417 protein-coding genes and 4 tRNA genes (1 of these 421 running past the window's edge) are annotated in these 453,937 nt (G+C 67.8%); 203 read left to right on the top strand and 218 right to left on the bottom strand.

Annotated features, from left to right (window positions below; translation table 11 throughout):
* Window positions 1-130: 130 nt before the first annotated feature.
* The 3 genes from G578_RS28465 to ssb form a co-directional block, all read right to left on the bottom strand.
* On the bottom strand, window positions 131-1,729 hold the full coding sequence (locus tag G578_RS28465; protein WP_051244781.1) for a sensor histidine kinase: 1,599 nt from the start codon (window positions 1,727-1,729) through the stop codon (window positions 131-133).
* A gap of 209 nt (window positions 1,730-1,938) precedes the next feature.
* Window positions 1,939-2,766 (bottom strand): class I SAM-dependent methyltransferase, encoded by an 828-nt coding sequence (locus G578_RS0113680; RefSeq protein ID WP_028794717.1) that lies wholly within the window; start codon window positions 2,764-2,766, stop codon window positions 1,939-1,941.
* Between the two features lie 26 nt (window positions 2,767-2,792).
* Window positions 2,793-3,323, bottom strand: coding sequence for a single-stranded DNA-binding protein (ssb, locus tag G578_RS0113675; RefSeq protein WP_028794716.1), 531 nt, complete (start codon window positions 3,321-3,323; stop codon window positions 2,793-2,795).
* Between the two features lie 360 nt (window positions 3,324-3,683).
* Here ssb and uvrA point away from each other — a divergent pair, with 360 nt between their 5' ends.
* A complete protein-coding gene (gene uvrA, locus G578_RS0113670) occupies window positions 3,684-6,572 on the top strand; it encodes an excinuclease ABC subunit UvrA (protein WP_051244780.1) in 2,889 nt (962 codons plus the stop codon).
* 310 nt (window positions 6,573-6,882) lie between these two features.
* On the opposite strand, the gene G578_RS0113665 is transcribed toward uvrA, so the two are convergent.
* A complete protein-coding gene (locus tag G578_RS0113665; RefSeq protein ID WP_028794714.1) occupies window positions 6,883-8,148 on the bottom strand; it encodes a hypothetical protein in 1,266 nt (421 codons plus the stop codon).
* A 173-nt stretch (window positions 8,149-8,321) separates the two neighbouring features.
* Between G578_RS0113665 and trmFO the strand changes: the two genes are divergently transcribed.
* On the top strand, window positions 8,322-9,737 hold the full coding sequence (gene trmFO, locus G578_RS0113660; RefSeq protein ID WP_051244892.1) for a methylenetetrahydrofolate--tRNA-(uracil(54)-C(5))-methyltransferase (FADH(2)-oxidizing) TrmFO: 1,416 nt from the start codon (window positions 8,322-8,324) through the stop codon (window positions 9,735-9,737).
* A gap of 258 nt (window positions 9,738-9,995) precedes the next feature.
* Here the strand turns inward: trmFO and G578_RS26305 are convergent, their stop codons facing one another.
* The 6 genes from G578_RS26305 to yajC form a co-directional block, all read right to left on the bottom strand.
* Entirely contained in the window at window positions 9,996-10,844 is an 849-nt protein-coding gene (locus G578_RS26305) for a phytoene/squalene synthase family protein (RefSeq protein WP_051244779.1), read from the bottom strand.
* 18 nt (window positions 10,845-10,862) lie between these two features.
* Window positions 10,863-12,044 (bottom strand): 2'-deoxycytidine 5'-triphosphate deaminase, encoded by a 1,182-nt coding sequence (locus tag G578_RS0113650; protein ID WP_084618876.1) that lies wholly within the window; start codon window positions 12,042-12,044, stop codon window positions 10,863-10,865.
* A 214-nt stretch (window positions 12,045-12,258) separates the two neighbouring features.
* The gene (locus G578_RS0113645; protein ID WP_028794711.1) at window positions 12,259-12,648 is read right to left on the bottom strand and encodes an Mth938-like domain-containing protein; all 390 of its coding nucleotides are present in this window, start codon (window positions 12,646-12,648) and stop codon (window positions 12,259-12,261) included.
* A 2-nt stretch (window positions 12,649-12,650) separates the two neighbouring features.
* A complete protein-coding gene (gene secF, locus G578_RS0113640; protein ID WP_028794710.1) occupies window positions 12,651-13,607 on the bottom strand; it encodes a protein translocase subunit SecF in 957 nt (318 codons plus the stop codon).
* Between the two features lie 13 nt (window positions 13,608-13,620).
* Window positions 13,621-15,162 carry a protein translocase subunit SecD gene (gene secD, locus G578_RS0113635; RefSeq protein ID WP_028794709.1) on the bottom strand — a complete coding sequence of 514 codons (1,542 nt, stop codon included), beginning with the start codon at window positions 15,160-15,162 and terminating at the stop codon, window positions 13,621-13,623.
* A 46-nt stretch (window positions 15,163-15,208) separates the two neighbouring features.
* A complete protein-coding gene (yajC, locus tag G578_RS0113630) occupies window positions 15,209-15,646 on the bottom strand; it encodes a preprotein translocase subunit YajC (RefSeq protein WP_028794708.1) in 438 nt (145 codons plus the stop codon).
* 293 nt (window positions 15,647-15,939) lie between these two features.
* Between yajC and G578_RS0113625 the strand changes: the two genes are divergently transcribed.
* From G578_RS0113625 to G578_RS0113605, 5 genes are all read left to right on the top strand, one after another.
* On the top strand, window positions 15,940-16,800 hold the full coding sequence (locus tag G578_RS0113625; protein ID WP_028794707.1) for an ATP-binding protein: 861 nt from the start codon (window positions 15,940-15,942) through the stop codon (window positions 16,798-16,800).
* A 22-nt stretch (window positions 16,801-16,822) separates the two neighbouring features.
* On the top strand, window positions 16,823-17,185 hold the full coding sequence (locus tag G578_RS0113620; protein WP_028794706.1) for a CidA/LrgA family protein: 363 nt from the start codon (window positions 16,823-16,825) through the stop codon (window positions 17,183-17,185).
* Window positions 17,182-17,898 carry an LrgB family protein gene (locus G578_RS0113615; protein WP_028794705.1) on the top strand — a complete coding sequence of 239 codons (717 nt, stop codon included), beginning with the start codon at window positions 17,182-17,184 and terminating at the stop codon, window positions 17,896-17,898. Before G578_RS0113620 ends, G578_RS0113615 begins: the two co-directional genes overlap by 4 nt.
* Window positions 17,899-17,976: 78 nt before the next feature.
* Window positions 17,977-18,768 carry a hypothetical protein gene (locus G578_RS0113610; protein WP_028794704.1) on the top strand — a complete coding sequence of 264 codons (792 nt, stop codon included), beginning with the start codon at window positions 17,977-17,979 and terminating at the stop codon, window positions 18,766-18,768.
* A gap of 207 nt (window positions 18,769-18,975) precedes the next feature.
* Window positions 18,976-19,626 (top strand): hypothetical protein, encoded by a 651-nt coding sequence (locus tag G578_RS0113605; protein ID WP_156907317.1) that lies wholly within the window; start codon window positions 18,976-18,978, stop codon window positions 19,624-19,626.
* Between the two features lie 10 nt (window positions 19,627-19,636).
* Here the strand turns inward: G578_RS0113605 and G578_RS0113600 are convergent, their stop codons facing one another.
* The 15 genes from G578_RS0113600 to argS form a co-directional block, all read right to left on the bottom strand.
* Window positions 19,637-21,049, bottom strand: coding sequence for a pyridoxal phosphate-dependent decarboxylase family protein (locus G578_RS0113600; RefSeq protein WP_028794702.1), 1,413 nt, complete (start codon window positions 21,047-21,049; stop codon window positions 19,637-19,639).
* A gap of 1 nt (window position 21,050) precedes the next feature.
* Window positions 21,051-22,199, bottom strand: coding sequence for a LysM peptidoglycan-binding domain-containing M23 family metallopeptidase (locus G578_RS0113595; protein ID WP_028794701.1), 1,149 nt, complete (start codon window positions 22,197-22,199; stop codon window positions 21,051-21,053).
* Between the two features lie 152 nt (window positions 22,200-22,351).
* Window positions 22,352-23,002: a protein-L-isoaspartate(D-aspartate) O-methyltransferase gene (locus G578_RS0113590; protein WP_028794700.1), complete on the bottom strand. Its 651-nt coding sequence runs from the start codon at window positions 23,000-23,002 to the stop codon at window positions 22,352-22,354.
* A complete protein-coding gene (gene surE, locus G578_RS0113585) occupies window positions 22,999-23,781 on the bottom strand; it encodes a 5'/3'-nucleotidase SurE (RefSeq protein WP_028794699.1) in 783 nt (260 codons plus the stop codon). The genes G578_RS0113590 and surE overlap by 4 nt, the downstream gene beginning before the upstream one ends.
* A complete protein-coding gene (gene serS, locus G578_RS0113580) occupies window positions 23,778-25,064 on the bottom strand; it encodes a serine--tRNA ligase (RefSeq protein WP_028794698.1) in 1,287 nt (428 codons plus the stop codon). The genes surE and serS overlap by 4 nt, the downstream gene beginning before the upstream one ends.
* An 87-nt stretch (window positions 25,065-25,151) precedes the next feature.
* Window positions 25,152-25,970, bottom strand: a complete 819-nt coding sequence (gene tatC, locus G578_RS0113575) for a twin-arginine translocase subunit TatC (RefSeq protein ID WP_028794697.1) — start codon at window positions 25,968-25,970, stop codon at window positions 25,152-25,154.
* A gap of 6 nt (window positions 25,971-25,976) precedes the next feature.
* Window positions 25,977-26,546: a Sec-independent protein translocase protein TatB gene (tatB, locus tag G578_RS28460; protein ID WP_051244778.1), complete on the bottom strand. Its 570-nt coding sequence runs from the start codon at window positions 26,544-26,546 to the stop codon at window positions 25,977-25,979.
* A gap of 66 nt (window positions 26,547-26,612) precedes the next feature.
* On the bottom strand, window positions 26,613-26,849 hold the full coding sequence (locus G578_RS0113565) for a twin-arginine translocase TatA/TatE family subunit (protein ID WP_028794696.1): 237 nt from the start codon (window positions 26,847-26,849) through the stop codon (window positions 26,613-26,615).
* Between the two features lie 133 nt (window positions 26,850-26,982).
* A complete protein-coding gene (locus G578_RS0113560; RefSeq protein WP_245565610.1) occupies window positions 26,983-28,044 on the bottom strand; it encodes an ABC transporter ATP-binding protein in 1,062 nt (353 codons plus the stop codon).
* 127 nt (window positions 28,045-28,171) lie between these two features.
* On the bottom strand, window positions 28,172-28,879 hold the full coding sequence (scpB, locus tag G578_RS0113555) for an SMC-Scp complex subunit ScpB (protein WP_084618875.1): 708 nt from the start codon (window positions 28,877-28,879) through the stop codon (window positions 28,172-28,174).
* On the bottom strand, window positions 28,876-29,682 hold the full coding sequence (locus G578_RS0113550) for a segregation and condensation protein A (protein WP_211228902.1): 807 nt from the start codon (window positions 29,680-29,682) through the stop codon (window positions 28,876-28,878). The genes scpB and G578_RS0113550 overlap by 4 nt, the downstream gene beginning before the upstream one ends.
* Before the next feature lie 33 nt (window positions 29,683-29,715).
* Window positions 29,716-30,462, bottom strand: coding sequence for a site-2 protease family protein (locus tag G578_RS0113545; RefSeq protein WP_038014159.1), 747 nt, complete (start codon window positions 30,460-30,462; stop codon window positions 29,716-29,718).
* Window positions 30,459-31,508, bottom strand: a complete 1,050-nt coding sequence (gene nagZ / locus G578_RS26295; protein WP_051244777.1) for a beta-N-acetylhexosaminidase — start codon at window positions 31,506-31,508, stop codon at window positions 30,459-30,461. The genes G578_RS0113545 and nagZ overlap by 4 nt, the downstream gene beginning before the upstream one ends.
* A 1-nt stretch (window position 31,509) precedes the next feature.
* Entirely contained in the window at window positions 31,510-32,574 is a 1,065-nt protein-coding gene (locus tag G578_RS30305; protein WP_051244776.1) for an SPOR domain-containing protein, read from the bottom strand.
* Window positions 32,571-34,325 (bottom strand): arginine--tRNA ligase, encoded by a 1,755-nt coding sequence (gene argS / locus G578_RS0113530; RefSeq protein WP_028794691.1) that lies wholly within the window; start codon window positions 34,323-34,325, stop codon window positions 32,571-32,573. The genes G578_RS30305 and argS overlap by 4 nt, the downstream gene beginning before the upstream one ends.
* Window positions 34,326-34,608: 283 nt before the next feature.
* Here argS and G578_RS0113525 point away from each other — a divergent pair, with 283 nt between their 5' ends.
* Window positions 34,609-35,469 carry a phytanoyl-CoA dioxygenase family protein gene (locus G578_RS0113525; protein WP_038014156.1) on the top strand — a complete coding sequence of 287 codons (861 nt, stop codon included), beginning with the start codon at window positions 34,609-34,611 and terminating at the stop codon, window positions 35,467-35,469.
* 79 nt (window positions 35,470-35,548) lie between these two features.
* On the opposite strand, the gene G578_RS26285 is transcribed toward G578_RS0113525, so the two are convergent.
* Together G578_RS26285 and G578_RS0113515 are read right to left on the bottom strand one after the other, a co-directional pair.
* Window positions 35,549-36,469 carry a ketopantoate reductase family protein gene (locus G578_RS26285; RefSeq protein WP_038014153.1) on the bottom strand — a complete coding sequence of 307 codons (921 nt, stop codon included), beginning with the start codon at window positions 36,467-36,469 and terminating at the stop codon, window positions 35,549-35,551.
* Window positions 36,470-36,589: 120 nt separating this feature from the next.
* Window positions 36,590-37,132: a MarR family winged helix-turn-helix transcriptional regulator gene (locus G578_RS0113515; protein WP_084618874.1), complete on the bottom strand. Its 543-nt coding sequence runs from the start codon at window positions 37,130-37,132 to the stop codon at window positions 36,590-36,592.
* Between the two features lie 153 nt (window positions 37,133-37,285).
* Here G578_RS0113515 and G578_RS0113510 point away from each other — a divergent pair, with 153 nt between their 5' ends.
* Window positions 37,286-37,900, top strand: a complete 615-nt coding sequence (locus tag G578_RS0113510; protein WP_084618873.1) for a tetratricopeptide repeat protein — start codon at window positions 37,286-37,288, stop codon at window positions 37,898-37,900.
* A gap of 366 nt (window positions 37,901-38,266) precedes the next feature.
* Here G578_RS0113510 and G578_RS26275 read toward each other — a convergent pair whose 3' ends face one another.
* Window positions 38,267-39,559, bottom strand: coding sequence for a pentapeptide repeat-containing protein (locus G578_RS26275; protein ID WP_038014147.1), 1,293 nt, complete (start codon window positions 39,557-39,559; stop codon window positions 38,267-38,269).
* A 157-nt stretch (window positions 39,560-39,716) separates the two neighbouring features.
* Here G578_RS26275 and G578_RS0113495 point away from each other — a divergent pair, with 157 nt between their 5' ends.
* From G578_RS0113495 to G578_RS0113470, 6 genes are all read left to right on the top strand, one after another.
* Window positions 39,717-41,786 (top strand): EAL domain-containing protein, encoded by a 2,070-nt coding sequence (locus G578_RS0113495; protein ID WP_028794687.1) that lies wholly within the window; start codon window positions 39,717-39,719, stop codon window positions 41,784-41,786.
* A 70-nt stretch (window positions 41,787-41,856) separates the two neighbouring features.
* Window positions 41,857-43,155, top strand: a complete 1,299-nt coding sequence (locus G578_RS0113490; protein ID WP_038014137.1) for an NAD(P)/FAD-dependent oxidoreductase — start codon at window positions 41,857-41,859, stop codon at window positions 43,153-43,155.
* An 8-nt stretch (window positions 43,156-43,163) separates the two neighbouring features.
* Window positions 43,164-44,555 carry an NADP-dependent phosphogluconate dehydrogenase gene (gene gndA / locus G578_RS0113485; RefSeq protein WP_028794685.1) on the top strand — a complete coding sequence of 464 codons (1,392 nt, stop codon included), beginning with the start codon at window positions 43,164-43,166 and terminating at the stop codon, window positions 44,553-44,555.
* Window positions 44,552-45,088: a gluconokinase gene (locus tag G578_RS0113480; RefSeq protein WP_245565609.1), complete on the top strand. Its 537-nt coding sequence runs from the start codon at window positions 44,552-44,554 to the stop codon at window positions 45,086-45,088. Before gndA ends, G578_RS0113480 begins: the two co-directional genes overlap by 4 nt.
* 78 nt (window positions 45,089-45,166) lie before the next feature.
* Complete coding sequence (locus G578_RS0113475; RefSeq protein ID WP_028794683.1) at window positions 45,167-45,559, top strand: cyclic nucleotide-binding domain-containing protein; 393 nt, start codon at window positions 45,167-45,169, stop codon at window positions 45,557-45,559.
* A 123-nt stretch (window positions 45,560-45,682) separates the two neighbouring features.
* A complete protein-coding gene (locus tag G578_RS0113470) occupies window positions 45,683-46,120 on the top strand; it encodes a Crp/Fnr family transcriptional regulator (protein ID WP_028794682.1) in 438 nt (145 codons plus the stop codon).
* Here G578_RS0113470 and G578_RS0113465 read toward each other — a convergent pair.
* From G578_RS0113465 to G578_RS0113450, 4 genes are all read right to left on the bottom strand, one after another.
* A complete protein-coding gene (locus tag G578_RS0113465) occupies window positions 46,091-47,554 on the bottom strand; it encodes a bifunctional ADP-dependent NAD(P)H-hydrate dehydratase/NAD(P)H-hydrate epimerase (protein WP_051244775.1) in 1,464 nt (487 codons plus the stop codon). The genes G578_RS0113470 and G578_RS0113465 overlap by 30 nt on opposite strands.
* An 18-nt stretch (window positions 47,555-47,572) precedes the next feature.
* Window positions 47,573-47,649 (bottom strand) — tRNA-His (locus tag G578_RS0113460).
* Between the two features lie 67 nt (window positions 47,650-47,716).
* On the bottom strand, window positions 47,717-48,901 hold the full coding sequence (locus G578_RS26270; RefSeq protein ID WP_038014136.1) for an aminotransferase: 1,185 nt from the start codon (window positions 48,899-48,901) through the stop codon (window positions 47,717-47,719).
* A gap of 72 nt (window positions 48,902-48,973) precedes the next feature.
* Window positions 48,974-49,867: a LysR family transcriptional regulator gene (locus G578_RS0113450; protein ID WP_028794680.1), complete on the bottom strand. Its 894-nt coding sequence runs from the start codon at window positions 49,865-49,867 to the stop codon at window positions 48,974-48,976.
* Between the two features lie 171 nt (window positions 49,868-50,038).
* Between G578_RS0113450 and G578_RS0113445 the strand changes: the two genes are divergently transcribed.
* Complete coding sequence (locus G578_RS0113445; protein WP_028794679.1) at window positions 50,039-50,239, top strand: hypothetical protein; 201 nt, start codon at window positions 50,039-50,041, stop codon at window positions 50,237-50,239.
* A 104-nt stretch (window positions 50,240-50,343) separates the two neighbouring features.
* Here G578_RS0113445 and G578_RS0113440 read toward each other — a convergent pair whose 3' ends face one another.
* Window positions 50,344-51,096 carry a dienelactone hydrolase family protein gene (locus G578_RS0113440; protein WP_028794678.1) on the bottom strand — a complete coding sequence of 251 codons (753 nt, stop codon included), beginning with the start codon at window positions 51,094-51,096 and terminating at the stop codon, window positions 50,344-50,346.
* Between the two features lie 143 nt (window positions 51,097-51,239).
* Here G578_RS0113440 and G578_RS0113435 point away from each other — a divergent pair, with 143 nt between their 5' ends.
* From G578_RS0113435 to glnA, 3 genes are all read left to right on the top strand, one after another.
* Complete coding sequence (locus tag G578_RS0113435; RefSeq protein ID WP_028794677.1) at window positions 51,240-52,412, top strand: pyridoxal phosphate-dependent aminotransferase; 1,173 nt, start codon at window positions 51,240-51,242, stop codon at window positions 52,410-52,412.
* A 232-nt stretch (window positions 52,413-52,644) separates the two neighbouring features.
* A complete protein-coding gene (locus G578_RS0113430) occupies window positions 52,645-52,983 on the top strand; it encodes a P-II family nitrogen regulator (protein WP_028794676.1) in 339 nt (112 codons plus the stop codon).
* Window positions 52,984-53,090: 107 nt separating this feature from the next.
* Window positions 53,091-54,503, top strand: coding sequence for a type I glutamate--ammonia ligase (gene glnA, locus G578_RS0113425; RefSeq protein ID WP_028794675.1), 1,413 nt, complete (start codon window positions 53,091-53,093; stop codon window positions 54,501-54,503).
* A gap of 68 nt (window positions 54,504-54,571) precedes the next feature.
* On the opposite strand, the gene G578_RS0113420 is transcribed toward glnA, so the two are convergent.
* The 3 genes from G578_RS0113420 to G578_RS0113410 all read right to left on the bottom strand — a co-directional run bounded on the left by G578_RS0113420 (window position 54,572) and on the right by G578_RS0113410 (window position 56,824).
* Window positions 54,572-54,955 (bottom strand): hypothetical protein, encoded by a 384-nt coding sequence (locus G578_RS0113420; protein WP_028794674.1) that lies wholly within the window; start codon window positions 54,953-54,955, stop codon window positions 54,572-54,574.
* Window positions 54,956-55,047: 92 nt separating this feature from the next.
* Complete coding sequence (locus tag G578_RS26265; protein ID WP_051244774.1) at window positions 55,048-56,316, bottom strand: mechanosensitive ion channel family protein; 1,269 nt, start codon at window positions 56,314-56,316, stop codon at window positions 55,048-55,050.
* 103 nt (window positions 56,317-56,419) lie between these two features.
* On the bottom strand, window positions 56,420-56,824 hold the full coding sequence (locus tag G578_RS0113410; protein WP_028794673.1) for an acyl-CoA thioesterase: 405 nt from the start codon (window positions 56,822-56,824) through the stop codon (window positions 56,420-56,422).
* A gap of 105 nt (window positions 56,825-56,929) precedes the next feature.
* On the opposite strand from G578_RS0113410, the gene parE reads away from it, so the two are divergent.
* A complete protein-coding gene (parE, locus tag G578_RS0113405; RefSeq protein ID WP_028794672.1) occupies window positions 56,930-58,942 on the top strand; it encodes a DNA topoisomerase IV subunit B in 2,013 nt (670 codons plus the stop codon).
* Window positions 58,943-59,029: 87 nt separating this feature from the next.
* Here the strand turns inward: parE and G578_RS26260 are convergent, their stop codons facing one another.
* On the bottom strand, window positions 59,030-60,019 hold the full coding sequence (locus tag G578_RS26260) for a DMT family transporter (protein WP_084618939.1): 990 nt from the start codon (window positions 60,017-60,019) through the stop codon (window positions 59,030-59,032).
* A gap of 69 nt (window positions 60,020-60,088) precedes the next feature.
* On the opposite strand from G578_RS26260, the gene G578_RS0113395 reads away from it, so the two are divergent.
* Complete coding sequence (locus G578_RS0113395) at window positions 60,089-60,994, top strand: LysR substrate-binding domain-containing protein (protein ID WP_028794671.1); 906 nt, start codon at window positions 60,089-60,091, stop codon at window positions 60,992-60,994.
* Window positions 60,995-61,021: 27 nt separating this feature from the next.
* On the opposite strand, the gene G578_RS0113390 is transcribed toward G578_RS0113395, so the two are convergent.
* Both G578_RS0113390 and G578_RS0113385 read right to left on the bottom strand, forming a co-directional pair.
* Complete coding sequence (locus G578_RS0113390; RefSeq protein WP_028794670.1) at window positions 61,022-62,455, bottom strand: amidohydrolase; 1,434 nt, start codon at window positions 62,453-62,455, stop codon at window positions 61,022-61,024.
* A 152-nt stretch (window positions 62,456-62,607) separates the two neighbouring features.
* Window positions 62,608-63,309 carry an alpha/beta fold hydrolase gene (locus G578_RS0113385; RefSeq protein WP_051244773.1) on the bottom strand — a complete coding sequence of 234 codons (702 nt, stop codon included), beginning with the start codon at window positions 63,307-63,309 and terminating at the stop codon, window positions 62,608-62,610.
* A gap of 121 nt (window positions 63,310-63,430) precedes the next feature.
* Here G578_RS0113385 and G578_RS0113380 point away from each other — a divergent pair, with 121 nt between their 5' ends.
* A complete protein-coding gene (locus G578_RS0113380; RefSeq protein WP_028794668.1) occupies window positions 63,431-64,516 on the top strand; it encodes a mandelate racemase/muconate lactonizing enzyme family protein in 1,086 nt (361 codons plus the stop codon).
* Window positions 64,517-64,627: 111 nt separating this feature from the next.
* Here the strand turns inward: G578_RS0113380 and hpxZ are convergent, their stop codons facing one another.
* From hpxZ to G578_RS0113360, 4 genes are all read right to left on the bottom strand, one after another.
* Window positions 64,628-65,044, bottom strand: a complete 417-nt coding sequence (hpxZ, locus tag G578_RS0113375) for an oxalurate catabolism protein HpxZ (RefSeq protein ID WP_028794667.1) — start codon at window positions 65,042-65,044, stop codon at window positions 64,628-64,630.
* Window positions 65,041-66,213 carry an amidase gene (locus tag G578_RS0113370; protein WP_028794666.1) on the bottom strand — a complete coding sequence of 391 codons (1,173 nt, stop codon included), beginning with the start codon at window positions 66,211-66,213 and terminating at the stop codon, window positions 65,041-65,043. Before G578_RS0113370 ends, hpxZ begins: the two co-directional genes overlap by 4 nt.
* A gap of 109 nt (window positions 66,214-66,322) precedes the next feature.
* Window positions 66,323-66,724 (bottom strand): GFA family protein, encoded by a 402-nt coding sequence (locus tag G578_RS26255; RefSeq protein ID WP_038014131.1) that lies wholly within the window; start codon window positions 66,722-66,724, stop codon window positions 66,323-66,325.
* 60 nt (window positions 66,725-66,784) lie between these two features.
* Window positions 66,785-67,462, bottom strand: coding sequence for a glutathione S-transferase family protein (locus G578_RS0113360; RefSeq protein ID WP_028794665.1), 678 nt, complete (start codon window positions 67,460-67,462; stop codon window positions 66,785-66,787).
* A 263-nt stretch (window positions 67,463-67,725) separates the two neighbouring features.
* On the opposite strand from G578_RS0113360, the gene G578_RS0113355 reads away from it, so the two are divergent.
* Window positions 67,726-68,043 carry an NIPSNAP family protein gene (locus tag G578_RS0113355; protein WP_028794664.1) on the top strand — a complete coding sequence of 106 codons (318 nt, stop codon included), beginning with the start codon at window positions 67,726-67,728 and terminating at the stop codon, window positions 68,041-68,043.
* Here G578_RS0113355 and G578_RS0113350 read toward each other — a convergent pair.
* Entirely contained in the window at window positions 67,991-69,094 is a 1,104-nt protein-coding gene (locus G578_RS0113350) for a metal-dependent hydrolase (protein WP_028794663.1), read from the bottom strand. The two genes, G578_RS0113355 and G578_RS0113350, sit on opposite strands and share 53 nt — an antisense overlap.
* Window positions 69,095-69,183: 89 nt before the next feature.
* Window positions 69,184-70,476 carry an aspartate aminotransferase family protein gene (locus G578_RS0113345; RefSeq protein WP_038015009.1) on the bottom strand — a complete coding sequence of 431 codons (1,293 nt, stop codon included), beginning with the start codon at window positions 70,474-70,476 and terminating at the stop codon, window positions 69,184-69,186.
* Between the two features lie 175 nt (window positions 70,477-70,651).
* Here G578_RS0113345 and G578_RS0113340 point away from each other — a divergent pair, with 175 nt between their 5' ends.
* Entirely contained in the window at window positions 70,652-71,557 is a 906-nt protein-coding gene (locus tag G578_RS0113340; RefSeq protein ID WP_028794661.1) for a DMT family transporter, read from the top strand.
* A gap of 110 nt (window positions 71,558-71,667) precedes the next feature.
* Window positions 71,668-73,440 (top strand): putative bifunctional diguanylate cyclase/phosphodiesterase, encoded by a 1,773-nt coding sequence (locus G578_RS0113335; RefSeq protein ID WP_028794660.1) that lies wholly within the window; start codon window positions 71,668-71,670, stop codon window positions 73,438-73,440.
* A gap of 6 nt (window positions 73,441-73,446) precedes the next feature.
* Here G578_RS0113335 and G578_RS0113330 read toward each other — a convergent pair whose 3' ends face one another.
* Complete coding sequence (locus G578_RS0113330; RefSeq protein WP_084618870.1) at window positions 73,447-74,379, bottom strand: LysR family transcriptional regulator; 933 nt, start codon at window positions 74,377-74,379, stop codon at window positions 73,447-73,449.
* A gap of 599 nt (window positions 74,380-74,978) precedes the next feature.
* Here G578_RS0113330 and G578_RS0113325 point away from each other — a divergent pair.
* The 4 genes from G578_RS0113325 (at window position 74,979) to argE (ending at window position 81,539) form a co-directional block, all read left to right on the top strand.
* The gene (locus G578_RS0113325; RefSeq protein WP_028794658.1) at window positions 74,979-77,015 is read left to right on the top strand and encodes an NADH:flavin oxidoreductase; all 2,037 of its coding nucleotides are present in this window, start codon (window positions 74,979-74,981) and stop codon (window positions 77,013-77,015) included.
* 204 nt (window positions 77,016-77,219) lie between these two features.
* Complete coding sequence (gene glpD, locus G578_RS0113320) at window positions 77,220-78,779, top strand: glycerol-3-phosphate dehydrogenase (protein ID WP_245565608.1); 1,560 nt, start codon at window positions 77,220-77,222, stop codon at window positions 78,777-78,779.
* A 112-nt stretch (window positions 78,780-78,891) separates the two neighbouring features.
* The gene (gene glpK, locus G578_RS0113315) at window positions 78,892-80,379 is read left to right on the top strand and encodes a glycerol kinase GlpK (protein WP_028794656.1); all 1,488 of its coding nucleotides are present in this window, start codon (window positions 78,892-78,894) and stop codon (window positions 80,377-80,379) included.
* Complete coding sequence (argE, locus tag G578_RS0113310; protein WP_028794655.1) at window positions 80,376-81,539, top strand: acetylornithine deacetylase; 1,164 nt, start codon at window positions 80,376-80,378, stop codon at window positions 81,537-81,539. Before glpK ends, argE begins: the two co-directional genes overlap by 4 nt.
* Before the next feature lie 212 nt (window positions 81,540-81,751).
* On the opposite strand, the gene G578_RS0113305 is transcribed toward argE, so the two are convergent.
* Complete coding sequence (locus G578_RS0113305; RefSeq protein WP_051244771.1) at window positions 81,752-82,522, bottom strand: maleate cis-trans isomerase family protein; 771 nt, start codon at window positions 82,520-82,522, stop codon at window positions 81,752-81,754.
* Between the two features lie 27 nt (window positions 82,523-82,549).
* Complete coding sequence (locus G578_RS0113300; RefSeq protein ID WP_028794653.1) at window positions 82,550-83,734, bottom strand: M24 family metallopeptidase; 1,185 nt, start codon at window positions 83,732-83,734, stop codon at window positions 82,550-82,552.
* A 161-nt stretch (window positions 83,735-83,895) separates the two neighbouring features.
* On the opposite strand from G578_RS0113300, the gene G578_RS0113295 reads away from it, so the two are divergent.
* From G578_RS0113295 to G578_RS26245, 6 genes are all read left to right on the top strand, one after another.
* The gene (locus G578_RS0113295) at window positions 83,896-84,168 is read left to right on the top strand and encodes a YjiS-like domain-containing protein (protein ID WP_028794652.1); all 273 of its coding nucleotides are present in this window, start codon (window positions 83,896-83,898) and stop codon (window positions 84,166-84,168) included.
* 169 nt (window positions 84,169-84,337) lie between these two features.
* On the top strand, window positions 84,338-87,007 hold the full coding sequence (locus G578_RS28455) for a hybrid sensor histidine kinase/response regulator (RefSeq protein ID WP_169400858.1): 2,670 nt from the start codon (window positions 84,338-84,340) through the stop codon (window positions 87,005-87,007).
* On the top strand, window positions 87,004-87,720 hold the full coding sequence (locus G578_RS0113285) for a response regulator (RefSeq protein ID WP_028794651.1): 717 nt from the start codon (window positions 87,004-87,006) through the stop codon (window positions 87,718-87,720). The genes G578_RS28455 and G578_RS0113285 overlap by 4 nt, the downstream gene beginning before the upstream one ends.
* A gap of 392 nt (window positions 87,721-88,112) precedes the next feature.
* Window positions 88,113-88,976 (top strand): alpha/beta fold hydrolase, encoded by an 864-nt coding sequence (locus tag G578_RS0113280; protein WP_028794650.1) that lies wholly within the window; start codon window positions 88,113-88,115, stop codon window positions 88,974-88,976.
* A gap of 36 nt (window positions 88,977-89,012) precedes the next feature.
* Window positions 89,013-90,320, top strand: a complete 1,308-nt coding sequence (locus G578_RS0113275) for an O-acetylhomoserine aminocarboxypropyltransferase/cysteine synthase family protein (RefSeq protein WP_028794649.1) — start codon at window positions 89,013-89,015, stop codon at window positions 90,318-90,320.
* Between the two features lie 75 nt (window positions 90,321-90,395).
* Window positions 90,396-91,379, top strand: coding sequence for a homoserine O-acetyltransferase/O-succinyltransferase family protein (locus G578_RS26245; protein WP_051244769.1), 984 nt, complete (start codon window positions 90,396-90,398; stop codon window positions 91,377-91,379).
* A gap of 254 nt (window positions 91,380-91,633) precedes the next feature.
* Here the strand turns inward: G578_RS26245 and G578_RS0113265 are convergent, their stop codons facing one another.
* The 6 genes from G578_RS0113265 to G578_RS0113240 all read right to left on the bottom strand — a co-directional run bounded on the left by G578_RS0113265 (window position 91,634) and on the right by G578_RS0113240 (window position 98,261).
* Window positions 91,634-92,623 (bottom strand): ABC transporter substrate-binding protein, encoded by a 990-nt coding sequence (locus G578_RS0113265; RefSeq protein WP_028794648.1) that lies wholly within the window; start codon window positions 92,621-92,623, stop codon window positions 91,634-91,636.
* Window positions 92,624-92,673: 50 nt separating this feature from the next.
* Window positions 92,674-93,759 carry an ABC transporter permease gene (locus G578_RS0113260; RefSeq protein WP_084618868.1) on the bottom strand — a complete coding sequence of 362 codons (1,086 nt, stop codon included), beginning with the start codon at window positions 93,757-93,759 and terminating at the stop codon, window positions 92,674-92,676.
* Entirely contained in the window at window positions 93,756-94,625 is an 870-nt protein-coding gene (locus tag G578_RS0113255; RefSeq protein WP_038014128.1) for an ABC transporter permease, read from the bottom strand. Before G578_RS0113255 ends, G578_RS0113260 begins: the two co-directional genes overlap by 4 nt.
* Before the next feature lie 2 nt (window positions 94,626-94,627).
* Window positions 94,628-95,431, bottom strand: coding sequence for an ABC transporter ATP-binding protein (locus G578_RS0113250; protein ID WP_028794645.1), 804 nt, complete (start codon window positions 95,429-95,431; stop codon window positions 94,628-94,630).
* A gap of 64 nt (window positions 95,432-95,495) precedes the next feature.
* Window positions 95,496-96,953, bottom strand: a complete 1,458-nt coding sequence (gene hydA / locus G578_RS0113245) for a dihydropyrimidinase (protein WP_028794644.1) — start codon at window positions 96,951-96,953, stop codon at window positions 95,496-95,498.
* Window positions 96,954-97,013: 60 nt separating this feature from the next.
* Entirely contained in the window at window positions 97,014-98,261 is a 1,248-nt protein-coding gene (locus G578_RS0113240) for a Zn-dependent hydrolase (RefSeq protein WP_028794643.1), read from the bottom strand.
* A gap of 232 nt (window positions 98,262-98,493) precedes the next feature.
* On the opposite strand from G578_RS0113240, the gene G578_RS0113235 reads away from it, so the two are divergent.
* Window positions 98,494-99,129: a TetR family transcriptional regulator C-terminal domain-containing protein gene (locus tag G578_RS0113235; RefSeq protein ID WP_038014126.1), complete on the top strand. Its 636-nt coding sequence runs from the start codon at window positions 98,494-98,496 to the stop codon at window positions 99,127-99,129.
* Between the two features lie 64 nt (window positions 99,130-99,193).
* On the opposite strand, the gene G578_RS0113230 is transcribed toward G578_RS0113235, so the two are convergent.
* From G578_RS0113230 to G578_RS0113220, 3 genes are all read right to left on the bottom strand, one after another.
* Window positions 99,194-100,108 (bottom strand): DMT family transporter, encoded by a 915-nt coding sequence (locus G578_RS0113230; protein ID WP_028794641.1) that lies wholly within the window; start codon window positions 100,106-100,108, stop codon window positions 99,194-99,196.
* A gap of 255 nt (window positions 100,109-100,363) precedes the next feature.
* Window positions 100,364-101,671, bottom strand: a complete 1,308-nt coding sequence (preA, locus tag G578_RS0113225) for an NAD-dependent dihydropyrimidine dehydrogenase subunit PreA (RefSeq protein ID WP_028794640.1) — start codon at window positions 101,669-101,671, stop codon at window positions 100,364-100,366.
* 16 nt (window positions 101,672-101,687) lie between these two features.
* A complete protein-coding gene (locus tag G578_RS0113220) occupies window positions 101,688-103,019 on the bottom strand; it encodes an NAD(P)-dependent oxidoreductase (protein ID WP_028794639.1) in 1,332 nt (443 codons plus the stop codon).
* A gap of 84 nt (window positions 103,020-103,103) precedes the next feature.
* Between G578_RS0113220 and G578_RS0113215 the strand changes: the two genes are divergently transcribed.
* From G578_RS0113215 to fliG, 5 genes are all read left to right on the top strand, one after another.
* A complete protein-coding gene (locus G578_RS0113215; RefSeq protein ID WP_028794638.1) occupies window positions 103,104-103,991 on the top strand; it encodes an alpha/beta fold hydrolase in 888 nt (295 codons plus the stop codon).
* A 289-nt stretch (window positions 103,992-104,280) separates the two neighbouring features.
* The gene (locus G578_RS30170; protein ID WP_028794637.1) at window positions 104,281-104,889 is read left to right on the top strand and encodes a MotA/TolQ/ExbB proton channel family protein; all 609 of its coding nucleotides are present in this window, start codon (window positions 104,281-104,283) and stop codon (window positions 104,887-104,889) included.
* 9 nt (window positions 104,890-104,898) lie between these two features.
* Window positions 104,899-105,498, top strand: a complete 600-nt coding sequence (locus G578_RS0113205; RefSeq protein ID WP_028794636.1) for a hypothetical protein — start codon at window positions 104,899-104,901, stop codon at window positions 105,496-105,498.
* Window positions 105,499-105,533: 35 nt separating this feature from the next.
* Window positions 105,534-106,052, top strand: a complete 519-nt coding sequence (locus tag G578_RS26240; RefSeq protein ID WP_051244768.1) for a hypothetical protein — start codon at window positions 105,534-105,536, stop codon at window positions 106,050-106,052.
* 188 nt (window positions 106,053-106,240) lie between these two features.
* The gene (gene fliG / locus G578_RS0113195; RefSeq protein WP_028794635.1) at window positions 106,241-107,263 is read left to right on the top strand and encodes a flagellar motor switch protein FliG; all 1,023 of its coding nucleotides are present in this window, start codon (window positions 106,241-106,243) and stop codon (window positions 107,261-107,263) included.
* On the opposite strand, the gene G578_RS0113190 is transcribed toward fliG, so the two are convergent.
* A complete protein-coding gene (locus tag G578_RS0113190) occupies window positions 107,257-109,239 on the bottom strand; it encodes a glycosyltransferase (RefSeq protein ID WP_156907314.1) in 1,983 nt (660 codons plus the stop codon). The genes fliG and G578_RS0113190 overlap by 7 nt on opposite strands.
* 174 nt (window positions 109,240-109,413) lie before the next feature.
* Here G578_RS0113190 and G578_RS26235 point away from each other — a divergent pair, with 174 nt between their 5' ends.
* From G578_RS26235 to G578_RS0113165, 5 genes are all read left to right on the top strand, one after another.
* Complete coding sequence (locus tag G578_RS26235; protein WP_156907312.1) at window positions 109,414-111,309, top strand: ABC transporter ATP-binding protein; 1,896 nt, start codon at window positions 109,414-109,416, stop codon at window positions 111,307-111,309.
* Window positions 111,306-113,222 carry an ABC transporter ATP-binding protein gene (locus tag G578_RS26230; RefSeq protein ID WP_051244766.1) on the top strand — a complete coding sequence of 639 codons (1,917 nt, stop codon included), beginning with the start codon at window positions 111,306-111,308 and terminating at the stop codon, window positions 113,220-113,222. The genes G578_RS26235 and G578_RS26230 overlap by 4 nt, the downstream gene beginning before the upstream one ends.
* A 70-nt stretch (window positions 113,223-113,292) precedes the next feature.
* Window positions 113,293-114,156, top strand: coding sequence for an isocitrate lyase/PEP mutase family protein (locus tag G578_RS0113175; RefSeq protein ID WP_028794633.1), 864 nt, complete (start codon window positions 113,293-113,295; stop codon window positions 114,154-114,156).
* A 4-nt stretch (window positions 114,157-114,160) separates the two neighbouring features.
* Entirely contained in the window at window positions 114,161-114,670 is a 510-nt protein-coding gene (locus G578_RS26225) for a DUF1499 domain-containing protein (RefSeq protein WP_051244764.1), read from the top strand.
* A 9-nt stretch (window positions 114,671-114,679) separates the two neighbouring features.
* Window positions 114,680-115,597: an SMP-30/gluconolactonase/LRE family protein gene (locus tag G578_RS0113165; protein ID WP_028794632.1), complete on the top strand. Its 918-nt coding sequence runs from the start codon at window positions 114,680-114,682 to the stop codon at window positions 115,595-115,597.
* Here the strand turns inward: G578_RS0113165 and G578_RS26220 are convergent.
* On the bottom strand, window positions 115,568-116,593 hold the full coding sequence (locus G578_RS26220) for a DMT family transporter (protein WP_051244762.1): 1,026 nt from the start codon (window positions 116,591-116,593) through the stop codon (window positions 115,568-115,570). The genes G578_RS0113165 and G578_RS26220 overlap by 30 nt on opposite strands.
* A gap of 185 nt (window positions 116,594-116,778) precedes the next feature.
* Between G578_RS26220 and G578_RS0113155 the strand changes: the two genes are divergently transcribed.
* Window positions 116,779-118,491 carry an N-acyl-D-amino-acid deacylase family protein gene (locus G578_RS0113155; protein ID WP_028794631.1) on the top strand — a complete coding sequence of 571 codons (1,713 nt, stop codon included), beginning with the start codon at window positions 116,779-116,781 and terminating at the stop codon, window positions 118,489-118,491.
* 96 nt (window positions 118,492-118,587) lie between these two features.
* Here the strand turns inward: G578_RS0113155 and G578_RS0113150 are convergent, their stop codons facing one another.
* On the bottom strand, window positions 118,588-118,839 hold the full coding sequence (locus tag G578_RS0113150; RefSeq protein ID WP_245565607.1) for a hypothetical protein: 252 nt from the start codon (window positions 118,837-118,839) through the stop codon (window positions 118,588-118,590).
* Between the two features lie 374 nt (window positions 118,840-119,213).
* Here G578_RS0113150 and G578_RS0113145 point away from each other — a divergent pair, with 374 nt between their 5' ends.
* Window positions 119,214-120,044 (top strand): metallophosphoesterase, encoded by an 831-nt coding sequence (locus G578_RS0113145; protein ID WP_028794629.1) that lies wholly within the window; start codon window positions 119,214-119,216, stop codon window positions 120,042-120,044.
* A gap of 56 nt (window positions 120,045-120,100) precedes the next feature.
* The gene (locus G578_RS0113140) at window positions 120,101-120,913 is read left to right on the top strand and encodes an aspartate dehydrogenase (protein WP_028794628.1); all 813 of its coding nucleotides are present in this window, start codon (window positions 120,101-120,103) and stop codon (window positions 120,911-120,913) included.
* A 20-nt stretch (window positions 120,914-120,933) separates the two neighbouring features.
* Here G578_RS0113140 and G578_RS0113135 read toward each other — a convergent pair whose 3' ends face one another.
* The 4 genes from G578_RS0113135 to G578_RS0113120 all read right to left on the bottom strand — a co-directional run bounded on the left by G578_RS0113135 (window position 120,934) and on the right by G578_RS0113120 (window position 124,998).
* Window positions 120,934-122,235: an amidase gene (locus G578_RS0113135; protein WP_028794627.1), complete on the bottom strand. Its 1,302-nt coding sequence runs from the start codon at window positions 122,233-122,235 to the stop codon at window positions 120,934-120,936.
* Between the two features lie 72 nt (window positions 122,236-122,307).
* Window positions 122,308-123,693, bottom strand: coding sequence for an MmgE/PrpD family protein (locus G578_RS0113130; protein WP_028794626.1), 1,386 nt, complete (start codon window positions 123,691-123,693; stop codon window positions 122,308-122,310).
* 94 nt (window positions 123,694-123,787) lie between these two features.
* Window positions 123,788-124,456, bottom strand: a complete 669-nt coding sequence (locus G578_RS0113125; RefSeq protein ID WP_028794625.1) for a cation efflux transmembrane domain-containing protein — start codon at window positions 124,454-124,456, stop codon at window positions 123,788-123,790.
* Between the two features lie 119 nt (window positions 124,457-124,575).
* Window positions 124,576-124,998, bottom strand: coding sequence for a Tat pathway signal sequence domain protein (locus G578_RS0113120; protein WP_156907310.1), 423 nt, complete (start codon window positions 124,996-124,998; stop codon window positions 124,576-124,578).
* 227 nt (window positions 124,999-125,225) lie between these two features.
* Here G578_RS0113120 and G578_RS26215 point away from each other — a divergent pair, with 227 nt between their 5' ends.
* Window positions 125,226-126,323, top strand: a complete 1,098-nt coding sequence (locus G578_RS26215; protein WP_051244760.1) for a calcium-binding protein — start codon at window positions 125,226-125,228, stop codon at window positions 126,321-126,323.
* Between the two features lie 129 nt (window positions 126,324-126,452).
* Window positions 126,453-127,154 carry a hypothetical protein gene (locus G578_RS0113110; RefSeq protein WP_028794623.1) on the top strand — a complete coding sequence of 234 codons (702 nt, stop codon included), beginning with the start codon at window positions 126,453-126,455 and terminating at the stop codon, window positions 127,152-127,154.
* Between the two features lie 13 nt (window positions 127,155-127,167).
* Here the strand turns inward: G578_RS0113110 and G578_RS0113105 are convergent, their stop codons facing one another.
* From G578_RS0113105 to G578_RS0113090, 4 genes are all read right to left on the bottom strand, one after another.
* On the bottom strand, window positions 127,168-128,334 hold the full coding sequence (locus G578_RS0113105) for an acyl-CoA dehydrogenase family protein (protein WP_028794622.1): 1,167 nt from the start codon (window positions 128,332-128,334) through the stop codon (window positions 127,168-127,170).
* A complete protein-coding gene (locus G578_RS0113100; protein ID WP_169400857.1) occupies window positions 128,331-129,758 on the bottom strand; it encodes an amidase in 1,428 nt (475 codons plus the stop codon). Before G578_RS0113100 ends, G578_RS0113105 begins: the two co-directional genes overlap by 4 nt.
* A gap of 4 nt (window positions 129,759-129,762) precedes the next feature.
* The gene (locus G578_RS0113095; protein WP_028794620.1) at window positions 129,763-131,190 is read right to left on the bottom strand and encodes an amidase; all 1,428 of its coding nucleotides are present in this window, start codon (window positions 131,188-131,190) and stop codon (window positions 129,763-129,765) included.
* A 146-nt stretch (window positions 131,191-131,336) separates the two neighbouring features.
* Window positions 131,337-131,852, bottom strand: a complete 516-nt coding sequence (locus G578_RS0113090; protein ID WP_028794619.1) for a peroxiredoxin-like family protein — start codon at window positions 131,850-131,852, stop codon at window positions 131,337-131,339.
* A gap of 208 nt (window positions 131,853-132,060) precedes the next feature.
* On the opposite strand from G578_RS0113090, the gene G578_RS0113085 reads away from it, so the two are divergent.
* Both G578_RS0113085 and G578_RS26210 read left to right on the top strand, forming a co-directional pair.
* Window positions 132,061-133,278, top strand: coding sequence for a polyhydroxyalkanoate depolymerase (locus G578_RS0113085; RefSeq protein ID WP_028794618.1), 1,218 nt, complete (start codon window positions 132,061-132,063; stop codon window positions 133,276-133,278).
* Window positions 133,224-133,766 carry a phosphatase domain-containing protein gene (locus tag G578_RS26210; protein ID WP_084618862.1) on the top strand — a complete coding sequence of 181 codons (543 nt, stop codon included), beginning with the start codon at window positions 133,224-133,226 and terminating at the stop codon, window positions 133,764-133,766. The genes G578_RS0113085 and G578_RS26210 overlap by 55 nt, the downstream gene beginning before the upstream one ends.
* A gap of 58 nt (window positions 133,767-133,824) precedes the next feature.
* Here the strand turns inward: G578_RS26210 and G578_RS0113075 are convergent, their stop codons facing one another.
* Window positions 133,825-134,181 (bottom strand): RidA family protein, encoded by a 357-nt coding sequence (locus tag G578_RS0113075; protein WP_028794617.1) that lies wholly within the window; start codon window positions 134,179-134,181, stop codon window positions 133,825-133,827.
* A 171-nt stretch (window positions 134,182-134,352) separates the two neighbouring features.
* Here G578_RS0113075 and G578_RS0113070 point away from each other — a divergent pair, with 171 nt between their 5' ends.
* Window positions 134,353-135,393, top strand: coding sequence for a phosphotransferase family protein (locus G578_RS0113070; protein WP_051244756.1), 1,041 nt, complete (start codon window positions 134,353-134,355; stop codon window positions 135,391-135,393).
* Entirely contained in the window at window positions 135,390-135,803 is a 414-nt protein-coding gene (locus G578_RS28450) for a DUF6285 domain-containing protein (RefSeq protein ID WP_051244754.1), read from the top strand. Before G578_RS0113070 ends, G578_RS28450 begins: the two co-directional genes overlap by 4 nt.
* Before the next feature lie 64 nt (window positions 135,804-135,867).
* Here the strand turns inward: G578_RS28450 and G578_RS26200 are convergent, their stop codons facing one another.
* Both G578_RS26200 and G578_RS30165 read right to left on the bottom strand, forming a co-directional pair.
* Entirely contained in the window at window positions 135,868-136,341 is a 474-nt protein-coding gene (locus G578_RS26200; protein ID WP_084618861.1) for a bactofilin family protein, read from the bottom strand.
* Entirely contained in the window at window positions 136,310-137,785 is a 1,476-nt protein-coding gene (locus tag G578_RS30165) for a M23 family metallopeptidase (RefSeq protein ID WP_051244752.1), read from the bottom strand. The genes G578_RS26200 and G578_RS30165 overlap by 32 nt, the downstream gene beginning before the upstream one ends.
* A 163-nt stretch (window positions 137,786-137,948) precedes the next feature.
* On the opposite strand from G578_RS30165, the gene G578_RS0113050 reads away from it, so the two are divergent.
* On the top strand, window positions 137,949-138,578 hold the full coding sequence (locus G578_RS0113050) for a hypothetical protein (protein ID WP_156907308.1): 630 nt from the start codon (window positions 137,949-137,951) through the stop codon (window positions 138,576-138,578).
* 261 nt (window positions 138,579-138,839) lie between these two features.
* A complete protein-coding gene (locus G578_RS0113045; RefSeq protein ID WP_028794614.1) occupies window positions 138,840-139,022 on the top strand; it encodes a helix-turn-helix domain-containing protein in 183 nt (60 codons plus the stop codon).
* Between the two features lie 71 nt (window positions 139,023-139,093).
* Here G578_RS0113045 and ggt read toward each other — a convergent pair whose 3' ends face one another.
* Window positions 139,094-140,833 carry a gamma-glutamyltransferase gene (gene ggt, locus G578_RS26190; RefSeq protein ID WP_051244750.1) on the bottom strand — a complete coding sequence of 580 codons (1,740 nt, stop codon included), beginning with the start codon at window positions 140,831-140,833 and terminating at the stop codon, window positions 139,094-139,096.
* Window positions 140,834-140,994: 161 nt separating this feature from the next.
* Between ggt and G578_RS0113035 the strand changes: the two genes are divergently transcribed.
* Window positions 140,995-141,864 (top strand): CmcJ/NvfI family oxidoreductase, encoded by an 870-nt coding sequence (locus G578_RS0113035; RefSeq protein WP_211228901.1) that lies wholly within the window; start codon window positions 140,995-140,997, stop codon window positions 141,862-141,864.
* 374 nt (window positions 141,865-142,238) lie between these two features.
* Here G578_RS0113035 and G578_RS29545 read toward each other — a convergent pair whose 3' ends face one another.
* Entirely contained in the window at window positions 142,239-142,766 is a 528-nt protein-coding gene (locus G578_RS29545; protein WP_156907306.1) for a hypothetical protein, read from the bottom strand.
* Window positions 142,767-143,034: 268 nt separating this feature from the next.
* On the opposite strand from G578_RS29545, the gene cysD reads away from it, so the two are divergent.
* The 4 genes from cysD to hemA all read left to right on the top strand — a co-directional run bounded on the left by cysD (window position 143,035) and on the right by hemA (window position 147,505).
* Window positions 143,035-143,829, top strand: coding sequence for a sulfate adenylyltransferase subunit CysD (gene cysD / locus G578_RS0113025; RefSeq protein WP_028794611.1), 795 nt, complete (start codon window positions 143,035-143,037; stop codon window positions 143,827-143,829).
* Between the two features lie 14 nt (window positions 143,830-143,843).
* Window positions 143,844-145,724, top strand: coding sequence for an adenylyl-sulfate kinase (gene cysC / locus G578_RS0113020; protein ID WP_028794610.1), 1,881 nt, complete (start codon window positions 143,844-143,846; stop codon window positions 145,722-145,724).
* Between the two features lie 6 nt (window positions 145,725-145,730).
* The gene (locus G578_RS26185) at window positions 145,731-146,156 is read left to right on the top strand and encodes a GNAT family N-acetyltransferase (RefSeq protein ID WP_051244748.1); all 426 of its coding nucleotides are present in this window, start codon (window positions 145,731-145,733) and stop codon (window positions 146,154-146,156) included.
* A gap of 137 nt (window positions 146,157-146,293) precedes the next feature.
* Window positions 146,294-147,505, top strand: a complete 1,212-nt coding sequence (gene hemA, locus G578_RS0113010; RefSeq protein WP_028794609.1) for a 5-aminolevulinate synthase — start codon at window positions 146,294-146,296, stop codon at window positions 147,503-147,505.
* A gap of 170 nt (window positions 147,506-147,675) precedes the next feature.
* Here the strand turns inward: hemA and G578_RS0113005 are convergent, their stop codons facing one another.
* From G578_RS0113005 to G578_RS26175, 7 genes are all read right to left on the bottom strand, one after another.
* Window positions 147,676-148,422, bottom strand: a complete 747-nt coding sequence (locus G578_RS0113005; RefSeq protein ID WP_028794608.1) for a CoA-transferase — start codon at window positions 148,420-148,422, stop codon at window positions 147,676-147,678.
* On the bottom strand, window positions 148,419-149,243 hold the full coding sequence (locus tag G578_RS0113000; protein WP_028794607.1) for a CoA transferase subunit A: 825 nt from the start codon (window positions 149,241-149,243) through the stop codon (window positions 148,419-148,421). The genes G578_RS0113005 and G578_RS0113000 overlap by 4 nt, the downstream gene beginning before the upstream one ends.
* 87 nt (window positions 149,244-149,330) lie before the next feature.
* Complete coding sequence (locus G578_RS0112995; RefSeq protein ID WP_028794606.1) at window positions 149,331-150,119, bottom strand: SDR family NAD(P)-dependent oxidoreductase; 789 nt, start codon at window positions 150,117-150,119, stop codon at window positions 149,331-149,333.
* A 300-nt stretch (window positions 150,120-150,419) separates the two neighbouring features.
* On the bottom strand, window positions 150,420-151,130 hold the full coding sequence (locus G578_RS0112990; RefSeq protein WP_028794605.1) for a nitroreductase: 711 nt from the start codon (window positions 151,128-151,130) through the stop codon (window positions 150,420-150,422).
* The gene (locus tag G578_RS26180; protein ID WP_038014121.1) at window positions 151,127-151,882 is read right to left on the bottom strand and encodes a sulfite exporter TauE/SafE family protein; all 756 of its coding nucleotides are present in this window, start codon (window positions 151,880-151,882) and stop codon (window positions 151,127-151,129) included. Before G578_RS26180 ends, G578_RS0112990 begins: the two co-directional genes overlap by 4 nt.
* Window positions 151,883-151,915: 33 nt before the next feature.
* On the bottom strand, window positions 151,916-152,398 hold the full coding sequence (locus G578_RS0112980; protein WP_028794604.1) for a GNAT family N-acetyltransferase: 483 nt from the start codon (window positions 152,396-152,398) through the stop codon (window positions 151,916-151,918).
* A complete protein-coding gene (locus G578_RS26175) occupies window positions 152,395-153,576 on the bottom strand; it encodes a divergent polysaccharide deacetylase family protein (RefSeq protein WP_051244746.1) in 1,182 nt (393 codons plus the stop codon). The genes G578_RS0112980 and G578_RS26175 overlap by 4 nt, the downstream gene beginning before the upstream one ends.
* Before the next feature lie 89 nt (window positions 153,577-153,665).
* Between G578_RS26175 and G578_RS29895 the strand changes: the two genes are divergently transcribed.
* The 6 genes from G578_RS29895 to lexA all read left to right on the top strand — a co-directional run bounded on the left by G578_RS29895 (window position 153,666) and on the right by lexA (window position 158,742).
* A complete protein-coding gene (locus tag G578_RS29895; RefSeq protein ID WP_028794603.1) occupies window positions 153,666-154,298 on the top strand; it encodes an anthranilate synthase component II in 633 nt (210 codons plus the stop codon).
* Window positions 154,295-155,326: an anthranilate phosphoribosyltransferase gene (trpD, locus tag G578_RS29890; protein ID WP_028794602.1), complete on the top strand. Its 1,032-nt coding sequence runs from the start codon at window positions 154,295-154,297 to the stop codon at window positions 155,324-155,326. Before G578_RS29895 ends, trpD begins: the two co-directional genes overlap by 4 nt.
* A complete protein-coding gene (gene trpC / locus G578_RS0112960) occupies window positions 155,326-156,132 on the top strand; it encodes an indole-3-glycerol phosphate synthase TrpC (protein WP_028794601.1) in 807 nt (268 codons plus the stop codon). The genes trpD and trpC overlap by 1 nt, the downstream gene beginning before the upstream one ends.
* A gap of 18 nt (window positions 156,133-156,150) precedes the next feature.
* Window positions 156,151-156,627: a cyclic pyranopterin monophosphate synthase MoaC gene (gene moaC / locus G578_RS0112955; RefSeq protein ID WP_028794600.1), complete on the top strand. Its 477-nt coding sequence runs from the start codon at window positions 156,151-156,153 to the stop codon at window positions 156,625-156,627.
* Window positions 156,620-157,873 carry a molybdopterin molybdotransferase MoeA gene (locus tag G578_RS0112950; protein WP_156907305.1) on the top strand — a complete coding sequence of 418 codons (1,254 nt, stop codon included), beginning with the start codon at window positions 156,620-156,622 and terminating at the stop codon, window positions 157,871-157,873. Before moaC ends, G578_RS0112950 begins: the two co-directional genes overlap by 8 nt.
* Before the next feature lie 152 nt (window positions 157,874-158,025).
* Window positions 158,026-158,742 carry a transcriptional repressor LexA gene (lexA, locus tag G578_RS0112945; protein WP_028794598.1) on the top strand — a complete coding sequence of 239 codons (717 nt, stop codon included), beginning with the start codon at window positions 158,026-158,028 and terminating at the stop codon, window positions 158,740-158,742.
* 105 nt (window positions 158,743-158,847) lie between these two features.
* On the opposite strand, the gene G578_RS0112940 is transcribed toward lexA, so the two are convergent.
* Together G578_RS0112940 and G578_RS26170 are read right to left on the bottom strand one after the other, a co-directional pair.
* Window positions 158,848-159,150, bottom strand: a complete 303-nt coding sequence (locus G578_RS0112940) for a hypothetical protein (RefSeq protein ID WP_028794597.1) — start codon at window positions 159,148-159,150, stop codon at window positions 158,848-158,850.
* A 203-nt stretch (window positions 159,151-159,353) separates the two neighbouring features.
* Entirely contained in the window at window positions 159,354-161,459 is a 2,106-nt protein-coding gene (locus G578_RS26170) for a ComEC/Rec2 family competence protein (RefSeq protein WP_051244744.1), read from the bottom strand.
* A 212-nt stretch (window positions 161,460-161,671) separates the two neighbouring features.
* Between G578_RS26170 and gltX the strand changes: the two genes are divergently transcribed.
* The gene (gltX, locus tag G578_RS0112930) at window positions 161,672-163,084 is read left to right on the top strand and encodes a glutamate--tRNA ligase (RefSeq protein WP_028794596.1); all 1,413 of its coding nucleotides are present in this window, start codon (window positions 161,672-161,674) and stop codon (window positions 163,082-163,084) included.
* Between the two features lie 75 nt (window positions 163,085-163,159).
* Window positions 163,160-164,464, top strand: coding sequence for a citrate synthase (locus G578_RS0112925; RefSeq protein ID WP_028794595.1), 1,305 nt, complete (start codon window positions 163,160-163,162; stop codon window positions 164,462-164,464).
* Between the two features lie 277 nt (window positions 164,465-164,741).
* Here the strand turns inward: G578_RS0112925 and lpxB are convergent, their stop codons facing one another.
* From lpxB to rpsB, 15 genes are all read right to left on the bottom strand, one after another.
* On the bottom strand, window positions 164,742-165,923 hold the full coding sequence (lpxB, locus tag G578_RS0112920) for a lipid-A-disaccharide synthase (protein ID WP_245565605.1): 1,182 nt from the start codon (window positions 165,921-165,923) through the stop codon (window positions 164,742-164,744).
* Window positions 165,924-165,985: 62 nt separating this feature from the next.
* Complete coding sequence (locus tag G578_RS0112915; RefSeq protein ID WP_038014119.1) at window positions 165,986-166,828, bottom strand: LpxI family protein; 843 nt, start codon at window positions 166,826-166,828, stop codon at window positions 165,986-165,988.
* A 7-nt stretch (window positions 166,829-166,835) separates the two neighbouring features.
* Window positions 166,836-167,639 (bottom strand): acyl-ACP--UDP-N-acetylglucosamine O-acyltransferase, encoded by an 804-nt coding sequence (gene lpxA / locus G578_RS0112910; protein ID WP_028794592.1) that lies wholly within the window; start codon window positions 167,637-167,639, stop codon window positions 166,836-166,838.
* 10 nt (window positions 167,640-167,649) lie between these two features.
* Window positions 167,650-168,123 (bottom strand): 3-hydroxyacyl-ACP dehydratase FabZ, encoded by a 474-nt coding sequence (gene fabZ, locus G578_RS0112905; RefSeq protein ID WP_038014117.1) that lies wholly within the window; start codon window positions 168,121-168,123, stop codon window positions 167,650-167,652.
* A gap of 12 nt (window positions 168,124-168,135) precedes the next feature.
* The gene (gene lpxD, locus G578_RS0112900) at window positions 168,136-169,179 is read right to left on the bottom strand and encodes a UDP-3-O-(3-hydroxymyristoyl)glucosamine N-acyltransferase (RefSeq protein ID WP_028794590.1); all 1,044 of its coding nucleotides are present in this window, start codon (window positions 169,177-169,179) and stop codon (window positions 168,136-168,138) included.
* A 28-nt stretch (window positions 169,180-169,207) separates the two neighbouring features.
* Entirely contained in the window at window positions 169,208-169,774 is a 567-nt protein-coding gene (locus tag G578_RS0112895; RefSeq protein ID WP_245565604.1) for an OmpH/Skp family outer membrane protein, read from the bottom strand.
* Window positions 169,775-169,850: 76 nt separating this feature from the next.
* Entirely contained in the window at window positions 169,851-172,112 is a 2,262-nt protein-coding gene (gene bamA, locus G578_RS0112890) for an outer membrane protein assembly factor BamA (RefSeq protein WP_245565603.1), read from the bottom strand.
* Window positions 172,113-172,273: 161 nt separating this feature from the next.
* Window positions 172,274-173,401, bottom strand: coding sequence for an RIP metalloprotease RseP (gene rseP / locus G578_RS0112885; protein ID WP_028794587.1), 1,128 nt, complete (start codon window positions 173,399-173,401; stop codon window positions 172,274-172,276).
* Window positions 173,402-173,465: 64 nt separating this feature from the next.
* Window positions 173,466-174,689: a 1-deoxy-D-xylulose-5-phosphate reductoisomerase gene (locus tag G578_RS0112880; RefSeq protein WP_245565602.1), complete on the bottom strand. Its 1,224-nt coding sequence runs from the start codon at window positions 174,687-174,689 to the stop codon at window positions 173,466-173,468.
* On the bottom strand, window positions 174,683-175,540 hold the full coding sequence (locus tag G578_RS0112875; RefSeq protein WP_051244742.1) for a phosphatidate cytidylyltransferase: 858 nt from the start codon (window positions 175,538-175,540) through the stop codon (window positions 174,683-174,685). The genes G578_RS0112880 and G578_RS0112875 overlap by 7 nt, the downstream gene beginning before the upstream one ends.
* Before the next feature lie 11 nt (window positions 175,541-175,551).
* Window positions 175,552-176,292 (bottom strand): isoprenyl transferase, encoded by a 741-nt coding sequence (locus G578_RS0112870; RefSeq protein ID WP_028794584.1) that lies wholly within the window; start codon window positions 176,290-176,292, stop codon window positions 175,552-175,554.
* A 1-nt stretch (window position 176,293) separates the two neighbouring features.
* Window positions 176,294-176,851: a ribosome recycling factor gene (frr, locus tag G578_RS0112865; RefSeq protein ID WP_028794583.1), complete on the bottom strand. Its 558-nt coding sequence runs from the start codon at window positions 176,849-176,851 to the stop codon at window positions 176,294-176,296.
* Between the two features lie 6 nt (window positions 176,852-176,857).
* On the bottom strand, window positions 176,858-177,619 hold the full coding sequence (gene pyrH / locus G578_RS0112860; RefSeq protein ID WP_038014114.1) for a UMP kinase: 762 nt from the start codon (window positions 177,617-177,619) through the stop codon (window positions 176,858-176,860).
* A 30-nt stretch (window positions 177,620-177,649) separates the two neighbouring features.
* Window positions 177,650-178,573, bottom strand: coding sequence for a translation elongation factor Ts (gene tsf / locus G578_RS0112855; RefSeq protein ID WP_028794581.1), 924 nt, complete (start codon window positions 178,571-178,573; stop codon window positions 177,650-177,652).
* Window positions 178,574-178,685: 112 nt separating this feature from the next.
* Window positions 178,686-179,522: a 30S ribosomal protein S2 gene (gene rpsB / locus G578_RS0112850; RefSeq protein ID WP_028794580.1), complete on the bottom strand. Its 837-nt coding sequence runs from the start codon at window positions 179,520-179,522 to the stop codon at window positions 178,686-178,688.
* Window positions 179,523-179,682: 160 nt separating this feature from the next.
* On the opposite strand from rpsB, the gene G578_RS0112845 reads away from it, so the two are divergent.
* The gene (locus tag G578_RS0112845) at window positions 179,683-180,054 is read left to right on the top strand and encodes a hypothetical protein (RefSeq protein ID WP_028794579.1); all 372 of its coding nucleotides are present in this window, start codon (window positions 179,683-179,685) and stop codon (window positions 180,052-180,054) included.
* 93 nt (window positions 180,055-180,147) lie between these two features.
* The gene (locus G578_RS0112840; RefSeq protein WP_169400856.1) at window positions 180,148-180,591 is read left to right on the top strand and encodes a PAS domain-containing protein; all 444 of its coding nucleotides are present in this window, start codon (window positions 180,148-180,150) and stop codon (window positions 180,589-180,591) included.
* Window positions 180,592-180,759: 168 nt separating this feature from the next.
* Here the strand turns inward: G578_RS0112840 and G578_RS0112835 are convergent, their stop codons facing one another.
* Entirely contained in the window at window positions 180,760-182,289 is a 1,530-nt protein-coding gene (locus G578_RS0112835; RefSeq protein ID WP_038014111.1) for a M81 family metallopeptidase, read from the bottom strand.
* A 111-nt stretch (window positions 182,290-182,400) separates the two neighbouring features.
* On the opposite strand from G578_RS0112835, the gene G578_RS0112830 reads away from it, so the two are divergent.
* Complete coding sequence (locus G578_RS0112830; RefSeq protein WP_211228900.1) at window positions 182,401-182,880, top strand: NUDIX hydrolase; 480 nt, start codon at window positions 182,401-182,403, stop codon at window positions 182,878-182,880.
* On the opposite strand, the gene dnaE is transcribed toward G578_RS0112830, so the two are convergent.
* Window positions 182,877-186,368 carry a DNA polymerase III subunit alpha gene (dnaE, locus tag G578_RS0112825; RefSeq protein ID WP_028794575.1) on the bottom strand — a complete coding sequence of 1,164 codons (3,492 nt, stop codon included), beginning with the start codon at window positions 186,366-186,368 and terminating at the stop codon, window positions 182,877-182,879. The genes G578_RS0112830 and dnaE overlap by 4 nt on opposite strands.
* A 297-nt stretch (window positions 186,369-186,665) precedes the next feature.
* On the opposite strand from dnaE, the gene G578_RS0112820 reads away from it, so the two are divergent.
* Window positions 186,666-187,892: a pentapeptide repeat-containing protein gene (locus G578_RS0112820; RefSeq protein WP_028794574.1), complete on the top strand. Its 1,227-nt coding sequence runs from the start codon at window positions 186,666-186,668 to the stop codon at window positions 187,890-187,892.
* A gap of 6 nt (window positions 187,893-187,898) precedes the next feature.
* Here G578_RS0112820 and G578_RS0112815 read toward each other — a convergent pair whose 3' ends face one another.
* The 7 genes from G578_RS0112815 to G578_RS0112785 all read right to left on the bottom strand — a co-directional run bounded on the left by G578_RS0112815 (window position 187,899) and on the right by G578_RS0112785 (window position 195,301).
* Window positions 187,899-188,630, bottom strand: a complete 732-nt coding sequence (locus G578_RS0112815; RefSeq protein WP_051244740.1) for an ABC transporter ATP-binding protein — start codon at window positions 188,628-188,630, stop codon at window positions 187,899-187,901.
* A complete protein-coding gene (locus G578_RS0112810; protein WP_028794572.1) occupies window positions 188,623-189,870 on the bottom strand; it encodes a lipoprotein-releasing ABC transporter permease subunit in 1,248 nt (415 codons plus the stop codon). Before G578_RS0112810 ends, G578_RS0112815 begins: the two co-directional genes overlap by 8 nt.
* An 82-nt stretch (window positions 189,871-189,952) precedes the next feature.
* The gene (gene proS / locus G578_RS0112805; protein ID WP_028794571.1) at window positions 189,953-191,266 is read right to left on the bottom strand and encodes a proline--tRNA ligase; all 1,314 of its coding nucleotides are present in this window, start codon (window positions 191,264-191,266) and stop codon (window positions 189,953-189,955) included.
* Window positions 191,267-191,491: 225 nt separating this feature from the next.
* Entirely contained in the window at window positions 191,492-191,980 is a 489-nt protein-coding gene (locus tag G578_RS0112800; protein ID WP_175474327.1) for a MarR family winged helix-turn-helix transcriptional regulator, read from the bottom strand.
* Between the two features lie 105 nt (window positions 191,981-192,085).
* A complete protein-coding gene (gene mmsB, locus G578_RS0112795) occupies window positions 192,086-192,976 on the bottom strand; it encodes a 3-hydroxyisobutyrate dehydrogenase (RefSeq protein ID WP_028794569.1) in 891 nt (296 codons plus the stop codon).
* Window positions 192,977-193,051: 75 nt separating this feature from the next.
* Complete coding sequence (locus G578_RS0112790; RefSeq protein WP_028794568.1) at window positions 193,052-194,128, bottom strand: enoyl-CoA hydratase/isomerase family protein; 1,077 nt, start codon at window positions 194,126-194,128, stop codon at window positions 193,052-193,054.
* A gap of 30 nt (window positions 194,129-194,158) precedes the next feature.
* Complete coding sequence (locus G578_RS0112785; RefSeq protein WP_028794567.1) at window positions 194,159-195,301, bottom strand: isobutyryl-CoA dehydrogenase; 1,143 nt, start codon at window positions 195,299-195,301, stop codon at window positions 194,159-194,161.
* 203 nt (window positions 195,302-195,504) lie between these two features.
* Here G578_RS0112785 and hemB point away from each other — a divergent pair, with 203 nt between their 5' ends.
* Window positions 195,505-196,530: a porphobilinogen synthase gene (hemB, locus tag G578_RS0112780; RefSeq protein WP_028794566.1), complete on the top strand. Its 1,026-nt coding sequence runs from the start codon at window positions 195,505-195,507 to the stop codon at window positions 196,528-196,530.
* A 354-nt stretch (window positions 196,531-196,884) separates the two neighbouring features.
* Here the strand turns inward: hemB and G578_RS0112775 are convergent, their stop codons facing one another.
* Genes G578_RS0112775 through G578_RS26165 form a run of 3 tightly spaced genes read right to left on the bottom strand, consistent with a single transcriptional unit; the run spans window position 196,885 to window position 199,983 of the window.
* Entirely contained in the window at window positions 196,885-197,892 is a 1,008-nt protein-coding gene (locus G578_RS0112775; protein WP_028794565.1) for a YheT family hydrolase, read from the bottom strand.
* On the bottom strand, window positions 197,882-198,769 hold the full coding sequence (locus G578_RS0112770) for an alpha/beta fold hydrolase (protein WP_028794564.1): 888 nt from the start codon (window positions 198,767-198,769) through the stop codon (window positions 197,882-197,884). The genes G578_RS0112775 and G578_RS0112770 overlap by 11 nt, the downstream gene beginning before the upstream one ends.
* A 29-nt stretch (window positions 198,770-198,798) precedes the next feature.
* Window positions 198,799-199,983 carry an alanine racemase gene (locus tag G578_RS26165; RefSeq protein WP_084618856.1) on the bottom strand — a complete coding sequence of 395 codons (1,185 nt, stop codon included), beginning with the start codon at window positions 199,981-199,983 and terminating at the stop codon, window positions 198,799-198,801.
* A gap of 162 nt (window positions 199,984-200,145) precedes the next feature.
* On the opposite strand from G578_RS26165, the gene G578_RS29885 reads away from it, so the two are divergent.
* Complete coding sequence (locus G578_RS29885) at window positions 200,146-200,472, top strand: ElaB/YgaM/YqjD family protein (RefSeq protein WP_169400855.1); 327 nt, start codon at window positions 200,146-200,148, stop codon at window positions 200,470-200,472.
* 10 nt (window positions 200,473-200,482) lie between these two features.
* The gene (locus G578_RS0112755) at window positions 200,483-200,929 is read left to right on the top strand and encodes a resistance to Congo red protein (protein WP_139189417.1); all 447 of its coding nucleotides are present in this window, start codon (window positions 200,483-200,485) and stop codon (window positions 200,927-200,929) included.
* Between the two features lie 110 nt (window positions 200,930-201,039).
* Here the strand turns inward: G578_RS0112755 and G578_RS0112750 are convergent, their stop codons facing one another.
* Window positions 201,040-202,173, bottom strand: a complete 1,134-nt coding sequence (locus tag G578_RS0112750) for an AI-2E family transporter (RefSeq protein ID WP_028794561.1) — start codon at window positions 202,171-202,173, stop codon at window positions 201,040-201,042.
* Between the two features lie 126 nt (window positions 202,174-202,299).
* On the opposite strand from G578_RS0112750, the gene G578_RS0112745 reads away from it, so the two are divergent.
* The 9 genes from G578_RS0112745 (at window position 202,300) to G578_RS0112705 (ending at window position 210,500) form a co-directional block, all read left to right on the top strand.
* The gene (locus G578_RS0112745) at window positions 202,300-202,758 is read left to right on the top strand and encodes a CopD family protein (protein WP_028794560.1); all 459 of its coding nucleotides are present in this window, start codon (window positions 202,300-202,302) and stop codon (window positions 202,756-202,758) included.
* Window positions 202,759-202,899: 141 nt separating this feature from the next.
* Entirely contained in the window at window positions 202,900-203,967 is a 1,068-nt protein-coding gene (locus tag G578_RS0112740) for a sodium-dependent bicarbonate transport family permease (RefSeq protein WP_028794559.1), read from the top strand.
* Window positions 203,968-204,071: 104 nt separating this feature from the next.
* Window positions 204,072-204,977, top strand: a complete 906-nt coding sequence (locus tag G578_RS0112735; RefSeq protein ID WP_028794558.1) for a LysR family transcriptional regulator — start codon at window positions 204,072-204,074, stop codon at window positions 204,975-204,977.
* Window positions 204,978-205,076: 99 nt separating this feature from the next.
* Entirely contained in the window at window positions 205,077-206,003 is a 927-nt protein-coding gene (locus tag G578_RS0112730; RefSeq protein ID WP_028794557.1) for an AAA family ATPase, read from the top strand.
* 10 nt (window positions 206,004-206,013) lie between these two features.
* Entirely contained in the window at window positions 206,014-207,318 is a 1,305-nt protein-coding gene (locus tag G578_RS0112725) for a vWA domain-containing protein (RefSeq protein WP_084618854.1), read from the top strand.
* A gap of 33 nt (window positions 207,319-207,351) precedes the next feature.
* Window positions 207,352-207,693, top strand: coding sequence for an XdhC family protein (locus G578_RS0112720; RefSeq protein WP_028794555.1), 342 nt, complete (start codon window positions 207,352-207,354; stop codon window positions 207,691-207,693).
* A 3-nt stretch (window positions 207,694-207,696) separates the two neighbouring features.
* Window positions 207,697-208,404, top strand: coding sequence for an XdhC family protein (locus G578_RS0112715; protein WP_028794554.1), 708 nt, complete (start codon window positions 207,697-207,699; stop codon window positions 208,402-208,404).
* Window positions 208,405-208,431: 27 nt separating this feature from the next.
* Entirely contained in the window at window positions 208,432-210,087 is a 1,656-nt protein-coding gene (locus tag G578_RS26160; protein ID WP_038014107.1) for an NTP transferase domain-containing protein, read from the top strand.
* On the top strand, window positions 210,084-210,500 hold the full coding sequence (locus tag G578_RS0112705) for an iron-sulfur cluster assembly scaffold protein (RefSeq protein ID WP_028794553.1): 417 nt from the start codon (window positions 210,084-210,086) through the stop codon (window positions 210,498-210,500). The genes G578_RS26160 and G578_RS0112705 overlap by 4 nt, the downstream gene beginning before the upstream one ends.
* A 45-nt stretch (window positions 210,501-210,545) precedes the next feature.
* Here G578_RS0112705 and G578_RS0112700 read toward each other — a convergent pair whose 3' ends face one another.
* Window positions 210,546-210,962, bottom strand: a complete 417-nt coding sequence (locus tag G578_RS0112700) for a flagellar basal body rod protein FlgC (protein WP_038014104.1) — start codon at window positions 210,960-210,962, stop codon at window positions 210,546-210,548.
* A gap of 166 nt (window positions 210,963-211,128) precedes the next feature.
* On the opposite strand from G578_RS0112700, the gene G578_RS0112695 reads away from it, so the two are divergent.
* A complete protein-coding gene (locus tag G578_RS0112695) occupies window positions 211,129-211,959 on the top strand; it encodes a hypothetical protein (RefSeq protein ID WP_028794551.1) in 831 nt (276 codons plus the stop codon).
* A gap of 39 nt (window positions 211,960-211,998) precedes the next feature.
* Here the strand turns inward: G578_RS0112695 and G578_RS28440 are convergent, their stop codons facing one another.
* On the bottom strand, window positions 211,999-212,979 hold the full coding sequence (locus tag G578_RS28440; RefSeq protein WP_051244736.1) for a putative metalloprotease CJM1_0395 family protein: 981 nt from the start codon (window positions 212,977-212,979) through the stop codon (window positions 211,999-212,001).
* A 278-nt stretch (window positions 212,980-213,257) separates the two neighbouring features.
* Between G578_RS28440 and G578_RS26150 the strand changes: the two genes are divergently transcribed.
* The 3 genes from G578_RS26150 to G578_RS28435 are packed head-to-tail and all read left to right on the top strand — an operon-like array spanning window position 213,258 to window position 215,937.
* Window positions 213,258-214,190 carry a DMT family transporter gene (locus G578_RS26150; protein WP_051244734.1) on the top strand — a complete coding sequence of 311 codons (933 nt, stop codon included), beginning with the start codon at window positions 213,258-213,260 and terminating at the stop codon, window positions 214,188-214,190.
* A gap of 44 nt (window positions 214,191-214,234) precedes the next feature.
* On the top strand, window positions 214,235-215,425 hold the full coding sequence (locus G578_RS0112680; protein WP_028794550.1) for a multidrug effflux MFS transporter: 1,191 nt from the start codon (window positions 214,235-214,237) through the stop codon (window positions 215,423-215,425).
* Window positions 215,422-215,937 (top strand): pyridoxamine 5'-phosphate oxidase family protein, encoded by a 516-nt coding sequence (locus G578_RS28435; RefSeq protein ID WP_051244732.1) that lies wholly within the window; start codon window positions 215,422-215,424, stop codon window positions 215,935-215,937. The genes G578_RS0112680 and G578_RS28435 overlap by 4 nt, the downstream gene beginning before the upstream one ends.
* A 39-nt stretch (window positions 215,938-215,976) precedes the next feature.
* Here the strand turns inward: G578_RS28435 and G578_RS0112670 are convergent, their stop codons facing one another.
* The 6 genes from G578_RS0112670 to G578_RS0112645 all read right to left on the bottom strand — a co-directional run bounded on the left by G578_RS0112670 (window position 215,977) and on the right by G578_RS0112645 (window position 220,834).
* On the bottom strand, window positions 215,977-216,942 hold the full coding sequence (locus tag G578_RS0112670) for a M14 family metallopeptidase (RefSeq protein ID WP_028794549.1): 966 nt from the start codon (window positions 216,940-216,942) through the stop codon (window positions 215,977-215,979).
* Window positions 216,943-217,013: 71 nt separating this feature from the next.
* On the bottom strand, window positions 217,014-218,495 hold the full coding sequence (locus G578_RS28430) for a matrixin family metalloprotease (RefSeq protein WP_051244729.1): 1,482 nt from the start codon (window positions 218,493-218,495) through the stop codon (window positions 217,014-217,016).
* Between the two features lie 3 nt (window positions 218,496-218,498).
* Window positions 218,499-219,011, bottom strand: a complete 513-nt coding sequence (locus G578_RS0112660; RefSeq protein ID WP_028794548.1) for a hypothetical protein — start codon at window positions 219,009-219,011, stop codon at window positions 218,499-218,501.
* Window positions 219,012-219,373: 362 nt separating this feature from the next.
* A tRNA-Glu gene (locus G578_RS0112655) sits at window positions 219,374-219,449 on the bottom strand.
* A 100-nt stretch (window positions 219,450-219,549) separates the two neighbouring features.
* A tRNA-Glu gene (locus G578_RS0112650) sits at window positions 219,550-219,625 on the bottom strand.
* A 144-nt stretch (window positions 219,626-219,769) separates the two neighbouring features.
* The gene (locus G578_RS0112645) at window positions 219,770-220,834 is read right to left on the bottom strand and encodes a cyclase family protein (RefSeq protein WP_211228898.1); all 1,065 of its coding nucleotides are present in this window, start codon (window positions 220,832-220,834) and stop codon (window positions 219,770-219,772) included.
* A 157-nt stretch (window positions 220,835-220,991) separates the two neighbouring features.
* Here G578_RS0112645 and G578_RS0112640 point away from each other — a divergent pair, with 157 nt between their 5' ends.
* On the top strand, window positions 220,992-222,059 hold the full coding sequence (locus G578_RS0112640) for a CobW family GTP-binding protein (protein WP_028794546.1): 1,068 nt from the start codon (window positions 220,992-220,994) through the stop codon (window positions 222,057-222,059).
* Between the two features lie 6 nt (window positions 222,060-222,065).
* Here the strand turns inward: G578_RS0112640 and recJ are convergent, their stop codons facing one another.
* The 4 genes from recJ to G578_RS0112620 all read right to left on the bottom strand — a co-directional run bounded on the left by recJ (window position 222,066) and on the right by G578_RS0112620 (window position 227,984).
* Complete coding sequence (gene recJ, locus G578_RS0112635) at window positions 222,066-223,808, bottom strand: single-stranded-DNA-specific exonuclease RecJ (RefSeq protein ID WP_084618852.1); 1,743 nt, start codon at window positions 223,806-223,808, stop codon at window positions 222,066-222,068.
* Window positions 223,809-223,885: 77 nt separating this feature from the next.
* Entirely contained in the window at window positions 223,886-224,842 is a 957-nt protein-coding gene (gene glpX, locus G578_RS0112630; protein ID WP_038014947.1) for a class II fructose-bisphosphatase, read from the bottom strand.
* A gap of 160 nt (window positions 224,843-225,002) precedes the next feature.
* Entirely contained in the window at window positions 225,003-226,295 is a 1,293-nt protein-coding gene (locus G578_RS0112625) for a homoserine dehydrogenase (protein WP_028794543.1), read from the bottom strand.
* Between the two features lie 60 nt (window positions 226,296-226,355).
* Window positions 226,356-227,984, bottom strand: coding sequence for an OmpA family protein (locus G578_RS0112620; RefSeq protein ID WP_028794542.1), 1,629 nt, complete (start codon window positions 227,982-227,984; stop codon window positions 226,356-226,358).
* Between the two features lie 256 nt (window positions 227,985-228,240).
* Between G578_RS0112620 and G578_RS0112615 the strand changes: the two genes are divergently transcribed.
* Both G578_RS0112615 and G578_RS0112610 read left to right on the top strand, forming a co-directional pair.
* Window positions 228,241-230,043 (top strand): PHA/PHB synthase family protein, encoded by a 1,803-nt coding sequence (locus G578_RS0112615; protein WP_028794541.1) that lies wholly within the window; start codon window positions 228,241-228,243, stop codon window positions 230,041-230,043.
* Between the two features lie 10 nt (window positions 230,044-230,053).
* Window positions 230,054-231,421, top strand: a complete 1,368-nt coding sequence (locus G578_RS0112610) for a formimidoylglutamate deiminase (protein WP_038014100.1) — start codon at window positions 230,054-230,056, stop codon at window positions 231,419-231,421.
* On the opposite strand, the gene G578_RS0112605 is transcribed toward G578_RS0112610, so the two are convergent.
* The 5 genes from G578_RS0112605 to G578_RS0112585 all read right to left on the bottom strand — a co-directional run bounded on the left by G578_RS0112605 (window position 231,411) and on the right by G578_RS0112585 (window position 238,468).
* Window positions 231,411-232,919, bottom strand: coding sequence for a M81 family metallopeptidase (locus G578_RS0112605; RefSeq protein ID WP_028794539.1), 1,509 nt, complete (start codon window positions 232,917-232,919; stop codon window positions 231,411-231,413). The two genes, G578_RS0112610 and G578_RS0112605, sit on opposite strands and share 11 nt — an antisense overlap.
* A gap of 83 nt (window positions 232,920-233,002) precedes the next feature.
* Window positions 233,003-234,766: a TRAP transporter permease gene (locus G578_RS0112600; RefSeq protein ID WP_028794538.1), complete on the bottom strand. Its 1,764-nt coding sequence runs from the start codon at window positions 234,764-234,766 to the stop codon at window positions 233,003-233,005.
* Window positions 234,767-234,834: 68 nt separating this feature from the next.
* A complete protein-coding gene (locus tag G578_RS0112595) occupies window positions 234,835-235,791 on the bottom strand; it encodes a TAXI family TRAP transporter solute-binding subunit (protein ID WP_028794537.1) in 957 nt (318 codons plus the stop codon).
* A gap of 183 nt (window positions 235,792-235,974) precedes the next feature.
* Window positions 235,975-237,681: a methyl-accepting chemotaxis protein gene (locus G578_RS26135; protein ID WP_051244725.1), complete on the bottom strand. Its 1,707-nt coding sequence runs from the start codon at window positions 237,679-237,681 to the stop codon at window positions 235,975-235,977.
* 109 nt (window positions 237,682-237,790) lie between these two features.
* Entirely contained in the window at window positions 237,791-238,468 is a 678-nt protein-coding gene (locus tag G578_RS0112585; protein ID WP_028794536.1) for an HAD family hydrolase, read from the bottom strand.
* A gap of 714 nt (window positions 238,469-239,182) precedes the next feature.
* Here G578_RS0112585 and urtA point away from each other — a divergent pair.
* The 5 genes from urtA to urtE all read left to right on the top strand — a co-directional run bounded on the left by urtA (window position 239,183) and on the right by urtE (window position 244,813).
* The gene (urtA, locus tag G578_RS0112580) at window positions 239,183-240,466 is read left to right on the top strand and encodes an urea ABC transporter substrate-binding protein (RefSeq protein WP_028794535.1); all 1,284 of its coding nucleotides are present in this window, start codon (window positions 239,183-239,185) and stop codon (window positions 240,464-240,466) included.
* 94 nt (window positions 240,467-240,560) lie between these two features.
* Window positions 240,561-242,195 carry an urea ABC transporter permease subunit UrtB gene (gene urtB, locus G578_RS0112575; protein ID WP_028794534.1) on the top strand — a complete coding sequence of 545 codons (1,635 nt, stop codon included), beginning with the start codon at window positions 240,561-240,563 and terminating at the stop codon, window positions 242,193-242,195.
* A complete protein-coding gene (urtC, locus tag G578_RS26130) occupies window positions 242,192-243,346 on the top strand; it encodes an urea ABC transporter permease subunit UrtC (RefSeq protein ID WP_038014097.1) in 1,155 nt (384 codons plus the stop codon). The genes urtB and urtC overlap by 4 nt, the downstream gene beginning before the upstream one ends.
* On the top strand, window positions 243,343-244,104 hold the full coding sequence (urtD, locus tag G578_RS0112565; RefSeq protein WP_038014094.1) for an urea ABC transporter ATP-binding protein UrtD: 762 nt from the start codon (window positions 243,343-243,345) through the stop codon (window positions 244,102-244,104). The genes urtC and urtD overlap by 4 nt, the downstream gene beginning before the upstream one ends.
* A gap of 10 nt (window positions 244,105-244,114) precedes the next feature.
* A complete protein-coding gene (gene urtE, locus G578_RS0112560; RefSeq protein WP_028794532.1) occupies window positions 244,115-244,813 on the top strand; it encodes an urea ABC transporter ATP-binding subunit UrtE in 699 nt (232 codons plus the stop codon).
* 318 nt (window positions 244,814-245,131) lie between these two features.
* Here the strand turns inward: urtE and choV are convergent, their stop codons facing one another.
* The 9 genes from choV to G578_RS0112515 all read right to left on the bottom strand — a co-directional run bounded on the left by choV (window position 245,132) and on the right by G578_RS0112515 (window position 254,218).
* Window positions 245,132-246,181, bottom strand: coding sequence for a choline ABC transporter ATP-binding protein (gene choV, locus G578_RS0112555; protein ID WP_028794531.1), 1,050 nt, complete (start codon window positions 246,179-246,181; stop codon window positions 245,132-245,134).
* A complete protein-coding gene (gene choW / locus G578_RS0112550; protein WP_028794530.1) occupies window positions 246,178-247,011 on the bottom strand; it encodes a choline ABC transporter permease subunit in 834 nt (277 codons plus the stop codon). The genes choV and choW overlap by 4 nt, the downstream gene beginning before the upstream one ends.
* A gap of 68 nt (window positions 247,012-247,079) precedes the next feature.
* The gene (gene choX / locus G578_RS0112545; RefSeq protein ID WP_028794529.1) at window positions 247,080-248,006 is read right to left on the bottom strand and encodes a choline ABC transporter substrate-binding protein; all 927 of its coding nucleotides are present in this window, start codon (window positions 248,004-248,006) and stop codon (window positions 247,080-247,082) included.
* 116 nt (window positions 248,007-248,122) lie between these two features.
* Window positions 248,123-249,424 (bottom strand): NAD(P)/FAD-dependent oxidoreductase, encoded by a 1,302-nt coding sequence (locus G578_RS0112540; RefSeq protein ID WP_051244723.1) that lies wholly within the window; start codon window positions 249,422-249,424, stop codon window positions 248,123-248,125.
* A complete protein-coding gene (locus G578_RS0112535; RefSeq protein ID WP_051244721.1) occupies window positions 249,424-250,443 on the bottom strand; it encodes a branched-chain amino acid ABC transporter permease in 1,020 nt (339 codons plus the stop codon). The genes G578_RS0112540 and G578_RS0112535 overlap by 1 nt, the downstream gene beginning before the upstream one ends.
* Before the next feature lie 10 nt (window positions 250,444-250,453).
* Window positions 250,454-251,329 carry a branched-chain amino acid ABC transporter permease gene (locus G578_RS0112530; RefSeq protein WP_028794526.1) on the bottom strand — a complete coding sequence of 292 codons (876 nt, stop codon included), beginning with the start codon at window positions 251,327-251,329 and terminating at the stop codon, window positions 250,454-250,456.
* A gap of 12 nt (window positions 251,330-251,341) precedes the next feature.
* Window positions 251,342-252,046 carry an ABC transporter ATP-binding protein gene (locus tag G578_RS0112525; RefSeq protein WP_028794525.1) on the bottom strand — a complete coding sequence of 235 codons (705 nt, stop codon included), beginning with the start codon at window positions 252,044-252,046 and terminating at the stop codon, window positions 251,342-251,344.
* Window positions 252,047-252,057: 11 nt separating this feature from the next.
* On the bottom strand, window positions 252,058-252,834 hold the full coding sequence (locus G578_RS26125) for an ABC transporter ATP-binding protein (protein WP_038014091.1): 777 nt from the start codon (window positions 252,832-252,834) through the stop codon (window positions 252,058-252,060).
* Between the two features lie 61 nt (window positions 252,835-252,895).
* Window positions 252,896-254,218 carry an ABC transporter substrate-binding protein gene (locus G578_RS0112515; protein WP_051244718.1) on the bottom strand — a complete coding sequence of 441 codons (1,323 nt, stop codon included), beginning with the start codon at window positions 254,216-254,218 and terminating at the stop codon, window positions 252,896-252,898.
* 242 nt (window positions 254,219-254,460) lie between these two features.
* Between G578_RS0112515 and G578_RS0112510 the strand changes: the two genes are divergently transcribed.
* Complete coding sequence (locus G578_RS0112510; protein WP_028794523.1) at window positions 254,461-255,456, top strand: NAD(P)H-quinone oxidoreductase; 996 nt, start codon at window positions 254,461-254,463, stop codon at window positions 255,454-255,456.
* Window positions 255,457-255,469: 13 nt separating this feature from the next.
* Window positions 255,470-255,958: an L-2-amino-thiazoline-4-carboxylic acid hydrolase gene (locus tag G578_RS0112505; protein ID WP_028794522.1), complete on the top strand. Its 489-nt coding sequence runs from the start codon at window positions 255,470-255,472 to the stop codon at window positions 255,956-255,958.
* Between the two features lie 178 nt (window positions 255,959-256,136).
* On the opposite strand, the gene G578_RS26120 is transcribed toward G578_RS0112505, so the two are convergent.
* From G578_RS26120 to mdoH (G578_RS26115), 3 genes are read right to left on the bottom strand one after another with little or no spacing between them, the layout of a single operon-like run.
* Entirely contained in the window at window positions 256,137-256,904 is a 768-nt protein-coding gene (locus G578_RS26120) for a RibD family protein (RefSeq protein WP_051244716.1), read from the bottom strand.
* Window positions 256,901-257,698, bottom strand: coding sequence for a creatininase family protein (locus G578_RS0112495; protein WP_028794521.1), 798 nt, complete (start codon window positions 257,696-257,698; stop codon window positions 256,901-256,903). The genes G578_RS26120 and G578_RS0112495 overlap by 4 nt, the downstream gene beginning before the upstream one ends.
* Window positions 257,699-257,729: 31 nt before the next feature.
* Entirely contained in the window at window positions 257,730-259,613 is a 1,884-nt protein-coding gene (gene mdoH / locus G578_RS26115) for a glucans biosynthesis glucosyltransferase MdoH (RefSeq protein ID WP_084618934.1), read from the bottom strand.
* 251 nt (window positions 259,614-259,864) lie between these two features.
* Here mdoH (G578_RS26115) and G578_RS26110 point away from each other — a divergent pair, with 251 nt between their 5' ends.
* Entirely contained in the window at window positions 259,865-261,079 is a 1,215-nt protein-coding gene (locus tag G578_RS26110) for an OpgC family protein (protein WP_051244714.1), read from the top strand.
* On the top strand, window positions 261,076-261,927 hold the full coding sequence (locus G578_RS28425; RefSeq protein WP_051244712.1) for an alpha/beta hydrolase: 852 nt from the start codon (window positions 261,076-261,078) through the stop codon (window positions 261,925-261,927). Before G578_RS26110 ends, G578_RS28425 begins: the two co-directional genes overlap by 4 nt.
* Here the strand turns inward: G578_RS28425 and G578_RS29535 are convergent.
* Both G578_RS29535 and G578_RS0112470 read right to left on the bottom strand, forming a co-directional pair.
* Window positions 261,914-262,075 carry a hypothetical protein gene (locus tag G578_RS29535; RefSeq protein ID WP_156907303.1) on the bottom strand — a complete coding sequence of 54 codons (162 nt, stop codon included), beginning with the start codon at window positions 262,073-262,075 and terminating at the stop codon, window positions 261,914-261,916. The genes G578_RS28425 and G578_RS29535 overlap by 14 nt on opposite strands.
* A gap of 79 nt (window positions 262,076-262,154) precedes the next feature.
* Window positions 262,155-262,769 (bottom strand): hypothetical protein, encoded by a 615-nt coding sequence (locus G578_RS0112470; protein ID WP_028794520.1) that lies wholly within the window; start codon window positions 262,767-262,769, stop codon window positions 262,155-262,157.
* Between the two features lie 163 nt (window positions 262,770-262,932).
* On the opposite strand from G578_RS0112470, the gene G578_RS0112465 reads away from it, so the two are divergent.
* The 4 genes from G578_RS0112465 (at window position 262,933) to G578_RS0112450 (ending at window position 268,578) form a co-directional block, all read left to right on the top strand.
* Window positions 262,933-263,967 carry a trans-3-hydroxy-L-proline dehydratase gene (locus G578_RS0112465; protein WP_028794519.1) on the top strand — a complete coding sequence of 345 codons (1,035 nt, stop codon included), beginning with the start codon at window positions 262,933-262,935 and terminating at the stop codon, window positions 263,965-263,967.
* A gap of 104 nt (window positions 263,968-264,071) precedes the next feature.
* Window positions 264,072-266,270 carry a VTT domain-containing protein gene (locus G578_RS26100; protein WP_051244710.1) on the top strand — a complete coding sequence of 733 codons (2,199 nt, stop codon included), beginning with the start codon at window positions 264,072-264,074 and terminating at the stop codon, window positions 266,268-266,270.
* Between the two features lie 6 nt (window positions 266,271-266,276).
* Window positions 266,277-266,996, top strand: coding sequence for an endonuclease/exonuclease/phosphatase family protein (locus G578_RS26095; RefSeq protein ID WP_051244708.1), 720 nt, complete (start codon window positions 266,277-266,279; stop codon window positions 266,994-266,996).
* An 88-nt stretch (window positions 266,997-267,084) separates the two neighbouring features.
* Window positions 267,085-268,578 (top strand): M81 family metallopeptidase, encoded by a 1,494-nt coding sequence (locus G578_RS0112450; protein ID WP_028794518.1) that lies wholly within the window; start codon window positions 267,085-267,087, stop codon window positions 268,576-268,578.
* A 48-nt stretch (window positions 268,579-268,626) separates the two neighbouring features.
* Here G578_RS0112450 and paaI read toward each other — a convergent pair whose 3' ends face one another.
* From paaI to G578_RS0112425, 5 genes are all read right to left on the bottom strand, one after another.
* Window positions 268,627-269,070, bottom strand: a complete 444-nt coding sequence (gene paaI / locus G578_RS0112445; protein WP_028794517.1) for a hydroxyphenylacetyl-CoA thioesterase PaaI — start codon at window positions 269,068-269,070, stop codon at window positions 268,627-268,629.
* Entirely contained in the window at window positions 269,067-269,867 is an 801-nt protein-coding gene (paaG, locus tag G578_RS0112440) for a 2-(1,2-epoxy-1,2-dihydrophenyl)acetyl-CoA isomerase PaaG (RefSeq protein WP_028794516.1), read from the bottom strand. Before paaG ends, paaI begins: the two co-directional genes overlap by 4 nt.
* Before the next feature lie 191 nt (window positions 269,868-270,058).
* A complete protein-coding gene (locus G578_RS0112435; RefSeq protein ID WP_245565600.1) occupies window positions 270,059-271,225 on the bottom strand; it encodes an osmoprotectant NAGGN system M42 family peptidase in 1,167 nt (388 codons plus the stop codon).
* Window positions 271,212-272,999 carry an N-acetylglutaminylglutamine synthetase gene (gene ngg / locus G578_RS26090; protein WP_051244706.1) on the bottom strand — a complete coding sequence of 596 codons (1,788 nt, stop codon included), beginning with the start codon at window positions 272,997-272,999 and terminating at the stop codon, window positions 271,212-271,214. The genes G578_RS0112435 and ngg overlap by 14 nt, the downstream gene beginning before the upstream one ends.
* An 18-nt stretch (window positions 273,000-273,017) precedes the next feature.
* On the bottom strand, window positions 273,018-274,793 hold the full coding sequence (locus G578_RS0112425; protein WP_028794514.1) for an N-acetylglutaminylglutamine amidotransferase: 1,776 nt from the start codon (window positions 274,791-274,793) through the stop codon (window positions 273,018-273,020).
* A 187-nt stretch (window positions 274,794-274,980) separates the two neighbouring features.
* Here G578_RS0112425 and G578_RS0112420 point away from each other — a divergent pair, with 187 nt between their 5' ends.
* Genes G578_RS0112420 through G578_RS0112405 form a run of 4 tightly spaced genes read left to right on the top strand, consistent with a single transcriptional unit; the run spans window position 274,981 to window position 279,145 of the window.
* The gene (locus G578_RS0112420) at window positions 274,981-276,279 is read left to right on the top strand and encodes an ABC transporter substrate-binding protein (RefSeq protein ID WP_051244704.1); all 1,299 of its coding nucleotides are present in this window, start codon (window positions 274,981-274,983) and stop codon (window positions 276,277-276,279) included.
* A gap of 29 nt (window positions 276,280-276,308) precedes the next feature.
* Window positions 276,309-277,238 carry a carbohydrate ABC transporter permease gene (locus tag G578_RS0112415; RefSeq protein WP_028794512.1) on the top strand — a complete coding sequence of 310 codons (930 nt, stop codon included), beginning with the start codon at window positions 276,309-276,311 and terminating at the stop codon, window positions 277,236-277,238.
* A complete protein-coding gene (locus G578_RS0112410; protein ID WP_028794511.1) occupies window positions 277,238-278,077 on the top strand; it encodes a carbohydrate ABC transporter permease in 840 nt (279 codons plus the stop codon). Before G578_RS0112415 ends, G578_RS0112410 begins: the two co-directional genes overlap by 1 nt.
* 3 nt (window positions 278,078-278,080) lie before the next feature.
* On the top strand, window positions 278,081-279,145 hold the full coding sequence (locus G578_RS0112405; RefSeq protein ID WP_028794510.1) for an ABC transporter ATP-binding protein: 1,065 nt from the start codon (window positions 278,081-278,083) through the stop codon (window positions 279,143-279,145).
* A gap of 209 nt (window positions 279,146-279,354) precedes the next feature.
* On the opposite strand, the gene G578_RS0112400 is transcribed toward G578_RS0112405, so the two are convergent.
* From G578_RS0112400 to G578_RS26080, 4 genes are all read right to left on the bottom strand, one after another.
* The gene (locus G578_RS0112400; protein ID WP_028794509.1) at window positions 279,355-280,674 is read right to left on the bottom strand and encodes an RsmB/NOP family class I SAM-dependent RNA methyltransferase; all 1,320 of its coding nucleotides are present in this window, start codon (window positions 280,672-280,674) and stop codon (window positions 279,355-279,357) included.
* 18 nt (window positions 280,675-280,692) lie between these two features.
* A complete protein-coding gene (gene guaB / locus G578_RS0112395) occupies window positions 280,693-282,153 on the bottom strand; it encodes an IMP dehydrogenase (protein WP_028794508.1) in 1,461 nt (486 codons plus the stop codon).
* 110 nt (window positions 282,154-282,263) lie between these two features.
* The gene (locus tag G578_RS26085) at window positions 282,264-283,013 is read right to left on the bottom strand and encodes an RlmE family RNA methyltransferase (RefSeq protein ID WP_051244702.1); all 750 of its coding nucleotides are present in this window, start codon (window positions 283,011-283,013) and stop codon (window positions 282,264-282,266) included.
* A 33-nt stretch (window positions 283,014-283,046) separates the two neighbouring features.
* A complete protein-coding gene (locus G578_RS26080) occupies window positions 283,047-284,165 on the bottom strand; it encodes a Ppx/GppA phosphatase family protein (RefSeq protein WP_084618850.1) in 1,119 nt (372 codons plus the stop codon).
* 341 nt (window positions 284,166-284,506) lie between these two features.
* Between G578_RS26080 and G578_RS0112380 the strand changes: the two genes are divergently transcribed.
* From G578_RS0112380 to G578_RS0112335, 11 genes are all read left to right on the top strand, one after another.
* Window positions 284,507-284,580: transfer RNA gene (locus tag G578_RS0112380), tRNA-Gln, on the top strand.
* Window positions 284,581-284,810: 230 nt separating this feature from the next.
* On the top strand, window positions 284,811-286,028 hold the full coding sequence (locus tag G578_RS0112375; protein WP_028794507.1) for an AIPR family protein: 1,218 nt from the start codon (window positions 284,811-284,813) through the stop codon (window positions 286,026-286,028).
* A 192-nt stretch (window positions 286,029-286,220) separates the two neighbouring features.
* Complete coding sequence (locus G578_RS0112370; RefSeq protein ID WP_028794506.1) at window positions 286,221-286,766, top strand: YaeQ family protein; 546 nt, start codon at window positions 286,221-286,223, stop codon at window positions 286,764-286,766.
* Between the two features lie 282 nt (window positions 286,767-287,048).
* The gene (locus tag G578_RS29530; protein WP_156907302.1) at window positions 287,049-287,396 is read left to right on the top strand and encodes a hypothetical protein; all 348 of its coding nucleotides are present in this window, start codon (window positions 287,049-287,051) and stop codon (window positions 287,394-287,396) included.
* A gap of 874 nt (window positions 287,397-288,270) precedes the next feature.
* Window positions 288,271-288,882, top strand: a complete 612-nt coding sequence (locus G578_RS0112360; RefSeq protein WP_028794504.1) for a c-type cytochrome — start codon at window positions 288,271-288,273, stop codon at window positions 288,880-288,882.
* Complete coding sequence (locus G578_RS0112355) at window positions 288,882-289,778, top strand: cytochrome c (protein ID WP_038014086.1); 897 nt, start codon at window positions 288,882-288,884, stop codon at window positions 289,776-289,778. Before G578_RS0112360 ends, G578_RS0112355 begins: the two co-directional genes overlap by 1 nt.
* The gene (locus G578_RS30300) at window positions 289,775-289,993 is read left to right on the top strand and encodes a GDCCVxC domain-containing (seleno)protein (RefSeq protein WP_084618849.1); all 219 of its coding nucleotides are present in this window, start codon (window positions 289,775-289,777) and stop codon (window positions 289,991-289,993) included. The genes G578_RS0112355 and G578_RS30300 overlap by 4 nt, the downstream gene beginning before the upstream one ends.
* A 33-nt stretch (window positions 289,994-290,026) precedes the next feature.
* Window positions 290,027-290,371, top strand: a complete 345-nt coding sequence (locus tag G578_RS0112350; RefSeq protein WP_028794502.1) for a hypothetical protein — start codon at window positions 290,027-290,029, stop codon at window positions 290,369-290,371.
* An 84-nt stretch (window positions 290,372-290,455) separates the two neighbouring features.
* Complete coding sequence (locus G578_RS0112345) at window positions 290,456-291,007, top strand: cupredoxin domain-containing protein (RefSeq protein ID WP_028794501.1); 552 nt, start codon at window positions 290,456-290,458, stop codon at window positions 291,005-291,007.
* Window positions 291,008-291,085: 78 nt separating this feature from the next.
* Window positions 291,086-292,825, top strand: coding sequence for a copper resistance system multicopper oxidase (locus G578_RS0112340; RefSeq protein ID WP_245565599.1), 1,740 nt, complete (start codon window positions 291,086-291,088; stop codon window positions 292,823-292,825).
* A 4-nt stretch (window positions 292,826-292,829) separates the two neighbouring features.
* The gene (locus G578_RS0112335) at window positions 292,830-293,531 is read left to right on the top strand and encodes a copper resistance protein B (protein WP_028794499.1); all 702 of its coding nucleotides are present in this window, start codon (window positions 292,830-292,832) and stop codon (window positions 293,529-293,531) included.
* Window positions 293,532-293,591: 60 nt separating this feature from the next.
* Here G578_RS0112335 and G578_RS0112330 read toward each other — a convergent pair whose 3' ends face one another.
* From G578_RS0112330 to G578_RS29525, 5 genes are all read right to left on the bottom strand, one after another.
* Entirely contained in the window at window positions 293,592-294,029 is a 438-nt protein-coding gene (locus G578_RS0112330) for a YqaA family protein (protein ID WP_028794498.1), read from the bottom strand.
* Window positions 294,030-294,096: 67 nt separating this feature from the next.
* The gene (locus G578_RS0112325; protein ID WP_028794497.1) at window positions 294,097-294,759 is read right to left on the bottom strand and encodes a hypothetical protein; all 663 of its coding nucleotides are present in this window, start codon (window positions 294,757-294,759) and stop codon (window positions 294,097-294,099) included.
* A gap of 68 nt (window positions 294,760-294,827) precedes the next feature.
* Entirely contained in the window at window positions 294,828-295,445 is a 618-nt protein-coding gene (locus G578_RS0112320) for a p24 family protein (protein ID WP_028794496.1), read from the bottom strand.
* 16 nt (window positions 295,446-295,461) lie between these two features.
* On the bottom strand, window positions 295,462-296,181 hold the full coding sequence (locus tag G578_RS0112315; RefSeq protein WP_051244698.1) for a HupE/UreJ family protein: 720 nt from the start codon (window positions 296,179-296,181) through the stop codon (window positions 295,462-295,464).
* 58 nt (window positions 296,182-296,239) lie between these two features.
* The gene (locus tag G578_RS29525; RefSeq protein WP_156907301.1) at window positions 296,240-296,593 is read right to left on the bottom strand and encodes a hypothetical protein; all 354 of its coding nucleotides are present in this window, start codon (window positions 296,591-296,593) and stop codon (window positions 296,240-296,242) included.
* A gap of 70 nt (window positions 296,594-296,663) precedes the next feature.
* On the opposite strand from G578_RS29525, the gene G578_RS0112310 reads away from it, so the two are divergent.
* The 4 genes from G578_RS0112310 to G578_RS0112295 all read left to right on the top strand — a co-directional run bounded on the left by G578_RS0112310 (window position 296,664) and on the right by G578_RS0112295 (window position 299,649).
* The gene (locus tag G578_RS0112310) at window positions 296,664-296,939 is read left to right on the top strand and encodes a metal-sensing transcriptional repressor (protein ID WP_028794494.1); all 276 of its coding nucleotides are present in this window, start codon (window positions 296,664-296,666) and stop codon (window positions 296,937-296,939) included.
* A 12-nt stretch (window positions 296,940-296,951) separates the two neighbouring features.
* A complete protein-coding gene (locus tag G578_RS0112305) occupies window positions 296,952-298,310 on the top strand; it encodes an MFS transporter (RefSeq protein WP_028794493.1) in 1,359 nt (452 codons plus the stop codon).
* Window positions 298,311-298,544: 234 nt separating this feature from the next.
* On the top strand, window positions 298,545-299,129 hold the full coding sequence (locus G578_RS0112300) for an amino acid synthesis family protein (protein WP_028794492.1): 585 nt from the start codon (window positions 298,545-298,547) through the stop codon (window positions 299,127-299,129).
* A gap of 97 nt (window positions 299,130-299,226) precedes the next feature.
* Window positions 299,227-299,649, top strand: coding sequence for a YchJ family metal-binding protein (locus G578_RS0112295; RefSeq protein WP_084618848.1), 423 nt, complete (start codon window positions 299,227-299,229; stop codon window positions 299,647-299,649).
* Window positions 299,650-299,665: 16 nt separating this feature from the next.
* On the opposite strand, the gene G578_RS29520 is transcribed toward G578_RS0112295, so the two are convergent.
* On the bottom strand, window positions 299,666-299,851 hold the full coding sequence (locus G578_RS29520) for a hypothetical protein (RefSeq protein WP_156907300.1): 186 nt from the start codon (window positions 299,849-299,851) through the stop codon (window positions 299,666-299,668).
* 439 nt (window positions 299,852-300,290) lie between these two features.
* On the opposite strand from G578_RS29520, the gene G578_RS26070 reads away from it, so the two are divergent.
* The 9 genes from G578_RS26070 to G578_RS0112245 all read left to right on the top strand — a co-directional run bounded on the left by G578_RS26070 (window position 300,291) and on the right by G578_RS0112245 (window position 314,844).
* A complete protein-coding gene (locus tag G578_RS26070; RefSeq protein ID WP_051244696.1) occupies window positions 300,291-302,408 on the top strand; it encodes a multiheme c-type cytochrome in 2,118 nt (705 codons plus the stop codon).
* Window positions 302,405-303,784: a hypothetical protein gene (locus G578_RS0112280; protein WP_028794490.1), complete on the top strand. Its 1,380-nt coding sequence runs from the start codon at window positions 302,405-302,407 to the stop codon at window positions 303,782-303,784. The genes G578_RS26070 and G578_RS0112280 overlap by 4 nt, the downstream gene beginning before the upstream one ends.
* Window positions 303,785-303,786: 2 nt before the next feature.
* A complete protein-coding gene (locus G578_RS0112275) occupies window positions 303,787-305,049 on the top strand; it encodes a 2Fe-2S iron-sulfur cluster-binding protein (protein ID WP_051244694.1) in 1,263 nt (420 codons plus the stop codon).
* Between the two features lie 20 nt (window positions 305,050-305,069).
* Entirely contained in the window at window positions 305,070-306,137 is a 1,068-nt protein-coding gene (locus G578_RS26065) for a cytochrome c family protein (protein WP_211228895.1), read from the top strand.
* Between the two features lie 11 nt (window positions 306,138-306,148).
* Complete coding sequence (locus tag G578_RS0112265) at window positions 306,149-307,846, top strand: cyclic nucleotide-binding domain-containing protein (RefSeq protein WP_028794488.1); 1,698 nt, start codon at window positions 306,149-306,151, stop codon at window positions 307,844-307,846.
* Complete coding sequence (locus G578_RS0112260) at window positions 307,831-308,664, top strand: hypothetical protein (RefSeq protein ID WP_028794487.1); 834 nt, start codon at window positions 307,831-307,833, stop codon at window positions 308,662-308,664. Before G578_RS0112265 ends, G578_RS0112260 begins: the two co-directional genes overlap by 16 nt.
* Before the next feature lie 146 nt (window positions 308,665-308,810).
* On the top strand, window positions 308,811-311,156 hold the full coding sequence (locus tag G578_RS0112255; protein ID WP_156907299.1) for a cytochrome c3 family protein: 2,346 nt from the start codon (window positions 308,811-308,813) through the stop codon (window positions 311,154-311,156).
* Window positions 311,157-311,571: 415 nt separating this feature from the next.
* Entirely contained in the window at window positions 311,572-312,588 is a 1,017-nt protein-coding gene (locus tag G578_RS0112250; protein WP_028794485.1) for a TAXI family TRAP transporter solute-binding subunit, read from the top strand.
* 84 nt (window positions 312,589-312,672) lie between these two features.
* Window positions 312,673-314,844 carry a TRAP transporter permease gene (locus G578_RS0112245; protein WP_028794484.1) on the top strand — a complete coding sequence of 724 codons (2,172 nt, stop codon included), beginning with the start codon at window positions 312,673-312,675 and terminating at the stop codon, window positions 314,842-314,844.
* Window positions 314,845-314,927: 83 nt separating this feature from the next.
* Here the strand turns inward: G578_RS0112245 and G578_RS0112240 are convergent, their stop codons facing one another.
* The 10 genes from G578_RS0112240 to hmuQ all read right to left on the bottom strand — a co-directional run bounded on the left by G578_RS0112240 (window position 314,928) and on the right by hmuQ (window position 325,654).
* Window positions 314,928-316,658 (bottom strand): ABC transporter substrate-binding protein, encoded by a 1,731-nt coding sequence (locus G578_RS0112240; RefSeq protein WP_028794483.1) that lies wholly within the window; start codon window positions 316,656-316,658, stop codon window positions 314,928-314,930.
* 118 nt (window positions 316,659-316,776) lie between these two features.
* Complete coding sequence (locus tag G578_RS0112235; protein WP_084618846.1) at window positions 316,777-317,142, bottom strand: DUF2160 domain-containing protein; 366 nt, start codon at window positions 317,140-317,142, stop codon at window positions 316,777-316,779.
* A gap of 2 nt (window positions 317,143-317,144) precedes the next feature.
* Window positions 317,145-317,942, bottom strand: a complete 798-nt coding sequence (locus G578_RS0112230; RefSeq protein ID WP_028794481.1) for a carbohydrate ABC transporter permease — start codon at window positions 317,940-317,942, stop codon at window positions 317,145-317,147.
* A complete protein-coding gene (locus tag G578_RS0112225; protein WP_028794480.1) occupies window positions 317,939-318,829 on the bottom strand; it encodes a carbohydrate ABC transporter permease in 891 nt (296 codons plus the stop codon). The genes G578_RS0112230 and G578_RS0112225 overlap by 4 nt, the downstream gene beginning before the upstream one ends.
* Entirely contained in the window at window positions 318,826-319,935 is a 1,110-nt protein-coding gene (locus tag G578_RS26060; RefSeq protein WP_038014075.1) for an ABC transporter ATP-binding protein, read from the bottom strand. The genes G578_RS0112225 and G578_RS26060 overlap by 4 nt, the downstream gene beginning before the upstream one ends.
* Before the next feature lie 10 nt (window positions 319,936-319,945).
* Entirely contained in the window at window positions 319,946-321,037 is a 1,092-nt protein-coding gene (locus G578_RS0112215; protein ID WP_028794479.1) for an ABC transporter ATP-binding protein, read from the bottom strand.
* Between the two features lie 25 nt (window positions 321,038-321,062).
* Window positions 321,063-322,595: a glycerol-3-phosphate dehydrogenase gene (gene glpD, locus G578_RS26055; RefSeq protein WP_245565598.1), complete on the bottom strand. Its 1,533-nt coding sequence runs from the start codon at window positions 322,593-322,595 to the stop codon at window positions 321,063-321,065.
* Window positions 322,596-322,728: 133 nt separating this feature from the next.
* On the bottom strand, window positions 322,729-323,493 hold the full coding sequence (locus tag G578_RS0112205) for a DeoR/GlpR family DNA-binding transcription regulator (RefSeq protein ID WP_028794478.1): 765 nt from the start codon (window positions 323,491-323,493) through the stop codon (window positions 322,729-322,731).
* A 171-nt stretch (window positions 323,494-323,664) separates the two neighbouring features.
* The gene (locus G578_RS0112200) at window positions 323,665-325,152 is read right to left on the bottom strand and encodes a DHA2 family efflux MFS transporter permease subunit (RefSeq protein WP_028794477.1); all 1,488 of its coding nucleotides are present in this window, start codon (window positions 325,150-325,152) and stop codon (window positions 323,665-323,667) included.
* A 190-nt stretch (window positions 325,153-325,342) separates the two neighbouring features.
* Window positions 325,343-325,654, bottom strand: coding sequence for a heme-degrading protein HmuQ (gene hmuQ, locus G578_RS0112190; protein WP_028794476.1), 312 nt, complete (start codon window positions 325,652-325,654; stop codon window positions 325,343-325,345).
* Between the two features lie 159 nt (window positions 325,655-325,813).
* On the opposite strand from hmuQ, the gene G578_RS0112185 reads away from it, so the two are divergent.
* From G578_RS0112185 to G578_RS26045, 4 genes are read left to right on the top strand one after another with little or no spacing between them, the layout of a single operon-like run.
* Window positions 325,814-327,955 carry a TonB-dependent hemoglobin/transferrin/lactoferrin family receptor gene (locus G578_RS0112185; protein WP_156907298.1) on the top strand — a complete coding sequence of 714 codons (2,142 nt, stop codon included), beginning with the start codon at window positions 325,814-325,816 and terminating at the stop codon, window positions 327,953-327,955.
* 11 nt (window positions 327,956-327,966) lie between these two features.
* Window positions 327,967-328,845: a heme/hemin ABC transporter substrate-binding protein gene (locus tag G578_RS26050; RefSeq protein ID WP_038014068.1), complete on the top strand. Its 879-nt coding sequence runs from the start codon at window positions 327,967-327,969 to the stop codon at window positions 328,843-328,845.
* 14 nt (window positions 328,846-328,859) lie between these two features.
* Window positions 328,860-329,951 (top strand): FecCD family ABC transporter permease, encoded by a 1,092-nt coding sequence (locus G578_RS0112175; RefSeq protein ID WP_169400854.1) that lies wholly within the window; start codon window positions 328,860-328,862, stop codon window positions 329,949-329,951.
* Complete coding sequence (locus G578_RS26045; protein ID WP_038014064.1) at window positions 329,948-330,745, top strand: heme ABC transporter ATP-binding protein; 798 nt, start codon at window positions 329,948-329,950, stop codon at window positions 330,743-330,745. Before G578_RS0112175 ends, G578_RS26045 begins: the two co-directional genes overlap by 4 nt.
* A gap of 36 nt (window positions 330,746-330,781) precedes the next feature.
* On the opposite strand, the gene G578_RS28420 is transcribed toward G578_RS26045, so the two are convergent.
* Window positions 330,782-332,815: a PP2C family protein-serine/threonine phosphatase gene (locus tag G578_RS28420; RefSeq protein WP_051244689.1), complete on the bottom strand. Its 2,034-nt coding sequence runs from the start codon at window positions 332,813-332,815 to the stop codon at window positions 330,782-330,784.
* 66 nt (window positions 332,816-332,881) lie between these two features.
* Complete coding sequence (locus G578_RS26035; protein WP_156907296.1) at window positions 332,882-334,090, bottom strand: ABC transporter substrate binding protein; 1,209 nt, start codon at window positions 334,088-334,090, stop codon at window positions 332,882-332,884.
* A 162-nt stretch (window positions 334,091-334,252) separates the two neighbouring features.
* On the opposite strand from G578_RS26035, the gene G578_RS0112155 reads away from it, so the two are divergent.
* Window positions 334,253-335,401: a hypothetical protein gene (locus tag G578_RS0112155; protein ID WP_156907294.1), complete on the top strand. Its 1,149-nt coding sequence runs from the start codon at window positions 334,253-334,255 to the stop codon at window positions 335,399-335,401.
* 154 nt (window positions 335,402-335,555) lie between these two features.
* A complete protein-coding gene (gene galE, locus G578_RS26030) occupies window positions 335,556-336,581 on the top strand; it encodes a UDP-glucose 4-epimerase GalE (protein WP_084618845.1) in 1,026 nt (341 codons plus the stop codon).
* Window positions 336,582-336,645: 64 nt separating this feature from the next.
* Here the strand turns inward: galE and G578_RS28415 are convergent, their stop codons facing one another.
* The 3 genes from G578_RS28415 to G578_RS26020 all read right to left on the bottom strand — a co-directional run bounded on the left by G578_RS28415 (window position 336,646) and on the right by G578_RS26020 (window position 339,108).
* Window positions 336,646-337,773 (bottom strand): cyclic nucleotide-binding domain-containing protein, encoded by a 1,128-nt coding sequence (locus G578_RS28415; protein ID WP_051244685.1) that lies wholly within the window; start codon window positions 337,771-337,773, stop codon window positions 336,646-336,648.
* 68 nt (window positions 337,774-337,841) lie between these two features.
* Entirely contained in the window at window positions 337,842-338,468 is a 627-nt protein-coding gene (locus tag G578_RS0112140; protein WP_028794472.1) for a DUF6962 family protein, read from the bottom strand.
* A 43-nt stretch (window positions 338,469-338,511) separates the two neighbouring features.
* Window positions 338,512-339,108: a class I SAM-dependent methyltransferase gene (locus G578_RS26020; protein WP_051244683.1), complete on the bottom strand. Its 597-nt coding sequence runs from the start codon at window positions 339,106-339,108 to the stop codon at window positions 338,512-338,514.
* Between the two features lie 155 nt (window positions 339,109-339,263).
* Between G578_RS26020 and G578_RS26015 the strand changes: the two genes are divergently transcribed.
* The gene (locus tag G578_RS26015) at window positions 339,264-340,451 is read left to right on the top strand and encodes an SAM-dependent methyltransferase (RefSeq protein WP_051244682.1); all 1,188 of its coding nucleotides are present in this window, start codon (window positions 339,264-339,266) and stop codon (window positions 340,449-340,451) included.
* Window positions 340,448-341,608 carry an MGDG synthase family glycosyltransferase gene (locus G578_RS0112125; RefSeq protein ID WP_028794471.1) on the top strand — a complete coding sequence of 387 codons (1,161 nt, stop codon included), beginning with the start codon at window positions 340,448-340,450 and terminating at the stop codon, window positions 341,606-341,608. The genes G578_RS26015 and G578_RS0112125 overlap by 4 nt, the downstream gene beginning before the upstream one ends.
* Here G578_RS0112125 and G578_RS0112120 read toward each other — a convergent pair.
* On the bottom strand, window positions 341,598-342,626 hold the full coding sequence (locus G578_RS0112120) for a fatty acid desaturase family protein (RefSeq protein WP_028794470.1): 1,029 nt from the start codon (window positions 342,624-342,626) through the stop codon (window positions 341,598-341,600). The genes G578_RS0112125 and G578_RS0112120 overlap by 11 nt on opposite strands.
* Window positions 342,627-342,801: 175 nt before the next feature.
* On the opposite strand from G578_RS0112120, the gene G578_RS0112115 reads away from it, so the two are divergent.
* Together G578_RS0112115 and G578_RS0112110 are read left to right on the top strand one after the other, a co-directional pair.
* Complete coding sequence (locus G578_RS0112115) at window positions 342,802-344,016, top strand: glycosyltransferase (RefSeq protein ID WP_084618841.1); 1,215 nt, start codon at window positions 342,802-342,804, stop codon at window positions 344,014-344,016.
* A complete protein-coding gene (locus tag G578_RS0112110) occupies window positions 344,013-344,945 on the top strand; it encodes an NAD-dependent epimerase/dehydratase family protein (RefSeq protein ID WP_028794468.1) in 933 nt (310 codons plus the stop codon). Before G578_RS0112115 ends, G578_RS0112110 begins: the two co-directional genes overlap by 4 nt.
* Here G578_RS0112110 and G578_RS0112105 read toward each other — a convergent pair.
* Complete coding sequence (locus tag G578_RS0112105) at window positions 344,924-345,910, bottom strand: hypothetical protein (protein WP_169400853.1); 987 nt, start codon at window positions 345,908-345,910, stop codon at window positions 344,924-344,926. The genes G578_RS0112110 and G578_RS0112105 overlap by 22 nt on opposite strands.
* Window positions 345,911-346,026: 116 nt before the next feature.
* Window positions 346,027-347,424, bottom strand: coding sequence for a vanadium-dependent haloperoxidase (locus tag G578_RS26010; protein ID WP_051244680.1), 1,398 nt, complete (start codon window positions 347,422-347,424; stop codon window positions 346,027-346,029).
* A 317-nt stretch (window positions 347,425-347,741) separates the two neighbouring features.
* Here G578_RS26010 and G578_RS0112095 point away from each other — a divergent pair, with 317 nt between their 5' ends.
* From G578_RS0112095 to G578_RS0112065, 7 genes are all read left to right on the top strand, one after another.
* A complete protein-coding gene (locus G578_RS0112095; RefSeq protein ID WP_038014057.1) occupies window positions 347,742-348,422 on the top strand; it encodes an ABC transporter ATP-binding protein in 681 nt (226 codons plus the stop codon).
* Window position 348,423: 1 nt separating this feature from the next.
* Window positions 348,424-350,970 (top strand): ABC transporter permease, encoded by a 2,547-nt coding sequence (locus G578_RS0112090; protein WP_028794465.1) that lies wholly within the window; start codon window positions 348,424-348,426, stop codon window positions 350,968-350,970.
* 294 nt (window positions 350,971-351,264) lie between these two features.
* Complete coding sequence (gene coxB / locus G578_RS0112085) at window positions 351,265-352,251, top strand: cytochrome c oxidase subunit II (protein WP_028794464.1); 987 nt, start codon at window positions 351,265-351,267, stop codon at window positions 352,249-352,251.
* Window positions 352,251-354,863, top strand: a complete 2,613-nt coding sequence (gene ctaD, locus G578_RS0112080; RefSeq protein WP_028794463.1) for a cytochrome c oxidase subunit I — start codon at window positions 352,251-352,253, stop codon at window positions 354,861-354,863. The genes coxB and ctaD overlap by 1 nt, the downstream gene beginning before the upstream one ends.
* A 1-nt stretch (window position 354,864) precedes the next feature.
* Window positions 354,865-355,275: a hypothetical protein gene (locus tag G578_RS0112075; protein ID WP_028794462.1), complete on the top strand. Its 411-nt coding sequence runs from the start codon at window positions 354,865-354,867 to the stop codon at window positions 355,273-355,275.
* 8 nt (window positions 355,276-355,283) lie between these two features.
* Complete coding sequence (locus G578_RS26005; protein ID WP_211228894.1) at window positions 355,284-355,886, top strand: cytochrome c oxidase assembly protein; 603 nt, start codon at window positions 355,284-355,286, stop codon at window positions 355,884-355,886.
* Complete coding sequence (locus G578_RS0112065; protein WP_028794461.1) at window positions 355,883-356,965, top strand: c-type cytochrome; 1,083 nt, start codon at window positions 355,883-355,885, stop codon at window positions 356,963-356,965. The genes G578_RS26005 and G578_RS0112065 overlap by 4 nt, the downstream gene beginning before the upstream one ends.
* Before the next feature lie 25 nt (window positions 356,966-356,990).
* Here the strand turns inward: G578_RS0112065 and ligD are convergent, their stop codons facing one another.
* Window positions 356,991-359,474, bottom strand: coding sequence for a DNA ligase D (ligD, locus tag G578_RS0112060; RefSeq protein ID WP_051244675.1), 2,484 nt, complete (start codon window positions 359,472-359,474; stop codon window positions 356,991-356,993).
* Between the two features lie 17 nt (window positions 359,475-359,491).
* The gene (locus G578_RS0112055) at window positions 359,492-359,728 is read right to left on the bottom strand and encodes a hypothetical protein (protein WP_028794459.1); all 237 of its coding nucleotides are present in this window, start codon (window positions 359,726-359,728) and stop codon (window positions 359,492-359,494) included.
* A gap of 137 nt (window positions 359,729-359,865) precedes the next feature.
* Between G578_RS0112055 and G578_RS0112050 the strand changes: the two genes are divergently transcribed.
* The 5 genes from G578_RS0112050 to G578_RS0112030 all read left to right on the top strand — a co-directional run bounded on the left by G578_RS0112050 (window position 359,866) and on the right by G578_RS0112030 (window position 363,294).
* Window positions 359,866-360,228 (top strand): VOC family protein, encoded by a 363-nt coding sequence (locus G578_RS0112050; protein ID WP_211228893.1) that lies wholly within the window; start codon window positions 359,866-359,868, stop codon window positions 360,226-360,228.
* A 198-nt stretch (window positions 360,229-360,426) separates the two neighbouring features.
* Window positions 360,427-360,711 (top strand): hypothetical protein, encoded by a 285-nt coding sequence (locus tag G578_RS26000; RefSeq protein WP_051244673.1) that lies wholly within the window; start codon window positions 360,427-360,429, stop codon window positions 360,709-360,711.
* A gap of 177 nt (window positions 360,712-360,888) precedes the next feature.
* Window positions 360,889-361,713, top strand: coding sequence for a chromate resistance protein ChrB domain-containing protein (locus tag G578_RS0112040; protein WP_028794457.1), 825 nt, complete (start codon window positions 360,889-360,891; stop codon window positions 361,711-361,713).
* Entirely contained in the window at window positions 361,710-363,005 is a 1,296-nt protein-coding gene (gene chrA / locus G578_RS0112035) for a chromate efflux transporter (RefSeq protein WP_028794456.1), read from the top strand. The genes G578_RS0112040 and chrA overlap by 4 nt, the downstream gene beginning before the upstream one ends.
* Window positions 363,006-363,060: 55 nt before the next feature.
* Window positions 363,061-363,294: a type II toxin-antitoxin system ParD family antitoxin gene (locus G578_RS0112030; protein WP_028794455.1), complete on the top strand. Its 234-nt coding sequence runs from the start codon at window positions 363,061-363,063 to the stop codon at window positions 363,292-363,294.
* Between the two features lie 194 nt (window positions 363,295-363,488).
* Here G578_RS0112030 and map read toward each other — a convergent pair whose 3' ends face one another.
* Both map and G578_RS0112020 read right to left on the bottom strand, forming a co-directional pair.
* On the bottom strand, window positions 363,489-364,265 hold the full coding sequence (gene map, locus G578_RS0112025) for a type I methionyl aminopeptidase (protein ID WP_028794454.1): 777 nt from the start codon (window positions 364,263-364,265) through the stop codon (window positions 363,489-363,491).
* Window position 364,266: 1 nt separating this feature from the next.
* On the bottom strand, window positions 364,267-364,479 hold the full coding sequence (locus G578_RS0112020) for a ParD-like family protein (protein WP_028794453.1): 213 nt from the start codon (window positions 364,477-364,479) through the stop codon (window positions 364,267-364,269).
* 566 nt (window positions 364,480-365,045) lie between these two features.
* Between G578_RS0112020 and G578_RS0112015 the strand changes: the two genes are divergently transcribed.
* The 10 genes from G578_RS0112015 (at window position 365,046) to hisE (ending at window position 374,344) form a co-directional block, all read left to right on the top strand.
* The gene (locus G578_RS0112015; protein WP_156907292.1) at window positions 365,046-365,924 is read left to right on the top strand and encodes an ABC transporter substrate-binding protein; all 879 of its coding nucleotides are present in this window, start codon (window positions 365,046-365,048) and stop codon (window positions 365,922-365,924) included.
* On the top strand, window positions 365,921-366,907 hold the full coding sequence (locus G578_RS0112010) for a FecCD family ABC transporter permease (RefSeq protein WP_028794451.1): 987 nt from the start codon (window positions 365,921-365,923) through the stop codon (window positions 366,905-366,907). Before G578_RS0112015 ends, G578_RS0112010 begins: the two co-directional genes overlap by 4 nt.
* Window positions 366,904-367,896, top strand: coding sequence for a FecCD family ABC transporter permease (locus tag G578_RS25995; protein ID WP_051244671.1), 993 nt, complete (start codon window positions 366,904-366,906; stop codon window positions 367,894-367,896). The genes G578_RS0112010 and G578_RS25995 overlap by 4 nt, the downstream gene beginning before the upstream one ends.
* Entirely contained in the window at window positions 367,893-368,672 is a 780-nt protein-coding gene (locus tag G578_RS0112000) for an ABC transporter ATP-binding protein (protein WP_038014052.1), read from the top strand. The genes G578_RS25995 and G578_RS0112000 overlap by 4 nt, the downstream gene beginning before the upstream one ends.
* Before the next feature lie 153 nt (window positions 368,673-368,825).
* Window positions 368,826-369,788, top strand: a complete 963-nt coding sequence (gene phnD / locus G578_RS0111995; RefSeq protein WP_028794449.1) for a phosphate/phosphite/phosphonate ABC transporter substrate-binding protein — start codon at window positions 368,826-368,828, stop codon at window positions 369,786-369,788.
* 51 nt (window positions 369,789-369,839) lie between these two features.
* A complete protein-coding gene (gene phnC, locus G578_RS0111990; RefSeq protein WP_028794448.1) occupies window positions 369,840-370,688 on the top strand; it encodes a phosphonate ABC transporter ATP-binding protein in 849 nt (282 codons plus the stop codon).
* Entirely contained in the window at window positions 370,685-371,503 is an 819-nt protein-coding gene (phnE, locus tag G578_RS0111985) for a phosphonate ABC transporter, permease protein PhnE (protein WP_028794447.1), read from the top strand. The genes phnC and phnE (G578_RS0111985) overlap by 4 nt, the downstream gene beginning before the upstream one ends.
* A complete protein-coding gene (gene phnE / locus G578_RS0111980; RefSeq protein ID WP_028794446.1) occupies window positions 371,503-372,315 on the top strand; it encodes a phosphonate ABC transporter, permease protein PhnE in 813 nt (270 codons plus the stop codon). Before phnE (G578_RS0111985) ends, phnE (G578_RS0111980) begins: the two co-directional genes overlap by 1 nt.
* 43 nt (window positions 372,316-372,358) lie before the next feature.
* A complete protein-coding gene (locus G578_RS0111975) occupies window positions 372,359-373,999 on the top strand; it encodes a Na/Pi cotransporter family protein (RefSeq protein WP_028794445.1) in 1,641 nt (546 codons plus the stop codon).
* A 33-nt stretch (window positions 374,000-374,032) separates the two neighbouring features.
* Window positions 374,033-374,344 (top strand): phosphoribosyl-ATP diphosphatase, encoded by a 312-nt coding sequence (hisE, locus tag G578_RS0111970; RefSeq protein WP_028794444.1) that lies wholly within the window; start codon window positions 374,033-374,035, stop codon window positions 374,342-374,344.
* 51 nt (window positions 374,345-374,395) lie between these two features.
* Here the strand turns inward: hisE and G578_RS0111965 are convergent, their stop codons facing one another.
* Window positions 374,396-375,304, bottom strand: coding sequence for a LysR family transcriptional regulator (locus G578_RS0111965; protein WP_028794443.1), 909 nt, complete (start codon window positions 375,302-375,304; stop codon window positions 374,396-374,398).
* 104 nt (window positions 375,305-375,408) lie between these two features.
* Here G578_RS0111965 and tcuA point away from each other — a divergent pair, with 104 nt between their 5' ends.
* On the top strand, window positions 375,409-376,911 hold the full coding sequence (tcuA, locus tag G578_RS0111960) for an FAD-dependent tricarballylate dehydrogenase TcuA (protein ID WP_028794442.1): 1,503 nt from the start codon (window positions 375,409-375,411) through the stop codon (window positions 376,909-376,911).
* A gap of 47 nt (window positions 376,912-376,958) precedes the next feature.
* Here the strand turns inward: tcuA and G578_RS25990 are convergent, their stop codons facing one another.
* Window positions 376,959-377,465, bottom strand: a complete 507-nt coding sequence (locus tag G578_RS25990; RefSeq protein WP_084618840.1) for a 4'-phosphopantetheinyl transferase family protein — start codon at window positions 377,463-377,465, stop codon at window positions 376,959-376,961.
* A 65-nt stretch (window positions 377,466-377,530) separates the two neighbouring features.
* On the opposite strand from G578_RS25990, the gene G578_RS0111950 reads away from it, so the two are divergent.
* The gene (locus tag G578_RS0111950; protein WP_028794440.1) at window positions 377,531-378,817 is read left to right on the top strand and encodes a DUF2254 domain-containing protein; all 1,287 of its coding nucleotides are present in this window, start codon (window positions 377,531-377,533) and stop codon (window positions 378,815-378,817) included.
* An 84-nt stretch (window positions 378,818-378,901) separates the two neighbouring features.
* On the top strand, window positions 378,902-379,750 hold the full coding sequence (locus tag G578_RS0111945; RefSeq protein ID WP_028794439.1) for an alpha/beta fold hydrolase: 849 nt from the start codon (window positions 378,902-378,904) through the stop codon (window positions 379,748-379,750).
* A gap of 68 nt (window positions 379,751-379,818) precedes the next feature.
* Here the strand turns inward: G578_RS0111945 and G578_RS0111940 are convergent, their stop codons facing one another.
* The 4 genes from G578_RS0111940 to G578_RS0111925 are packed head-to-tail and all read right to left on the bottom strand — an operon-like array spanning window position 379,819 to window position 383,253.
* Window positions 379,819-380,499, bottom strand: a complete 681-nt coding sequence (locus tag G578_RS0111940) for a cysteine hydrolase family protein (RefSeq protein ID WP_051244669.1) — start codon at window positions 380,497-380,499, stop codon at window positions 379,819-379,821.
* A 40-nt stretch (window positions 380,500-380,539) separates the two neighbouring features.
* Window positions 380,540-381,445 (bottom strand): polysaccharide deacetylase family protein, encoded by a 906-nt coding sequence (locus tag G578_RS0111935; protein ID WP_028794437.1) that lies wholly within the window; start codon window positions 381,443-381,445, stop codon window positions 380,540-380,542.
* Entirely contained in the window at window positions 381,442-382,359 is a 918-nt protein-coding gene (locus G578_RS0111930; protein WP_028794436.1) for a polysaccharide deacetylase family protein, read from the bottom strand. The genes G578_RS0111935 and G578_RS0111930 overlap by 4 nt, the downstream gene beginning before the upstream one ends.
* A gap of 12 nt (window positions 382,360-382,371) precedes the next feature.
* A complete protein-coding gene (locus G578_RS0111925; protein ID WP_028794435.1) occupies window positions 382,372-383,253 on the bottom strand; it encodes an isocitrate lyase/PEP mutase family protein in 882 nt (293 codons plus the stop codon).
* Window positions 383,254-383,410: 157 nt separating this feature from the next.
* On the opposite strand from G578_RS0111925, the gene G578_RS0111920 reads away from it, so the two are divergent.
* Together G578_RS0111920 and G578_RS0111915 are read left to right on the top strand one after the other, a co-directional pair.
* Window positions 383,411-384,778, top strand: coding sequence for an acyclic terpene utilization AtuA family protein (locus G578_RS0111920; RefSeq protein WP_245565597.1), 1,368 nt, complete (start codon window positions 383,411-383,413; stop codon window positions 384,776-384,778).
* Window positions 384,778-385,107 carry a DUF4387 domain-containing protein gene (locus G578_RS0111915; RefSeq protein ID WP_028794433.1) on the top strand — a complete coding sequence of 110 codons (330 nt, stop codon included), beginning with the start codon at window positions 384,778-384,780 and terminating at the stop codon, window positions 385,105-385,107. The genes G578_RS0111920 and G578_RS0111915 overlap by 1 nt, the downstream gene beginning before the upstream one ends.
* A 10-nt stretch (window positions 385,108-385,117) precedes the next feature.
* Here the strand turns inward: G578_RS0111915 and G578_RS0111910 are convergent, their stop codons facing one another.
* Window positions 385,118-385,786, bottom strand: coding sequence for a GntR family transcriptional regulator (locus G578_RS0111910; protein ID WP_028794432.1), 669 nt, complete (start codon window positions 385,784-385,786; stop codon window positions 385,118-385,120).
* 287 nt (window positions 385,787-386,073) lie between these two features.
* Here G578_RS0111910 and G578_RS0111905 point away from each other — a divergent pair, with 287 nt between their 5' ends.
* A complete protein-coding gene (locus tag G578_RS0111905) occupies window positions 386,074-387,465 on the top strand; it encodes a dihydroorotase (protein WP_028794431.1) in 1,392 nt (463 codons plus the stop codon).
* Window positions 387,466-387,469: 4 nt separating this feature from the next.
* Here the strand turns inward: G578_RS0111905 and G578_RS0111900 are convergent, their stop codons facing one another.
* On the bottom strand, window positions 387,470-388,867 hold the full coding sequence (locus tag G578_RS0111900) for a nitroreductase family protein (protein WP_084618839.1): 1,398 nt from the start codon (window positions 388,865-388,867) through the stop codon (window positions 387,470-387,472).
* A gap of 246 nt (window positions 388,868-389,113) precedes the next feature.
* Here G578_RS0111900 and dctP point away from each other — a divergent pair, with 246 nt between their 5' ends.
* From dctP to G578_RS0111885, 3 genes are all read left to right on the top strand, one after another.
* Window positions 389,114-390,139, top strand: a complete 1,026-nt coding sequence (gene dctP, locus G578_RS0111895; protein ID WP_028794429.1) for a TRAP transporter substrate-binding protein DctP — start codon at window positions 389,114-389,116, stop codon at window positions 390,137-390,139.
* Window positions 390,140-390,236: 97 nt separating this feature from the next.
* Window positions 390,237-390,782, top strand: a complete 546-nt coding sequence (locus G578_RS0111890) for a TRAP transporter small permease subunit (RefSeq protein ID WP_028794428.1) — start codon at window positions 390,237-390,239, stop codon at window positions 390,780-390,782.
* 10 nt (window positions 390,783-390,792) lie between these two features.
* On the top strand, window positions 390,793-392,103 hold the full coding sequence (locus tag G578_RS0111885) for a TRAP transporter large permease (RefSeq protein ID WP_028794427.1): 1,311 nt from the start codon (window positions 390,793-390,795) through the stop codon (window positions 392,101-392,103).
* Between the two features lie 200 nt (window positions 392,104-392,303).
* On the opposite strand, the gene G578_RS25985 is transcribed toward G578_RS0111885, so the two are convergent.
* The 3 genes from G578_RS25985 to G578_RS0111870 are packed head-to-tail and all read right to left on the bottom strand — an operon-like array spanning window position 392,304 to window position 395,763.
* Window positions 392,304-393,656, bottom strand: a complete 1,353-nt coding sequence (locus tag G578_RS25985; protein WP_038014048.1) for an FAD-dependent oxidoreductase — start codon at window positions 393,654-393,656, stop codon at window positions 392,304-392,306.
* Between the two features lie 3 nt (window positions 393,657-393,659).
* On the bottom strand, window positions 393,660-395,045 hold the full coding sequence (locus G578_RS25980; protein ID WP_051244667.1) for an MmgE/PrpD family protein: 1,386 nt from the start codon (window positions 395,043-395,045) through the stop codon (window positions 393,660-393,662).
* Between the two features lie 10 nt (window positions 395,046-395,055).
* Window positions 395,056-395,763, bottom strand: a complete 708-nt coding sequence (locus G578_RS0111870) for an isochorismatase family protein (RefSeq protein ID WP_028794426.1) — start codon at window positions 395,761-395,763, stop codon at window positions 395,056-395,058.
* Window positions 395,764-395,869: 106 nt separating this feature from the next.
* Here G578_RS0111870 and G578_RS0111865 point away from each other — a divergent pair, with 106 nt between their 5' ends.
* Entirely contained in the window at window positions 395,870-396,763 is an 894-nt protein-coding gene (locus G578_RS0111865) for a polysaccharide deacetylase family protein (protein WP_028794425.1), read from the top strand.
* A 198-nt stretch (window positions 396,764-396,961) separates the two neighbouring features.
* On the opposite strand, the gene G578_RS25975 is transcribed toward G578_RS0111865, so the two are convergent.
* The 3 genes from G578_RS25975 to G578_RS0111850 form a co-directional block, all read right to left on the bottom strand.
* On the bottom strand, window positions 396,962-398,293 hold the full coding sequence (locus G578_RS25975) for an amidase (RefSeq protein WP_051244665.1): 1,332 nt from the start codon (window positions 398,291-398,293) through the stop codon (window positions 396,962-396,964).
* Window positions 398,294-398,417: 124 nt separating this feature from the next.
* On the bottom strand, window positions 398,418-400,691 hold the full coding sequence (locus G578_RS25970) for a DEAD/DEAH box helicase (RefSeq protein ID WP_084618836.1): 2,274 nt from the start codon (window positions 400,689-400,691) through the stop codon (window positions 398,418-398,420).
* Between the two features lie 182 nt (window positions 400,692-400,873).
* Entirely contained in the window at window positions 400,874-401,125 is a 252-nt protein-coding gene (locus tag G578_RS0111850; RefSeq protein WP_028794424.1) for a DUF7218 family protein, read from the bottom strand.
* A gap of 195 nt (window positions 401,126-401,320) precedes the next feature.
* On the opposite strand from G578_RS0111850, the gene G578_RS0111845 reads away from it, so the two are divergent.
* From G578_RS0111845 to G578_RS0111835, 3 genes are read left to right on the top strand one after another with little or no spacing between them, the layout of a single operon-like run.
* The gene (locus G578_RS0111845; protein WP_028794423.1) at window positions 401,321-404,197 is read left to right on the top strand and encodes a hypothetical protein; all 2,877 of its coding nucleotides are present in this window, start codon (window positions 401,321-401,323) and stop codon (window positions 404,195-404,197) included.
* Window positions 404,197-405,189: a lysylphosphatidylglycerol synthase transmembrane domain-containing protein gene (locus tag G578_RS0111840; protein WP_028794422.1), complete on the top strand. Its 993-nt coding sequence runs from the start codon at window positions 404,197-404,199 to the stop codon at window positions 405,187-405,189. The genes G578_RS0111845 and G578_RS0111840 overlap by 1 nt, the downstream gene beginning before the upstream one ends.
* A gap of 10 nt (window positions 405,190-405,199) precedes the next feature.
* Complete coding sequence (locus G578_RS0111835) at window positions 405,200-406,366, top strand: glycosyltransferase family 9 protein (RefSeq protein ID WP_028794421.1); 1,167 nt, start codon at window positions 405,200-405,202, stop codon at window positions 406,364-406,366.
* Window positions 406,367-406,376: 10 nt separating this feature from the next.
* On the opposite strand, the gene G578_RS0111830 is transcribed toward G578_RS0111835, so the two are convergent.
* On the bottom strand, window positions 406,377-407,402 hold the full coding sequence (locus G578_RS0111830) for an ABC transporter permease (RefSeq protein ID WP_211228892.1): 1,026 nt from the start codon (window positions 407,400-407,402) through the stop codon (window positions 406,377-406,379).
* A gap of 309 nt (window positions 407,403-407,711) precedes the next feature.
* Here G578_RS0111830 and G578_RS0111825 point away from each other — a divergent pair, with 309 nt between their 5' ends.
* From G578_RS0111825 to G578_RS0111800, 6 genes are all read left to right on the top strand, one after another.
* Entirely contained in the window at window positions 407,712-408,704 is a 993-nt protein-coding gene (locus tag G578_RS0111825) for a sugar-binding protein (protein WP_028794419.1), read from the top strand.
* A gap of 80 nt (window positions 408,705-408,784) precedes the next feature.
* Window positions 408,785-409,552, top strand: coding sequence for an SDR family NAD(P)-dependent oxidoreductase (locus G578_RS0111820; RefSeq protein WP_028794418.1), 768 nt, complete (start codon window positions 408,785-408,787; stop codon window positions 409,550-409,552).
* A 95-nt stretch (window positions 409,553-409,647) separates the two neighbouring features.
* Complete coding sequence (locus G578_RS0111815) at window positions 409,648-410,742, top strand: substrate-binding domain-containing protein (RefSeq protein WP_028794417.1); 1,095 nt, start codon at window positions 409,648-409,650, stop codon at window positions 410,740-410,742.
* 86 nt (window positions 410,743-410,828) lie between these two features.
* On the top strand, window positions 410,829-413,105 hold the full coding sequence (locus G578_RS25965; RefSeq protein WP_051244662.1) for an ABC transporter permease: 2,277 nt from the start codon (window positions 410,829-410,831) through the stop codon (window positions 413,103-413,105).
* Complete coding sequence (locus tag G578_RS0111805; RefSeq protein WP_028794416.1) at window positions 413,098-413,847, top strand: ATP-binding cassette domain-containing protein; 750 nt, start codon at window positions 413,098-413,100, stop codon at window positions 413,845-413,847. Before G578_RS25965 ends, G578_RS0111805 begins: the two co-directional genes overlap by 8 nt.
* Before the next feature lie 45 nt (window positions 413,848-413,892).
* Window positions 413,893-414,936 carry a sodium:calcium antiporter gene (locus G578_RS0111800; RefSeq protein ID WP_028794415.1) on the top strand — a complete coding sequence of 348 codons (1,044 nt, stop codon included), beginning with the start codon at window positions 413,893-413,895 and terminating at the stop codon, window positions 414,934-414,936.
* Between the two features lie 38 nt (window positions 414,937-414,974).
* On the opposite strand, the gene G578_RS0111795 is transcribed toward G578_RS0111800, so the two are convergent.
* On the bottom strand, window positions 414,975-415,757 hold the full coding sequence (locus G578_RS0111795; protein ID WP_156907290.1) for an SDR family oxidoreductase: 783 nt from the start codon (window positions 415,755-415,757) through the stop codon (window positions 414,975-414,977).
* A gap of 1 nt (window position 415,758) precedes the next feature.
* Window positions 415,759-417,117, bottom strand: coding sequence for an MmgE/PrpD family protein (locus G578_RS0111790; protein WP_028794413.1), 1,359 nt, complete (start codon window positions 417,115-417,117; stop codon window positions 415,759-415,761).
* Between the two features lie 256 nt (window positions 417,118-417,373).
* Here G578_RS0111790 and G578_RS29880 point away from each other — a divergent pair, with 256 nt between their 5' ends.
* The 3 genes from G578_RS29880 (at window position 417,374) to G578_RS0111775 (ending at window position 420,275) form a co-directional block, all read left to right on the top strand.
* Complete coding sequence (locus G578_RS29880) at window positions 417,374-417,931, top strand: DUF4347 domain-containing protein (RefSeq protein ID WP_028794412.1); 558 nt, start codon at window positions 417,374-417,376, stop codon at window positions 417,929-417,931.
* Window positions 417,932-418,101: 170 nt separating this feature from the next.
* Window positions 418,102-419,109: a dimethylarginine dimethylaminohydrolase family protein gene (locus G578_RS0111780; protein WP_028794411.1), complete on the top strand. Its 1,008-nt coding sequence runs from the start codon at window positions 418,102-418,104 to the stop codon at window positions 419,107-419,109.
* A gap of 140 nt (window positions 419,110-419,249) precedes the next feature.
* Window positions 419,250-420,275, top strand: a complete 1,026-nt coding sequence (locus G578_RS0111775) for a hypothetical protein (RefSeq protein WP_028794410.1) — start codon at window positions 419,250-419,252, stop codon at window positions 420,273-420,275.
* Between the two features lie 130 nt (window positions 420,276-420,405).
* On the opposite strand, the gene G578_RS0111770 is transcribed toward G578_RS0111775, so the two are convergent.
* Entirely contained in the window at window positions 420,406-421,209 is an 804-nt protein-coding gene (locus tag G578_RS0111770) for a maleate cis-trans isomerase family protein (protein WP_156907286.1), read from the bottom strand.
* A gap of 1 nt (window position 421,210) precedes the next feature.
* On the bottom strand, window positions 421,211-421,993 hold the full coding sequence (locus G578_RS0111765; RefSeq protein WP_028794408.1) for a gamma-glutamyl-gamma-aminobutyrate hydrolase family protein: 783 nt from the start codon (window positions 421,991-421,993) through the stop codon (window positions 421,211-421,213).
* A 262-nt stretch (window positions 421,994-422,255) separates the two neighbouring features.
* Between G578_RS0111765 and G578_RS25960 the strand changes: the two genes are divergently transcribed.
* On the top strand, window positions 422,256-422,948 hold the full coding sequence (locus tag G578_RS25960; RefSeq protein ID WP_051244659.1) for a DUF6655 family protein: 693 nt from the start codon (window positions 422,256-422,258) through the stop codon (window positions 422,946-422,948).
* 45 nt (window positions 422,949-422,993) lie between these two features.
* On the opposite strand, the gene G578_RS0111755 is transcribed toward G578_RS25960, so the two are convergent.
* A complete protein-coding gene (locus G578_RS0111755) occupies window positions 422,994-424,559 on the bottom strand; it encodes an OpgD/OpgG family glucan biosynthesis protein (RefSeq protein ID WP_028794407.1) in 1,566 nt (521 codons plus the stop codon).
* Between the two features lie 188 nt (window positions 424,560-424,747).
* Between G578_RS0111755 and G578_RS0111750 the strand changes: the two genes are divergently transcribed.
* Window positions 424,748-425,002 carry a hypothetical protein gene (locus tag G578_RS0111750; RefSeq protein ID WP_028794406.1) on the top strand — a complete coding sequence of 85 codons (255 nt, stop codon included), beginning with the start codon at window positions 424,748-424,750 and terminating at the stop codon, window positions 425,000-425,002.
* A gap of 57 nt (window positions 425,003-425,059) precedes the next feature.
* On the opposite strand, the gene mdoH (G578_RS25955) is transcribed toward G578_RS0111750, so the two are convergent.
* Window positions 425,060-426,832 (bottom strand): glucans biosynthesis glucosyltransferase MdoH, encoded by a 1,773-nt coding sequence (gene mdoH / locus G578_RS25955; RefSeq protein ID WP_051244657.1) that lies wholly within the window; start codon window positions 426,830-426,832, stop codon window positions 425,060-425,062.
* 196 nt (window positions 426,833-427,028) lie between these two features.
* Here mdoH (G578_RS25955) and G578_RS25950 point away from each other — a divergent pair, with 196 nt between their 5' ends.
* A complete protein-coding gene (locus tag G578_RS25950; RefSeq protein WP_051244655.1) occupies window positions 427,029-427,664 on the top strand; it encodes a glutathione S-transferase family protein in 636 nt (211 codons plus the stop codon).
* Between the two features lie 6 nt (window positions 427,665-427,670).
* On the opposite strand, the gene G578_RS0111735 is transcribed toward G578_RS25950, so the two are convergent.
* From G578_RS0111735 to G578_RS25940, 7 genes are all read right to left on the bottom strand, one after another.
* Entirely contained in the window at window positions 427,671-428,030 is a 360-nt protein-coding gene (locus tag G578_RS0111735) for a HesB/IscA family protein (RefSeq protein ID WP_028794405.1), read from the bottom strand.
* Between the two features lie 77 nt (window positions 428,031-428,107).
* On the bottom strand, window positions 428,108-428,506 hold the full coding sequence (locus tag G578_RS0111730) for an SUF system Fe-S cluster assembly protein (RefSeq protein WP_028794404.1): 399 nt from the start codon (window positions 428,504-428,506) through the stop codon (window positions 428,108-428,110).
* A gap of 31 nt (window positions 428,507-428,537) precedes the next feature.
* Window positions 428,538-429,785 carry an aminotransferase class V-fold PLP-dependent enzyme gene (locus tag G578_RS0111725; protein WP_028794403.1) on the bottom strand — a complete coding sequence of 416 codons (1,248 nt, stop codon included), beginning with the start codon at window positions 429,783-429,785 and terminating at the stop codon, window positions 428,538-428,540.
* Window positions 429,786-429,787: 2 nt separating this feature from the next.
* The gene (gene sufD, locus G578_RS25945) at window positions 429,788-431,089 is read right to left on the bottom strand and encodes a Fe-S cluster assembly protein SufD (protein WP_051244653.1); all 1,302 of its coding nucleotides are present in this window, start codon (window positions 431,087-431,089) and stop codon (window positions 429,788-429,790) included.
* A 10-nt stretch (window positions 431,090-431,099) separates the two neighbouring features.
* Complete coding sequence (sufC, locus tag G578_RS0111715; protein WP_425425904.1) at window positions 431,100-431,855, bottom strand: Fe-S cluster assembly ATPase SufC; 756 nt, start codon at window positions 431,853-431,855, stop codon at window positions 431,100-431,102.
* 24 nt (window positions 431,856-431,879) lie between these two features.
* Window positions 431,880-433,337, bottom strand: coding sequence for a Fe-S cluster assembly protein SufB (gene sufB, locus G578_RS0111710; RefSeq protein ID WP_028794401.1), 1,458 nt, complete (start codon window positions 433,335-433,337; stop codon window positions 431,880-431,882).
* A gap of 53 nt (window positions 433,338-433,390) precedes the next feature.
* Entirely contained in the window at window positions 433,391-433,861 is a 471-nt protein-coding gene (locus G578_RS25940; RefSeq protein WP_038014046.1) for an SUF system Fe-S cluster assembly regulator, read from the bottom strand.
* A 220-nt stretch (window positions 433,862-434,081) separates the two neighbouring features.
* Here G578_RS25940 and G578_RS0111700 point away from each other — a divergent pair, with 220 nt between their 5' ends.
* Window positions 434,082-434,957 carry a DMT family transporter gene (locus G578_RS0111700; protein WP_028794400.1) on the top strand — a complete coding sequence of 292 codons (876 nt, stop codon included), beginning with the start codon at window positions 434,082-434,084 and terminating at the stop codon, window positions 434,955-434,957.
* 430 nt (window positions 434,958-435,387) lie between these two features.
* Here G578_RS0111700 and G578_RS0111695 read toward each other — a convergent pair whose 3' ends face one another.
* Together G578_RS0111695 and fliI are read right to left on the bottom strand one after the other, a co-directional pair.
* Window positions 435,388-435,813 (bottom strand): flagellar FliJ family protein, encoded by a 426-nt coding sequence (locus G578_RS0111695; protein ID WP_028794399.1) that lies wholly within the window; start codon window positions 435,811-435,813, stop codon window positions 435,388-435,390.
* Window positions 435,814-435,828: 15 nt separating this feature from the next.
* Window positions 435,829-437,169, bottom strand: a complete 1,341-nt coding sequence (fliI, locus tag G578_RS0111690; RefSeq protein ID WP_028794398.1) for a flagellar protein export ATPase FliI — start codon at window positions 437,167-437,169, stop codon at window positions 435,829-435,831.
* A gap of 147 nt (window positions 437,170-437,316) precedes the next feature.
* Here fliI and ctrA point away from each other — a divergent pair, with 147 nt between their 5' ends.
* On the top strand, window positions 437,317-438,015 hold the full coding sequence (gene ctrA / locus G578_RS0111685; RefSeq protein WP_028794397.1) for a response regulator transcription factor CtrA: 699 nt from the start codon (window positions 437,317-437,319) through the stop codon (window positions 438,013-438,015).
* Between the two features lie 93 nt (window positions 438,016-438,108).
* On the opposite strand, the gene G578_RS0111680 is transcribed toward ctrA, so the two are convergent.
* From G578_RS0111680 to G578_RS0111660, 5 genes are all read right to left on the bottom strand, one after another.
* Window positions 438,109-438,945, bottom strand: coding sequence for a CheR family methyltransferase (locus G578_RS0111680; RefSeq protein ID WP_028794396.1), 837 nt, complete (start codon window positions 438,943-438,945; stop codon window positions 438,109-438,111).
* Entirely contained in the window at window positions 438,942-440,138 is a 1,197-nt protein-coding gene (locus G578_RS0111675) for a protein-glutamate methylesterase/protein-glutamine glutaminase (protein ID WP_425425914.1), read from the bottom strand. Before G578_RS0111675 ends, G578_RS0111680 begins: the two co-directional genes overlap by 4 nt.
* Window positions 440,135-440,500 carry a response regulator gene (locus tag G578_RS0111670; protein WP_028794394.1) on the bottom strand — a complete coding sequence of 122 codons (366 nt, stop codon included), beginning with the start codon at window positions 440,498-440,500 and terminating at the stop codon, window positions 440,135-440,137. The genes G578_RS0111675 and G578_RS0111670 overlap by 4 nt, the downstream gene beginning before the upstream one ends.
* 61 nt (window positions 440,501-440,561) lie before the next feature.
* The gene (locus G578_RS0111665) at window positions 440,562-441,068 is read right to left on the bottom strand and encodes a chemotaxis protein CheW (protein WP_028794393.1); all 507 of its coding nucleotides are present in this window, start codon (window positions 441,066-441,068) and stop codon (window positions 440,562-440,564) included.
* Between the two features lie 164 nt (window positions 441,069-441,232).
* Entirely contained in the window at window positions 441,233-441,844 is a 612-nt protein-coding gene (locus G578_RS0111660) for a histidine phosphotransferase family protein (protein ID WP_084618833.1), read from the bottom strand.
* Between the two features lie 122 nt (window positions 441,845-441,966).
* On the opposite strand from G578_RS0111660, the gene G578_RS0111655 reads away from it, so the two are divergent.
* Both G578_RS0111655 and G578_RS0111650 read left to right on the top strand, forming a co-directional pair.
* Window positions 441,967-442,149: a DUF3553 domain-containing protein gene (locus tag G578_RS0111655; RefSeq protein ID WP_028794391.1), complete on the top strand. Its 183-nt coding sequence runs from the start codon at window positions 441,967-441,969 to the stop codon at window positions 442,147-442,149.
* 10 nt (window positions 442,150-442,159) lie between these two features.
* A complete protein-coding gene (locus G578_RS0111650; RefSeq protein ID WP_028794390.1) occupies window positions 442,160-442,900 on the top strand; it encodes a Rossmann-like domain-containing protein in 741 nt (246 codons plus the stop codon).
* Here G578_RS0111650 and G578_RS0111645 read toward each other — a convergent pair.
* Window positions 442,891-443,472 carry a TetR/AcrR family transcriptional regulator gene (locus tag G578_RS0111645; protein WP_028794389.1) on the bottom strand — a complete coding sequence of 194 codons (582 nt, stop codon included), beginning with the start codon at window positions 443,470-443,472 and terminating at the stop codon, window positions 442,891-442,893. The two genes, G578_RS0111650 and G578_RS0111645, sit on opposite strands and share 10 nt — an antisense overlap.
* Before the next feature lie 74 nt (window positions 443,473-443,546).
* On the opposite strand from G578_RS0111645, the gene bdcA reads away from it, so the two are divergent.
* From bdcA to G578_RS0111630, 3 genes are all read left to right on the top strand, one after another.
* Window positions 443,547-444,260 carry an SDR family oxidoreductase gene (bdcA, locus tag G578_RS0111640; RefSeq protein WP_028794388.1) on the top strand — a complete coding sequence of 238 codons (714 nt, stop codon included), beginning with the start codon at window positions 443,547-443,549 and terminating at the stop codon, window positions 444,258-444,260.
* A 62-nt stretch (window positions 444,261-444,322) separates the two neighbouring features.
* A complete protein-coding gene (locus G578_RS0111635; RefSeq protein WP_038014043.1) occupies window positions 444,323-445,873 on the top strand; it encodes a class I adenylate-forming enzyme family protein in 1,551 nt (516 codons plus the stop codon).
* A gap of 21 nt (window positions 445,874-445,894) precedes the next feature.
* The gene (locus G578_RS0111630; protein WP_028794386.1) at window positions 445,895-446,686 is read left to right on the top strand and encodes a citryl-CoA lyase; all 792 of its coding nucleotides are present in this window, start codon (window positions 445,895-445,897) and stop codon (window positions 446,684-446,686) included.
* Window positions 446,687-446,803: 117 nt separating this feature from the next.
* On the opposite strand, the gene G578_RS0111625 is transcribed toward G578_RS0111630, so the two are convergent.
* Together G578_RS0111625 and mobA are read right to left on the bottom strand one after the other, a co-directional pair.
* Window positions 446,804-447,127, bottom strand: coding sequence for a hypothetical protein (locus G578_RS0111625; protein ID WP_028794385.1), 324 nt, complete (start codon window positions 447,125-447,127; stop codon window positions 446,804-446,806).
* A gap of 145 nt (window positions 447,128-447,272) precedes the next feature.
* A complete protein-coding gene (gene mobA / locus G578_RS0111620) occupies window positions 447,273-447,923 on the bottom strand; it encodes a molybdenum cofactor guanylyltransferase MobA (protein ID WP_051244649.1) in 651 nt (216 codons plus the stop codon).
* An 81-nt stretch (window positions 447,924-448,004) separates the two neighbouring features.
* Between mobA and moaA the strand changes: the two genes are divergently transcribed.
* Window positions 448,005-449,051, top strand: coding sequence for a GTP 3',8-cyclase MoaA (gene moaA, locus G578_RS0111615; RefSeq protein ID WP_051244648.1), 1,047 nt, complete (start codon window positions 448,005-448,007; stop codon window positions 449,049-449,051).
* 261 nt (window positions 449,052-449,312) lie between these two features.
* On the opposite strand, the gene G578_RS0111610 is transcribed toward moaA, so the two are convergent.
* Window positions 449,313-449,801, bottom strand: a complete 489-nt coding sequence (locus G578_RS0111610; protein ID WP_038014039.1) for a hypothetical protein — start codon at window positions 449,799-449,801, stop codon at window positions 449,313-449,315.
* Window positions 449,802-449,975: 174 nt separating this feature from the next.
* On the opposite strand from G578_RS0111610, the gene G578_RS0111605 reads away from it, so the two are divergent.
* The 3 genes from G578_RS0111605 (at window position 449,976) to G578_RS0111595 (ending at window position 453,302) form a co-directional block, all read left to right on the top strand.
* Complete coding sequence (locus G578_RS0111605) at window positions 449,976-450,734, top strand: NAD kinase (protein WP_038014037.1); 759 nt, start codon at window positions 449,976-449,978, stop codon at window positions 450,732-450,734.
* On the top strand, window positions 450,731-451,894 hold the full coding sequence (locus G578_RS0111600) for an NAD(P)/FAD-dependent oxidoreductase (protein WP_028794380.1): 1,164 nt from the start codon (window positions 450,731-450,733) through the stop codon (window positions 451,892-451,894). The genes G578_RS0111605 and G578_RS0111600 overlap by 4 nt, the downstream gene beginning before the upstream one ends.
* Before the next feature lie 91 nt (window positions 451,895-451,985).
* The gene (locus tag G578_RS0111595) at window positions 451,986-453,302 is read left to right on the top strand and encodes a lipopolysaccharide biosynthesis protein (RefSeq protein WP_028794379.1); all 1,317 of its coding nucleotides are present in this window, start codon (window positions 451,986-451,988) and stop codon (window positions 453,300-453,302) included.
* Between the two features lie 34 nt (window positions 453,303-453,336).
* On the opposite strand, the gene G578_RS0111590 is transcribed toward G578_RS0111595, so the two are convergent.
* Complete coding sequence (locus G578_RS0111590; RefSeq protein WP_038014035.1) at window positions 453,337-453,723, bottom strand: MAPEG family protein; 387 nt, start codon at window positions 453,721-453,723, stop codon at window positions 453,337-453,339.
* Window positions 453,724-453,893: 170 nt separating this feature from the next.
* Between G578_RS0111590 and G578_RS0111585 the strand changes: the two genes are divergently transcribed.
* Window positions 453,894-453,937: the 5' end (the start) of a sarcosine oxidase subunit beta family protein gene (locus G578_RS0111585; protein WP_028794377.1), read on the top strand. Its footprint extends 1,213 nt past the window's final position; 44 of the gene's 1,257 nt are visible here — the first part of the coding sequence; its start codon is at window positions 453,894-453,896; its stop codon lies beyond the right edge, outside the window.

Below are 453,937 nucleotides of genomic sequence, written 5' to 3'. Positions count from 1 at the left end.
GATTTCCAGCAATGTTGCGGCGCCGAAATATCACGATTCAGCCCCTCCGTATCAAGTTCCGAGTGTATCGGCCGCGAGAAGCCGCGCGGGCAGACCGCACCCCACCCTGTAAGTGCCCGCAGACAAGGGCTTAAGCGCCCTCCGGCAGGGCGAGTCGCTCGGGCAGGACGAAGGTCACGGTCGTCCCGAGATTGGGCGCGGAGTCGATGCGGACGGTCCCCTCGTGCAAGTCGATGAGCCGCTTGACGATGCTGAGCCCGATCCCCGCGCCCTCGGTCGTCGTGCCCGGTCCCGCCCCGCCGCGGCTGAACAGCTCGAAGGCGGACGCCACATCGGCCTGCGACATCCCCCGGCCGGTGTCGCTGATGGCGACGGCGATGCCGCTCGGTGTGCGACTGGCACCGATGGCGATCGCGCCACCCGCCTGGGTGTACTTGACCGCGTTGCCGACCAGGTTGAGCAGGATCTGCTCCAGAGCGTTGGGATCGGCCCACACACTCAGCCCGGAACTCGGTGCGGTGATCTTGAGCGCTTTCGCCTCGAGTGTGTCCTTGAGCAGCGACAGGCAGGTCTCGATCGCCTCGTCGAGGGAGACGGTTTCGCTGCGGAGTTCGTAACGGCCGGCATCCAGCCGGGCCACGTCGAGAATGCTGTCGATCAGCGAGCGCAGGTGGTCGCCGCCGGTATGGATCTGGCGGGCATAGTCCCGATAGCGGACGGCGGCCGCGGCGTCGGAACCGAAAGTCTGGAGCGCGATCACCTCGGAGAATCCGAGGATCGCGTTCAACGGCGTGCGCAGGTCATGGCTCATTTGGGCCAGGAACTCCGTCTTGGCCCGGTTGGCCCGGTCCGCCTCATCCCTGGCGATGCGCAGGGCCTCGGTCCGCTGGATCAAGGCCTCCTGGTTCGCCACGAATTTGCGGAACACGGCGCGCAAACGGACGAAAATCCAAGCCAGGAAGAGCGCGGCGATCGCCAGGATGACGACCATCGGAATCCTCAGGCTGCGCAGGAACTCGGTTCCGGGGGTGGGGTTGATCCAGGCGAGCTGCGCGACAGACCTCCCGTCCATCCCGATCAGATCGAACGCTGCCCCCTTCGGATCGAAGGCCGGCGCCAGCGTCAGGCCGTTGATCATGTAGTCCGCCCCGAACTGGGCCAGCATCGTCTCGTCGATCTGCCGCAGGTACATCAGGACGACCGGACCGCCCTTGCGCGCCGGCAGATCCGGCTTGCTTTCCCATTTCGCCACGGCGGCAGCGGCCATGAACACCGTGTCATCCAACCGGATATAGGTCTGCTGCGGCTCAGGGCGCATCTCCAGGGGACCGGCACCGCCCCTGGCGGCGCGGGCAAGATCCACCAGCGCCGGCGGCAGAGTGAGCAGGTCGCCCTCGACGTCGAGATCCTCGGCGGCGGAGATCACGTAAGGCTCGTTGGAGCCGTCGATCACGAGGGTGACGTCGACCGCCAGGTTCTCCCGTGCGTAGAGGCCGACATTGCCTTCGATCCAGACCGGGTCCGGTTCGACGACCACATGCTCAACGAAGGCGTCCCAGTAGGCGTAGTCGGCGGTCCAGCCTCCCAATTCCCGCCGGTTGCCGTCGACGATGCTGCCCACGGTATGGCGCATGGCGCTGACGGCCTGGCGATCCTGGGTGTCGGCGGCGAGCCAGGCGACGGCGAAAACCGCGATCACCAGTACGGCGATCAGGCCGATGACGGGCATCAGAAGTCCGAAACGCGCTGCCTCGGAGCCTTGTGCCCCGGTCATCGTCCCAAGCTTCATTAGCCTACCCGTATGCTCCGGAGAACCCACTCGAAGTTTGACCGTTCGCCCGACGACGAGCCTGAGAACATCAGATTCGGTTCGAATTCCTTCAATATCCTTAAATTTCAGAAAATGTTGAACTCAAATCGTATGCGTGCGGACCCGGATCAGGCCGGTTTCCGGGCCTGAAAGGACAGGCTCAACGGCAGGATCGGATCGGTGCCCACGGGCCAAGTGTGAAGGTCCTCGTCCTGCTTCACCAGCCCCGGCAGCAGGGCCCAGGTGATCGCCGGATGCTCATGCAAAAACTCGAAGACGAGGCCCGCGGCCGCGACAGCGGTGACGATCTCGGAGACCGGGTGCGCCCATTCATAGGTGCGGGTGTTCGCGGTCTTATGGCCGCTGCCGTAGTCGTCCGGATCGTCCAGCTCGATCGGTGCCGGATCGTGGAAATAGGGATACTTGGTCTGGAACCGCCCCCGCGTCGGATCGCAGGCACCCTGTCCCTCGTCCCAGACATAGGCCATCGGATGGCAGTCGGCGAAATACAGCCGGCCGCCCGGCTTCAGGAAATGCGCCGCAACGCGCGCCCAGCTAGGCAGGTCGGGCAACCAGCAGATCGTGCCCCAGCTCACGAAGACCAGGTCGAAGCTTCCGGAGATCAGGTCGGGCGCGGCGTAGAGATCGCCCTCCACGAAGGTCGCGGCGAGGCCGGTCTCCTGCGCCAGGGCGCGGGCCGCCTGGATCGCCTCGCCGGAAAAATCGAGCCCGGTCACCGTCGCCCCGCGCTGGGCCAGGGTCAGGGTATCGAGACCGAAATGGCACTGGAGATGCAGGACGGACAGCCCGGCGACGTCGCCGAGTTCGCGGTCGACGATGGGATCCAGCCGACGGTTCCCCGCGCGCAGGGCATCGACCGAGTAGAAGCCGGAGGTCAGATGGGGCTGGACCAGTTCATCCCATTTCGCCCGGTTGGCGTCGCGAAACCGGTCCATCACCCCTCCCCTGGTGCCGATACGGTTTAGAACGGGATCTCGTCGTCCAGATCGCTCGGACCGCCCATGGGCGGCTGGCCGCCACCGCCGCCGGAGGAACCGCCACCACCGGAGGAACCGCCGCCGTAGCCGCCGCCCGAGGAGCCGCCGCCGTAATCGTCGCCGCGGCTGTAGTCGCCGCCGCCCCCGCCGCCGCCGCCATCACCACGGCCGCCCAGAAGGGTGAGCTCACCGCGATAGCGCTGCAGCACGACCTCGGTCGAATAGCGCTCCTGGCCGCTCTGGTCGGTCCATTTGCGGGTCTGGAGCTGGCCCTCGATATAGACCGAGCTGCCCTTGCGCAGATACTGCTCGGCGATCCGCGCCAGGTTCTCGTTGAAGATCACCACGCGATGCCACTCGGTACGCTCCCGCTGCTCGCCGGAGGTCCGGTCGCGCCAGCGCTCCGAGGTCGCAATCGCGAGGTTCACGATTTTCAGCCCGTCCTGGGTCGATCGCACTTCCGGGTCGCGGCCCAGATTGCCGACCAGGATCACCTTGTTGACGCTGCCCGCCATGTCTCTCGCTCTCTTGTTGTTCCGGTCCGAGCTCCATGGTGCGGTCCATGGAACGGTTTGGCCGACAATCCCACAGCCGAGCGCCCGGCGCAAAGGCTGCCGAACGTCGGCGCCTGGAAAACACCGGTCGCGGAAACCCGCCGGAAACTGAATACCCGGTTTCAACGCCGCTACGCCGACTCATTCAATGCGATACCGTAACGACCCGAGTCGCGCGGCCGACCCTGCAACCCCCTGAAAGTTGTCCACAGCCTTGTTCTGGAGACCCAAGGCTATACTTAGGGTGCGTATTCAGGCAGGTGGTCATACTGGACCTCTCTGTACTATATTTGTTCTCCCTATCCGACTTTCGAGGACCCGATGGCGCCCGAATCCTCCTTGCCCAAGCCCGCAGCTGAAGAACTGCGAGCAATCCGCATCCGCGGCGCGCGCGAACACAACCTGCGCAACGTCGATGTCGACCTGCCGCGGGACAGCCTCGTGGTGCTCACCGGGCTCAGCGGGTCCGGCAAGTCCTCCCTCGCCTTCGACACGATCTATGCCGAGGGACAGCGGCGGTACGTGGAGAGCCTGTCGGCCTACGCGCGCCAGTTCCTGGAACTGATGCAGAAGCCGGACGTCGACCTGATCGAGGGCCTGTCGCCGGCGATCTCGATCGAGCAGAAGACCACCTCGCGCAACCCGCGCTCGACCGTCGGCACCGTCACCGAAATCTACGACTACCTGCGCCTGCTGTTCGCCCGCATCGGCGTCCCCTATTCGCCGGCCACCGGCCTGCCGATCGAAAGCCAGACGGTCAGCCAGATGGTCGACCGGATCTGCGCCCTGTCCGAGGGCACCCGGCTCTATCTGCTGGCGCCCGTCGTGCGCGGCCGAAAGGGCGAGTACCGCAAGGAACTGCTGGACCTGCGCAAGCGCGGCTTCCAGCGGGTACGGGTCGACGGCGAGCTGTATGAGATCGAGGACGTGCCGGCGCTGGACAAGAAGCGCAAGCACGACATCGAGGTGGTGGTCGACCGCCTCGTGGTGCGCGAGGGCATCGGCACCCGCCTGGCCGACTCGATCGAGACGGCGCTCGACCTGTCCGACGGACTGTTGTTCGCCGACGATGCGGACAGCGGTGAGCGGCACACCTTCTCCGCCAAGTTCGCCTGCCCGGTCAGCGGCTTCACCATCGACGAGATCGAGCCGCGGCTGTTCTCGTTCAACAACCCGTTCGGCGCCTGCCCGACCTGCGACGGGCTCGGCAGCCAGATGTATTTCGACGAGCAGCTCGTGGTGCCCAACCCCAAGCTGAGCCTGAAGGCCGGCGCCGTCGCGCCCTGGGCCGGCTCGTCGTCGAAATACTACGCCCAGTCGCTGAAGAGTCTGGCGGCCCATTTCGACATCTCCCAGGACACCCCGTTCGAGGATCTGCCGGAGGAGGCCCGTCAGGGCATTCTGTTCGGTACCGGAACGACCCCCGTCACCATGACCTTCGACGACGGGCTGCGCAGCTACAAGACCAACAAGCCGTTCGAAGGCGTCATCCCCAACATGGACCGCCGCTGGAAGGAGACCGACAGCTCGTGGGTGCGCGAGGAACTCGGACGCTATCAGTCCGTCGCGCCCTGCGAGGCCTGCAACGGCCAGCGCCTGAAGCCGGAGGCCCTGGCGGTCAAGATCGCCGGGCTGCACATCTCCGAGGTGACCGAGTTCTCCATCGGCGCCGCGGTCGATTGGTTCAACGCCCTGTCCGGCACGCTGACAACCAAGCAGGGCGAGATCGCCGAGCGGATCCTGAAGGAGATCAACGAGCGGCTCGGCTTCCTCAACAATGTCGGGCTGGAATACCTGACCCTGTCGCGCTCGTCGGGTACCCTGTCGGGCGGCGAGAGCCAGCGTATCCGCCTCGCCTCGCAGATCGGCTCCGGCCTGACCGGCGTGCTCTACGTGCTGGACGAACCCTCCATCGGCCTGCACCAGCGCGACAACGACCGCCTGCTCGCCACCCTCAAGCGCCTGCGCGACCTGGGCAACACGGTGATCGTGGTCGAGCATGACGAGGACGCGATCCGCGAGGCCGACTATGTGGTCGATATGGGCCCGGGCGCCGGCGTCCATGGCGGCACGGTGGTCGCCGCCGGCCCCCCGGCGGAGGTCATGGCCAATCCCGCCAGCCTCACCGGCAAGTACCTGTCCGGCTTCGAGCAGATCGAGATCCCCGCCACCCGTCGCAAGGCGAAGAAGGGCAAGCAGCTCGTGCTGACCGGGGCGACCGGCAACAACCTGAAGAACGTCACCCTGAAGATCCCGCTGGGCACGTTCACCTGCATCTCCGGCGTGTCCGGCGGCGGCAAGTCGACCCTGGTGATCGAGACCCTGTGGAAGGCGCTGGCCCGCCGGCTGCACAACGCCCGCGAACACGCCGCCCCGTTCGAGCACCTGGCCGGGCTGGAGAACATCGACAAGGTCGTGGACATCGACCAGTCGCCGATCGGCCGTACCCCGCGCTCGAACCCGGCGACCTATTCCGGCGCCTTCACCCCGATCCGGGACTGGTTCGCCGGCCTGCCCGAGGCCAAGGCCCGCGGCTACGCGCCGGGCCGCTTCTCGTTCAACGTGAAGGGTGGGCGCTGCGAGGCCTGTCAGGGCGACGGCGTGATCAAGATCGAGATGCACTTCCTGCCCGACGTCTACGTCACCTGCGACGTCTGCAAGGGCAAGCGGTACAATCGAGAGACGCTGGAAATTACCTTCCGAGATAAGTCGATATCGGATGTTCTTGATATGACGGTGGAAGAAGGCGCTACCTTCTTCAAGGCGGTCCCGTCGATCCGCGACAAGCTGGAGACCCTGGAGCGGGTCGGCCTCGGCTATGTGAAGATCGGCCAGCAGGCGACGACGCTCTCCGGCGGTGAGGCGCAGCGGGTGAAACTGGCCAAGGAACTGTCCCGCCGGGCGACCGGGCGGACGGTCTACATCCTGGACGAACCGACGACCGGCCTGCATTTCGACGACGTGCGCAAACTGCTGGAAGTCCTCCAGGCGCTGGTGGACACCGGCAACACGGTGATCGTGATCGAGCACAATCTGGAGGTCATCAAGACCGCCGACCATGTGGTCGATCTCGGCCCCGAGGGCGGAGACGGCGGCGGCCGCATCGTCGCACAGGGCACGCCCGAAGAGGTCGCGGCGACCGAGGGCAGCTACACCGGCTCCTACCTGAAACGCTACCTGCGCCCGGCCCCGGCGAAGAAATCGGCGTAGGAGGTCGGCGTAGGAGGTAGGGCGCGGTTTCTCTCGCTCCCCTTCTCATCCCCGCACTCCCCGGCTTTGTGCCGGGGTCCACGGGAGGGAGAAACGAGCGCTGGACGCTGGATCTTCGACCATCAGGGCAGCTTGACCGCGGGTCCCGGCACAAGGCCGGGGAGTGAGTATGTGTCGATGGGCGGCCCTATGTGCCGTTCGCCCTCTACGCCCTCGGGCCGCGATCGGCCTCAACGTTTCCGGTGCACCAGCCGCCTGAGCGGCGATTTGCGCGTCGCCCTGGTCAGCCCGGCCCATCGCCGGAAGCCGGTCAGATGTTGAAGACCTTGCCGTGGATCGGCATGGAGGGCGCCACCCCCAGACCCTGGACGTAGTCGAACTGGGCCCGGCGGGCGGCGGTGGCGGCATCGAAGGTCGCGGCGCCGTAGAAATAGCGCCGCATCTTGCCCGCGCGGTTGCCGACGCTGAACTCTCTCAATTCCTTCGCCGCCTTGGGTGTCAGCGCGCCGACCTTGGCGCCGTCGACCGCGACCGCGACCAGCCCGACCCCGCCCAGTTTGTCCGCGCGCCGGAACGACAGGCTGAAATCCCCCACGAACCCAGAAAAGTACGGGGACAGATAGGTGAAGATCGTGTGCAGCCGCCCCTGGGGGACGTCGTCCGGCAGGTCGCGGACCATCAGCATCATCCGCTGCTCGGCGATGCGGGGCAGCAGCTTGCAGACATCCAGATAGGCCGAACGGAAGCTCTTGGCCGCCACCGTCTCGAAATGCACCGGCACGATCAGCAGCGCCCGCATCTTGCGGCCGGCCGCCTCGGTCAGCGCGCGGCTGGCATGGGTCAGCACCATCCGGTCAAGCGCCGCCTCGACCGCCCCTGTTCCCGAGGCGCCATCCTCGCCCTGCCCGAGATCCAGGTCCTCGGGCACATGCAGGTCGGCGTGGTAGCAGGAGACCAGACGCTTGCGCACATTGGCGACCGGCCAGAACCGCATGACCATCCGATCCTTGGCGGCCTCGACCCGGGCCTCCTCCGCCCGCTCCGCGTCGCGCTGGGCCTCCTCGACCGACTTCTCCAGCGTCGCCGGGCTCTTCAGGGCGCTGGTATCGTCGCGCGGCACCTCGAAGACCACCGGGCGCACGGACACCGCATCCATGCCGGCGCCGGCGCCGCTCAGCTTTGAATTGACCTCCTGGGCGATCTTCCGGGCCGTCGCGTCGGCCTTCTCCCGCGTCGCCTTGCCGAACAGCACGACGAACTTCTCGTCGTTCATCAGCAGGAAGACATCCGAGGAGGAGATGTGGCGCTTGATCACACCTTCGGTGAGAAGATGGACCTTGTCCTTGATCCCTTCCCAGCTGTCGCCGAACCGCGCCTTCAGGGCTTCGAAGCCGAGCATCTGCACGTTGCCGGCGATCAGCGCGTCGGCGGCGACCCGGTTCTCGCGGACGAAGGAGAGGACCTTGGAGGTGAAATCGGCAATATCGCCCGGATCGAGTTTCTGCCGGTCGAAGGATTGCAGAAAGCCGGTTCTCTTCGTTTCGCGAGGAATTCCGCTTTCGTAGGTCTCTGACATGCCTTCCCCGGTCGGGCGTCCGGCCTCGCTAGGAGCCGCAGACTGACGGTTCAAAGGATACAATACCGGAAATTTCGCCTCGATTTTAGGCGAAACCACGATATCTCATCGCAGCCCCGCCCTTGCGCCGTCGCCGGGCGGAGGTTATCTCCCGCACAGACTGCGAGGAAATGATGTCTATTCCCTTAACGCCCGCCTACAACGGCCCCGTCGCGGCCGCTTCCGTCCACGTGGTCGGCGGCGGTCTCGCCGGCAGCGAAGCCGCCTGGCAGCTCGCCCGCGCCGGCGTTCCCGTCGTCCTGCACGAGATGCGCCCGCAGCGCGGCACCGCAGCCCACCAGACCGAACAACTGGCGGAACTGGTCTGTTCCAACTCGTTCCGCTCCGACGACCACACGGCCAATGCGGTCGGCGTGCTGCACGAGGAGATGCGGCGCTGCGACTCGATCATCATGGCCGCCGCCGACAGCCATCAGGTGCCGGCGGGCTCGGCCCTGGCGGTCGACCGGGTCGGGTTCTCGGCCGCCGTGCAGGAACGGCTGGAGGCGGAACCGCTGATCACCATCGAACGGGGCGAGATCGCGGGCCTGCCGCCGAAGGACTGGGACAGCGTGATCGTGGCGACCGGCCCGCTCACCTCCGACCCGCTGGCCGAGGCGATCCGGGAGCTGACCGGGGCCGACAGCCTGGCCTTCTTCGACGCCATCGCGCCGATCGTCCATGCCGAGAGCATCGATTTCGACACCGCCTGGTTCCAGTCGCGCTACGACAAGCCGGGACCGGGCGGGTCCGGCGCCGATTACGTGAACTGCCCGATGGACGAGGAACAGTACACCGCCTTCGTCCAGGCACTGCTCGACGGCGACAAGATGGACTTCAAGGAGTGGGAGGAGAACACCCCCTATTTCGAAGGCTGCATGCCGATCGAGATCATGGCCTCGCGCGGGCCGGAGACGTTGCGGTTCGGGCCGATGAAGCCCGTCGGCCTGACCGATCCGCGCACCGGCCGGCGCCCCCACGCCGTGGTCCAGCTGCGCCAGGACAACGCGCTGGGCACGCTGTTCAACATCGTCGGTTTCCAGACCAAACTGCGCTACGGCGAGCAGACCCGGATCTTCCGCATGATCCCGGGCCTGCAGAATGCCGAGTTCGCCCGTCTGGGCGGGCTGCACCGCAACACCTTCATCCATTCCCCCAGCCTGCTGGACGGCACGTTGCGGCTGAAGGCGGACCCGCGCCTGCGCTTCGCCGGACAGATCACCGGGGTCGAGGGTTATGTGGAGAGTTCCGCCATCGGCCTCATGGCTGGCCGGTTCGCCGCGGCCGAGCGGCTGGGCCGCGCACCCGACATGCCGCCGGCGACGACCGCCTTCGGCGCGCTGATCGGCCATATCACCGGCGGGGCCAATGCCGAGACCTTCCAGCCGATGAATGTGAACTTCGGGCTGTTCCCGCCGCCGGAGGAGCAGATCACGGCCAACGGCAAGCGCCGCAAGCTGAAGGGCACCGACCGCCGCAAGGCGCTCGCCGTCCGGGCCCTCGCCGACCTGGACACGTGGCTCGGCCGCCCGGCAGCGGCGGCGGAATAGCGCAGCGCCTTCCACCGGCCTTTCCGTCTCCCCGGCCTTGCGTCGGGGCCACGGCGCCGTTGCACAGCGTCTTCCACCGACCTTTCCGTCTCCCCGGCCTTGTGCCGGGGCCCAGGACAAGGCTGGCTGGAGCCTAAGGAAATGCGCTCCGAAAGCTGCGGCGGCTCCATTCCTCGATCCCGGCGCAAGGCCCGGAAGACGAGGAAAGGTTCCCGATACCAGAACAACGTCCCGATCTCTGGGACGCGTGCGCGCCCGTTACCCCAGCCGGTACCACGCCGCCCGCAGCGCGTGGCGCCAGGCAAGGCCGGCGGGGATATCCGCCACCGATGACGACCGGGGGTCGTCGCCCGCACGCTGCAGCGTGATCGACAGGTCCTGGGCCCGGGCGGCCATCAGGCGAAGCACCCGGGCGGAGCGGTGCCTTAGCGCCGGGTTCGCCCGCACGGCCGACAGCCTCTCCCGGCCCCGGGCGACGATCGGTCGGCACAGGGCGGCCAAATCCACAGACCCTGGAAGATCCCTTATCCTGGAGAGCGTTACGCCGTTTTCTTCCAGTAGCGATGCCGGTAGCGGCGCCCGGCCGCCGGCCAGCAGTCCCGGCAAGGCCCGGACCAGTCCGATCAGCGCCCAGGCGGTGCCGAGATCGCGGGCCATCGCCGTATCCGCCCCCAGGACGCGGGCCATGGCGACGGTGATCCCGCCCCCGGTCGCGACGGCGTAGTGCTCCAGCGCGTCCAGATCGGCGGCCGGTTCGCCGGACAGATCGGCGTCGCGGGCGTCGACGATCCGACGCAGATCGTCCAACACGTCCGGGTGGCGCGCGGCGGCGGCGGCCAGCGGCAGGACGACCTCGTGTTGCCGAGGCGTCCCGGCCTCGATGCCGTCGAACGCCTCGCACCACCATTGCAGCCGGATCTGCCCGATCATGGGTTCGCTGACCACCTCGGCGGTCTTGGCGATCTCGTGATTGGCGGCGAGCACGGCGAACAACCCGTCCCGGGCGTCAGGCGGGGCGAAGAGCGAGACCAGATAGCGCTCGCGGTCGTGGCGCTGAACGATCTGAGCGCAGGCGACGGTATGGACGGCCAGGTCGGTCTCGGTCATGGCACCGGCCGGCGCGGCTCAGCCGGCGCTGTCGGGGATGAAATGCTTGGCGAGCGCGATGCCCTGGCCCTGGTAGTTCGACTTGATCGCCTCGCCATAGACCATGTCGGTCTGTCCGTTGGCGATCCGGCGGTAGTCGAGCCAGCCGACGATCTGTCCATGCTCCAGGGTAAAGGGCACGCCGTAGGAGCGCACCTCCAGCACCGCCCGGCTGCCCTGGGCCTTGCCGTCGACCCAGCCGAATCCGGGATCGAAGAAGCCGGCGTAATGCACCCGGAACTCGCCGGACTGGCTGTCGAAGGGTAGCATCTCGGCGGCAAGATCCGGCGGCACCGCCACCTCCTCGCGGGTGGCGAGGATGTAGAACTCGTCCTTCTCCAGGATCAGCCGGCCCTGGTCCCAGAGCAGCGGCTCCCAGAACTCCCCGACCGGATAAGCGCGTGGCTTGTCTACATCGATCTTGCGGGCGTTCTTGCGGGCCTTGTAGCCGACGATGGCGCCCTTGCCCCCACCCTGCAGATCGATGGAGAACGGCACCAGCGTGTCCCGCGGCGGGATCAGGGTGTCGCCGTCCGCGACCTTGGCGAAATGGCCGAGGGCGTGGCGCTCACGCACCTCCTTGGCCGACAGGGTGCTGGCGCCGCGCTGGAAGCGGAGCTGGTTCAGGCGCGACCCCTGGCTGACCACGACGCTGAAGGACAGCGGCACGACCTCCAGAAACAGCCGGCCCTTATAGCCCTTGTCGATCCGGTCGAAGGCAGTACCGCCATCGGTGATCAGGCGTGTGAGGATATCGAGACGGCCGGTGGAGCTCTTCGGATTGGCCAGCGCCTCCACGTCATGGGGCAGGTTCAGGCTCTCCAGCAGCTCGATCACATAGACGCAGCCACGCTCCAGCGCCGCGCCGCCGGTCAGGTCGAGCTCCGGGCGGCCGTCGAGCTGGTCGATCTTCTCCATCACCGTGCCGCCCTGCCCCGGCAGGAAGCTGGCGCGCACGCGGTAGGCCTTGGGACCGAGCCGCAGGTCGAGGCTCGCCGGCTGGATCTGCGAGGGGTCGACGGCGACCGCGCCCCTGATCTGGCCATCGGCGATCATCCGCTCGATCTCCTGATACGGCAGGACACCGGTGGTCGGCTTGGCCCATTGGCCGCGCCCGCCCTCGCCCGGCTGGATCAGATCGCTCGGCGTGTCGAAATTCATCACGGAAACCCTCGTTTCCCGCCCGTATGACGGTCGGTCATCGTAGCGTCTGAATGGGGCGATACAAAAAGCCATTCCGTACCCAACCGATGCCCGGAACCATCCCGACGATCGGTCGGCTGAAACGCTTACCGGAACGGCGTTTTACGGCTTATCCCCGTTATCCACAGACAGCAGCGCGGCGCCGGATGTGCATGGGCGACTCGCCGCCGGTTCACTCAACCGGCAACAGCGCCGCCGCGACCTGACGGCCTTCGGCCAGCAGCAGGTTGAAGGTGCGGCAGGCGGCACCGGTATCCATCACCTCGGCCACGGGCCCCTTTTCGCGGATCCGCGACCGCAGGGCCGGGGGCAGGAAGACCTGTTTCGTCCCCGTCCCGATCAGCAGGATGTCGTAGGTCTGTTCGGCGTCGAGGATCGGGCCGAGGGTGGCAAGGTCGAGTTCCGCAATCGCAACATCGACGGACACATCCCAAGGCTGCGTGTTCTCCGCCCGCACCAGCAGGGGGCCCGTATGGCTGACCTCACCGATGCGGAACTTGCCGTCACCATAGCCGTGGATGATCTGCACGCCCTGGGCGACCAATGGCGTGATGTCGACCATGCCTAGCTCCCGTTCTTCACCGTGCGTTCGTATTCCGGCAGCATGCTTTCGTCGCCGGTGTCGTCATCGCCCCGCCGCAGGCCGGTATAGAGCAGCAGCGGCACGGCGATGAAGATCGAGGAATAAGTCCCAACCACGATTCCCCAGATCATCGCCAGGGCGAAATCCGCCAGGACGGCCCCACCGAAGAAGTAGATCGCAAACAGCGCCAGCAGCGTCGTCAGCGAGGTCATGGTGGTGCGCGACAGGGTGTCGTTGACCGAGATGTTGAACAGCTCGGCCAGCGGCATGGTCTTGTAGCGCCGCAGGTTCTCGCGCACCCGATCGTAAACCACGACGGTGTCGTTGATCGAGTAGCCGGCGATGGTCAGCACGGCGGCCACCGTGGCCAGGTTGAACTCGTGCTGGATGATCGCGAACAGACCCAGGGTCGAGATGATGTCGTGGCTGAGTGCGACGATGGCACCGACACCGAACTGCCACTCGAAACGGAACCAGATGTAGATCAGGATCGACAGCAGCGCGAGGCCGACCGCCAGGATCCCCGCCTCGATCAGCTCCTGACCGACGGTCGGGCCGACGAACTCGGTGCGACGGAACTCCACATCGGCGGGCAAGGTGTTGCGTACCATCTCGATCGCCTTGATCTGTTCCGCCTCCTCGCCCTCCTGACGCTGGATGCGGATCAGGACGTCGCGCTCGGAGCCGAACTCCTGGAGGCTGATCTCGCCGAGGTCGAGCCCGTTCAGGTCGGAGCGCATCTGCCCAATGTTCGCCGGCTCGCTGGTCCGCACCTCGATGAGGGTGCCGCCCTTGAAATCGATACCGAAATTCAGCCCGATTCCCAGAACGGCGGCGATCGAACCGAGGACCAGGGCCGCTGAAAAGGCGAAGGCCAGCAGCCGGTGTTTGACGAACGGGACCGCGGTGTCCCGTGGCACGAGGCGGAGCGGCTTCATCGGTTCTCTCCCCTCAGATCGGCAGGCTGGTCGGCCGGCGCCGCCGCGCCCACAGGGCGACGAACAGGCGGGTGACCATGATGGCGGTGAACATCGACGTGAGGATGCCGATGCCGAGCGTGACGGCGAAGCCCTTCACCGGGCCGGAACCGAGCGCGAACAGGAACACCGCGGCGAACAGGGTCGTCAGGTTACTGTCGATGATGGTCGTCAACGCCCGGCTGTAGCCGGCGTCGAGGGCATTGATGGGCGAGCGCCCCGCCGCCAACTCGTCGCGCACCCGCTCGAAGATCAGCACGTTGGCGTCGACCGCCATGCCGATGGTGAGCACGATGCCGGCGATGCCCGGCAGGGTCAGGGTCGCCTGCAACGCCGAGAGAGCGCCAAGAATCAGGATGATGTTCACGAACAGGGCGATGTTGGCGAAGATCCCGAACAGGCCGTAGCACAGGATCATGAAACCGACGACGAGGACGAGGCCGATCACCGCGGCGATCTCGCCGGCGGCAATGGAATCGGCACCCAGACCGGGACCGACCGACCGTTCCTCCAGCACCGTCAGCGGCGCCGGCAGAGCACCGGCGCGCAGCAGCAGGGCGAGGTCCTGGGCCTCCTGAACGGAGAAACGGCCGCTGATCTGGGCCGACCCGCCCAGAATCGGCTCGCGGATCACCGGGGCGGAGATCACCTGGCCGTCGAGCACGATGGCGAAGGGCTTGCCCACATTCTCCGAAGTGGCCCGGCCGAAGCGCTGACCGCCGGCACTGTCGAAGCGGATGGTGACGACCGGTTGGCTGTTCTGGTCGAAGGAAGGCTGCGCATCGACCAGGTTCTCGCCGCTGACCATGACCCGGCGCTCGATCACGATGTCGCCGCCTTCGAGCATCGGCAGGGTACGCGCACCCGGCGGCGGACGGCCGGCATCGGCGCCCACGGCGACCAGATGGAAGGTCAGCTTGGCGGTCTGGCCGATCAGTTCCTTGATGCGCTGCGGATCGTCGATGCCCGGAAGCTGGATCAGGATGCGGTCGATGCCCTGACGCTGGATCAGCGGCTCGCGGGTGCCGGTCTCGTCGACGCGGCGGCGGACGATCTCGATCGACTGCTGGACGGCGTTGATCTTGATCTGCCGGATCGCCTCCTCGCCCATGGTCAGCGCGACCCGGTCGCCCTCCACGCTGACCGTGGCGTCGCTGTCGAGTTCGGCGGCGATCTCCCGGGCGCGCTCAAGATCGGCCGGTTCGCGCAGGGTGAAGCCGGCGGCGTCGCCCTCGACACCGAGACCGACATAGCCGATCCGGGCCTCGCGCAGGGCGCGGCGCGCGCCGTCAACGATGGCCTCGAGCCGTTCCTGCACGACCACATCGGCCTCGACTTCCAGCAGCAGGTAGGACCCGCCCTGAAGGTCAAGCCCCAGGCTGATCTGCTTGCCCGGCACGCCCATCGGCAGATCGTCGCCGATGCCCTTCTGCATCAGGTTCGGGGCGGCATAGGCGACCCCGGCCAGGCAGACGAACGCCACAAGGATCGTCTTCCAGGTATCGAACTGCATCATGGGCAGGCTCTCCGCCGGGCTCGGGCTGGATCAGGCGACGCGCGGATCAGGTCTTGTCCGACTTTTCCCCATCGGCGACCTCGGCCGGTGCGGGTTCGGCCTCGGAAGCGTCCTCGTTCGCGGCGGCCTCGGCCTTGCCGGCCTTCTTCTTCGGCGGCTTGCTGACCGGTTCGCCCTTGCCGCGCACCTCGGCCAGCATGGAGCGGAGCATCTGCACCCGCACGCCATCAGCGATCTCGACGGTCAGGGTGTCGTCGTCGTCACTGACCTTGGTGACCGTGCCCATCAGGCCACCATTGCCGACGATCCGGTCGCCGCGGCGCACATTCGCCAGCATTTCCTTGTGCTGCTTCATCCGCTTCTGCTGCGGACGGATGAGCAGGAAGTAGAACACGACGAAAATCAGCACCAGCGGCAGAAGCTGGACGAGGAAATCGCCGCTACCGCCACCGAGTGACTGCGCGTGGGCTGTCGAAATGAGCATGCGAAAATCTCCCGCGGACCGCATCCGCTCTCGTTTAACCCGCCGTATATGGGGGCGCGAAGTGGCGGGACTATACCCACGGAGGCATGAAATGCAACGACGCGGCAGCGGTCTTGGCCACCAATGACGAGGCGAATTGACCCGGGGTTTCTGCCTCGGTAACGTCCGCGGCCTCCGCGCGCGCAACTGCCGGCCCGTCCGGCCGCGCCACGGCACCGCCTTCGGTGACGATGCGGACACGTCTGGCGCCGCGATCGGTGCCGCCCTGGCCTTCACAACCCGGACCGCGACCGATGAGCCTTGATGCCGACACCCACGCCCTGCTGACCCGCATCGCCGACGCGCTGGACCGTCTCGCCCCGCCACCGTCGGAGCCGAGCGACATCCATGCCGCCGACGGCTTCATCTGGAACGCCGAGCACGGCCGTCTCGACCCGGTCAAGAAGATCAACCGGGTCGACATGAACCTGCTCAAGGGCGTCGAGCTGCAGCGCAAGACCCTGCTGGAGAACACCCAGCGCTTCGCCAAGGGCTTCCCGGCCAACAACGCCCTGCTCTGGGGCGCCCGCGGCATGGGCAAGTCCTCCCTGGTCAAGGCGATCCATGCCGAGATCAACGCCGAGACGCCGGGTGCGCTGGCCCTGGTGGAAATGCACCGCGAGGACATGGAGAGCCTACCGCGCCTGCTGAACGCGCTGCGCGAGGGCGACCGCCGGGCGATCGTGTTCTGCGACGACCTGTCGTTCGACCACCAGGACAACGCCTACAAGTCGCTGAAGGCGGTGCTGGACGGCGGCATCGAGGGCCGGCCGGACAACGTGCTGTTCTACGCCACCTCGAACCGACGCCACCTGATGGCCCGCGACATGATCGAGAACGAGCGCTCCACGGCGATCAACCCGTCGGAGGCGGTCGAGGAGAAGGTCTCCCTGTCCGACCGGTTCGGCCTGTGGCTCGGCTTCCACACCTGCGATCAGGACACCTATTTCGCCATGATCGAGGGTTATGTGGCCGCCTACGACATCCCGGTGAGCGGCGACGAGCTGATCGCCCGGGCGCGCGAGTGGTCGGTCACCCGCGGTGCGCGCTCCGGGCGCGTCGCCTGGCAGTTCATCCAGGACCTGGCCGGGGAATACGGCAAGAAGGTCGCCTGAGGCCAGGCCCGAGGGAGGGGCAATGCTCGAAAGCCTGACCCTCCTGCTCGCCTGCCAGCTCGTGGGCGAGGTGGCCGTCGCCTATTTCGCCATCCCGGTGCCGGGTCCGGTCGTCGGGATGGTGCTGCTGTTCCTCGGCCTCTGCATCCGGCGCGGCGTGCCGGCACCGCTGCAGCAGACGGCGAACGGGCTGCTGTCCAATCTCTCCCTGCTGTTCGTGCCCGCCGGGACCGGCGTGCTGCTGCACGTGGCCCTGATCCGAGAGGCGCTGCTGCCGATCGGCGTCTCCCTGGTGCTCAGCACCCTTGTCGCCGTCGCCGTCACCGCGCTCGCCATGGTCGGCTTCGAGAAGCTGGCCGGGCGCAAGGGACCGGATGCACCATGACCGATCTCGGCGACATCTGGGTCTATCTCTCCTCCAGCCCCCTGCTCCACCTGACCCTGACACTGGTGGCGTATCTGATCGGCGCGCGGCTGTACCGGCGCTTCAACCTGCATCCGCTGCTGAACCCGGTGCTGATCGCCGTCCTGATCCTGGTGGCGGTGCTGCTGATCACCGAAACCGACTACGCGACCTATTTCGAGGGCGCCCAGTTCGTCCATTTCCTGCTGGGTCCGGCGACCGTGGCCCTGGCGATTCCGCTCTATAACCAGATCGAGCGGGTTCGGCGGTCCGCCGCCTCGCTGTTGAGCGCATTGGTCCTCGGGTCGCTCTCCGCCGCCGCCAGCGCCGCGGCGATCGCCTGGGCGCTCGGCGCCAGTCCCGAGGTGGTGGCCTCCATCGCGCCGAAATCGGTGACCACGCCGATCGCCATGGGCATTTCCGAGAAGCTGGGCGGCCTGCCGTCGTTGACGGCGGTGCTGGTGATCCTGACCGGCGTGCTCGGGGCCACCCTGGGGCCGATCCTGCTGAACCTGATGCGGATCCGCGACTGGCGCGCCCGGGGTCTGGCCATCGGCGTCGGCGGCCATGGCATCGGCACCGCCCGGGCCATGCAGGTCAACGAGGTCGCAGGCGCCTTCGCCGGGCTCGCCATGGGGCTGAACGCCCTGGCGACCGCGATCCTTTTGCCCCTGATCTGGGCATGGTTGTTCTGATCCCCATATAGTCGGGCGACGGATATCGGCCGCCCGTGCGTTACCCGAACCTGCCGGTGGATCTGAGGAGAACTCGCCATGGCGCACATCGCAGCCGCGCGCCGAAGCCTGTCGCCGGGTGGGTGCCCCGCGCTCACCATCGCCCTGTTGTCGGCGATCCTGCTCGTCCTGGGCGGCTGTGCCGGCCAGCAGGCGGCAGCACCACAGGAGATCGCCTTTGGCCCCGGCGACCCCCGCGCCCTGGTCCTGGTCGGCATCAGCGCCGGTCAGCGCGACGGCACCCTCACCTTCACCCGGCTGGCCGACGGCAGCGACCGCCTGCTGTCATCGAGCGAGCGGGACGAGCCGATCCGCTTCGCCGTCTCCAACGACGACGCGGCGACCGTCCTCCTCGTCGCCCCGGGCCGCTACCTGATCAGCGAGGCCGCCATCGTCACCGGCAAGAGCCAGGAGTACCGTCCCGCCTATGGCGGCGGCTTCGGCTATCACGACTATCGCCACAGCCCGCATCCCTACTGGTTCCACCACGGCTGGCACTCCGGCGTGCATGGCGGCTGGCGGACCGAGCGCGTTGCGGTGACCGAGGGCGAACGCTTCCAGGTGAAGAACGGGCCACGCGGGGTGGAGAACCAGGCCTGGATCATCACTGTGCCGGCCGGTCAGGTGACAGCGCTGGGGCATTTCGCCTTCGAGTGGACCCGGTCGAGCAACGTACTGAACGTGGCGCACACGCCGTACAAGCCCGAGATCGTCGACCGGGCGCTGGCCGGCTATGGCGGCGTCACGGCCCCGGTGGTGGAAGCCGAGTGGAGCCTGTACGGCCCGGACCTTCCCCCGCCGCCGATGATGCACTGGTCACGGGCGTATTGACGGCGCGCTCCATACTGAAGGGAGCGGTTTTTCATGCCCGTTAACGCATGTCCTGCGAGACCGTCGCCATGGTACGCATGACGAGTCGCGTACCATCGCATGGGTTGCCCAATGTCAGTCCTCAGCCCCGTCTGTACCGAGAATCTGGTTCTGACCAGGTCCTACCGAGGCGCCTCGTGGTTGCTCGAAGCCAGCAGGTTCGCCCTGATGATCCTTCTGGCGGTCTCGCTCACGGGCTGTTTGACAGTCCACCCCGTGGCGGAGCAAGACGTCACCTTCACTCCGGCGAGCGACATGGCGATGGTGGCGATCGGGGCCGGTGGACGGCAACGCGGCCCGACGGCAATCCGGTTCAATCGGCTCTCCGATACCGGTGACCGGCTCGACGGCGCGGGTCTGCCGGGAGCCGGAACACCGGCGACGCAGTTCGACATCACCGGCGCCGATCATTCGGCCCCCTTTCTGGTCAAACCCGGGCGCTACGTGATCACCCGCGTACAGGTCGTCACTGGAGCCCGAACGCGTCTGAGTATAACGACGATCAACGGCGTCCCCGCCTCTATAAACTGGAAAGAGATCGAGACCGGAAGCGGCTTCACTCTCTCCAGTAATGGGGATGCCTTCACCACGAGCACATGGGTCTTAGATCTGCGACCGGGACGGATTACTGCGGTCGGTAATGTGCTGATCGGCTGGGACGTCATGACCCACGTGATGAGCGTTGAAACCGACCCGCCCGATCTGGATGAGATGAAACGCGCATTGGCGATCTATGAGAACGTAAATGCGCCCATCGTCTTTGAAACCGTCAGCGTATACCGGCCGGACCGCCCGCCTGCGAAGTACAAGGGCTTCTAACCCAGGCGATCTAACCCGCCGCCAGTTCCCGGATCACCGCCCAGCCCTCTTCCACGTGGCGCTGCTCGGTGCGGGTCTGGCCGATCGACATGCGGATGACATAGCGGCCGCCGACCCGGTTCTGGGTCAGGTAGATCCGGCCGTCGTCGTTGATCCGGTGCAGCAGCGCCTCGTTCAGCCGGTCCAGGTCGGCCGGATCGTCCACGCCGGACGGATGGAAGCGGAAATTGATCAGCGACAGCATCGGCGGTGCCATGATCTCGAAGTCGGGATCGGCCTCGACCCAGGCAGCGAACAGCCCGCCCAGGCGCACATGCTCGCGGATGATCGCGCGTAGCCCCTCCACCCCGTAGCTGCGGATCACGAACCACAGCTTCAGCGCCCGGAACCGGCGACCGAGCGGCACGCCCCAGTCCCGGTAGTCGATGACGGCGTCGGCCTCGCGGCTCTTCAGGAACTCCGGCAGGATCGAGAAGGTGCGGACCAGGGCGTCCGGATCCTTCACGTAATGGGCCGAGCAGTCGAAATTGGTCAGCAGCCACTTGTGCGGGTTGAAGACCACGCTGTCGGCCAGCTCGATGCCGTCAAACATCCAGCGGTGTTCCGGGCAGATCAGAGCGCTGCCGGCCCATGCGGCGTCCACGTGCAGGAAGATGTCGTAGCGCCGGCACAACTCACCGATCGCCCGCAGCGGATCGACCGCCCCCACCCCGGTGCCGCCGATTGACGCGACCACGCAGACCGGCCGGATGCCGGCGGCCAGATCGGCCTCGATCGCCGCTTCCAGGGCGTCGACCCGCAACCGGAAGGCGTCGTCCACCGGGATCTTGCGGAATCCGGCAAGGCCGAGGCCGGCGATCTTCACGTTCTTCTCGGTCGCCGAATGGGTCTGCTCCGAGGTGTAGACCGCCATCGGCGGATGCGCCTTCAGGCCCTCGGCGTTCACGCCCCAGCCGGTCGCCTTCTCCCGCGCGGTCAGGATGGCGGCCAGAATGGCGCTGGAGGCGCTGTCCTGAATCACTCCGGTGAAGCCCCGCGGCATGCCGACCATCTGGCGCAGCCAGTCCAGCACCCTGGTCTCCATCTCGGTCGCCGCCGGGCTGGTCTGCCACAGCATGCACTGGGCGCCCAGCGTGGCGGTCAGCATCTCCGCGAGGACCGAGGGCGGACTGGAATTGGCCGGGAAATAGGCGAAGAACCGCGGGTGCTGCCAATGGGTGATCCCGGGCATCACGTCGCGCTGGAAGTCGGCGAAGATGGTCTCCATCGCCTCGCCCATGTCCGGCGGGCTCTCGGGCAGTCTGGCGGAGATCTCGCCCGGCCGGGTCTGGGCGCGGACCGGATGCTGCTCCACCCCGTCCAGGAAGTCCGCCATCCAGTCGACCATGGCGTGGGCGTGGCGGCGGAACTCCTCGGGCGTCATCTCAGTCGGCCTCCAGCATGGAGATCTGCGCCGGCGGCAGCTGCTTGCTCGGATCGACCGGGCGCGGCCCCTTGCGGATCTCGAAATGCAGCTGTGGCTGGGACACGTTGCCGGTCTGGCCCACCGTGGCGATCACCTGACCGCGCTGCACCTGGTCGCCGCGGCCGACCAGCAGCTGGTCTGCATGGGCATAGGCGGTGGTGTAGCCGTCGTCGTGCTTGACCAGCAGCAGGTTGCCGAACCCGCGCAGCTCGTTGCCGGCATAGACCACGATCCCGTTCTCCGCGGCCCGCACTTCCGAGCCGGCCGGGGCCAGGATGTTGATGCCGTCGTTGTGCAGTCCGCCCTCGCGCGGCCCGAAGCCGGAGATCACCCGCCCCTTCACCGGCCAGGTGAAGCCGCGGCCGGTCTTCGGCGGCGGCGTGAGCAGGACCGCCCGGGTCTCGGTCGGCGTGAGGCTGCGACTTGTGGCGACGGTCTGGGCGGCCGGCTCCGAGGGTGCCGATTGGGGCACCGTGCCGGGTCGCGGCTGCGGCACCGGCCTTCCCGGCGCGGCGGCGACCGTCGTGTTCCGGGTCCCCTCGCCGGAGACAGGGAAGTGCAGCTGACCGCCCGCACTCCAGGGCCGGTTGCCGCCGGGCGTGGGCGGCGGGACGTCGCTGGCGCTGACCTGGGGCTGCGGGGCCGCCTTGGGCTGACGGGCGGCGACGGTGACCTCTCCCTGCGGCGCGTCGGAGCCCGTGGGCAGCCGCAGCCGCTCGCCGACCCTTATCGTGTAGGGCGGCCTCAGGTTGTTGGCGACCACGAGGGAGCGCATGGACACGCCGTAACGCTCGGCGATCTCCGACACCGTGTCGCCGGAGCGCACCACGTGAACCGCACTCGCCGGCAGGCGGACCTGATCGCCCGGGCGCAGCAGATAGGGCGGCCGCAGGCCGTTGGCGTCGATGATGGCCCGCGGGCTGACGCCGTACCGCTGGGAGATCTGATAGACGTTGTCGCCGGGGCGGACGACGACGATACCGTCGGCGGGGATCGTGCTGGCGGCGGCCGAACCCTGACGGGGCGCGTTGAGCGCGCGCGGCGTCGAGCTCATGGCGCATCCGGCCAGGAGCAGAGCGGCTACCGCGATCAGAACGGCATGCTTCACGTCACCCCCATCGGCACTCGCGGAAAGGACGACAATCCTGTCACACCGCCCTTATGACCTCAAATGCCGAATTATTCAATGAATCCCAGTTACTCTCGGAATATTCTAACGCTCAAGGTGATCCGCGGTTCCCAAATCGTCGGCCCCGTGTCTCATCCGGCGATGGATCGCACCTCGCCCGGCACCAGAGGCACGAAACGCACGTCGAGCAGCGGTTCCTCAACAATCCCCTCGGCCGTGCGGCGGTAGCGGATCAGTTTCTGTACGTCGGAGGACCGGCCGACCGGGATCACCAGCCGCCCGCCCTCGCCCAACTGCTCCAGCAGCGCGTCGGGCACCTTCGAGGCCGCTGCGGTGACGATGATCGCCTGAAACGGCGCCTGTTCCGGCCAGCCCTTCCAGCCGTCGCCCACCCGTGTGTGCAGGTTGTGCAGCTTCATCTCGGCGAACCGCGCCTCCGCGGTGGTCATCAGCTCCCTGTGCCGTTCCACCGTGTAGACCCGCCGCGCCACCTTGGACAGGACGGCGGCCTGGTATCCGGATCCGGTGCCGATCTCCAGCACCTTGGTGCGGTCGGTCAGCTCCAGGGCCTGGGTCATGTAGGCGACGACGAAGGGCTGGCTGATGGTCTGGCCCTGGGCGATCGGCAGGGCCCGGTCCTCCCAGGCCTGGTCGAGAAAGGCGGGATCGACAAACAGCTCGCGTGGGACGCGTTCCAGCGCACCGAGAACCCGCGCGTCGGTGATACCACCGCGCCGCAACCCCATGATGAGGCGTATCTTGCGGGCCTTGTCGTGACTCACGCGAATGCCCCTTTCAGCTCCTCCAGGGTCGAGCGGTCCGTCGTATCCAGCGCCACCGGCGTCACCGAGATGGCATTGTCGCGCACCGCGGCGATGTCCGTGCCCGGCTCGGCGTCCCGGGCCTTCAGCATGGCCCCTACCCAGAAATAGGGACGTCCCCGCGGATCGGTACCCCGGATCACCTCGTCGCCGGTCTTCTGCCGGCCCTGGGTAGTGGCGCGGATGCCGGTGATCTCGTCCGGACCGCAGGGCGGGAAATTGACGCTGATAACCGTGTCGGCCGGCCATCCTCCGGCACAGAGCCGGCGGATCAGATCCGGCCCATGGGTCTCCGCGGTCGCCCAGGGTGCCTTGCCGTCCGGCGGCACGAACTGGCTGAGCGCGATCGCCGGAATGCCCAGAACCATGCCCTCCATCGCCGCCGAGATCGTCCCGGAGTACCGCACGTCCTCGCCGAGATTATAACCCTGGTTCACCCCGGAGAGCACCAGGGTCGGCTTGCGGTCCTTCAGCACCTCGTGCACCGCCAGCAGGACGCAGTCGGTGGGCGTGCCGTCGACCGCGAAGCGCTGCTCCTCGATCTGCCGCAGCCGCAGGGGCCGCAGCAGGGTCAGGGAATGGCCCGTGCCGCTCTGGTTGGTCTCCGGTGCGACAACCCAGACGTCGTCGCTGAAGGTGCGGGCGATGCGGGTGAGCACCGCGATGCCGTCGGCGGCGTAGCCGTCGTCGTTGGTGACGAGGATACGCGCGCCGTCGAGGTCGACCGGGCGATGGGTCATGCGGCGGTCTCAATCCGGTCGCGCCCGAAATACGGCCGCAGCGCCTCCGGGATGGTCACCGACCCGTCCTGCTCCTGGTAGGTCTCCAGAATGGCGATCATGGTCCGGCCGATGGCGAGGCCGGAGCCGTTCAGCGTGTGGACGAAGTCCGTCTTCTTCTCGCCCTTCGCCTTGAAGCGGCCCTTCATGCGCCGCGCCTGGAACGGCCCGCAGGTGGAGCAGGACGAGATCTCGCGATACTGCCCCTTCCCGTCGTCCTGCCCCGGCAGCCAGACCTCCAGATCGTAGGTGCGCCGGGCGGTGAAGCCCATGTCACCGGTGGACAGCTTCATCACCCGATAGGCGAGATCCAGCTTTTGCAGGATGGTCTCGGCGCAGTTGGTCATGCGCTCAAGCTCCTCGTCCGACTTGTCGGGATGGACGATGGAGACGAGTTCGACCTTCGTGAACTGGTGCTGGCGGATCATGCCGCGGGTGTCGCGCCCGGCCGCACCGGCTTCCGAGCGGAAGCACGGGGTGTAGGCGGTGAAGCGCAGCGGCAGCTCCTCCTCCTCCACGATGCTGTCGGCGACCAGATTGGTCAGCGGAACCTCGGCCGTCGGGATCAGCCAGCGGCCGTCGGTGGTCTGGAACAGGTCCTCGGCGAATTTCGGCAGCTGCCCGGTGCCGAAAACGGCGGCGTCACGCACCATGTAGGGCGGGATCACCTCCATATAGCCGAACTCGCCGGTATGAACGTCCAGCATGAAGGACGCGATCGCGCGCTCCAGACGGGCGAGGTCGCTCTTCAGCACGACGAATCGGGAGCCGGCCAGCTTGGCGCCGAGCTCGAAGTCCATCATGCCGAGGCCTTCGCCGAGGGCGACATGGTCCTTGGGCACGAAGTTGAAGCTGCGCGGCTCCCCGACGGTGCGGACCAGGAGGTTGGCGCTCTCGTCCGGCCCATCCGGCACGTCGTCGGCCGGGATGTTCGGCACGGTGGCCAGCAGGGTCTCGACCTCGGCGGCGAGCGTGCGCTCGGCCTCCTCGAGCTGAGCCATACGGTCCTTGAGTTCCGCCACCTCGGCCATCAGCGCGCCGGCGTCCTCGCCATTGCGCTTGGCGATGCCGATCTGCTTGGAGGCCTCGTTGCGGCGCTGCTGGGCGGTCTGCAACTCGGTGGTCACGGATCGCCATTCCGCGTCCTTGGCCAGAATGGCTTCGGAAGACGGCGCCACGCCCCGGCGGGCTAGACCTCTGTCGAAGGCGGCGGCGTCGTCGCGGATGCTGCGAATGTCGTGCATGACCGGCTCTGCGGGCTGATTGCGGGTCCGCCGGTTATATCGGCGGCACCCGAAACGGTCCAGAGAGCCTTGCGGTCAGGTCACGGTTCAGGGAGTGGAGCCGTCGTCGTCCGCTGCCTCGGCCTCTTCCTCGCGCTTCTTCTCGATGAACTGCGCGGCGAGGATCGAGATCTCGTAGAGCAGGATGATCGGTACCGCGAGCAGCACCTGGCTGATCACATCCGGCGGCGTGAGGATCGCCGCCGCCACGAAGGCCACGACGATGGCATATTTGCGCTTATCCCGCAGGCCCTGGGCGCTGACGATGCCGACCTTGGCCAGCAGAATCAGCAGAACCGGCAGCTCGAAGGCAACGCCGAAGGCGAAGATCAGACGCATCACCAGCGACAGGTACTGGTCGACCTTCGGCTCCAGGGTCATGGCCAGGTTGCCGTCGACGCCGGATGTCTCGAAGCTGGCGAAGAACTGCCACGCGAGCGGGATGACGATATAATAGACCATCGCCGCGCCGAGCAGGAACAGCACCGGCGTCGCCACCAGGAACGGCAGGAACGCGCGGCGCTCGTGCTTGTAGAGACCCGGCGCGATGAACAGCCAGATCTGCATCGACACCAACGGGAACGACACGCAGGCGGCGAAGAAGAAGCCGACCTTGATATAGGTGAAGAACGCCTCGTGCAGGGCGGTGTAGATCAGCCGACGGCCCTCCTGACCCGCCCACATCTCGTGCAGCGGCTCCACCAGGAAGCGGAAGATCGGTTCGGCCAGGTAATAGCCGAGGAAGAAACACACGACGAACGCCGCGACGGCGTAGATCAGCCGGCTGCGAAGCTCGACCAGATGATCCAGCAGCGGCATCTTACCGCCCTCGAGATCGGAGTCGGGGTCCTTGGTGCTGTCGGCCATCTGAGGTCAACCCTGTCCGGAGGCGGCGCTGTCGGCCGTCGGCCGAGGGGTCTTGGTCTCCTCGGCCGGCGCGGTCGTTCCGGACGCGGCCTCGGTCTTGGGCGGGTCGGCCTTAGGCGGGTCGGCCTTTGGTGGATCCGACTTGGGCGGGGACGCCGTCACCGATCTGGCGGCGTAGTCCTCGGCCGTCTCGACCGCCGACCCCGAACCCGACTTGGACATGCCGCTCTTGGCCTCGCTGTCCAAGGCCTTCAGATCCGCCTCGATTTCCTCGGCATTGGCCGACTTGCGCGCCTCTTCGACGCTGCTTCGGACCGAGCCGTCGGGATCGAACTGCTTCTCCAGGCTCTTGCCGATCCCGTCCTTGGAGATCGACTGAACGTCGCGGCGCACGTCCTCGAGCTCCGCCTCGCGGGCCACCTCTTCCAGGCTGTTCTGGAACTCCCGCGCCATCGAGCGCGCCTTACGCACCCACTGGCTGATGGAACGGACCACACGCGGCAGATCCTTGGGACCCACCACGATCACGGTAATGATGGCGATCAGGATGAATTCCTGCCATCCAAGGTCGAACATGGCGGCCCTCGCTGCGCCCGTTTAAGCCCGGGGGCCGCGCCACGAGGGCGCGACCGCGGACGGGGATCAGCTCTTGACGGTCTGATTGGTGGTCTTGTTGACGTCCTGCTGCTCGTCGCTCTCGTTGGCGACGGACTTGTTGGCCTGCTCGGCCTCGTCTTCTTCGGACTTCATGCCCTGCTTGAAGTTCTTCAGGCCCTTGCCGAAGTCCCCCATCAAGCTGGAAATCTTGCCTTTGCCGCCGAACAGCAGAAGCACGACGGCCAGCACGACGAGCCAGTGCCAGATGCTGAAACTACCCATGAAACGCTCCCAAGACTCGAGTGGGGATGATTCTCCGACCGTACCGGGCGATTGCGGCCAGATCATGCCCATGAATTCGCGCGGACCATACACGACCAACCCCAAGGGCGGCAACGCACTCCGATCCTTTCCTCTATTTGGGGACGTCGGCCGGAAACACAAAGGTTTGAGCGGGGTCGACCGATACGCGTACCCGCGTACCCGGTCGCGGCAGAAAGACGCCAGGTACGCGGGCATGAAGGTGCAGGCTTTCCCCCAGCCGTGCCCCCTCTCCCCGCATCGTCAGATGGACGAGACTGGTGCGGCCCAGCAGCCTGGCCTGCTCGACTTCGCCGCAGGGATCGCGGCTAAAGCCCTCGGACAGCGCCTCGATCCGCACGCCTTCCGGCCGGATAACGACCGAGACCTCGGTGCCGTTCGCGATCCCGTCGGATGCGACGGTTCCGACCAGGGTGTCCACCGCCGCGCCCTGCACCCGCCCCTCGATTAGGTTCACCTCGCCGAAGAAGGCGGCGACGAACGCGTCGGCCGGGGCGCAGTAGAGGTCGGCCGGGCTGCCCTGCTGGACGATGCGACCGTCGCGCATCACGGCGATTCGGTCGGCCATGAACATGGCCTCTTCGGAATCGTGGGTGACCATCAGGCAGGCGGACCCGCTGGATTTCAGGATGTGCAGCACCTCGTCGCGCACCCGGTCGCGCAGCCGCGCGTCCAGTCCGGAATACGGCTCGTCGAGCAGCACGACCCGGGGCTTCGGCGCCAGCGCCCGGGCCAGCGCCACCCGCTGCTGCTGGCCGCCGGACAGCTCATGGGGAAAGGCGTCCGCCATGTCCGCCAGGCCGACCATCTCCAGCACCTCGACGCCGCGGGCGATCCGGTCGCCGGCCGGCCAGCCGGTCAGCCCGAAGATGACATTGCCCATCACGTCGAGATGCGGAAACAGGGCGTAGTCCTGGAACACCAGCCCGACGCCGCGCTTCTCGGGCGCCACATTGGTGCCGCCCCCGGCCACGCGCTGTCCGTCCAGGGCGACCTCGCCCTCCTGAAGATCCTCCAGACCCGCGGCCAGGCGCAGGATCGTGGTCTTGCCGCAGCCCGACGGCCCCAGCAGACAGACCACCTCGCCCGGTGCCACGGCCACATCCACCCCGTCGACCGCCTGGATGGCGCCATAGGCGTGGCGGATGCCGGTCAAGGCCAGAGCCGGTGGAACGCGCCGCGGCGAGGCCGCGAGCGGGTGCGAGGATTGAAGCGCGGAAACGGTCATGACCTGTCAGATACACATCGCGACAGGCCGGGACAAGGCACCGCGGATCGCGGCGTCAGGGCTGGTCGCCCGCGTCCGGATCGTTGGTGTCGGGCAGGAAGTCGAGCTGGATGTCCTCGTCCTCCTCCTCGTCGTCCTCCAGATCCTCCTGCTGCATGGCGATGCTGGTGGCGCCGGAGCGGCGGTCCAGCAGGCCGGCGGCCCGCAATTCCTCGATGCCAGGAAGCTCTTTCACGGAATCCAGGCCGAAATGGTCGAGGAAGGCGTTGGTGGTGCCCCATTGCAGGGGCCGGCCCGGGGTCTCCCGGCGCCCGCGGGGCGCGATCCAGCCGGCCTCCAGCAGGGTGTCGATGGTCCCCTTGGACAGGGCGACGCCCCGGATCTCCTCGATCTCCGCCCGGGTCGTGGGCTGGTGGTAGGCGATGATCGCCAGGGTCTCGATCGCCGCGCGGGACAACTTGCGCCGCTGCGCCCGTTCGTGGCGCAGCATGGGGCCGAGATCGATCGCGGTGCGGAACGCCCAGCGGGTCCCCGACCTGGTCAGCACCACCCCGCGCTCGGCATAATGCTCGGCCAGGTCGGTCAGGAGCTGCTTGACGTTGATCTCCTCGGGCACGCGGCGGCGCAGCTCGCTCTCGTCGATCGGGTCGGCGCTGGCGAACAGCAGCGCCTCGACGAAGCGCAGCCAGCGGTTCCGTTCCGCGGGGTCGACCAGCAGGTCGGGCAGTTCGGCCTCGTCGTTGTTCTCTCGGGCGTCACTCATCCGGCGGAATCCTTCCGTGCGTCGCCGGAGCGCAGCCAGATCGGCCCGAAGGTCTCGTCCTGGCGCAGCTCCGCCGCCCCGTCCTTGGCCAGTTGCAGTCCCGCCACCAGATGCGAGGCCAGCGCCGAGCGGATCAGCAGCGAGCCGCGCAGCCCTTCCGGCAGGAAGGTGAACAGCATCCGCCAGCGCGGGACCCGGCCGATGAAGCCCTGCAGCCGCTCCACCGCGTCCTCGACCGCGTAGAGGTCGGTGGCGGCGATGCGCAGGGTCTGGTTCTGCTTGCGGGCGTGCTGGTCGCCGTAGCCGCGCAGCAGGTCGTACAGGGTCACGTCATAGACCGAGCGGGAACGGGCGGTGATGTTCTCCGGCGCGCCGCGGGGGAAGACGTCGACGCCGAGCTGAGCGCGGCCCATGAGCCGGCGGCCGGCATCCTGCATCGCCTCCAGCCGTTGGAGCTGGAACCGCAGGGCCTCGGCCAGGGCGGCCGGGTCCATCTCCTCCTCGTCGCTGTCGTCCGGCGGCAGCAGCAGCCGCGACTTCAGATAGGCGAGCCAGGCGGCCATCACCAGATAGTCGGCGGCGAGTTCCAGGTTGAGGGTCTGGGCCTGCTGGACGAACTGGAGATACTGCTCGGCCAGGGCGAGGATGGAGATCTGGTGCAGGTCGACCTTCTGGTCGCGCGCCAGGGTCAGCAGCACGTCGATCGGGCCTTCGAAGCCGTCCAGGTTGAGGAACAGCGAAAGCTGCACCGGCTCCGGCCGGCGATATTCAGGCTGCGGGCTCTCGAACGGATCGGTCGTCACCAATGGGACGCGTCCCCTCCTCCGGATCCGGTCTCAGTGACCGGTCAATGTCGCGATCACCGACATCAGGAAATCCACCGGCGCCCAGATCAGCACGCCGGTGACGTTGAAATCATACCCCAGTTCACGGGCGAAATACGGTAGCAGGAACAGCACGCCGATGACGATGAACAGCCCCGCCCGCTCCAGCCGCGCCACCTTCCAGGCGGCCCAGTCCGGCAGGATCGACACCAGGATGCGGCCACCGTCCAGGGGCGGGATCGGCAGCATGTTGAACACCGCAATAATCAAATTAAAGCCAACCAATAGCAAAATAACAGAAATGTACCAGGGCTGCTCGATCAAGCCTGTTGTTGATGCATATTGAATCCAGCTAGAAACACTATAGTCAACTGGTAATGAAAATGAAAAAAAATGAGCCGCTAAACACCCCAAAAAAGCTAAAAATAGATTTGACAAAGGTCCTGCAATAGCAACTAACCCCATATCACGGCGAGGATTTCTAAGACGGGAAAAATTCACTGGAACCGGTTTGGCATAACCAAAAACAAAGGGAGCGTTCATCAGCAACAAAGCAAGCGGTATTAAAATAGTTCCAATAAGATCAACATGGGCGAATGGATTTAACGTAACACGCCCCAACAATCGAGCAGTCGGATCACCCAGTTTGGCCGCGGCCCAGCCATGCGCTGCCTCATGCAAAGTGATGGCAAGCAACACGGGCAGTGCCCAGATTGACGCCCTCATAACCAAGATCTGGAAATCAAAATCGGACATCATGTCCGCAGGTCCTTCAGCAGAGCGTCCAGACGCCGGACGGAAGCCTCAGTATCGAGCGAATGCCGTCCGCTGGAAACCGCCCCTCGGTGCGCATCGGCTTTGGCCGCCCGCCGAGCCCCATCGCCTTCAAGCGCGCCCACCGCATCGGCGACCGACCGCATCTCGTTCATGTCGCCGTTGCAGTGCAGCAGCACGTCGCATCCGGCCTCGATCGAGCGGCGCGACCGCTCCCCGATCGGGCCGCCGCCCTTCGTTTCGGACAGCGCGCCCATGGAGATGTCGTCGGTGAACAGCAACCCGTCGAAACCGATCTCGCCGCGGATCACGTCCTGCACGACCGCCGGAGACAGGGTGGAGGGCCGATCGGCGTCCAGGGCGGTGTAGAGTAGATGGCCGGTCATGCCATAGGGCACCCGGTCGGCGAAATGCCGGAACGGCGGATAGTCCACGGCCCGAAGCGCGTCGGCCGCGGCCTCGATACGCGGCAGATCCAGATGGCTGTCCACCACCGAGCGGCCATGACCGGGCATGTGCTTGATCACGCCGACCACCCCGGCCCGCTCGATGCCGGCGACCATCGCCTCGCCCAGGCGGATCACGGTCTGCGGATCGTCGCCAAGGGCCCGGTCGCCGATCACCTGGGTGTCGGAGCCCGGCTGGCGCACGTCGAGCATCGGCACGCAGTCGACGTCGACGCCGATCTCGAACAGGTCGGCCGCCATCAGCTCGGCCGACAGGGCGAAGGCTTCCAGGGCGGTCTCCGGCTTCCGGGCGAAGGCGTCGGTAAACACGCCGGGGGCCAGGTAGTCGCGCCATTCTGGCGGGCGCATGCGCCGCACCCGGCCGCCCTCCTGGTCGATCAGAACCGGGGCGGAGGCGTGGGTCACGCAGCCGCGCAGGTCGTCGACCAGGACGCGGACCTGGTCGCGGTTCTCGATGTTGCGGGCGAAGAGGATGAAGCCGTAGGGATCCACCTCGCGGAAGAACGCGCGCTCCTCGTCGCTCAGCGCCTTGCCGGCACAGCCGAAGACGATCGCCCGCGTCATTCTACGGGCGGACCAGCAGGCAGGCCTGGTTCTGGGCCTTCAGGGTCGCGCAGGCCTTCTCGGCGCCGTCCTCGGTCAGCATGCCGCCCTGAATCCGGTGGAACACGCCCTTGCCGGCACCCAGATCGACCTGCTGGATCCGCAGGCTGAGCCCGCCCAGCACGGTCGGATAGCGCTTGGTCAGCCGGTTCCATTCGCCGCGCGCCGCCGCCTCGTCGCGGAAGGCACCGAGCTGCACCCGGAACCGGCCTTCGGTGGCGGCAGGCTTCGGCGCAGGTGCCGGCTGGGCGACCGGTTCGGGTTTCGGTTCCGGCTTCGCCTCGGGCACCGGTTCCGGCTTCGCCTCGGGCACCGGGGCCGGCGGCGGGACGGCGGCGGCCGTCTGGGTCTCGGTGGCCGTCTGGGCCTCGGTGGCCGGCGGTTCAGGTGCCCGGGCCGGCGGGATGTCGCTGGCCTGGGGTTGTGGCGCGGGCGCGGCCTGAGCTTGCTGCTGCGGAGCCGGCGCCGGCTCAGGTGCCGGCACGGCCTGGCTGGTCACCGGCGGCGGGGTCTGGCCAGAGGCGTCCCGGGCCGTGCTGGGTGCCGCCTGCGGCGTGCGGGCCGGGATCGGTACGGTGCTAGACGCAGCACCGTCCGCCGCGGTGCCGCTGTCCTGGGCCGGCTGGTTTTCGGTGGCCGCCGGTTCCGGTGTCGGCTCGGGCGCCGGCGGTTCGGCCGGCTTCTCCGGCGGCGGCAGCAGGCGCTCGACCGAGGAATCCCCGCCCTGGCCCGGCCGCAGCGCGCCATAGACCAGCTTATCCTGGTTCGGCACGTCGAGCCCGCCGGGTTGCTCCGGACGCACCTTGATCGGCGACGGGTCGGCCTGGATCAGCGGTGCCGTGGCCTCGCTGCCGGCATGCAGCCCGCGGTCGTAGGCGTACCAGACCACTCCGGCGAAGGCCGCAAGGGCGAAGGTCGCGAGGAACGCGCCGACCGCCCGCGACCGCCGTGGCGGGTCGCGCAGTTCCGGCGGGGGACCGGGGCGGTCGTATCCGTCCGCGTGAAGGCCGTCGCCATCCTGGCTCATTCCCTAAGCTCCTCCACCGGCGTGACGCCCATCACCCCGAGACCCGACGCGACCACCGTGGCCGTTGCCCGTACCAGGGCCATCCGGGCCAGGGTCGTCTCGCGGTCGTCTTCCAGGATGAAGCGCAGCCGGGCATCTTCCCTGCCCTTGTTCCACAGGCCGTGGAACGCGGCGGCCACGTCACCGAGATAGAACGCGACGCGATGCGGCTCGTGCGCCTCCGCCGCGCTCTCCACGATGCGCGGCCAGCCCGCAAGCAGCTTGATCAGACCAATCTCGTCCGGGTCGGTCAAGGAACCCATGGAAGCCTTGGAAAGTGCGGGGTCCAGGACGGCGTCCGCGCCGAAAGCCTCGCCGGCGTTGCGAATCACCGAACAGGCCCGGGCATGGGCGTACTGCACGTAGAACACCGGATTGTCCCGGCTCTGCTCGCTGACCTTCTGGTAGTCGAACTCCAGCGTCTGGTCGTTGCGCCGGGTCAGCATGATGAAGCGCAGCACGTCCGGCCCCACCGCCTCGAGCACGTCGGCCAGGGTCACGAAGGTGCCCGCGCGCTTCGACATCCGCACCGGCTTGCCGCCGTCGAACAGGTGGACGAGCTGGCACAGCTTGACGTCGAGGTCGCCCGCGCCGCCGGTGATCGCGGTGACGGCGGCCTTCATCCGCTTCACATAGCCGCCGTGATCCGCCCCCCAGACGTCGATCATCTCCGGGAAGCCGCGCTCCAGCTTGTCCAGGTGATAGGCGATGTCGTTGGAGAAATAGGTCCAGGAGCCGTCCGACTTCTTCAACGGCCGGTCGACGTCGTCGCCGAACTGGGTCGCCTTGAACAGCAGCTGCGGCCGCGGCTCCCAGTCGTCGGGCGTCTTGCCCTTCGGCGGCTCCAGCACGCCGGTATAGACCAGCCCGTCGGCCTCCAGCTTGGCCAGCACCCGGTCGACGGCGCGGTCCTCGACCAGAGCGCGCTCGGAGGAGAAGCGGTCCATGCGGATGCCGAGCGCGATCAGGTCCTTCTCGATATCGGCCATCATCAGCTTGATGGCGACGCTGCGCATCGGCTCCAGCCAGGCCTCTTCCGGCTCGGACAACCACTTGTCGCCGTCCTGCTCGGCGATGGCCCGGCCCACATCCTTCAGGTATTCGCCGGGATAATGACCGTCCGGGATGGCCACCGTCTCGCCCAGCGCCTCGCGGTAGCGCAGGTAGGTCGAGCGGGCCAGCGTGTCGACCTGGGCGCCGGCGTCGTTGATGTAATACTCGCGCGCCACCTCGAACCCGGCCTTCTCCAGCAGGGCGGCCAGGGCGTCGCCGAACACCGCGCCGCGGGCGTGGGCGGCGTGCAGCGGGCCGGTCGGGTTGGCGGAGACGTATTCGACATTGACCTTGCGGCCCGCCCCCATGGCGGACGCGCCATAGGCGGTGCCCGCCTCCAGCATGCGGCCGACCTGGGCCTGCCAGATCGACGGCGACAGCCGGATGTTGATGAAGCCGGGTCCGGCGACCTCGACGCTGTCGACCGCGTCGAGCCGGTTCAGCGCCTCGGCCAGAGGCTCGGCGATGGCGCGCGGCTTGGCGCCGACCGGCTTCGCCAGCACCATCGCGGCATTGGTGGCGATGTCGCCGTGAGAGGCGTCGCGCGGCGGCTCGGCGGTGATGCGGTCGAACGGCAGCCCCTCCGGCCAGCCCTCCGAGCCCGCCATGGTCTCCAGGACAGCTTTAATTTCGTCTTTCATCCAATTGAATATGTTCATTCTATTCGCTTGCCTGGGTCGATGTGTCAGTGACAGGTCATGCCGGCGGCCGCGAATTCAAGACCCGCAACCGAATTCCCTGCAGGTGTAGTGCCGATGCGGCGGGCGGAACGCAACGGATTTCGCTGTGCGGTGCAGCGTAGACCGTGGAGGCCTTCCGGCGAAGATCGGGCTTATCAGCCGCTACCTGTGGTGTAACAATAATCCTGACGCACCCCCTGCCGGCCACCGGGCGCAGATCCGGGCAAGGCACCAAGAACGAGGGGGGCCGACAGGAGGAAACATGACCGTCCTTTCGCATTCCGTTCGCATTGGCTCTTCCCTCGCCGACGCCTTCCGGCGCGACGGCTACGTCTACCCGATCCGCGCCCTCTCAGAGGAGGTGGCCACGTCCCTGCGCCGCACCCTGGAGGCGGCCGAGGCCGCCGCACCCGATGCGGAGGTGAAGTCCATGGTCACGGGCCTGCCGCACCTGATCCTGCCGGAGTTCTACGACATTGTGCGCGACCCGGCCCTGACCGGCCCGGTGTCGGAGATCATGGGGGAGGACCTGCTGGTCTGGGGCTGCTCGTTCTTCACCAAGGAGGCGCACACCAAGAACTTCGTGTCCTGGCACCAGGACCTGACCTACTGGGGACTGGACGACACCGATCAGATCACCGCCTGGGTCGCCCTGTCGCCTTCTACGGTGGAGAGCGGCTGCATGCGCTTCGTGCCCGGCAGCCATCTCCAGAAGATCGTTCCGCATAAGGACACGTTCGACCCGGACAACCTGTTGACCCGCGGCCAGGAGGTCGCCGTGGAGGTGAAGGACGAGAACGCGATCGACGTCGTCCTGCCGACCGGCAAGATGTCGCTGCATCACGGCCGTGTCTTCCATGCCTCGCACCCGAACCGGTCCGACGACCGGCGGATCGGCCTGGCGGTGCGCTACATCAAGCCGAGCATGCGGCAGACCTCCGGGGTCAAGACCATCGCCGTCCTGGCCCGGGGCGAGGACCGGTTCGGGAATTTCGAGCTGGCCGAGCGCCCGACGGGCGGCTTCGCGGACGCCGATATCGCGCGCTGCCGCGAGGCATTCCGGCGCCGCGAGGGGATCCTTTACGAGGGTGCAAAAGAAAGCGGTCGCAGGAAGATGGCATAGCACTCCCTCCCCCGACATCTTCACTCCCCGGCCTCGTGCCGGCACGAGGCCGGGGAGTGTATTCAGATCTCAGCAGCCCTCATCCGCCGTTCACCCAGGGCTTCATCGCCGCCCAGGCCATGGTGTGGAGCGGTACGGGAACGTCCCGCGCGCGGCCGAGCCGGGAGACCAGACCGGACAGGCTCTCCGCCTCGATCCGCCGGCCACGGGCCAGGTCGTGATACATCGACGCGTACATTCCGGGCGGGAAGCTGCGGGTGAGGGCGAGCGACCGGTCGACCGTTTCGGGATGGATGCTGATCCCCTCGGCGGCGGCGAGACCCGCCACCTCCTCCATCATCTCCCGGGCGATGCCCGACAGTTCGCCGTCGTGATAGATCTCGCCCGCCGGCTTGCGCAGAACGGTGGTCAGCGCGGAATTGGTGGCCAGCAGCACGAACTTCTCCCACAGGGTCGCGCGGATATCGCCGGACACCTCGGCGCTGAAACCGGCGGCGATGCAGGCGTCGGCCAGCCGCCGGGCGCGCTCGGACTGAGTGCCGTCGAGTTCGCCGAACACGATCTTCGACATGTCGGACGTATACCGCACCACCCCGGGCTCGGCGATCAGGGCCGACACATAGGCCGCCCCGCCCAGCACCGTGTGCGCGCCCAGCACGGAGGCCAGCCGGTCAGGCCCGTCGACCCCGTTCTGCAGCGTGACCACCATGGTCTCGGGCCCGACGACGGGCATCAGGGTCACGCCGGCCGTCTCGGTGTCGTAGAGCTTGACCGCGAACAGGATGACATCGGCGGTGCCGCCCAGGCTCGCCGGATCCTCGGTCGCCGTCACCTTGGGCAGGACGATGTCGCCGCGCGAGCCTTCCAGGCGAAGACCGTCGCGCTGCAGGGCATCCAGGTGGGCACCCCGGGCGACGAAGGCCACGTCGTGGCCGGCCTGTGCCAGATATGCGCCGAAATAACCGCCGACGCCGCCGGCGCCCATGACCACGATCCGCATCCGCCCTCTCCTCCCGTCTCGTTAAGGGCCATCACAGCCCGGATTACGGAGGAAAGTGAACCCGTCGTCTATCGTGGGACGAAATCATCCGGAAACCGGTCGCGCGGCGAGGGCGCGATCTCACCCGAAGCTGAGAAAATCCGCCCAAACCCGATCGAGCTTCTTGAGGGTCCGCAGCGCTTCCTGCAACGGTTCGCCCAGCCCTTCCTCCTCGACCGCGATCCGCGCCAGCCGCTGGTCCAGGTCGCGCAGCCGGTCGGCGACGTGACGGCCCGGCGGGCCGAGGCGCAGGCGGACGGAGCGGCGGTCATGCTCGGACCGGAGCTGTTCCAGATAGCCGTAATCCACCAGCTTCTTGATGTTGTAGGTGGCCGAACTGGCCTGGTAGTAGCCGCGCTGGATGAGGTCGCGCACCGGCACTTCGCCCTCGCCGATCGAGAGCAGCAGCAGGCCCTGGCTGGCATTGATCTCCGTCACGCCCATGCCCTCGAGGGCCAAGCGCACCACATCGAGATGCCGCCGGTGCAGCCGCTCCAGCAGTCCGGTCAGGTCGGAATACAGGGCGGCGGCCTCCGCCGCGCCCGCGTCCCCGTCGTGGCCGTCGACCGAACCGTCCGTTTCCGTCTTGGATGTTTCGAGCGCTCGGACTGTCGCATCGCGCATTCGTGCCTCCTACCGGCTCGCCGTCCCTAGCAGGTAAGGAATTATTAACAGTTTCACAAATACATTACAGAATGAAAAGCGTTTTGGTATATTCACCTTCGGTTTTCTGAATTCGAATCGTGTCCGCCATGCGGACTCGGGGGCGGGACAGAAATGAGGCGTTCACTCCTACTGGCCGGCATGCTGCTGATCGCCGCGATGGCGTTGCCCGGCGGCGCGCGCATGGCCGCGGCCGACGAGCCCGTGCTGAACGAAGTCGGGCTGCACGGGCCGGAAGGGATGCTGGCGCTGGCCCATGCTGCCGAGCTGCGCGGCGACAACCGCCTGGCGATCGAGCTGTATCGGCGGGCGCAGGAAGCCTTCCCCTGGGCCGGCGCTCCCCTGACCGGCTGGGGTCTGCTGGCCGCCCGGCTTGGCGCGGCGGAGCAGGCCGCCACGCTGCTGACCGCCGCGCTCGACATCGACCCCGAGGATATCGAGGCCGCCGCCGGACTGGCCGAGGTGCTGGTGGACCTTGACCGCCTCGACGAGGCCCTGCCCGTCTATGAGATGGTGTTGAGGATCGATCCGTCCGACGTCGCCGCGCGGGAGGGACGACTGTACGTCCTCGCCCAGACCGGCACGCCGACGCAGCAGGCCAGCGCCCCCGCCCTGGCGGACGCGACGGTCGACCAGACGCCGGGCGCGCCATCTATGCCCCTCGCCGCGCCGACGCTATTCGACACCTCCGCGCCCGCCAAACCGGCGGCCGGTGCGCTCTGGCGTTAGCTTTTTTCGGTTCACGCCGAAAAGGGGAGCGACGGCCAGCGCTGGGCGGTTGGGATGAGGCGGCTGGCCGTCGCGCGGGGCAGCCTGTTGGGCGCTTCCCCGTCTCAGTTTCTGTCACATCCGACCGAGAACCGTGTTTGCCGGATCGCCCGCTCGGGAGGTTTCTTTTCCCTAAACTCGACGTGGACAAACGGTACCAACGGAAACGGTGCCGCTCCAGCAAATCCTTCTGCTGTATTACGCCGGCTAAACCACGAAAATTCCTCATCTTTTATTGCTAAAATCCGACCCATCCGCCGGACAAAAAAAGACCCGCCGAAGCGGGTCTGAGGCAGGATCTCAGGATAGGGAAGTCACTCGGACCGGCTATCGGACGGCAAGCCGGGTGGTCTGGTCCACGCGGGCGCCGGCGCGGGTGGGGTCGCTCATGATTGCGTCGCTCAGATCGGCACCACGCAGATCCGTCCCTTGCAGGACGGCGTTCGAAAGGTCGGCCTTGCGCAGGTCCGCGCCGCGCAGGTCGACGCCGCGCAGATCCGCGAACCGCAGATCGGCGCCGGCCAGACGGCTGGCGACGCTGTGCCCGGCATCGGTGACCAGGGCGCGGAGATTGGCGCCGGTCAACCGGGCGTTCTGCAGCCGCGCGTCGCTCAGATCGGCCCCGCGCAGATCGGCACCCTCCAGAGCGGCGAAGCGCAGGTCGGCGCCAGCAAGACGGCCGGCCGCCATACGCACGCCGGTCAGGTCCATCGCGCAGAACACGCTCCCCTCGGCGACGAGCGCGGTCAGATCGGCGCTGGCCAGCTTGTCCATCGCCCGCAGGTCCATACCGGACACATCGAGCTGGGCACCCTCGGCGCTGGACGAGGCCACCCAGCTCTCATGCCGGGCGAGCAGCGCGTCGAGCGGGGCGTCCAGATCCTCCTCGGTGCGGCCGGCCGGACGGTCGGTCAGCGCGCCGGTCAGATCGGCGCCGCCGAGCTCTGTCATGTTGGTGGTGATCCGGGTGAAGACGGCGTCGCGCAGCACCGCCTTCTCCAGACTGGCCCAGCTGAGATCCGCGCCGTCCATGTTGGCGCCACTCAGATTGGCGCCGCGCAGGTTGCAGCGGATCAGTTTGGCGTCGCGCAGGATCGCGTCGGACAGGTTCGCATTGACGCAGATGGCGCCGGAGATCTTCGCCCGGGTCAGGTCGGCGCCGGCGAGATCCGCCTGGTGCAGCTCCGACACCGACGGATCGATATCGATCCAGTGGAGATCGCGGTCGCGCTCCCCGGTCTCCGCCAGATGGCTTTCCCGCAGGTCGGCGTCGATCAGGGTGGCCCCGACCAGGCGGGCACCGCGCAGGCACACCCCCCGCATGTCGGTCTTGATCAGGCTGGCGCCGTCGAGATTGGCACCGCGCAGGTCGACGGCGAAGAGCGAGGCGTAGTCCAGAGTCACGCCGGTCAGGGACGCCCGCGACAGACAGGCGCCGGTGAAATCGGCATCCGTCAGATCGGCGCCGTGGAACTCGAGCCAGGAAAGATCGAAGAAGGAGAGCACCGCCCGCGCGCCGCCGAGCCGGCCGTTGCGGAACCGGATGTGACGCTTGATCAGCCCGTCCAGGTCCCCCTGGGACAGGCGTTCGAGGTCGCGGCGTTGTTTGACGGCATCCATCAGGACGGCTCCATGCGTTCTGCAGAAGGCTTCCACAGGGCAAAACGCCCTTCTCATTCAGTATCTAGAACTGATTTAGCGAAATCAATTGCAATTCTTAAAGTGAAATGTGATTCTTCCAGCTGGCACGGAATCTACTTACCTGGTTGGACGTCGGATGACAGGGCTCACGCTCGCGTCGCTCTACGATACGATTCATACGCTTGAGCGGGTGATCGGGTCCTTCCCTGTCCTGATCATCGCCACGGATCGTGTCGGCCGCATCGTGATGACGACGCAGCACACGCGCGACGTGCTCGACCTGTCCGAGGTCGAGCTTCTGGACAAGCCCATCGGCGCCATCGTTCCCGGGATCACCGTCAAGATCAGTGGCGACGCGCAGGAACCGGAGATCGCCATCGGCGCCAACCGGCGCCGGGCGCTGCGCCGGGACGCGTCCGCCTTCCCGGTGGACATCCAGGCCAGCGCGCATCGCCTGGGTGACGACGTCATCTGCGTCTTCGCCCTGCTCGACGCGACCGACCGGCTCCAGGCCGACAGGGTGGCCCGGGACTCACGCGCGCTGCTCGACGCCATCCTGAGCGGCATGCCGGCGCTGGTCAGCGCCAAGGCCCCGGACGGCACCTACGAGTTCATCAACGCCTATCAGGGCGACGTGTTCGGCATCGACCCCGGGGAGGCGGTCGGCAAATCGGCGGCCGACCTGCTCGGCGACGAGGCCGGCCGGCCGATCGACACGGCCGACCGCCGCATCGCCACGGGAGCCGCCGTCTCCCAGCTCGGATCCGAGAAGCTGATCGACGCCGACGGCCGCACCCGCACCTTCATGACCACGCGGGCGGCGATGCACGACGCCAAGGGCCAGGTGCAGCGGGTGCTGACCGTCGGAATCGACGTGACCCACGCCACGGCGGCCGAAGAACGGCTGGAGCGGCTGTCGCTGCTCGACGAGATGACGGGTCTGCCCAACCGGGGGGCCCTGCAGCAGATCCTGAGCGCCCAGATCCGCGCCGCCAGACGCGACGGTCGCCGGGTCGGCGTGGTGCTGCTCGGCGTCACCAACCTGTCCGACATCGCCGACGAACTGGGCCAGATCGTGCGCGACAGCGTGGTTCGACATCTGGCGATCCGCCTGGGCGGTCTGGTGCCGGAGTCGTGCGTCCTATCGAAATTCGACGACACCACCTTCGCCCTGGTGGTTCCCAACCTGGACGATGCCAAGGCCTTCGAAGGCGAGGCCGCCCGGCTGGTCGCCCGAGGCAGTCGCCCGCTCACCACGGCTGGTGCCACCGTCACCGCCCGATGCCGCGCCGGTCTGGCCGTGTATCCCGACACCGGCGCCGATGCCGAGACACTCCTGCACGCCGCCCACCACGGGCTGCGCGTCCAATCACGCGCGCCGGTGTCCCCGGTGGCGCGTGGCAACCGGGATATCGACAACTATTTCGAGGCCCGGCGCGAGGCCGCCAAGACTCTGCGGCGCGATCTGGAGCATGACCGCCTGCACCTGCGCCTGCGCCCCCTGCGCGCGCTGACCGATCACCGGCTGACCGGATTCCAGGCCTGCCTGTTCGACAGTCTCGACCGGCCGCTGATCGGCGCACCGGGGTCCGAGCGGGCCCAGGATCCGGCGCTCAGCGCCGCCGCCGAGAGCCTGTCGGTCGATCTCTGCGAACGGCTCCTGCACGATGCCTGCCATCTGGCTGCCGGTTGGAAGCAGCCGTCGCCTATCCGCGTTCCCCTCGCGCCCGATCTGCTGATGCAGCCGGAACTGATCGACATCGTCTCCGATCTGCTGGAGCGCAGCCGACTGCCGGCGGACGACCTGGAGCTGTCGATCGACGAAGCCACGGTCGCCGCCGACCCGGATGCCAGCGCGGACGTGCTGACCGCGCTCGACGGCCTGGGCGTGCGGCTGACGCTGACCGGATTCGGGGCAGGCGGTAATCCGATGCTGGCCCTTGCGCGCCAGCCGTTCCGCCATCTGGTCCTCTCCGCTCGCACGCTCGGCCCCCTCGACGAGACGGTGGCCGCCACCATCGCCTTCGCCCAGGCGCTGGGCCGCACGGTCGGTGCCGATGGCGTGCAGACGGCGGAGGAGCTTGCGTTCCTGCAGGGCTGTGGCTGCACGGTGGCGAGCGGCCCGATCTTCGGCCAGCCGCTCGACCCCGCCGCCGCCCAGGCTCTGGACACCGGCCCTACCGACCTCGCCATCCGCCGGGCCTGAGGCTGCTTCAGAGGCGTTCATCGCGAGGCCACTCCCCGCTAGACTGCGCGCCGCATCGCAGGGAGGGATCATGGAAGCGAGCAGCGTCGGCCTCGACGGCTATATCGACAGCTACTACAGCCGCACACGGGACTACGGGCCGCCGTTTGCGCCGCCGGACGGGGATCTCGACGTGGAGGTCTGCGTGGTCGGCGGCGGCATGGCCGGCGTGTCGACCGCCCTGGGGCTGGCCGAGCGCGGCAAGTCCGTCGCCCTGGTCGAGGCCCGGCGGATCGGCTGGGGTGCGTCGGGACGCAACGGCGGCTTCGTCGGCGCCGGCTTCTCGCGCGGCCTGAGTGCGCTGATCTCGCGGGTCGGCAAGGAACACGCCCTGCGCCTCTACCGCCTGAGCGAGATGGGGGTGGCGCTGGTGCGCAAGCGGGCCGACGCCATCGCCGGCGGTGTGGCGCCGATCGTCGACGGACGGATCACCTGCTCCTGGTTCGACGATCCCGACGGCGTGAGGCGCGAGGCCGACTGGATGAACGAGTTGGTCGGCGCCGATATCGAGGTCTGGGACCGCGAGAAGGTGCGCTCGATCTGGCGCAGCCCGCGCTATTACGAGGGCCTGTGGCGGCCCAAGGGGTTCACCTTCCACTCGCTGAACTTCACCCGCGGCAACGCCCGGCTGGCGACCGAGGCCGGCGCCCGGATCTTCGAGAACACCCCGGCGACGCTGATCGAGCTGGGCCGCGATCCGAAACTGGTCCACACCGCCACCGGCACGATCCGCGCCGAGCAGGTCGTGGTCTGCTGCTCGGGCTACATCGAGGGGCTGGTGCCGCGCCTGTCGGCGGCGACCCTGCCAATCGGCACCTATGTCGTGCTGACCGAACCGGTGGGCGCGCGGCTGACGGAGGTCATGGGCCTGCCCAACGGCGTCGGCGACACCCGCTTCGCCGCCGACTATTACCGCCCCCTGCCCGACACGCGGATCCTGTGGGGCGGACGCATCAGCCGCTGGACCAACCCCTCGCACCTCGCCGACATCATGATGGCCGACCTGAAAAAGGTGTATCCGCAGCTCTCCGACCTGAAAGCGGAGGTCGCCTGGCCCGGCACCATGGGCTATGCCGCCCACAAGATGCCGCAGATCGGCCGCCTGCGGCCCGGGGTGTGGTACAGCCAGGGCTATGGCGGTCACGGCATGGCGACGACCACGATGGGCGGCGAGCTGATCGCCTCCGCCATCGCCGAGGGCGACGACCGGTGGGAGCTGTTCAAACCCTTCGGCCTCACCCCCGTGGGCGGGCCGATCGGCGCCTGGTACGCCCAGATGGTCTATTGGGGATATCAGGCCCGCGACGCCTGGCGCGAGAGCCTGGGATAGGAACGGTCATGACGCAGAACATCGCCCCGTTGGGAATCATCGGCCTCGGCACCATGGGCCGCAATCTCGCCCTGAACCTAGCCGATCACGGCGTGCCCCTGGTGGCGTGGGAGCGCGACGGCGCCCTCGCCGACCGCGCCAGATCCGAGCTGCCGGACGGCACGATCTGGGCCACCGAGGCGGCGGACCTCGCCCGACGGCTCGCCGCGCCGCGCGCCGTGCTGCTGATGGTGACCGCGGGTGCCGCCGTCGACGCGGTGATCGACGGGCTGCGGCCGCATCTGCAGGCCGGGGACGTGATCATCGACGGCGGTAACACCGACGCCGCCGACACCGCCCGCCGGCAGAAGAATCTGGCGGCGGACGGCATCCACCTGATCGGCCTCGGCGTCTCCGGCGGCGAGGAGGGCGCACGCCGCGGCCCCGCCCTGATGGCCGGCGGCGACCCGGCGGCCTGGGATCGCATCGCGCCCATGCTGCGATCCATCGCCGCCCGCGCGGCCGACGGCACGCCCTGCTGCGAGCGTATGGGCGGCGGGGCGGCCGGGCATTTCGTGAAGACGGTCCATAACGGCATCGAATACGCCGTCATGCAGGCGCTCGCCGAATCCTATGACCTGATGCGCCACGGCCTGGGCCTGGAGATGGCCGCGATCGGCGAGACCTTCGCCACCTGGAACCGGGGGCCGGGCGGCGGCTATCTGGTGGAGATCGCCGCCGATGTGGTCCGCACCCGCGACAGCGACGGCGCGCCGCTGCTGGACAAGGTGGTCGACCGCGCCGGGCAGAAGGGCACCGGCCGCTGGGCCTCGCTCGCCGCCCTCGATCTCGGGGTCGCCGCCCCTTCCATCGCCGAAGCGGTCTTCGCCCGCGCCGTCTCCGCCGCCCGCGACGACCGGCAGGCGCTGGCCGCCGACACGCCGGATCGGGTCCAGATCGCCCCGACCGACCTGGAGGCGGCCATGCGCGCCGCCACCCTGCTGTCGTTCCTCCAGGGTTTCGCACTCATCGCCGCCGCCGACGCGCGCGACGGCTGGGCCGTCGACCCGGTCGCCGTGGCAAAGGTCTGGCGGGCCGGCTGCATCCTGCGGGCACCCCTGCTCGACCGCCTGGCCGACGCCTTCGCCTCGCTGGCGCCCGGCGCCCATCCCTTGTCGGCGGCCTCCCTGCGTGCCGAGCTGGCCGAGATCCTGCCCGGCCTGCGCCGGACGGCGGCGGCGGCCATCGGGGCGGGCTATGCGGTCCCCGCCCTCACCTCCGCCCTGTCCTGGCATGACGGCATGGTGCGCGCGCGGGTGCCGGCCGACTTCCTGCAGGGCCTGCGCGACCGGTTCGGCGCCCATACGTTCGAGCGAACCGACGCCCCCGGCAGCCATCACGCCGACTGGAGCGGCTCATGAGCGCGCAGATGCAGGTCCCGGCCGCCGCACCGATCGTCGTCGTCATGATGGGCGTGTCCGGGGTCGGCAAGACCACCATCGGCACATTGCTCGCCGAGAGGCTGGGTTGGGGCTATGCGGAGGGCGACAGCTACCATCCGCCGGCCAATGTCGAGAAGATGCGCGCCGGCACGCCGCTGGACGACACCGACCGGGAGCCCTGGCTGGCCGCCATCGCCGCCGATATCGACCGGTGGCGGGCGGCGGGACAGGGGATGGTGGTGTCCTGCTCGGCGCTGAAACGGCGTTACCGGGATATCCTGATCGGCGGTCGGCCGGACGTTCGGCTGGTCCGGCTGGCCGGCAACGAGGCGCTGATCCGCGCCCGGATCGAGAAGCGCACCGACCACTACATGCCGCCGAGCCTGCTCACCTCGCAGATCGCCACCCTGGAGCCGCCGGTTCCTGAGGAAGATGCGATCTCGGTGGATGTCGTCCGTCCGCCGGGCGACTGCGTCGCGCACATACTGTCGGCCCTGCAAGGCGACGGCTGAAACCGCCCGGCGGCCGGGTTTCCAACCGACCCGGCTGCGGAGGAACCACAGGACAGACCAGACCCGAAGGGACGTGGCGTGACAGCCAATCCGGATACCGGACTGAAAGTGTCGAAACTCTATTTCGAGCCGAACGAGGTGCTCTTCCAAGAGGGCGACCCGCCCACCGGTATCTTCCTGATCGAGGACGGCACCGTGGAGGTGTTCCGCCAGTCCGGCGCCCGCTCCGTCACCATGGCCCGGCTCGGACGCGGCGACGTCGTCGGCGAGTTGGCCCTGATCGAGGGAATTCCCCATACCCGCGGCGCCCGCGCCCTCACCCATGTCACCACCCTGAAGGTCGATCCCGAAGAGCTCGCCCAGAACCTGGCCTCGAGCCCCGCTCTGATCCGCATGCTGCTGAAGCGGGTGGTGCGCAAACTGCACCGCACCAACGACGTCGCCTTCGGCCAGTCGAAGCGGGGGATCTGACCGGCACCCCGGTGCCCGGAGCGTTCCTGCGTCACCCTCGGTACTGACGTATACTCACGCGGGGAACCCGCCGCCGCACCGCGCGTAATACCGCCGAGGGGCTCTAACCTTAGGAACATCGCGGTGGGAACCAGATCGGGCGACGGGCTGACCGTCTCGAAGTACTACTTCGACCCCAATGAGCCTCTCTTCGAGCAGGGAAACGCGGCGACCAGCCTGTTCCTTATCGAGGACGGCACGGTCGAGATCTATCAGACCGCGGGCGCGCGCACCGTGTCGCTGGCCCGCCTGGGTCCCGGCGAGGTGGTCGGCGAGCTGGCGCTGATCGACGGCGCGACACACACGCGGGGCGCGCGGGCGATCTCCCCGGTGATCGCGCTGGAGGTGGCACCCGATCAGTTGGAGGCCGTGCTCGATGAGAGCCACACCCTGGTCCGGCTGCTGCTGAAACACGTGGTCCGCAAGCTGGACAGGACCACGGACATCGCCTTCGGCCAGCCGCGCACGGAGGAACCCGGGCAGCCCGCGGCCTCACAGGGCGTCGGCGAGATCCTCGGCTAACAGCGCCGTACCGCCGAGCCTGCGGGCGGCCTCCCGGTGGAACCATGCGCCGGCGCAGGCCGCCTCGAACAGCGGCAGTCCCCGGCCCAGCAGCGCCGCGACCGCCCCCGCCAGGACGTCTCCTGTCCCCCCGGTGGCCAGCGTCGCCGGCGCCCCGTCCAGGAGCGCACAGCGGCCGTCCGGGGCGGCGACCGTACTGTCCGGGCCTTTCAGCAGGACCGTGTGGCCGCACTGTTCCGCCGCCCGGGACACCGCGGCGACGCGCCCGCTCTCGCGCACGTCGATCTTCGGGAACAGGCGGCCGAACTCGCCGCCATGGGGGGTGAGCACCGCCGGGCCGCCATCGGGCAGCCGCCTGCCGGCGAAGAGCGAGAAGACATCCGCATCGAGCACGATCGGCAGAGTGCAGGCCAGCGCCGCCTCCACCAGCCGTCGGGCATCCGCGCCGGTCCCGAGGCCCGGACCGACCACGATGGCGGCGACCTTCCGCGCGGACACGAAGGCACCCAGGTCGTAAGGGATGTCCTGGACGATCAGGCCCGGCGCGTCGCCGGCGACCAGGGGCACCGCCTCCTCCGGCGTGCAGACCGTCACCAACCCCGCCCCCATCCGCCGGGCCGACCGGGCCGCCAGCCGCGCGGCACCGGGCATCGCCCCGCCCAGAACCAGCACATGGCCGCGCGTGTACTTGTGGTCCGCCGGTCCGGCTGGCAGCAGGCGGTCCTGCCACAGTGCCGGCGCGATCACACGGGCGTCCGGCGACGCCATCGCCGGTGCGGCCGGGTCGATGCCGATATCCACGACCCGCACCCCGCCGCACAGCTCGGCCCCCGGCTGTAGGAGATGACCCGGCTTGCGGCAATGGAAGGTAACCGTGAAATCGGCCGGACAGGCAGTGCCCAACACCTGCCCGGTATCGCCATGGACGCCGCTCGGCACGTCGACGGCGGCCACCTTCAGCCGGCCGCTGGCCGCCCTCCCCGCCGCGCGGGCCAGGAGCTCGGCCGCCGCGCCCTCGACCGGGCGGGTCAGGCCGGCGCCGAACAGGGCGTCGACCAGAATGTCGGCCGATCCGACAAGCTCGGCCGACAGGGCCGCCATCGGACCGTCCCAGTGTGCGGCCGCCTCCGCCGCGTCGCCCTTCAGCGACGACACCGCGCCCAGCAGGGCGACGGTGACGTCCCAGCCGTGCTCCCGCAGGTCGCAGGCGATGACGAAGCCGTCGCCGCCGTTGTTGCCCGGCCCGCAGGCCACCAGCACCCGTCCCGGCCGGAAGGCCCGTCGGATATGGCGCGCCGCCCCCTGCCCCGCGCGCAGCATGAGGGTGAATCCGGTCGTTCCGTTGTCGATAGTGAACCGATCGCAGGCGGCCATCTGCTCGCAGGTGAGCAGCGCGTCGCGTGTCGTCGGACCCGTATCAATCGGCAATGTCATGCCGACAGTATAGGGAAATGGGGCGAGTGATGGGACTTGAACCCACGGCCTCCAGAGCCACAATCTGGCGCTCTAACCACCTGAGCTACACCCGCCACCGGGCGCCGAACCATCTTGGATCGGCGGACGCGTTTGTTATTCCAGGCCCGGCTTGGCGTCAACCTAAATGCCGAGACCGACCTCCTTCAAATAGGTATCCAGCCGCTCGACCGCACCGTCCAGCACCGGATCCTGCTTGGCGAAGCAGAAACGGATGAAATTTCGCGGCGCGCTCTGTGGGTCGAGATAGAAGGCGGAGACCGGCACCGCGGCCACCCCGGCATCGGTCACCAGGCGCCGGCAGAACCCTTCGTCGGTCTCGGCGTCGTACAGATGGGCCGCCACGTCGACGAACAGGAAATAGGTCCCCTGGCAGGTCACCGGCGCCAGGCCGATGGCGGTCAGTCCCTGGGTCAGCCGGTCGCGGCGCCGCGCCATGTCGTCGCGCAGCCCGTCGAAATACGAATCGTCCTGGGCCAGTCCGAAGGCGACGGCGCGCTGCAGATTCGGCGCCGTGGTGAAGACCAGGAACTGGTGCGCCTTGGAGATCGGGCCCAGCAGATGCTCCGGCGCTGTGACGTAGCCGACCTTCCAGCCGGTCAGCGAGAAGGTCTTGCCGGCCGAGCCGATCCGCACGCAGCGCTCGCGCATGCCGTCCAGACTCATCAGCGGGATGTGCGGGCGGCCGTCGAACGCCAGGTGCTCGTAGGCCTCGTCGCACAGGGCGTAGGCGTCGTATTTCTGGCAGAGGTCGGCGATCGCCGTCAGTTCCTCGCGGCTGTAGACCTTGGAGGCCGGGTTCTGCGGGTCGTTGACCACGATCATCTTGGTGCGGTCGCTGAACGCGTTCTCCAGCGCCTCCAGGCCCAGATCCCAGGTCGGCGGGGTCAGGCGGACCGGACGCGGGATGCCGCCGGCCCGGCGAATCATCGGCAGGTAGCAGTCGTAGAGCGGCTCGATCACCACCACCTCGTCGCCCGGCTCGATCAGGCCGAGGAAACAGGCCGCCAGCCCCTCGGTGGCGCCGGTGGAGACCATGACCTCCTTCTGCCAGTCCACGTCGAGGCCGTAGAACCGCCCGTTGTGGTCGGCGACCGCCTGGCGCAGCTCGGGCACGCCCATCATCGGCGGATACTGGTTCGGCGGGTCGTACAGCGCCTTGGAGGCCTGCTCCAGCACCGGGTCCGGACCGCGGTCGTCGGGGAAGCCCTGGCCGAGATTGATCGCCTTATGCTCGATGGCGAGCCGCGACATCACCTCGAACACCGTGGTGCCGTAGGAGGACAGGAGCGAGTTGGCGGCCTTCATCGGGCGGTCCCCCGTGCGTCGAATATGGGTCGCGCCGTTTACCACCGGGCGCAGCGGCGGGCAACGGCGCGCCTAACGAATCGCCGCCTCCAGATACTCCACCAGCCGCGCCTCGGCGGCGGAGAATTCATGGCCCTTGCGCCAGACCAGGCCGATCTCCATCGGCGGCGGGGCGTCGGTGATCGGGACCCATTCCAGACGCCCGCCATCCAGCGACCAGGGGCGGAACAGCATGCGCGACAGGATCGTCACCCCCAGCCCCGTCGCCACCATGCTGCGCAGCGCCTCCAGGGACGTGGTCTCGAACAGCACCTTCGGCTCCAGACCGGAGGCGGCGAGATAGACCCGCGACGACCGGTCGGCCTCGTCGATCTGGTACAGCAGGTAGGGAAACTCGACCACGTCGGCCCGACTGACCGTGTCGCGGCTGGCCAACGGATGGTTGGTCGCCACCCAGGCGCCGCGCGGGCTCTGGAACAGACCACGATGCTCCAGATCCGGGGCGTTCGACAGGTTGGAGGTCAGCAGCAGGGCGATGTCCACGGCGCCGGACAGCACCTGTCCCTCCAGTTCCTCGCGCTCGCGCTCCAGAAGCTGGACGCTCACGTTGGGAAAGGCGCGCTGGAACCGGGCCAGCGGCGGGATGAGAAAATACCCGGCCCCGGCATTGGTCACCCCGAGCTTGACCGTGCCTTCCACGTCCGTGCGGTCCGGGTGCATGTCGGCCACCGCATCGGCGACCGCGGCCTCGATGTTGCGGGCATGGCCGATGAAGTTCTGGCCCTCGCGGGTCAGCGCCACCCCGCCGACCCGGCGCTCGAACAGGGTCACGCCGAGCTGGTTCTCCAGCTCTTTGACCGACAGCGTGATCGCCGACTGCGAGATTCCCAGGTTGGTCGCCGCGGCGGAGACCTTCTCGGTCTCGGCGACCGCGAGGAAGTAGCGGACCTGGCGCAGGGTGATCATCGGAAGGCTCCTCTCGGCCTGTTTCGGCGGGCGGTAGCATTATGAGTTTTTCTAAATTTGCTTCTTTGAATTACGAATTTGTAATTGTGCGATGCGAAGATCATCTTTCGTATCAGCAACGGACGGCACCACGACGGACCCCGCCCGGTTGCCCCAGACAGGAGACATGCCATGAGCACCCAGACGATCCAGATGCGCACCATCACCGAGCAAGACATCGCGCGCGGCATCGCTGCCGGTCGCCGGGCGCGCGCCCTCGCGGTCCAGTCCGCGTTCCGCAGCGCCTACGCCGCGCTGACCAAGCCGGTCGTCTCGCTCTTCGCCAACACCAGATCCGCCAATCATGGCGGTGCCCATCCGGCAGCCGTTTGATCCCTGCTTAACGGCTACCGAATGAGCGGCGTCGCCCCCGCCCCGGGGCGGCGCCGCGCTTGTTTCAGATCCCTCGAGAGCTCTGCCGCATTGCAACATGAGTTTTATTCGATGGTGCGGCGGTAGAGCGCGATCAGACGCTCCCAATGCCGTTCTGCAGCGGGCTTGTCGTAGCACCAGCGGCCCGGGAACGCGAAGCCGTGATGGGTGCCCGGATGCACCTCCAGCTCTCCCCTCGCCCCTGACTCCTCGAACAGCCGCCTGAGTTCCGCCACCATGTCCGGCGGCGCCAGATCGTCGGTCTCCGCACAGCTTATATAGAGTTCGCCCTTGGCCTGGCCGAGGGTGGCGTGCGGGCTTTCCTCCGCGTCGCTGACGATCCAGGTGCCGTAGAACGAGGCGGCCGCCGCCACTCGGTCGGGATAGCGCGCCGCCGCCGCCAGGGCATAGGGTCCGCTCATGCAGTAGCCATGCACGCCGACCGGTCCCGGCCGGGCGATTCCCGCCGCGTCGATGTAGTCCAGCATCGCCTGCACGTCCGACATCACCGGCGGGATGGTCATTTTGGTACGGATCGCCCGCATGGCGGTGTGGTCGTCGCTGCCCGCCGTCAGGACGTCCGGCCCGTATTTGGTGTCACGTCCGGCGCGGTAGTACAGGTTCGGCAGCAGCACGCAGTACCCGACCGTCGCCAGCCGCCGGGCCATGTCGTACAGCTCCTCGCGGATCCCCGGCGCATCCATCAGCATCAGCACGGCCGGGTACGGTTCACCGCCTACCCTGGCGCGCTCCGGGCGGGTGATGAAGGTCTCCATGGCCCCGTCGGGCGTGGCGATATCCTCGACGACTTCGATCATATGCGGCAGTTTCCTTTTGGCGGCGGACGATTTCCCGGACGGGATTTCGCTGTCTGGCAGTTTTATGGCCGGCAGCGTATCACTGCCGATCCGAGCGTCGCCAGAACGCACCTGAGACCTGAACGATTTCGAGGAACCGCCCGATGCCCGCCATGCTCGCAGACCGGATGTCCGTTCTCGGCACCGAGACCGCCTTCGAAGTACTCGCCCGCGCCAACGCGCTTGCCGCCTCCGGCAAGGACATCATCAATCTCGGCATCGGCCAGCCGGACTTCAAAACGCCCGAGCACATCGTCGAGGCGGGCATCAAGGCGCTGCGCGACGGCCATCACGGCTACACGCCGGCCGCCGGCATCCCGCAGCTGCGCGAGGCCGTGGCCCGCGACCTCAACACCCGCCACGGCGTGACCGTCGATCCGGACACGGTCATGATCATGCCCGGCGGCAAGCCGACCATGTTCTTCGCCTGCCTGATCTTCGGCCAGCCCGGCACCGAGATCCTGTATCCGAACCCCGGCTTCCCGATCTATGAGAGCTCGGTGAAGTTCTCCGGCGCGAAGCCGGTGCCCTACCGGCTGTCGGAGGAGACCGGCTTCGCCTTCTCCGCCGACGAGATGCTGTCGAAGATCACCGAGCAGACCCGGCTGATCATCCTCAACTCCCCCGCCAACCCGACCGGCGGGGCGGTGCCGAAGGAGGAGATCGACAAGCTGGTGGCCGGCCTGCAGAAGTGGCCGAACGTCTACCTGCTGTCGGACGAGATCTACAGCCAGATGCTGTATGACGGCCGCGAGCATGTCAGTCTGCTGACCTATCCGGAGATCGCCGAGCGGGTGATCCTGCTGGACGGCTGGTCGAAGACCTACGCCATGACCGGCTGGCGCCTCGGCTTCTCGGTCTGGCCGAAAGAGATCTTCGGGCATGCGGAGAAACTGGCGGTTAACTGCCACAGCTGCGTCAACGCACCGACCCAGTTCGCCGGCCTCGCCGCCCTGGACGGGCCGCAGGACGCGGTGACCGACATGGTGAAGGCGTTCGACGAGCGCCGCCGCGTCATCGTCGGCGAGCTGAACCAGATTCCGGGCTTCCGCTGCGTCGAGCCGGGCGGCGCCTTCTACGCCTTTCCCAATATCGAGGGGACCGGCATGGGCGCCAAGGCGCTGCAGACCAGGCTGCTGGAAGACGCCGGGGTGGCGGTGATCGCCGGCACCAGTTTCGGCGCCTATGGCGAGGGCTATCTGAGGTTCTCCTACGCCAATTCCACCGAGAACATCCGCGAGGCGATCCGGCGCATCAAGCAGATGCTGGCGGGCTGACGATCCACGCCGAAAGGCCATTTGCTCAAGATACGGGCTAATGTTGACTGACTTTTATGCGAATGGCGAAAATTCAGGCACACTACGCTTGTAGCTCCCGCAGAGATCCAGGCCGAAGGCTTGGAAATCAAGGCTCTAACCAAGGTGCGAGGATTGGCACACACCGTGCTAACCACCACGTAGCCCCGCCAATCGGCGGGGCATTCGCACGCAACCCCGAAGGCACGGACCCATGAAGAAGGTCGAGGCGATCATCAAACCGTTCAAACTCGACGAGGTTAAGGAAGCGCTCCATGAGATCGGGATCCAAGGGATCACCGTGACCGAGGCGAAGGGATTTGGACGGCAGAAGGGTCACACCGAGCTGTATCGCGGCGCCGAGTACGTCGTGGACTTTCTGCCCAAGGTGAAGGTGGAGATCGTGATGGAGGATGGCCAGGTCGAACGCGCGGTCGAAGCCATCCAGAGCGCGGCCCACACCGGACGGATCGGGGACGGCAAGATCTTCGTCTCGACCGTCGATGAAATTGTTCGTATTCGTACGGGCGAAACCGGCACGGACGCGATCTGACGGACCCCAAAGGTCCGACCCGCCGGTCCATCAGGCCGGCATATCGAGAGGGAGTGTAGCCCCCACGGAAATTTCCGGGGCGCTACGGCAACGTTAGGAAGGAAACCATGTCTGACGACGTGAAGAACGTTATGAAGATGATCGAGGAGCACGACGTCAAATACGTCGATCTCCGCTTCACGGACCCGCGCGGCGCGGTCCAGCACGTCACCCAGCACGTGCGCACGATCGATGAGGAGAGCCTGGTCGAAGGCTTCATGTTCGACGGCTCGTCCATTGCCGGCTGGAAGGCGATCAACGAGTCCGACATGGGCCTGAAGCCGGACCTCGCCACCGCGGTGATGGATCCGTTCTTCGCGCAGCCGACCCTGGCCATCACCTGCGACATCGTCGAGCCGTCGACCGGTCAGCCGTACGAGCGCGACCCGCGGTCGACCGCCAAGGCCGCCGTCAAGTACATGGACAGCCTCGGCATCGGCGACACCGCGTTCTTCGGTCCGGAAGCCGAGTTCTTCCTGTTCGACGACGTGAAGATCGAAGTCAGCATGAACAAGGGCTACTACGAGGTCGACAACGAGGAAGGCCCGTACAACTCCTCGCGCGAGTACGAGGAAGGCAACCTGGCGCACCGTCCGGGCGTCAAGGGCGGCTACTTCCCGGTCCCGCCGGTCGACAGCGGCCAGGACATCCGCTCCGAGATGCTGTCCGTCATGGACGAGATGGGTGTGAAGGTCGAGAAGCACCACCACGAGGTGGCGCCGTCCCAGCATGAGCTGGGCATGGAGTTCGGCACGCTGATCCAGACCGCCGATCACCTGCAGATCTACAAGTACGTGGTGAAGCAGGTCGCCGCCGCCTACGGCAAGACCGCGACGTTCATGCCGAAGCCGATCACCGGCGACAACGGCTCGGGCATGCACGTGCACCAGTCGATCTGGAAGGAAGGCAAGCCGATGTTCGCGGGTTCGGGTTATGCCGACCTGTCCGACATGGCGCTGTACTACATCGGCGGCGTGATCAAGCACGCCCGTGCGATCAACGCCTTCACCAACTCGACGACCAACAGCTACAAGCGCCTGATCCCGGGCTTCGAGGCTCCGGTGCTGCTGGCCTACTCGTCGCGTAACCGCTCGGCGTCCTGCCGTATCCCGCACGTGAACAGCCCGAAGGGCAAGCGCGTCGAGGTCCGGTTCCCGGATCCGGCCGGCAACCCGTATCTCGGCTTCGCCGCGATGCTGATGGCCGGTCTGGACGGTATCCAGAACAAGATCCATCCGGGCGACCCGATGGACAAGAACCTGTACGACCTGCCGCCGGAAGAGCTGTCGGACATTCCGACCGTCTGCGGCTCGCTGCGTGAGGCGCTGGAGAACCTGGACAAGGACCGCGCGTTCCTGACCCAGGGCGGCGTGTTCACCGACGACCAGATCGACGGCTATATCGAGCTGAAGATGGAAGAGGTGTACCGCTTCGAGCACACCCCGCATCCGGTCGAGTTCGACATGTACTACTCGAACTGATCCTTCGCGGATTGGAACAGGCGCGGGCCGTCCTTCGGGGCGGCCCGTTCGCTTTTGCGGTCCGGCCCTCAGCGCGGCAGGACCACCCTCACCTCCGCCCCGCCATACAGATGCACGCTGTCATGGGCCCTCAGGGTGACGGCCTCCACACCGGCCGGAATGGCGACGCCGCCGAGGCTCCGGGTGAAGGGCTGCTCCTCGACATGGGGATGATGCAGCGTGCGGGTGGCAAGCACCGTACCGTCGGGCGCGACCACGTCCCAGCGGTCGGCGTAATGATCCCAGCCGGTATCGGCATGGCGCACGGTGACATCGAAGGACCAGGTCTCGCCGCTGCGGCGGATCTCGACACCGACCACATCCGCCTCACCCGCCAGCGCCTCCCCCGCCAAGGCGGACGCGCAGAGAACCGACAGCACGGCGAGCGACAGGCGAAAGACGGACCGGGTCATCGCGACCTCCCGAACGGACAGGGTGTTGGCAGGATGCGCATCCCCGACCCGCCGGTCGATAAACGGATGCGTGAGCGCGCCGCGGGACCGGGCTACTCGCCCTCCTCCTCGCCGCCGTCGCCGCGCTCGTCATCGGTCGTGCCCGGCCGGGGCTTCCTGCGGGCGGACACGTCTCCTCCGGGCGGCGCATAGGTCTCCGGCGTGTCGCGGTCGCCGTTCTGGTCGGCGCCCGTCCCTGAATCGTCGTCCGGCACGGTCTCGACATAGATCGAACGGCTCGGGAAGGCGAAACCGGCGTCGGCTCCCTCCACCACCTGCTTGATGTGGTAGGCGAAGCGCTCGCGGATCTCCAGCCACTCGCCCCAATCGGTGGTCTTGGTGAAGCAGTAGACCAGGATCTCGATGGCGCTGTCGGAGAAGTCGTTGACCCGCACGAACAGGCTGCCCCCGTCCGGCTGGACGAATTCCTCGTTGCCGATGAGATAGGCCTCGATGCCGTCGCGGATCTCGCGGAGCTGGTCGATGGACGTGCGGTATTCCACCGCGATGCTCCAGTAGATCCGCCGCTCGGTCATGCGGGAGTAGTTGGTCAGCGCGTTGTCGGACAGCTTGGTGTTCGGCACATAGACCGGCGACAGGTCGAACCGCCGCACCGAGGTGGAGCGGAAGCCGATCTCCATGACCGTGCCCTCGATCACGCCGTCGACCTCGATCCAGTCGCCGTTCTCGAACCGCCGCTCGGCCAGGATCAGGATGCCGGCGATCAGGTTCTTGAACAGGTCCTGGGCCCCCAGGGCGACCGCCACGCCGACCAGGCCGAGCCCGGCCAGCAGGCCGACCACGTTGACGCCCCAGACCTCCAGCACCGCCGTGCCGCCGAGGAACAGCAGCACCACCTTGGCCGACTTCGCCAGCCAGTCCACCAGGGGGCCGCCGAGCCGCAGCCGCAGCCCGGTGCTGAGCTGAACGAACGGGTCGACGGCGCGGTACAGCGCCCAGAACAGCATCACCACCAGAAGCGAGCGCGCCAGATTGCCCATCGTCCAGCGCAGGACCGTGTCCGCTTCCAGGTACTGGTGGGCGATCAGGGCGGCGATGATCGCCGGCAGCAGGCGCAGCGGCGTCTTCACGGCGTTCAGCAGGCGCCGGTAATGCACGGCCCTGCCGTCGTCGTCGGCGACGGTGACCACGGTCCTGGAAATGATCCGCGCCAGGAGGCTCGGCAGGATCAGGCAGGCGATCAGAACCGCCGTGCCGGCGGCGACCAGCCCGGTGTTGATGCCGAAGATCTCGCCCTGCCAAAGCTGCGCGGAGTCCGCCCATAAGGCGCGGAGTGCGGACTCGATATCGTCGAAAGTCATGCGAACGCGGGCCGTCGGATCAGGTGTGTCTGGTGACCAGCCGCCCCCTTGTCCCGGCGCCCGGTGTCAAGACAACGCGCGGCGTCCCCTGTGGTTCCGCCGATCACCCGGCGGCTCGGTCGAGCGGACGCTTCTTGCCGGTGTCGTCGATCGCCACGTAGGTGAAGCGCCCCTCGGTTACCAGCAGCCGCTCCTCGCGTTCCTGGAACCAGCGGATCTTCCAGGCCTCGATCGCCACGGTGATGGAGGTCCGGCCGACCTTCTCGATATCGCCGTAGCAGCACAGCACGTCGCCGACGCCGACCGGCCGGATGAAGGTCATCGCTTCGATGCCGACCGTCGCCACCCGGCCATGCGCCCGGTGCGCGGCCGCCAGTCCGCCGGCGATGTCCATCTGGCTCAGCACCCAGCCGCCGAAGATGTCGCCGTTCGGGTTTGTGTCGGCCGGCATGGCAATGGTACGGATCTGCATCTCGCCGCGCGGCTGGCGGCCCGTTTCGGTTTCCATCAGGCTTCCCCTCACGGTGTGAACCGCACTATATCTTGCGCTCGCCCTGTGGGCGGCTACACGATAGACTAACGCGTCCTCGTCCAACTCGCACTGTCGGATCCCATGTCAGACCTGTTCGCAAGCAACGCCGCGGCCGACACTTCGGGCTACTCCGCCAAGGACATCGAGGTCCTGGAGGGGCTGGAGCCGGTACGCCGGCGCCCCGGCATGTATATCGGCGGCACGGACGAGCGCGCCCTGCACCATCTTGTCGCCGAGGTGCTGGACAACTCCATGGACGAGGCCGTGGCCGGCTTCGCCTCGCGGATCGAGATCGAGCTCTCCGCCGATCAGACCGTCACCATCCGCGACAACGGCCGCGGCATTCCGGTCGACCCGCATCCGCGCTTCCCGGACAAGTCGGCGCTGGAGGTGATTCTCACCACCCTGCATGCCGGTGGCAAGTTCTCCGACAAGGTCTACGCCACGGCCGGCGGCCTGCACGGCGTCGGCATCTCGGTGGTCAACGCCCTGTCCGACCGTCTGGAGGTGGAGGTCGCCCGCGACAAGCGGCTCTACGCCCAGCATTTCTCGCGCGGCCTGCCCCAGGGCAAGCTTGAGACGATCGGCGCCGCCCCGAACCGGCGCGGTACGACCGTGCGCTTCCATCCCGACGCGGAGATCTTCGGCACGGCGCTGAAGTTCCGCCCGGCGACCCTGTTCCGCATGGCGCGCTCCAAGGCCTATCTCTTCAAGGGGGTCGAGATCCGCTGGAAATGCGATCCCGACATGCTGCGCGAGGGCGACGCCACGCCGGCGGAAGCCACCCTGCACTATCCCGGCGGCCTCGCCGACTTCCTGGCCAGCGCCATGGAGGGCCGCCGCACCGTGGCGACCCAGCCCTTCACCGGAGACGTGGAATCGCCCGGCGAACAGGGCCGCGTGGAATGGGCGGTCACTTGGCCGGACGACCAGGACGACGGGTTCCTGCACGCCTATTGCAACACCATCCCCACCCCGATGGGCGGCACCCACGAGGCCGGCCTGCGCACCGCCCTGGCGCGCGGCATCAAGGCCTATGGCGAGCTGGTGAACAACAAGAAGGCGGCGCAGATCACCGCCGAAGACATCATGGCCGGCGCCTGCGTCATGCTCAGCGTGTTCATCCGCGAGCCGTCCTTCCAGGGCCAGACCAAGGACAAGCTGGCCAGCCCGCACGCCACCAAGCTGGTGGATCAGGCGGTGAAGGACCATTTCGACCACTGGCTCTCCGGCGATCCGGAAACCGCCAACCGGCTGCTGGAACACCTGATCGAGCGCGCCGAGGACCGGCTGCGCCGCCGCCAGCAGAAGGAGGTCAGCCGCAAGACCGCCACCCGCAAGCTGCGCCTGCCCGGCAAGCTGGCCGACTGCTCGCGCTCCGACAACGAGGGCACCGAGATCTTCCTGGTCGAGGGCGACAGCGCCGGCGGCTCCGCCAAGCAGGCCCGCAACCGGGCGACCCAGGCGGTACTGCCCCTGCGCGGCAAGATCCTGAACGTGGCCAGCGCCTCGGTGGAGAAGCTGCGGGCCAACCAGGAACTCAGCGACCTGCTGCTCGCACTCGGCTGCGGCTCGGGCTCGTCCTACAAGCAGGACGCGCTGCGCTACGAGAAGGTCATCATCATGACCGACGCCGACGTGGACGGTGCCCACATCGCCTCGCTGCTGATGACGTTCTTCTACCGCGAGATGCCGCGCCTGATCTCCGACGGCCACCTGTACCTCGCCATGCCGCCGCTCTACCGGTTGGTGCAGGGCGGCAAGACCGTCTATGCCCGCGACGACGCCCACCGCGAAGAGCTGATGAAGACCGACTTCAACGCCCGCGGCAAGGTCGAGATCAGCCGCTTCAAGGGCCTGGGCGAGATGCCCCCGAAGCAGCTCAAGGAAACCACCATGGACCCGACCACCCGCCAGCTCCTGCGGGTGAAGATCCCGCCGAGCGGCGGCCCGGAGCTGGTGGTCGAGCCGGAACTGGAAAGCGAGACCGAGCGCACCCGCGAGATGGTCGAGACCCTCATGGGCAAGAAGGCCGAACGCCGCTTCGACTTCATCCAGGCGAACGCCAAGTTCGTGCTGGAGGTCGATGTCTGAGGCCGGCGCATAGCCGACGGGCAGGGAACATCCAATGAGAGTGGCTCGATCCTGATTTGCATCAGGATGACGGGTGGGGCGCAACATTCAATTTTCGACGTCATCCTGACGCACGTCAGGATCTACGCGTGCATTCTCAGCGCGGTCCTGCGGCAGGCTCGCCAGCACCGCCGACCCGCCGATCAGCGCAACGCCGAGACTGGCGGTGACGCTCGGAGCCTCGCCGAAGAAGGCGACCGCCCAAACCGTCGCGAACAGCAGGTAGCCGTTGTCGAACACGCCGACCACAGGCGCGGGTGCTAGCTGGTAGGCCTTGGCGACGGCGCTGGCGATGATCGCCATGAACAGGCCGAGCAACCCGATCAGCGCCCAGTCATCCGGGCGCAGATCCGGCCAGACCGAGAGCAGGTACGGATGCTCTCCCGTCGCCGGCCGCAACAGAGCAAGCGCCGCCACGGTGCCCGCCCCCGCCAGTCCCAGACAAAAATTCAGGTTCAGCGCCATGCCGAGCGGCTCCTCTGTCCGGCACCAGCGCCAGGTGATCACTCCGGCCAGGGCATAGAGGAAGGCCGCCAGTAAGGGCAGCAGGGCGGCGGGCGACACATTCCCCGCATCCGGCCGCAGCACCAGCAGCACGCCGACAAACCCGACGGCCACCGCCGCCCGGCGCCTCGGGCTCACCCGTTCGCGCAGCAGCACCCGCGACAGCACCGCCATCCAGAGCGGCGAGGTGTAGAAAGCCGCCGCCGCCAGGGAGAAGGTCAGGCTCGGCAGCGAGGCGTAATACGCCGCCCACATGCCGGTCAGGCACAGGCTGCGGAGCCACACCGCCCGGCCCCAGCGCCACCGGCGCGCCGGGCGCGGTACGGCAAGGCGGATCAGCCCTGCGATCAGGCCGGCCGCGAGGACTGAGCGCAGGAGGAAGAGCTGACCCAGCGCCAGTCGATCGCTCGCCAGCTTCACCAGAGCGTCGGACAGCGAGAGCAGGAAGACGGCGGCCAGGATCGCCAGCGCACCGCGGACGGTCGGGCGCAGGGTCGGGCAGCCAGCGGAGCATAGACGAAGGATCTGTTCCATGCGGTTGTTGAAACCGCTGCCGCGCGCGAGCAAAAATGACTAAGGCGCCACATTTAGAAACCCACAGTTATGCGTTCTATCGCCCGCCATCTGCCGCCGCTCGCCACCCTGCGCTGCTTCGAGGCCGCCGCGCGCCATGAAAGCTTCACCCTGGCGGCGGACGAGCTCGGTCTGACCCAGGCGGCGGTCAGCAAACAGGTCCGACAGCTTGAGCAGGATCTCGGGGCCGCGCTGTTCGAACGGCGCAACCGGGCCGTGTTCCTGACAGAGGACGGACGGCGCCTCGGCCGCACGGTCAGCGCCGCCCTGGGCGACATCGCCGCCGAAGCGACCCGCATTCGCGGCCGGCCGGAAGCGGGGGAAGCCATCCTGCTCTGCCAGCTCTGCGAGGCGTTCTACTGGCTGATGCCCCGGCTCTCCCGCTTTCACGAACGCCACCCGGAGATCGGCCTGCGGGTGGTCTCCACCCTGCAGCCGATGACCGAAGCGACCCAGCCCTATGACGTGGCCCTGCAGACCGCCTCGCGCCCCGCCGGTTCGGCCGCGCTCGCCTTCACCGCCGGCGACGAGATCTTCCCGGTCTGCGCGCCGTCGCTCCTCGCCGGCCGCGCCCTGCCGCTTACCCCGGAGGACCTGGCCGGGTACCCGCTGCTCGCCCACAGCGTGGCGCCGCAGGCCTGGATGGAGTGGGACGACTGGTTTGCCGCAATCGGCAGTCAACAGCGGGCCGGGTCCCGCCTGCGGAGCTTCGACAGTTTTCCGCTGGTGCTCCAGGCCGCCGTCGCCGGCCAGGGCATGGCGCTCGGCTGGCGGCGGACGGTGGACGGGATGCTGAGCGAGGGCAAGCTGCTCCGTCCCTGCCGGGAGAGCGTCGTGCGACCGGCGGAGATCGCCGTCTATACCGGCCCCGCAAACGCGAAACGCCCGGAAACCCGGGCGCTTCTGAACTGGCTGGCGGAGGAGCTGCGGGACTGAGCCACCGCCCCTCCGCCGATACCGAAGTTACTCGGCCGCGGCCGAGGGGCGCGGCTGCAGCGGCGGCTGCACGTCGGTCGGGATCGGGCAGGTATAGGGCTGCTTGGTCAGCCGGGCCTGGTGGTCCTTCTTGGCGCGGGCCAGCAGCACCTCGTCGGTGAACAGCTTGCGGGCCAGCGCGCCCATGGCCGCTCCGGCATAGGTCATGCCCTTATGGGCGGCCGGCGCCTTGCCCTGGGCCGTGATCTGCCAGGAATGGCCCGGCGTGCCGATGGCGTGGGTCGCGACCCGGGCCTGCACCGTCGGCACCGCCCAGGACACGTCGGCCACGTCGGTCGAGCCCATCATGCCGTCGCCCTTGAGGTCGCGCGGCACCACGTAGTCGCAGAGCGGCTCGTTCTCGCGCGGCTCGACACCGAAGCGGCGGGCGCTGGCCAGGATGTCGCCCTCGCTCAGGGTCGCCTGGATCTCGGCGGCGTATTTCCGGTCGGCATCATCGAACGCCACCCCGCCGAGGCCGTCCATGACGTCCTGCAGCGCCTCCTCAAGCGGCGTGTTGCCGAGCAGGTTGGAGACGGCGGAGATCACCTGCGGCTGCACGCTCGTCTCGGTCATCAGCGCGGCACCCTCGGCCACCTTCTTGACCCGCTCGATCAACGCCATCATCCCCGGCAGATCGGTGGCGCGCACGGTGTAGCGGATCTTGGCGCGGCCCTGGACAACGTTCGGCGCGGTGCCGCCGGCATCCAGATAGGCGTAGTGGATACGCGCCGAGCTCGGCATGTGCTCGCGCATGTACTGGATGCCGACATTCATCAGCTCGCAGGCGTCGAGCGCGCTGCGGCCCAGATGCGGGGCGGCGGCGGCATGGCTGGAGCGGCCGGTGAAGGTGAAGTCGATGCGGGTGTTGGCCAGGCTCTGGGCGTCGTCGACCTTGGTGTGGGTCGCCGGGTGCCAGGTGATGGCGGCGTCCACATCGTCGAACGCACCATCGCGCACCATGAACGCCTTGGCGGCGCCACCCTCCTCGGCCGGACAGCCGTAATAGCGCACGCGGCCCGGGGTGCCGGTCTCGGCCAGCCAGTCCTTCAGCGCGCAGGCGGCCAGCAGGGCGGCGGAACCCAGCAGGTTGTGGCCGCAGCCATGGCCGGCCCCACCTGCGGTGAGCGGCTTCGGCTCGGCGATGTTGGCGACCTGGCTGAGGCCCGGCAGCGCGTCGTATTCGCCGAGGATGGCGATCACCGGACCGCCCTCGCCCGCCTCGCCCATCACGGCGGTCGGGATGCCGGCGACCTCCTCGGTGACGGTGAAGCCCTTGGCCTTCAGCACGGCGGTGTGCTGGGCGCATGACTCGTACTCGGCATAGAGGGTTTCGGGCATGCCCCACACCGTGTCGGACAGCTCGATCAGGTCCGGCATGTGGGTGTCGATATGGGTGAGGATCGGCTCGACGTTCTTCATCACGGAATCCATCAGGTTGGAGCGGCCGGCGCGAAGGCCCCAGGTTGGCTGCGGCGGGCCGGTCGAAAAATCGGTCCTTCAGGATATACCGGTCCGGGCAGACACCCGAAAGACGGAGAAATCGACAGGGTCCGTCCCGGGTGCGGAACCGATCAGGCCTGCAGCCAGTCGCGCAGGGCTTCGCCGCATGCGTCCGGCTTCTCCAGGGCCGGCAGGTGGCCGCAGGTCTCCACGATGCGCAGATCCGCATGGGGGATCGCCGCCGCCATCTCCTCGCTGAGATCCACGGGGGTGAGCTGGTCGTCGCGTCCGCACATCACCAGGGTCGGCACCGTCACGCCGGCCAGGAGCTCCCGGCTGTCGTCCCGGCTCAGGATCGCCTTCTGCTGGCGGATGAAGCCGTCCTTGCCGATGCGCGCGGCCATGTCGAAGATCGGCCGGGTCACGCTCTCGTCGTCCAGCCGGCTCTTGTGCACCAGCATCGGCAGCAGGCGCGGCGTCACGCCCTTGAACTTCCCCTTGTCGGCCAGCTCAATCAGGCCGGTGCGCCGGCGGCGCTGGTCGTCGGAATCCTGGCGGGCCGAGGTGTCGAGCAGGGCCAGCCGCTCGATACGCCCCGGTGCCTGGCGCAGGATCTCCAGGGCGACGTAGCCGCCCATGGACAGGCCGGCGACGGCCAGCTCGCCCTCGGTCTCGGCCAGCACCTGGGCGGCGATGTCGCGGATATCCTCATGGGCCGTGGTGTCCGGGATCACGATGCGGTCGACCAAATCGTCGAGCATCGGGACCTGTCTGGCCCACAGCTCGGCGTCGTTCAGCAGGCCGGGGATCAGCACGAGGGTTTCTGCGGGCACGGGCGCTCCAATACTGAGGTTACCGGGGCGGGGTTGCCGGTTGGCGGGTCGCGGACGGATGATCGGGGCCGAAGGGCGTGACCAAACGCTTACAAGCAATGATCCCGGGGGGAAACCGACAATGGCCATCGACCGCATCCGATCCGACCACTACCGCATCCCGCTGCCCGTGGTGCTGTCGGACTCCACCCATAAGGAGATCACACATTTCGAGCTGATCGCCACCCGGATCGGCACGACCGACGGGGCCGAGGGGCTCGGCTATACCTATACGGTCGGCTATGGCGGCGGCTCGGTGCATTCCCTGCTGACCCGCGACCTGCCCGACCTGCTGCTCGGCGCCGAAGAGACCCGGATCGAGGCGCTGTGGAAGGAGATGTGGTGGCGCCTGCACTGGGTCGGGCGCGGCGGGTCGGCCGCCTTCGCCATGGCGGCGGTGGACGTGGCGCTGTGGGACCTCATGGGCAAGCGCGCCGGCCTGCCCTTGTGGCGCCTGCTCGGCGGGGCCGATCCCACCGTGCCGGTCTATGCCGGCGGCATCGACCTGTTCTTCACCCTGGACGCCCTGCTGGAACAGACCAGCGGCAACCTGGATGCCGGGTTCGAGGCGATCAAGATGAAGGTCGGCCGCAAGAAGCTCAGCGAGGATGTGGAGCGGGTCGCCGCCATGCGGGACTACCTGGGCGACGGCTTCGCGCTGATGGCCGACGCCAATATGGGCTGGGACCGGCCGCGCGCCATCGCCGCGGCCCGGGCGCTGGCGCCGTACGATCTGGTGTGGCTGGAGGAGCCGCTGGAGCCGGAGGATGTCGCCGGCTACGCCGAGGTCGCGCGGATCGGCACGCCGGTCGCCGCCGGGGAGAATTTCCACAACCTGCAGGAATTCTCCCAGCTCATCGCCGCCGGCGGGGTGCACTACGTCGAGCCGGACCTGGCCTGCCTGGGCGGCATCACCGCCTGGATGAAGGCCGCCCGCATGGCCGAGGCGGCGCATCTGCCGGTCACCTCCCACGGGGTGCACGATCTGCATGTGCACCTGATGGCCGCCGTGCCCAACGCCTCCTATCTGGAGAGACACGGCTTCGGGCTGGAGCGGTTCATGGAGAACCCGCTGCTCATCGAAAAGGGCCGCGCCGTCGCCCCGGAACGGCCGGGACACGGCGTGACCCTGAATTTCGACGCGCTGGAGGAATACAGGGTTACCTGAATTTGTTGACTTGAAGTCGGTCCAGCCCGCTCCCCCAGCCGGCCACCCACGTAAGTATCCTGATGGGTGGCCGGGTGGGGGAGCGGGCTGGCGATGCTCTTGGCTACAGACTTACCAGAGCGACTTCTCCTCCTGGGTGGAGACATGGGCGGCGACGACCTTCCAGCCGACGTCCGGGAACTTCACGAAGGTCTGGCTCTGCCGGCCGGTGCGGCCGTTCGGCATGCGGAATTCGAGGTTGGTGGTGGCGAAGTCGGTGCCGATGGTGGTGATCACCAGCTTCAGGCGCTCCATCTTGATGTTGATCCCGGCCGGACGGCGCACCCGGTGGGCATGGATCTCGTCGAAGCCGTAGCCGTTCTCGTGCATCGCATAGCGGATCGTGTGGGGCGAGTTCCAGAAGGTGTTGTCCAGAACATCCACATCCTTGGTCGCCAGGGCCGCCTCGTAGCGCTCGAAGATCTCGGTGATCTCGGCCACGACCTCGGGGAGGTTCACGCGGCGGTCGGGCGGGGGAACGTCGGTCATCGATGGCTCTCCAGGGCTCGGGCAACGGCGATCAGGGTGGCGTCGGTGCCGGGGCCGCCGACGATCGACAGGCCGATGGGCAGGCCGTCCACCGTTGCCCCTGGAATAGACACCTGCGGCCGTCCCGCCAACCCGCCGAACGCGCAGAGGCAGGTGATCTGCTCGCGCAGCGGCGTCTGCTGGGAGATCGAGAGGCCGGTGGGCGGGGCCGGAAACGGCGTGGTCGGCAGGCACAGGATCGTGCCGGCGGGCAGCAGGGATTTCAGCCGTCCCCGCGCCTCCCGGCGCATCTGGTTGGCCCAGCCGAGCTCGGTCTCGGTCACCGCCGCGCCCTGCATCAGCCCGCGGGCAACGCCGAAGGCCATGCGGGGGTTGGTGTCGAGCCAGGGCTTGAAGGTCTCATAGGCCTCGCGCGGCTGGATCGTGCGCTGGGCGCGGGCCCAGACCGACAGGCCCTGGGGCGCGAGCAGCACGTCCTCGCGGGCGCCGATCAGTTCGGCCAGCCGATCGACCAGCGGCGCCAGGGCTTCGGCGACCGCGTCCTCGGCGAAGGCGAAGGTGTCGGTGGTGACCAGCAGCCGGGTCGGCAGATCGGTCGGGATCGCCTCGCCCAGCAGATGGCCGGAGACCTTTGCGAAGGTGGCGGCGTCGCGGGCGAACCAGCCGGTCGTGTCGGAGGTCGGTGCCTGAGGCAACATGCCGTCCACCGGCAGGCGGCCATGGGTCGGGCGGATGCCGTAGAGCCCGCAGAAGCTGGAGGGCACGCGCACAGAGCCGCCGGTATCGGTGCCCAGCGCCGTGTCGCACAGCCCGGCGGCCACGGCGGCGGCGGACCCGGAGGACGACCCGCCCGGCACCCGGCCCGGCGCGTTGACGTTGACGGGGGTGCCGTCGAAGGCGCTCTCGCCCAGGATGCCGAGGGAGACCTCGTCGGTGATGGTCTTGCCGACCAGGGTGGCGCCGCCGTCGAGCAGCCGCTGCACCGCCCAGGCGTTGCGGGTGGGGACGGCGCGTCCGGTCGGCCAGTCGTGGTTGCCGCCGCCGGTCGGATATCCCGCCACGTCGAACAGATCCTTGGCGGCGAAGGTCAGGCCCGTGAGCGGACCCTCGGCCGCCCCTTCCACGCGGATATCCGTGCCGGGCACGAAGGCGCCGATGCTGTCTGTCATGCCACTCCCCTCCAGGCTGGAAAATCGCTCAAAAGTACCGGATTGGAGATTCAAGCGGGACTGTAAAAATGCTCTTCAACCGATTGAAGAAAAGCATATATTTTCCCGTCTACTGACGAGCACGCGGGAACCGCTGTGTGATCACGGACGTATCGACCCAGGCGTGCCGGCCGTCCTCATAGACCGACCGGTTGGGCAGCGCGCCGTCCGGCTCGTCGAAGCAGCCGGTGGCGATGCCCAGCCGGTCGAGATCGGGGCCGGCCAACCAGTACACCGTCGTGCCGCAGGACGGGCAGAAGAAGTTCCGCAACCGGTTGCCGCTGTCGGTTCCGCGTTCGTAGGCCTTCGGGTTGCCGGCGATCTCGACCTGATCGGGCGTGTAGTAATTGCCGACGCCGAACGGCGCGCCGGTGCGACGTTGGCAGTCCTTGCAGTGGCACATCACCGTGGCGCTGGGCGCGCCGGTGATGGTCAGAACGATCTCGCCGCAGGCGCAGCGGGCTTTCGCCATGGCATCCTCCTATGCCGTCCGGTCAGGGAGGCCGGGTGCCGACCTCCCCTCCCCGATAGTCTAGCGGTGGGTGCCCGGGAACATCGAGCGGAAGCTCTCGTCGTCCATCTCGGTCTTGAAGGCGTGGCGTTCCTTGATCGCCTCGGCCCGCTTGGCCGCATCGGTGGCGCTGATCCGCGCGACCAGGCCGGTCACGTTCGGATACTTGGCCGCCGCTTCCTCTCCGAGCACGAACTTGGCCATGCGGCCCCAGCCCCACAGGGCCATGTCGACGATGGTGTAGGTGTCGCCGACCATCCACTCCTTGCCCTCGAGGTGGTCGTTCAGGATGCCGTAGTGCCGGTTCGCCTCGAAGTCGTAGCGCTTGATCGCGTACTCGATCTTCTCCGGCGCGTGGTTGCCGAAATGCACCTTCTGCCCCGAATACGGGCCGAGGCCGGTGGCGACGAACATCAGCCATGAGATCAGCTCGCCGCGGTTCTTGTCGCCGGCCGGCGGCAGGAACTTGCCGGTCTTCTCCGCCAGATAGAGCAGGATGCCGTTGCTGTCGAAGACGGTGACGTCGCCGTCGACGATGACCGGCACCTTGGCGTTCGGGTTCAGCGCCTTGAATTCCGGCAGGTGCTGCTGGCCCTTGCGGGTGTCCACCGGGATCGCCTCGTAGTCGAGGCCGGATTCCTCCAGGAACAGCGCCACCTTCATCGGGTTCGGGGCCAGGCTGTAATAGAACTTGAGCATGCGTTGCCTCCGCTGGACACGCGGCTCCGCCCCCGGCGGTCGCGCGTGCCTGTGAATGACTGGACCGGCGCGAGTGTGCCGGCGCGGCGAACACTACCGCAACGGGCGCCGTCGGCCAGTCATCTGCCACGGCGCGGAACGAATGAAGCCCTTGAAACACAGGATCGTGATGGGACGCCGGCCGCTCACCCAGCCGCTCTCTTGCCGCCGCCCGTCCCCGTCGGCCACGATCGCCTGCATAACCAAACGGGAGGAACCGGGTCATGGATCTGTACGAGCTGCGCACCTACAAGATCGTCGTCGGCAAACTGCAGGAGGTCCTGAAACTCTACGAGACCGAGGGCTGGCCGGCGCTCGACCCGCACAAGGACAAGCTGGTCGGCTATTTCGTCGGCGATGTCGGCGGCATGAACGAGCTCATCCATGTCTGGAAGTACACCGACGACGCCGACCGCCGGGCCCATTGGGCGGCGGTCTATGCCAACGAGAAGTTCATGGCTTTCGCCGCCAAGCTGCGGCCGAACCTGATCAGCCAGGAGAACAAGCTGATGGTCGGGGCGCCATGGGGCCCGCGACCCTGACCGCGCTCTCCCCGGTGTAGAGATCGTCCTCCTCGGCCGGGCGCACCGCACGCTCGCCGAGGATTCCGGTCCACAGCCAGTCGATGTCCCGGTCGGCGGCGCCGCGTTCCGTCGACAGACGTACCGGAACGATCTCCGACAATGCGTCCCCGTCGCGCTCGGCCACCGCGAACTGGAAGACATAGTTCGGGGTGACGCCCATGCGCAGGTCGGACACCAGAATCCGGCCGTCGGCCTCCCAGACCTTGAAGAAGCCCTTGGAGAAGGCCGCCAGCTCCGCCGCCTTCGGCAGATCCTCGATACAGGACAGGAGGGTCTCGCCGCGCGGATGAGCGTAGGCAGTCACCGTCTCCTGGGTGCCGAGCAGCGGGATATAAAGGTTGAGATAGCGGTCGCCGTCGATGGCGATCACCCGCCAGAACAGGGTGTTGAACGGCATCGGCGTCGCCCAGGTGCGATCCGGCTCGATGCCGAGATCGGCCAGCACCAGATCGCCGCGCTTCTCCGCCACCTGCTGGGCGATGGCGCTCCAGCCGAGATAGGCGGTGGAGACGATCAGCGCGACGCTGACCACCCGGGCGATCCGCAGCGTCCAGGACCGCACGCACAGCGCCCAGACGAAGGCGACGATCAGCGGGATCGTGTAGAGCGGGTCGATGATGAACATGGAGCCCAGCCCCAGGGGCTCGGGCATCACCGGCCAGAAGATCCGCGTGCCATAGATCGTCATCGCATCGAGCAGCGCGTGGGTCGCCAGACACAGATAGACCGCAAGATACGTGGCACCCCGATGCTCGCGCAGACCGCGCATCACCCGGACCAGCGGCTCGGCGAAGATCGGGGTGACCAGTGCCTGGACGATCAGCGAATGGGAGGGGCCGCGATGCTGGACGAAATCCGTCACCGGATCGCCCAGCGGAATGAACACGTCGAGATCCGGGACCGTGCCCAGCACCGCGCCGATGATGGCGGCCTTGCGGGCGCCGGCATGGGGGCCGATGACGGCGGCGGCGACGCCGGCGCCAAGCACCATCTGAGTTACTGAATCCACGTCCCTGCCCCGGTCGGTTCACTCGCAATCGGGACGATATGGGCCGCGGCGGGCGGATAGCCAGCGTTACCTGACCATCCGCCGCAGCCTCACGCCGCCTTGCGCAGCCCCTCGGCGGCGGTGGCGATGGCGTCGATGGTCAGGGCCACGTCGGCCTCGGTATGACACAGGCCGATATAGTACTTGCTGTCCGGCTTCAGGATTCCGCACTCGCGCATGATCCCGTTGAACCGCTTCGCCATGGCGGCATTGCCGGCGAACATGCCGCGATAGTCGTGCACCTCGCGGTCGGTGAAGACCACGTCGAACAGCGGCGGCACGCCCACCACCTTGGCGGCGATCCCCGCCCGACCCAGATGCTCCTCCAGGGCGGCCATGATGGTGCGGCCGGTGGCGAACATCTTGGTATAGGCGTCGTCGCGCTTCAGGATCTCCATGGTCTTCAGCCCCGCCACCGAGGCGACCGGATTGCCGCTGAGCGTGCCGATCTGGAAGGTGAAGCCCTCCTCGCCCACCTGGCTCTTGTCGAAATGGGCCATGATCTCGTCGTTGCCGGCGATCGCCGCGAGCGGATAACCGCCGCCGATCACCTTGCCCAGGGTGCAGAGGTCCGGGGTGATGCCGTAGTATTCCTGCGCCCCGCCGTAGGCGAAGCGGAAGCCGGTCACCACCTCGTCGAAGATCAGCGGCACGTTGTGCTTCCTGGTCGCTTCGCGCAGTGCCTCCAGGAACCCCGGCTTCGGCGGCAGCAGGCGCTGGAACGGCTCGACGATCACCCCGCCCAACTCGGAGGCGTATTCGGCGATCATCTGCACCGCCAGGTCGGTGTCGTTATACGGGGCGACGATCACGTCGTCGCGCACGCCTTTGGGGATGCCGGCGCTGTCCGGCACCGCCTGGGGGAAGTTGGCGAGCGTCTTCGGCGCCAGGCTCATCAGCCCGAAATCGCTCATGCCGTGATAGCCGCCCTCGAACTTCAGGATCTTCTCGCGCTTGGAATGAGCACGGGCGAGCCGCATGGCGTACATGTCGGCTTCCGAGCCGGAGCTGACGAAACGCACCTTGTCGGCGCAGGGAACGGCGCGGCAGATCTCCTCGGCCAAGACGATGCCCGGCTCGCTGTCGGCGAAGAACGTGCTGCCCAGCGGAAGCTGCGCCGTCACCGCCTCGACCACTTCGGGATGGGCATGGCCGATGACCATCGGGCCGGAGCCCAGCAGGTAATCCACATACTCGTTGCCGCTGACGTCCCAAACCCGGGAGCCCTCGCCGCGCGCGATCACGATGTCCGGCGTGAAATTGCCGAACCCGCCGGCCGGCAGCACCGTCCGCGCCCGCTCCATGAGATCCTTTTCCGCCTGACTCTTCGTCACGCCGCTCATCGCCGCCTCCATCCGTCTGACCTATTGGGTTTGACGTATCATTCTCCCAACACAGGCTCGCTGCATACCCGCAAACCGCCTTTGCTCGCACCGTCAGGCGATGGACTTACGCGTCGCTCCACGCCCATGCTGACGGACCGCGGCGGCAGACCCGCGGAGGGGGAGATGCGCGTCGATGGAACTCTGGATACCGATCACGATCTTCGCGGCGTTCATGCAGAACGCCCGCTCGGTGTTGCAGAAGCATCTCAAGGGCCGGCTGACGACCCTCGGCGCGTCCTATGTCCGCTTCCTCTACGCCATGCCCTTCGCGCTGATCTATGCGGGGGCGGTGCATGAGATCGGCGGCTATCCCTGGCCGACCGTGCATGCGGAGTTCATGATCTACTGCCTGCTCGGCGGGATCTCGCAGATCCTGTTCACCGCCGTCCTGCTCTGGCTGTTCCAGTTCCGCAACTTCGCCGTCGGCACCACCTACTCCAAGACCGAGACGGTGCAGGTCGCCCTGCTGGGCTGGCTGGTCATCGGCGACGAACTCGGCCTGGTGCCGCTGATCGCCATCGTCGTGTCGGCGGTCGGGGTGATGGCCCTGTCGGTCGGCCAGACCAAGGTCTCCGTCGGCCGGCTGTTCACCGGGCTGATCGAGAAGCCGACCCTGATCGGCCTGCTTTGCGGTGCCCTGCTCGGCTCGTCGGTGGTGTTCTTCCGCAAGGCCGCGCTGACCCTCGATTACGACGGCTTCGTCATGGCCGCCGCCTACACCCTGGCGGTGTCGGTGGTGATGCAGACGGTGATCATGGGCGTCTATCTGGCGATCTACGAACGCCGCACCCTGGTGGACGTTCTGGTTCATTGGAAATGGTCGCTGGCGGTGGGCGTCTGCGGCGTGCTCGGATCGATCGGCTGGTTCACCGCTTTCACCCTGCAAAACGCTGCCTATGTGCGCGCACTCGGCCAGATCGAACTGGTCTTCACCTTCATCGCCTCGGTCTTCATCTTCCGCGAAACCACCAACCGCGCCGAAATCGTCGGGATCGTCCTTGTTGTCGCCGGCATCGTCCTTCTGGTCCTGGGTCGTTAACCCGGATTAAAGCCCCCGTCTTCACAGTCCATTAACGAGACCCGTGCTCTTTTCGGCATCGCGGGGGGCGAAGCTGATTGTGGGATGCGGTGCCCGAGGATGGTTCAGGAATGCGCATGACGTCTGAAGGCAGCAAGGGCAACGGGGGACCACAGCGTCCCACGCGGCTTTCCGCTGTCGAGGACAAGCTGTCGCGGGCGCTGGAGACGATCGAGGCGCAGCGCCGCCAGTTGTCCACCGTCTTCAACGCCGTCAACGACGCGATCGTCGTGGTCGACGAACGCGGAATCATCGAGACGGTCAACGACGCGACCTGCAAAATGTTCGGCCGCCCAAGCTTCGAGCTGGTCCACCATTCGGTGAATAAGCTCATGCCGGAATCGGTGGCGATCAATCACGACCATTATCTTCGGAGTTCCCGCCCGCATTCCAAATCCTCCTTCGGGCTTCCCCGCACCCTGGCGGCGCTGCACGCGAACGGGCGGCAGTTCCCGGTTTCGATCACGCTGTCCGAGATCCCGCGCTCCGTCGACGAGCCTCGCCGGTTCGTCGCCACCATCCGCGACATGACCCACGAACGGGCGCGCGAGGATCAGATCCGCTTCCTCGCCTTCCACGACGACGCCACCAAGCTGCCGAACCGGCACGGCATCCTGAGCTATCTGGAATCCTACTTCGCCGCCCCGATCCCGCCGCCGATGCTGTTCGTGCATATCTCGCTGAACAACACCAGCCAGCTCACCGCCTGTTTCGGCATCGAGGAGTTCGAACAGCTCGTCGTCGCCTTCTCACAGCGTCTGAAGCGGGTGTTCGGCACGGCGGTGCTCATCGGACGCGGCTTCGGCAATACCTTCCACGTGGTCATGCCGATCGAGGAGAGCGAGAGCCTGCAGGCCAAGCTGGTGTCCGTGGTGGCCGAGCCGATCGAGATCCAGGACATCGCCGTGGTCGTTGACGTCTGCGCCGGTACGGTATCCCTGCCCGACCAGGCCGCCGATCCCCGACAGGCGATGCATCGGGCCGCCGCGGCCCTGATGGAGGTCAAGTCGACGACCCCGAAGCCGGGTCTGCCGCGCATGCACGCCTACATGCCCAGCATCATCAACGAAATGAGCCGGCGCACCCGCCTGGTGCACAACATCAACCGGGCGATCGAAGACCGGGAATTCAGCGTCTATCTGCAGCCGAAGGTGGACATCACCGACGGCAGTTGGGTCGGTGCGGAGGCGCTTGCCCGCTGGACCCAGCCCGACGGATCGATGATCTCGCCGGGCGAATTCATTCCGCTCGCCGAACAGGCCGGGCTGGTGACCGCGCTGAACCGGCACATGCTGTCCCAGACCCTGCGCTCGCTGGCCGACAGCGACTGGTCCCGCACCGCCCCGCTTGCCGTCAACATCTCCGCCCAGGATCTCAGCAGCCAGAATTTCGACGAGGTGATCGCCCGCCTGCTGGAAGAGACCGGCGTGCCAGCCTCGGCCCTGGAACTGGAACTGACCGAACGCGACATGGCCCGGGGCAGCGACGCCATCCGCGCCACCATTGACCGGATCCGGGAACAGGGCGTGACCATCGCCATGGACGATTTCGGGACCGGCTATTCCTCGCTGGCGGCCCTGGTCGACCTGCCGGTGGACATTCTGAAGATCGACCGGCAGTTCCTGCGCCGGATCGAGGATCGCGAGAGCGACCGCCGGCTGCTGAAAACCCTCGTCACCCTGGTCCAGGACCTCGGCCGCACGATCGTGGTCGAAGGGGTGGAAACGGAAGGGCAGGCCGCCTTCCTGCAGCAGATGGGCGTGCGGTTCGCCCAGGGCTTTCTCTATGCCCGGCCCGCGCCGGCGATCGCGGTTCTGAACGACCCCAGCAGGCCGCGGAAATAGAACCGGCTATTCCGGTGCCGGCCGGAACCCGTGGCCGGTCCGCGAGCACCAGTTCGACAGCAGCGAGGCCACGGTCCGGATCGGGTTGCCCGGCTCGTTATCTTCGCTGCGGATGACGGCCGACCAGGACGACACCACACCGTCGTGGCTGATCCGGGCGGCCTTGATTCGGCCCGCCCGCACCGCCGTCTCCACCGCCCAGCCGGCGAGAACGCTGGTCCCCTGTCCGGCGGCGACCAGTTCGACGATCACCTCCGGCAGTTCGACGGTCACCGACCGGCTCTTCGCGCTGTCCCCGTTGCGCAGCATCTGACCGACCTCGCCGTCGGTCCCCGGCGTCTTGCTGTAGGTGATCAGATCCTCCGCCGCGAGTTCGGAGACCTCCACGTATTCCCGGCCGGCCAACTCGTGGCCAGGCGCCATGATGAACAACTGGTCGTCATCGAACAGCGGCACCGCCGTCGCCCCCGGGCGCGCGATCTCGCCGCTCATGATCGCCAGATCGACATGGCGGTTGGACAGACTCTGCAACGGCTCCCGGCTGGCGCCGGCCATGACCTGGATGTCGATATCGGGCGCCGCGCTCTGCAGGAAACTGAGAAAACCCGGCAGCCAGTGGTAGGAGCTGTAGGCCTCGATGGCGATACGCACCACATGGACCACGCCCCGGCTGGTCCGCCAGACGTCCTCCTCCGCCCGTTCCATATCCGCCAGCACCCGCTCGGCCACATGGGCCAGATGCTCCGCCGCCGGCGTCATCCGCAGGCGCTTGTGCAGCCGGGTGTACAGGGTGACGTCCAGGCGCCGTTCCGCCTCGCGGATCCGGTGCGACAGGGCCGACGGCGTCAAGCCGAGCTTCTCCGCCGCCTCGGTGACCCGACCGGTGTCGGCGATCGCCTGGATCATCTGAAGATGACGAATTTCAAGCCTTGGAGCCATGACGCGAGTGTATGCTGAACTACTTTCATTGAAAACGTCAAAACTACCGATATGCTTTCATGCATCCTCGTCTCAGGGTCGTTTTAACAACTTCTGATCGCGCGCGGTTCAATACCGCTAGTAAGGTCGAAGTTCCTGATCGCTCAGGCCCGATGGCCAGGGACCGTTGGATCTGACGGCCGAATGCCGATCCCACTTTCAACGTAGGGCTATCTGCCGACACGGCCGGATGCACGCCTGAGCCGCAACGTTCGAACACGCGCGATCTGGATTAATATTTTTTCATTCATACAGCGTATAATTTCCGGTTCAACCGAGAGCCCGGAAACCAAGTGAGCCTAGAATCTAACCGCTCAACGTATTGAATCGGCGGTGATCATGGGATGGCGCATGGCAGCCGCCGAGGTCGAACCCGACATCGCGTCGCATTCCCGCGGTTCAACTTGCCACTCCCCGGCGATCGGTCTGCGGTCAGGTCGCCGCGCCGCGCCAACCCTCGCATCGACAGGTGACAGAACCGTTTTCGCCGCCCGGCTTTTGGGACACCATGGACCCAGGCGCCGCCGAACGCCGCCGCGCCTTGCCGTCGAGGGGGAACGATGTCGACCGACCCGCTGCTGCAGCCCTACCAACTCAAGCACCTGACCCTGCGCAACCGGCTGATGTCGACGGCGCACGAGCCCTCCTATTCCGAGGACGGCATGCCGACCGAGCGCTACCGGCTGTATCACACGGAAAAGGCGAAGGGCGGCATCGCACTCACCATGACCGCCGGCTCCGCCGTGGTCAGCGCCGACAGCCCCGCCGCCTTCGGCAATCTCTACGCCTATAAGGACGAGATCGTGCCCTGGCTGCGCGAGATGAGCGATGCCTGTCACGAGCATGGCTCGGCCATCATGATGCAGATCACCCATCTGGGCCGGCGTACCAACTGGAACCATTCCGACTGGCTGCCGGTGCTCGCCCCCTCCCCGGTGCGCGAACCGGCCCACCGCGCCTTTCCCAAGGAGGCCGAGGACTGGGACCTCGACCGCATCGTGAAGGACTACGCCGACGCGGCGGAGCGCATGCGGGCCGGTGGGCTCGACGGTATCGAGATCGAGGCCTATGGCCATTTCCTGGACGGGTTCTGGTCGCCCGCCACCAATCAACGGACGGACGACTACAACGGCTCGCTGGACAACCGGCTGCGCTTCACCTGGCGGGTGCTCGACGCCATGCGCGACCGGGTCGGGCCCGACTTCCTGATCGGCCTGCGCATGGTCGCCGACGAGGATTGGGACAAGGGTCTCAGCCGCGAGGACGGGGTGGAGATCGCGCGCCGCCTGGCGACCTGCGGCAAGGTCGATTTCCTCAACCTGATCCGCGGCCATATCGACAGCGACGCGGCCCTGTCCGACGTAATCCCGATCCAGGGCGCCCCCTCGGCGCCGCATCTGGATTTCTGCGGTCAGATCCGGGAGGAGACGAAGTTTCCGATCTTCCACGCCGCCCGGATCAGCGACGTGGCCACGGCCCGCCACGCTATCGCCGAGGGCAAACTCGACATGGTCGGCATGACCCGGCCGCACATCGCCGACCCGCATATCGCCAACAAGGTCGCCGCCGGACGCGAGGCCGACATCCGTCCCTGCGTCGGCGCCACCTACTGTCTCGACCGGATCTACGAGGGGCACGAGGCCCTGTGCATCCATAACCCAGCAACGGGCCGCGAGCGGACTATCCCCCACGTCATCGCCCGCAGCGACGGTCCGGCGAAGAAGGTCGTGATCGTCGGCGCCGGCCCCGCCGGGCTGGAGGCGGCCCGGGTCGCCGGCGAGCGCGGCCACGACGTCGTGCTGTTCGAGGCCGCCGACAAGCCCGGCGGCCAGATCCGCCTCGCCGCCCGGGTACCGCGCCGCCGCGAGCTGATCGGCATCGTCGACTGGCGGGCCGAGCAATGCGTCCGCCTGGGCGTCGACATGCGCTTCAACACCTATGCCGAAGCCGGCGACGTTCTGGCGGAGAACCCCGACGTGGTGCTGATCGCCACCGGCGGCTTGCCGAATACCGAGATCGTCGAGGGCGCAGATCTGGTCGTCAGTTCCTGGGACATCCTGTCCGGCGACGTGAAGCCGGGCGAGCGGGTGCTGATCTACGACGACAACGCCGCCCACCAGGGCCTGTCCGCCGGGGAGGTCATCGTCCAGGCCGGCGCCCAGCTGGAGATCGTCACACCCGAGCGGTTCTTCGCCGTGGATATCGGCGGCCTGAACCACGTGGCCTATGCCCGCGCCTTCGACCGGGCCGGGGCGCGGATCACCATCAACAAGCGGGTGCTTGCCGTGCGCCGCGCCGGCAACTGCCTGATCGCGCAGATCGGCTCGGACTATTCGGAGCGGGTGGAGGAGCGCGAGGTCGATCAGGTCGTGGTCGAGCACGGCACCCTGCCCCTGGACGAGGTGTATGTCGCGCTGAAACCGGAGAGCCTCAACGGCGGCGAGATGGACTACGACGCCCTGATCGCCGGAAGGCTGCAGGAGGTGGTGCGAAACCCGCACGGCACCTATCAGCTCTTCCGTATCGGCGACGCGGTGGCCTCGCGCAACATCCACGCCGCGATCTACGACGCGATCCGGCTGGTGAAGGATTTCTGATCCTCCACTATCGTCATCCCGAAACAAGTTCGCGATGACGGATGATTGTTTGGGACTGCCGCCAATCGGCCCCGGCGTTGGCCATTTCCTTGAGATTTGTGTACCGTGTTGCGCTGCGGTGAAGATCCTCCCCGGCGCGCCCGCGCCATGGAAATCTGCGGCGCGAACCCTAAGTCGAAAGAACAGCAAGTAACGGAGTGCCGCATGGCCGCGACCGATGCCGGAGCCGATCCGGCGGCCGCTCAAAAGGATATGGATCTCGACGTCTTCGTCATCGGCGGCGGCGTGAACGGCTGCGGCATCGCCCGCGACGCGGTCGGCCGCGGCTACAGTGTCGGACTGGCCGAGATGAACGACCTCGCGTCGGGCACCTCGTCCTGGTCGACCAAGCTGATCCATGGCGGATTGCGCTATCTCGAACACTACGAGTTCCGCCTGGTCCGCGAGGCGCTGATCGAGCGCGAGGTGCTGTGGGCCAACGCGCCGCACATCATCTGGCCGCTGCGTTTCGTGCTGCCGCACCACAAGGGCCTGCGCCCGGCCTGGCTGCTGCGGCTCGGCCTGTTCCTGTACGACAATCTGGGCGGCCGAAAGCACCTGCCGCCGACCCGCGTCGTGGACCTTTCCACCGACGATGTCGGCAAGCCGCTGAAACCCGAGTTCACCAAAGGTTTCGAGTATTCCGACTGCGCCGTGGACGACACCCGTCTGGTGGTGCTGACCGCCCGCGATGCCGCCGACCGGGGCGTGGACATCCGCACCCGCACCGAAGTCACCGGTCTCGAGCGCACCGGCGACCGCTGGACGGTCACCCTGCGCGATACGGTCACCGGCGCCCGGTCGACCGTCACGGCGCGCGTGGTGGTGAACGCCGCCGGCCCCTGGGTCGACACCGTGCTGAACCGGGCCGCCGGCAAGAACGACACCCACAACGTCCGTCTGGTCCAGGGCAGCCATATCGTCGTGCCCAAACTCTACGACCATGACCGCTGCTACATCTTCCAGAACGCCGACGACCGGATCTTCTTCGCCATCCCCTATCAGCGCGACTACACGCTGATCGGCACCACCGACCGCGACTGGAAGGACGATCCGGCCAAGGTGACGATCTCCGACGAGGAGATCGCCTATCTCTGCGCCGGCGCCAGCGACTATTTCGAACAGGACATCTCGCCCGACGACATCGTGTGGACCTATTCCGGCGTACGCCCGCTCTACGACGACGGCGCCTCAGAAGCCCAGGTCGCCACCCGTGACTACGTCCTGCGCACCGACGGCAAGGGCAAGGAAGGGCTGCTGATCAATATCTTCGGCGGCAAGATCACCACCTACCGCAAGCTGGCCGAGGCCGTGGTCGAGAAGATCGAAGATGCGCTCGGCCGGCGCGGCGAGGCCTGGACCCATGGGGCCACCCTGCCCGGCGGCGACTTCCCGATCGGCGGGTTCTCCGATCTGGTCGTCGATCTTATGCGCGACTATCCCTTCCTCAGCGAGCCGCACGCCTATCGCCTGATTCGGCAGTATGGCACCCGTGCCCGTCACTTCCTGGGCGACGCGACGTCGCTGGCGGATCTGGGCCGGCATTTCGGCGACACGCTCTACGCCGCCGAGGTCGCCTATCTGATCGAACACGAGTGGGCTCTGAGCGCCGAGGACGTGCTGTGGCGCCGCTCCAAGCTCGGGCTGAAGATCGACGACGCCTCGGCCAAGGCGCTGGAGGACTGGATTAACGCTCGCACCCGCCGGGCCGAGGCGGCAGAGTAACGAACAACCAACGAAATCATCGACCGACAGGGTTAATCTTTACGCAGACCCATCCGGGGATTACCCGGCCGACCGTGCCGGGGCCAGAAGAACAGCACCGCAGGGAGGCCGAATGTCCGGCTACGTTCTCGCCATAGACCAGGGGACGACCTCGTCCCGCGCCATCGTCTTCGACGGGCATTTCAGCATCAAGGGCGTCGGCCAGCAGGAGTTCGAGCAGCACTTCCCCCGCTCCGGCTGGGTGGAACATGTGGCGTCAGATCTCTGGCGCACCACGGAAGCCACCGTGCGCATCGCCCTCGCCGATGCCGGCCTGTCGGCCGGAGACATCGCCGCCATCGGCATCACCAACCAGCGCGAGACGGTGGTGCTGTGGGACCGGGAGACCGGCGAGGCCGTACACCGCGCCATCGTCTGGCAGGACCGGCGCACGGCGGAGATGTGCTCGCGGCTGAAGGCCGACGGCAACGAGGCCATGGTCACCGAGAAGACCGGCCTGCTGCTCGACCCGTATTTCTCCGGCACCAAGCTCGCCTGGCTGCTCGACACGGTGGACGGAGCCCGCGAGAAGGCGGAGGCCGGCAAGCTCGCCTTCGGCACCGTGGACAGTTTCCTCATCTGGCACCTGACCGGCGGCAAGCGGCACGTCACCGACGCGACCAATGCCGCGCGCACCCTGCTCTACAACATCCGCGAGGGGCGCTGGGACGACGACATCCTGAAGCTCCTCAGCATCCCCAAGGCGCTGCTGCCGGAGGTATTGGACAGTGCGGCCGAGTTCGGCACCACCGAGCCGTCCCTGTTCGGCGCCGCCATCCCGATCCTGGGCGTGGCCGGCGATCAGCAGGCGGCCACCGTCGGCCAGGCCTGCTTCGAGCCGGGCATGGTCAAATCCACCTACGGCACCGGCTGCTTCGCCCTGCTGAACACCGGCGACACGCCGGTCCTGTCGAAGAACCGGCTGCTCACCACCATCGCCTACCAGTTGGACGGTCAGGTGACCTACGCCCTGGAAGGCTCGATCTTCGTCGCCGGTGCCGCGATCCAGTGGCTGCGCGACGGACTCGGCATCATCGACCGGGCCGACCAGTCGGCGAAGATGGCGGATGAAGCCGATCCGGAACAGGCGGTCTATCTGGTGCCGGCCTTCACCGGCCTCGGCGCGCCGCACTGGGATCCCGACGCGCGCGGGACCATGTTCGGCCTGACCCGAGGGACGGGGCCGAAGGAATTCGCCCGTGCCGCCCTGGACAGCGTGTGCTTCCAGACCGCCGACCTGATTGACGCCATGCACGCGGACTGGTCCGATGGCGGCGACGTGGTTCTGCGGGTGGATGGCGGCATGGTGGCGAACGACTGGATGATGCAGCGGCTGACCGACATCCTCGCTGCCCAGGTCGACCGTCCCATGGTGCTGGAGACCACGGCGCTGGGCGCCGCCTGGCTGGCCGGACAGAAGGCCGGTGTGTGGCCCGACATGGCCGGCTTCGCCAAGCAGTGGAAGCGCGACCGCCGGTTCGAACCCGCCATGAAGGACGAGGAGCGCCAGCGCCTGCTCGCCGGCTGGCGCGACGCCGTGAAACGGACGCTGACCACATGAACGACGCGCTGGCCGATATACGGGGAATTCTCGGCGACCTGATATCGTTCCCGACGGTGTCGGCCGAAAGCAATCTCAACCTGATCGACCATTGCGCCGATAGGCTGACGTCGCTCGGCGCGGATGTGGCGATCACCACCGACGATACCGGTCTGAAGGCCAACCTGTTCGCCACCATCGGCCCCAAGGTGGACGGCGGCATCGTGCTGTCCGGCCATACCGATGTGGTGCCGGTGGAGGGCCAGGCCTGGAATTCCGATCCGTTCCGCGTGGAGGAGCGCGACGGCCTGATCTTCGGACGCGGTTCCTGCGACATGAAGGGCTTCCTCGCCACGGCCATGGCGCTCGCCCCGCGCTTCGCATCGGCCCATCTCGCGCGCCCGCTGCACCTCGCCTTCACCTATGACGAGGAGACCGGCTGTTTCGGCGCGCCACGGCTGATCGAGGGGATCGCGGAGAGCGGGCTGCATCCCAAGGTCTGCATCGTCGGCGAGCCGACCGAGATGCGGATCATCGAAGGCCACAAGGGCTGCTACGAATACACCACCGAGTTCACCGGGCTGGAGGGCCATGCCTCCAATCCGGATGCCGGGATCAACGCCGTGGAGTTCGCCGCCCGCTTCGTCGCCAAGCTGCTGGAGACCGGCGAGGTGATGCGCCACCGCGCGCCGGCTGACAGCCGGTTCGACCCGCCGCACACCACACTGCAATGCGGCGTGATCCAGGGCGGCATCGCCCGCAACGTCATCCCTCGCCACTGCTCGCTGGAGTGGGAGATGCGGCCGGTGAACCGCGCCGACGCCGATCTGGCCAAGGAGATTCTGCGCGACTATGTCGACCGGGAGTTGCTGCCACGCATGCATGCCGTCGACCTGAAGGCCGGCATCGTCACCCACACCATCGGCGAAGTGGAAGGGCTGGAGCCGATGCTCGACAGCGAGGCTGTGGCCCTGGTGTCGGAGCTGACCGGCGCGAACGCGGCGGAGGTCGTGGCGTTCGGCACCGAGGCCGGGCTGTTCCAGGCGGCCGGCATCCACACGGTGGTCTGCGGCCCCGGCAGCATCGAACAGGCGCACAAGCCGGACGAATTCGTCAGCCTCGACCAGCTCCAGCAATGCGCGACGATGATCGAACGGCTGCTGCCGAAGCTGGCGGCTTAGGCAAGGCCAGCGTCGGCTAGTCGTATGTCGTGTCCGCGCGTCACGCGGAATCGTAGGCCCCGGCCCAAGGCCGGGGAGTGTGAGAAGGGTAACGGGTCGCAACAGTCGTCCGGCCCTTCCCTATCCTTCGTCTTCTCTTTCACTTGCACTTCCCGGCCTTGTGCCGGGACCCCCGCGTCCGTCCGCCTGGACCGCGGGCTGGGCGCCGTGACCTATGCCGCCTGCTCCAGTCCTGAAACACCGAACAGCCGTCCGCCCGCAGGCACGGCGTCCTGCACTCCGGCCAACCGCATCATGTGCCAGGCGAGCACCTGGTTGCTGGCGAGCACCGGTACGCCGATCCGGCGCTCGGCCTCGGCCAGCACCGGGGCCATGCGCAGGTTGGTGCAGGACATGAACACCCCGTCCACCTCCTGTCCGGCCACCGTCTGCTCGATCGCCGCCAGCAGGGAACGCGGGGTCATGCGGGCGACCACGCTCTCGCGCCCCTCGTCGAAGCTGGCGAAGGCGCCGATCTCCGTGCCCGAAGCCTGAAACGCCTCGCGCAGGGCGCGGGACACCGGCTCCACATAGGGCGACAGCAGCGCGATCCGGCGCAGTCCGAGCGCCTCGAAGGCGGCCCGCGCCGCCGACAGCGGCTCGGACACCGCCGCGCGCGGATAATGCTCATGGATGCAGGCGGCTACGCCCTGGGGGCCGATCACCGTGGCGCCGGAGGTGCAGCCGTAGCCGATCACGTCGAAGGGAGCGGTCTCCGGCAGCATCGAGGTGGCGCGTGGGATGTCCTCGCGCATCCGGGCCAGGGACTCCGCGGTGACGTCGGCGGCCATCTGCACACGGCTGTGATAGAGCACGACCCCGTCGGTCGGCACGAAGCAGCGGAACTCGTGCTCGATGGTCTCGTCGGTCTTCAGCACGATCAGGCCGAGCGTGGCCCGCGTTCCGATCCCGTCATCCGTCTCGAACGCCAGGGGCATCTTCATTCCCTTCCTGTTCTTCGTCTCCGGATCTCATGATGCGCTCAGTACCGGGATATCACGGGCGGCACGTCGGGTCAGCAGCCGCGGCGCTCCCTCCGTGATCGCCACATTCTCCTCATGCACCATCATGCGGCCCGGTGCCGTCGCCATGCCCGGCTCCAGGGTCATCACGAAGCCCGGTTCCAGCACCGTTTCGTCCCAGTCGGCAATCGACGGGAACTCGGTCAGTACCATGCCGAGCCCATGACCGAGCCGGCCGACGGCGCCACCCGCCGAGGGATCGGCCAGAGGGGCCGTCACCGCGTTCATCGCCCGGAACAGGTCGGCACAGGTGCCCCCGGCCCGCGCGACGGCAAGCCCTGCCTCCGTCGCCTGCCAGACCGCCTCGTAGGACCGCCTGACCGCGTCCGAGGGCGGGCCGACCGAGAAGTTGCGGTCGAAGTCGCAGTAATACCCGTCGAACACCAGCCCGACATCCAGGATCAGTACGTCCCCCGCCTGGAGGCGACGCTCCGAGGGCGGCGAGATGATGTCGCCGTATCCCCCCGGACCGGCCCCCCCGACCAGATAGTCCACGTCGTCCGCCCCGGCCCCAAGGCAGGCGATCTTGAAGGCGCGGAACACCTCCAGCTCGGTCATTCCGGCCCCGGCGATCTCCGGCAGCCGGTCGAAGGCGTCGCAGGCGATGCGGCAGGCTTCCGCGATCTTGTCGATCTCGGCCGGCGACTTCACCTGGCGTAACGTGCGCATCACCTGCGTGGCGTCCTGCCAGCCGATCCCCGGCATCCCGTCGCGCAGCGCCTGCAGGCCGGCCAGCGGCATCCGGACATGGGTCTCCGGCCCCATGGGAAGGCCGACCATTCCGCCCTCGCCCGCCGCCTCGCGGATCGCCTCCGACAGCACGGACTGCCCGTCGTCGCTGGGATGCGGCGAAGACCAGGTGCGGATGTCGTCGATCCAGGTCCGTCCCATCGCCTCCGACCCGATGCCCGGAATGACGGCGACCGGTTTGCCCGCGCCGGGCACCACCAGGAACCAGGGCCGGGTCGGGCTCAGCCAGAACTGGGTGAGGAAGCCGGTGAACCACCGGATGTCCGGCTCGGTGGTCAGCAACAGCGCGTCCAGGCCGCGCGCCGCCATCAGCGTCTGGGCGCGTGCCAGCCTGGCCTCGAACTCTGCGTCGGGGAATCCGCGCGGGGGTCTGCCATCGCCCATGGTGGTCTCTCTGAGGCCGCAATTCCCCATCGTTCCATGAACCCCCACCCGGAAACAATTGAAACAAAACGGCGAGCATCGGGAAGTCGGTCCGAAACATCGCCCCCTCAGAGTCGCCATCCAACAGCGACGCGAACCGAGTCCCCCCACAGGAGGTCGCCATGACCCAGAGAACCGACAATCCCTTCATGATCGCCGCTTCGGCCCTGTCCGAGCCCTATGCCGCCCTGGCCGGCGTCGCGCATCTTCTCGCCTGGCCGTTCCGGTCGATCAGCCGCGCCTATCGCATGCGGCGCACCGCGATGGAGCTGGAGAACCTCGACGCCCGGACCCTGCGCGACATCGGCATCGAGCGCATGAGCATCAACCACATCGCGCGCGCCTCGGTGGACCACCCCGCCGCCGACCCGCGTCAGGCCGTGACCTGGCGTTGATGCGGAGACGCAGAGGATGGCGAGACATGGCATAGTATCGCGAGCGCGTCCGGCCGCCCCCGGACATTCCACATCCAGATCGCGACGCCGCCCCGCCATGATCGCCGATCCGAAAGCCGACCCGGCCGCTCCGGCCTCGCCCGTTTCCGTACCCGTCCGGTATGCGGAGATGGGCGAGGCCCATCGCGCCGCGCTGCTCGACTTCGCGGTCGCCCACTCCTCCATCGTCTTCTATCTGGTCGATATCGATGCCGACCGCCGCACGGTCTATATCAGCGACAATGTCGAGGCGGTGACCGGCCATCCGGCCGCCCGCTTCGTGGACGACAGCGGCTTCGGCACGTCGCTGATCCACCCCGACGACATGGACACCTATTTCGGCACCCTGGATGCGACGCCGGAGAAGACCGGCGAGACGGTGATCGAATACCGGCTGCGCGACAGCGACGGCGACTACATGTGGATCCGCGACCGGCTGCGCATGATCGAAGACAGCGCGCCTGGCGAGCCGCGCATGCTGGTCGGCAGCATGGCCGACATCACCATCGAGAAAGAGGCGGTCGCCCGCGTCGGTCAGGCCGAGGCGATCAACCGCGTGCTGCTCGGCAACGTCCTGGACGCCATCGTCGCCACCGACGAGGACGGACTGATCGTCGAGTTCAACCCGGCGGCCGAGAAGATGTTCGGATACTCCCGCGGCCGGGCCATCGGCCAGTCGATCGGAGACCTGATCGTCTCCGACGAGCACCGTGCCGGCCCCGACGGCGGTGTGCCCCTGTTCGCCGCCGACGGCCGGATGAGCCGGGCGTCGCGACGTCTGGAGACCCAGGCCAAGCGGGCCGATGGGGGCCTCTTTCCGGTCGAGATCGCCATCGCCCATGCCGAGATCGACGGCAAGGCGATCATCATCGCCGACATTCAGGACATCTCCGAACGCCTCGCCGCCCGGGCCGAGCGGCAGAAGATCGCCCAGCTCCTGCAGGACGCCATCAACAGCATGAGCGAGGGCTTCGTCATCAGCGCCCCGGACAGCACCGTGCTGTACTGCAACGAGGCATTCTCCGCCCCGTACGGCATGACGCCGGAGGAAATGGTCGGCAGCGACCGGACGCAGAACATCAAGCGCTTCTTCAAGAACGTGCGCCGGTTCGACGGTCGGCTGGTCGAAGGCGACACCAGCCAGATCCGCTGGATCGTCTCCCGCCTGGCCGATTACGACGGCGAGCCGATCGAGGTCGAACTGACCAACGGCGAGTGGCGACTGATGGTCAACCACCGGACCACCGATGGCGGCTCGGTCACCATCCGCGCCGACATCACGGGACGCAAACGCGCCGAGCAGTCGCTGCGCCAGAGCGAGGCGCTGATCCGCCGCATCCTCGACGCCTGCCCGGTCCCGGTCGGGATGACCCAGGCCGAGAATGGCCGGATCATCTATGAGAGCCCCGCCTCCCGGCAGATGTTCCAGCGGGATTCCATGGGCGGCGCGATGTCCGCCCGCGACTTCTTCGTCGATCCGGCCGACCGCGACCGCTACCTGGAGATTCTGCGCCGCGACCGCCGCGTCGATGCCTTCGAGACCTTCCTGCGGCGCTCGGACGGCACCGAATTCTGCGCCTCGGTCGCCGCCCGGCTGGTGGAATACCAGGGCCACGAGGTGGTGGTCTCCTCCACCTACGACCTCACCGAACGGCGCAAGCTGGAAGAGGAGATGGCCCGCCAGCGCGAGGCGCTCCACCAGTCGGAGAAGCTGAGCGCCCTGGGCGAGCTGCTCGCCGGGGTCAGTCACGAGCTGAACAACCCGCTCTCCGTCGTCGTCGGCCAGGCGATGCTGCTGCGCGAGACCGCCCGCGAGCCGGCGATCGTCGAGCGCGCCCGCAAGATCGGCGACGCCGCCGACCGCTGCGCCCGCATCGTGAAGACCTTCCTGGCCATGGCCCGCCAGCAGCCGAGCGAGATGCGCCCGGTCCGTCTGAACGACATCGTCGAGAGCGCGCTGGAGATGACCGGCTACATGCTGCGCACCCACGACGTGGATGTGAGCCTGGAGTTGAACCCCACCGTGCCGTCGATCATGGCCGATGGCGACCAGATCAATCAGGTGCTTACCAACCTGATCGTCAATGCCCTGCACGCCATGGAGAACCAGCCGATGCCGCATCGCCTGCGGCTGGTCACCCATTACGACCGCGGCCGGCGCCAGGCCGTGCTGAAGGTAATCGACAACGGCCGTGGCGTACCCGAGGAGGTGGCGTCGCGGATCTTCGAGCCGTTCTTCACCACCAAGGATCTCGGCGAAGGCACGGGCATCGGCCTGACCATCGTCCACCGCATCGTCGACGCCCATGGCGGCGCGATATCGCTGGACAGCGCGCCGGGCAAGGGCGCCACCTTCGTCCTGCGCTTCCCGACCTGTGCTGCCATCGGCGATCAGGACGGCGACGAGATCGAAGGCGGCGAGGATACCGGCCTGTCGGTACTGGTGATCGACGACGAGCCGGAGGTGGCCGAGATCATCCGCGAGTCGCTGGCGTCCGACGGCCATACCGTCGACGTGGTCACCTCCGGCCGGGCGGCGTTGGAGCGCCTGCTGTTCCGCCAGTACGACGCTATCCTGAGCGACGTGCGGATGCCCGATCTCGACGGGCCGGCCCTGTATTCCGTGGTCTGCGACCGCCATCCCGAGCTGCTGGCCCGCATGGCCTTCGTCACCGGCGACACCATGAGTCCGGCGATCCGCCGGTTCCTGGACGACGCCGGACGCCCCTATCTGGAGAAGCCGGTGATGCCGGCGGAGCTGCGCAGCCTGATCTCCCGGCTGGCGGAGACCGGGGCGTGAGCGACCGGATCCACATCGCCGTGGTGGACGACGAGCGCGACATCCGCGAGACCGTCGCCGAATACCTGGAGATCAACGGCTACCGCGTCAGCAAGGCCGATGGCGGCACCGCCCTGCGCCGGCTGGTGGATCAGTCGGATCTGGATCTCGTCATCCTCGACATCACCATGCCCGGCGAGGACGGCCTCAGCCTCGCCCGCCACCTGCGGGAGCGGAGCGGCGCCGGCGTGATCATGCTCACCGCCCGCGACGCGGTGGTGGAGCGGGTCGTCGGCATCGAGATGGGCGCCGACGACTATGTGACCAAGCCGTTCGACCTGCGCGAGCTGCTGGCCCGGGTCAAGGCGGTGCTGCGCCGGGTGCGGCGGACCCCCGACGCGGCGGTGGATGCCGGCCAGCGGGTACGCTTCGGCAGCCACATGCTCGACCTCGACGCCCACAAACTGTTCGACGGCGCCGGCGACGAGGTGGCGATCACGGCGATGGAGTTCGACCTGCTGCGGACCTTCGCCGAGCGCCCGAACCGGGTACTGTCGCGCGAGCAGCTTCTGGACCTGGCACATAATCGGGACAGCGACCCGTTCGACCGCTCCATCGACATCCGAATCGCCCGTCTGCGCCGCAAGATCGAGCCGGACCCGAAGACCCCGACGGTGATCAAGACCGTGCGCGGAGCGGGGTATCTGTTCGTGCCGGCGAAGGCCGCGGATTAATCCCCTCCGCTTCCCGATCATCCTCCCGTCCCGTTTTGATCCGGGACATCAATCTGCCCTCACGCATGCGCTGGGTCCCGGCCCACCCCCGGATCAGGTCCGGGAGCGGTCGGGATGACGGGTGGTTGCGGGGAGGAATTTTGCGGGAGGCAGAAGGCGAGCGAGAGCCGCTGCAAACCTGAATCATACGGTTGTTCGCCGTCATCCTGGACGGCCCCGGGCCTGACCCGGGGGCGGGCCGGGACCCAGCGCGCTCGAACAGTGCGGCATTTCTCACATCGAGCGCCCCACTGAAACGCCCCTGAAACCAAAACCCGGATCCGGCGAAACCGGCGCGAAAAGGTCGGCCCGCATTCTGGCTCCATCGAGAGTTCGACCGGAGCCGTCCGCAGATGTTCACCCTCCCCGTCGCCGGAACCGAGATCGCCGTGCACCGCAGCGGCAGTGGCAGCGGCACACCCGTCGTGCTGCTGCACTGTTCGGCCGCCGGCGCGCGGCAGATGCAGGTCTTCGCCGAGGCCCTGCGCGACCGCTTCACCGTCGGCCAACTCGACATCCTGATCCCCGACCTGCACGGCTACGGCGCGTCGGCGACCCGCCAGGGCGCCCACCCGCTGAGACTGGCCCACGAGGCCGCCATCGTCGCCAGCCTGTCCCGGCATGTGGGCGGACCGGTGCATGTGATCGGACATTCCTATGGCGGCGCCGTCGCTCTCGCCGCCGCCCACGGCCGCCCGGACCTCGTCCGCTCCCTGGTGCTGATCGAGCCCGTCAGCTTCCATCTGCTGCAAGGCGGCGACAGCCGAGACGATACGCTTCTGGCCGAGATCGGTCGGGTGGCGGGCGCCGTACGCCAGGGCGTGCTGACCGACCGGCTCGAGGCCGGCATGGCGGCGTTCGTGAACTTCTGGAGCGGACCGGGGAGCTGGGAAGGACTGTCGCAGCGGGCGCGCGCGGCGATGGCCCTGCACGCCCCCCAGGTCGCCCGCAATTTCCAGGCGGCGTTCGATCACCCGACGCGGCTGCACGACATCACCCGGTTCCCGGTCCCCACGCGGCTGATCTATGGCGGCCGCACCCGGCCGATCGCCCGGCGCATCGTCGAGCTGATCGAACGCACCCTGCCCGACGTGTCCCTGCGGATCGTGCCGGAGGCCGGTCACATGGCCCCGCTCTCCGATCCCTGCGCGACGGCCGCCCTGGCCGCGGCACAGCTCTGCCTGATCCAACCCCACCCGGTAACCAGCGCCGCCTGAACGCGCGGCACATCCCCCATTCAGCAAGGAACCCCCATGCAGACCTATACCAAGCCGCAGACCATCGCCCTGCACACCGGCCACAGGGCCGACCCGAGCACCGGCTCCATCGCCGTGCCGATCCACATGACCACCAGCTACGACCTGGGCGACAGCGAGAACGGCCGCCAGCTCTTCGCCCTGGAGAAGATCGGCCACCTCTATACCCGCGTCAGCAACCCGACCACGGCGGTTCTGGAGCAGCGGATCGCGGCGCTGGAGGGTGGCGTGGCCGCCCTGGCCACCGCGTCGGGACAGGCGGCGATCACGTTGGCGATCCAGAACATCGCCCACGCCGGCGACAACATCGTCGTCTCCAACGAGCTGTATGGCGGGTCGGTGAACCTGTTCGCCAACACCTTCCCGACCATGGGGATTGAGGTGAGGTTCGTCGATCCGAGCGATCCGGAGACTTTCCGGGTCGCCGCGGACGCCCGCACCCGCGCGTTCTTCGGCGAGAGCCTGCCGAACCCGAGCCTGGTGCCCTTCCCGATCCAGGAGGTCGCGCTGATCGGCGCGGAGCTCGGCATTCCGCTGATCATCGACAACACCTGCGCGCCGGTGATCTGCCGGCCGATCGACCACGGCGCCCATATCGTGGTGCATTCCTCCACCAAATATATCGGCGGCCACGGCACCGCCATCGGCGGGGTCATCGTCGATGCCGGCCGCTTCGACTGGGAAGCCCATGGCGACCGTTTCGCGATGCTGAACCGGCCGGACCCGAGCTATCACGGCGCGGTCTGGGTCGAGGCCGCCAAGCCGCTGGGGCCGGTCGCCTATATCCTGAAGGCCCAGGCCACCCTGCTGCGCGATACCGGGGCGGCGATGAGCCCGTTCAACGCCTTCCTGTTCCTCCAGGGCCTGGAGACCCTGACCCTGCGGATGCGCGAGCATTGCCGCAACGCCGATGCGGTCGCGCTGTTCCTGGCCGACCATCCGGCGATCGCCCGGGTCATCCACCCGAGCCTGTTCACCGGATGGCGCAAGCAGCGGGTCGACACCTATCTCGCCGGCCGCCATGGCGGGCTGGTCGGGTTCGAGGCGGTCGGCGGCGTCGATGCCGGCCGGCGCTTCATCGACGCGGTCCGGATGATCCATCACGTGGCCAATATCGGCGACGCCCGGACCCTGGCCCTGCAGCCGGCCGTCTCGACCCACCAGCAGCTCTCCGAGGAACGCCAGCGCGCCGCCGGCGTCACCCCGGGTTTCGTGCGTCTCTCGGTCGGGATCGAGGATATCGACGACATCCTCGCCGACCTCTCCCAAGCCCTGCGGGCCGCCGCCTCTCTCCAGGCGGCCTGACGGGCCCCGGCGGGGGCGGCGTCCCCCTCTCCCCAGCCGCCCCCGCCTCTCACATTCCCGAACCTTGGAAGGCCCATGGCCGTCTTGCTGCCCCGCACCCTACCCGCCGCCGCGTCGCTCCGCGCAGAGGGCTGCCCCGTCGCCGAGGACCCGGCCCTGACGGATGGCACGCTCCCCCGCCGTCGGACCCTCACGGTCGTGCTGGTCAACCTGATGCCGGACAAGGCCTCGACGGAGGCGGATTTCGCCCGACTGCTGGCGAACGGACCACAGGACGTGCGGCTGCTGCTGGCGGTGCCCGACGGCTACGTGACCACGGCGACGCCCGCCGACCACATGGCCCGGTTCTACCGGCCGTTCTTCGACCTGCCGCTCGCCCGGATCGATGCGGTGATCGTGACCGGCGCGCCGGTGGAGACGCTGCCCTTCGACCATGTCTTCTACTGGGATGGGCTCCGGCGGATCCTGGACTGGCTGGACGCGGCGCGGATGCCCTCCCTGCACGTCTGCTGGGGCGCCCAGGCGGCGATGCACCACTACCACGGGGTGGAGAAGCATCCGCTGCGGCGCAAGCGCTTCGGGCTGTACCCGCACATGCCCATGGGAAGCGGCCACGGCCTGCTCACCGGCATCGACCTGCCGTTCCACATGCCGGTGTCGCGCCAGAGCGAGACCCGGCTGGAGGATCTGGTCCGCCGGCCCGGCCTGCGCCCCGTGCTGACCGCCCCGGTCGCCGGCGTCGGGCTGGTGCGCGACCGGACGCGCCCGGCGGTGTACTGCCTGAACCATCCGGAATACGGCCCCCGACGTCTGCCCGAGGAATTCGCCCGCGACCGCAAGGCCGGTCGGGAGATCGACCCGCCGGCGGGCTATGACGCGGGCCTGCGCCGTCCTCAGGTGGCCTGGCAGACAGCCGCCCGCACCCTGTACCGCAACTGGATCACCGAGATCGCCGCCACCGATCCGCGCACCAGCGCCGATGTGGCGCTGGACTGGCTGCTGCGGGCCCAGCTGTCGGGGAGCACCGCTCCGGCCGGCAGCCCCTGCCGGCTGCAGTGACGGACCCATGCGCTTGACCGAGAATCCCGACCCACCCGCACCGCTGTGCCGACACGACGGGCGCGCGTCCATGCCGAAGCGGTGGTGAACGCCGCCCGTGCCCTGGTGGGAGGCACCCTTCTCCTCCATCTCCTTCTTCCCGGCTCTGCGCCGGGAAAAGGGGGATGTTTGATGTGAAAAAAAGCCCGGTCCGTCTCGGGACCGGGCTTCCGTACTGATCACCATCCATCAGGCGATCGGCTGGACACTCGCCCTTACTTCAGCGCCTCATCGGTGATGGCGTGGGTCCAGGCACCTTCCGGCTTCTTGGAGATCACCGGGTCGGAGCCGCCGGCCAGGAGGGTGTCCACCGTGCGGGTGTAGTCCTCTTCCGACAGCGCGCCGTTGGAACCGGCGGTCAGCTTGGCGATCTCGCCCATCATGCGCTTCTGGTGCTTCTCGGTCTGGGCACCGCTGGCGTCGTTCTCGAGCACGATCTCGGCCGCCGCGTCCGGATTCGCCTCGGCCCATTTCCAGCCCTTCATCGAGGCGCGCACGAAGCGGACCATCTTGTCCACGAAGGCCGGGTCCTCGAGCTTGCTCTCCAGCACGTAGAGCCCGTCCTCAAGGGTGGCAACGCCCTGGTCCTGGTACTTGAAGACCACCAGTTCGTCGGCCGGAATCCCGGCATCGATGATCTGCCAGTACTCGTTATAGGTCATGGTGGATACGCAATCGGCCTGCTTCTGCAGCAGCGGGTCGACGTTGAAGCCCTGCTTGAGCACGGTCACGCCGCCGTCCGATCCGTCGGTCGCAATGCCGAGCTGGGACATCCAGGACAGGAACGGATACTCGTTGCCGTAGAACCACACGCCGAGCGTCTTGCCCTTGAAGTCGGCCGGCTTGGTGATGCCGGTGTCCTTGCGGCAGGTCAGCATCATGCCCGAGCTCTTGAACGGCTGGGCGATGTTGACCAGCGGCACACCCTTCTCGCGGCTGGCGAGGGCCGACGGCATCCAGTCGATGATCACGTCGGCGCCGCCGCCGGCGATCACCTGCGGCGGAGCGATGTCCGGCCCGCCCGGCTTGATCGTGACGTCGAGGTTCTCCTCGTCGTAGAAGCCCTTGTCCTCGGCCACGTAGTAACCGGCGAACTGGGCTTGCGTCACCCATTTGAGCTGCAGCGTCACCTCGTCCGCCGCCATGGCCTGGGAGGCGGCCAGACCCATCACTCCCATTACGGTTCCTGCAATCAGTCTGCGCATGTCTGTGCTCCCTGTTCTTGTTGACGCATCCGCGCGCCGGCCCGGTGTCGTCAGGTCCGGTTCGACGGATGCCAGAAGGTGACGGCCCGCTCCACGAGCGCGACGGCACCGAAAAACGCGGAGCCGGCCACAGCGGCCACCGCGATCTCTGCCCACACCATGTCGACGTTCATGCGGCCGACTTCGGTGGAAATGCGAAACCCCATGCCGACGATGGGGGTGCCGAAGAACTCCGCCACGATGGCACCGATCAGCGCCAGGGTGGAGTTGATCTTCAGCGCATTGAAGATGAACGGGGCCGCCGCCGGCAGCCGCAGCTTCACCAGGGTCTGCCAGTAGCCGGCCGCGTAGGTGCGCATCAGGTCGCGCTCCATCCGTCCGGCTTCGGCCAGCCCGGCAACCGTGTTCACCAGCATCGGGAAGAAGGTCATGACGATGACCACCGCCGCCTTGGACGGCCAGTCGAAGCCGAACCACATGACCATGATCGGCGCGATGCCGATGATCGGCAGGGCCGAGATCAGGTTGCCCACCGGCAGCAGCCCCCGCTGCAGGAACGGCGAGCGGTCGATGGCGATGGCCACGAGGAAGGCCGAGCCGCAGCCCAGCGCATAGCCGATCAGCACGGCTTTCAGGAAGGTCTGCTGGAAGTCGGCCCACAGGATCGGGATCGAAGCGGCGAAGCGGGCGCCGATGGCCGAGGGCGGCGGCAGCAGCACCTGGGGCACGTTCAGGCCCCGGGTGACCACCTCCCACAACACCAGCAACGTGACGCCGAACAGCACCGGCACGGCGAGTGCGGTCCAGCGCCCTCCCCGCCGCGAGGCGGTCAGCCGCTCCACGAACAGCCAGGCGGCGAGCCAACCGGCCGCGGCAAGGCACCAGAAGCCGGCACTTCCCCGGTCGATCACGGTCAGCGACATCGGCAGCGCGAGGCCGGCCGCCAGGGTCAGACAGCCGTCGACCGAGACGGGCAGCGGATTGCGGAACCGGAACAGACTCGCCGCGCACAGGACGGCGAACGTTGTCAGGAACGGCGTGTCCAGCAGTCCGGTTTCGGCCGAGAGCGGCAGCACCAGCCCGAGCAGACCCAGCAGCCCGACGGCCGCCGCCAATCCCGCCTGCAGCCGGGTCATGGCCGCACCCCCATGCGCCGGGAGACATAGCCTCCGGCCGCGCCGACCAGGGTGACAAGAACCGACGCCAGCAGCGCCGCCACGATCAGCGCGGACCAGATCTGCACGGTCTGGCCGTAATACGAGCCCGCCAGCAGCCGCGCGCCCAGCCCGGCGACCGCCCCGGTCGGCAACTCGCCGACTATGGCGCCCACAAGGCTGATGGCGACCGCCACCTTCATCGAAGCGAAGAGATAGGGCATCGAATGGGGCCAGCGCAGTTTCCAGAAGACCTGGGACGTGGACGCGCTGTAGGTCCGCATCAGGTCGAGCTGGATCGCCTCCGGCGCGCGCAGTCCCTTCACCATGCCGACCACGACCGGGAAGAAGCTGAGATAGGTGGAGATCAGCGCCTTGGGCAGCAGGCCCGACAGGCCGACCGCGTTAAGCACCACGATGATCATCGGCGCGATGGCCAGGATCGGAATGGTCTGGCTGGCGATCACCCAGGGCATCACCGATCGGTCGGTCGCCCGGTTGTGGACGATGGCCACGGCCAGGACGACACCGAGAACCGTGCCCATGGCGAAACCGGCCAGCGTCGCCGAGAGGGTGATCCAGGCGTGATAGACGAGGCTGCGCTTGGAGGTGACCTTCTTCTCCGCCGTGGTCTGCCAGATCTCCACCGCCACCTGATGCGGCGACGGCAGGACCGGGCGCTCCTGGGCCATGGTGTGGACAATCAAGTCGGAGGCGGTCCAGTCCCGCCCCTCGCGCTCATAGACGCCGAGCTGCCAGGGGGTGTTCAGCCAGATGGTGGCGGCGTACCAGATCCCGATGATCGCCGCGACGACGACCAGGATCGGGATGGTCTTGCCGCCGCCCATGGTCACGCGTCCTCGTAGGAATGACCGGCCCGAAGTCCCTCGCGCACCCGGTGGGCAATCTCCAGAAATTCGGGCGTCTCGCGGATGTCGAGCGGGCGTTCGCGCGGCAGGGTGCTCTCGATCACGTCGGTCACCCGGCCGGGCCGCGGCGACATGACGACGATCCTGGTGGAGAGGTAGACCGCCTCGGGGATCGAGTGGGTGACGAAAGCGATGGTCTTGGTGGTCCGCGCCCAGAGCTGAAGGAGCTGTTCGTTCAGGTGGTCGCGCACGATCTCGTCCAGCGCGCCGAACGGCTCGTCCATCAGCAGGATGTCGGCGTCGAAGGCGAGCGCCCGGGCGATGGAGGCGCGCTGCTGCATGCCGCCGGAAAGCTGCCAGGGGAACTTGTTCTCGAAGCCGGTCAGGTTGACCAGCTCCAGGGTCCTGGCGACCCGCTCGTGCCGCTCTGCCTTGGAATAACCCATGATCTCCAGCGGCAGCGCCACGTTGCGGGCGATGGTGCGCCAGGGATACAAGCCGGCGGCCTGGAACACATAGCCGTAGGCCCGGTTCAGCCGCGCCTGCTCCGGCGACACCCCGTTGACCGAGATCTGGCCGCCGGTCGGCTGCTCCAGGTCGGCGATCACCCGAAGCAGAGTGGTCTTGCCGCAGCCGGACGGGCCGATGAACGACACGAAGTCGCCCTTGCCGATGGTCAGCGACACGTCGCTCAGGGCGTGGACCGGCCCGTCACCGGTCTGAAACGTCAGGTCCAGATGGTCAGCCCGAATGACCGGCTGCCCACGAGACGAAGCAGTGTTCAAGGCGACGCCCTCCTCGGCGCTCTCATCCGCTCCCCGGCCTCCCGCGGAGCGCATCGTGTACGGCTCAGACGCCGGCCGGCATCTTGGCCGGATCGCGGATCACCTTGCGCGGGGCGGTGATCTCCTTCCAGGTCGACAGCGCCCGGTTCGGCGCCGGGTTCGGCGGCCGCTTCACGAACTCGCCGTGACCCGGCTTCGCCTTCATCTCGCTCTCCACCACCGCGACCTCGCCCCGGGTCAGGGTGAAGCGCGGCAGGCCGGTGACCTCGATGCCTTCGAAGACGTTGTAGTCGATGGCCGACTGCTGCTTGTCGGCGGTGATCGTCTTCGAGCGCTTCGGGTCCCACACCACGATATCGGCGTCGGAGCCCTCGCGGATCGCACCCTTGCGCGGGTACATGTTCAGGATCTTGGCGCTGTTGGTCGAGGTGACGGCCACGAATTCGTTCATGGTCAGCCGGCCGGTATTCACCCCCCGGGTCCACAGCACCGGCATCCGATCCTCCAGGCCGCCGGTGCCGTTGGGGATCTTGGTGAAGTCGCCCACACCATAGCGCTTCTGCTCGGTGGTGAAGGCGCAGTGGTCGGTCGCCACCACCTGCAGGCTGCCGGCGGCGAGACCGGCCCACAGACCGTCCTGGTGCAGCTTGGAGCGGAACGGCGGCGACATCACCCGGCGCGCGGCATGGTCCCAGTCGGCGTTCTGATACTCGCTCTCGTCCAGCACCAGATGCTGGATCAGCGGCTCGCCGAAGATCCGCATCCCCTTCTGCCGAGCCCGGCGGATCGCCTCGTGCGCCTGCTCGCAGGAGACGTGGACGATATAGAGCGGCACGCCGGCCATGTCGGCGATCATGATGGCGCGGTTCGCCGCCTCGCCTTCCACTTCCGGCGGGCGGGAATAGGCATGCGCCTCCGGTCCGGTATTGCCCTCGGCCATGAGCTTGGCCTGAAGCTGGGCGACCACGTCGCCGTTCTCGGCATGGACCAGGGGCATGGCGCCCAGGTCGGCGCAGCGCTGGAACGACGAGTACATCTCGTCGTCGTCGATCATCAGCGCGCCCTTGTAGGCCATGAAGTGCTTGAAGGTGGTGATGCCGCGATCGACCACCGTCTCCATCTCCTTCCAGACCTGCTCGCCCCACCAGGTGATGGCCATGTGGAAGGAATAGTCGGCGCAGGCCTTTGACGACTTGTTGTCCCAGGCCTGCATGGCCTCCAGCAGCGACTGGCCCGGGGCCGGCAGGCAGAAGTCGACCACCATGGTGGTGCCGCCGGACAGGCCGGCGCGGGTGCCGCTCTCGAAATCGTCGGAGGAATAGGTGCCCATGAAGGGCATTTCCATATGGGTGTGCGGGTCGATGCCGCCGGGCATCACGTAGCAGCCGGCGGCGTCCAGCACCTCGTCACCGGACAGGTTCGGCCCGACCGCCGTGATCTTGCCGCCCTCCACCAGGACATCCGCCTCGAAGGTCAGGTCGGCGGTGACGACGGTCCCGCCCTTGATCACCTTGCTCGCCATCTACTCCTCCTCTGTCCCGTGCGGATCTGATTTTAAGATTTCAGTTCAGGAGACGATCCCCTAGCTCACGATTTCCGCCGCTTCCACCACGGCCTGGAACAGCACGTCGGTGCCGGCCCGCGCCCATTCCGGGGAGATCTCCTCCGCCTCGTTATGGCTCAAGCCGTCGACGCAGGGGCACATGACCATGGCGGTCGGCGCCACCCGGTTGATCCAGCAGGCATCGTGCCCCGCGCCGGAGACCAGGTTGCGGTGGCTGTAGCCGAGGCGTTCGGCCGCCTCGCGGATCATGGTCACACAGTCCGCGTCGAACTCCACCGGATCGAAGCCGCCGACCTTCTCGACCTCCAGGGTCAGCCCGATCTCGTCGCAGATCTTCTGCGCGCCGTCCTTCAGGCGGGTCTCCATGTCCTCGATGATCGCCTTGTTGGGCGAGCGGAAATCGACGGTGAAGACGGCGCGGCCGGGAATGATGTTGCGGGAGTTCGGATAGATTTCGCAGTGGCCGATGGCGCCCACCGCGTCCGGCTTGTGGCTCCAGGCGATCTCGTCCACAAGCTGCGTGATCCGCGCCATGCCGAGCCCGGCATTGACCCGCATCGGCATCGGGGTGGAGCCGGTATGGCTCTCCTTGCCGGTAACGGTGAACTGCAGCCAGCTCAACCCCTGGCCGTGGGTGACGACTCCGATATCCTTGCCCTCGGCCTCCAGGATCGGGCCCTGCTCGATATGCAGCTCGAAGAACGCCTTCATCTTGCGGGCGCCGACCTCCTCGTCGCCGACCCAGCCGACGCGCTTGAGCTCGTCGCCGAAGCTCTTGCCCTCGCGGTCGGTGCGGGCATAGGCCCAGTCCAGCGTATGGATGCCGGCGAACACTCCGGACGCCATCATCGCCGGGGCGAAGCGGGTACCCTCCTCGTTGGTCCAGTTGACCACGACGATCGGGTGTTTGGTCTTCACTCCCGCCTCGTTGAGTGTGCGCACGATCTCCAGCGCGCCGAGCACGCCCAGAACGCCGTCGTACTTGCCGCCGGTCGGCTGAGTGTCCAGGTGGCTGCCGACATAGACCGGCAGCGCGTCGGGGTCGGTGCCCTCGCGGCGGAAGAACATGTTGCCGGCCTTGTCGACGCCCATGGTGCAGCCCTCGGCCTCGCACCATTTCTGGAACAGGGCGCGGCCCTCGGCGTCCTCATCGGTGAGGGTCTGGCGGTTGTTGCCGCCGGCGATGCCGGGGCCGATCTTCGCCATCTCCATCAGGCTGTCCCACAGCCGATCGCCGTTGATCCGCAGGTTGCTGGCCGCTGACATTCCGGACTCCCCTTCCGTCTTCGGGAGTCTGCCCGCCCGCAGGAGACCCCAACCGCTTGGGGGGTTGCGGGCCGCGCGACTTCCGCCTGTAATCATCTGACCTTGACCAATTGGTCAAAAACTAGGCTATCAGGCCATGGTTGCCGGTCAAGGTCATTGTTTGCCCGCCGCCTGCCCGATTTTTGTGCAGAATCATGCGCCTATCGGGCCCTGGAGCCGCAGTCGGAGACACATGGCCCGCGCCGCAGAAACCCGCCGCCGCACCCGCATCCAGGTGGAAAAGGAAGGCCGGATTCTATCGTCCGCCCTGGACGTCTTCGCCCAGAGCGGTTTCGCCGGCGCCACCCTGGACGACATCGCCACCGGTGCGGGCATGTCGAAGCCCAACCTGATCTATTATTTCGACAGCAAGGAAGAGGTCTATCGCGCGGTGCTCGGCCGCACGCTGGAGACCTGGCTGGAACCCCTGGCGGCGCTCGACCCGGGCGGGGAGCCGCTGGCGGAGATCCGCGGATACATCCAGCGCAAGCTGGAGATGTCGCGGGATCGGCCGCAGGAATCGCGGCTGTTCGCCGGCGAGATCCTGGCCGGCGCACCGCTGATCCGCGACGTGCTGGAGGGCGAGCTCAAGGGTCTGGTGGACGAGAAGGTCGCGCTGATCCGCCGGTGGATCGCCGCCGGCAAGCTGGCGCCGCACGACCCCTATCACCTGATCTTCGCGCTCTGGGCGACGACGCAGCACTACGCGGACTTTGATGCACAGGTTCGGGCGGTGCTCGGCCGCGAGACCGACGAGGCGACGCGCTACGCCGGAGCGGAACGGTTCATGGAGGAGGTGATCCTGCGCGGGTTGCGGCCGGATACGTAACGCTCCCGCCTTCTACTTACTCCCCGGATTTATTCCGGGGCGTAAGTATGGGTTTTGGGATTTGTTACCGCACCGCATCGCGGTTCGCGACCAGCATGAGCAGCGCCAGCATCGTCGCCGCGACGCCGAGCAACACCGGCGGATCGACCCAGCCGTGCCCGCTCAGCCCCTCCAGCACGATCACCACGGTCGGGATCAGATAGCCGTACGCCATCACCTTGGCCGCCGGCAGGCGCAGGGCGCCGTAGCGCATCAGGAAAAAGGTGAGCGCCGAGGCGAAGACCGAGATGTACACCGCCGTCACCCAGACGATCGGCGGCAGGGCCGTCCAGTCGGTCCGAAGAATCGCCGGAAAGGCGTAGATCCCAACGACGAGAAACCCGCCGAGCACGGTCCACAGGGTGAACAGCTTGCCGCTCTCGCCCCGGTTCAGGACCGTGATCAGCGGGATGTAGAGGGCGTGACACACGCAGGCCCCGAGGAAGATCAGCTCGCCCGGCCCGAGATCGAAGGCGAGCATGGCGTCGACATCGCCGCGGAACACCACCCAGACCGCGCCGCTGGCCGCAAGCAGCAGACTGCCGCCGACCAGCGGGCCGATGCCCTGGCGCAGGATCAGATAGCCGAACAGCGCGGTCATCAGCGGCGTCATGGTGAAGACCGCGGCGAGGCTGACCGGGTCGGTCAGCCGCAGCGCCTCGAACATCAGCACGAAATAGGAGCCGAGCAGCACGCCCAGCAGCAGGAAACGCCAAGGCGCCCGCACGCCGAGCTGTCGCTCGCCCTTGCGCCCGGCCAGGATCGCGCCGGCCATCACCGCCGCCGCCAGGGCGAAGCGCAGGGCCGTCAGGGCGCCGGGATCGATATGCGGCGCGGTCAGGTGCCCCAGGGTGAAGGACCCGCTGATCAGCGTGGCGAACAGCAGCATGGCCGCGTGCCCCTTCAGGGCTTCGACGCGGGGATTGTAGAGGTCAGCCATGCGGATCCGTTGAGTTGCCTAGCGCACATTGGAGGGCGCCCGAGGGGTGTGCGGCGGGGGTGTCCCGGGGTCAAGGGCCTATCCGTCCTCGCGCGCGCCTCCGTCCTCCCGACGCAAGTCAGGATCATGCACCGCACCGACCACTCCGCTCGTCATCCTGATGCAAATCAGGACCTGGGCCCGGCCCCGCCGTTGGAGGCTTGATCCTGATTTGCATCAGGATGACGGCGGGGGTTGGATGATGGTGCCGCGCCCCTACTCCGCGGCGACCGAGGACGGGTTGTTCGGGTGCTGGGTCCAGTTGCCGTAGTCGGCCGGGACGGTCCGGCCCGTGCGCGGATCCACCGACCCCGCCGGCATCTGCTCCATGGTGATGCAGCCTTCCACCGGACAGACATTGACGCAGAGATTGCAGGCCACGCATTCGGCGTCGATCACCTCGAAATGCCGCGCGCCGTCCTTCGTCGCCGTGATCGCCTGGTGCGAGGTGTCCTCGCAGACGATGTGGCAGCGGCCGCACTTGATGCAGAGATCCTGGTCGATCCGCGCCTTGGCCACGTAGTTCAGGTTCAGGTACTGCCAGTCGGTCACGTTCGGCGTCGCCAGCCCGATGAAGTCCGAGGTCCGTGCATAGCCCTTGCCGTCCATCCAGCGCGACAGGCCGTCGATCATCTCGGTCACGATGCGGAACCCGTAGGTCATGGCGGCGGTGCAGACCTGCACGTTGCCGGCCCCCAGCGCCATGAACTCCGCCGCGTCGCGCCAGGTGGTCACCCCGCCGATGCCGGAAATCGGCAGACCCGCCATCTCCGCGTCGCGGGCGATCTCCGCCACCATGTTGAGGGCGATCGGCTTGACCGCCGGACCGCAATAGCCGCCATGGCTGCCCTTCCCGTCGATGGTGGGCTCCGGCGCCATCAGGTCAAGATTCACCGACGTGATCGAGCTGACCGTGTTGATCAGCGACACCGCGTCGGCCCCGCCCTTCTTGGCCGCCCGCGCCGGGTAGCGGATATCGGTGATGTTCGGCGTCAGCTTCACGATCACCGGCATGCGGGTGTTCTGCTTGCACCACCGGGTGACCATCTCGATGTACTCCGGCACCTGGCCGACGGCGGAGCCCATGCCGCGTTCGGACATGCCGTGCGGGCAGCCGAAATTGAGCTCCACCCCGTCGGCCCCGGTGTCTTCCACCTGCTTAAGGATCTCGGTCCAGCAGACCTCCTCGCAGGGCACCATCAGCGACACCACCACCGCCCGGTCGGGCCAGGCGCGTTTGACCGCCTTGATCTCGTCCAGGTTGGTCTGCAGCGGCCGGTCGGTGATCAGCTCGATGTTGTTCAGGCCGAGCAGCCGGCGATCGGCGCCCCAGACGGCGCCGTAGCGCGGGCCGTTGACGTTGACGATATGCGGATCGAGCCCGAGGGTCTTCCACACCACCCCGCCCCAGCCGGCTTCGAACGCCCGGACCACGTTGTATTCCTTGTCCGTCGGCGGAGCGGAGGCCAGCCAGAACGGGTTCGGGGACTTGATGCCGACGAAGTCGCTGCGCAGGTCTGCCATGCTCTGATCCTCCGTCTCACGCCGTCAGGGCGCGGTGGATGCTTTCGGCGGCGTCGCGGCCCTGGGCGACGGCGGTCACGGTCAGGTCGTCGCCCGCCGCCACGCAGTCGCCGCCGGCCCACACGCCGTCGAGGCTGGTGCGGAACTCCGCGTCGACGACGATCCGGCCCCGTTCGGTCGCCGGCCCCTCCGGTGTCTCCAGGGTCTGGCCGATGGCCTTCAGGACCACGTCGGCGGCGACGAAGAACGTCTCGCCGGTGCCTTCCAGCCCGCCGGATCCGGACCGGGTATATTCGAACTCGACGCCCCGCCGCTCGCCCTCGCAGACCACGCAGACCGGCTTCGCCCAGTGCTTGATCGCCACGCCCTTGGTTTGGGCCAGGTCCTGCTCGAACAGGCTGGCGTTCATGGCTTCCTGGCCGCGCCGGTAGACGATGGTCACGTCCTCCGCCCCGAGCAGCTTGGACTGCACCGCCGCATCGATGGCCGTCATGCCACCGCCGATCACCACCACCCGACGGCCGATCGCCAGCGCCGACGGATCCTCCGCGGAGCGCAGCTCGGCGATGAACTCGACCGCGTCCTCGACGCCCGACAGGTCCTCGCCCGGCACACCGAGCGCGTTGACGCCGCCGAGGCCGATGCCGAGGAACACGGCGTCGTAATCCCATTTCAGCCCGTCGATGGAGATGTCACGGCCGAGCGCCTTGCCGGTCTCCAGGGTGATGTTGCCGATGCCGAGCACGAAATCGACCTCGGCCTCGGCAAAGCCGCCGGGCGTCTTGTAGGCGGCGATGCCGTACTCGTTCAGACCGCCCGGCTTCGGCTTTGCGTCGAACAGGGTGACCGCATGGCCCTTCAGCGCCAGCCGATGGGCGCAGGCCAGGCCGGCCGGACCAGCCCCGACCACGGCAATCTTCCTGCCGGTGCTGACGCCCGGCTGATACGGGTGGACGCCATCCGCCATCAGATGGTCGGTGGCGAAGCGCTGCAGACGGCCGATCTCGACGGGCTTGCCCTCGGCGGCCTCGCGCACGCAGGCTTCCTCACAGAGGGTCTCGGTCGGGCAGACCCGGGCGCACATGCCGCCCAGGATGTTCTGGTCGAAGATCGTCTTGGCCGCGCCGGACGGGTTGTCGGCGGCGATCTGGCGGATGAACATCGCGATGTCGATGCCGGTGGGACACGCGGTCATGCAGGGCGCGTCGTAGCAGAAGTAGCACCGGTCGGCGGCGACCGCGGCCTCGTGGCGGGTCAGTGGAGGGTGGAGATCCGCGAAGTTGGCGGCCACCTGTTCCGACGTCAGCCTGCCGGCCTTTACGTCCGCTCCCTCGAAACCATGCGTCATGGCACTCTCCCATGGCCGGACCAGAGAAAAGCGTGCCTGCGCACAAAAGTTTTATCAAGTGGTCAAATTTATGGAGGATCGCCAATGACGTTCTTTGAAGGGATGACCCTGGAGACCGTGGAGATCGGTGCCGGGCCCCTGCGTCTGCGCCATGGCGGCAGCGGCCCGCCGCTGCTGATGCTGCACGGCAACCCGCAGACCCATGCCATGTGGCACGCGGTGGCGCCGCGCCTGGCGGAACAGTACACCGTGATCTGCCCGGACCTGCGCGGCTATGGCGGCAGCCACAAGCCGCCGGCGACGGACGATCACGCGCCCTACGCCAAGCGGGCGATGGCGCAGGACATGGTCGACCTGATGGCCGCACTCGGCCACGACCGGTTCCGGGTCGTCGCCCATGACCGGGGCGCGCGGGTCTCCCACCGGCTGGCGATCGACCATCCGGGGCGGGTGGAGAAGCTGGCCCTGCTCGACATCGTGCCGACCATCGAGCATTTCGAGCGGGCCGATATGGCCTTCGCCATGGGCTACTATCACTGGTTCTGGTTCGCCCAGCCGCACCCCTTCCCCGAGACCGTCATATCGGCGGCGCCGGAGGCGTGGTTCCGCGCCCATACCAACCGCGAGCCGAAGGATGACGGGTTCTTTCATCCCGACGCCCTGGCCGACTATCTCGCCGCCGCCCGCGATCCGGCGATGATCCGCGGCATGTGCGAGGACTACCGGGCGGCCGCGACCATCGACCTGGAGCACGACCGGGCGAGCCGGGAAGCCGGCGACCGCATCCGCTGCCCGCTGCTGGCGATGTGGGGCACCAAGGGCAAGATCGGCCAGTGGTACGACCCGGTGGCGATCTGGAAGCGGTACTGCGACGGCCCGGTGGCCAGCGAAGCGATCGACACCGGGCATTACCTGGCCGAGGAGGACCCGGACGCGACGCTGGCGGCTTTGGTGCCGTTCCTGGCGGGGTGAGGAAGCCCCCCTCTCTAGCCCTCTCCCCGTCTTCCCGGAGCTGATCCGGGATCCAGAGCACCCATCCGCTGGAGCGCCGGTGTTCTATTTGCAGTGCCTCAGCGCGCGGCTTTCCTGGATCCCGGCGCAAGGCCGGGAAGACGGGCCAAGGAGCGGGGGGAAAAAGGCGAAGGACCTGCGGCTTGCCTCCCATCTTCCTGCCTACACTCCCCGCCCTACCCCTTCCCGCTTGTGCCGGCGCCGCAGAGCGGGTCTGATACCGGCAGACGTCCCAAAGGTGACCGGTGCGATGTTCCGATACCTGCTGATCGTTCGCTTCGTGCTGATCAATGTGGTGGCCGCCGCCCTGCTCGGCGGCGCCTATCTGCAGGGCTGGCTCGACGCGGTGATCAAGGGCGACCTGATCGAACTGTCCCTCGTAATCGCGGCCGTCTTCTCCTACGGCTTCCTGTACTGCGCGCTGCGCGTCGGCCAGACCAGCGGCGAGTTGGACGAACTCCGCAACGCCGACCCGACCTTGGGCACCCCGTCCGCCCTCTATCTCGACAAGGCCCGCTTCACCCATGACCGCGAAAGCCCGCGCGGCGTGCTGCGGATGCGGCTGGGTCGGCGCATCGCCACCGTGCGGCACGTCGCCAACAGCCTGGTCTTTCTAGGACTGATCGGCACGGTGATCGGCTTCATCATCGCGCTGTCCGGGGTCGACCCGAGCCGCGCCGCCGATGCCGACAACGTGGCCGATATGGTCGCCACCCTGATCTCCGGCATGTCGGTCGCGTTGAACACCACCCTGGTCGGGGCGGTGCTCTATGTCTGGCTGATCGTGAACTACCGGCTGCTGTCCAGCGCCACGGTCGACCTGCTCACCGAGACCATCGACCGCGGCGACGGCGGCTAGGGTCCGGCGATGGAGGATCCGTTCGACGACCTCGAGGAGGACGGCACCGACACGGTCTTTCGCGACGTCATCATGCTGGCGCTGATCGGCTTCGTCGCGATGGTTATCATGCTGCTGCCCCATATCAGCCGGGAGAAGCAGGAGACCAAGGACAGCAACGCCCCCGGCAACGTCATCGTCGAGATGCACTGGCCTTCCGAGATGGAGAACGACGTCGATCTCTGGGTCAAGGCGCCGGGCGAAGGGGCGGTCGGATTCTGGAACCAGGGCGGCGAGGTGTTCAACCTGCTGCGCGACGACCTGGGCGCCATCGGCGACGCCACCGACGAGAACTACGAGGTCAGCTACAGCCGCGGCATCCCGTCCGGCGAATACGTGGTGAACGTGCACATGTACGGCGCGCCGCCAAAGGACCGCCCGATCCCGGTCAAGGTCGTCGTCAGCGTCAAGAAGCCGCTTGAGGAAACCCGCCAGATCCTGGAGACCACGGTCGAGCTGCGCCGCTACAACCAGGAGGAAACCGCTTTCCGCTTCCGCCTGTCGTCCGAGGGCGACCTGGTCGAGGACAGCGTGAACACCCTGCGCTACCCCCTGATCACCGGCAGATAAGGCGGCCCGGAAGACAGGGTCACCCGGAGGACACGATGGACAACCTGATCTATGTCTTCGCCGTCAGCACCGCCGTCGCCGCGGCCCTCGCCAGCCTGGCGATCTGGGCCCCGCGCCTGCCCTGGGTGCGGATCAGCGCCGTTCTGGCCGCCACGCTGCTGATCCCGATCAGCTACATTCAGTTCGTGGAGTTCCTCAGCCGCCCCAAACCCCAGTCGATGGAATGGATGCAGCGGAACGCCGCCGCCGCCGAGGTGCTGGCGGTCAGCCTGGCCGAGGGCGAGGCGATCTACATGTGGCTGCGGCTCAGCGGCGAGCGGGAGCCGCGCTATTACAAGTTCCCCTGGGACCTGCGGCTGGCCGAGAAGCTCGAGGAGGATATCGACACCGCCATGCAGGAGCAGGGAAAGCTGGTGCTGCGCAACCCGTTCGAGAACCGCCGACCGGGCGAATTGGGCGACCTCAACGTGGATATCGTGCCGCCGGTCCTGCCCCCGACCAAGACGCCACCGTCGATACCCCGGTTCCATAATCCGCGGGACCTTAAGATCTGAGACTTGGGGGATCGATGGAGACAACCCTTCGAAACATCCGAAATATATAAAAGTCTCGAATTTTCCGCCCGTCTTCGTTACGATTTGGTAATGCGAACCGCCTAAGAAGCGGGTCGTACCGGCCATGCGCCGCCGGTGATCCGTCACCGGGCTGTCGGCGCGGATCTGTCGGCTTTGGAGACGACGCCATGGGGACCCGTACCCGCGAGGACTACCGCAGCATCACCGGCCCGGAAAAGGCCGCCATCCTGTTGATGTCCCTGGGCGAACAGCAGGCCGCCGCCCTGTTCGGCCAGATGGACGACGAGGAGATCAAGGAGATCTCCCAGGTCATGGCCGGCCTCGGCATGGTGTCCTCAAACATCGTGGAGCGCCTCTTCGTCGAATTCGCCGAGCAGGTGTCCTCCACCGGCTCGCTCGTCGGCTCCATGGATTCGACCCAGCGCCTGCTGGCCAAGGTGCTGGGAGAGGACCGGGTCGAGGACATCATGGAGGAGATCCGCGGTCCGGCGGGTCGTACCATGTGGGACAAGCTGGCGAATGTCAGCGAACAGGTCCTGGCGAACTATCTGAAGAACGAGTACCCGCAGACCGTCGCCGTCATCCTCGGCAAGATAAGCCAGGCCCACGCCGCCAAGGTGCTGGCCACCCTGCCCGAGAACTTCGCCATGGAAGTGGTCATGCGCATGCTGCGCATGGAGGCGGTGAACAAGGAGATCGAAAAGGATGTGGAGCGGGTGCTGCGCACCGAGTTCATGTCGAACCTGGCGCGCACCAACCGGCGCGACAGCCACGAGATGATGGCGGAGATCTTCAACAGCCTGGACCGCGCCACCGAGAGCCGATTCCTGTCGGCCCTGGAAGAGCGCAACAAGGACAGTGCGGAGAAGATCCGCTCGCTGATGTTCACCTTCGAGGACCTCAACCGCCTCGACCCGGCAGGGGTGCAGACCCTGCTGCGCGCGGTCGACAAGGACAAGCTCACCATCGCCCTGAAGGGCGCGTCGGAGGAGCTGCGCGACCTGTTCTTCGGCAACATGTCGGAACGCGCCGCCAAGCTGATGCGCGAGGACATGCAGGCGCTCGGCCCGATCCGCCTGAAGGACGTGGAGGACAGCCAGACCGCCATGGTGCAGTCGGCCAAGGACCTGGCCGACCGCGGCGAAATCGTGCTCGGCGGCTCCAGCGGCGACGACCAACTGGTTTACTGAGCGGCCGTCCGGCGGCCGTTCCGGTCCTTTTCGCGATACCGGATGGCCGGTGACGCCGCGCCCGCCCGGAAGTCCGCCGCCATGTTCTCTACCGTCCACACAACCTGCTGGATCGAGCGATCGAAACCGAGCATCCGCTCGACCTGGGCCGGCATCCGATCGCCGACCTCCCGGCGGAACGCCTCATCGTCGATCAAACAGTTCAGACGGCGGAAGTAGGCGTCGAGATCCGGGGAGAGATCCTCCCGCGCCAGCAGGGTCGCACCGTCGCCCGACTCCAGACACACCACCGGGCATCCCACCGACATGGCCATGGCAAGGCCTGTACCCCCGCCCTGGCGGTACGGATTGAGAACGACATCGCAGCCGCAGAACAGGCCCGCGAGATCGTCGGAAAATTCCAGGACTTGGACCCTGTCGGCCACTGGCGCCAGTTCGCCGCCGATCAGGGCCGCCCGATCACCGCCGCCGATCAGAACCAGATGCAGATCGGGCCGGTCGACTAGCAGCGCGGCCAGACGGGTGGCGAAGGCACCGCGGATCTCCTGTGCCAGTCGGGTCCCGGCCACCCCCAGCACCAGCCTGGCCCCTGGGACGAGATCCTGTCGACGCCGGGGGGACCGCGGCGGCGGCAGTTTCACCCCGGTGGCGCCGAAGACCGCCCGCTCGATCAGATCGGCCGGCCAGGCGCCGCGTGCAACCTGCTCGTTCAGGGCATCCTCGCTCCATTCTCCGGCGAACCGATCGAGCGGACCGACAGGAGGCGCGCTGCCTGTGGGCATGACCAGAATCGGCACCCGGTCGGCGAGCAGCGACTGAACCGGAGAGGCATCGCCGTAGGAGATCACCGCGTCCGGTTGAAACGCCAGGATATCGCCCGCCACGGTCACCGGCCGGCGATACTGGCCGTCGTCCAGAAAGTCGCTGGCAATCTCGATCTTGATGCCCTCAAACACGATGCTGCTAGCCGAAAGCGCATCGGCCTGTACGTTGTGGAAAGCGTCGCCCGCTACCGGCGCCCTGGGCCGCAGCGAGCATGGCCCGCCGGCGAAGATCCGGACCTGATAGCCGTGATCTCCGATCAAGGCAGCCGAGAGGTCGAGTGTGCGCGCGGTGGGCGCATGGAACAGGCTGACTAGTGGCGGGGCCAGAATCGCGATCCGGCGGGTGGGTTCGGCGGGCGCCTCGATCCGGCGGAGCCGGCGGCGATCCTGCTCGTCCATTGCCGCGTCGATCCGCGCAGCCCACCGCAAGTGCAGAAGGCTAAGCAGGTCGTAGCGGGCGGCGAAAACCTTCATGTTGCCGAAGCCGACCACCCGGTTGATGACCACCTGCAGAGCGGCGAAGGAGTCGAGATCGATCTCGTCGTTCCGTGCCAACTCGAAAAGACGATCGAGGGCTTCCGGCGTCCGGCTGCTGAAATTGAACAGGACGGTCGCCCAGAACAGGCGGCTCTGAGCGGACCAGTTCTGTGCCCGCTCACCGATCGCGTCGAAGATCCCATCACTCTGCCCCGGCCCCAGCAGGTTGCGGCCGAAGAGGATCTCCCCCAGCCGGATGCGGACCGCGGCGCTGATCGCGGTGTCGGTCACAACGTCCACGACCAGCCGTAGCGCATCGCTACCGCATTCAATGAACCGCCGCTCCAGATCCAACCTGGCAAGCGCCGCCGCACGGTCGCGTAGGGCCCGGATCTTCTGCGCCCGCTCGACCTGGCCGGCGACGTGATGGATCCGAATTGCCCATTCAATTCCTTCCGGCTCGTTAGGCCACCGGCCGACATACCGGTCGATCGACTCCCCCGCCTGGATCATGTCGCCGCCCGAGAAGGCCATGGCCGCTTCGGCAAGCACAAACGGCGCAGTTTCCCGCTCCTCGTCTCCCACTGACTGAAGAAGCCGCTTCGTCGTCGCGACGTCGCCAATATCCAGAGCCTCCCAGAAAGAGCGGAGCCCGATGTAGTTTGAGGGTGACATGTCTGCAGCTCTCGCTGGCACTTCCGCCGTTGGTTCGAACCGCCTCACCTATACGGTAAGTCGATCAGTTTTCCCTAACTCCATTATGTTTATCCGGAAAGATCCTGCTCGCTCGCCATTGCCTGCCGGTTCTGGCATAGTCCGCGGCCCCGTTCCCCCCAGACGGATACCTCCATGGCCCCCGCGCCCGACACCGCCAAGCGCCTCGACACCCAGGTCGACGGCGCCTACAGCATCGACGTCTCGAACGTGGACGCGACCGTGCTCATGCGGATCACCACGATGGCGTTCCGCCACCGCTGGCGGATGTCGGTCGCGGTGCTGACGACCATCCTGGGCGGACTGTTCCAGCTCATGGTGCCGCAATATCTCGGCCAGGCGGTCGACCAGGCGCAGGGGCTGCTGCGCGACGCCGCGGCCGGGGTCTCGGATCAAAGCGCGGCCGAATCGGCCCTGCTGACCAGCGCCCTGCTGCTGCTTGGTGCTGCGATCCTGCGCGGCGTGTTCACCATGATGCACAACTACCAGGGCGAGGCGGTCGGCCAGCTCATCGGCTACCGGCTGCGCCTGGACTACTACCGCCAGCTCCAGCGGCTCAGCCTGTCCTGGCACGACCGGGTACATACCGGCGATCTGATGACCCGCGGCATCCTGGACATCGAGGGCGTCCGGCTGTGGGTCGATACCGGCATCCTGCGCAGCGTGCTGCTGACCGTGCTGATCGGCGGCGGGGCCGTGGTCCTGTTCCGCAACGACCCGGTGCTGGCCTGCGTCGCCCTGAGCTTCGTGCCGATCGTCGGCATCCGCGCGTCCATCGCCCGGCTCAAGCTGCGCGACACCTGGATCCTGATGCAGGACAAGATGTCCGAGCTGACCAATGTGATGGAGGAGAATCTCGGCGGCATCCGCGTGGTCCGCGCCTTCGCCGCCCAGGCCTTCGAGCTCGGTCGTTACGACCGGATCTCCGAGGAGGCGCTGACCATCGCCAGCCGCCGGGTGCGGCTGTTCGTGCTGTCCACCACCCAGATGACCTTCGTCTATTTCCTGGCGATGGGCCTCACCCTGTGGGTCGGCGGCGCCAAGGTCGCAGCGGGCGAGATCTCGCTGGGCCAGCTCACCGAGGCGCTGGCCTTCATGCTGATCCTGCAGATGCCGGTGCGCCAGATCGGCTGGATGATCAACTCCATCGCGCGGGCCTCGACCTGCGGCGGCCGGCTGTTCAACGTGATCGACCTGGAGCCCTCCATCGCCGACAAGCCGGGCGCCGGGGATCTGGTCCTCACCGAGGGCGTGGTGCGGTTCGAGAACGTGGACTTCAGCTATCCGAGCTGGGCCAAGGACGACCGCACCCTGGCCGGCATCGATCTGGAGGCGCGGCCCGGCAAGATGATCGGCATCGTCGGCCCGCCGGGCTCCGGCAAGACCACCATCGCCCAGCTGCTCGGCCGCTACTACGACGTGACCGGCGGGCGGATCACCGTGGACGGCCAGGACATCCGCGACGTTACGCTGGCCTCCCTGCGCGACACGGTGGCGATCGTCCAGCAGGAGCCGTTCCTGTTCACCGCCAGCATCGATCACAACGTGGCCTATGGCGATCCCTGGGCCGGCCGCTCCAGCATCGAACGCTCGGCCCAGACGGCGCAGCTGCACAACTACATCAAGGCGCTGCCGAACGACTACGAGACCCTCGTGGGCGAGCGCGGCGTGTCCCTGTCCGGCGGCCAGCGCCAGCGCCTGTCCATCGCCCGCGCCATCCTGCCCGACGCCAAGCTTCTGGTGCTGGACGACAGCACCGCCGCCATCGACGCCGCCACCGAGCGCCGGATCCGCGAGTCGCTGAAGGACTACACAAAGGAGCGTGGGGTGATCGTCATCGCCCACCGCCTGTCCTCGCTGATGCATGCCGACGAGATCGTATTCCTGGAGGCCGGCCGCATCGTCGAGCGCGGCGACCACGACAGCCTGATGGCCGCCGGCGGCCGCTACGCCCAGCTCTACGAGCTGCAGGCCCGCACCGGTGCTGAACCGAAAACCGGGGCCGAACCGAAGACCGGGGGTGCGTCATGAATCCGGTGCAGAGCCAGCAGGACGCCACCCGGCGCGACGGCAGCGGGGCCGAGACCGACCGGCCGCCGCTGGCCGTCGTCGGATCGCAGATCAGCCAGGACGAGGAGCTGTTCGGCCGCGCCTTCGATCCATGGGTGATCAAGCGCTTCATGGCGTATCTGGCGCCCTACAAGCGGCAGCTTCTGATCGGGCTCGGCTGCGTGCTGGCCTTCACCCTGACCCAGCTCACCCTGCCGCTGCTCGTGCGTGCCACCATCGACCACGCGCTCGCGGACGGAGCCGACGATCTCAGCCTGCTGCAGATCTTCGTCGTCGCCTTCCTCGGCGTGGTGGTGCTGAACTACGCGGCCAACCACTTCATGGAGACGCTGATCGGCAAGACCGCCCAGCGTCTGCTGTTCGACCTGCGCCGGGCGATGTACGCCCATCTCCAGGTGGTCTCCCTGTCCTTCATGGACCGCACGGAGGTCGGCCGGCTGATGTCGCGGCTCCAGGGCGACGTGAACGCGCTGCAGGAGTTCCTCGAGTCCTCGATCTTCGCCATCGGCGATCTGGTGCTGCTGGTCGGCATCGTGATTGTGCTGCTGAGCCTGGACCCGGCGCTCGGCGGGCTGACCCTGTCGGTGCTGCCGCTGCTGCTGCTGGTCCGCATCATCTGGCTGCCGCTGGCGCGCAAGGCCTTCATGCGGGCCCGCGAGGCGAGCTCGACCACCAACGCCGCCCTGGCCGAGAACGTCCACGGCATCCGCGCGATCCAGGAACTGCGTCGCGAGGCGGTGAATTTCGAGCTGTTCGAGGAGAAGGCCCGCGAGAACCTGGACGCCCATCTGGCCGCCTCGCGCTACACCAACGTCATGGTGCCGATCGTCGACACCCTGACCGGTTCGGCCATGGCGATCGTGATCCTGATCGGCGGGTCCATGGTGCTGGACAACACGCTGGATGTCGGCGTGATGGTCGCCTTCCTGTTCTACGTCCAGCGCTTCTTCGACCCGATCCGCTCGCTGACCCTGCAGTACAGCATCATGCAGCGCGCCATGGCCGCCGGGCAGCGCATCTTCGAGGTCATGGACGTGGAAGTGGAAGTGCAGGACGCCCCCGACGCCGAGGATCCGGCGGAGATCGACGGCGCCATCGAGTTCCGCGACGTCACCTTCGGCTACGAGCGCGGCAACCCGATCCTGCGCAACATCACCTTCAAGGTGCAGCCGGGCGAGACCGTCGCCCTGGTCGGCCCGACCGGATCCGGCAAGACCAGCACCACCGCCCTGGTCCATCGCTTCTACGACGTCTGGGAGGGCGAGGTGCTGGTCGGCGGCCGCGACGTGCGCGCGGTCACCCAGGACAGCCTCGGCCGCCACATCGCCATGGTCCTGCAGGAGCCGTTCCTGTTCTCCGCCACCATCGAGGAGAACATCCGCTACGCCAAGACCGGCGCCACCCGCGCCCAGGTCGAGGACGCGGCCACCGCCGTCGGCGCGCACGAGTTCATCATGCGGCTGGAGAACGGTTACGACACCATGCTGGACCAGCGCGGCTCGAACCTGTCGCTCGGCCAGCGTCAGCTCATCAGCTTCGCCCGCGCCCTGCTCGCCGACGCCAAGATCCTGGTGCTGGACGAGGCGACCGCCAGCATCGACAGCTATACCGAGTTGGAGATCCAGCGCGCGCTGGCCCGCCTGCTGAAGGACCGCACGGCGATGGTGATCGCCCACCGGCTGGCCACCATCCGCGGCGCAGACCGGATCATCGTGCTGGAGGGCGGCGAGATCGTCGAACAGGGCAGCCACGACGCGCTCATGGCGTCAGGCGGGCTGTACGCCCGGCTGTACCGGATGAACTACGCCTCCTTCGACGACATTCCGGCCGACGAGGTCGCCAAGGCGATCGCGTCCGGCGAGCGCGAGACCTGATCGCCCCTGGTTCCGCGCCGCCGGCGCCGCTAGTCTCCTGCCCAAGAACACTGAAGGGTTGGAGACGAACATGAAGTGGAGTGAGCGGCGCGAGCGGTTCCGCGCGGTGCTGGGCGGCAAATCCTGTGTCTATCCGGGGTCGGTCTTCGATCCGATCTCGGCCCGGATCGCCGAGGAGGTCGGCTTCGAGATCGGCATGTTCGCCGGCTCCGTCGCCTCGATGACCGTGCTGGGCGCGCCCGACCTGATCGTGCTCACCCTCAGCGAGTTCGCCGACCAGGCGGGCCGCATCTGCCGCGCCTCCTCGATCCCCCTGATGGTCGACGCCGATCACGGCTACGGCAACGCGCTCAACGTGCAGCGCACGGTCGAGGAGCTTGAGATCGCCGGCATCTCCGGCATGAGCATCGAGGACACGGTCCTCCCCTACGCCCACCGCTCCGGCGGCAAGACCGCCCTGCTCTCGGTCGAGGAAGGCACCGGCAAGATGAAGGCCGCCCTTGCCGGTCGCGTCGACAAGTCCCTGTCGATCTTCGGGCGGACCAGCGCGCTGGCGGTCACCGGCCTCGACGACTGCATCGCGCGGGTGAAGGCCTATGACGCCGCCGGGGTCGACGCGATCTTCCTCGTCGGCGGCACCGAGAAGTCGGACCTGGAGGCGGTGGCGGCGGAGACCGAGCTGCCGATCATGCTGGGCGGGTTGCCGGAGAGCCTGCGCGACGCCGACTGGCTCGCCTCGCTCGGTGTGCGGATCTGCCTGACCGGCCACCAGCCCTTCGCCGCGTCGGTACAGGCGACCTACAACACCCTGAAGGCGCTGCGCGACGGCACCGCGCCGGCCGACCTGCAGGGGGTGGCGTCCGGCGAGCTGATGAAGCGGGTCACCCGCGACGCCGACTACGCCCGGTGGACCCGGGAGTTCCTGGAGGGGTGACGGGATGCCCGCACGCAGCACGGCCACCTATGGGGTTCTCTGCATCCTTACCGGTGCGCTCCTGGCCGTGCTGTACGTGACGGCGCCCATGCTCCAGACCCTGTTCACCAAGCCCTCCATCAACGACATCGCCACCGACCTGGCAGATCCGCCGGCCTTCGTCGCCACCCCCGCACCGTCCTACCCGGCCGACTTCGCCGACAAGCAGCGCCGGGGCTATCCCGAGATCGGCCCCCTCACCCTGGACGCGTCGCCCGACGCCGTCTTCGAGAGGGCGCGCGATGCCGCCATCGACATGGACTGGCGGATCCGCGCCGCCGAACCGGCCGAGGGACGGCTCGAAGCCGTCGCCACCACCCCGATGATGCGCTTCAAGGACGACGTGGTGGTGCGCCTGCGCCCCGAAGGAAACGGCACGCGCGTGGATGTGCGCTCGCGCTCACGGATCGGCCGGCACGATCTCGGCACCAATGCCCGGCGCATCCAGGACTTCCTCGACCGACTTCAGCCATAGGAGGCCGCCTTGGCCGAGAGCGACTTCGATATCCTCGACGACCGGTTCCGCACCCTGGTGAAGACCGCCGCCAATGTGGAGCGTATCTGGACCGGCGGGCGCTGGACCGAGGGTGCCGTCTATTTTCCGGCGATGCGCTCGCTGCTGTGGAGCGACATCCCGAACGACCGGATCATGCGCTGGGACGAATGCACCGGCGAGACCGGCGTGTTCCGCGGCAATCACGGTCACTACACCAACGGCCACACGGTCGACCGCCAGGGCCGGCTGGTGAGCTGCGAACACGGCACGCGGCGGGTCACCCGCACCGAACACGACGGCAGCATCACCGTGCTGGCCGACAGCTACGACGGCAGGAAGCTGAACAGCCCCAACGACGTGGTCGTGCGGTCCGATGGCTCGATCTGGTTCACCGACCCGGCCTACGGCATCGACAGCGACTACGAGGGCTTCGCCGCGCCGCAGGAACAGGACGGCGACTTCGTGTTCCGTCTGGACCCGGACAGCGGCAGGCTGACCGTGGTGGCCGACGACTTCCAGCGGCCCAACGGTCTCGCCTTCTCGGTGGACGAACAGACCCTCTACATCGTCGACAGCGGCTTCAGCCGGTACAAGGACGGCAACCGGCATATCCGGAAGTTCTCGGTCAATGCGGACGGCAGCCTGTCCGGCGGCGAGGTGCTGATGACCTGCCAGACCGGCATCTATGACGGCTTCCGCCTGGATACCGAGGGCCGGATCTGGACCAGTGCGGGCACCGGCGTGGAATGCTACGCCCCCGACGGCACCCTGCTCGGCCGGATCAAGATCGGCGAGCGGGTGGCGAACCTGGTGTTCGGCGGACCCAAGCGCAACCGCATGTTCATCGCCGGCACCACCTCGATCTATTCGGTGATGCTACCGGTCACGGGTGCCAGGACCTTCTGAGCCGTCCGCCGCCGCCGCGACCTCAACGCTTTCCGGCGCCTCCTGGGCGACCTCGGAGATCGAGCCGCCGGGCACGGTCGGCTGCCCGGTGACCTGGCGTTCGCGGTGCCAGACATACAGCCCGGCGCCCGCCAGCAGGCAGGTGCCGGCGATGGTGCCGATGTCCGGGTAGGAGCCGAAGGCGAACATGCCGATCAACGTAGCCCAGATGATCGTGCTGTAGGAGAACGGCGCCAGCAGCGAGGCCGACGCCATCATGAAGGCGCGGATCGTGAAATACTGCCCGGCGGCATGGCAGGCGGCGATCGCCACCAGCATGCCCCACTGGATCGGGGTCGGCATCTCCCAGCCGGCGACGCCCAGGGGCGCGATCACGATCATGCCGCTGGCGGTCGACCAGACCAGGATGGTCAGCGGCCCCTCGCGCCCGCGCATCGCCCGCGTGATGATGAGCCCGACCGCCCAGCACAGCGACGAGAACAGCGGGATCAGCATCGCCAGCACGAAGGACTCGGTTCCCGGCCGCAAGATCACCAGCACGCCGACGAAGCCGACACCCACCGCCGCCCAGCGCCGAACCCCCACCTTCTCCCCCAGGAACGGGATCGACAGGGCCGTCACATAGAGCGGCGACACGAAGCCGATGGCCGTCGCCGTCTCCAGCGGCAGCGTGCGCATGGCATAGACGAACAGGGTCGCCGACCCGATCAGCAGCACGCCGCGCACGATGTGCAGTATCGGCCGGGTGGTCCGCAACGGCCGGTGCTTCCAGCGCGCCAGCACCACCGGCAGCAGGATCGCCGAGACCAGCAGGTAGCGCAGCAGGATGATCCGCTCCGGCGGCATCCCCTGCCCCGCCAGTCCCTTGGCGACGCCATCCATGGCGGTGAAGACGAACATCGCGAACAGCAGCATCGCGATCGCCAGCGCGGGCCGGTCGGCCGGCATCTCGTCAGCAGGACGGTCCGCCGTCGACGGAGTGTTCTTATCGTTCATTGATGTCGTTCCGGGGACGCGCGGGAGCCCGTCCGGTGGCGAGAAAACGATGATACCCACGACTTTCGCCGCAGAGAAAGTGTCGTGCGCGGAATGCACTTCACGAGGGTGGGGGTAATTGGCTAGATTATAGTTGCCAAGACAACGAATAAGGCCGGGGAACTCGGCCATCGGAGGAAGCACTCATGACCAGCGAAGCGACACTCATCATCCGTGGCGGCACGATCGTCGACGGCACCGGCGCCGCCGCCTACGAGGGCGACGTGGCGCTTGCCGGCGACAGGATCCTTGCGGTGGGTGATATCGGGTCCACCAAGGCGGCCGAGGAGATCGACGCCAAGGGCAAGATCGTCACCCCCGGCTTCGTCGATATCCACACCCATTACGACGGCCAGGCGGTCTGGGACCGGCACATGGCGCCGTCGGCCTGGCATGGCGTCACCACGGCGGTGATGGGCAATTGCGGCGTCGGCTTCGCCCCCTGCAAGCCGGCCGACCGCGAGAAGCTGGTCGAGCTGATGGAAGGCGTGGAGGACATCCCCGGCCCGGTCATGCATGAGGGCCTGAACTGGCAGTGGGAGAGTTTCGGCGAGTATCTCGACACCCTCGACCGTCTGCCCCGCGACATCGACCTGTGCACGCTGCTGCCCCATGCCGCCCTGCGCGTCTATGTGATGGGGGAGCGGGCGATCCAGCACGAGCAGGCCAACCAGGGCGACATCGCGAAGATGCGCGAGTTGACCCGCGACGCGATCCAGGCCGGCGCCTTCGGCTTCTCCACCTCACGCACCATCAGCCACAAGACCCTGGCCGGCGACCTGACCCCGACCCTGCGGGCCCACGAGGACGAGCTGACCGGCATCGCCATGGGCATGAAGGAGGCCGGCTCCGGCTTTCTGGAGATCGTGTCCGACTGGAACGAGCCGAGCCCCGAGGGAGAGTTCGCCGTGCTGCGCCGGGTCGTGGAGAAGAGCGGCCGCACCGCTGTGTTCTCCCTCACCCAGCGCCACGACCGCCCGGACTTCTGGCGCGACCTGATGCGGATGTCGAACGAGGCGAAGGCCGACGGCCTCTCGATCCGCCCGGTGGCCGCCCCGCGTCCGATCGGCATCCTGCTCGGCCTGGAGGGCAGCCAGAACCCGTTCTCCGGCACCAAGACCTACCGCTCGATCGCCCACCTGCCGCTCGACAAGCGGGTGGCAGCGATGCGCGATCCGGAGGTGCGGGCCAAGATCCTGGCCGACGATCCGATCAAGGAAAGCACCTTCCCGCTGATCCACCGGATCTCGTTCTCCAAGATGTTCCGCCTGGGCTCGCCGGCGAATTACGAGCCGCAACGCGACCAGTCGATCGCCGCCATCGCCGAGCGCGAGGGCCGCACCGCCCAGGAGGTCGCCTACGACATGCTGCTGGAGCGTGACGGCAAGGCGTTCATCTACACGCCGCTGGTCAATTTCGTGAATTACGACATGTCGGCGCCGGAAGCGATGATGGCCGACCCGAACGTCATCATGGGCCTCGGCGACGGCGGCGCCCATGTGGGCTTCATCCTGGATGCCGGGTTCCCGACCTGGTTGATGAGCTACTGGGGCCGCGACCGCTCGCGCTTCCCCATGGAGGACGTCATCCGGCGCCTCACCTCCGACACCGCCGGCGCGGCCGGCCTGTCCGACCGCGGCGTGCTGAAGGCGGGCAAGAAGGCGGATGTGAACGTCATCGACTGGGATTCGGTCGGCTTCTCCGACCCCTACGTCACCTTCGACCTCCCGGCGGGCGGCAAGCGCCTCCTGCAGAAGTCGAAGGGCTACGCGGCGACCATCGCCGCGGGCGAAGTGACCTACCGGGACGGCTCGCCCACGGGCGCGCTCCCCGGCCGGGTAGTGCGGGGCCAGCGTTGACGCTGCCCCGGACGACTGAAGTGTAACCTCAGACTTCACTCCCCGGCCGCACGCGACCGGGGAGTTTTTCATGGGTAGCTCAGATCAGAAGGCGGCTCAGTTCAGTAGCTGCTCGGCACAGGCCGAGGCGACGCGGCGCTCGGCCTTCTCGGTGCCGGGCATCGTCGTCCAGCCGGAATCGTTCATGGCCTCGGTGCGCTGATAGGACGGCTTGGCGCGGATCGCCTCGATCTTGGCGGCCCGGTCGCTATCACGGCTGGCGAGCTCAACGCAGATCGGCAGCAGCGCGGCCGTGACTTCGGCATCCGCCTGGTCGTTGGCGGCCACCTCGGCCTTTCCGGCGGTCATCCAACCTCCGGCGGTGAACCCGACGATCGTCGCCAGAATCGCGCCAATCACCACACCGAAAATAACCGGCTTAATCCAAGTGGGAAGAGTCATCGTAAATTCCTTGTTCCGTGGGATGGTTTTATTTTTAACTCACCTACAGAGCGTGCCTTTTATGCATGAATGTCAATTTATAATTTACCCTTTACATATATAATTCATCGATCCATTTAGCCATCAAACTGTAATCACTCAATAATACCGGCAATAAATTATGGCTATCTTTTCAGCGCCAGGGACCGACCGCTCCTCGACGGCCCGGATACACCCGTACAAGGCCAGCAAAGCTGTCACATCCGCCGGCTAAGGTACCTGACAGAACCCTGGGGGCGACCGTGAAGCTGATCCACATCACCGACATTCATATCCAGGACGACAAGATCCTGGGTCAGGCGCCGATCGCCAATTTCACCGCCTGTCTCGCGCATGTGGAGACCCATCACCGGAACGCCGACCGGGTGGTCATCACCGGAGATCTCACCCATCACGGATCGCGCCATTCCTACGCCCAGCTGCGCGAGATCGTCATGGCGTCGCCGCTCGACCCCCGCCTGCTGCTCGGCAACCACGACGACCGCGACACTTTCCGCGCGGTCTTTCCGGAAATCCCGGTCGATGCCGGCGGCTTCGTGCAATATGCCGAGGATACCCCGGCGGGCCGTTTCCTGTATCTCGACACCCTGGAGCCGGGTACCCATGCCGGGCGCTACGGCGAGGACCGGCAGCGCTGGCTGGCGACCGAACTGGCCCGCGCCCGGGCGGCGGGCCAGGCGGCCTATGTTTTCATGCACCACCATCCCTGCCCGATCGGCGCGCCGGCCTCCGACATGATCGGCCTGCTCGACGGCGCCCCGGTCCGCGCCCTGCTCGCCCAGTACCGGGACACGATCCGCCACATCTTCTTCGGTCATTGCCATTCCACCCTGTCCGGCTCGGTCTGCGGCATTCCCATGTCGGCGCCGCGCTCCACCAACCATCCGAACGCGCAGGATCTGGGCGGACGCAACGCGATCGGCATCGGCCCGCTGGCACCGAGCTACAATGTGGTGCTGATCGAGGACGAGAACGTCGTGGTCCATACCATCGACTTCCTTGCCGAGCCCGAGCTGGACTGGATCCTGCTCGACGACGACGGCTGGATCGAGGAGACCTCGGCGGCGGAATGAGCCGGGCGCACGATGGTGGCTTGGGCACGGACCCCTGCCGGGCGTAAGCTGACCGGATGCAAAGCAAACCTCCCCTGCGCCTCGGCCTGATCGGGGCCGGCGCCATCGGCGCCCACGTGATCGACTTCGTTGCCAACGAGTTGGAGGGCAGCATCGCCATTCCGGCGGTGCTGGTCCGCACCACACGCCCGCAGGCGGCGAACGGACCGGACTACCTCACCGACCCCGTGGCGTTCCATGCCGGTGAGTACGACGTGGTGCTGGAGGGGGCGGGCCATCAGGCGGTCCGCGATCACGTGATCCCGCTGCTGAAGCGCGGTGTGCGGGTGATCGTCACCTCCATCGGCGCGTTCACTGACGACGCGCTGTACGAGAGCTGCCGCCAGGCGGCGGAGGAAGGCGGCACCTCCCTCACCCTGGCCTCTGCCGGGATCGGCGCGCTGGACATCCTGTCGGGCGCCGCCGTCGGCGGGCTCGACGCGGTGGAGATGACCGTCCGCAAGGACCCCAGCGCCTGGTACGGCACCGCGGCCGAGCAGATGTTCGACCTGGACCGCATGACGGAACCGACGGTGATCTTCGAGGGCTCAGCTCGTGAGGGAGCCGCAACCTATCCGCAGAACGTGAACATCTCCGCCGCGGTGGCGCTGGCCGGGATCGGGCTGGACCGCACGAAGCTGACGATCGTCGCCGACCCGACCATCGAGACCCACATCATCACGGTGGAAGCCCGCGGCGCCTTCGGCTCGTTCTCCTTCACCGAGAACGTCGCCGTCGCCGAGGAGAACCGCAAGACCGGCAAGATCGTCGCCATGGCGGTGACCAAGACGGTGAAACAGCTCGCCAGCGCGGTGCGCATCGGCGGGTGACCGCTGGGATCTTGCCGCCCCTATCGCCGCAGAAGATCCTCCACCGCCAGGGCCATGCCGATCAGCCGCGCGTCCTCGTAGAACCCACCGACGAGCTGCAGCCCCACCGGGGCGCCGCCGCCCGGGACCGGCAGACTGACCGCCGGCGCGCCCGCGTAATTGGCGAGCGAGGTCAGGTCCGCCTGATTGACCGGCACCGGCGCATCGGCGGCGAAGGCGGTCTGCGGCACCGTCGGCAGGATCAGGGCGTCCACGTCGTCGAAGGCGGCGTTGATCAGTTCGCCCGCGGTCTCCACGCGCCGATAGGCCTTCACGTATTTCGCTGCCGGCGCATCGCGGCCGTAACTCAGCATGTCGGTCAGAGTGTCGGACAGGGCCTCGGGATGGTCGCGCCAGATCTCCTCCAGCGCCACCGCCCCCTCGGCCTCGATCAGCAGCAGGGCGGCCCGGCGCAGCAGGGCGAGATCGCCGAGCCCCAGTTTGATCTGGCGGATCGTCACCCCGCCGGCCCGCAGCCGGTCCAGCGCCGCGTCGATCACCCCCTGCACCGCCGGCTCGATCTCGCAATTATCCACCTCGGCGGGCCAGCCCAGCACCAGGCCGCGGAGGTCCACCGGCTCGGCCTCGACATTGGCCAGCACCGGCAGGGACAGCGCCAGGTCGAAGACCGAGCGGGCCAGCGGTCCCACATGGTCGAGGGTCCAGCACAGCGGCGTCACCCCGCCCATCGGCAGCAGGTCGAAGCTCGGCTTGAAGCCCGCCACCCCGCAATAGGCCGCCGGAATCCGCACCGAGCCCAGCGTGTCGGTGCCCAGCGCCAGCGGCACCAGCCCGGCTGCGACCGCCGCCGCCGATCCTCCCGACGAGCCGCCGGGCGTGTGGCCCGGCACGGCGGGATTGTCGACCCGGCCGCGATGGGGATTGTCGCTGGTCGCCCCCAGGGCCGCCTCGTGCATGGCAAGCTTGGCGATCGGGATCGCCCCCGCCTCGCGCAGGCGGCCGGTCACCGCGGCATCCGCGCCGGGCGTCCAGGCGAGGCCGAGCCCGGCGGTGCTGGGACGTCCGGCCACGTCGATATTGTCCTTAAGCCCGACCGGGATGCCGTCCAGCTCCGACAGGATCGCCCCCTCGCCGCGCCGGGCATCGCTTTCCAGGGCGGCGGCGAGCGCACCGTCGGCATCGACGTCCCAGACCGCGTTCAGGACCGGGTTCGCTGCCGCGATCGCCTGCAGATGGGCCGTCACCAGGTCCACGGAGGAGATCGCGCCGTCATCGAGCCCGCCCACCATCTCGGCGAGCGAGAGATCAACCAGTCCTGTCATCGAAAGCCGGCCATGTTCGGGTATGGAATCGCTGTCCCCCTCCTGCCCCGGTATCCCGCACGGGTCAAGGTGTCACGCCGGAACGATCAGGTCGATCAGCGCGCGGGTATCGGCGACGCTCTCCAGATCGTCCACCAGGGCGATCAGCCGGTCCGCGTTCTCCGCCGGCAGGCCGCCGCGGCCATGGGCCATGTTGCGGCGGAACTTCTCCAGATGCGCCTCCCGGCTCATCGGCTTGGCGGGGCTGCCATAGACCACCTCGACCCGGCGCTCCAGGCGCCGGCCGTCCTTCAGCACCACGGCAACGGCGACCGGCGAGAAGGCGTTGGGATCGGGATTGCCGTCGACGGTCACCGCGATCCGCGCACCGAGGTCCAGCGTGGCGGGGTCGGCCAGCGCCGCCTCCGTGAAATCGGTCAGGTCGAGTTTGCCGGTCAGCAGCAAGCGTGCCGCCGTGTACGGGCCGGAGAGCCGGGCATAGTTCGCCGTCATCCCCGGCTTCACCGGCCGGCCGATCAGCCGCTGGGTCAGGGGCGGGACCGCCGCCTCGACCCGTTCGACCGCGTCGACGGGAACGTGGTGCTCGGCCTGCAGCGTCGACAGCCCGTCGAGCAGGCCGTGGGTGGCGCGGCCGCTCGGGAACGGCTTGTGGGCGACCTCGGTGATGCGCCAGACCCGGCCCAGCCCGTCCAGCAGCGCCGCACGGTCGTAGTCGTCCTCCATGATCCGCAGATAGCCGTACGGACCCTCCAGGGTGCCCCGGGTGCCAGGAATGCCCTGCTCGGCCATGTGGACGGCGACGACCGCGTCGCGGGCGCAGAACCCGGCCTGCATGGCGAGCAGCGCCAGTCCCTCGGTATGGGCCTGCATGGTGCCCCCGGCCTGGGCGTAATACAGGCCGAAGGCGTCGAGCATCGTCTCGCGGTCGAGGCCGGCGATGGCCCCGACCGCCGCCGTGGCCCCGAAGCCGCCGGCAGTGGCCGGGCGGAAGAACTTCAGCCCCGTGGTCACCGCGTTGCCGATGGAGGTGGAGACGTCGACGCCGAGCACGATGGCGCGCAGCAGCGCCTTGCCGTCGGTCGGCCGCCCCGCCGCCGCCCGCGCCTCCATCTCGGCCATCAGCGCCGAAAGCAGCGTCGCCATCGGGTGCAGCACCGCCCCCTCGTGCACGCAGTCGTATTCCGAATTGTGGATCAGATAGCCGTTGACCGCCGCGGCGGCCGGGGTCGGCAGAGTGCCGCCCAGACCCCAGACGCGCCCGCCCGGACCGGAAACCGCGCCTCCATACCCGCCGATCCACGCATCCACATGGCCCGCCCGGGTGCCGGCTACCCCGACCCCGAGACTGTCCAGCAGAAAGGTCTTGGCGGCGCGGATCGCATCGGCCGGGATCGCCTCAACCGGCGTGGCGATCACGTGGTCGGCGAAGGTTCGGATGGCGTCTTGTGTATCGGTCATCGCCCTACTCTCACGGCTGTGGCTCAGCCGAAAGGTAGAGTGCGCAAGGGGCGACCGGAACCGGATAAGTCGGCTCCGGCCGCGGGAGAGGCAATTACTCGCCCGCCTCCGGCGCCGGCGCGTGCACATGGTCGTGCTCCGGACCGTTCGCCTTGGCCTGCTTAAGCTCGGCGATCGACTGGGTCAGGATCTGATAGGCCGAGCGCAGGAACAGGCCGGACATCAGCAGGGCGACGATCACGTCGGGCCAGCCGGTGCCGCTCCACCAGACCAGACCGGCCGCCACGACCACGGCGGCATTGCCGATGGCGTCGTTGCGCGAGCACAGCCAGACCGAGCGCACATTGGCGTCGCCGTCCCGCCAGTTGAACAGGATCAGCACGCTGGCGACATTGGCCGCCATGGCCAGCAGTCCGATGCCGCTCATCACGGCCGCGTCGGGCACGCCCAGCACGAAGATCTGATAGACGGTGGTGGCGAACACGCCCACGCCCATCACCGCCAGGGACACACCCTTGCCGAAGGCGGCCCAGGCGCGCCAGGTGACCGCCTTGCCGATCACCCAGAGGCTTACCGCGTAGGTCAGGCTGTCCGCCAGGAAGTCCAGACTGTCCGCCGTCAGCGCCATGGAGCCGGCGAAGGCACCGCCGCCGAGTTCGACCACGAACATGGCCGCATTGATCAGCACCACCGCGATCAGGGCGCGCTTATAGCCGGTCGACATGCCGTCGAACGCAACGTCGTGTCCACAGGATCCGGACATCACTCACCTCCAGGTTGCTCCGACCGTGAGCCTCCTTGCGTCCCCTCGCAATGGTGCGCGTTAGGATATAACGATGCACCGGCCGCGCCCGGGAGCGCGAACCGGGCACGGATGCAGGGCTATTTGAACAGGCGGGCGCCGGTCTTGGAGGACAGATCGACCCGGGCGAGGCAGTCGCCCAGGCGCTCATCGCCGCGTTCGCAATCGAGGAAGCTGTTCACCAGAACCTCGCCGATCCTGTCGCACTGGATGCCGGCGAGATTGACGATCAGCACGCTGGTCTTGTTCGGCCGGATCGGCGCCAGATCCATGGCGATGCGGTTCTGAATCACCCCGTCGGTGTCGAACACCAGCACTTCCATATTGAAGGCGGTGAAGGTCTGATCCGCCGGATTGCGCACGACGATATAGGACCGACAGGCCGCCTCCGTCGGCTCGAGTTTGTTAAGTTCAATCCCGATTCGCGCCTCGTCTGCCAGCGCCGGAGTGGCGGCGGCCAGGCCGATCAGCACGGCGGCTGCGGAGAAAATGCGAGCGGTCATCCCCATGGCGTCCTCCCGTTCAAGGTCGGCAAGCGATAGCCGGAAATCGTGTCATTCTCAAGGCGTTCCGGACAATCGCCCCGCCGGGGCCCGGGTCGCGATTCGCGAGTAAAAACAGATGCTACGGGCCTTTTCCGTAAATATAGGTTAAATTTAATGCTTGCGCGGCTCGCCAGGTGATTGAGACTCTTCGTCAGCTACTCCAGCCACTCACTCGGTGCGATCAAATGGCTCTGATCAACGGAACCGTCGCCTCAGAAACGATCATCGGCACGGTCGATAGCGACAGCATCCTGGGCAATGCGGGCAATGACTTCATTCAGGGCCTGAACGCCTCGGACCTTCTGTACGGCAACGGCGACAGTGACACCATTCAGGGCAATGCCGGCGACGACACGATCTTCGGTGGACAGGACAACGACGCCCTTTCCGGCAGCCAGGGCGAGGACATCGTCTACGGCAATGCCGGCGACGACACGGTCTTCGGCGGCGACGCGATCGACTCGCTGTATGGCGGTCAGGACAACGACATCCTGAGCGGCGGCGTCGGCAACGATTTCATCATGGGCAATCACGGCAACGACACGCTGTCCGGCAATGGCAACGACGACCTCATGTACGGCGGCGCCGGCATCGACCGGATGAGCGGTGGCTCCGGCAACGACACGTTGGCCGGCGGCGATGACAGCGACTACATGTCGGGCGACGACGGCGACGACCTCGTGTACGGAAATAAGGGAGCAGACGTCATCTTCGGCGGGGCCGGTGTCGATACCCTGTATGGCGGACAGGACAACGACGAGGTCTATGCCGATGCCTCGTCCAGCACCAGCACCGATGCCGATGTCATCTACGGCAACTTCGGAAACGACACACTGGTCGGTTCCTATGGCAACAACACGATCTACGGCGGCCAGGACAACGACGTCATATCCGGATCCCGCGGTAACGATGTGCTGTACGGCAACCGGGGCGACGATATCCTGAACGGGACGGTCAGCGGCTCCGATACCCTGGTGGCCGATGCCGACACGCTCTATGGCGGCGGCGGGCTCGACACCTTCGTCGTCGACGGCGACCAGCAGAATTATGCCGAAATCGATGTCATCGCCGATTTCGTGGTCGGCGAATTCATCGACGTCTCCGGCGCATTTGCCTCAGGGGTTTCGGGATCGACCCTCTATATGCAGCTGTTCGATGACGGCGACGACATGCTGCTGCGGATCGACCCCGACACCTCCGGATCGACCTACGGCTACAGCGACGCGGTGCGTTTGGTGGGCGTGCAGGATATCGGCCTCACCGACATCAATTTCATCTTTTGACGCGTCGAATGATCGCAAGTCGATGTGTCTCCATGACTTGATGTATTGAATTTTAGCTATATTCGCTGGTATTCTTCATCGGTGGGGAAATCGAGGCCTCTTCCTGAGGCCTTAATCGGTGGGACGACGATGTCCGATGACGAGCGGCTGAGCGATATCGATCGCCGCAGCCTCCGAATCTTGGCGCAATCGAGCAAGAGCTCCGCGTCGGGCGCACGGCTGAAAGAACGGCTGGAGCGCGCCGCCGACTCGGGTCTGCGCCAGGACTATCAGCGGGCCGAGCAGACCTTCGACAGCCTGCCACCCGAAGATCGCCTCATGATCAGCGCCAAGGCCGAGAAGCAGGCCACCACGGAACGGGATCTTCTGGAACGGCGCCGGCGCGCGGTTCCGACCCGCGACGGCAAGGCCGGCGCCCCGACGGCGAACAGGCAGCCAATAAGCGATGACGAGCCGCTCCAGTGGAAGCCCATCTTCCAGGACGCCGCCGCCGAAACGCCGCCGCCGCCTCCCAAGCAGCCGAAGCGCCCCGCCAAGCGCCAGGCGCGCGCCGAAGACGACGAGGCCGGAAAGGCCTGGAAGCTCGGTGCCATGCCCGGCAATCCGAAGATGCCGAGCGTGGGCCGCGCCGCCAAGGCACCGACCCCGAAACCGGCGCCTCCGGCGGAGGACGACTGGGATCCGGAGGATGACCACAAGGACTGGGACTGGCGGAAACTTCCCGACGATCCCGTCCTGAACGGCGGACGAAAGAAGGGCGGCGCCGTCGACCCCATCGAGGAGCTGCGTCGACAGATGCTCGGTCTCGACAGCAAGATCGGCAAGCGCTGAGCCTCCCTCGCCCTCAATAGCTGCGCGGCAGGCCCAGTACCCGTTCGGCGATGAAGCACTTGATCAGCTCCGGCGAGACCGGGGCGATGCGAGTGATCAGCACTTCCCGGAAATACCGTTCCACGTCGTATTCGGCCGCATAGCCCATGCCGCCCAGGGTCATGACCGCCCGTTCGCAGGCCCGGAACGCGGCCTCGCCCGCCAGGTACTTCGCCGAATTCGCCTCGGCGCCGCAAGGCGCGCCTGAATCGTAGAGCGACGCAGCCTTCAGCACCATGAGCCAGGCCGCCTCCAGCGCCATCCAGCACTCGGCCAGCGGATGCTGGATCGCCTGATTCTGACCGATCGGCCGGCCGAACACCTCGCGCTCGCGGGCATAGGCGGTGGCCGCCTCCAGCGCCTGCCGGCCGACGCCGATGGCCTCGGCGGCGATCAGGATGCGCTCCGGGTTGAGCCCGTGCAGCAGGCAGCGGAATCCCTGCCCTTCCTCGCCGATCCGATCCTCGACCGGCACCTCCAGCCCGTCGATGAACAGCATGTTGGAGTCCACCGCGTGCCGGCCCATCTTGTCGATCGCCCGCACCTCCACCTTGCTGCGGTCGAGCGGCGCGTAGAACAGGGTGAGGCCGTCGGTCGGCTTCTTGCCGGCCTCCGGCGGCGACGTGCGGGCGATGATCAGCACCCGGTCCGCCTCCTGGGCGGTGGAGGTCCAGATCTTGCGGCCGGTAATCCGGTAGACGTCGCCGTCGCGCTCCGCCCGGGTCTTCAGACGACCGGTGTCGAGCCCCGAGTCCGGCTCCGTCACGCCGAAGCAGCCCCGCTCCTCGCCCGCGATCAGCGGCGGCAGGAAACGCTGGCGCTGCTCGGGCGTGCCGAAAACGACGACCGGGTGCAGACCGAAGATGTTGATATGGATCGACGAGGCGGCGGCCATCGCGCCGGGCGAGTGGGCCACCCGCTCCATCATCAGCGCCGCCTCGGTGACCCCTAGGCCCGCACCGCCGACCTCCTCCGGCATGGCGATGCCGAGCCAGCCGCCCTCGGCCATGGCGGAGGCGAACTCGTGCGGGAAGACCGCCGTGGCGTCCTTGTCGCGCCAGTAGGCGCCGTCGAACCGGTCGGCGATCCGTCCGACAGCCGCGACCAACTCCTCCTGATCCTGGGTCAATACGAAGCTCAAAGCGACGGCCTCCGATGGAACCAGGGCCGGGTCTCCTCCAACTGGGCGGCGAGGCGGAACAGCACGTCCTCGCGGCCGAAGCCGGCGCCCACATGCACGCCGATGGGCAGGCCGCGCGGCGACCAATACAGAGGCACCGACATGGCGGGGCAGCCGGTCATGTTGAAATACTGGGTCACGGGCATCCTCTGCCAGACATCCTCAAGAAAGCCGTCCGCCGTTCCGCAGTCGGTGCGGATCTCGCCGATCTCGGCCGGCGGCTGGGCCAGGGTCGTGGAGACCAGCACGTCGTAGCGCTCGAAGAAAGCGCCGAACCGTCGACCGAGCTGATGGAAGGCCTGGACCGCGGCGGCATAGTCGGCGGCGGTCAGATCGGCCGCCCGCTCGGCGAAGGCCCGGGTGACGGCCTCCACGTCACCGTCCTCCGGCGGGCGGCCGAGCTGGGTGTAGCGGGCGTCGAGGGCGAGTTTCTGGTTCGGGGCGACGACCGCGATCATCGCCGGTCCAAGAACCTCGGTGTCGACCTCGGGATGCGCCTCCTCCACCTCATGACCGAGCGCCTGGAGCAGGTCTACCGCGTCCAGCACCGCCGCCTTGTTCACCGGGTCGAGCGGCAGACCGCCCAGACCGGTGACGTGGTAGGCCACGCGCAGCCGGCCGGGATCCTCTCCCACCTCCTGCAGATACGGCCGCGTCGGCGGCGGACAGGCATAGGGATCGCCCGGCTCCGCCCCCTGGGTGGCGTCCAGCATGGCGGCACTGTCCCGGACGCTGCGCGACAGCACGTGCTGACAGGCGAGCCCGGCCCAGCCCTCGCCGACGAACGGCCCGAACGGGTTGCGCCCCCGGCTCGGCTTCAGGCCGAACAGCCCGCAATTGGCCGCCGGGATGCGGATCGAGCCACCGCCGTCGCTGCCATGGCCCATGGGCACGATGCCGGCCGCGACCGCCGCCGCCGTCCCGCCGGAAGAGCCGCCGGCCGACCGCTCCAGGTTCCAGGGGTTGCGGGTCGGCCCGCAGGCTTCCGTCTCTGTGGAGATGCTGATGCCGAATTCAGACGTGGTCGTCCGCGCGATGGGGATCGCGCCGGTCTCCTTGACCCGGCTGGTGTGGGTGAAGTCCCTCGGGGCGACGAAGCCCTTCCAGAGGTTGGATCCCGCCTCCGCGGGCCAGCCTTCCTGCCAGCAACCCAGATCCTTGAAGACGAAAGGCACCCCGGCGAAGGAGCCCTTGCCGGACGGCGCGGCCGCCTGCTCGCGGGCGACGTCGTCTCGCCGGGCCACGAGGGCATTGATCTGCGGCTCGACCGCGTCGGCACGGGCCAGAGCGGCGTCGACCACCTCGGCGGCGGAGACCTCGCCGTCGCGGATCAGCTTCGCCAGGCCAAGCGCGTCCTGGTCGGCATACTCCTCGAAGGACAGCATGGGCTCAGATCTCCGGCCGCCTGTCCGCCCAGGGCTGCGCCTGTTCCACCTGGCCCGCGAGCCGCAGCAGCAGGTCCTCGCGTCCGAAGGCCGCGCCCACATGGATGCCGATCGGCAGGCCGTCGTTGCTCCAGGCCAGCGGCAGCGACATGGCCGGCGTGCCGGTCATGTTGGCAAGCGGGGTCACCGGCATCTCGTCGCCGAGCGCGGCGATGAAGTCGTCCAGCTCGCGCTCGTCCTGCCCCAGGAACCCCAGCGGGCGCGGCGGGTTGCGCAGCACCGTCGACAGCATGACGTCGTATTGCGCGTAGAAGGCGGCGAGCTGGCGGCCGGCCTTGTGGATTGTGGCGACGGCGGCGGCGTAGTCGGCGGCCGCCCGTTCGCGACCGTGCTTCGCCCAGGTCCAGGTCACCTTCTCCAGCCCCTCGCCGTCCGGCTTCCGGTCGAGTTGCTGGTAGCGGGCCGATATCCCGACCCAGAGATTGCCGGCGATGATGACGGTCAGGGCGTCGCGCAGGGCGTCGGTATCGACCTGCGGCATCGCCTCCTCCACCTCATGGCCGAGATCGGCGAACAGTTTCGCCGCGGCCTCGGCGGCGGCCTTGTTCTCCGGGTTCAGCGGCGTGCCGTCCAGACCCGTCAGGTGCAGCGCCACGCGCAGCCTTCCCGGATCGCGGCCGACCTCGGCCAGGTACGGCCCGTCCGGCACCGGGGCGGCATAGGGATCGCCCGGGGCCGGGCCCTGGGTGGCGTCCAGCAGGGCGGCACTGTCGCGCACGCTGCGGCTGACCACATGGCCGGTCGACAGGCCCGACCAGCCCTCGCCCAGCACCGGGCCGGCCGGATTGCGCGCCCGGGTCGGCTTCAGGCCGAACAGACCGCAATTCGCCGCCGGAATGCGGATCGAGCCGCCGCCGTCGGTCGCATGGGCCACCGGCACGATACCGGCCGCCACCGCCGCCGCCGCACCGCCGGAGGAGCCGCCGGCGGAATGATCCAGGTTCCACGGATTGCGGGTCGGGCCGTTCACCACCGGCTCGGTGGTCCAGGAGATGCCGAGCTCCGGCGTGTTGGTGCGCCCGAAGATCACGAGGCCGGCCTCCTCCACCCGTTCGGTATAGGTGAAGTCGATCGGTCCGATGAAGTCCTTCCAAAGGCGCGAGCCGTTGCCCATGCTCACCCCCGCCTGCATGGCGCCGAGATCCTTCAGCAGGAACGGCACCCCGGCGAGCGGCCCCTGGGGCAGGCCGGCGGCGACCCGGCCGCGCGCCGCTCCGTCGTTGCGGGAGACGATGGCGTTGATCGTCGGGTTCACCGCGTCGGCCCGCTCCAGCGCCGAGTCGAGCACGTCGCCGGCACTCACCTCACCGTCGCGGATCAGTTCCGCCAGGGCCAGGGCGTCGTGGGTCATGTACTCGGCGAACGCGGCCATGGGGATCTCCGAAGGGTCAGCGGCCGGGGGACGGCACGGGGGACAGGGACTGAAACGGCATGGGCGGAACCCCCGCCCCGCCCATGATCGTCCCTGTCGTGCCGCACTTCAACCGCGCGCGGTCACCCGGCTCTCGCCGTTCGGGCTCACGCCATGGTGCCGCGCACCGGGTAGCCCTCCCGGCCGCGGTTCAGGCCGCGCACGATCAGGTCCAGGTCTGGACGCACGAAGGGCGCGTTGGCGATCTCGACGATCTGCAGCTTGCCCTCCGGCGTGGTGACGAACAGCGCCGGCTCCGGGAACGGCCGGTCGGTCTCGGTGTCGCTGCGCGGGGTGGAGATATACAGGCCGAGGTCGCGCATCTGCGCCACGCTGAGGTCGTAGGCGACCGGCATCGTGAGCCCGACCTCCTTGGCGAAGGCCTCCGCCTTGTCCTTCGGGTCGCCGGAGACGGCCACCACCTCGGTACCGAGCTCCGCGAACTCGCCCAGCTTCGCCTCGAGCTTGCCGAGATAGGTCTTGCAGATCGGGCAGTGCAGACCGCGATAGACGAAAATCGCCTGCCAGCCGTCGCGCGCGCCGCCCAGCGTGACCTCGCCGCCGCCGACGGCGGCCAGCGTCATCGCCGGCAGATCACTGCCGGCGGGAAGTTTCATGCTCATTTTGGGACCCTCTCTGCACCGTGGATTCGCGTATCGATCCGTTCCGAATGCAGTGGATCACCCGAAGGATACACCGGCAATGAACGCTTTCGTTAAGAGACCATAAGGGATTTCGCTATATTAGGGGTTGCGCCGGAAGCCGTTTGGTAGTGAGCTTCCGGCCCTTTCGCACTTGCGAAATAACCGACACAATAGTCGAGGGACCAACTTGCTCTACTCGATGTACGAAGCGCAGCGTGCCTTCATGGCGCCGATGCGCTTTCTGACCCAGGCCTCCAAGGCCATGACCGGTCACCCCCTGACGCCCTACTCCTACATGGCCTTCGGCAAGGCGATGGAAGCCGGCATGGAAGTGCTGGACGGCGTGATCAAGGATCGGGGCAAGCCGGACTGGGAGATCGACTTCGCCGAGACGCCGGACGGCCCCGTGCCGGTCAGCTTCGACCCGGTGATCGAGACCCCGTTCTGCGATCTCGTCCATGTGTTCCGCGATACCGAGCGCAAGGACCCCAAGGTCCTGCTGGTCGCTCCGGTGTCCGGCCACTACGCCACGCTGCTGCGCGGGACCGTCCAGGGTCTGATCCGCGAGCATGACGTCTACGTCACCGACTGGAAGGACGCCCGCGGCATCCCGCTGAGCGATGGGGCCTTCCATCTCGACGACTATATCGCGCTGTTGATGGACTTCATCCGTCATCTCGGCCCCGACGTTCACATCGTCGCCGTTTGCCAGCCGGCCCCGATCGTTCTCGCGACCGTCTCGCTGATGGCGGAGATGGACGATCCGGCGCAGCCCGCCTCGATGACGCTGATGGGCGGCCCGATCGACCCGCACGCCGCTCCGACGGTCGTCACCCAGCTCGCCGACGCCCGGCCCATGAGCTGGTTCGAGACCCGCTGCATCACCCGGGTTCCGGTGTTCTACCCGGGCGCCTTCCGGCGGGTCTATCCCGGCTTCATGCAGGTCGGTGCGTTCATCGCCATGAACCCGGACCGTCACGTCTCCGCCCATCTGGCGATGTTCCGCCACCTGGTCGAGGGCGACGGCGAATCGGCCGAGGGCAAGCAACGGTTCTACAACGAGTACCTGTCGGTCATGGACGTGCCGGCGGAGTATTACCTCGAGACCGTGGAGCGGGTGTTCAAGGAACGCCAGTTGCCGCGCGGCATCATGAAGTGGCGCGGCCAGCTGGTGCAGCCGGCGGCGATCAAGAAGACCGCCATGCTGACCATCGAGGGCGAGAAGGACGACATTTCCGCCCCAGGCCAGACCCTCGCCGCCCACGACCTGACCACCGGCATCCCGAAGACCCGGCGCCGCAACCACATCGAAAAGGCGGTCGGCCATTACGGCATCTTCAACGGCCGCAAGTGGCGCGAGAACATCCTGCCGGAAATCACCAAGTTCATCCGCGAGGTCTCCTGACCTACGCGCTTGCAGAGATCGGAGGCGGTCCCTGGCCAGGCCGCCTCGCGATCGCCCCGCTGCCCCGCACCGACGGCGACTTCGCGGCGATCGGCGCCTGGGGCGCCGGTCTCGTGCTGTCGCTGGTCGAGGAGGACGAGGCGGAGCGTGCCGGCGCGCCGGAGCTGTCGGCCCGGTTCGAGCGCGAGGGTCTCGTTTGCCTCCGCGCCCCCCTCGTGGACTACGGCAGCCCCGACGAAGCCTTCGAGACCCACTGGTGGGACCACCGCGACAGGGCGCTGGCCCTGCTCGAGGCAGGCAACAAGGTGCTTGTCCATTGCCGGGGCGGCCAGGGACGCAGCGGCACCATCGCCGCCGCCCTGCTGATCGCCGGCGGCATGGCGCCGGCCGAGGCCATCGCCGAAGTCAGACGCAGCCGGCCGGCGGCCATCGAGACCGCGGGCCAGGAGATCTGGCTCAGCACCCGGGCGGCCATCCGACCGTCCTGAGCGCCGGGACGACGCCGGAGCGCAGGGCGACCCCGCGCTCCGACGCTGAATCGGATCGTCAGCCGGCGGCGGCGATCACGCCGATCTCGACGGTGAAGACCGGGCGGGCCAGGCGGGGCGACTCCACGCAGGCGCGAGCCGGCGCACAGCCTTCCGGCACCCAGGCGTCCCACACCGCGTTCATGGCGTCGAAATCGTCCATGGTGTTCAGCCAGATGGTGGCCGACAGCAGCTTGGTCTTGTCGGTGCCGGCCTCGGCCAGCAGCGCGTCGATCCGGTCGAGAATGTTCTGGGTCTGCTCGCCCGCGCTGGCGCCCTGCTTGTCCTGGGCGACCTGGCCGGCAAGATAGACGGTGCCGTTATGGACTACGACCTGGCTCATGCGTTGGCCGGTCTGGAAGCGCTGAATGCTCATCCCATCGTTCCTTCTGATCTGCGTTCTGGGTGACCTAGCCGCTTGCGCGCGAGGCCGTTAAGGTTGGCGCCGCCATCCTAACCAGGACCCACCTGCTGAGCGAGCCCCGATGGACGCGCAACGCCGTTTCCTCCCCTCTCATTCACGCCCGCGGGCCTGGAGCGTCACCCGGTGACCCCCGAGCAGATTGACGCCCTCGCCGTCTGGACCGCGGACCGGCTCGGCGCCGGGACCGTGACCCTCTCGCCCCCGTCGAAGATGTCCGGCGGGGCGATCCAGGAAAACTGGAAGCTGGATGCCGAGGTGGTGGACGGTCCCCATGCGGGCAGCCTCGCCCTGGTGCTGCGCACCGACGCGCCGTCCGGGGTGTCGGTCAGCCATCCGCGCGCCCACGAATTCGCCCTGCTGCGGGCCGCCTTCGCCGCCGGAGCGACCGTGCCGGAGCCGCTCGCCCTGGACGAGGGCGGCGCGGTGCTGGGCAAGCCGTTCTATCTGATGCGCCGGGCCACCGGGACCGCGAACCCGCGCGCCCTGTCGCGGGACACCGGCCTGGACCCGCACCGTCCGGCCCTGACGGCGGCCATCGGCCGGGAGCTGGCGAGGATCCATTCGATCACGCCGCCCCGGGCCGAACTCGCCTTCCTGCAACAGGATCCGCGCCCGCCGGTCAAGCGCCGGCTCGACGAGTTCCGCGCCCAGCTCGACGCCCTGCCCCGGGCCTATCCCGCCCTGGAATGGGCGATCCGCTGGCTGGAGATGAACGCCCCCGCCAATGCCGCCACGGTGCTCGGTCACGGCGACTTCCGCTGCGGCAACATCATGGCCGACGGGGCCGAGGTGACGGCGGTGCTCGACTGGGAATTCGCTGGCTGGTCCGACCCGATGGAGGATGTGGGCTGGATCTGCGCCCGCTGCTGGCGCTTCGGCGTGGACGACCGGGTCGTCGGCGGCATCGGCGATCTGTCGGATTTCCGCCGGGGCTACGAGGCGGAGGCCGGACACGGTCTGGACTGGGGCAGGGTCGGCTTCTGGGAGGTGCTGGCCACCGTGCGCTGGGCGATCATCGCCCTGCACCAGGGCGAGCGGCACCTGTCGGGCGAGGAGATGTCGATGGAACTGGCGCTGACCGGGCGTAAGGCGGCGGAGATGGAGTTCGACGTGCTGACCCAGATCCGCGCGATCGAGACCGGCAAGATGGAGCGGATGTCATGAGCGACCGGCCGAACAAGGGCGAGCTGCTGGCCGCCGCCGAGGAAACCCTGAGGCACGAGGTGCTGCCGGCGCTGGAGGGCAGCGCCAAATACGCCGCGCTGATGGTCGCCGCCGCCATCGCCACCGCGCGGCGCGAGATCGAGACCGGTCACGACGCGGCTCGCCGCACGCTCGATGCCTATGCGGAACTGTATGGCCACGACAACGTGCACCGCAGCGGCGGGACGGCGGACGAGCGCATCAACGCGCTGTCGCGCGACCTGGCACGCGAGATCCGCGCTGGGACCTACGACGCGGACCTGCTGGGGCAGGTCTTCGGCGTTCTGGAAACCCAGGTCGTGGAGCGGCTCGGGCTGTCCAACCCGCGATTCCTGACCTCCAGCGGCTACAGCCAGCCGGGAGCGGAATAGACACCGCAGCCGCCCCGCATCCGGTAAAGGAAAAGGCCCCATACGGGGCCTTTCGATCGCTTGATCAGGGGGTCGCTTCGACCGGGACCGCCGAGCCGTTGCCCTGCTTGGCGACCGCCGGCTTGACCGGCTCCAGCTTCGGCAGGGACTTCTTGTCGGCATCGTTCGGGAAGTGCCGGCAGTTGCCCTCGAAGAACGCGCCCGGCTCGATGGACAGACGCTCCTGTATCACGTCGGCGATCACCCGAGCGGTCTTGGCCAGGGTCACGTGCCGCGCCTTGATCTGGCCGGTGACATGGCCGGCGATCACCACGGTCTCGCATTCGATGGCGCCGCGCACCGTCGCGGTGGACGACACCGTGAGCTTGTTGGAGACGATGTCACCTTCGACCGTACCATCGACCTGAACGTCACCGTCGCTGGTCAGGTTGCCGTTGATCGTCAGATCCGAGCTGATGATCGACGGCGCCGCCGGCGCTTTCGGCGGACCGCCGCCCGCGTCGGACCTAGTCGCCGGTTTTTGCTTGCTGCTGAACATGGATGCCCGCTTTCATGAACTTGGACGGGTTGATCGGCTTATCGTTGTACCGCACTTCGTAGTGCACATGCGGCCCGGTGCTTCGGCCACTGGAACCCAGCAGCGCGATCGTCGTCCCGAGATCAACGCGCTGGCCCACTTTGACCTTAATCTTAGCGAGGTGAGCGTAGCGCGTCACCAGTCCATGTCCATGGTCGACATCGATCACGCGGCCATAGGCGGTCCGACGGCCGGCGAAGCTGACCACGCCCGGAGCGGTTGCAGTCACCTCCTGCTTGTACGGGCCGGCCAGATCGACGCCGCTATGCACCGAGTACCGCCCGTTGATCGGGTCCTTGCGGCGGCCGAAATAGCTGGTGATGTAGTACTGCTCCAGCGGCTTGGCGAGCGGCAGCGCGGTGTAGAACGACACCACCTGCTGCCAGCGGTCCAACCGGCGATCGAGCTCCACACGCAGCGCGTCGTCCTCGTCGCTCAGAGTCATATCGGGCGAGACCGGCTGGAACGGGCCGCCCTTGCCGGTCGCGTCCTCGGGCCGCAGCGGCACCACCTTGTCCAGCTTCAGGCCGGTGCGCCGGATGACGTCCTCGACCTTCGCGATCTGACCGTGGGTCCGCTCCGAAATCTCCACCAGTTCGCGGCGATGGGCGTCGCGCTCGGAGTCCAGGGTGCTCTCCAGGTCGGCGACCTGGGCCCGCAGGGTGTCGTTGTCGACGGCAACCGCACTGCGCTCCAGGATGACGGTGCGCAGGTCCGTCTTCAGCCCCCGAACGTTGCTCTCCAGCAGCGCCACCTTGGCGCTGGAGGCCTCCAGTTCGTTGTGCAGGGCCCAGAGCCGGTCGTCCAACGCCGCCCGCTCGGCCGCGATCTCCGCCTTCTCGGCCTCGACCACCGCCAGGTGCTGGCGCAGGGTGCCGATATGCGCCTCGAGCGCGTTGTTCTTGCCGGTGATCTGGCGCAGCTCCGAACTGAACAGCTCGAGCTGGTCGTTCATCTGCTTGCGGGCAGACGCGATCCGGCTGCGCTCCTCCTCCGAGCTGCGCAGCGCCACCTCGGTGGAGCTCAGGTCCTGCTTCAGCTCCTCGTTCTGGCTGAACAGGCCGCGCAGATGGGCCTCCGTCTCCTTCAGGTCGCGCGTAATGCCGACGATCGAGAGCTGATAGTCCGACACCTGATCGAGCAGTTTGCGATAGGCCTGTCGGGAGCGGGAGATCGCGTCCGCCTTCTCCGCGATCATCTCTTTCTGGTTCTGGAACCCGACGGTGGCGAATCCGACCCAGCCGGCCACGCCGATCCAGATCGCGACGACGCTGACCTGAAGGGCCGTGCTCAATCGCAGATAGCTGGTTTCACCCTCGGTGCGGATAATGATCTGGCGCTCAGGCAGGAGCCGCCGAACCTTCTGCACCGTGCGGTCCGCCCATCCCACGGACTCATCGGTCATGAATTCTCCCCCGCAATCGATTGCTTGGCCGGCAACCACCGGCCTGCCAGTTCCTTTCGTCGAGCGACTCTCCCGAGAGGTCGCCGAAAGGTACATTTTCAGAGTAGTCTTTAGCAAGGTCGGAAGCACGCCATCCGGCAATCTGCGCGCTGCGGAGATTTGGTTGGACACTCCCCCATCACATGACGACCAGCTCCGCGGCGTGGCCATGGCCCTGCGTCACTGGTTCGAGGTCCGCGATGTGGAGGCCGAACAACGCCGCCTCGGCATTCTGCCGGCGCGCTCCGGCGACCGCTCCTACGACAAAGGTCTGCGGCCGCTGGCCCTGACCACGCTGCCGCCGCAACTGGTGCGTCTGAAGCCGGACGCGCCCATGGTGACCCTGCACTACATGCAGGATATCTACGACGACGGCGTGCTGCGGGCCGATCCCTGGCGCTGGTGGTTCGCCTGGATCGCCATCGAGCTGATCGCCCGGTCCGGCCCCGATCCGCAGGGGGAGCGTGCCCGCCGGTTCGTGCTCGAGGACCCATCGCTGGAGATCGTGCGCCGCCAGGCCTCGCGCTGGCTCGCCGCCGCTCCGGCCCGCATCCTCGCCGTCCAGGAACGGCTTTCCACCCTGGTCGACCTCGCCCTGGACGAGGCCGACTCGCCCGGCCGGACGATCGCCGAGCGGGTCCGGCGCAGCGTGGCGAACCTCGACCTGACCCTGGCCGAGGCCATGGCGAACGAGGCCGGACGGGTTTCCGCGTCGATCACCATCCGTCTGGCGGAGCGCGCCCGGCGAGGCTGACTGTTCAGGGCGCCGGGCAGGACTGCCGGTCGGGGTCGACTGTTGCGGCTCATGGCCGCCGCGGGTCAGAGAATCAGCGAGGTCTCATGGCCTGGCGCCTGACGAAACCGGGGGCGTCACAAACACTCGCAGCAGGCTCCGCAATCAAAGGGAACACTCACCTCGTCAATCAGCTTGCTGCCTTTAGGACAATGCATATACTGACAATGCTCTGCATGTAATGAAGACAATATCCATAAAGATGGTGGGTAATTGGGACCTATGCTGAATCGCCCTCTCCTGACCGTGCACGACGCGGCGTCAATGCTCCAAGTGCAGGAAGCCACCGTCCGGTCCTGGATCCGGGACAAGCGCATCAGAGCGATCAAGCTCGGCAAGGAATGGCGGATCGCGCCTCAGGACCTCGAGGCGTTTCTGAACGAGAACACGAACCTCGCCAACTGACCGCCCTCCGCGAGAGAAATCACGATCGGATGGAAAATCCGATCGTATCAAATCGCTTTCTCGTCAAAGAATTAGTGATCCGGTCCTGCGGCCAGACCGCCGGGGCGCCGCGGATCGGTCATCCCCTGGAAGCCCTTGGGCGAGGCCAGCACCGACTGGGCCGCGCCGAACGCCCGCCGGATCTCCACCGTATGGCCGAGACGGCGCAACAGGTCGAGCGTATCCGGCGACACCCCCTCCTCCACCCAGATCGTGTCCGGTTGCCACTGGTGATGGAGCCTCGGTGCGGCCGTCGCCTCGGCCAGATTCATCCCGTGGTCGACCAGGTTGAGGATGACCTGAAGCACGGTGGTGATGATCCGGCTGCCGTCGGGACTGCCCAGCGCCCCGACCGCGCGGCCGTCCGCCAGCAGCAGGGTCGGCGTCATCGACGACAGCGGGCGCTTGTGCGCGGCCACCGCGTTGGCCTCGCCGCCGACCAGTCCGTAGGCGTTCGGCACGCCCGGCTTGGCGGAGAAGTCGTCCATCTCGTTATTCAGGAAGATGCCGGTGCCCTCGGCGACGATGCCACTGCCGAATCCGAAGTTCAGGGTGGTGGTCATCGACACCGCGCCGCCCCGACGGTCCATCACCGACAGGTGGGTGGTGTTCGCCCCCTCCGCCTTCGGCGTGCCCGGCGCCACGGTGTCCGACGGCGAGGCGTGCTCCAGGTCGATCGCCGCCCGCAGGTCCGCCGCATAGGTCTTCGAGGTGATCCAGTCGAGCGGCACCTCCCAGAAATCCGGATCGCCCAGATGCACCGCCCGGTCGGCATAGGCCCGCCGCATCGCCTCGGCCATGCGGTGCAGACCGGCCGCACTGTTGTGGCCCAGCGCGGCGAGGTCCCATCCCTCCAGGATGTTCAGCATCTGCAGCAGATGCGCGCCGCCGGAGCTGGGCGGCGGCATGGAGGCGATGCCGACCCCGCGATAGCTGCCCATCACCGGCGCGCGCCAGACCGTGTGATAGCCGGCCAGGTCGGCCCTTGTGATCGGGCCGTGGTGGCGGGTCATCTCGGCCGCGATCAGCTCGGCGATGCCGCCCTCGTAGAAGGCGCCGGCTCCCTGCTCCGATATCTGCCGCAGGCTGGCCGCCAGATCCGGCTGGCGCAGCACGTCTCCCGGCTGAAGCGCGCTGCCGTCCGGTCGGGCGATCACCGCCATGGTCGCGGGCCACGGCCGGAACCGCTCCAGACGCTGTTCGATGTTGCGATGAAGGATCCGCGTCACCGGAATGCCCTGCTCCGCCAGCCGGATCGCCGGCGCCATCACCCGCTGGCGCGGCCACGATCCGAAGCGCGCCAGCAGATCGAGGTAGCCGGCGACCGACCCGGGCACGCCGACCGCGTGGTGCGAGTAGCGCGACCGCTCGCTGTCGACCGAACCGTCGGGGGCGAGGAAGACGTCGCGATGCGCCGCTGCCGGCGCCATCTCGCGGAAGTCGAGGGCATGGGTGGAGCGGTCGGCCGGGCGATGCACCAGGGCGAAGCCACCACCGCCGAGATTGCCCGCCTGCGGCAGGGTCACCGCCAGGGCGAAGGCGACCGCCACCGCCGCGTCGACCGCGTTGCCGCCGGCGGCGAGCACGTCGACCCCGACCCGGGTCGCGGTCGCTTCCCGGCTGGCGACCATGCCGCCCGACGCCTCCGCCGGAAACAGCCGGTCGGCGCCGGTCAGCTCGGCCGGCGTGAAGGCCCGGGCCAGAGACGGCGCGAGGGCCGGGACCAGGACGCCCCCGATCAGCCCTGCGGAGATCTGCCGTCGTGTCAGCATCGCTCTCGGCCCTCCCGGCCCCGGTCGGCGTACGTTTGCGTGCCAGAATGCATGCAGTCGCGGATCGGCATTCGTTCCGAATCAGCGGTTAATTTCCAGATCTCTCCGTCCCATCTTTCGCATATCGGAACGAGACAGCAATCTGGAGTGGAGTGCACATCATGAACGAGATGAGCCCCCAGCACACCCCAATCCAAGCCACGAGCACGGCCGGCCAAACGATCACCGCCCCTCTGGGCTTCACGGTGCCGCAGGATGAGAAGCCGGTCTTTCACAGCTCTGCACTGACCGGCGGCGCGCCGAAGATCTTCTTTCAGGTGGAGGAGATCCCGGTCGAGATCGCCGACATGCGCCCGATCGCGGACAGCCTCGACCTCGACCGCCAGGGTTTCGCTCTGCAGCGGCACGAGACCGCCGTCGACGATCTCTATGACGACGAGGCGGTGACCTCCACCTACTACGACGAGATCACCGAGGTGGTGAAGCGCGCCACCGGGGCCACGCGGGTCGCGATCTTCGACCACACGCGGCGCTCCGACAGCGGCGCCGGTGCCGCCAACAAGGACGGCAGCCGGGGGCCGGCCGCGCGCGTTCATGTGGACTACACCGACGCCTCCGGCCCGAAGCGCGGCAACGACACCCTGGGCGCCGGTCAGGTCGAGGAGATTCTGGCCAAGGGCGGCCGGGTCGTGCAGGTCAATGTCTGGCGGCCGATCACCGGCCCGGTGCAGCGCGCGCCGCTGGCCCTGGCCGATGCGGAGTCGATCGCGCCCGATGCCCTGCTCGCCACCGATCAGGTCTTCCCCGACCGGGTCGGCGAGATCTACCAGCTCGCCCATCAGCCGGGTCAGCGCTGGTACTGGGCGCCGCAGATGAGGCGCGACGAGGTGCTGCTGATCAAGGGCTGGGACACACAGGACGGCGTGTCGAAATACACCCCGCACGGCGCTTTCCAGATCCCCAACCAGGACCCGACCGCGCCGCCTCGCGAGAGCATCGAGGTGCGCACCTTCGCCGTGATCGAGGGCTGACCGTCAGCCCCACCCTGACGTCTCCGACCCGCCGTTCGGTCTCCGGACAGCGGGTCGAGGCCTTCGATGGCGGGCTCGCCGCCGCATTTGATCTATTGCGCGGCTTTGAAGCGCGGAATCATACTACGCCCCCAGGCCTCAAGCCGTTCCAGATAGGCCAACTTTTCAGCATCGCCAGCCACATTTGAGACGTTCCAGTCACTGTTTTGCCAAGCAGCGACTGCCGGGGCAGGGAAACCCTCTACCTCCGGATTCCAATAATATCTGGCGGACAGAAATCGGCTTGGCTTCGCCTTGTACATTTCCACATCGATCATTGCTTTCGGCGCAGCGATGCCTCGACCGTCGACATAGTCGAAATACGGACGGAGGACTTACCCCCAGTACCCGGAGAAATTCTTGCTGTGATCCGAGTGCACGATGCCCCAGCAGAACGAATCACGGGTGTTGTAGCTCACGACCTCTGCCAGATGCGTGTCGCTACGCTGGCACAGTTTTGGAATGGTCCAGCCGCTGCGGGCCGCATCGATATTGGTTCGGCCAATGACCAACCCGGTTACCTGACCACTGTCGGTTGCCACGAGAGTGACCGTCTCCAGCAAATTGTTATGGTTGTTGCGCCGATGCGCCCTGGCGACGGAGGTCCAGGTACCCTCGGGCAGAGGCAATGCCTGCCCATTCGAGAACCGGAACTCCCCCACATATTCCTCGTTGAGTGGCGGGGGTGTGGCCGTCGTCTGACAGGCGGCAAGACCGGCCAGGAGACCAAGGGACAGCAATAGCGTCACGGAGAGCGATTTAAACACGATGTCACCGGCTTTGAGATCTGGAAATGTCCACCTGCCGGGGCAGGTGTGGACGGCGCATTGTTTCGCATCGGGCGCAGGAGACGCAATCAGCAACAGTGACTTGACTGAAGTTTTGCTCTTTCAAGCTGCAGACAGCTGCCCAAAGACGAAAAATTTCTCGGAACAAACAGGTCTTTGTCAGCACGCCCGCGGAACAGACTTTCCGCCGGTATGCGAGGCTCGGGAATATTGAGGTCAAATCCTGGCCGGCGAGGTGTCCGACGGTGAGGTTGGCTCGAGTGGAACCCGCCGCACTTCCTTTGACACCGCCCGTGTCCGCGCCTATCAACGCGCGAACCGCAACCGGGGACACGGGTTTCCGATGAACCATCTCGACTCCCTCGAGGCGCAGAGCGTCTACATCCTGCGCGAGGCGTTCAATAAATTCGACCGCCTGGGCATGCTCTGGTCGCTGGGCAAGGACTCCAACGTCATGCTGTGGCTGGCGAAGAAGGCGTTCTTCGGCCATGTCCCCTTCCCGGCCATGTTCTGCGATACCGGCAAGAAGTTCCCGGAGATGTACGCCTTCCAGAAGGAATACGCCGAGAAGTGGGGGCTGAACTTCATCCGCCGCGACTGTCCGCCGATCGAGGAGATCGACCCGACCCTGCCGCCGGCCGCCCGGTCCGCCGCGCGCAAGACCGAGGCGCTGAAGCGGCTGATCGCCGAGCTCGACCTGCAGGCCGTGATCGCCGGCATCCGCCGCGACGAGGAGGCCACGCGCGCCAAGGAGCGGGTGTTCAGCCCGCGCGGCGAGAACGCCGAATGGGATTTCCGCGACCAGCCGCCGGAATTCTGGGACCAGTTCAAGACCGACTTCGCGCCGGGCACCCATATCCGCGTCCACCCGCTGCTGCACTGGACCGAGCTCGACATCTGGCTCTACATCCAGCGCGAGGGCATCCCGCTGGTGCCGCTGTACTTCTCCCGGGACGGCAAGCGCTACCGCTCGCTCGGCGACATGGACATCACCAACCCGGTCAACAGCGACGCCGACACCGTGGAGAAGATCATCGCCGAGTTGCGCGCCACCAAGGTGGCCGAGCGCAGCGGCCGGGCGATGGACCACGAAGCCGAAGACGCGTTCGAGCGCCTGCGCTCCGCCGGATACATGTAAGAGAGCCCGCCCAGATGACCGTCCCCCCGATCACCGATATGGCCCCGATGAAGCTCGTCATCGTCGGCCATGTGGACCACGGCAAGTCGACCCTGATCGGCCGCATGCTGCACGACACCGGCTCCCTGCCCGACGGCAAGATGGAAGCGGTCAAGGCCATGTCCGACCGGCGCGGCATGCCGATGGAATGGGCCTTCGTGCTCGACGCCCTGCAGGCCGAGCGCGACCAGGGCATCACCATCGATACCACCCAGATCTTCTTCAAGACCCCGGCGCGCCCCTACGTCATCATCGATGCGCCGGGCCATAAGGAGTTCCTGAAGAACATGGTCTCCGGCGCGGCCTCGGCGGATGCCGCCATCCTGGTGGTCGATGCCAAGGAAGGCGTGCAGGAACAGACCCGCCGCCACGGCTATATCCTGCACCTGCTCGGCCTCGACCAGGTGGTGGTCGCGGTGAACAAGATGGACCTTGTGGACCACAGCCAGGCCCGGTTCGACGAGGTCGCCGGCGAGGTCCACAAGTATCTCGGCAGCATGGGCATCACCCCGGCGGCGATCCTGCCGGTATCGGCGCGCCACGGCGACGGCCTTGCCGTGAAGTCCACGAACATGCCTTGGTTCGAGGGCGAGACGCTGATCGCCTCGCTCGACACCCTGCCGCCGAAACCGATGCCGGTCGAGCTGCCCCTGCGCTTCCCGGTCCAGGACGTCTACAAGTTCGACGAGCGCCGCATCCTTGCCGGCCGCATCGAGAGCGGGAAGCTGAACGTCGGCGACACCCTGCTGTTCAGCCCGAGCAACGCGCGGGCCAAGGTGCAGTCGATCGAGGCCTGGAGCGTCGACGGCCCGGTGCTGTCCGCCTCGGCCGGCCAGTCCATCGGCATCACCCTGGACGACCAGCTCTTCGTCGAGCGCGGCAACGTCGCCAGCCACGCCTCCGAGCCGCCGGTGCAGACCAACGTGTTCCGCGCCCGCATCTTCTGGCTCGGCCGCGCACCGCTTGAAGTCGGCCGGCGCTACAAGCTGAAGCTCGCCACCCTGGAGCATCCGGTGGAGGTGCAGGCGATCGAGCGGGTGATCGACGTCTCCGACCTGTCCGAGCGCCCGGCCGACCGGATCGAGCGCAACGAGGTCGGCGAGGTCGTGCTGCGCGCCCGGGCCATGCTGTCGGTGGACGAGTTCACCGACAACCCGCGCCTCGGCCGCTTCGTGCTGATCGACGGCTACGACATGGCCGGCGGCGGTCTGGTGTCGATGGACGGGTTCCACGACCTGCGCCGGGCCAACGCGCCGACGTCGCAGAACATCACCGCGGTGGAGACCCGGGTCTCCACCGACGCCCGCTGGGCCGCCAACGGCCACAAGTCCGGCGTGCTGTGGCTGACCGGCCTGTCCGGCGCCGGCAAGTCCACACTCGCCCTGGAGCTGGAGCAGGCGCTGTTCCGCAAGGGCTGGCAGGTCTACGTGCTGGACGGCGACAACATCCGCTTCGGCCTGTCCGCCGATCTCGGCTTCGCGCCGGAGGACCGGGAGGAGAACATCCGTCGCGTCGGCGAAGTGGCGGCCCTGTTCGCCCGCGCCGGCATCCTGGTGATCACCGCCTTCATCTCGCCGTACCGCTCCGACCGCGACCGGGCCCGGGCCGTCGCCCCGGACCTGTTCCACGAGGTCTACGTGAACGCCGGCCTCGCCGTCTGCGAGGAGCGCGATCCCAAGGGGCTGTACAAGAAGGCCCGGCGCGGCGAGATCGCCGAGTTCACCGGCATCTCCGCCCCCTACGAGGCGCCGGAGGCGCCGGAGGTGGAGGTCGAGACCGGTTCGCTCTCCCTGGCCCAGTCGGTCGAGCAACTGCTCGGCTATGTGGAGGCCAATTTCGCCACCAAGGGAAGCTGACCCGCCATGGCCGTCGAGGTCGAACTCGTCGAGGGCCATGGCGACCGGCTGGAAGCCGTCCGCCGCCAGGCGATAGACTGGCTCGGCGAGCATGCGGCACCGCATGGCGTGGTCTGGAACTACCAGGAATTCGCCCTGCGCGCGCAGCGCGACGGCGAGTTGGTCGGGACCCTGGTCGGCAGCACGAACCTGCAGTGGCTGCATGTCAGCCTGCTGGCGGTGAGCCCGACGGAACGGCGTGGCGGGGTCGGCGGCGCGCTGCTGGCACGGGCCGAGGAGATCGCCCGCGGACGCGACTGCATCGGCGCCTGGCTCGACACCTACGATTTTCAGGCGCCCGATTTCTATCCGCGCTTCGGCTATACGGAGTTCGGACGGATCGAGGACATGCCGCCGGGCCATCGGCGCTACTTCTTCAGCAAGCGCCTTTAGCCCGGTGTTCCGGTGCCGCCCTGCGCGGATGTGACAGGTTGATGGCGACGACCGCCCGCGCCATTTTCCGGCACGAACGCGGCGATCTCGGCTAACATACCGCTTCCGAGAGCGGGGAAACCCGCGAGGAGACGACCATGGATTACGAGGCCTATTTCCAGGACCAGCTCGACGCCCTGCGCGGTGAGGGCCGCTACCGGGTGTTCACCGATATCGAGCGGCAACAGGGCGCCTTCCCCCGTGCCACCCGCTACCGTGAGGATGGTACCGGCGAGGTCACCGTGTGGTGCTCGAACGACTACCTGGGCATGGGCCAGTTCCCCGCCGTCCTGCAGGCGATGCACGACGCGCTCGACCGTTCGGGTGCGGGCGCCGGCGGCACGCGGAATATCTCCGGGACCAACCACGACCACGTGCTGCTGGAGCAGGAGCTCGCCGACCTGCACGGCAAGGAGGCGGGGTTGCTGTTCACCTCGGGCTACGTGTCGAACTGGGCCGCCCTGGGCACCCTGGCGTCGCGCATGGCCGGCTGCGTGGTTCTGTCGGATGCGTCCAACCACGCCTCGATGATCGAGGGCATCCGACACTCCCGCGCCGAGAAGGTCATCTGGAACCACAACGACCCGGAGGATCTGGACCGCAAGCTGTCGGAAATCGCCCCGAACCGGCCGAAGCTGGTGGCCTTCGAGAGCGTGTACTCCATGGACGGCGACATCGCGCCGATCGCCGAAATCTGCGACGTGGCCGACAAGCACGGTGCGATGACCTATCTGGACGAGGTGCACGCGGTCGGCCTGTACGGACCGCGCGGCGGCGGCATTTCCGAGCGCGAGGGCCTGGCGCACCGGCTGACGGTGATCGAGGGCACGCTGGGCAAGGCGTTCGGGGTGATGGGAGGGTATATCGCCGCCTCGGAGGCGCTGTGCGACTTCGTGCGCAGCTTCGCGTCGGGCTTCATCTTCACCACCGCCCTGCCCCCGGCGGTCGCCGCCGGCGCCCGAGCGAGCATCCGTCACCTGAAGACCAGCTCGGTTGAGCGCGAGATCCAGCGCGACCGGGTGGCCAAGGTCCGCGCCGGCCTCGACGCCGCCGGCATCCCGCATCTGGCCAACCCGAGCCATATCGTGCCGGTGATGGTCGGCGATCCGGTGCACGCCAAGCGGATCAGCGACGAGTTGCTGGACGAGTTCGGGGTCTATGTGCAGCCGATCAACTACCCGACGGTTCCGCGCGGCACGGAACGCCTGCGGGTCACCCCCTCGCCGACCCATTCGGACGCGGACATCGCGCATCTGGTGGCGTCGCTGGAGACCATCTGGAAACGCTCGGGGCTGAAGCGGGCGGCGTAGGGCTCAACACTCACCCACACCCCGTTTCGTCTTCCCGGCCTCGCGCCGGGACCCAGAGCGGCCGCCTCCCGGACCGCCCGCGCGTTTGCGACCAACGGTCCATCAGGGTACTGTCTGGATCCCGGCGCGAGGCCGGGAAGACGGGAGAGAGAGGCTAGCGCCTGTGCCCCTTAAGCCGCCTTCTCCAGCCCGAAGACCCGCTTGGCGAAGCCCGGATAGATCTCGGCGATCTCGCCTGCGATCCGGCCGCGCATCAATGCCAGCGTCTCCGCGTCCGGCAGCGGCGTCGTCGGCACCTCCGCCGGAACGTCGTATTGAAAGCCGGTATTCTCCGCGATGCTCTCGACCGTCTCGCCCGGATGCACGCTCTTCAACACGAAGCGGCGGTTGTCCTTGTCCACGTCGAACAGGCAGCGGTCGGTGATCATCGCGAAAGGGCCGCCCGGGCGGTACACGTTCGGCTCGGAGAAGCCCGGGGCGGAGATGAAATCCACCTGCTCCACCAGTGTCCGCCTGGTGTGCTCCAGGCGGAACAGGATCACCCGAGGCACCACGTAATACAGATAGCCCGACCCGAACGAACCCGGGAACCGCGCCTTGGGCAGGTCCGGATCGCCGATGGAAACCAGGTTGATGTTGGCCTTGCCGTCGATCTGGGCGCCCGACAGGAAGAAGGCGTCGATCCGCCCCTGCCCGGCGCAGTCGAACAGCTCCTTGCCGCCGTCGGAGAAGAAATTGTGCTCCTCCGAGCCCAGCACCGACACCCGCGTGGCGCCACCGGACCGCGCCCGGGCCAGCAGGGCCGCCGCCCCCGGCACCGGCGAGGACGCGCCGACCGCCACATGGCGCAGCCCATCCAGCATGCCGGCGATGGTGTGGATCAGGATCTCTTCCAACTGCACATCGGAACCGCTCATTCCGCCGCCTCCCGGCCGGTCACATATTCCGCCAGATAGGCGGCGAACCCGTCTTCCGTCTTCGCCATCTCGGCATAGCGCGCCAGATGCCCCTGATCGGCGACCAGGTCGGTGGCGGGCAGGCCCTGGGGCCAGCTCCCCTCCTTCGCCTCGGCCAGCGCGGTGACGTAGAGGCCGGGGATGGTGCCGGCCTTGGTCGCCGGATCGGCCATCAGGTCGCCGTCGACGATCTCCTCCACGGTCACCAGCGTGTCGCGGGCGGCATGGGCCATGACCATCAGCTCGCGCCGCACGCCGATCCAGACATTGCCGTGACGGTCGGCCTTGGCCGCGTGGAACACCGCGAGGTCGGGCGTAAGCGCCGGAATCGCCACCACCGGGTCGTTGTCGCCGAACGGATTGTCGATGACCTTCCAGTCGTCGCGCCGGGCCAGGATGTCGGAGCCGATCAATCCGCGCATGACCGAGAACGGCGCCCCGCGCTCGGCCGCCTGCAACCCGGCGTGGATGGCGGGACAGGTGGCGTCCTTGACGATGATGCTGCCGGCCTTCACCGCGGCGGTGAAGCGCGGTGCGAGGCCATGTTCGCCCAGGGTCACGGCCGAGGTCTCGGCCACCTTCACGCAGCCCGCCCCGATCAGCAGGTCGCCGTGATAGCCGAAGACCGGCACGCCCACGAGGTGCAGGTCCTTCACCCCGCGCCGGATCACCGCCCGCCACAGGGCGTTGGCACAGCCGGAATAGTCCGGCGGCAGGGCGATCGTCGCGCCGTCCGTCACTCTGGCGGCGAGCGCGTCGAGGCTGGTCACCATTTCGGTCATCGTGTCCTCCCGATTCTTGGCGCAAGTCTGCGCCCGCTTTCCGCGCCGATCAACGGCCGCGCCGGCACCGGACCGGTGCCGGTCGGCCTATTGGCCGAAGCCCTCCACCGGGGCGACATAGCTGCGGTAGGTCGTGTTCGACGCGTAGCCCGCGTCGACCGGCAGGGTCACCCCGGTGATGGCGGCGGCGGCGTCCGACAGCAGGAAGGCGATCGGCTCGGCGATGTTGCGCGGGGTGACCAGGATCTTCAGCGCACCGGCATCGCGGATCGCCTCCGGGTCGCGGTGGCCGCTGTCGATGCGGGCCTGGATCGCCGGGGTGATGGTGTAGGTCGGCGCGACCGCGTTCACCCGGATGCCGTGGATGCCGTATTCCACCGCCAGAATCTCGGTCAGGGCCTTCACCGCCACCTTGGAGACGTTGTAGCTGGGGATCGGCAGGGCGGTGAAGCTGTTGATCGAGGCGAGGTTGACGACAGCCCCGGCCTGCCGCGCCTTCATGCGGCGGCAGGCGGCGACGTTCACCGACCAGGTGCCGCGGTAGTTCACGTCCATGATCCGGTCGGCCTCTTCCCGGTCCATGCGCTCGGTGGTCATGGCGTTCTGCAGGATGCCGGCGGAATGCACGACCGCCCCGACCGCGCCGATCTCGCTCTCAACCCGGTCGAAGAAATCCTCCACCGCCGCGTCGTCGGCCACGTCCAGCGCCAGCGCATGGGCGACGGCACCGGCGGATTTCAGCTCCTCGGCGGCCTTCGCGGCCCCCTCTGCGTTCATGTCGGCGATGACGAGGGTGTCGCCCCGTTCCGCCAGCACATCGGCGCAGGCCCGGCCGATGCCGCTGGCACCGCCGGTGATGACACTGATCCGGCTCATAGTTTCCTCTCCCGGGGCTGGGGCCCTCTGGTGTTCTGGTTGTTGGTGTTTGGTTGGCGCGATCATGGCAAGCGGGCGGGTGTGGCGGCAATGGGGGTTCTGATGCCGCCCACCCACCGTCTCCTCGGCCCTGAGAATGCGAGTGAATGGAAATCCACCCGTCTCCCCGGCCCTGCGCCGGGGTCCAGAGAGGGAGCGTGTTGGAACGCGTCCGCCCTTCGTTCGACGCTCCATCAAATGGAAGGCTGGGTCCCGGATCAAGTCCGGGAAGACGCTTGGAGGAGAGGGAGAAAGTCGCCCCTACTCCCGGAAGGTCACGAAATCGTCGAGCGGCGCTCGTTCCGTGATCAGCGTGTTCTCCGGCCGCTCCCAATCCGCGTAGCCGAGCGACATGCCGCAGACCACCGCCTCCAGCTCGTCCAGCCCGAGGGTCTTCCGGATCACCGTATGATACGGCGCGAAGGCCGCCTGGGGGCAGGTCTCCAGCCCGTGGGAACGGGCGACCAGCATCACGTTCTGCAAAAACATCCCGTAGTCCAGCCAGGAGCCGATCTCCAGATCCCGGTCGATGGTGAAGACCAGCCCCACCGGCGCGTCGAAGAAGGTGTAGTTGCGGCCGTGCTGCACATGCATCTTCTCGCTGTCGCCCTTGGCGATGCCGACCAGGCCGTAGAGATCCCAGCCCACCTTGCGCCGGCGCGCCAGATACGGCTCACGGAACTGCTTGGGGTAATAGGCCCACTCGCCCTTGTGCTCCTCGCCGCTGTCGAAGGCGGTCATGATCGCCATGGACAGGTCCTCCCTGGCCTTGCCGGTGAGGACATGGACCTTCCAGGGTTGCATGTTGGTGCCGGACGGCGCCCGGGCGGCGATCTGCAGGATGCGCTTCACCGTCTCCCGCGGTACCGGATCGGGCTTGAAGCCGCGCACGGAACGGCGCTGGCCGACGGCCTCTTCCACCGGGTTCAGGTCGGAAACGGGGAGCGGGATACGGGGGGCATGATCTGTCATGCCGCGACGCTAGCCAGTTCCCGCCCGATCATCCAGATCCCCAGTAGCAACAGTGCCGTGAAAAGCGCGCGGCGAAAGGCCTGCTCCGACAACCGACCGCGCAGCCGCCGGCCGATCTCCATCCCTAGGAAGGCGGGAATCACCCCGACCAGGGTGCCGAGCGCCGCCCCGCCGCCGATCAGCCCGCGGCCGCCGAGGCCGAGCGCCAGGGCCAGGGTGGCGACCGTGAAGGTGGCCCCCATCATCTGCACCAGCCGGTCGCGGCCGAGCGCCAGGGACTGCAGATACGGCACGGACGGGATCACGAAGGACCCGGTCATGCCGGTCAGCAGTCCGGTGATCAGCCCGCAGGCCGGGCCGAGCCAGCGCTCGCGCTCCCCCGGCTGCGGCCAGGGCGGGGTCAGCAGGCCCAATGCGGCGTAGAGCGCGATGGACGCGCCGAGCAGGATCACCAGCAGGTCGGTCGGCACCGATGCGACCGCGCCGGACGTCGCCAGGGTGCCCAGCGCCACCGCCGCCAGGAACGGCCAGAACCGGCGGAGCATCGCCGGGATGCCGCCTCCGGTCAGCGCCTGTTGCAGGTTGGTCAGGAAAGAGGGCAGCAGCATCGCCGCCATGGCCGCCGGCAGGCCGAGAATCGGGGTCAGCAGCGCCAGGCTAACGGTCGGCAGGCCGAGTCCGACCACGCCCTTCACCAGTCCGGCGAGCAAAAGAACGCCGGCGATGACGGCAAGATGCGTGAGATCGGTCATGGGGCGACGATAGGCACCGGCGCCGACCGGACGCTACGGTGCGGACCGAAGCATCTCGTAATGCGGGATACCGTCTTCGTCATAGGGCCCCATTACGGCGGCATAACCCAGGCTCTCGTAGAACGCCTTCAGGTACCCCTGCCCGTTCAGCCGCACCGCCGGGGTGCCGAAACTGGCCTCGGAGAAGCGGTGGCATTCGGCCATGAGCAGCCGGCCCACGCCCCGTCCCCGCGCCGCCGGCGTGGTCAGCACCCGGCCGACCGCCGGCTCGGCGAAATAGTCGCCGGGCGCGAACAGTCGGGCATAGGCCAGCAGCACGCCGTCGCCCGGATGCCCGTCATAGCCGAGCAGGTGCCAGGCGGCCGGATCCTTGCCGTCGATCTCCGGATAGGGGCATTCCTGCTCCACCACGAAGATGTCCACCCGCGCCTTCAGGATCGCGTAGAGCTGGTCCCGGTCGAGCTGGTCCCAGCGGTGCCAGCGCCAGGTCACCGGCGGAAGTTGCGCCGCGCTCACGGCCGGCTCGCCTGCTGGGTGGCCATGCCGCGCCGAACGTTCAGCACGGCGGTCAGCGGCACAAGCGTGAACCCGGCGGCCTTGGCCTTGGGGATCCACGCCTCCAGCACGTCCAGGGTATTGTCGCGCGGATGCCCGATGGCGATGGCGGTGCCGGCCTTGCGAGCGATCTTCTCGGTCTGCTCCAGGCGCATCGCCACCTCCTCCGGGCTGTCGGTGTTGTCGAGGAAGACGTCGCGCGCAGTGGTCGGCACGCCATAGGACGCGACGGTGGCGGCGGCCACGCTCTTCGGCGAGGTCAGGCTGTCCAGGAACATCAGCCCCCGGTCGCGCAGCCCCTCGGCCACCAGACGCATGCCTGCCTCGCTCTCGGTGAACAGGCTGCCCATGTGGTTGTTGATACCGACATAGCCGGAGAACCGGGCGAGATCCCAGTCCAGCCGGCTCAGCACCTCGATGGCGCCCAGGCGCATGTCGAGGGCGTTCGGCCCGGGGTCGGCATCCTCGCCATGCGGCTGCATGGGGATGTGGACCAGCAGCTCGTGCCCCGCCGCGCGGGCGGCGGCGGTCTGTTCCTCCAGGCCCTCGGCATAGGGAAGAAAGGCCAGCGTCACCGGTGCCGGCAGCGCGATCGCCCGGTTGGAGCGCCGGGTGTCGATGCCGAGATCGTCGAGCACGATGGCGATGATCGGCGCCCCGCTCGACAGATCCGCCGGCACCGCATAGCGGCGCCAGGCCGGTAGGCTGCCGTCGTCCACCGACGGCTTCGGCGGCAGGGCGGCCACCTGGGCCGGAGCGCTCGCCGGCTTAGCCGCCGTCTCGGCCGGTTTCAGGGCCTCCACGGCCCCGGTCATCTTCGGCAGCGGGATGCCCGCCGGCACGGCCGCCGCTTTCGGCGCCTCAGCCCTGGCCTGCGCGGGTTTCGGCGTCGGAACCGGAGGCCGACCCGCAGTCAGGGGCGCGGGCTGGGTGGCGATCTGGGGCGAGCCCGGGAGATCGCGACTCGCGCTCAGTTCCGGCAGGCTCGTCCCGCCGGCGATCCACGCGCCCACGGCGATGCCGCCGCCGAACAGCACACAAGCCGCGACGGCCGCAACGCCCGCACGCCGCAGCAACCCGCCGCCGGGCGGGATCGCCTTCTTCGTGCTCCGTGCGGGCTTCTTGCGCTGTGCCGCCATGCTAGCCGCTTCTCTGCCGGGACCGGGGTTGATAAGGTAGCATGCAACGGCTAGTCCGCTACATAAACAACCGTCTCCAAGCGATTGAAATGTTTCTGCTGATCGATAATTACGACAGCTTCACCTACAACCTCTACCACTTCCTCGGGGAGTTGGGCGCGCGGTTCGAGGTGCGGCGGAACGACAAGATCACCGTGGACGAGATCGTCGATCTCAACCCGGAGGGTATCGTCATCTCGCCCGGTCCCTGCGATCCGGACCGCGCCGGCATCTGCCTGGAGCTGGTGGAGCGCTGTGCCGCGACCATTCCTATGCTGGGCGTGTGCCTCGGCCACCAGACCATGGGCCAGGCTTTCGGCGGCACGGTGACCCGGGCGCCGGTGCCGATGCACGGCAAGGTGTCGGAGGTGCATCACACCGGCACAGGCGTGTTCGAGGGTCTGCCCTCGCCGTTCGAGGTGACCCGCTACCACTCGCTGATCGTGCCGACCGGCGGCTGGCCCGACGTCCTGGAGAAGACGGCCTGGACCGAGGACGGCATCGTCATGGGGCTGAAGCACCGCGACTACCCGTGCTACGGCGTGCAGTTCCACCCGGAGAGCATCGCCTCGCAGTTCGGTCACCGGATGCTGGGCAATTTCCTGCGCCTGGCCGGCTTCAACGGTCAACCGATCCAACCGATCGAGGAGATCGAGGCCCGGCTGAAGAGAACCGGGACATGAGCGGCGGTCTGGGGGACATGAAGACCCTCATCGCCCACGCCGCGACCGGGGAGTCTCTGAGCGAGAGCCAAGCGGAGAGCGCCTTCGACATCATCATGTCGGGCAACGCCACCCCGGCCCAGGTCGGCGGCTTCCTGATGGCGCTGCGCGTGCGCGGCGAGACCGTCGCCGAGATCACCGGTGCCGCCCGCGCCATGCGGGCCAAGGCGCTCAAGGTCGAGGTGCCGGCCGACGCCATGGACAATGTCGGCACCGGCGGCGACGGGGCGAAGACCTACAACATCTCCACCGCCGCCTCCTTCGTGATCGCCGGTACCGGCGTGCCGGTGGCCAAGCACGGCAACCGGGCGCTGTCCTCGCGCTCCGGCGCGGCGGACGTGCTGACCCATCTGGGCGTGAACACCGACTGCGACATGAAGCTGGTGAAGAAGGCGATCGACGAGGTCGGCATCTGCTTCTTCATGGCGCCGCGCCACCACAGCGCCATGCGCCACGTGGCCGGCCCGCGGGTCGAGCTCGGCACCCGCACCCTGTTCAACATCCTGGGGCCGCTGTCCAATCCGGGCATGGTGAAGACCCAGCTCGTCGGCGCCTTCTCCAAGGACTGGATCGTGCCGATGGCGGAAACCTTGGGCAAACTCGGCTCCACCCGCGCCTGGGTCGTGCATGGCGACGGCCTGGACGAGCTGACCCTGTCCGGGGTGACCCATGTGGCGAGCCTGCAGGACGGCAAGGTCGAGACCTTCGAGGTCACGCCGGAGGATGCCGGACTGGAACGCGCCCCGCTCGATGCCGTGCGCGGCGGCGATCCGGAGCACAATGCCGCCGCCCTGCGCGCGGTGCTGGACGGCGCCAAGGGTCCGTATCGCGACATCGTTCTGCTGAATGCCGGCGCAGCCCTGGTGGTCGCGGGCAAGGCTGCCGATGTAAAGGCCGGGGCTGAAATGGCCGCCGACAGCATCGACAGCGGCAAGGCCAAGGCAAAACTGGACGCCCTGGTCGAGATGACCAATCGGGAGAGCGCCTGATGCTCGACGTTCTGGCGGAGATCTGTGAGCACAAGCGCGGCGAGATCGCCGAGCGCAAGGAACGGCGCTCGCTGGCCGAGCTGGAGGAACTGGCGAAGGCCGCGTCCGAGCCACGCGGCTTTGCCAAGGCACTTAAGACCGCGTCCAAGACCGGCTACGGCCTGATCGCCGAGATCAAGAAGGCCTCGCCGTCTAAGGGCCTGATCCGCGAGGATTTCGATCCGCCCGCCCTCGCCCGCGCCTATGCCGAGGGCGGGGCGACCTGCCTGTCGGTGCTGACCGACGAGAAGTATTTCCAGGGCAAGGACGCCTATCTGGAGGCGGCCCGCGCGGCCGTCGACCTGCCGGCCCTGCGCAAGGACTTCATGCTCGATCCCTACCAGATCGTGGAGGCCCGCGCGCTCGGCGCCGACTGCATCCTGCTGATCATGGCGGCCCTCGACGACACGCTCGCCGCCGAGTTGGAAAGTGCCGCCAGCGGCCTCGGCATGGACGTGCTGATTGAAGTGCATGATTCCGAGGAGATGGAGCGGGCGTTGAAGCTGTCCTCGCCGCTGATCGGGGTAAACAACCGCAATCTGAAGACCATGACCACCGACCTCGCCACGGCGGAGACGCTGGCGTCGATGGTGCCGAAGGACCGCACCCTGATCGCCGAGAGCGGGCTGTTCACGCCCGAGGATCTCGGCCGCATGGCGCGGATCGGCGCGCGCTGCTTCCTGATCGGCGAGTCGCTGATGCGCCAGGACGACGTGACCGCGGCGACCCGCAAGCTCCTGGCGGATCCCCTTCCCGCCGTCGCCTGAACCCACGGGCCAGATAGAATGAGCGACTTCACGCATTTCGACGCCGCCGGCAAGGCGCATATGGTCGATGTCGGCGGCAAGGAGGAGACCGAGCGGGTCGCCACCGCCCGCGGCTCGGTCTACGCGTCCGCCGAGACCATCGCCCTGATCCGCGACGGCGGGGTGAAGAAGGGCGACGTGCTGTCGGTCGCCCGGCTCGCCGGCATCATGGGGGCCAAGCGTACTCCGGACCTGATCCCGCTGTGCCATCCGCTGGCGCTGACCTCGGTGAAGGTGGCGCTCACCATCGACGAGGCCCGCGACGCGGTGGACATCGAGGCGACCTGCAAGCTGAAGGGCCGCACCGGCGTGGAGATGGAGGCGCTGACCGCCGTCTCGGTCGCCGCGCTCACCGTCTACGACATGGCCAAGGCCGTGGATAAGGCGATGCGGATCGGCGATATCCGGCTGGTGGCCAAGTCCGGCGGCAAATCCGGAGACTACAGGGGTGAGTGACGACCTGCTGCCGGTATCCGACGCGCTGGCCCGCATCCTGTCGGCGATGAGTCCGATGCCGGCGGAGACCGTGGCGCTGACCGAGGCGCTGGGCCGGGTCACCGCCGATCCGATCACCGCCCGACGCACCCAGCCGCCGGTCGCCGTCTCCGCCATGGACGGCTATGCGGTGCGCGCCCAGGACGTGGCCAGCGTGCCGGCAACCCTCAAGCGCATCGGGGCCGCGCCGGCCGGCGGTCTGTTCGAGGGCACGGTCGGGCCCGGCGAGTGCGTGCGCATCTTCACCGGCGGCCCGGTGCCGGACGGGGCCGACGCCATCGTCATCCAGGAGGATGTCGACGCCGACAGCGAGGAGGACGGAGCCACCGTCACCGTGCGCGAGGGAGCGGCCGCCGGAACCTATATCCGCCCGGCCGGGCTCGACTTCCACGAGGGCGATCTCGGCATCGCCGCCGGACGACGCCTGAGCGCCCGCGATATTGGCCTGGCGGCGACCATGAACGTGCCGTGGATTTCGGTGCGCCGGAAACCGCGCGTCGCGATTCTGTCCACCGGCGACGAAATCGTGCGTCCGGGCGAGTTGACCGATCCGATGCGGATCGTCTCCTCCAATGCCTATGCGCTTGCGGCTGTGGTCCGGGCGGTCGGCGGCGAGCCGGTCGATCTGGGCATCGCCCCGGACGACGAGGGTGCGCTGCGACGCCTGGCGGCCGGTGCGCGGGGCGCCGACATGCTGGTCACCACCGGCGGTGCCTCGGTCGGCCGCCACGACCTTGTGCAGAAAGCCCTGGGCGACGGCGAGTTCGGCGCCGACGCCCTGGAGGTCGGCTTCTGGAAGATCGCCATGCGGCCGGGCAAGCCGCTGATCTTCGGCCGTTTCGCCGGGGTGCCGATGCTGGGACTGCCCGGGAATCCGGTGTCCACGGTGGTCTGCGCCACCGTGTTCCTGCGTCCGGCCCTGGAGACCATGCTGGGCCTGGAGACGGTCGGGGCCCAAGAGGAACAGGCGGTTCTCGCCGTCGATCTAAAGGAGAACGACAGACGTCAGGACTACGTCCGCGCCACCTGGGAAATGGGAGACGACGGTCGCCGCCATGTACGCCCGTTCCCGCGCCAGGACAGTTCGATGATGTCGCGCCTCGCTGCCGCCGATTGCTTGATCGTCCGGCCGGCGCACGACCCGAGTCGCAAGGCCGGCGACACCGTGCGCGTGCTCTGCCTCGCCGGCGACTTCCTGTCTATTTAAGCGAGTCGCGCCGGATACTGTCCCCCGACTTATCCACAGGCCTTGACCTGCCGGCGGATCAAAAGTAGAACATCGGTGTTTGTACCATGTTTGTTCGCTCAGGCGCAGGCTTCCCAGCCGGGCGCGGTGGCGGCGGAAAGTCGAGGGACCCGATGCTCACCCGCAAGCAGCACGAACTGCTGATGTTCATCCACAAGCGGCTGGAGGAAGGCGGGGTCTCCCCCTCGTTCGACGAGATGAAGGAAGCGCTGAACCTCAAGTCGAAATCCGGCATTCACCGGCTGATCACGGCTCTGGAGGAACGCGGCTTCATCCGACGCCTGCCCCATCGGGCGCGGGCACTGGAAGTGCTGAAACTGCCCGAGGTGGCGGGAGCTGCGACCGCTGCCGAGCCGTCCCCGGCGATCCGCGGCTTCGCCCCCAACGTCATCCCCGGCAATTTTCCGATGCGCAGCGGCGGCCGCGAGCAGCCGTCCGACAGCGACGGCGGGTTCGAACTGCCGCTCTACGGCCGGATCGCCGCCGGTACCGCGATCGAGGCGATCAGCGACCCGACAAGCACGGTGTCGGTCCCGCTCTCCATGGTGGCGGGCGGCGAGCACTACGCCCTGGAGATCGCCGGTGATTCGATGATCGAGGACGGCATCTTCGACGGCGACACGGTCATCATCCGGCGCTGCGACACCGCGGAGAACGGGTCCATCGTCGTCGCCCTGATCGACGAGCGGGAGGCGACCCTCAAGCGCCTGCGCCGCAAGGGCAACTCGGTCGCGCTGGAACCGGCGAACGCGGCATACAAGATCCAGATCTTCGGTCCGGACCGCGTACGTATCCAGGGACGTCTGGTCGGACTGATCCGCAATTACTGATATATCTGGAGGCGGATCTGCCCGAACACCGGGCGGATCCGCTTCGGATGCCTGAGAGAGTGCGCGTGATCGTGAACCGGCAGTTCAGCGCCGACCGCTCGGCGCTCAGCCGCCGGAATGGGCGAACAGGTTGCCCCAGTCCACGCCCTTGATTTCCTTGACCCGATTATCCTCGGACCGGCGCTTGTTGCGTTCGACATGCGCCTTGTCCATGGCGTTGGACCGGATCTGCTTGCGGTTGGAAAGGGAAATCTGCCCGAAGAGATTGGACGCCCAGCGCTCCCGCGCGGGGTTGTCGGTGGACGCCGCCTGCTTGATGGCGACATAGGCGAGGTTCTTCTTGCCGACAACCTCGGCCACCGAGTCCGCGAGAATCGCGAACGAGCATTCCCGTACCGGCATGCGCATCACGACTCCCCAATCTTCCCCAGGCACAACTTATATATTGGATTTAATCGATATTGCCGCGCCGAAACAGTGAAAAGTTTTATCCCTTTGTCGCGAAACTCTAATCCTAGAGCCGATCGTTCGGTGACGGGATCACCTCGTGATCGCCTCGGTGTGCGTGACGCTGCACTATCTTATTGTCTCTAAACGTTGATCAGCGGCATTCACTCCTTGGAAACCGGGGGCCGGAACTGGGTCGGCGCCGGGACCCAGGGGCGGATCCCCCGACGGCCGCGCACGGACTCCATCCGCGGCCCGTCGCGCCCGAGCCAGAAAGCGTGCGCCCCGTCGCGCCGCAGGTCCGGGCTGTGCACCAGCAGGCGCGGACGCGAGCACGGTGTGCGGACGCGCACGACCGCGACCAGCACGTCGGCGGCCGCGCAATCCTCCAGCGCCGCCTCGTGGCTGGCGGCCAGCGACAGCAGCAGGCCGTTGCGCCGCAGGGTACAGCCCAGATCGTCGCAGGCCAGCGCGCCTGACGGCCCCTCCGCCTGCCCGTCCCAGGCCGTCACCGTCACCGCGTCCTCCACGCCCCACCGTCGGGCCCAGACCGAGCGGGTGAACCGGTTGCCCCGGGTGGTCGACACCACCCACGCCCCCTCCCCGCCGCCGGCCGCCGCCACCGCGCTGAGCTGTCCGTCGGCCGAGATCAGCACGTCCGGCGGCGCCACGGTGAGCCACAGCAGGCCGCCGGCGGCCATCGGCACCAGGCCGAGCCAGCGCAGGCGCGTGCGCCAGATCGCCAGCCAGCATCCCCCGAGGGAGACGGCCGCCAGACCGGCGACCGGCTGCGGATAGACGCCGGCGGCGGGCCCGGTCCAGTCGACCACCCGGGCGGCCACGGCCAGGGTCGCGTCGATCCCTAGCCCCATGGCCGCCAGCGCCCAGCCCTCCAGACCCAGCGGCATGGACAGAAGCGCGACGATGCCCGCCGGCATGGTCACGAAAGCCGTCAGCGGCACGGCCAGCATGTTGGCGAGAATGCCGCCCAGGGCGATCGCCTGGAAATGGAAGGTGACGAACGGCGCGGTCGCCAGGGTCGCGACAATGGAGGTCACCGCCACGCCGGCGAAATACCGCACCGCCCGAACCAGCCAGCCGCCGAGACCGCCTCCCAGTCGGCCTCCATACCGTCGCAAGGTCTCATGCGCCGCGACCAGCGCGACCACCGCGGCGAAGGAAAGCTGGAAGCTGGCGCCGGTCAGCACGTCCGGCCGCAACGCCAACACGGTGAAGGCCGCCAGCGCCACCAGCCGCAGGCTCACCGCCTCGCGATCGACCAGCACCGCCGACAGCACCACCGCCGCCATGAGAAACGCCCGCTGGGTCGGCACCGGGGCCCCGGCCAGCACCAGATAGGCGGCACTGCCCGCCAGTGCCACGCAGGCGGCGATCTTCTTCACCGGACGGCGCAGGGCCACACCCGGGATCAAGCACAGGGCGAGGCGCACACCGGCAAACAGGGTCCCCGCCACCAGCCCCATATGCAGGCCGGAGATCGCCAGCAGGTGCGCCAGCCCCGAATCCCGGAACGCCGCCTGGGTCGCGTCGTCCAGTCCGGCCCGCTCGCCGACGATCAGCGCGGCCGCCACGGCGCCTGTCGGCCCTGGAAGCGCCTCGGCCAGCCGTCCGGCAATCCGCGCCCGCAGGGCCGCCACCGCGAGGGAGAAGCCTCCCACCGACCCGGCCTCGAGCAGCACGGGCTGCCCGACCGTGAAGCCGACCGCCCCCAGCCCGTCAAAGAAGGCGCTGCGCTGGAAGTCGAACCCGCCCGGCACGGACGGCTGCGGCGGCGGGGTCAGGCGGGCGCGCAGACGCACCCGGTCGCCGATCGCGGGGGCGACGTCCCGCGATCGGCTCACCACCCGCACCCGATACGGCGCGGTACCGCGCCCGCCGACGATCCGGACCTCCGCCAGGGTCAGGCGGATGTCGTCCGGCCGATGCTCCACCCGCTCCACCACCCCATCCAGATCGGCCCATATCGGCTCGGTCAGCAGCACCGTGTCCGTGGCGGCGGTCCGCAGCAGCGCCGCCGAACCGCCCAGCGCGACGAACAGCAGGACCAACAGGGTACAGAATGCCCCCTCCCGTTCCCGCACCGACCAGGCCGCCAGTGCCAGGACCGGCGGCGGGATCAGCGCGGCGGCGAGGGGCGGCTCCGACGGCAGGCTGAAATACAGGCCGATCCCGCCGGCGAAGGCGACCGGCAGCCAGAGCGGCCAGCGTGCCCGGTCCTGCGCCAGGGCGCGCCTGCACCCGGCGAGCACCGCCCACCGGCCCCGAGCGCGTCCGGCGGCGGGGAGCGCGATGGGGACCGTCGGAGCCCCGGTCGCCGCCTGCTGAGGCCGCGACGGGTGGCGCGATGGTCGCGCCTCGCGCGCGCCTGTGCTAGACACCGGGCCCACTTTCCGGCGCAAAGCGCCGGCAGGTCCGCCGCTGAGGCTCCCGTTCAACCGCTCGCGCATGCGAAAGGCTTTCCATGTCGGTCGTCACCCGCTTCGCCCCCTCGCCCACCGGGTTCCTGCATATCGGCGGCGCGCGCACGGCGTTGTTCAACTGGCTGTTCGCGCGCCATCACGGCGGGCGCTACCTGTTGCGTATCGAAGACACAGACCGCAAACGCTCCACGCCCGAGGCGGTGGACGCGATCCTGGACGGGCTGGACTGGCTCGGTCTCGGCGGTGACGAGGCGCCGGTGTTCCAGCTCTCCCGCATCGAGCGCCACACCGAAGTCGCCCATAAGCTCCTGGAGATCGGCCAGGCGTATCGCTGCTACTGCTCCACCGAAGAACTGGAGCAGATGCGCGAGAAGGCCCGGGCGGAGGGCCGTCAGCCGCGTTACGACGGCACCTGGCGCGACCGCGATCCGTCGGAGGCGCCGGCGGGCGTGAAGCCGGTGATCCGCATCAAGGCGCCCCAGGACGGCGAGACGACGCTGGTCGACGCGGTACAGGGCTCGGTCACCGTGCCGAACGCCCAGCTCGACGACATGATCATCCTGCGGGCCGACGGCACGCCGACCTACATGCATTCGGTGGTGGTGGACGATCACGACATGGGCATCACCCATGTGATCCGCGGCGACGACCACCTGAACAACGCCTTCCGCCAGGCGGTGATCTACCGGGCGATGGGTTGGGACGTGCCGGTCTTCGCCCATATCCCGCTGATCCACGGCCCCGACGGCGCCAAGTTGTCGAAGCGCCACGGCGCCCTCGGCGTCGACGCCTATCGCGACATGGGCTACCTGCCCGAGGCGGTGAACAACTATCTGCTGCGTCTGGGCTGGGCCCATGGCGACGAGGAGATCGTGCCGCGGGACAAGGCGATCGAGCTGTTCGACCTGGACGGCGTCGGTCGGTCGGCCGCGCGCTTCGACTTCGCCAAGCTGGAAAACCTGAACGGCCACTATATCCGCGAGGCCGACAACGACCGGCTGGCCGAGCTGGTGCTGGCGCGCCTGCGCGCCGAGCCGGACGGGTTGGATCTGACCGCGGAGACCGAGAGCCGCATTCGCGGGGGCATGGAAGGGCTGAAGGCCCGCGCCCGCACGGTCAAGGAGCTGGCGGACAATGCGCGGTTCTACGCCGCCACCCTGCCGCTAAGCTTTGACGAAAAAGCAAACAAGCTACTCGACGACGACGGCAGGCGTGTGCTGTCGGGGCTTGCGGAAAAACTCCGTGGGCTTAATTCTTTCCAGGAGGGGGACGTTGAGCAGGCAGTGCGCTCCTTTGCTGAGGCTCAGGAACTGAAGCTCGGCAAAGCCGCGCAGCCCTTGCGCGCCGCCCTTACTGGATCGACCACATCGCCGGGCATTTTCGAGGTCCTGGCGGTTCTTGGCAAAGACGAGTCGCTGAGGCGCATCGACGCCGTTTGCGGCACTGCACACTAGCGGATAGTATCCGCGCGCCGCTGCGCGTTCATCCTGGCCAACCGGGAGCGCGGCTTCGAAACAGGGGACTAAAAGATGAGCCAGAGCAATACCGGCACGTTCACCCTCACCGATAACGCGTCCGGCGCAAGCTACGAGCTTCCCGTGATTCCGGGCACCTTGGGCCCGAGCGTCATCGATGTGCGCAAGCTGTATGCGGAGACCGGGCATTTCACCTACGACCCGGGCTTCACCTCCACCGGTTCCTGTGAGTCGGGCCTGACCTATATCGACGGCGATGTGGGCCAGTTGCTGCACCGCGGCTACTCGATCGAGGATCTGGCCGAGAAGTCCGACTTCATGGAAGTCTGCCATCTGCTTCTGAACGGCGAGCTGCCGACGCCGAAGGAGAAGGAGAAGTTCGTCCATGACGTGACGTATCACACGATGCTGCACGAGCAGCTGGCGAACTTCTACCGAGGCTTCCGGCGGGACGCCCACCCGATGGCGATCATGTGCGGCGTCGTCGGCGGTCTGTCGGCGTTCTACCACGACAGCACCGACATCCACGACGAGCACCAGCGGATGGTCGCGTCGTTCCGCCTGATCGCCAAGATGCCGACGATCGCGGCCATGGCCTACAAGTACTCGGTCGGCCAGCCGTTCAACTACCCGCGCAACGACCTCTCCTACGCCGAGAACTTCCTGTACATGATGTTCGCGGTGCCGGCCGAGGAATACGTGATCAGCCCGACCGTGGCCCGCGCCATGGACCGGATCTTCATCCTGCACGCCGACCACGAACAGAACGCGTCGACCTCGACCGTCCGCCTGGCCGGCTCCTCGGGCGCCAATCCGTTCGCCTGCATCGCCGCGGGCGTCGCCTCGCTGTGGGGACCGGCCCATGGCGGTGCCAACGAGGCCGTGCTGAACATGCTTCAGCAGATCGGCCATAAAGACAACATCCCCGAGTTCATCGAGCGCGCCAAGGACAAGGACGATCCGTTCCGCCTGATGGGCTTCGGCCACCGGGTCTACAAGAACTACGACCCGCGCGCCAAGGTGATGCAGAAGTCCTGCCACGAGGTTCTGGAAGAGCTGAACCTGGACGATCCGCTGCTCGAGCTGGCCATGGAGCTGGAGAAGCTCGCCCTCTCCGATCCGTACTTCGTCGAGAAGAAGCTGTTCCCGAACGTCGACTTCTACTCCGGCATCGTGCTGAAGGCGCTGGGCTTCCCGACCTCCATGTTCACCGTGCTGTTCGCCGTCGCCCGCACCGTCGGCTGGGTGGCGCAGTGGAAGGAGATGATCGAGGAGCCGGGCCAGAAGATCGGGCGTCCGCGCCAGCTCTACACCGGCCCGACCGCACGCGACTACGTGCCGCTGGAGAAGCGCGGCTGAGGACTTCCGCCTCGCCGGAACGACTGCAAAGGGCGGCCTCCGGGCCGCCCTTTCTCGTTGGGGGTTTCGCTGCCCACCCTCTCCTCATTCCCCGGCCCTGTGCCGGGACGAGCCCGCCGGACGCGTCGTCCACTCGCGATCTGTCTGAGGGCGCCCGTCCAAGCACCACCGCTGGCCCCGGCACAGGGCCGGGGAGTGTGGGCGGGTGGAGGCAGGGAAGAAAATAAAGCTCCGGCATCGCAGAGCGCAGCGGACGGGTCCGGAAGCTCGCGGGTCGCTAATCCGCGACCAGCGCGTCGGCCTCTTCGCGGGTCACCTTCAGCACCGCCTTCGCAGCGCGGACGGAGGGGTCCTCGCCGTCGACGGTGAGCATCCTGCGGATCGCCTCGCTGGCCGCGCCCTGCTCGGCCCGGGCGCGGGGATCGTCGAACAGGCGCTCGATCGCCACGGTCAGCCGGTCGGCGGTGCAGTCCTCCTGCAGGAACTGCGGGATCACCCGCTTGCCCATCAGCTTGTTGGTCAGGACCACTGCCTCCGGATCCACGAGGCGCCGCGCGATCGCGGCCGACAGGGCGTTCACCCGGTAGGCGACCACCGTCGGCACGCCGGCGAGGCTGAGCTCCAGGGTCACCGTGCCCGAGGCCGCCAGCGCCACGGTGCAGGCGGCGAAGGCATCCGCCTTGTGCCGATGCTCGGTGACGATGCTGACCGGCGCGCGCCAGTTGGCCGTCCCCTCGCGCACCGCGTCGGCCACCCCGGAGACCGTCGGCAGCACCACCCGCAGCCCTTGGTACCGCGCGGCTAGGCGGTCGACCACGTCACCGAAGATCGGCAGCAGGCGTTTCACCTCGCCCGGCCGGCTGCCGGGGAACAGTCCCAGCACCGGCGCGCCGGCCGGCAGGCCGTAGCGGCCCTTGAACCGCTTGCCGTTGCCGTCCGGCGCCACGGCGGCCGGATGACCGACGAAGGTGGTGGGAAGGCCGTGCGCCTCGAAATACGGCGGCTCGAAGGGATAGAGTGTCAGGAGATGGTCGAGATACCTGGCGATGACCTCGGCCCGGCCCGGCCGCCAGGCCCAGACCGTCGGCGGTACCCAATGGATCAGCTTCGGCCCCTCGCCCGTCTTGGTGCGCAGGGCGTGCAGGCGCTTGTTCACCCGCATGGTGAAGGCCTTGCTGTCGATGGTGACCACGACGGCCGGCCTGCGGGCCTGGATATCGGCCACGGTCTGGCCGATCCGGCGCAGCAGCTTCGGCGCCTTCGGCAGGATCTCGACGATCCCCATGACCGCCATCTCGCTGATCGGAAACAGGGTCTGCAGCCCCTCGGCCGCCATGCGGTCGCCGCCGATCCCGGCCACCTCGATCCGTCCCCCGGTCTCGGCCCGCAGGGCGCGGATCAGCCCGGCCCCGAGCGCATCGCCGGAGGCTTCCCCGGCGATGATGTAGATCAGAGGCACACCGGATTCAGCCTCCGACACAGCACCGGACTCAGGCCCAGACTCAGCACCAGACTCAGCGGTCACGTCTGCGCTCCATCAAAGGTCATGGCGTGAAGGAAAAGACCCGCGGCATCGGCGGCGGTGACCGTTGCGTCGCGATCGACGATCAGGGTCTCCAGCGCCTCCACCACGATGCCGGCGAACCCGGCGGCGGCGGCGGCGACGACAGTGGCGGGGCCGATGGTGGGCCGGTCGACCCGGTCGTTCTGGCCCGGCTTGCGGCCCTTGACCAGAACCGGGGCCGCGCCCTCGCGGCGCAAGCCGCCGGCGCGCGCGATCATGGCGTCGGTGCCCTCCACCGCCTCCACCGCGAGCACGATACCCTCCTGCACGGCGACGGCCTGGCCGATATCGGCCCGCGCCAGGGTCTTCAGCACGGCGATCCCGCGTACGGCGTCGCTCAGGGCCCGCGCGTCCGGCTCGGCCCGCGTGCGGGTGCCGGCGGGCATCAGATAGCCGCCCAGCAGATCCTCGATGCCGACCACGCGCAGCCCCTCGCGCTCCATCTCCTCCACGATCAGGGACAGCAGCCCGTCATCGCCGAACACCCGCGCGCCGGCCCGGGCGATGGCGGCGGTGGACCGCAGGTCCAGGCGCAGGGAGGACAGGGTCGGCCGCTTCATCGGCCCGGCCATCACCACCTCGCCGCAGCCGGCGGCATGCAGGGCCTCCAGGGTCTTGGAGGTGGCGCCGAGGCGCATCCAGGCATGGGGCAGACCGTCAACGGTCGCCGGGTCCGTCTGGCCCTCGAAGGCCACGACAAAGACCTGCCGTCCCTCGCCCAGCACCGTGTCGGCGATCCGGCGCGGCAGCGGTCCGCCGCCGGCCAGGATCCCGAGCCCCCCGTTTGGATGACCAGCCATCACGCTCTCAGAGATCGTTGGCGTCTTCCGGTTGACAGATCTTGCGCGAGGAATCGGCCCGGATGAAGTCGACGATCTCCATCACCGGGGCGGAGGACGTGAATTCCACCGCCACCTCATCCAGACGCTCCTGGAACGTGCCCTCGCTGGCGAACAGCAGGCGGTAGGCCTTGCGCACGTCGTGGATCTCGTCGCGCGACAGACCCCGGCGCTTCATGCCGACGATGTTTATGCCGGACAGCCGGGCGCGGTCGCCCATGACCGAGCCGAAGGGGATGACGTCGCGCTCCACACCGGTGACGCCGCCGACCATGGCGTAGCGGCCGATGCGGGCGAACTGGTGCACCGCCGACAGGCCGCCGAGCACGGCAAAGTCCTGAACGGTCACATGGCCGGCCAGCGTGGCGTTGTTGGCCATGATCACCTGGTTGCCGACCTGGCAGTCATGGCCGACATGCACGCCGACCATGAACAGGCAGCCGTTGCCGATGCGGGTGACCATACCCCCGCCCTCGGTGCCCGGGTTCATGGTCACGTGCTCGCGGATGACGTTGTCGGCGCCGATCTCCAGCGTCGACGGCTCGCCCTTGTATTTCAGGTCCTGCGGCTGCAGGCCGATGCTGGCGAAGGGAAAGATCTGGGTGCGCGGGCCGATGGTCGTGCGGCCGCCGACCACGACATGGCCGTGCAGGACGCAGCCGTCGCCCAGCGAAACCTCCGGACCGACGATCGAAAAGGCACCGATCCGGACGCCTTCACCCAGGCGCGCGCCCGGCTCGACCACCGCTGTCGGATGGATCTGCGTGGCCACGGCCACCTCCTCAATTGTCCAGAATCATCGCCGAATAGGTCGCCTCGGCCACCAGGACACCGTCCACCTTGGCCTGACCCTCGAACTTCCAGACATTCCCACGATTGCGCAACTTCTTCACGTGTACCTCCAGGCGGTCGCCGGGCACCACCGGGCGGCGGAACCGGGCGTTGTCGACCGTCATGAAGTAAACGAGCTTGCCCTCGGAATCCGGCCCCAGGGTCGCCACCACCAGGCAGCCGGCGGTCTGGGCCATGGACTCTATGATCAGCACGCCGGGCATGACCGGGCGTTGCGGAAAGTGGCCGGCGAAGAACGGCTCGTTGATGGTCACGTTCTTGATGCCGATGCAGCCGACATTCGGCTCGATCTGGACCACCTTGTCGACCAGAAGGAACGGATAGCGGTGCGGGATCAGGTCCATGACCCGCATCACGTCGATATCCGGATACCCGCCAACCGGCTCGTTCACCGCATCATTCATGACTTTTCCGCCTCACCCCTCGTTCTTCGAGCCGGGAGCGGACTTGCCCTGGCCCAGCCTTTTCAATGCCGCGATCTGGCGCCGCCATTCGCGCACCGGGATCGCCGGCGCGCCGCCATAGACGGCTCCTCCTGGCAGGCTGCGGTTGACGCCGGACATGGCCGCGATCTGCACATCGCCTCCGATCTCCAGATGGCCGGCGATGCCGACCTGTCCCCCGACGACCACCCGGTCGCCCAACCGGGTACTCCCCGAGATGCCGACCTGGGCGACGACGATGCAGCCGCGTCCGAGGACGACGTTGTGACCGATTTGTACAAGATTATCAATCATCGAGCCCCGGCCGATGACCGTGTCGGCATTGCTGCCCCGGTCGATCGTCGTGTTGGCGCCGACCTCCACATCGTCCTCGATGATCACCCGACCCAGCTGCGGGACCAGGAACGGTCCGCTGGCGTCCATCTCGAAGCCGAATCCCGGCTGGCCGATCCGCGCGCCGGGATAGATGAAGCAGCGCGCGCCGATCACCGCATGAGACACCGACACGCCGGTACCGATGCGCGTGCCGCCGCCGATGTCGACCGCGTCGCCGATCACGGCATTGGCCTCGATCCACGCGCCGTCCCCGAGAACCACCGCGGCGCCGATCACGGCCCCCGGACCCACGGCGACGCCCTGACCCAACGTCGCGGACGGATGGACCACCGCCGACGGATGAACGCCGGCCGGTGCGGTCTCCTGCGGATGGAACAGCCGGGCGAGCCGGGCGTAGTTGCGGCGCGGCAGGGCGGTGACCAGCACCGCCATGCCCTCGGGCGCCTGATCGGCGAATTCCGGCGTGACCAGACAGGCCCCGGCCGTCGACGTGCGGAAGCTGGCGGCGTAGCGACGGTTCTCCAGGAACGCCACATCCTCCGGTCCACCGCCCTCCAGAGTGCCGACATCCCGGAACGGCCGCGCGAGGTCGCCGCCATGGCGCAGCTCGGCACCGGTCATCTCGACGACCTGCCCCAGGGTGAAGGGGCCCGCTACGTTGTGGAACCGGCTGTCGACCATGTCCTGTCGTCCTCCCTCCTGCCGTGCGTCAGTCCAGCGGCGGCAAATCGACCGGGACGGACGGCAGCCGCTCGTTCAGCCGGCGCAGGGCCTCGTCGCTGAAATCCAGAGACTTCTCCGCTATTACGATGTGATCCTTGAAAAGGACCACCTTGGCGCCGCGCTCGTCGGCGATCTCGGCGATGACCGAGACCAGGACGTCGCGCACCTTGTTCATGGCGTTGGTGAAGGACTGGTCCAGGGCGCGCCGGCGCTCCTGCACGGACTTCTGGACACCCGTCACACGATCGCGAAAGGCCCGCAGCCGCTGCTGGTAGGCCTCCGGCGCCAGGGTCGAGCGCAGCTGCTGAAGCTCCTGCTCGCTGGCGCGCAGCGCCTTCTCCTCCTCGGTGACCTGGCGTTGATACGCCTGGCGCCGCTCGTTGATCTTCGCCTGGATTTCCTTCGCGGCGTCGGAGTTGCGCAACGCGCCCTGCACATCGACGACGGCGAACGGACTGGAGCTGTCCTGGGCGAGCGCCGTTCCGGCGATGCACCAGCACATCATGGCCGCGGTGAAAACGGTCACCGCGGCATGCCTGAGCGACCGGACCATCATGCTCTCCTTCCCGGGCGGGCCGTCCCCTGGAGGACGAACCGGCCCTGCCTTCCCTGACACGGGCCCGGCACGATCAGAACCGCGTGCCGAAGCTCAGGCGGAAAATCTCGGGAACGTCGAAATCCTCTTTCGCCACGGCTTCGGCCGCGTCGATACGAATGGTGCCGAATGCCGTGGTGAACGACATCCCAAGACCGAGCGAGGCGCGGATCGAGGTGGCATCCGCGACGTCGCTGCCACTCTCGTCGACGCCCCACACGCTGCCGACATCGGTAAACAGGAACGTCCGCACGCCGAGATCCTTCGGCAGGCCCGACGGGAAGGCGAGCTCGATGGAGCCGACGTAGTAGTTGTTGGCGCCCAGCGCGTCATCGGTCGCCGTATCGCGGGGACCGACGCCGCCGCGCTCGAACCCGCGGAACGAGCTGGCGCCGATGAAGAAGCGCTCGGCAATGGACACGTCCTGGCCGAGACCGACGATGAACCCGCCCTGGGCCAGGAACGACAGCCCCCAGACATCGTCCAGCGGATAATAGTAACCGCCCTTGACCCGGGTGCGGAAGAAACGCTCGTCGCCGCCGGCGCCGGCCACCTCGGTGGTGAGCTGTGCGATATAGCCCTCGCGCGGATCGAGGCGGTTGTCGCGCTTGTCGTAGGTCAGGGTCTGGCCGACCTGGGAGATAACGCGGGTGCCTTCCTGATCCTTGATGAAGCGCGACGCGTCGTCGTCGACGTCCTTAATCTCGGTCTGCTCGATCCGGTAGTTGATCTGCTGCGTGAGGTCCGGCTGCAGGGTGTAGGAGGCGCGCAGGACGCCGCCGAACCGCAGCTCGTCATAGGAACTTTCGTTCAGCTCGCGCTCGATGCGGAACAGGTCGAATCCGGCCGCCACGTCGCGGTCGAGGAAGTACGGCTCGGTGAAGGCCACGTCGAATTCGGTCGAGCGGCCGGAGGCGGTTATGCCGAAGCGCAGATCCTGACCGCGACCGAGCAGATTGCGCTCGCGGATGCCGATATCGCCGATGATCGATTCCGCCGTGGAGAAGCCGATGCCGAAGGAAATCTCGCCGGTCGACTGCTCCTCGACCTCGACATCCACCACCGTGCGATCCGGGGCGCTGCCCTCGGAATTCCGCACGTCCACGCTCTTGAAGAAGCCCAGGTTGCGGACGCGTCGTTCCGAGCGCCGCAGCTTGGCGGTGTTGAAGGCGTCGCCCTCCACCAGGCTCATTTCGCGCCGGATCACCCGATCCAGGGTTCGCACGTTGCCGTTGATGTTGATGCGCTCGACGAAGACCTTGCTGGCCTCGCCCACCTGATAGGTGATCGAGACGGTGCGGTTCTCCGGATCTCGGTTCACCCGCGGGCGTACGTCCACGAAGGCGTAGCCGAGCGTGCCCAGATAGTCGGTGATGGCGTCGATCGTATCGTCCACCAAGGTGGAATCGTAGGTTTCGCCCTCTTCCGTCGCCACGAACTCGCGCAGCGCCTCGGGCTCCAGGCGCGGCAGCGACACCTCGAAATCGGTCGGACCGAAGGTGTAAAGATCGCCCTCCTCCACCGTGAAGGTCACGACGAAGGACTCGCGGTCCGGCGCCAGCTCGGCGACCGCCGACAGCACCCGGAAATCGGCGTAGCCGTTCTCCAGGTAGTAGCGGCGCAGCAGTTCGCGATCGAAGCTCAGCCGGTCCGGATCGTAGGTGTCGTCGGAGCTGAGGAACCGGTAGAAGGCGTACTCCTTGGTCTGGATCACCCCGCGCAGGGTGGAATCGCTGAATTCGCGGTTACCCAGGAAGGTGATGGTCCGCACCGGGGTCAGCTCGCCCTCGTCGATCTCGAAGACGAGGTCGACGCGGTTCTGATCCTGCCGGATCACCTTCGGCTCGACGGTCACCGCGTAGCGGCCGGAGCGCTGATAGATCTCGATGATGCGCTGGACGTCCTGCTGCACCCGCGTGCGCGAATAGACCAGGCGGGGGCGGAGCTGGACTTCCCGGTCGAGCTCCTCGTCGTCGACCCGCTTGTTCCCCTCGAAGGCGATGCGGTTGATGATCGGGTTCTCGACAACGTTGATCACCAGGGTGCCGCCGTCGCGGCGCATGTTGACGTCGGCAAACAGCCCGGTTGCGTACAGCGCCTTGAGCGACCGGTCGAGCCGATCCGAATCGAAGCTGTCGCCCGGCTGGATCAGCATGTAGGAGCGGACCGTGGCCGGATCGATGCGCTGGGTGCCCTCGACCACGACGTCGGTGACCGTGCTCGAGCTCGGACTCAGGAACTGCGCCTTCACCGCCGGGGCCGCTCCGAGGGCCAAGGTGAGCGCAAGCGTCGCCACCTGGCTAAACCGGATCAATCGTGTGGGCAAGGTCGGTCCCCAGTGGTCAAGTCAGCACCCCGCCGGCAGGAACCGGCACTCATGTCATTCCGCGGCAGCGCCCCGGGAGCGCGACTATAGCCCCGCCCACCGGCCCCGCAAACCGTAGATACTCGAAGCGGTTACCCGACCAGCGAGCCCAGATAGCCGACGATGTCGAACCGCATCAGGTCGTTCCATGTCACGAACAGCATCAGCATGACAACCAGGCTCAGCCCGGCGATCGACGCCCATTCCTGCGCCCGCTCACCCAGCGGTCGGCCGCGGACCGCCTCGAGCGCATAGAACATCAGGTGGCCGCCATCGAGGATCGGCACCGGGAACAGGTTGATCAGCCCGAGATTGATCGACAGCACGGCGGTGAACCAGAGCGTCATGACCAGCCCGCTCTGGGCGACGGTGCCGGACATCTCGGCGATCCGCAGCGGGCCGCCCAGTTCCTCTGTGCCGCGCACGCCGATGATCATCTCGCCGACCGCGTCCAGGGTCTGTTCGATGATCGAGAAGGTCTCTGTGGTCGCCACCATCACCGCGTTGAGCGGATCGAGCTTCTCCACGGTCGTCTGGTTCGACTGGATACCCAGGCGGCCGAAGGAGATCTCGTTGCCGAACCGGTCGGTTTCGGTGATCGGGTCCGGGGTGACGGTGATCTCGCGGGTGGCGCCGTCGCGCTCGATCACCAGCAGGATCGGCTCGCCCGGCCGCTCGAACACGATGCGGCTGAGGTCGGAGAACTGGCTGACCTCCGTGCCGTCGGCGCTGACGACCCGGTCCTCGACCATGAGACCGGCACGCTCGGCGGCGGAATTCTCGATGACCTTGTCGACCACCGCGGGCGCGTAGGGGCGCCCCTCGAACATGTACAGGCCGGCCAGGACCAGGATCGCGAAGATGAAATTGGCCGCGGGCCCGGCGGCGACGACCGCCGCACGCGCGCCCAGGCTCTTGTGATGAAAGGACTCGCGCCGGTCCTCCTCGGTGAAGCCGCTGTCGTCGGCGGCGCCGGCGCTGGCCGGATCGGCATCGCCGAACATCTTCACATACCCGCCCAACGGGATCGCGCAGACCTTCCACCGGGTGCCGCTCTTCGCGTTCCAGCCGAACAGCTCCGGTCCGAAGCCGATGGCGAAGGCCTCGACCCGCACACCGTTGCGCCGGGCCACGAAGTAGTGCCCCCACTCGTGAACGAAGACCAGAACGGTCAGGATCACGAGAAACGGCAGCGCGTAATCGGCAATTATATCGATCATTCGAACCCTGTATCCCTAAACCGTCTCGCCCCCGCAATCCGGTCCTCTAACCTGAGCGAGGAACTTAAATCGCCGCCCCGGCCTGCGCAATGGAGACGCCTGCGAATCCGGCAATCACCTCTCCGGCGATCCGCCGCCCCTTGCCGTCGGCGGCGAACACGGCCTCCAGGTCGCCGATCTCCTCGGTCGGGCAGCGCTGCAGCGTCTCCTCCACAACCGAGGCGATGTCGGTGAAACCGATGCGCCCGTCCACGAAAGCCGCGACCGCCGCCTCGTTGGCCGCGTTCATGACACAGGCCGCATCGCCTTCCGCGCGCAGCGCCTCGCGGGCCAGACGCAGGGCCGGGAACCGCTCGGTATCCGGGGCGAAGAAGCTGAGCTGGCCGATCGCCGCCAGGTCGAGACGCTCCACCGGTGTGTCCATCCGCCGCGGCCAGGCCAGGCAGTGGGCGATGGGCGTACGCATATCCGGCGCGCCGAGCTGCGCCAGGACCGAGCCGTCCACATAGGAGACCATGGAGTGGATCACCGACTGCGGATGCACCAGCACGTCGATCCGCTCCTCCGGCAGGGCGAAGAGGTGATGCGCCTCGATCAGCTCCAGGCCCTTGTTCATCATGGTGGCGCTGTCGATGGAGATCTTCACGCCCATGGACCAGTTCGGGTGGGCCACCGCCTGGGCCAGGGTCTTGCGAGCCATGTCGTCGCGCGAGAGGGTGCGGAACGGGCCGCCGGACGCGGTCAGAATGATCTTCTCGATGCCCTCGCGCCGGGCGTCGTCGAATACCTGGAAGATGGCGTTATGTTCGCTGTCGACCGGCAGGATGCGGCAGTCCGCGCGCACCGCCTCCTCGGTGAACAGCCGGCCGGCACAGACCAGCGATTCCTTGTTCGCCAGGGCGACGATCCCGCCGCGCCGTACCGCCTCCAGGGTCGGGGCGAGGCCGGCGGCGCCGACGATCGAGCCCATGGTCCAGTCGGCCTCGCGCCGCCCGGCCTCCAGCACGGCGTCCTCGCCGGCCGCCGCCTCGATGCCGGTGCCCGACAGGGCGTCCCGCAAGGCCGGCCAGGCGGACTCGTCGGCGATCGCCACGAACCGCGCGCCCACGGCCCTCGCCTGCCGCGCCAGCAGGTCGGCGTTGGCCCCGCCCGCCAGCGCGGTCACGGCAAACCGCTCCGGCGCGCGGCTGATCAGGTCGATCGTGCTGGTACCGACAGATCCGGTGGAGCCGAGGATGCTGATCCGGCGCACGCCGTCCACCTTCGGGTCTGCTACGGGGTCTACCACTGCAGAACGCTCCTACCGCTCACCCACATGGCCAGCGCCACGACGGGCAGAACCGTCATCATGCCGTCGACCCGGTCGAGAATGCCACCATGTCCGGGAATGAGACTGCCGGAGTCCTTCACCTTGAAGTGCCGTTTGACGGCGGATTCGAGCAGATCGCCGGCCTGGGCGATCAGGGCGATGCCGATCGCCAGCGGCACCAGGGCCGCCCCCCGCGCGTCGGCATGCAGCAGCGTGAAGACGGCCGCCACCAGCATCGAGCCGGCCATGCCGCCGGCCAGACCCGCCCAGGTCTTCGACGGGCTCACCTTGGGCATCAGCTTCGGGCCGCCGATCGTCCGGCCGGCCACATAGGCGCCGATGTCGGTCGCCGCGACACTGGCGATCACATAGATCACCGTCTCCAGCCCGAAATCGATATGCGAGCGCATCCAGACCAGCGCCAGCGCCGGAAACACGGTGCCGATCACCGCGACACCGAGCCAGATCGGCCCGACCACCCGGAGCTGGCGGGCGAGGAGCACGGAAATCGGCACCGCCACCAGCGCGCAGGCCACACCGGCCGGCACATGAAAGAGCAGGGCCACCACGAAGGACACCAGCAGGGCGATCGCCAGCACCAGGCGCGTGCGGTGCCGGTCCGACGGGGCGGAGATCAGCGCGCCCCACTCCCAGGCCATCACCCCGGCGATGAACAGAATGCCGATGTCGAAGGCGGACCCGCCGGCCCAGATCAGCAGCCCGGCTGCCGGGACCAGAACCAGCGAGGACACGACACGCTTGCGCAGGTCGCCGGAACGGGCCGCGGAAACGGGTGCAGCCTCCCGTCCGTCGTCCTTGCCGGCCGTCATACGATCGCCCTCTATCCTGTCGCCCGACCGTAGCGCCGGTCCCGGCGGGAGAAGTCCTCCAGCGCCTCGACCAGATGCGCCCGGTCGAAATCCGGCCACAGAACGTCGGTGAACACGAGCTCGGCATAGGCGATCTGCCAGAGCAGGAAATTGGAGATCCGCCGCTCGCCGCTGGTGCGGATCAGCAGATCCGGATCCGGCAGCCCCCCGGTATCGAGGCAGGACTGGACGGTATCGTCGTCGATCTCCGCCGGCGACAGCGTCCCGGCCGCCACCGCCTCGGCGATGCGGCGCACCGCGTTGGTGATCTCGCCCCGGCTGCCGTAGCTGAGCGCGATGTTCAGGCACAGGCCGGTATTGTCGGCGGTGAGCTTCTCCGCATTGTCGATCAGCGCCACGATGTCGGCGGACAGCCGCGCGCGGTCGCCCAGCATGCGGATCCGGACGTTGTTCTTGTGAAGCTCGGCCACCTCGCGCCGCAGGTAGTAGCGCAGGATGTTCATCAACTCCGACACCTCGTCCTGCGGCCGGCTCCAGTTCTCCGAGGAGAATCCGAACAGGGTCAGGTGGGTGATGCCGAGTTCCGGCGCGCAATCCACCACCCGGCGGACCGCCTTCACGCCTTCGCGGTGACCGAAGGTACGCGGCATGCTCCGGGCGCGAGCCCAGCGGCCGTTGCCGTCCATGATGATGGCGACATGCAGGGGAGCGGCCGCCTCTCCGGCGCCGATGGAGGGTGCGGCATCCACCATCTCAGACCTGCATGATGTCCTTTTCCTTGGCCTCCAACGCCTCGTCGATCGCCTTGACGTGGCTGTCGGTCAGCTCCTGGATCTCCTGCTCGTACAGATGACGGTCGTCCTGGCTGAGGTCGCCGTCCTTCTCCGCCTTCTTCAGCATGTCCATGCCGTCGCGGCGCACGTTGCGCACGGCCACGCGGGCGTTCTCGGCATACTTCGCCGCGATGCGGCTGAGTTCCTTGCGGCGCTCCTCCGACAGATCGGGCAGCGGAATGCGGATGAGCTGGCCGTCCGACTGCGGGTTCAGGCCGAGATCGCTGTCGCGAATCGCCTTCTCCACCGCCTTGCTCATGCCGCGGTCCCAGACCTGCACCGACAGCATCCGGGGTTCCGGAACGCTGACCGTGCCGACCTGGTTGATCGGCATCTTCGCGCCATAGGCGTCGACCATGATCGGATCCAGCAGGCTGACCGACGCCCGTCCGGTCCGCAGGCCGCCGAACTCGCTCTTCAGAGAGGTTACGGCGCCGTCCATGCGGCGCTGGATATCGTCGAGATCGGGTTCCGCCATCTTCTGCTACTCCGTAATGATCGTATACCGGCCCCTGGCGTGGACCACCTCGGCGAAGGCCCCGTTATTGTGGATGGAAAAGACCAGGATCGGAATCTCGTTCTCACGGGCGAGCGAGATCGCCGAGGCATCCATCACCTTCAGGTCGCGCGTCAGCACATCCATATAGCTCAGCCGCTCGTAGCGCGTCGCCGTCGGAACCTTCATCGGGTCGGCATCATAGACGCCATCGACCTTGGTCGCCTTCAGCAGCGCGTCGCAGCCCATCTCCGACGCGCGCAGGGCGGCGGCGGTGTCCGTCGTGAAGAACGGGTTGCCCGTGCCGGCGGCGAAGATCACCACCCGGCCCTTCTCCATGTGGCGCATGGCGCGGCGGCGGATATAGGGCTCGCAGACCGCGGCGATCGGCAGGGCAGACAGCACCCGGGTCTGGATGTTGCGGCGCTCCAGGGCGCTCTGCATGGCCAGTGAGTTCATCACCGTGGCCAGCATGCCCATGTAGTCGCCGGTGGCCCGCTCCATGCCGGCGGCCGCCGCGGAGATGCCGCGGAAGATGTTGCCGCCGCCGATGACGAGGCAGACCTCGGTGCCGGCCTTGGAGACCGACTCGATCTCGCCGGCCACCCGGTCGACCATTTCCGGGTCGATTCCGTAAGCGAGGCCCCCCATGAGGGCCTCGCCCGAGATTTTCAGCAGGACGCGCTTGTAGACGGGACCCTGGCCGTCGGCTTGATTGCCGGCCGTCTCCCCGCTTCCGTCCTCCGCCATGCGTCTCTCCTTGCCGCTATGGCGTTCGGGTCAGTGAGCGAGCGTTGCCGCGACCTCGGCCGCAAAGTCGCTTTCCTCACGCTCGATGCCCTCACCCAGCTGAACACGGGCGAACCCGGTCAGCGTCACCGGCGCGCCGACGGTCTTGGCGGCGTTCTCGACGACCTTCGAGATGCGGGTCTCGCCATCGACCACGAAGGTCTGCTCGAGCAGGACGACCTCCTGGTAGAACTTGCGCAGACGGCCCTCGATCATCTTGGCGATGATCTCGTCGGTCTTGCCGCTGTCGCGGGCCTGCTCGATCAGCACCGCACGCTCGCGCTCGATGGCGGCCGGATCCAGGTCGTCGGTCGACAGGCTCTGCGGCGCCGCGGCGGCCACGTGCATGGCGATCTGCTTGCCAAGCTCATTCAGCTTGTCCTTGTCGCCGGTCGACTCCAGCGCGACCAGCACGCCGATCTTGCCAAGGCCCGGCTGGACCGCGTTGTGGACATACGGGACGACCACACCGTCGGTCACCGACAGCACCCGCGCGCGGCGCAGGGACATGTTCTCGCCGATGGTGGCGATGTTGTGGGTCAGCTGCTCCTCGACGGTGCGGCCCGTCTCCGGATAGGCGATGCCCTTCAGGGTCTCGATGTTCTCGCCATGCGCCAGCGCCAGCTTCGTCACGGTCTCGACGAAGTTCTGGAAGGTGTCGTTGCGCGCCACGAAGTCGGTCTCGGAGTTGACCTCCATGACCGCCCCCTTGGTGCCGTCGACGGCGGCGCCGACCAGTCCCTCAGCCGCCACGCGGCCGGACTTCTTCGCCGCCGCGGCCAGGCCCTTGGTGCGCAGCCAGTCCACCGCCGCGTCGAGATCGCCGTCGGTCTCGGTCAGGGCCTTCTTGCAATCCATCATGCCTGCGCCGGACTTCTCGCGCAGTTCTTTCACCAGAGCAGCCGTGACAGCCATGGTTAAATCCTCGTCGCTGGTAAGGTTCCACGGCGGCGACCCTGGTGGCCGCCGCCTCGACTATGCCGTTGTCTTCTGCCGCGCCGGACGGAGCCGGGCGACGGTCGTCGGGTCAGGCGCCGGCCGGCTGCTCGGCCGGCTTCTCAGCGGGCGTCTCGGCGGCGGGCTGTTCGGCCGGCTCGGAAGCCTCGGCCTCAGCCGCGAGCGCCGGCTCGATCGGTGCCTCGGTGCTCTCGCCCACATCGCCGCCGGAAGCCATCGCCTCGGCCTGGATGCCGCCGATCACGGCCCGGCCCATCAGTTCGGTGTAAAGCGCGATGGCGCGCATGGCGTCGTCATTGCCCGGGACCGGGTAGGTGACGCCGTCGGGATCGCAGTTGCTGTCCAGGATGGCCACGACCGGAATGCCCAGGGTGTTGGCTTCCTGAATGGCCAGCGACTCCTTGTTGGTGTCGATCACCACCATGATGTCCGGCAGGCCGCCCATTTCCTTGATGCCGCCCAGCGCGCGCTCCAGCTTGTCGCGCTCGCGGGTCAGGCCCAGGGTCTCCTTCTTGGTCAGGCCGCCGACGCCGGCGTCCAGACGCTCCTCCAGCTCCCGCAGGCGCCGGATCGAGTTGGAGATGGTCTTCCAGTTGGTCAGCATGCCGCCGAGCCAGCGGTGGTTGACGTAGTACTGGCCGGACTGCTTCGCCGCCTCGGCGATCATGTCGGCCGCCTGGCGCTTGGTGCCGACGAACAGCACGCGGCCATTGTTGGCGACAACGTCGCGCACGGCCTCGAGGGCACGATGCAGCAGCGGAACGGTCTGGCGCAGATCGAGAATATGGACGTTGTTGCGCACACCGAAGATGTACGGCTCCATCTTCGGGTTCCAGCGGCGGGTGTGGTGGCCGAAATGGACACCGGCCTCAAGCAGCTGGCGCATGGTAAAGGTAGGGACGGTCATGTCTTTCCTCGGGTTTTCCGGTTCAACCTCCACGAGCGATAGCCGAGACACGGTCTCGACACCGGAGCGGGCCGTCCGATCCGGCGGAAACCGGGCTCGGGGGAACGCGTGCTCGTGTGCGGATTTAAGCGGCCGTTTCTCTACAGGCTGCAGGCCGGTTTTGCAAGGACGCAAAGCGGCGATTTCCGCGGCTCTCTCCCTGGCCGCCGGTCTGTTCTGTGCCGCCGGTTCCGCCAGTGCCGGCCCGCTGGGCGACCGGATCGCCGAATCACTGTGCTATCCGCCGAGTGCCGAGCGCATGGCCCTGGCACCGGAAGACCGGGCCCGCCTGCTCGCCGCACCGCCGGTCACGGGCGACTACCGGGACATCCAGGGCAGCGAGGCCCGGGCCTGGTTCGAGGTGCTGTCCGACGGCACAGCACGCTGCCGGACTCCGGCGAATTCGGCCATGACCGTGACTTTCTGCGCCGCCGTGACCCTGGAGGCCGACGCCCTGCGCCGGGCCGAGCGGCGGCTATGTAAATTTCCCTAATTAAAGTATGTAGGTTGCGGGGAATTGGCCCGGGCCTGAGGGGACCACCGGATGCAGGATGTGATGATCTCACGCGCGCTGACGTCTGCGCGCATGCGATCGCCTCTGGTGCGCGAGGCCTATGCCTACTGGGCCGGCAAGAAGCGCGGCGATCTTCTCCCGGCCCGCGCCGATGTCGATCCGGTGGATATCCCCCGCATCCTGCCGCACATCTCCCTGGTGGAGCGCGAGGCGGAGACCGGCCGCTACCGCTACCGGCTGTTCGGCTCCGCCCTGGTGGACATCCTGGGCAAGGAGCCGACGGGCAAGTACCTGGACGAGATCTATCCGGATTTCGAGCTGAGCGAGAGCCGGCGCTACCGCGACCAGGTCTTCGAGATGGGCAAGCCGAGCCACCGCATCGGCCGCCCTTCCCTGCGCTTTCCCAAGGATTTCGTGACGGTGGAGCGGCTGTATCTGCCGCTGGCCGAAGACGGCCGCCGAGTCGATATGATGATGGGCGTGCTGGTCTTCAGCATGGACTCGCTGGAGGGGTGAAGTAGGGCGGAAAGCGGCTCTCTCCCTTAATCTCCCCGGCTTTCAGCCGGGGCCCAGAGCAAAGCTTGCTGGAACGGTCGGGAAAAACTCGGAGCTGCTCCAGCACGCCGCCCCCTCGGTCCCGGCACAGGGCCGGGAAGACGAGTATGAGCAATGGAGCCCGGATCCCTAAACCGGCGGCGTCCAGGTGGTCTCCGGATCGAGCGGGTAGACCGGGCGCGGCAGGCCCTTCCAGTCGAAATTCGCCAGGTTCGGCGAGGTCAGGCCCGGCACGTCCACCTCGATGATCCGCTCCGGCGGGAACAGGTGCTGGAAACCGGCGCGGAAATGGCCCCGCGACTTCACCACGATGGAGCGCGCGCCGACCACGTCCAGCCCCAACTCCTCGATGAAGTCGGTGGACAGGCACTGCTGGCGCTTGGTGATGACGATCAGCGTGATGCCGTCCAGCGCCAGGATCGCGGTGTCGCCCAGGCTGACGCTCTTGCCCGCGACCATGCCGTGGCGGCCGACGAACTCGCCGTCATGCAGGCGCACGACCCGGGCGTCCCACTCCAGCGGGTCGGAGTAGTTCGCCGTCTCCTGCGTGTTCATCCGGGCGCGGAAGGTGCCGCCCTCGCCCGCCGCCTGGGCCTGCTCGACCAGGGCAGGGTCGTAGAACACCGCGAAGACCGCGCCATGCACGCCGGCCTCCAGAAAGGCCTTCAGAATATAGGTGGTGTTGCCGCGCCCGCCGCCGCCGGGATTGTCGGCCGGATCGGCGAAGAGCAGCGACGGCAGCACCGCGTCGGCACCGACCGCCTTGGCCTTCGCCACCGTCGCGTCCAGCGCCGTCATGTTGGTCTGATAGCGCTCATGCTCGGCCCAGGCCGCCTTGGCCAGCTTGATCGCCAGCGCCTTGGCGTGCTCCGGGTCGTTGCGGGTGGTGACGATCACCGTCATGCCGTTCTTCGGGGTGTCGGCGAAGGCGAAGCCGGAGACGATGGAGATGTTCATCACCCGGTCGTCCAGCTTGGTCTGGCCCAGGCGGATCAGGTCGCCGTAAGGATGTCCCTCGGCGGTGAGCTGGGTCACGGACGGCGCCACCAGCGGCAGACGCACCCGGTAGGCGGTCGGCTTGACCCCGGTGGTCAGCATCTCGTCCATCAGGGTCGCCGCCTCCGCGCCCCGCTCGTAGATATCCACATGCGGATTCTCGCGGTAGCCGATCAGGATGTCCGCACTGTCCATCATCACCTCGGAGATGTTGCAGTGCAGATCCAGGCTCGCCACCACGGCCACGGCCGGCCCGACGCAGCGCCGGACGAGCGCGAAGACCTCGCCGTCCGGGTCGTGGGTATGGGTCGCCGTCGCCCCGCCATGCTCGGCGATATAGACGCCGTCGAGTGTGCCGGCCGCCTTCAGGCCCGCCTCGAACTCGGCGAGCAGTTCGTTGAAGAACCCCTCCTCCACCGGTCCGGCCGGCTGCGAGGCGGCGTGGGTGACCGGCACCGGCTCCCAGCCGTCCACGCCGTACTTCTCGTCCATCACCGCATAGAATCCGCGGATGCCGTTATAGAGCGGCGACGGCTCCTTGCGCGCCAGCTCGGTGATTTCCGCCCCCCGGTAATACCCGCGCTGCTCGAAGTCCCAGCGCTTGCACGGCGGCGCGAAGGCGTTGCTTTCCAGCGAGAAACCGAGAATGGCGATGCGTTTCATGATAGTCCCTTGAGTGCGTGGAGTCGGCGACCGCGCCGTCGCGGCGCACACTGACCGCCGAAATCCGATCCGCTATAGAGAGCAGCCGGACAGCGAGCGGAAGCGATCAGCATGACGGACATCATTCACCGAAATGCCGTGAGGGCAATCCTCCTAACGCCCGAAGCGGCGGTTCTTCTGATGCGGATCAGGCTGCCCGGCCGGCCGGTCTTCTGGATCGCCCCCGGCGGCGGGATCGAAGGCGACGAACCGCCGGACACTGCCCTGCGGCGCGAGTTGCAGGAGGAAGTGGGGCTGTCCGCCTTCGAGCCGGGCCCGCTGCTCTGGCGTCGCCGGCACACCTTCAGCGTCGGCGCTAAGCGCTACTGCCAGACCGAGGCGTATTACGCGGTGCACACGCCCCGCTTCGAGCCGGCGATGTCCGACGCCGTGGAAGCGACCGTGCTGGATGCCTTCCAATGGTGGTCGCTGGACGGTCTCCACCGACTGACCGACCCGGTGGCTCCCAGAACTCTGGCGACGATCGTCGACCGGTACCTGCGCCACGGCCCTCCGCAAGGGCCGCTGTCTCTCGATGTGGAAACCGACTAGAGATCCTTCACGTAGTCGATTCCCGGCAGCGCCTTTACCGCGCCGCGCAGCCGGCTGGAGACCTGATAGGCCTCCGGCAGCTTGATGCGCACGTCGCCGCGGGCGGTCGGCACCACCACGTGGATGCGGCCGCGGCCCCTGCCCTCGTTCTGGATCAGGCTCTTCAGCGTCTCCAGGGGCGAGGTGTCGTGCAGGAAGATCTCCAGCCCGGCCGCGGTGCGCTCCACCGCCTTGTCCAGCGGCTCCACCGAGGAGGCCAGCAGGCGCAGGTTGTCGTCCTCGATCCTCGCATCGGCCCGCACCAGGAGCGGTTCGCCGGCGTCGAGCAGGTCGCGGGACGAGGCCAGCACCTCGGAGAACATCGTCACCTCGAACACGCCGGTGCGGTCGGTGAGTTGGGCGAAGGCGAAGCGGTTGCCGGACTTGGAGGTGCGGATCTGCCGGCCGACCACGATGCCGGCCAGCACCAGCCGGGTCTGGCCGCCCTTGCGCACCGCCGCGGCATGGGCCTCGGTGGAGGAAACCACCTCCAGCCGCGCCAGGCTCTCCGCATAGGCGTCCAACGGATGGGCCGACAGGTAGAAGCCGAGCGCGTCGAACTCCTCCTTCAGCCGGTCCATCTGTGGCCATTCGGGGCGGCTCTTCAGGCGGATGTCCTGTTCCTGCGGCGCGCCGCCCTCCACGGCGAAGAGGCTGACCTGATTGGACTTGCGCTCGCTCGCCGCAAGACTGACGTGACGTACGATTGTTTCAAGGCTTTCAAATAGCTCTGCGCGATTCTTGTGAAGCTGGTCGAAGGCGCCGGCCCGCACCAGATTCTCCAGTAGGCGCTTGTTGACCTGGGTCGGATCGGCGCGGTCGGCGAAGTCGGACAGGCTCTTGAACGGCCCGTCCGCCTCGCGCAGCTCGACCAGCGCGTCCATGGCCGAGCCGCCGACGTTCTTCACCGCCGCCAGCGCATAGCGGATGCCGTAGGTGCCGTCGTCCTTGCGCTCCACCGCGAAGTCGCGGCGCGACCTGTTGATGTCCGGCGGCATCAGGTCGATCTTGAGCTTCTGCAGTTCCTGGCGGAACACGTTCAGCTTGTCGGTATTGCCCATGTCGTAGGTCATCGACGCGGCCAGGAACTCGACCGGGTAGTTCGCCTTCAGATAGGCGGTGTGATAGCTGACCAGGGCATAGGCGGCGGCGTGGGACTTGTTGAAGCCGTAGCCGGCGAAGGCGGCGATCTGGTCGAAGATGCCGCTCGCCTGGGCCTTGTCCACGCCCTGCTCGACGGCGCCGTTCACGAACTTCTCGCGCTGGGCGTCCATCTCCTCCTTGATCTTCTTACCCATGGCCCGGCGCAGCAGGTCGGCGCCGCCCAGCGTGTAGCCGGACAGCCGCTGGGCCGCCTGCTGCACCTGCTCCTGATAGATCATGATGCCGAAGGTCTCCTTCAGCACCGGCTCCAGGACCGGGTGCATGTAGTCGGGCCGCTCCTCGCCGTGCTTGCAGGCGATGTATTTCGGGATGTTCGCCATCGGGCCCGGCCGATAGAGGGCGACCAGGGCGATGATGTCCTCGAAACGGTCGGGGCGCAGGCGGCGCAGCACGTCGCGCATGCCCGAACTTTCCAACTGGAACACGCCGGTGCTCTCGCCCTTGGCCAACATGGCGTAGGTCGGCCCGTCGTCGAGCGGCACCTTCGACAGGTCGATCTCGATTCCCCGCTCCTTCAGGTGGTCGACGGCGCGCTGCAGCACGGTCAGGGTCTTCAGGCCGAGGAAGTCGAACTTCACCAGCCCGGCCTGCTCCACCCATTTCATGTTGAACTGGGTGACCGGCATGTCGGAGCGCGGATCGCGGTACAGCGGCACCAGATGGTCCAGCGGCCGGTCGCCGATCACCACACCGGCGGCGTGGGTGGAGGAGTTGCGGTACAGCCCCTCCAGCTTCAGGGCGGTCTTGATCAGGTTGGCGACGTTCTCGTCGGCATCGCGCTGGGCCCGCAGATCCTCCTCGGTCTGCAGCGCCTGCTCCAGGGTGACCGGATTGGCCGGGTTGTTCGGCACCAGCTTGCAGATCCGGTCGACCTGGCCGTAGGGCATCTCCAGCACGCGGCCGACGTCGCGCAGGGCGGCGCGGGCCTGGAGCTTACCGAAGGTGATGATCTGGGCGACCCGGTCGCGACCGTACTTCTCCTGCACGTAGCGGATCACCTCGTCGCGGCGGTCCTGGCAGAAGTCGATGTCGAAGTCCGGCATGGACACGCGTTCGGGGTTCAGGAAGCGCTCGAACAGCAACCCCCAGCGCAGCGGATCCAGGTCGGTGATCAGCAGCGAATAGGCGACGAGCGAGCCGGCACCCGACCCACGGCCCGGGCCGACCGGGATGTTCTTCGCCTTCGCCCATTTGATGAAGTCCGACACGATCAGGAAGTAGCCGGGGAAGCCCATCTGCTCGATGATCCCCAGCTCCATCGCCAGCCGCTCGTGATAGGGCTTGGCCGCCGCCGCGCGGCCCGCCGCGTCCATGTCCTCCGTGTAGACATGGGCGGCCAGCCGGCCCTGCAACCCCTCCTCCGCCTGGGCCCGCAGCTCCTCGGTCTCGGTGCGGCCGCCCTCGGTCTCGAAGCGCGGCAGGATCGGCGCCAGCTTCTCCGGCATCACCGCGCAGCGCCGGGCGATCACCAGCGTGTTGTCGATCGCCTCCGGCAGGTCGGCGAACAGCTCGCGCATCTCCTCCGCCGTCTTGAAGCGGTGATGCGGCGTCACCCGCCAGCGTTTCGGATTGCCGATGGTCGTGCTCTGGGCGATGCAGAGCAGCACGTCCTGGGGCTCGTGCATGCCCGGATCGGCGAAGAACACGTCGTTGGTCGCCACCAGCGGCAGGTCGCGGGCGTAGGCCAGGTCGATCAGCGGTCCCTCGATCCGGTTCTCCTCGTCGAGGAAATGGCGCTGAAGCTCGATATAAAGCCGGTCCGGAAACAGCCCCTGAAGCTGGGTCAGCATCGCCTCGGCATCGGCCCTGCGCCCTTCCAGCAGCAGCCTGCCTACGCCGCCCTTCATGCCGCCGGTGAGCGCGATCAGCCCCTCGGTACGGCCCTCCATGTCCTCAAGGGAGATCTGCGGCACCTCCTCGCCCGTGCCGTCCAGGAAGGCCTGGCTGACCAGACTCATCAGGTTGCGGTAGCCGGCCTCGTTCTGGGCGATCAGCGGCAGCTGGTCCGGCAGCACGTCGCGGCCGCCCACCACGCGCAGCCCCTTACGCTCGGTATCGACCGGCCGGCGGATGTTGAGCTGCACGCCGACGATCGGCTGCACCCCCTCGCCCGACGCCGTGACCGCGAACTCCAGGGCGCCGAACATGTTGCCGCTGTCGGTCATGGCGACAGCCGGCATGTTGTTCTGCTTGGCCAGCTTCACCAGCTGCTTGGCGTGGATCGCCCCTTCCGCCAGGGAATAGGCGGAATGCACACGGAGATGGACGAAATCGGCGTGAGTCATAGGGGGCCTCCGAAGGGATCGGCGATCATCCCATACGGCCGCTGCCAGGTCACCCGCGGTGACCGAACCGGCGGACCTTTCGCCCTTTCGGCCGCCGTCGCTGCGCCCCGGGAGATCGGGAATCGCCGCGGATTCGTGCGGCCCCGCAAGGAAAGCCTCTGATTTAAATTAAGTTAAAATTCTACCTAAATGGCAGGAAAGATAATAATTTTTTTGGTGTTCCTCCATCGAAATTAAGACTGTTTTAAGTCTCACGGGTGAATGCTGGGGCTCCCTTCTATAGAGGTATTTGCAGGCATGTCCGTCGCAGAGCCCAACGAGCCGTCGAAGTCGCCGACCGACATCCACGCGGTGTTCCGGGCGCATGTTTCCTATTTGCGTGGGGAACCCGGAGGCCGGCGCTGTCAGCTAAAGTCGGCCAAGTTCGACGGCCGCAACCTGGACAGCATCAATCTGCACCAGGCCACGCTGTCCGGGTCGACCTTCACCCGGACGTCCCTGGAGGAGACCGATCTCTCCAACGCCGACCTGTTCGCCTGTGACTTCTCTGCCGCGAACCTGCGCAACGCCTGTCTGAACAAGGCCGACCTGCGGGGCGCGAACTTCACGCTTGCGAACCTGTCCGGCGCCAAGCTCCGCGCCGCCGACCTGCGGCCCGGCCACATCCTGCAGTGGGGCGAAGAGGTAAAGCGCGTCTCCAGCCTGGCGGACGCCAACCTGGACGGCGCCGACCTGACCGACGCGAACGTGTCGGAGGCCAACATGGCGATGGCCAGCGCCAAGGGTGCCGTGTTCCACGACGTGGTTCTGCATGCGGTGAACCTGGCCGGTGCCGACCTGTCCGGCGCCGACCTGACCGGCTGCAACCTGAAGAACGCCAACCTCACGGGCACCAATCTCGACGGCGCCGATCTCAGCGGCGCCAACCTGACCGACGCCAATCTGCGCAACGTCGACCTGTCCAAGGCGAATGTCGAGACCGCCAACATGATGGGGGCGATCCACCGGGACAGCCAGCGGCCGCTGCCGGGCGAGATCGAAGTCATGCTGCGCGAGCACAGCAAATGGATCGCCAGCAACGGCACCATGGGCGCCCGCGCCAACCTGAAGGACTTCGACCTGGCGGAGCTGGACTTCTCCAGCTGCGACGTGCGCGGCGTCTGCTTCGACGGGGCGAATCTGAAGGGCGCGGCGTTCGTGCGCTCCGAGCTGTTCCTGACGTCATTCCAGGGCGCGAACCTGGAAGAGACCGATTTCTCGTTCGCCCGGGCGTCCGGCACCAACTTCGCCGGCGCGCTGCTGGCAGGGTCGGTTTTCATCAGCACCCGGGTCGAGGATGCCGAGATCATCGGCCCGGACGGTCACAAGACCGGACGCAGCCTGTTCGCCCGCTTCCGGGGAGCCGATCTCAACGGTGTGAATTTCGCCGGCAGCATTCTGGACGGCGCCGATCTGTCCGACGCCGACCTGACCGGTGCGAAGCTCGAATTCGCCAAGATCAAGCGCGCGCGGGGTATCGACTGAGCGGACTTACAGGGTCCGCTCGACCAGCCGTCCGTCGCGGAGCTCCACCACCCGATCCATCTGCGCCGCCAGATCCAGGTTGTGGGTGGCGATCAGGGCCGACAGCCCGGTGCCGCGCACGATGTGGGTCAGCTGGGCGAAGACGTCCGCCGCCGTCTGCGGATCCAGGTTACCGGTCGGCTCGTCCGCCAGCAGCACCCGCGGCACGTTGGCGATGCCGCGCACGATGGCGACCCGCTGCTGCTCGCCGCCCGACAGGCGCGCCGGACGGTGGCTCGCCCGTTCGCTCAAGCCCACCATGTTGAGAAGCTGATCCGCCCGTTCCCGCGCCTCGCGCCTGGAAAGACCGGCGATCATCTGCGGAATCATGACATTCTCGCGGGCCGAGAACTCCGGCAGCAGATGGTGGAACTGATAGACGAAGCCGATGGTGCGCTGGCGGAAGCGCGTCCGCTCGCCGTCGCCCAGCTCGGCGCAGTTCCGCCCCCCCACCAGTACCTTGCCGCTCGTCGGCTGCTCCAGCAGGCCGGCGATATGGAGGAGTGTGGACTTGCCGGCGCCGGACGGCCCGACAAGCGCCACGATCTGTCCCTCGTTCAGCGTCATGTCGATGCCGCGCAGCACCCGCAGGGATTGGTCGCCCATGCCGAAGACCCGGGTGACGCCCTCGAGCACCAGGGCCTTGCCGTCTTTGCCCGCCTGGCGCGGCGCCGGCGGCGGCGTCAGCGGTTCATTCATAGCGCAGCGCCTCGACCGGATCGATGCGGGCGGCCCGCCAGGCCGGGTAGATCGTGGCGGCGAAGCTCAGCCCCAGCGCCATGGCGATGACGACGATCACCTCGGTCGGGTCCATCTTCGCCGGCACGTTGGTCAGGAAGTAGATCTCCGGCGGGAAGACCGAGGTGCCGAACACCGTCTCCACCCAGTCCTGGATCGCGTGGATGTTGATGACGAAGAGCAGGCCGAGGGCGGCGCCGACCAGCGTGCCCAGCACCCCGATGCTCGCCCCCGTCATGAAGAAGATCCGCGTGACCATCCCGCGCGACGCTCCCATGGTCCGCAGCACCGCGATGTCCCTGCCCTTGTCCTTCACCAGCATGATCATCGAGCTGATGATGTTGAAGGCCGCGACCAGGATGATCAGCGTCAGGATCAGGAACATGACGTTGCGTTCGACCTGCAGCGCATTGAAGAAGCTGCTGTTCTGCTGCTGCCAGTCGCGGAAGTACACCTCCGGCGGCAGCGCCTGCATCATGTTGAGCCGGACCTCCTTGAGGGAATCCGGATCGACCGTGAAGATCTCCAGCGCGTTGACCGAGTCGCCCTTCTGGAAGAACACCTGGGCCGCCTCCAGCGGCATGTAGACGAAGCTGTTGTCGTATTCGTACATGCCGACCTCGAACAGCGCGACGACCTCATAGGCCTTCATGCGCGGCATGCTGCCGACGACGGTCACCGCCGAGGACGGCGAGATCAGGGTCACCCGGTCGCCGACCCGCAGCCCCAGCCGGTTGGCCAGCCGGGAGCCGACCACCACGGCATCCTTGCCCTCGAAACCCTCCAGGGAGCCGACCTTGATGTTGTCGGCGATCAGCGACTTGCCCATCAGGTCGCTCGGCCGCATGCCACGCACGGCGCCGCCCGAGGCGACACCGTTCGCGGTCAGCATGGCCTGGCCCTCGACATGCGGGGTGACGCTGAACACGCCCGGCACCGAGGCCGCCTCCACGACGAGCTGGTCGTAGTTCTCGATCGACCCGTCCACGGCGTAGACGCCGGCATGGCCGTTCAGGCCCAGGATCCGGCCGATCAGTTCGGCCCGGAAGCCGTTCATCACGCTCATGACGATGATCAGGGTGGCCACCCCGAGCCCGATGCCGAGCAGGGAAAATCCGGCGATGACCGAGATGAATCCCTCCTGGCGACGCGCCCGCAGGTAGCGCATGGCCACCATCCGCTCGAATGCACCGAAGATCATGCCCGCCCTCTGTGTAAGGCGCGCACTGTCGGCGCCATATGCGGCGAGATCGTGGCGTGCAGCATCGTCACCGGGCCGCCGGTCAGCCGGCGAACCGGTTCAGCGCGGCCTCCGGAGACATCTCCTCGCGCTCGCCGGTCTTGCGGTTCTTCACCTCGACCACGCCGTTCGCCAGACCGCGCGGACCGACGACGATCTGCCAGGGAAGACCGATCAGATCCATGGTGGCGAGCTTGGCACCCGGACGGTCCGAACTGTCGTCCATCAGCACGTCCACGCCGGCCGTGCCGAGCTTGGCGTACAGATCCTCGGTCGCCGCGTCGCAGGCCGAGTCGCCGACCTTCAGGTTGACCAGGCCGATATGGAACGGCGCCACCTGTTCCGGCCAGACGATGCCGTTCTCGTCATGGCTGGCCTCGATGATGCCGCCGACCAGTCGCGAGACGCCGACGCCGTAGGAGCCCATATGGACCTCGGTCTCCTTGCCGTCCGGCCCGGCCACCTTGGCGCCCAACGGCGCGGAGTACTTGGTGCCGAAATAGAAGATGTGGCCGACCTCGATGCCGCGGGTATGGACCAGATCCGACTCGCCGACCGGACAGCTCGCCGCATCGTGCTTCTCGTCGGTCGCGGCATAGCGCGCCAGGCAGGCATCGACGATCGGCTGCAGGTCGCCCTCGTAGTCGACATCGGCCGGCACCGCGTCGGTGGTCAGCCAATCCTTGTGGCAGAACACCTCGCTCTCGCCGGTCTCGGCCAGGATGATGAACTCATGGCTCATGTCGCCGCCGATCGGACCGCTGTCGGCCGCCATCGGAATCGCCTTCAGCCCCAGCCGGTCGAAGGTCCGCAGATAGGCGACGAACTGGCGGTTATAGGCCAGCCGGGCGGCGTCCTTGTCGATGTCGAAGGAATAGGCGTCCTTCATCAGGAACTCGCGGCCACGCATCACGCCGAACCGGGGGCGCACCTCGTCGCGGAACTTCCACTGGATGTGATAGAGCCGGCCCGGCAGCTCGCGGTAGCTGCGCACATGGGCGCGGAAGATGTCGGTGATCTGCTCCTCGTTGGTCGGCCCGTAGAGCATGTCGCGCTCGTGCCGGTCGGTGATGCGGAGCATCTCCTTGCCGTAGTCGTCGTAGCGGCCGCTCTCCCGCCACAGGTCGGCCGGCTGGATCGTCGGCATCAGGACCTCGTTCCAGCCCGCGGCGTTCTGCTCCTCGCGCACGATCTGTTCGATCCGTTTCAGCACCTTGAAGCCGAGCGGCAGCCAGGAATAGATGCCCGCGCTGGACTGCTGCATCATCCCCGCCCGCAGCATCAGACGGTGGGACACGATCTCCGCCTCGCGGGGCGTGTCCTTCATGGTCGGCAGGAAATAGCGGGACAGGCGCATCGAGTTCCTCGGCAACAACGGGTGACGCGCCGTCCGGCGCGGATCTGCGCGCGCGTCGGAAGCGGAGCCCCGGGCGCGGTGCGGCGCACTCTAGAAAAGCACCCAGGGACTGTCCAAGGGAAATCCGGCCCCGGCAATATCGGTCAAGGCCAATCGATCCAAAGGCTGCACCCTGGAGAGACTTGGAAGACGGTCAGGCTGGAAGCGGCCGCGTCGCGGACCGGATCAGACGCCGCGCAGGCCGAAATTCAGCAGCGAGATCCAGAACCGCTCGAGATCGCGGTAGGAGGTGCTGGCGGTCTTCAGGTTGCCCGCCTCGACCGGCACGCCCGGCAGCGCCTTGGCATGGCGCTCGAACATGGCGTCGATCTCCTTGCACAGGTCCAGACCCTTGTCGGACAGACGCACGCGGATCGACCGCCGGTCATGGGTGGAACGCTCCTGCACCAGGTAGCCGTTCTCCACCATCTTGCGGACGTTGTAGGAAACGTTCGACCCCAGGTAATAGCCCCGGTTCGTCAGTTCCCCGACCGTCAGTTCCTCATCGCTGATATTGAACAGGATGAGGGCCTGAATGTTGTTGATATCCTCGACGCCGATGCGATCAAGCTCGGTCTTCACCACTTCCAGAAACTGGCGGTGAAGGCGCTCGATCAGCTTGATCGCGTCCAAATACTCGCGGCGGAGGTCCGTCACATCATCCGTCATTGTCATCGCATATCCCGCCGCTACTCGTCCCTATAACCGATACCATTGGAGACGCGCACCCATCAACGGGTCTAGACCAACACGTCTACACACGCAACTCGTTTCGATGAATTAGAAATCTCCGTCGCCCCGGATCATCTTGATGATGCCCGAGAAATCCGTGTCGGCATGGCCGCGGTCGACATAGTCCCGGAACAACTGCATGGCCTCCGCGCCCAGCGGAGTCTGCGCGTGGACCTGCTCGGCGGCGTCCTGGGAGAGGCCCAGATCCTTCAGCATCATCGCCGCGGTGAAACCCGGCTTGAAGTCGCGGTTGGAAGCCGCCGTTTCGGTCAGCCCCGGCACCGGACAGTTCACCGTCATCGACCAGCTCTGGCCGGAGGATTTCGAGCTGATGGCGAACAGCTTGGCGGTGTCCAAACCAAGCTTTTCCGCCATCGAGAAGGCTTCGCACTGGCCGATCGTGTTGATCGCCAGCATCATGTTGTTGCAGATCTTCGCCGCCTGGCCGTTGCCGCTGCCGCCGGCGTGAACGATGGTCTTGCCCATCGCCTCCAGGATCGGCTTGGCGCGGTCGAACGCCGTCTCGGAACCGCCGACCATGAATGTCAGGGTCGCGGCAGCCGCACCGGTGGTGCCGCCCGAGACCGGGGCGTCGACCATCTCCAGCCCCTTGGCGGCGGCGTCGGAAGCGACCGCGCGGGCGGTCGCCACGTCGATGGTCGAGCAATCGATCAAGAGGGTGCCGTCGGCAACCTTAGGCAGAATCGACTCGCCATACACGGCTTTAACCTGAGGCCCCGCCGGCAGCATGGAGACGACGATTTCGACCGAATCGACACAGCCTTCGGTCGAACTGGCGGTATCGCCACCCGCCGCCTCGAGGGCTTTGCGCTGTTCCTCCGACAGATCGAAGCCGCGCACGGTGTGCCCCGCCTTGATCAGGTTGGTCGCCATGGGCAGGCCCATGTTCCCGAGGCCGATGAAACCGATCGTCGCCATCTTGTCCCTCCCGAGGACCTTATTGTCGTTGCCGCGAACGCGTGCGGCGCATGCTCAAGCCTGCCCGGCCCGCGGTCAAGCCAGGGACCAGTCGCCGTGGGCCGGCGCGCTGAAATGCGCCGCCACGAGGTCGTCGCCGACCTCGGCCAGGGTCGCCGGCTGCCATTTCGGCGCATGGTCCTTGTCGACCAGCACCGCACGGATGCCCTCGTAGTAGTCGTGCCCGGCCATGCAGGCCTGCGACAGCCGGTATTCCATCCGCAGCACCTCGGCCAGGTTGGACGCCTCCCTGCCGCGGCGCATCAGCTCCAGGCTGATCTTCATGCTGGTGGGCGACTTGGACAGCAGATTGTCCCGGGTCTCGATGGCGAAGTCGGAGCCCTCGGCGGACAGGGCATCGATGATCTCCTCCACCGTGTTCGGCTTGAAGCAGGTGTCGATCACGCCGCGATGGGACGCCAGCGGATCCGGGCCGGCCGGCTCGGCCAGCCGCTCCAGCACGTCGTTCACCGCCTGCCGTCCCGCCGCCCCGGCGGCCATCGCCGAGGCGAGCTGCGCCTCGAAGCCCTCCAGCCGGCTCGACGGCACGAAATGGGTGCCGATGCCGAGCGCGCAGGCGCCGTCGGCATGGAGCCGCGCGCCGGTCAGCGCCAGATACGTCCCGCTCTCGCCCGGCAGGCGCGGCAGGAACCAGCCGCCGCCCACATCCGGGAACAGGCCGATCGCGGTCTCCGGCATGGCGAACATCAGCCGCTCGGTGACGATCCGATGCGAGCCGTGGATCGACACGCCCACGCCGCCGCCCATGGTCACCCCGTCCAGCAGGGCGACGAAGGGTTTGGAGAACGCGTGGATCTGGTGGTTGAGACGGTACTCGTCGAAGAAGAAGGTCTTCGAGAGCTCCGACGGCTTGCCGCCATTGTCTTCCTTGACCGACTTCCAGACCGCGCGGACGTCGCCGCCGGCGCAGAACGCCTTCTCGCCCTCGCCCTTGATCACCACGGCGCCGATGGCGTCGTCATGTTCCCAGTCCTCGAGCTTGGCCGCCATCTCCTTGACCATGCCGTGGGTCAGCGCGTTCAGCGCCTTGGGGCGGGTCATCTCGACCGTCGCCAGGCCGCCATCGGTCGAAAACTTGATCTCGTCGCTCACATCCGTCTCCGGGTGGGTCAGGTGGGGTGGTCAGTTGGCGAGCAGCTTGCGGGCGATGATCACGCGCATGATCTCGTTGGTCCCTTCCAGGATCCGGTGCACGCGCAGGTCCCGCAGCAGCCGCTCGATCGGGTAGTCCCTCAGGTACCCGTAACCGCCATGAAGCTGCAATGCCTCGTCGACGATCCGGTAGCAGATATCGGTGGCGAAACGCTTGGCCATGGCGGCGTGCTGGGTCGCCTCCGGCGATTTCGCGTCCAGGCTCGTGGCGGCGCGATGCACCATCAGTCGGGACGCCTCCAGCTCGGTGGCCATGTCGGCGAGTCGGAACTGGGTCGCCTGGAAATCGGCGATGGCCTGCCCGAAGGCCTTGCGGTCCTTCACATAGGCCAGCGATGCCTCCAGTGCCGCCCGGGCCCCGCCCAGGGAGCAGGCGGCGATGTTGATGCGGCCGCCGTCGAGCCCGGCCATGGCGATGCGGAACCCCTGCCCTTCGGACCCGACCAGGTTCTCGGCCGGCACCTTGCAGTCGTCGAAATTGACCATCGCGGTCGGCTGGCTGTTCCAGCCGAGCTTCTTCTCGTTCTCGCCGAAGGACAGGCCCGGCGTGTCCTTCTCCACCAGGATGCAGGAGATGCCCTTGGCCCCCTCCTCTCCGGTGCGGCACATCACGGCATAGACGTCGCTGGTCCCGCCGCCCGAGATGAACGCCTTACCGCCGTTCAGCACATAGTGCGAATTGCCGACCTTCTCCGCCCGCGTCTTCAGCGCCGCCGCGTCCGAGCCCGCGCCCGGCTCGGTCAGGCAGTAGCTGGCGATCTGCTCCATGGTGGCGAGCTTCGGCAGGAAGCGCTGGCGGATCTCGTCGCTGCCGTAGCTGTCCACCATCCAGGCGACCATGTTGTGGATCGACAGGAAGGCCGCCGTCGACACGCAGCCGGCGGACAGCTCCTCGAAGGCGATGGCCGCATCGAGCCGCCCGAGCCCGGAGCCACCGACATCGTCGCGCACATAGATCGCGCCGAGGCCGAGTTCCGCCAGGTCCTTCAGCACATCGACCGGGAAATGCGCCGTCTCGTCCCATTCCGCGGCGTTCGGTGTCAGGCGCTCGGCGGCGAAGGAGCGCGCCATGTCCTGAATCGCGCGCTGCTCTTCATTGAGTTGGAAATCCATCTGCGTCCCTCCTGCGGGCTGCGGCCGGTGCGTCGGCGCTCGAACTATACGCCGACGGGCTTACCGTGTCGGGCCGCGCGGGATAATCTGAATCGCTTTCGGGCAAGTCAACGGTGCCCCAAGGTCAATCGGGCGCCGGCGCCGTTGCATCGCTAGATGGGTCGCTTACACTCAGGCGCAACAACAAGACGAACGAGGACGCCATGCCCTTCAACGGCCGCCCCAAGACCCTGATCGCACCGTCCACCGGCTATCCGACCACCCGGCTGCGCCGGCCGCGCCAGGCCGATTGGTCGCGCCGGCTGGTTGCCGAGAACGCGCTCAGCGCGAACGACCTGATCTGGCCGGTCTTCGTGCATGCCGGCGACGAGCCCCGGATCCCGGTGGAGAGCATGCCCGGCGTGATGCGCTATTCCGTTGCGGAACTGGCCGAGGTCGCGCGCGAGGCCGCCGATCTCGGCATCCCGGTGATCGGCGTGTTCCCGTATGTGGAAGGCGAGTTGAAGGACGCCCAGGGCAGCTACGCGGTGGCCGACAACAACGTGGTCTGCCAGGCGGTGGAGGCGGTGAAGAACGCGGTGCCGACCCTCGGCGTGATGTGCGACGCCGCCCTCGACCCGTTCACCAGCCACGGCCATGACGGGCTGCTGGAGGACGGCTCCATCCTGAACGACGAGACGGTGGAGATCCTGGTGCGCCAGTCGGTGCTGCAGGCCAGTGCCGGCTGCGACATCATCTCGCCGTCCGACATGATGGACGGCCGGGTCGGCGCCATCCGCAAGGGCCTGGACGAGGCCGGTTTCCAGGGTGTGCTGATCATGTCCTACGCGGCGAAATACGCGTCCGGGTTCTACGCCCCGTTCCGGGCGGCGGTGGGATCCGCCTCGACCCTGGGGTCGGCGTCGAAATCGACCTACCAGATGGATCCCGCCAATTCCGACGAGGCCCTGCGCGAGGTGGCGCTGGACATCGCCGAGGGCGCGGACATGGTGATGGTCAAGCCGGGCATGCCCTATCTCGACATCGTGCGCCGCGTGAAGGACACGTTCGGGGTGCCGACCTACGCCTATCAGGTGTCCGGCGAGTACTCGATGATCATGGCCGCAGCCGAGCGCGGCTGGCTGGACGGCGAGCGGGCGATGATGGAGAGCCTGCTCGGCTTCAAGCGCGCCGGCGCCGACGGCATCCTGACCTATTTCGCCGTCGAGGTGGCCAAGCGGCTGCGGTAGGGGCTGTTTCTCTCCCCCATTTCCTCAACGCGTTCCCCGGCCCTGTGCCGGGGCCTACGCCTGGGATTGCCCTGACGCAGGTGAGCTTCGGAAACGCTTGGCACGCTGATCCGTAGGCCCCGGCACAGGACCGGGGAGTGCGTGGGGGGTGGTACGGGGTCAGTACGATCCCTCGGCACGTTGGAAGACGCGCGCCATATCGCCTTCTTCCATTCCATTTCCTTAACGCACTCCCCGGCCCTGTGCCGGGGCCTACGCCTGGGATTGCCCTGACGCAGGCGAGCTTCGGAAACGCTTGGCACGCTGAGCCGTAGGCCCCGGCACGAGGCCGGGGAGTGGGAGAAAAGAAGTAAGCTACACCCCCGCCAGAAACCGCACCGCCTCGGCGTCGGACCATACGCCGCCGGGCGCGTGGAAGCCCACATGGCCGCCGTGCCGCGTGAGCGTGGCCTGCACGCTCGGGCAAGCCTCCCAGTCCACCGTCAGATAGCCCGCCTTCGGGATCCAAGGGTCGTCCAGCGCGTGGATCACCCGGGTCGGGATCGCGATCCGCGCCAGGAATCCGCTGGCCGAGTTCCGGGCGTAATAGTCGGCGGCATCGGCGAAACCGTTGCGCGGGGCGGTGAAGGCGTCGTCGAAGGCGATCACCGACCGCGCCGCCGCCAGGCGATCGCGCTCGAGCGCCGTCAAGCCGCCCGGCACGCCCGCCACTTCCGCCCGCATCGCCGCAAGGAGGTGGCGGTGATACGCCGTGTTGCGCAGGATGGTGAAATTCCGGGCGGTCCCCATCAGGTCGATCGGCGCCGAGATCGCCACCGCGCCCCGCAGCCCCTTCTGCGCCCCGAACTCCGCCGCTCCCTTCAGCAGCATGTTCGCCCCGAGCGACCAGCCGACCAGCGCCACACCATCGGGCGCCACATCGTCGGTAGTCACGGCGTCGGCCCCGTCCAGGCCCAGGACCCGGTCGATCACCGCCGCCAGGTCCTCGCTGCGGCCGGAATGGTACTGCTGGCGACACAGCGGCCGGCTGGCTCCCGCACCGCGCAGGTTGAGCCGCAAGGTGGAAAAGCCCGCCTCCAGGAAGGTCCGGGCCGCCCGGCGCACATAGAGGCTCTCGGCACAGCCGGTCAGGCCGTGGATCAGGATCGCCAGCGGCCGGCCCGCCACCGGTTCCGCCGGCCGATCATGGATTCCGATCAGCGTGTCGCCGGTGCCGTCCGGCATCTCGAAGGACAGGGTCTGCGAGGCGGCCGCCGGCACCGGCTCGACCGGGCGGACAATGAAATCGCGGATGGTCTGGAGGTCCCCGCCGATCCAGGGGAAGCGCTGACGGAACGGCCGGACGCCGATCTCAGCCGGCATCGGCGACGGCGTCTTCCTCGGCCTCCTCGTCGAACGAGCGCAGCCAGTCGTGGACCACCTTGATCTGCTCCTCGGTCATCAGCGAGGGGGCGTGGCCGACGCCCGGGAATTCCACCAGCTCGGCCTTGGGGCCGGAGCGCGTCATGCGCTCGGCGGTCTCGCGGGTCAGGATGTCCGAATGCTCGCCGCGCAGCACTAGGGTCGGGCAGCGCACCTTGTCCCACACGTCCCACAGCTTCACGTCGGGCATCTCCTCGGTGAAGACGTCGCCGATCGCCGGGTCGTAGTGCAGGGCGTAGGTGCCGTTCTCCTGGCGGATCGCCGAATGCAGCGTGAGGTCGGACCAGGCCAGGTCGTCGGGAATGCCGAAATCGGCATAGACCTCCTTGAAGTACTCCGCCGCCTCCTGAAGGTTCTTGAAGCGCGGGTCCTCGCCCACACGAGTGCCCAACCGGCTCAGCGCTTCGCCGGAGATCACCGGACCGACATCGTTGAGGATCAGCCGTCGGATCGGCGATTCCTCGCGCGCCGCCAGCATCATGCCGATCAACCCGCCCATGGACGTGCCGACGAAGTCGCACTCCTCCAGGCCGCGATACTGGAAGAACGCGTCCATGTGCTTCAGGTAGGTGGGATAGTTGTACTCCGTCTTGTCGGCCAGCCAGCCGGAGCGGCCGCGGCCGACCACGTCGACCTCAATCACCCGGTAGTCCTTGGCCATGGCGATGGCGAGCCGGTCGAAATCCCGGCCGTTGCGGGTCATGCCGTGGACGCACACCACCACCCGGTCGCGCGACCGGTCGCCGAAATCCTGGAACGCCAGCCAGACGGTTCCATTATGGTCGGTGAAGGGAAAGCTTCCCGCGCTAGGACGCATGGTCGGAAACCCGATGCACTTTACGTTCTTTAGGCAGTGTCGGGCGGTTCGTCGGCAAGTTCAACCTGCGCGTCGGCGAAGAACCCGTTAAATCGTGTCGCAAGTGCCGCTCCATAGGCTCCGATCTGTCCGACCTCGATCCAGTCCCCCTCCGACACGTCCGCGGGGAGCCGAAACGGGGTGGGCAGAAGGTCGTTGCCGTCGCAGGTCGGCCCGAAGATGGTGAAGTCCTGCAACGGCGCATCACTGACCCCGCCGTTGATACCTTCAGGCCGGATCAGCCGTGCCGGTAAACGCACCCGTGACCAGTACGGTTCCGACAGATTGCCGTAGACGCCGTCGTTCAGGTACAGGCGGTCGCCCTTGCGCAGGTGCACCTGGCACAGCATGGAGCAGCCGTCGGCCACCAGGGCACGGCCCGGCTCGCACAGCAGCGCCACATCCTCGTCGATCCCGGCTTCGCGTCGGCCCTCGACGATCTCGGTGACGAAATCCTCCAGCGGCGGCACCGGCTGGCCGGCATAGGCGACCGGGAACCCGCCGCCCACGTCGATCTCGCGCACATCGGCCTTGGTGCCGCGCCACACATCGGCGATGACGGCGAAGGCGGTGCGGAAGGCCCGCGGATTGAGGCATTGCGAGCCGATATGGAAGGCGATGCCGGCCTGCAGCCCCTCCTCGGCCACCCGATCGAGGATCTCCACCGCCTCGGCCTGGGTGGCGCCGAACTTGATCGACAGCTCGAAGGCGGCGCCGCCGCCGGGAGTGGCGACACGGACGAAGATCTTCAGGTCGCGGCGCCGGGCGACCTGCAGCACCTTCTCCAGCTCGGCCATGGAATCGACGCAGTAGGTGGAGACGTCATAGACCCGGTCGGCAGCCAGGATCGCGGCGCGGCTCTTCACCGGGTGCATGAACAGGGCGTCCGCGTCCGGCAGACGCTCGCGCACGGCGGCGATCTCGGTCAGAGAAGCGGTGTCGAAGGCGGTCACCCCGGCCTCGGCGAGCCAGCCGAGCACTCGGGGCTCGATGTTGCATTTCACCGCGTAGACCACCTTGCCGGGGAAGGTCTCGACGAAATGCCAGGCCACGGCGCGGACCTTGTGCGGGCGGAAGCAGTAGACCGGATAGCTGGGCCGCAGGGCGGCGGCGAGCGCCGTCGCGTCGCTGAAGCGGCGCCGGCTGCGGGGTTCCGTCACGGGATTGTCGGCCATTCCGGACTCCTGTTCAGCCGCCAAGCCCACGGCAGCACATGCCGCGCAAGGCAATTCGAATATACGCGCAAGAGATTACTTAGGGCGCAGGGCTCCCCATATGAAACCGATGGGGCGCTGAAACGTTCCCTATACAGTTTTCACAAGTCAGGAGCATCCACGATGTCTCAAGCGAGTCAATCGGCCCAAGCTGCCAAGGCGTCCGAAGCGAATCTCGAGGAGCAGCTCCGCGTGCTGCGCGAGGACCTCAAGGGTCTGTCCGACGCCGTCTCCTCTCTCGCCTCGCACAGCAGTGACGCCGTGAGGGACGGCGTACGCCAGAAGTTCAACGAGACGACCGACCGGGCCCGCAATGCCGCCAATCAGGCCCGCGATCAGGCCGAAGAGGCCCATCAGAGGGTCAACGGCGTGATCGAGGCGAACCCGACCACTTCCGTGCTCGCTGCCTTCGGCGTCGGCATGCTGCTCGGCATGTGGTCGCGCCGCTAGGTCGGTCCTGATGCTTTCCGGGCTTACAGCCATCGCCCGCGCCGAAGCCGCCTTGGCCTTCCGGCGCGGGCTCATCGCGTTTGCCGGCACGATCCTGCTGTTGGGCGCGGTCGGTCTCGGCCTCTCGGCGGCGGTGATCGAAACGAGCACACATGTCGGGCTCGCGGCGTCCCTGGGGATCTGGGCCGCGGTGACCTTCCTGGTCTCGATCGGTGTCCTGATGATCGCGACCGGCCGCCGGCGCCACGTCGATCCGGCGGCATCGGGTACCGCCTGGCGCAACCTGGCCGGCACCCCGCCGCCGGCCGGTTCCGGGCCCGTGCCCGGATCGGCGTCCTCCACCGCGGTGCAGGACGCCTACCGGCTCGGCGAACAGCTCGGCAGCTCGATCTCCCCGGTCGTGGTGATCGGCGGTCTGGTCGCGCTGGGGCTCATCACCGGCCGGCAGCGCCGCTGACAACGGTCTCCACGACGAACAGACAACAAAACCCCCGGTCACAGCCTGTGACCGGGGGTTTTGCGTTGCACGGCCCGACGGGCGGACCCGCAGGGTGAAGCGCCTTCCGATCAGTCGTCGACCTCCACCACGTTCGGGTCTTCCTCCAGCAACTCCTCGGTCTCGCGCCAGCGGCGCAGGGCCGAGAGCACGACGACCGCGGAGGGAACCGCCAGCACGCCGCCGATGGTGCCCCACATCCACGCTCCGAACAGCACCGCGAGGATGATCACGACCGGGCTGGTATAGAACCGGCTGCTCATGACCATGGGGATGACGACATTCTCCTCCACCGCGTTGACCGCGAAGACGATGGCCGGCGGCAGGAAGCACATCTGCAGGGTGTCGAAGGTCGCCAGGCCGCCGACGAAGGACAGCGCCGCGATCACGAACGGGCCGATGAACGGCACGAAGTTGGCGACCATGATCGCCCCGCCCCAGGTCGCCGGGGCGGGCATGCCGATCGCCCAGAAACTGAGGGCGGTCACCAGTCCCACGCCGGCGGAGATGGCGATCTGGATCAGGAAATAGCTGCCCACGCTGCGCCGGATCTCGCGGGCGATCTGGGCCATTCGGTAGCGCTCGCGGTAGGTGGCGAAGAAGGCGATACCGCTGCGCAGCAACCATCGCCGCTCCCGCAGGAAGAAGAACGACACAATCGCGGTGGTCAGAATCTGGATGACCGCAAACGGCGCGCCGCCGAGCACCTGGCTGAGATAACTGCCCTCGGTGTCGACAACGATCTTCGGCTGGTCGCCATTGGACAGGTTGGCCGCCTCGCCGACCTTCTCGGTGGCCTTCTTGACCTCGTCGAGCGTCGAGCTGATGGGGAACAGCTTGCGCTCGGCCTGCTCCGCCAGATCACCCAACCGGTCCTGCCAGTTGTCGGCGGCTGGAATCAGGACCCACAAAACCCCGGCAACCACGCCCGCCGCCAGGACCATGGAGACCAATGCGGCGAAGCCCCGGCCGAGGCCGACCGAGCGCTCCAGGAACCGGGTGATCGGACTGAGCGCGATGGCGAGCACCGCGCTGCCCAGGACCGGTGCCAGAAAGGGCTTGGCTTCAAGGAAGAAGAAGATCGTAGCCACCGCGGCCAGGATCCAGAGCGGCGCCAGCAGCCGGCGGTCGCCGACGACGGAACTGATGGCATGGCCGAATTGCTCGTGAACGGGCTTCGGGTTGGACGTCTGCAGCTCTGACAAGGCCGGCTCCAATCTTCGGACGGACGGCCAAGGAAATGGGCCTATCCAGTGAATCATCGATCAGGCCGGCCCAAGCCGCTAGCATGCGACCTATATCCCGCCCATGAGAGGCAACGCAGAATGACGATGACGGTTCTCCTAGCGCTCCATATTGTTGCCGCCACGATCTGGGTCGGCGGCATGTTCTTCGCCTATGTGGTGCTGCGCCCCGCGGTCGGCGGCATCGAACCGGCGCCCGAGCGGCCCCGCCTGTGGCGCCGGGTGTTCCACCGGTTCTTCCTGTTCGTATCGCCCAGCGTGCTGGTCCTGATCGCCACCGGATACGCCATGCTGTTCCTGGTGTTCGGCGGATTCGCGGGCGCCGGTGTGTACATCCACATCATGCACGGCGTCGGGCTGATCATGTTCCTGGCCTATGGGCACCTGCGCTTCGCCGTCTGGCCCAAGTTCCGCGATGCGGTCGATTCCGGCGATTTCGAGCAGGCCGGCCGGCGCCTGGGCCTGATCCGCAAGATCGTCCATGTGAACTTGGCACTCGGCATGATCACCATGATCGTCGCCGCGACCGGGCCGTACTGGCCGTAGCATCCACCGCCCCGGGACCGCTCGCGCGGTCTCGGGGACTATCCGTTCTAAAAATGAGAACGAATTTCCTCATTATATGTATTTTTCTTATCTGACGATCTCCGGCACTCCCTGGCCATTCACGAATCCTGGGGGTGACCAATGGAAATCGCGGCCGACATCGTCTCAACCGTATTCGCGCAGCTTCAGAAACCAACCTTGGCGTTCCTGATCGGAGGCATGCTGCTGGCTGCGCTCGGCAGCAGGCTCACGGTGCCCGACGCCGTCTACAAGTTCATCGTCATGGTCATGCTGCTGAAAGTCGGCCTCGGGGCCGGCATGGCGGTGCGCGACGCGGATCTGCTGTCTCTGGCGGTGCCGGCGGTCTCGGCGGCCCTGATCGGGATTGTGATCGTCCTGCTGGGAAGCCAGACGCTTGTCCGGCTGAACGGCGTGGCGCGGTCGGACGGCATGGCGACCGCGGGTCTGTTCGGGGCGGTCTCGGCGTCGACCCTTGCCGCCGCCATGGCCATGCTTGAAGCCGAATCCATCGCCTATGAGGGATTCATCGGCGCCCTCTACCCCTTCATGGACATCGCCGCCCTGGTCACCGCCATTGTGCTGGCCCGGATGGCCGCGCGTCCCGAGACGGTGGCGATTTCCCAGGGCGACGGCACCGCCGTTCTGGGTGGCGGCGGATCGCCATTGCTGGAGCGGGGCGACCTCGGCGCCGACACGATCAGAGACATTCTGCTCGATACCTTCCGCAGTCCGGCGATCTCCGCCCTGCTGCTCGGCCTGGCCATCGGCGTGTTCGCCAAGCCGGACGGCGTCTTCGAGAGCTTCTACAGCCAGCTTTTCTACGGCCTGTTGTCCGTTCTCATGCTGATCATGGGCATGGAGGCCTGGGCGCGGCTGTCCGATCTGCGCAAGACCGCGCATGCCTACGTGATCTACGGCCTCGTGGCGCCGCTCGTGCATGGCTTGCTCGGCTTCGGCGCGGGTCTGATCATCCACCACGTCACCGGATTCTCGGCCGGAGGCGTCGTCCTGCTGGCGGTCATGGCCGCCTCCAGCTCCGACATTTCCGGTCCGCCGACCCTGCGCGGAGCTCTTCCGGAGGCAAATCCGTCGGCCTATGTGGGAACATCGACCGGGCTCGGAACGCCGGTCGCCATCCTGAGCATCCCGCTCTTCATCAAGCTGGCCGAGCTGACCATCGGCTTCTGACCGGCGACCGGGTCCAGGGTGCCTCGCGCGGTACGCTTAAGGGCGGCCGCGCGAGTTGTTTCAGAAAAACAGATCGATATTCCGAATCGTTCTATAATCCGAGCATGGATCGGATGAACTATCACCATCTTCGGTATTTCCACGAGGTCGCCACGGTCGGCAATCTGACCCTGGCGGCATCCCGCCTGAATGTCTCGCAATCGGCCCTGTCGACCCAGATCCGGCAGTTGGAGGAGCGGCTGGGCTACCCTCTGTTCGAACGGGCCGGCCGACGGCTGGTCCTGACCGAGGCGGGCGGCATCGCCCTCGACCATGCGGCTCGGATCTTTCAGGCGGGCGACGAACTCGTCGCGGCGTTGGAACAGCGCGGCGGAGCGGTGCGGCCGCTGCGGCTTGGCGCCCAGTCGACCCTGTCGCGCAACTTCCAGCTCCGATTCCTGCGCCCGATCATCGCCGCCGGCGAGGTCGACCTGATCCTGTCCTCCGGTAACAATGCCGCGCTGCTGGACGCCCTCCAGGCCTTGGCGTTGGATATCGTCCTGACCACCGAGGCACCGCCGCGGGACCGGTTCGCCGACCTGATCGCCCATCGGATCGCCGGCCAACCGGTCGGGCTCTACGCCGTTCCCGGCAGGCTGGGGCATGCCAGCCTGAAGGAGGTCCTGGTCCATGAACCGATGATCCTGCCGACCGAGAGCTCGATCCGCACCGGATTCGACAGCCTGGTCGCCCGGCTCGAGGTAACACCGCGGATCGCCGCGGAAGTCGACGACATGGCGATGATCCGGCTGCTCGCCCGCGAAGGCGTCGGCGTCGCGGCGGCGCCGGCTGTCGTGCTTGCCGACGAGATCGAGCAGGGCATCGTCCACGCAGCCCCCTTCCCGCTCGACATCGCCGAGAGCTTCTACGCCATCGTCGCAAGGCGCAGTTTTCCCCCCCCGTCGATCGCCCCCCTCCTCGAGGCGACCGACGCCGGCCGCAGCGGTTCGGAGCCGGGCGCGGCGGATTAACTCGGGCCTCCGCCCCTGGCAGAGGGCCGGTCCAGATGCTATGTCCGTAGGCAAAGCGACGTGCGGTCGCCCCCTTCACACTCTTCCATGGACGTCCCGATGGCCCTTGAGCAGCCGAAATCCGTCGATGCCACCCTCGAGCTTCTGGGCGCCGGCAAATATGTCGCCGACCGGTCGCTGGCCACTGCGCTTCACCTGGCGCTGAGCCTGGGCCGGCCGCTTTTCCTGGAGGGCGAGGCCGGCGTCGGCAAGACCGAGATCGCCAAGGTGCTGAGCGAGACCCTCGGCCGCAAACTGATCCGCCTGCAATGCTACGAGGGGCTGGACGTCTCCTCGGCCGTCTACGAATGGAACTATGCCCGACAGATGGTCGAGATCCGGCTGGCCGAGGCCGCCGGCGGCGCCGACCGCGATGCCCTGGCCAAGGACATCTTCGACGAGCGTTTCCTGATCAAGCGACCGATCCTACAGGCGCTGGAGGCCGACGAGGCCGGCGCTCCCGTGCTGCTGATCGACGAGCTGGACCGCACCGACGAACCGTTCGAGGCCTTCCTGCTGGAGGTGCTGTCCGACTTCCAGGTGACCATCCCCGAACTCGGCCCCCAGATCGCCAAGACCCCGCCGATCGTCATCATCACCTCCAACCGCACCCGCGAGATCCACGACGCGCTGAAGCGCCGCTGCTTCTATTACTGGGTCGACTATCCCTCGGCCGCGCGCGAGCTGGAGATTCTGAAGGTCAAGGCGCCGGACGCGCCGGCGGAGCTGTCGCGGCAGGTCGTCGCCTTCGTCCACCATCTGCGCAAGCTCGACCTGTTCAAGGTACCCGGCGTGGCCGAGACCATCGACTGGGTGCATGCGCTGGTGCAGCTCGACCACCTGGCGCTGAGCCCGGAGGCGATCGAGAACTCCCTTGGCGTCCTGCTGAAGTACCAGGACGACATCGCCAAGATCCAGGGCCACGAGGCGACGCGGATCCTGAACCAGATCAAGGCCGAGCTGGCGGGCGCCGCGGCGGTCGCGTAAGGGGCCGGTCATGCCCGACGACCTCACCCCGCCCGATTACTCCCTGCCCGATGCCGGGGCGGAGGGCGGCGGCAAGCTGATCCAGAACATCATGCATTTCGGCCGCACCCTGCGCGCAGCCGGCCTGCCCGTCGGACCGGGCAAGGTGCTCGACGCGGTGGAGGCGGTGCAGGTGGCCGGCATCACCAACCGGCGCGACTTCTACTGGACCCTGCACGCGGTCTTCGTGAACCGCCGCGACCAGCGCGAGATCTTCGATCAGGCCTTCCACGTGTTCTGGCGCAACCCGCGGCTGCTGGAGCGCATGCTGCAGATGATCCTGCCCGAGTTCCGCGGCGACGGCGACGAGGACAAGGAGAAGGGCCAGGAGATGAACCGGCGCCTGGCCGAGGCGCTGAAATCCGAGAATCCCGGCGGCGCCGATCCGCAGGAGCCGGAGGAAGAGGAGATCGAACTCGACGCGGCGATGACCTGGTCCGACCGGGAGCTGCTGCGCGAGATGGATTTCGAGAAGATGACGGCGGAGGAGATCCTGCGCGCCAAACAGGTGATCCGCGACATGCGGCTACCGATCGCCGAGATCAAGACCCGCCGCTTCCGCCCCTCCCCGCACGGGCTGCGCCTCGACCTGCGCCGGACCATGTCGGCGACCATGCGCTCGGGCGGCGACGAGATCGCCCTGCAGCGCCGCAAGCAACGCACCCGCCGCCCACCGCTGGTGGTGCTGTGCGACATCTCCGGGTCCATGAGCCGGTATTCGCGGATGCTGCTGCATTTCATGCACGCCATCACCAACGACCGCGACCGGGTCCATACCTTCCTGTTCGGCACCCGGCTGACCAATGTCACCCGCTACCTGAAGCACAAGGACGTGGACGAGGCGCTGGTCCAGGTGGGCGACGTCGTCAACGACTGGTCCGGCGGCACCCGGATCGGCCACTGCCTGCACGAGTTCAACCGGTTCTGGGGCCGCCGGGTGCTGACCCAGGGTGCCATCGTCGTGCTGATCACCGACGGGCTCGACCGCGAGGTCGGCGAAGGACTGGCCGGGGAAATGGACCGACTCCACAAGTCCTGCAGACGGCTGATTTGGCTCAATCCCTTGTTGCGCTACGATGGCTTCGCCCCCAAATCTCAGGGGGTACGGGCCATCCTTCCCCATGTCGACGACTTCCGCCCGGTCCATTCGCTCGATAGCCTGGAGCAACTGGCGGAAGCCATCGGCCGGCCGTCCCTGCGCCGGCGCGAGGGGATGGACGACTGGCTCGCCGAACTGCGCCGGGTCGAGGACGAGGCTCGACAGGACGCCGACTAGATCCGGAGGCATATGACCGTGGAGGGCGCACACATGACCGATCCGACACCGTTCGCCAGCATCGACGACGTGCTCGGCACCGCCGAGGGCTGGCTGTCCGAGGGCCGCAAGGTGGCGCTCGCCACCGTGGTGAAGACCTGGGGCAGCTCGCCCCGTCCCGTGGGCTCGCGCCTGGTCATCGACGGCGACGGCGCCATGGTCGGCTCGGTCTCCGGCGGCTGCATCGAAGGCGCCGTAATCAAGGAAGCCTTCGAGATCATGCAGGGCGGCGATCCCCGGCTGATGGAGTTCGGCGTCAGCGACGAGCAGGCCTGGGACGTGGGCCTCGCCTGCGGCGGCAACGTCCAGGTCTGGGTCGAGCGGATGGAGGCCTGAGCCATGCGCGCCGACATCTTCTCCAAGCTGCAGACCGCCCGCCGGTCCAAGACGCCGGTCACCCTGGTGGACGGCCTCGACGGCAAGACCCAGGCCCTGGTCTATGCCGACAAGGTCGACGGCGACCTATCGGAAGCGGTCGTCAAGGAAGCCCGCGACCGGCTGCGCGACAACAAGAGCGGCGTCGCCGAGGTGTCCGGCGACCGCTGGTTCTTCGACTGCCACAACCCGCCCCTGCGCCTGATCATCATCGGCGCGGTCCATATCACCCAGACCCTGGTGCCGATGGCCTCCATCGCCGGCTACGAGGTTATCGTGGTCGACCCGCGCGCCAGCTTCGCCACGGCCGAACGCTTCCCGAACGTCACCCTGATCGACGACTGGCCGGACGAGGCGATGGAAGCGCTGAAGCCGGACAGCCGCACGGCCGTGGTCACCCTGACCCACGACCCGAAGCTGGACGACCCGGCGCTGGAGATCACGCTGAAATCGGACGCCTTCTACATCACCTGCCTGGGCTCCCGGCGCACCCATGCCAAGCGGGTCGAACGGCTGAAGGAGATGGGGTTCGACGACGCTGCCATCGGCCGGATCCATGCTCCCGCCGGGCTCGATATCGGCGCCGTCTCGCCGGCCGAGATCGCCATCTCGGTGCTGGCCGAGCTGACCGCCGTCCTGCACGCCAAGCCGATCGTGGCGGCCGCCGCCTGACCCCGGCGCTTTTGGAGACCATCGACCGTGATCTTCGGTGACACCCCGCTGGACCAGGCCGAGGGGGCCGTGCTGGCCCATTCCCATCGGCTTGAGAAACGCAGCCTGAAGAAGGGCCGCGTTCTGGATTCCGACGATGTCGCGCTGCTCCGCGACGCCGGCTTCACCAGCGTCATCGCCGCTCTGCTGGAGGACGGCGATGTGGCCGAGGACGCCGCCGCCGACCGGCTCGCCGCCGCCCTGGCCGGCGACGGCACGACGGTGAGCGCCGCCTTCACCGGCCGCGCCAATCTCTACGCCCAGACCGCCGGCGTGGTGCTCTACGATCCGGTGCGCCTGGACGCCTTCAACCTGGTCGACGAGGCGATCACCCTGGCCCTCGTGCCGCCCTATCAGGGCGTTGAGGAAGGCCAGATGATCGGCACCCTGAAGATCATCTCCTTCGCCGTTTCCGGCGACCGGGTGCTGCTGACCGAGGAGATCGGCCGCCGCGACCAGCCGATGGTCCGCCTTCAGCCCTATCAGTCGACGCCGGTGGGACTGGTCCAGTCGCGCCTGTCCGGCACCAAGGAAAGCGTGCTCGACAGCACGATGGAGGTGACCCGGGCGCGGCTGCACGGCATGGCCAGCGAGATCAGCCACGAGGTGCGCTGCGACCACACGACCGACGCCCTGGCCCAGGCGATCGACGAGACTCTGCATCACGGCGCCCGCCTCGTGCTGGTCTCCGGCGCCTCCGCCGTGGTCGACCGCCGCGACGTGGTCCCGGCCGCCATCGAGCAGGCCGGCGGGATCGTCGAGCATTTCGGCATGCCGGTGGATCCGGGCAACCTGATGCTGATCGGCCGCATCGGCGACATCCCCGTGGTCGGCCTGCCCGGCTGCGCCCGCTCGCCCAAGCTGAACGGCTTCGACTGGGTGCTGCAGCGCCTGATCGCCGGCGTGCCCGTCGGCCGGGCCGAGATCGGGCGGATGGGGGTCGGCGGCCTGCTCAAGGACATTCCGACCCGGCCGATGCCCCGCTCCCGCCGGCGCGCCAGCAACGGCGACGGCGACACCGCCTCGGCCCGGGCGCCGAAGATCGCCGCCATCCTGCTCGCCGCCGGCCAGTCGCGGCGGATGGGATCGGAGAACAAGCTGCTGGCCGAACTGGACGGCAAGCCGATGGTGCGCCACGTGGCCGAGGCCCTCGCCGCCTCCAAGGCGGCGTCCATGACGGTGGTCCTGGGCCACGAGGCCGACACGGTGCGGGCCTCCCTGGCCGACCTGAAGCCGTCCTATGCGTATAACCCGGACTATGCCGAAGGTCTGTCGACCTCGATGAAGACCGGCATTGCCGCCGTGGGCGAGGACGTGGACGGCGCGATCATCTGCCTCGGCGACATGCCGATGGTCAGCACCGCCGTCATCGACCGGATGATCGCCGCCTTCGACCCGGTGGAGGGCCGCGCCATCGTCGTGCCGACCCGGCGCGGCAAGCGCGGCAACCCGGTGCTGTTCGCCAAGCGGTTCTTCGAGGAGATGGGACGGGTGTCCGGCGATGTCGGCGCGCGCCACCTGATCGGCAATCACGAGGATCTGGCGGTGGAGATCGAGGTCGACGACGAATCGGTGCTGACCGACATCGACACGCCGGAAGCCTTGGCCAAGGCCCGCGGGACCGAGCAGGGAAACGGCGGATGAACGACACCCTGTATCAGGACGAGATCGTCGCCCTGGCCCGCGCCGGCCGCGCCCTGCCCCGTCTGGAGGCGCCGACCGTTAGCGCGCGGGTGGACAACCCGGTCTGCGGCGACCGGATCACCGTGGACCTGACCGTCCAGAACGGTGCCGTGACGGCCGTCGGCGCCAAGGTGCAGGGATGCGCGCTGTGTCAGGCGTCCATCGCCGTCATCGCCGACAACGTGCTCGGCCAACCGGCGGACACCCTGCCCACGGTAGCCAAGGCGGTGGAGGATTATCTGGCGGGCAAGGGCGACACGCTGCCCTGGACGGCGCTGTCCGCCTTCTCCCCGGTGCGGGCGGCGAAGTCGCGCTGGGAATGCGTGATGCTGCCGTTCCGCGCGGCCAACAAGGCGCTCGCCGAACAAGGCTGAACGGCAAGGGCCGGACGGGAGGCCGAACGGCGATCCCGTCGGGCGTCAGCCCAGGATGTCGAGGGTGGAGTCGAACAGCTCGTCGGCGGTGCGGATGGTGGCCAGATTGGCCTCGAACTGCTTCTGGGCGACGATCTGATCGACCGCTTCGCGCTCCAGCGACACGTTCGGCCGGTTCACCAGCCCGTCGCCATCGGCATCGGGCGCGTCCGGATCGTAGCGCTGGACGGAGACCGGATCGACGAGCTGCTGGGTGGACCGCACGCCGCCGGTCGTCGTCGTGCTGTCGACGGTCCGCTGCGGACGGAACAGGCTGTTGCCGGCGGCATCCGTCGTCTCGGTCGAGCCCCGGGGCGCGGCGACGCTCTCGAGATTCGCGACATTGGACGCCGACGTGTCGAACCGTCGGGTCGCCGCGGTGGCACCGCTCAGGGCGCTGTAGATGCCGTTGGTGATTGCCATGATCGTATCCTAGCAGTCATTCGGCACCCAATCTAGCGTACCGGCGGTTTAGATCGGGTTAACGCCCTTGCAGCCCTCTCACCCGGAAGGATCGTCACGGGGCCGTGCCGCCGCTATCATGGCGACCGTCATCCTTCGATTGTCCGGCACACGGAGCGCCACACACATGCCCCTGGCGAGGACCTTCCTCATCGTTCTGGCGATCCTCGCGGCGCTGCCTGTCCTGGGTGCACGGGAGGCGGTGGCCCAGCGCATCCAGTGGTACGTGGAGGTCCTCGACGACCCGATCAGCGGTCGGCCGATCCTGGAGGCGCGGATCCTGACGCGCGACGGCTATCGCTTCAGACTCATGCGGATGAAGGACAATTCGATCTGGGGCCAGTTCTCCCTGCCGCGCTCGTCCCAGGCCATGCTCACCCCCGACCGCCTGCCGATCTACCGCATCGACGAGAACGACCCGGTCGATCTGGAAGAACTGAAGGAACTGGAGGTCGGCGGCGATCCGACCCTGTACGCGGTCGCCGGCCGCGACGTGCAGTTCATCATCTGGGGCGACGCCCGCGAGGGATTCATTCCGCCGATCCTGCGCCAGATGATGCTCGGCGAGACGATCCACGTGACCTATTTCACCCTGCTGGGGGAACGCCAGTCGGCGGAGCTGACCCTGAACCGGGCCAATCAGGCGATCGCCCAGTTCCTGCGGGTGCGCCCGCTCGATCCCGAGAAGGATTCGGTGGAGGACCAGACCCAGACCTTCTCCCTGATCGCCCGGCGCTTCACCGAACTGTGCGACGACATGCGCTTCAGCGGCAGCGAAAGCGACTACACCGCCTGCCGCAACACCTTCTACACCTGCTCCGAAGCGCCGGAGCAGACGGCCGAGAGCTTCAAGCAGTGTCTGGGGTTCGATCCCGCCATGCTGGAGGCCAGGGACGAGCCACCGGCGGTCGAGGGCGACGCGGAGACCGCCGGCGCGCCGGAGACCAAGGCGAATTAGTGGACATCCCTGACAGGCAGGGCCGCCTGCCCGGACCGGTCAGACCGTGATGGAGACGAATTGGGGCGGCGGCGTGCGGCCGTCGAAGCCGGTGGAGGCGCGGCTGACCAGCCCGGCAATATCGAAGGCCGGCGGCTGGCGCGGGCCGGCGGGCGTGTCTTCTTCCTCGTCCGCCCCCGCCAGGGCTCCGAACCCGAACCCGTCCCCGCTGCGTTCCGAAGCGCCGATGGACTGACCCCGAACGCTGTCGGCGGCAGCCGGTCCGTCAGCGCCCTCGGCAGGGGCGGCGCCGTTGACCGCCGGGGTCGTGTCGACGGTCTGGCTCTCGACCGCCGGCTCGGACGCCCCCTCCTCGCCCTCGCCGCTGAGTTCGGCGCGGCGTTCGGCGGCGATCTCGGCCTGGGCCTGGCGTTCAAGAGCGGAGGCGGCGGAGGCGACGGACTTGTCCTGACCGGACGGATCGGCCGGCGCCAGGGCCGCGGCGCGGATCTGGCGGGCCTTCTGCAGGGTCGCTTCCGGATCGCCCTTCACCGGTGAGGTATCGATGGAGACCGAGCCGCCGACGGCATACTGCCGGCCGTCCGGTCCGCGCTGATAGGTGTAGGTCGGCGCCCCCGCGTGGGCGCCGCCGGCCGCCGCGTGGGCGGCCTCGTGCTGGCGCACCTCGCGGTCGCGCTGTTGCAGTTCCCGGACGACCTGCTGTTCTTCCTCGCTGAGCTCGGTGCCGGCGGCAGCCTCTTCGGCGCTGGAGGAGGATTGGGCGGCGATTTCGGCCGCCTGGGCCGGATTGTCCGCAGAGGCGGCGGTCACGGTCCGCGCGGTCTCGTCGGCCTGAAGACCGAAGGCTACGGCCAGGGTGAACGGTCCGCCGCCGATCAGCGGCCGGCCCGGACGCAGCGGCTCGGCCTGCTGCCCCTGACTGGCCTGCCCGCTCCGCCCCGCCTGCCCCGGCGCATCGCGCGCGGCGGCATCGGCCCGGCTGTCCTGTCCCCTGTCCTGCGCCCGTCCGTTTCCCGACACCCCAGCGGACTCGTCCTCGCGCGACCGCGGACCGATGCCCGAAGGCGGTCCGAGCGGCGGCAGATTCCCGGCTCCGATGGGGGTAAGAGGGGCGGTCGAGGTCATTCTGACCAGGCACTCCACGGTTCACGGCCAGCGTGTGCGGCCAAATCCACGACCAAGGTCGCGACGAAAATATCCCACTCTCCCACGGATCTCATAGCACGACTCGCCGGAAGATGCGAGAACACTGCTCCCGCCCACCATCCGGCGGCCCCTCCCCATTTCTGGCCGGCCCGATGTCCTCCGCACTGCCCTATCTCGCTCCGCCCCTCTTCGTGCTGCTGTGGAGCTCCGCCTTCGTCGGCGCCAAGTTCGGTCTGCCCCATGCGGAGCCGATGACCTTCCTGGCGATCCGCTTCGCCCTGGTCACCCTGCTGTTCGTCCTCATCGCCCGCGCCCTGTCGGCCCCCTGGCCTTCCAGTTGGCGCCAGGCGGGCCACATCGCCGTGGTCGGCGCCCTGGTTCAGGGCGTCTATCTCGGCGGCGTGTTCGTGGCGATCCACCGCGGCGTCCCGGCGGGGCTGGCGTCGCTCATCGTCGGCCTGCAGCCGATCCTGACGGCGGTCCTGGCCGGCCGGCTGCTGGGCGAGCGGACATCTGCGCGGCAATGGGGCGGACTGGTCCTGGGCCTCGCCGGCGTCGCCATGGTGCTGGGCGAGCGGATGGAAGCAGCCCATGTCGACGAGATCGGCCTGATGACCTGCATCGCAGGACTGGTCGCCATCAGCTTCGGCACCCTGCACCAGAAACGTTATGCCAGTTCCATGCATGTGGCGTCGGGCAGCGCCATCCAGAACCTGACGGCGGCCGTCCTCACCGTCCTCGGCGCCCTGGCCTTCGAAGGCCTGCACGTGGAATGGGTACCGGCCTTCACCCTGTCGCTGACCTGGCTGACCGTCGTGGTGTCGATCGGCGCCTTCTCGCTGCTCATGATGATGATCCGCCTGGGCGAGGCGGTGAAGGTGGTCAGCCTGTTCTACATGGTACCGCCGACCACCGCCCTGCTGGCCTGGCTCGCCTTCGACGAGCGCATCGGCATCGTGGGCGCGGCCGGCATCGCCGTCACCGCCTTCGGGGTGGCCATGGTCGTGCGACCGGCGGCGAAGGCGGCCGAAGCGAAGGCGGCCGGGGCGAAGGTGGATGGGGCGAAGGGGGATGGCCGATCCTGATTTCGGCGCTAAGTTAGATCTCCATCCTCGCCCCCAAAGGCTTCATGTCAGATAAACCGCTCCCCCCGCCGATCTGGATCCTGATCGTCGCGACGGCCACGGGTCCGCTCGCGCTGAACATCTTCGTGCCGTCGATGCCGGGTCTGGTGGACGTGTTCGACACCGACTACGCCATGGTGCAGCTCGCCCTGACTTCCTATCTGGTCGCGGTCGGTGTGGCGCAGCTCGTCTACGGCCCGATCTCCGACCGGTTCGGCCGGCGCCCGGCCCTGCTCGGCGGGCTGATCGTCTATGCGTTCGCCAACATCGCCTGCATGTTCGCCTGGTCGATCGAGAGCCTGATCGCCGCCCGGGTGCTGCAGGCGATCGGCGGATGCGCCGGCATGGTGCTCGGCCGCGCGATCGTGCGCGACGTCTACGACCGCAACCGGGCGGCCAGCGCCATCGCCGTCATCACCATGGCCATGGCGGTGGCACCGGCGATGGGCCCGGCGATCGGCGGGCTGATCGACGCCCATTTCGGCTGGCAGGCCACCTTCCTGGTGCCGCTCGCCGTCGGGCTTCTGGTTCTTGCCGGCGCCTGGTTCCGCCTGAACGAGACCAACACCCATCCGATCCCGACCATCGACGTCACGGCGATGCTGCGCAACTACGCCAGCCTGCTGCGGTCGCGCGCCTATATCGGCTATGCCGCCAATACCGCCATGTCGGTCGGCGCCTTCTTCTCGTTCATCGCCGGCGCCCCCTACGTGATGATCGAGGTGCTGCATGCCGGGCCGGAGGTCTACGGCTTCTATTTCGTGCTGATTTCGGTCGGCTACATGACCGGCAACTTCCTGGCCAGCCGGCTGTCGAACAAGCTGGGCGTGGACCGCATGATTCCGCTCGGCGTCGGCGTCTCCCTGGTGGGCGCTGTCACCGGCTTCAGCCTGATGATGGCCGGGCTGGTGAACCCGGTGGTGGTGTTCGTTCCGATGTGCGTGGTCGCCATCGGCAACGGGCTGAGCCAGCCCAACGGCATCGCCGGGGCGGTCAGCGTGAACCCGACGATCGCCGGCGCCGCCTCCGGGCTGATGGGCTTCGGGCAGATGGTGATCGGCGCCTGCTTCACCGTGGCGGTCGGCTATTTCCAGAACGACCACGATCACGCGGCGATGTCGTCCATGATCCTGTTCGCCACGGTCAGCTCGTTGCTGTTCTACCTGCTGGCCCGCACGGCGCCGCGCGGGGAATGAGCAGCCCGCCGCCCGACGATCTGGGCGCCCTGGCGGTCCGTATCGCCGGACGTCTGGCGGAGGCGGCGGAACGCCGCCATGGGGCTTGGCGCACCCCGGTGCTGGCGACCGCTACGCCGCAGGGACCGAGCGCCCGGGTGATCGTCCTGCGCGCGCTCGATGCCGATACCCGCCGCCTGGAGCTCTTCACCGACGCCCGCTCCGCCAAGGTCGGGGAGATCGCGGCGGATCCCCGGGTGGCGCTGACCTTCTGGGATCCCGAGACGTCGGAACAGCTGCGCATGACCGGACAGGCGGAAGCGATGGCGGATTCCGAGCGCGTCGCCGACCGATGGGCGGCGATCGGACCGGCCGGACACGCGCTCTACGACGGCGATGCGCGGCGGTTCGTGGTTCTGGACGTGGTCTGGAACCGCTGGGACTGGCTCTGGATCGGCGCCGATCCGCACCGGCGGGCCCGCTTCGTCTGGACGCCGAAGGGTCGCCGGGACGCGGCCTGGATCGCGCCCTGACGGATTAAGCCCAGACTCATCGCGCCCTGACCCGGCGCCCTAGACCGCCGCCTCGGAGAGTCGGGCGAGGCGGAACGCGCGCTGCCCCTTCACCGCCCGGTGGTTCGGCATCACCAGGATGCAGTCGTCATAGGGCGTGACGATCTCCTCGCCGCCATCGACGGCGATGACCGCGCCGGCCTTGTTGAAACGCTCCAGACCCTTGAAGTTCTCCGCGAAGAAGAAGTCGTCGGTGCGGATCGCGTAGCCGTGGGTCACGTCGGCAACGGTCACAGCCTCGACCGGCGCCGTGTGGCGATGCGCTTCCAGGGTCTCCGCGCTGATCATGTCCAGCGCATGCAGGTACTGCAGGGCGGTGTCGATGGCCACGTCGGCGCTGGATTTCGCCCAGTGCTGACCGCATTCCACCAGACAGGCGATGCGGTCGGAGGCCGGGTCGTTGAACGGCGCGTACTCGATCAGCCGCAGCCCCTCCACATGACCGGAGCCGCAGGCGATCATCGCGGGATAGCCGATCTGGCGGGTGAAGCGGCGCTCCTTCTCCAGGCCGTGGATCAGCATGATCGGGTCGGAATAGGTGCCCATGGAGTGGATGTCGAGCAGCCGCTCGACCCGGTCGTAGAGCGGCAGCAGTTCCCGCGCCCGGCGCAGTTCGACCGTGCTGTCCGATCCGTTGAGACGTTCCGGTGTCCAGACCCGGTTCATGTCCTCGTCGACGAAGCGCGTCTTGGTCGGGTGCGCCGGATCGAAGCGCAGATAGGCTTCCGGATTGACGAAGGCGACGGTCAGCTTGCCCCGGGTCGGCCGGATATCCTGCTTCATGAGGTAGTCGACCGCGATCGCCCCGCACAGCTCGTTGCCGTGGATGACCGCGTTGATCATCGCGTCGGGGCCCGGATTGCCGGAATCGAAGGTATGGACGTAGTCGATGCCGGTATTGCCGGTCCGGTACGCGGAGATGTCGGGCGCCTCCAACTCGACCGGATAGGCATTCGTCGCGGACATGGGTGCCTCCTGGAAAAGGGGCGCCAGTCTGCGTCGCCGCCGCCCGTCAGGTAAACACCGATAATGCCGCGTCAGAACACGTAGATGTCGAAGACGTTCAGCGAGGCGGTGGAGTAGTTCGACAACGTCACCGAATTTCCGGCGCCCAGATCGATCACGACGTCGCTGCCCACCTGGCTCGCCCGGTCGATGACGTCGGCGTCGGTGGCGATGCCGGTGCCGTTGATGTTCGCCTGAACCGCCAGATAGTCGGTGAAATAGGTGAAGTCGGTGATCGTGTCGCTGCCGCCGTTGGAGGTGAAGTAGAAGTAGTCGTAACCGTCACCCCCGGTCAGGACGTCGTTGCCCAGGTTGCCGTAAAGGGCGTCGCCCCCCGCCCCGCCGGAGATCGTGTCGCTGTCCTGCCCACCATAGATCTTGTCGCTCTCGCTACCGGCGACCAGCAGGTCGCCGCCGTGGTTGCCGTAGATCATGTCGACCCCCGCGCCACCGGAGATCGTATCCGAGCCCTCGCGATAGGCCAGCGTGGTGCCCGATCCGTAGGTCTGGGTCACACCGCCGTTCTGGCCGCCATACATCGTGTCGTTGCCGTCCCCGCCCAGCATCAGATCGGTGCCGATATTGCCGTAGAGCAGGTCGTTGCCGGCGCCGCCGCTCAGCGTGTCCTCGCCGTTGCCGGCCATCACGCCGTCATCGCCGGCGCCGAGCTGGAACAGGTCGCTGCCGCCGGCGCCGAGGAAGTAGTTGATCCCGGAATCGCCGGTGAAGACCTCGGCGGTGTCGGCGCCCCAGGTCACGTTGCCGATCGAGCCGACCGTGTCGGTCCCGTAGAGGTAGCGCACCGCCATCACGTCGAGCCATCCAAGGCCCGAGGCATAGGTGGCCGAGCCGTCATAGTAGGACATCACCGTGGTGTCGGTGTTGTCGATCGACCCCGGCAGGAAGGGACCCTCGGTGCCGGCGCTGTAGTTGCCGGGATGCTTCAGGCCGATCGCATGGCCGATCTCGTGCAGCATGGTGAGGTAGCCGTAATTCCCGACCTCCGGCGCGAGATTGTAGGAATAGTTGGTGGCGATCATCACGTCGCCGCCGATCTCGCTCGTCGAGGGGTAGTAGGCGTAGCCGGAGGATCCGGACTGGGAGTTCGCGCCGAAGCGGATCTGCCCGCCGGCACCGGCATCGGACACCTCGACGAAGGAGATATTCGCCACCGCGGCCCAGACATCCAGCGCGCTGCGGGCGGCGGCTTCCATCGCGCTGTTGAACGCCATGAAGCTGGAGTCGACCCCATGGTAGCTCGGCAGGCTGTCCATGAAGGAATAGGTCACGGTCGTGCCCACCCCCATCATGCCGATGCCCCACTTGCTGCTGGTGCCGATCACCACGGTGTCGAGATTGCCGTCGCCCGACGTCTCCGACCCCGACAGCGCCTGACGCCCGTCGGTCGTCCCGGAGCCCAGAGCGGCGGCGGCGCTGCCCGAACTGTGCCCGTAACAGCCGCAGGACCCACAGGCACAGGCGGCGGCCAGGCCGGCTTCGATGGCGGAACTCATTGTCTATCCCCTTTTCCCGGCCGCGCCGGACTGTGCGGACGGAACCGCGCGACGCCACGGATCCACCACCCGCTCGGCGAACTGACGGCGCAATCCGTCGGCGACCGCCTCGGGAGCCGTCACCAACGCCTCGGCCGACACCAGAACAGGCGGCGCGCCGAAGAGCTGTGCGTTCACCTGGTCCTTGCGCAGCAGATCGATATTGATCGCCAGAACGGGGCCGTTCGGTCCTTCGGTCGGAAAGCCGTTGACCAGGACGGTGATGGCGGCCTCGTCGGAGAGACCGGCCGTGCCGACCGCGACCGGCCGACCGGTGAGCTGCGCCAAGACATCCCGGGCGATCGTGCACAGCGCCTCGCGCTGCTCTGCCGCCACCGGTCGTCCGCAGAACACGACGAACCGCTCGACACCTCGGAAGATGGGCAGCGGCGATGTGGACTGGGCCTGCTGCGATCCGAGCATCACGCCCAGCAGCACGCTTCCCATCAGCAAGCCGGCACGGGTCTTGATCTGCACGTCATCCTCCCGGCCAACGTCCGCCGGAAAAATCCCGGCGCCGTCATCAGAGCAGATAGGTACTCTAAATGAACGGCGGCTGCGTTGAAATACAACGAGGCTGTGAAGGAACGCACAGCGGATCGACACCGGAAACCGGCGCGCTCTGAGCCAGGGTTACTCTGGGCCAGGATCACTCTGGGCCAGGATCACTCTGGGCCAGGATCACTCTGGGCCAGGATCACTCTGGGCCAGGATCACTCTGGGCCAGGATCACTCTGGGCCAGGATCACTCTGGGCCAGGATCACTCTGGGCCAGGATCACTCTGCGGCAGGACTACGCTGCAGCAGGGGCATATGGCGCAAAATGTGTGGAAAGCCTGTGGCGACCCCTACGGGATTCGAACCCGTGTTGCCGCCGTGAGAGGGCGGTGTCCTAGGCCTCTAGACGAAGGGGTCACAGAGGAGAGCGGGTTGATATCAATCCGCCGACAGCTTTGCAAGCGCGATCGCATCCTGAGGTCCGAAATTCCCGGGCGGCTGCGATCCGCTAGTAGAGTGGCGACCCCTACGGGATTCGAACCCGTGTTGCCGCCGTGAAAGGGCGGTGTCCTAGGCCTCTAGACGAAGGGGTCATCCGAGGAGGGTGGAGATACAGGCCACCGTTCGCGAAATCAAGCCCGAAGCACGCCGATTTTTCAGCCGGCCGGAAACCCCTTGTCTTCAGGTGCATTCCGGCCGGCCAGGCCGCCGCAGACCGTCCCCCGCCCGGGTCCGACTCAGGTGATCGCGATCGGCGATCCGGCCGAGCCGGTCCCACCCTTGATCGGCGTCGGTGCGAAGACATAGACGAAACGGTATTTGCCGTCGGCGATCAGCTCGTCGAAGAACAGGTTCTCGTGGTTGAAGATGCCGTTCTTGGTGATCAGTTCGGCATGCACCGGGAAGGCCAGGTTCGGATCCGGGTTCGGCACCACCTCGGTCGGCCAGGTATCGGCCCCGGTGATCGAGATCTCCTTGTCGATCAGCCAGCGCGCCACCTCCAGGCCGATGCCCGGGCAGCCGGAATTGAACCGGTCGTTGTTCTTCATCCACAGCGAGCCCCAGCCGGTGTTGAAGAACACCGCGTCGCCCGACTTGATATCGCCTTCCGACATGCCCTGCTTCGACAGCGCACCCTGGACGTCTGCCAGGGTGATCTCGTAGCCGGCATCCTTCATCTCGCCGAGCGAGCCGTGCACGTCGATCAGATGGGCCGGAGTGAAGAACGGCTTCACGTTCTCCACGCCCAGCTTGCCGAGACCGTAGGCGCCGCTGACGATGCTGCCGTCGAACCCGTTGTAGTATTTCTGGTCGCGCTTGTCGGCCGCATCGCCGGTGACAAGGCCGATATGGCCCAGCCCGTCGAACTGGGTGCCGACCTGCCCGACCTCGGTGGCGAGGAACTCGTCGTTATAGATCAGGTTGTTCTGCCCGTAGGGCCCGCCGGTGGGCGCGCCCGGAATGCGCACGGCGAAGACCCGCGCCCCGAACAGGGGCATGCCCGCCTCATAGGTCCGGCCGATCTTGTAGACCTTGCCCTCCCGGATCTGCGAGGCGGCCTCGAGCGTCTTCTCCGGGGTCATCCAGTTGGACGCGCCGGCCTCGTCGTCGGCGCCCCAGCGCGACGGCCACCACGGCTCGGGGGCCGTCGTCTGCGCCTGGGCGAGCTGATCGGAGCCCCCGCTGCCGACGAAGGCGGCGCTGCCGGCAGCCGCGCCGATCGCCGCGGTTTTCATGAAATCCCGGCGGCTGGGGGATTGCGGATCGGTGCCGTCGCCCGCCTCGAACTTGCTCCTGCGCATGACCATCTCCTCCCGATTTTCTTGTGGTGATGGCGGATTTCGCGCCGCCATAGGTAGAATGGTGACGACGCCCGCGACAAAGTGTCAAGCTATGCGAGACAAGAGCGGCCGAAGCCGCCGACGTTCGAACGACACGGCTTGGGAGGGCCTCTGAGAGATGTCCCTGTTCGAAACCGACAAGTCCGCCGACAGAATCCCCGTCTCCGTCCTGACCGGGTTCCTGGGCAGCGGCAAGACCACTCTGTTGAATGCACTGTTGAAAAATCCGGCGCTCGCCGACACCGCGGTGATCGTGAACGAGTTCGGCGAGGTCGGGCTCGACCACCTGCTGATGGAGTCCGTTGACGGCGAGATGACGGTGATGGCCTCGGGCTGCATCTGCTGCACCATACGCTCGGACCTGGAGACGACCCTGCGCGAACTGCTGTCCCGGGCGCGCACCGGCACCCTGCCCCGGTTCCGCCGGGTCGTGGTGGAGACCACCGGCCTGGCCGATCCGGCACCGATCGTGCAGATGCTGCTGAACAACCCGCTGGTCTCCGGCTTCTTCCGCCTGGACGCGGTGATCACGACCGTGGACACGATGCACGGCTTGGTCCAGCTCGACGCCCAGCCGGAAGCGGTGAAGCAGGCGGCCATGGCCGACCGGTTGATCCTGACCAAGACCGACCTCGCCAAACCGGACGCCGTTCGGGCGCTGGACCGGCGGCTGGCGGCCCTGAACCCGACGGCGGAGCGGATCCGCTCGGTCGCCGGTGCGGTCGAGCCGGGGCGCCTGTTCGATGCCGGCTGGTACGATCCGCAAACCAAGACCCCGGACGTGCAGCGCTGGCTGCGCGACGAGGCGCTCGAGGCCGAAAGCCGGCACGCGCACGACCATCATGCGGGCCACCCCCACCTCCATGACACCAACCGGCACGGCAGTGATATCGCCGCCTTCTCCCTCACCTTCGACGCGCCGCTGGACTGGGGTCGGGTCAACCTGTGGCTCGCCGCCCTGCGCGAGCGGCACGGCGACCGGCTGCTGCGGGTCAAGGGCATCCTCAACCTGGACGACGAGCCGATGCCGGTGGTGATCCATGGGGTGCACCACGTGTTCCACTCCCCTGCCCGGCTGTCGGACTGGCCGGAGGGGGATCGCCGGTCGCGGATCGTCTTCATCACCCGCGGGCTCGACGAAGCGACGGTGCGGAGCTTCTGGGAGGACGTCTCGGCGGCTGCGTAGCCGACGTCAGCCAGCCGGGGCGGCGTCGTCGATGACCAGCTGGACGTTGTCGCCGCCCCGGAAATCGTCCAGCCGCAGGTGCCCGGCCACGTGAATGGGAAGCTGGCCGGCCTGAAGCAGGCCGGGGCCGAGGTCGCCCGCCATGGCGCGGAAGGCGATGGCGTTGACCCGGCCGCCGTCGCCGCCCGCCAGCGTACAGCGCACGTGGTTCTCGCCGACCACCCCGCTCGACACCACCTTCGCGCCGGACAGCACGAAGCGCGGCTCGGAATTGCCGGTGCCGAACGGCCCGACCCGGGAGACCGAGCGCACCAGATCCGCCGTCGCGCCGCGCGGCGCGAGCGCGCCATCCACGGAGAGCTCGGCCACCAGCGGCGCGCCGGCCAGAGCCCCCGCCACCCGCTCGCCCAGGAAGGCGCGGAAGGCGTCGATCCGGTCCTCGGCCACGGTGAAGCCGGCCGCCATGGCGTGGCCGCCGCCCTTCTCCAGCACCCCGGCCTGGTGGGCGGCGATGACCGCGGCGCCGAGATCGACGCCCGGCACCGAGCGGCCGGAGCCCTTGCCGATGCCCGCATCCACGCCGATCACGCAGGCGGGCCGGTGAAAGCGGTCCTTCAGGCGGCTGGCGACGATGCCGACCACGCCTGGGTGCCAGCCCTGCCCCGAGACCACCAGGACCGGCGTGTCGCCCGCGGCCTCGGCCTGGAAGATCGCGCTGTCCAGCACCTCGGCCTCGATGGCCCGGCGTTCGTCGTTATACCGGTCGAGTTCGCCGGCGATGTGGCGCGCCTCGGCCGGATCGTCGGTGGACAGCAGTCGGGCGCCGAGATCCGCCTTGCCGACCCGGCCGCCGGCATTGATCCGCGGCCCCAGCACGAAGCCCAGGTGATAGGGATCCGGCTTGCGGTCGAGCCCGGCGACGTCCGCCAAGGCCGCCAGTCCCGGAGTCGACCGTGCGGCCATCACCTTCAGCCCCTGGGCGATGAAGGCACGGTTGAGGCCGGTCAGCGGGACCACGTCGCAGACGGTGCCGAGCGCCGTCAGGTCCAGGATCGCGCGCAGGTCGGGCTCGGCCTTGCCGGCGAACCAGCCCTTTGCCCGCAGCGCCCGGTTGACGGCGACCAGGGTGACGAAGGTGACGCCGCAGGCCGCCAGGTGGCCGAAGCCCGGCTCCTCATCCAGGCGGTTCGGATTGACCACGGCGACCGCGGCCGGTAGCTCAGGTTCGGCGATGTGATGGTCGACGACGATGACGTCGATCCCGGCGGCCCGCGCCTGTCCCAGGGTCTCGATCGCCAGGATACCGCAGTCGAGGCAGACCACGACCCCCGCCCCTTGGGCCACCAGCCCCTGCAGGGCCGGCAGGTTCGGGCCGTACCCCTCGTCGATGCGGTCCGGGATGTGCATGACCACCGGCGCGCCGACGGCCCGGAAATACCGCGCCATGCTGGCTGCCGACGTGGCGCCGTCGACGTCGTAATCGGCGAACAGGCCGATGGTCTGGCCGGAGACCACCGCCTCGGCCAGACGCTCGGCGGCGGCGTCCATGTCGCGGAAGCGGCTGGGATCGGGCAGCTCGGTGCGCAGGGTCGGCTCCAGGAACCGTTCCACCGCATCCAGGTCGATGCCGCGCTGGGCCATGACGCGGCCGACGATCTCCGGCACGCCGAAGCGCTGGGCGATGGCCAGGGCCAGCCTGTCCACCTCCACACCGCAGCCGCCGCGCAGCGTCCAGCGCCGCGCGGTCATCGATCGTTCTACACCGAGGAACGCGTCTGCCTGCGGCACGCGTCCTCCCCCCTGTTCCGGTTGGTCCGGTCGAACCGTCAGTCGCCCGACGGCTTACGGGTGAAGTCGTGGGTCGCTTCCACCGTGCGCACCGTGCCGGTCTTCGAGCGCATGATGATCGAGTGGGTGGTGGCGCCGCCGGCATAGCGCCGCACGCCGCGCAGCATCGCGCCGTTGGTCACGCCGGTGGCCGCGAACATGACGTCGCCGCCGGCCAGGCCCATGATGTCGTATTTCTTGTCGAGATCGGTGATGCCCCAGCGCTTGGCTCGGGCCTTCTCGTCGTCGTTGCGGAACAGCAGCCGGCCCTGGATCTGGCCGCCGATGCAGCGCAGGGCCGCGGCCGCCAGCACGCCTTCCGGCGCGCCGCCCGAGCCCATGTAGATGTCGACGCCGCTGGTCGGCTGCGAGGTGGCGATCACGCCGGACACGTCGCCGTCGGAGATCAGCATGATCCGCGCGCCGGCATCGCGCACCTGGGCGATCAGGTCGGCGTGGCGCGGCCGGTCCAGGATGCAGGCGACGATGTCGGCGACCTCGACGCCCTTCTCCTTGGCGAGGTTGTTCAGATTCTCCGCGACGCTGTTGTCCAGATCGACGATGCCCTGGGGCAGACCGCCGCCGACGGCGATCTTGTCCATGTAGACGTCGGGCGCGTTCAGGAAGCCGCCCTCCGACGCCAGCGCGATCACGGCCAGGGCGTTCTGGCCGCCCTTGGCGGTGATGGTGGTGCCTTCCAACGGGTCGAGCGCGATGTCGATCTTGGTGCCGCCGCGGCCGACCTTCTCGCCGATAAACAGCATCGGCGCCTCGTCGCGCTCGCCCTCGCCGATGACGACGGTGCCGTCGATCTCGAGATTGTTCAGCGCGGTGCGCATGGCGTCGACCGCCGCCTGATCGGCCATCTTCTCGTCGCCCCGACCCATCAGCCGGGAGGCCGCCAGCGCCGCCGCCTCGGTGACCCGCACGGCCTCCAGGGCGAGGTTGCGGTCCATGGTGAAGACTTCGGCGTTGTCGGACATTCTTTTCTCTCCCGGACTTTCCTGGGTGCGCCCGCCTGGGTACGCCCGTCGGTGCGCGATCAATCCCGTTGCGCCGGGTTCTTAACCGATCCCGGCGGGGTTCGCGACTCCCTATTGGCGCGTCACCGGCGCTCTACAGATCGACAATGCGGATCATCGCCGGCGGTTCCTGCACGGCGTCAAGTTTGGCGATGTCGGCCAGGGCCTTGCGCATGGAGGCCTCGTCCACCTCGTGGGTGGTGAGCGCCACCGGCACCTTCTCGTGCGGATCGCGGCCGCGCTGGACCATCGATTCCATGGACACGTTCTGGTCGCGCATGATCGCGGTAACGTCGGCCAGCACGCCCGGCCGGTCGATCACCATCAGCCGCACGTAATAGCCGCCGCGCATGCTCTCCCAGGGGGCTTCCCGACTGGTGGAGAGCCGTTCGGCCGGCACCCCGAAGACCGGAGCGCCGCGGCCCGAGGCGATGTCGACAACGTCGCCGATCACCGCCGAGGCGGTCGGACCCGCACCGGCGCCGCGGCCGTAATGCAGGGTGGTGCCGACGGCGTCGCCCTCGGCCATGACGGCGTTGAACACGCCCTCGACCTGGGCGATCGGCGCCGCCTTGGCGACCATGCACGGGTGGACCCGCTGGCGGATGCCCTCCGGCGTGCGCTCGGCAATGCCCAGCAGCTTGATGCGGTAGCCGAACTCCTCGGCATAGGCGATGTCCAGAGCCGAGATCGACCGGATGCCCTCGGTATGTACCGCCTTGAAGTCGACCGCGTGACCGAAGGCCAGCGCCGACAGCAGGGCCAGCTTGTGGGCGGCGTCGATACCGTCCACGTCGAAGGTCGGATCGGCCTCGGCGTAACCCAGATCCTGCGCCTCGGCGAGCACGTCGTCGAACGCCCGCCCGCTCTCGCGCATGGCGGTCAGGATGTAGTTGCAGGTACCGTTGAGGATGCCGTAGACGCGGCTGACCTCGTTGACCACCAGGCCCTCGCGCAGGGCGCGGATGATCGGGATGCCGCCGGCGACCGCCGCCTCGTAGGCCAGGGTCACGCCGCCGGCCTCGGCCTTGCGGGCCAGGTCGGAGCCGTGATGGGCCAGCAGCGCCTTGTTCGCGGTCACCACCGACTTGCCCGCGGCCATGGCGGTCTCGACCAGGGTCTTCGCCACCCCGTCTGAGCCGCCGATCAGCTCGCAGACCACATCGACATCGTCGCGGGTGGCCAGGGACAGCGGGTCGTCGGCCCAGTCGATGCCGGACAGGTCGATGCCCCGGTCCTTGGTGCGGTCGCGGGCGGAGACCGCCACCACATCGACCGGCCGGCCGGCATGGGAGGCGATCACCTCCCGCCGTTTCGCCAGCAGGCGCACCGTCTCGGCGCCGACCGTCCCCAAGCCCGCGACGGCTACCCGAAGCGCCTCGCTCATTTTCTCACCTACTGTATTAGATATCACCCACAGCGATGTGATTTCGCTGAATTAACCGACTCAATACTGGAACAGGATCTCGGCCCGACGGTTGCCCGCCTCGCCCGAGGGCATGCTCTCGTAGAACAGCGGCTGGCTTGCGCTCATCGCCTCGACCAGCACCCGCTCCCGCGGCACGCCGGCCTGGACCAGCGCTTCGCCGACGCGCTCCGCCCGGGCCATGGACTCCTGGAAGTTCACCAGCTCGTGGGACGACAGTTCCATCTCCGCGGTGCGGGCGGAGGCATGGCCGATCACCCGGATGAAGGCATCCGTCTCCCGGGCGGCCGAGGCGATGGAGCGGACCATGTCCATATCGTCGGCGCTCAGCGCCGAGGAGCCGTGGGCGAAGTTCACCGTACCCACCAGATAGGCCGGGCCGGTGAAGCCCATCTGATACTGGTCGAGAGCCGGGCCGTCGACGATCACGGACGGCGACTGGTCGGCCGCGCTGTCGGTGGCGGGCATCGGCGGGGCCGACGGCGCCGGAGCGGACGCCTGCTGATCCGGCGCCGAAGACCGGGCCGGCGGCGGCGTGGCGACCGTGGGCGCCGGCGCGTTCGGTGCGGCACCCGATACGGCAATCGACCCGGAAGTTCCGCCCGGACGGGTCACCGTCTCGTTGGCGATCTCGCCATCGGCGGTCCGCTCGACGGTCCGGGTGGAGACCAGGGTTCGGGTAATCTCCGGGCCCTCCTCCGTCGTGGCGCTGGGCGGCGGCGTGGTCCTGGCGGTCGACTGATTGCCGGCGGAATCCAGGCTGCGGCCGGTCGCCGACGGGGACGGGACGGGGCTGCGCGCGGCATCGGCCGTGGCGCCGGAGGCGGTCGCCGCCATGCGCGGCTCGGAGGCGAGCGCGCGGGTCGGGGCGTTCGGGTTTTCCTTCACCGTGGAGTGGGCGTCGGAGACCTTGCCGGTGGTGACAGGCGTGATGCTGTCGCGCTCCGGAGCCGGGCGATGCGGCCAGAGACCCGAAGTCTCGCCGCTGGACGGCGCCGGGCGGCTGGCCGTCGGCTCCGGGGCCGAGTCAGGAACCGGCGCCGGGGTGGCGACGGTCGGCGCTGGCGGCGGCGGCGAGCTCTTCGTCACCGCCGCCTGGTTCGAGGCTGCGCGGGGCTCCGGCGCATTCATCGTGGCGCGTGGCGGCGGCGATGCCGGCAGAGCCGCGGTCTGCTGGGCGCTGGACTGCTGGGCGCCGGTCTGCTGGGCACCGGTCTGCGAAGCGCTGGCCCGCGGCTTCGGCGGCGCGGCCGGCGCGGAGGCATCGGCGCTGTCGGTATAGCGGGCACTGTCGCGGTCGGCGACCAGACCCTGCTGGATGGCGTCGCGCTCCTCCGCCGTCGTCGACGGGGTCGGGCGCTCGGGCACGCTGGCAAGGTTCGGAAACGGCTTGTCGGCGGTCGAAGCGCCTGAAGACGCGGCGTCGGAGGACGCGGCCGTCTGCTGTTCGTCGTCGGAGAACCAGCCACCCACGGTATCGGTGGTGCCTTCATACCACTCGACAGGGTTGAGCGCGTCGGGCACCGAGGAGCACCCGGCAAGCACCAGAACGGCGGCCAGGGTGATGACGGGCGACGCCGAAACCCGGCGCCGCATGGCCCCGTTCGGCCCCACGAACCCAGACCCGTTCTTCTTCGTGGTTTCGACCATTCTTCTCTCCCGCATCGGCTGGCCAACGGCGTCGCGACACCGCGCCCGGAGTGTACGTTTCCTATTCCACGCAAGCCAGCATTCCAAGCACCTAAAATACCACGACTTTCCATCGGCGCCCATGTTGGCGGCCCGAGCCCCTTCCCATTGGCCTTGGGCGGAGGGTTTCTGCTACAAGGGCGGGGCGTGCGGGACGGCGCGTTTCAACGGATCCGCCGCACGCCTCCGGTCGAACGCACCAACGAGGATGCCGGTCATGACCGACAGCAGCGAGAAGAAGGCCTCGGCCCCAGATCCGGTCGAGATCTCCCAGGCGATGACCCATATCGCCGAGCGCAGCCAGCGCCTTGTCATGGACTTCCTGGAGCATCAGGACCCCCATGCGCTGGGCCTTTCCGACCCGCTGAACATCGGCAAGGCCTTCATGGACATGACGTCCAAGATGATGGCGGACCCGGGTAAGATCATGAAGGCGCAGATGGATCTGTGGCAGGCCTACATGACCCTGTGGCAGACCACCGCGTCGCGCATGATGGGCGCCACCGCCCAGCCGGTCGCCGCCACCGAGCATGGCGACCGGCGCTTCAAGGACGCCGCCTGGAACGAGAACGTCGTCTTCGACTACATCAAGCAGAGCTACCTGCTGACCGCGGAGTGGATGCAGCGCACCGTCCACGAGGTGGAGGGGCTGGACGACAAGACCCGGCGCAAGGTCGATTTCTACACCAAGCAGTTCGCCGACGCGGTCGCGCCCTCGAATTTCGTGATGACCAATCCGGAGGTGCTGCGCGAGACCATCGAGAGCGGCGGCGAGAACCTGCTGAAGGGCCTGGAGAACCTGCTGGAGGACCTGGAGCGGGGCAAGGGCAAGCTGTCGATCAAGATGGTCGACGAGGACGCCTTCAAGATCGGCGAGAACGTCGCCACCACCCCGGGCAAGGTGGTGTTCCAGAACGACCTGATGCAGCTGATCCAGTATTCCCCAACCACCGAGACGGTGCACCGCCGACCGCTGCTGATCGTGCCGCCTTGGATCAACAAGTTCTACATCCTCGACCTGCGCGAGAAGAACTCGTTCATCAGATGGGCGGTCGGCCAGGGGATCACGGTGTTCATCGTGTCCTGGGTCAACCCGGATGCCGAGCTCGCCGCCAAGAGTTTCGAGGACTACATGATGGAGGGCCCGCTGGCGGCGCTCGACGCCATCGAGCAGGCGACCGGCGAGCGCGAGATCAACGCCATCGGCTACTGCATCGGCGGCACCCTGATGGCCAGCACCCTGGCCTACATGACCGCCAAGAAGGACGACCGGATCAAGTCGATCACCTTCTTCACCACCATGGTCGACTTCACCGAAGCCGGCGAGCTGTCGGTGTTCATCGACGAGGCGCAGCTCGGCGCCTTGGAAGACCGGATGAACAAGGACGGCTATCTCGACGGCCGGGCCATGGCGACCACCTTCAACATGCTGCGGGCCAACGACCTGATCTGGTCCTTCGTGGTGAACAACTACCTGATGGGCAAGGAGCCCTTCCCGTTCGACCTACTGTACTGGAACTCCGACAGCACCCGCATGCCGGCGGCGATGCACAGCTTCTACCTGCGCCGCATGTACCAGGAGAACAAGCTGGTCGAGCCGGGCGGCATCACGCTCTGCGGCGTGCCGATCGACCTGACCACGGTCAAGCTGCCGACCTTCATGCTGTCGACCCGCGAGGACCATATCGCGCCGTGGAAATCGACCTATGCGGCGACCCAGCTCTACAAGGGTCCGGTGAAGTTCGTGCTGGCCATGTCCGGGCACATCGCCGGGGTGGTGAACCCGCCCACCGACAAGCCGAAATACGGCTACTGGACCAAGAGCGGCCGGGCGCCGAAGGATCCGGAGAAATGGCTGGCCGGCGCGACCGCCCACGAGGGGTCCTGGTGGCCGGAATGGAAGGCCTGGCTGGACAAGCATGGCGGCGGCCAGGTGCCGGCCCGCGTGCCCGGCGACGGCAAGCTGAAGGCGCTGGAGGACGCGCCGGGCAGCTATGTCGCGGTGAAGGCCGGGGACTGATCCTGCCGCGATGACGACGACGCAGATCTTCGCCCGCCGGGCGCGGCTGGAGGATGGCTGGGCCTCCGACGTCTGGCTGCAGGTCAGCGACGGCCGGATCGCGAAGATCGCGCCCGGCGGTGATCCGACGCCGCAGGCGGTGCGGGTCGATACCCTGCTGCCGGCCCTGGGCAACCTGCACAGCCACGCCTTCCAGCGCGCCATGGCCGGCATGACCGAACGGCGGCGCGCCGGACAGGACAGTTTCTGGACCTGGCGAACCCTCATGTACGCCTTCCTGGAGCGCATCACGCCTGAGCAGGTCGAGGCGGTCGCCGCCCAGGTCTATCTGGAGATGCTGGAGGCGGGCTACGCCTCGGTCGGCGAGTTCCACTACCTGCATCACCAGCCGGACGGCACGCCCTTCGCCGATCTGGCGGAAATGAGCGGCCGGATCGCGGCGGCGGCGGACCGGACCGGGATCGGCCTGACCCTTCTGCCGGTGCTCTACACCTATGGCGGCGCCGGTCAGCAGCCGGTGGCCGGCGGCCAGCGCCGTTTCGCCAACGATCCGGAGCGCTTTGCCGGGCTCGTGGAAGCGGCGAAGACGGCGACGGCTCCCCTGCCCGCCGATACGGTGGTCGGCCTCGCGCCGCATTCCCTGCGCGCCACCGATGCCGAGGGGCTGGCCGCCACGCTGGCAGCCCATCCGGACGGTCCGGTGCATATCCATATCGCCGAGCAGGCCGCCGAGATCGAGCAGATCGAGGGCTGGCTGGGATCCCGGCCGGTCGACTGGCTGCTGGCGAACCAGCCGGTCGACAGCCGCTGGTGCCTGATCCACGCCACCCACATGACGCCGCAGGAGACGGCGGGCGTCGCTCGCTCCGGGGCTGTCGCCGGTCTCTGCCCCATCACCGAGGCCAATCTGGGGGACGGCATCTTCGACGGCCCGCCCTATCTGGCGGCGGGCGGCGCGTTCGGCATCGGCTCCGACAGCAACGTGCGGATCGCGCTCGGCGAGGAGCTGCGCATGCTGGAATACTCCCAGCGCCTGCGCGATCGGGCCCGCAACGTGCTGGTGCCGGGCGAAGGCTCGGTCGGTGAGACGCTCTATGTGGGTGCGGCATCAGGGGGCGCGCAGGCCCTCGGCCGCGACGCCGGGGCAATCCGGAGCGGCGCCCTCGCCGATCTGGTGGCGATCGACACATCGGACCCGACCCTCTGCGCCCTCACCGACGACCAGATCCTCGACGGCCTCTGCTTCGCCGCCGGCGACGGTGTCGTCACCGACGTCTGGTCGGCCGGCCGGCACGTGGTCAGCGGCGGCCGCCACCTCAAGCGCGACGAAATCCGCGCGGCTTACGCCCGGGCGGTCTCCGACCTGCTCACCGGGTGACCGAGACCGGCTGCAGATCCTCGTCCAGCGGGAAGATCGGCCGGCGTACGGTCTCGAAGTTCAGCATCGAATAGTCCGACGTACAGACCCCGACCCCGGCGCATTCCACCGTCTCGGCGGCGAGGTCGCGGAAGCCGGCGCGCCAGTGGATGCGGCTCTTCAGCATCAGGTACGTCTTCGCCGTCGGGTCGATGCCGAGGGAGGTGAAGGCGGCGGTGTCGTTCGGCTCCTGCTGGGTGGAGGTGACGACGATCTCCACCTTGCCGGTGTCGAGCACCACGGTCGGGCCCATCGCGTTCATGACCCCCCGGCTCATCGGCCCGACATTGCGGAACCGGCCGTCGGAGATCAGCTTCACCCGTCCGCTCACCTCCAGGGGCTCGCCGGTGCGGCCGATGGAGGGCATGTCGGTCTTGCCGCCGAGGGACACCGTGACCTCGTTGCCGATGCCCGCGGCGATCATGGTCTCCACCGCCGCCGGATCGCAGATCGCGAAGGCGGCGACATCTTCAAGGCCTGCGTCCAGGATACCCTTCAGCACCGCCATGGTGTCCATCGACCCGCCGGACGCGGCATTGTCGTAATGGTCCAGCAGCACGATGGGTCCGTCGGCCTTCAGCTCCTGTGCCCGCTTCAGCGACTGCTCCAGCGGCTCGATCTCGTAGACGAAGGCCCGGCGCTCCTTCCAGGCGAGGTCGAGCAGCTCGTCGACCATGCGCTGGGCCCCTTCCGGATCGTTGTCGGTCACCACAACGGCGCTGGAGCCGGCCAGCCGGATATCGGCATGGGGAAAGCCGGTGAAGAAGCTGGCGCAGAGCGCGCCCTCGGCCTCCATCTTCTGGGCCAGTTCCTGGATCTGCTTGTTCGGGAAGTCGTGGGTCCCCTGGCGCATCACATGGGGCAGCATCGGCCGGTTGCCCCAGGCCATGGTCGGCTTGGCCGCCCCGCGCAGCATGGCCAGGATCGGCAGCGCGGTGCGCCGGCCGGTCTCGTAGATGTCCACATGCGGATAGGTCTGGTAGCCGGCGACCACGTCGGCATTCTCGACGATGGCCGGATACATGTTGGTGTGCATGTCCAGCGACACGCCGATCGGGGTATCCGGCGCCAGCGCGCGCACCCGGGCGACCAGCGGCCCCTCCCCGTCCTCCAGGCTCTCGGTGACCATGGCGCCATGCAGGTGGAGCAGGATCGCGTCGGGCTTCTCGGCGGTGACGGCGGCGCAGATCTTGTCGGTCATGTACTCGTAGGCGGCGTCCTCCACCGGCCCGCTCGGCCAGGCGCCCGCGGCCAGCGGCAGCACGTAGTCGAGCCCCTCAGCCTCGCAGATCTCGATATAGGCGCCGAGCGCGGAGCCGGTGCCCTTGAAGGCCTTCACCGCCGCCTCGCCCTCCGCCGGCAATCCCGTACTGCTGCCCCGGCAAAACCGCGCCAGCGGCGTCGGCACCGTGGAGAAGGTGTTAGTCTCATGCTGCATCATCGCCATCAGGATCTTCATCGCCGCCTCCTCCGCGTGTTCGGATACGGGAAGCCTAGCGTGCGCAGGGCTCGGGGAGCCAGATGGCGAATGCGGAGCGCGCCCTATAGCGGCCAGAACAGCAGCAGCGCGCCGACGACGAGCAGCCCGGCCCGCAGCAGCAAACGGCGCGGGGCGATCACAGCGAACGACACCGCCGTCAGGCCGAGGCCGATCTTAACCGCCGCCAGGATCGCCCAGACCGGATCTGTCGCCAGGGCGATCAGGTCCGGATTGGCGATCATCGCCAGCGGGATCAGGTACAGCCCGATGCCCAGTGCCATGGCATGGCCGGCGACCTTCAGCCAGTTCTCCTCGACCATCCCGGCGGCGATGAACACGGCACCGCAGACCGGCGGGGTGATGGTGCTGAGCAGGGCGAACCAGAACACGAACAGATGCGCCTGCAACGGCGCCAGGCCGAGTTCGATCAGCGCCGGTCCGGCTACCGAGACGCAGATCACGTAGGCCGCCGTCGTCGGCACCTCCATGCCCAGCACCAGACAGGCCAGCGCCGTCAGCAGCAGCGCCGGCCACAGCGCGCCGCCGGAACCGGACAGGATCAGCGAGGTGATCTTCACGCCGAGTCCGGTGATACCCAGCACGCCGATGATGATGGAGGCGCACAGGATGATCGAGGCGATGGTGGCGATCTGCTTGCCGGCGCCCATGCAGGCCTGCTCGACCCGCTCCAGGGTGCGGCCCCAGTCGAAACTCAGCCGGCCGTCGACCGGCAGCAGCATGGCACCTGCCAGGATCGCCAGGCAGGCGGCGTATTGCGGGGTGTAGCCGGCAGCGAACATGCCCCAGAGCAGGACGCTGAAGGGCGCCAGGAAGAAGGCCGAGGTGATCAGCACGTCGCGGGTCGCCGGCCGCGCATCCGCCGCCAGTCCGCGCAGGTCGTGGCGCAGGGAGAAGCCGTCGATGCCGACCCAGACGGCCAGGAAGTACAGGATCGCCGGCAGCAGGGCGGCGGCCATGATCGAGGTGTAGGGCGTGCCGGTCAGCTCGACCATCACGAAGGCGCCGGCCCCCATCAGCGGTGGCATGATCTGCCCGCCGGACGAGGCCACGGCCTCCACCGCGGCGGCCAGCGAGCGCGGATAGCCGAGCTTCAGCATGGTCGGCAGGGTGATCGCCCCGGTGGAGGCGACGTTCGCGGAGGCCGAGCCGGAGATCGAGCCGAACAGCGCGGAGGAGATCACCGAGACCTTGGCCGCCCCGGCGCGCAGGCGGCCGGCGGCGGCGGCGGCCACGTTCATGAAGCCCTGCCCGGCCTCGCCGGCGTTCAGCACGGCGCCGAAGATCACGAAGATGGCGACGATGTTGACCGACACGGCGGTCAGGCTGCCCCAAAGCCCGCCCTCGGCGATGGTGAGCGTGCCCAGGAAACTGTTCAGCGGCGTGCCCGGATGGCCGAACTCGCCGGGGATCCACTCCCCGAACAGGCCGTAGAGCAGGGCCAGGGAGGCGACCAGCGGCAGCGGCCAGCCGATTGCCCGGCGCGCCATCTCCAGCACCACCACCAGCAGCGTGACGGCGACGACGAGCTGGAAATCGCCGTCCAGGAACCCGTACTGGTCGGACAGGGCGTCGGCATTCACCACCAGCCAGAGACAGGCCGCCAGCCCCGCCGCGCCCAGCACCACGCCGCTGATCAACTCAGCCCGGCTACGGGCGACGAACAGCATCGTCCAGGGCAGGGCGAGCGCCATGTGCAGCGGCCGGCTGACCAGGTTCGGCACCAGACCCGAGAAGATCAGCCAGAGGTGAAAGGCGATCGAGGCGGCACCGAGGACGCTCCAGATCAGGCGGGCGGTAGGGGTCATACAGTGTCTCGAATACGAAACCGGCCCGTGCGGGATCACACGGGCCGGCCGGGGTCAGGAAAGGCGGATCACATCTGTGCGTCGGTCAGCGCGAAGCCCTTCTCCTTGTAGAACTTGACGGCGCCGGGATGGATCTTGCCGGCGATGTTGGCCATCAGATCCTCGTCCACGCCGTTCCACCAGGCCGCGTCCTTGCCCATCTTCGCCTTCTGCTCCCAGAAGGTCTTGGTGAGCTGGTAGGCGGTGTCGTCGTCCATGTCGGTGGTGGTGTAGGCGACCACCGGCAGCGAGGTGGTGACGATGTCGCTGTCCTGGCCGGCATAGGTGCCCGCCGGGATCACCAGTCGGGCGCGCTTGGTCTGGGCGATCTGGTCGTCGCTCAGCGACAGCACGGTCACGCCGGTGCCGGCGGCGGCCTCGATCACGTTCGGCGCCGGATAGGAGCCGGCGGTCACGAAGCCGTCGATCTGGCCGTTCTTCAGCGCCGGCACGGCATTGGACAGCTCGACATCGGCCAGGGTGACCTTGTCCTTGAGGCCGAACAGGTCGAGATACTTCTCGCCTTCCTTGGCGCCGAACGAGCCCTTGCCGAGCAGGATCGTCTTGCCTTCCAGGTCGGCGAAGCTCGACACGCCGGCATCGGCGCGCATGACGAAATGCATGGTGAGCGACGGGATCGGGAACAGCGCGCGGATCTCGTCGAAGCGCGGGTTGCCCTTGCCCTCGAACATGGCCTTGCCGCCCTGGGCCAGGCCGACCAGGGCCGGCGGGGTGGTGAAGACGTAGTTGCCCTTGCGGCCCATCACCTCCATCACGTTCTGGACGGAGCCCTGGCTCTCCTCGACGGTGACGATGACGGCGCCGTCGGAGCCGGCCTTCATCGCCTCGGCGATCTGCACGCCCATCTGGTAGTAGGACGAGCTGGACTTGGCGGATTTGTAGGTGACGCGGGTCTCGGCCGAGGCGGCGGTGGCCGACACGGCGAGAACGAGGCCGGCCACGGCCAGCGACTTCACGAACTTCATGGCGTTCTCCCGAACTGACGAAGGCGACCGGCATTCAGGGCCGACCGGTTGTGTCGGAAGTCCTACACGAGGCGTGGCATTGCGAAAAGCGCCCAAGAAGCCGGACGCCGGAATGCGAGCCGCCCGACCAAACGGCCGGGCGGCAGGGCATACAGGCGAAGCGGGACGAAACGCGTGATCGGGTCAGGCGGTCTTTGCCATCCCCCTGATCTCGGCCACCACGGACTCGACCGTCCGGCTGAGCGAGGTCGACAGCTGGTCGAGCTCGCCGCCGAGGGAGGAGACCTCCTCGGTCGCCTCGGCGCCGCGGCGGGCGCCGTCCGCTACCTGACGCAGCTTGTCGCCGACATCCTGCGACGCGCCGGCGACCTGCTGGACGTTGCCTGCGATCTCGCCAAGGGCGGCATTCTGCTCCTCCACCGCGCTGGCGATGGAGGTGGCGGTTTCGCGCACCCGGGCGATGATCTCGTTGATCCGGGAGATCGCGGTGACGGTCTCGCGGATCAGGCTCTGGTTGTTGGCAATCTGGCCGGAGATCTCCTCAGTGGCCTTGGCGGTCTGTGTCGCCAGGCTCTTCACCTCCGAAGCGACCACCGCGAAGCCCTTGCCCGCATCCCCGGCCCGGGCCGCCTCGATCGTGGCGTTCAGGGCCAGCAGATTGGTCTGCTCGGCGATCTCGGTGATCAGGCCCACGACCTGGCCGATTTTGTCCGCGGAGTCCGACAGGCGGGCGACCTGTTCCGCTGCCGCCGAGGCGGAGGCGCCGGCCTCGCCGACCACTTCGGTCGACATCGTCACCTGACGGCTGATCTCGGCCGCCGTGGAACTCATCTCGTCCGAGGCCGCCGCCACCGACTGCATGTTCGAGGTGGTCTGCTCGGTCGCCGCCGCCACGTCCTGGCTCATCGACCGGGCAGTATCGGTCACCCCGCGCAGGGTAGCGATCCGGTCGGTCATGCCGTTCACGCCCTTGCCGAGATCGCGGACGATGGCCGAGACCTTGGAGTCCAGCCCGTCGGCCAGCTCGGTCAGCAGCGCCGCCCGTTTGGTGACGGAGTCCCGCTCCAGCTCGGCCTGGCGTCGCTCGGCTGCGTCCTTCTGGATCGCATTCTCGCGGAACACCTCGACCGTACGGGCCATGGCGCCGATCTCGTCGCGACGGTCGGTCCCCGGCACTTGCACCTTCAGGTCGCCGTCGGCCAGCCCTGTCATCGCCCCGCCGAGACCGCCGATCGCGCGGCGCAGATCGACGACGGTGAAGCCGGTCAGAAGCAGCGCCAACGCCAGGATCGCGGCGCTGATCGATCCGAGTTGGATGGCCTGCTCGATGAAAGCGGCGTTGATGTCGTCGGCATAAATACCGGAGCCGAAGAACATGTCGCCGCGCGGGAAACCCACCGCATAGCTCAGCTTAAGAACATCGCCGTCCACACCCGGCTTGGGCCAGTAGTATTCGACCACCGCGTCGCCGTCCGCCCGAATGCCGTCGATCATCTCGCGAACGATATGCGTGCCGTTCTTGTCCTTGACCCCGAGCAGGGACTTGCCCTCGAGGCTGGCGTTGATCGGATGGATTCGGCCGACGCCGTCCATGGAGTAGGCGAACAGGTAGTCCTCGCCGTTGAAGCGGACACCGTTGATGAAACCGCGCAGGAGCGAGAACGCCTCGTCCTCGGTGATCTCTCCCGCATCCGCCCTGGCATAGGCGCTGTCGGCGTAGGAGCGGGTGGAGTCAACGACCGCCTTGACCAGGTCGAGGCGATCCTGACGGAGTTGCTGATAACCGTTGTAGAGCGACATAGCGGACAGGCCCAGCACGGCCAGCACCGTCACCGCGGCGAGCGCAGTAAGCTTGGCCGCGACGGAAAGGCGCGAGAGAAAATGCGTCATCGGGAAGTCTCCAGCGAAAAGATGTTGCCGAACCCTAAGAGACGCTCCGTAAAAGAATGGTGAATCCTTCTAAATATCAATATTTAAGACAATTTTAGAAACATGTCTTTCAGAGACGGTTCCGCCGGCCTGGACGCATCAGGTCGAGCACGTGGTGCAGGGTCTCCGCCACATGCAGGCACTTCTCGTGCATCTCCTCGGTCGGGTCGAGCAGATCCGGGACCATCACCGTCATCATGCCCGCGGCGTGGGCGGCCCGGACGCCGTTGTGGGAGTCCTCCAGCGCCAGGCAGTCGACCGGATCGATGCCGAGGCGCGCCGCGGCCGTCAGGAACGGGTCGGGCGCGGGCTTCGGACGGGCGTAATCGCCCTTGGTCACCACCGCGTCGAACCGATCGACAATGCCGCCCGGCCCGAGATACCGCGTGACCGCCTCCTGCGGCGAGGAGGTGGCGATCGCCCGGGGGATCCGCATCGCATCGAGGTGATCGAGCAGGTCCGTCACCCCGGCCTTCAGGATGGAGCCCACATCCAGGGACTCGTGGAACCGCACCCAGCAGGCGTCGAACACCCCCTCGGCATCGAAATCGGGGCCGTAATGGGCACGCAGGGCGCTGAGCGCCGAGGCGTTCGGCACCCCGATCAACTGCTGGAACAGCGCCATCGGGACGTCGTGGCCGCGCTCGGCTGTCACGGCGAAGAAGCTGTCGCGGAAACCGGTCTCGGTATCGACCAGCAGGCCGTCCATGTCGAACACGACGGCGCGGATCTGTCTTGGAAAGGTCATAGCCCCGTGTATCCGGATTTCGCGGCCCGGAAAAGCGGGTTTGCGGCCGAGACGGGTTTCCCGGCCGATGCGGGACTCCGGGCCGAGACGGGCTTTTTAGTTCTCCGTCTTTCCGGCCTTGCGCCGGGATCCAGGGATCAACGTGCCGGAGCGTCGGGAGATGGAACCGCACGGCTCCGGCACGCCGCACCCTCGGTCCCGGCGCAAGGCCGGGAAGACGGGAAAAGGGATTTGGCCGCTTTTTCCGGCCACGTCTCACAGCCACGTCTCCCAACCGCTCTTCCGCCCAGCCCCTTCCCGGCCTTGCGCCGGGATCCAGGGATCTGCGTGCCGGAGCGCCGGGAGATGGAACCGCGCGGCTCCTGCACGCCGCACCCTCGGTCCCGGCGCAAGGCCGGGAAGACGGAGAACGGTTGAGGCGGGAATCATAATCGTTGAGGTCTGAATCAGAACCGTCGAGGCGTGAATCATGGGACCAGCAGCGCGGCGGCTAGGACCTCCGGCGGGATTGCCCCAATTTTGGGCAGGTAATTGTGCATTGCAAAAATATGAAGCACGGATAGGGAGATTTAATCTAGGGATATTAAACCAAACTATATGAAATACCTCACTTTTTACGAGGATCGAATTACGCGCGACAGTGGCACATCTCTTGCGCCTGTTCCCCGTTGTCGCGGGCCTCTGCCCGCCCAAAGAGGGGCTTCATCCATGAAAATGACGAAGATGTTGAGGGGATCGGCGATCGGTCTGGCAGCCGGGCTGCTGATGTCCACCGCCGTTCAGGCTCAGGAAACGATCAAGGTCGGCATTCTGCACTCGCTGTCCGGCACCATGGCGATCAGCGAGACCACGCTGAAGGACGCCATGCTGATGCTGATCGAGCAGCAGAACGCCAAGGGCGGCCTGCTGGGCAAGAAGCTCGAGGCGGTGGTGGTGGACCCGGCGTCCGACTGGCCGCTGTTCGCCGAGAAGGCGCGCGAGCTGATCACCGGCTCCAAGGTCGCCGCCGTGTTCGGCTGCTGGACCTCGGTGTCGCGCAAATCCGTGCTGCCGGTGTTCGAGGAACTGAACAGCCTGCTGTTCTACCCGGTCCAGTACGAGGGCGAGGAGAGCCAGCGCAACGTGTTCTACACCGGTGCGGCGCCGAACCAGCAGGCGATCCCGGCCGTGGATTACCTGGCCGAGACCGAAGGCGTGGAGCGCTGGGTACTCGCCGGCACCGACTACGTCTATCCGCGCACGACCAACAAGATCCTCGAGACCTACCTGCTCGACAGCGGTGTGGCGCCCGAGGACATCATGATCAACTACACGCCGTTCGGTCATTCCGACTGGCAGACCATCGTCGCCGAGATCAAGGCGTTCGGGTCTGCCGGCAAGAAGACCGCGGTGGTGTCGACGATCAACGGCGACGCCAACGTGCCGTTCTACAAGGAACTGGCGAACCAGGGCATCAAGGCCGAGGACATCCCGGTCGTCGCCTTCTCCGTCGGCGAAGAGGAACTGGCCGGTATCGACACCGGCCCGCTGGTCGGTCACCTGGCCGCGTGGAACTACTTCATGTCCGCGCCGACCCCGGAGAACGACGAGTTCATCGCCGCCTGGCACGAGTTCATCGGCGACACCAAGCGCGTGACCAACGACCCGATGGAGGCGCACTACATCGGCTTCAACATGTGGATCAAGGCGGTCGAGAAGGCCGGAACCACCGACGCCGATGCGGTCATCGACAGCATCGTCGGCGTCTCCGTGCCGAACCTGACCGGCGGCTACTCGGCGATGATGCCGAACCACCACATCACCAAGCCGGTGCTGATCGGCGAGATCCAGGACGACGGCCAGTTCGAGACCGTGTTCGAGACCCCCGGTCTGGTGGTCGGCGATGCGTGGTCCGACTTCCTGCCGGACTCCAAGGCGCTGATCTCCGATTGGCGCAAGCCGATGAACTGCGGCAACTTCAACACCGCCACCGGCAAGTGCGGCGGCAAGGGTAGCTGACCCGGGTCACCTGAAACGCTGAGCCCCGCCGCACGACCGGCGGGGCTCACTCCGGACGCCCTTTGTCGAAGCAGCCCAGCGAGTTCCCCGCGAGATGGCCCGTCCTCTCCTCCTGATCCTGCAGCGGATCGCGCTTGTGCTTGTCCTGGCGACCGCCCTCATCGGCGGGTCAGCACAAGCCCAATCCGGCCCCTCCGTCCCCGACCTCGTCTCCCGCCTCGCCGGAGCCGACTTCAATGAGACCGAGCGGGTGGTCGAAGCCCTGGCCGCCTCCGGCGACGCCTCGGTCGCCCGCCTGCTCGAAGCACTGGGTGACGGCGACCTGTACTACCGCCGCTCCGACAACGCCGTCTTCATCGCCACCCGCGGCGGCGAGGGGTACCTGCTGACCGACCCGCTGACCGGCACGAGCGCCGGCGAGGCGGGGCGACGCGAGGTCGCCAAGGTCCGGGTAAACAACAGCCTGCGCCGGGCCGTGCGGGCCGCCATCGGCACCCTCACCCTGCGCAGCCCCGACCCCGCCATCCGCATCGCCGCCGCCCAGTCGGTGCTGAAGAGCGGCGATCCCGAAGCGGTCGAGCCGCTGACCGAGGCGATCGCGGCCGAACAGAACGACAGCGTGCGCGCCGTCATGGAACGCGCCCGCGCCGCCGCCATCCTGAACAGCGACGCTTCCGACGCGGTGAAGATCGACGCGGTGAAGACCATCGCCGCCAAGAGCAGCCAGGACACCCGCGCGATCCTGCTCGCCGCCTCCAACGGCGCCAGCGAGGCACTCGGCTCCGCCATCGCCGACGCGGTGCGCCGGGTGGAGGGCGACCTCGCCCTGTGGTCGGCGGCGCAGAACGTCTGGTACGGGCTGTCGCTCGGCTCGGTGCTGCTGCTGGCGGCCATCGGCCTCGCCATCACCTTCGGCGTCATGGGCGTGATCAACATGGCCCATGGCGAAATGGTCATGATCGGCGCCTATGTGACCTACGTGGTGCAGGAGATCATCCGCAACCACGCGCCGTTCCTGTTCGACGTCTCCCTGCTGATCGCGCTGCCCCTGGCCTTCGCCATCGCCGGCGCCGTCGGCATGGCGATCGAGCGCGGCATCATCCGCTTCCTCTACGGACGGCCGCTGGAGACCCTGCTGGCCACCTGGGGCCTGTCGCTGATCCTGCAGCAGGTGGTGCGCAGCCTGTTCGGCCCGACCAACCAGGAGGTCGGCGCGCCGAGCTGGATGAGCGGTGCCTTCGAGCTGGGCGGACTCACCCTCACCTATGGGCGGGTCTGGATCATCGTCTTCGCCCTGGTGGTCTTCGCCGTGCTGGTGCTGGTGCTGCGGCATACGTCCTTCGGGCTGCAGATGCGCGCCGTCACCCAGAACCGGCGCATGGCCAGCTCCATGGGTATCCGCACCAACTGGACCGACGCCCTCACCTTCGGCCTCGGCTCCGGCATCGCCGGGGTGGCGGGCGTGGCCCTGTCCCAGATCGACAACGTCAGCCCCAACCTCGGCCAGTCCTACATCATCGACAGCTTCCTGGTGGTGGTGTTCGGCGGGGTCGGCAATCTCTGGGGCACCCTGGTGGGGGCGCTGTCGCTGGGCGTGCTGAACAAGTTCCTGGAACCCTATGCCGGTGCCGTGCTCGGCAAGATTCTGGTGCTGGTTTTCATCATTCTGTTCATTCAGAAGCGCCCGCGCGGATTGTTCGCGCTCAAGGGCCGGGCGGTGGAATCATGATCTCCGGCCGTTTTCTGCGCCTGACCGGCACCTCCGGGCTGATCCTGCTGGCCTGCCTGCTGGCGGCGGCGATCTACGTCCCCGTCGCCAACCAGGTCATCGACCCCGGCTCACCGTTCCATGTCAACACCGCGTCGGTGGTGGTCTTCGGCAAGTATCTCTGCTTCGCCATGCTGGCCCTGTCGATCGATCTGGTCTGGGGCTATTGCGGGATCCTGTCGCTCGGCCACGGCGCGTTCTTCGCCCTCGGCGGCTATGCCATGGGCATGCATCTGATGCGCGAGATCGGGCCGCGCGGCGTCTACGGCAACCCGATCCTGCCGGACTTCATGGTGTTCCTGAACTGGGAGTCCCTGCCGTGGTTCTGGTACGGCTTCGACATGTTCTGGTTCGCCATGGTGATGGTCGTGCTGGTGCCGGGCCTGCTGGCCTTCGTCTTCGGCTTCCTCGCCTTCCGCTCGCGGGTGACCGGCGTCTACCTGTCGATCATCACCCAGGCCATGACCTTCGCCCTGATGCTCGCCTTCTTCCGCAACGAGATGGGCTTCGGCGGCAATAACGGCCTGACCGACTTCAAAGACGTGCTCGGCTTCGACCTGCAGGCCGACAGCACCCGCATCGGCCTCTACCTGCTGTCGATTGCCGCTCTCGCGGTCATGTTCCTGATCTGCCGGGCGATCGTGCTGTCGCGGCTCGGCAAGGTGCTGATCGCCGTGCGCGACGCCGAGAGCCGCACCCGCTTCATCGGCTACCGGGTGGAGCACTACAAGCTGTTCGTCTTCACCGTCTCGGCCATGATGGCCGGGGTGGCCGGCGCCCTCTACGTGCCCCAGGTGGGCATCATCAACCCGGGCGAGTTCGCCCCGGCCAACTCCATCGAGGCGGTGATCTGGGTCGCCGTCGGCGGACGCGGCACCCTGGTGGGCGCGGTGATCGGCGGCATCGGCGTGAACCTGGCCAAGAGCTACTTCACCGGCGCGCTGCCGGAGATCTGGCTGTTCGCGCTGGGCGGGCTTTTCGTGGTCGTCACCCTGTTCATGCCCAAGGGCATCCTCGGCCTGATCTCCCAGTGGCGCCGCCGTCAGCCACCGCCCGAACCGGCGGCCGAGACCGGCGCACCCTCCTCCACCGCGGCGGAGGAACGGGCATGAACACACTGCACAAGGAACTGACCCGCACCGTCCTCTATCTCGACGGGATCAGCGTGTCCTTTGACGGGTTCAAGGCGCTGAACGACCTGTCCTTCGTAGTCGAACCGGGGGAGATGCGGGCGATCATCGGCCCGAACGGGGCCGGCAAGACCACCATGATGGACGTGATCACCGGCAAGACCCGCCCCGATGTCGGCAGCGCCCTGTTCGCCGGCCAGCACGACCTCACCAAACTGGACGAGGCCGACATCGCCCAGCTCGGCATCGGCCGCAAGTTCCAGCGCCCCACCGTGTTCGAGAGCCACACGGTGCGCGACAACATCGTGCTGTCGCTGGCCGGCAAGCGCTCGGTGTTCGACACCCTGTTCGCCCGCGCCAGGGAGGAGGAGGCCGACAGGATCGACCGGGTGCTCGACACCATCCGCCTGGCCGACCGCGCCGGGATGATGGCGGCCGACCTCAGCCACGGGCAGAAGCAGTGGCTGGAGATCGGCATGCTGCTGGCCCAGGACCCGTCGCTGCTGCTGGTGGACGAGCCGGTGGCCGGCATGACCGACGCCGAGACGGTGCAGACCGCGACCCTGCTCAAGGAGATCGCCCGCGACCATTCCGTGGTGGTGGTCGAGCACGACATGAGCTTCGTGCAGGATCTGGGCGTGATGGTCACGGTGCTGCACGAGGGCTCGGTGCTGGCGGAAGGCTCGCTCGACCATGTGAGCGCCGACGAGCGTGTCATCGACGTCTATCTCGGCCGGTGAGGAACCAGACATGCTGACGATCAAGGACCTCACCCTGCATTACGGTGCCGCCCAGATCCTCTGGGGCATCGACCTGCAGGCCGAAGTGGGCAAGGTGACCTGCGTGCTCGGCCGCAACGGTGTGGGCAAGACCAGCCTGCTGCGCGGCATCGTCGGCCACCATCCGGTCAGCGGCGGCACGCTGGCCTGGGGCGCCGCCGACCTGACCGCCCTGCCCTCCTTCGAGCGCGCCCGCTCCGGCATCGCCTATGTGCCCCAGGGCCGCGAGATCTTCCCGCTGCTGACGGTGAAGGAGAACCTGCACACCGGCTATGCCTGCCTGCCCTCGAGCGAGCGCAAGGTGCCCGACGAGATCTTCGAGCTGTTTCCGGTACTGAAGACCATGCTGGACCGGCGTGGCGGCGACCTGTCCGGCGGTCAGCAGCAGCAGCTCGCCATCGCGCGGGCCCTGGTGACCAAGCCGAAGCTGCTGATCCTGGACGAGCCGACGGAGGGCATTCAGCCGTCGATCATCAAGGACATCGGTCGCGCCATCGAGATCCTGCGCGAGCGCGGCGACATGGCGATCCTGCTGGTGGAGCAGTATCTGGATTTCGCCAAGGCGCTGGCCGACACGGTGCTGGTGATGAGCCGCGGCCGCGTGGTCTTCCGCGGCAGACCCGACGGCCCGGAGTCCGGCGAGATCGACCGGCTGATGGGGCTGACATAGGGGTTTCCTGGTCCCCCGTTCCACCTCCCGTTTTCCCGGCCTTGCGCCGGGACCGAGGGTGACGCTCACTGGAACGGCACAGATCTATCGTCGGCGCTCCAGCACAAGAAGCCCTGGATCCCGGCGCAAGGCCGGGAAGACGGGGGAGGGTTCGCCAATTACCGTTCCCCCGTCCCCAATTAGGAACACTTCCCGGACCTGTTCTGGGACCGACGGGGCGGCGTGACCCAACTCTGGCGAAAACTCACGGAAGCCTTGGTATTCCCCGGCGTGGGCCCCGGAACAGGTCCGGAGAGTGGGGCGGAAGGGGCAAGCGCCCTACCCCTTCCCCTCGCCCAGCGACACCAGCCGCGCGAGCAGCGAGTCCCGGGTCACCATCCCCACCGTCTCATCCCCGTCACGAACCACGACCGGGTTCGGGCCGCGCAGGATGCACTCCATGACGTCCTCGATCTCGGTGTCGCGCTCCACGCTCACCTCGGAGAGCGTACCCGTCGCCGGAACCATCACGTCCCCCGCCGTCAGCACGCCGAGAGGATTCATGTTGTGCACGAACTCCGCCACGTAATCATTTGACGGATCTGAATAAATCTCGCGTGGTGTTCCGCATTGGACGATCCGCCCACCGTCCATGATCGCGATCCGGTCGCCGAGCTTGAACGCCTCGTCCAGGTCGTGGCTGACGAAGACGATCGTGCGCTTCAGGCTCTTCTGCAGGTCGAGCAGCTCGTTCTGCAAATGAGTGCGGATCAGCGGGTCCAGAGCCGAGAACGGCTCGTCCATCAGTAGAATCGGCGCCTTGGTGGCGAAAGCCCGGGCGAGGCCCACGCGCTGCTGCATGCCGCCGGACAGCTCCGCCACCTTGCGGTCCGCCCAGTCGGACAACCCCACCAGCGCGAGTTGCTCGGCTACCTGCTCGGCCCGCTCCTTCGCCGCCATGCCGGCCAGCTCCAGGCCGAGGCCGACATTCTCGGCCACGCTGCGCCAGGGCAGCAGGCCGAACTGCTGGAACACCATGGCGACCCGGTTCTGCCGCAGCCGGCGCAGGGTGGCCGGATCCGCCTCGGAGATGTTCACCATCCCGTCGCCGTCATTGACCATGACGCAGCCCCGCGTCACCGGGTTCAGCGCGTTCACCGCCCGCAGCAGGGTCGACTTGCCGGAGCCGGACAGGCCCATCAGCACCAGGATCTCGCCCTCGGCCACCGACAGCGAGCAGTCGTGCACGCCCAGAATCTGCCCGGTCTCCGACTGGATCTCGCCACGCGACTGCCCCGCATCCATCAGCGGCAGGGCGGTCTGCGGGGTCTCGCCGAAGACGATGGAGACGTTGCGGAACTCGACGGCGACTCCCGTTGCGGCGCTCATTCCTTGGTCACCCGCAGCATGCGATCGAGCATGATGGCGACCACGACGATGATGAAGCCGCTCTCGAAGCCGAGCGCGGTGTTGACCTGGTTCAGCGCCCGAACCACCGGCACGCCGAGCCCGTCGGCGCCGACCAGGGCGGCGATCACCACCATGGACAGGGACAGCATGATGGTCTGGTTCAGCCCGGCCATGATCTGCGGGAAGGCGTAGGGCAGCTCCACCTTCCACAGCTTCTGCGAGGGCGTGGCGCCGAACGCCTCCGCCGCCTCCAGCAGGTGGGTCGGGGTGGAGACGACGCCCAGATGGGTCAGCCGGATCGGCGCCGGCACGACGAAGATCACCGTGGCGATCAGGCCCGGCACCATGCCGATGCCGAAGAACACGATGGCCGGGATCAGATAAACGAAAGTCGGCAGGGTCTGCATCAGGTCGAGCACCGGGCGCATTACCCGGTAGAGCCGCGGGCGGTGGGCGACGGCGATGCCGATCGGCACCCCCACCCCCATGCAGACCACGCAGGCCGACAGCACCAGGGTCAGGGATTCCGTGGTCTCCTCCCAATAGCCCTGGTTCAGGATGAACAGGAAGCCCACCACGATGAAGGCGGTGGTCTTCCAGTTACGCTGCAGCGCGTAGGTCAGCCCGGCGAAGACGGCGACGATCGCCAGCGGATGCGGCCATTGCAGCACCAGCAGGATCGCGTCGATCATCCATTCCAGCGCGTCGGACAGGGTCCAGAAGAACCAGCCGCCATTGGTCTGCAGCCAGTCGAACAGCTCACCCGCCGTCCGGCCGACCGGGATCTTGGTCTCGGTCAACCACTCCATGGCATCCCCCGCCCGTCAGTCATAACGACCGGGAGGGGCGCGAAGCCCCTCCCCATACGCGTTGTCGCTCAGAGCCCGAGGGCCGATTTGACCGCCGCCTGGGCGTCGCCGCCGTCCTTGGTGGTCACGCCGTCGAGCCAGCCCATGACCATGTCCGGGTTGGCCTTCATCCAGGCGGTCGCGGCCTCGTCCGGGTCCATACCCTCGTCCAGGATCGAGGCCATGATCTCGTTCTCCATGGCCAGCGTGAACTTCAGGTTCTTCAGCAGCGCGCCAACATTCTCGCACTCGGCGACATAGCCGGCGCGGGTGTTGGTGTAGACGGTCGCGCCGCCCAGGTCCGGGCCGAAATAGTCGTCGCCGCCGGTCAGGTAGGTCAGCTCGAAATTGGCGTTCATCGGGTGCGGCTCCCAGCCGAGGAACACCACCGGCTCGCCGCGCTGGTCGGCCCGGGCCACCTGGGCCAGCATGCCCTGCTCGGAGCTCTCCTTGACGTCGAAACCCTTCAGGCCGAAGGCGTCCTTCTCGATCATGTCGAGGATCAGGCGGTTGCCGTCATTGCCCGGCTCGATGCCGTAGATCGTCTCGTCCAGGGCGTCGGCATGCTTGGCGATGTCGGCGAAGCTCTTGATGCCGAGCTTGGCGCCGGCGGCGTTGGTCGCCAGAGTATATTTCGCCTCTTCCAGGTTCTCGCGCACCGTGTCGACGGTGCCCTTCTCGCGATACGGCGCGATGTCGCCTTCCATGGTCGGCATCCAGTTGCCGAGGAACACGTCGATATCGCCCTGGGCCATGGAGGTATAGGTCACCGGCACGGACAGGACCTTGATGTCGGTCTCGTAACCCAGCGCCTCCAGCACCTCCGTGGTGGCGGCCGTGGTGGCGGTGATGTCGGTCCAGCCGACATCGGAGAATGTGACGGTATCGCAGCTCGCATAGGCGGTGCCGGCGGAAAGGCTCAACGCCAGGGCAAACGCGGCGGTTCTGGTTTTCATCGTGAAAACTCTCCCGTTTCAAATTGATGGCTTTGATCGCCCGCCGGTTGCGAGCGACCGTGCGCCTATCACAGCACAGATCCGGGAGAGGTCAACCGAAGCGGCTGAATACGGGTTCAGTCCCGCTGGTCGAGCTGCCGGTAGCGGACCAGCGCGGCCTGGGCGAGACGGCCGAGCGAACTGACGAAGGGCATCGGCTCGATCTCCATCTTCGGCAGGCCCAGCGCGTCTTCCGGCTTGCCCTGGGCCCAGTCGGCCAGTTCCTTGCCCATGGCGATGCCCAGCGCCATGCCTCGGCCGTTATAGGCGATCGGCGAAATCGCGCCGGGACCGATCGAATGTACCCGGGGCAGCCGGTTCGGGGTCATGGCGATGCGGCCGTTCCAGACATAGTCCAGCCGCCGGTCCCGGATCTGCGGAAAGGCGTTGCCGATGCGCTCGGCGATCCAGGGGCGGATACGGGAATCCATGTTCAGCGGCAGGGCCAGGGTCGCGCCGGTGACCAGCCGACCCGCCCGGTCCTTGCGGAACGGATACAGATCGCGCCGCGTGTCCGACGAGGAGATGTCGCTGGGGATCACGCTGGCGGCGATGTCGGCCGCCATCGGATGGGTCGAGACCTGGTAGTTGATGATCCGCACCAGGGTCTTGGCCAGGGCCGGGATCAGTGCGCCGGTATAGGCGTTGGTCGCCACCACCAGCCGGTCGGCGGTTACCTGCCCCTGGGGCGTGGTCACCCGCCAGGCGCTGCCCTCGCGGGTGACGGTCAGCGCCGGGGAGCCCGTGAACACCTTCGCGCCCTGCTCCATCGCCGCCTTGGCGAGGCCCTGGGCCAGGGCCAGCGGGTTCACATGGCCGCCGGACTCGATGAACAGGGCGCCGTGATAGATGTCGGTGCCGAGCTTGGCGGCGATCTCGCCCGAGTCCAGCAGCTCGGCCCGGGCCTGGCGCCGGGTCCATTCGCCGTAGCGCTTTTCCAGCAGCTTCATGCGCGAGGCCCGGTGCGCCGGCTGGGCCCAGCCGTTCTGCACCGCATCGCAGTCGATCCCGTATTTCCGGATCAGATCGAAGGTCAGGGATGCGCTGTCCCGCAGGAAGGCGACCATCCGCTCGCCCGCGTCCGGGCCGAACTTCGCCACCAGCGCGTCCGGATCGCCGGCGGCGAGCGTGGGAATGATATGGCCGCTGTTGCGCCCGGAGCCGCCGAAGCCGGCCCGTGCCGCCTCCAGCACCACCGCGGAGATGCCGCGCTCGGCCATGTGCAGCGCCGCCGACAGGCCGGTGACGCCGCCGCCGACGATCACCACGTCGGCTTTCAGGGACTCCCGAAGCTCGGCGGTCTGCGGCGGCGGGGGTGCGGTCGCCGCCCACAGGGACGGCGCGTGGGCGGGCAGGCTCTGCGATGCGGCGTCGGACACTATTCCCCCGGCTGCGGCCTCGGTTGCGTGGTGGGGCCGGAGGTGCCGCCGGTTCTGTTCTCGAACACCTCGATCACCCGCCCGAGCACCCCGCGCGGCATGTAGATGATGAACAGCACCAGCATCGCCCCGTAGATCATGACGTCGAGACCGTGGACGTCATGGCCCACAGTCTGGCGCAGCCCTTCGGTCAGGAGCAATGTGATAACCGCCCCGACTGTGGGGCCGAGCTGCACGAACATGCCGCCGGCGATGGCGGCGAAGACGATCTGCAGGGAGATGGCGATGCCCGAGGTGGTCTCCGGGTTGATGTAGAGCTGGTACTGGCCGTAGATCGCCCCGCCCACCGCCGTCATGCCGGCGGAGATCATGGTGACGATCAGCTTGGTGCGGGTAACGTGCACGCCGAGCGAGGCGGCCGCGTCCTCCTCCTGGCTAACCGCCTCCATGGCGTAGCGGATCATCGACCGATCCACCGCCCGCCAGACCAGCAGGCCAACCACCCAGACCGCGACCACGATGTAGAACCAGGTCACCTTGTCGGAGAACTGCATGGCGATGAACGAGTTCGGCGTGTCGGCGGAGATCACGCTGTCCGGGGTCACGCCGAGCGACCCGCCGGTGTAGTCGCGCAGGGCCACGATGAGCAGCCGCACCACCTCCGACAGGGCCAGGGTCACCAGGGCGAAGTAATGCCCGGTGATGCGGAAGCGGAAGCAGGGGAAGCCGATCATGAAGCCGACCGCCATGGAGACCACCACGGCCACCGGGATACCGATCCACGGCGTGATGCCGGCATGGTTCCACAGCATGGTGACCATATAGGCGCCGATGCCCATGAAGGCGCCATGGCCCAGCGACACCAGCCCGAACCGGCCCATCACCGACCAGCCGGTATAGATGAAGCCCCAGAGCAGCGCCGAGATGGCGATGTGCAGGACGTAGTCGCTGAAGCCCAGCGCGGGGATGGACAGGACGGCGAGGAAGCCGACCGCCTTGATGATCATGGGAATGTTCATGGCCGCCTCCTCAGCTCTTCGATCCGAGAATGCCCTGCGGGCGGATGAACATCATGACGATGAAGAAGGCGAAGGCGATCACGTAGCCCCACTCGATCTCGGCGTAGAACCCGCCGAGCGCGATGAACTCGGCGAAGATGAAGGCGGCGATGAACCCGCCGATCATGTTGCCGAGCCCGCCCATGACGCAGACCATGAAGGTGATCGGCCCGAAGGTCAGTCCGATCGCCGGATGGATGTCGTAGAGCAGCACCAGCAGGCAGGCGCCGAGCCCGGCGAGCCCGCCCCCCAGGGCCGACGTCACCAGATAGATCTTGCCCGGGCTCACCCCCATCAGCGGCATCACGTCCCGGTCCTGGCTGATGGCGCGGATCGCGGTGCCGAGATAGGTGCGCTTCAGGAACAGCCACAGGCCGACCACCGCCACCAGACTGACGATGAAGGCCAGCAGGCGGGTGGTGGGGATGTACATGTCCCCCGCCTCGATGCTGCCGAAGGAGACGCCCAGGTTGCGGAACTCGACGGAGAAGGCGAGCGTGGCGAAGCCCTGCAGGAAGAACAGCACGCCGCCGGTCACCAGAAGCTGGTTGATCGGCTCGGTATGCAGGATCGGACGGATGATGAAGTAGTGCAGCGCCGCGCCCAGCAGGGCCACCACAAGGATCCCGGCCAGCATGGCCAGGGGCAACGGCACCCCGTAGTCGCTGTACAGGAAGTAGATCGTGTACATGCCGAGCATGATCAGCTCGGCGTAGCAGATCCACACCACGTCGATGACGCCGAAGATGATGTTGAGGCCGAGGGACAGCAGGGCCAGAACGCCGCCGAACAGCAGGCCCTGGATGACGGTCTCCCAGAAGAACGGGTCGGTGAGCGGAAAATCCACGGGGCGTCTCCTTCAGAGGCCGATATAGGCGCGGCGGACGTCGTCGTTCTCCAGGAGCTCCCGGGACGATCCGCTCATCTTGATCTGGCCGACCTCGAGCAGGTAGGCGCGGTCCACCACCTTGAGGACCTGCTGGATGTTCTGCTCGACGATCAGCACGGTGTAGCCCTCTTCGCGGATGCGCCGGACCAGGTCGAACACCTGCTGCACGATCACCGGCGCGAGACCGGCCGACGGCTCGTCCAGCAGCAGCAGCTTCGGCCCCGACATCAGGCCGCGGCCGATGGCGCACATCTGCTGCTCGCCGCCGGACATGGTGCCGGCGAGCTGGTGGCGCCGTTCCTTCATGCGCGGGAACAGCTCGTAGACATAGGCGAGCCGCTCGTCGAAATGTGATCGGGCCGACGCGATGAAGCCGCCCATCTTCAGGTTCTCCTCGACCGTCAGCCGGGGGAACAGGCGCCGGTGCTCCGGCACGTGGGCGATGCCCATCTCGATGATCTTGTGGGCGGGGACGTCGTTCAGCGACACCCCCTCCATGGCGATCTCGCCGCCGTTCAGGTCGATGACCTTGGAGATCACCCGCAGCAGCGAGGTCTTGCCGGCCCCGTTCGGGCCGATCACCGCCACCGCCTCGCCGGCGCGGACCTCCAGGCTGACGTCGAACAGCGCCTGGAAGGTGCCGTAACCGGCGGAAACGTTCTTCAATTCAAGCATGCCGTCCCCCGTCACGCGCCGACTGTTTCAGCGGACGCCTGGCCGCCTACCTGGGTCTGCACGGCCTCCGCGTCGGTGCCGAGATAGACCTCGACCACCTTTGGATCGTGGGCCACTTCGTGCGGCAGACCGGCGGCGATGATCTCGCCGTGATCCAGCACGATGCAGCGGTCGACCACGCGCATCAGCACGCCCATGATGTGCTCGACCCAGATGATGGTGATGCCCCGCTGCTCGCGGATATGGCTCAGCATGTCGGCCGCCTGGTCCATCTCCTTCTCGTCGAGGCCACCCAGGCTCTCGTCGGCGAGGAGAAGGCGCGGTTGGGTGGCCAGCGCCCGGGCCAACTCGAGCTTCTTCAAGCCCGCTGCCCCCAGCCCGTCGACCCGGGCGCGGCCGTCCACCGGGAGCTGGGTGAGATCAAGCGCGTCCTCGGCCCGGCGCCACGCCTCCTCGCGGGAGATCGAGCCGTCGGCGCCGAAATACGCGGCGAGCGCCACGTTCTCCAGGATGGTCAGTTTTCGGAACGGGCGCGGGATCTGATAGGTCCGCGCCACGCCCTTGTGGCACACCCTGGTGGGGACGAGACCGGTGATGTCCCGTCCTTCCAGGGTGATGGTACCGGCGGTCGGCGGCAGCGCCCCGGCGATCAGGTTGAAGGTGGTGCTCTTGCCCGAGCCGTTCGGTCCGATCAGGCCGAGGATCTCGCCCTCGTCAAGATCGAACGCGACCTCGTTGACGGCGGTGAAGCCGCCGAACTTCTTGGTCAGGCCGCGGACCTGCAACATCTCTCCCATCGCCGAAACCCCTTGTGCCGACGTGACCGATCTCTGAACGCCTAAACCGGCGTCAGCGCGCGTAGGTGTGGCCGTCCGGCAGCGGAAGCACCGGGTCCATGGTCTGGATCGCGGTCGGCCAGACGATCTTGGTCGCGCCGTCCACGTACTGCATGACGACCGGCGACGAGCGCTCGTTCTGTCCGGCCATCTTGTGGCCCGGCGGGTTGAACTTCACGCCATAGCCCTGAACCGTGCCGCCCACCGGAATGTCGGTGTCCAGCGCGGCCTTGCGCAGGGATTCCGGATCGTAGCCGCCATACTCCTTGATCGCGCGCGGCAGCACGTCGCTGAAGAAGATCCAGGCCTGGTTGAAGCCCATGGAGGTGTGCGGCGGCACTTCGTTGGCCCCTGTCTTCTCCTTGTAGCGCTTCACCATCTCAGCCGTCAGATCGCCGAGGCCGGGCGCCAGGGTCGACGGATCGAGAAGCTGCGCCGCCACCGGGTCGGTGTTGTAGATGTAGTTGGCGTCCTCGCCGAAGGCCTCGGTCAGCTTGTCGATCTGGCCGTAGCCGGCACCGTGGCCGATCAGCGCCTTCCACTTCAGGCCCTGCTCCTTGGCCTGGCGCAGGAACAGCGTGATGTCCGGGTTGTAGCCGGTGTGCAGGATCACATCGGCCCGGGCCCGGCGCAGCTTGGTGATCAGGCTGGACAGGTCGGGGGCGGTAGCAGAGTAGCCCTCCTTCAGGGTCACGTCCATGCCGTAGCCCTTGCAGGTCTCCTCGTTGCCCGAGGCGACGCCGGAACCGTACGGGCCGTCCTCATAGATGATCGCGACCTTCAGGTCCGACGGCTTCATGCCGAGCTTCTTCTCCGCATACTCCTGGAGGAAGGTGCAGGACGCCCAGCCGAACTGGTCCGAGTGGACCTGGCCGCGGAACACGTATTTCAGGTTCTTGTCCTTGAACACCGCCGACGACACGCAGACGTTCGCCCACATGAACTTCTGCTGCGCGTCGACCTTCTGGGCCATCGGCACGCAATGGGCGGAGGAGAACACGCCCATGATCAGGTCGACATTCTCCTGATCGAGCAGGCGGGTAGCCTCGTTGATCGCCACCTCGGCCTTGGACTGGGCGTCGGCGACGATGGTCTCGATCTTGTGGCCCTCGACACCCCCCTGCTCGTTGATGAGCTCCACGGCGATCTCGTTGCCGACGGCAGCCGCCGTCGAGCCACCGGCCGCGAACGGCCCGGTGAAGTCGTAGATCACGCCGATCCGGATCGGATCTGCGGCCTGTGCCGTCGCCGGCATCAGGGACAGAAGCGGTAGGGCGAGTGCGGCCGCGCCAAGCGCGGACACCGCCGCCCGACGGGCGACCTTGGTTGATTTCATGACGTTTCCTCCGGCTCTTTTGAGCATGTACGTCCGGTGATCCCGGATCGCTGATTGGACGCCAAGTGTCGAAACGGGGGCTCTTGAGAGTCAAGATGGTAAACGGGCGTCAATCCTGCGCATTGCGCGCGCAGCCGTTCGCCGAATGCACGCGTGCTCTGTTTTCCGCCATTTCCAAGCGGGCAATTCCAAGCGGCCGCCGCATGGTCTAGGAAGGAGCCTCGACCAACAGGGAGGAAACCATGACCGACATTCCGGCGACGATGACGGCGATCGAGATCGAAGGCGCGGGCGGCCCGCCCGAGGTGCTGAAGCCGACCACCCGCGACGTGCCCGCGCCCAAGGCCGGCGAGGTCCTGGTGAAGGTCGCCTATGCCGGGGTGAACCGGCCGGACTGCATCCAGCGCTCGGGCGGCTATCCGCCGCCGCCGGGCGCCTCCGACATTCCGGGCCTGGAGATCGCCGGCGAGGTGGTGTCGATCGCCCCGGACGTGACCCGCTGGAAGGTCGGCGATCAGGTCTGCGCCCTGGTGCCGGGCGGCGGCTATGCCGAGTACTGCACGGCGGCGTCGGACACCTGCTCGCCGATCCCCGAGGGCTACTCCCTGGAGGAGGCCGCGGCGATTCCGGAGAACTACTACACGGTCTGGACCAACGTGTTCGAGCGCGGCCGCCTGCAGAAGGGCGAGACCATTCTCATTCACGGCGGCTCGTCGGGAATCGGCACGACGGCGATCCAGCTCGCCCATCATTTCGGCGCGACGGTCTACGCCACCGCCGGGTCGGCCGAGAAGTGCAAGGTCTGCACCGATCTCGGCGCCGACCGAGCGATCAACTACCGCGAGGAGGATTTCCAGGCGGTCCTGAAGGAGGCCGGCGGCGCCGATGTCATTCTCGACATGGTCGGCGGGCCGTATATCCAGAAGAACGTGGACAGCCTGAAGCTGGAGGGCCGGCTGGTGCAGATCGCCTTCCTGCAGCCGCCGCAGGTCGACGGCTTCAACTTCCTGAAGGTGATGACCAACCGCCTGACCATCACCGGCTCGACCCTGCGGCCGCGCACGGTGGCCCAGAAGGCGGCGATCGCCCGGCAGCTCGAGGAAAAGGTCTGGCCGCTGTTGGCCGCCCGCACGGTGAAGCCGATCATGTACAAGACCTTCCCGCTCAAGCAGGCGGCCGAGGCGCACGCGCTGATGGAGTCGAGCAAGCATATCGGTAAGATCATGCTGAAGGCGTAAGGGGGAGAGGACCATGGCCGAAGAGGTAACGCTGGAGCAGCTCAGGGCGGCGGTGAACATGCGCGCCTCCGCCTATGGCCACATCTTCGACGTGCTCAAGGAGAAGTTCGGCGCCGAGGAGGCGGTCGATCTCCTGGGCGAGGCGACCCGCCGGCTGGGCACGGATATGGGCGCGCATTTCACGGCGTACGGGCCGGCCGATACGGTCGGCCTGTGCGACGCCTTCCTGGGCGGCATTCCCGGCCGAGACGCGATGTTCGCGCCCGAGGTGATCGAACGCAGCGACGAGCGGATCGAGATCCAGTTCCACCGGTGTCCGCTGAAGGATTTCTGGGTCGCCGACGGACGGTCGCAAGAGGATGTGGAACGGCTCTGCCGGGCGGCGGGCCGGATCGATGGCGGCCTGTTCGAAACCGCCGGCTTCGTCTTCAAGGGCCGCACCTGGCAACCGGGTCAGGACGGTTGCTGCCGCCTGATCGTGGAACCGGGAACGGAGAGCTGAGGGAGAAACCCTCCCTCTCTTTCCTTCTAATCACGCCCCGGATTTATTCCGGGGCCTACGGTTGGGAGCGACCGTACGTCTCCGCCGGTACTGAGGCGTTGGAGCAAACCGAAGGGTGGGCCCCGGAATAATCCCGGATTAAATCCGGGACGGGAGTGTGCGGGTGAGAGAGTGTGCCCTACCGCTGCGGCACCAGGTCGAACAACGTGTCCGCCCCCAGCGGATACCGCGCGCTTGAGAAGCGCAGCGCCTCGTCCATCGTCTCCACCTCCTCCAGCAGAAAGCCCTGGCGGCCGGAGCCCAGGATGATCGGCGCCACCATCACATGCAGCCGGTCGAGGCACCCCGCCCGCACGAAATGCGACAGGGTCGCCGCCCCGCCCTCCACCAGCACCACGTCGTGGCCGATGGCGGACAGGCTGTCGAGCACGCCGCAGGGATCGACGAGGCCGTTCTCGTCGGGCTCGCAGGGCAGGTCGACGCCGGTGACCATGGTCGGCGCCGCCTCGTCGGTGAACAGCTTGCGGTCCTGCGGCACGCTGCCGTTGCCGGACAGCACAACCCGGGTCGGGTTCTCGCCGGCGCAGCGCCGTACGGTCAGCGACGGATCGTCCGTCCGCAGGGTCCCCGCCCCCACGATCACCACGTCGACCAGGGCGCGCAGCCGGTGCAGATGGTCCAACGCCTCCGGCCCGTTCACGTAGTGGGAATGGCCGCGCGCAGTGGCGATGCGGCCGTCCAGGGTCTGGCCGCTCTGACCGATCGCGACCCGCCCGCGCGCCGCCGCCTCCACCAGGTCGAGCAGCGCCGGACAGCCCGGAATGTCGGAGCCCTCCTCGCGCATCCGGCCGATCTCGGCGATCAGCGGCCGCGCGTCGCCGTCCAGCCGGCGCACCTCGCGGGCATGCAACATGGTCTCGCGGACCGTCTCCCAGGTAATGCTCACGCCAGTCCCCCGAACCCTGACAGATCCTCGATCACCGCGGCGAGCCGGGTGGCCATCGCGTCGATGATGCGATGCCCCAGCTCCGCCGTCGCGGCCGCCGCGTTGCCGGTCACCCCGGCCGGGTTCAGGTCCTGGGCCATCCAGCCGAGGCCCGTCGACCCCTCCCCCTCCAGCGCGGCGAAGTCCTTCTCCCATGCCTGGGCGCGCGAGGCAAAGTCGGCCATCGCCGCCTGTCGCACCAGCTCGGGGGCGGCGGCCAGCATCATCGAGGTCTCCAGCATGCCGCCATGCAGACCGTAGCGTTCCTCCTCCGCGCCGAGATCGACCGCGTCGCCCAGCAGCCGGAAGGTGGTCGCGCGCGCCACCGTCAGCCCGTGGTCGACCCGCAGCCTCGTGGCGACCACGTCGACCAGCCCGGTCTGGCCGCCATGGCCGTTCAGGATCACCAGCTTGCGCAGTCCCGCCCGCGCGGCCGAGGCGCCGATGGCGGTCCAGGCGGCGATCACCGTCTCCGCCTCCAGGGACAGGGTGCCGGGAAACGCCAGATGCTCCGGGCTGAGGCCGACGCGCTGGGTCGGCAGGCGCAGCACGGTCGCGGCCGTCGCTCCCTTGGCGCGGGCGGCGGCGACCACCGCGTCGGTCAGGATCGCGTCGGTGCCGAGCGGCAGGTGCGGGCCGTGCTGCTCCACCGCCGCCACCGGCAGCAGCGCGACCGCGCGGTCCGGCACGCCGTCGGCGAGGTCGGCGGTGGTCAGGTGTTCCCAGTCGATCCAGCGGGGAGTGTGAAGGTCCATGTGTCGAACCAACGCCAGCGCGGCGCCCGCGTCAACTCTCCGGCTTCAGCGGCACCGGCACGCGGTTGGCCAAGGCCGGGGCGACCGGGCCGCCGGCCGGCAGGATCTCGATGATGTCCTGATCCGCCGGCGCCAGGGCGGCGGCGATCTCCGGCGGGGTGTCGAACTCCTCCGGCACGGCGCAGAGCCGCCAGCGCTGCAGCATGCGCCCGAGCGCCGGCGCCGCCGAGCCGACCGCGAACGGGACGGCCAGCAGCCAGGCCAGCACGATGGGGGCGGCCCAGGGCAGCATCGACGGCGCGTAGAGCGCCAGCCCCGCCGCCATGGCGAGACCGATCAGGGTCTGCGGCCACAGGGTGGACAGCGCCTGACCCCAACGCACTTCGCGCGGGTCGCGCATCTGGGCGTTCCAGGTGATGCGCCGGCCGATCATCAGCCCGCCGATGAAGATCGTCTGGGCCACCGCCACCGCCGGCGCGACCAGCATGCCGAAGACCAGCTCGAGCGCCGCCCCCGCCAGAATGCGCGGCCCGCCGCCGTAGCGCTTGCGTTTGGCGGCGGACAGCAGGATGTCGAGCACGCCCATGATCTTCGGCGCGAAGGTGATGGTCATCATGGTGGCGAACAGGGCGACGCCCTCGTTCCACTGCACCGCCGACCACAACGCCTCGGAGAAGGCCAGGGAGCTGGCCGGATCGAGGCCGCCGGCGAACAGCCGGGTCATGCCGAGCGCGATGAAGCCGAGCCACATCGGCGCCGACAGGTACATCAGGATCGCCAGCGCCAGCTGCACCCGCCCCAGCGGCCGCCAGACCGGCCAGCCGATCAGCTTGAAATACTGCAGGTTGCCCTGGCACCAACGCAGGTCGCGCTTGATGAAATCGAGCACGCTCGGCGGATTCTCCTCGTAGGAGCCGCCCTCCACCGGCAGCACCCGCACCTCGTAGCCGGCCGCCCGCATCAGCGCCGCCTCGACCTGGTCGTGACTGAGGATCTCGCCGCCCAGTGGCGGGGTGCCCCTGAGGCGCGGCAGATGGCAATGGGTCCGGAACGGCGCCAGACGGAGGATCGCGTTGTGGCCCCAGTAGGGCCCGCTGTCGCCCTGCCACCACGCGCTGCCGGTGGTGTAGGCGCGCATGCCGTGACGCATGCCGAACTGGAAGATCCGGGCGAAGGCGCTGGAGGACGGCAGGCCGACGGCGAGGGTCTGCAGGATTCCGAGCGACGGGTTGCGCTGCATCAGCCGGACAAGCCGCAGGATCGCCTCGCCGCTCATCAGGCTGTCGGCGTCGAGCACGATCATGTGCTCGAACCGGTCGCCCCAGGTGGCGCAGAACTCCTCGATGTTGCCGACCTTCTGACGGGTGTTGTCGGCGCGGCGGCGGTAGTGGATGCGCGCGGGCCGTGCCGAGACCGCCCGCCAGGCGGCGAAGCGGCGCTGCTCCTCGGCGGCGATCTCCGGATCGGTGGTGTCGGACAGCAGGAAGATCTCGAAGGCGTCGTCCTGGCCGGTGCGGGCGAGCGAGGTCTCCACGACCCGCAGATGGCGGAACACCCGGCTCGGATCCTCGTTGAACACCGGCATGACGATGGCGGTCGGCGCGGTGACGGCGGAGGTCTCGTCCTCCAGCCCGTCCAGCGGCAGGACCGCGGCCAGCCAGTCGCGGCGCAGATGCAGGAGCGCGACACCGATCACCGCGTTCCACAACCCGATGATCACCCAGGGCAGCGTGCCGGCGTAGAGCGCCAGCATGGCGATATCCAGGCCGTCGATCCCGTCGGCGCCGAGCAGCCGCGTCATCCAGGCGAACAGCGCCAGGCAGGTCGCGCCGACCAGTCCGAGGAAAGCCCAGCGCCGTCGTCGCATCACACGCATCCGTCTGCTGCCGGAAGCGTCCGGGTCATTCGCCGTCATGCCGTCCATCCAAGCCGTAAAGGTCTCCAGGGTCCCGGTCGTCGCCGGGTTTGGCCGCACAATATGTGTGCCGCCGCCCCGGCTTCCATAGGCTTGAAGGCCCGGTGACCTAATCGTGAGGTGTGCGGGCCGCGCGGAGCGTTCACGAACCCGTGGGCCAGGCATTACGGGAGTTTGATTGGCCTTGAACCGGGCGAAGGCCTATCTGTTTCCTCGACACCGTCTTGAGGACCCGCCTTGAGGATCCGCCGATGAGCCTTCCCGGCCGCGCGCCGCGCGACCCCCGCCTGGATTTCTTCCGTGGCATCGCGATGCTGATCATCTTCATCGCGCATGTGCCGGAGAACCTGTGGGCGAACTACATCCCCGCGCGGTTCGGCTGGTCGGACGCGACGGAGATGTTCGTGTTCTGCTCCGGCTTCGCGGCGGCCCTGGCCTTCGGCTCGACCTTCCACAAGGCGAACTTCGCCTACGGCACGATGCGCATCGGCTATCGGGTCTGGCAGATCTACGTCGCCCACATCACCATGTTCATCTTCATCGCCACCCTGGTCCTAGCCATGACCGGGCTGCTGGACGGCGAGCACGACTATGTCAGCCAGCTCAACCTCAACTGGTTCTTCGATCACCCGGCGGAGGCTCTGGTCGGGCTGTTCACCCTGACCTACGTGCCGAACTACTTCGACATCCTGCCGATGTATATCGGCGCGCTGGTCCTGGTGCCGGCGGTGATGGCGCTGTCACGGATCCATCCCTGGGCGGCCCTTGGCTTCGTGGCGGCGGTCTATGCCGGCGTGCACCTGTTCGGCTGGATGCTGCCCGCCCATCCGGACCACCAGGACATCCCGTGGTTCTTCAACCCGCTGGCCTGGCAGCTTCTGTTCTTCACCGGCTTCGCCTTCGCGCTCGGCTGGATCCCGGCGCCGCGGATCTCAAAGCCCTGGGTGATCGCGGCGGCCGCCTTCGTGCTGCTGTCCGCGCCGGCGGCGAACTGGGACATCGCCAAGGATGTCGAGGCTCTGCGCTGGGTGCGCGAGGTGGTCTGGGACCTGCAGGAGAAGACCGACTTCGGCCTGCTGCGCTACCTGCACTTCCTCGCGCTGGCCTATCTCGCCATCGCCCTCGTGAACCCGCGGATCGAACTGCTGCGGGGCGACTGGGCGAAGCCGATCGTCACGGTCGGCCAGAACTCCCTGGCGGTGTTCCTGCTGAGCATGGGGCTGTCGCGGGTCGCCGGCATGGTGCTGGACCAGATCGGCCGCTCGACGCCGGCCGTCGCCCTGGTCAATATCGCGGGTCTCGCGATCATCATCGGATTTGCCTATTGGTGCACCATGCTGAAGAAACAGCCCTGGCGGAAGCTGGCGGCCCAGCACGACGCGGAGACGGCCGAACAGAAACCCGCGCAGCGGCGTGCCCATACCGCCGACGCACCGCGCAGCGCCTATACCGCGCCGGCGGAGTGATCGCCCGTCTCACTCTTCTGCTGATGCTTCTGATCGCCGTTCCGGCCCTGGCCGGAACGGTGGAGGAGCGGTCGATCCCCAGCCCAAGCCTCGGCACGTCGATCGATATCCGGGTCTATGTCCCGAACGACACCGCCACCCCCCTGCCGGTGGTCTACCTGCTACATGGCTATGGCGGCGGGGCCCATGACTGGATTGGCGGCGGCGCGGCGCAGACGACGGCCGACGCGGTGTTCGCCGAGCCCGGCGCGGTGCCGATGCTGCTGGTGATGCCGGGGGTGGGAAATTCCTGGTACGTGGATTCGCAGAAGTACGGGGCCTGGGAGCGCGCCCTGCTCGACGACCTGATCCCGGCCATCGACCGGCTCTATCCGACCCGGCCGGAGCGCGCGCAGCGCTTCGTCGCCGGTCTGTCCATGGGCGGGTACGGGGCGCTGCGGCTGGCGGCGCATCATCCGGCGACCTTCCGGGCGGCGGCGGCCTTCAGCCCGGCGGTGTTCGAGGACGTGACCTCGGCGGCGGACTTTCCCGACTTCCAACTCCGGTTCTTCGCCGGCGCCTTCGGCGAGCCGTTCGACCCGGCCCTGTTCAATGGGGCCAATGCCTTCGCGCCGCTGCGGGAGATCCCGAAGGACCTGCCGGTCGATTTCTACGTCATGACCGGCGACCATGACGGCCTCGGCCTATGGGACGGCGCGCTGCGGTTCTTCCGGGCGGCGCGCGGTGGCGGTCACGCGGTGGAGTTGCGGGTGCGCGACGGCGACCATGAATGGCGCCTGTGGCGCGAGGAACTGGCACCCGCGCTGCGCTGGTTCGGCACCCTCAGCGGACCTCTCAATGAGCGCTGATCAGCTCCAGCTCCTCGGCATCCTCCAGCGACCAGTCGTCGCCGATCGCCTCGAGCATCTCGTCCGTGTCGGCCGACAGGATGGCCGCCTCGGACAGGTCGGCGGGAGCCAGGCCGTAATCGTCGGAAAACTTGGGGAAGTGTCGCATCGCTCTATCCTCCATTGAGAGGGCCGCTCGGCCCCCTATTTTCATTAAGCAAGGGGTGTGCCAGTTCTGATGCGTCCGGTCAGTTCACGACCTTCCACTGGCCGTTCGCCCGGCGGCAGACCGTGCCGGCCATGGTCGTGGTCTCGCCGTTGGCGTAGCTCTGGCCGGTATAGTCGCGGCAGTACTCATTGCCGCCGATGGCAGAGCTGTCATAGGCGGTGAAGGTAAAGTGCCGGCCGTATTCCGGGCTGATCCAAGTAACCGTCTGGCCGTTGCGCGTGTTCTCGAGCGCGTACTGGGCACAGGCCGCGTCGGCCGGACCCACGCGATCCAAATACGGCTCATTGGCAAGCACGCCGATCAGCACGCCGCCGGCGGTGGCCGACAGGTTCTGCGCACCACGACCGACCGGCTTGTTGGCCATGTCGCCATGGGCGTTGCCCAGGATCTGGCCGGCCAGGGGCGGATTGCTGGCGAGGAGAGGACGGTTGCAGGTCATGCTCGCCGTGTCGGCCGTCGGCACCAGAACGTTCGGGGTCGGCACCGGCACGAAGGCGACATTCGCCGGCTTCCCGCCCCAGACATAGGTCGGAGAGGAGATCTGCGGATCGGCAGCGGCGGTCTGGGCCATCGCCAGGGACAGGACGGTCGCAAAGGAAGCGCCGGTGATCGTCGACTTGGTGTTCTGTGTCATAGCCGTCTCCCTCATCGTGCTCGGGTGTCTCACTGTGTCGAGGCGATCGGGGCCCCGGGATGGGATCGTCGCCGCTACAGCCCTGATATGAGGGGACGGCTGTGATATGGCTGTGACCGGGCAGAGGTAAATGCGGGCTCCGCTGGGGCGAAAGGGGGGCGGAATGCGCTCGACCACCATGATTCAGATCGTCGGGTGTCACGCCGAGGGCGAGGTCGGCGACGTGATCACCGGCGGCGTCGCCCCGCCGCCCGGCGACACCCTGTGGGCGCAGTCGCGCTTCATCGCCACAGACGAGACCCTGCGCAACCTGGTGCTGAACGAGCCGCGCGGCGGCGTGTTCCGCCATGTGAACCTTCTGGTGCCGCCGAAGGACCCGCGCGCCGCCATGGGCTTCATCATCATGGAGCCGGCCGACACCCCGCCGATGTCCGGCTCCAACAGCCTGTGCGTCGCCACCGTGCTGCTGGAGACCGGAATCGTGCCGATGACCGAGCCGGAGACGGTGATCACTCTGGAGGCGCCGGGCGGGCTGGTACAGGCGACTGCGACGTGCCGCGACGGCAAGGTGGAGCGGGTGCGGATGCGTAACCTGCCCTCCTTCGCCGATAGGCTCGATGCCGTGCTGGAGGTGGCGGGGGTCGGCACGCTGACCGTCGATACCGCCTTCGGCGGCGACAGTTTCGTCATCGTCTCCGCCGAGACCTTGGGGTTCGCCCTGACCCCGGACGAGGCGCGTGACATCGCCGTTCTGGGAACGAAGATCACCGCGGCGGCGACCGAGCAGCTCGGCTTCGCCCATCCGGACCTGCCCGACTGGCGGCACATCTCGTTCTGTCAGGTGGCCGCCGCCGTCCGGCCCGACGGCGACGGGTTGCTCGGCCGCAACGCGGTGGCGATCCGGCCGGGCAAGATCGACCGCTCGCCCTGCGGCACCGGCTGCTCGGCCCGCATGGCAGTGCTGCACGCCAAGGGACAGCTCGCCGTCGGCCAGCGGTTCACCGGCACCTCGCTGATCGACAGCCGGTTCGACTGCCGCATCGAGTCTGTCGAGGACCGCGGCGGACGGGCCTGGATCACCCCGAGCCTGGAGGGTCGCGCCTGGCTCACCGACACCCGCCAGATTCTGCTCGATCCGAGCGATCCGTGGCCGGCGGGGTACCGCCTCAGCGACACCTGGCCGGGGCCCCAAGGTTGATCCCCCGGGCTTCATCGCTACTTCCTAGACGGCATATCCAGTCCCGCCGCGCGGTGGTCTGGCTGGTGCCCGACCCGCACTCCTAGGCTATACTCACGGTAAGCATGCAAAACTCGAGTGACGTTCCGTCCCTGATCGACGCGGTCATGGCCCAAGGCGAGACCTGTTCAACCATCGCCCGCGCCGATCGGGCGGCGCTGATGGTCGACGGCCAGGAGTATTTCGCCGCCCTGCGCAGCGCCATGCTGCAGGCGAGGCGGACCATCGTGATGGTCGGCTGGGATCTCGACAGCCAGATGGATCTGGCGCCGCATCTGCATGACGGCTCGGGCATCGACGGCGACGGAGTGCCGACCCGGTTGAAGCCGCTGCTCGAATTCCTGATCGAGCGTAGCCCCGAGCTCGAGGTCTGGCTGCTGCTCTGGGACTTCACGCCGCTGTTCGTGCGCGACCGCGAGCCGCTGCCGACAGTCAACCTGATGCTGACCACCTCGGCGCGCATCCATGTGCACCTGGACGACGCCCTGCCCTTCGGCGCCTGCCACCACCAGAAGCTGGTGGTGATCGACGATGCCCTCGGCTTCTGTGGTGGGCTGGACGTGACCCGTGAGCGCTGGGACACCAGCGACCATATCCCGGACGACCCTCGACGGGTGTCGCCGAAGGGCGGTCTGTACACCCCGTTCCACGACACCCATATGGCCGTCACCGGCCCGGCGGCCCGCGCGCTGGGCGATCTGACCGCGCGCCGCTGGCGGGCGGTGGATCCGGACGGCATCCCGCGCCTGGAGGCCCCGGAGCCGATCTGGCCGGAGGGGCTGGAACCCCACTTCACCGATATCGACGTGGCGCTGTCCCTGACCGAGCCGTCCCTGAACAACGGCCCGGCCCTGCGCCAGATCGAAACGCTCTACAGCCGCGCGATCCTACAGGCCGAGCACCTGGTCTTCATCGAGAACCAGTTCCTGACCGCCCCCGTGGTCGCCGAGGCGCTGACCCGCCGCCTGCAGGAGCGCCCGGAGCTGGAGGCCGTCATCATCGCGCCGGCCGTGCAGAACACCTGGCTGGAGACCAAGTCCATGGGCGGCGGCAGGCGTCTGTTCCGCGCTCAGCTCGAGGAGGCCGGCGTGCTCGACCGCGTCACCCTGGTCGCCCCGGTCACCCGGTCGGCCGAGGGCGCCACCGCCTCGGTCATGGTGCATTCGAAACTGATGATCGTCGACGACCGGTTCCTCACCGTCGGCTCGGCCAACCTGAACCGCCGCTCCATGCGCTTCGACACCGAGGCCAACCTGCATCTGGTCGGCGATACCGAGGAGCGCCGCGCGGTCATCGCCGGGCTGCGCCACCGGCTGCTGGGCGAGCATCTCGGCATCGAGCCGGAAACCCTGGCCGGGAAAGCCGCCGGCTACGCAAGCCTCGGCGCCCTGCTGCGCGAGCAGGCGGATCGCTACCGCGCGGGCAGCGGCAAGGACCGCTGCCTGCTGCCGATCAAGGAGCCGACGGCGTTCGAACTGGACCCGGCGACCTCGGTGCTGCTGGACCTTGCCGATCCGGACCGCCAGCTCAAGTCGGACGTGCTCGGCTTCCTCAACGTGGACGCGGCCCCGGCTTTCCGGCCGCGGCTGCAGAAGCTGGTGCTCGGCGGCACGATCCTCTGCCTGATCGTCCTGGCCGCCGTCTGGACCATGACTCCGCTGGCCGATTTCGCCAATGTCGATCGCCTCGGTCCGCTGTTCGAGCAGCTCACCGGCAGCATCTGGACGCCGCTGCTGGTGGCCGCGGTCTATGCCGTCGCCAGCCTGACCATGTTCCCGATCACCGTACTGCTCGTGCTGACCGCGATCACCTTCGAGCCGGTGGTTGCCATGCTCTACGCCGTGTTCGGTACCACACTGGGCGCGATCCTGACCTACGGACTCGGCCGCTGGGGCGGGCGCCGCCTGGTCCACCGGCTGATGGGGCATCGGCTCAAGGCGCTGTCCGGCCGGGTCGGTCGCCAGGGCATCGTCGCCGTGCTGGCCCTGCGCATGACCCCAATCGCGCCGTTCACCCTGATCAACGTGCTGGCCGGCGCCACCCATATCCGGCCCTGGGATTTCGTCATCGGCACCGCGCTCGGCCTGTTGCCCAGCGTGGTCGCGCTGACCGCCGTGGGCGAGAGCCTGTGGCAGCTCATCGCCGAGCCGACCCTGGCGAAGGTCGGCATCCTGGTCGGCGTCGTGCTCGGCTGGCTTGCCCTCAGCATCGCCCTGCAGCGCCTGGTCAACAGTTTCGACACCGACGAGCCAGACGACGATTAGCCTGCCATGCCCATCACCGTCGCGACCTACAACATCCACGACGCGGTCGGCACGGACGGGGTCCGGAATGTCGAGCGGATCGCCCGCGCCATCGATGAGACCGGCGCCGGGATCGTCGCCCTGCAGGAGGTCTCCGGCCCGGGCGATGCCGGAACGAACCGTGCCGACGATTTCGTCGCCCTGGCCCGCGCCTTCGGCGGCCATGCCGTGGAAGGGCCGGCGCTGCAGGACGGCGACCGGCGCTACGGCAATCTCCTGCTGTCGCGCTGGCCGGTATCCGACTGGCTTGTGGCCGACCTCGCCCATCCCGAGCGCGAGCCGCGCAATGCGATCATGGCGACGGTCGCCACGCCGGACGGTCCGCTGCGGGTGGTGGCCAGCCATTTCGGCCTGTTCCACCGCGAGCGCCGGGCCCAGGCCGAGCTGATCGGCGAGCTGACCGCCCAGGAGGGAGAGATGCCGACGGTCATCCTCGGCGATTTCAATGACTGGCTGCCGTTCTCGCCGGTGGTGCGGCTGCTGAGCCGGTCGCTCGGTCGGCATATCGGCGCGGTCCGGCGGATCCCGACCTTCCCCAGCCGCCTGCCGCTGCTGGCGCTCGACCGCATTCTGGTGAACGACCGGATGCGGCTGCGCAGCGTGCGGGTCCCCGCCACCCCGCTGGCCCGCACCGCCTCCGATCACCGGCCGCTGGTGGCGGAGGTGGAGATCGCCCCAGGCACCTGACGCGCACACCTCGACAAGCAGCGCGCGAGACCACAAGATCCAGGGGTTGTCCGAGCGCCCCTCTCTCCAACCTAACCGGAGCCTTCCCATGCGCCTGCTCGTTGCCATGATGAAGCACGAGACCAACACCTTCTCCCCCGTGGTCACCGATCTGGACCGGTTCATGGCCTGGGGCGGGTATTTAGGCGAGGAAGCGTACAAGGCCTATAAGGGCACCGGGATGCCGTTCGGCGCCTATCTCGATATCGCCGAGGCCGCCGGCCACGAGGTCGTCACCCCGGTCGCCGCCGAGGCCATGCCGTCCGGCCCGGTCAAGGCCGAGGCCTACGAGTTCCTGACGTCCAAGATCCTCGACGCGGTGCGCGAGGGTGTGGACGCCTGCCTGCTCGACCTGCACGGCGCCATGGTGGCGGAGACCACCGACGACGGCGAAGGCACGCTGCTGGAGAACATCCGCAAGATCGCCCCGGGCATCCCGATCGCGGTGACCTACGACCTGCACACCAACCTGACCCAGAAGATGGTCGACAACTGCACCTGCCTGATCGGCTACAAGACCTATCCGCATATCGACATGGTCGAGGTCGGCAGCCAGATCGCCCATGTGCTGATGCGCACCATCGCCGGTGAGGTAAAGCCGGTCATGGCCTGGGGCCAGCCCGCCCTGCTCGCCCAGACCCTGCGCATGGGTCACGACGACGAGCCGATGAAGACCCTGCTGGCGTTGGCCCGCGAGGCCGAAGAGGACCCCAAGGTGCTGGCAGCCACCGTGTTCGGCGGCTTCCCGCTGGCGGATTTCCAGGACGCCGGATCTTCCATCGTCGTCGTCACCGACAACGACCAGGCGCTCGCCGACAAATGGCGCGACCGGCTGGTGAAGGAGATGTGGCAGCGCCGCGAGGAGTTCGTCTACCGGCACGAGCCGCTGGTGGACGCCGTCGCCCGGGCCAAGGAATTCGATACCCTGAAGACCGAGGGCGGGCCGACCCTGCTGCTCGACCATGCCGACAACACCGGCTCCGGCGGCACCCAGGACGTCATGACCGTGATCGAGGAGGTGCTGAACCAGGGGCTGGAGGATGTGGCCGTGGCCGCGGTCTACGATCCCGACGCGGTGAAGCAGATGCAGAAGGCCGGCATCGGCGCCAAGGTCACCCTCAAGCTCGGCGGCAAGACCGACATGCCGTCGATCGACCTGAAGGGCCGGCCGCTGGAGGTCACCGGGACCGTGAAGACCCTGACCGACGGCCGCTGGACCGTGCGCGGGCCGATGTATACCGGCGTGCAGGTCTCCATGGGCCACAGCGCGGTGCTCGACACCGGCAAGGTGGAGATCGTCGTGACCTCCAACCACCACGAGCCCTGGGACGTGGGCGTGTTCACCTCGGTCGGCATCCAGCCGCAGCACAAGCGCTACCTGCTGCTGAAGTCGCGCATCCACTACCGTGCGGGCTTCGGCGACCTGGGCAAGGCGACGATCACGCTCGACGGCGACGGGGTGACGACGTCGGACAACTCGATCCTGGACTTCAAGAAGGTCCGCCGGCCGATCTACCCGCTGGACCGGGTGAACGAGCCCTGAGACGACGGGCGTAAGTCCCCGAAACGGGATGGATCCCGCCTCAGCCCCCTACTCCCCGAGCAGCGTCCCCTTCACCGTGCGCGAGTGCCCCCGGAACTCCGCGACCACGCGGCCGGTCTGGTCGCGCACCGTGACGTCGTAGATCCCGCCCCGGCCGACCAGGGCGCGCTCCACGGCATGGGCGCTCAGCCGGTCGCCGGCGACCGGCGAGGCCAGATAGGTGATGCTGCACTGCTGCGCCACCGTGCGCTGGTTGCGCGCGTTGCAGGCATAGGCAAAGGCGGAATCCGCCAGGGTGAAGATATATCCGCCATGGGCGGTGCCGTGGCCGTTGGCCATCGCCTCGCTCACCGTCATCGACAGCACCGCCTCGCCCGGCGCCACCCGGTCCAGGGCCATGCCGAGCTCCCGCGACGCCTTGTCCTCGGCCCACAGGGCCGCGGCACAGGCCTCCGCCAGCACCTGGTCCGCCGGGTCGGGTCTCCGGCTCATCCGCGTCGTCCGGTGAAGGCCGGGGTCCGCTTCTCCAGGAAGGCCGACACCCCCTCCGCGTAATCCGCACTGACCCCCGCCTCGCGCTGCAGGTCGCGTTCCAGGTCGAGCTGGGCGTCCAGGCTGTTGCCGCCGGCCGCCTGGATCGCCCGCTTGGTCAGGCCGAGCCCCACCGTCGGCCCGGCGGCGAGCTCGGCGGCCAGGGTGCGCGCCTCGTCCATCAGCAGCCCGTCGGCGACCACGCCCCAGATCAGGCCCCAGTCGGCCGCCGTCTCCGCGGCCAGCGGCGTGCCGGTCAGGGCCAGCCCCTTGGCCCGCGCCTCGCCGACCAGATGCGGCAGGGTCCAAGTCGCCCCGGAATCCGGTACCAGACCGATCCGGCTGAAGGCCTGGATGAACCGGGCGGAACGGGCAGCCAGCACGATGTCGCAGGCAAGCGCCAGACTGGCCCCGGCACCGGCGGCCACGCCGTTGACGGCACAGACCACGGGCTTGTCGAGCGCGCGGAGCAGGCGGATCAGCGGGTTGTAGGTGCGCTCCAGTATGGCGCCGAGATCGGGCGGATCGCCGGCCATCGCCGGGTCGCGGTCGCCCAGGTCCTGCCCGGCGCAGAAGGCGCGGCCGGCGCCGGTCAGCAGCACCGCGCGCATCGCATCGTCCCGACCGGCGGCCTCCAGGGCCGCATAGAGGGCGGTGTGCATCGCCGCGTTGACCGCGTTCAGCTTGTCCGGCCGGTTCAGGGTGATCCGGCACACGCCTTCGACCCGCTCCACGAGCACGGTCCCGCATTCCGTCATCGCCTACCTCCCACGGAGCTTCTTATTTTACGGCGATGATGGGCGCTCGCGGGGCCGACGTGAAGCGAGAAGTTTGGAATCGTTTTAAATTGTTGCCGGGTTCGCACCACCCACCACGCCAACCAACTCCGTCATCCCGAAACGAGTTCGGGACGACGGACATAGGTAAGACGGCGGTTGGCCGAAGGGGCCTATTCCTGGACGTTCGGAAAGCCCTCGATCGGGCCCAGTCCCTGGGTGTCGCGGGCAACCACCGGAGGCGACGCCATGTAGACCGCCACCAGCCGCGCGACGGCGACCAGGCTGTCGATATGCACCCGCTCCCAGCCGTGGCTGCCGTCCAGCCCGAAGGCGATCAGCGCGGTGCGGATGTCGTTGCCGGCCTCGATCGCCGAGGCGGCGTCGCAGCGGTAATGCTTGAAGACGTCGCGGCTGTGCTCGATGCCGTGGCGCTCGGCCAGGCCGATCAGGCCGTGGGACAGGTGATAGTCGAACGGCCCGGTCATGTCGCCCATGGCGATGGTCACGCCGTATTCCGAGGAGTTCTGCCCCGGTGCCACGGTGGCGTTGTCGACCGACAGCAGCTCCGACACGTCGCCATGGAGGATCGACGAGGCGCCCGACCCGGTCTCCTCGGAGATCGTGAACAGGAAATGACAGTCGACCGGCAGCGGTAGCTCCTCGGCCAGCACCGCCTCCAGCGCCGTCAGCATCGAGGCCACGCCGGCCTTGTCGTCCAGGTGGCGGCTGTTGATGAAGCCGGCCGGCGTCACCTCGGGCTGCGGGTCCACCGCCACCATGTCGCCGACATTGAACCGCGCGCCCACCAGATCCCCGTAGGAAGACACCCGCTCGTCCAGCCGGATCTCCAGGTTGTCCCAGTGCGACGGCTGGGTGTCGATCTGCGTGTCGAAGGTGTGGCCGGAGGCCTTGAGCGGCAGGATCGTGCCGCGGCGTGGACCGACATCGGTGAAGACGGTAACGCGCGCGCCCTCGGCGAAGCGCGCCGCCCAGGTGCCGACCGGACGCACCGACAGCCGGCCGTTCTCCTTCAGCTCGGTGACCTGGGCGCCGAGGGTGTCCAGGTGCGAGACCACCGCCCGGTCCGGGCTGTAGACGTCGCCGCGCAGGTTCACCCGGATCGCGCCGCGGCGGGTGATCTCGTAGGCGACCCCCAGCCCCTTCAGGTGGTCGCAGACATAATGGACGATGGTGTCCGTGTAGCCCGTGGGGCTGGGAATTGCCTGAAGCTCCAGCAGCAGCTCGATGATCCGCTCGCCGTCGATCCGCCGCATCACGCGGGAGATCGGGTCGCGGGTGTCGATGGGGCGGAGATGGCCGTGGTCAGCCGGTGGCATTTCTGGGTTCCTTCATCTCAAGAAAACGGTCCGTGGTCTGCGGGAACAGCAGATCGACGAACGCTTCCGCCGTGGGCTGCGGTTCGTGGTTCGCGAGGCCCGGACGCTCGTTTGCTTCAATGATCACATACTCTTCGCCGGCGACGTCGGGCACAAGAAAATCGAACCCGACGACCGGGATGTCGAGAATCCGCGCGCCCTCCTCCGCCACCTCGCGCAGGTGCGGGTTGAGCTGGTCGGTGACGTCGTGGATCGTGCCGCCGGTGTGAAGGTTGGCGGTCTTGCGCACGGCGAGCGACGTGCCCTTGGGCAGGATCACGTCGAAATCGTAGCCGGCGGACTTCACGCAACGCTCGGTCTCGCCGTCCACCGGAATCCTGCTCTCGCCGCCGGTGGCGGAGGCGCGGCGCCGACTCTGCCGGTCGATCAGGCTGCGCACGTCGCTGACCCCGTCGCCGATCACCGTAGCGGGAATGCGCACGGCGGCGGCGATGACCTTGAAGCCGATGACGATGATCCGCAGGTCCGCACCCTCGCAGAACTCCTCCAGCAGCACACGGTCGCAGACGATTTCCGCATCCTCGATGGCGCGGACCATGTCGACCGGGTCGGAGATGTCGACCGAGATGCCGCGGCCCTGCTCGCCGCGCGCCGGCTTGACGACGATGCGGCCGTATTTCTGCAGGAAGGCGCGGGCGTCGCTCTCGTCATCGACCTCGTGCTGGGCCGGCACCCGCAGGCCGTGACGGGCCAGCAGACGGTGGGTCAGCGCCTTGTCGTCGCAGCGGCTCAGCGCCACCGCGCTGGTCAGCTCCGACAGGGATTCCCGGCAGCACACCCGCCGTCCGCCATGGGACAGGGCGAACAGGCCGCCCTCGGCGTCCTCGATCTCCACGGTGACCCCACGGCGCCGCGCCTCGTTGATGAGGATGCGGGCATAGGGGTTCAGCTTCGCCTCCGGCATCGGCGCGCTGTAGAGCTTCTCGTTGATCGGGTTCTTGTATTTCAGGCTGAACAGCGGGATGCGCTGGAACCCGAGCTTCTCGTACAGTTTGATCGCCGGCGCGTTGTCGTGCATCACCGACAGGTCGATATGCGCCAGCCCCCGGGTCTGGAAGGTTTCGATCAGGTGGCGTAACAGCACCTCGCCCACGCCGGGCAGCGGCGCCTGGGGATCGACCGCCAGGCACCACAGACTGGAGCCGCCCTCCGGATCGTCATAGACCCGCTCGTGATCGACGCCGGTGATCGTGCCGACCACCTCCTCGGTGGTCTCGTCGACCGCCACAAGATGGACGATGCGACGCGAGCCGCGGTGCGACAGCAGGAAGTCGCGGCCCACCGGGACCATGCCGACCTTGGCATAGATCCGGTTCACCGCCTCCGCATCGGCGCTGGACCGCAGCCGGCGGACATAGACGCCGACCATCCGGTCGGTGCGCGGCCGGTAATGCTCGAACTCCAGCCGGAAGGTATGCGACGGGTCGAGGAAGAACGCCTCCGGCGCCTGCGCCAGCACCACATGCGGGTTGTTGACGTTGATGGTGATGTCGCGCTCGTCCGGCGCCTCCTGGCGCATCACGGCGGCCAGGTCCTCGGCGGTCTCGAAGGTTTCCGCGAAGATCAGGCGGCCCCAGCCGACATTCACCACGGCGTTCGACTGCCCCCGGTCCTGCGGCGGACCTTCTCCCGGCAGACGGCTCCAGCCCCGGCGCGAGCGGCCGCGCGCCCGGGCGCGGCGCTGCTTGAATTCACGCTGTGCGCGGTCGGTCATCCCGAACCTCCGGGTGTTCTAAAGTCCATTGGTCTGCAGCCAGGCTTCCAGGAGCGTAACCTGCCAGAGCTTGGAGCCGCCGAGCGGGGTGATCTGCTCCTCGGGTTTGTCCAGCAACTGGTCAACGTAGGCCCGGTCGAACAGTTCCCGCTCCCGCGCCTTCTGGCTGTCCATGACGCCGCGGACATAGTCCAGCGTGTCCCCTTGGATATACTTGAGCGCCGGCACCGGGAAGTAGCCCTTCGGCCGGTCGATCACCTCAGAGGGGACGATCTTGCGGGCGGCCTCCTTCAGGATGTGCTTGCCGCCATGGCCGGCCTTCAGCTCCGGCGGGACCTTGGCGGCCAGCTCGACCAGTTCGTGATCGAGGAACGGCACCCGGGCCTCCAGGCTCCAGGCCATGGTCATGTTGTCGACCCGCTTCACCGGGTCGTCCACCAGCATGACCGTTGTATCCAGGCGCAGGGCCTTGTCCACCGCGCTGGAGGCGCCGGGCTTGTCGAACATCTCCTCGATGAACTGCCCGGCATGGTCGCCGTTGCGGTAGCGCGGATGGACGACCGACAGGAACTCCTCATGGGTGCGGTCGCGGAACAGACGGGCATAGTCGGCCGAGCCGGCGCCCTTCTCCATCAGCGGCGGGTACCAGTGATAGCCGCCGAACACCTCGTCGGCGCCCTGGCCGGACTGCACCACCTTCACGTTCTTCGCCACCTCCTGGGACAGCAGGTAGAAGCCGATGCAGTCATGGCTGACCATAGGCTCGGACATGGACGCGATGCAGCCCGGCAGGCTCGGCAGCAGCCGCTCGCGGCTGTTCACCTGGATCTTGTGATGGCGGGTGCCGAACTTCTCCGCGATCACGTCGGAATAGCGGAACTCGTCGCCCTGCTCGTTGCCGACGGTTTCGAAGCCGACGCTGAAGGTGTCCAGGTTGCCGCCGGTCTGCTCGGCCACCAGGGCGGTGATCATCGAACTGTCGACGCCGCCGGACAGCAGCACGCCCACCGGCACGTCGGCGACCAGCCGGCGCTGCACGGCGACCCGCAGGGCGTCCAGCACCCGGTCGCGCCACTCGTCCTCGGAGACCCGCAGATCCTCGTCGGGGGTGCCGTAGACCGGCTCCCAGTAGCGGCGCTGGGTCTGCTTGCCGTCGGCGGTGACCGTCATCGTGGTCGCCGGCGGCAGCTTGCGCACGCCGGACACGATCGTGTAGGGCGCCGGCACCACCGCGTGGAAGTTCATGTAGTGGTTCAGCGCCACCGGATCGATCTCGGTGTCGACGCCGCCGGCCGCCAGCAGCGCCTGCATGTTCGAGGCGAAGCGCAGGCCGCCCCTGATCGGCGCCAGATACAGCGGCTTGATGCCCAACCGGTCGCGCGCCAGGGTCAGGGTCCGGTTGCCGCGATCCCAGATGGCGAAGGCGAACATGCCGTGGAACCGTTCCACGCAGGCCTCGCCCCAGGCGTGGAACGCCTTGAGGATCACCTCGGTGTCGCCGTCGCTGTAGAACTTGTAGCCCTTAGCTTCGAGCTCCGGGCGCAGCTCCTTGTAGTTATAGATCGCCCCGTTGAAGACGATGGTCAGCCCCAGGGACGGGTCGTGCATCGGCTGCTGTGCGCGGTCGGACAGATCGATGATCGACAGCCGCCGATGCGCCAGTCCGATATCGCTTTGAACATACGTGCCCTGAGCGTCGGGTCCCCGCGCCGCCATGGCATCGGCCATGGAGGTCAGGCCATCGAACGTAACAAAGCCTCCGTCGAACTTTAGCTCGCCGGCTAATCCGCACATAAGCGCCTCTCAAATTGTCGCGTTTCGGACAAGGTGACGTTTGTGAACTATATTTCAAGGGTAGAGTCTTTGGGTAGACGTCCGCCGGAACGTTCCTATATCGAAGAGAACCGATAAAATTTTTGCGCGAAACCGACGGCTCCCTGCGGCGCCGATCTGCGGAGCGCTAATCATTTGGGGAAGGCACATGGTCCGCACGACGATCGCACGAACCCTCGCGACTCTGGCGCTGGGCGCCGGGTCCCTGATGGGTGTCCAACTCGCCGCGACGCAGAGCGCATCCGCCCAGGCCTTGTCGATCTCCTGCGGCGCGGTCGGCGTCGAGCTGGAGCTCTGCAAGGCCGGCGTCGAAGCCTGGTCGAAGGACAAGGATGTGGAGGTGGAGATCGTCTCCACCCCGAACTCCTCCACCGAACGTCTGGCGCTGTATCAGCAGATCCTGGCCGCCCAGGGCGACGATATCGACATCCTGCAGATCGACGTGGTTTGGCCCGGCGTGCTCGCCCCGCACCTGGTCGACATGCGGGCGCACAACGCCGATGCCGGCACGGGACATTTCGAGGCGCTGATCGACAACAACACCGTGGACGGCAAGCTGCTCGCCCTGCCCTGGTGGACCGATGCCGGCGTGCTCTACTACCGCGCCGACCTGCTGGAGAAATACGGCTTCGAGCCGCCGACCACCTGGGCGCAGATGACCGAGGCGGCCAAGACGATCATGGAGAAGGAGCGCGCCGCCGGCGATGACGACCTCTGGGGCTATGTCTGGCAGGGCAAGTCCTACGAGGGCCTGACCTGCGACGCGCTGGAATGGGTCGACAGCTATGGCGGCGGCGCCATCGTCAATGCCGAGGGCGAGGTCACGATCAACAATCCCAAGGCCGTGGAAGCGCTCGAAATGGCCGCCTCCTGGGTCGGCGACATCACCCCCCAGGGCGTGCTGAACTATGACGAGGAGGCCTCGCGCGGTGTGTTCCAGTCGGGCAACGCGGTGTTCATGCGCAACTGGCCCTATGCCTGGGCGCTGGCCCAGGGCGACGACAGCCCGATCAAGGGCAAGGTCGGCGTGGTCGCCCTTCCCAAGGGCGGCGAGGACGGCGGCCATACCGGCACCCTCGGCGGCTGGAACCTGGCGGTCTCCAAATACTCCAAGAACCCGGAGCTGGCGGTCGATCTCGCCCTGTTCCTGACCAGTCAGGCGCAGCAGAAGCAGCGCGCCATCTCGTCGTCCTACAACCCGACCTACCCGGAGCTGTACGCGGACGCGGCGGTGCTCGAGGCCAACCCGTTCTTCGGCACCCTGGAGGAGACCTTCACCAACGCGGTCGCCCGACCCTCGGCCGTCGTCGGCGACAAGTACAACCGGGTCTCCTCCCAGTTCTGGTCGGCCGTGCACGGCGTGCTCGCCGGCCAGCAGGAGGCCGGACCGGCGCTGGCCGGGCTTGAGAGCAGCCTGACCCGTCTCGGCCGGCGCGGCCGCTGGTAACGGCGGCCCGCGGCGGCCCCGGCGGATCGATGGCAGAAGGACAGGCCTCCTCCCACCGGAAGCGACGGGTACGCACCGCCTGGCTGTTCCTGGCGCCGATGCTGGTGGGGCTGACGGTGGTGGCGATCTGGCCGCTGGCGCGCACCGTCTTCTACGCCTTCACCGACGCCTCGCTCTCCGCCCCCGGCGACTACGCCTTCCTCGGCTTCGAAAATTTCGCGGTCGAGGAGGACGGGTACTGGTACGGGCTGATCACCGACCCGCTGTGGTGGAACGCGGTCTGGAACACCCTGGTCTTCGCGGCGGGATCGGTCGCCATCGAGGTGGCGCTGGGGGTGATCCTGGCCCTGGTGATGAACGCCGAGTTCCCCGGCCGCGCCCTGTTCCGCGCCGCCGTGCTGATCCCCTGGGCGATCCCGACCGTCGTCTCCGCCAAGATGTGGGCCTGGATGCTGCACGACCAGTTCGGCGTGGTGAACCACACGCTGATGACGCTGGGCCTGATCTCCACCCCGATCGCCTGGCTGGCCGATCCGGACCTGACCATGCTGTCGGTCATCCTGGTGGACGCCTGGAAGACCACCCCCTTCGTGGCCCTGCTGGTGCTGGCCGCCCTGCAGATGCTGCCCAAGGACTGCTACGAGGCCGCCCGGGTCGACGGGGTGCATCCGATCAAAGTGTTCTTCGGCATCACCCTGCCGCTGATCCGGCCGGCGCTGACGGTGGCGGTGATCTTCCGCCTGCTCGACGCGTTGCGGGTATTCGATGTCGTCTACATCATGACCGGCAACGCTGAATCCACCATGACCATGTCGGTCTATGCCCGCCAGCAGCTCGTGGATTTCCAGGACGTGGGCTACGGCTCCGCCGCCTCCACCCTGCTGTTCATGGTGATCGCCTTCATGACCGCGCTGTACCTGACGGCGATGCGGGCCGACGTGATGAAGGAGGGCCGCTGATGGCCGCCCGCCACACATCGCCCGCCGCGAAGATCGGCTTCTGGCTGTTGGTCGCCGTCCTGCTGGTGATCCTGCTGTTCCCGTTCTACTACGCGGTCATCACCTCGTTCAAATCCGGCTCGGCGATCTTCGAGGTCGACTACCTGCCGGCCGCGCTGTCGGCCGCCAACTACACCTCCATCTTCGCCGAGCAGCCGTTCGGCCGGAACATCCTGAACTCGCTCGTCGTGTCGGTGTCGGTGGTGGGCATCTCGCTGTTCCTGGGGCTGACCGCCGCGCTGGCGCTCGGCCGGTTCCGCTTCAAAGGCCGGCGGATGATGCTGCTCGCGGTGCTCAGCGTGTCCATGTTCCCGCAGGTCGCCGTGCTGTCGGGCATGTTCGAGCTGATCCGGGTGCTCGGCCTGTTCAACAATCCCGGCGGGCTGATCCTGTCCTACCTGATCTTCACCCTGCCCTTCACCGTCTGGGTGCTGACCAGCTTCATCCGCGACCTGCCGGCCGAGGTCGAGGAAGCGGCGATCATGGACGGGGCCAAGCCCTGGACCCTGCTGACCCGGATCTTCCTGCCGATGATGTGGCCGGCCATGGTCACCACCGGCCTGCTCGCCTTCATCGTCGCCTGGAACGAGTTCCTGTTCGCCCTCACCTTCACGCTGAGCAACGACCAGCGCACCGTGCCGGTCGCCATCGCGCTGATCACGGGGGGCAGCGAGTTCGAGGTGCCCTGGGGCCGGATCATGGCCGCCTCGGTCATCGTCACCGTGCCGCTGATCGCGCTGGTGCTGATCTTCCAGCGCCGGATCGTCTCCGGCCTGACCGCCGGCGCTGTGAAAGGATAACGCATGGCAACCGTCACCCTGCGCGGCCTGCGCAAGAGCTTCGGCGACACCGAGGTGATCAAGGGCATCGACCTGGAGATCGAGGACGGCAAGTTCTGCGTGCTGGTCGGCCCGTCCGGCTGCGGGAAGTCCACCCTGCTGCGGATGATCGCCGGGCTGGAGGATATCGACGGCGGCGCGCTGTCGATCGGCGGCGAGGTAATGAACGACATCGCCCCGGCCGAGCGCGGCGTGTCCATGGTGTTCCAGAGCTATGCGCTCTACCCGCATATGACGGTCTACCAGAACATGAGCTTCGGGCTGAAGCTGGCGAAGGAATCCGACGAGACCGTGGAGGAGCGCGTGCGCAACGCGGCGGAGATCCTGCAGATCACCGACCTGCTCGACCGCAAGCCGAAGGCACTGTCCGGCGGCCAGCGCCAGCGCGTCGCCATCGGCCGGGCCATCGTGCGCGATCCCAAGGTGTTCCTGTTCGACGAGCCGCTGTCCAATCTCGACGCCGCTCTGCGGGTGCAGATGCGCCTGGAGATCAGCCGCCTGCACCGGCGTCTCGGCACCACCATGATCCACGTGACCCACGACCAGGTCGAGGCAATGACGCTCGCCGACCAGATCGTGGTGCTGAACCAGGGGGTGGTCGCCCAGGCCGGCACCCCGCGCGATCTCTACGACCGGCCCGCCAACACCTTCGTCGCCGGCTTCATCGGTTCGCCGGCGATGAACCTGCTGGACGCCCGGGTCGAGGGCGGATCGGTGGTGCTGGAAGGGACGGACGCGCGGATCGACGACGTGGACGGGGCGGACCGGGCCGACGGGCCGGTGACGCTGGGCTTCCGGCCGGAACATGCCGAGCTGCGCGACGACGGCACCGGCCTGCCCTTCGAGGTCGAGGTCATGGAGGATCTCGGCGACACCTGCGTACTGCACGGGGTGCTGGCCGAGGGACCGCAGGCGACCCTGCGCATCCCGGCGGAAACCGCTCTGCCGTCGCGCGGCGACCGGCTGAACGTGATGCCGGGCGACGGCCGCTGCCACCTGTTCGACCGGGACAGCGGGCAGCGGATCTGAGCTCTCTCCCCCTGCGGCCTCCCCTACCGTCTCCCCGGTCTCGCGCCGGGGTCCAGAATGGAGTCGCTGCGGCGTTGGGCCCTTGCCTCGAGCGCTCCGGCACGCCGATGGCTGGGTCCCGGATCAAGTCCGGGAACACGAGAAATAGTTTCGGGAAGACAAGCAATAAGTCCGGGAAGACGAGAAATGGTGAAGAGTGCGTGCCGCCCTTACGGCTGTGCGGCACGCTCCAGGACCGCGACGAAGAACCCGTCGGTGCCCTCGCGATGGGGCGAGAGCGTGAGGTACGGCCCGGTCGCCGGACACCCCGTCTCACCGATACTCTGCGCCCACACCCCGGCCACCGGCAGCACCGAGAACCGGTCGCTGTCCGCCAGGAAGCCCTCCACCACGTCCTCGTTCTCGGCCCGCAGGACCGAGCAGGTCACGTAGATCACCCGGCCGCCAGGCTTCACCAGGCTCGCCGCCCGTTCCAGGATCGACCGCTGGGTCTTCGTCAGCTCCGCCAGGTCCTGCTCGCCGTAGCGCCACTTGGCGTCCGGATTGCGCCGCCAGGTGCCGGTGCCCGAACACGGCGCGTCGACCAGCACCCGGTCGGCCTTTCCGGCCATCCGCTTCACCGACTTGTCGCCCTCGGCCAGCACCTTGCGCTCGGCATTGTGGATGCCCGCCCGGCGCAGGCGTACCGCCGCCCGGTCGAGCCGGCCCTTGGAGACGTCGAACAGCACCAGCCGGCCCTTGTTCTCCATCCCGGCCGCCAGCGCCAGCGCCTTGCCCCCGGCCCCGGCGCAGTAATCGACCACCAGCATCCCCGGTCCGGCGCCGACCAGCAGGGCGGCGAGCTGGGAGCCCTCGTCCTGCACCTCGATCGCCCCGGACTTGAACGGCGCCATGGCATCCACCGGGCGCCGCCGGTCCAGCCGCAGTCCAAAGGGCGACAGCGCGGTCGGCACGGCCGGAACCTGCTCCGCGGCCAGCGCCGCGATCACCGCCTCGCGGCTCATCCCGGCCAGCGGGTTCACCCGCAGATCGAAGGGCGCTTCCTGCCCCAGGGCCGCCACCGCCGGACCGACCTCGGCGCCGAACCGCGCCTCCATATGCGGCCACAGCCAGGGCGGGCACTCGGCGCGCACCGCGTCGGGCATGTCCGGACTGTCGAACTCGCCGCCGACGATCCGGCGCAGGGCCTCGCTCTCCGACTTGGCCAGGATGGCGGGCGCGTGGCGCGAGCCGTCGAACATCTCGGCGATGCCGGCGACGTCCTGGCGGTCGTGCAGCACCAGATCGGCCAGCACCCGGCCGCGGGCGTCGCGGCCGATGCCCTTGCCCGCCTTCTTGATCCACCAGTCCAGCCGCGCGCGCCGGCGGAAGACGCCCCAGACCCGCCCCGCGATGGCCGAGCGGTCGCCGCCGCCGATATAGCGGCGGTCGCGCACGTAGCGGTCGAGCACACGGTCGGCCGGCCGATCGGTCGCGTCGATCGCCTCGAGAATCTCGATTGCCGCCGCCAGGCGGCCCGCGGGTTTCATGACGCTGCGCCTTCCGGCCTACATGCCCGGCCGGTAATTCGGCGCCTCGCGGGTGATCGTGACGTCGTGCACATGGCTCTCGCGCAGGCCGGCGTTGGAGATCCGCAGGAACTTCGCATTGGCCTGCATGTCCTTGATCGAGGCGCTGCCGGTATAGCCCATGGCCGCCCGCAGACCGCCGACGAGCTGGTGCACGACCGCACCGACCGGCCCCTTGTACGGCACCTGGCCCTCGATGCCTTCCGGCACCAGCTTCAGGGTGTCGCTGACCTCTTCCTGGAAGTACCGGTCGGCCGACCCACGGGCCATCGCGCCCATCGAGCCCATGCCGCGATACGCCTTATAGGAGCGGCCCTGGTACAGGTAGACCTCTCCCGGGCTCTCGTCCGTTCCGGCCAGAAGCGAGCCGATCATGGCGCAGTCCGCGCCGGCGGCGATCGCCTTGGCCAGGTCGCCGGAATACTTGATGCCGCCGTCGGCGATGCAGGGCACGCCCGCCTCGCGGCAGACCTTGGCGGCATCGACGATGGCGGTGAGCTGCGGCACGCCGACACCGGCCACCATGCGGGTGGTGCAGATCGAGCCGGGACCGATACCGACCTTCACCGCGTCCGCGCCGGCGTCGATCAGCGCCTTGGCACCCTCCGCGGTCGCCACGTTGCCGGCGATGATCTGGGTGTAGTTGGCCCGCTTGCGGATCTCCTCCACCGCGCCGATCACGCCCTCGCTATGGCCATGGGCGGTGTCGATGACGACGATGTCGACCTCGGCGTCGATCAGCGCCTCGGCCCGGGCGATACCCTCGTGGCCGACGCCGGTCGCCGCGGCGACGCGCAGCCGTCCCTTGTCGTCCTTGGCGGCGGTCGGGTGGTTCTGCGCCTTCTCCATGTCCTTGACGGTGATCAGGCCGACGCAGCGCTTGTCGCCGTCGACCACCAGCAGCTTCTCGATACGGTGCTTGTGCAGCAGGGCGCGCGCCTCGTCGGCCTTCACGTCGTCGCCGACGGTGATGACCCGCTTGGTCATCAGCTCCTTGATCGGCTGGCTCTCGTCGGTGGCGAAGCGCACATCGCGGTGGGTCAGGATGCCGACCAGCTTGCCGGTGCGGGTCTGCACCACCGGCACGCCGTTGATGCCGTGCCGCTTCATCAGGTCCAGCGCCTCGGCCAGGGTGGCCTCGGGGTGGATGGTCACGGGATTGATGACCATGCCGGCCTCGAACTTCTTCACCGCCCGGACCTCGTTGGCCTGGCTTTCGATGTCGAGGATCTTGTGGACGACACCGATGCCGCCGGCCTGGGCCATGGCGATGGCCAGCCTGTGCTCGGTCACGGTGTCCATCGCGCTGGAGAGCAGCGGGATGCCGAGTTCGATGGTGCGGGTGACCCGGGTTCGGGTGTCGACCTTTGCCGGCAGGACATTCGAGCGGGCGGGTTCGAGGAGAACGTCGTCGAAAGTCAGCGCGTCGCGGATGTCCATGGTGCCTCCGGTGGGTCGGTGGCGGCGCAATATACACTGCGGCAGTCACATGCCAAGCGGCATAATCCGGGCGGGCGAAATGGCCGCAGCCGCGCGCCGTCGGCCCGGCCTCAGCCCTCCTCCTCAGGCTCCGGATCGGCCTCTCCGGCGGTCTCCGGCCGGCCGCGGAAACCGGTGGCGATGACATAGGTTTCCGCCGACTCGGAGCGGCTCGCCGGCGGCTTGAAGTGGCGCACCTGCCGGAACGCCTGGCGCATCGGGTTCAGCAGGTCGCGCTCGCTGCCGCCCAGGAACACCTTGGCGACGAACACGCCGTTCGGGGCCAGAACCTCGAAGGCGAAGTCGAGCGCCAGCTCGGCCAGCATGACGATCCGGATGTGGTCGGTCTTGCGGTGGCCGGTCGAGGAGGCCGCCATGTCGGACAGCACCACGTCCACCGGCCCGCCCAGTTTCGCCTTCAGCAACTCCGGCGCTTCCGCCTCGGTGAAATCGGCCAGCAGCAGCTCCGCGCCGGAAATCGGATCGAGCGGCAGAATGTCGAGGCCGACCACCTGCCCCTTGTCCGGGGCGCCGACCCGCTGCACGGCGATCTGGGTCCAGCCGCCGGGCGCGCAGCCCAGATCCACCACCCGCTGACCCTTCTTCAGCAGCTTGAAGCGGTCGTCGATCTCGATCAGCTTGAAGGCGGCGCGCGAGCGGTAGCCCAGGCGCTTGGACTCGGCCACATAGGGGTCGTTGAGCTGGCGCTGCAGCCAGCGCTGGGACGAGGCCGTGCGCCCGCGGGCGGTGCGCAGCTTGACCGTCGTCTGCCGGCTGCCGGACCCCCGGCGGTCACCGCCTCCCGAACTCTTGTTCGCCATGCTCCGTCGCCGCTCCCTGCAAGCCTGCGGGGATCAGGACGTCCCCGCGATCAGTCCGAACAGGATGCCCTCGCGCACCCCCCGGTCGGCAACCCTCATCCGCATCACCGGCCATTGCCGGCAGATCGCCTCGAGGATGGCGCAGCCCGCCACCACCAGATCGGCGCGCTCGCGGCCGATGCAGGGATGGGCGGCCCGCCCCTCGAAGCTCTGGTCCGCCAGCCGCCGTCCGATGGCCAGGGTGTCTGCCACATCCAGGAACAGCCCGTCCACCCGGTCGCGCACGTAGCGCGGCAGGTTGAGGTGCACGCCGGCCAGGGTGGTGACCGTGCCGGAGGTGCCGACCACCTGCACCCGGCCGGCCCCGACCTCGGCGGCGATGGCGTGCTCGCGCTCGTAGGCGCGCAGCCAGACCGCCACGTCCTCGATCATGCGCTCGTAGACCCCGGGGCCGTAGCGGTCGCCGCCATAGGTCTCTGCCAGGGTGACCACCCCGATCGGAATGGACGTGACCGCCGCCTGCCCCTGCGCCAGGGTGCCGCGCGACCAGGCGAGTTCGGTGGAGCCGCCGCCGATGTCGAAGACCAGGGCGCCCGGCAGGTTGGGGTCGAGCAGCGGCGCGCAGCCGGCGAGCGCCAGTCCGGCCTCCTCGGACGACGAGATCACCTCCAGGGCGATGCCGGTCTCCTGTTCCACCCGGGCCAGGAACTCGGGGCCGTTGCGCGCCCGTCGGCAGGCCTCGGTGGCGACCGCCCGGAACCGGGTGACCCGGCGCCGGCGGATCTTCGAACCGCAGATCCGCAGGGCGTCCAGGGTCCGTTCGATGGCGGCGTCGGCGAGCGCGCCAGAGGCCCCCACCCCCTCCCCCAGGCGAACGATGCGCGAGAAGGCGTCGATGACCCTGAATCCGCCCTGCCCGGAAGGCCGGGCGACCAGCAGGCGGCAGTTGTTGGTGCCGAGGTCGAGCGCGGCGAGTATGTCGTTTCCCCTGGCCGCGCCGTCGCCGCGCGAGGCGTGCCGGCGCGTGGCCGGCCTGGTGGCGCCGTCGCCGATCCCGTCCCGAATTGCAGCCCCCTCCGCCCGGTCGTTGCCCGACCGTTGCGGCGAGTCCTGCGGGCGGGAACGGTCGGCACGTTGCGTACCGCTCTCCATTCCCCTGACGTCCTTCCCTGTCCTGTGCGCCGGTGTTGTGTGTCCCCGACGCTTTCTTCGCGATCAGTCTAGCCGCCTGGACACGGCGCCACCAGCGTTACGGCACCCGCTCCCCGGCGCCGACGGGCCCACCCCGCTCCGAAGGCCGGCGCCCGGGTCGCGGTTCGGCGACGGTTTGGGGCGGAAGGACGGGCGATGCGGACGGTCGCGGCGCCGCGGAAACACGGGGTGCGAGACGGAGTGCTTCAAGGGTTTGCATCCTGGCCCCGGGCTGTGCTAGAAGCCCGGCTCACCGCGAGGGAGCGCCCAAGTCCACGGACACCGGGCCCTCCCGGTCCTGCTGGGGGATCGTCTAGCGGTAGGACTACGGACTCTGACTCCGTCAACCCTGGTTCGAATCCAGGTCCCCCAGCCACTTCTTCATTTCTTTTCAAAATCATACAGTTACGGATACCGATGGTGCAGCCGATCGGTACACGAGACCGGTGCACGTGATAATTATCCACACCCACAGCGCATAAAGGTTGCTGATTTTAGGAAGCGACCTTAAATTATGTCCTCCTGCCATCGTGCAGAGCTGTTGCGGCCAGCGTGCGGACAGCAATCAGGAGCCCCACCGTGGGCATCAAATTAAGGAGAAGTACCGTGGCTAAGATCACCACGCACACCTTTCGCGTTGCCGAAGCGCGGCGCATGCAGCACCCGACTTTCCCGACAATCCAAAAACACGTTCTTTTGGTTCGAGCTGACCAACTGCCAAGCGGTATCAGCTGGAAAGCGAACGCTCGCGAACCGGTTGGGCTTAACCGAAAGGTCTACAAGGAAGTCCGTTCAAGCCTTCAGGGCGAAGAATTCACGCCTGGTGCTTTCGACTTGCTGAACAAGGGCATCACTATCCTTGCAGAAGATGTCCGCCTGATCGACAAGGCAAAAGGCGTGTATGAAGTCGATATCGACAATGATCGAGGCATCGTCGATGGGGCACACACCTACCAACTGATCCTCCAAGAGCAAGACGAGGGCAGCATCCCGCCCGAGCAGCATGTTGAGGTCTACATCCGGACGGGCATTGAGCCGTTCATGGTGTCCGAAATCGCACAGGGCCTTAACACGGGCATGCAGGTGAAACCCAAGTCGATCTACGACATCAGTGGGGTTTTCGACTGGATTAAGTCTGAGATCGAGCGGTCGCCTTATGCCGATATCATCGGCTTCAAAGAGAGCGACAACAAAGAGTTCGGAGTCGAGGACATCATCGCTGTCCTCGAAGCCCTGAACGTGTTGGACTTCCCGAACGACCAGCCAATCCATCCGACATCGTCGTACGAGAAGGTAAGCGCCCCGCTTCAAAAATTCGGGAACGACTACCAGGAGCATCAGCCCAACTGGCACAAGTCTAAGTACTACAAACTGCGCCCGATTCTTCGGGACGCCTTGGTCCTTTTCGATAAGATCCGGCGAGACTTTCCCGACGAATGGAACCGCCAGGGCGGCTCTGCCGGTAAGCTGAAAATTGTCGAACGGGCAAAGAACCGAAAAAGCTGGTTTAAGTACCCGTTCTCTGGCGATAGCCCTACTGAACAGCGGCTGTCCCGCCCGGCACTGATGCCTATCCTGGCAGCTTTCCGCGCCTGCGTAGATATCGATCCCTCGACCGGCCAAGCGCGGTGGGCCGGAGGTTTTCCCTCGGTGCTTCAGCTGTGGGAGGATGCAAAAGCCGAACTCGTTGCAGAGACGAGGGCCACAATTAAAGAACACGGCAACGCCCCGAACATAGTCGGCAAGACCCGAAGCCACTGGGCCGGTTTGCACAAGACGCTTAGGCTCCGTATGGCTTTGATGCACATGAAGCCCACCAGCTAGCAGACCAAGAGAGACTTCGAACAAACACCTTCAACGGGCGGCACACTATGCCGCCCGTTCTTTTGTTAAAAGCGGTTGTTAAGAGCTCATTATGCTTCTTATAGCTTAATCAAGCCGCCAAACTGTCCGAACAAAGGGGACCACCTCACAGACCCTGTAAGCATCGCAATCTTCGCAGTTTTGGGACAAGTCATGGCGCAAAATGCCACCATCTACAAAGTTGAGCTTTCGGTCTCGGACATGGATCGTCACTATTACGAGACCCATAAATTGACCGTGGCAAAACATCCATCTGAGACGGATGAACGGATGATGGTGCGCATTGTCGCCTTTGCACTAAATGCCCATGAAAATCTGGAAATGACAAAGGGGCTGTCAACGGATGACGAGCCCGACATTTGGCAGAAAAGCTTGAACGGCGCGCTTGATGTGTGGGTGGCCCTTGGGCTTCCGAGCGAGAAGGTGATGCGTCAATCCTGTGGCAAGGCCGGCAAGGTGATTGTCTATCCTTATGGCGGCAGGACAGCCGAGATCTGGTGGGACAAGATTAAAAAAAGCACCAACCGTTTTGACAACCTTCAAGTGGTAAATTTTTCCGAGAAAGACACAGGCGAACTGGCAAAACTGGCAAGCCGCACGATGAGGCTCCAGATCAATATTCAGGATGGCGATGTAATGGTTAGTTTAGGTGATCGCATCGTCTACCTGACCCCGCTCAAATGGAAGAGTGCTGCATAATTCACCCGGGCTCGCCACAAAGCCGGACTTGAGCTGGTCAGAGAACCCCATCTCAGTCTCAATGTGCGAACCGAGAAAACTGCGCCGTAGCGCAGATTGGCATGCTCTCGGGCAGTCAGACGACAATCGGGATTGAAAAGACTGTGCGATGAGGGCCTTGCCCCCGGTGATGAGGGCCTCGCCCTTAGTAACGAGCTTGGGCAATGCCTGGACCAAAGATGAGGTCAGCACCAATCGCCTATGCACTAATATGCAAATCGGACCAATCGACAGGGGTAGGGCATGATCGTGGCGCGCTTGAAGCCAAATGAACTTCGGGAATTTTTGTTCGGGAAAACCCTAAATTGTTACGATCCAGAAAGCCGCGTCCATATTGCGACCGCGCATTATGGGCAAGACGGCGTTTGTCGGATGACGTTTTCGGACGGAACTGAGGACACGGGGGTGTTTGGTCTCACCGACGACATCTACTGGACGCAGTACAAGCGGTTCCGGTCGGGAACGATAAACAAGTTCTATCTTGAGAGCGTTGCGCCGCAGATAGCACAAGCGTTCCACTCCGACGGGCGCCGTGCCTTCCTGCAAACTCCTTTGCCGACGCTCGAAAATGAAACGCTTGAAAGCCGGTGAAGGCCTCGTTCCCTTTATAAGGGGCTCGGATTTCATAACGATAAATTGAAACAGAGGCACGACCAGACGGCATGCTGGATAACCGTCGGCGGGAACCGGCATCGCGGGTCCGAACTCGGTTTCAACGAAGGATCATACCGTCTGGATTGCCGATCTTCCCCCACTGAATTGGCCCACCGCCATATTTGTGAAAACGGAGGACCGGGGAGGGCCAGGGCTATAGCGGAGATCCACCCCAGACTTCCATCAAGTGGGATTATTGTTCTAGACGATCACGGCTGGTGACTTCACTCAGACCAGAAAATCACTGTTGATGGAGCGCTGATGGACTCAGGAGACCGGGCGGTTGAACTGCCTACAGGCCGAGGGCTCCCAATAAAGCGCCAACCGCGATATGGTCTCCCCCGCACCAAGCCATTGAGGTTGGACCCATGCGAGCGCCGAGGAACTTCACCCCGACAGGTCCACGCCCCGTGAGAACCGCCGGTCTGCTGGTGTCCCTCTTGATCGGCCTGGCCACGCTCCTGCTTGCTCCATCCGCCGCCGAAGCACATCCGCTGCATTCGAGCGCGCCTGCAAAACAGGCCTTGGCGGCCGGCGCCGCGGTGGCGGCAGACACCGGCACGGACGGGCCGGGCCTGGCAAACCGGACGTCGCTGGCCGGGCTGGGCGGCGGATGCTCGCACGCGGGTCTCGAAGTGCCCAGACAGACCACGCCTCTGCACCTCCGGAAGGCGGGTCGGCCGTTGCTCCCCATGGGGGTGAAGCCTGCGCGGGACATCGCGCGTACCCCTCCCTGCCCTCCTCCAACCGGCACACTCCGCGTCACCCTCGACTGATCCTGTAACGATCCGACGACGAACGGAGTTTGACGATGAAACGTAAGATGATTGTCGCGGTCGCGATGGCGGCTGCGATCGGAGCCGGTGCAACCACCGCGATCGCCCATGGCGGCGCCTCGGGCGTGGTGAAGGAGCGCATGGACTCCATGGAAGCGCTCGGCGACGCCATGAAGGAACTGACCGCGATGATGCGGGGTCAGCAGGATTACGGTGCCGAACGGGTCCGGTCGCTGGCCGCCACCATCGAAAGCCATGGCGGCGAGGCGCTGACCAGGCTCTTTCCCAAGGACAGCCTCGACCACCCGTCGGAGGCGCTGCCGGCGATCTGGAGCGATTGGGACCGGTTCAGTGCCCTGTCGGATCAGCTCTCCGCCTATGCCCGCGCCCTTGCGGCTGCGGCCGATAACCCGCGACCGTCGGGCGGCGCCCAGGGCGGCATGATGGGCCGGGGACAGGGCCAGGGACAGGGCATGATGCAGGGCCAGGGAGTGATGGGCGGCGGCATGATGGGCGGCGGCATGATGGGCGGGGGACAGGGTCCGACCGCCGAGATGCTGGCGCAGATGCCGCCTGACGGGGTTTTCTTCCATCTGGCCGACACCTGCTCCGCCTGTCACCAGAGCTTCCGCAAGAAGCAGAACTGATGGCCCGGACCTTCTGGCTGATTGTCGGCGCCGCCGCCCTTCTGGGCGGCGGTGCCTTCGTCTGGCTCACTGCCGGTCCAAGCGTGCCCGAGCGCAACCTGGTGGGCCTCTCCGGCGACGTGAACCGCGGCGCCTATGTGGCGCGCCTGTCGGGCTGCATCGCCTGCCACACCGACCCGACGAGCGACGGTGCCGTGCTGGCCGGTGGCGCCGGGATCGACACCGAATTCGGCGCCTTCTTCGCCCCGAACATCACCCCCCATCCCGAGGACGGGATCGGGGCGTGGACGCTGGCGGATTTCTCCCGGTCGCTGACGGCCGGAGAAGCACCGGACGGCAGCCACCTCTTTCCGGTCTTTCCTTACAGCTTTTACACACGGCTGACCGATCAGGACGTGGTCGACCTCTGGGCCGCCGTCCGGTCGGTTCCGGCGGTGGCCGGCGGGCCGCCGGAACACCGGCTGCGCGTCCCGTTCAGCTGGGCTCGCGGTGTTGGGCTCTGGAAGCGGCTGTATTTCGAGTCCGGGCCGCTGGCACCGGCGGAGGACCGAAACGAATCCTGGATCCGCGGGCGCTATCTGGCGGAGGCCGCCGCCCATTGTGGTGCCTGCCATACGCCCCGGACCCTGCTCGGCGGCCCCGATCCGGACCGCAAGTTCGAGGGCGGCACCGGTCCCGGGAGCGAGAAAATCCCGGCGATCACGCCCGAGGCCCTGGCGCGGGCGGGATGGACGTCAGACGATCTGCGCTATGCCTTGCGGTCGGGACTGACGCCCACGGGCGACAGCCTCGGCGGGTCGATGGCCGAGGTGATCCGGGACGGCACACGCTACTGGAGCGATGCGGACATCGCGGCCCTGGTGGAGTACCTGATGGACCCGGAGCGTCCGGAATGAGACGCCAGCCCGAGCCGACCGACCGGTCGACCGTCACTTGCCCGCGCTGCGGTCATCGCGAGGAGGAGCGGATGCCGACCGACGCTTGCCAGTGGTTCTACGACTGCAAGGGTTGCGGCGCCGTTCTGAAGCCCAAGCCGGGAGACTGCTGCGTGTTCTGCTCCTACGGCACGGTCCCGTGTCCCCCTGTGCAGGCGGGCGCAGACTGTTCTTGACCTTCCGGTTGCTGGAGGCCCTATTCGACCGTCATGAAGCGCTTCATCGCCATCGCCGCCATGCTCCTGATCGCCCTCTCCACGGGGGCGATGGGGATGGCGGATCCGCATCGAGGCGGGAGCGGCGACATGCCGGTGTCGCAGGCGGCCGAGGCGCCGATGCCCGGGCATACGGACGGTCACGGGGAGCACAAGACCGACCGTGCCGGCTATCATGCCGCCTGCGCGATCGCCGGCCACAGCTGCGCCGGCTATGTCACGCCGGATATGGCGGCCGTCGCCGGTCTGCCCTACACCCGGCACGACTGGTCGGCGCCGTCCGACCGGCTGGCCGCCGGCCTGAATGCGGAAGCGACCACACCGCCGCCTCGCGCCTGATCGACTGACCGTCCACGCCGATGCCCTCCGGCTCGGCGGCTGCAACGCCTTTCGATCATTTGCTTTCTTGCGAGGATACCTCCAATGAACCACCGCCTGTATGCGCGTGCCGTTGCGGCTGCGCTTGCGCTTTCCCTGTCCGTTGCCGGCATCGCGTCGGCCCAGATGTCGCACGGAGGGGGCCATGGCGCCGCCATGTCCATCGGCCAGCCGGGCGACGCCTCGGCGGTCGGTCGGACCGTCGAGATCACCATGCACGACAACTACTACGATCCGGAAACCCTCTCCGTCTCCGAGGGCGAGACCGTCCGGTTCCTGGTGAAGAACGCCGGCGCCATCGTGCACGAGTTCAACATCGCCACCGCCGAGATGCATAAGGCCCACGAAGCCGAGATGCAGATGCTGGTCGATCACGGCGTGCTCATGCCCGACCGGATCGACCGGGCGGCGGCCGAGAAGATGAAGACCTCCATGGGCCACGGGATGCACGCCGCCGGCAACAGCCTGCTGCTGGAGCCCGGCCAGTCGGGCGAGCTGATCTGGCGCTTCGCGGATGCCAAGGACCTGGAGTTCGCCTGCAACGTCCCGGGCCACTACCAGGCCGGGATGATGGGCGACTTCCGGAAGGCCAACTGACCGTCACCGTGTAAGGAGCCGGGCCGCCCTGCGCGCGGCCCGGTGCTCCGACCCATCCCCCAGATCAGGAGACGCGTCGTGACAGCGACATCGTTTGCCCGGGCCTGCGCGCTCGCAGCGGCATTCACCGTATCAAGCGTGACCGCCGCCAGCGCCGGCGACTACAGCATCACCGTCGACCGGGTCGCCCTGGAGACCGGCGACTTCGCCAAGACCGCCATCGGCTACAACGGATCGTCCACGCCGACGGTCCTTCGGTTCAAGGAGGGCGAGGAGGTCACGATAGCCGTGACCAACAACCTCGCCGAGGACACCTCGATCCACTGGCACGGGCTGATCCTGCCCTACCGGCAGGACGGCGTGCCCGGGATCTCCTTCGACGGGATCAAGGCCGGCGAGACCTTCACCTACCGTTTCCCCATCGTGCAGAGCGGCACCTACTGGTTCCACAGCCATACCGGCTTCCAGGAACCCGACGGCGCCTATGGAGCGATCGTCATCGAGCCGCAGGGACGCGAGCCGTTCCGCTTCGACCGCGACTATGTCGTCCAGCTCACCGACGCCCATCCGCATTCCGGCGAGCGGATCATGCGGAACCTCAAGCTGATGCCCGACTACTACAACCGGCAGCAGCGCACCCTGCTTGACTTCCTGGACGACAGCCGGGACCGGGGGCTGGCCTCCGCCCTCGACGACCGCAGCGCCTGGGGCGAGATGCGCATGATGCCGACGGATGTGGAGGACCTGCAGGGCTTCACGCCGCTGATCAACGGCATGGGCCCATCGCAGAACTGGACCGGTCTGTTCGAGCCAGGCGAGCGGATCCGGCTGCGCTTCATCAATTCCTCGGCGATGACCTATTTCGACATCCGCATTCCCGGGCTGCAGATGACCGTGGTGCAGGCCGACGGCAACAACGTGCAGCCGGTGACCGTCGACGAACTGCGGATCGCCGTGGCCGAGACCTATGACGTGATCGTGCGACCGACCGAGGACCGGGCCTATACGGTCTTCGCGGAATCCATGGGCCGCACGGCTTTCGCGCGGGGCACCCTGGCGCCCCGGTCGGGGATGGAGGCGGAGGTGCCGGACCTGCGCGAACCGCCGCTTCTGACCATGGCGGATATGGGCATGGCCCATGGCGAGCACGGGTCCATGGATCACGGATCGTCCAACTCCCAGGCACCGCAGCCGACGCATACCATGGCGGACGGGACGGTGATGCAGGGGATGAACCACGGCACCATGGACCATGGCGCCATGGGGCACGGCGCCATGCCGATGGCCGCGGCGGATCCGTTCTACGCCCCCGGCAGCGGTCTCACACCGCAGGCGGCCGACGGCGGCAAGTTCCTGTCCTATGCCGACCTGAAGGCGCAGAAGCCGCTCTACGAGCACCGCGATGCGACCCGGGAGATCGAGCTGCGCCTGACCGGCAACATGGAGCGCTACATCTGGTCGATCAACGACGTGAAGTATTCGGACGCCGAGCCGATCCGGCTGCGATACGGCGAGCGGGTCCGGTTCAAGTTCGTCAACGAGACGATGATGACCCATCCGATGCACCTGCACGGCATGTGGTCGATCCTCGATGTCGGTCAGGGCAAGTGGAACCCGGTCAAGCATGTGGTCAGCGTGGCCCCGGGCACGACGCTGTACATGGAAACCGAGGTCGATGCGCCCGGCGAATGGGCCTTCCACTGCCACCTGTCCTATCACATGGACAGCGGCATGTTCCGCAAGGTGATCGTCGAAGGCGGACCGGCCGGTAAGAGCGCCGATCTCCCTGCCGTCCCGCAGCAGACCACCGGAGGCTGAGATCATGCGCAGACACGTTCTTGCGACCGCAGGCCTGATCCCGACGCTGTTCTGGACGGCCCCGGCACCGGCCGAGCCGCTGATCTACGGCCTGCAGGTGGAACAGGCCGAACGCCGGTTCGACGACGGATCGGACCTCTATGCCTGGGACTTCGACGCTCTGGTCGGGACGGACGAACTCAAACTCGTCTGGCGCAGCGAGGCGGAATATCTGACGGAGGGCAGCCGCTTCGAGAAGCTGGAGAACCAGCTCCGACTGCAGACGCCGATCTCGACCTTCTTCGACGCGGTCGTCGGGGTTCGGCTGGACACGCCGCGCGGCGAGGACCGCGCCTACGGGGTGATCGGGGTGAAGGGTCTGGCCCCGCAATGGTTCGAGCTCGACGCCGATCTCTATGTCGGCGAGACCTCGTTCGTGCGGATCGAGGCAGAGTATGAGGGCCTGATCACCAACCGGATCACCCTCACGCCGAGCCTGGAGCTGGACACGCCGCTGGGCGACGACGCTGACCTCGGGGTCGGGGCCTTCGCGCCCATACTCGAGGTCGGCGCCCGGCTCAGCTACGACCTGCTCGACCGGGCGGTCGCGCCCTATATCGGCGTGCATTACGAGCGCCGGTTCGGGGAGACGGCCGACCTTGCGCGGGCAGAAGGCGAGCAGCGGGACAATCTGTTCTTCGTCGTCGGCACGAAGATGCTGTTCTGACCGAGGCGAAGCAAATCGATCGCGCAGGCAGAAGTCTTGCCTGCGCGATCCCTCAAGACATCAGATGAAATTGCTGGTGACCGCGACGACCGTCACGTAGCGGACCGTCTTGGCGACCGCGACCAGCAGGACGAAGGTCAATAGCGGCTCGCGCAGGATACCGGCGGCGAGTGTGAGAGGGTCGCCGATAAACGGCGCCCAACTCATCAGCAGGCTCCACCGGCCATACCGTCGGTACCAGCCCGTCGCGCGGTCAAGCTGCGCCGCCGACGCGGGAAACCACTTCCGATCGCGGAACTGCTCTATCCCCCGGCCGAGCCCCCAGTTGGCGACAGCCCCCAGCGTATTGCCGACGCTCGCCACGGCGACCAGGAGGGCAACGGAATACGCCTCGGTCAGCAGCAGGGCGGCAAGTCCGATCTCCGATTGCGCCGGCAGGATCGTGGCGGCCAGGAAGGATACCGCAAACAGGCCCCAATAAGCGGCGAGTTCTTGCATGGTCTGATCCTCAGCCGCACCGCCCCGCGGCACACAGGCCGCAGGGCGGACGGTCGGCGGGACGAGGTCAGTCGAAGCGTTTCACGTCGCTGAACTCACCTTTCACGATCAGAGTGATGGTGACTGCCTGAGAGTCTCGGTTCCGCCAGAACCAGCCGTGATTGCCGGCGAACGCGGCGATGAACTGGCCGTCCTGAGCTTCGACGCCCCGTCCCTTCTCGTAGCTGATCGTCTGTCCGCCGCCGTCGCCATGCAGGTCGAAATTGACCTTTCCACCTTCGGCGAACCAGGTGAAGTCCGCGACCGCTCCCTTCTCCATCACCAGCTTGATTTCGACCCCCTGACCCGGTTCGAGCTTTACGACGACGTGCTCCTGAACCGCGGTTCCCGGCCCGTGGCCGCCGGAACCATGAGCATGGGCCGTGGAGATGAACAGGCTCGGCAACCGGTCGAACCAGCTCGAACTCTTGTCGTCCGTGATTGCCGGGGACTGATTCTGCAACTCCCGCCGACGGTCCTCTTCGGCTTCCTCGTGGAGCTGCGTCTTGATCTCGCCCATCTCCGTCAGTCCGATCACTCGGCCGATACGGGTGGGATCGATGCCGTATTCTGCCGGCATGACGACGGTGACCAGGATCACGACGATTGCGACGGCCGCAATGATCGTCGAGCGAACGAGCTGAGCCGAACTTGGCAGATCTTCGGGTTTGGGTTTGTTGGCGTTGTACATATCTGAGTTCCTTTCGGGCCTAAGCCCTTCCGTCAGGCGAGGCCGCCGTTGCCGGCGGGCTGGTTCCATCACTGCGACCGCTTGAACGCGCCGTATTCGCCGCGAACCTTGAGCATCACCGTGACGTCGGAGCTGTCGCGATTGCGCCAGAACCAGCCGTGCTCGCCATCGAACGTGGCGGTGAAACTCCCCTTGCCCGAGGTTTGACCCCGTCCCTTCTCGTAGGTCACGGACTCTCCCCCGCCATGGCCATGGAGGTCGAAGTTCATCCGGCCTCCCTCGGCGGCCCACTCGTATTCAACGGTTTCACCCTTCTTCATCACCATCTTCGTCTCGATCGGCTCGCCCGATCCGAGCGTAAAGGTGGCTTCGTCCCGCCACGCCTCTTGGGCATGAGCGGTCGAGACGAACAGGCCGAGGATCCCGTCCAGCGCGCCGGGCCGATTGCCCGTTTTCTGCGGCATCCCGCGGTCCTGCGTCGCTTCCGCGGCGACTTGCTGCTTGGTCTCGCCTACCTCGGCCAATCCAAGCATGCGTCCCACCCCCGTCGGGTCGATGGCATACTCGGACGGCAGGATCACGGTGACGAGGATCGCAATCGCTGCGGCCAGAGCGATAAGGGTGGAGCGCAGAAGCTGCGCCGAGCTGGGAAGCTCGTCGGTCGTCGGCTCTTGAGTGTTGTTCATGTCTGTCTCCAATCTCTTAGGCGGCCACGAAGTAACCGGTGATCTGCAGTCCCATCAGCATGAAGCCGAGCGACATCATCACGACGTTGGCGGTGTAGGCATGCTTCCAGAAGCTTGCCGACTTCCGCCAATAGCCCATCGCGATCAGGATCACCGCCAGGGCCATGATCTGTCCGAGTTCGACGCCGACATTGAAGGCGATGAGGTTCGCCAACAGTCCATCCGACGCGATGTTGTAGTCGAGAATCTTAGTCGCGAGGCCGAGACCGTGGAGCAGGCCGAAGATCAGGGTCGCGGCCTTGGTATTCGGCTGGAAACCGAACCAGCGCTGGTAGGCTCCGAGATTGTCGAGCGCCTTGTAGACGACTGAGAAGCCGATGATCGCGTCGATCACGTAGGGGTTGACGGCCCAGTTGAAGTAGACGCCCGCCAGCATCGTGATCGAGTGCCCCATCGCGAAGAGACTCACGTAAAGCGCCACGTGCTTCATGCGATAGAGAAAGAAGACCACCCCGAACAGGAACAGGATGTGGTCGTACCCCGTGACCATGTGCTTGGCCCCGAGATAGATGAAGGGGATGATGTTGACCCCCCAGATTTCCTGGATGTAGCCCGCGTCACCCTCTGTGACGTTGTGGGCGACAGCTTGTGTAGCTCCAAGCGCGAAAGCCCAGAGCAGCAGGGCGCCGGCCAGCCAGAACCTGGAGCAGTCGCGCGCCCGGAAGGACATTCTCATGAAGATGTCTCCGCGTTTCGGAATTCAGTCGTGATTGCGAGGTCTCGCCTCGGGGCAATCAGCTGCGCGGGGGTCTTTCAAACAGGAAGATGGGGGTGGGGCTGGCGTCCGATAGCCGTGCGCTGCGATAGCCTCCAAACGTCTGAGGCATGGGTCCGACATTCGCGACAGGCAACAGATCGGGAACGTGTTCATGATCGCCCAGCCCATGGGCATGGCCTTGCAGCGCGGTGAAGATATCCTCTTCGAGACCATGGGAGTGTCCATGATCGAGTGCCGTCTCAGCATGCTCGCTCAGCACGTCGAGCAGATTGGGCAGATGGCCGAGGTCGGGTCGAACAGCGGAAAGCAGGAATGCTCCGCATATGCACACGAGCACAATTCTTCGCAGTTTTCTGAGCCCGTGCTTCATAGGGGTGCTTGGTACAGCTTCCGGTCTGAGACAGCTTGCCCGATCCTCCCAGGGAGGATACTTGTTGTTTATGACAGAACCCCACCGGCATGCAACCCACGGCGATATCGTCAAGCGTCTGAAGCGGGCGAACGGGCACCTGCTCAGCGTCGTCTCGATGATCGAGGAAGGCCGGGCCTGCACCGATATCGCCCAGCAGCTCCATGCTGTTGAGAAGGCGATCACCCAGGCGAAGCGGACCCTGATCCGGGACCATATCGACCACTGCCTCGATGCCGCGGCTCAACCCGGCGACGGGGACCCGGAGGCTCTGTCCGACTTCAAGGCGATCACCAAGTTCCTTTGAGCGGAGGACGGCATGCTGAGCGTCCTGGGCAATCGAACCTACCGGCATCTGTTCGCGGCCCAGGTGCTGTCGCTGATCGGGACCGGGCTGACGACCGTCGCCCTCGGCCTGCTCGCCTACGACCTCGCGGGAGCGCAGGCGGGCCAGGTGCTGGGCACGGCCCTGGCGATCAAGATGGTCGCCTATGTCGGGCTCGCCCCCGTCGCCGCCGCCCTGGCGGGAAAGGCGCCGCGGCGCCGGTTTCTGGTCGGCCTCGATCTCTGCCGGGCGGGGATGGTGCTGTTCCTGCCGTTCGTGTCGGCGGTCTGGCAGGTCTACCTCCTGGTGTTCCTGTTCCAGGCCTGCTCGGCCGCCTTCACCCCGACCTTCCAGGCGACCATTCCGGACGTGCTGACCGACGAGAAGGACTATACCAACGCACTCTCGCTCTCCCGGCTCGCCTACGATCTGGAATCGCTGATCAGCCCCATGCTGGCCGGCCTGCTGCTCACCGTGATGAGCTTTCACTGGCTGTTCGTCGGCAACGGCATCGCCTTCCTGGCCTCCGCCGCCCTGGTGATCTCGGTGATCCTGCCGGCGATCCGTCCCGAGAGCGTTGCCCGGCCGTTCCGGGAAAGGCTGACCCGGGGCGCCTTCATCTACCTGCGCACGCCGCGGCTGCGGGGGCTGCTGGCCCTCAGCTTCGCGGTGTCGTCCGCGGGGTCGATGGTGATCGTGAACACGGTCGTCTATGTCCGCGAGGTGCTCGGCGGCGGGGATCAGGACGTGGCCTTCCTGTTCGCGTCCTATGGGGTCGGCTCGATGCTGGTCGCGCTCGCTCTGCCGCGCCTGCTCGACCGGCTGCCGCCCCGAACCGTGATGCTGTCCGGCGGCGGGCTGCTCGCCGTCGCCCTGCCCTTCGGCGTCCTGGAACCCGGCTACGCGGCGGCCATGGGGCTCTGGGCGGTTGTCGGTATCGGCGTTTCCCTGATCATGACGCCGTCCGGGCTGCTGCTGCGGCGGTCGTCCCATGCCGAGGACCGGCCCGCCCTGTTCGCCGCCCAGTTCGCCCTGTCCCATGCCTGCTGGCTGATCGCCTATCCGACGGCTGGGTGGCTCGGTCCGCTGATCGGGCTTCCGAACACCTTCGTCGTCCTGGCCGGGGGCGTGGTGCTGGGATGCGCCGTCGCCTGGGCGGTCTGGCCGTCCCGGGACCCGGAAGTCATCGAGCACGAGCATGACGGCATCACGCATGTTCACGGCGAGCCCGACGACGCACATCATGGCCAGGGCCGGGTCGAGTGGCGGCCCGACGGCGCGCACCGCCACAAGCCGGTCCGGCATGCCCATGCCTTCGTGATCGACGACCACCACCCGACCTGGCCGCGATAGGGCGGCTGCTTCTAACGGTTCATGTCGCCGGAGCGATCCCGACTTTCAGCCCTGTCGACCCAGAACGGTCGTTGGAGGCCACCATCCGGCCGCCCCATTGCGATCGTCTTTATATGCGCGGTATATGCGCGGTGACCCGAGCCGCGAGTTTCCTCCGGCCATTGGTAGAGCCCGAGCATCGACTGATGGCTTGTTGTTGATGGAAACGACTGCCGTTGGCAGGATGAACCGTAAATGATCGCCGACATTCGCAAGATCGCTGTTTGGGTTGAAGAAACCCTCAAAGAGGCTGGGCGTACCGTTTCGCCTGCCAGCCGGAAGGCCGTCGCCGTGGCGGTGATCGCGAACCCTTTCGCCGGACGCTATGTCGACGATCTCTCTGTCCTCATGGATATCGGCAGCGAACTCGGCGGCCTTCTGGCCGGACGATGCGTCGAGGCTTTAGGAATCGCCCCCGACCAGGTGCAGAGCTATGGCAAGGCCGCCATGGTCGGAGAGGCGGGCGAATTGGAGCACGCAGCGGCCATTCTCCACCCCAAACTCGGCGCTCCGCTGCGGGCGGCAGTCGGCGGCGGCGCGGCCCTGGTACCCTCGTCAAAGAAAATGGGAGGACCGGGGCACGTTCTGGATGTGCCGTTGGGCCACAAGAACGCGGCCTATGTCCGCAGCCATTTCGACGCGATCGAGGTCCGCCTGAACGATTCCCCCCGTGCGGGCGAGATCATGGTTGCCGTCGCTGTGACCGACAGCGGCCGCCCTCTCGCCCGCGTCGGTGGTTTGAGCCACGACGAGGCTGAGGGACAGGATGGATTACGCTAGGACAGCCATTTCTTTGACGGTGGACCCCAGCCCGTCTTCGCGTCCAGTCGTCGCAATGGTCCAGCCGTCGCAATGGTGATGACGGTCAAGCCGGTGCATGGACCGCAAATCGGCAGGCGGCGTGTCACCACGCCCTTGGGAGACAGACTTGTTTGAGCCGTGTGAGTGTGGCAGCGGGAAGAGCTATGTGGGCTGCTGCGGCCGGTTGCATTCAGGGGCGCCGGCGCGCAATGCCGAGGAACTGATGCGGTCACGCTATTGCGCCTTCAGCCGCGGAAATGCGGCCTACCTGTACAAGAGCTGGGCAGCGGAAACGCGGCCGTTGACGTTGACCTTGGACACCGCGCAGGCCTGGACCGGGCTGACGATCGACCGTCACGAGGTGACCGGCCCCGATACCGCGCTTGTCCGCTTCATCGCAACGTGGCGCAAGGGCAGTCAGACGGGCCGTTTGACCGAAACCAGCCGGTTTCGCCGCCAAGGAGCGGGTTGGGTCTATATCGACGGCGTGTCGGAATGAACGCTGGGGGCCTGGACTACGGCGACGGCTCGAACGGCGGCCGTCCTCCGCTCAGTCCTGTGTCGATGTTCGAGGCGCTGATCCTGTTGGCGCAGCCCAGTCTGCGCGGCAAGCGGTTGGAGTTCATGATCCGGGCCCGGCTGTCCTCAATACCGACCAGCGCGATCCATCGGCGCAAACCGCCCGGCACGTCGATGTCCATAATCCCAGTCCAGACCAATGCGAAGACGTCGTCAGTCCGCGCCGCTGTGGAGCATGTGTTCGCGCAACAGTAGATACGCTTTGGACCGTTGATCCCAACCATCGCGCTGGCCCCAGCGGCGGCCGAACCGACGCTCGCCCATCTGGCTTGCCCCTTCGACCGGCTGACCTTCCACGAGCGCCGCGCCGCCGCCGGATGGAAGTGCTCAGAACCCGGGAAATCGGCCTGGATCATCAAAAGCCGAACAAATCAACGCGCCACCCGAGGCCAGTAACCGGCCAAGGACCGACAACCAACGGGAGGGCAAGCTGGGTGTTCTGGAGGTGTGACAGCGCGGCATATTTCTAGTTTTATGTGCACATTGCGAGATTTGACCGATCGCTAAATCACGGTAATAACGTCTCTGATCTCGTCCGCAGAAAGCGACCGGAAGCTGTCTATGAAAAAGAACGGCCTGCACCGCGATCTGATCATCGCCGTTTCCGCCCTGCCGCTGGCGATCTGTCTGCTTGTCAGCGCTGCCGAGGCCGACACCACCGTCGGAGCCCAATCTCTTCAACGGATCGCAGAGCATCTGGCCGCCGCCGACGATGACCTGCTGCTGCAGCCGAGCGCAGGCGACCAGACGCCCCCCGCGCAGACCGACGATCTCCTGCTGCGGCCCACGCCGACACAATCGGACGACCTCCTGCTGCAGCTGGCACCGGCGCAGTCGGACGACCTGCTGGTCCAGCCCTCGGCCAAGGACGATCTGCTGCTGACCCCGGCACCGGACGTCGTCAGCCCGTCCGTGGCACCGGCGATCGGCGCTCCGATACCGACCGAAACACCGCCCGACGCCGCCGGGACGACATCGGCCGGGAGCACATCCGGCGCGGCCGCGGAGCACGAGAAGCTGTTCGCCGAGAACCGCTTCCCGGCCGCCACGACCTGCGCCACCTGCCATCCCAAGCAGTATGAGGAATGGTCCGCCTCCCAGCACGCCTATGCCCAGCTCAGCCCGATCTTCCTGACCATGCAGGCGGCGATCAACGCCAAGACCAGCGGCACCAACGGCGACTTCTGCGTGCGCTGCCATTCGCCGGTGGGCATGAACCTGGAAGAGTCGGTCTATGTCTCCAATTTCGACCGGCACCCGACCTCGCGGGAGGGCGTGACCTGCATCACCTGCCACCGGATCGACCGCAACTACGGCAAGATCAGCGGCCGCCTCGCCATCGTCGAGGGCGATCTGTACGAACCGGTCTTCGGCCCCAAGGGCGACGAGGAACTGAATCGCGTGCTGGACGAACCGGAGACCTATCGGGTCTCCACCGACCGCTCGGCACCCGGCCGCGCCATCCATACCGAAGTCGAACGGTTCTTTCCGCTGGTCACCCCCGGCTTCTGCGGTACCTGCCACGACGTGACCCTGGTCAACGGTTTCCGCCTGGAGGAGGCCTTCGCCGAGTATCATCAGTCGCCGGCCTCCCAGGCCGGGGTGACCTGCCAGGACTGCCATATGGGCAAGGAGCAGGGCGTGGCCTCCGGCTACGAGGAAGGCCCGGCGGCCGTCGTCGGCGGCGAGCCGACGCGGACCCGCAAACTGGCCAGTCATTTCTTCGCCGGTCCGGACCATTCCATCCTTCACCCCGGCCTGTTCCCGCTGAACGTGAAGGCGCAGAGCTTCAAGACCATGCGGGAATGGATGACCTTCGATGATGCCGCCGGTTGGGGAACCGACGCCTTCGAGAATGCCGCCCCGCGCGACTACCCCTTCCCCGAGGCATGGCGCTCGATAGACGACCGGTATGACGGCCGCAAGATCGTCGAGGCGCAGAAGAAACGCCTGGCGAAGGCCGACGAGCGTAGGTTGGAGGTTCTGCGCAACGGCCTGGCGCTCGACGAGATCCGAATCACGTCGGCGGCGCCGGGCGACCTGTCGTTTTCGGCGACGGTGCGCAACATCACGGACGGCCATTCGGTGCCGACCGGCTTCGACGCCGAACGGCTGATGTTCCTGGACGTGACCGTGACGAATGCCGATGGGGCCGTTGTGTACCGGTCCGGCGACCGCGATCCGAACGGTGACCTGCGCGACACCCATTCCGCCTATGTCCATGCCGGCGAACTTCCGCTCGACGAGGATCTGTTCAACCTGCAGTCCAAGTTCCTGGTCCGCCTGCTGCGCGGCGGCGAACGGGAGCAGGTGCTGCCGATCAACACCTCCCAGGGCGTGCTGCCCTTCGTGCGGCCCGAAGCGCTGCCGACGACGATCTACGGCCGGCCGAGAACGGCGCGGAAACACAAGCAGACCATCGACCCGCTGGGCCAGCGGACTGCCGAGTATGCGGTGCCGGCTGAGGCCCTCACCGGGTCGGGGCCCTATGCGATCTCCATGAAGCTCAAGGCGCAGATGGTGCCGGTCAACCTGATCCTGGCGATCCAGGACATCGGCTTCGACTACGGCATGAGCCCGCGCCAGGTCGCCGATGCCGTCGTCGACGGCACGCTGACCATCGCCGAACGGGAGACGGTCGTGACCCTCGGCGGCCAGAACCGGGCAGAAGTCCAATGAACCGGATGCCCCATTGGCTGCGGCTGCTTCCGGCAGCCGCCATCGTCCTCGCCACGTCGTCGGTCTCGGCCGAGGTGAAGACGCTTTCCGAAGAAGTGATCCCCTACAAGGGCGACGCGCTGCCGGCGCGCACCGAGCCGCTGCTGGAGATCGGTTCGGACCTGCTGGGGACCGGCCCGCTGGATCCCGGTTTCGAGCTGCCCACCGGCGCCGTGTGGCAGCCCGCGCTCTGGGTCTTCGGCCAGTACCGCACGGGTGTCGGAATCTTCAAGAACGGCGACGCCCCGGAAGTGCAGGAATGGGCCAACCGGCTCGACCTGTTCGCCAACCTGCAGCTCAGCGGCACCGAGCGGGTGCTGTTCGGCCTGTCGCCCCTGCGCGACGGGGGCCGGTTCTCCGGCTACCACCGCCGCCCGGAGGACAGGGAAGGCTTCGACAATCAGTTCAGCGGCGAGATCACCGCCCTGTTCTTCGAGGGAGAGATCGGCGAGATCTTCCCCGATGCCGATCCGTTCGACACCGGCGGCCTGGATATCGGCTTCACCGTCGGGCGCCAGCAGCTGCTGTTCCAGGAAGGCCTGCTGATCAACGACACGGTCGATGCCGTCGCCGTCACCCGGGACACCCTGATCGCCCGGGACATCTCGGTCGATACCCGCCTCACCGCGCTGTTCGGCTGGGGCAACATCCACCGCAGCGACAACGCGCGCGACGACAAGGCCAAGCTGGTCGGCCTGTTCTCGGAGACCGACTTCCGGGCCTCCACCGTCGCGCTTGACGCACTCTGGGTGACGGGGGGCGAGGACGGCGACAATGGAACCGACGGCCTGTTCCTGGGTGCGGCCGCGACCCAGCGTTTCGGCAAGCTGAACACCGCCTTCCGCGTCGCCCAGTCCGTCGCCCTCGACGACACGTCCGAGGCGGTCGATACCGGCACCGTGTTCCTGGCCGAGCTTTCCGGCGACCCGATGGGCAACGACGACGTGATGTACGTCAACGCCGCCTGGGCCGTGGACCGGTTCACCTCGGCGGCCCGCGATCCGATCGCCGGCGGCCCGCTCGGGCCGGTCGGCATCCTTTTCGCCTCCCCCGGTCTCGGCGATTACGGGACCGCCCTGAGCAACCGGGCAGACGACGTGGTCGCCGCCGCCGCCGGCTATCAGATGTTCTTCAACCAGGAGCGCACCCAACTCGTCGCCGAACTCGGCACCCGGATCGCCACCGATCCGGACCAGCGGGATGCCGCCGCAATCGGCCTGCGCTTTCAGCAGGCGCTGGGCTCCCGTTTCGTCCTGCAGCTCGACGGCTTCGTGTCCCGCGAAGAGGCCCGCGACCTCGGCTACGGCGCGCGCACCGAGTTGCTGGTAAGATTCTAGCGATGATCGGGATCCTTGAGACACTCGGCTATGTCATCGTCGCCGGCACAGCCGCCCAGATGGCGCTCGGCCTGTACGGGACATGGCGGCGGGGCTATCTGGAGCGCCGCAGTTTCGCCGCCGAGGCCCGACTGTTCGAGCGTCGGGTCGAGCTGTCGCTGCGCCGCGCCGAAGCGGAGCGCGACCTCGCCATCAATTCCTGGAGCGGATTCCGCAAGCTGAAGGTCGTGCGCAAGGTCCGCGAGGCCGAAGACGTCCATTCCTTAGAGCTGGTCGCGCACAACGGCCGCCCCCTGCCGCGCTACCTGCCGGGCCAGTTTCTGACGTTCCAGTTCCGGCTCCCGGACCGGTCCAAACCGCTGGTGCGCTGCTATTCCCTGTCCGATGCGCCGAGCGACGGCGGACGCTATCGCATCAGCGTGAAAAAGGTGCCCGCCCCCGAAGGCGCGGCCTGCGATCCGGGCATCGTGTCGGGTTACCTGAACGACGTGGTGCGCGAGGGCGACATCCTGGACGTGCGCGGGCCCACCGGCGCCTTCACCGGCGATCCCGCCTCCGACCAGCCGATCGTGCTGATCGCCGGCGGCATCGGCATCACGCCGCTGCTGAGCATGCTCAACGCGATGTGCGACGGCCAGACGGAACGCGAGATCCGGCTGTTCTACGGCGTGCGCAACCGCGACCAGCACGCCTTCGCCGAGCATATCGCCGGACTGCGCCGGCTCTACCCGACCCTGCATGTGGTTACCTGCTACAGCCGGCCGACCGAGGCCTGCGTCCTCGGCCGGGACTACGACCGGCCGGGCCGGATCGATCTGGCGTTGCTGAAGGACACGCTGCCGTCGACCAACTACCTCTTCTATCTGTGCGGACCGGCGCCGATGATGGAATCCGTCGCCGGCGGCCTGCGCGATTGGGGCGTGCCGTCCGAGGATATCCGGGTCGAAGCCTTCGGCGCGGCCACCGCACACCGTCAACCGACCGAACGCCCCGCGGCAGAAGCCAAACCGGGTGTGGAGGTCCGCTTCGACCGGTCCGGCAAGACCCTGAACTGGGACGGGTCGGCCGGCTCGATTCTCGCCCTGGCCGAGAGCAACGGCGTGGCCCTGGAGAGCGGCTGCAGGGCCGGGCATTGCGGCACCTGTATCGTTGCCATCAAGGCAGGCGCGGTAGACTACGTGGCGGAACCGGCCGTGGTTCCGGAACCGGGCACCTGCCTCGCCTGCATGGCCGTACCGCGCGACAGGTTGATACTCGACGCATGACCAAACCGAACGACGCTAGAATGAAATCGACGGAGGACGCCACGATGCACCAGTCAACGGGACTATCGGCCCTCGGCCGGCTCGCCACGGCGGCATCGTTGCTTGTCACGACCCTGGTCGTCACGGCGGCACTCGCCGGCTCGCCCGCCGCGGCCCAGACCGGCGACGGTGCGTTCAAGGTGATCGGCCCGGCCAAATGCGCCGAGTGCCACAAGACCGAGACGGAAGTCTGGAAGGGTACGCACCACTTCTCGACCTTCACCGAGCTGACCCGCAAGAAGGAGGCGAACGACATCGCCGAACGCATGGGCATGCGGCGGATCAAGTCGGAGAGCCTGTGCCTCAACTGCCACTTCACCACGGTAGAGACCAGCGGCGGAGAGCCCGAGCCGGTCGCCGGCGTGTCCTGCGAGAGCTGTCACGGCGCGGCGAGCGCCTGGCAGCCGATCCACAGCGGCTTCAGCGGCAAGAAGGAAGGCCAGGAAAGCCAGGAAGAGATCGCGCTCCGCTGGCAGAAGGCCGAGGCCGCCGGCATGATCCGCCCCAAGGATATGTATGCCTGGGCAAGCAACTGCTTCTCCTGCCACGTGGTGCCGAACGAGAAGCTGGTGAATGTCGGCGGGCACAAGGCCGGCAGCCCGTTCGAGCTGGTCACCTGGTCCCAGGGCGAGGTCCGCCACAACACCTGGCACAACAAGGGGGCCGCCAACGCGCCCGCCTCGCTCAACGACAAGCGGCTGATGTTCGTCGTCGGCCGGGCGGTCGAGTTGGAGACGGCGCTGCGCGCGGTCGGCAAGGCGACCCAGAAGGCGTCCTACGCGGTGTCCATGGCCACGCGCGCCCAGGCGGCCCGCCAGGCGATCGCTGCCCTCGAGGGGTACCTGAAGATCGAGGAACTCGGACAGATGGGGGTGGCTGCCAACAGCGCCGGCCTCAAGCTGAACAACGACGCGGCCCTGTCGGCGGCGGCGGACAAGGTCGGCGCGATCACCCGCCAGATCGTCGAGAAGTACGACGGCAGCACCTTCGGCGCGATCGACCAGGTCCTGCCGCCGGACTCCGCCTACAAGGGCACCCCGGCCCGCTGAGGATCGTCGAGGTGCTTTCCCCCGCCACAGCGATCAGCCGGCCCCGACGCTGGGACAATCCGTTCGACCCGGATCTGGCGGCGGGGGCGGTCGAGCGGATCCTGGCGGCACCGGTGTTCCGCGATCTCGATCCGGAGCGGTTCCCGCCGGGCCTGCTCCTGGCGGACATCGTGCGCAACGACGCCCGGATCAACCGCTACCAGCGCGGCGACATCGTGGTGCGAGAGGGGGACTACGGGAACTCGGTCTTCGTGATCCTGACCGGCACGGCCTGCGTCCTCTATGCCGGCCTTCCCGACAGCAACCGCGCGATGCCGCGGCGTCGCCGGTCGGTCTGGCGGGCGCTGTCCCAGCTCTGGGGCAATTCGCCGGAGATCGAAACCCGAACCCTGTCGCCGCGATCCGGCGCCGTGCATCTGCGCGCCGACCGGGACCGGGCCTATCTGCCGGACATCGACCGGGTGATGGCCGAGCAGTCGATCATTCCGCTCGGTCATGGCGACATGTTCGGCGAGATCTCGGCCCTCTCGCGTACCCCGCGCACCGCGACGGTGTTCGCCGGCACCGACTGCGAAGTGATCGAGCTGAGATGGCAGGGACTGCGCGACCTGCGCGCCCGCGACCCCGGCCTGCGCGAGACCGTCGACCACCTGCACCGCACCCGCAGCCTGCTCGCCCATCTGGCGGAAAGCCCGCTGTTCGCCCACCTGGACGCGGAGACGAGGGCCGTCGTCGCCGAGGAGATCCGCTTCGAGAACCACGGGACCCAGGAACTCTTCCCCACCGGCGAGGTGCCGTCGGACTCCGGCGAGCCCCTGGCGGGCGAACCGCTGATCGCCGAGGAAGGCAGCCTTGCCGACGACCTGATCATGGTTCGCGCCGGTTTCGCCCGGGTGACCGAGCACCTGGATCACGGCGACCGCACGGTCGGCTACCTGAAGAACAACGACCTCTTCGGATTCGAGGAACTGGTCCGGCAATGGCGATCGGGGGCGGCACGGCCGCTGCGCTACAGCCTGCGGGCGATCGGCTATCTCGACATTCTGCGGGTGCCGGCCCTGGTCATGGAGCGCTACGTCCTGCCCACCCTGCCCGAGCACCTGTTGCCGACAGAGACCCCGGCGGAGGCGCCCTCGACGCCGGTCTGGAAGCGGGACGAGAGCGCCACCGGGATCGAACAGCCGCTGGTCGACTTCCTGATCGACGAGCGGATCATCAACGGCACCCAGTCGATGGTGATCGACCTCGACCGCTGCACCGGCTGCGACGACTGCGTGAAGGCCTGCGCGGCGACCCATGACGGCAACCCGCGCTTCGTGCGCCAGGGCCCCTCCCATGGCGACGTGATGATCGCCCATGCCTGCATGCACTGCGTCGATGCCGTCTGCCTGATCGGCTGTCCGACCGGCGCGATCCAGCGCGACCTGTCGCTCGGCGACGTCCACATCAACGACGAGACCTGCATCGGCTGCGGCACCTGCGCGCGGAGCTGCCCCTACGACAACATCGTCATGGTCGAGATCGCCGACCGCGCCGGCCAGGTGATCACCGACCGGGAGACGGGAACGGCGATCCATCGGGCGACCAAATGCGATCTGTGCGCCGGACAGCTTGGCGGACCAGCCTGCCAGCGCGCCTGCCCGAACGACGCCCTGGTCCGCCTCGACATGAGCGACCCGGGAGAGCTGGTGGCATGGCTGCGTCGCTGACCGGGTTCGCCCGCCGGAGGATCCGCAACGGCACGATCGTTGGCATCGCCGCCGCCCTGCTCGTGGCCACCGCCCATCTGGCGGAAACGACCCTGCACGACACCCGGTTCGTGACCGGCTGGATCCTGCTGATCCTGATCGCCGCGCTCGCCCTGTTCGAGGCGCGCCGACGCATCCCGGTGCTCCCCCTGGGCAGCGCGTCGGCCTGGGAACAGGTCCATATCTACGCCGGCTGGTTCGCCGTCGCTGTCTTCCTGACCCATACCGGATTCGGCCTGCCGGACGGCCCGTTCGAGGTCGCGCTCTGGATCCCGTTCGTGGCGGTTGCGATCAGCGGGACCGTCGGGATTTGGTTGAACCGGATCCTGCCCAGGCGCATGCGCGATCACGGGGCCCGGGAACTCTACGACCGTATCGCCACCCGCCGGGCCGAGATTGCCGCCGAGGCGCAGGCCCTGGCCATCGCCTCGGCCCGGGACACGGCGTCGGTCACCATCGCCGACTATTACCAAAAGGAACTGAGCGTCTATTTCCAGCGGCCGCGGAATGCGCTGTCCCATCTGACCGGATATCACGGCCACCAGCGTCGTCAGCTCCAGCAGATCCGTTCGCTTCACCGGTATGTCGATGCGAGCGGGCGAGACACGCTCGAGCGGCTCTGTGAACTTGTCGAGGCCAAGGATGACCTCGACTACCAGTACGCCGCTCAGATGGCACTGCGGTTCTGGCTGTTCGCCCATGTCCCGCTGGCGCACGCGCTTCTGATCCTGATGGTGATCCACGCGGTCCTCGCCTATGCCTTCCAGGTGGGGCCGTGACCGGTGGCCCCGGCAAAGCCGGCGACGCCGGATCCTACGACCGCCCCGACCGGAAATGGCGATGCGGGCGGCTCGCCCTCGGTCAGCCATGCCCGCGTGGGCCCGACGCCACAGGCAGCTGCCGAGGTGCCGCCGACTGCGCGCCGGTGCGCCGGGGCGACCGCTGGCACTGCACACGCCCACCGAGCGCCGGCGGCCCCTGCCAGGCCGGTCCGCTGCCCGACGGCGCCTGTTCGGTTCAGCGCCCGCCCTGCGTCCCGGTACGCAGCCTGAGCGCGCTGCGCCGCCGGGTCACCCGCATGGTCGTGGTCGCGGTCATCGGACTGGTCATGATCGCGCTGACGGGCACCGACCGCGAAGCCCTGCTGTCGCCAGGGCCGCTCACGTTCCAGCACAGCGTGGTCGGCGGCTGCGCGGGCTGCCACCAGGGATTCGACGACGGGCCCGCCGGCTGGGTCATGACCGCTTTCGGCATGGCGCCGGAAGGCCACGGCGATGCCGCCTGCCACACCTGCCACGACCTCGGCGACCATGCCGAGCTGCCGCATTCCCGGCCGGCCGCCGCGACCGCCGCCCTGACCGACGTGGCTCAAGCGCATCGCGCGGAGCACGACACCGAAACGCCGTTCGAGTTCAGGGTATCGGGATGGCTGTTCGCCGATGCCGACGCACCGACGTCGAGCGTCGGATGCGCCACCTGTCACCGTGAGCACCGAGGCGTCGAGGCCCACCTTACCGAGATGCCGGAAGGCGCCTGCCAGACCTGCCACACGGCTCAGTTTGCCTCGTTCGCGAACGGCCACCCGGAGTTCGACAGGCCGCTGTTCAACCGTCGACCCCGTATCGCCTTCGACCATGCAGCCCATCTCGACCGGCATTTCGGTGCCGCCGAAAGCGCCGGCAAGGCGCCGGAGAGCTGCACGGTCTGTCACCTGCCGTCGGACGACGGCCGGGCCATGCTCACCGCGAGCTTCGAGACCATGTGCGCGTCCTGCCACCAGGCCGATATCGCCGGGACCGGATCGATCGGACCAGCCGGGCTCCGGTTCCTGGCGGTGCCGGGGCTGGATCTGCGGGAACTGAAAGCCCGCGGCGTGGATATCGGTGCCTGGCCCGAATGGTCGGAAGAGCCGATCAGCCCGTTCATGGCGCGCCTTCTCGCGGCGGACGCGTCGGTGGCGGCAGCCCTCGACCGACTGGAGGGCCTGGACCTTCTGGACCTGCGGGATGCGGCACCGGCGGATATCCGGGCGGTCGCGACCGTGGCCTTCGCGGTCAAGCGCCTGATCGGCGACCTGCTGGCCGACGGGGTCCAGGCGGCGGAAACGAGGCTGGCGGACGGTGCTCCCGACCGGCGCGGCGCGGGCCCGACCGCCGATCAGACGGGCACCCTGCTCGGCTATCTGCCGATGGACGTATTGGCGGCCGCCGCCGATGAATGGTTCCCGTCCCTGGCAAGCGACCTCTCCCGACCGTTCCCGGAGCTGCCGGACCCGATCCCCGGGCCCAAACCCGCAGGAACCGACGCTCCGGCTTCCATTTCGGCACCCGACCAATCGACGATCCTCGCCGCCCCAAGCGACGCGCAGTCCGACATCCTGGCGCCGCCTTCGAGCGACCAGTCGGATATCCTGGCCCCCGTGCCGGACCAGTCGGATATCCTCGCCGCACCGTCAGCGGATCAGTCGGACATTCTCGCCGCCCCGTCGGGCGATCTGGCGCCGGCCGTCGACCAGTCGGACATCCTGGCCCTACCCTCCGCCGACGGCCTGAACACCTTCCAGGCGCCCAAGGTGCCCGCGGACGAGGCTCTGGCACCGCCCCCGGACACGGCACAGACGCCGCCGGTCGCACGAACCGACCTCGCCTCGCCGCCGATGCGGATCGAGCCCAATGTCACTCCGGAGGACTGGATGCCCGCCGGCGGCTGGTACCGCGGCGAATTCGCGCTGAGGTATCGGCCGACCGGACATGCGGATCCATTCATGCGGGCCTGGATCGACATAGCGGCCGCGAAGCCGCAGACAGAAGGCGGCAGCACATTGCTTTCCGTCTTCAGCGGCGCTCAGGCTCCCGGAACCTGTCTGCGGTGCCACAGCATCGACCACCCCCAGGACGGGACGGCTGCCGGGACCGGCAGCGTCAACTGGTCGACGATGGACTACGATCCCGACATCCGGACCTTCGTGCGCTTCGCCCACGCGCCGCATTTCAGCCTGGTCGCCGAGTCCGGCGGATGCCAGACCTGCCACGCGGTGATCCGGCCGGACGGACCGGGCGGCGCGACCGCGTTCCAGGAGCAGTACCTGCAAGGCGATCCGACGACCGGCGTGATCGCCGGCTTCAGCCAGCCGACCGTCGCCACCTGTTCGCAGTGCCACGCCCCGGGACAGGCCGGAGACAGCTGCACCCAGTGCCACGCCTACCACGTCGGCACCTTCCCGACGCCGACTGTACCGACCCGCATGCAGGTGCCGCTCCCTGGCCAGTAGCGCCGGAGGGGCAGAACGCCCTTCAGCATCCAGCGTCCTCTGGTCGGCCGCAAACCATCCGGATCCGGCGCGCCGAAGCATTGTCCCGATGGACATCCTCAGCCGATGCGGCGCGATCCAGAACCGGCCCCTCGGATTCGAGCGTCCCATCCTCGAAGCCGTGACAGGGTGCGGGTGTGAGAGCCCCCAAGATTCTGCGGCTCAGACGGCCGTTCGCTGCATTTCCCAGTTCCAGTATCCGCCGACCCGATATACCGTCGCGCCCGGCGGTACAAATGGTGACCGTCGTTTTCGGAAATGCCGCCAAGACATGGGCAGAGAGTCCGCGCCGCGACCCTTCCATGAATCCGCCGGAAAATACCGGGCGGTCAGTCTTGCGTCTGTCCCAGGCATTTCCCCCTGGAGGAAACAAGTAATGAAGACTCAGAGCCTTAAAGTGCTCGCTGCCGCCGCGGCGATTATCGCTGCCATCTCGGGATCTCCAGCCCACGCGCAGGACGCCCGAAACTACGTGCTCTCAACCGCCACAACCGGCGGAACCTACTATCCCGTGGGCGTCGCCATCGCGACGCTGATCAAGGTCAAGCTTGAGCCGACTCAGAAGATCGGCCTGTCCGCGATCAGCTCCGCGGGCTCCGGTGAGAACGTCAAGCTCATGCGCGAGAAGCAGGCTGAATTCGCTATTCTGCAGGGCCTGTTCGGCCTCTACGCCAAGGAAGGTAGCGGATCGCTCGCCCAGGACGGCCCCCAGCCGCACCTGCGGTCGATCGCCATGCTTTGGCCCAATGTCGAGCATTTCGTCGTCATGGCGGACGACGCGAAGACCGGCACCGCCGCCGATCTGGCGGGCCTGACGGGCAAGAAGTTCTCGATCGGCGCGCGGAACAGCGGCACCGAGCATTCCAATCGGTTCATTCTGAAGAATCTCGGCATCGATGCCGAGGGCTATGACCTCGTGTTCCAAGGCTACGGGCCGACCGCCGACAGCCTGCAGAACGGCTCGATCGTCGGCGCCGGCATTCCCGGCGGCCCGCCGGTCTCGGTCATCACCCGCATCCAGGCGCAGATGGGCGGCGGCGTGAAGATCCTGCAGTTCACCGACGAGGAAGCCGCAAAGGCCGACGGCGGCACCGGCCTGTACTACAAGTACACGGTCCCCGCCGGCACCTATCCGGGTCAGGACACCGACCTGAACACCATCGCACAGCCGAACTTCCTCGGCGTGCACCAGGATGTTCCGGAGGAGGACGTCTATCAGATCACCAAGGCGATCTTCGAGAACCTCCCCTTCCTGAACAACATCCACGCGGCGACCAAGGCGATGTCGCTCGACAGCGCGATGTCCGGCCTGCCGGTGCCGTTGCATCCGGGCGCGGCGCGCTACTTCAAGGAGGCCGGTCTCACCATCCCCGCCTCCCTGGTCGCCCAGTGACCCGATTGGTCTGACAGCACGCGGCGGGTGCGGGAACGGTCGTTCCAGCACCCGCCGCCCCTCTTCGGAATCGGGAGCACCGACGTGACCGACGGCGAGCGCCAAGCCGGCGCGCATGAACTTTCAGACACGATGGACGCTTCCGCCGCCGCAGAGGTCGACCAGTCGACGCGCCAACGCCCGGCCGACTCCCTGGCCGGCCGCGCCGCGTTCTGGATCGGTGTGGGACTGGCGGTTCTGCACATCTGGATCAACACCCTCGGCACGATGTCCGAGCTGCGTGCGTCCGTGCTGCATTTCGCCGGCTTCGGGTTGCTGTGCGCGCTGCTCTTCCCGGCCTGGCACTCGGCGAGCGCGACCGGGCGCCGTTTGGCGATGATGCTGGACATCGTCCTCGGTCTCGCCGCCCTCTCGCTGTTCGCCTATCTCGTTCTCGGCGAGGAGACGTTCTACGCCCGCAACGGGTCCTTCCTTTGGTACGACTGGATCTTCACCGCGATCGCGGTCGCGCTGGCGATAGAGTTCACCCGGCGGACCACCGGTCTGATCATCCCGATCCTGATCGTCCTCGCCTTCACCTACGTGACGGCATGGGGAAGCTGGTTCCCGGGCGTGCTGTCGTTCTCGGGGCTCGGGTACGAGACCATGCTGTTCCGCTCGTTCTACTCGGACGACGGCATGTTCGGGGTGATCGCAACGATCTCCTACAGCTACGTCTTCATGTTCATTCTGTTCGGCGCCTTCCTCGTTCAGTCCGGTGCCGGCGATTTCATCATCGACTTCGCCCGCGCGATCGCCGGCAAGCTGGTCGGCGGCCCCGGGTTCGTCGCCGTGCTCGGCTCCGCGCTCATGGGAACGATCTCGGGCTCGGCGGTGGCCAACACGGTGTCCACCGGGGTCATCACGATCCCCCTGATGAAACGCGCGGGCTTCCCCGCCCGCTTCGCCGCAGGGGTCGAGGCGACGGCATCCACCGGCGGTATGCTGATGCCGCCGATCATGGGCGCCGGCGCCTTCGTCATGGCGAGCTACACGCAGATCCCCTATCTGACGATCGCCGCCGTCTCGGTGCTGCCGGCGATGCTCTATTTCTTCGGGGTCGCCTGCTTTGTGCGGGTAGAGGCGAAGAAGCGCGACCTGAAATCCCTGGATGACGATGCGCCGCGGATCGGAGAGGTGCTCAAGCGCGGCACGACCTTCTTCATCCCGATCACCCTGCTGATCGCCATGCTGATCGCGGGGTTCACGCCGACCTATGCCGCCGGTTACGCCATCCTGGCGACCATCGCGTCGTCCTGGCTGACCCGCACGCATCGTATGGGCCATCGCGAGATCCTGTCGGCCATGGCCGGCGGGGCCCGCAACATGATCCTGACGGCGGTCCTGCTGGTCTCGGTCGGCATCGTCGTCAACGCGGTGACCCTGACCGGCATCGGCAACACGTTCTCGCTGATGATCGACGACTGGGCCGGCGGGAACCTTCTGATCGCCCTCGTGCTGATCGCATTGGCCAGTCTCGTGCTCGGCATGGGATTACCGGTGACCGCCTCCTATATCGTCCTCGCCACCCTCTCGGCGCCCGCCTTGGCGGATATGATCGTGCGCAGCGAAATCATCACCGCCTTTGCCTCCGGACAGATCCCGGACGCGGCCAAGGCCATCCTGATGCTCACGTCCCCGGACAAGGCCGCCCTGCTCGACGGACCGATGACCCGCGAGGCGGCGGCCGGGCTGGTGGCGGCGATCCCGGCCGAGATGATGTCCATGGTGAAGGATGCCACGCTGACGCCGGCGATCCTGACGACGGCGCTGCTGTCGGCCCACATGATCATCTACTGGCTGAGCCTGGACTCGAATGTTACGCCGCCGGTCTGCCTCACCGCCTTTGCCGCCGCGGCGATCGCCAAGAGCCCGCCGATGGCGACCGGGTTCACCGCCTGGAAGATCGCCAAGACGCTGTACATCGTGCCGGTGCTCTTCGCCTACACGCCCTTCCTGAACGGTGATCCTGTTCTTGCACTGGAGATCTTCGCTTTCGCCCTGGTCGGGATCTACGCGCTGATCGGGGCGATGGAGGGCTATCTGGAGGCACCGGTGTCCTGGCCGATGCGCGCCGTGCTGTTCGCGATTGGCGTGACGATCCTGTGGCCGAACGACTGGTCCGTGAACTTCATCGGGACGGCCCTGTTCGTCGTGTTCTTCATCTGGAACGTCCGGACCGACCGCCGGCAGAGGATCGGGGCCGCGGAAACGTAACCCGCGGTAGAGCGTTGTCGTGAACCAAAGAGAACGCCGGGGCGGCGAAGCCCCGGCGTCCGATACTCGGTATGCGCGGAACCTTACTGCCAGCGCTTGATGATTTCCTCGTAGGCGACGGTTTCGCCTTTCGGCTTCTCGTTGTCGAGCTTCGCCTTGGGGCCGTCCGGCTTGCCGAGCCATTCGGAAGGATCCTTCGGCTCGTTCAGGCGCGGACCGCAGCCGCCGTAGACGTTGCTCGACTCATCGGCACGCTGCATCCGACCCATGATGGTGTCCATTTCACCGGCGAGACGGTCCATGGCTTCCTGTGGGGTGAAGGCACCGGAGTTGACGTCGCCGATCTGCTGCCACCAGAGCTGGGCCAGCTTCGGATAGTCCGGCACGTTGATGCCGGTCGGCGACCAACGCACCCGGTCGGGCGAGCGGTAGAATTCGATCAGACCGCCGAGGTTGGGCGCCCGCTCCGTGAAGCTCTGATGCCGGACGGTGCTGTCGCGGATGAACGTCAGACCGACATGGCTCTTGCGCACATCGACGGTCTTGGACACCACGAACTGGGCGTACAGCCAGGCGGCCTGGGCCCGATCGCTCGGGGTGGACTTCAGGAAGGTCCAGGAACCGGCATCCTGATAGCCGACCTTCTGGCCTTCCTGCCAGTACGGCCCATGCGGGGACGGCGCCATCCGCCAGAGCGGCTTGCCGGCATCGTCGACCGTGTTGTTGCCCTCCGACTTCGGAGCCACCATCGAGGCGGTGAAGGCGGTGTACCAGAAGACCTGCTGGGCGACATTGCCCTGGCTGAGAGCCGGCAGCGACTGGTAGAAGTCGTAGCTGGCCGCACCCGGAGGCGCATAGGCACGCAGCCACTCGTCCCACTTGCGGATCGCGTAGACCGCCGCCGGGCCGTTGGTGGCACCACCGCGGCTGACGCTCGCGCCGGCCGGGTTGCAGGAGCCCGCTTCCATGCGAATGCCCCACTCGTCGATCGGCACGCCATTCGGCTCGCCCGGAGAGCCCGCGCCGGCCATCGACAGCCAGGCATCGGTCATCCGCCAGCCGAGGTCGGGCGCGCGCTTGCCGTAGTCCATGTGACCGTAGACCCGGACGCCGTCGATCTCCTTGACGTGGACGCTGAAGAACTCGGCGATGTCCTCATAGGCCGACCAGTTCACCGGCACGCCGAGATCGTAGCCGTAGATCTCCTTGAACTGCTTCTGCAGATCCTCGCGATCGAACCAGTCCTTGCGGAACCAGTACAGGTTGGCGAACTGCTGATCCGGAAGCTGGTAGAGCTTGCCATCCGGTCCGGTGGTGAAGGAGATGCCCATGAAATCGTCGAGATCGAGCATCGGATTGGTGGACGCCGCCCACTCGCCGGCCATCTGATCGGACAGATTGTAGGCCAGTTGCAGACGCGAGTGCGTCCCGATCAGATCGGAGTCGTTGATGTAGCCGTCGTAGAGGTTCCGGCGGGTCTGCATCTGGGTCTGGACCGCCTGCACGACTTCGCCTTCGCCCAGCAGCTGGTGGTTCACCTTGATGCCGGTGATGTCCTCGAAGGCCTTGGTCAGGACCTCCGACTCATAGGTATGGGTCGGGATGGTCTCGGACAGGACGTTGATTTCCATGCCCTGATAGGGCTCGGCCGCCTTGATGAACCACTCCATCTCCTTGAGCTGTTCGTCCCGGCTCAAGACCGATTGCGAGAATTCGTCGTCTACCCACTTCTCCGCGGCGGCCATGTCGGCGAGTGCCGGGCCTCCCCAAAGAAGCCCGGTGGCAGCCAAACCCGCCAATATCGACTTCTTCATTGGTCTCCTCCTCTGACGTCTTTTGTTCCGGCAACCGCCGGTTTGTTCCGCACGCTTGTCGCGTGCTGCACGGCTTCGACCGGCCCATGCCGGCTCGAAGACGATTCCGTTCGGGCCTTCAGACCCATTTCGCGACCGCCGCCGCCCAGACAAGCGCGATGATCGACGCCCACCACAGCGGGCCGCTGAAGAACGCCAACCAGGCCAGATGGATGTAGGCGGCGCTCAAGAGCGAGATGAAAAGCCGGTCGCCGCGCGTGGTATCGATGCCGAGGATGCCCGGTTCACGCGGATCCCCGCCCGGGCGCGCGATCTCCCAAACCGTCATGACCAACAGAGCCGTGGCGATGCAGGCGAAGAACACGGCCGTCTGCCAGGTCCAGGCCATCCAGCCCAGGAACGAGACGCCGGTGGGGTCGGTGTTCTGCGCCAACGCGATCCCGGGGATCAGCGCGAGCAGGACCGTCAGAAGCCCGAACCGCATGGTCAGACCCTCCCCATCGCGAAGCCCTTGGCGATGTAGTTCCGCACGAAATAGATGACGATCGCGCCGGGAATGATGGTCAGCACGCCGGCCGCCGCCAGCAGCCCGAGTTCGTAGCCCGATGTCGACGCCGTCTTGGTCATCACCGCCGCGATCGGCTTCGCCTGGACGGTGGTGAGGGTCTTCGCCAGCAACATCTCCACCCAGGAGAACATGAAGCAGAAGAACGCCGTCACCCCGATGCCGGACGCGATCAGCGGCATGAAGATCTTCACGAAGAATCTCGGAAAGGAGTAACCGTCGATATAGGCGGTCTCGTCGATCTCCTTCGGCACGCCCGACATGAAGCCCTCGAGGATCCAGACGGCCAGCGGAATGTTGAACAGGCAGTGCGCCAGCGCCACCGCCAGCGTGGTGTCCAGCAGACCCATGGTCGAATAGAGCTGCAGAAACGGCAGGGCGAAGACGGCCGGCGGAGCCATCCGGTTGGTCAGCAGCCAGAAGAACAGATGCTTGTCGCCCAGGAACCGGTACCGCGAGAACGCGTAGGCCGCCGGCAGGGCCACGGTCACCGAGATGACCATGTTGATCACCACGTAGATGATCGAGTTGATGTAACCGGAATACCAGGTCGGGTCGGTGAAGATCTTCACATAGCTCTCGACGGTGAACTCCGCCGGAAACATCGAGAACCCGCCAAGGATCTCATTGGTGGTCTTGAACGACATGTTCAGGAGCCAGTAGATCGGCAGCATCAGGAAGAGGATGTAGAGCGTCGGGACAATCCAGCGCGTTCTCATTTTTTCCCTCCCTGCATGGTGAGCGTGTAGAACAGCCAACTGACCAACAGGATCATCAGGAAATAGATGATGCTCATCGCCGCGGCGTTGCCGAGATCCTGCTGGCCGAGCGCGACCTTCACCAAATCGATCGACAGGAACGTGGTCGAGTTTCCGGGCCCGCCGCCGGTCAGGACCGAGGGCTCGGTGTAGATCATGAAGCTGTCCATGAAGCGCAGCAGCACGGCGATCGTCAGCGTGTGCTTCATCTTCGGCAGCTGGATGTAGCGGAACACCGCCCAGCGCGAGGCGCCGTCGATCCTGGCCGCCTGGTAGTAGGCGTTGTCGATCGACTGCAGCCCGGCATAGGCCAGCAGCACCACCAGCGACGTCCAATGCCAGACGTCCATGAGGACGACGGTGAACCAGGCCGCCACCGGTTCCTGGGTGTAGTCGAACCAGGGACCGCTTGCCGGATCGTGGCCGAACAATCCGGCTGCGGAGTTCAGCGTGTAGCCCAGGAACCCGATATCCGGCAGGGCGTAGATGTTCCACATGGCCCCCACCACGTTCCACGGGATCAGCAGGGGCAGCGCCATCAGGACGAGGCAGACGGAGGCCCACACTCCAGACCGCGGGATGGTGAGCGCAATGGCGATGCCGAGCGGGATCTCGATGGCGAGGATGGTGAAGGTGAAGCCAAGCTGGCGGATCAGCGCGTTCTGGAACCGCTCGTCGGCGAGCGTGTCGGCGAACCACTGAAGGCCGACGAACGAGAACTCGCCGTAGAACTCCTCCTGAACGGAGAAATTCACCACCGTCATCAGCGGTATCACCGCGTTCATCGCCACGAGAATGAGAACCGGCAGGACCATCCACCAGGCGCGATGGTTTAGCGTCTTGTTCATCGCCTGCCTCCACCGCGTGCGGCGCGTCGATCGCTGTCGACGATCCATCCGTCCGAATAGACATGGATGCCTTGGGGGTCGAACAGGATCCGGTTGTGCCGGTCGGAGATGCTGGCCCCCTCCGGGGCGATCACGTTGACCTCCGTCCCGTCGAAATCGGTTCGCACCACCAGGTGCCGGCCGACATCCTCGACCCGCGTCACTTTGATCGGCAGACCGTCATCGCCATCCGAGAGGCTTACGAACTCCGGGCGGACCCCGATCTCGATGCCGTCGGCACCGGCATGGCTGAAGGCGCGGCCGAGCGGCACCGCGTGGCCGCCGAGGAAGGCGGTATCGCCCTCGACCGTCGCCGGCAGGACGTTCATCCCCGGCGACCCGATGAAGAACCCGACGAACGTGTGCTCCGGCCGCTCGAACAATTCGACCGGCGTGCCGAGCTGCACCACCTCGCCGTCGAGCATGACGACGACCTTGTCGGCGAAGGTGAGCGCCTCGGTCTGATCGTGGGTGACATAGATCATGGTGTGCCCGAACTCGCGGTGCAGGGTCTTCAGCTCGGTGCGCAACTCCCACTTCATATGCGGATCGATGACGGTCAGCGGCTCGTCGAACAGGATCGCGGAGACATCCTCGCGGACCATTCCGCGGCCGAGCGAAATCTTCTGCTTGGCGTCGGCGGTCAGCCCATGCGCCCGCCGATCCAGGTCGCCGGTCATGCCGATCATCTCGGCGATCGTCTTGACCCGGCGGTCGACATAGGCCGCGCTCCCACCCCGGTTGCGCAGCGGAAAGGCCAGGTTCTCGTAGACGGTCATGGTGTCGTAGACCACCGGGAACTGAAACACCTGGGCGACGTTCCTCGCCGCGGTGGAGAGTGCCGTGACGTCCGTGTCGTCGAACAGGATCCGGCCCTGGGACGGCACCAGGAGCCCCGAGATGATGTTGAGCAGCGTGGTCTTGCCGCAGCCGGACGGTCCGAGCAGCGCGTAGGCCTCTCCGTCGTCCCAGACATGATCGATCGTCGGCTTGAGCTGGTAGTCGTCCCGGCTTGCCGGGGCGCCGGCGTAGGAGTGCGCGAGGTTGGAGAGCGTGATCTTTGCCATGTCGCCCTCCTCACCCTGCGTCCGCATAGGCGGCGGCACATGCCAACGCGCCGTCGGGCGCGAACATGTAGACATGCGCCGGATCGACGAAGACCGTCCGATCGGACTGATGCGGCAGATCGTGGACGCCATGGACAAGCGCGACCCAGCGGTCGGCGCCGTGCAGGACATGGACAAAGCTCTCCGAGCCGCCGATCTCGGTGCCGGTGACCCGACAGTGGAACGCCAGATCCCGCTCGGATCCCCGTTCGATTCTGAGATGATTGGCGCGGAAACCGGCGATGTACCGGCCATCGGCGAGCCGGTTAAAGGTCGGAAAATCGGCGGCGAGGCGGGCGTCGTCGATCACCAGCTCGTCTCCGGCCTTGGACAGGGCCACAAAGTTCATCGGCGGATCGGAGAACACCCGCGCCGTGGTGGCATCGGTGGGTCGACGATAGACCGACGGCGTGGCGCCGAACTGCGTCACACGCCCCTCCCACAGGCAGGCGGTGTTACCGCCGAGCAGCAGGGCCTCATGCGGTTCGGTCGTCGCGTAGACGAAGATCGCCCCCGACTCCTCGAAGATCTTCGGGATCTCCGCGCGCAGCTCTTCGCGCAGCTTGTAGTCCAGGTTTGCAAGCGGTTCGTCCAACAGAACAAGCCCCGCCTCCTTGACCAGCGCGCGTGCCAGGGCGCACCGCTGCTGCTGACCGCCGGACAGCTCCAGCGGACGGCGGCCGAGTTGGCTCTCGTTCAGCTTCATCATGGCGGCGGCGGCCCGCACCTTGGCGTCGATCTCGGCCGAGGCGAACCCGCGCAGCCGCAGGGGCGAGGCGATGTTCTCGTACACGGTCATCGACGGATAGTTGACGAACTGCTGGTAAACCATGGCCACCTGACGGTCCTGGACACGCATCCCGGTGACGTCCCGTCCCTGCCAGAACACCCGTCCCGACGTGGGTTGGTCGAGCCCGGCCATCAGCCGCATCAAGGTCGTCTTGCCCGACAGGGTCGGGCCCAGAAGGACGTTCATCGATCCGGATGCGAACTCGATCGTGGTCGGCGCAATATGGACCTCGCCGCCCATGATCTTCGAGACCGTGTCCAACGTCAGCGACATGTCACCCGCTTTCCCTTCCGTTCCATCATCGCGAGCCGTGCGCGTGGCGCTGTTCATCGGCGCGCGACGTCCGCATCCAGACGTCCAGCGTCCTCGCCTGCTCGTCGCTCAGCCGCAGGCCCAGCTTGGTACGCCGCCACAGGACGTCGGAGGCGGAGCGGGCCCATTCCTTCCGCATCAGCCAGACGACTTCGGCCTCGGTGAGGGTCGCGCCGAAGTTTTGGCCGAGATCCTCAATGGATGCCGCATCGCCCAGGAGGTCGAACGCGTCGGTTCCATAGGTCCGTATCAGCCTTCGCGCCCAGTCCACATCGAGGAACCCGTACCGATCCCTCAGGCGCGTCCCCTGGTCTTCGTCACCGCCGACAGGAAAATCACCGCCCGGCAGACAGGCTCCGGCGGTCCACGTGCTTCCCATCTGCGGAAAGAACGGGCGCAGCTTCTCCAGCGCGGCCTCCGCCAGCCGGCGATAGGTGGTGATCTTTCCGCCAAAGATATTGAGCAGAGGTGGCGCGTCGCCTGACCGCTCGACCTTCAGCACGTAGTCCCGTGTCGCCGCCGTCGCGGATTTCGCCCCGTCGTCGTAGAGCGGACGAACCCCGGAATAGGTCCAGACAACGTCCTCGGCGGTGACCGGATCGCGGAAATACTCCGAGACCGACCGACACAGGTACTCGATCTCCTCCGGCGTACAGACCGCTTCCGACGGACTGGTCTCGTGGTCGCGATCGGTCGTCCCGATCAGCGTGAAACCCTCCTCATAGGGGATCGCGAAGACGATCCGCTTGTCGGCGTTCTGGAAGATGAAGGCGCGATCGTGCTCGAACCGTTTGCGCACGACGATGTGACTGCCTCGCACCAGGCGGACGTTATCGTTGGTGTTCACCCGGACGCACTGGCTGATGACCTGACCGACCCACGGACCGCCGGCGTTCACGAGGCTCCGGGCCGCCACCGTCCGCGTCGCGCCGGTGTCCTCGTCGCGGACCTGAACCTGCCAGACACCGTCCGATGGCGCGGCGGCGAGGCATTTGGTGCGCACGTTGACCGACGCGCCCCTGTCGGCGGCGTCGCGCGCGTTGAGAACCACGAGCCGCGAATCCTGGACCCAGCCGTCGGAGTACTCGAACCCGGTCACGAACTGGTCTTTCAGGGAAGCGCCGATCGGGCCGCTTCGCAGATCCACGGTTTCGGTGGCCGGCAGGATCTTGCGACCACCCAGATGATCGTAGACGAACAGGCCGAGCCGCAGAAACCAGGCCGGTCGAAGTCCCCGATGATGCGGCAGCACGAACCTGAGCGGCCAGGCGATATGTGGCATGGCGCGCAGCAGGACCTCGCGCTCCTTCAACGCTTCACGCACCAACCTGAACTCGAAATATTCCAGATAGCGCAGACCGCCGTGGAACAGCTTGGTGGACGCCGAGGAGGTTCCCTGCGCGAGGTCGCCCATCTCGCAAAGAAACACGCTCAGGCCCCGGCCGGCGGCATCGCGTGCGATCCCGCAACCGTTCACACCACCACCGATAATGGCGAGATCGAAGATCTGCTTACCCAAGCACGTCTCCACCCTTGCGTCGGCTTTACGCCCGGGATCCATTGCCTGGATCCTCGAATTTTCGCTTAAAGGATGATTAAGCAGATTTCGAAAAGCAATCGAAAACGATCCGCGCCCAAATCCATGAAGCTGCCTAGGATCTTACGCGGATCAGTTCGACCTCGTTCTGGCGGCACAGATCCCGGAATTCGGACGAAATGCCGTCGTCGGTCACCACGGTGTTGACCTGGGAGATGTGTGCGATGCGGACCGGAGCCGCGACGTCCAGCTTCGTTGAATCCGCGACCAGAATGACATTTCGCGCATTCTGGATGATCGCCTGAGCCACCTTCACTTCTCGAAAATCGTAGTCGAGCAAGGCGCCGTCCTGATCGATGGCGGAGGCTCCGATGATGGCATAGTCGACCTTGAACTGGCGGATGAAATCGACCGCCGCCTCTCCGACGATCCCGCCATCCGACCGCCTGACAATGCCGCCGGAAATCACGACCTCGACCGTGGGGATCAACCGCAAGCGATTGGCTACATTGAGATTGTTCGTGATCACCATAAGGTTCTGGTGATTGACGAGGGCCTCCGAAACCGCTTCTGTCGTCGTACCGATATTGATGAAGAGCGACGCGCCGTTCGGAATGAGGGCTGCTGCCTCCTGCCCGATGGCCGCTTTCTCGTCGGCCGCGACCTGACGCCTTTGTTCATATTCGAGATTTTCGGTGCCTGAGGGATTGATCGCTCCGCCGTGGATCCGGCGCAGTATCTTGGCATCGCAAAGATCGTTGAGGTCCTTGCGTATGGTCTGCGGCGTGACACCGAACCGCTCGGCCAAGGACTCGACGAGCACTTTCCCTTGGGATTTCGCCAGTTCAACGATATCGGACTGGCGGTCGCTCAGGAACATCACTGTCTTCGTCCAATCTGCCGTTTTCGCAAATTCGATCATAAACGAAGCAAAAACGAACGCCAGTGGGCGTGGACACAAGACGCTGCGTCGGCTCTGAGTCCTCCCTACGGATGGTCTCGTCTCCGTCGCCGCGCCGGTGCCGTCTCATCGACCTGCCCACCGCGTGGCTCAGCGTCTCAGCCGGAACATCAGCACCGCCGGCGCGACGAGGAACGGAACGATCGCCAGCAGGTTGAAGGCGTTGATGTAGCCGATCATCGCGGCCTGGCGGCGGATCTCTTCGCCGAGACGTCCGTGCAGCAGGGGTGTGTCGAGATCGCCGAACCGCTCTATCCACAGCGATAGGGAACGGGCGTCGAACATGGTTATGAGCGCGGCGAGACTGGAATGCGCCTCGGCGGACGAGCGCACGAACACCACCAGCGTCACGGCGATGAACAAGCTGCTGCCGAGCATCCGCAGAAGGCTGAATATGGCATTGCCCTGGGTAAGCAGCCGCGGCTCGAGCGTGGAGAAGGCCAGGACCGCCATCGGCGTGTAGGCGAGCCCGAACCCGAAGCCGTGCAGCAGATTGGTCCACAGCACCTGCTCGAACGTCATGTTCATGTCGAGCACGCCCATCCAGGCAGCCGCACCGGCTTGGATGAGCAGCCCCGCCGCCAGCGTGGCCTGGGGGTTCCACCGGGTGAGCGGGGCGACCACCAGGAAGCTCAGGAAATTCCCAACCCCTCGCATGGCGATCAGGTAGCCGACGATGGATTCAGGGTAGCCCCGGAGGTCCTGCAACAAGGGCGGGAAAAGCACCATCGGGGTGAACTGGAGCATTCCCATAACCATGGCCATGCCGATGCCCAGAACGAAGTTCCTGTCTCGGAACGTGGCGCTCTCGAACAGCGGCGCGGCCGTTGTGCCCGAATGTGCGACGAAGAGGTAGAGGCATCCGACCGCCAGAGCGCATTCCAGGATGATCTCCGGGGACTCGAACCAGTCGAGCCTCTGGCCGCGGTCGAACATGAGCTGAAGGGCCCCGATCGCGATGGCGATGAAGGCAAAACCGACGAAGTCGAACCGACGCGCGGTTCCGCGTTCCTCGTCACCCAGGGCCAGCACCGTCGGGATACAGGCCACGAGGCCGAGCGGCAGGATCATGAAGAACGACCAGCGCCAGTCCAGACTGTCGGCGACGAGGCCGCCGAATGTCGGACCCAGGATCGGCCCCATCACCCCGCCGACGCCCCACATCATCACCGCCATCGGATGGAACTTTCGCTCGAACTTCGCCAGGATGATGGCCTGCCCCATGGGAAAGATCGGCGCGCCGAGCGCTCCCTGGATGACCCGGAAGGCGAGCAGCGACTCAAGCGAGGTGGCGGTCCCGCAGGCGACCGACGCCCCCGTGAACCCGAGGACAGAACCGACCATCAACCGGCGCCAGCCCAGTTTCGAGGCCAGCCATCCGGTCAGCGGCGTCGCCGCCGCGGTCGCCACTAGGTTGAGAGTCAGGATCCATGCCACCTGATCCTGGGTCGCGGAGAGCGCGCCTTTGATCTGCGGGAGGATCACCGCGACGCTGGTCACGGTGACGCCAAACAGGATCGTACAGAGTTGAACGCACAGCAGAGTCAGCCATTGCTTCGGGGTGATCTGTCTCAGCACGTGGTCAACCTGGAGTGACGCTGCCGCCGCCCGGTCGGCCGGCTGTGCCGATCATACCGCCTGGCAGCCGGAGCTGGAGACCCATAAACCGACGATCAGCCCATGACGGCCTCATCCTCCGCCTTGCGCCCCAGGTCGTCCGGCGTGCCGTGCGGCGGCGTCACGCCTTCCGACATTGTCCTGAGACCGGCTACCGACCTTCCAGAATGACCTCGAAGCCCTCGAACTGCGGGTGGCCGAGATACAGAACCTTGCGGTCGCCGGCGCCGGCGTGGGCCTTGCGGAAGGCCTCGGATCTGGTCCAGGCCTCGAACGCCGCGCGGTCCTCCCAGATGGTATGCGAGGCGAACAGCGTGTGGTCCTCCGCCTCCGGCCCGCGCAGCAGGCGGAACTCGACGAAGCCGGGCACCTCGTCCAGATGGCTGTCCCGTTCCGCCCAGACCTTCTCGAAATCCTCCTCCGAGCCCTTGGTGACCTTAAAGCGGTTCATCGCGATGAACATGTTGCACTCCCTGCCTAGCATCCGAAACCAGTCTACACGATCCGATTAACGCAATTGCGGGTCATTCTCAACACTATTGCTTTTGCGAGTCATTCTTAATAACGTCCCGATCGCCGACGATCATCGTCCGGTTTGCGTTTCCAGGGACAGGGGGTTGGAGTGACGACCAGAATCGGTTTGGGCAGCGTCGGCGCAGCGGCGCTCGCGCTGGCAATCAGCGGCTTTGCGACGGGCGCGACGGCCCAGCAGAGCGACACTCGGCAGCAGAGCGCCAATCAATCGGCGGAGACGGCGCCCCTCGAACTCGGGCCGATCTCCGTGACCGCAACCCGCAGCCCGATCTCCGCCATGCGGTACCCTGGCATGGTCACCGTGATCGATCGCGACCAGATCGAGCTGAAGGACCCGGACACGCTGGAGGATATGTTCCGCTCGGTGCCCGGCGTCCATTTCGACGGCGGCCCGCGCCGCACCGGCCAGGTGCCGACGATCCGAGGCTTCGAGGGCGAGAACGTCCAGATCCGCATCGACGGCGCGCGCCAGAACTTCGTGTCGGGCCACAACGGCCGGGTCTTCGTCGATCCCGCCCTGCTGGCCGGTGGCGAGGTCCTGCGCGGCCCCGCCTCCTCGCTGTACGGCAGCGGGGCGATGGGCGGCATGATCGCCCTGCGCACCCTGTCGGCCGACGATCTGCTGGACGGCGACGACACCCTCGCCGGCCGCGCCAAGTTCGGCTACCAGGACGTCAATCAGGAATTCACCGAGAGTCTGGTCGTCGGCGGCCGACCGATGGACGGGGTCGGCCTGCTCGGCGGCGTCGTGAAGCGCGACTCCGACGACATCCAACTCGGCGACGGCACCGAGCTCGTCTCCGACGACGACATCATCTCGGGCCTGGCCAAGGCCGATATCCAGTTTACCCCGGGCCTGTCGGCCTCGCTTTCCTATCTGGTGTTCAACAACGACGCCCGCGAGCCCGCGAACGGCCAGTTCGCCAATACGGCGGCGGATTCCGACATCACCGACAAGGACATCCGCAGCGACACGATCCGCGGCCAGGTTCTCTACGCCCCGCTCGGTCAGACCTGGCTCGACCTGGACGCGTCGGCCTATTTCACCAATTCCCAGGTCGGACAGACCTATGAGGACTCCGGCCGTATCGTCGATCAGGACGTCGACACCTACGGCCTGTTCATCGACAACCGCAGCCGGTTCTCCCTGGCCGAGCGCTCGTCCCTCACCCTGACCTACGGGGTGGAGGCCTCGCAGGACGAGCAGGAGGGCTACGACTCCGCCAGCGCCGACGGCACCCGGTCGGGCGTGCCGAACGCCGAGGCCGAGTTCGCCGGCGCCTTCCTGCAGGGCAGCTTCGAGGTCAAGGACGTGATCCCGGGCACCCTGACCGTGATCCCCGGCGTCCGCTACGACAGCTTCTCGGCCGATTCCGACATCGACGACGGTTCCAGCGACGACGAGGTGTCGCCGAAGATCGCGGTGTCCTACGAGCCGATCCGCGGACTGGTCGGCTTCGCCAGCTACGGCCGGGCCTTCCGCGCGCCGTCGATCAACGAGCTCTACAACGAGGGCACCCATTTCGCGATCCCGCTGCCCAATGGCCAGACCGCGGTGAACAGCTTCGTGGCCAATCCGAACCTGAAGCCCGAAGTCTCAGACACCCTGGAGTTCGGCGTCGGCTACGAGCGCTCGGACACCCTCCTGAAGAACGACGCGTTCCGCATCAAGGGCGCCTATTTCCAGTCCGACGTGGAAAACCTGATCGACATCTCGGTGAACAGCGCCGGACCGTCGCGCGGATGCTTCATCCCGCCCTATACCGGCTGCAACGCGGGCACCACGAACACCGTCAACGTTCCGGAGGCGGAGCTCGAGGGCTACGAACTCGAAGCGTCCTACGACACCCCCCGCTTCTATGTGACGGCCGGCTTCTCGTCGATCGACGGCGAGAACACACGGACCGGCGAGTCTCTCGGCGTGCTGACCCCGGACCGGCTGAGCACCGATATCGGTCTGCGGCTGTCCGAGATCGACACGGTGGTCGGGGTCGAGGGCGAGTTCGCCTCCGGCTTCGACAATGTGGACGATGGCAGCGAGGAGCGCGGCGGCTACTCGGTCTTCGACGTCTATCTGCAATGGGCGCCGTCGGAACAGGCGCTGCAGGGGCTGACCGTCAATCTCGGCGTCGACAACGTGTTCGACCGAGACTACGAGCGGGTCTTCGCCGGCGTCTCGGAGCCGGGCCGCAACCTCAAGGGCTCCATCGCCTACCGCCTCGCGTTCTGAGGAGCGGGCAGATGCGCATCATACTTCGACCTCTGCTGGTCCTGCTGCTGGCCGCCGCCATCGCGTCGGCGACCGGCACCCGGAGCCGGGCCGAGCCCTCGCGGGTCCTCTCGATCGGCGGCTCGATCACCGAAATCGTCTATCTGCTCGGAGAGGAGGACAGGCTGGTGGCCGTGGATTCCACCAGCCTCTATCCGCCGTCGGCCCATGAGCTGCCCAATGTGGGCTATCTGCGCCGTCTTGCGGTGGAGCCGATCCTGGCGCTGGCGCCGGACCTCATCCTCGCCGAAGGCGATGCCGGCCCCGAGGCGGTGATCGAACAACTGGACGCGGCGGGCGTCGCCCTGGTGCGCACGGAACACACCACCGATATCGCCGGCGTCGGCCGCAAGATCCGGACCGTCGCCTCGGCCCTCGGCCGGGCCGCGGATGGGGAGCGGCTGGCCGGCGAGATCACCGCTCGCGCGACCGCCCTTTCACAGCAGGCCCGAGCCCATCCGAACCCGCCCCGCGTGCTGTTCCTGCTCAGCGTCGGCAAGGGTGCCCCGCTGGCCGCCGGGCGCGATACGGCGGCCGCCGGCATCATCGAGGCGGCGGGCGGGGTCAACGCGATCTCCGGGTACGAGGGCTACAAGCCGTTGTCTCCCGAGGCGGCCGTGCTCGCGGACCCGGAGATCGTCCTGGTGCCGGACCGCACGCTGGAGCAGATGGGCGGACCGCAGGCCATCCTCCAGCGCCCGGAGATCGCGCCGACCCGGGCGGCGCGGACCGGACGGATCGTCAGCGTCGACGGGCTGCTGGTGTTCGGCTTCGGACCGCGCATCGCCGAGGCGGTCGCGCTGCTGTCGGCGGCCTTTCATCCCGGCCCCACCTCCGCCAAACCGCAATGACGCTCTCTTCGGCGATGAAACGGTCAAAGCCGGGGTACCGCGCCCGGCTGGCCGCGATGGCGCCGCGCGAGCGCCGGGCGGCGGCCGTCGTGGCGGGCTGTGCCGCCCTGCTGGTCCTGTCGCTGTTTCTGGCGCTGGGCATCGGTGCGGTGTCGATTTCGCCCGGCGTGATCGGCCGCCTGATCCTGAACGCGCTCGGGGCCGAGTTTGTGTGGGAGACCGAAACCCGCGACGCCCTGGTGTTCTGGTCGATCCGGGTGCCGCGGGTGGCGGCCGGCTGCCTGGTCGGCGCCGCCCTGGCATTGGCCGGGGCGACGATGCAGGGGATCTTTCGCAACCCGCTGGCCGATCCGGCGCTGATCGGCGTCTCCAGCGGCGCGGCGCTCGCGGCCGTGGCCGTCATCGTGGTCGGGGGCGGCATGGTGGGGACCCTGCCGCCGGAGATCCGGGCCTTCGCCCTGCCCGTGGCCGCGCTGGCCGGCGGGCTGACCGCGACGCTGATCGTCTACCGCCTCGGCAGCGTGGGGGGCCAGATCATGGCGGCCACGACCCTGCTGGCCGGCGTGGCGATCACCGCCATCGCCCAGGCCGGGATCGGCTTCCTGATCTTCCTCAGCGACGAACAGCAGCTCCGCGACCTGTCGTTCTGGACCCTGGGCAGCGTCGCCGGGCTGAACTGGTCCCTGCTGCTGCCGGCCGCCGTCCTGATGGCGGGTCCGATCCTCCTGCTGCCGCGCCTGGCCGGCGCTCTGAACGCGATGCTTCTGGGAGAGCGCGAGAGCTTCCACCTGGGCCACGACCCGCAGCGCGTCAAGCGGCTGGCCATCGGACTGAGCGCCGTGGCGGTCGGAGGAGCGGTATCGATCTCCGGCGTCATCGGCTTCGTCGGCCTCGTGGTGCCGCATATCGTGCGGCTGCTGGCCGGGCCGGATCACCGCTGGCTTCTTCCGGGCACGGCGCTGCTCGGCGCCGGCCTGTTCCTGCTGGCCGATCTGCTGGCCCGCATGATCGTGCTGCCGGCCGAGCTTCCGATCGGCGTGGTCACCGCCCTGGTCGGCGGGCCGTTCTTCATCTGGCTGCTGGTCCGCCGCAGGGATTGGGGATGACGATGCTGCTGCAGGTACAGCGTCTGACGATGCGCTACGGCAGTACGGAGGTTCTGTCGGACGTCGATTTTTCAATGAACGCCGGAGAGCTTGTGGCGATCGTCGGGCCGAACGGAGCGGGCAAATCGACCCTGGTCGCGGCGATCTCGGGCGAGGTCCCCGCGACCGGCGGCACGGTTCTGCTCCAGGCGCAGCCGGTGGCGAACTACTCGGCCCGGGAACTGGCCCTGCGCCGCACGGTGCTGCCGCAGTCGACGTCGCTGCTGTTCCATTTCACCGCCTGTGAGGTGGTTCATCTCGGACTGCACTGCGCGCGCGAGGCCGGGGCCGACCTCGACGCCCCGGAGCTCGTCGCTGCCGCGCTGGAGCAGGTGGGCATCGCCCATCTGCGCGACCGCTACGTGCCGACCCTGTCCGGCGGCGAGCGCCAGCGCGTGCATCTCGCCCGGTGCCTCGTCCAGATGCAGGCGAGCCCGCGGCTCGGCCCGAAGCTGCTGATCCTGGACGAGCCGACGGCGAGCCTGGATCCGGCGCACCAGCATCGGGTGATGGCGATCGCCAGCGCCTTCACCAGGCGCGGCAACGCGGCGATCGCCGTGGTGCATGACCTGAACCTGGCGGCCGCCTATGCCGACCGTCTGGTCGTGCTGAACGACGGCGGCGTGGCCTATGACGGCCCGGTGGCGGGCGGCCTGACACCGGCCCTGCTGGCCGATGTCTTCCGACTGGACGCCGACATCCTGTCGCATCCGCGCACGGGCCGCCCGGTGATCCTGCAGACGGGACCGCTCTGACAGGTCTGCCGATGCCGTGCCCTGTAGGCCGCCGGGCTATGACGTCTGGGGCGCGGACGGGGTCTCGGGCTCGATCCGGATGACAAGACAGGTCATGTCGTCGGCCTGGGCCGCACCTGTCGCGAAGGTTTCGACATCGGCGATGCACCGGTCGCCGATCTCGGCCGCCGACTGCCCCCGGCATCGCGCCAGGGCCTCGATCAGCCGGGCCTCCTTGTATTCCTCGTTGTTCACGTCGAAGGCCTCGGTCAGGCCGTCGGTATAGAGGAACAGGGCGTCCTGCGGGGACAGCTGGGTCGTGGCCGACCCGTATTCGATACCCGGCATGACGCCGAGCACCAGATCGCCCAGCGGCGCGATGGGAACCACGGTGCCGTCGGCCCGCAGCACGAAGGGCGGATTGTGGCCGGCATTCGCGTAGGACAGGGTCAACGTCTCCAGGTCGATCACGCCATAGAACACCGTGACGAACATCGCCGCCTCGTTCTCGCGCTCCAGCAGGGCGTTGACCCGGGTCAGACACTCCCCGGGGTCGCCGCCGCCGAGCCCTTCGGCGCGCAGCAGCGTGCGCGAGATCATCATGAACAGGCCGGCCGGCACGCCCTTGCCCGAGACGTCGGCGATCACCACGCCGACCCGCTTCTCGTCGATCTCGAAATAGTCGTAGAAATCGCCTCCGACCTCGTAGGCCGCATGCATCTGGCCGACGATCACCATCCGGTCGTGCCGGAACGGCTCCCGCGGCAGCACCGAGGCCTGCATGTCATGGGCGATCTGCAATTCCTGGCGCAGGCGCACCAGGTCCGAATTCTCGCGGAACACCCTGGTGACCGTGCGGAACCAGGGCCGCCAGCCCGGCGGAACCCGCGGCGGCCCGGCGGGGCCGACCTCGCCCGCCGCCTTGATATGCTCGACCAGCTGGCTGGCCGGCCACACGAACTCGCGGCCGGTGAGCCCGCCGGCGATCAGCAGCATGAGCGTGAGCACCGCCACCAGGGCCAGCATTTCCGGTCCGCGGTCGGAGATCAGGCTAGCCAGGATTGTCCAGCGGTCGCCCAGATAGACCAGGGTCCACGGCGCCGATTCCAGGGGCTCGACATAGAGCAGGGTTCCGTCGACATCGACGACGCGGCGCAACGGAACCGCGCTGGCACGCGCGACGACCGCCGCCGCGTCGGACGGCAGCGCGTCGGTGAGGTCGGAGCCGACCGGGGCCCGGAGTCCCTCCTCCTCGGGATACGCCAGCAGGATGTCGTCGGCGGTGACGAGCAGCGTGCGCCCGACCGGATAGTCGAAGTCGCCGTTGACCCGGTTCAGGTACTCCATGGAGATCTCGAAGGCGATCACGCCGAGAAACCGGTCCCCGACATCCACCGGGACCACCAGGTGCAGAGCGGGCTGCCCTGCCCGATCGGTTCCGAACAGCCACCGGCCCTGGCGCTCCGGGTTGTCGTCGGGCATCCCGGTCTCGACCAGATTGCTCGACTGGGCGCCCTGCTGGAACGCGTCGGCTTCGGCCTGGGTCGCCGGGAGCATCACGGAGAAGCCTGTCCGCGAGAGATATGCCGACCGTTTGATCGTCGGCAGGAGCGAGACGAGATAGCGGAACTCCGTCAGCAACCGCACGGCCGCGACCAGTTCGGCACTGTCCGTCTGGCCGGCTTCCCTGCTGAACTCGCCCGAGATCGCCGCTGTCGACGGCACGTCGGCCCCGGAGTTGATCCGCAGGGAGATGCCGCCGAACTCCCCCCGGTCGATCAGGCTCTGGACCTGGTCCTCATGCGCGTCGCTCAGGGCCGACGCATAGGCCGCAACGGCGTCCTGGCGGATCTCCTGCGACCGCTTGACCACCGCGGACGCCAGCGCGTCGAGGATCAGGCCGTGCTCCTTCAGGCCGCTCGCGAGCACGTCCCATTCCGCCTTCTCGCGCTTGTCGATCTGGAACAGGAAGAACCCGACCGACACCGCCAGCAGGACGACATAGGACAGCCCCATGACGAGGCTGTAGCGCCGCGCCGGCCGGATCCGGCTGGTCGCCGCCTCTTGGGATTTCTCTGTGACGCTGCTCATGGGAAGTCGGTCATGGGAAATCGGTCATGGGCGATCCGGGACTGGCACTAGTTTCCGAGACTGGCACTAGTTTATGAATCCGACCGGCTGACCGAATGCCCGCACCTGCCTGCCGTCGTAGTTATAGATGAACGTGGCCGCCTCCATGAAGCGGAACGGGATCCGAAGCTCGATCTGCCGGGCGACGCGGAAGTTGATGGCGAGGTCCGGCGGCGTCACGACCCCGACGGACAGGGAGCCCGGATCGACGCCTTCCGTCAGGATGCTGATGGCGTAGAAGGCCGACAGCTGAACCGCGGTGGACTGGTTGATCCCGATCGAGACGGCGGCGCTGTCGTCGCCGCTGCGCACGACGTCCGGCAGCGTCGAGACGACCGGCGCGCGGCCGGCAAGCCCGTTGATCAGGCCGATCCGCTGATACACCGAGGTCGATCCGGTCACGATCCAGGCGCTGGCCGTGAGACCGGGATCCGAATTCACCATCCGCAGACGAACCCGCCCCATGCCGGCGATCAGGTCGTCTTCCAGCAACTCCCCGTCGCGCACCGCCACGTCGTGCACGGTCAGCCCGAACGAGTCCGCCAGATCGTGCAGCGGCGCGACCTGGGTCTCGATCGCGCTGAGGTTCGATTCGGCATACAGCACGCCGACATTCTTGAGGTCCGGCAGGAGCTGGAAAAGATAGCTGATGAACAGGCGGATCGGCACCGTGTTCGACGTATAGGCGATGTTGGTGCCGCTGCCGCTCTGGTAGTCCGGCATCTGTCCGAGCAGGACGGGATCCTTGGCCGAATTGGTGACCACCGGCAGGCGGCCCCCGGAATAGGTCTCGTGCATGAACGCCGCGGCCCTCGACCCGACGGGCATGATCAGGTCCACATCGTTCGACTCCGCCCACGCGACCGCCTCCTGCGCGATGGCGTCGTCGTTTCCGTACAGCCAGATCTCGAACTCCGCCGGGATATTCTGCTGCCGGAACGTCTCCATCACGGCATCGACGCCGATCGAGTAGGCGGCAACGGACTTGAACGGAATCAGCATCAGCAGCCGGAAGCGTGCCGGCTTGTCGGTCCATACCGGAACGGCGCGCATCCGCGCCGTGTCCTGCGGATCGGAAGAAATCTCGTAGTGTTCCTGCGTGGCAGCCCCGAACTCCAGCCAGTTCAGCACCGGCCGGCCCTCGGCAGCCCCTGCCGGGCGTCCGGCGAGCGCCGTCCCTCCGATCAGGGCGACAAGGCACACCACCAGTGCCCGTCGGAACATGACTGCCGTCACGGAATCCTTCCTCCCATCGAGACATAGGGCTATTGCGTTGCCCGACTGTTTCACACGCGTTCAGTCGCAGCAACTCGTTAGCGCGACGGGTCCGGGGGCGACTCCGGCTTGCATCGCCTTCGGGCTGACCTATTCTGCCGGTCTCGTGAAAGGTGCGCCCGTATGAGTCAGCAACTCGAAGCGAATTTGACGGAGACCGGCCCGCAGACAGGCACGGTCGCGCGTGCCCGCCCGCGCCTGGCCGCCCTCGTCTGCGTCGTGCTGACCGGTCTCGTCCTGCTCGGCGGTGCGTGGTGGACCCTGGCGTCGTCGCGCTTCGACGTGGAGCGCATCCGCACCGAGGCGGAGACCGTCCACAAGGCGATGGGCGGCATGCTGGCCATGGGTCTGCCGGTCTCGGACTTCATCGGCTTCGGCGCCGCCAGCGACCGCGTGCTGCGATTCGACTCGGCGGTCCGCGCCGTCCAGATCGTCGACCTGACGGATCAGGTGGTGCTGAGCAATCCCGAGGCGTTCGACGCCGGGCCTGTCGAGTGGAGCGACGGCAGCTATCTCGGAATGGGCGGCGAGGTTCCCGGGATCCAGCATCATGGCTCGCTGTCCCGGTTCTCGCTGCCGGTGAGCGGCCGGTTCGGACCCGCCGGAAGCATCGTCGTCTACTACGAGCACGAGATCGTCGCGGAATTCAGCCGGAGCACGGCGATCGCCGGGCTCGCCGCCATGGTTCTGCTGGCACTCGGGATCGTGGTGCACACCGCCGTTCTGGCCAATCCGGAGGTCTTCCAGTCCTACCGGGAGCTGGCGACCCTCTACGCCGTCACCTGCCTGATCGGGCTCGCGATCGTGGGGGCGACGATCTTCGGCCTTGGCGCCACCAAGGCGATCGAGACCGCCAACGCCTATGGGGAATCCCTCGGGTCCCGCCTCGGCGAGGCCATGGCCCTCGGCATCGATCCCAGCGATCTGGTCGGCCTCGGCGACGTGGTCCGGGAATACCAGGAAACCAACGACATCATCTCGTATGTCGCGCTGCTCGAAGGCAACCGGATCGAGGCGGCGGCGGGACTGCAGGACCAGACCGATCGCTGGGCCCGGCCGACCGGCGTGCTGGACGCCGTCATCGAGGTCCGGCCGCGCCGGCTCTACCGCCCGCAATACCGGGTGGCGGTCGGGATTCCGATAGCGGTCGTCACCCAGATCCTGTGGCAGACCGGGATCACGCTCATGCTCGGCGCCGCGGCGCTGATCGCCGCCGGCCTCGCCCTGCTGGCGAGGGTTCGGGTGCCGGCGACGGCCGTTGCGCGGCTGTAGGTGTCCGCATAGACGGCTGTTTTCGCCCGAAGCCGCATTCCTCGTCAGGGCCGGTCCAATCCAGCATCCAATGATTCCAGTCTTGCCGCGCGACGGATCCGCAATATGGTGCGACGCCCTGCCCCGACTCCGGCCACGGCATAAAGACGGTTAAATGGCTGACCCTGTTGTTCTTGTCACCGGTGGCGCCGGGTTTGTCGGCAGCCATGCCTGCAAGGCTCTCGCGGCCGCGGGGTATCAGCCGGTGGTCTATGACGACCTCTCCAACGGAACGCGCGCCGCAGTCCGCTGGGGGCCGATCGAAGTCGGCGATATCTGCGACGGACAGCGGCTGGCCGAGGTTGTCTCCCGCCATCGCCCGGTCGCCGCGCTGCACTTCGCCGCCCGGATCGACGCCGCCGAGTCCACGCGCCACCCAGCGCGCTACTATTCGACCAACGTTACCGGCACGCGCAGCCTGCTCCAGGCCCTGCGCTCGAGCGGTGTCGACGTGCTGGTGTTCTCCTCGACCGCCGCGGTGTACGGCGACGCAGCAACCGCCCCGATCTCGGAGGCCCACCCGTTGCGGCCGGCCACGCCCTACGGTCGCAGCAAGCTGATGATGGAGGACGCGGTGCGGGAAGCGTCGGCCTCGCACGGCCTGCGCTATTGCGGCTTCCGGTTCTTCAACGCCGCCGGCGCCGATCCCGACGGCGAGCTGCGGGAGGACCATGAGCCCGAGACCCATCTGATCCCCCGCCTTCTGCGGACCGCCCTCGCCCAGCACGGGAGCATGTCGATCTACGGGACCGACTACGACACGCCGGACGGAACCTGCGTGCGGGATTATGTCCATGTCAGCGACATCGCCGACGCGCATGTCCTGGCACTTCAGCACCTGCTGGCCGGCAAGGACGATCTGATCGCCAATCTCGGCTCCGGGCGGGGATATTCGGTCAGGGAGGTGATCGCGGCGGTCGAAGAGACAGTCGGTCGTCCAATACCCATCAGGGAGGCCGCGCGCCGCACCGGCGATCCGGCCATGCTCGTGGCCGATCCCACCCTCGCCCAGCGGTGCCTGAACTGGTCGTCCCGACGCTCCAGCCTCGAGCAGATCATCGCGGATGCCGCCCGCGCATTCGCGGCGGTCGACACCGGGCGCGAGCGGCCCCGGCGTGAGCGGGTCTCGCACCGCAGCTGACGGCCGGCCCCGAAAGCGAAGCGCCCCCGGACGGCATCGTCCGAACGTGTCCAGGCCGTCAGTCCTAGAGCATTCCCATGGCAAAGGCGCAGGCGCCGGCGAAGTAGTGGAAGATCGTGACGCCGGCGATGTTCTGGTGACGCAGGTAGAACAGGCCGAACAGCACGCTGGTCAGGAAGACCATGACCACCGCCGCGATGCCGAAATGAATATGGAACATCCCGAACAGCATGGCGCTCAGGAACACCGCGCGGTAGCCCTTGCGGTCCTTCAGGAACCGCTGGAACGAGGACTGCAGCAGACCACGGGCGACGACCTCCTGAAGGAAGGAATGCGCGAAGTAGCTCACCGAGCCCCAGAAGTCGAAACTGAGCGTGACCGGCGGGATCGCCTCGACGGCAAAGGACGCGAAGTAGTAGGCCACCGACGCGGCCACGAAGACGGCGGATACCGCCAGCCCCTCGGTCACCGATTTCCGCATGCCGGTCGTGGTGAGCCCGAGGTCCCGCAAGGGGATCTTCATCATGCGGACGATCACCAGACTGGGGATCATCAGCACCGCCAGATACTGCCAGGCGAACACCTCGGTATAGACGTTGATCTCGATCAGCTGGGTGGCGACCACATTGCTCACCAGCATGCCGATCGAGAACATCGCGATGATGTAGATGAAGAACTGGCCGAATTGCTGCTGCGTGCGCGCCAGCTCCAGCTGGTGATCGAGGGTCGCCACGTGGATGTCCGTGCCGACGCGCAGCCGGCTGACGACGGTGATGCCGACGCTGGCCCGCAGGTTGTCGTAGAAATGGTCGCCACCTTCCAGCAGCAGCAGGTCGAACGGACTGATCCGCAGCAGCGTGCAGTCGGTCTCGGCCCGGGCGGTGATGTGACGCTCGGCCCCATCGAGGAAGGACAGCTCGCCGACGATATCGCCTTCGGCCAGATGCAGCACCGGCCAGTCCTCGTCGTCCTCCCGTCCGGCGCGGAACCCGACGACCCGGCCGGTCTCGATGATGAACAGCTCGTTGCCGTCCTCGTTCTCGGCGAACAGCACATCCCCGGCGGCGATGTCCAGACGCTCGGCGACGGAGATCATGGCCTCCCGCGTCTCCGGCGAGAGCATCTTCAGGTTGGCGACGGAGGCGGGTTGCGGAGCCGCGGCGACGGATGCGTCGGGAGAGGTATCGGTCATGGACGGGTAGTCCTCACTGGCGCATCGGTTCTGCCGGAGCGGGACCATCGCCGGGTGCCCGGCCGCCCTCAGGCGACACGGGCCTTCAGGTCCCGCCCGCCCAGATACAGGATGAAGGAAGCGCCGATCAAGGCGATGTGAAACGTGCCGTAGAGGCCGAGAGGCTCCACGCCGTCACCGCCGAACGGGATGATCAGACTGGCGGCGATGGAGGCGACGATACCGGCGCAGAGCAGCAGGGATCCGGTGCCGCGCCGCAGACCCCACAGATGCAGGCCGAGGGTCAGCAGCATGACCACGAAGTTTCCGGCGACCAGCACGAGGAAATTGTCCTGGGTCGCGGTCACCCACACCGTCGCGGCCAGCCCGGCAAACCCGACCACCAGACATATCCGCACGCCCAGCGCGCCGAAGAACTGGCGGGCGGTGCACATGAGCAAGGCGAAGGTCGCCAGGGCGATCACCGATCGCGTGGCCGTGCGGACCGGGATGTTTGCCGGGTGGTCGATCGGCTCCAGGAAGCCGTGATCGATCGTCCCGAGCAGGTTCGCGAGGCCGATGAACGTGAGATACAGCGCGAACAGCCAGGCCGCGGACCACCGCTCCAGACCGCCCCGGAACGACAGGCCTGCCAGAAAGAAGATCTCGGCCGCCAGAATGGCGTTGGTGAGCGCCGATATTGCGAGATCGGTCATCCATCCGGCTCCGAATTCCAAACTCTACCCGACAGCGGTTCGATCACTCCTTGCACCCGGTGTCGAGCAGAAAGGTCACCTGCTTGCAGCGGTCGTAGACGCTGTAGTGGAACGTTTCGGTCGCGACGACGCGCGCATCCAGGCCGGCGAACAGGTCGCGCCACTCCTCCAGCCGCAGGTAGTTGTACGGCAGCGGAATGTCGTAGGCCCGGTTACCCAGATAGTCCGACAGTCGGAGAACCGCGCGGTCCAACGCGGTCACCCAGTAATGGTCCTTGATGAGCACCCGGCCGCGCGCCACCCGCGCCGCTTCGCGCAGGATGCGCTCCGGATGGAGGTCGTGGTGCAGCACGTCGATCAGCATGACGGTATCGAAGGCATTGTCCGCAAACGGGACATCGTGGCCGTTGGCTTCGATCACCGGGATGTAGGTCTCGGCACGGGGATGCGAATCGATGGCGGTGATGTCCAATGTAGGCTCCGCCTGCAGCAGATCCCGCACCAGCCGGCCGTCCGACGTGCCGATATCGAGCACGCTCTGTCCCGGTCTCAGATGGGCCAGCAGACGGGGCGGCAGGTGCCGGCTGCGGGACTGCGCGGACGCAAAACGATCCCATCGCGCCAGAATTTCCCGGTACATTGCCCACTCCCCGTCTGTCGAGCCTTCCCCCCGGAGCCCGACGCCGCCGACCACAAGCCACGGAAAACACAGCGCTTCAAGCATCATCAAAGCAGTTGTTCGATGACGTATGATCGGTAACCATCGCCGCCGCGCAAGGACAGGAAGATCTACGGATGAAAGATGCCGCCAAGCAACTGATCGCGAAAATGGGCGCGGCCGATCCGTCGGCCCGGTTCGCCGTGCGATTCTGGGACGACGACGAGGTCCGCGTCGGCGACGGCGAGCCGCAGGTCACGCTCCGGATCAAGACGCGCGAAGCACTCAGCCGGTGCCTTGCCGACAACTTCCTCGGCTTCGCCGAATCCTACATGAACGGTGACATCGAGATCGACGGCGATGTCGATCTTCTGTTCAAGCTTGGCCACATCATCGATTTCGGCACCTTGCCGATGTCCTGGAAGGAAAAGGCCCGCCTGGCGGCGACCTATCTCCTGCACCGCAACACCGTGCAGCGCTCGGGCAAGAACGCCCGCTTCCACTACAATCTCGGCAACGACTTCTTCGAGCTCTTTCTGGACGAGACCTTCGCCTATACCTGCGCCTACTTCCACACGCCGGAAGATACTCTGGAGCAGGCGCAGAAGCAGAAGTTCGAGCATGTCTGCCGCAAGCTCATGCTGAAGCAGGGCGAGCATATCGCCGATCTCGGCTGCGGGTGGGGCGGGTTCCTGATCTACGCGGCGGAGACCTACGGTATTTCCGGTGTCGGGGTGACCCTGTCCGAACCCCAGGTCGAGCTGGGGAACCGGCGCATCGCCGAGCGCGGCCTGCAAGACCGGATCCGGCTCGAGCTGAAGGATTACCGCGAGCTCGAAGGCAGCTTCGACAAGGTCGGCTCGATCGGCATGCTCGAGCATGCGGGCGAGGGTTACATCGGCACCTTCATGTCGAAGATCTCGGACCTGCTGAAGCCCGGCGGGGTCGGTCTGGTGCACACGATCGCCAACGACACGCCGTTCCCCGACGACCCGTGGACCATGAAGTACGTGTTCCCCGGCAGCCACGTGCCGGTGCTCTCTCACATCATTCAGGAGATGAGCGCGCGCCGGCTCAGCATCCTGGACGTCGAGAACCTGCGCATGCACTACCCGCTGACCATCAAGCATTGGATGGAACGCTACGAGCAGAACTACGACACGGTGGTCGAGCGGTACGGCGAGCGGTTCGCGCGGATGTACCGGCTGTACTGGATCGTCAGCAAGACATCCTTCGAATATGGCGGCAACCGGCTGTTCCAGACGGTGTTCTCCAAGGGCCTGAACAACGACCTGCCGTTGACGCGGGACCATCTCTATCGATGAGGCGGCGGCATGTGGTGGTCGTCTACACCGATGCGGGTGGCGGTCATCGGGCGACCGGAGAGGCGCTCAAGGACATCCTTGAGGCGACCGGCCGCTACCGGGTCACGATGGTCAACGCGTATCAGGACGTGCTGCCGCATCTGGACCTGTTCGCCCGCCACACGTCGCGGGATGTCGAACAGACCTACAATGAACTGATCCTGCAGCAGGGCCGGACCGGGGCCTTCTGCCTCGCCTTCTATCTCGGCGCGCTGATCAACGTGGCGATGCTCGGCGGATGGGCACGGGCCGCCTTCTCCGCCCTGTGGGAGCGGACCGAGCCCGATCTGGTGGTCTCCGTCCTGCCGATGATCAACCACCTCCTGCTCGACAGCCTGAACCGGTACCGCGGCGGCGCGACGCCGTTCACGGTGCTGATGACCGACTGGACCGAGATGCTGCCGTCGGTCTGGTTTCCCAGGCGCCAGGACTACTTCGCCATCGCCGGGACCGATGTCTGCCAGCAGCGCCTCGCGCGCAAGCCGCATCCCGAGGACAAGCTGTTCCGCATGGACGGACTGCTGACACGGCCGGTGTTCCTGGAGCCGGTCCCCGCCGACATGGCCGCCGCCCGGACCGCGTTGGGACTGGCCCCGGACAGGCCGGTGGTGTGCATGATGTACGGCGGCTACGGCAGTGCGCGGATGCTGGAAATGGCCGAGGCCCTGCGCGGCGATCCGCCGGACATCCAGATGGTGTTCCTGTGCGGCCGCAACGAGGCGCTCGCACGGTCGATCGAGGATGCCGCCCTGCCGTTCCCGACCCTGGTCAAGGGCTATACCCGCGAGGTGCATCGCTACATGGCGGTCTCCGACATCTTCGTCGGCAAGACCGGCCCGCTCTCGGTCAGCGAGGCCCTGGCCGTCGGTCTGCCGATCCTGATCGACCGGCAGAACGTGCTGCCGCAGGAACACGCCGTGCTGAGATGGATCACCCGCAACGGCGCCGGCGCGGTGTTCTCCACGCCGAAGCACTTCGCCGCGTCGCTCAGATCCCTGCTGGTCAGAGGGGCCGCAGCGCGAAACCCGGGTGCCGGCAAGCCGGGCGGCAACCGGGCGGCGGCCCAGATCCCCGGCATCTTCGAGGAGATCGTCCGACGCTCGGGGCTCAGGCCGTAGCCCGCGGCCGTTCCGGTATGTTGCCGCGGACCACGCTCCAGAACGGCACGATCGTCGCGCGATACTCGGCGTCGGACGCCTTCAGGTCGCGATGCAGGGCCGGGAGGTTGTGATAGGGAACGCCGGGATAGAGGTGATGGGCCGCATGGAAGCGCATGGCCAGCGGTTGCAGGATGGCGGCGAGCGGCGATTCGATGGTGAAGCTGTCGAGGATATGGTCCCGCTTGTCCGACCGCTCGAGCAGATGCTCCATCCGATGCTCCAGAGGAATCCGGATGGTGGTGAGCCACCAGCCGGCAACGAGAACCGCATAGGCGATCCCCAGCGTCTCCGGCAGCAGATAGGCGTAGAGCGCATACAGCGCGACGCAGTAACGGCTGAGCCAGATGACCCGGGGGCGGTGACGGTCCGCCACCACGCTGCCGGTCGGCATCCCGCGCTTCGCCGCCCAGCGCTCCACCGCCTCGTCCAGTGCCGTGCCGGCAACACTGGCGACGACCGCGTTGGCAAGGTTGAGGATCGGCATGATGAAGGGAATCAGGATCAGCACGAACACCGCCAGGGTCCGGTCGGTCCGGACCAGCAGGTATTGCGGATCGTCCTTCGTGCGGAAGGTCCCGGTCGCATGATGGATACGATGGGGGCGCAGGAACCGGGGAGACGGAATGGCGGCGATCGCCCCGATGGTGAGGTCCCAAACCCAGATGAACCGCTTCAGGCGCGGGTTGTCGTACTGGTGGCAGATGTCATGCATCAGGATCGCGGCGCGATGCAGCGAGACGACGGCAATCAGGAAAGCCGCCGCAAAGGCCCACCCCTGAAACTGCAGCAGGGAGGCGTAGGCGATGGCGAAGGCCGCTCCCGGCACGATCAGGTCGCGGTAGAACAGGGCCGGACGGACCTCGAAATAGCGCCTGTCGATTGCCGGCACGGTCCAGCGCGTCGCGCCGCTTCCGCCCGCCGTTGCGTCGTCGCCCGTCGATCCGTCGCCCGCCGCTGCTTCGGCTTTCAGCTCCATTGCCACCCCATATCCGCGATCCGCCGGCAGTCTAAAAGGCCGGTGGGGCGACGACAAACGCGAAGACGAAACCGGGTTGAGCATTCGGGGTATGCTCGCCCACGCCTTCGTTGCGTCGCAGGCCTTCGGCAACCACAATGCGCGCCCTGCCAGAACCGTGCGCCCGCGAGACCACATGTCGACGATTGATCGCTGTGACTATGACGTGACGGTCGTGACGACGGCATCCCTGCCCTGGCTCACCGGCCCGGCCTATCTCTCGCTGCATCAGGCGATCGGGCTGACGCGGCTCGGCTACCGGGTGGCATACGGCGTTCCGTGGGTCGAGGCCGAGGATCAGGACTGGCTGTGGGGCACGCCGATCTTCGCCTGCCGACAGGCCCATCGCGACTGGCTGCTGCGGGAGGCCGAAGCGCTCGGATGCGAGGCTCGGCTGGAGATCTTCCATTACCGGGCCGAGGTTTGGCACCTGTTCCGCAGCATCGTGCCTAAGGAAGATGTGATTGCCGCCGCACTATCGTCGCGCGCCCTGGTGATGATCGAGCCCGAGCACCTGACCTGGAAGGCCGTCAGCACGCCCCGGCCGGCCGCCGATTTCGAGCGGGTCATCGGCGTGGTCATGACCAATTACGGCTACTACATCGCGCGCCAACCCTTTCCCGGGTCCGGGCTCCTCGCCCGCTGGGTGACCCGGCTGCACCGCTTCCTCATCCGCCGATACACCGATCTGGCGATCCCGATCTCTCCGGCGGTCGCCGATGTGACGGCTGGCCATCCCGGCGGGGAGGCTCGGGTCACCGGCGTCTATGGCGGCTACGCCGAGGTGCCGCCGGTCACGGCCACGACCCGTGGCGCCTATTTCATCGGCCGCCTCGTCTGGGAAAAGGGATTGGAGGCGGTCATCGACATCGCCCGCCTCTCCGGCCATCCGATCGATGTCATCGGCAACGGCCCCGACGAGGCCGCGATCCGCGCGCTGGCAACTCAACGCTCGGCGCCGCTGCGCTTTCTCGGTCCCACCGCCGAGGCGTGGCGATGCCTGACCGACTACCGAGTGTTCGTGAACCCGTCGGCCAGCGAGGTGCTGTGTTCGACCACGGCGGAGGCCCTGGTCGCGGGACGCCACGTGGTGCTGTACGACTGCCCGGCCAACGAGCCCTTCAGGCGCTATCCCAATACCCATTTCTTCAGCGACACCGAGGGTGCGCTGGCCGGGCTCCGACGGGCGCTGAGCGAGGCGCCGCAGGCGCCCGACCTGGCCCGGCGCGAGTTCGACTGGCTCCAGGCCTGCCGGACCCTGGCCGCGTTCTGGGAGGACGCCTCCCGCCCACCGGCACCGGCCGGCCGCGCCGTCGCGCCGCCCTCGCCCGGACATCGGAGCCTCGCATGACCGCCCCCATTCTGATTACCGGCGCCAGCGGGCTGATCGGCGGCACGCTGGCCACGCGGCTTCGGGCGGCCGGCGATGCGACGCGCGGGATCGACCTGCGATCGACCGACCCGGCGGAGCGGATCGATATCCGGGATCGGGACGCCGTGTTCAGGGCCGCCGAGGGCGCGCGCGGGATCGTCCATCTGGCAGCCGTCTCCCGCGTGATCACGGCGGAGCGGGACCCGGACACCTGCTGGTCGGTGAACGTGACCGGAACGGGATCGGTCCTCGACGCCGCACAGCGAAGCCCGACCTGCCGCTGGGTGATCTACGCCAGCAGCCGCGAGGTCTATGGCGAACAGGACGCGCTCCCGGTCGCCGAAACGGCCCCCCTGCGGCCGATGAACGTCTATGCCCGTTCCAAGGTGGCCGCCGAGGACATGACCTACGAAGCGGCCCGGAACGGCGGGATCGCCGCCACCGTCCTGCGCTTTTCCAACGTGTTCGGCCGGGTGACCGACTATCCCGACCGTGTCGTTCCCGCGTTCGCCCGGGCGGCGGCGGACGGAGGAACGCTGCGGATCGACGGCGCCGACCACCTGTTCGACTTCACCCATGTCGACGATGTGGTCCACGGCATCGTGCGGACCATCGCCCGGCTGGAGGCTGACGGCCGGTCCCTCGATCCGGTCCATCTGGTGACCGGCACGGGCACCACTCTCGGCGAGCTAGCCGACGTCGCCGTCCGCCTGGCAGGGAGCGCGGCGACGGTCGTCCAGGCCCCGCCGCGCAGCTTCGACGTCGCCCGGTTCTACGGCGACCCGGCGCGGGCCGAGGCGATGCTCGGCTGGCAGGCCGAAACCGATCTCGCCAGCGGCCTCGCCGACCTGATCACCCGTTTCCGCGCCCTGGAGGTCGATCGCCCTCAGACCGACGGCGACGGTTGATAGGTCGTTGCCGGCGCCGCGTTCCCGGACCAGCGTCCGGCACCGCTGGCGAACAGCGCGAAGACGATGCCGTACAGGAAGCTATGGCCGAGGACGCCTTCGTTCATCGAGATCGAGAAGAACGCGAACGCGAAGACAAGGACGAAACTCAGCGGCCGGACCATCACGCCCGCGGTGATCAGGATCCCGACGACGACCTCGACCGTGGCGACGATGAAGACGAACACCTCCGCCGGAAACCCGAACAGCGGCAGACCGTAGAACTCGACGCCGGCGAGCAGATATGTGGGGTGCAGGAACTTGTAGAGGATCCCGAGATACAGAAAACTGAGCCCCGTGAGAATGCGAAGGACGGCCTGGGGACGGCCGGGAGGAACGGACGCCACCCGGCGGACCAGGCCATCGGGGTCCGCGAGGAGCTCTAAACGACCGCCGCCCTTCACCAGGAGGTAATAGGCGGTCCCGATCAGCACGCCGGCATAGGCGAGCATATCCACGGTGAACAGCCAGCAGCCCAGCAGCACGAGCACGGCCAACAGGATCGAGGCCACCCGGGTCCAGACACCCAGCAGAAAGGCCGCCCCCAGGGCGACCTGCACCCACACCAGCCAGGTCCAGTCGCCGGGAAGATGGCGAAACTCGAGATCGGACGCGAACAGCACCGGGCTCTCGCCGACCGCATAGCCCAGACGCGGGTGCAGCCCGAAAGCCGCCGTGACGAACATGGCCGCCAGCCCCAGCCGAAGCGCGACCGGAACCCACGGCTCCAGGCGCGCGGCGTCCACCCTGGGGAGGTTGAGACGGGCGGCGATCCGATCCGGGATGTCGGTGCGGCCGATGCCGATCCAACCCACCACGCCGATGAGCGCGATCAGCGCGATCGCCACGTTCGCGATGCCGAGCGTCGTGAAAATCGCCGGCGGAGGTATCGCGTGGGCGAGGGCCTCCTGCTCGTGGGTGATCACCCAGGTGTCGTGCGCCAGGGCGGATCCCGCGGTCGCGAGCATCATCAGGGCGACTGTCCAGATGATCCGGGAGACGGCGATGCTCTCCGCCCCCGGCCGACCGAGACATTCGCGCATCACAGGGTGCCTTCAATGAACCGCATCGCGTGGGCGTAGACCTTCTGGGCGACGGCGCGGCCAAGCAGGCGGCCCATCTGGTCCCCGGTGGTGAAATGCGCCTGGCCGTAAATGCCGGAGAGGGCGATATCGCGGGCCGCCTCGGTCAGTGTCTCCATGGCGAGGACGACGTCGTTGGCCGGACCGTCGTCGAACGCGAAACTCCCGGCCTTCACCACCACGGTGTAGTTCAACGCATCGCTGCCGGTGGCCAGACGGATCGCCTCGGCGCCCGCAAACCCGAAGGCGCTGTGTCCCGAAACATGCTCCGGAGCGGCGGCGGTCGGGCGGTACGGCTTGAAGTCCTTGCCGTCGATGATCTCCGCGCCGCGGCCGCGCCCGCCCCAGGCGAGAATCTCTTCGCCCGCGAACAGCGCCCGAACGAGGGTTTCCGGCCGCGCCGTGAGGAAGTGCATCTTGGCTTCGATCTTCGCGATCGCCGTGTCGTGCAGCGCATTGCCCAGGATGAAGAACATCTTGATGTCCTGGTCGAGACCGTGGCCGCGCGTTTCGGAGATGTGCTGGGCGAGGATATGAAACTGGCCCGGCGGGGTCGGCGTGCCGTTGCCCAGGGTCCAGAACTCGGCGATCGCCTTGTCGCGGTCCGTCAGCTCCGCGTTGACGTCGATGACATGCTGGGCCAACGACCGCAGTTCCCAGTCGTCATATGTGAGCGCCGGCGCCGACATCGGCCGGAACTCGCTGGCCCGGTAGAGCGCGAACGGCCGGATCAGCGGCCAGTGGCCTCCGTCGAACAGGGCAGGCTTGCCATTCGGCCTGAGGATCGGCTGGTGCCGGCGAAGATCGATGAGCCGATCCGCCGGGTTCGGCGGTGTGTAGCCCGAATAGTCCGAATACGCGCCCGGGCTGCGGTCGCCCAGCTGGTTCGCCCCGTCGTCATGGGCATGGCGCAGTTCCAGGTCGGCCGCGAGCAGGCCGAGCCCTGCGGGTGCCCCCTCATCCGACGCGGACCGTGCGGGATCCAGGCCCAAGGCGTCCATCACCGCGCGAAACCGCGCTTCCTCGCTAGGAAACAGATCGCTCAGCGTGCGATAGGCGGCGTAGCTGACGGCTGTCGATTTGTTATCGTCCGTCCGTTCCGCCGCCGGGCGGCGCAGTGCCGCGGTGTCGAGCCGAACACCCAGGGCGGCCGGATCAAACACGGTCCAGGCGTCGTACATCGCCCGGTGGACGACGGCCAGCGCCCGGGAGGTGACGAGATCGCTGCTGCCGCTCGACTGAACGGCACCGATGGCCGCCTTGTTCCACAGGGCGACGACCGTTTCCGCCCGCGCCGACGTCGACCAGGCATTCGCGATGAAGAGAACGACGAGCAGGCGCGGCAAAAGTCTGATCATTCCGAAGTCCCCCACCGACCGTCTCATGCTTGACCGCCGGTCGGCGCTCGGGATGAAACGATACAATTCAAGATATCAGGTTGCCTGGACGCGTCCACTCGGATAGCGCGCGAGGCGCCTCTTCCCGGAACGCCGCAATCGCCTCGGCCTTCGGCGGGCGGCAGAGGAGGACGGCCGAGGAGGACGGCCGAGGAGGTCGACCGGCGTTAGCCACCGGGGCAGGTGTTCAGGTCGCCCGCATTTAATCTTCGACCGGACGCCCTACTTCTGAGGGAGCCGGCGACACCGGCGCGCCGTCACCTGCCCCGTCGAGGATCATGGATCTCACCGCTTCCCCCATCGTCCGGCTTTCCCAGGTCCGTCTCTCCTATCCCTCTCCGGAGGGCGAGATTCCGGTGCTCAACGGAATCGACCTCGCCGTCGCCCCCGGCGAAATCGTCGCCGTCACCGGCCCCTCCGGATCCGGGAAATCGTCGCTCATCGCCGTGATCGGCGGGCTCGAGCCGCTCTCCGGCGGCGACGCCCTGGTCCTGGGCACCGACATGTCGGCGGTGAGCGAACGCGGACGCACGCTGCTGCGCCGCCGCGACATCGGCATCGTGTTCCAGGCCTACCACCTGGTGCCGTCGATGACCGCCCAGCAGAACGTCGCGCTGCCGCTGACCCTGAGCGGAGAGCCCGACGCCCTGGCGAGTGCTGCGACCATGCTGGAGCGCGTCGGACTCGGCCACCGGCTGACGCACCGGCCCTCGGCCCTGTCCGGCGGAGAACAGCAGCGTGTGGCCATCGCCCGCGCCTTCGTCGCGGCCCCGCGCCTGGTCCTGGCGGACGAGCCGACCGGCAATCTGGATCAGCGCACCGGCGAGAGTGTGATCGCCACCATGTTCGATCTGGCGCGCCGGTCCGGCACCGGCCTGCTGCTGGTCACCCACGACCCGTCCCTGGCGGCCCGCTGCGACCGCACCCTCGTCATCGAAGGCGGCCGGGTGGCGTCCTGACATGACGGCACAGGACACGATCGCTTCCCGCGCCGCGGTGCTGGCCGGGTTGCTCAGGGCCGAACTCGGTTTCGGCATTCTCGGCCTGAAACTGTTCATGGCCTGCGTCGTGATCGCCAGCGCCATGCTCGGCATGATCTGGCTGCTCAGCTCCGGTCTGGACCGCGCCATGGGCGACAATGCCCGGCGTATCCTCGGCGGTGACGTGGCGGTGACCGTGGTGAACGCGCCCCTGGACGAGGCCACGGTCTCCACGCTGGACGGTGTCGGCCGATCCTCGCGGGTCGTCGAGCTGCGGTCCACCGCCGCCGCGGGGCCGGCCGAGGCGCCGCGCCGCCTGACGGTCGAGCTCAAGGCCGTCGACGGCGCTTATCCGCTCTACGGCTCCGTCGAGCTCGCGGGCGGTCAGGTCCTGCAGGAGGCGCTGGGCGCCCGCGACGGCCTGCCCGGCGCCGTGGTCGAGCCCGGCCTGCTCACCCAGCTCGGCCTCGATATCGGCGACAGGGTGCGCCTGGGCGGCACCGACTTCGAGATCCGCGCCGCCCTGCTGCGGGAGCCGGACCGGCTCTCGGCCGGGACGTTCCTGGTGGGTCCCCGGGTGCTGGTCGCGCTCGACCGGCTGCAGGCGACCGGCCTGACCGAGCGCGGGTCCCTCGTCGAATACCGCACCCGCATCCGGTTCCCGACCGACACACCGTCGTCGGACGCCATGGCCGCGGTCGCCGCCGCCGAGCCCGCGCGCGGCTGGGAGATCCAGAGCCCCAGCGAGGCGGCCGAACGGGTCCGCGAAGTGACGAACCGGACGACCACCTTCCTCGGCATTTCCGGGCTCGCGGCCTTCGCCGTCGGCCTCACCGGCGCCTGGGCCGCCGTCGCCATGTGGATCGGCCGCCGGCACCGGACCATCGCCCAGTACCGGCTGTCCGGCGCCACTGCCTCGATGGTCGTCGCCCTGCATGCGTCGCTCGTCGCCATCGCCGCCGCCATCGCCCTGGCCATCGGGCTGGGGCTCGCGGCCGCGGTGGCGATCTCCCTGCTGGAGATGCTCACCGCGCGGCTCCACCTGCTCTGGGCGCCGGCGGATCTCGGGGCGGATATCCTGCTGGTCGCCGTCACGCTCTCGCTCGGTCTGGCCGGCGCGCTGGTGGCAGGGCTTTCGGGCGTCGCCCGTCTCGCGCCGCTGCGGGCCCTGCGGGGCGATGGCGCCGGCGCCGGCCTGGTCCGCCGCGACGGGCTGATCGCCTGCGGACTGGTGCTCGCAGCACTCGCCCTGGCGATCGCCGGCCTGCCCAACCCGGCCATGGCCGTGGTCGCGGCGCTCGGTCTCGCCGCGGTCGCCGGCCTGCTCGCCCTGTTCGGGTCTCTGATCGCCCGCGGTGTCAGGCGCGTGCCGTCCGTCAGGTTCCTGTCGCTCGCCGTGAAGCAGGGGTTCGACTCACAGCGCGCGGTGATGCTCCGGGCCGTGGCGCTGGGCATCGGCATCGCCGGCATCACCGGCGTCGTCGCGGTCCAGCACTCCCTGCAGGCCGCGTTCGAGACCCAGATCCCGCAGAAGGCACCGGACCTCGTCCTGCTCGACGTCCAGGCCGCCCAGGTCGAGCGCATTCGCGACCGGGTGGCCAGCACGCCCGCCCTCGGCGAGCTGCAGGCGACGCCGTTCATGCGGACCCGCCTGCTCGAGGTCAACGGACGCCCCGTCGAGGAGGCCCTGGTCGATCCGGACAAGGACTGGGTGATCGAAGGCGACCGCAGCTTCTCCTGGACGGCGGAGCCGACCGGCGCGGAACTGCTGGCAGGCACCTGGTGGCCGGCGGACTATGACGGCCCGTCGCTGGTCTCGGCGGAGGAGGACGTCATGCAGGCGTTCGACCTGAAGCCCGGGGATACCCTCACCTACAGCGTGCTCGGCCGGGTCTTCACCTCCGAGGTGGCCAACATCCGCAAGGAGTACCACCGCACCATGCGGCCCGAGTTCCTGGTGGTCGCCAGCCCCGACCCGTTCCGCGACGCCCCGCACGGCTGGATCGTCTCGCTGCAGGGCCGGGACGAGGCGGCGCTGAACGGCTTCATCTCCGAGCTGTCACGCAGCGCGGCCAACGTGACGGTGATCGACGTCCGCCGCATCGTGCGCGAGGCCACCGACGTGGTGGAGGGCGCGATCCTGGGAACCCTGCTGATCGCCGCCATCCTTCTGCTGGCGGGATCGCTGTCGCTCGCCGCCACGGTCTCCGCCGATGTCGATGCCCGCCGGAGGGAGGCGGTCGCCCTGTCGATCGTCGGCGCGACCCGCCGGGAAATCGCGCTTGCCCGGTTCTGCGAGACCGCCGCCACCGGGCTGATCGCCGCGGTCGTCGGTGGATCCGCCGGGCTGCTGAGCAGCTGGTGGATCGCCAACGGCGCGCTCCGGGTCGACTGGGTTCCGGGCCCGGCGGCGGTCGCCCTGCCCCTGGCCCTCGGCGTGCTGACCTCGCTGGCCGCCGGTCTGGCCGGCGGTCTGGGCGCCCTGCCCCGCGGCCGGGGTCAGCTCGCGCGGCTGCTGTCGGGGTGAGCCGGCGGCGCCCGCCTTCGGGGCTGGCGCAGGTAGTGGGGCGGGTCGCTCGACATTCTCCGGCACGCGTGCGGTGACCCTCGGTTTCGCGACCAAGGTGGTGACGGTCACCCAGGCCGGCCTTGGCGGGAACCTGGGCGGCCGTGGTGCGTTGCGTCCGTGTCGCCGTCCGACCGGATAACGGGTCCGCCGGGCGGCATCGGTGCCGCACGCTTGACCCGAGGCCATGATGTATTCGCCCGACCCGCCGGCCTCCCGCGCCACTCTCCTCCGCGGACGGAGACCGTCTTGAGGGTGCGGCTCCGGATCCGCGCGGGTGTCGCATCCGCCTGTGCCTTGAGCCTGGGCGGCTGCACCGGCGTGCAGTCCGTGCTCGATCCGGCCGGGGCGGATGCCGAGGTCCTGGCGACCCTGTTCTGGGTCCTGCTGTCGGGCGCGGTCGTCCTCTGGCTGCTGCTGAACGGGGCCTTCTTCTACGTCACGCGCATGCGGGTCCGACCCCATTCCCGGAAGATCGGCGAAGCGGTGATCATCGGCGCCGGCATCGCCTTTCCCACCGTTCTGCTCGCCATCCTGCTGTCCTACGGTCTCTCCATCATGCCGAACCAGCGCGCGCCCGGAGACGGGCTGACCGTGCGGGTGACCGGCGAGCAGTGGTGGTGGCGGGTCGAGTATCTGCCGCAGGACGGCGGCGGGCCGGTGGTGTCGGCCAACGAACTTCGGTTGCCGGTGGGCGCCCGCACCGAGATCAAGCTGACGGCGGCCAAGGTGATCCACTCGTTCTGGGTCCCGAACCTCGGCGGCAAGATCGACATGTTCCCGGGCCGCGAGACCCGCATGGCGCTGGAGCCGACCCGCACCGGAATCTTTCGCGGACAGTGCGCCGAGTTCTGCGGCACCAGCCACGCGCTGATGGCCTTTCCCGTGGTCGTGCTGCCGCCGGAAGAGTTCGAGGCCTGGCTGGCGAAGGAGCGCGAGGACGCCGCCGTGCCGGTCGACGCCGCCGCCGAGCGCGGACGGGAGGTGTTCCTGGCCGAGGGCTGCGGCGCCTGCCACGCGGTGCGCGGCACCCCGGCCAAGGGGGCCGTCGGGCCCGACCTGACCCATGTCGGCGGGCGACGGACCATCGGCGCCGGCACCCTGCCGGCGACGGCGGAGGGGTTCGGCCAGTGGCTCGCCCGCACCGACCACATCAAGCCGGATGTGCGGATGCCGACCTACCGCGCGTTGCCGGAGCAGGACCTGATCGATCTGGCGACCTATCTGAAGGGGCTCCGCTGATGACCGACACGACCGATCATCGGGGCCGGAGCCCGGGCGGCCGCAATGAGCCGCGCGACGCCGCCGAGACTCATGGCGACGCCTACCCGCCCACGGACGCCATGCTCGACGCGCCGGTCGACCCGGATTTCGCCAAGGCCTCGGCCGACCGGCTGCGCGCGGCCTGGAAGACGCCGACCGGCTGGCGCTACTGGTCGGCGGTGAACAATTCCGAGGTCGGCGCCTGGTATTCGCTGACCGCGTTCTTCTTCATGCTCTGCGCCGGTGTGCTGGCCCTGCTGATCCGCGTGCAGCTGGCGGTGCCGGAGAACGACTTCCTGCCCGCCGACACGTTCAACCAGTTCTTCACCATGCACGGCTCGGCGATGATGTTCCTGTTCGCCGTGCCGATGTTCGAGGCGATCTCGATTCTGCTGCTGCCGGCCTTCCTCGGGGCCCGGGACATGCCGTTCCCCCGGCTCTCGGCCTATGGCTACTGGTGCTTCCTGATCGGCGGCGTGTTCGTGCTCGGGTCGGTGCTGTTCGGCGTCGGGCCGAGTTCCGGCTGGTTCATGTATCCGCCGCTCGCCACCAAGAGCGAGGGCATGGGTGCCGATATCTGGCTGCTCGGCCTGTCCTTCATCGAGGTCGCCTCCATCGCCGCCGCCGTCGAGCTGATCGTCGGCGCGCTGAAATGCCGGCCGCCGGGAATGCGCATCAACCTGATGCCGCTCTATGCCTGGTACGTGCTGGTGGTGGGCGGGATGATCCTGTTCGCCTTCCCGCCGCTGATCGCCGGCGACTTCCTGTTCGAGCTGGAGCGCAGCTTCGACTGGCCGTTCTTCGACCCCGAGCGCGGCGGCGACCCGATGCTGTGGCAGCACCTGTTCTGGATCTTCGGCCATCCGGAGGTCTACATCATCTTCCTGCCCTCGATCGCCATCGCCGCCATGGTGATCCCGACCGCCGCCCAGCGGCCGATCTTCGGCTATTCCTGGATCGTGCTCTCGGCGGTGGGGACCGGCTTCCTGTCCTTCGGGCTGTGGGCCCATCACATGTTCACCACCGGCCTGCCGGCCCTGTCGCTCGGCTTCTTCTCCGCCGCGTCGGAGGCGGTGGTGATCCCGACCGGCGTGCAGATCTTCGCCTTCCTCGCCACGCTGATGGTCGGCCGGGTGACCTGGAGCGTGCCGATGCTCTACATCGCCGGGTCGCTGGCGATCTTCACGGCGGGCGGGCTGACCGGGGTGATGCTGGCGCTGGCGCCGATGGACTGGCAGGTGCACGACACCTATTTCATCGTCGCCCATCTGCACTACACGATCTTCGGCGGGATGGTGTTCCCGGTGATGGCCGGGGTCTATTACTTCTACCCGTTCTTCACCAAGAAGCAGATGTCGCCGAAGCTCGGGCGCTGGGCCTTCTGGCTGGCCTTCGTCGGCTTCAACGTCACCTTCATGCCGATGCATTTCGCCGGGCTGATGGGCATGCCGCGCCGGGTCTACACCTATCCGGGCGACATCGGCTGGGACCTGCCGAACCTGATCTCAACGGTCGGCGCCTTCGTCGTCGCCGCCGGCTTCCTGGTCTTCGCCTGGGACCTGATCCGGCCCAAGGGCCGCCAGCCCTACACGGCGCGCAATCCTTGGGGTGGCGGCACGCTGGAGTGGTCGCACGACGTCCCGGACCAGGCCTGGGGCGTGCGCTCGATCCCGTATATCGAGAGCCGCTACCCGCTGTGGGACCAGCCGAAGATCGTCGAACGGATGGATGCCGGGCGCTACTACCTGCCCGACGCCGAGGAGGGCAAGCGCGAGACCCTGGTGACCACGGTGCTCGACGCCGTGCCGGTGCAGTGCCTGCGCGTGGGCGGCCCGACCTGGATCACCCATCTGGCGGCGGCGTTCACCGGCGGCGCCTTCATCTTCCCGACCTTCCACTGGTATCCGCCGGCCATCGTCTGCGGCGTGCTGGCCGTCGCCTGCGTGATCTGGTGGCTGTGGACCGGTACCGCCCGACCGCCGGAGAAGACGTATAAGGAGATCGGGCTCGGCCTGACCGTGCCGATCTACGTCTCCGGCCCGGCGGCGCCCGGCTGGTGGGGTATGTGGATCACCATGCTGGCCGACGCCACCGCCTTCGCCAGCCTGATCTTCGGCTTCTTCTACTTCTGGACCGCCAGCGCCGATTTTCCGCCGGACGGGGCGGCCCATGCGGCGAGCGGCTGGGTCTGGACCGGTGCCGCCGCCCTCACCGCCTCCTGGGCGCTGACCCGATACGCCAGACGCGCCAATCGTGCCGCGCAGGTCGGCATCGCCCGGGCCTCGCTGGCGACCGCGGCCGCGCTGACGGCCCTGGGCGCCGGCGCCATGCTGTGGTCGGCCCATAGCGCCGGGCTCGATCCCACATCCCACGTCTATCCGGCGACGATCTGGGCGGTCCTGGTCTGGACGGCGGTTCACGTGTCGGCCGGCTGCATCATGCAGCTCTACTGTCTGGCCGGCAGCCTGTTCGGCAAGCTGACGCCGGAATACGACGCCGACCTGTGGAACGTGTCGCTGTACTGGAACTTCATGGCCGCGACGGTGCTGGTGTCGGCCGCCGTCGTCGACCTGCTGCCGGGGATGATCTGACATGGCGCAGCACCGGGAGGAAAAGACCGAACTCAAGACCTTCTCCGAGGAGCAGAGCAGCCTGTGGCTGATCGCCCTCGGCCCGACGATCTGGGCGCTGCATTTCATCGCCTGCTACGCGGCGACGGCCGTGGTCTGCGCCAAGCTCGACCGCCTGGCCGAGGACGGGTGGCTGCTGCGGGCGATGATCGGGACGGCGACGGCGGTGGCCCTCGCCCTGATCGCCTGGATCGGCTGGCGCTCCTGGCGGCAATGGGACTTCCTCGACGACCGGGACCATGTGCACCATCGGCCGGTGACGGAGCATCGCCACGAATTCCTGGGCCACGCCTCGTTTCTGCTGGCCTGCCTGTCCTTCGTCGGCGTGCTGTACGTGGCCCTGCCGGCGGTGTTCGTGACGGGGTGCGTGTGATGCGGCGGGTGACGGTTTCCTCGCTCTGCCTGGCCGCCGGCCTGCTCCTGTGCGTACTCGCCTGGCTGCTCCCGCCGGTCGCCTGGCCGTGGTCCTTCGCCGATCACATGGCCCGGCACATCGCCGTGGTCGCGGTCGCCGCCCCGCTGCTCGCCGTGCCGCTGGCCGAGAGCCGCGTTGCCCGGCGCGTCTCGCCGATGGTGGCGGTGATCGTCGAGTTCGTCGCCGTCTGGGGTTGGCATGTGCCGTCCGCCCATGCGGCGGCCCAGACCTCGCTATTCTGGTTCGCGATGGAGCAGGCCTCCTATCTCGGCGCGGGGGTGCTGGTCTGGATGTCGGTGCTGCGGCCCAGCCTGTCCCTGGCCGGGCCGGTCGGACTGCTGCTGACCTCGATGCACATGACGCTGCTGGGCGCGCTGCTGATGGTCGGCACCCGTTCGGTCTATCCGTCGGAGATCTGCGGCGGCGCGGCGGATCAGCAGGTCGGCGGCATGATCATGCTCGCCGTCGGCACGCCGATCTATCTCATCGCCGGCCTGGTGCTGGTCGCCCGCGACCTGCTCGCCGACCCGGCCGGGCACCGGCGGCGCCGCGAGGGGGCCCGGTCATGACGCGCTTCCTCCTTCACACCGGCATCCTGATCGCCGTCGCCGCCGTGGCGGCCGGGCTCGTCGTCTTCCTGGGCCTGTTCAACGTCTCGGCCCGGGGCGGACACCTGCCGGGCGTGTCCTGGGTCCTGCACACCACCTTCCGCAATGCGGTGGAGCTGCGCGCGCCGCCGGCCGAGGCGGTGCCGGACCTGTCCGATCCCGACCTCGTCGCCCTCGGGGCCCGCCATTACGACGCCGCCTGCCATATGTGCCATGCGGGGCCTGGCGAGGCGCGCACGGCGACGGCGCTGTCCATGGTACCGGCACCGCCGCCGATCAGGGACGCGGTGTCGGACTGGGAGCCCCGGCACCTGTTCTGGATCGTGAAGCATGGCGTGAAGATGAGCGGGATGCCGGCGTGGCCGACGCGGTCCCGCGACGACGATGTCTGGCCGGTGGTCGCCTTCCTGACACGGGTGGCGGGCATGAGCCTGGCCGAGTACGAGGCCCTGGTGGCACCGCCCGACATGCCGGACGAGACGGCCGGGGCGGATGCCGCCTCCTGCGCCTCCTGTCACGGTGCCGACGGGCGGGGACGCGGCAACGCGCAGGTGCCCCGTCTCGACGGGCTGGGGGAGGCCTATATCGCCGCCACCCTCGCCGCCTATCGCTCCGGAGCGCGGCAGAGCGGCATCATGCGGCACGCGGCCTCGACCCTGGACGCCACCGACGATGCACGCCTCGCCGGGTTCTACGCGGCGCGACGACCCTCCCCTGCGCCAACCTCGGAGCCGAGCGGCGACCGGGAGCGGATCGTCCTGGGACGGAGCCTCGCGATGGGCTCGCCGGCGCGCCGCGACGTGCCGGCCTGCAACGCCTGCCACGGTCCCTGGCCGGATCGCCGGTCCGCGCTGTTCCCCAGCCTGTCGGGGCAGCCGAAGCCCTATCTGCTGCGTCAGTTGGAGCTTTGGCGCGACGGGGAGCGGGGCGGCACCGCCCGCGCGCATCTGATGCATCAGGCGGCACGCGATCTCGACGACGGCGAGCTGCGGGCTCTGGCGGCGTTCTACGCCTCCCTGGACCCGGGAACCGACCCCTGAGATGAACCGCCCCGCGGCGGCGGAGTCAGCCCGCCGCCTCCTCCAGGCGCTCGATCAGCGTGCGCGACAGGCCGACCGGCTTGGGCAGCGTCAGATCTTTCCAGCTCCGCTCCAGTGCCGCATCCAGGGGAAAGGCCTGGGCGGAATTGAGCGTGTCCAGTTCGTCCCAGGCAACCGGCACCGCGGCCGGCGCCCCTTCCCGGGCGCGCAGCGAGAACGGGGCGATCGACGTCGCGCCCCGCTGGTTGCGCAGCCAGTCGATGAATACCCGACCCTTGCGTCTGGCCTTCGGCAGTTCCGCCGTGTAGCGCTTGGGATCCTGCTGGGCCATGAGGGAGGCGAAGGTCTGGGCATAGTGCTTCGCCGCCTCCCATTCCGCGATCCGGCGCAGCGGCACCACCAGATGCACGCCCTTGCCGCCGGTCACCATCGGCCAGCATGGTAGCCCGAGTCCGTCCAGCCGCTCACGCAGGTCGAACGCCGCCCGCTTCACGTCGGCGAAGGCCAGGCCCTCGTCGGGGTCGAGATCGAAGACCAGCCGGTCGGGCCGGTCCAACCGGTCGCGCCGGGAGCCCCAGACGTGGAACTCCAGCGTGCCCATCTGCACCGCGCCGACCAGCCCGGCGGCGTCGGTGACATACATGTAAAGCTCCTTGTTCCCGTCCTTCTCCTCGATCTCCACCGTCTTGAGAGCGTCGGGAAAACCGGTGCCGGCGTGCTTCTGGAAGAAGCGATCACCGTCGAGTCCGGTCGGCAGACGCACCAGCGACAGTGGCCGATCGGCACACGCTTCCAGCATCCGGTCGGCGATCGCCTCGTAATACTCGGCGACCCGCCGCTTGGTGAGTTTCGCCTTGGGGTAGACCACCCGCTCGGGGTGGCTGACGGAGAGTCCGGCGATCTCGACGCGCCCGTCCTCGGCCATGGTGTCGCCTCCCAGTTCCACATCGGCTGCCTGCTTGTCCGCGCGCAGACCTTCGAACACCGCGTGGCGCACGCGGCCGTCGGCGGTGAACTCGGCATAGGTCACCTCGGCCACCAGCTTCGGCGTGATCCACTGCACGCCGCGGGCCTCGGCTTTCGGCACGGTCAGCGGCGCGGTCTTGCGCGCCAGCGGTTTCATGGTCGACGCGAGCTCTTCGAGGAGATCGGCATCGAACCCGGTGCCGACCTTGCCGACATAGGTGAGCGTGTCGTCCCGGTGCGCGGCGAGGACCAGGGAGCTGAAGGGGCGGCTCTTCTTGTCGCTTTTCTGCCAGCCGACCACGACGAACTCGTCGCGCCGCGTGCACTTGACCTTGATCCAGTCCCGGGTGCGCCTGCCCTGGTAGGCGGCATCCCGGCGCTTGGCGATCAACCCCTCGCCGCGCGCCGCGCACACCGCCTCGAAGGCCTCCGACGCGTTCTCGGTGATGATCGGGCTGAGCTGGACGGCGCCGAGCGGCGGCACATCGGTGAAAACCTCCTCCAGGGCCGCGCGCCGCCCGGTCAGCGGCCTGGACCGCAGCGCGGTGCCGTCGCGCTCCAGCAGATCGAACGCATAGAAGGTGAAGGGGCCGCCGGCCTTGATCGCCTTCTGCAGATCGGAGAAGCCGGACATGCCGGCCCCGGCGACGATCTCGCCGTCGATCAGCGCGCTGTCGCAGTTCAGGGAGGCGAAATCGGGCAGCAGGGCCTCGAACTTGTCCGACCAGTCGTGACCGTTGCGGGTGTAGATCTTTGTCCCGCCCTTCCCCAGGGCGACCAGGGCGCGGTAGCCGTCGAATTTCATCTCGTGCCACCACGCCTCGCCATCGACCAGACTGTCGCCCAGGGTGGCGAGCTGGACCTTGCGGAAGCGCGGCAGGGGCTTGGCGCGCTCCACCAAGGGAAGCAGGTCGGCGCCGGCGGCGATCTCGCGGAACGTACGGTTCGTGGAGACGCTGCGCCGGTAACGTCGGATCGGGTCGCGCTCTCCGGCCGCCTCGTCCTCCTCCTTGATCAGCAGCCAGTTCTCGCGGTCGCTCTTACCCGATCGCTTGTCGCCGCGCCGCTTGCCGTCCATCCGCACCAGGTGCCAGCCGCCCGTCAGCCGCCGACCGTGCAGGGCGAAATGGATGTGCCCCTTCTTCAGGCCCTTCTCCAGCGGCTCGAGCGGCCGCCAGTGGCCGATATCCCAGAGCATCACCGTGCCGGCGCCGTAATTGTCCTCCGGAATCGCGCCCTCGAAGTCCAGGTACGAGACCGGATGATCCTCCGTGCGGACCGCGAGCCGCTTCTGGCTGGTCCGCAGCGACGGCCCCTTGGTCACCGCCCAGCTCAGCAGCGCGCCGTTCCATTCCAGACGCAGGTCGAAATGGGTGCGGCTGGCGTCGTGCTTCTGCATCGAATAGCGCAACGCGAGCCCCTCGGGATCCCCAGCCTTCCGGGGCTCCGGCGTGCGGGTGAAGTCGCGCTTCTCGAAATAGCGCTCCAGCCGTTCCGCCGTCTCGGCCTTCCGGGACGCTGCTTTGGGAGAATCCGACGCCATCGCTCAGCCGTCCGGCATCAGTCCTTGCGAAACAGGTTGGGATAGTAGTCGTTCCGCACGCGCAGCCGCGGCGCCAGCGTCCAGGCGATCGGCCAGGTCAGCGCGAAGGCGACCGCGATCGCCGCCGGCAGGACATACTCCATGTAGGGCTGCAGCTGCGGGATCGAGAGAACGAGGACGGCACCGCTGCCGAAAAGGATCGCGTTGACCGGAAGCGCCAGCAGGCCGGCCATCAGAGTTCTGGTCCGAGGCATTTTCTCCTCCTGTCTTGTCTAGGAAGGAAACGGTCGGTTGCCGGGACGGTTCCGGAACCAGGAACCGGCCGCCGGCGTTGCCCGCGTGTGAGACCGGCACATGGGACCGGCACATGGGATCGGACTGGGAGACATCGATGGCCAAAATCGAGAAGTTGAGCGCGATCACCCTGGCGACCCACGACATGGCGCGCTCAGTCGCATTCTACCGCTCGATCGGCTTCGACGTCGCCAAGGGCGGCGAGACCGCCGCCTTCACCACGCTGGCGGCAGGCGAGGACGCGCTGAACCTGATCCTCGCGGCACCGGACGTGCCGTTGCGGTGGTGGGGGCGCGTCATTCTTTTCGTCGACGATGTGGACGCCATGCACCGGGCGGTCGTCGATGCCGGATACAGCCCGGATTTCGCCCCCTCCGACGCACCCTGGGGCGAACGCTACTTCCATGTCACCGACCCCGACGGCCACGAGATCAGCTTCGCGCGGCCCCTGTCGCGGTAAGCGTCCGGCGGGAGCGATCGGCCGGCGGCATCGGCGACCGAATTCAGGAACCGGGGCCTGTGCGTGACGTTCCATCACCAGTCGAAGGCAATGCCTGCAGGTCAGGCGTTGCCGACGATTGAGGCACGCGGCAAGGCCGCTCGGCCACCCTCACGCAGACGGACGCCGATCTGCCTCAGTCAAATGGAGGATTGAAAGATGGTCGCCCAAGGCGCCGCAGATCTCGCGGCAATGATGCTGAGCCCCTACGAGCATTTCGAAGACCCCATGGCCGTCGCGCGGAGCGAGAACCTGACCAAGGAGGAGAAGCTCAGCGTGCTCAAGTCGATGGAGGCCGATGCCCGCGAACTTGAGGTCGCGGCCGAGGAGAACATGGGCGGCGGGGAGCAGCATACGCTCGCCGCGGTTCGCAAGGCCATGCGCGCGGTCGACCCCGAGGCGGCCGCCCGAAGCGCGCAGGTTCAGACCAGCAAGGCCACCTGATACCCGCTCTCTAATACCCCGCGCCGCGGCAAGACATCGACCCTGCGGACCTCCGCCCCACCAATACGCTTGACGGTCGGATCCGCAGGGCGCACAGAAAGGCGCGGGGCTGGCGAACGCCCCATCAGGCTTCGGCCCAAGTTCGCATCCTTCGTCACCTGACAGAGAGGATGCGCCATGGCCGCTCCCATCGATATCTCCGCCCCACAGTTGCGCCGACTGATCGGCACGCCCGACTGCCCGATCCTGGTCGATGTCCGCATCGACGAGGACGTCCAGGCCGATCCGCGCCTGCTGCCCGGCGCCTTCCGCCAGCCCCATCACCGCATCGAGGACCTGGCACCCCAGCTTCAGGGTCGCCGCGTGGTGGTGATCTGCCACCGGGGCGCCAAGCTCAGCCAGGGGGCGGCCGCCCTGCTGCGCCTGTGGGGCGTCGCCGCGGTCGCGCTCGACGGCGGGCATCTCGGCTGGAGCGATGCCGGCCTGCCCCTTGTGCCGCTGGCCGCCCTGCCGCCGCGCGACGCGGAGGGTCGGACCCTGTGGGTTACCCGCCGCCGGCCGAAGGTGGATCGGATCGCCTGCCCCTGGCTGATCCGCCGCTTCGTCGACCGCCGCGCCCGCTTCCTGTTCGTGGCCCCCGACGAGGTGCACGCGGTGGCCGAGCGGTTCGGTGCCACGCCTTTCGACGCCATGCCCGTCAGCACCGAGGGCGGGGACTGGGGCCATCGCGGGGAGTTCTGTACCTTCGACGCGATGGTGGAGCGCTTCGGCCTCGACACCCCGCCGCTGCGGCGGCTGGCCACCATCGTGCGCGGCGCGGACACCCGGCAGCCGGATCTGGCAGCGGAGGCATCCGGGCTGCTCGCCCTCTCCCTGGGCCTGTCCGAACTGTTCACCGAGGACCTTGCCCAACTCGATGCCGCCATGGTGGTGTACGACGCCCTCTATCATTGGGCGCGCGAGACGGCGCAGGCCGGATCGGACAAGAGGGCCGTGGCATGAGCGACATCGTGAACGAGAGCGCGCCGGCGACGCCCGGCTTCGGCGAGGCGCTGCGGGTCTGGCTGCGGATCGGCCTGCTGTCCTTCGGCGGACCGACGGCGCAGATCGCCCTGATGCACCGAGAGATCGTCGAAGAGCGGCGCTGGCTCAATGAGGACCAGTTTCTCAACGCCCTGAACTTCTGCATGCTCCTGCCGGGACCGGAGGCGATGCAGCTTGCGACCTATGCCGGGTGGCGGCTGCACGGGCTGGCCGGCGGGCTGGCGGCGGGGCTGCTCTTCGTCCTGCCGGGCGCCGCCGTCATCCTCGCCCTGGCCGCCCTCTACGCCACGTTCGGCGAGGTGCCGCTGGTCGACGCGCTGTTCCTCGGGGTCAAGGCGGCGGTGGTCGTCATCGTGATCGAGGCGCTGCTGCGGATCGCCCGCCGCACCCTGTCCTCGCCACTGCACTGGTGGGTCGCCGGTCTCGCCTTCGTGGCGATCTTCTTCCTCGCCCTGCCGTTCCCACTGATCATCCTGGGGGCGGCGGTTCTTGGCCTGCTGCGGCCGGCCGGACCTTCGTCGGTCGCGCCAACGCCGGCCGGCGCCCCGGCCCTGGCCGGGACCGCCGGCACCGTGGCGGTATGGCTCGTCCTGTGGTGGACACCGGTGCTGATCGCCGCCGCCCTCGACCCGGGCGGGCTGCTGACGCAGATCGGCGTGTTCTTCTCCAAGCTCGCGGTGGTCACTTTCGGCGGCGCCTATGCGGTTCTCGCCTATATGGCCCAGGACGTGGTGGCGCAAAAGGGCTGGCTGACCACCGGCGAGATGATGGACGGGCTCGGCCTGGCCGAAACCACGCCGGGGCCGCTGATCCTGGTGACCCAGTTCGTCGGCTTTCTCGCCGCCGCGAAGGCCGGCGGACTGGCGGCCGGCGTGGCGGGCGCGGCCATGGCCCTGTGGGTGACCTTCGCGCCCTGCTTCCTGTGGATCTTCGCCGGCGCCCCTTACATCGACTGGCTCGCCGGCCGCCGGCGGCTGCGCCAGGCCCTGTCCATGGTCACCGCCGCGGTGGTGGGGGTGATCCTGAACCTGTCCCTGTGGTTCGCCATGCACGTGTTCTTCGAGCGGGTGGAGCAGGTCGACCGGTGGGGCCTGCGGCTGACCTGGCCGGACCCGGCAAGCCTGAACCTGCCTGCGCTGGCCCTGTTCGCATTGGCCGCGGTGCTGGCCTTCCGGTTCCATTTCGGCATCGGCAAGGTGCTCGTGGTCGCCGCCCTGGGCGGCCTGGCGATCCGGGCGGCCGGGTTCTGATCCAAGTTTGACAATCTTTGCCAATTTTCGCCATACTCGTCGTATGGAGGATCACATGGCGACCATGAACGTTTCGCTGCCCGACCCGATGAAGCATTGGGTCGAAGCCCAGGCCCGCTCGGGCCGATACAGCAATGCCAGCGACTATGTGCGCGATCTCATCCGGCGCGACCAGGAACGGGCGGCCGATATCGCCCGGCTTCAGGCTGTGATCATGGAAGGAGTCGAGAGCGGAGTTGCCGAGGACTTCAGCATGGAGGACATCCAGTCGGATCTGGATAGCCGCTGATGGCCCTCTACCGCGTCTCAAGAAAGGCGCAGAGCGATATCCGGGACATCGGCCTACACACCCAGCGGCAATGGGGCGCCGGCCAGCGACGAAAAGCACTGGGTCGTGTATCTCGTCGAACCGGATGGCGTGTTTATCGTGCGGGTGGTGCATGAAAGGATGCATCTCCCCGACCACCTATCGGACACCTAGCCTCACCCCCGTCCCAGCATGGGCGTCTCGTCGCTTCGCAGGGTGAGAACCTCGACGCCGGTCGCGGTGACCGCGACCGTATGTTCGAACTGGGCGGAGAGTTTTCCGTCGGCGGTCACGACCGTCCAGCCGTCGGCCTCGGTGGCGGTCTGGCGGGTGCCCTGATTCACCATCGGCTCGACGGTGAAGACCATTCCCTCGCGCAGCGTCCCTCCGGTGCCCGGCCGGCCGAAATTCAGCACCTGCGGCTCCTCGTGCATCTCCCGGCCGATGCCGTGGCCGCAATAGTCGCGCACCACCGAGCAGCCGTTGCGCTTGGCGTGACGCTCGATGGCGTAACCGATATCCCCCAGGCGGGCGCCGGGTCGGACCTGGGCGATGCCCTTCCACATGGCCGCCTGGGCGATCCGCACCAGGCGCCGGGCGGCCGGGCTGGCGTTGCCGATCACATAGGTCTTGCTGGAATCGGCGATGAAGCCGTCCTTCTCCAGGGTGATGTCCAGGTTGACGATGTCGCCGTCGGCGATGATCTCGCCCGGGTCCGGCACGCCGTGGCAGACCACGTGGTTGCGTGAGCAGTTCAGCACGTACTCGTAGCCGTACTGGCCCTTGCTCGCCGGTCGCGCCGCCAGGTCCCCGGTGATGAAGCGGTCGACCAGATCGTTGACCTGCAGGGTCGACAGTCCCGCGAGGTCCAGGCCGTCCAGCATCTCGAAGACCGAGGCCAGAAGCCGGCCGGACGCCCGCATCAGGGCCAGTTCTTCCGGAGTCTTCACCATGTCAGGCGGTCGCCCGGTTCGCGGGGACGGGTCCGGCCTGGGCGGCGTCGAGCTGCATGCGGATGATGTCGGTGAAACAGGCCGTAGGGTTGGCCTCGGCCAGCATGCCGATCTTCATCCAGAATTCCGCCTGGGCGTTGATCGAGCGGCACATCACTGCGCTGGCGCGGCGAACCTCCTCGTGCAGGTCGTCGCCGATCTTGACGATACCCATCGAGCTCTCCTTGGCGATACGAAACGTATACGATTCATATACTCTCTTCGCAATGGCCGGCAAGGGCGCCGTTCCCAGGTGCGTCAGACCGGCCGGGAGGCCAGGCGCGCAGGGCCGCGACCGTGGCGGCATCGGCCAGCATGCGCACGCCGATCTCCGGCCGCCGCCGCGGGAACGCGGCCTGTCTCAGAAGCCTGTCGAGCGTGGTGTCGAGGTTCGCCCGAACCTTTTTCCGGGATCTCTGCAGCTTCGCCTGTCGCCGGACGGCGACCGGGCGCGATTGCGATACTTGCAACCCTCATCTGCGACGACCGGGGCATCTCAAGTGTCGACACCTACCCGAACACTGCCTATTACGCCGACGGACGCACAGTGAAAGCGACACTCAGGTACACTTGGTGACGAATTCTGCCGATCGGCGGGCAGCGAAGACCATCGGATGGCGCGGGACAGTCTCGCGCCGTTCCTTCCTGACCGGCCTGGCGGCCGCCGCGACTGCCTGCGTACAGGCGCGCCCGGCGGCTGCCGCTGACCTACGTTTCGATCATGCCTTCGGGACGACGCTGATGCCGCGACCGGCGCAGCGTGTCGTCTCGCTCGGCTATACCAGCCACGATCCGCTTCTGGCCCTGGGTGTGCGCCCGGTCGCCGTGCGCCACTGGTTCGGCGCCTTCCCCTACGGCGTGTGGCCCTGGGCCCAGCGCCAGCTCGGCGACGCGACGCCGGACGTGCTGACCGGCGAGGTGTCCATGGAGCGGGTGGCGTCGCTGAACCCCGACCTCATCGTCGCCATCGGCGCCGGGATCTCCAAGGCCGAGTACACGGTGCTCTCCCGCATCGCGCCGGTCCTGGTGCATGAAGCCACCGACAGCACGTACGGCACGCCGTGGGACCGCATGACCCTGACCCTGGGCCGGGCGACCGGCCGGCTTGCCCAGGCGCAGGAGCTGATGGCCGGCGTGAGGGCGGCCTTCGCCGACGCCCGCCGCCGCCATCCGGCCTCGGCCGGCAAGACCGGTGTGGCCGCCTATCACTGGAGCGGGGAGACCGGCGCGTTCATCGGCGCCGACACCCGGGCCCGCTTCCTCGTCGAGCTCGGATTCCGGCCGACCGACGCGGTCGCGGCACTGTCGGGCGTCAACGACTTCTACGCGCCGCTGTCGCCGGAGGACCTGTCGCCGCTGGACGGCGACCTGCTGCTCTGGGTGTCCAGCTTCCAGACCAGCCCGGATCTCGTGGCACTACCCATGCGCCAGACCCTGGAGGCCTGCCGGGAGGGCCGGGAGGTCTTCGCCGGCGGCGTGCTGGCCGCCGCCCTGTCCTTCGGCAGCGTGCTGTCCCTCCCCTTCGCGCTGAACGCCCTGGAGGACGACATCGCCGCGGCCATCGACGGCGACCCGGCGACCCCGGTCGCCAGCGCGCGCGAAGCCGGCCTCGCCCCATGACGCGCTGGGCGCCCCTGCTCGGCCTGCTGCTCCTGGCGATCCTGATCAGCCTGCTGCTGGGGTATCGGCCGATCAACCCGGCGGAACTCTGGCAGGCGCTGGTCGCCCCGGACCCGACCGACCCCGCCCATGTCACCATCCGCGCCATCCGGTTCCCGCGCACGGTCGCCGGGCTGGTCTGCGGCGGCGCGCTCGGCGCGGCGGGAATGGCGATCCAGGCCGTCACCCGCAACCCGCTGGCCGACCCGGGCATCCTCGGGATCAACGCCGGGGCCGCCTTCGGGGTGGTGGTCGGAGCGCTGGTCCTCGGACAGGTCGATGCCGGCCTTCTGTCGCTCCTCGCCTTTCCGGGCGCGGCCCTGGCGGCCGCCGCGGTCTTCGCCCTGGGCGGCGGGCTGCGCGGCAATGCCAGCCCGGTGCGCCTGACCCTGGCCGGCGCCGCGCTCGGCGTGCTGCTGCTCTCGCTGGTCACCGCCTCGGTGCTGATGCGCGGCGAGACCCTCGATGTCATGCGGTTCTGGATCGTCGGATCCCTGGCCGAGGCGCGGGCCCGCCCGCTGGTGGAAATGACGCTCGCCGCCGGTGCCGGCTTCCTGCTTGTCCTGGCCCTGGCCCCGAAACTGGAGGTCCTGGCGCTGGGCGACGCGCTGTCCCGCGGCCTCGGCACCCGACCCGGCCGGGTTCAGGCGGGGGCACTGGTCTGCATCGCGCTGCTGACCGGCGCGGCGGTGGCGATCGCCGGACCCATCGCCTTCCTCGGCCTGATGGTACCGCCGATCGCCCGTCGGCTGGTCGGCGGCTCCCTGCGGCCGGGACTGATCGCCGCCGCCCTGCTGGGGGCGTCGATCCTTCTCCTGGCCGACAGCGCCGGGCGCCTGCTGCTGGCCCCGGCGGAGATCCGGGCCGGCGTCATGACCGCGTTGCTCGGCGGGCCGATCTTCGTGCTGATCGCGCGGCGGATCCGGCCGGGAGCGATCGGATGATCCGCGGCACCGTCCTCGTCCTGCTGCTGGCCGGCTCGGCGGCCCTGGCCCTGCTGGTCGGCCAGATCCACCTCAGCCCGGCAAGCCTGTGGGACGGCCTGACCGGCGGCGACGGACCGGCGGCGCTGACGATCTCGGTTCTGCGCGGCCCCCGGGTCGCCGTCGCCCTGCTGTCGGGTGCCGCCCTGGGCCTGGCAGGCGCGGTGTTCCAGCTCCTGCTGCGCAACCCTCTGGCGTCGCCCGACGTGATGGGCTTCACCGGCGGGTCCGGCCTCGCCATTCTGGCGGCGATCGCCATGGGGACAAGCGTCCCGCTGCCGCTGGCGGCGGCGGCGGGCGGACTGGCGGCCGGCCTGATCGTCCTGACCCTGTCGCGCCCGGCCGGCAGCCGTGGCGGCATCGACGGCGCCTCGCCGGTGACCATTGTCCTGGTCGGTATCGGGGTCGGCTTCGCCGCCTCGGCCTTCGGCTCGTTCCTGATGACCCGCCTGTCCGGTCCCCAGGCGGCGGAGGCCCAACGCTGGCTGGTCGGCTCGCTCTCCGCCCGCGACTGGTCGCATGTCCGGATCCTCATGGCGGCCGGCGGCGCGCTCGTCCTCTGCCTGGCCCTTCAGGTGCGCGCCCTGCGGCTGCTCGAGCTTGGGGCGGAGCTGGCCTCGGGGCTCGGCCTGAAGGTGGCGCGGGCCCGGCTGCTGCTGGCGGCGACCGCCATCGGCCTGTGCGCGGTGGCCGTGTCGATCGTCGGCCCCGTCGCCTTCGTGGCGCTGATGGCCCCGCCGGTGGGCGTACGCCTGGCGCGGGCGACCGACCCGGGCGCCCGGCTTGCGGCGGCCGCGGGGGCGGGCGCGGTCATCATGGTGCTTGCCGATCTTGTCGCCCGGGCGAGCCTCCCCGGCCTGCAGCTGCCGATCGGCGTCACCACCGGCATTCTCGGCGCGCCTTACCTGCTGTGGCGCCTGTCACGCGAGATGGAAAGGGGCGAGCTGTGAGCCCGATCAGCCTGCGCACGGAATCCCTGTCGGTCGGTTACCAGGACCGCCAGGTGATCCAAGGACTGGACCTCGTCTTCCCGGTGGGACGGAGCACCGCCATCCTCGGCCCCAACGGCTGCGGAAAGTCGACCCTGCTGCGCGCGCTGGCCCGGCTGCTGAAACCGTCGGCGGGACGGGTGCTGCTGGGCGACGCCGACCTGCATGCCGCCGACACCCGCGACGTCGCCCGGCAGCTCGCCATCCTGCCGCAGTTCCCTCTCGCCCCGGACGCGATCAACGTGGGCGAGCTGGTCCGGCGCGGGCGGACCCCGTGGCGCGGCCTGCTCGCCCCCTGGACGCGGGACGACAGCGACGCCTGCACCGACGCCCTCGACGCGGTCGGTATGACCGACATGGCCGACCGCCCGCTGGCCGAGCTGTCCGGCGGCCAGCGCCAGCGCGCCTGGCTGGCTCTCGTGCTGGCTCAGCGGACCCCGCTGCTGCTGCTGGACGAGCCGACCTCCCACCTGGATCTGGCACAGCAGATCGAGATGCTGAAACTGCTGCAGCAACGGGTCGCGGACACCGGCATGACGGTGGTCAGCGTGCTGCACGACCTGAACCTCGCCGCCCGGTTCAGCGATCACCTGGTGCTGCTGAGCCCGCAGGGGCTGATCGCCGAGGGCGCGCCGGAGACGGTAGTGACCGCCGAGAACCTGCACCGGGCGTTCGGCCTGGCGGCCCAGGTCATGGCCGATCCGCTGACCGGGCGGCCGTGGATTCTGCCGCACTAGGTCGAACCCCAGTTCCGCCGGTCCATCGGACACTGACGCATATATTTTGTGCTTGGGTCACGCCCGGGACCACGATAATGCTGATGTCACAAAACTGTAATGTTCGGTCATACCGCAGGTGGGCCGACGATAACGACCTGTAGGGAGAATCACATGATTCGCAGAAATTTGATGCTGTCGGCCCTCGCCGGTCTGGTCGGCGCGGTCTCGCTGAGCTGGGCCGCCCCCAGCTACGCCCTCGACTCCCGGTTCAAGGACGACAATGGTGATCTGGTCGCCGATACGCCGACCGATCCGAGCCAGCAGGTCGATCCCGACACCCTCATCTTCGCCTATACCCCGGTCGAGGATCCGGCGGTCTACGCCAAGGTGTGGGACGGCTTCCTGCGCCACATGGAGAGCGTGACCGGCAAGAAGGTCCAGTTCTTCCCCGTGCAGTCCAACGCCGCCCAGATCGAGGCGATGCGCGCCGGTCGCCTGCATGTCGCCGGCTTCAACACCGGCTCCAACCCGCTGGCGGTGAACTGCGCCGGTTTCGTGTCCTTCACCATCATGGCCTCGAAGGACGGCGATTTCGGCTACAACATGGAAATCATCACCTATCCGGGCAGCGGCATCGAGAAGGTCGAGGACATCAAGGGCCGGAAGATGGCCTTCACCTCGCAGACCTCGAATTCCGGCTTCAAGGCGCCGTCGGCGATCCTGAAGGCCGATTACGGCATGGTCCCGGAGACGGATTTCGAGCCGGTGTTCTCCGGCAAGCACGACAACTCGATCCTCGGCGTGGCCAACAAGGACTATCCGGCCGCCGCGATCGCCAACTCGGTGCTGCACCGCATGGTGGCCCGCGACGTGATCAAGGCCGATCAGGTCGTCTCGATCTACAAGTCGCAGAAGTTCCCGACCACCGGGTTCGGCTACGTCTACAACCTGAAGCCGGAGCTGCAGGAGAAGATCAAGGAAGCCTTCTTCACCTTCGACTGGGAAGGCTCGGCCCTTAAGGAGGAGTTCGCCCGGTCCGGTGAGGAGCAGTTCATCCCGATCACCTACAAGTCCCACTGGGAGGTGATCCGCAAGATCGACACCGCCAACGGCGTCTCCTACGACTGCAAGTGACCCCACGGTCACACAACACCCTTTGACCGGCACATTTTAGGGAGCGGCCGAATGCTGCGCTTGAAGGACCTCTCGAAGGTCTATGCAACCGGAGATCGGGCGCTCACCGATGTGAGCCTTACGGTCGAGCCCGGTCAGGTCGTTGGCCTGATCGGGCCGTCCGGGGCGGGGAAATCCACCCTGATCCGCTGTATCAACCGTCTGGTCGAGCCGACCTCAGGCCAGGTCTATCTCGGCGACATGGACATCACCGGCCTGAGCCGCGGCGGTCTGCGCCGCGCCCGCCGCCGGATCGGCATGATCTTCCAGGAATACGCCCTGGTGGAACGCCTCACCGTGATGGAGAACGTGCTGTCCGGCCGGCTCGGCTATGTCGGCTTCTGGCGCAGCTTCTTCCGCAAGTTTCCGCCGGCATCGATCGAGAACGCCTACCGCCTGCTCGACCGGGTCGGACTGTCGGACCATGTGAACAAGCGCGCCGACGCCCTGTCCGGCGGCCAGCGCCAGCGGGTCGGCATCGCCCGCGCCCTGGAGCAGGATCCCGACCTGCTGCTGATCGACGAGCCGACGGCGTCGCTCGACCCGAAGACCTCGCGGCAGATCATGCGGCTGATCGTGGAGATCTGCGACGAGCGCGGCCTGCCCGCCATCATCAACATTCACGACGTCGCCCTCGCCCAGCAGTTCGTGCGCCGGGTCATCGGCCTGCAGTCCGGCCGCGTGGTCTTCGACGGCAGCCCGGACGAACTCACCGCGGACGTCCTCACCCAGATCTACGGCGAGGAGGACTGGTCCGCCACGATCCGCAAGGCCGACGAAGACGGCGAGGACATCGACGAGGACGCCGACCATCCCGGCACGGTCCCGGTCGACCGCGAACGCCTGGCGGGCCTCACATGACCGACGCGGGCATGACCGGCGCGACCGATTACCGGGGCTGGACGCGGCCGCCCATCATCAAGCGGCCCTGGCTGCGCTGGGCGCTGTACGGCGGCGGCCTGCTCTATCTGGTGCTGGCCGTCGCCTCGGTCGAGGTGAACTGGGTGCGGGTCTGGGAAGGTTTGGAGCGCGGCCAGCGCTTCATCGAGGGCTTCCTGGTCCCCGACTTCACCAGCCGCTGGGAGGACATCCTCCAGGGCATGGAAGAGAGCCTGACCATGTCGGTGACCGCGACCGTGGTCGGCGTGCTGATCTCCATCCCCATCGGCATCGGCGCCGCCCGCAACATAGCGCCCCTGCCGATCTACGCCGTGTGCCGGGCCATCGTCGCCCTGTCACGCAGCTTCCAGGAGATCATCGTCGCCATCCTGTTCGTCGCCATGTTCGGCTTCGGCCCGTTCGCCGGCTTCCTGACCCTGTCCTTCGCCACCATCGGCTTCCTGGCCAAGCTGCTGGCCGAGGACATCGAGGATATCGACGAGGCCCAGGCCGAGGCGGTGCGGGCGACCGGGGCCGGCTGGTGGCAGATCGTAAACTACGCGATCCAGCCGCAGGTCATGCCGCGCCTGATCGGCCTCAGCCTCTACCGGCTGGACATCAATTTCCGCGAGTCGGCGGTGATCGGCATCGTCGGCGCCGGCGGCATCGGCGCCACCCTGAACACCGCGATGGACCGCTACGAATACGATTCCGCCGCCGCGATCCTGATCCTGATCATCCTGATCGTCATGGCCGCCGAATACCTGTCGGGCTACGTGCGGAAGTGGGTGCAATGATGACGATGACCGACCTCGCCCACCGGACCTGGCGCCGGCGCTCCACCCGCAAGGAACTGGCGCTCTGGCTCGGCTGGCTCCTGCTCGTCGCCCTGTTCGTGTTCTGCTGGCAGGTGATGACCGAGAGCACGATCTGGGCTTTCGTCACCGACGCGCCCCGTCAGGCCGCCGATATCGGCTCGCGCATGTTCCCGCCGCGCTGGGAGTATATCCCGGCCCTGCTGGAGCCGCTCTGGGACACTCTGAACATCGCCACGCTCGGCACGCTGCTGGCGCTGTTCATGGCGGTGCCGGTGGCCTTTATGGCGGCCCGCAACACCACCCCCAGCACCCGCTTCGTGCGGCCGGTCGCCCTGCTGATCATCGTCGCCAGCCGCTCGATCAACTCGCTGATCTGGGCGCTGCTGCTGGTCGCGGTCATCGGCCCCGGCGTGATGGCCGGCATCGTCGCCATCGCCCTGCGCTCGATCGGCTTCGTCGCCAAGCTGCTCTACGAGGCGATCGAGGAGATCGACGAAGCACAGGTCGAGGCGGTGGCCGCCACCGGCGCCAGCAAGGCGCAGCTCATGGATTACGCGGTGGTGCCGCAGATCCTGCCGGCCTTCGCCGGGATCACGGTGTTCCGCTGGGACATCAACATCCGCGAGTCGACGGTTCTCGGGCTGGTCGGAGCCGGCGGACTGGGCCTGCGGCTGCAGGAATCCCTGAACGTGCTAGCCTGGCCCCAGGTGACGGTGATCTTCATCCTGATCCTGATCACCGTGCTGGTCAGCGAGTGGGTCTCCGCCAAGGTCCGCCATGCCATCATCTGACGAAGGGTCGCGGCCGTACCGGTCGCGACTGCGGGAAACCTGAATGCATCTGCTCATCGAAATCGCCGGCGGCGTCGCCCTGCTCCTGTGGGGCGTGCGCATGGTGCGCACCGGAATCACCCGGGCCTTCGGTTCGGCGATCCGGCGCGGCATCGCGGCGGCGACGCGGAACCGGCTGACCTCGTTCCTCACCGGGTTCACGGTCACCGGCTTCCTGCAGAGCAGTACCGCCACCGCCCTGATCGTCGGCTCCTTCGGGGGCCGCAAGATGATCGCCGTGCCGGCCGGATTGGCGATCATGCTGGGTGCGGATGTCGGCAGTACGGTCGTGGTGCAGGTGCTGGCCTTCGACGTCTCCTGGATCTCGCCGCTCTTTCTGTTCGTCGGCGTGACCGCCTTCCTGACCTCCGACGACTCCCGCCGACGGGCCATGGCCCGGGTGCTGATCGGCCTCGGGCTGATGCTGCTGGCGATCAAGATGGTGATGCTGGCCTCGGTCCCGCTGCGCGAGGGGCCGACCCTGTCGGTCCTGCTGGCGCCGATGGTCGACGAGCCGATCCTGGCGATCCTGCTCGGCGCAGGGCTGGCTTGGCTGGCCCATTCCAGCCTGACCGTGATCGTGCTGGTGATGACGCTGGTCTCCCTACACGTGGTCGAGGTTCAGCTCGCCATGGCGCTGGTGCTGGGGGCAAATATCGGCAGCTCGATCACCCCGGTGGCGATGAACTGGCGGGCGGATCCCTCGGCGCGGCGCATTCCGGTGGGCAACCTGATGATGCGGACGGCAGGCGTGGCCCTGGTGTTCTGGATGGTGCCCTGGATCGTGCCGTATCTGCGCGACATCTCCGACGATCCGGCCCGGCTGATCGCGAATTTCCACACCGGCTTCAACCTGGCGGTGGCGCTCCTGTTCCTGCCCTTCGTCGGCCTCGTAGCCGCCCTGGTCACCCGGATGCTGCCGGACAGTCCGGCGGCGGAAGACGAGAAGGCGCCGAGGCATCTGGAGGAGTCCGCGCTCGATTCACCCGGCGTCGCCCTGTCCAGCGCCGCGCGCGAGACCCTGCGGATCGGCGATACGGTGGAATCGATGCTCGAACGCACCATGGAGGTGTTCAAGAGCGGCCGCTCCGACCTGATCAAGGAGATCGAGCGCGACGACGACGTGGTCGACGTGCTGCACGAGGCGGTGAAGCTCTATCTCACCCGGCTGTCGCGTCAGGAACTGGACCCCAAGGAAAGCCGCCGGGTGGTCGAGATCCTGACTTTCAACACCAACCTGGAGCATATCGGCGACATCATCGACAAGAACCTGCTGGAGCTGGCGGCCAAGAAGATCAAGGACGGCGCCCGCTTCTCCGATGCCGGCATGACCGAACTGCAGGCCATGCACGGCGAGGTGGTCGCCAACCTGAAGCTGGCGCTGAGCGTGTTCATGAGCGGCGACGCGCTGCTGGCCCGCCGGCTGATGGAGCAGAAGGTCCATATCCGCGAGCTGGAGCAGAAATTCGCCGAGGCCCACTACGCCCGCATGCGCGACGGCACGCCGGAATCCCTGGGCAGCTCGTCGCTGCATCTGGACGTGCTGCGGGACTTGAAGCGAATCAACAGCCACATCACGTCGGTGGCCTATCCGATCCTGGAATCGACCGGCCAGATCGCCGAGAGCCGCCTGATCGATGCCTGACCCCACTCACGTTCAGAGCCCCGCGGAGTGCCCATGACCCATCCGATCGACCAGCTCTTCGAGATGGTCCAGACCTCGCGCGCGGATACCAAGGTCGGCAACCGGACCGCGCAGCTGCTGCGCGACGGCAACCCGAAGATCGCCAAGAAGGTGGTCGAGGAAGCCGCCGAAGTGGCGCTGGACGCCGCCGTGGCCGACCGCGACGGGGTGATCCGCGAGTCCGCCGACCTGCTGTACAATCTCACCGTCCTCTGGGTCTGGATGGGCATCACCCCGGCCGAGATCTGGCACGAGATGCACCAGCGCGAGCGGGATCTCGGCCTCGCCGGGAAATGGCCGAAATAGCCCTCGGCCGAAACAGCCTTCGATTCAGCCGTCGCCGCAGCGGGTGAAGACCTAACCGGTGTCGCCGAAGCGTTCGAATTCGGCCAGGGTGAAGGCTTTCAGGATCTCCGCCGCCGGCGACAGCTCCGCGCCGCGCCGCTGCACCAGGACGATGGTCCGCCGCATGTCCGGCGCCACCAGCGGCCGCTGCAGCAGCGCCCCCTCCTCCTGCCCAGCCATCGCCAGGGTCGGCACGATCCCCACGCCCAGCCCCGCACGCACCAGGCCGAGCAGGGTGGAGAGGTGCTGCACCTCGTAGCGCCACTTCCCCGTCCGAGGCAGGCCGGCGAGGCGTTCGTGCATCAGCCGGTTGGTGCCGCTGCGCGCGCCATAGGTGACCAGCGGCAGCTCCGCCAGATCGGCCCAGGCCACCGCGCCCGACGGCACGCCCGGATAGTCCGGATGGAACACCAGCACATAGCGGTCCTCCAGCAACGGCGTGACCTCCACATCCGGATCCTGATCGGCGGTCTCCATGTCGATGCCGAACTCCGCCTCGCCCCGGCGTATCCGACCGGAGATCTCCAGCTCCGGGTCGTCGAAGATGCGCACGCTGACATTGGGATGCGCCGCGGTGAACCGTTTCAGCGCGCCGGGCAGCACGTAGGTGGCCACCGAGATCAGGCTGGCGATGGTCACCTGGCCGGTGCGCGCCCGGATCAGGGTGTTCAGATCCTCCATCGACTGCTCGAACTGCACCAGCATGCGCTTGGCCACCGGCAGGAAGCTGCCGCCGACCACCGTGGGCGCCACCGTGCGGGTGGTGCGCTCGATCAGCCGCACGCCGACCGCCTCCTCCAGCTTCTTCAGCCGCTGGGTCAGCGCCGACTGGGTCAGGTTCAGATCCTCGGCGGCCGCCCTGAAGCTGCCCAGCTCGATGATCCTTACGAAAACGGCGATTTCCTTGAGCAGGTAATCCATCGATAATTCATGTTTCCTAATCAATATCTAAGAATGTTTCAATTTACTGTCGAAACACCGGCTGTCAATCTCGACGCCAAGATCCAAACGTCCCGGAGGAAAAAATGGCGGAGTATGATGTGGTCGTGGTCGGCGCCGGCAACGCGGCGCTGTCGGCGGCGATGGCGGCCCGCGAGAACGGCGCCAGCGTCCTGATCCTGGAGAAGGCCAGCGAGGAGGAGAAGGGCGGCAACTCCTACTTCACCGCCGGCGGTTTCCGGTTCTGCCACACCGGCATCGACGATGCGGTCACCGACGTCCTGGTCGACCTGTCCGACGCCGAGCGCGAGCAGATCGTCCTGCCGCCGCACGACCGCCAGGCGTTCTACGACAACCTGATGAAGGTCACCCGCCACCAGTCCGACGAGGACATGGCCTGGACCCTGATCGACGGCTCCCGCCCGGCCATGGCCTGGCTGCGCAAGCACCGCATCCGCTTCATCCCGATGTTCGGCCGCCAGTCCTTCCTGGTCGACGGCAAGCACCACTTCTACGGCGGGGTGAACATCGAGTCCGTCGGCGGCGGTGCCGGCCTGATCGAGATGGAACTGGCCGAGGTCGAGCGGATGGGTTGCGAGATCCGCTACGGCACCGGCGCCACCAGGCTGATCCACGACAAGCATCGCAAGATCACCGGCATCGAGGTCTTCGGCCCGAACGGCTACGAGGAGATCACCACCGACGCGGTGATCCTTGCCTGCGGCGGGTTCGAGTCCAATCCGGAGATGCGCGTGCGCTATCTCGGCCCGGGCTGGGACCTGTGCCGGGTGCGCGGTACCCGCCACAACATGGGCGACGGCATCCGCATGGCGCTGGACATGGGCGCGCGGCCCTACGGCAACTGGTCCGGCTGCCACTCGGTCGGCTGGGACATCTCGGCCCCGGCCTATGGCGACCGGGTGATCCTCGACAACTTCCAGAAGCACTCCTATCCCTGGGGCATCATGGTCAACATGAACGGGGAGCGCTTCGTCGACGAGGGCGAGGACGTCCGCAACCACACCTATGTGAAGTTCGGCCGCGCCATCATGAGCCAGCCCTACCGCACGGCGGTGCAGATCTTCGACCAGAAGACCATTCCCCTGCTGCGCGACGAATACCGCATCCGCGAGGTCACCAAGGTGACCGCCGACACCATCGAGGATCTGGCGACGCAGCTCGAGATCGCGCCGGACGCCCTGAAGGCGACGATCGAGGAGTTCAACGCCGCCTGCAAACCGGGCAAGTTCAACCCGTCGGTGCTGGACGGGGTGACGACCGAGGGCCTGGCGATCAACAAGACCAACTGGGCCCTGCCGATCAACGAGGGGCCGTTCGAGGCGTACGTGACCACAACCGGCATCACCTTCACCTTCGGCGGCCTGAAGATCAACGACAAGGGCGAGGTCCAGGACATGCAGGACCAGACCATCCCCGGCCTCTATGCCGCGGGCGAGCTGGTCGGCGGGCTGTTCGTGGAGAACTATCCGGGCGGCAGCGGCCTGATGGCCGGCACCGTCTTCGGCCGCCTCGCCGGCAACAGCGCCGCCGCCTATACCGGCGCCAGTGCGGCGGCGGCCGCCGAGTAACACACCTCTGCTCCCGAGGCGGCGCCGCCGCTTCGGGAGCGCGTCCGTCAGTGGGGCATCCCGCGCCACGCCACCTGTCCCGGGCCGCACCAGCCGACCGCGAGGTGGTAGTCGCCCGCCATCACCCGGTGGTCGAAGCCCCAATGTTCGGGGTCTTCCGGCAGGTCCGGCGCGAAGCCGATGCGGATCGGTCCCGAGGACGGATCGGCGAACCAGAACCGGTCGAGTTCCTGGGACAGCCCCTTCCCCGTCGCCTTGATGAAGGCCTCCTTCAGGGTCCACAGGGTCATGAAGGCCCCGCCCCGCTCCGCCTCCCCCTGGGCCCGCAGCCAATCAAGTTCCGGCGGCGCGAAATAGCTGTCGGCGATGGACAGGTCGACCGGCTCGAACATGCCCGGGACCGTGGTCGGCGCCAGAACGAAACCGTCGCTGCTGTCCGGATCGGCACGGTCCCACCCAGTGCGACGGCGCCGCAGGTACTGGCGCGGCCGGTCCGGTATCGGTGGTTGTGCTGGACGTCGTCCCCCGGCCGTGGCACTCCAGAACCGAACCATTCCGTCACAAACCTTGCCGCAAACCTTGCTGCAGACTTTGCCGCAGACACAGAACGGCCCCGCCGATGGTCCTGACCCCGTTTCGCCGAACGATCCGCGTCCTGCGCGGCTTCCTGACCATTCCAGGGGCGATCAGCCTGTCCGGCCTGCTGGTGGCGATCGGGATATGGCACCTGGAGGCCTATCTGCGCGACGCGCATGCCGGTCTCGTGCCGAACTTCCTGGTGGTGCAGGTGGAGACCGCGCGCGCGGTGTTCACCGTCTCCGCCGGGGCGTCCATGTCGGCGCTGGTCATGGTCTATTCCATCGTCCTGCTGGTCTACACCATGGCCGCCAGCGCCATCGGCCCGCGGCTGCTGCAGCGTTTCGGCGACGACCGGGTCAGCCAGATCGCCGTGGGGTCGCTGGGCGCCACCTTCCTGTATTCGCTTCAGTCGCTCTGGTTGACCCGCAACGACGCGGTGCCGGACCTGACCGTCGCGGTCGGAGCGGCCTATATGGTGATCTCCGTCCTGTTGCTCCTGCTCTTCGTGCAGCGGGTATCGAGGCGGGTCAGCATCGACCAGGAGGCGGCGGAGATCGCCCGGGCCCTGGACCATCAGGTCGCCGACGCCCTGGCCCGCAGCACGCCGATCCTGTCCAGCGAGCTTGTCCTGCCGGAAGGCGACGAGCGCACGGTGTCGTCCCCGGGCGACGGCTATGTGGATGCCATCGAGCCGGGCCAGCTCCTGCAGGCGGCCCAGGCCGTCGGCGCCACCGTGTTCTACGACGTGCAGCCCGGCGATTTCGTCATCGCGGGTGAGCCGGTCGCCACCGTCTTCAACGACCCGGACCGGACTCTCGACGGCCACGTGATCGCGGCGCTGCCGCTGCTGTCGGTGCGCACGCCGGAGGGCGATCTGCGGTTCTCGGTGAACCTGCTGGTCGAGATCGCCCTGCGCGCCCTGTCGCCCGGCGTCAACGACACCTTCACCGCCATCGCCTGTGTCGACCGGCTGTCGGCGGCGCTGGCGACGGCCCGGGCCGAGCGGCTGTCGTCCGGGGTCTATCTGGACGGCGACGGCGTGGCCCGGGTGGTGTCGCCGACCACCACCGCCGACACCCTGTTTCAGGAAGCCTTTCCGCCGATGCGCCGCGCGGCCCGGCGCAACGGCCTGATGAGCCTCGCGCTGCAGCGGGCGATCGCGCGCATGGTCGCCATCGCAGAGCCGGACCAGCGCGAAACGATGGTCGCCGAGCTGCGCCTGCTGGCCGAGGAGGTCGAGGCCAGCGATCAACTGCCGGCCGACAAGAAAGAGCTGATCGGCCGGATCGAGAACACCCTGGAGCAGTACGCGCGCCCCGCCGACTGACGCCGCGGCCCGAACGCGGATTGCCGCCGGCGGCCGAAGCCGATATTGGAGTCGGGACCCACCAGCCAGATCAGGACCGCCGCCATGAAGACTTTGCCCGTGAACGGCTTCGACATGGCCTATCTCGATATCGGCCAGGGCAAGCCGCTGCTCTGCATCCACGGATCGCTGAACGACTTCCGAGCCTGGATGCCGGTGCTGAAGCCGCTCTCGAGCGGCCGCCGGCTGATCGCGCCGAGCCTGCGCCACTATTTTCCCGATACGTGCAGCGGTACCGACGGCACCTTCACCATGGCCCAGCATGTGGAGGATGTGATCGCCTTCATCGAGGCGCTGGATGTCGGTCCGGTCGACCTGGTCGGGCATTCCCGCGGCGGCCACCTCGCCTTCCGCCTGAGCCTGAAACGCCCGGACCTGGTGGACCGGCTGGTGCTGGCGGAACCGGGCGGCGCGCTCGACGAGACCCTGATGCCGACCGACGGCCCGGATCTCGGCGCCGGCGCCGGAACCCGCGCCCATGTGGCCCAGTCGGCGGAGAAGATCGCCGCCGGCGATCTGGAGGGCGGCCTGCGCGCCTTCATCGAGGGGATCAACGGTCCCGGCGCCTGGGACCGGCTGCCGGCGGCGGACCGGCAGATGCGCGAGGACAATGCGACCACCCTGCTGGCCCAGGTGAACGAGGGCCGCCTGCCCTTCTCGCGCGCCGAGGCGGAGGCGCTGACCCCGCCGACCCTGTTCGTCGGCGGCGCCGACACGCCGGGCATGCTGCCGGTGGTGCTGCGGGCGCTGGCGGCGCATGTGCCGGGTGCGAAGACCGTGATCATTCCGGAGGCGGGGCACAGCATGTTCCGCCAGCAGCCCCGGGCGTTCGGCGACGCGGTACTCGCGTTCCTCGCGGAGACGCCGTCCTCTATGCGAGGGAACCTCCAATAATAGTCTAACAGGGAATACTAAAATAAGACCTACGGCCGAGGCCCGGGCCTCGGCCGACCAAGACAACACTACAGGTTGAGTTCCGCCACCACCTCGTCGGTGCTGCGCACCCGGCCGAACAGGCGCTGGAAGTTCTGCATCGTGCCCTCGTGCAGCTCCTTGCGGGTGGTGGCGCAGCCGTCCTCGACCATGGTGACGTGATAGCCCCGGTCGGCCGCCTCGCGGGCCGTCGTCTCCACGCACATGTTGGTGGAGACACCGGTCATGTAGAGATTGTCCCAGCCCATCGAGCGCAGCAGATGGTCCAGCCCGGTCGACGCGAAGGCGCCGATGCTGGTCTTGCGGACGATCAGCTCGCCCGGTTGCGGCTCCAGCCCGGCGACGACCTTGTGCTCCTCGCTGCCGACCCAGTTGTTGGTCTCCTGGAACATCTTGCGCATGTGCGGCGGGGCGTCGGCGGCGTCCTCGCGCTGGGCACCGAGGGTGACGTAGACAATGCCGCCGCCCTTGGCGCGGAAGCCGTCCAGCATGCGGCGGATGTTCGGCACCACCAGGGTCTCGATCCGGTCGAAGCGGTAGTCGGTGGAGGTCGACCCCTCCGCCTTCATGCGGCGGCCGAGGGCGCCGGTGCGCGAGCCCGACGCGTTCTGCATGTCGACGATCACCAGCGCCGAGCGCTCGAACACCACCGGGCGTTCGGTCATGAACGCGCGGATGTAGTCGACATTGTCGATGCCTGCGGTGGCCATGTCAGTCTCTCCTAAGGGGCGGGCAGGTTGGGGGCGAAGCTCAGTCCGATTGCAGGGAGCGGAAGTGGCGGGCGACCGCGCCGACGGTGGTCTGCCACACGCCGTCGCGCGGCGGGGCGATGCGGTCGAGCACCTGCTCCAGGAAACGGATGCGGTGGAACTGGCCGACGATCCAGGGGTGCAGCGACAGCGAGAAATACCGCCCGGCCGCCCGCTCCTGATAGAGCCGGTCGAAGGCGGAGACGACCATCTCCTCCCAGGTCTCGCGCGGCACCTTGCGCAGCCACATGATCTCGCCGTCGTCCCATTCGGGCTGGCGCGGGACCGAGACCAGTTCGGGCTTTGTGGTCAGCATGTAGGGCTGGTCGTCGTTCGGCCAGTCCATCACGTAGTCGAGCCCGGCCTCGGCCAGCAGGCCGGCGGTGATCTCGCTCTCGCCGTAGCCGGGGCCGGCCCAGCCGGTCGGCCGCCGGCCGGTGATGCGCTCTATGGCGTCGACGCTCTCGTCGATCATCCAGCGCTGGGTGTCGGCGTCGAGCTTGGAGGTGATCATCCGGTCGGCATGGGTGCCGGCGGCGACGAACTCCACGTCGCGGTCCATCAGACGTTCGACGATGGCCGGATAGCGCTTCAGGGCCGCCGCGTTCGCCGGCACCGTGAGCTTCAGGCCGTGGCGGTCGAGCCGGTCGAGCACCCGGAAGAAGCCGATCCGGTTGCCGTATTCGCGCTGGGTGTAGCCGGTATAGTCCGGATAGAAGTTGCCGAACGCGCCCTGATAGCGCGGGTCGCGCCAGTCTTCCTTCGGCGGGTCGAGCCGCCAGAACTCCAGATGCAGTACCACGGTGAAGGCGAGCCCGTTGCCGTCGGGCCAGGAAATCGCCGGCCGCCGGTCCATCGCCGAATAGCGATAGAGGTCGTGGTCCATGCCGGGACGCGGTTCGGTCATGGCGCGTCCTCCCAGCCCAGATGGGCCTTCATCGTGTCGAGATGATTGGCGATGTACCAGTCGGCGATCTCCTCGCCGGTGGCCAGCCAGACCTTGTCGTGGCCGGTGATGTAGGCGAGCGCGCGGTCCAGATGCTTGATCCGGTGCGGCTGGCCCAGGATATACGGGTGCAGCGCCAGGCAGAGCACCCGCGGCTGCTCCTCGCCCTCCTTGTACAGGGTGTCGAAGGCGTCGCAGGTCCAGTTGGCGAAATCCTCGCCGTCGAACTGGTTGCGGTACATGACCGCGTCGTTCAGTTCCATCGTGTAGGGGATGGTGATCAGCGTCTTGCCCGAGCGGGTGCGCATCGGGAACGGCTGATCGTCGTGGTACCAGTCGCAGTAGTAGTCGATCCCCGCCTCGGCCACGAGGTCCGGCGTGTTGAAGGTCCAGGACCCGGCCGGCGAGAACCAGCCCCGCAGTTTGCGGCCGGTGAGCCTGGTGTGCAGGTCCAGGCTCTCGTGGATCGCGTCCCGCTCCTCCTCCTCTGTATAGCCCCAGTGATAGCGGGTGTTGTACATGCCGTGGGACATGATCGCCCACCTGCGCGCCTCGCAGGCCTCGAAGATCTCCGGGTAGTGGACGAAGTTCGACATGCTGAGCGATAGGGTGCCGCGCACGCCGTGGGCATCCATCACCTCCATCATCCGCCACAGGCCGACCCGGTTGCCATAGTCCCGCACCCCATAGCCGTGCACGTCCGGGTGGGGCGTGCGCGGCCAGGGATCGCGGATCCGCGACGGCCGGGGCAGGAACTCGTAGTGCTCCACATTCGGCACCACCCACACCGCGATCTTCGCGCCGTTCGGCCAGGTCAGCTTCGGGCGGTCGACGATGGCGGAATACGGGGCCCTATCCTCGTAGGCGAAGTTCATGCGGACGCTCTCCTACTCCTCGACCGCGTAGGTCTTCTCCATGGCGTCGTAGGTCGACTTGTGGACCAGCCGCTGGCGCTCGACGAAATCGGCCAGCCGGTCCTGCACAGCGTCGAGATTGCCGTCGCGCTTCAGCGCACCCAGCACCTCGCTCATGGCCCGCATGGCGGCCTGCAGCGGCGTATTGGCGTAGAGCACGATGGCGAAGCCGATCGTCGCCAGATCTTCCTGGGACAGCATCGGGGTACGGCCGCCGACAACGAGGTTCGCCACCTGCGGCACCGGCAGCTCGGCGCAGATCCGCTGCATCTCCTCCACCGAGATCGGCGCCTCCACGAAGGTCACGTCGGCGCCCGCCTCGATATACATCCGGGCGCGGTCCAGAGCAGCGTCGATGCCCTCGATGGCGCGGGCGTCGGTGCGGGCGATGATCAGGAAGTTCTCGTCCTCGCGCGCGTCGGCGGCGGCGCGCACCTTGGTCGCCATCTCCTTGGCCGGGATCACCGCCTTGCCGTCGAAATGGCCGCATTTCTTCGGGAAGACCTGATCCTCGATCTGCACCGCGCAGGCGCCGGCCCGCTCCAGCACCCGCACGGTGCGGTGGGTGTTGATGGCGTTGCCGAAGCCGGTATCCATGTCGACGAACAGCGGCAGGCTGCTGATCTCGGCGATCGCGGCGGTGGTGGTCTGGATCTCGCTCATGGTGACCAGGCCGATATCCGGCACGCCGAGCAGGGTGTTGGCGATGCCGGCACCGGTGACGTAACAGGCTTCGAACCCCTGATCCTCGATCACCCGGGCGGTCAGGGCGTTCGCGGCCCCCGGCACCAGAACGGCGCGCCGTTCCTCCAGCATCGCCCGGAATTTCTTTCGGCGATCAGCAAGCGTCGTCATCTGTTCCAAACCTCCCGGCCCTGTTTCTATCGGGACTTACCGCCCGCCCGGATTACAGCGGGGTCGGACAATATCGTCAACTGTTGACAGTTATTGATGCCGCCGGGGATGATCCGGCCAAAGAAACGGTCCAAGAAACAACCGCGAGGAAACCACCGTGAGCAGCGGCGCCTACCGAATGCTATCGACCAGCGGCATCCTCGGCTACGGATTCCCTGAATTGTCCCTGGTGAAGGGCGAGGCGCGCGGCGTCGACATGATCGGGGTCGATGGCGGCAGCACCGACCCGGGGCCGTTCTATCTCGGCTCCGGCAAGACCCTGAGCTCGCGCCGGGCCATGAAGCGCGACCTGCGGCTGATGATCCAGGCCGGCAGGCGCCAGGGCGTGCCCGTGGTCATCGGCACCGCCGGAGGGGCGGGCGGCACGCCGCATCTGCAGATCACCGCCGACATCGTGCGCGAGGTCGCCCGCGAGGACGGCATCCACCTGCGGCTGGCCACCATCGACGCCGAACAGGACAAGGCGGCGCTGAAACGGGCGACCGCCGAGGGAAAGATGAAGCGGCTGACCGGCGGTCCGGCGATCGACGCCGAGGCCATCGACCGGGCCGAGCGGGTGGTCGGCATGATGGGCCCCGAGCCCTTCGCCGCGGCGCTGGACGGCGGCGCCGACGTGGTGCTGGCCGGCCGGTCGAGCGATCCCGCCCCCTGGGCCGCCATGGCGATCCGCGCCGGCAAGGCGCCGGCCCCCGCCTGGTATGCCGGCAAGATGCTGGAATGCGGCGCCACCCCGTCGATCCCCAAGGGCCATGACTGCCTCTACGTGACGGTCGACGACGACGGCGTGGTGCTGGAGCCGACCGCGCCGGAGCGGGCCTGCACCCCCTCCTCCGTCGCCAACCACGCGCTGCACGAGAACCCGTCCCCCTGCATCCATGTGGAGCCGGGCGGCGTGCTCGACACCACCGACTGCCGGTTCGACGCGGTGAACGACCGGGCGGTGCGGGTCTCCGGCATGACCTGGACGCCCTCGCCCTACACGGTGAAGCTGGAGGGCGTGGAACTGGTCGGCTATCGATCGATCAGTATCTGCGGCACCCGCGACCCGCTTTTGATAGACACGCTGGACGACTTCCTGAAATCGATCCACGAGTCGACCGCGACCAAGGTCGGCAATCTCGGGGTCACGCCGGACGACTACACGTTGATCATCCGGCGCTACGGCCTGGACGGGGTGATGGGCGCGGCCGAACCGCTGCGCAGCACTGCGAAACCGCACGAGATCGGCTTTGTGGTGGAGGCGGTGGCCGACGACCAGGACACCGCCGACGCGGTGCTGTCGGTCGCCCGGGTGACCATGCTGCACACCGACTTCCCGGGCCGGCTCTGCCGCGAGGGGAACATGGCCTTCCCCTATTCGCCGTCGGACATCCAGGCCGGACCGGTCTATCGCTTCTCGGTGTTCCAGACGATGGCCGTTGACGATCCGCTCGCCCCGTTCCCGATCACCTACGAGGACCTGTGATGCCCCGGATCCGCGATATCGCCAAGGTCTGCAAGTCGAAGAACGCCGGCCCGTTCCAGCTCACCATCGACGTGGTGTTCGAGACCCGCGCGACCTACGACGCGGTGGCGGCGACCGGCGTCCTGACCCCGGCGCTGATCGCCGGGCTGTACGACGTGGACGAGGAGGACGTGCTGTTCACGCCCTATCCGGCGGGTCTGGCGTTCAAGGCGACGATTCCCCGGCACATCCCTGCGGGCGACCTGGGCGACACCGACGTCTACGGCTGCCAGCAGCATGCGCCGATGCTCGATGTCGATATTCCGATCAACGATGTGCCGGTCGCCTGACACGCCGTCGTCAGGCGACGTCCGCCGTCACCAGATGGTTGATGCTGGCGCGGCTGTTGCGGATATGGGTGCGCATGGCAGCCTCGGCCGCGTCGGGATCGCGCGCCTCCAGCGCGGCCAGCACCGCCCGGTGCTCCTCCAGCGCCTGGGCGGGACGGCCCGGCGCCGTGCTCAGCCGCTGGCGGAACAGGCGCAGCAGCGAGTACAGGTCCTCGTCAAGCATCTTGATCAGCCGGTCGTTCCGGCTGGCCCGCACGATGCGGTAATGGAAGTCGAGATCGCCGCCGCCCTGGAAGTAGCCCTTGCCGGCGACCACGTGCTCGTCATGGGCATGGTCGTCCAGCATACGCTGCAGACGCTTGAGTTCCGCCGGCTTCATCCGCGTCGCCGCCAGACGGCAGGCCATGCCCTCAAGGCTCTCGCGGATCACCAGCAGGTCGAGGATCTGGGCCTGGTCGAGGGAGACCACCCGCGCACCCTGGTTGGCCTGGCGCTCGACCAGATTACGGCCCTCCAGCCGGCCGATCGCCTCGCGCAGCGGGCCGCGGCTGATGCCGTAGCGCCGTGCCAGCGTCACCTCCGACAGCCGCTCGCCCGGCTTCAGTTCGCCGGACATGATCGCCTGCTCCAGCCGCTCGAACGCCAGCGTCGACAGGTTCGTGGAGGTGATCGGTTGCATCGTCTCAATCGTCGCCACAGCTACGGTTCCTCAACCTATGGCCGGGCCTGTTTGCCTGCCCGGGTTGTTTATCATTCTAATCACAATAGCGCGGGAATGCCCGCGCATCTGTGTCAAATCCGTCCTTCGGGCGATGAATTTGCCACGCCGACTTGCGCCGCCACCATTTATTGGCGCCAACATTCCGAACCGCGGAACGGCCCCGACCTCGGCCCAGAGCGCGGGCCCGAGCGCGGCACCGGACGCCCGCCGGGACAGCATCTACAGCACAGGATGGAGACGACACGATGACGAAGATGGATCTGAGACTGGCCGGTGGATCGGTGCTGTTGCCGGGACAGGGATTCCGCGACGTCGACGTGCTGGTCGCCGACGGGCGCATCGCCGCGGTGACCGAGCCGGGCAGCGGCCCGGACGCCGCCGAAACGGTTCAGCTCGGCGGTCTGACGGTGCTGCCCGGCGCCTGTGACGTCCACCTGCATCTGGGCCACGGCAGCGACATCTCCAAGCCGCGGGTTCCCTCCGACGCAGCCAGCGAGACGGCGGCCGCCGCCGTCGGCGGCGTGACGTCCTTCATCCCCTATGTGATGAGCCCGGACCCCTACGCCGCCCAGTTCGAGGAGCTGAAGTCGGTGACCGAGGCCGGCGCGCGGATCGATTTCGGCTTCCACTTCGTCATCGCCACCGACGACCAGATCGCCGAACTGCCGCGCTACATCAAGGAGTTCGGGGTTCCCACGGCAAAACTGTTCATGAACATCCGCGGCGACGAGGGCAAGCGGCTCGGCCTGCCCGGCACCGATGACGGCTTCATGCTGCGCCTGCTGGAGGTTCTGGCCGAGCATGGCGGCATGATGTGTCCGCACCCGGAGAACATCGAGGCGGCCTGGGTGCTGCGCGACCGGGTGATGGCCGCGGACCCCGAGGGCAAGAACGGTTTGGAAAGCTGGAACGCGACCCGCCCGCCCTTCGTGGAGGCCGACGCGATCCGCCGCGCCGCCTATTTCGGCCGGGTGACGGGGGCACGGGTCTACACCGTGCACACGTCCTCGGGCGAGGCGCTGGCCGCCGCCATCGAGCAGCGCAAGGCCGGCTCGAAGCTCACCATCGAGACCTGCACCCACTATCTGACCCACGACACCAGCACGCACTGGGGTGCCGTCGCCAAGGTGAACCCGCCGCTGCGCGACCCAGCCGATCGGGAGGCGCTGTGGGAGGGCATCCGGCGCGGCGATATCGACACGCTCGGCACCGATCACATCCACCGGCCGGTCTCCAGCAAGGACGGCGGCATCTGGAAGGCCCAGCCCGGCTTCCCGGGGCTCGACGCCTTCCTGCCGGCGTTCTTCACCGAAGGCCACGTCAAACGCGGCATCCCGCTGGAGCAGCTCGCCAAGCTGGTCACCTGCCAGCCGGCCGACGCCATGGGGCTCGCGCCGCGCAAGGGCCGGATCACGCCGGGGGCCGACGCGGATTTCGCGATCCTCGACATGAAGGCGCCGTGGAAAGTGGAGAAATCCAGCCTGCAGAGCGATGCCGGCTACTCGGTCTGGGAAGGCCAGGAGATGGCCTGCAAGGTGCTGCACACGGTCGTGCGCGGCAATTTCGTGGTGCGCGACGGCGCGCTGACGGAAGGCAGCGAGGGCACCGGCCGGTTCATGGCCCGCACCCTCACTTGAGGCGTCAGGCGACCCGCCAGCGCCCGGCATAGAGCCGGCATCCGGTGCGGTTGTCGTCGGTGACGATGGTGGCGTCCTGGCTCACCGCCGTCCCGATCCCCTGCTCCACTTCCGGCGTGAACCGGGCGGCCATCCAGCCGCGCACGGTCTCCGCCGAGAGCGGGGTGAAAGGGCCCTGGTTCGGGATGCAGCCCAGGGATTCGACCTCGCTCCAGTGGTCGCCATAGTCGGAGTCCAGGTTCCGCACGCTGGCGATCACCGCCCCGCCCGGCTTCAGCACCCGGCGCACCTCGTCCAGCATCGTCTCCGGCTCCGGCATCTGCTCCAGCACCTGGGGCAGGATCACCGCGTCCAGGCTGCCGTCGGCATAGGGCAGCGTGGGGCCGTCGATCCGGTCCCCGTGGGTGTGATCCAGGGCGAAGCCCTCGCGCTTCAGCCGCTCCAGGATGAAGGTCAGGTTGCCCTGGGCCAGCTCGGCCAGATGGAAGTCGACGCCGGGATTGAGGCGGCGGCGGATCTCCGCACTGTAGGTCCCGCCCCACGGCATCAGCTCGGCCACCTTCGCCCCCGCCTTCAGATCCGGCAGCAGGTCGAGTTCGGCCGCCGTCGCCTCACCCTGACGGCGCGACACATAGACCCCGGCCAGCGGTGACTTGGCCCAGACGGCATAGCCACGGAAATCGCCGAGCTGGGCCCAGGACCAGCCGCGCGGATCCCACACGGCGAAGGGGTTGGAGGGGTTGGTGATCTCGAAATACGGATAGGCCTTGGCCGGCTTCACCGGATAGACCGTGTGCGCCGGCCGGGCGAAACCGTTCCAGGAATGCACCTCCTCGAACGGCCGGCGCGGCGCCTTCATCGCCGGCGCGCTCGGCTTGGCCCGGCCGATCGCCAGGGCGCCGGTGATCTCGAAGATCGGCGGCACGCCGAACAGCTCGGCCAATGCCTTGTTGTCGCCGATTCCGGCGTTCCAGATCGTGTCGTAGCCCCGCAGATGGGCGCTCAGCATCATGTGGTAGCAGGCACCGGCCACCGACTGGACGACGGAGAAATTGCCGTGGGTCCAGCCCTTCTGGAAGCACAGGTAGATCAGGGCCGAGCATTCGGCGAAATGGTGATTGCCGCCGGAGATGTCGTGGCACCGCTGCAGCAGGTCGCGGTCGTCGACGATGACGAAGTGCCATTGCTGCTGGTTGCAGGAGGACGGCGCCTGCATCCCGTCGCGCACGATCTCGGCGAGGAGCTCACGATCCATCTGCGTGCCGTCGAAGTCGCGGCACGACCGCCGGTCGGCCAGGACCCCGAGGATCCGCTGCCAATCCTCTACGGCGTTGGCTTCCACGGCATTGGCTTCCATGGCATGGGTTTCCGAAGAATGCGGGCGCGAACGCGCGTCATCCATCCCTAGTCTCCTATCGGCGATTTCTCCTAGACTACCCCTGCGGAGGAGGCGTTGACAGAAGGGTGTCGGGGCGGAAAAATGTCAACAGTTGACTATTCTGGCACTGCCGACAGGCCATCCGGCCGGCCGGCGGGGCCGGAATATCTGGTCGACCCGAGGCCCCGGACCGCAGATGATGCGGAGCCGGTGCCGGCCCAGGGGACATTCCGCCACACCGGCGCTGAAACAGGGAGACGGAGAAACTCAATGAACAAATATATCGGAAACCTTATCAAGGGTGCCGCGGTCGCCGCATCGCTCGGCATCGCCGGCAGCGCCGTGGCACAGGACGAGGTCACGCTGCGCTGGGGCCATTATCTGCCGAACAGCCCGTTCCTCGAAGTTGAGCAGAACTTCGCCAAGAAGATCGCGGAGCGCACCGACGGCAAGGTGAAGATCGAGATCACCTATGCCGGCGGTCTCGGCAAGGGCAACGAGCTGATGACCCTCGCCGGCCGCGGCGCCATCGACATGGCGTCGATCGTGCCGGGCTACTACGCCGACCAGCTGCTGTTCATCCGCGCGTTCCAGATCCCGTTCGTGTTCGACACGCCGGCGGAGGCGATGACCCTGTCGCGCAACTCCTTCGCCGAAATTCCGGCGTTCTCCGAGGAGCTCGACAAGTTCAACGTCAAGTTCCTGTTCCACCAGCCGCTCGGCCAGTACTACCTGACCGGCCCTGACGAGAACTGCGACACGGTCGCCGGTCTGAAGGACAAGAAGATCCGCAGCTTCGGCGCGGACATTCCGAAGCTGCACGCCGCGGTCGGCGCGGTGCCGGTCTCGATCGGCGTCGGCGACATCTACGAGGCCCTGCAGCGCGGCACGCTGGACTATTCCTTCATCAACCCGGGCAACATCGTCACCAACCGCTTCTACGAGCCGGGCAAGTTCAGCTGCGGTCCGGTCATGGCGATCACCGGTCACCTGATCACCATTGGCAAGCGCGCCTGGGACAAGCTGACCCCGGAGACCCAGGCGATCTTCATGGAAGAGGCGAAGGTCTCCCAGCAGGCCTATCTCGACTGGATCGACGCCTTCGAGAGCAAGGCCGTCGAGGACATTCAGGCCAATGGCGGCGTGGTGAAGCCGTTCCCGGATGCCGAGCTCGCCAAGTGGAAGGACATGGCCCCCGACCTGCTCGGCGACTGGGTCAAGGACATGGAAGGCCGCGGTCTCGGCGACGAGGCCCAGAAGGTCTACGACCAGTGGCACGCCTGGCTCGGCCGCTGATCGGACGCATTCCCCCCCGGCCGCCGCTTTCGGCGGCCGGGATCTTTTACGGATCCCTTTTGTTAAGCCCTTTCATCCATACCGGCACGGCGGGACCATGGTTCTATTTTCAGGCATTCTGCGGCGCCTCGCGCTGACCATCCTGCTGATCGGCGGGGTCGGCACCATGGCGGCGATGTTCCTCGGCACCATCGAGGTGGTGGGCACGCAGATCCTCCACACGCCGGTGCCCGGCGCCCTGGAACTGACGGAAAGCACCATGGTGCTGATCGTGTTCGGCGCCCTGTGCTACGCGCAGATCCGCCGCAGCCACATCCGGGTCGAGCTGATCTACACCAACATGGGTCCCCGGGTGCGGGCCGGCATGGACGTCTTCGCCGACCTCTGCGGCCTGGTGTTCTTCTGTCTGCTGCTGTGGCAGGCCTATAACGAGGCGCTCTACAGCCTGCAGATCGGCGAGGCGACGGTCGGGCTGATCCGCTTCCCGCTGTACCCGGCGCGCATCATCCTGGCGGTCGGCACCGCGATGCTGATCCTGCAGCTGTGCCTCGACCTGATCACCGACATCCGCCGGATCATCGACGGCAGCGAGATCGTGCTGGCCGAGGACTACGATCCCACGCGCCCCCAAGGCACCGACTGAGGACCCCCGAATGCTCGATCCCGCCACGACAGGCATCATTGTCGGCATCCTGCTGTTGCTCTTCCTGGCTGTCGGCGTCCATATCGGCGTGGCTCTCGGGCTCGGCGGTATCCTGGGCATGTATCTGGCGATCGGGCCGGACGCCGCCTGGGCGCAGCTCGCCACGATTCCGTTCAGCACCACCAACGAGTTCACGCTGGCGGTCATTCCGCTGTTCATCCTGATGGGCTCGCTGGCGACGACCGCCGGCATCACCACGGATCTGTACAAGGCGGCCTATAACTGGCTCGGTCACCTGCGCGGCGGTCTCGCCATCGCCACCACGCTGGCCTCGGCCGCCTTCGGCGCGGCCTGCGGATCGACCGTGGTGAACGCCGCGGTCTTCACCCGCATGGCCCTGCCGGAGATGACCAAGTTCGGCTACGACAAGCGCCTGAGTGCAGGCTGTATCGCCGCCTCGGGCACGCTCGCCTCGCTGATCCCGCCGAGCATCCTGATGGTGATCTACGCGGTCATCACCGAGCAGTCGATCGCGGTGCTTCTGATGGCTGGGCTGGTGCCGGGCATTCTGTCGGCCGCCGTCTTCGTGGTCGGCATCTATATCTGGGCGTTGCGCCGACCGGACATGGCACCAACCCTGGACACCCGTCCCCCCGCCCGCGAGCGCTACAGGTCGCTTTACGGCGTGTGGGGCATCATCTTCCTGTTCACCCTGGTGATCGGCGGCATCTACACCGGCTTCTTCGTGCCGACCTATGCCGGCGCGGTCGGCGCCTTCGGCGCCTTCCTGATCGTGCTCGCCAAGGGCCGGTTCACCGGCAAGTCGATGGTGGAAACCTTCAAGGACGCGGGCGTGACCACCTCGGTGATCTTCATCATCGTGATCGGCGGCATCCTGTTCGCCCGGTTCCTGACCTATACCGGGCTGATCGCCGACATTTCGACGATCCTGCTGTCCTGGGACCTGAACCCGTACCTGTATCTGCTGGCCTTCGCGGTCGTCTATCTGATCCTCGGCATGCTGATCGAGCCGATCGCGATCATGGTGATGACCCTGCCGGTGATGTTCCCGATCCTGACCGGCGTCGGCTTCGACCCGATCTGGCTGGGCGTGATCTCGATCAAGCTGGCGGAGATCTCGCTGATGACCCCGCCGGTGGGCCTGAACGTCTACGTGGTGCGCAGCGCCTCGCCGATCCCGCTGACCCTGGAGGAGGTGTTCTCCGGCGTCATGCCCTTCGTGCTGATGGACGTGATCACCCTGGGCCTGCTGATCGCCTTCCCGGCCATCGTGACCTTCCTGCCGGAGCTGATGCGGTAGGCGGGACCGGCAGATCCGGACGGCAGCGGCCGCCCCGGGAGACCGGCGCGGCCGTCTTGCTTCACGCACTCCCCCATCGCGCACTCCCCGGATTCATTCCGGGGCCTACGCCGGGAAATTTCCTGCCCCTGATCCGTCACGCGGAAAGGTCGGCCCCGGAATGAATCCGGGGAGTCAGAGAGAAGGACGAGGAAGGAGCCTCAGCCGCGCAGATCCTGCGCCGCCCGCAGCCCCGCCAGGCGGCCGAGCGCCAACGCCGTCAGCAGCCCGTTGCCGGACGCATAGCCGCCCGCGCCGCTCCGCCCGCTGATCCCGGCTGCCGCCCCGCCGCCGGCGAAGAGGTTCTCCACCACGCTACCGTCCGGGCGCAGCACGCGGGCGTCACCGTCGACCATCAGCCCGCCCTGGGTGTGGAACAGGCCCGGCTTCACCCGCACGATGGCGTAGGGTGCGGCCAGCGGCGCCAGCTCGAACTTGGCGCGCCCGAAGGCGTCCACCGCCGCGCCCCGCGCCGCCGCGTTATAGGCGGTCACCGTTTCGGCCAGCGTCGCTCCGTCGACCTCCATGTGATCCGCCAGGCCTTCCGGCGTGTCGGCCCAGCGCACGCCGCCCATCTCGGCCAGCTCGGCGTATTCCTCCTCCTGGGCGGCGATCTCGTGGATGCGGCGGTCGTAGACGGCATAGACCATCTCGCCCTGCCCCATCACGTTGGGCGCGAAGCCGGAATAGCCCGCATCCTCGTTGCCGAAGCGTTTGCCATTGGCGGAGACCAGGATCCCGCCCTTCTCGATCGTGGTCCAGGACAGCAGGCTGCCCTGGGGATAGGCGACCGCCGCATAGCCTTGATAGGCGCCCATATTGCCCAGCGCCGCCCCGATCTCCTCGCCCCAGGCCGCCGCCTCGCCGGTGCTGCCGAGCGCGCCGAAATACTCCGCCGGCGCGATCTCCGGGCACCAGCGGGCCACCATCTCCCGGTTGCCGGCAAAGCCGTTGGTCGCCACCAGCACCTTAGCCGCACGGATCGGCTCGCCGGCGACGATGGCGCCCTTCACGGCGCCGTCCTCGACGATCAGCCGGTCGACCGGATTGCCGACCGCCAGGGGAATGCCCCGGTCGGAGACGAAGCCCAGCAGGTCGTCCACCAGGTCCTGTCCGCGCCTTGAGCGGGGCGCATGCAGGCGCGGCACGCTGTGGCCCACATGCTTGTAGGCGGTGACCAGCTCCATGCGGGCGCCGAGATCGTCGATCAGCCATTCCACCAGCGGTGCCGACTGTTCCGCCATCCGTCGCGTCAGGCCGTCTGCGTCATGGTGCCCGGCGGTCGCCAGCAGATCGTTGACGAGTTGCTCGGGGGAATCCTCGATGCCCGCCTCGCGCTGGAAGCGGCTGCCCGCCCCCGGCACCGAGCCGGTGCTGAGCGCGGAATTGCCGCCGGGACGGGCCAGCTTCTCGACGATGGCGACGGAGATCCCCGCGTCATGGGCGGCGATGGCCCCGGCAAACCCGCAGGCACCGGCACCGATGACCAGCAGGTCGGTATCCACCTCGCTCATCGGTCAGGCCGTCATCTCAACCACGGTGTCGGCCCAGGACCGGTCGAGGCCGGCCGGGTCGAGATCCAGCAGCCGCTCGAGCACCGCGCCCATGGCCGGGTACGGCGCGTCGACGATGCCGCGGATCTTGGCCCGAACCTCCGATGGGTCGAGCGGCCGGTCGGGGCCGCCCCGAGCGCTCAGGCATTCCTCGGTGACGCGCGCGCCGTCGGACAGCACCCAGGTCACCCGGGCCGGCCGGTCGTTCGGCCATGCCGGTTCCGGCTCGTAGGCGCCGATGGTGACCTTCTCGCGCATCGCCGCCAGCTCCGGCGCGGTCAGGGTGGAGGCATGGAACGCCTCCGCCCCGGCATGGCCGAACTGGGCGGTCGCCGCCAGGATGTGCTGCATGGAGAACTTCGCCGCCAGCGTCGTCGCCGGCTGGGCGTTGTCCAGGTGGCGACCCTTCCAGTGGGTGTCGATATGGATCTCGCGGATCGTCGACGCGTCGACCTTGGCGCAGAGTGCCAGGCTCGCCTCCACCGCCGAGTGGGCGTATTGGCAGCAGGCGTGCAGCTTGTGATAGCCGTCGGACAGCGCCCAGTCCTCGCCGAGCCCGTCGGTCAGTTCCTCCGGATGCGGCTCGCCGTTGAAGGCGCTGGCATAGACGTCGTGCAGGCTTTCCGGCCGGCCGGTGATGCCGCACAGGGTCCAGTCGACCGCCCGCAGCCCGCTCCATGCGCCCACGCCCGGCCAGACGTTGCGCACCAAGGCGCCTTCCACCGTGTGGTTGAACGGGCCGGGCACCACCAGGGTACAGGCGGTGGAGATCGCCTTGGCCATCTCCTGCGCCGACAGGCCCCGCAGGGCCGAGACGGAGGCGGCGGCGCCCACGGCGGCGAGGCTGCCATGGGGATGCAGGGTCAGGGTGGCCCAGCCGAAGGCCCGGGCCACACGCCCGGCGATCTCGTAGCCCACCGTCAGCGCCCGCAGCAGGTCGCGGGCCGTCGCCCCGCCCGCCTCGGCCTCGGCCAGCAGCGCCGGCACGCAGTACAGGCCGGCATGGCAGATCACCCGGCGGTAGCCCTCGTCCAGCTCGCACCAGTCGGCGGCACTGCCGTTGACGGTGGCGGCCGAGTAGCGGTCCAGCCGGGTGCCCTTGCCGTCGAACACGGTCGCCTCGGCCGCCCCCGACGATTTCGCCATGCCTGCCGTCAGGCCGATCAGTTCCGGCTCGTCCCGCGCGGCGACGATGGCGGCGAGGTCGTCGGCCAACACCGTGGCGGCGCGGACGCGGATCGGCTCGGGAATATCCTCGAAGCGCAGAGCCGCCGCCCAGCGGGTCAGCGTCTCGATGCCGGCAACGATGCGGCTTGCGGGGTCGGTCGGCTGGGGGGAACCGTCGATCATCGTGTCGTCCTCACTCCCCGGCCGCGCGGTCGACGCCGGTGTCCAGCCCCTTGAGCAGGGCGAGCGCGTCGGATGTGGGCATGACGTCGGCGTATTTGGCGTTCATGTCGAACAGGTTGACCGCGTGGCTGGTCGGGCTGCGGTCGTAGACGCATTCCTGCGGCACCACGCATTTGAAGTTATAGGCGAAGCCGTCGGTCACCGAGGAGCGCACGCAGCCGCTGGTGGTGCAGCCGGTGACGAACAGGGTATCGACGCCGAGATCGATCAGGTGGCTGACCAGCGGCGTTCCGAAGAAGGCGCTCGGGTGCTTCTTCGGCAGCAGCACGTCGCCCTTCACCGGGGCGACCTCGGCCACGAACTCGTAGCCCTTGGCGTTCACGGTCATGATTGCCGGCACCTTCTCGGCCAGCCGGCCGGCATCGGTGTCGGCGTTCTTCGGCGCCACATGGGGATACAGCACCGGCAGGTTCTGGCGGCGGAACTCGGCCAGCAGCGGGACGATGTTGTCGACCGCCTCCCAGCCGACATCGCCGCAGGCGGTCGGGTATTCCTTGATGGCGTCCCAGTAGGGCCGGCGCTCGGTGCCGACGGTGCGGTACTGGACGTCGATGATCAGCAGGGCGGGCCGCTTGCCGATACCGCTGGACCGGCCGAAACCGGCCGCGTCATAGCGCTTCTGCTCGTCTTCGGTGATTGTCTGCGACCACGGGTTCATCGCGCCCTCCCCATCCTGCTTATCGGCCTGCTAAAGTGTCGACAGTTGACGATCCGTTGGCCTCACTTGTCAACATTCCGCAACCCTCCAACGCCGGTTATACGCCATGAAACTCGCCGTTCACGACCGTTACGACTACATCCCCCTGGACGACCGCCCGGTCTATGACTGGCCCGGCGGCAAGCGCCTGGCGGTGTGCTTCTGCAACAACATCGAGGTGTTCTCGTTCCTCGAAGGGCTGGGCACGGACAGCACGGTGATCGGCGCGCCGCAGACCACGCGCAACTTCGCCTGGCGCGACTACGGCAACCGGGTCGGCCAGTGGTACATGTTCGACCTGTTCGAGGAATTCGGCGTTCCCGCCTCGCACAACCTGAACTCGCTGCTGATGGAGCATTGCCCGCAGATCGGCGAGAAGATCAAGCAGCGCGGCGACGAGGTGGTCGGCCACGGCCGCACCAATGCCGAGCGCCAGGACGTGCTCGACGAGGCCGGCGAGGCGGCGCTGATCAAGGAGACCACCGACACCCTGGCGGAATACTTCGGCACCCAGCCGAAGGGCTGGCTCGGCCCCTATCTCGCCCAGACGCCGGTGACCCTCGATCTGCTGGACGAGGCCGGCTACGACTACGTGATGGACTGGCCGGCCGACGACCAGCCGTTCTGGATGCGCACCCGCAAGGGCCGTATCCTGTCGGTCCCCTACTCCATCGAGCTGAACGACAGCCCGGCCATGGTGTTCCGCCAGCATTCCGGTGAGGAATTCGAGCGGATGATGATCGACCAGTTCGACGAGATGCTGCTGCAGTCGAGGAAGCGGCCGCTGGTGTATACCGCCGTGCTGCACCCGTTCGTGGTCGGCCAGCCGTTCCGCCTGCGCGCCCTGCGCCGGGCGATGGCGCACATCCTGAACCACCGCGACGACATCTGGGTGACGACCCCGGGCGAGATCGCCAAGTACTGCGCGGGCCTGCCGGAAGGCACGATCCCCGGGTCTTGAGGCGGCTACGGTGGGGGAGCGGAAAGCACGCGGCTCCTCCTCCCTCTCCTGCACTTCCCCATTACACACTCCCCGGACCCGTTCCGGGGCCCACGCGTCCGTGGCTTCGATCGCCGAAGCGTAATCTCCAGGCGACAAAGGCGGCCCCGCCGTAGGCCCCGGAACAAGTCCGGGGAGTGATTAGAAGAGGGAGTGGCCTCACCCCGCCGGGACGCGCGCCTTGCCGTGCCACGGATCGACCACCGGGGCGGCCACCGCCGCCACGTCCAGCAGGGCGTCGTCGCCGTGGCGGAAGCCGACGAACTGGACGCCGATCGGCAACCCGGTCGGCCCGTCCCCCGCCGGCACGCCGATCACCGGCAGGTGCAGCAGCGTCCACAGCGAATTGAAGACCGAATTGCCGGTGCTCTCCAGCCCCGCATCCGCCTCGCCGGTCGCCCCGAAGGTCAGCACCGCGTCGAAGCCTCGGTAATGCCCCTCATACGCCATCCGCAGATGGGCGGCGTGGTCCTGGGCCGCCTTCAGGCTCATCGGGGTGATGCCGGTGCGGTACTCGGCGATGCCGCGCAGGGTGTCGTGCAGGTCCTCGCCCCGGGTCAGCAGCGCCGGCAGGAAGGCCGCCCGCCCTTCGCCGCGCATGATCGTGTCCTTGGCGTCGTCGATCTCGGCGAAGGACGCGGGAAGTTCGACCCGTTCCACCGTCGCGCCCGCCGCCGTCAGCGCCTCGGCCGCCCGGGTCAGGACGTCCAATGCGCCGTCGCGGGCCTTGTCGGCATAGGGAGTCAGGCACAGGGCGATGCGCAGGGACGCCACGGTACGCGCCGTGCCCGCCTGTTCGGCGATGCCGCTCGCCGCCGCCACCAGCCGCAGATCCTCAACCGAGCGCGCATACCAGCCGATGGTGTCGAGGCTGGCGGCGAACAGTTTCGCCCCTTCCCGGCTGACCACCCCCCAGGTCGGCTTCATGGCGTAGGTGCCGCAATAGGAGGCCGGGCGCATGACCGAGCCGCCCGTCTGGGTCCCGAAGCTGATCGGCACGTGCAGATCGCCGACCGCCGCCCCCGAACCGCTGGAGGAGCCGCCGGCGGTATGGGTCAGCCGGTGCGGGTTCACCGTCTTCGGCAGCCGACCCAGGGCGGCGAACTCCACCGTGTCGAGCTTGCCGAGCGGAATGGCGCCGGCCGCACGCATCAGGGCGACGCAGCCGGCATCGTCCACCGGCACCCGGCCGTCATGCAGCGGCGAGTTATGGGTTCCGGGCATGCCGGCGACGTCGATGACGTCCTTCAGCGCGATGGGAATGCCGTGCAGCGGGCCGCGGACCTTGCCGGCCGCGCGCTCCGCGTCCAGCCGCTTCGCCTCGGCCATCGCGCCCGCGCGGTCGACATGCAGCCAGGCGCGCACGGCGGGATCTCGGGCGTCGATACGGGCGAGCAGGCCGGTCAGGAGATCGACGGCCGTCAGGGAGCCGTCCGCCATGGCGGCGGCGGCCTCGCCGGCGGTCAGGCGGCAGGGGTCGGATACGGTCACGTTGGGAGCCTCGTCTTCGGAGATGAGGCCCGATCATGGAGTGGCCGGCGGGGCCCCGGCAAGATGCCGTCTGAGCCCGCCCGGCAATCGCAGGCTTGGGACGTCCGGGCGGCGCCCGGGATTCCTAGCCCTTGCGGTGCGGGGCCTTCTTCGGCTTGTCCAGGCCGAGCCGGGTCTTCGCCGGGTGCGGTTTGCCGAATTTCTTGGCGCCGAATTTCTTGCCCTCTTTGGCGGGGCCACCCTTGTTGGGGCCGCCCTTGTTGGGGCCGTCCTTGCCCTTCCAGGCTTTCTTAGGCGCCGGGCCGCGGTCTTCCGCCGTGGCGATCGGGGTCGCGTCCACCGGGCCGGAGACAGGCTGTCCCGCCGGTGCCTGGTCGCGGTCGCGGCGGCGCTTCAGCGGCCGTTCCGCCGGGTTGACCGTCTCGCGCTTGAAGGTCGGCGCCTCCCGCCGGCGCTTCTCCTTGAAGGACCGATCCGGGAACGGGCTCTCGGCGCGCGGCGCCTCGACCGGGGCGGCGGCAGCGGTGGGTTCGGGGGTTGGCCCCGGTGCCGGGGCAGAGACAGTCTGCGGCTTGGGCGCCGCAGCACGCAGGGTGCCCTGCGGCTTCGGCTTACCCTCGGGCTTCGACGCATCCTCGGGCTTCGGCTTGCGCGGGGCGCGCTCGACCCGCTCCTTGCGCGGGACGGCGGCAGGTTCGACCGGCATCCCCTCGATCTTGTCGACGGTGATGCTCTTCTCGATCTTGCGGCTCGGGCCCACGGCTTCCAGGAAGGCGCTCGCCGCCTCCGGATGCAGTTCCACATGGGTCTCGTTGTCGTGGATGCGGATGGCGCCCACGTGGTTCTTGGTCAGGTTGCCGGCGCGGCACAGCATCGGCAGCAGCCAGCGCGCCTCGGCACTATGATGACGGCCGACCGACAGGCGGATCCAGGTGCCGCCCCCGAAATCGCCGGGACGTTTGCCCCCGCGCTCGCCCCGGTCGCGTTCCGGACGGTCACGTTCCTTGCGCGGTCCACGATCGGGACGGTCACCCCGATCGTCGCGCCGCCCCCGTTCCGGGCGCTCGTGGCGCTCGCCGGCGGCGGGGCCGTCCAGCAGTTCCTCCGGCGCGGTCAGACCGGCCATGTGCTTGCGCAGGAAGGCGACGGCGACCGCCTGGGCGTCGTATTTCGCCAGCAGATCGGCGGCGAAGGCCTGCTCCTCCGGCGTGGTCTCCCCCGTGAGGTCGGAATCGTCCAGGATCCGCTGGCGGTCGAGCGCCAGGACCTCGTCGGCCGAGGGCGGCTTGCCCCAGGTCGCCTTGATGTTGGCGTTGGCCAGCAGCCGCTCGGTATGGCGGCGGCGGGGATAGGGCACGATCAGCGCGGAGATGCCCTTGCGCCCGGCCCGGCCGGTGCGGCCGCTGCGGTGGAGCAGGGATTCCGGGTTCTTCGGCAGGTCGGCGTGGATCACCAGTTCCAGGTTCGGCAGGTCGATGCCACGCGCCGCCACGTCGGTGGCGATACAGACCGACGCCCGGCCGTCGCGCAGCGCCTGCAGCGCGTGGGTCCTCGCACCCTGGTTCAGCTCGCCGGACAGCGCCACGACCGACAGGCCGCGGTTGGTGAAGCGGCTGGTCAGATGGTTCACGGTCGCCCGGGTGCCGCAGAACACGATGGCCGATTTCGGGTTGGCGTGGCGCAGCACGTTGATGATCGCGTTCTCGCGGTCGGTCGGTGCGCAGGTCAGGGCTCGGTACTCGATATCGCCGTGCTGGCGGCTCTCGCTCGCCGTGGTCAGCCGCACCGCGTCACGCTGGTAGCGCTTGGCCATCGACGCGATGGTCGGCGGCACCGTGGCCGAGAACATCAGCGTGCGCCGGGTCTGCGGCGCCGACTGCAGGATGAATTCCAGATCCTCGCGGAAGCCGAGATCGAGCATCTCGTCCGCCTCGTCCAGCACCACGACCTTCATCGCCGTCATGTCGAGCGAGCCGCGCTCGATATGGTCGCGCAGACGGCCCGGCGTGCCGACGACGATATGGGCGCCGCGCTCCAGCGCCGCGCGCTCGGTGCGCATGTCCATGCCGCCGACGCAGGAGGCGACCTTGGCCCCGGCGAATTCGTAGAGCCAGTCCAGCTCGCGCTTGACCTGAAGGGCGAGTTCGCGCGTCGGCGCGACCGCCAGGGCGAGCGGCAGGTCGGCGCGCTCCAGCCGCTCGGCACCCTCCAGCAGGGTCGGCGCCATGGCGAGGCCGAAGGCCACGGTCTTGCCCGAGCCGGTCTGGGCGGAGACCAGCGCGTCGGCGCCGTCCATCTCCGCGCCCAGAACCGCCTGCTGCACGGGGGTCAGCGTCTCGTATCCGCGCTTCGCCAAAGCCTGGGCAAGCGCCGGTACAACGCCTTCGATTTCCGTCATTTCGTGTCTTTCGGGTGCCTGCGATCGGCCGGTCGGGAAATGGAACTCTCCAGGCGGGATCGGCAGTCCTGCGCTCCGGGCGCAGGAGTCGTGTCAAAGCGGCGCGCACCATATGCCGCAGCGCGGCAAATGTACAGCATTCCGTCCAAGACGACCGCCGGCCAATCCGGCACCCGACAGGGTCAATGGCTGCGCAGGGCCTCGATCAGTTGCGGCTTGGTCATGTCCGAGCGGCCCGCGATGCCGATCTCCCTGGCGCGGTCGTAGAGCTCGTCCTTGCGCCATTCCTCATAAGGCTCCGACTTGCCACCCTTCTTCGATGCGCCCTGGGCGTTGGCGATGCGGGCCGCCTTCTCCTTGCTGGCGCCATCCTCGCGCAGGGCCTCGTAGGTCTCCTTGTCCTTCACGCTGGGCCCGGGTTTCTTACTCGGCATGTGCTGTCCTCCAAAACGGTATCCGGCATCCCCCTAGGTGAAGGCCCCTAGATGAGGGAACGCGGATCGGCGGCGACAGTTGCGCACCGGCCTGGGACAGCCCGGCGCGGCCCGCCCGGAAATCAGTATCCCCTGGAAATGCCTGACACCTGTACGGTATCAAGCGCCGCCCGGGACCGGAGAAGACCCTGCACGATGCCTGATGCCAACGCCGGAACGCCGTCGGTCAGCGCCCTTTCCGGGTCGCTGATCGCTGGGCTGGTTCTGGGCGGGGCGGCGGCGATCGCGGCGGTCGCGGTCGCCGGACCGGTCGCACCCGCCCATCATCCTAGCTTCGTCGCCGGCGAGATGAGCCTGCTCGGACTCGGCAAGGCGCTGGAGAGCCGGTTCGTCTGGACCCTGATGCTGGTCGCCGGCCTCGCCTTCGCCGGGCTGGAGACGCTGCGCCATCGGGTCCAGCCCGAGCTTCACAAGGTGCTCTGGCCGGCGCTGATGCCGGCGGTCTACTGGCTGACGAACCGCGTCATCGCCCCGCCCGCCCCCGTCGCCGAGGCGATGGGCGACACGATCTGGCTGTTCGTCTCCGCCGGGCTGATCGCGCTGACGGCCGCGAGTGCCCTGCTTGCCCGGCAGACGGACGCCGCATGGGTGCGCGACGCCCGCTGGGGGCTTCTGGTCCCGGTGCTCGCGACGGTGTCGGGCATCGCCGTGCTGACCGGTCTCGGACGCCTGGATCTGGATCTGTTCGCAGTGCTGTCAGGGTGGAGCGTCTGGCATCTGGCGTGGTTTCCGGTCCTGCTGACGGCGCTCTGCCTGTTCTCCTTCACGCTGCCGCAGACGGCGCGGGGTACCCGGCTCGCCCGGCTGACCCTGGCGGCGCAGCTCGGCCTGGCGGCCGGGTTCCTGTGCCTGCTGCTGCCGCCGGCCGAGGTGGACGGCGCGCTGCTGCGCCAGGGGGGGCTGAGCGGTCCGGCGCTGCCGATCCTGCTGGCGCTGCTGTCGGTCGGCGCGGCGGTCGGCATCCTGCGCGGCTTCCGCACACCCGACCGGCCGACCCTGTCCCCCTGGGCCGTCGCCGGTGCGCTGATCGCCCTCAAGCTCGGCGACGGCGGGGCCATCGCCTATGCGATGGACAACCCGCTGGACCTCTATCACCACGGCGAATGGCTGATCCCCTGGGACCAGTTCTGGCGCCACGGGGTGATCCCCTATGTCGACAGCGCTCCCTCCCACGGCCTGATCAACTTGGCAGTCGGCGCCGTGGCGGCGCTGGTCGGCGACGGCACCATGGTCGGGTTGCAGCAGGGCCAGCTTCTGGTGCGCGGCGCCTGCCTGACGGTGGCCTCCCTGGTGCTGGGCCGGTTGCTCGGCGGGCCGGCCGCCCTGCTCGCCCTGGTCCTGCTGCCGTTCAGCGGCCGCACCCCGATCCTGCTGCTGGTCGCGTCCGCCTTCGGCTGGTTCATCGCCCGGACCGAGACCCGCCATCCGGTGGCCTGGCTCTGCGCCGCGCTGGCGGTCTGCATCGCCCTGGTCGGTCTGGCGCCGGGCCAGGGGGCGATCGCTTCCGTGGCCCTGCTGCCGGTCATCGTCCTGATGCTGTGGCGCGCCTGGCAGGGGCAGCGCCGCCCCCTGATCGTGGCGATGGCGGTCGCCATCACCGTCTTCGCCCTGGTCGGAGTGCTCGGCCTGTTCGGACACGGTCCGGGGCCGGTTCTCCGGGCGCAGATCCGCTTCATCCTGGAGAACCGCGCCCTTTACGAGGCGGTGCACGGCCTGCCCTGGACGGCGTCCTTCACCCGAGACATGCCGCTCGGCCCGGTGGCGTGGGAGGTTTTGCGCGCGCTATGGATACCGGTCGCCGCCGGCCTGCTCGGCGCCCTGGTCCTGGCCGCGACCCGACGCGAGATGCGCGGAGCCTGGATCTTCATGGGCGTCGCGGTGCTGATCTACCTGCTCGGCACCATCGGCCACACGCTCGGCCGCATCGATCTCGGCGGGCCGTCGCGCACCGGGGCGCAGACGGTGTTCGCGCTGGCGATCCTGCTGCCGATGGTCGTCGCCCTGCGCGCGCCCCGGCATCTGCTGCCCGCCCTGTGGCTCGCCCTGGTGCCCATCGGCCTGCTCAGCCCGGCCTTCCGCGCCGTTCTCGATCCGCAGGCGTTGGCCCATCTGCACCAGTCCCGCGACCGGGAGGACGCCGCCCGCCAGTGGATCGACGGGGCGGCGGAGGGCATTCCGGCGCTGGGCACCGGGCTGATGTCGCCCAGCCTGATCGTGCTGGTGAAGCCGGTGCACGATCTGGTCGACAGCGTGCTGGCCGACGACGAGACCTATCTCGACCTGACCGAGCGCAACGCCAACTACTTCTACCTGCGCCGCCCGGTGCCGGTGGAGAGCGGGGCGGTGGCGACCATGGCGACCCGGGGCATGCAGACCCGCTCCATCGCCCGCCTGCGCGCCGACCCGCCGCCACTGGTGCTGGTCGATGCCGGATACACCTCGGGCCAGCCCTTCCCGCCGCCGCTGCGCACGCCGCTGCTGTACCGCACGCTGATGGACGAACTGGCGGCCGGCCGCTACGAGGTCTGGACCGACGGCACGCTGACCGCCCTGTTCGCCCCCGGCCGCGCGCCCTCCCCGACCCTGCCCGTGGCCGAGGGCATCGCCCGGCTCGACGGCATCTGGGGACGGCCCAAGCTGGACCGCCTGCCGACCGCCTGGGGAGCGTCCGCCGACACCATCGCCGACGACCTTGAACCGCTTGCCGCGACGATATCCTTGAACGACGGCCGTTCCGTGGCGGTCGCGCTGGAGAGGCCCGGGGCAATCGACTTCCTTGGGCTGACGCTGAGCTGTATGGGTGAGGCCGACCCGGCGACAATCACCTGGGCGGCGGGCAAGCAGACCCCGTCCTTCATCTTCAGCCCGAGCACCGGTTTGGCCCTCCTGCCCCTCGACATCTGGCCGTCCCAGGCCCTCGCCCCGGCGGCGAGGACGGCCCGGTTCGCCCTGTCCCTGCCGCCGGCCTGTTCGGTGTCCGACGGGGCCGCGTGGTCGCGGAAGGTTCCGTGATGGCCGGGTACCTGAAGACAGGGCTGAAGATCTGCGTCACCCTGGGTCTGCTCGCCTGGGTGTTCTCCCTGGTCAACCGCGAGGCGGTGCTGGCCCAGCTCACCCGGATCGACCCGGTCCTCGGCCTCTCCGCCGTGCTGGCCCAATGCGCCCAGTTCCCGATCGGCGCCTGGCGCTGGCGGATGATCCTGGCCAAGGACGGCGTGGCGATGCCGTTCCGCGACGCCTTCTCCTTCCTGATGATCGGGCTGCTGTTCAATCAGGTTCTGCCGTCGACCATCGGCGGCGACGGGGTGCGGGTCTGGCTGTCGGCGCGCACCGGCATCGGCTGGAGCCGGGCCTTCGGCGCCGTCGCCGTCGACAGGGCGGCGGCGATCTTCATGATCCTGGTGCTGTCGGTGCCGCTGCTGCCGGTGCTGACGCCGATCATCGACAACGCCGTCGCGCGGACCAGCCTGACGGTGCTGGTCCTGCTGGGCGCCGCCGCCGTGGCGGTGGTCCTGCCGCTGGCCCCCGTGGTGATGGGCAGGCTAGTCGCCCGCTTGCCCGAGCGCCGGATCCTGCGCCCGCTTTTGGCCGCCGCCGGACAGAGCGCGATCCTGTGGCGCCGGGGCTCGACCACCGCGGTGCTGTCGCTGTGCAGCGTGCTGATCCTGACCAGCCATGTGGCCACCGTCTGGCTGATCGCCCTGTCCATGGGCGTCGCTCTCGATCCGCTGCGTCTGTTCGCACTGATCCTGCCGGTCATGCTGCTTCTGGCAGTGCCGATCTCCATCGCCGGCTGGGGCCTGCGCGAGGGGCTGATGGTCACCGCCCTGGGCTTCCTGGATGTCGATCCCAGTGCGGCCGTCGCCATCTCCCTGCTCTGGGGTGGGGTGACCCTGTTCGGCGGCCTGCTCGGCGGCATCGCCCTGCTGCTCGACCGCACCGACCCCGCCACCCTGTTCCGCAGCACAGGGTCCCCGCCGCCCGACGAGGAGCGCCCGCTATGAAGAGGTCGGCATGAAGAGTTTGCGCGCCAAGCAATGGGTCGACGACAAGCTCGGCAGCCTGCTGATCGCGCTGCTCAAGCCGATGGCCCTGGCTCTCGGCTTCCTGCTGCGCCGCGACCACGCGCTGGAGGTGCGCGGCGATATCGTGGTGATCAAGCTGCTGGGTGGCGGCAGCCTGGTCCTGGCGATGCCGGCCCTGCTGGCCCTGCGGCGGGCGCACCCGGCACGGCGCCTCAGCCTGCTGTGCACCCGGGGCACCCGCGCCTTCGCCGAGACACTGGGCGTGTTCGACGACTACATCGTCGTCGAGGATTCCGGGGTGCGTTCCCTGATCGTGTCCGGGTTGCGGGCGCTGCGACACTGCTGGCGGGTCGACACCGTCATCGACCTGGAAGTGCACAGCCGGCTCAGCACGGTGTTCGGCTGCCTGACCTGCGCGCGCAACCGGATCGGCTTCTACCTCGACACCGCCTTCTGGCGCCGGGGCGTGGCGACCCATCTGTTCTTCTACAACCGGGCCAGCGCCAGCCATGTGCACTACGAGCAGATCGCCCGGGCGCTGGGCGGCACCATCGCGCCGATCGCGGAGGTCCGCGCCGCCTATCGCGCGGCCAACGGCCTGCCCGCCGCGCGCAGCCCGCAGAACCCGGCCACCCGGATCGGCCTCGGCTGCTTCTGCTCGGATCTGAGTGTGGAGCGGATGCTGAGCGCCGAAGAATGGGCGCGGATCCTCTCGCAGCGGCTGGGGGATGCGAAGGTCACCGTGCATCTGTTCGGCGGCAAGCAGGACCGGCCGGCGGCCGACCGTTTCATCACCCTGCTGGCCCAGGCGCTGCCGACGGCGGAGTTCGTGAACGAGTGCGGCGCCCATGACCTGACCGGCAGCCTGCGCCTGCTGGACACGATGGACCGGTTGTACTCGATCGACAGCGGGCTGCTGCACATCGCCCGGCTGATCGGGGTGGAGACCGTCTCGTTCTGGGGACCGACCGATCCGCAGACGCTGCTGCTGCCGCTGCCGGCGGGCAGTACGGACGAGGTGCATTACAGCCGCCTCGCCTGCTCGCCCTGCGTCCACCTGACCGAGGTGCCGCCCTGCCGGGGCAACAACATCTGCATGCACGCCCATCTCGACCCCGGCCTGGCCGACGAGCCGCCGATCTGGGTGATCCGGTGAGGTCCGGGCGCTAATCCGACTTCTGCACCGTACGCAGCCGGTCGATGGCGACGGCGACGATGATGAAGGTGCCGACGAAACTGCCCTGCCAGAAGGTGCTGATGCCGAGCAGGATCAAGCTGTTGCGGATCACCTCGATCAGCGCTGCGCCGATCACCGCCCCGAACGCCGTGCCCGATCCGCCGGCGAGGTTGGCGCCGCCGATCACCGCCGCGGCGATCACCGTCAGCTCCATGCCCTGGCCCAGATTGGTGGTCACCCCGCCGAGCCAGCCGACCTCCAGCACGCCGGTCAGCCCGGCGCAGAAGGCGGAGACCAGATAGACCGACAGCTTCATCAGCCGCACCGGCACGCCGGTCATGGTCGCCGCCTCCTCGTTGCCGCCGATGGCGAAGAGGTGGCGACCCCAGCGGGTCCAGCGGAAGGCGACGCCGATCACCAGCGCCAGCAGCACCAGGATGAGCACCGGATTGGCGATCCCGAACAGCGTCCCGCCGCCGAGCTCCAGCAGCAGGTCCTGATCCGGGCCGAACTGGTAGATCATCTTGTTGTTGGACAGCACCATGGCGAGGCTGCGGGCCAGCGCCAGGGTGCCCAGGGTCACCACGAAGGGCGGCATGCCCACATAGGCGATCAGCACGCCGTTCAGCAGCCCGACACACAGCGCGGCGAAGATCGCCAGGGGCATGGCGACGATCAGCGGCTGCCCCGCCTCCATCGCTCCGCCGACCACGATGCCCGCCAGCACCAGGGTCGAGCCGACCGACAGGTCGATGCCGCCGGACGCGATCACCGCCGTCATCCCCAGCGCCACGATGCCGACGAAGGCGAAGTTGCGGGTCACGTTGAACAGGTTGCGCTCGGTCGCGAAGGTATCGGTGACGGTCGACAGCACCAGGCAGGCGATCATCGCCGCCAGGAAGATCCAGAAGGTCTGCTGCCCGACCATCCAGCGCAGCCAGGTCGCATCCTGACGATGGCCGATCGCCGACTTCAGCGCATCGCCGGGGCCCGGCGCCGCCGTCTCACCCGCCACGGCGTCCGCCTCCGCATGCGACGGGAATATCAACCACAACCTGAACAAAGCCGACGCTCCACGGCGCGCGGTCCTGCTGTGCGATGGGCATTGCTTTCTCCCTCGGCGGGCCGGACATCGACACCGGCATCCTATTTTTTCTTCAAATTATCAATTTATTGAGACCCAAGCAACCAACATCGCCGCCACTGAGGTAGCAATCTTGCTTGACTCATGCCCCATGCCGACAAATAATTTTTCTTATTAACTAATTAATCCGCGGAACCGCCAAAACCGGTGGAGCAAACCGACGGACGGGAGGATACCATCATGAAACGCTTAACAGGCCTTGGCGCCGTGGCTCTCATGCTCGCTCTGGTGGCGGGTACGGGCAACGCGGCGGAGAAGAAGACCCTGGCGATCGTCGTGAAGGGTCTCGACAACCCCTTCTTCGAGCAGATCAATCTGGGCTGCCAGAAATGGCAGAAGGAGAACCCGGACTCCGATTACACCTGCCTCTATACCGGCCCCGCCTCCAGCGCCGACGAGGCCGGCGAGGTGCAGATCGTCGACGATCTGCTGACCCGCGGCGTGGCGGCGATCGCCATCTCGCCGTCCAACGCCCCGGCCATGGGCAACCTGATCAAGCGCCGCGCGCCCGAGATCCCGGTCATGACCATCGACGCCGACTTCATCGAGGCCGACCGCGGGTTGCGGGTGACCTATCTCGGCACCGACAACTACCTGATGGGCGTGAAGATGGCCGAGCACGCGGCCAGGCTGAAGCCGTCGGGCGGCACGGTCTGCCTGCAGCTCGGCAACGTCGCGGCCGACAACATCAACGCTCGCGCCGCCGGCTTCCGCGACACCATCGCCGGCGCCAAGGGCACCGACCGGCTGACCGGCCAGAGCGGCTGGACCGAGATCGACGGCTGCCCGGTCTTCACCAACGACCAGGTCGACCTCGCCAACCAGCAGATGGCCGACACCTTCACCGCCAACCCGGACCTGGACGCCTTCATCCTGATCGGCGGCTGGGCCCAGTTCGCGCCCCAGGCCTATGCCCAGGTCACCGACCAGGTGATGGACAAGCTGAACAGCAAGGAGCTGATCATCATCGCCGGCGACACCCTGCCGCCGCAGATGGACGCGCTCAAGGCCGGCCGCAGCCATGTCCAGGTCGGTCAGCGGCCGTTCGAGATGGGCTATCGCGCGCCCACGGTCATGATCGAGCTGATCGAGGGCAAGAGCGTCGAGGACCCGCTCTATACCGGCCTCGACGAGTGCACGCCGGAAACCGCCGACAGCTGCCTCGCGCAATAGGCCGCTCCACGCCTGCCCGGTCCCGGCGGCCCGCCCGAGCGGCCGCCGGGACCGGCCCTCACGCAGAAGGAAGATCCGCGATGACCGAGCAAGTGGCGACCTATCCGAGCCTGGCGAACCGGAGCGTTCTGGTCACCGGCGGCGGCTCCGGCATCGGCGCCGAGATCGTCCGGCAGTTCGCCCGCCAGGGCGCCCAGGTGGCGTTCCTCGACATCGACGTGGCGGCGTCCCAGGCGCTGGCCGAGGAGTTGTCCGCCGCCGGCGGCGCGGTGACGTTCTACGAATGCGACCTGACCGACATCGACCGCCTGCGCGAGACCATCGCCGCGGCGGCGACCGTCCAGGGGCCGATCACCGTGCTGGTCAACAACGCCGCCAACGACCAGCGCCATCCCATGGAGGACGTGACGCCGGAGTACTGGGACGACCGGCTGGCGGTGAACCTGAAGCATCAGTTCTTCGCCGCCCAGGCCGTCGCCCCCGGCATGAAGGCGGCCGGCGGCGGCGCCATCGTCAATCTCGGCTCGATCTCCTGGATGGTCGGCCAGGGCGGCATGCCCGGCTACACCACGGCCAAATCCGCCGTGCTCGGCCTCACCCGCTCGCTGGCCCGCGACCTCGGGCCGGATGACATCCGTGTGGTCTGCGTCGTGCCGGGCTGGATCATGACCCAGCGCCAGCTCGACAACTGGCTCACCCCGGAGGCCGAGGCCGACCTGATGAAGGCCCAATGCCTGAAATACAAGCTCTACCCGATCGACATCGCCCGGCCGGTGCTGTTCCTCGCCTCCGACGAGGCGCGGGGCTGCAGCGGCCAGCACTACATCGTCGATGCCGGCTGGCACTGACGCCGCAGCGATTTACGGGGCGGTCACAACGGCGGAACCGCCCGGCCAAGGAAACAAACGCCGACAGAAAAAATGAGAGAGTGGAGGACACGCCCATGTCAGCGCTACGCACACTGCTTCTCGCATCCGCCCTGAGCTTCGTAAGCGTCGGGCTCGCCGCCACCGGTGCCATGGCCCAGTCGGGCAGCATCGACCGCGCCGTCAGCGGCTACAGTTTCGAGGACGCCGCCAAGGAGGCACCCGGGACCAAGGACTTCCACTCCAACGACGGCGTGCTGACCTTCGCCATCGTCACCCACACCGCCGGCAACGGCTTCTTCGATCCTGTCTATGTCGGGGCGCTGTCGGCGGCCAACATGATCGGCGCCAAGGTGCTGCTGCTCGGCTCGGAATCGCCGACCGACGACCCGGCCCGCGAGATCGAGATCCTGAACCAGATCATTCAGGACCCGACCCTGGACGGGCTGATCATGACCACGCCCCAGGTCGGCGCCTATGACGACATCGTCAAGGCGGCGATGGACAAGGGCCTGCCGGTCGCCACCACCAACTCCTATGACGGCTCGATCCTCAACCGCAACGCCATCAGCCACACCGGCCAGGACGCCGGGGCCGCCGCCATCGCCGGCGAGGCGCTAGTGCAGTGCCTGCAGGAGCGCGGCGTGACCGGCGGCACGATCCTGCTGCCGAACGACACCGCCATGGGCAATATCGAGGTGAACCGGCGGGTCACCGCCGCCTATGAGGCGATCGTCGCCGGTCTCGCCAAGGCGGGGACGCTGGGCAACTTCAAGGTCGATGCCGGCCCGGAGAGCGTCGGCGTATCGGCCGACATGAACGACCCGGTGAACAGCATCATCTCGCTGATCGAGAGCCGCGGCGACGTGGTCGGCGCCTTCGCCGGCAACAACGTCTTCACCCCGGCCCTGGCCAAGGCTGTCGCCCAGACCGGCAACAGCGGCAAGATGTGCGCCTACGGCTTCGACCTCGGTCCGGCCCAGCAGGAGGCGCTGCGCTCCGGCGACCTGACCGGCGCGCTGGGTCAGCAGCCGTTCCTGCAGGGGTTCTGGCCGGTGATGCAGCTCTATCTGCAGATCGACCGCGGCATCGCCGCCGCCAATCTCGACACCCGCGCGCAACTGGTGACGGGCGAGACGGTCGGCAGCGTCGGCAAGCGGTTCGAGAACTGAGCGCGTAGCCCCCGCCGCACTGCATCCGGCGGGAGGGTGTGTCCCTCCCGCCGAGCCAGCCCCCAGGGAAGCGGACCGGACCCTCCATGACAGACGTACTTCCCCGGCCGGCCTGGCGACGGCCCGGCGAGCTGGTCGGCGCCTGGGAAGCCGGGCTGCTGGCGATGATGGCGCTGCTGTTCGTCGCCGGCGCGGTGCTCAATCCGGCCTTCTTCGGCACCACCGACGCCCTGCACGCCCTGTTCCGCGACAGCGCCCGGGTGGCGGTGATGGCGGTCGGCATGACCTTCGTGATCGCCAACAAGGACCTGGATCTCTCCGTCGGCTCCACCCTGGGACTGGTCGCCGTCGTGTTCTCCATCGTCTTCGACCCGAACCGGATGGACATGGGCGTGGTCCCGGCCATCGCCGTCTGCGTCGTGCTCGGCACCCTGATCGGGGTGATCAACGGGGTGCTGGTCACCTATCTGCGGGTGCCGGCGTTCATCGCGACGCTCACCATGCTGTTCATCGGCCGCGGGCTGGTGCTCGGCCTGACCAGCGGGCGCTCGGTGCTGTATCCGATCAAGGCGCGGGACTACGAGGCGTTCTTCCAGCTCGGCGAGACCAACGGCTGGGGCTTCAACAACCAGATCGCCATCGCCCTGATCTGCGTGGCCGTCGGCGCCGTCGTGCTCGGCAAGACCCGCTGGGGCTACGAGACCATGGCCACCGGCGGCAACGAGCAGGCCGCCAAATATGCCGGCATCCCGACCACTCTGGTGCGGATCCGGGCCTATGTCCTGTCCTCGCTCTGCGCCACGCTCGCCGGGCTGATGACCGTCGCCCAGGACAAGGGCGTCACCTCCCAGGCGGGGCTGCTGACCGAGCTGATGGTGATCGCCGCGGTGATCGTCGGCGGCGCCTCCATCCTTGGCGGCCGCGGGCGGGTGATCGGCAGCTTCCTGGGCGCGCTGCTGATCGTGCTGATCAACAAGGTATTGCGCGAAGGGGTGCCGATCACCCGGATCGTGGAGATCGGCGGCCAGAAGATCGAGGTCAACGCCGTCTCCACCCTGCCCGCCGGCGCGGTGCCCGCCTTCATCGGCACGCTGCTGATCGTCGCCGTGCTGATCGAGCCCTATGTGATCCGCCGACGCCTGCTGGCCCGGCTCTGGGCACGGCTGCGCAACCGGCCACCACCGCCGATCCCGGATGTCGGCGGCATCGCCCTGGTCGGCGCCCAGACCCGGACGTCGGGCGGCGGCGAGCTCAGCCTGTCGACCAACCCGCTCGTCCGCTTCCTGGCGCGGCGTGACGCGCTGGCGATCCTGCTGACCGTCACGCTCTGGCTGATCGGCCTGGCCCTGCGGCCGGACTACTGGTGGCACCTGTCCAACAGCTTCGCGATCCTGCTGAACTATACCGAGCTCGCCCTGCTCACCGTCGGGCTGACCTATGTCATCGCCTGCGGCGACATCGACCTCTCGGTCGGCGCGGTGCTGGCCCTGGCGGGGAGCGCGGCGGCCTACGGGCTGAAAGTGCTGGGCCTCGACCCGGCCTCGGCCATGGCGCTGGGCCTCTTCGCCGGGCTGCTGGCCGCGTCGGTCAACGCCCTGGTGACGGTGGGTTTCGGCCTGCCGTCGTTCATCGCCACGCTGGGCATGTTCTACATCGCCCGCGGCGTGGCCGCCTGGATCGTCTCCGGCCAGCAGCTCACCGGCTGGTCGGAAGGCTTCAACCTGATCGGCCGCAAGGTCGGCGACATCCTGGACTACGGCGGCATCGCCCCGCCCGGCGGTTGGTTCGGCGCGCTCGCCGACGTGGTCAGCGTGCAGACCGTGTGGCTGCTCGTGGTCGCCGGGATCGCCGGGATCGTGCTGGCCCGCACGACCATCGGTCAGGCGGTCTACGCCACCGGCGGCAACCGGCGCGCCGCCGACTATGCCGGCATCAACACCAACCGGGTGCGGATCATGGCGCTGCTGCTCTGCGGCTTCTGCGCCGCCATGGCCGGGGTGATCAACGTCGCCTATTTCCGCAGCTTCAACCCGGTCGCCGGCCAGTTCCGCGAGCTCGACGCCATCGCCGCGGTGATCATCGGCGGCGGCTCGATCTTCGGCGGCTACGGCACGATGCTGGGTTCGCTCGCCGGCGCGGCGGTGATCACCCTGGTGCGCGCCATCCTGCAGCTCAACATCGTGACCGCCTCGGGCGAGTCCATCGTGCTGCCGCAGCACTGGGTCAACGTCATCATCGGCCTGATCCTGATCTTCTCGGTGCTGACCGACATCTGGCTGCGTCAGTCCCGTCCGCTGGCGCGGCTGGTCGCCGCTCTGACCGGCAGAAAACCCGACATCCCCAGGAGGCACCCCCATGCCTGACGCCCCGACCGAGCCGTTCATCGAGATGCGCGGAATCCGCAAGTCCTTCGGCGCGATCCAGGCGCTGAGCGACGTGGACTTCTCCATCGGCCATGGCGAGATCCTCGGCCTGGTCGGCGACAACTCCGCCGGCAAATCCACCCTGATGAAGATCCTGACCGGCGCCTATCACCGCGACGGCGGCGACGTCCTGGTCGACGGCAGGCCGACCGACTTCCGCAGCCCGCACGAGAGCCGGGACCGGGGGATCGAGATGATCTACCAGGACTTCGCGCTGTGCGGGAACCTGGATGTGGGCCAGAACATCTTCCTTGGCCGCTGGCCGCGCAAAGGCCTCTTCGTCGACCGCAAGAAGATGTACGCCGACGCCGAGACCGTCCTGCGCCGGCTCAAGGTCGACGTGAACTCGGTCTATCAGAAGGTGGAGAGCCTGTCCGGCGGCCGCCAGCAGTCCGTGGCGATCGCCCGCGCGATCTCCTTCCAACCGCGCCTGATCGTCCTGGACGAGCCGACGGCCAACCTGTCGGTCATGGCCACCACCCAGCTTCTGGAGACCATGGCGGAGCTGAAGCGGCTGGGCGTGGCCCAGGTCATCATCTCGCATCGGCTGACCGACATCTTCGAGGTCGGCGACCGGGTCATGGTGCTGAAACGCGGCCAGAATGTCGGCGAGCGGCGGATCGCCGAGACGTCCGAGCAGGAGGTTCTGGAGATCATCGTGTCCGGCACCCCGGCCGCCTGAGCCAACTTTCCGCGAACCGGCGCCGGGCTGGCCCGTTGCCAAGTGATGTTCTCCGATCTCTCCACCGCGATGCTGCTGGGCATCTTCGCCGCCTGTGCCGTCGGGATTCTGCTCGGCGGGCTGCGCATGACCGGCCAGGCCGACCAGATCGCCGACCGCACCGGCCTGGGCGAGGCCCTGGTCGGCGGCGTGCTGCTGGGCGCGGCGACCTCCCTGTCCGGCTCCATCGTCTCCCTGACCGCCGCCCTGGACGGCAGGGCGTCGCTGGCCTTCTCCAACGGCATCGGCGGCATCGCCGCACAGACCGCGTTCCTGGCCCTGGCCGACATCCTGCACCGCAAGGTCAACCTGGAACACGCCGCCGCCGACCTGTCTAACGTGTTCCAGGGCGCGCTGCTGATGCTGATGCTGGCCCTGCCGCTGTTCGCCCTGACCGGGCCGGACGTATCGGTGCTGGGCGTGCATCCGGTGTCGATCCTGCTGGTGGCGATCTATGTCGGCGGCGTGATCGCCACCCGGCGGATCCGCGAGGAGCCCATGTGGCGGCCGGTGAAGACCCGCGACACCCGCCCCGACGAGCCGGAGCCGGAGAACGGCAAGGGTCCCTCCACGCCGTTGCTGTTCGCCTCGTTCATCGCTCTGATGCTGATGATGGGGACGATCGGCTGGGTGATCGCCCAGATCGCCGAGACCCTGACCGACCGCTTCGATCTCTCCGCGTCGGTCGTCGGCGCGCTGATGACGGCGGTGGTCACCTCCCTGCCGGAGCTGGTCACGACCCTGGCCGCCGTGCGGCGCGGGGCCCTGCAGCTCGCGGTCGGCGGGATCATCGGCGGCAACACCTTCGACACCCTGTTCCTGACGATCTCGGACGTCGGCTACCGCGAGGGCTCGCTGTACCACGCGATCGGGCCGGACGACCTGTACTGGCTGGCGGTCGGACTGATCATGACGGCGGTGCTGACCCTGGGCCAGCTCTACCGCCAGCGCGAGGGTCCCGCCGGCATCGGCCTGGAGAGCGCCGCCATGCTCGGGGTCTACGCGGTCGCCATCGCCCTGCCCTTGCTGGTCGGCGGCAGCGGCGCCTGACCGTCGCCCCCGGGCCACCGCCACATGCGACCCGGCTGTTAGGCGGCGAACCAGCCGCAATCGACCGGCAGGGCGGTCCCGGTGATGTCGTCGCCCGCCGGGCCGCAGAGAAACACCAGGGCGGCCGCCAGTTTCGCCGGATCCACGAACCGGCCCATCGGGCTGCGCTCCGACGCGTAGCGCTTGGCGACCTCCTCGACCGGTTCCCCGCTCCGCGCGGCGATGCCGGCGATGCGGTCCTCGATCGCCGGCGTCAGCACCGAGCCGGGGCACAGGGCGTTGCAGGTCACCCCGCTCCCGGCCGTCTCGATGGCGATCGCCCGGGCCATGCCGATCAGCGCGGTCTTGGTGGTCACGTAGTCGATACGGTTCTCCGCCCCCCGGAATCCGTAATAGGAGGACAGGTTGACGATGCGGCCCCAGCCCCGCGCCTTCATCCCCGGCAGGGACAGGCGGGCCAGGTGGAAGGCGGCGGTCAGGTTGACGGCGATGGACTCGTCCCAGTCGGCCGGCGCGAACGCCTCGATCGGCGAGAAATGCCGGATCACCGCATTGTTCACCACGATGTCGAGCGACCCGAAGCGCCGGGCCACACCGGCGGCCATCGCCTCGATCTGCCGGGCGTCGCGCAGGTCGGCCGGATCGAAGGCAGCCCCCACCCCATGCGCCTCGGCCAGCCGGTCGGCGGCGGCGCGGCCCTCCGCGTCGGCGCACAGCCCGTTGATCACGACATTGGCTCCTGCCGCCGCCAGCCCCTCCGCCAGCGCATAACCCAGACCGGCGGCGGAACCGGTGACCAGCGCGGTGCGTCCGGCCAGCATCTCAGCCTCCGGCCGCCAGCCGGACCACATCGCCGGCATCGGCCAGATCGTCCAGGGTCCAGAGCGCCTCGAGGAGCCGGTCCACCTCTCCGGCGAACCCGACCCCCTCGGCCAGTGTCGTCAGCTTGGCCTCCAGCTCGCTGTCGCTGAGCGGGTTGGTCCTGGAACCCCGTGCCGCGTGGATCTCGCGGGTCAGGATACGCCCGTCCTTCAGGCGCAGCGTCACCACGGCGGAGGCGACGTCGCGTCCGGCCTCGTCGTGGAAGCGCACCTGCGGCCGGCCGGATGCCGCGGTCTCGGCCACCGCGGCGTCGGTGAACTCCGCCAGCCCGGCCCGTCCCCGCGCCAGGACGATGGCTATGGCGTGCTGCGCGCTGACCTGCGCCTCGCGCCCGGTGGCGATGTCCGGCCGGTCGGTGCGCTGGCGCAGCAGCGGATGGCCGGTCAGCTCCACCGAGGCCACGTCGCCGGCCCGCACCTCCTCGTCCCGATAGACCTCCAGGCAGGCATCGAGCACCGGGTTCAGCACCACGCCGACCGGATAGGGCTTGAAGGCGTTGTCGGCGATCTCCCAGCGGTGGCCCAGATCGTCGCCCAGCGCCTCCGGCTTCGCCCCCTGGCCATAGACGGCGAGATATCCCCGCGCGCCGGTCAGCGGCCGGGCCGGACCGGAGAAGCCGCGCGACGCCAGATCTGCGGCGATCAGTCCGTTGCGGGCCGCGCCGCCGACGCTGGCGCTCTTCGCCATGGTGCCGAGCGCATCGACCAGCCCGGAGGATTGCGCCGCCGCGGTGGCGAAGGCGCTGGTCATCTGCGCGGCGTCCAGACCGAGCAGCGCGCCGCTTGCCGCCGCTGCCCCGAAGCCGCCGCAGGTCGACGTGATATGCCAGCCGTGGGAGTAGTGATACGGCGATACCGACAGGCCGACACGGCAGACGACCTCGCCGCCGATCACGAAGGCCCGCAGCGCGTCGATGCCGGAGAACGGGCTCGCCTCCGCCCGCGCGAAGATCGGGGCGAAGACCACCGATGCCGGATGGATGATCGTCGCCTCGTGGGTGTCGTCGAAGTCGAAGATGTTGGCGCCCATGGCGTTGACGAAGGCGGCGGTCGGCGCGTCCATGCGTTCGGTGCGCCCGATCACCGTGCTGGTGGCCGGGCCGCTATAGGCGGCGGACGTCTCCAGCATGATATCGACCGCCGGCTCGCGGCAGCCCGCCAGCGCCGTGGCGAAGATGTTCACCAGAGAGCGCTTGGCCTCGTGGCGCACATGGTCGGGGATATCCTCCCAGCGCAACGTCGCGGCGAAGGCGCAGAGCGCCTCGTCCCCAGTCTGGGCCGTGGCCCGATCCGTCTGCATTCCATCCCCTTCCACAGGTCTTGGCGCCTATGCCCCATCCGAGCACGGCTTGCCCGTTCGACGCCAGCCACCTTCGGAAACCCGAACCCGCACCTTCGGAAATCCGAAAATGAGACGCTGGCGCAAGATTATTGAGACGCCGGGAAAACCCGGCGGCGCGAATCTCGGCAATACTAAGGTTAACGCTGATCCGGTGGCGAGAAACGTGCCGGACAGCGGTCATCCGATGGCGTGGGATCCAGAAGGGAGACCTCATATGACTCTGCTAGAAGGCAAAGCCGCCAATTCGCAGGCGCCCGCCGTGGCCAAACCGGTCCTGGTGATCGACCCCGACGTTCGCGACGCCGACTGCCTGATCGCCGATCTGGGCAACGACGTCGACATTCTTCTGCTCGTGCCCGACCGCAGCGGCCTCGGCCAGATCGCCGACTTCCTGGCCGGCCGGCACGACGTTCCCTCTCTGCACATCCTCAGCCACGGCAGGCCGGGCACGCTGATGCTTGCCGGCAGCCGGATCGATCTCGCCGCCCTGGTGCTCAGCCATAAGACCCTGGAGTCCATCGCCGCCGCGCTCGGCGAAGCGCCCAGCGTCGTGCTCTACGGCTGCTCCGTCCTGGCCGGACCGAGGGGCGCCAGCTTCGCCCGGTTCCTGAGCGTCGTCCTGCGCGCCGAGGTCTCCGGCTCGCTGATGCCGGTCGGCAGCCTCGCCCTGGGCGGCGACTGGATCCTGCGCAGCACCCATGGCGACTGGGTGGAGCCGATCTTCAGCCCGACGGCCCGCGCCCAGTACCCGGACCTTCTTGCCGGCGGCTGAGACCGAGGCCCGATCACATCTCCAGAGCTCCGGGGGGAGGCCCGGGGTCCGGATTGTCCCCTGGGGCGCCGGACCCCGGGTAAGGAGCGGTCCTGAAAATCAGCGGGTGGTGCCGGACGTCACCGCACCGCACCATTGGTCCGGACACCGCGACCGATGAAGGACCTCCCATGACCGCCAAGCCGTCCGCCCACTGGGTCTACAACGAGACCATCCGCCTCTTCGCCGCCCCGGCCGAGCCCGCCTTCCATAGCGAGGGCGAGATGACCGCCATCTGGGGGCGGAACTGGGGCGTCGACAACGACGTGGGCCGGCTGCGGGCAGTGATGGTGCATCGGCCGGGGCCGGAGATGGACGTGGTCGACCCGTCCCAGCGCATCGCCGCCACCGGGTCCTTCGGCAATGTCGAGCACGGCTGGTATTTCCAGAGCGAGAGCGTCCCCGATTTCGACGAGATGCGCGCCCAGCACGACGCGCTGGTGGCGGCGCTGAAGGCCGAGGATGTCGAAGTGTTCGAGGTCCGGGGTGTCTCCGACGGACGGCTGAAATCCTGCTACACCCGCGACCCCTTCGTCATGGTGAAGGGCGGCGCCATCGTCAGCCGCATGGGTGCGCGCATCCGCCGGGGCGAGGTGCTGGCGATCACTCGGACCCTGGCCGAGCTCGGCATCCCGATCCTGCGCACCCTGTCCGGCACGGCGCTGTTCGAGGGCGGCAGCTTCGCCTGGATCGACGCCAAGACCGTCGTGGTCGGCTGCGGCATCCGGGTCAACCGGGAGGCCGCCCGGCAGATCGGCGAGGTGCTGGCGACCCAGGGGGTGGAGCTGCTGGCCATCGACCTGCCCGGCCACGACATCCATATCGACGGCCAGTTCCTCATGGTCGATAGGGACCTCGCCCTGATCGACCAGGACCGCCTGCCCTACTCCTTCCTGGAAGCGCTGAAGGAGAAGGGCATCCGCACCATCGAGATCAGCCCGGCCGACAACCGCGCGATCATCAACTCCCTGGCGGTGGCGCCGGGCCGGCTGATCATGCCGGAGGGCGGCACCAACGAGACCCTGGACAAGCTCGCGGCCGCCGGGGTGACGTGGACCACCATCGCCTACGAGAAGATGATGCTGAACGGCGGCGGCATCCACTGCTCCACCATGCCGCTGATCCGCGATCCGGTTTAAGTGGCAGGGGGCCTCCTTAGACACCGGAAGCGGTCACTTGCATGCTCTACATGAGCTTCGGTCCCTAGTCCCCGCTGCACACGTGAACAGACGCGGACGGTCTCGAAGGCATATGCTCTGCATCAATCCTGGGAGCGCCCATGAAACTCCTGATCATCACCGACGACACCGTCGCGCAACGGCCGGACGGGCGGCTGACAGCGCAACTCGCCACCACCAGGCTTCGGCTACTGGTCGCCTATGCTGCTGCCCAGTCGGCCGGTTTTGGCGCGTGGGTCGCCGTACGCCAACAGCCGGCAGACCTGATCAACAGCGACGTGTTCCGGACGGCCGATGCGCTGCTGTTCGGCAAGACATTTGAAGATCACAGCGCGACGGCCCTAGCAGCGAAGCGTGCCGGCAAGAGGGTAATGGCAGATATCGCCGACGAACTCGGATCGACGGGCGGCTTCGATGTGCTTCGCCGTGTTACAGCACTCGCCGATGCAGCGTTCTGCCCGAGCGTCCGGATGATGGAGATGGCGGAAGCATGGGTACCGGCGGCATGCCGGCGCTTCTGCATCGAGGAACCGGCAGAAGAGGCATTCCGCCAGCCCCGTGTTCGGCTCAAGGGCGATGGGATTCTCGATCTCCTCTGGTTCGGCACCAGCAAAAACATCGTCCACCTGGTCCCGCATCTATCGGAGATCGCGGCCCTGGCCGAGGATCGGACGTTCAGGATAACCCTCGTCTGCCACGAGAACACCGTGGCTCGCCAACTGTGTGCCGCGGCCGCCCAGCAGGATGAGGACCTGTTCAAGATCCGGTTCGAAGAATGGACACCGCAGGTTCAGGCGGCAGCTCTCGGTGCGGCGGACATCGTCCTTATCCCCGGCGATCTGTCGAAAGGTTCCCTACTGAAGAGCCCGAACCGGCTGATCAACACCATCGCCGCAGGCCGGCTGGCCGTAGCCTCGCCGATCCCATCCTACTTGCCCTTCGCTGACTTTGTGCTGATCCGTGACCGTTTGGCGGACGGTATCCGCGACGCGCTGGCCACGCCGGCTGCGGATCTGGAGGCGCGGATCGATGCCGGGCAGACGGTGGTGGCGAAGCACTACAGCGAGGCGGAAATCGGCCAGCATTGGGTTTCAGCGTTTAAGGCGCTCGATACCGCGCGTGCATGAGTCCGAGCGCGTCTGCGAGGTTTCTCGGTGTCGCTGCACCGTTTGACGAAATCCGATCATCAGGCGATCCTTGGCAACGAAGACACGGTCGTTTCTACTTACGCCGATTTAGAGGTCCAGAGCCCCTAGCTCACAGCCCGAACAGGCTGCCGTACGCCGACACCTGCGCCCGCACCCCGGCGAGGCGCAGGCAGTGCCAGAGGCTGACCTGGTTGGCCGAGAGGACGGGGCGTTGCAGGTCGCGCTCCAGGGCGTCCAGGATCGCCACGCAGCGGAAGCCGGTGCCGGCGATGAACACGCCGTCGGCCTCGGCCGGACAGGCGGCGCGGATCTGGGCGTAGAGCGGTTCCACCTCCTGCTCGAAGCCAAGGCCCTGCGGGTACATCTCGCCATGCGGCACCTCGCGCCAGCCGCGGCCCGGGTCGTAGCGCAGCGGGCCGACCGGCGCGACGCCGAGACCCCGGTAATAGGCCATGGCGGCCTCGGCGGTGGCGTCGTTGAACCAGGGCGGCAGCACGATGAAAGGCCGGCGCACGCCGGCGGCCAACATCGCCGCCTGGCCGTCGATCCCGTTCGTGGTGACCTGCGTCTCCGGCCGGACGATCCCGGAGATCGCCGCCACCGTCGCCGCGTCCCAGCCGGCGCCGCCCAGGATGCTGCTGGAGCTGTGGCCGATCACCACCGCGCCCAGGCGCATCCCGGCGAAATGCTCGGCCGCACGCTGCAGGTCCGGCTCGAGCGTCACCGCCGAGCGGTCCGCGTTCCAGCGCGCCCAGGGCGCCTTCGCCGCCACCCGGGCGGCATGGATCGAGACATGGGGCGGGCACATGGCCCACCACTCGGCCTCGGGGACCGCCTCGCTGGAGACGATGAACATCCCGATCCGCGCCTGCCATCCCCAATTGTCGGGCGAGGGACGGGTCTGCCCGCTCATCTCACGCCGCTCCGGCGAGGCGGCCGGCATGGCGCAGCTTCTGGCGGGCGCGGGCGGCGTCGCCCAGCCGCTCGAACAGCACCCGGCTGACCGGATCGGCGGCGGCGTTGTACTCCGCATGCCACTGCACCCCGACGGCGAAGCTCGGCGCGTCGGCGATGGAGATCGCCTCGATCGTGTCGTCGGCGGCGAGCCCCTCGACCACCACCCGGTCGCCGGTGCGCTGGATCGCCTGGCCGTGCAGCGAGTTGGTGACGATCTCCTCGGCGTCGAGCATCCGCGCCATCAGCCCGCCGGGGGTCAGCCGCACATGCTCGCGCAGAGCGAAGATGATCTCCGGATCCTTGCAGCCCTTCGGCATGCGGTGGCGGTGCTTGCCCGGCAGCTCGCCGACCTCCGGATGCAACGTGCCGCCGAAGGCGACGTTCATCTCCTGGATGCCCCGGCACAGCCCGAAGATCGGGATGCCCCGCTCCACGCAGGTGCGCACCATCGGCAGGGTCAGGCCGTCGCGGCCGTCGTCCATCTCGCCGTGGCGCTCGCTCAGCTCCTCGCCGTAGTGCCTGGGATGCACGTTGGCCCGGCCGCCGGTCAGCACCACCCCGTCCAGCACCTCCAGCAGGTCCGCCACGTCGACCGCCTCCGGCATGCCCGGGATCAGCAGCGGCGTGCAACCCGACACCTCGGCCACCGCCTCGATGGTCCGCTTGCCGGTCATCTGGGCCTCGATCACCCCTTCGGCGACGAAACGGTTGCACTGGATGCCGATCACGGGCCGCGCCATGGAATCTCCCCAAGAAATGTCGTCGGCGCGAGCGCGCGTCCCTTCTGTTTTATCCACCGTCGGGGGGTGGCGTCCAGGCATCGACGCATGCAGGGTGGCTCAAAGGCGTCCCCGCCCTGCCGGCCGGACGGAATTTTAGACCCGGTCCGGCGGTCGCTTAGGCGAAGAGCCACAGCTGCGATCCGACCCATGCGGCCCCACCAATGCGGCCAGATACAGTTGACGGCAACCGCCCTCCCCACCCAGAACGGCGATCTCAGCGATGACATCGACGACCGACCTACTCGCGATCCCGCTGGCGGTGCTGGCGCTGTGTGCCGGCTGCACCGAGACCCGGACCAGCAATCCCGAGCGCACCGCCGAGGAGCAGCTCCTGCTGTCGACGGCGGTGGACCGGGCGGTCGACGATGTCACCCTGAACGTGCCCGAGGGCACCAAGGTCTTCGTCGACGCCTCGCGGTTCGAGGCCTACGACAAGAGCTACGCCATCAGCGCCTTCCGCGACCGGGTGCTGGAGAGCGGCGCCCATCTGGTCAGCCAATTGAACGACGCGGAAGTCATCGTCGAGATCCGCTCCGGCGCGCTGTCGACCGACGGCACCAAGACCATCGTCGGCATCCCCGCCTTCGACGTGCCGGTTCCGCTGGCCGGCGACCTCTCGGTCCCGGAGATCTCTCTGGCATCCCGCCGGCAGCGGCTCGGCGTGGCCAAGGTCGCCTACACGGCCTACTGGCGGGAGAGCGGCGCCCTGGCCGACCGCTCCGAACCGATCCAGGGGGTCGCCGGGTACCGGGACTGGGCGTTCATCGGCTTCGGCTGGCGCTCCGGCGACACGCTGATCACCGCCGATATCCCCGACACGGTCGCCGACGGCCCGGAGCCCGGCCCGCCGGCCGCGGAGCAGCCGGACTCCGACCCACCAGAGCCCGGCATCGGCGAGGGCAAGGGTCGCTGAGACGGATTCACCCCGTCCCAGCGTCCCAGCGGCCGGGGTCCGGTCTCAGCCGTCCTTCGGGTTCCAGGTATAGATCCAGGTCTCCGTCAGCGCCCCGCCGCGGTACCGCAGGAAGGCACGCAGGTCGACGGAGTCGGCCCCTTCCGGGTCCAGATCGAAATTCATCCGCCAGCCGCCCAGCTCCTCGATCGGCCGGCAGGCCACCCGGCGCACCGCCCCGGCCGAGCCGCTGACCACGGCCTCGACCGCGTCGCCCTCGCCCAGCCGGGCGAGATCGCCGCCGGTGAAGTCGACGACGAACTTGCGCACCTTCGGGTCGCGTTCCTCGCCTGGAATGCCGCCGATCCCGGTCCAGGTCGCCATCACCCGCCCCGGGGCGGGCAGCCGGTCCGGCATCTCCGTACCCCAGGTCATCCGGTAGCCGACGGTGACCGGCTGGTCCGGCTGCGGCGTGCTCTCCGGCCGCCAGTACACGACGACATTGTCCACCGTCTCGTCGTTCGCCGGCAGCTCCACCAGCTCGACCCGGCCCTTGCCCCAGTCGCCGCTCGGCTCGATCCACAGGTTGGGGCGCCGGTCGTAATAGACGCCGTCGTCCAGGTAATGGGCAAAGCTGCGGTCGCGCTGCTGCAGGCCGAAGCCGCGCGGCGCGGTATCGCTGAAGGTGCTGATCCGCGGGGCGGAGGGATTGCGCAGCGGCCGCCAGATCCACTCGCCTGCGCCGGTACGCATCACCAGGCCGTCCGAATCATGGACTTCCGGGCGGAAGTCGTCCCGCTTGCTGTAATCGTTCTCGCCATGCAGATACATCGAGGTGATCGGCGCCAGGCCGATGCCGTCGAGCTCGGTGCGCGGATAGATCGACGCGGTCACGTCCATCACCGTCGAGCGCCCGCTCTCGATGACGAAGCGGTAGGCGCCGGCGGTGCTGGCGCTGTCCAGCAGGGCGAGCACGATGATGGCGTTGCTCTCCGGGCCCGGCCGGTGGAACCAGAACGCCCGGAAGATCGGGAACTCCTCCTCGCCGAACTGGGCGGTGTTCAGGGCCAGGCCCCGGGCCGACAGGCCGTACTGCATCTCCTTGCCGACCGCGCGGAAATAGCTCGCCCCCAGGAAGGCGGCGATGTCGCGCTCGTAATCGAACCGGTCGAACAGCCGGAACCCGGCATGACCAAGCCGCTCGGTCTCGCCCTGGTCCGGAGCGGGGATCTCCTGCGGATAGGCGAAGCGGTTCGGATCGAACGCCACCGGCTGGGTCCCGTCGGACCCGATCTGGTACAGCGCGATCGGATGCGGGAACAGCCAGCCGGCATGGAACGGCGCCATCCGGAACGGCAGATCGGTGCCGGACCAGACCTTCCCCCCCTCGGCCAGACGGATCGACATGTACTGATCGTGGTTGAGGTCGGTGAAGCGGCTCGGCACCCGTTGCGGCGCCTCGAACGGCGTCTTGGCCACCTCCTGGGCGAGGGCCTGCAGGTCCTCGAACGAGCCGACCTGGCCCATCCGCTCCCGCAGCCCGCCTTCCTGGGCCCAGACTCCCGCCATCGGGAACGTGACCGCGAGCGACGACGCGCCCAGAGCCAGCAGATGTCGACGGTCGATCTTCATTTCGCCTCCGTTAAGTGCTTTGAAACACGGGAATAAACGGATCAGGCAACCGTTTGCCCCGTTGCGCGTTAAGGATTTGGTGACGCCACTCCGGAATTTCCGGCGCGCGTTCACCGTCAGTGTCCATTGAGGCACGAGACGATCTACCGCCTCGTTGTCCGAACAAAGCGCCAGAAAGGGCCGGCCTCATGTCTTCCGCAGACATTGATCTTGAAAACCTGTTCAACGAGGGTACCGACGACGCCTCCGCGCTGACCCCGGCCCCCGCCCCGATGCCGATGCCTTCCCGTGAGCTGCGCACCGTCGGCGGGCTTATGATCTCGGCCATGTCAGGGCTCTCCGCCCTGGCACCCTCCGCCCTGGCACCCTCAGCCCTGCCGGCCTCGTCCCTGGCCCAACGCGCCGTCATGCCGGCCGTGGAGAACAAGAGCACGCCCCGATAGGTCCGGAACGCGTTCCGGCTGCCCTCCTCCCCGCTTCCCCGACAATCCGTCCTCGTCTCACCCGCCATCGGTCAAAACCTTCGGCGGGTGAACTTCTTCCGGGATCAGGAACAGCCTGGCCCGGCGCATCGCGGCCCCCAGAGCCGGTGAGCTGCCGGCCAGGGTCAGCGGTGCCGAGAGCACCAGCCCGGCGATCACTGGCGAGGCAATGGCCAGCGCCTCCAGCGACGCCCAGCCGATCGCGATAGCCGCCAGAACGCCGACGACCATGTGCATGCCATGGGCCCGCAGGACCTCGCCCAGGGCGGCCTGCTCGCCGGTGCGCTGGCCCGGCTTCCAGCCGCTGGAAGAGCCGGCCAGGATCTCGACGACAAAGCGGGTGTGCAGCAACATCATCACCGGCGCGCTGAGGGTGCTGAACACCATCTCCGCCAGCATGCTGCCGAGCAGCGGGAAAACCCCGCCATGGCCGCGGCGCAGCGGGCCGTCGGTCAACACCAGCACGGTGCCGATGATCTTCGGCAGGAACAGCATACCGAGCGACACGGCGACCAGCAGCCAGGGATTGGCGTCCACGATCGGCGGCAGGGACACCGGAGCCACGCCGGACAGCGCGGCCATGGCCGGAGCGCGGGCCAGCAGACCGACCGCGCCGGCGATCAGAAACAGCATCCAGATCGGCGAGGCGAGATAGGCCAGCGCCCCCATGAAGAAATGCAGCCGGTTGGTCCAGCCGATACCGTCGGCGACGAGCAGCTGCATGTGCTGCAGGTTGCCCTGGCACCAGCGCCGGTCGCGGGCGGCATGGGCGAGCAGGCTGGGCGGCGGCTCCTCGAAGCTGCCGAGGCGGTCGGCCACGACCTTCACCGACCAGCCGCCGCGATGCAGCATTGCCGCCTCGACGAAATCGTGGCTCAGGATCTCCCCGCCCAGCGGCGCATTGCCCGGCAGCGCGGCCAGGCCGCAGCATTCGGCGAAGGCCGCCATGCGGATCATGGCGTTGTGGCCCCAATAGGTGGCGCTGTCGCCCATCAGCAGGCGCACGCCCTCGGCCGAGGCCTGGCCGTAGACCGAGGTGGCGAACTGCTGCATGCGGCCGAACGGCGTGGTGCCGCGCACCGGCCGCACCCAGGTCTGCACCAGGGCCAGCTTCGGATCGGCGTCGAGCTCATCGGCCAGGCGCTGCACCGTGGGACCGTCCATGCGGCTGTCGGCGTCGAGGATCAGCGCGAACTCGTAGGCGCCGCCCCAGGTCTCCACGAAATCCTGGATATTGCCGGCCTTGCGCCCGCGGTTGTCCTTGCGCTGGCGGTAGAAGATCCGGTCGGCCGCGTCGTATTTGCGGCGCAGACGGCGGCACACGGCGATCTCCAACTCGACCTTCTCCGCGCTGCGGGTGTCGCTGAGGATGAACAGGTGGAAGCCGTAGAGCCGGGCCTCGGCGCTGAGCGAGGCGAACATCCGATCCAGCCCGGCCTCCACGGCGTCGGGATCCTCCTCGTAGATCGGGATCGCCACCGCCAGCCGGCCGCCCACCACCCGGTCCGAATACGGCGCCCTGCTGCGCCGGCTGATCGCCAGCGAGACCGCGCCGATGACCGACAGGCAGAAATTGGCGGAGATCCAGGCGGTGAGGATGGTGAACAGCCCGACCAGCAGCCACTGATACGGCCCCACGATCGACTGGGAGATGTAGTCCTGGAACTCCAGGACGATGCCGATGGTGAGCGCCAGGGTCATGGAGGCACAGAGCACCGACAGGACCAGCGGCCGCACCCGGCCATGGCCGGTGGCTGTCCCGGGAGGAATGGGCCGGTTGCGATTGGACATGACGCAGGTTCACTTCCGCACGGACACAGGAACGGTGCCGCCGCGGGAGGAAAGCCGGCGCCGGAACACCCTAGTCAGACGCCTCCGTGGGGAGAGTTATTCCCGTTCGCGACCAAGTCGGGCAGATTGACCGTCAGGGCCTCGCGGCGAACCGGATGGCCCGCCCGCATCCGCCTGGCAACGAAGGATCTTCACCATGATGCATGTCCTGTACTGGAGCGGCCGGGCCGGGTCGCTGGCGCCGCTCTGCCTGCTGATCGAATGCGGCGTGCCGCACGAGACCGTACAGGTCGATACCAGCCGGCATGCGCACAAGACGGCGGACTATCTGCGTGACGTGCATCCGCTGGGCACGGTGCCGGCCCTGCGCCTGCCGGACGGCCAGGTCATCCTGGAATCCGGCGCCATGGTGCTGCATCTGGCGGAGCTGGCACCGTCTCTCGCCCCCGCCGCCGGTTCGGCCGACCGGGCGATGTTCCTCAACTGGGTCGCGTATGGCGCCGGGTCGCTCTACCCGGCGTATCAGCGGGTCTACCACACCGACCACATCGTCCCGGACGAAGCCGCGCGGCCGGCCGCCCGGGAGGCGGCCGTGGTGGCGTTGGATCGGTGCTGGGACGTGGTGGAAGCCGCCCTGGAAGCCGGCCGGCCCGGCCTGTTCGGCGACCGGCCGGGCGCGGCGGACGTCTATCTGGCGATGCTGGCCCTATGGCATCCGGCACCGGAGCGGCTCGCAGCCGCCTGCCCGAAGGTCAGGGCGATGAAGGATGCGGTGTGGGCGCTGCCGTCGATGCGGCAGGCGCTCGCCGTGCACGGATTGGAGACGGCGTGATCCGGACTATTCGGCGGCGGCGACGCTGAAACTCTCGCCGCAGCCGCAGCGGCCGGTCTCGTTCGGGTTGTTGAAGACGAAGCCGGAGAACAGCTTGTCCTCCTGGTAGTCCATCTCCGAGCCGAGGATGAACATCACCGCCGTCGGGTCGATGAAGATCTTCACGCCCTTGTCCTCGACCACGTCCTCGAGCCGCTTCTGCTCCTTGGCGTATTCGACAATGTAGGACAGGCCCGAGCAGCCGGTGTTCTTGATGCCCACGCGCAGGCCGATGACGCCCTCGTCGCCGGCATTGTCCACTAGTCTGCGAACCCGCTCGGCGGCGGCTTCGGTCAGCGTGATCGGGGCTTTTCCCGGTTGGAACATCGATCTCACCTAAGGTTTCGACAGTCGTTCACAGTCCGTTTGCGCGTTCTCTTCCTCACCCTACAGGTGGGGATAGTTTAGAACATGTCCAGCAGCAGTCGAGCCTCTTCGCTCATCCGAGCCTTGGTCCAGGGCGGATCCCAGACCAGCGTCACCTCGACCTCGCCCACGCCCTCGGCCTTGGCGACGGCGTCGGCGACCATCTTCGGCATCTCGCCCGCCACCGGACAGGCCGGGGCCGTCAGGGTCATCTCGATTTTCACCGAGCCGTCGTCGAACCGCTCGATGTCGTAGATCAGGCCGAGATCGTACAGGTTCACCGGGATTTCCGGGTCGTGCACGGTCTTCAGCGCCTCGATGATCGTCTGCTCGTCGGCCGGACCCTTGGGATCGTCCAGGGGGGCGCCGGCGCGCGCCATGCCGTCCGGGCCGACGGTGCCGGGCATGAAATCGTGCAGGCCGAGCTCATGGTTCATGACGAGGTCCATTTCCTATCAGACGTCCGGCTCACGCGAAGATCTGGCGTACCTTGTCGAGGGCACCGACCAGCACGTCGATCTCCTCGCGGGTGTTGTACATGGCGAAGCTCGCCCTTGTGGTCGAGCCCACGTCGTAGAAGTCCATCAGCGGCTGGGCGCAGTGATGGCCGGCGCGCACCGCCACCCCCTGCTGATCGACGATGGTCGCGATGTCGTGCGGATGGGCGCAGTCCAGGGTGAAGGTCACCAGCGACACCTTGCCGGCCGCCGTGCCCAGGATCTCCAGCCCGTCGACGGACGCGAGCTTCTGTGTGGCGTAGTTCAGCAGGTCGCGCTCGTGCTCGGCGATGCGGTCGAGGCCGACGCCGTTCACATAGTCGATGGCGGCGGCCAGGCCGATCGCCTGGGCGATGGCCGGGGTGCCGGCCTCGAACTTGGCCGGCAGGTCGGCCCACTCGCTCTTCTCGATGGAGACCGAGGAGATCATGTCGCCGCCGCCCTGATACGGCGGCATGGCGTCCAGCACGCTCTCCTTGCCGTACAGCACGCCGATGCCCGACGGGCCGTAGAGCTTGTGGCCGGTGAAGCAGTAGAAGTCGCAGCCGATGTCCCGGACGTCGACGCCAATATGCTGCACAGCCTGGCTGCCGTCGAGCAGCACCGCCGCCCCGGCGTCATGCGCCAGCTTCGTCACCTCATGGACCGGCACCACGGTGCCCAGCACGTTGGAGACGTGGCAGATCGCCACCAGCTTGGTGCGCTCGGTCAGCAGTTCCTTGAAGGCCGCCATGTCGAAGGCTCCGCCCTCGCCCGGCTTCAGCGCCTTCAGCACCAGCCCCTTCTCGTCGCGCAGCATCTGCCACGGCACGATGTTGGAGTGGTGCTCCATGTAGGTGATGAGGATCTCGTCGCCCGGCTGCAGGTTCGCGCGGCCCCAGCTCGACGCGACCAGATTGATCGCCTCGGTGGTGTTGCGGGTGAAGATGATCTCCGACGTGGAGGCGGCGTTCAGGAAGCCGCGCACGGTCTCGCGCGCGCCCTCGTAGTCGTCGGTCGCCTTCTCGCTCATGAAATGCAGGCCGCGGTGCACGTTGGCGTAGCCGCTGCTGTACACCTCGGAGATCCGGTCGATCACCTGGCGCGGCTTCTGGGCCGAGGCGCCGTTGTCGAGATAGACCAGCGGCTTGCCGTGCACCGTGCTCGACAGGATCGGGAAATCGGCGCGGATCCGCGCGATGTCGTAGGCCTCACCCTTGGCGGTCGCACCTTCCGGCATGCTCAGAGCCCTCCCTCGGCCGGCGCGCCGGCGATGTTCTTCTGCATCCACTCGGCCGCCGCCGCGCGGAACGCGTCACGGATCGGTACGCGCTGGATGTGATCGACGGCCTCGTCCACATAGGCCGACACCAGGATGGCGCGGGCGCGCTCCTCCGGAATGCCGCGGGCCATCAGGTAGAACAGCTGGTCGTCCTCCAGCTCGCCCACGGTGGCGCCGTGGCTGCATTTCACGTCGTCGGCGTAGATCTCCAGCTCCGGCTTGGAGTTGATCTCCGCCTCGCGCGACAGCAGCAGCGCCCGGTTCATCTGGTAGCCGTCGGTCTTCTGGGCGTCGGGGCGGACCAGGATCTTGCCCTGGAACACGCCATGGGCGCGGTCGGCCAGCACGCCCTTGTACAGCTCGTGGCTGGCGCAGTCGGGCTCGGCATGGTCGATGAACGTGGCGGTGTCCATGTGCTGGTCGCCGCAGGCGAGATAGCCGCCGTTGATCCGGTACTCGATGTGCCGGCCGGCCAGGGTGGCGCGGATCTCGTTGCGCGACAGCGTCGCCCCCGTCGACAGGGCGAAATTGTCGTAGGTGCTGTTGGCGGCGCAGCGGGCGGCGGTCATGGCGATGTGGAACGCCTCGCCGCTCTCGGCCTGCAGCTTGTAGTGGCCCAGGCGCGCGTCCTTGCCGATCACCAGCTCGGTGACGGCGTTGTTCACATAGGCGCCGCCGCCGGTATGGACCTCCACCAGATCCGCCATGGCGCCGTCTTCCACGACCACCAGGATGCGGGGATGGGCGGCGACGGTCCCGGCCCCCTCCAGGCTACGGGTATCGACCAGCAGCAGGATCGGCGTCTCGACCGCCGCCCCCTTGCGGATGCGCAGGGCGATGCCGCCGGTGAAGGCGCCGGTGTTGATCGCGGTGAACGGATGCGGCGCGGTCTCGGCCACCGTGCCCAGTGTCTCCGACACCCAGTCGGGCGCGTCGTCCGGCTCGGCCAGCCCCACAAGGTCCACACCCTCGGGCATGGCGTCGGCATGGGTCAGCGTGCCGTTCGACAGGTGCAGCTCGACCGCCTGCAGATCGGCGAAGGCCGGCAGGCGCGCGATCTCGGCGGTGCCGGTCGCGGCGACCGGCTCCAGGGCCTTGAGCGCGTTCAGGTTGGTGAACTTCCACGCCTCGGTCCGCACGCCGGGCAGTCCGGTGCGCTCCGCGTTCTCCACCGCCGTGCGGCGCATCTTGGTCAGCCACGGCGACCCGCCCTCGGTCTTCGGGACCGCGGCCAGCAGCGGAAGGGTTGCTTTGTCAGCCATTTCAAGTCCTTCAGGCCGCCGCCTCAACGAAATCGGCATAGCCGTTCTGCTCCAGCTCCAGCGCCAGCTCCTTGCCGCCGCTCTTCTGGATCCGGCCATGGGCCAGCACGTGGATCACGTCCGGCTCGATATGGTTCAGCAGCCGCTGGTAGTGGGTGATGACCAGCATCGAGCGCTCCGGCGTGCGCAGGGCGTTCACGCCTTCGGAGACGACCTTCAGCGCATCGATGTCGAGGCCGCTATCGGTCTCGTCGAGGATGCAGAACTTCGGCTCCAGCACGGCCATCTGGAGGATCTCGTTGCGCTTCTTCTCGCCGCCGGAGAAGCCGACATTGACCGCGCGCTTCAGCATTTCGTCGGTGACGCCCAGGGTCTTGGCCTTGGCGCGCACCATCTTCAGGAAGCCCATGGCGTCGATCTCTTCCTCGCCGACCGCCTTGCGCCGGGCGTTGACCGCCTCGCGCAGGAAGGTCATGCCGGTCACGCCGGGCAGTTCCACCGGATACTGCATGGCCAGGAACACGCCGGCGACGGCGCGCTCGTCCGCCTCCATCTCCAGCAGGTCGTGGCCATCCAGACGGATCGAGCCCTCGGTCACCTCATAGCCTTCGCGGCCGGCCAGCACGTAGCTCAGCGTGCTCTTGCCGGAGCCGTTCGGCCCCATGATGGCGTGCACCTGACCGGCCTCGATCGACAGGTCGATGCCCTTCAGGATCGGCTTGCCGTCAACTTCGGCGTGAAGATTTTCGATTTCCAACAGTGCCATAACAGATTTTCCTCACGCGTCGTCTTAACCGACGCTGCCTTCCAAGCTGATACCGATGAGCTTCTGCGCCTCGACGGCGAACTCCATCGGCAGTTCCTTCATGACTTCCTTGCAGAAGCCGTTGACGATCAGGCCCACCGAATCCTCGGTCGAGAGACCGCGGGACATGCAGTAGAAAAGCTGATCCTCGCTGATCTTCGAGGTGGTGGCCTCGTGCTCGATGCGGGCGGACGGGTTCTTGCTCTCGATATACGGGACCGTGTGCGCCCCGCACTTGTCGCCGATCAGCAGACTGTCGCACTGGGTGAAGTTGCGCGCCCCGTCGGCCCGCTTGCCCACGCGCACCAGGCCGCGATAGGTGTTGTCCGCCCGGCCGGCGCTGATCCCCTTGGAGATGATCGTCGAGCGGGTGTTCTTGCCCAGGTGGATCATCTTCGTGCCGGTATCGGCCTGCTGGGCGTTGTTGGTGATCGCCACCGAGTAGAACTCGCCGACGCTGTCGTCGCCCTGCAGGATGCAGCTCGGATACTTCCAGGTGATGGCCGAGCCGGTCTCGACCTGGGTCCAGGAGATCTTCGAGCGCTTGCCGCGGCACGCACCGCGCTTGGTCACGAAATTGTAGATCCCGCCCTTGCCGTCCTCGTCGCCCGGATACCAGTTCTGGACGGTGGAGTACTTGATCTCCGCATCGTCCAGGGCGACCAGCTCGACCACGGCGGCGTGAAGCTGGTTCTCGTCGCGCTGGGGCGCGGTGCAGCCCTCCAGATAGGAGACGTAGCTGCCCTCTTCGGCGACGATCAGGGTGCGCTCGAACTGCCCGGTGTTCTGGGCGTTGATGCGGAAATACGTGCTCAGCTCCATCGGGCAGCGCACCCCCTTGGGGATGTAGACGAAGCTGCCATCGGTGAAGACGGCGCTGTTCAGGCAGGCGAAGTAGTTGTCGGCCGCCGGCACGACCGAGCCGAGATAGCGCTTCACCAGATCGGGATGGGTGCGCACCGCCTCGGAGATCGAGCAGAACACGACGCCGTGCTTCTCAAGCTCCTTCTTGTAGGTCGTGGCGACGGACACGCTGTCGAACACCGCGTCGACCGCGACCACGCCGGCCAGGATCTCCTGCTCCTTCAGCGGAATGCCCAGCTTCTCGTAGGTCGCCAGCAGTTCCGGATCGACCTCGTCCAGGGAGTTCAGCTGCGGCTTCTGGGTCGGCGCCGCGTAGTAGTACAGGTCCTGGTAGTCGATCGGCGGATAGCCGACCTTGGCCCAGTTCGGCTCCTTCATCTGCTGCCACTGCTGGAACGCCTTCAGGCGCCATTCCAGCAGCCATTCCGGCTCTTCCTTCTTGGCCGAGATGAAGCGGATGGTGGTCTCGTCGAGCCCCTTCGGCGCCATGTCCATGTCGATATCGGTCACGAAGCCGTGCTTGTAGGCACGTCCGGTGACTTCCTCGACCTGGCGCACGGTATCGACTGTTGCAGCCATCCTTCTCTCTCCCAGTCCTATTCGACTCTTAAGTCCAAGTCTCAGGCGTTATCTCAGGCGTTTTGCAGACTCGGCTGCCGGCGGGACGCCCCGTCGGCCGACCGGTCCGGGAACATCTCTTCCGGATCCATCATGTCCGCAAGCGTCACGGCATCCAGGGCGGCATGGATCGCGGCATTCACCCGGTTCCAGTTGCCCCGCATGAAGCAGGAATGCTCGACCTCGCAGCTCTCCTCCGCCCCGTCAACGCAGGCGGTCAGCGCGATCGGCCCCTCCAGGGCCTGAATGATCTCGGTCATGCTCACCGCCGCGGCCGGCCGGTCGAGCGAATAACCGCCCTTGGCCCCGCGATGGGCGGTGATCAGCGAGGCATGGGTCATGATCTTCAGGATCTTGGAGACCGACGGCACCGGCACCCCGGTCGACTCCGACAGGGCCGCCGCCGTGCGCACGCGCCCGACATCGTGAGCCATGTGGCCCAGGATGACGATCGCGTAATCCGTCATGCGATTAAGTCGCAACATCACAAACCGTACCTTTCCGGTACGGTATACATAGGTCGCCCCTTCCCCCGGGTCAACGGGAATGAGGACCGGAATGGTTCAGTATCCGCTCCGGCCCGGCTGGTTCCGGTCCGGCCCGCCGGAGCCCGACCGACCCGGAGGGCCATCGCTTGACGCGGATCGTCCGGGGGTGTCTTTTCCTCCTCCCCTTCCGCTGGGGCCCACCCGAGGGAGCCGCCGCGTGGCCGTCACGACCGTTCCGCTTCAGACCAACACCCTCAAGGCCGTGCTGTGGATGATGGGCGCGCTGGCCTCGTTCACCACCATGGCACTGGCCGGGCGCGAGCTGACCCAGGAGATGTCGGTCTTCCAGGCGCTCAGCTTCCGCAGCATCATCTGCGTCGCCGTGCTGACCGGGATCGCCGCGTTCCGGCGCTTCGAGGGCATCCGCACCGAGCGCATCGGCCTGCATCTGGCGCGCAACACCGTCCATTTCGCCGGTCAGTTCGGCTGGGTCTACGGGCTCAGCCTGCTGCCGCTGGCCGCGGTGTTCTCCATCGAGTTCACCGTGCCGATCTGGACCGCGATCCTGGCCGCCATGTTCCTCGGCGAGCCGTTCACCCGCTGGCGGATGATCGCGGTGGCCATGGGCTTCGTCGGCATCCTGATCGTGGTGCGGCCGGGCGCGGCGATGCTGGACGTGGCCGCCTTCGCCGTGCTCGGCGCCGCCATGGCCTATGCCGCGACCTATGTCTTCACCCGGCACATGGCCTCGACCGAGCGGCCCTTCGCCATCGTGTTCTGGATGAACCTGATCCAGCTGCCCCTGGGTCTGATCCCGGCGCTGACCATGTGGGTGACGCCGTCGCCGGAGAATTACATCTGGATCGCGGCGATCGGCCTGGGCGGGCTGTGCTCGCACTGGTGCGTGGCCCATGCCATGCGCCATGCGGACGCGGCGGTGGTGGCGCCGATGGACTTCATCCGGCTGCCGATCATCGCGGTGATCGGCTACCTGTTCTACGCCGAGCCCTGGAACCCCTACGTTCTGATAGGCGGCGTGCTGATCTTCTCCGGCAACATGATCAACCTGTGGGGCGAGCGCCGCCGGCGGTAGGTGCGTTCCGCTTCCTCTTCATCCATTCCTGCTTCCTTTTTTCCTTCAACCTTCACCCACTCCCCGGATTTATTCCGGGGCAACGGTTCCGCCGCTTCGTCGTTCGGCGAGAAGCTTCGGCGATCGAGCTGTTCCCGGCCTTGCCCCGGCACAAGGCCGGGGAGTGCAGAGAAGCGGGGAGTGCAGAGAAGAAGTGCGCGAGGGAGGGTCGAGCGCGAGGGGGTAGGAGGATCCCCCTCCCCGTCTTCCCGGGCCTGACCCGGGATCCAGGAAACGGGCGGCCGGAACTGCCGGAGTAAGAGCCCCGGCGCTCCGGCACGCCGACGGCTGGGTCCCGGGTCAGGCCCGGGAAGACGGATGAAGAAACTTCGCGAAGGCGGGCGAGGAGACCTCGCGAAGACGGGCGAGGAGGCAACCGGGGGAAAGCCCCCTACAGCCGCTCGTCCCGGCGGCGGAGCAGGTTGCCGGCGATTTCGTCGATCTCCATCTGCTCCTTGGCCTCGCGCTCCTTGCGGGCCTTCTCCAGCCGCGCCTGGTGCGCCATCTCGTAGCGCTTCAGCTCGGCGAAGGCCTCGCGGACGATCTCGCGCTGCTCCTCCACCGACTGCTCGGCCTTGGCGATCGCCCGGTCGGCCTCCGCGCGGCGCTCCACCAGCCGGCCGGCATAGGCGCCATAGGCGAAGCCGACCAGCCCGACCTCCTGGGAGGCCACCTGCTGCTCGTGCGCCTGCTCGTCGTCCAGCGCCTGGCGCTGGTCCCGGGCGGCGGCCAGCCGCTCCTCCAGCGCCGCGAGCCGCTTGCGCTTCTCGTCGAGCTGGTTCTCCGACAGTTCGATCAGGGTGTCGAACGGGCGCATGGCTCAGCCGCTCCCCTACTCCGCCTCGCTCATGGCGACGCCCAGGATCTCCGCCAGCTCGGCATAGCCGGCATCGATATCCGCGTTGTCGTCCTTGTCCTGGTTGAGGAACGCCTCCAGCGGCTCGTGAAACCGGATGGCCTCGTCCACCAGCGGGTCGCTGCCGCGGCGGTAGGCGCCGAGGCGGATCATGTCCGCCATGTCCTCGTAGGTCGACATCAGCGCCCGGGCCCGGCGAATCAGGGCGGTCTGCTCCCCGGTATTGCAGTCCGGCATCATCCGGCTGACCGAGCGCAGGATGTTGATCGCCGGATAGCGCCCGCGGTCGGCGATCGCGCGCTCCAGCACCACATGGCCGTCGAGGATGCCGCGCACCGCGTCTGAGATCGGCTCGTTATGGTCGTCGCCTTCCACCAGCACGCTGAACAGCCCGGTGATCGCGCCCGCCTCCACGCCAGGACCGGCCCGCTCCAGAAGGCGGGGCAGCTCGGCGAACACCGTCGGCGTATAGCCCTTGGAGGCCGGCGGCTCGCCGGTGGCCAGGCCGATCTCGCGCTGGGCCATGGCGAAGCGGGTGACGCTGTCCATCATGCACAGGACCTGCTTGCCCTGGTCGCGGAAATACTCGGCCACCGCCAGGGTCAGATAGGCCGCCTGGCGGCGCATCAGCGGGCTCTCGTCGGAGGTGGCGACCACCACCACGGAGCGGCGCATGCCCTCCTCGCCCAGATAGTCCTGGATGAACTCCTGCACCTCGCGGCCGCGCTCGCCGATCAGGCCGATGACGAAGACGTCGGCTTCGGAGAACCGGGCCAGCATGGCCATCAGCACCGACTTGCCGACGCCCGAGCCGGCGAAGATGCCCATGCGCTGGCCGCGGCAGATCGAGATGAACTGGTTGATCGCCCGCACCCCCACGTCGAGCTTGGCCCCGACCCGCTGGCGCCGGTGGGCCGGCGGCGGGCTGTTGCGCAGGGGATAGCCCTCCGCCCCCTCGGCCAGCGGACCGGCGCCGTCGATCGAGCGTCCCATCGCGTCGACCACCCGGCCGAGCCAGCTCTCGTCGGGATAGATCACCGGTGCGGCGTCGGAGATCTGCGCGCGGGAGCCGATGCCGACCCCTTCCAGCGGGCCGAACGGCATGGCCAGCGCGCGGCCGTCGCGGAAGCCGACCACCTCGCAGGCGACCATGCGGCCGCCCCGCGCCTGCACGAAGCAGCGGTCGCCGATCGACAGCGCGCGCTCCACGCCGCCGATCTCCACCATCATCCCCAAAACCGCGGTTACGCGGCCATAGAGACGAAATTCAGGTATTTTTTCAATATCGCTCGCCAGGTGTTTAAGCAGGGTGGCCACGGCCAACTCCTTGATCCGCTGGGATTTCGAAGATTATCACAAGCTTTTCGTAGGCACGAGCGGCGCTGCGGCGTTAACCTTTCTTTTAAGCCATGTCTCTTAAACCTAGGCGTTAATGCCCAGGTAGGGATCAAAGGGAGAAAAGCCATGCGCATCCTGCTGGTCGAGGATGAGGACGCGGTCGCACGCAGCATCGAGTTGATGCTGAGCGCCGAAGGCTGGGTGGTTGACCGGGCCGAAGCCGGCGAAGACGGTCTCGAGATCGGAAAGCTCTACGATTACGACATCATCCTGCTGGATCTGATGTTGCCCGACATGGACGGCTACGACGTCCTGAAGAAGCTGCGCCAGGCCCGGGTGAAGACGCCGATCCTGATCCTGTCCGGCCTGTCCGAGCTCGATGCCAAGATCAAGGGCCTCGGCTACGGCGCCGACGACTACGTGACCAAGCCGTTCGACCGCCGCGAGCTCGTCGCCCGCATCCAGGCGATCGTGCGCCGGTCCATGGGCCACAGCGAATCGATCATCGCCACCGGCAAGCTCCAGGTGAACCTGGACAGCCGCTCGGTCGACGTCGAGGGCCAGCCCCTGCACCTCACCGGCAAGGAATACGGCATCCTGGAGCTGCTCTCCCTGCGCAAGGGCACGACCCTGACCAAGGAAATGTTCCTGAACCATCTGTACAACGGGATGGACGAGCCGGAGCTGAAGATCATCGACGTCTTCATCTGCAAGCTGCGCAAGAAGCTGTCGAACGCCACCGGCGGCGACAACTACATCGAGACGGTCTGGGGCCGCGGCTACGTGCTGCGCGACCCGAACGAGGCGAAGACCAACGCGGCGTAAGCCGTCGGCGGTTCTCTCCCCCGTTCGGCGCCCCGTTGGCCGAACCAGCAAAACGCATCGCCGGTCCCTCCCGGCGATGCGTTTTGCTTTCGGTCAGGCGGTCGCCTTGACCGCCGCCTTCTGGGAAATCCGGTAGACGCCGCGCTGGCCCGGGATCGGCTCGAACCGGTCGGTGACTCCGAGCACGGTCTCGGCCCCGCCGAGATACAGCCCGCCATCCGGCGCCATCTGGTCGGCGATGCCGGCGAGAACCTTCGCCTTGGTCGGCTGGTCGAAATAGATCAGCACGTTGCGGCAGAACACGATGTCGAACTGGCCCAGCATGCGCGGGTGATCCAGCAGGTTGAACTCCCGGTACTGGACCATGGTGCGGATCTTGTCGCTGATCCGCCACTTGTCGCCCTCCTGGGCGAAATACTTGACCAGCATGGTGATCGGCAGGCCGCGCTGGACCTCGAACTGCGAATAGGTGCCCTGCCTGGCGCGGCCGATGATGTCGGAGGACAGGTCCGTGGCCACGATCTCGAAGCGCCAGCCGGCCACCTTCGCCCCCAGCTCGGTGAGCAGCATGGCGATCGAATAGGGCTCCTGGCCGCTGGAACAGGCAGCACTCCAGATCCGGATGCGCTTGCTCCCCGCCCGCGCCTTCATCAGCTCCGGCAGCAGCAGGTCGCGCAGGTTGTCGAACGGCTTCATGTCGCGGAAGAACAGCGACTCGTTCGTGGTCATGGCGTCGACCACGTCCTTGATCATCTTGTGGTCGGCGCGCGACCGCATGGCGGCGACCAGGGCGTCGATGGTCTCCAGCCCCCACTTGCGGGCCACCGGCGCCAGGCGGTTCTCCAGCAGATACGCCTTCTCCGGCGTGACCACGAGGCCAGACTGGTCCTTGAGAAGCTTGGCCAAATGCTCCAGATCCGCCGGTTTCATGCCGCCCACCTCGCCGTCTGCCGATCGATCCAGGGAGCGATCTGATCCAGCGGCAGCACGGCGGTACAGATGCCGGCACGGGCGACCGCCCCCGGCATTCCCCACACCACGCTGGACGCTTCGTCCTGGGCGATGACGGTCCCGCCGGCGTTCACCAGCGCCTCCGACCCCTTCTGCCCGTCGTGACCCATGCCCGTCAGGATGACGGTCAGCGCCTGTCCGCCCCAAGCCTCGATCGCGCTGCGCAGCATCGGGTCGACCGCCGGGCGGCAGAAATTCTCCGGCGGGTCCTTGGTCAGCCGCAGCACCACGCCGGTGCCCGAGCGTTCCGCCAGCATGTGGAAGTCGCCGGGGGCGAGATGGACCCGGCCGGACTGGACCGGCATGCGGTCGGTCGCCTCCACGCATTGCCAGCCCGTGGACCGGGTGATGTGGTCGGCGAGGATCGAGGTGAAGGTCGCCGGCATGTGCTGGGTCAGCAGGATCGGCATCCGCAGCGACTTCGACAGGGCGCCGAGCAGCTTGAACAGCGCCTGCGGTCCGCCGGTCGAGCTGCCGATGCACAGGACCTGCGGCGGCCGGCGGCCGGCAGCCCGTAACGCGATCGGCGGCGCGGCCGGTTTCGCCGCCGGGGCCGCCCGCGGTGTCGTGGCGGCGGTGGTGGCGGCGGGGGTGGCGGCGGTGCCGCGATCGGCGGTGAACCGCGGCCGGGCCGGAGCCGCGCCCCCGACCTTGCGCCGACGCGCGGCGGCCAGGGCCTTCACCTTCTCCAGCAGCTCGCGCTTGAAGACCTCGGCGGCCGACAGCTCGCGCATGCTGCTCGGCTTCGGGATGTAGTCCTTGGCGCCCAGCGCCAGCGCCTTCAGCGAGATGTCGGCATTGCGCGCCGTCAGGGTGGACGCCATGACGACCGGCACGTCGGGATCGATCTTCAGCAGCTCCGGCAGGGCGGTCAGACCGTCCATGCGGGGCATCTCGATATCGAGGACGACGACCTCGATCTTGCCCTTGTCCTTGGCCAGGGTGTTGACCGCCATCTGGCCGTCGCCGACCGAGGCGACCACCTGGACCTCCGGATCGCTCTCGAGCGAGCGGGCGAACAGGCCGCGGATCACGGCGGAATCGTCCACCAGCATGACCCGATACGGGTCGGCGGAGCGCGGAGGCTTGGGGGGGGAGGTCAGCACCATCAGATCAACCCGACCTGCTGGAATTTGGTGGCGATGATGTCGCTGTCGAACGGCTTCATGATGTACTCGTTGGCGCCGGAGGAGATCGCCTCCTGGATGTGCTGCATGTCGTTCTCGGTGGTGCAGAACACGACGATCGGCCCGTCGCCGCCGGGCATCTTGCGCAGCGCGCGCAGGAACTCGATGCCGTTCATCACCGGCATGTTCCAGTCCAGCAGCACCGCGTCGGGCAGCTTGCGCTCGCAGGCTTCCAGGGCCTGCTTCCCGTCCGCCGCCTCCTCGATTTCGAACTCCAGACCCTGCAGGATCCGGCGCGCCACCATCCTGACGACCTTGGAATCGTCGACAACCAGGCAGGATTTCATCAGCGTCGCCTCGCGTCCCCTTCTGGGGCTTTGCAGTTTCTTCTCAAATGCGCGGCAATCATCATGCGGGTTCCTGCCCGATGAAGTCGAGAAGATTGGACACGTCGAGGACCACCAGCAGGGTGTCCTTGAGCTGATAGATCCCGGCCGAAATCTCGCGGATCCGCGCCGGCATGGTGGGCGGATGCGGCTCGAACCTGTCCAGGTCCAGCGTCAGCACCTCCCCGACCCCGTCGACGATCAGGCTGTACAGGTCGCCGTGATGCTCGACCACGACGCTCATCGACTTCTGGTCGATCGGCAGCGGATCCAGGCCCAGGCGGCGGCGGACATGGATCGCGGTGACGATCCGACCGCGCAGGTTCAGCGAGCCGGCGATCTCCGGCGGCGCCAGCGGAATCCGCGTGATCCGCTGCGGTCCGAGGATGTCGTGGACCATGAGCACCGGGATGCCGAACATCTGGCCGCCGATGGAGATGGAGGCGAACTGTCCGGTCGCGCGCTCCCCGCCGAAGGCCTGGGGAACGCCCGAATTGCGCTGTGTCGAGGGAAGGTTGTTGTTGGCCATTGCCGTCCGTCACTGGATCAGGCGGTCCGATCGCCAGAAACCTCGGATCAGGCCGTGGAGCACCTCCCACAGCCGCTCGCGCACTTTCTCGCTCGAATGGGGCGGCGACACAAGCACAGTCGGTGGCTGAAATCTCGATTGTGCGTGTGTCCATCGCGGCCGCCCTAATCCGGTCGGACGGCGAAGCCGGGCGGCGTGGTGGCGGTCACGCTGTAGTCGATGTCGAAGCGCCGCGCCGTCTCACCCACGGTCGCCGGCAGCACCAGCACCTCGTCCTCCGGCTCCAGTGCGCCGGACAGCGCCTGGAGCGTCTTGTCCGACAGGGTCGCGTCGTTGCCCTCGGCGCCGATCCGGATCTCCTCCGCCGTGACGGAAACCGACACCATGCCGCCGCGCGGCAGGCTCTCCGCCGCGACCACGGCAAGGCCGAGCATCACCTTGATCACCCCGGCCCTGGGCTTGGCGAGCCCGTCGGCGATGGCGATCCGGGGCTCCAGCTTGCGGTGGCTCAGATAGTCGGCCAGCACCGGCCGGGCATCGAGGAAACCGATTCCCCCGCCGCTGCCCGCACCGCCGAACGCCATCCGGAAGAAGGTGAGACGGGCGGCGGCCTGATCGACCGAACTGGCGACCAGGTCCATCGCCTCGGCGCCGACATCGTCCGCGCCGAACTCGCGCACCAGCTCCAATCCGTTGCGCGCCGCGGACGCCGGGCCGATGAGGTCGTGGAACAGGCGCGACAGCAGCAAGTCCAGATGACGGGGCGAAATGCTCAAGACGACCTCCTCAGGTCACGTTCCGACGGTATCTCCACCATATCCATCTTAAAGGAATCGTTAATAACCCTATGAGACTCTGATATTCTCAGGTGTCGGTTTCAGGGCCTCGGAGTAGTGACATGGAATTCCTCAGTCCTGGCGGCTACGTGCGATTGGAGGGGCGGCCCGATTGGGGGCTCGGCCAGATCCAGTCGGTGGTCGGCTCGCGCGTGACGGTGAACTTCGAGCATGCGGGCAAGCAGCTGATCAACACCGACCGCGCCATGCTGCTCTCCGCGGACACGACCTCCCGCTCAAACTGACCCTCACCCCATGAGACAGAGCCTGCTGGCGCCGGCGATCGCCGGAATGGACGACGGGGCCGTCGCCGAGCGGATCGTGGTCGGCTTCAACTGGACCGCGGTGCAGTGCGGCGCGTCCGTCGGCCTCGCCTGGTCGCCGCGCGGCATGGCCGGTGCCCACACCACGCCGCAGACCGGCTCCTATGCCGGCCGGCCGCTGGCCGACCTTGCCCGGCTCTGCCTGACCGACAATCCCTATGAGCGCTCGATCGGCCTCGCCGCCGCCAACGCCTTCTGGAACCGGCCCGCCCCAAGCCTGCAGGAGGGCGACGGCCTGACCCCCTGGGCACGGGACCCGGAGGCGCTCAGGGAAGAGCTGGCCGGCACCGTCATCGTCGGCCGCTTCCCCGGCCTGGACGCCAAGTTTCCCGGCGCGACGGTGGTCGAGCTCGACCCGCGCGCGGGCGAGGTCGCCTATGCCGATGCCGGCCCCCGCTTCGCCACGGCCCGGGCCCTTGTCATGACGGCGTCCACGCTGGTGAACGGCACCGCCGAGGCGATCCTGGCCGCCGTCTCGCCCGAGGCCCGCGTCTCCGTCGTCGGCCCGTCGGTGCCGCTCTGTCCCGGCCTGCTGACCGGCCCGGTGCGGCGCCTCGCCGGCTTCGTGGTGACCGAGCCGCAGGCCGCCTTCACCGCGGTGATGGAGGGCGCGGGCGCCAAGGCGCTGAAGCGGTTCGGGCGGCCGGTGACCCTGACGGCACCTCAGGCGTAGACAGGGGCCGCCGCCCGGGCGGCGGCGACAAGCCGCTCCTGCGCCACCCCGTCGCGCGCCAGCGCCGACAGACCGGCCATCAGACTGACGGTGAAATCCGCTAGCCGCTCGGCATCCTGGGGACGTTCCAGGGCGATGCGGTCGCGGATCCGATCCCGGCCGGCCTGCTTGAGCCGGGCGGTCAGTGCGACCGCCTCGGCATCGGCGCTGTTCCAGGTGCCGCTCAGCACCATGCAGCCGCAGGGCGCGCCGGGCCGGGAATAGAACCGTGCCGCCTCCTCCAGGAAGAACGGCAGTACTTCCGCCACCGGCCCCTCGCGGTTCAGGAATTCCGCCAGGATGCCGCCATTCTGCGCCTCGTAGGCGAGCAGCGCCCGCTCGAACAGGCCGAGCTTGCTGCCGAAAGCCGCGTAGAGGCTGGGCGGCGCGATTCCCATGGCCGCCCCCAGCTCGGCGACGCCGACCCCGTCATAGCCGCGTTCGTGGAACAGCGTCTCGGCGGCTTCGATGGCGTCGGACTCGTTGAACCGACGCGGTCTCCCCCGGCCACGGATTTTTTTTGTATCGTTCACTATAAAATATCCTTGATAGTCCGGCGCTCATATTTATATAGCGATCACTTCATATTTTCTCAAGGAGACCGCAGATGTCCACTCTAGCCCAAAAGCGCGCGCTCGTTCTCGGCGGAAGCCGGGGGATCGGCGCCGCCATCGTCCGCCGGCTGGCCCGCGACGGAGCCGACGTGACCTTCACCTATTCGGGATCCGCCGACGCGGCACAGGCGCTCGCCGAGGAGACCGGCGCCAAGACCGTCCAGTCCGACAGCGCGAGCCGCGACGCCACCACCCGCACGGTCCGCGAGGCCGGCCCGCTCGACATCCTCGTCGTCAATGCCGGCGTGGCGATGATCGGCGAAGCCGTCGAGCTCGACCCCGACGGGGTCGACCGGATGATCGATATCAACATCCGCAGCCCCTACCACGCCTCGGTCGAGGCGGCGAAGACCATGGCCGATGGCGGCCGCATCGTGATCATCGGCTCGGTCAACGGCGACCGGGTGCCCTTTGCCGGCGGTGCGGCCTACGGCATGACGAAATCCGCCATGCAGAGCCTGGCACGCGGCCTGGCCCGGGATCTCGGCCCGCGTGGGATCACCGTGAACGTCGTCCAGCCCGGCCCGGTCGACACCGACATGAACCCGGTGGACGGGCCGATGCGCGACGTCATGCACAGCTTCATGGCGATCAAGCGCCACGGCACCCCGGCGGAAATCGCCGGCATGGTGGCCTATCTGACCGGTCCGGAGGCGGGCTACGTCACCGGCGCCATGCACACCATCGACGGCGGTTTCGGCGCCTGATGCCGAGCCTGCCCCTCTCGACCGATTGACCGGGGGGCGGAAGGCGCTACGGTTCCAGAATCATGACGCCAGCTCCCTCCGCCTCCGCCCTGATCGCCCGCAGTGCCCTGAGCACGGTGGCCGGGCTGTTCCTGCAGCAGGTGCGCCGCGGCGGCGGCCGGCCGGCGGTGCAGACCCGGGACGCCACCCTGTCCTACGCAGATCTCTGCGACCGCGCCCGCCGGCTCTCCTCGGTGCTCGAAGACAAGGGCATCGGCCCCGGCGACCGGGTCGCCATCCTGTCGGAGAACCGGGGGGAATACCTGGAGGCCTATCTCGCCGCCGCCATGACCGGCGCGGTGCTGGCCTGTCAGAACTGGCGGCTGTCCACCGCCGAACTCACCCACTGCCTGGGCCTGGTCGAGCCGTCCCTGGTGCTGGTCTCCGAGCGTCACGCGGACAAACTGGCACAGATCGCAGGGTACGCGGATAAATGCCTGGTGCTGGGCGATGCCTACGAGGCGGCCCTGGCCGCGGCCGCGCCGTCCGCCCTGCCCGCGCTGGAAGACCTCGATCCCGAGGCGCCGCTGCTGATCCTGTACACCTCCGGCACCACCGGCCTGCCCAAGGGGGCGGTGATCAGCCACCGCGCCCAGATCGTGCGCAACATGGTCACCCGCGCCGAATTCTCCATCGATGCCGCCGACAGCTTCGTCGCCTGGTCGCCGATGTACCACATGGGGGCGGCCGACAATTCCATCGGCACCCTGATGGCCGGCGGCAAGGTCATCGTCGTCGACGGCTTCGACCAGGGCCATCTGGCCGAGGTGGTCCGCGAAGAGCCGATCGGCTGGCTGCTGCTGATGCCGGGCATGGTCGGCGGCTTCGCGACCGAGATCGAGACGCGGGGCGTGACCGCCAAGCGCATCAAGGTCTGCGGCGTCATGGCCGACCTGGTGCCGCCGGCGGAGATCGCCCGCATCACCCGCCTGCTCGACGCCCCCTACGCCAACACCTTCGGAGCGACCGAGACCGGCTGCCCGCCCTGTTCCTCCTCGCTGATCCCGATCGGCGTGGCGCCCGCGAGCCTGTCGAAGGAACAGAGCATCTTCTGCGAGGTCCGGCTGGTCGACCCGGACGGCGCCGAGGTGGCAGACGGCGCCCCGGGCGAGCTCGCCATGCGCGGCCCGACCCTGTTCAGCGGCTACTGGCGCAACGAGACCACGAACCTGTCGGACTTCCGCGACGGCTGGTTCCACATGGGCGACGTGTTCCGCCGCAACCCGGACGGCAGCCTCGATTTCGTCGATCGGGTCAAATACCTGATCAAGTCGGGTGGGGAGAACATCTACCCGGCCGAGATCGAGCGGGTGATCCTGGCCGACCCGCGGGTGATCGACGCCGCCGTCGTCCGCCGGCCGGACCCGAAATGGGGCGAGGTCCCCATCGCCTTCGTCGCGAAACAGGACGACAGCCTGACCGAGGCCGACCTCTACGCCCGCTGCCGGGCCGAACTCGCCGGCTACAAGCAGCCCAAGAGCATCCACTTCATCGCGATGGCGGACTTCCCGCGCTCCGCCTCGGGCAAGATCCAGCGCCACGAACTCGAGAAGCGGCTGCCGGCCGCCGACTAATCTTCAATTCGGAGGAAACGCATGAGCGCCCCAAAGGCCACAAAACGGGCCGCGCCGACGACCAGCATCGCCACCCATACCAACGACGATATCTATATCCGCGACAAGAGCCTGTGCAGCGAGTTGATCGGCAAGCTGAGCTTCACCGAGATGATCGTCTTCCAGATGCTGGGCCGCATGCCCTCGGCGGCGGAGACGGCGATGATCGATGCCTGCCTGGTCACCCTGATGGAGCACGGCCTGACCCCCAGCGCACTGGCCACGCGGCTGATCTATTCCAGCGCGCCGGAGGCCATGCAGGCGGGCGTGGCGGCGGGGCTGATGGGTGTCGGCAGCGTCTTCGTCGGCACCATGGAGGGCAATGCCCAGCTGCTGCTGGAGATCGTGGAGGATCCGGCCGGGATCGAGGCGGCGGCGACGCGCGTCGCCCAGGAACACCGGGCCGCCCGCAAGCCCCTGCCCGGCTTCGGCCACCACCTGCACAAGCCCGACGACCCGCGGCCGATCCGGCTGTTCCAACTCGCCGAGGAGCATGGCCAGTCCGGTACCTACATCGCCGCCCTGAAGGCGCTGAGCGCGGCGATCGACGCGGTCTACGGCAAGCACATCACGATCAACGCCACCGGGGCGATCGCGGCGGTGCTGATGGATTGCGGCGTGCCGGCGGAGATCCTGCGGGGCTTCGCCCTGATCACCCGCTGCGCCGGCCTGGTCGGCCATGTGCGCGAGGAACAGGAGAAGCCGTCCATGCGCACGATCTGGGAGACCTCGGAGGCGGCGATCCCCTATGACGGGACGGTTCCTGGGGCCTGAGGGCGCGCCCCAACTCACCGTCATCCTGACGCAGGTCAGGATGACGGGGAAGGGGTGACGGGTGTGGAGTAACGGTTGGGGCGTCACGAATGGGGCGGGGGCGGACGGAACCGCGGGCTACTCGACGCGGCAGCCGATCCGCTCGATCGCGTCGAAGACGACGATGGTCTGGCCCACGTTCATGGTGACCCAGCAGTCGTCCCACTGCTTGCGGGTCTTCGCCTCGACCTGCACGGCGTTGATGCCGTCCTCGTTAACGAAGGTGATCTCGTCGCTGTCGCCGGCGGAGACCTTCAGGTAGTCCTTGGACCAGAACTTGATGCGCAGATTGGCTTCGGTGGAGCTTTCGTTGCGCACATAGATGGTCGAGGTCGGCGGCCCTGGGGGCTGCTCGTCCTCACCGCAGGCGACCAGCCCGAGACAGGCCGTCAGTACGATCATTGGTTTGCGTATCATGGCCTGAACCGTGCGGCATTCCGCGCCGGAGGGCAAGCTGTTACCGACGGCGGCCAACAGACAACAAGATAGAGAAGAGTGACGCACACCGACGCGATCACGACGTGGACCCGTCAGCGCACGGTCCGCTCTAGCCGACCGGCATCCCGTGCGCGACCTCGAACAGGTCGGCCGGCGAATTGACGTTGAGGAACGGGTCGTGCGGCTCCACCGGCCAGGCGGCGATTGCCCGGCGCCGACCGGTCGCGAAGGCATCGACCTTGCGCAGCCCGTCCGCCTCCAGTGCCGCCCGCAGCGGCCCGATCAGGGTGACCGGCCACAGCCCGACCACCGGATGCACCCGACCGCCCGAGGCGGCGCAGGCGATCTCCGCCGCCTCGCCCGCCAACGCGGTCAGCAGCCGGTCCACCAGGTCGCGCGGCAGGTACGGCGTGTCGACCGGCGCCGTGGCGATCCACGACCACCCGGTCGCCTCCGCATGCTCCAGCCCGGCGAGGATCCCGGCCAGCGGTCCCGGGTGGTCGGCCACCGTGTCGGCCACCACCGGCAGCCGGTAGGTCGCGAACCGGGCCGGGTCGCCGTTGGCGTTCAACACCAGCCCGCCGACCTGGCCTTCCAGCCGGTCGATCACCCGCTGCAGCAGGGTGCGGCCGCCGAGATCGGCGAGGCCCTTGTCGCCGCCGCCCATGCGTCGGGCGAGGCCGCCGGCCAGAATCACGCCCAGCACCGCCTCATGGGTCCGGGGAAAATCGACAGTTCGCGTTTGCGTTGTGGGTGCCATGGTCAAAATCTGGGGTGTCCCCTTGGTCCATTCAACGTGCCCCCCTTTCGATCCCGTTATTCTGGTCGTATATATCGGGACATGATGACCGAAACCGCCACCTCTTCGATCCGCTCGACCGACGCCCCCGCGCCGCTGATCGATCCGTTCCAGCGGGCGATCTCCTATCTGCGGGTCTCGGTGACCGACCGCTGCGACTTCCGCTGCGTCTACTGCATGGCGGAGAACATGACGTTCCTGCCGAAGAAGGACGTGCTGTCGCTGGAGGAGCTTGACCGGCTGTGCGGCGCCTTCGTCGATCTCGGCGTGAAGAAGCTGCGGCTGACCGGCGGCGAGCCGCTGGTCCGGCGCGACATCATGTGGCTGATCCGCCGCCTCGGGGCCCGCCTGGACGGCGGCGGCCTGGAGGAGCTGACGATCACCACCAATGCCAGCCAGCTCTCCCGCTTCGCCGACGACCTGGCGGCCTGCGGCGTGAAGCGGCTGAACGTGTCGATCGACACGCTGGATCCGGACAAGTTCCGCGCCATCACCCGCTGGGGCGACATCGGCAAGGTCATGGCCGGGCTCGACGCCGCCGACAAGGCCGGCATCGCCATCAAGATCAACGCCGTGGCGCTGAAGGGCGTGAACGACGACGAACTCGGCGACATGCTGCAATGGTGCGGCGACCGGGGTTACGACATGACCGTGATCGAGGTCATGCCGATGGGCGATATCGGCGGCGAGGACCGGCTCGACCAGTACCTGCCGCTGTCAGCGGTGCGCGCGCGGCTGGCCCAGCGCTTCACCCTGACCGACATCCCGTACAAGACCGGCGGGCCGGCGCGCTACGTGTCGGTGGCGGAGACCGGCGGCCGGCTCGGCTTCATCACGCCGCTGACCCATAATTTCTGCGAGAGCTGCAACCGGGTGCGGCTGACCTGCACCGGCACGCTGTACATGTGCCTCGGCCAGGACGACGCCGCCGACCTGCGCGAACCGCTGCGGGCGAGCGAGAGCGACGGCGCACTGCACGACGCGATCCGCGAGGCGATCACCCGCAAGCCGAAGGGCCACGACTTCATCATCGACCGCCGCCACCGCGGCCCGGCCGTGGCGCGGCACATGAGTGTGACGGGGGGCTAGCCCCACGCGTCCGTCTTCCATTTTCCGTCTTCCCGTGCTTGCCCCGGGATCCAGAAAAGGAGCAGCCGGAACCGTCGGAACAAACGCCCGGACGCTCCAGCGCGATGATGGCTGGACCCCGGGTCAAGCCCGGGGAAACGGCCGAGCCCTGGGGAACGTACTAAGCCCGGGGAAACGCGATAGACCCACAGAGCGTTGGGGGAGCGCGCCAGGCCGGGGAGCGCGCCAAACCCGGGAAGCGTGCCGGGGAAGAAGAACGCGCTATTTGATCTCGAACCGGTGCGCGTAGCTGCGCCCGTCGCTCACCGTCAGTTCCTCGAAGCCCAGCAGCGCCAGCAGGTCCAGGAACGTGTACTGGCCGTCCGGATCCAGATCCCGGAACACCGGGGTCGCCCGCGCCGTCGCCGTCAGCAGGGCGAGCACCGCCCGGGCGCGGTAGAGCGTCGCCATCCGGCCGTCCTCCAGCCCGATGAGAATCGCCTTCTCCGCGTCCCGCCCCTTGGCGAAGAACGCCATCTGCGGGGCATAGGCGTTCTCCTGCGCGCCGGCCGCCATGCCGGTGACGAAGCCGAGCCGCCGCGACCGGTCGGAATCGCGCAACTTCTGGATTCGCGCCTTGTAGACCTCGGAGGAGGTGATCTTCGGGTAGTAGTAACCCTCGTGCCGGTCGTCCGCCCAGGCGCCGCTGGCACCGGCGACGGACTGGGATAGGGCGGCCGCAATCAGGAACGCGAAAAGGGCGATGCGCATTATGGTCTCCAAAACAGCGTGGTCTCCAGAACAGCGGCCGCCCCGCCGGGAGGACCTGGACATGATGGGCAGCGCGCGGATTGAGGGATGCGCGCTCTCCTCGGTTTCGCCTATGGTGCCGCCGAACCGCAGGGCGGGCGACGGAGAAAAGCTGTGACAGCCGGAACAGAGAGTATGGCCCTCGCCTTCGTGGCCGCCAATACGGACGAGGCGAGAGAGGCCCAGAAGATACTGTGCGAGCGCTACGGCAGCGTGGCGCCGACCCGGGCCGACGTGATCGTGGCCCTGGGCGGCGACGGCTACATGCTGGAGACCCTGCGCGCCGCCATCGGCGCCGGCAAGCCGATCTACGGCATGAACCGGGGCACCGTCGGGTTCCTGATGAACGAGTTCCGCGAGGAGGGCCTCATCGAGCGGCTGCACAAGGCCCAGCCGGTCACCCTGCACCCGCTGCGGATGCACGCCATCTGCCGCGACGGCACCAGGGTCGAGGGGCTGGCGATCAACGAGGTGTCGCTGTTCCGCGCCTCGGCCCAGGCGGCGAAGATCCGCATCTCCGTCGACGGCCGCGAGCGGCTGGCCGAGCTGGTCTGCGACGGCGTGCTGGTGGCGACCCCGGCCGGCTCCACCGCCTACAACCTGTCGGCCCATGGTCCGATCATTCCGCTGGGCGCCAACGTGCTGGCCCTGACGCCGATCAGCGCCTTCCGGCCCCGGCGCTGGCGCGGTGCCCTGCTGCCGCGCGGCGCCGTCATCCATTTCGAGACGATCCGGCCGGAGAAGCGGCCGATCAACGCGGTCGCCGACGTCATGGAGGTGCATGACGTCATCGAGGTCGAGGTCCGCGAGGACCGCGATGTCGAACTGACCGTGCTCTACGACCCGGAACACAATCTTGAGGAACGCGTGCTGATGGAGCAGTTCGCCCCATGACCACCGACTCGCATACCGCCAACCCGAACATGGCCGATATCCTGATCGTAGGCGGCGGCATGGCCGGCGCCTCGGCCGGGTATTTCATGGCCGACGACGCCAGGGTGATCCTGCTGGAGCGCGAGAGCCAGCCCGGCTACCACACCACCGGACGCTCGGCGGCGCTGTTCTTCGAGAATTACGGCAACGCGACGATCCGCAAGCTGAACAAGGCGACCCGGCCGTTCCTGGAAAGCCCGCCGGACGGCTTCGCCGAGGCGCCGCTGATGACCCCGCGCGGCGCCGTCGCCGTCGCCACCGAGGAGCTGCTGGACACCCTGGCCCACGAGCTGGCGCAGTCGCCGAGCATGGAGCGGGTGGACGGCAAAACGCTGTTCGAGGTCGCCCCGTATCTCGACCCGGACCGCATCGTCGCCGGCGCCTATGAGGCCGGGGCCATGGACATGGACGTGCACGCCATCCTGCAGGGCTTCCTGCGCGGAATGCGGGCCAAGGGCGGCCGGGTGGTCACCGATGCCGAGGTCATGGGCCTGACCCGGACCGACGGCGTGTGGCATGTGGAGACCCGGGCCGGCACCTTCAGCGCCCCGATCGTCGTCAACGCCGCCGGGGCGTGGTGCGACGTGGTCGGCGAGATGGCGGGGGCCGCCCCGGTCGGCCTGATCCCCAAGCGCCGCACCGCCTTCACCTTCGACGTCACCCTGCGCGACGGCAGCACCGCCGATCCCTCGCGCTGGGCGATGACCGATCTGTGCGACGAAACCTGGTACGTGCGCCCGGAGGGCGGGCGGATGATGGGCAGCCCGGCCGACGAGATCCCCTCGCCGCCGACCGACGCCCAGCCGGAGATCGAGGACGTGGCCATGGCCATCGACAAGATCCAGACCGACACCCTGTTCGTGATCAACCGGCCGCATTCGACCTGGGCCGGGCTGCGCAGCTTCGTCGCCGACAAGTCGCCGGTGGTGGGCTTCGCGCCGGCCGCCGAGGGGTTCCTGTGGCTGGCGGGCCAGGGCGGCTACGGCATCCAGACCAGCGCCGCCATGGGCCGCTTCAGCGCGGCATTGGCGCTCGGCCGGGGCGTGCCGGAGGACATGGTGGCGCTCGGCCTGACCCGGGACGAGCTGGCGCCTGACCGGCCGGGGCTGAACACGGCCTGATTGATCCCCCGACGGGCGGAACAACCAAGATCCTCGCCATCCGACACACGGCGCCGTAGAATCTCCGCTCGAGCCACCGGCGGGATGCGCCATGCGGATGGAAGGCTCCCTCGCCTATTTCACCAGGGCGCTGCCGCCAGTCATGGCGGTCGCGGCGGTCGGCTACGGGCTGAACGCGCTGATCTTCATCGCCATGGCCCGGTGGCTGGAGCCGGCGAACTTCGGCAACCTGAAGGTTGCGGCCTCCGCCATGCTCATCGTCTCGCTGGCGGTCGGGCTCGGCGGCTCGCGCGCGGCCGGACGCTTCCTGCCGGAACGGCTGGCCGGCTCGCCCCGGGCGGCGACCTATCTCCACTTCTTCGGCCGCACCATCGTTATCCTGTCCCTGTTGGCCGCGGCCGGGATCTGGAGCCTGACCCTAGCCTATTACGACACGCTGCCCGACGACATTCACGGCCACCACCCGGTCTGCTTCGTGGTCCTGCTGGTGCCGGTCTGGGCCGGACTCGACCTGCTGTCCCAGACCTTCATGGCCACCCGCCGCCCGGTGCTGGCCGCCCTTCCCGCGCGCTTCGTCTTCCCGGTGCTCGGCCTGACCATGATCTACGCCGCCCACCTGTCGGACTGGTACCTGTCCGACGTGATGTTCGTCATCCTGCTGTCCGGCGCCGGACTGACCACCCTGGCCGTGTTCGCCGCCTACCTTGCGGTCCTCGAACGCGCGCCGCTCGAGACGCCGCCGGACACCGAACCCGGCGCGGCCACCGGGCCCCGCGCCTGGCTGCTCCTGTCGCTGCCGATGATGGGGACCGGCCTTGTCGTCGCCCTGGTCGCCGAGGCGCCGCTCTTTGCCCTGGTCTTCGCCGAGGACAAGGCGGATGTCGGACTGTATGCCGCCGCCATCACCCTGTGCCAGGCCTTCCTGATCATCGTGACCTGCCAGCGCCAGATCTACGGCCCGGCCCTGGCCGACGCGTTGGCCCAGGGGCGGCGCAGCGCGACCCGACTGCAGGCCCACGCCCAGCGTCAGGCGCTGATGATGGCGGCTCCCCTTCTGGCGATCCTGATCCTGGCGGACGGCCCGCTGCTGGACCTGTTCGGCGACGGCTTCGACCGGGCCCGCGAGGCGGTGTGGATCGTCGCCGCCGCCCTGGCGCTCCAGGCCGTCACCGCGCTGTGCCCGCGCTGGCTCGATTACGGCGGTCATGCGCGGCTGGTTCTCGCCACGGAACTGGTCGCGGCGGCGGTGATGGTCGCAGCCTCGCTCGCCGCGGCGCAGCAGTTCGGCCTGCTCGGCGCGGCCTCGGTGTTCGCCGCGGTGGTGGTGGGCCGCTCCGTCTTCCTGGCGGTGATGGCCTACCGGAAGCTCGGCGTTCCGATGGTCGCGCTGGTCCCGGAGCGGATTTAGATCGCCCTCGGCGGCTCGAACGCAGGGAGCCTCGTCACATCACCCCGAACGCCCGCAGCAGGGCGGCGACGGACGCCACGCCCAGGGCCGTCAGCGTCAACGCCATGCCGGCGGCCCTCCCGGCCAGGACCTCGTCTTCCCGGCTGATGTTCAAACCGTGGATTACCCGCCCGACCAGCAGACAGGCGCCGACAAGATGCAGGATCCAGACCGAGACGCTCTGCAGCTCCAGCAGGGTCATCAGCACCAGCACCAACGGCACGAACTCGGCGAAGTTGCCGTGGGCGCGGATGCGGCGTTCGAGCACGACGTCGCCACCGTCCCCGAGGGCGGCCTTGACCGCCCCCCGGCGCCTGACCACCCGCACGGTGAGCCCCAGGAAGACAAGTCCGAGAAGTCCCGCATAGGCGGCCGTGATCATCGATCGAGCTCCGGTCAGGGATGTGTTCCGGATCCTACGACCCGCCACCGCCGCCGGATCAAGCACCGTCTGGGCCGCCGTAGCGGTTCCACGGCAAATTTCGTCCGATCGCGGCTTCGCAGCGCCCCCCGACCTGGTGCAGACTGCCCGGCGACGGGAGGGAACAGGCGATGGCGGAATATTCGGTTTTCTCGCTGATCCGCGAGGGGCTCAG

It is taken from the genome of Thalassobaculum salexigens DSM 19539 (assembly GCF_000423805.1).
GTDB lineage: Bacteria > Pseudomonadota > Alphaproteobacteria > Thalassobaculales > Thalassobaculaceae > Thalassobaculum > Thalassobaculum litoreum.
The sequence above is the reverse complement of the archived record's forward strand: the minus strand, read 5'-3'. Positions and strand labels throughout refer to the sequence as shown.

Excerpts from the sequence above, each read along its gene's own strand:
- G578_RS28465 (WP_051244781.1), bottom strand. The coding sequence starts at position 1,729 with ATGCCCGTCATCGGCCTGATCGCCGTACTGGTGATCGCGGTTTTCGCC.
- G578_RS0113680 (WP_028794717.1), bottom strand. The coding sequence starts at position 2,766 with ATGGACCGGTTTCGCGACGCCAACCGGGCGAAATGGGATGAACTGGTC.
- ssb (WP_028794716.1), bottom strand. The coding sequence starts at position 3,323 with ATGGCGGGCAGCGTCAACAAGGTGATCCTGGTCGGCAATCTGGGCCGC.
- uvrA (WP_051244780.1), top strand. The coding sequence starts at position 3,684 with ATGGCGCCCGAATCCTCCTTGCCCAAGCCCGCAGCTGAAGAACTGCGA.
- G578_RS0113665 (WP_028794714.1), bottom strand. The coding sequence starts at position 8,148 with ATGTCAGAGACCTACGAAAGCGGAATTCCTCGCGAAACGAAGAGAACC.
- trmFO (WP_051244892.1), top strand. The coding sequence starts at position 8,322 with ATGTCTATTCCCTTAACGCCCGCCTACAACGGCCCCGTCGCGGCCGCT.
- G578_RS26305 (WP_051244779.1), bottom strand. The coding sequence starts at position 10,844 with ATGACCGAGACCGACCTGGCCGTCCATACCGTCGCCTGCGCTCAGATC.
- G578_RS0113650 (WP_084618876.1), bottom strand. The coding sequence starts at position 12,044 with ATGAATTTCGACACGCCGAGCGATCTGATCCAGCCGGGCGAGGGCGGG.
- G578_RS0113645 (WP_028794711.1), bottom strand. The coding sequence starts at position 12,648 with ATGGTCGACATCACGCCATTGGTCGCCCAGGGCGTGCAGATCATCCAC.
- secF (WP_028794710.1), bottom strand. The coding sequence starts at position 13,607 with ATGAAGCCGCTCCGCCTCGTGCCACGGGACACCGCGGTCCCGTTCGTC.
- secD (WP_028794709.1), bottom strand. The coding sequence starts at position 15,162 with ATGATGCAGTTCGATACCTGGAAGACGATCCTTGTGGCGTTCGTCTGC.
- yajC (WP_028794708.1), bottom strand. The coding sequence starts at position 15,646 with ATGCTCATTTCGACAGCCCACGCGCAGTCACTCGGTGGCGGTAGCGGC.
- G578_RS0113625 (WP_028794707.1), top strand. The coding sequence starts at position 15,940 with ATGAGCCTTGATGCCGACACCCACGCCCTGCTGACCCGCATCGCCGAC.
- G578_RS0113620 (WP_028794706.1), top strand. The coding sequence starts at position 16,823 with ATGCTCGAAAGCCTGACCCTCCTGCTCGCCTGCCAGCTCGTGGGCGAG.
- G578_RS0113615 (WP_028794705.1), top strand. The coding sequence starts at position 17,182 with ATGACCGATCTCGGCGACATCTGGGTCTATCTCTCCTCCAGCCCCCTG.
- G578_RS0113610 (WP_028794704.1), top strand. The coding sequence starts at position 17,977 with ATGGCGCACATCGCAGCCGCGCGCCGAAGCCTGTCGCCGGGTGGGTGC.
- G578_RS0113605 (WP_156907317.1), top strand. The coding sequence starts at position 18,976 with ATGATCCTTCTGGCGGTCTCGCTCACGGGCTGTTTGACAGTCCACCCC.
- G578_RS0113600 (WP_028794702.1), bottom strand. The coding sequence starts at position 21,049 with ATGACGCCCGAGGAGTTCCGCCGCCACGCCCACGCCATGGTCGACTGG.
- surE (WP_028794699.1), bottom strand. The coding sequence starts at position 23,781 with ATGACCCATCGCCCGGTCGACCTCGACGGCGCGCGTATCCTCGTCACC.
- serS (WP_028794698.1), bottom strand. The coding sequence starts at position 25,064 with ATGCACGACATTCGCAGCATCCGCGACGACGCCGCCGCCTTCGACAGA.
- tatC (WP_028794697.1), bottom strand. The coding sequence starts at position 25,970 with ATGGCCGACAGCACCAAGGACCCCGACTCCGATCTCGAGGGCGGTAAG.
- tatB (WP_051244778.1), bottom strand. The coding sequence starts at position 26,546 with ATGTTCGACCTTGGATGGCAGGAATTCATCCTGATCGCCATCATTACC.
- G578_RS0113565 (WP_028794696.1), bottom strand. The coding sequence starts at position 26,849 with ATGGGTAGTTTCAGCATCTGGCACTGGCTCGTCGTGCTGGCCGTCGTG.
- scpB (WP_084618875.1), bottom strand. The coding sequence starts at position 28,879 with ATGAGTGACGCCCGAGAGAACAACGACGAGGCCGAACTGCCCGACCTG.
- G578_RS0113545 (WP_038014159.1), bottom strand. The coding sequence starts at position 30,462 with ATGATGTCCGATTTTGATTTCCAGATCTTGGTTATGAGGGCGTCAATC.
- nagZ (WP_051244777.1), bottom strand. The coding sequence starts at position 31,508 with ATGACGCGGGCGATCGTCTTCGGCTGTGCCGGCAAGGCGCTGAGCGAC.
- G578_RS30305 (WP_051244776.1), bottom strand. The coding sequence starts at position 32,574 with ATGAGCCAGGATGGCGACGGCCTTCACGCGGACGGATACGACCGCCCC.
- argS (WP_028794691.1), bottom strand. The coding sequence starts at position 34,325 with ATGAACATATTCAATTGGATGAAAGACGAAATTAAAGCTGTCCTGGAG.
- G578_RS0113525 (WP_038014156.1), top strand. The coding sequence starts at position 34,609 with ATGACCGTCCTTTCGCATTCCGTTCGCATTGGCTCTTCCCTCGCCGAC.
- G578_RS26285 (WP_038014153.1), bottom strand. The coding sequence starts at position 36,469 with ATGCGGATCGTGGTCATGGGCGCCGGCGGCGTCGGCGGTTATTTCGGC.
- G578_RS0113515 (WP_084618874.1), bottom strand. The coding sequence starts at position 37,132 with ATGCGCGATGCGACAGTCCGAGCGCTCGAAACATCCAAGACGGAAACG.
- G578_RS0113510 (WP_084618873.1), top strand. The coding sequence starts at position 37,286 with ATGAGGCGTTCACTCCTACTGGCCGGCATGCTGCTGATCGCCGCGATG.
- G578_RS26275 (WP_038014147.1), bottom strand. The coding sequence starts at position 39,559 with ATGGATGCCGTCAAACAACGCCGCGACCTCGAACGCCTGTCCCAGGGG.
- G578_RS0113495 (WP_028794687.1), top strand. The coding sequence starts at position 39,717 with ATGACAGGGCTCACGCTCGCGTCGCTCTACGATACGATTCATACGCTT.
- G578_RS0113490 (WP_038014137.1), top strand. The coding sequence starts at position 41,857 with ATGGAAGCGAGCAGCGTCGGCCTCGACGGCTATATCGACAGCTACTAC.
- gndA (WP_028794685.1), top strand. The coding sequence starts at position 43,164 with ATGACGCAGAACATCGCCCCGTTGGGAATCATCGGCCTCGGCACCATG.
- G578_RS0113480 (WP_245565609.1), top strand. The coding sequence starts at position 44,552 with ATGAGCGCGCAGATGCAGGTCCCGGCCGCCGCACCGATCGTCGTCGTC.
- G578_RS0113465 (WP_051244775.1), bottom strand. The coding sequence starts at position 47,554 with ATGACATTGCCGATTGATACGGGTCCGACGACACGCGACGCGCTGCTC.
- G578_RS26270 (WP_038014136.1), bottom strand. The coding sequence starts at position 48,901 with ATGAAGGCCGCCAACTCGCTCCTGTCCTCCTACGGCACCACGGTGTTC.
- G578_RS0113450 (WP_028794680.1), bottom strand. The coding sequence starts at position 49,867 with ATGATCACCCTGCGCCAGGTCCGCTACTTCCTCGCGGTCGCCGAGACC.
- G578_RS0113445 (WP_028794679.1), top strand. The coding sequence starts at position 50,039 with ATGAGCACCCAGACGATCCAGATGCGCACCATCACCGAGCAAGACATC.
- G578_RS0113440 (WP_028794678.1), bottom strand. The coding sequence starts at position 51,096 with ATGATCGAAGTCGTCGAGGATATCGCCACGCCCGACGGGGCCATGGAG.
- G578_RS0113435 (WP_028794677.1), top strand. The coding sequence starts at position 51,240 with ATGCCCGCCATGCTCGCAGACCGGATGTCCGTTCTCGGCACCGAGACC.
- G578_RS0113430 (WP_028794676.1), top strand. The coding sequence starts at position 52,645 with ATGAAGAAGGTCGAGGCGATCATCAAACCGTTCAAACTCGACGAGGTT.
- glnA (WP_028794675.1), top strand. The coding sequence starts at position 53,091 with ATGTCTGACGACGTGAAGAACGTTATGAAGATGATCGAGGAGCACGAC.
- G578_RS0113420 (WP_028794674.1), bottom strand. The coding sequence starts at position 54,955 with ATGACCCGGTCCGTCTTTCGCCTGTCGCTCGCCGTGCTGTCGGTTCTC.
- G578_RS26265 (WP_051244774.1), bottom strand. The coding sequence starts at position 56,316 with ATGACTTTCGACGATATCGAGTCCGCACTCCGCGCCTTATGGGCGGAC.
- G578_RS0113410 (WP_028794673.1), bottom strand. The coding sequence starts at position 56,824 with ATGGAAACCGAAACGGGCCGCCAGCCGCGCGGCGAGATGCAGATCCGT.
- parE (WP_028794672.1), top strand. The coding sequence starts at position 56,930 with ATGTCAGACCTGTTCGCAAGCAACGCCGCGGCCGACACTTCGGGCTAC.
- G578_RS26260 (WP_084618939.1), bottom strand. The coding sequence starts at position 60,019 with ATGGAACAGATCCTTCGTCTATGCTCCGCTGGCTGCCCGACCCTGCGC.
- G578_RS0113395 (WP_028794671.1), top strand. The coding sequence starts at position 60,089 with ATGCGTTCTATCGCCCGCCATCTGCCGCCGCTCGCCACCCTGCGCTGC.
- G578_RS0113390 (WP_028794670.1), bottom strand. The coding sequence starts at position 62,455 with ATGAAGAACGTCGAGCCGATCCTCACCCATATCGACACCCACATGCCG.
- G578_RS0113380 (WP_028794668.1), top strand. The coding sequence starts at position 63,431 with ATGGCCATCGACCGCATCCGATCCGACCACTACCGCATCCCGCTGCCC.
- hpxZ (WP_028794667.1), bottom strand. The coding sequence starts at position 65,044 with ATGACCGACGTTCCCCCGCCCGACCGCCGCGTGAACCTCCCCGAGGTC.
- G578_RS0113370 (WP_028794666.1), bottom strand. The coding sequence starts at position 66,213 with ATGACAGACAGCATCGGCGCCTTCGTGCCCGGCACGGATATCCGCGTG.
- G578_RS26255 (WP_038014131.1), bottom strand. The coding sequence starts at position 66,724 with ATGGCGAAAGCCCGCTGCGCCTGCGGCGAGATCGTTCTGACCATCACC.
- G578_RS0113360 (WP_028794665.1), bottom strand. The coding sequence starts at position 67,462 with ATGCTCAAGTTCTATTACAGCCTGGCCCCGAACCCGATGAAGGTGGCG.
- G578_RS0113355 (WP_028794664.1), top strand. The coding sequence starts at position 67,726 with ATGGATCTGTACGAGCTGCGCACCTACAAGATCGTCGTCGGCAAACTG.
- G578_RS0113345 (WP_038015009.1), bottom strand. The coding sequence starts at position 70,476 with ATGAGCGGCGTGACGAAGAGTCAGGCGGAAAAGGATCTCATGGAGCGG.
- G578_RS0113340 (WP_028794661.1), top strand. The coding sequence starts at position 70,652 with ATGGAACTCTGGATACCGATCACGATCTTCGCGGCGTTCATGCAGAAC.
- G578_RS0113335 (WP_028794660.1), top strand. The coding sequence starts at position 71,668 with ATGCGCATGACGTCTGAAGGCAGCAAGGGCAACGGGGGACCACAGCGT.
- G578_RS0113330 (WP_084618870.1), bottom strand. The coding sequence starts at position 74,379 with ATGGCTCCAAGGCTTGAAATTCGTCATCTTCAGATGATCCAGGCGATC.
- G578_RS0113325 (WP_028794658.1), top strand. The coding sequence starts at position 74,979 with ATGTCGACCGACCCGCTGCTGCAGCCCTACCAACTCAAGCACCTGACC.
- glpD (WP_245565608.1), top strand. The coding sequence starts at position 77,220 with ATGGCCGCGACCGATGCCGGAGCCGATCCGGCGGCCGCTCAAAAGGAT.
- glpK (WP_028794656.1), top strand. The coding sequence starts at position 78,892 with ATGTCCGGCTACGTTCTCGCCATAGACCAGGGGACGACCTCGTCCCGC.
- argE (WP_028794655.1), top strand. The coding sequence starts at position 80,376 with ATGAACGACGCGCTGGCCGATATACGGGGAATTCTCGGCGACCTGATA.
- G578_RS0113305 (WP_051244771.1), bottom strand. The coding sequence starts at position 82,522 with ATGAAGATGCCCCTGGCGTTCGAGACGGATGACGGGATCGGAACGCGG.
- G578_RS0113300 (WP_028794653.1), bottom strand. The coding sequence starts at position 83,734 with ATGGGCGATGGCAGACCCCCGCGCGGATTCCCCGACGCAGAGTTCGAG.
- G578_RS0113295 (WP_028794652.1), top strand. The coding sequence starts at position 83,896 with ATGACCCAGAGAACCGACAATCCCTTCATGATCGCCGCTTCGGCCCTG.
- G578_RS28455 (WP_169400858.1), top strand. The coding sequence starts at position 84,338 with ATGGGCGAGGCCCATCGCGCCGCGCTGCTCGACTTCGCGGTCGCCCAC.
- G578_RS0113280 (WP_028794650.1), top strand. The coding sequence starts at position 88,113 with ATGTTCACCCTCCCCGTCGCCGGAACCGAGATCGCCGTGCACCGCAGC.
- G578_RS0113275 (WP_028794649.1), top strand. The coding sequence starts at position 89,013 with ATGCAGACCTATACCAAGCCGCAGACCATCGCCCTGCACACCGGCCAC.
- G578_RS26245 (WP_051244769.1), top strand. The coding sequence starts at position 90,396 with ATGGCCGTCTTGCTGCCCCGCACCCTACCCGCCGCCGCGTCGCTCCGC.
- G578_RS0113265 (WP_028794648.1), bottom strand. The coding sequence starts at position 92,623 with ATGCGCAGACTGATTGCAGGAACCGTAATGGGAGTGATGGGTCTGGCC.
- G578_RS0113260 (WP_084618868.1), bottom strand. The coding sequence starts at position 93,759 with ATGACCCGGCTGCAGGCGGGATTGGCGGCGGCCGTCGGGCTGCTGGGT.
- G578_RS0113255 (WP_038014128.1), bottom strand. The coding sequence starts at position 94,625 with ATGGGCGGCGGCAAGACCATCCCGATCCTGGTCGTCGTCGCGGCGATC.
- hydA (WP_028794644.1), bottom strand. The coding sequence starts at position 96,953 with ATGGCGAGCAAGGTGATCAAGGGCGGGACCGTCGTCACCGCCGACCTG.
- G578_RS0113240 (WP_028794643.1), bottom strand. The coding sequence starts at position 98,261 with ATGTCAGCGGCCAGCAACCTGCGGATCAACGGCGATCGGCTGTGGGAC.
- G578_RS0113235 (WP_038014126.1), top strand. The coding sequence starts at position 98,494 with ATGGCCCGCGCCGCAGAAACCCGCCGCCGCACCCGCATCCAGGTGGAA.
- G578_RS0113230 (WP_028794641.1), bottom strand. The coding sequence starts at position 100,108 with ATGGCTGACCTCTACAATCCCCGCGTCGAAGCCCTGAAGGGGCACGCG.
- preA (WP_028794640.1), bottom strand. The coding sequence starts at position 101,671 with ATGGCAGACCTGCGCAGCGACTTCGTCGGCATCAAGTCCCCGAACCCG.
- G578_RS0113220 (WP_028794639.1), bottom strand. The coding sequence starts at position 103,019 with ATGACGCATGGTTTCGAGGGAGCGGACGTAAAGGCCGGCAGGCTGACG.
- G578_RS0113215 (WP_028794638.1), top strand. The coding sequence starts at position 103,104 with ATGACGTTCTTTGAAGGGATGACCCTGGAGACCGTGGAGATCGGTGCC.
- G578_RS30170 (WP_028794637.1), top strand. The coding sequence starts at position 104,281 with ATGTTCCGATACCTGCTGATCGTTCGCTTCGTGCTGATCAATGTGGTG.
- G578_RS0113205 (WP_028794636.1), top strand. The coding sequence starts at position 104,899 with ATGGAGGATCCGTTCGACGACCTCGAGGAGGACGGCACCGACACGGTC.
- G578_RS26240 (WP_051244768.1), top strand. The coding sequence starts at position 105,534 with ATGGACAACCTGATCTATGTCTTCGCCGTCAGCACCGCCGTCGCCGCG.
- fliG (WP_028794635.1), top strand. The coding sequence starts at position 106,241 with ATGGGGACCCGTACCCGCGAGGACTACCGCAGCATCACCGGCCCGGAA.
- G578_RS0113190 (WP_156907314.1), bottom strand. The coding sequence starts at position 109,239 with ATGTCACCCTCAAACTACATCGGGCTCCGCTCTTTCTGGGAGGCTCTG.
- G578_RS26235 (WP_156907312.1), top strand. The coding sequence starts at position 109,414 with ATGGCCCCCGCGCCCGACACCGCCAAGCGCCTCGACACCCAGGTCGAC.
- G578_RS26230 (WP_051244766.1), top strand. The coding sequence starts at position 111,306 with ATGAATCCGGTGCAGAGCCAGCAGGACGCCACCCGGCGCGACGGCAGC.
- G578_RS0113175 (WP_028794633.1), top strand. The coding sequence starts at position 113,293 with ATGAAGTGGAGTGAGCGGCGCGAGCGGTTCCGCGCGGTGCTGGGCGGC.
- G578_RS26225 (WP_051244764.1), top strand. The coding sequence starts at position 114,161 with ATGCCCGCACGCAGCACGGCCACCTATGGGGTTCTCTGCATCCTTACC.
- G578_RS26220 (WP_051244762.1), bottom strand. The coding sequence starts at position 116,593 with ATGAACGATAAGAACACTCCGTCGACGGCGGACCGTCCTGCTGACGAG.
- G578_RS0113155 (WP_028794631.1), top strand. The coding sequence starts at position 116,779 with ATGACCAGCGAAGCGACACTCATCATCCGTGGCGGCACGATCGTCGAC.
- G578_RS0113150 (WP_245565607.1), bottom strand. The coding sequence starts at position 118,839 with ATGACCGCCGGAAAGGCCGAGGTGGCCGCCAACGACCAGGCGGATGCC.
- G578_RS0113140 (WP_028794628.1), top strand. The coding sequence starts at position 120,101 with ATGCAAAGCAAACCTCCCCTGCGCCTCGGCCTGATCGGGGCCGGCGCC.
- G578_RS0113135 (WP_028794627.1), bottom strand. The coding sequence starts at position 122,235 with ATGACAGGACTGGTTGATCTCTCGCTCGCCGAGATGGTGGGCGGGCTC.
- G578_RS0113130 (WP_028794626.1), bottom strand. The coding sequence starts at position 123,693 with ATGACCGATACACAAGACGCCATCCGAACCTTCGCCGACCACGTGATC.
- G578_RS0113125 (WP_028794625.1), bottom strand. The coding sequence starts at position 124,456 with ATGTCCGGATCCTGTGGACACGACGTTGCGTTCGACGGCATGTCGACC.
- G578_RS0113120 (WP_156907310.1), bottom strand. The coding sequence starts at position 124,998 with ATGACCGCTCGCATTTTCTCCGCAGCCGCCGTGCTGATCGGCCTGGCC.
- G578_RS26215 (WP_051244760.1), top strand. The coding sequence starts at position 125,226 with ATGGCTCTGATCAACGGAACCGTCGCCTCAGAAACGATCATCGGCACG.
- G578_RS0113110 (WP_028794623.1), top strand. The coding sequence starts at position 126,453 with ATGTCCGATGACGAGCGGCTGAGCGATATCGATCGCCGCAGCCTCCGA.
- G578_RS0113100 (WP_169400857.1), bottom strand. The coding sequence starts at position 129,758 with ATGCTGTCCTTCGAGGAGTATGCCGACCAGGACGCGCTTGGCCTGGCG.
- G578_RS0113095 (WP_028794620.1), bottom strand. The coding sequence starts at position 131,190 with ATGGCCGCGTTCGCCGAGTACATGACCCACGACGCCCTGGCCCTGGCG.
- G578_RS0113090 (WP_028794619.1), bottom strand. The coding sequence starts at position 131,852 with ATGAGCATGAAACTTCCCGCCGGCAGTGATCTGCCGGCGATGACGCTG.
- G578_RS0113075 (WP_028794617.1), bottom strand. The coding sequence starts at position 134,181 with ATGAGCATTCAGCGCTTCCAGACCGGCCAACGCATGAGCCAGGTCGTA.
- G578_RS28450 (WP_051244754.1), top strand. The coding sequence starts at position 135,390 with ATGAGCGACCGGCCGAACAAGGGCGAGCTGCTGGCCGCCGCCGAGGAA.
- G578_RS26200 (WP_084618861.1), bottom strand. The coding sequence starts at position 136,341 with ATGTTCAGCAGCAAGCAAAAACCGGCGACTAGGTCCGACGCGGGCGGC.
- G578_RS30165 (WP_051244752.1), bottom strand. The coding sequence starts at position 137,785 with ATGACCGATGAGTCCGTGGGATGGGCGGACCGCACGGTGCAGAAGGTT.
- G578_RS0113045 (WP_028794614.1), top strand. The coding sequence starts at position 138,840 with ATGCTGAATCGCCCTCTCCTGACCGTGCACGACGCGGCGTCAATGCTC.
- ggt (WP_051244750.1), bottom strand. The coding sequence starts at position 140,833 with ATGCTGACACGACGGCAGATCTCCGCAGGGCTGATCGGGGGCGTCCTG.
- G578_RS0113035 (WP_211228901.1), top strand. The coding sequence starts at position 140,995 with ATGAACGAGATGAGCCCCCAGCACACCCCAATCCAAGCCACGAGCACG.
- cysD (WP_028794611.1), top strand. The coding sequence starts at position 143,035 with ATGAACCATCTCGACTCCCTCGAGGCGCAGAGCGTCTACATCCTGCGC.
- cysC (WP_028794610.1), top strand. The coding sequence starts at position 143,844 with ATGACCGTCCCCCCGATCACCGATATGGCCCCGATGAAGCTCGTCATC.
- G578_RS26185 (WP_051244748.1), top strand. The coding sequence starts at position 145,731 with ATGGCCGTCGAGGTCGAACTCGTCGAGGGCCATGGCGACCGGCTGGAA.
- hemA (WP_028794609.1), top strand. The coding sequence starts at position 146,294 with ATGGATTACGAGGCCTATTTCCAGGACCAGCTCGACGCCCTGCGCGGT.
- G578_RS0113005 (WP_028794608.1), bottom strand. The coding sequence starts at position 148,422 with ATGAGCGGTTCCGATGTGCAGTTGGAAGAGATCCTGATCCACACCATC.
- G578_RS0113000 (WP_028794607.1), bottom strand. The coding sequence starts at position 149,243 with ATGACCGAAATGGTGACCAGCCTCGACGCGCTCGCCGCCAGAGTGACG.
- G578_RS0112995 (WP_028794606.1), bottom strand. The coding sequence starts at position 150,119 with ATGAGCCGGATCAGTGTCATCACCGGCGGTGCCAGCGGCATCGGCCGG.
- G578_RS0112990 (WP_028794605.1), bottom strand. The coding sequence starts at position 151,130 with ATGACAGATCATGCCCCCCGTATCCCGCTCCCCGTTTCCGACCTGAAC.
- G578_RS26180 (WP_038014121.1), bottom strand. The coding sequence starts at position 151,882 with ATGACCGATCTCACGCATCTTGCCGTCATCGCCGGCGTTCTTTTGCTC.
- G578_RS26175 (WP_051244746.1), bottom strand. The coding sequence starts at position 153,576 with ATGGCGGCACAGCGCAAGAAGCCCGCACGGAGCACGAAGAAGGCGATC.
- G578_RS29895 (WP_028794603.1), top strand. The coding sequence starts at position 153,666 with ATGTTTCTGCTGATCGATAATTACGACAGCTTCACCTACAACCTCTAC.
- trpD (WP_028794602.1), top strand. The coding sequence starts at position 154,295 with ATGAGCGGCGGTCTGGGGGACATGAAGACCCTCATCGCCCACGCCGCG.
- trpC (WP_028794601.1), top strand. The coding sequence starts at position 155,326 with ATGCTCGACGTTCTGGCGGAGATCTGTGAGCACAAGCGCGGCGAGATC.
- moaC (WP_028794600.1), top strand. The coding sequence starts at position 156,151 with ATGAGCGACTTCACGCATTTCGACGCCGCCGGCAAGGCGCATATGGTC.
- lexA (WP_028794598.1), top strand. The coding sequence starts at position 158,026 with ATGCTCACCCGCAAGCAGCACGAACTGCTGATGTTCATCCACAAGCGG.
- G578_RS0112940 (WP_028794597.1), bottom strand. The coding sequence starts at position 159,150 with ATGCGCATGCCGGTACGGGAATGCTCGTTCGCGATTCTCGCGGACTCG.
- gltX (WP_028794596.1), top strand. The coding sequence starts at position 161,672 with ATGTCGGTCGTCACCCGCTTCGCCCCCTCGCCCACCGGGTTCCTGCAT.
- G578_RS0112925 (WP_028794595.1), top strand. The coding sequence starts at position 163,160 with ATGAGCCAGAGCAATACCGGCACGTTCACCCTCACCGATAACGCGTCC.
- G578_RS0112915 (WP_038014119.1), bottom strand. The coding sequence starts at position 166,828 with ATGGCTGGTCATCCAAACGGGGGGCTCGGGATCCTGGCCGGCGGCGGA.
- fabZ (WP_038014117.1), bottom strand. The coding sequence starts at position 168,123 with ATGAATGATGCGGTGAACGAGCCGGTTGGCGGGTATCCGGATATCGAC.
- lpxD (WP_028794590.1), bottom strand. The coding sequence starts at position 169,179 with ATGGTCGACAGCCGGTTCCACAACGTAGCGGGCCCCTTCACCCTGGGG.
- G578_RS0112895 (WP_245565604.1), bottom strand. The coding sequence starts at position 169,774 with ATGGTCCGGTCGCTCAGGCATGCCGCGGTGACCGTTTTCACCGCGGCC.
- rseP (WP_028794587.1), bottom strand. The coding sequence starts at position 173,401 with ATGATCGATATAATTGCCGATTACGCGCTGCCGTTTCTCGTGATCCTG.
- G578_RS0112875 (WP_051244742.1), bottom strand. The coding sequence starts at position 175,540 with ATGACGGCCGGCAAGGACGACGGACGGGAGGCTGCACCCGTTTCCGCG.
- G578_RS0112870 (WP_028794584.1), bottom strand. The coding sequence starts at position 176,292 with ATGGTGGATGCCGCACCCTCCATCGGCGCCGGAGAGGCGGCCGCTCCC.
- frr (WP_028794583.1), bottom strand. The coding sequence starts at position 176,851 with ATGGCGGAACCCGATCTCGACGATATCCAGCGCCGCATGGACGGCGCC.
- pyrH (WP_038014114.1), bottom strand. The coding sequence starts at position 177,619 with ATGGCGGAGGACGGAAGCGGGGAGACGGCCGGCAATCAAGCCGACGGC.
- tsf (WP_028794581.1), bottom strand. The coding sequence starts at position 178,573 with ATGGCTGTCACGGCTGCTCTGGTGAAAGAACTGCGCGAGAAGTCCGGC.
- rpsB (WP_028794580.1), bottom strand. The coding sequence starts at position 179,522 with ATGACCGTCCCTACCTTTACCATGCGCCAGCTGCTTGAGGCCGGTGTC.
- G578_RS0112840 (WP_169400856.1), top strand. The coding sequence starts at position 180,148 with ATGCGATCGCCTCTGGTGCGCGAGGCCTATGCCTACTGGGCCGGCAAG.
- G578_RS0112835 (WP_038014111.1), bottom strand. The coding sequence starts at position 182,289 with ATGAAACGCATCGCCATTCTCGGTTTCTCGCTGGAAAGCAACGCCTTC.
- G578_RS0112830 (WP_211228900.1), top strand. The coding sequence starts at position 182,401 with ATGACGGACATCATTCACCGAAATGCCGTGAGGGCAATCCTCCTAACG.
- dnaE (WP_028794575.1), bottom strand. The coding sequence starts at position 186,368 with ATGACTCACGCCGATTTCGTCCATCTCCGTGTGCATTCCGCCTATTCC.
- G578_RS0112820 (WP_028794574.1), top strand. The coding sequence starts at position 186,666 with ATGTCCGTCGCAGAGCCCAACGAGCCGTCGAAGTCGCCGACCGACATC.
- G578_RS0112815 (WP_051244740.1), bottom strand. The coding sequence starts at position 188,630 with ATGAATGAACCGCTGACGCCGCCGCCGGCGCCGCGCCAGGCGGGCAAA.
- G578_RS0112810 (WP_028794572.1), bottom strand. The coding sequence starts at position 189,870 with ATGATCTTCGGTGCATTCGAGCGGATGGTGGCCATGCGCTACCTGCGG.
- proS (WP_028794571.1), bottom strand. The coding sequence starts at position 191,266 with ATGCGCCTGTCCCGCTATTTCCTGCCGACCATGAAGGACACGCCCCGC.
- G578_RS0112800 (WP_175474327.1), bottom strand. The coding sequence starts at position 191,980 with ATGACAATGACGGATGATGTGACGGACCTCCGCCGCGAGTATTTGGAC.
- mmsB (WP_028794569.1), bottom strand. The coding sequence starts at position 192,976 with ATGGCGACGATCGGTTTCATCGGCCTCGGGAACATGGGCCTGCCCATG.
- G578_RS0112785 (WP_028794567.1), bottom strand. The coding sequence starts at position 195,301 with ATGGATTTCCAACTCAATGAAGAGCAGCGCGCGATTCAGGACATGGCG.
- hemB (WP_028794566.1), top strand. The coding sequence starts at position 195,505 with ATGCCCTTCAACGGCCGCCCCAAGACCCTGATCGCACCGTCCACCGGC.
- G578_RS0112775 (WP_028794565.1), bottom strand. The coding sequence starts at position 197,892 with ATGCCGGCTGAGATCGGCGTCCGGCCGTTCCGTCAGCGCTTCCCCTGG.
- G578_RS0112770 (WP_028794564.1), bottom strand. The coding sequence starts at position 198,769 with ATGCGTCCTAGCGCGGGAAGCTTTCCCTTCACCGACCATAATGGAACC.
- G578_RS26165 (WP_084618856.1), bottom strand. The coding sequence starts at position 199,983 with ATGGCCGACAATCCCGTGACGGAACCCCGCAGCCGGCGCCGCTTCAGC.
- G578_RS29885 (WP_169400855.1), top strand. The coding sequence starts at position 200,146 with ATGTCTCAAGCGAGTCAATCGGCCCAAGCTGCCAAGGCGTCCGAAGCG.
- G578_RS0112755 (WP_139189417.1), top strand. The coding sequence starts at position 200,483 with ATGCTTTCCGGGCTTACAGCCATCGCCCGCGCCGAAGCCGCCTTGGCC.
- G578_RS0112745 (WP_028794560.1), top strand. The coding sequence starts at position 202,300 with ATGACGGTTCTCCTAGCGCTCCATATTGTTGCCGCCACGATCTGGGTC.
- G578_RS0112740 (WP_028794559.1), top strand. The coding sequence starts at position 202,900 with ATGGAAATCGCGGCCGACATCGTCTCAACCGTATTCGCGCAGCTTCAG.
- G578_RS0112735 (WP_028794558.1), top strand. The coding sequence starts at position 204,072 with ATGGATCGGATGAACTATCACCATCTTCGGTATTTCCACGAGGTCGCC.
- G578_RS0112730 (WP_028794557.1), top strand. The coding sequence starts at position 205,077 with ATGGCCCTTGAGCAGCCGAAATCCGTCGATGCCACCCTCGAGCTTCTG.
- G578_RS0112725 (WP_084618854.1), top strand. The coding sequence starts at position 206,014 with ATGCCCGACGACCTCACCCCGCCCGATTACTCCCTGCCCGATGCCGGG.
- G578_RS0112720 (WP_028794555.1), top strand. The coding sequence starts at position 207,352 with ATGACCGATCCGACACCGTTCGCCAGCATCGACGACGTGCTCGGCACC.
- G578_RS0112715 (WP_028794554.1), top strand. The coding sequence starts at position 207,697 with ATGCGCGCCGACATCTTCTCCAAGCTGCAGACCGCCCGCCGGTCCAAG.
- G578_RS0112705 (WP_028794553.1), top strand. The coding sequence starts at position 210,084 with ATGAACGACACCCTGTATCAGGACGAGATCGTCGCCCTGGCCCGCGCC.
- G578_RS0112700 (WP_038014104.1), bottom strand. The coding sequence starts at position 210,962 with ATGGCAATCACCAACGGCATCTACAGCGCCCTGAGCGGTGCCACCGCG.
- G578_RS0112695 (WP_028794551.1), top strand. The coding sequence starts at position 211,129 with ATGCCCCTGGCGAGGACCTTCCTCATCGTTCTGGCGATCCTCGCGGCG.
- G578_RS26150 (WP_051244734.1), top strand. The coding sequence starts at position 213,258 with ATGTCCTCCGCACTGCCCTATCTCGCTCCGCCCCTCTTCGTGCTGCTG.
- G578_RS0112680 (WP_028794550.1), top strand. The coding sequence starts at position 214,235 with ATGTCAGATAAACCGCTCCCCCCGCCGATCTGGATCCTGATCGTCGCG.
- G578_RS28435 (WP_051244732.1), top strand. The coding sequence starts at position 215,422 with ATGAGCAGCCCGCCGCCCGACGATCTGGGCGCCCTGGCGGTCCGTATC.
- G578_RS0112670 (WP_028794549.1), bottom strand. The coding sequence starts at position 216,942 with ATGTCCGCGACGAATGCCTATCCGGTCGAGTTGGAGGCGCCCGACATC.
- G578_RS28430 (WP_051244729.1), bottom strand. The coding sequence starts at position 218,495 with ATGAGTTCCGCCATCGAAGCCGGCCTGGCCGCCGCCTGTGCCTGTGGG.
- G578_RS0112645 (WP_211228898.1), bottom strand. The coding sequence starts at position 220,834 with ATGCGCAGGAGCAAGTTCGAGGCGGGCGACGGCACCGATCCGCAATCC.
- G578_RS0112640 (WP_028794546.1), top strand. The coding sequence starts at position 220,992 with ATGTCCCTGTTCGAAACCGACAAGTCCGCCGACAGAATCCCCGTCTCC.
- recJ (WP_084618852.1), bottom strand. The coding sequence starts at position 223,808 with ATGACCGCGCGGCGCTGGACGCTGCGCGGCGGCTGCGGTGTGGAGGTG.
- glpX (WP_038014947.1), bottom strand. The coding sequence starts at position 224,842 with ATGGACCGCAACCTCGCCCTGGAGGCCGTGCGGGTCACCGAGGCGGCG.
- G578_RS0112625 (WP_028794543.1), bottom strand. The coding sequence starts at position 226,295 with ATGAGCGAGGCGCTTCGGGTAGCCGTCGCGGGCTTGGGGACGGTCGGC.
- G578_RS0112620 (WP_028794542.1), bottom strand. The coding sequence starts at position 227,984 with ATGGTCGAAACCACGAAGAAGAACGGGTCTGGGTTCGTGGGGCCGAAC.
- G578_RS0112615 (WP_028794541.1), top strand. The coding sequence starts at position 228,241 with ATGACCGACAGCAGCGAGAAGAAGGCCTCGGCCCCAGATCCGGTCGAG.
- G578_RS0112610 (WP_038014100.1), top strand. The coding sequence starts at position 230,054 with ATGACGACGACGCAGATCTTCGCCCGCCGGGCGCGGCTGGAGGATGGC.
- G578_RS0112605 (WP_028794539.1), bottom strand. The coding sequence starts at position 232,919 with ATGAAGATCCTGATGGCGATGATGCAGCATGAGACTAACACCTTCTCC.
- G578_RS0112600 (WP_028794538.1), bottom strand. The coding sequence starts at position 234,766 with ATGACCCCTACCGCCCGCCTGATCTGGAGCGTCCTCGGTGCCGCCTCG.
- G578_RS0112595 (WP_028794537.1), bottom strand. The coding sequence starts at position 235,791 with ATGAAGTTCGTGAAGTCGCTGGCCGTGGCCGGCCTCGTTCTCGCCGTG.
- G578_RS26135 (WP_051244725.1), bottom strand. The coding sequence starts at position 237,681 with ATGACGCATTTTCTCTCGCGCCTTTCCGTCGCGGCCAAGCTTACTGCG.
- G578_RS0112585 (WP_028794536.1), bottom strand. The coding sequence starts at position 238,468 with ATGACCTTTCCAAGACAGATCCGCGCCGTCGTGTTCGACATGGACGGC.
- urtA (WP_028794535.1), top strand. The coding sequence starts at position 239,183 with ATGACGAAGATGTTGAGGGGATCGGCGATCGGTCTGGCAGCCGGGCTG.
- urtB (WP_028794534.1), top strand. The coding sequence starts at position 240,561 with ATGGCCCGTCCTCTCCTCCTGATCCTGCAGCGGATCGCGCTTGTGCTT.
- urtC (WP_038014097.1), top strand. The coding sequence starts at position 242,192 with ATGATCTCCGGCCGTTTTCTGCGCCTGACCGGCACCTCCGGGCTGATC.
- urtD (WP_038014094.1), top strand. The coding sequence starts at position 243,343 with ATGAACACACTGCACAAGGAACTGACCCGCACCGTCCTCTATCTCGAC.
- urtE (WP_028794532.1), top strand. The coding sequence starts at position 244,115 with ATGCTGACGATCAAGGACCTCACCCTGCATTACGGTGCCGCCCAGATC.
- choV (WP_028794531.1), bottom strand. The coding sequence starts at position 246,181 with ATGAGCGCCGCAACGGGAGTCGCCGTCGAGTTCCGCAACGTCTCCATC.
- choW (WP_028794530.1), bottom strand. The coding sequence starts at position 247,011 with ATGGAGTGGTTGACCGAGACCAAGATCCCGGTCGGCCGGACGGCGGGT.
- choX (WP_028794529.1), bottom strand. The coding sequence starts at position 248,006 with ATGAAAACCAGAACCGCCGCGTTTGCCCTGGCGTTGAGCCTTTCCGCC.
- G578_RS0112535 (WP_051244721.1), bottom strand. The coding sequence starts at position 250,443 with ATGAACATTCCCATGATCATCAAGGCGGTCGGCTTCCTCGCCGTCCTG.
- G578_RS0112525 (WP_028794525.1), bottom strand. The coding sequence starts at position 252,046 with ATGCTTGAATTGAAGAACGTTTCCGCCGGTTACGGCACCTTCCAGGCG.
- G578_RS26125 (WP_038014091.1), bottom strand. The coding sequence starts at position 252,834 with ATGTTGCAGGTCCGCGGCCTGACCAAGAAGTTCGGCGGCTTCACCGCC.
- G578_RS0112515 (WP_051244718.1), bottom strand. The coding sequence starts at position 254,218 with ATGAAATCAACCAAGGTCGCCCGTCGGGCGGCGGTGTCCGCGCTTGGC.
- G578_RS0112510 (WP_028794523.1), top strand. The coding sequence starts at position 254,461 with ATGACCGACATTCCGGCGACGATGACGGCGATCGAGATCGAAGGCGCG.
- G578_RS0112505 (WP_028794522.1), top strand. The coding sequence starts at position 255,470 with ATGGCCGAAGAGGTAACGCTGGAGCAGCTCAGGGCGGCGGTGAACATG.
- G578_RS0112495 (WP_028794521.1), bottom strand. The coding sequence starts at position 257,698 with ATGGACCTTCACACTCCCCGCTGGATCGACTGGGAACACCTGACCACC.
- mdoH (WP_084618934.1), bottom strand. The coding sequence starts at position 259,613 with ATGACGGCGAATGACCCGGACGCTTCCGGCAGCAGACGGATGCGTGTG.
- G578_RS26110 (WP_051244714.1), top strand. The coding sequence starts at position 259,865 with ATGAGCCTTCCCGGCCGCGCGCCGCGCGACCCCCGCCTGGATTTCTTC.
- G578_RS29535 (WP_156907303.1), bottom strand. The coding sequence starts at position 262,075 with ATGCGACACTTCCCCAAGTTTTCCGACGATTACGGCCTGGCTCCCGCC.
- G578_RS0112470 (WP_028794520.1), bottom strand. The coding sequence starts at position 262,769 with ATGACACAGAACACCAAGTCGACGATCACCGGCGCTTCCTTTGCGACC.
- G578_RS0112465 (WP_028794519.1), top strand. The coding sequence starts at position 262,933 with ATGCGCTCGACCACCATGATTCAGATCGTCGGGTGTCACGCCGAGGGC.
- G578_RS26100 (WP_051244710.1), top strand. The coding sequence starts at position 264,072 with ATGCAAAACTCGAGTGACGTTCCGTCCCTGATCGACGCGGTCATGGCC.
- G578_RS26095 (WP_051244708.1), top strand. The coding sequence starts at position 266,277 with ATGCCCATCACCGTCGCGACCTACAACATCCACGACGCGGTCGGCACG.
- G578_RS0112450 (WP_028794518.1), top strand. The coding sequence starts at position 267,085 with ATGCGCCTGCTCGTTGCCATGATGAAGCACGAGACCAACACCTTCTCC.
- paaI (WP_028794517.1), bottom strand. The coding sequence starts at position 269,070 with ATGAGCCGGAGACCCGACCCGGCGGACCAGGTGCTGGCGGAGGCCTGT.
- paaG (WP_028794516.1), bottom strand. The coding sequence starts at position 269,867 with ATGACGGAATGCGGGACCGTGCTCGTGGAGCGGGTCGAAGGCGTGTGC.
- G578_RS0112435 (WP_245565600.1), bottom strand. The coding sequence starts at position 271,225 with ATGCCACCGGCTGACCACGGCCATCTCCGCCCCATCGACACCCGCGAC.
- ngg (WP_051244706.1), bottom strand. The coding sequence starts at position 272,999 with ATGACCGACCGCGCACAGCGTGAATTCAAGCAGCGCCGCGCCCGGGCG.
- G578_RS0112425 (WP_028794514.1), bottom strand. The coding sequence starts at position 274,793 with ATGTGCGGATTAGCCGGCGAGCTAAAGTTCGACGGAGGCTTTGTTACG.
- G578_RS0112420 (WP_051244704.1), top strand. The coding sequence starts at position 274,981 with ATGGTCCGCACGACGATCGCACGAACCCTCGCGACTCTGGCGCTGGGC.
- G578_RS0112415 (WP_028794512.1), top strand. The coding sequence starts at position 276,309 with ATGGCAGAAGGACAGGCCTCCTCCCACCGGAAGCGACGGGTACGCACC.
- G578_RS0112410 (WP_028794511.1), top strand. The coding sequence starts at position 277,238 with ATGGCCGCCCGCCACACATCGCCCGCCGCGAAGATCGGCTTCTGGCTG.
- G578_RS0112405 (WP_028794510.1), top strand. The coding sequence starts at position 278,081 with ATGGCAACCGTCACCCTGCGCGGCCTGCGCAAGAGCTTCGGCGACACC.
- G578_RS0112400 (WP_028794509.1), bottom strand. The coding sequence starts at position 280,674 with ATGAAACCCGCGGGCCGCCTGGCGGCGGCAATCGAGATTCTCGAGGCG.
- guaB (WP_028794508.1), bottom strand. The coding sequence starts at position 282,153 with ATGGACATCCGCGACGCGCTGACTTTCGACGACGTTCTCCTCGAACCC.
- G578_RS26085 (WP_051244702.1), bottom strand. The coding sequence starts at position 283,013 with ATGGCGAACAAGAGTTCGGGAGGCGGTGACCGCCGGGGGTCCGGCAGC.
- G578_RS26080 (WP_084618850.1), bottom strand. The coding sequence starts at position 284,165 with ATGGAGAGCGGTACGCAACGTGCCGACCGTTCCCGCCCGCAGGACTCG.
- G578_RS0112370 (WP_028794506.1), top strand. The coding sequence starts at position 286,221 with ATGGCGCAAAATGCCACCATCTACAAAGTTGAGCTTTCGGTCTCGGAC.
- G578_RS29530 (WP_156907302.1), top strand. The coding sequence starts at position 287,049 with ATGATCGTGGCGCGCTTGAAGCCAAATGAACTTCGGGAATTTTTGTTC.
- G578_RS0112360 (WP_028794504.1), top strand. The coding sequence starts at position 288,271 with ATGAAACGTAAGATGATTGTCGCGGTCGCGATGGCGGCTGCGATCGGA.
- G578_RS0112355 (WP_038014086.1), top strand. The coding sequence starts at position 288,882 with ATGGCCCGGACCTTCTGGCTGATTGTCGGCGCCGCCGCCCTTCTGGGC.
- G578_RS30300 (WP_084618849.1), top strand. The coding sequence starts at position 289,775 with ATGAGACGCCAGCCCGAGCCGACCGACCGGTCGACCGTCACTTGCCCG.
- G578_RS0112350 (WP_028794502.1), top strand. The coding sequence starts at position 290,027 with ATGAAGCGCTTCATCGCCATCGCCGCCATGCTCCTGATCGCCCTCTCC.
- G578_RS0112345 (WP_028794501.1), top strand. The coding sequence starts at position 290,456 with ATGAACCACCGCCTGTATGCGCGTGCCGTTGCGGCTGCGCTTGCGCTT.
- G578_RS0112335 (WP_028794499.1), top strand. The coding sequence starts at position 292,830 with ATGCGCAGACACGTTCTTGCGACCGCAGGCCTGATCCCGACGCTGTTC.
- G578_RS0112330 (WP_028794498.1), bottom strand. The coding sequence starts at position 294,029 with ATGCAAGAACTCGCCGCTTATTGGGGCCTGTTTGCGGTATCCTTCCTG.
- G578_RS0112325 (WP_028794497.1), bottom strand. The coding sequence starts at position 294,759 with ATGTACAACGCCAACAAACCCAAACCCGAAGATCTGCCAAGTTCGGCT.
- G578_RS0112320 (WP_028794496.1), bottom strand. The coding sequence starts at position 295,445 with ATGAACAACACTCAAGAGCCGACGACCGACGAGCTTCCCAGCTCGGCG.
- G578_RS0112315 (WP_051244698.1), bottom strand. The coding sequence starts at position 296,181 with ATGAGAATGTCCTTCCGGGCGCGCGACTGCTCCAGGTTCTGGCTGGCC.
- G578_RS29525 (WP_156907301.1), bottom strand. The coding sequence starts at position 296,593 with ATGAAGCACGGGCTCAGAAAACTGCGAAGAATTGTGCTCGTGTGCATA.
- G578_RS0112310 (WP_028794494.1), top strand. The coding sequence starts at position 296,664 with ATGACAGAACCCCACCGGCATGCAACCCACGGCGATATCGTCAAGCGT.
- G578_RS0112305 (WP_028794493.1), top strand. The coding sequence starts at position 296,952 with ATGCTGAGCGTCCTGGGCAATCGAACCTACCGGCATCTGTTCGCGGCC.
- G578_RS0112300 (WP_028794492.1), top strand. The coding sequence starts at position 298,545 with ATGATCGCCGACATTCGCAAGATCGCTGTTTGGGTTGAAGAAACCCTC.
- G578_RS0112295 (WP_084618848.1), top strand. The coding sequence starts at position 299,227 with ATGGACCGCAAATCGGCAGGCGGCGTGTCACCACGCCCTTGGGAGACA.
- G578_RS29520 (WP_156907300.1), bottom strand. The coding sequence starts at position 299,851 with ATGGACATCGACGTGCCGGGCGGTTTGCGCCGATGGATCGCGCTGGTC.
- G578_RS26070 (WP_051244696.1), top strand. The coding sequence starts at position 300,291 with ATGAAAAAGAACGGCCTGCACCGCGATCTGATCATCGCCGTTTCCGCC.
- G578_RS0112280 (WP_028794490.1), top strand. The coding sequence starts at position 302,405 with ATGAACCGGATGCCCCATTGGCTGCGGCTGCTTCCGGCAGCCGCCATC.
- G578_RS0112275 (WP_051244694.1), top strand. The coding sequence starts at position 303,787 with ATGATCGGGATCCTTGAGACACTCGGCTATGTCATCGTCGCCGGCACA.
- G578_RS26065 (WP_211228895.1), top strand. The coding sequence starts at position 305,070 with ATGAAATCGACGGAGGACGCCACGATGCACCAGTCAACGGGACTATCG.
- G578_RS0112260 (WP_028794487.1), top strand. The coding sequence starts at position 307,831 with ATGGCTGCGTCGCTGACCGGGTTCGCCCGCCGGAGGATCCGCAACGGC.
- G578_RS0112250 (WP_028794485.1), top strand. The coding sequence starts at position 311,572 with ATGAAGACTCAGAGCCTTAAAGTGCTCGCTGCCGCCGCGGCGATTATC.
- G578_RS0112240 (WP_028794483.1), bottom strand. The coding sequence starts at position 316,658 with ATGAAGAAGTCGATATTGGCGGGTTTGGCTGCCACCGGGCTTCTTTGG.
- G578_RS0112235 (WP_084618846.1), bottom strand. The coding sequence starts at position 317,142 with ATGCGGTTCGGGCTTCTGACGGTCCTGCTCGCGCTGATCCCCGGGATC.
- G578_RS0112230 (WP_028794481.1), bottom strand. The coding sequence starts at position 317,942 with ATGAGAACGCGCTGGATTGTCCCGACGCTCTACATCCTCTTCCTGATG.
- G578_RS0112225 (WP_028794480.1), bottom strand. The coding sequence starts at position 318,829 with ATGAACAAGACGCTAAACCATCGCGCCTGGTGGATGGTCCTGCCGGTT.
- G578_RS26060 (WP_038014075.1), bottom strand. The coding sequence starts at position 319,935 with ATGGCAAAGATCACGCTCTCCAACCTCGCGCACTCCTACGCCGGCGCC.
- G578_RS0112215 (WP_028794479.1), bottom strand. The coding sequence starts at position 321,037 with ATGTCGCTGACGTTGGACACGGTCTCGAAGATCATGGGCGGCGAGGTC.
- G578_RS0112205 (WP_028794478.1), bottom strand. The coding sequence starts at position 323,493 with ATGTTCCTGAGCGACCGCCAGTCCGATATCGTTGAACTGGCGAAATCC.
- hmuQ (WP_028794476.1), bottom strand. The coding sequence starts at position 325,654 with ATGTTCATCGCGATGAACCGCTTTAAGGTCACCAAGGGCTCGGAGGAG.
- G578_RS26050 (WP_038014068.1), top strand. The coding sequence starts at position 327,967 with ATGCGCATCATACTTCGACCTCTGCTGGTCCTGCTGCTGGCCGCCGCC.
- G578_RS0112175 (WP_169400854.1), top strand. The coding sequence starts at position 328,860 with ATGAAACGGTCAAAGCCGGGGTACCGCGCCCGGCTGGCCGCGATGGCG.
- G578_RS26045 (WP_038014064.1), top strand. The coding sequence starts at position 329,948 with ATGACGATGCTGCTGCAGGTACAGCGTCTGACGATGCGCTACGGCAGT.
- G578_RS28420 (WP_051244689.1), bottom strand. The coding sequence starts at position 332,815 with ATGAGCAGCGTCACAGAGAAATCCCAAGAGGCGGCGACCAGCCGGATC.
- G578_RS0112155 (WP_156907294.1), top strand. The coding sequence starts at position 334,253 with ATGAGTCAGCAACTCGAAGCGAATTTGACGGAGACCGGCCCGCAGACA.
- galE (WP_084618845.1), top strand. The coding sequence starts at position 335,556 with ATGGCTGACCCTGTTGTTCTTGTCACCGGTGGCGCCGGGTTTGTCGGC.
- G578_RS28415 (WP_051244685.1), bottom strand. The coding sequence starts at position 337,773 with ATGACCGATACCTCTCCCGACGCATCCGTCGCCGCGGCTCCGCAACCC.
- G578_RS0112140 (WP_028794472.1), bottom strand. The coding sequence starts at position 338,468 with ATGACCGATCTCGCAATATCGGCGCTCACCAACGCCATTCTGGCGGCC.
- G578_RS26020 (WP_051244683.1), bottom strand. The coding sequence starts at position 339,108 with ATGTACCGGGAAATTCTGGCGCGATGGGATCGTTTTGCGTCCGCGCAG.
- G578_RS26015 (WP_051244682.1), top strand. The coding sequence starts at position 339,264 with ATGAAAGATGCCGCCAAGCAACTGATCGCGAAAATGGGCGCGGCCGAT.
- G578_RS0112125 (WP_028794471.1), top strand. The coding sequence starts at position 340,448 with ATGAGGCGGCGGCATGTGGTGGTCGTCTACACCGATGCGGGTGGCGGT.
- G578_RS0112120 (WP_028794470.1), bottom strand. The coding sequence starts at position 342,626 with ATGGAGCTGAAAGCCGAAGCAGCGGCGGGCGACGGATCGACGGGCGAC.
- G578_RS0112115 (WP_084618841.1), top strand. The coding sequence starts at position 342,802 with ATGTCGACGATTGATCGCTGTGACTATGACGTGACGGTCGTGACGACG.
- G578_RS0112110 (WP_028794468.1), top strand. The coding sequence starts at position 344,013 with ATGACCGCCCCCATTCTGATTACCGGCGCCAGCGGGCTGATCGGCGGC.
- G578_RS26010 (WP_051244680.1), bottom strand. The coding sequence starts at position 347,424 with ATGATCAGACTTTTGCCGCGCCTGCTCGTCGTTCTCTTCATCGCGAAT.
- G578_RS0112095 (WP_038014057.1), top strand. The coding sequence starts at position 347,742 with ATGGATCTCACCGCTTCCCCCATCGTCCGGCTTTCCCAGGTCCGTCTC.
- G578_RS0112090 (WP_028794465.1), top strand. The coding sequence starts at position 348,424 with ATGACGGCACAGGACACGATCGCTTCCCGCGCCGCGGTGCTGGCCGGG.
- ctaD (WP_028794463.1), top strand. The coding sequence starts at position 352,251 with ATGACCGACACGACCGATCATCGGGGCCGGAGCCCGGGCGGCCGCAAT.
- G578_RS0112075 (WP_028794462.1), top strand. The coding sequence starts at position 354,865 with ATGGCGCAGCACCGGGAGGAAAAGACCGAACTCAAGACCTTCTCCGAG.
- G578_RS0112065 (WP_028794461.1), top strand. The coding sequence starts at position 355,883 with ATGACGCGCTTCCTCCTTCACACCGGCATCCTGATCGCCGTCGCCGCC.
- ligD (WP_051244675.1), bottom strand. The coding sequence starts at position 359,474 with ATGGCGTCGGATTCTCCCAAAGCAGCGTCCCGGAAGGCCGAGACGGCG.
- G578_RS0112055 (WP_028794459.1), bottom strand. The coding sequence starts at position 359,728 with ATGCCTCGGACCAGAACTCTGATGGCCGGCCTGCTGGCGCTTCCGGTC.
- G578_RS0112050 (WP_211228893.1), top strand. The coding sequence starts at position 359,866 with ATGGCCAAAATCGAGAAGTTGAGCGCGATCACCCTGGCGACCCACGAC.
- G578_RS26000 (WP_051244673.1), top strand. The coding sequence starts at position 360,427 with ATGGTCGCCCAAGGCGCCGCAGATCTCGCGGCAATGATGCTGAGCCCC.
- G578_RS0112040 (WP_028794457.1), top strand. The coding sequence starts at position 360,889 with ATGGCCGCTCCCATCGATATCTCCGCCCCACAGTTGCGCCGACTGATC.
- chrA (WP_028794456.1), top strand. The coding sequence starts at position 361,710 with ATGAGCGACATCGTGAACGAGAGCGCGCCGGCGACGCCCGGCTTCGGC.
- G578_RS0112030 (WP_028794455.1), top strand. The coding sequence starts at position 363,061 with ATGGCGACCATGAACGTTTCGCTGCCCGACCCGATGAAGCATTGGGTC.
- map (WP_028794454.1), bottom strand. The coding sequence starts at position 364,265 with ATGGTGAAGACTCCGGAAGAACTGGCCCTGATGCGGGCGTCCGGCCGG.
- G578_RS0112020 (WP_028794453.1), bottom strand. The coding sequence starts at position 364,479 with ATGGGTATCGTCAAGATCGGCGACGACCTGCACGAGGAGGTTCGCCGC.
- G578_RS0112015 (WP_156907292.1), top strand. The coding sequence starts at position 365,046 with ATGCCGCGACCGGCGCAGCGTGTCGTCTCGCTCGGCTATACCAGCCAC.
- G578_RS0112010 (WP_028794451.1), top strand. The coding sequence starts at position 365,921 with ATGACGCGCTGGGCGCCCCTGCTCGGCCTGCTGCTCCTGGCGATCCTG.
- G578_RS25995 (WP_051244671.1), top strand. The coding sequence starts at position 366,904 with ATGATCCGCGGCACCGTCCTCGTCCTGCTGCTGGCCGGCTCGGCGGCC.
- phnD (WP_028794449.1), top strand. The coding sequence starts at position 368,826 with ATGATTCGCAGAAATTTGATGCTGTCGGCCCTCGCCGGTCTGGTCGGC.
- phnC (WP_028794448.1), top strand. The coding sequence starts at position 369,840 with ATGCTGCGCTTGAAGGACCTCTCGAAGGTCTATGCAACCGGAGATCGG.
- phnE (WP_028794447.1), top strand. The coding sequence starts at position 370,685 with ATGACCGACGCGGGCATGACCGGCGCGACCGATTACCGGGGCTGGACG.
- phnE (WP_028794446.1), top strand. The coding sequence starts at position 371,503 with ATGACGATGACCGACCTCGCCCACCGGACCTGGCGCCGGCGCTCCACC.
- G578_RS0111975 (WP_028794445.1), top strand. The coding sequence starts at position 372,359 with ATGCATCTGCTCATCGAAATCGCCGGCGGCGTCGCCCTGCTCCTGTGG.
- hisE (WP_028794444.1), top strand. The coding sequence starts at position 374,033 with ATGACCCATCCGATCGACCAGCTCTTCGAGATGGTCCAGACCTCGCGC.
- G578_RS0111965 (WP_028794443.1), bottom strand. The coding sequence starts at position 375,304 with ATGGATTACCTGCTCAAGGAAATCGCCGTTTTCGTAAGGATCATCGAG.
- tcuA (WP_028794442.1), top strand. The coding sequence starts at position 375,409 with ATGGCGGAGTATGATGTGGTCGTGGTCGGCGCCGGCAACGCGGCGCTG.
- G578_RS25990 (WP_084618840.1), bottom strand. The coding sequence starts at position 377,465 with ATGGTTCGGTTCTGGAGTGCCACGGCCGGGGGACGACGTCCAGCACAA.
- G578_RS0111950 (WP_028794440.1), top strand. The coding sequence starts at position 377,531 with ATGGTCCTGACCCCGTTTCGCCGAACGATCCGCGTCCTGCGCGGCTTC.
- G578_RS0111945 (WP_028794439.1), top strand. The coding sequence starts at position 378,902 with ATGAAGACTTTGCCCGTGAACGGCTTCGACATGGCCTATCTCGATATC.
- G578_RS0111940 (WP_051244669.1), bottom strand. The coding sequence starts at position 380,499 with ATGGCCACCGCAGGCATCGACAATGTCGACTACATCCGCGCGTTCATG.
- G578_RS0111935 (WP_028794437.1), bottom strand. The coding sequence starts at position 381,445 with ATGACCGAACCGCGTCCCGGCATGGACCACGACCTCTATCGCTATTCG.
- G578_RS0111930 (WP_028794436.1), bottom strand. The coding sequence starts at position 382,359 with ATGAACTTCGCCTACGAGGATAGGGCCCCGTATTCCGCCATCGTCGAC.
- G578_RS0111925 (WP_028794435.1), bottom strand. The coding sequence starts at position 383,253 with ATGACGACGCTTGCTGATCGCCGAAAGAAATTCCGGGCGATGCTGGAG.
- G578_RS0111915 (WP_028794433.1), top strand. The coding sequence starts at position 384,778 with ATGCCCCGGATCCGCGATATCGCCAAGGTCTGCAAGTCGAAGAACGCC.
- G578_RS0111910 (WP_028794432.1), bottom strand. The coding sequence starts at position 385,786 with ATGCAACCGATCACCTCCACGAACCTGTCGACGCTGGCGTTCGAGCGG.
- G578_RS0111905 (WP_028794431.1), top strand. The coding sequence starts at position 386,074 with ATGACGAAGATGGATCTGAGACTGGCCGGTGGATCGGTGCTGTTGCCG.
- G578_RS0111900 (WP_084618839.1), bottom strand. The coding sequence starts at position 388,867 with ATGGATGACGCGCGTTCGCGCCCGCATTCTTCGGAAACCCATGCCATG.
- dctP (WP_028794429.1), top strand. The coding sequence starts at position 389,114 with ATGAACAAATATATCGGAAACCTTATCAAGGGTGCCGCGGTCGCCGCA.
- G578_RS0111890 (WP_028794428.1), top strand. The coding sequence starts at position 390,237 with ATGGTTCTATTTTCAGGCATTCTGCGGCGCCTCGCGCTGACCATCCTG.
- G578_RS0111885 (WP_028794427.1), top strand. The coding sequence starts at position 390,793 with ATGCTCGATCCCGCCACGACAGGCATCATTGTCGGCATCCTGCTGTTG.
- G578_RS25985 (WP_038014048.1), bottom strand. The coding sequence starts at position 393,656 with ATGAGCGAGGTGGATACCGACCTGCTGGTCATCGGTGCCGGTGCCTGC.
- G578_RS25980 (WP_051244667.1), bottom strand. The coding sequence starts at position 395,045 with ATGATCGACGGTTCCCCCCAGCCGACCGACCCCGCAAGCCGCATCGTT.
- G578_RS0111870 (WP_028794426.1), bottom strand. The coding sequence starts at position 395,763 with ATGAACCCGTGGTCGCAGACAATCACCGAAGACGAGCAGAAGCGCTAT.
- G578_RS0111865 (WP_028794425.1), top strand. The coding sequence starts at position 395,870 with ATGAAACTCGCCGTTCACGACCGTTACGACTACATCCCCCTGGACGAC.
- G578_RS25970 (WP_084618836.1), bottom strand. The coding sequence starts at position 400,691 with ATGACGGAAATCGAAGGCGTTGTACCGGCGCTTGCCCAGGCTTTGGCG.
- G578_RS0111850 (WP_028794424.1), bottom strand. The coding sequence starts at position 401,125 with ATGCCGAGTAAGAAACCCGGGCCCAGCGTGAAGGACAAGGAGACCTAC.
- G578_RS0111845 (WP_028794423.1), top strand. The coding sequence starts at position 401,321 with ATGCCTGATGCCAACGCCGGAACGCCGTCGGTCAGCGCCCTTTCCGGG.
- G578_RS0111840 (WP_028794422.1), top strand. The coding sequence starts at position 404,197 with ATGGCCGGGTACCTGAAGACAGGGCTGAAGATCTGCGTCACCCTGGGT.
- G578_RS0111835 (WP_028794421.1), top strand. The coding sequence starts at position 405,200 with ATGAAGAGTTTGCGCGCCAAGCAATGGGTCGACGACAAGCTCGGCAGC.
- G578_RS0111825 (WP_028794419.1), top strand. The coding sequence starts at position 407,712 with ATGAAACGCTTAACAGGCCTTGGCGCCGTGGCTCTCATGCTCGCTCTG.
- G578_RS0111820 (WP_028794418.1), top strand. The coding sequence starts at position 408,785 with ATGACCGAGCAAGTGGCGACCTATCCGAGCCTGGCGAACCGGAGCGTT.
- G578_RS0111815 (WP_028794417.1), top strand. The coding sequence starts at position 409,648 with ATGTCAGCGCTACGCACACTGCTTCTCGCATCCGCCCTGAGCTTCGTA.
- G578_RS25965 (WP_051244662.1), top strand. The coding sequence starts at position 410,829 with ATGACAGACGTACTTCCCCGGCCGGCCTGGCGACGGCCCGGCGAGCTG.
- G578_RS0111805 (WP_028794416.1), top strand. The coding sequence starts at position 413,098 with ATGCCTGACGCCCCGACCGAGCCGTTCATCGAGATGCGCGGAATCCGC.
- G578_RS0111800 (WP_028794415.1), top strand. The coding sequence starts at position 413,893 with ATGTTCTCCGATCTCTCCACCGCGATGCTGCTGGGCATCTTCGCCGCC.
- G578_RS0111795 (WP_156907290.1), bottom strand. The coding sequence starts at position 415,757 with ATGCTGGCCGGACGCACCGCGCTGGTCACCGGTTCCGCCGCCGGTCTG.
- G578_RS0111790 (WP_028794413.1), bottom strand. The coding sequence starts at position 417,117 with ATGCAGACGGATCGGGCCACGGCCCAGACTGGGGACGAGGCGCTCTGC.
- G578_RS29880 (WP_028794412.1), top strand. The coding sequence starts at position 417,374 with ATGACTCTGCTAGAAGGCAAAGCCGCCAATTCGCAGGCGCCCGCCGTG.
- G578_RS0111780 (WP_028794411.1), top strand. The coding sequence starts at position 418,102 with ATGACCGCCAAGCCGTCCGCCCACTGGGTCTACAACGAGACCATCCGC.
- G578_RS0111775 (WP_028794410.1), top strand. The coding sequence starts at position 419,250 with ATGAAACTCCTGATCATCACCGACGACACCGTCGCGCAACGGCCGGAC.
- G578_RS0111770 (WP_156907286.1), bottom strand. The coding sequence starts at position 421,209 with ATGAGCGGGCAGACCCGTCCCTCGCCCGACAATTGGGGATGGCAGGCG.
- G578_RS0111765 (WP_028794408.1), bottom strand. The coding sequence starts at position 421,993 with ATGGCGCGGCCCGTGATCGGCATCCAGTGCAACCGTTTCGTCGCCGAA.
- G578_RS25960 (WP_051244659.1), top strand. The coding sequence starts at position 422,256 with ATGACATCGACGACCGACCTACTCGCGATCCCGCTGGCGGTGCTGGCG.
- G578_RS0111755 (WP_028794407.1), bottom strand. The coding sequence starts at position 424,559 with ATGAAGATCGACCGTCGACATCTGCTGGCTCTGGGCGCGTCGTCGCTC.
- G578_RS0111750 (WP_028794406.1), top strand. The coding sequence starts at position 424,748 with ATGTCTTCCGCAGACATTGATCTTGAAAACCTGTTCAACGAGGGTACC.
- mdoH (WP_051244657.1), bottom strand. The coding sequence starts at position 426,832 with ATGTCCAATCGCAACCGGCCCATTCCTCCCGGGACAGCCACCGGCCAT.
- G578_RS25950 (WP_051244655.1), top strand. The coding sequence starts at position 427,029 with ATGATGCATGTCCTGTACTGGAGCGGCCGGGCCGGGTCGCTGGCGCCG.
- G578_RS0111735 (WP_028794405.1), bottom strand. The coding sequence starts at position 428,030 with ATGTTCCAACCGGGAAAAGCCCCGATCACGCTGACCGAAGCCGCCGCC.
- G578_RS0111730 (WP_028794404.1), bottom strand. The coding sequence starts at position 428,506 with ATGAACCATGAGCTCGGCCTGCACGATTTCATGCCCGGCACCGTCGGC.
- G578_RS0111725 (WP_028794403.1), bottom strand. The coding sequence starts at position 429,785 with ATGCCGGAAGGTGCGACCGCCAAGGGTGAGGCCTACGACATCGCGCGG.
- sufD (WP_051244653.1), bottom strand. The coding sequence starts at position 431,089 with ATGGCTGACAAAGCAACCCTTCCGCTGCTGGCCGCGGTCCCGAAGACC.
- sufC (WP_425425904.1), bottom strand. The coding sequence starts at position 431,855 with ATGGCACTGTTGGAAATCGAAAATCTTCACGCCGAAGTTGACGGCAAG.
- sufB (WP_028794401.1), bottom strand. The coding sequence starts at position 433,337 with ATGGCTGCAACAGTCGATACCGTGCGCCAGGTCGAGGAAGTCACCGGA.
- G578_RS25940 (WP_038014046.1), bottom strand. The coding sequence starts at position 433,861 with ATGTTGCGACTTAATCGCATGACGGATTACGCGATCGTCATCCTGGGC.
- G578_RS0111695 (WP_028794399.1), bottom strand. The coding sequence starts at position 435,813 with ATGCGCCCGTTCGACACCCTGATCGAACTGTCGGAGAACCAGCTCGAC.
- ctrA (WP_028794397.1), top strand. The coding sequence starts at position 437,317 with ATGCGCATCCTGCTGGTCGAGGATGAGGACGCGGTCGCACGCAGCATC.
- G578_RS0111680 (WP_028794396.1), bottom strand. The coding sequence starts at position 438,945 with ATGAAACCGGCGGATCTGGAGCATTTGGCCAAGCTTCTCAAGGACCAG.
- G578_RS0111670 (WP_028794394.1), bottom strand. The coding sequence starts at position 440,500 with ATGAAATCCTGCCTGGTTGTCGACGATTCCAAGGTCGTCAGGATGGTG.
- G578_RS0111665 (WP_028794393.1), bottom strand. The coding sequence starts at position 441,068 with ATGGCCAACAACAACCTTCCCTCGACACAGCGCAATTCGGGCGTTCCC.
- G578_RS0111655 (WP_028794391.1), top strand. The coding sequence starts at position 441,967 with ATGGAATTCCTCAGTCCTGGCGGCTACGTGCGATTGGAGGGGCGGCCC.
- G578_RS0111650 (WP_028794390.1), top strand. The coding sequence starts at position 442,160 with ATGAGACAGAGCCTGCTGGCGCCGGCGATCGCCGGAATGGACGACGGG.
- bdcA (WP_028794388.1), top strand. The coding sequence starts at position 443,547 with ATGTCCACTCTAGCCCAAAAGCGCGCGCTCGTTCTCGGCGGAAGCCGG.
- G578_RS0111635 (WP_038014043.1), top strand. The coding sequence starts at position 444,323 with ATGACGCCAGCTCCCTCCGCCTCCGCCCTGATCGCCCGCAGTGCCCTG.
- G578_RS0111630 (WP_028794386.1), top strand. The coding sequence starts at position 445,895 with ATGAGCGCCCCAAAGGCCACAAAACGGGCCGCGCCGACGACCAGCATC.
- G578_RS0111625 (WP_028794385.1), bottom strand. The coding sequence starts at position 447,127 with ATGATCGTACTGACGGCCTGTCTCGGGCTGGTCGCCTGCGGTGAGGAC.
- mobA (WP_051244649.1), bottom strand. The coding sequence starts at position 447,923 with ATGGCACCCACAACGCAAACGCGAACTGTCGATTTTCCCCGGACCCAT.
- moaA (WP_051244648.1), top strand. The coding sequence starts at position 448,005 with ATGATGACCGAAACCGCCACCTCTTCGATCCGCTCGACCGACGCCCCC.
- G578_RS0111610 (WP_038014039.1), bottom strand. The coding sequence starts at position 449,801 with ATGCGCATCGCCCTTTTCGCGTTCCTGATTGCGGCCGCCCTATCCCAG.
- G578_RS0111605 (WP_038014037.1), top strand. The coding sequence starts at position 449,976 with ATGGCCCTCGCCTTCGTGGCCGCCAATACGGACGAGGCGAGAGAGGCC.
- G578_RS0111600 (WP_028794380.1), top strand. The coding sequence starts at position 450,731 with ATGACCACCGACTCGCATACCGCCAACCCGAACATGGCCGATATCCTG.
- G578_RS0111595 (WP_028794379.1), top strand. The coding sequence starts at position 451,986 with ATGCGGATGGAAGGCTCCCTCGCCTATTTCACCAGGGCGCTGCCGCCA.
- G578_RS0111590 (WP_038014035.1), bottom strand. The coding sequence starts at position 453,723 with ATGATCACGGCCGCCTATGCGGGACTTCTCGGACTTGTCTTCCTGGGG.